This window comes from Aeromonas bestiarum (assembly GCF_028751155.1).
Classification (GTDB): Bacteria; Pseudomonadota; Gammaproteobacteria; order Enterobacterales; family Aeromonadaceae; genus Aeromonas; species Aeromonas bestiarum.
In genome coordinates this window covers 1,313,399-1,774,771 of record NZ_CP064746.1, presented here as the reverse complement: position 1 = coordinate 1,774,771, position 461,373 = coordinate 1,313,399, and the positions used below count along the sequence as shown (strand labels likewise).

At 57.8% G+C, this 461,373-nt stretch carries 375 protein-coding genes, 6 tRNA genes, 11 pseudogenes and 1 riboswitch; of the genes and pseudogenes, 166 read left to right on the top strand and 226 right to left on the bottom strand.

Going from position 1 to position 461,373, the window contains the following annotated elements; all coding sequences use genetic code 11:
• Positions 1-243 precede the first annotated feature (243 nt).
• Together IU367_RS08315 and IU367_RS08310 are read right to left on the bottom strand one after the other, a co-directional pair.
• Positions 244-1,260 (bottom strand): aspartate-semialdehyde dehydrogenase, encoded by a 1,017-nt coding sequence (locus tag IU367_RS08315; protein ID WP_042866095.1) that lies wholly within the window; start codon positions 1,258-1,260, stop codon positions 244-246.
• A 205-nt stretch (positions 1,261-1,465) separates the two neighbouring features.
• Entirely contained in the window at positions 1,466-2,599 is a 1,134-nt protein-coding gene (locus IU367_RS08310; RefSeq protein WP_274453996.1) for a 4-phosphoerythronate dehydrogenase, read from the bottom strand.
• A 510-nt stretch (positions 2,600-3,109) separates the two neighbouring features.
• Here IU367_RS08310 and IU367_RS08305 point away from each other — a divergent pair.
• Positions 3,110-3,832, top strand: a complete 723-nt coding sequence (locus IU367_RS08305; protein WP_043556490.1) for a phosphatase PAP2 family protein — start codon at positions 3,110-3,112, stop codon at positions 3,830-3,832.
• A gap of 84 nt (positions 3,833-3,916) precedes the next feature.
• On the opposite strand, the gene IU367_RS08300 is transcribed toward IU367_RS08305, so the two are convergent.
• On the bottom strand, positions 3,917-4,747 hold the full coding sequence (locus IU367_RS08300) for a MetQ/NlpA family ABC transporter substrate-binding protein (RefSeq protein WP_098983691.1): 831 nt from the start codon (positions 4,745-4,747) through the stop codon (positions 3,917-3,919).
• 511 nt (positions 4,748-5,258) lie between these two features.
• Here IU367_RS08300 and IU367_RS08295 point away from each other — a divergent pair.
• The 6 genes from IU367_RS08295 (at position 5,259) to IU367_RS08270 (ending at position 13,871) form a co-directional block, all read left to right on the top strand.
• Entirely contained in the window at positions 5,259-6,869 is a 1,611-nt protein-coding gene (locus IU367_RS08295; RefSeq protein ID WP_274453995.1) for a DUF6119 family protein, read from the top strand.
• A 446-nt stretch (positions 6,870-7,315) separates the two neighbouring features.
• Positions 7,316-7,684 (top strand): hypothetical protein, encoded by a 369-nt coding sequence (locus tag IU367_RS08290; protein WP_274453994.1) that lies wholly within the window; start codon positions 7,316-7,318, stop codon positions 7,682-7,684.
• A gap of 19 nt (positions 7,685-7,703) precedes the next feature.
• Positions 7,704-8,243 (top strand): hydrolase, encoded by a 540-nt coding sequence (locus tag IU367_RS08285; protein ID WP_274453993.1) that lies wholly within the window; start codon positions 7,704-7,706, stop codon positions 8,241-8,243.
• Between the two features lie 433 nt (positions 8,244-8,676).
• Entirely contained in the window at positions 8,677-10,554 is a 1,878-nt protein-coding gene (gene asp, locus IU367_RS08280; RefSeq protein WP_274453992.1) for a serine protease Asp, read from the top strand.
• Between the two features lie 18 nt (positions 10,555-10,572).
• On the top strand, positions 10,573-11,034 hold the full coding sequence (locus tag IU367_RS08275; RefSeq protein WP_043139342.1) for a serine protease chaperone: 462 nt from the start codon (positions 10,573-10,575) through the stop codon (positions 11,032-11,034).
• Between the two features lie 455 nt (positions 11,035-11,489).
• A complete protein-coding gene (locus tag IU367_RS08270) occupies positions 11,490-13,871 on the top strand; it encodes a beta-glucosidase family protein (protein WP_274453991.1) in 2,382 nt (793 codons plus the stop codon).
• Between the two features lie 104 nt (positions 13,872-13,975).
• On the opposite strand, the gene IU367_RS08265 is transcribed toward IU367_RS08270, so the two are convergent.
• A complete protein-coding gene (locus IU367_RS08265) occupies positions 13,976-14,953 on the bottom strand; it encodes an AraC family transcriptional regulator (protein WP_274453990.1) in 978 nt (325 codons plus the stop codon).
• A gap of 354 nt (positions 14,954-15,307) precedes the next feature.
• Positions 15,308-17,686 (bottom strand): phosphoenolpyruvate synthase, encoded by a 2,379-nt coding sequence (gene ppsA / locus IU367_RS08260; RefSeq protein ID WP_274453989.1) that lies wholly within the window; start codon positions 17,684-17,686, stop codon positions 15,308-15,310.
• Between the two features lie 320 nt (positions 17,687-18,006).
• On the opposite strand from ppsA, the gene ppsR reads away from it, so the two are divergent.
• The gene (gene ppsR, locus IU367_RS08255) at positions 18,007-18,828 is read left to right on the top strand and encodes a posphoenolpyruvate synthetase regulatory kinase/phosphorylase PpsR (RefSeq protein ID WP_274453988.1); all 822 of its coding nucleotides are present in this window, start codon (positions 18,007-18,009) and stop codon (positions 18,826-18,828) included.
• Between the two features lie 101 nt (positions 18,829-18,929).
• Here ppsR and IU367_RS08250 read toward each other — a convergent pair whose 3' ends face one another.
• Positions 18,930-19,223: a hypothetical protein gene (locus IU367_RS08250; RefSeq protein ID WP_274453987.1), complete on the bottom strand. Its 294-nt coding sequence runs from the start codon at positions 19,221-19,223 to the stop codon at positions 18,930-18,932.
• A gap of 361 nt (positions 19,224-19,584) precedes the next feature.
• Between IU367_RS08250 and IU367_RS08245 the strand changes: the two genes are divergently transcribed.
• The gene (locus IU367_RS08245; protein ID WP_274453986.1) at positions 19,585-20,961 is read left to right on the top strand and encodes an amino acid permease; all 1,377 of its coding nucleotides are present in this window, start codon (positions 19,585-19,587) and stop codon (positions 20,959-20,961) included.
• A 270-nt stretch (positions 20,962-21,231) separates the two neighbouring features.
• Here the strand turns inward: IU367_RS08245 and IU367_RS08240 are convergent, their stop codons facing one another.
• The 10 genes and pseudogenes from IU367_RS08240 to mnmL form a co-directional block, all read right to left on the bottom strand.
• Positions 21,232-21,939, bottom strand: coding sequence for an SIMPL domain-containing protein (locus IU367_RS08240; protein ID WP_274453985.1), 708 nt, complete (start codon positions 21,937-21,939; stop codon positions 21,232-21,234).
• 56 nt (positions 21,940-21,995) lie between these two features.
• Positions 21,996-22,553, bottom strand: a complete 558-nt coding sequence (locus IU367_RS08235; RefSeq protein ID WP_274453984.1) for a hypothetical protein — start codon at positions 22,551-22,553, stop codon at positions 21,996-21,998.
• A gap of 86 nt (positions 22,554-22,639) precedes the next feature.
• Positions 22,640-35,788: a DUF5801 repeats-in-toxin domain-containing protein gene (locus IU367_RS08230; protein ID WP_274454362.1), complete on the bottom strand. Its 13,149-nt coding sequence runs from the start codon at positions 35,786-35,788 to the stop codon at positions 22,640-22,642.
• Between the two features lie 261 nt (positions 35,789-36,049).
• Positions 36,050-37,198, bottom strand: a pseudogene (locus tag IU367_RS08225) (retention module-containing protein); the annotation flags it as partial.
• 267 nt (positions 37,199-37,465) lie between these two features.
• On the bottom strand, positions 37,466-39,391 hold the full coding sequence (locus tag IU367_RS08220) for an EAL domain-containing protein (protein WP_043556504.1): 1,926 nt from the start codon (positions 39,389-39,391) through the stop codon (positions 37,466-37,468).
• A 3-nt stretch (positions 39,392-39,394) separates the two neighbouring features.
• A complete protein-coding gene (locus IU367_RS08215; protein ID WP_241280931.1) occupies positions 39,395-40,156 on the bottom strand; it encodes a transglutaminase-like cysteine peptidase in 762 nt (253 codons plus the stop codon).
• 118 nt (positions 40,157-40,274) lie between these two features.
• The gene (locus IU367_RS08210) at positions 40,275-41,603 is read right to left on the bottom strand and encodes a TolC family outer membrane protein (RefSeq protein ID WP_043139314.1); all 1,329 of its coding nucleotides are present in this window, start codon (positions 41,601-41,603) and stop codon (positions 40,275-40,277) included.
• A gap of 35 nt (positions 41,604-41,638) precedes the next feature.
• On the bottom strand, positions 41,639-43,057 hold the full coding sequence (locus IU367_RS08205; protein ID WP_043139311.1) for an HlyD family type I secretion periplasmic adaptor subunit: 1,419 nt from the start codon (positions 43,055-43,057) through the stop codon (positions 41,639-41,641).
• Positions 43,050-45,194, bottom strand: a complete 2,145-nt coding sequence (locus tag IU367_RS08200) for a type I secretion system permease/ATPase (protein WP_043139309.1) — start codon at positions 45,192-45,194, stop codon at positions 43,050-43,052. Before IU367_RS08200 ends, IU367_RS08205 begins: the two co-directional genes overlap by 8 nt.
• 387 nt (positions 45,195-45,581) lie before the next feature.
• The gene (mnmL, locus tag IU367_RS08195) at positions 45,582-46,517 is read right to left on the bottom strand and encodes a tRNA modification radical SAM protein MnmL/YtqA (protein ID WP_274453982.1); all 936 of its coding nucleotides are present in this window, start codon (positions 46,515-46,517) and stop codon (positions 45,582-45,584) included.
• 600 nt (positions 46,518-47,117) lie between these two features.
• Here mnmL and gltB point away from each other — a divergent pair.
• Complete coding sequence (gene gltB / locus IU367_RS08190) at positions 47,118-51,575, top strand: glutamate synthase large subunit (protein WP_274453981.1); 4,458 nt, start codon at positions 47,118-47,120, stop codon at positions 51,573-51,575.
• Positions 51,576-51,587: 12 nt separating this feature from the next.
• Positions 51,588-53,003: an FAD-dependent oxidoreductase gene (locus tag IU367_RS08185; protein WP_274453980.1), complete on the top strand. Its 1,416-nt coding sequence runs from the start codon at positions 51,588-51,590 to the stop codon at positions 53,001-53,003.
• An 84-nt stretch (positions 53,004-53,087) separates the two neighbouring features.
• Here IU367_RS08185 and IU367_RS08180 read toward each other — a convergent pair whose 3' ends face one another.
• The 6 genes from IU367_RS08180 to soxR all read right to left on the bottom strand — a co-directional run bounded on the left by IU367_RS08180 (position 53,088) and on the right by soxR (position 57,170).
• Positions 53,088-53,849, bottom strand: coding sequence for an amino acid ABC transporter ATP-binding protein (locus IU367_RS08180; RefSeq protein ID WP_274453979.1), 762 nt, complete (start codon positions 53,847-53,849; stop codon positions 53,088-53,090).
• Positions 53,846-54,502: an amino acid ABC transporter permease gene (locus IU367_RS08175; protein WP_240485632.1), complete on the bottom strand. Its 657-nt coding sequence runs from the start codon at positions 54,500-54,502 to the stop codon at positions 53,846-53,848. The genes IU367_RS08180 and IU367_RS08175 overlap by 4 nt, the downstream gene beginning before the upstream one ends.
• A gap of 58 nt (positions 54,503-54,560) precedes the next feature.
• A complete protein-coding gene (locus IU367_RS08170; protein WP_274453977.1) occupies positions 54,561-55,334 on the bottom strand; it encodes an amino acid ABC transporter substrate-binding protein in 774 nt (257 codons plus the stop codon).
• Between the two features lie 291 nt (positions 55,335-55,625).
• On the bottom strand, positions 55,626-56,036 hold the full coding sequence (locus IU367_RS08165) for a nuclear transport factor 2 family protein (RefSeq protein ID WP_043139290.1): 411 nt from the start codon (positions 56,034-56,036) through the stop codon (positions 55,626-55,628).
• Positions 56,037-56,047: 11 nt separating this feature from the next.
• On the bottom strand, positions 56,048-56,626 hold the full coding sequence (locus tag IU367_RS08160) for an O-methyltransferase (protein ID WP_274453976.1): 579 nt from the start codon (positions 56,624-56,626) through the stop codon (positions 56,048-56,050).
• Between the two features lie 79 nt (positions 56,627-56,705).
• Positions 56,706-57,170 (bottom strand): redox-sensitive transcriptional activator SoxR, encoded by a 465-nt coding sequence (soxR, locus tag IU367_RS08155; protein WP_274453975.1) that lies wholly within the window; start codon positions 57,168-57,170, stop codon positions 56,706-56,708.
• Between the two features lie 66 nt (positions 57,171-57,236).
• On the opposite strand from soxR, the gene IU367_RS08150 reads away from it, so the two are divergent.
• Positions 57,237-58,241: a questin oxidase family protein gene (locus IU367_RS08150; protein WP_274453974.1), complete on the top strand. Its 1,005-nt coding sequence runs from the start codon at positions 57,237-57,239 to the stop codon at positions 58,239-58,241.
• Here the strand turns inward: IU367_RS08150 and IU367_RS08145 are convergent.
• The 7 genes from IU367_RS08145 to IU367_RS08115 form a co-directional block, all read right to left on the bottom strand.
• Positions 58,219-58,653 (bottom strand): protease, encoded by a 435-nt coding sequence (locus IU367_RS08145; RefSeq protein ID WP_274453973.1) that lies wholly within the window; start codon positions 58,651-58,653, stop codon positions 58,219-58,221. The genes IU367_RS08150 and IU367_RS08145 overlap by 23 nt on opposite strands.
• 50 nt (positions 58,654-58,703) lie before the next feature.
• The gene (locus IU367_RS08140; RefSeq protein WP_274453971.1) at positions 58,704-59,744 is read right to left on the bottom strand and encodes a M35 family metalloendopeptidase; all 1,041 of its coding nucleotides are present in this window, start codon (positions 59,742-59,744) and stop codon (positions 58,704-58,706) included.
• A gap of 305 nt (positions 59,745-60,049) precedes the next feature.
• Positions 60,050-60,694: a DUF2913 family protein gene (locus IU367_RS08135; protein ID WP_274453969.1), complete on the bottom strand. Its 645-nt coding sequence runs from the start codon at positions 60,692-60,694 to the stop codon at positions 60,050-60,052.
• Between the two features lie 137 nt (positions 60,695-60,831).
• The gene (locus IU367_RS08130; protein ID WP_042866233.1) at positions 60,832-62,127 is read right to left on the bottom strand and encodes a DEAD/DEAH box helicase; all 1,296 of its coding nucleotides are present in this window, start codon (positions 62,125-62,127) and stop codon (positions 60,832-60,834) included.
• Positions 62,128-62,401: 274 nt separating this feature from the next.
• Positions 62,402-62,935, bottom strand: coding sequence for a spermidine N1-acetyltransferase (gene speG / locus IU367_RS08125; RefSeq protein ID WP_043139271.1), 534 nt, complete (start codon positions 62,933-62,935; stop codon positions 62,402-62,404).
• A 114-nt stretch (positions 62,936-63,049) separates the two neighbouring features.
• Positions 63,050-63,700 (bottom strand): DedA family protein, encoded by a 651-nt coding sequence (locus IU367_RS08120; RefSeq protein WP_274453966.1) that lies wholly within the window; start codon positions 63,698-63,700, stop codon positions 63,050-63,052.
• A 244-nt stretch (positions 63,701-63,944) separates the two neighbouring features.
• Complete coding sequence (locus IU367_RS08115; protein ID WP_274454361.1) at positions 63,945-65,528, bottom strand: CHASE4 domain-containing protein; 1,584 nt, start codon at positions 65,526-65,528, stop codon at positions 63,945-63,947.
• A 338-nt stretch (positions 65,529-65,866) separates the two neighbouring features.
• Between IU367_RS08115 and IU367_RS08110 the strand changes: the two genes are divergently transcribed.
• The 3 genes from IU367_RS08110 (at position 65,867) to IU367_RS08100 (ending at position 68,630) form a co-directional block, all read left to right on the top strand.
• On the top strand, positions 65,867-66,820 hold the full coding sequence (locus IU367_RS08110; protein WP_420796498.1) for a hypothetical protein: 954 nt from the start codon (positions 65,867-65,869) through the stop codon (positions 66,818-66,820).
• Between the two features lie 242 nt (positions 66,821-67,062).
• On the top strand, positions 67,063-67,956 hold the full coding sequence (locus IU367_RS08105; protein ID WP_274453965.1) for an NERD domain-containing protein: 894 nt from the start codon (positions 67,063-67,065) through the stop codon (positions 67,954-67,956).
• 110 nt (positions 67,957-68,066) lie between these two features.
• Entirely contained in the window at positions 68,067-68,630 is a 564-nt protein-coding gene (locus tag IU367_RS08100) for a hypothetical protein (RefSeq protein WP_274453964.1), read from the top strand.
• Positions 68,631-68,685: 55 nt separating this feature from the next.
• Here the strand turns inward: IU367_RS08100 and IU367_RS08095 are convergent, their stop codons facing one another.
• From IU367_RS08095 to dapB, 5 genes are all read right to left on the bottom strand, one after another.
• The gene (locus IU367_RS08095) at positions 68,686-69,870 is read right to left on the bottom strand and encodes a DUF1615 domain-containing protein (RefSeq protein ID WP_274453962.1); all 1,185 of its coding nucleotides are present in this window, start codon (positions 69,868-69,870) and stop codon (positions 68,686-68,688) included.
• 231 nt (positions 69,871-70,101) lie between these two features.
• Positions 70,102-71,760 carry a 2-isopropylmalate synthase gene (gene leuA / locus IU367_RS08090; protein ID WP_274453960.1) on the bottom strand — a complete coding sequence of 553 codons (1,659 nt, stop codon included), beginning with the start codon at positions 71,758-71,760 and terminating at the stop codon, positions 70,102-70,104.
• A gap of 555 nt (positions 71,761-72,315) precedes the next feature.
• Positions 72,316-75,540, bottom strand: coding sequence for a carbamoyl-phosphate synthase large subunit (gene carB, locus IU367_RS08085; RefSeq protein ID WP_042866219.1), 3,225 nt, complete (start codon positions 75,538-75,540; stop codon positions 72,316-72,318).
• 16 nt (positions 75,541-75,556) lie between these two features.
• Complete coding sequence (carA, locus tag IU367_RS08080; RefSeq protein WP_274453957.1) at positions 75,557-76,693, bottom strand: glutamine-hydrolyzing carbamoyl-phosphate synthase small subunit; 1,137 nt, start codon at positions 76,691-76,693, stop codon at positions 75,557-75,559.
• A 673-nt stretch (positions 76,694-77,366) separates the two neighbouring features.
• Entirely contained in the window at positions 77,367-78,179 is an 813-nt protein-coding gene (gene dapB / locus IU367_RS08075) for a 4-hydroxy-tetrahydrodipicolinate reductase (protein ID WP_043139237.1), read from the bottom strand.
• A 246-nt stretch (positions 78,180-78,425) separates the two neighbouring features.
• Here dapB and IU367_RS08070 point away from each other — a divergent pair, with 246 nt between their 5' ends.
• The 5 genes from IU367_RS08070 (at position 78,426) to serA (ending at position 84,517) form a co-directional block, all read left to right on the top strand.
• Positions 78,426-79,394 (top strand): alpha/beta hydrolase, encoded by a 969-nt coding sequence (locus tag IU367_RS08070; protein ID WP_274453955.1) that lies wholly within the window; start codon positions 78,426-78,428, stop codon positions 79,392-79,394.
• A 417-nt stretch (positions 79,395-79,811) separates the two neighbouring features.
• Positions 79,812-81,146, top strand: a complete 1,335-nt coding sequence (locus tag IU367_RS08065; RefSeq protein ID WP_274453953.1) for a Na+/H+ antiporter NhaC family protein — start codon at positions 79,812-79,814, stop codon at positions 81,144-81,146.
• Positions 81,147-81,302: 156 nt separating this feature from the next.
• Positions 81,303-81,902 carry a 5-formyltetrahydrofolate cyclo-ligase gene (locus tag IU367_RS08060; RefSeq protein WP_098983661.1) on the top strand — a complete coding sequence of 200 codons (600 nt, stop codon included), beginning with the start codon at positions 81,303-81,305 and terminating at the stop codon, positions 81,900-81,902.
• Between the two features lie 240 nt (positions 81,903-82,142).
• Positions 82,143-82,796: a ribose-5-phosphate isomerase RpiA gene (gene rpiA / locus IU367_RS08055; protein WP_043139230.1), complete on the top strand. Its 654-nt coding sequence runs from the start codon at positions 82,143-82,145 to the stop codon at positions 82,794-82,796.
• Between the two features lie 488 nt (positions 82,797-83,284).
• Positions 83,285-84,517, top strand: coding sequence for a phosphoglycerate dehydrogenase (gene serA, locus IU367_RS08050; RefSeq protein ID WP_043139225.1), 1,233 nt, complete (start codon positions 83,285-83,287; stop codon positions 84,515-84,517).
• A gap of 196 nt (positions 84,518-84,713) precedes the next feature.
• On the opposite strand, the gene IU367_RS08045 is transcribed toward serA, so the two are convergent.
• Positions 84,714-85,094, bottom strand: coding sequence for a diacylglycerol kinase (locus IU367_RS08045; RefSeq protein WP_043139224.1), 381 nt, complete (start codon positions 85,092-85,094; stop codon positions 84,714-84,716).
• Between the two features lie 153 nt (positions 85,095-85,247).
• Between IU367_RS08045 and IU367_RS08040 the strand changes: the two genes are divergently transcribed.
• Together IU367_RS08040 and aac(6') are read left to right on the top strand one after the other, a co-directional pair.
• Positions 85,248-86,312: a 3-deoxy-7-phosphoheptulonate synthase gene (locus IU367_RS08040; RefSeq protein WP_241326704.1), complete on the top strand. Its 1,065-nt coding sequence runs from the start codon at positions 85,248-85,250 to the stop codon at positions 86,310-86,312.
• Between the two features lie 10 nt (positions 86,313-86,322).
• On the top strand, positions 86,323-86,784 hold the full coding sequence (gene aac(6'), locus IU367_RS08035) for an aminoglycoside 6'-N-acetyltransferase (RefSeq protein ID WP_274453950.1): 462 nt from the start codon (positions 86,323-86,325) through the stop codon (positions 86,782-86,784).
• A 22-nt stretch (positions 86,785-86,806) separates the two neighbouring features.
• On the opposite strand, the gene IU367_RS08030 is transcribed toward aac(6'), so the two are convergent.
• The 3 genes from IU367_RS08030 to IU367_RS08020 all read right to left on the bottom strand — a co-directional run bounded on the left by IU367_RS08030 (position 86,807) and on the right by IU367_RS08020 (position 89,518).
• Entirely contained in the window at positions 86,807-87,616 is an 810-nt protein-coding gene (locus tag IU367_RS08030) for an ATP-binding cassette domain-containing protein (protein WP_172955312.1), read from the bottom strand.
• A 59-nt stretch (positions 87,617-87,675) separates the two neighbouring features.
• Complete coding sequence (gene btuC, locus IU367_RS08025) at positions 87,676-88,683, bottom strand: vitamin B12 ABC transporter permease BtuC (RefSeq protein ID WP_098983659.1); 1,008 nt, start codon at positions 88,681-88,683, stop codon at positions 87,676-87,678.
• A gap of 103 nt (positions 88,684-88,786) precedes the next feature.
• Positions 88,787-89,518 (bottom strand): substrate-binding periplasmic protein, encoded by a 732-nt coding sequence (locus IU367_RS08020; RefSeq protein WP_274453948.1) that lies wholly within the window; start codon positions 89,516-89,518, stop codon positions 88,787-88,789.
• Positions 89,519-89,631: 113 nt separating this feature from the next.
• Between IU367_RS08020 and IU367_RS08015 the strand changes: the two genes are divergently transcribed.
• The 4 genes from IU367_RS08015 to IU367_RS08000 all read left to right on the top strand — a co-directional run bounded on the left by IU367_RS08015 (position 89,632) and on the right by IU367_RS08000 (position 93,352).
• Positions 89,632-89,988, top strand: coding sequence for a DMT family protein (locus tag IU367_RS08015; protein ID WP_042866201.1), 357 nt, complete (start codon positions 89,632-89,634; stop codon positions 89,986-89,988).
• A 59-nt stretch (positions 89,989-90,047) separates the two neighbouring features.
• Positions 90,048-91,187, top strand: a complete 1,140-nt coding sequence (tapW, locus tag IU367_RS08010) for a type IVa pilus ATPase TapW (RefSeq protein WP_043139208.1) — start codon at positions 90,048-90,050, stop codon at positions 91,185-91,187.
• Between the two features lie 274 nt (positions 91,188-91,461).
• Positions 91,462-92,733, top strand: coding sequence for a glucose-1-phosphate adenylyltransferase (gene glgC, locus IU367_RS08005; protein WP_274453947.1), 1,272 nt, complete (start codon positions 91,462-91,464; stop codon positions 92,731-92,733).
• A gap of 139 nt (positions 92,734-92,872) precedes the next feature.
• The gene (locus IU367_RS08000; protein WP_274453946.1) at positions 92,873-93,352 is read left to right on the top strand and encodes a WbuC family cupin fold metalloprotein; all 480 of its coding nucleotides are present in this window, start codon (positions 92,873-92,875) and stop codon (positions 93,350-93,352) included.
• Between the two features lie 103 nt (positions 93,353-93,455).
• Here IU367_RS08000 and IU367_RS07995 read toward each other — a convergent pair whose 3' ends face one another.
• The 3 genes from IU367_RS07995 to IU367_RS07985 are packed head-to-tail and all read right to left on the bottom strand — an operon-like array spanning position 93,456 to position 96,189.
• A complete protein-coding gene (locus IU367_RS07995) occupies positions 93,456-93,698 on the bottom strand; it encodes a FeoC-like transcriptional regulator (RefSeq protein WP_043140913.1) in 243 nt (80 codons plus the stop codon).
• Positions 93,695-95,965, bottom strand: coding sequence for a Fe(2+) transporter permease subunit FeoB (gene feoB / locus IU367_RS07990; protein ID WP_274453944.1), 2,271 nt, complete (start codon positions 95,963-95,965; stop codon positions 93,695-93,697). The genes IU367_RS07995 and feoB overlap by 4 nt, the downstream gene beginning before the upstream one ends.
• Positions 95,962-96,189, bottom strand: a complete 228-nt coding sequence (locus IU367_RS07985; protein ID WP_043140907.1) for a FeoA family protein — start codon at positions 96,187-96,189, stop codon at positions 95,962-95,964. The genes feoB and IU367_RS07985 overlap by 4 nt, the downstream gene beginning before the upstream one ends.
• Positions 96,190-96,308: 119 nt before the next feature.
• Here IU367_RS07985 and IU367_RS07980 point away from each other — a divergent pair, with 119 nt between their 5' ends.
• The 7 genes from IU367_RS07980 to IU367_RS07950 all read left to right on the top strand — a co-directional run bounded on the left by IU367_RS07980 (position 96,309) and on the right by IU367_RS07950 (position 101,842).
• A complete protein-coding gene (locus IU367_RS07980) occupies positions 96,309-96,638 on the top strand; it encodes a translation initiation factor (protein ID WP_043556561.1) in 330 nt (109 codons plus the stop codon).
• Between the two features lie 244 nt (positions 96,639-96,882).
• Complete coding sequence (locus IU367_RS07975; protein WP_042866068.1) at positions 96,883-97,440, top strand: TMEM165/GDT1 family protein; 558 nt, start codon at positions 96,883-96,885, stop codon at positions 97,438-97,440.
• 240 nt (positions 97,441-97,680) lie between these two features.
• The gene (locus IU367_RS07970; protein ID WP_274453930.1) at positions 97,681-98,619 is read left to right on the top strand and encodes a DUF2157 domain-containing protein; all 939 of its coding nucleotides are present in this window, start codon (positions 97,681-97,683) and stop codon (positions 98,617-98,619) included.
• Positions 98,620-98,655: 36 nt separating this feature from the next.
• A complete protein-coding gene (locus tag IU367_RS07965) occupies positions 98,656-99,663 on the top strand; it encodes a DUF4401 domain-containing protein (protein WP_274453928.1) in 1,008 nt (335 codons plus the stop codon).
• Positions 99,660-100,163 carry a GDYXXLXY domain-containing protein gene (locus IU367_RS07960; RefSeq protein WP_274453927.1) on the top strand — a complete coding sequence of 168 codons (504 nt, stop codon included), beginning with the start codon at positions 99,660-99,662 and terminating at the stop codon, positions 100,161-100,163. The genes IU367_RS07965 and IU367_RS07960 overlap by 4 nt, the downstream gene beginning before the upstream one ends.
• 72 nt (positions 100,164-100,235) lie before the next feature.
• Positions 100,236-100,982: a substrate-binding periplasmic protein gene (locus tag IU367_RS07955; protein ID WP_274453926.1), complete on the top strand. Its 747-nt coding sequence runs from the start codon at positions 100,236-100,238 to the stop codon at positions 100,980-100,982.
• Between the two features lie 113 nt (positions 100,983-101,095).
• The gene (locus IU367_RS07950; protein WP_274453924.1) at positions 101,096-101,842 is read left to right on the top strand and encodes a substrate-binding periplasmic protein; all 747 of its coding nucleotides are present in this window, start codon (positions 101,096-101,098) and stop codon (positions 101,840-101,842) included.
• A 58-nt stretch (positions 101,843-101,900) separates the two neighbouring features.
• Here IU367_RS07950 and IU367_RS07945 read toward each other — a convergent pair whose 3' ends face one another.
• On the bottom strand, positions 101,901-102,914 hold the full coding sequence (locus IU367_RS07945) for a GGDEF domain-containing protein (protein ID WP_098983649.1): 1,014 nt from the start codon (positions 102,912-102,914) through the stop codon (positions 101,901-101,903).
• A gap of 902 nt (positions 102,915-103,816) precedes the next feature.
• On the bottom strand, positions 103,817-104,125 hold the full coding sequence (locus IU367_RS07940; RefSeq protein WP_274453923.1) for a hypothetical protein: 309 nt from the start codon (positions 104,123-104,125) through the stop codon (positions 103,817-103,819).
• Between the two features lie 1,246 nt (positions 104,126-105,371).
• On the opposite strand from IU367_RS07940, the gene IU367_RS07935 reads away from it, so the two are divergent.
• Entirely contained in the window at positions 105,372-106,274 is a 903-nt protein-coding gene (locus IU367_RS07935; RefSeq protein WP_274453922.1) for a hypothetical protein, read from the top strand.
• Complete coding sequence (locus IU367_RS07930; RefSeq protein WP_274453921.1) at positions 106,274-107,203, top strand: HEPN domain-containing protein; 930 nt, start codon at positions 106,274-106,276, stop codon at positions 107,201-107,203. The genes IU367_RS07935 and IU367_RS07930 overlap by 1 nt, the downstream gene beginning before the upstream one ends.
• 411 nt (positions 107,204-107,614) lie before the next feature.
• Here the strand turns inward: IU367_RS07930 and cysS are convergent, their stop codons facing one another.
• Positions 107,615-108,991, bottom strand: coding sequence for a cysteine--tRNA ligase (gene cysS / locus IU367_RS07925; protein WP_274453919.1), 1,377 nt, complete (start codon positions 108,989-108,991; stop codon positions 107,615-107,617).
• Between the two features lie 226 nt (positions 108,992-109,217).
• Here cysS and IU367_RS07920 point away from each other — a divergent pair, with 226 nt between their 5' ends.
• Genes IU367_RS07920 through lpxH form a run of 3 tightly spaced genes read left to right on the top strand, consistent with a single transcriptional unit; the run spans position 109,218 to position 111,119 of the window.
• On the top strand, positions 109,218-109,715 hold the full coding sequence (locus IU367_RS07920) for a peptidylprolyl isomerase (protein WP_043140873.1): 498 nt from the start codon (positions 109,218-109,220) through the stop codon (positions 109,713-109,715).
• On the top strand, positions 109,705-110,385 hold the full coding sequence (locus tag IU367_RS07915) for a DUF4269 domain-containing protein (protein ID WP_274453917.1): 681 nt from the start codon (positions 109,705-109,707) through the stop codon (positions 110,383-110,385). Before IU367_RS07920 ends, IU367_RS07915 begins: the two co-directional genes overlap by 11 nt.
• On the top strand, positions 110,382-111,119 hold the full coding sequence (gene lpxH / locus IU367_RS07910; protein WP_274453916.1) for a UDP-2,3-diacylglucosamine diphosphatase: 738 nt from the start codon (positions 110,382-110,384) through the stop codon (positions 111,117-111,119). The genes IU367_RS07915 and lpxH overlap by 4 nt, the downstream gene beginning before the upstream one ends.
• Before the next feature lie 109 nt (positions 111,120-111,228).
• Here the strand turns inward: lpxH and nrfD are convergent, their stop codons facing one another.
• The 4 genes from nrfD to pdsA all read right to left on the bottom strand — a co-directional run bounded on the left by nrfD (position 111,229) and on the right by pdsA (position 114,305).
• Positions 111,229-112,182, bottom strand: a complete 954-nt coding sequence (gene nrfD / locus IU367_RS07905; RefSeq protein ID WP_274453915.1) for a cytochrome c nitrite reductase subunit NrfD — start codon at positions 112,180-112,182, stop codon at positions 111,229-111,231.
• A gap of 48 nt (positions 112,183-112,230) precedes the next feature.
• Positions 112,231-112,899, bottom strand: coding sequence for an Nrf-like electron transfer protein NetC (netC, locus tag IU367_RS07900; protein ID WP_274453914.1), 669 nt, complete (start codon positions 112,897-112,899; stop codon positions 112,231-112,233).
• The gene (gene netB / locus IU367_RS07895) at positions 112,896-113,531 is read right to left on the bottom strand and encodes an Nrf-like electron transfer protein NetB (protein WP_274453913.1); all 636 of its coding nucleotides are present in this window, start codon (positions 113,529-113,531) and stop codon (positions 112,896-112,898) included. The genes netC and netB overlap by 4 nt, the downstream gene beginning before the upstream one ends.
• Before the next feature lie 162 nt (positions 113,532-113,693).
• Entirely contained in the window at positions 113,694-114,305 is a 612-nt protein-coding gene (gene pdsA, locus IU367_RS07890) for a periplasmic diheme shuttle PdsA (RefSeq protein ID WP_337999338.1), read from the bottom strand.
• A gap of 247 nt (positions 114,306-114,552) precedes the next feature.
• Between pdsA and IU367_RS07885 the strand changes: the two genes are divergently transcribed.
• The 4 genes from IU367_RS07885 to IU367_RS07870 all read left to right on the top strand — a co-directional run bounded on the left by IU367_RS07885 (position 114,553) and on the right by IU367_RS07870 (position 120,315).
• Positions 114,553-116,667, top strand: a complete 2,115-nt coding sequence (locus tag IU367_RS07885) for an OmcA/MtrC family decaheme c-type cytochrome (protein WP_274453911.1) — start codon at positions 114,553-114,555, stop codon at positions 116,665-116,667.
• A gap of 53 nt (positions 116,668-116,720) precedes the next feature.
• On the top strand, positions 116,721-117,695 hold the full coding sequence (locus IU367_RS07880) for a DmsE family decaheme c-type cytochrome (RefSeq protein ID WP_241279879.1): 975 nt from the start codon (positions 116,721-116,723) through the stop codon (positions 117,693-117,695).
• An 11-nt stretch (positions 117,696-117,706) separates the two neighbouring features.
• Positions 117,707-119,698, top strand: a complete 1,992-nt coding sequence (locus IU367_RS07875) for an MtrB/PioB family decaheme-associated outer membrane protein (RefSeq protein ID WP_274453908.1) — start codon at positions 117,707-117,709, stop codon at positions 119,696-119,698.
• A gap of 440 nt (positions 119,699-120,138) precedes the next feature.
• A complete protein-coding gene (locus IU367_RS07870; protein WP_080741165.1) occupies positions 120,139-120,315 on the top strand; it encodes a DUF3606 domain-containing protein in 177 nt (58 codons plus the stop codon).
• Between the two features lie 309 nt (positions 120,316-120,624).
• Here IU367_RS07870 and IU367_RS07865 read toward each other — a convergent pair whose 3' ends face one another.
• A complete protein-coding gene (locus IU367_RS07865) occupies positions 120,625-121,068 on the bottom strand; it encodes a winged helix-turn-helix transcriptional regulator (RefSeq protein ID WP_098983637.1) in 444 nt (147 codons plus the stop codon).
• Positions 121,069-121,172: 104 nt separating this feature from the next.
• Between IU367_RS07865 and IU367_RS07860 the strand changes: the two genes are divergently transcribed.
• The 6 genes and pseudogenes from IU367_RS07860 to IU367_RS22055 all read left to right on the top strand — a co-directional run bounded on the left by IU367_RS07860 (position 121,173) and on the right by IU367_RS22055 (position 124,958).
• Positions 121,173-122,105 (top strand): alpha/beta fold hydrolase, encoded by a 933-nt coding sequence (locus tag IU367_RS07860; RefSeq protein WP_274453907.1) that lies wholly within the window; start codon positions 121,173-121,175, stop codon positions 122,103-122,105.
• A gap of 14 nt (positions 122,106-122,119) precedes the next feature.
• The gene (locus IU367_RS07855) at positions 122,120-123,136 is read left to right on the top strand and encodes an NADP-dependent oxidoreductase (protein WP_274453906.1); all 1,017 of its coding nucleotides are present in this window, start codon (positions 122,120-122,122) and stop codon (positions 123,134-123,136) included.
• Positions 123,137-123,187: 51 nt separating this feature from the next.
• Complete coding sequence (locus IU367_RS07850) at positions 123,188-123,982, top strand: SDR family NAD(P)-dependent oxidoreductase (RefSeq protein WP_274453905.1); 795 nt, start codon at positions 123,188-123,190, stop codon at positions 123,980-123,982.
• Between the two features lies 1 nt (position 123,983).
• Positions 123,984-124,154, top strand: a pseudogene (locus IU367_RS22080) (replication endonuclease); the annotation flags it as partial.
• Between the two features lie 104 nt (positions 124,155-124,258).
• The gene (locus IU367_RS07845; protein ID WP_337999337.1) at positions 124,259-124,495 is read left to right on the top strand and encodes a hypothetical protein; all 237 of its coding nucleotides are present in this window, start codon (positions 124,259-124,261) and stop codon (positions 124,493-124,495) included.
• 82 nt (positions 124,496-124,577) lie between these two features.
• Positions 124,578-124,958, top strand: a complete 381-nt coding sequence (locus IU367_RS22055; RefSeq protein WP_337999346.1) for a BsuBI/PstI family type II restriction endonuclease — start codon at positions 124,578-124,580, stop codon at positions 124,956-124,958.
• Positions 124,959-125,175: 217 nt separating this feature from the next.
• Here IU367_RS22055 and IU367_RS07840 read toward each other — a convergent pair whose 3' ends face one another.
• The 19 genes and pseudogenes from IU367_RS07840 to IU367_RS07750 all read right to left on the bottom strand — a co-directional run.
• Positions 125,176-127,557, bottom strand: a complete 2,382-nt coding sequence (locus IU367_RS07840; protein WP_274453904.1) for an AAA family ATPase — start codon at positions 127,555-127,557, stop codon at positions 125,176-125,178.
• A complete protein-coding gene (locus tag IU367_RS07835; RefSeq protein ID WP_274453903.1) occupies positions 127,554-128,267 on the bottom strand; it encodes an ABC-three component system middle component 1 in 714 nt (237 codons plus the stop codon). Before IU367_RS07835 ends, IU367_RS07840 begins: the two co-directional genes overlap by 4 nt.
• Positions 128,267-129,700, bottom strand: a complete 1,434-nt coding sequence (locus IU367_RS07830; RefSeq protein ID WP_274453902.1) for an ABC-three component system protein — start codon at positions 129,698-129,700, stop codon at positions 128,267-128,269. The genes IU367_RS07835 and IU367_RS07830 overlap by 1 nt, the downstream gene beginning before the upstream one ends.
• A gap of 255 nt (positions 129,701-129,955) precedes the next feature.
• Positions 129,956-130,564, bottom strand: coding sequence for a hypothetical protein (locus tag IU367_RS07825; protein ID WP_274453901.1), 609 nt, complete (start codon positions 130,562-130,564; stop codon positions 129,956-129,958).
• A gap of 596 nt (positions 130,565-131,160) precedes the next feature.
• Complete coding sequence (locus IU367_RS07820) at positions 131,161-131,976, bottom strand: hypothetical protein (protein ID WP_274453900.1); 816 nt, start codon at positions 131,974-131,976, stop codon at positions 131,161-131,163.
• A gap of 483 nt (positions 131,977-132,459) precedes the next feature.
• Positions 132,460-132,690 carry a helix-turn-helix transcriptional regulator gene (locus IU367_RS07815; protein ID WP_274453899.1) on the bottom strand — a complete coding sequence of 77 codons (231 nt, stop codon included), beginning with the start codon at positions 132,688-132,690 and terminating at the stop codon, positions 132,460-132,462.
• Between the two features lie 127 nt (positions 132,691-132,817).
• Positions 132,818-133,690, bottom strand: coding sequence for a hypothetical protein (locus tag IU367_RS07810; RefSeq protein WP_274453898.1), 873 nt, complete (start codon positions 133,688-133,690; stop codon positions 132,818-132,820).
• An 11-nt stretch (positions 133,691-133,701) separates the two neighbouring features.
• Complete coding sequence (locus IU367_RS07805; RefSeq protein WP_274453897.1) at positions 133,702-134,919, bottom strand: tyrosine-type recombinase/integrase; 1,218 nt, start codon at positions 134,917-134,919, stop codon at positions 133,702-133,704.
• Positions 134,920-135,182: 263 nt separating this feature from the next.
• Positions 135,183-135,269 (bottom strand) — tRNA-Leu (locus IU367_RS07800).
• Positions 135,270-135,310: 41 nt separating this feature from the next.
• Positions 135,311-135,384: transfer RNA gene (locus tag IU367_RS07795), tRNA-Cys, on the bottom strand.
• Positions 135,385-135,419: 35 nt separating this feature from the next.
• A tRNA-Gly gene (locus IU367_RS07790) sits at positions 135,420-135,495 on the bottom strand.
• Positions 135,496-135,678: 183 nt separating this feature from the next.
• Positions 135,679-136,233 (bottom strand): CDP-diacylglycerol--glycerol-3-phosphate 3-phosphatidyltransferase, encoded by a 555-nt coding sequence (gene pgsA, locus IU367_RS07785; protein WP_042036538.1) that lies wholly within the window; start codon positions 136,231-136,233, stop codon positions 135,679-135,681.
• A 475-nt stretch (positions 136,234-136,708) separates the two neighbouring features.
• Positions 136,709-138,562: an excinuclease ABC subunit UvrC gene (uvrC, locus tag IU367_RS07780; RefSeq protein ID WP_043556606.1), complete on the bottom strand. Its 1,854-nt coding sequence runs from the start codon at positions 138,560-138,562 to the stop codon at positions 136,709-136,711.
• 129 nt (positions 138,563-138,691) lie between these two features.
• Positions 138,692-139,336, bottom strand: a complete 645-nt coding sequence (gene uvrY / locus IU367_RS07775) for a UvrY/SirA/GacA family response regulator transcription factor (RefSeq protein ID WP_011706579.1) — start codon at positions 139,334-139,336, stop codon at positions 138,692-138,694.
• A 212-nt stretch (positions 139,337-139,548) separates the two neighbouring features.
• Positions 139,549-140,310: a 3-deoxy-manno-octulosonate cytidylyltransferase gene (gene kdsB / locus IU367_RS07770; RefSeq protein ID WP_098983579.1), complete on the bottom strand. Its 762-nt coding sequence runs from the start codon at positions 140,308-140,310 to the stop codon at positions 139,549-139,551.
• On the bottom strand, positions 140,307-140,495 hold the full coding sequence (locus tag IU367_RS07765; protein ID WP_042036532.1) for a Trm112 family protein: 189 nt from the start codon (positions 140,493-140,495) through the stop codon (positions 140,307-140,309). The genes kdsB and IU367_RS07765 overlap by 4 nt, the downstream gene beginning before the upstream one ends.
• Positions 140,496-140,662: 167 nt before the next feature.
• Positions 140,663-141,658, bottom strand: a complete 996-nt coding sequence (lpxK, locus tag IU367_RS07760) for a tetraacyldisaccharide 4'-kinase (protein ID WP_274453896.1) — start codon at positions 141,656-141,658, stop codon at positions 140,663-140,665.
• Positions 141,658-143,427: a lipid A ABC transporter ATP-binding protein/permease MsbA gene (gene msbA / locus IU367_RS07755; protein WP_274453894.1), complete on the bottom strand. Its 1,770-nt coding sequence runs from the start codon at positions 143,425-143,427 to the stop codon at positions 141,658-141,660. The genes lpxK and msbA overlap by 1 nt, the downstream gene beginning before the upstream one ends.
• A 344-nt stretch (positions 143,428-143,771) precedes the next feature.
• A pseudogene (locus tag IU367_RS07750) lies at positions 143,772-144,371 on the bottom strand (ComEC/Rec2 family competence protein); the annotation flags it as partial.
• On the opposite strand from IU367_RS07750, the pseudogene IU367_RS22075 reads away from it, so the two are divergent.
• The 9 genes and pseudogenes from IU367_RS22075 to IU367_RS07710 form a co-directional block, all read left to right on the top strand.
• Positions 144,359-144,406, top strand: a pseudogene (locus IU367_RS22075) (hypothetical protein); the annotation flags it as partial. The pseudogenes IU367_RS07750 and IU367_RS22075 overlap by 13 nt on opposite strands.
• 458 nt (positions 144,407-144,864) lie before the next feature.
• Complete coding sequence (locus IU367_RS07745; RefSeq protein WP_274453893.1) at positions 144,865-146,328, top strand: tyrosine-type recombinase/integrase; 1,464 nt, start codon at positions 144,865-144,867, stop codon at positions 146,326-146,328.
• Entirely contained in the window at positions 146,328-148,133 is a 1,806-nt protein-coding gene (locus IU367_RS07740; protein ID WP_274453892.1) for a hypothetical protein, read from the top strand. Before IU367_RS07745 ends, IU367_RS07740 begins: the two co-directional genes overlap by 1 nt.
• Positions 148,130-150,058: a hypothetical protein gene (locus IU367_RS07735; protein ID WP_274453891.1), complete on the top strand. Its 1,929-nt coding sequence runs from the start codon at positions 148,130-148,132 to the stop codon at positions 150,056-150,058. The genes IU367_RS07740 and IU367_RS07735 overlap by 4 nt, the downstream gene beginning before the upstream one ends.
• Positions 150,055-150,507 carry a hypothetical protein gene (locus tag IU367_RS07730; RefSeq protein WP_274453890.1) on the top strand — a complete coding sequence of 151 codons (453 nt, stop codon included), beginning with the start codon at positions 150,055-150,057 and terminating at the stop codon, positions 150,505-150,507. Before IU367_RS07735 ends, IU367_RS07730 begins: the two co-directional genes overlap by 4 nt.
• A 495-nt stretch (positions 150,508-151,002) precedes the next feature.
• Positions 151,003-151,242 (top strand): hypothetical protein, encoded by a 240-nt coding sequence (locus IU367_RS07725; protein ID WP_274453889.1) that lies wholly within the window; start codon positions 151,003-151,005, stop codon positions 151,240-151,242.
• A 236-nt stretch (positions 151,243-151,478) separates the two neighbouring features.
• Positions 151,479-152,183, top strand: a complete 705-nt coding sequence (locus IU367_RS07720) for a hypothetical protein (RefSeq protein WP_274453888.1) — start codon at positions 151,479-151,481, stop codon at positions 152,181-152,183.
• Positions 152,184-152,327: 144 nt separating this feature from the next.
• A complete protein-coding gene (locus IU367_RS07715) occupies positions 152,328-153,362 on the top strand; it encodes a hypothetical protein (protein WP_274453887.1) in 1,035 nt (344 codons plus the stop codon).
• A gap of 380 nt (positions 153,363-153,742) precedes the next feature.
• On the top strand, positions 153,743-154,060 hold the full coding sequence (locus tag IU367_RS07710) for an addiction module antidote protein (RefSeq protein WP_274453886.1): 318 nt from the start codon (positions 153,743-153,745) through the stop codon (positions 154,058-154,060).
• A 71-nt stretch (positions 154,061-154,131) separates the two neighbouring features.
• Here the strand turns inward: IU367_RS07710 and IU367_RS07705 are convergent, their stop codons facing one another.
• Complete coding sequence (locus IU367_RS07705; RefSeq protein ID WP_274454358.1) at positions 154,132-154,584, bottom strand: antitoxin Xre/MbcA/ParS toxin-binding domain-containing protein; 453 nt, start codon at positions 154,582-154,584, stop codon at positions 154,132-154,134.
• A gap of 895 nt (positions 154,585-155,479) precedes the next feature.
• Between IU367_RS07705 and IU367_RS07700 the strand changes: the two are divergent.
• Positions 155,480-155,916: pseudogene (locus tag IU367_RS07700) on the top strand (IS481-like element ISAs19 family transposase); the annotation flags it as partial.
• 107 nt (positions 155,917-156,023) lie between these two features.
• Here IU367_RS07700 and IU367_RS07695 read toward each other — a convergent pair.
• The 4 genes and pseudogenes from IU367_RS07695 to IU367_RS07680 form a co-directional block, all read right to left on the bottom strand.
• Positions 156,024-156,677 carry a hypothetical protein gene (locus tag IU367_RS07695; protein ID WP_274453885.1) on the bottom strand — a complete coding sequence of 218 codons (654 nt, stop codon included), beginning with the start codon at positions 156,675-156,677 and terminating at the stop codon, positions 156,024-156,026.
• The gene (locus tag IU367_RS07690; RefSeq protein WP_274453884.1) at positions 156,670-157,845 is read right to left on the bottom strand and encodes a hypothetical protein; all 1,176 of its coding nucleotides are present in this window, start codon (positions 157,843-157,845) and stop codon (positions 156,670-156,672) included. The genes IU367_RS07695 and IU367_RS07690 overlap by 8 nt, the downstream gene beginning before the upstream one ends.
• Positions 157,845-158,873, bottom strand: coding sequence for a PD-(D/E)XK nuclease domain-containing protein (locus IU367_RS07685; protein WP_274453883.1), 1,029 nt, complete (start codon positions 158,871-158,873; stop codon positions 157,845-157,847). Before IU367_RS07685 ends, IU367_RS07690 begins: the two co-directional genes overlap by 1 nt.
• 316 nt (positions 158,874-159,189) lie before the next feature.
• Positions 159,190-160,881, bottom strand: a pseudogene (locus tag IU367_RS07680) (DNA internalization-related competence protein ComEC/Rec2); the annotation flags it as partial.
• Between IU367_RS07680 and IU367_RS07675 the strand changes: the two are divergent.
• The 3 genes from IU367_RS07675 (at position 160,819) to IU367_RS07665 (ending at position 163,465) form a co-directional block, all read left to right on the top strand.
• Positions 160,819-161,337 carry a DUF2062 domain-containing protein gene (locus tag IU367_RS07675; protein WP_043137408.1) on the top strand — a complete coding sequence of 173 codons (519 nt, stop codon included), beginning with the start codon at positions 160,819-160,821 and terminating at the stop codon, positions 161,335-161,337. The pseudogene IU367_RS07680 and the gene IU367_RS07675 overlap by 63 nt on opposite strands.
• Positions 161,331-161,825, top strand: coding sequence for a DUF2062 domain-containing protein (locus IU367_RS07670; RefSeq protein WP_098983574.1), 495 nt, complete (start codon positions 161,331-161,333; stop codon positions 161,823-161,825). The genes IU367_RS07675 and IU367_RS07670 overlap by 7 nt, the downstream gene beginning before the upstream one ends.
• A 137-nt stretch (positions 161,826-161,962) precedes the next feature.
• Positions 161,963-163,465: a helicase HerA-like domain-containing protein gene (locus IU367_RS07665; protein ID WP_241279864.1), complete on the top strand. Its 1,503-nt coding sequence runs from the start codon at positions 161,963-161,965 to the stop codon at positions 163,463-163,465.
• Between the two features lie 188 nt (positions 163,466-163,653).
• Here IU367_RS07665 and IU367_RS07660 read toward each other — a convergent pair whose 3' ends face one another.
• The 3 genes from IU367_RS07660 to IU367_RS07650 form a co-directional block, all read right to left on the bottom strand.
• Positions 163,654-164,844: an amino acid aminotransferase gene (locus IU367_RS07660; protein WP_241279863.1), complete on the bottom strand. Its 1,191-nt coding sequence runs from the start codon at positions 164,842-164,844 to the stop codon at positions 163,654-163,656.
• Between the two features lie 159 nt (positions 164,845-165,003).
• Entirely contained in the window at positions 165,004-165,945 is a 942-nt protein-coding gene (locus IU367_RS07655; protein WP_241279862.1) for a hypothetical protein, read from the bottom strand.
• A 232-nt stretch (positions 165,946-166,177) separates the two neighbouring features.
• Complete coding sequence (locus IU367_RS07650) at positions 166,178-167,254, bottom strand: porin (protein ID WP_241279861.1); 1,077 nt, start codon at positions 167,252-167,254, stop codon at positions 166,178-166,180.
• 382 nt (positions 167,255-167,636) lie between these two features.
• On the opposite strand from IU367_RS07650, the gene dinG reads away from it, so the two are divergent.
• The 3 genes from dinG to IU367_RS07635 all read left to right on the top strand — a co-directional run bounded on the left by dinG (position 167,637) and on the right by IU367_RS07635 (position 171,528).
• Positions 167,637-169,709 carry an ATP-dependent DNA helicase DinG gene (gene dinG, locus IU367_RS07645; RefSeq protein ID WP_043137422.1) on the top strand — a complete coding sequence of 691 codons (2,073 nt, stop codon included), beginning with the start codon at positions 167,637-167,639 and terminating at the stop codon, positions 169,707-169,709.
• Between the two features lie 174 nt (positions 169,710-169,883).
• Positions 169,884-170,543, top strand: a complete 660-nt coding sequence (locus tag IU367_RS07640) for a YccT family protein (RefSeq protein ID WP_241279860.1) — start codon at positions 169,884-169,886, stop codon at positions 170,541-170,543.
• A 76-nt stretch (positions 170,544-170,619) separates the two neighbouring features.
• The gene (locus tag IU367_RS07635) at positions 170,620-171,528 is read left to right on the top strand and encodes a histone deacetylase family protein (RefSeq protein ID WP_274453882.1); all 909 of its coding nucleotides are present in this window, start codon (positions 170,620-170,622) and stop codon (positions 171,526-171,528) included.
• Positions 171,529-171,705: 177 nt separating this feature from the next.
• Here IU367_RS07635 and IU367_RS07630 read toward each other — a convergent pair whose 3' ends face one another.
• From IU367_RS07630 to ylqF, 3 genes are all read right to left on the bottom strand, one after another.
• The gene (locus IU367_RS07630; RefSeq protein ID WP_274453881.1) at positions 171,706-172,854 is read right to left on the bottom strand and encodes an MFS transporter; all 1,149 of its coding nucleotides are present in this window, start codon (positions 172,852-172,854) and stop codon (positions 171,706-171,708) included.
• Positions 172,855-172,890: 36 nt separating this feature from the next.
• Positions 172,891-173,064 (bottom strand): hypothetical protein, encoded by a 174-nt coding sequence (locus IU367_RS07625; RefSeq protein ID WP_274453880.1) that lies wholly within the window; start codon positions 173,062-173,064, stop codon positions 172,891-172,893.
• A 228-nt stretch (positions 173,065-173,292) separates the two neighbouring features.
• Positions 173,293-174,243: a ribosome biogenesis GTPase YlqF gene (gene ylqF / locus IU367_RS07620; protein ID WP_043137435.1), complete on the bottom strand. Its 951-nt coding sequence runs from the start codon at positions 174,241-174,243 to the stop codon at positions 173,293-173,295.
• Between the two features lie 331 nt (positions 174,244-174,574).
• Here ylqF and IU367_RS07615 point away from each other — a divergent pair, with 331 nt between their 5' ends.
• The 8 genes from IU367_RS07615 (at position 174,575) to uhpC (ending at position 183,256) form a co-directional block, all read left to right on the top strand.
• The gene (locus IU367_RS07615; protein ID WP_274453879.1) at positions 174,575-175,966 is read left to right on the top strand and encodes an alkaline phosphatase; all 1,392 of its coding nucleotides are present in this window, start codon (positions 174,575-174,577) and stop codon (positions 175,964-175,966) included.
• Between the two features lie 23 nt (positions 175,967-175,989).
• Positions 175,990-177,381, top strand: a complete 1,392-nt coding sequence (locus IU367_RS07610; protein ID WP_274453878.1) for an alkaline phosphatase — start codon at positions 175,990-175,992, stop codon at positions 177,379-177,381.
• Positions 177,382-177,436: 55 nt separating this feature from the next.
• Positions 177,437-178,120, top strand: a complete 684-nt coding sequence (locus IU367_RS07605; protein WP_241279849.1) for a hypothetical protein — start codon at positions 177,437-177,439, stop codon at positions 178,118-178,120.
• An 80-nt stretch (positions 178,121-178,200) separates the two neighbouring features.
• Complete coding sequence (locus IU367_RS07600; protein ID WP_274453877.1) at positions 178,201-178,935, top strand: substrate-binding periplasmic protein; 735 nt, start codon at positions 178,201-178,203, stop codon at positions 178,933-178,935.
• 229 nt (positions 178,936-179,164) lie between these two features.
• A complete protein-coding gene (gene rnk, locus IU367_RS07595) occupies positions 179,165-179,560 on the top strand; it encodes a nucleoside diphosphate kinase regulator (protein ID WP_043137446.1) in 396 nt (131 codons plus the stop codon).
• Positions 179,561-179,780: 220 nt separating this feature from the next.
• Positions 179,781-180,371 carry a response regulator transcription factor UhpA gene (gene uhpA, locus IU367_RS07590; RefSeq protein WP_042036506.1) on the top strand — a complete coding sequence of 197 codons (591 nt, stop codon included), beginning with the start codon at positions 179,781-179,783 and terminating at the stop codon, positions 180,369-180,371.
• On the top strand, positions 180,368-181,888 hold the full coding sequence (gene uhpB, locus IU367_RS07585) for a signal transduction histidine-protein kinase/phosphatase UhpB (RefSeq protein ID WP_274453876.1): 1,521 nt from the start codon (positions 180,368-180,370) through the stop codon (positions 181,886-181,888). Before uhpA ends, uhpB begins: the two co-directional genes overlap by 4 nt.
• Positions 181,889-181,912: 24 nt before the next feature.
• Entirely contained in the window at positions 181,913-183,256 is a 1,344-nt protein-coding gene (gene uhpC, locus IU367_RS07580) for an MFS transporter (protein WP_043137453.1), read from the top strand.
• 4 nt (positions 183,257-183,260) lie between these two features.
• Here uhpC and IU367_RS07575 read toward each other — a convergent pair whose 3' ends face one another.
• Complete coding sequence (locus IU367_RS07575) at positions 183,261-184,394, bottom strand: GGDEF domain-containing protein (protein ID WP_274453875.1); 1,134 nt, start codon at positions 184,392-184,394, stop codon at positions 183,261-183,263.
• Between the two features lie 499 nt (positions 184,395-184,893).
• On the opposite strand from IU367_RS07575, the gene IU367_RS07570 reads away from it, so the two are divergent.
• The 4 genes from IU367_RS07570 to IU367_RS07555 all read left to right on the top strand — a co-directional run bounded on the left by IU367_RS07570 (position 184,894) and on the right by IU367_RS07555 (position 187,569).
• On the top strand, positions 184,894-185,682 hold the full coding sequence (locus IU367_RS07570) for a transporter substrate-binding domain-containing protein (protein WP_042870751.1): 789 nt from the start codon (positions 184,894-184,896) through the stop codon (positions 185,680-185,682).
• Between the two features lie 94 nt (positions 185,683-185,776).
• Complete coding sequence (locus IU367_RS07565) at positions 185,777-186,736, top strand: amino acid ABC transporter permease (protein ID WP_172955305.1); 960 nt, start codon at positions 185,777-185,779, stop codon at positions 186,734-186,736.
• Entirely contained in the window at positions 186,720-186,842 is a 123-nt protein-coding gene (locus IU367_RS07560; protein WP_274453874.1) for a hypothetical protein, read from the top strand. Before IU367_RS07565 ends, IU367_RS07560 begins: the two co-directional genes overlap by 17 nt.
• Positions 186,826-187,569: an amino acid ABC transporter ATP-binding protein gene (locus tag IU367_RS07555; protein ID WP_274453873.1), complete on the top strand. Its 744-nt coding sequence runs from the start codon at positions 186,826-186,828 to the stop codon at positions 187,567-187,569. The genes IU367_RS07560 and IU367_RS07555 overlap by 17 nt, the downstream gene beginning before the upstream one ends.
• Before the next feature lie 88 nt (positions 187,570-187,657).
• On the opposite strand, the gene IU367_RS07550 is transcribed toward IU367_RS07555, so the two are convergent.
• Complete coding sequence (locus tag IU367_RS07550; protein WP_043556639.1) at positions 187,658-188,020, bottom strand: YfiM family lipoprotein; 363 nt, start codon at positions 188,018-188,020, stop codon at positions 187,658-187,660.
• 273 nt (positions 188,021-188,293) lie between these two features.
• On the opposite strand from IU367_RS07550, the gene IU367_RS07545 reads away from it, so the two are divergent.
• On the top strand, positions 188,294-189,133 hold the full coding sequence (locus IU367_RS07545) for a sterol desaturase family protein (protein ID WP_274453872.1): 840 nt from the start codon (positions 188,294-188,296) through the stop codon (positions 189,131-189,133).
• A 76-nt stretch (positions 189,134-189,209) separates the two neighbouring features.
• Here IU367_RS07545 and IU367_RS07540 read toward each other — a convergent pair whose 3' ends face one another.
• The 12 genes and pseudogenes from IU367_RS07540 to IU367_RS07485 form a co-directional block, all read right to left on the bottom strand.
• Positions 189,210-190,610 carry a basic amino acid/polyamine antiporter gene (locus IU367_RS07540; protein ID WP_274453871.1) on the bottom strand — a complete coding sequence of 467 codons (1,401 nt, stop codon included), beginning with the start codon at positions 190,608-190,610 and terminating at the stop codon, positions 189,210-189,212.
• 9 nt (positions 190,611-190,619) lie between these two features.
• Positions 190,620-191,522, bottom strand: a complete 903-nt coding sequence (locus IU367_RS07535) for a homocysteine S-methyltransferase family protein (protein ID WP_274453870.1) — start codon at positions 191,520-191,522, stop codon at positions 190,620-190,622.
• Positions 191,523-191,814: 292 nt separating this feature from the next.
• A complete protein-coding gene (locus IU367_RS07530) occupies positions 191,815-192,354 on the bottom strand; it encodes a hypothetical protein (protein ID WP_172955303.1) in 540 nt (179 codons plus the stop codon).
• Positions 192,355-192,372: 18 nt separating this feature from the next.
• Positions 192,373-193,692, bottom strand: a complete 1,320-nt coding sequence (gene paeA, locus IU367_RS07525) for a polyamine export protein PaeA (RefSeq protein ID WP_241326262.1) — start codon at positions 193,690-193,692, stop codon at positions 192,373-192,375.
• Between the two features lie 192 nt (positions 193,693-193,884).
• Positions 193,885-194,595: a phosphate signaling complex protein PhoU gene (gene phoU, locus IU367_RS07520; protein WP_042036494.1), complete on the bottom strand. Its 711-nt coding sequence runs from the start codon at positions 194,593-194,595 to the stop codon at positions 193,885-193,887.
• Between the two features lie 183 nt (positions 194,596-194,778).
• Complete coding sequence (gene pstB / locus IU367_RS07515; protein WP_043137469.1) at positions 194,779-195,597, bottom strand: phosphate ABC transporter ATP-binding protein PstB; 819 nt, start codon at positions 195,595-195,597, stop codon at positions 194,779-194,781.
• 190 nt (positions 195,598-195,787) lie between these two features.
• Entirely contained in the window at positions 195,788-197,437 is a 1,650-nt protein-coding gene (pstA, locus tag IU367_RS07510) for a phosphate ABC transporter permease PstA (RefSeq protein ID WP_274453869.1), read from the bottom strand.
• Between the two features lie 50 nt (positions 197,438-197,487).
• A complete protein-coding gene (locus tag IU367_RS07505; protein WP_043556646.1) occupies positions 197,488-199,725 on the bottom strand; it encodes an ABC transporter permease subunit in 2,238 nt (745 codons plus the stop codon).
• Positions 199,726-199,929: 204 nt separating this feature from the next.
• Entirely contained in the window at positions 199,930-200,469 is a 540-nt protein-coding gene (gene tadA / locus IU367_RS07500) for a tRNA adenosine(34) deaminase TadA (protein ID WP_274453868.1), read from the bottom strand.
• Complete coding sequence (locus IU367_RS07495) at positions 200,466-200,636, bottom strand: hypothetical protein (RefSeq protein ID WP_420796497.1); 171 nt, start codon at positions 200,634-200,636, stop codon at positions 200,466-200,468. The genes tadA and IU367_RS07495 overlap by 4 nt, the downstream gene beginning before the upstream one ends.
• Before the next feature lie 47 nt (positions 200,637-200,683).
• A pseudogene (locus tag IU367_RS07490) lies at positions 200,684-200,803 on the bottom strand (tRNA adenosine(34) deaminase TadA); the annotation flags it as partial.
• Positions 200,804-200,863: 60 nt separating this feature from the next.
• Entirely contained in the window at positions 200,864-201,043 is a 180-nt protein-coding gene (locus tag IU367_RS07485; RefSeq protein ID WP_420796496.1) for a hypothetical protein, read from the bottom strand.
• Between the two features lie 274 nt (positions 201,044-201,317).
• Between IU367_RS07485 and IU367_RS07480 the strand changes: the two genes are divergently transcribed.
• The 4 genes from IU367_RS07480 to aceA all read left to right on the top strand — a co-directional run bounded on the left by IU367_RS07480 (position 201,318) and on the right by aceA (position 205,512).
• A tRNA-Pro gene (locus IU367_RS07480) sits at positions 201,318-201,394 on the top strand.
• A gap of 259 nt (positions 201,395-201,653) precedes the next feature.
• Positions 201,654-201,800 carry a hypothetical protein gene (locus tag IU367_RS07475; RefSeq protein WP_241279829.1) on the top strand — a complete coding sequence of 49 codons (147 nt, stop codon included), beginning with the start codon at positions 201,654-201,656 and terminating at the stop codon, positions 201,798-201,800.
• A gap of 715 nt (positions 201,801-202,515) precedes the next feature.
• On the top strand, positions 202,516-204,123 hold the full coding sequence (aceB, locus tag IU367_RS07470) for a malate synthase A (protein ID WP_274453867.1): 1,608 nt from the start codon (positions 202,516-202,518) through the stop codon (positions 204,121-204,123).
• A gap of 75 nt (positions 204,124-204,198) precedes the next feature.
• A complete protein-coding gene (aceA, locus tag IU367_RS07465; protein ID WP_043137483.1) occupies positions 204,199-205,512 on the top strand; it encodes an isocitrate lyase in 1,314 nt (437 codons plus the stop codon).
• 107 nt (positions 205,513-205,619) lie between these two features.
• On the opposite strand, the gene hda is transcribed toward aceA, so the two are convergent.
• The 3 genes from hda to upp form a co-directional block, all read right to left on the bottom strand.
• Positions 205,620-206,321, bottom strand: a complete 702-nt coding sequence (gene hda, locus IU367_RS07460; RefSeq protein ID WP_016351307.1) for a DnaA inactivator Hda — start codon at positions 206,319-206,321, stop codon at positions 205,620-205,622.
• A gap of 103 nt (positions 206,322-206,424) precedes the next feature.
• Positions 206,425-207,444: a DUF2066 domain-containing protein gene (locus IU367_RS07455; RefSeq protein ID WP_274453866.1), complete on the bottom strand. Its 1,020-nt coding sequence runs from the start codon at positions 207,442-207,444 to the stop codon at positions 206,425-206,427.
• Between the two features lie 144 nt (positions 207,445-207,588).
• Positions 207,589-208,215 carry a uracil phosphoribosyltransferase gene (gene upp, locus IU367_RS07450; RefSeq protein ID WP_043137488.1) on the bottom strand — a complete coding sequence of 209 codons (627 nt, stop codon included), beginning with the start codon at positions 208,213-208,215 and terminating at the stop codon, positions 207,589-207,591.
• 175 nt (positions 208,216-208,390) lie between these two features.
• Here upp and purM point away from each other — a divergent pair, with 175 nt between their 5' ends.
• Together purM and purN are read left to right on the top strand one after the other, a co-directional pair.
• Positions 208,391-209,428: a phosphoribosylformylglycinamidine cyclo-ligase gene (purM, locus tag IU367_RS07445; RefSeq protein ID WP_274453865.1), complete on the top strand. Its 1,038-nt coding sequence runs from the start codon at positions 208,391-208,393 to the stop codon at positions 209,426-209,428.
• A 5-nt stretch (positions 209,429-209,433) separates the two neighbouring features.
• Positions 209,434-210,072: a phosphoribosylglycinamide formyltransferase gene (purN, locus tag IU367_RS07440; protein ID WP_241279914.1), complete on the top strand. Its 639-nt coding sequence runs from the start codon at positions 209,434-209,436 to the stop codon at positions 210,070-210,072.
• Between the two features lie 89 nt (positions 210,073-210,161).
• Here purN and IU367_RS07435 read toward each other — a convergent pair whose 3' ends face one another.
• The 5 genes from IU367_RS07435 to IU367_RS07415 form a co-directional block, all read right to left on the bottom strand.
• Positions 210,162-210,923, bottom strand: a complete 762-nt coding sequence (locus IU367_RS07435; RefSeq protein ID WP_277606856.1) for a Nif3-like dinuclear metal center hexameric protein — start codon at positions 210,921-210,923, stop codon at positions 210,162-210,164.
• 178 nt (positions 210,924-211,101) lie between these two features.
• On the bottom strand, positions 211,102-212,445 hold the full coding sequence (locus IU367_RS07430) for a sigma-54-dependent transcriptional regulator (protein ID WP_274453863.1): 1,344 nt from the start codon (positions 212,443-212,445) through the stop codon (positions 211,102-211,104).
• Positions 212,442-213,476 (bottom strand): sensor histidine kinase, encoded by a 1,035-nt coding sequence (locus tag IU367_RS07425; RefSeq protein WP_043137499.1) that lies wholly within the window; start codon positions 213,474-213,476, stop codon positions 212,442-212,444. Before IU367_RS07425 ends, IU367_RS07430 begins: the two co-directional genes overlap by 4 nt.
• A gap of 106 nt (positions 213,477-213,582) precedes the next feature.
• Positions 213,583-215,004, bottom strand: a complete 1,422-nt coding sequence (locus IU367_RS07420) for a sigma-54 dependent transcriptional regulator (protein WP_043137501.1) — start codon at positions 215,002-215,004, stop codon at positions 213,583-213,585.
• A gap of 268 nt (positions 215,005-215,272) precedes the next feature.
• The gene (locus IU367_RS07415; RefSeq protein WP_043556654.1) at positions 215,273-216,148 is read right to left on the bottom strand and encodes a DUF2726 domain-containing protein; all 876 of its coding nucleotides are present in this window, start codon (positions 216,146-216,148) and stop codon (positions 215,273-215,275) included.
• 192 nt (positions 216,149-216,340) lie between these two features.
• Here IU367_RS07415 and IU367_RS07410 point away from each other — a divergent pair, with 192 nt between their 5' ends.
• The 3 genes from IU367_RS07410 (at position 216,341) to ppx (ending at position 220,478) form a co-directional block, all read left to right on the top strand.
• On the top strand, positions 216,341-216,853 hold the full coding sequence (locus IU367_RS07410; RefSeq protein WP_043137512.1) for a glycine cleavage system transcriptional repressor: 513 nt from the start codon (positions 216,341-216,343) through the stop codon (positions 216,851-216,853).
• Positions 216,854-216,928: 75 nt separating this feature from the next.
• Positions 216,929-218,998 carry a polyphosphate kinase 1 gene (ppk1, locus tag IU367_RS07405; RefSeq protein ID WP_043137514.1) on the top strand — a complete coding sequence of 690 codons (2,070 nt, stop codon included), beginning with the start codon at positions 216,929-216,931 and terminating at the stop codon, positions 218,996-218,998.
• Complete coding sequence (gene ppx, locus IU367_RS07400; protein ID WP_098983502.1) at positions 218,988-220,478, top strand: exopolyphosphatase; 1,491 nt, start codon at positions 218,988-218,990, stop codon at positions 220,476-220,478. The genes ppk1 and ppx overlap by 11 nt, the downstream gene beginning before the upstream one ends.
• Before the next feature lie 83 nt (positions 220,479-220,561).
• On the opposite strand, the gene mgtE (IU367_RS07395) is transcribed toward ppx, so the two are convergent.
• From mgtE (IU367_RS07395) to IU367_RS07330, 14 genes are all read right to left on the bottom strand, one after another.
• A complete protein-coding gene (gene mgtE, locus IU367_RS07395; RefSeq protein ID WP_043556657.1) occupies positions 220,562-221,905 on the bottom strand; it encodes a magnesium transporter in 1,344 nt (447 codons plus the stop codon).
• 122 nt (positions 221,906-222,027) lie between these two features.
• A riboswitch (M-box (ykoK) riboswitch) is annotated at positions 222,028-222,197 on the bottom strand.
• A 222-nt stretch (positions 222,198-222,419) separates the two neighbouring features.
• A complete protein-coding gene (flgL, locus tag IU367_RS07390) occupies positions 222,420-223,628 on the bottom strand; it encodes a flagellar hook-associated protein FlgL (protein WP_241326271.1) in 1,209 nt (402 codons plus the stop codon).
• A 4-nt stretch (positions 223,629-223,632) separates the two neighbouring features.
• Positions 223,633-225,636 (bottom strand): FlgK family flagellar hook-associated protein, encoded by a 2,004-nt coding sequence (locus tag IU367_RS07385; RefSeq protein WP_043137524.1) that lies wholly within the window; start codon positions 225,634-225,636, stop codon positions 223,633-223,635.
• A 3-nt stretch (positions 225,637-225,639) separates the two neighbouring features.
• Positions 225,640-226,716, bottom strand: a complete 1,077-nt coding sequence (flgJ, locus tag IU367_RS07380; protein WP_241326273.1) for a flagellar assembly peptidoglycan hydrolase FlgJ — start codon at positions 226,714-226,716, stop codon at positions 225,640-225,642.
• 43 nt (positions 226,717-226,759) lie between these two features.
• Entirely contained in the window at positions 226,760-227,857 is a 1,098-nt protein-coding gene (locus IU367_RS07375; RefSeq protein ID WP_043137528.1) for a flagellar basal body P-ring protein FlgI, read from the bottom strand.
• An 8-nt stretch (positions 227,858-227,865) separates the two neighbouring features.
• The gene (gene flgH, locus IU367_RS07370; protein ID WP_103471198.1) at positions 227,866-228,537 is read right to left on the bottom strand and encodes a flagellar basal body L-ring protein FlgH; all 672 of its coding nucleotides are present in this window, start codon (positions 228,535-228,537) and stop codon (positions 227,866-227,868) included.
• Positions 228,538-228,597: 60 nt separating this feature from the next.
• Entirely contained in the window at positions 228,598-229,386 is a 789-nt protein-coding gene (flgG, locus tag IU367_RS07365) for a flagellar basal-body rod protein FlgG (RefSeq protein ID WP_043137532.1), read from the bottom strand.
• Between the two features lie 14 nt (positions 229,387-229,400).
• A complete protein-coding gene (gene flgF, locus IU367_RS07360) occupies positions 229,401-230,147 on the bottom strand; it encodes a flagellar basal-body rod protein FlgF (protein ID WP_042870552.1) in 747 nt (248 codons plus the stop codon).
• A gap of 145 nt (positions 230,148-230,292) precedes the next feature.
• Complete coding sequence (flgE, locus tag IU367_RS07355) at positions 230,293-231,654, bottom strand: flagellar hook protein FlgE (RefSeq protein ID WP_274453862.1); 1,362 nt, start codon at positions 231,652-231,654, stop codon at positions 230,293-230,295.
• A gap of 10 nt (positions 231,655-231,664) precedes the next feature.
• A complete protein-coding gene (locus IU367_RS07350) occupies positions 231,665-232,396 on the bottom strand; it encodes a flagellar hook assembly protein FlgD (protein ID WP_274453861.1) in 732 nt (243 codons plus the stop codon).
• 15 nt (positions 232,397-232,411) lie between these two features.
• Positions 232,412-232,831, bottom strand: coding sequence for a flagellar basal body rod protein FlgC (flgC, locus tag IU367_RS07345; protein WP_042870559.1), 420 nt, complete (start codon positions 232,829-232,831; stop codon positions 232,412-232,414).
• Positions 232,831-233,229 carry a flagellar basal body rod protein FlgB gene (flgB, locus tag IU367_RS07340; protein WP_042870562.1) on the bottom strand — a complete coding sequence of 133 codons (399 nt, stop codon included), beginning with the start codon at positions 233,227-233,229 and terminating at the stop codon, positions 232,831-232,833. The genes flgC and flgB overlap by 1 nt, the downstream gene beginning before the upstream one ends.
• Before the next feature lie 62 nt (positions 233,230-233,291).
• Positions 233,292-234,116, bottom strand: coding sequence for a CheR family methyltransferase (locus IU367_RS07335; RefSeq protein ID WP_043137538.1), 825 nt, complete (start codon positions 234,114-234,116; stop codon positions 233,292-233,294).
• 18 nt (positions 234,117-234,134) lie between these two features.
• Positions 234,135-235,046: a chemotaxis protein CheV gene (locus IU367_RS07330; protein WP_043137541.1), complete on the bottom strand. Its 912-nt coding sequence runs from the start codon at positions 235,044-235,046 to the stop codon at positions 234,135-234,137.
• A 222-nt stretch (positions 235,047-235,268) separates the two neighbouring features.
• Here IU367_RS07330 and flgA point away from each other — a divergent pair, with 222 nt between their 5' ends.
• The 3 genes from flgA (at position 235,269) to IU367_RS07315 (ending at position 236,695) form a co-directional block, all read left to right on the top strand.
• A complete protein-coding gene (flgA, locus tag IU367_RS07325; protein WP_043556829.1) occupies positions 235,269-235,874 on the top strand; it encodes a flagellar basal body P-ring formation chaperone FlgA in 606 nt (201 codons plus the stop codon).
• Between the two features lie 87 nt (positions 235,875-235,961).
• Positions 235,962-236,282: a flagellar biosynthesis anti-sigma factor FlgM gene (gene flgM, locus IU367_RS07320; protein WP_274453860.1), complete on the top strand. Its 321-nt coding sequence runs from the start codon at positions 235,962-235,964 to the stop codon at positions 236,280-236,282.
• Positions 236,279-236,695: a flagella synthesis protein FlgN gene (locus tag IU367_RS07315; protein ID WP_043137544.1), complete on the top strand. Its 417-nt coding sequence runs from the start codon at positions 236,279-236,281 to the stop codon at positions 236,693-236,695. The genes flgM and IU367_RS07315 overlap by 4 nt, the downstream gene beginning before the upstream one ends.
• 72 nt (positions 236,696-236,767) lie before the next feature.
• Here IU367_RS07315 and yfcE read toward each other — a convergent pair whose 3' ends face one another.
• Complete coding sequence (yfcE, locus tag IU367_RS07310) at positions 236,768-237,310, bottom strand: phosphodiesterase (protein ID WP_241279809.1); 543 nt, start codon at positions 237,308-237,310, stop codon at positions 236,768-236,770.
• A gap of 10 nt (positions 237,311-237,320) precedes the next feature.
• Positions 237,321-238,958: a peptide ABC transporter substrate-binding protein gene (locus IU367_RS07305; RefSeq protein WP_274453857.1), complete on the bottom strand. Its 1,638-nt coding sequence runs from the start codon at positions 238,956-238,958 to the stop codon at positions 237,321-237,323.
• A gap of 240 nt (positions 238,959-239,198) precedes the next feature.
• On the opposite strand from IU367_RS07305, the gene IU367_RS07300 reads away from it, so the two are divergent.
• On the top strand, positions 239,199-240,098 hold the full coding sequence (locus IU367_RS07300) for a DMT family transporter (protein WP_043137548.1): 900 nt from the start codon (positions 239,199-239,201) through the stop codon (positions 240,096-240,098).
• A 138-nt stretch (positions 240,099-240,236) separates the two neighbouring features.
• Here the strand turns inward: IU367_RS07300 and rsuA are convergent, their stop codons facing one another.
• Positions 240,237-240,929 carry a 16S rRNA pseudouridine(516) synthase RsuA gene (gene rsuA, locus IU367_RS07295; RefSeq protein WP_043137550.1) on the bottom strand — a complete coding sequence of 231 codons (693 nt, stop codon included), beginning with the start codon at positions 240,927-240,929 and terminating at the stop codon, positions 240,237-240,239.
• Between the two features lie 173 nt (positions 240,930-241,102).
• Between rsuA and IU367_RS07290 the strand changes: the two genes are divergently transcribed.
• Positions 241,103-242,299: an HD-GYP domain-containing protein gene (locus tag IU367_RS07290; RefSeq protein ID WP_098983477.1), complete on the top strand. Its 1,197-nt coding sequence runs from the start codon at positions 241,103-241,105 to the stop codon at positions 242,297-242,299.
• Here the strand turns inward: IU367_RS07290 and IU367_RS07285 are convergent.
• Positions 242,296-242,484, bottom strand: coding sequence for a hypothetical protein (locus IU367_RS07285; RefSeq protein WP_043137557.1), 189 nt, complete (start codon positions 242,482-242,484; stop codon positions 242,296-242,298). The two genes, IU367_RS07290 and IU367_RS07285, sit on opposite strands and share 4 nt — an antisense overlap.
• 109 nt (positions 242,485-242,593) lie before the next feature.
• Positions 242,594-243,244, bottom strand: coding sequence for a fructose-6-phosphate aldolase (gene fsa, locus IU367_RS07280; protein WP_043137560.1), 651 nt, complete (start codon positions 243,242-243,244; stop codon positions 242,594-242,596).
• A 128-nt stretch (positions 243,245-243,372) separates the two neighbouring features.
• On the opposite strand from fsa, the gene IU367_RS07275 reads away from it, so the two are divergent.
• From IU367_RS07275 to IU367_RS07255, 5 genes are all read left to right on the top strand, one after another.
• Complete coding sequence (locus tag IU367_RS07275) at positions 243,373-244,269, top strand: glycyl-radical enzyme activating protein (RefSeq protein WP_274453856.1); 897 nt, start codon at positions 243,373-243,375, stop codon at positions 244,267-244,269.
• A gap of 4 nt (positions 244,270-244,273) precedes the next feature.
• Entirely contained in the window at positions 244,274-246,706 is a 2,433-nt protein-coding gene (locus tag IU367_RS07270; RefSeq protein WP_274453855.1) for a formate C-acetyltransferase/glycerol dehydratase family glycyl radical enzyme, read from the top strand.
• A gap of 95 nt (positions 246,707-246,801) precedes the next feature.
• A complete protein-coding gene (locus IU367_RS07265) occupies positions 246,802-247,548 on the top strand; it encodes a DeoR/GlpR family DNA-binding transcription regulator (protein WP_274453854.1) in 747 nt (248 codons plus the stop codon).
• Positions 247,549-247,689: 141 nt separating this feature from the next.
• Positions 247,690-248,583, top strand: a complete 894-nt coding sequence (locus IU367_RS07260; protein WP_274453853.1) for an EamA family transporter — start codon at positions 247,690-247,692, stop codon at positions 248,581-248,583.
• A 132-nt stretch (positions 248,584-248,715) separates the two neighbouring features.
• A complete protein-coding gene (locus tag IU367_RS07255) occupies positions 248,716-250,566 on the top strand; it encodes an extracellular solute-binding protein (RefSeq protein WP_274454356.1) in 1,851 nt (616 codons plus the stop codon).
• 127 nt (positions 250,567-250,693) lie between these two features.
• Here IU367_RS07255 and IU367_RS07250 read toward each other — a convergent pair whose 3' ends face one another.
• Positions 250,694-251,086 carry a DUF2750 domain-containing protein gene (locus IU367_RS07250; RefSeq protein ID WP_042036410.1) on the bottom strand — a complete coding sequence of 131 codons (393 nt, stop codon included), beginning with the start codon at positions 251,084-251,086 and terminating at the stop codon, positions 250,694-250,696.
• A 94-nt stretch (positions 251,087-251,180) separates the two neighbouring features.
• Positions 251,181-251,738, bottom strand: a complete 558-nt coding sequence (locus IU367_RS07245) for a hypothetical protein (RefSeq protein WP_274453852.1) — start codon at positions 251,736-251,738, stop codon at positions 251,181-251,183.
• A gap of 251 nt (positions 251,739-251,989) precedes the next feature.
• On the opposite strand from IU367_RS07245, the gene IU367_RS07240 reads away from it, so the two are divergent.
• Positions 251,990-252,238, top strand: coding sequence for a TIGR02647 family protein (locus tag IU367_RS07240; protein WP_005320240.1), 249 nt, complete (start codon positions 251,990-251,992; stop codon positions 252,236-252,238).
• Here the strand turns inward: IU367_RS07240 and IU367_RS07235 are convergent.
• From IU367_RS07235 to IU367_RS07205, 7 genes are all read right to left on the bottom strand, one after another.
• Entirely contained in the window at positions 252,225-252,530 is a 306-nt protein-coding gene (locus tag IU367_RS07235; RefSeq protein ID WP_274453851.1) for a hypothetical protein, read from the bottom strand. The genes IU367_RS07240 and IU367_RS07235 overlap by 14 nt on opposite strands.
• 106 nt (positions 252,531-252,636) lie before the next feature.
• The gene (locus tag IU367_RS07230; protein WP_005331438.1) at positions 252,637-252,846 is read right to left on the bottom strand and encodes a cold-shock protein; all 210 of its coding nucleotides are present in this window, start codon (positions 252,844-252,846) and stop codon (positions 252,637-252,639) included.
• Between the two features lie 205 nt (positions 252,847-253,051).
• A complete protein-coding gene (locus IU367_RS07225; RefSeq protein ID WP_274453850.1) occupies positions 253,052-254,152 on the bottom strand; it encodes a dihydrolipoamide acetyltransferase family protein in 1,101 nt (366 codons plus the stop codon).
• Positions 254,149-255,132 (bottom strand): alpha-ketoacid dehydrogenase subunit beta, encoded by a 984-nt coding sequence (locus tag IU367_RS07220; RefSeq protein WP_042870599.1) that lies wholly within the window; start codon positions 255,130-255,132, stop codon positions 254,149-254,151. The genes IU367_RS07225 and IU367_RS07220 overlap by 4 nt, the downstream gene beginning before the upstream one ends.
• Before the next feature lie 102 nt (positions 255,133-255,234).
• On the bottom strand, positions 255,235-256,329 hold the full coding sequence (pdhA, locus tag IU367_RS07215; RefSeq protein WP_042870601.1) for a pyruvate dehydrogenase (acetyl-transferring) E1 component subunit alpha: 1,095 nt from the start codon (positions 256,327-256,329) through the stop codon (positions 255,235-255,237).
• 273 nt (positions 256,330-256,602) lie between these two features.
• Complete coding sequence (gene astE, locus IU367_RS07210) at positions 256,603-257,628, bottom strand: succinylglutamate desuccinylase (protein ID WP_274453849.1); 1,026 nt, start codon at positions 257,626-257,628, stop codon at positions 256,603-256,605.
• A 277-nt stretch (positions 257,629-257,905) separates the two neighbouring features.
• The gene (locus IU367_RS07205) at positions 257,906-258,115 is read right to left on the bottom strand and encodes a DUF1127 domain-containing protein (RefSeq protein WP_043137637.1); all 210 of its coding nucleotides are present in this window, start codon (positions 258,113-258,115) and stop codon (positions 257,906-257,908) included.
• Positions 258,116-258,636: 521 nt separating this feature from the next.
• Here IU367_RS07205 and IU367_RS07200 point away from each other — a divergent pair.
• Positions 258,637-259,530, top strand: coding sequence for a DNA replication terminus site-binding protein (locus IU367_RS07200; protein WP_274453848.1), 894 nt, complete (start codon positions 258,637-258,639; stop codon positions 259,528-259,530).
• A gap of 174 nt (positions 259,531-259,704) precedes the next feature.
• On the opposite strand, the gene IU367_RS07195 is transcribed toward IU367_RS07200, so the two are convergent.
• The 19 genes from IU367_RS07195 to IU367_RS07105 form a co-directional block, all read right to left on the bottom strand.
• Complete coding sequence (locus tag IU367_RS07195; RefSeq protein ID WP_274453847.1) at positions 259,705-263,547, bottom strand: DEAD/DEAH box helicase; 3,843 nt, start codon at positions 263,545-263,547, stop codon at positions 259,705-259,707.
• Positions 263,548-263,760: 213 nt separating this feature from the next.
• A complete protein-coding gene (locus IU367_RS07190) occupies positions 263,761-264,414 on the bottom strand; it encodes a YceH family protein (RefSeq protein ID WP_256684504.1) in 654 nt (217 codons plus the stop codon).
• A 145-nt stretch (positions 264,415-264,559) separates the two neighbouring features.
• On the bottom strand, positions 264,560-266,290 hold the full coding sequence (locus IU367_RS07185; protein WP_274453845.1) for a PglL family O-oligosaccharyltransferase: 1,731 nt from the start codon (positions 266,288-266,290) through the stop codon (positions 264,560-264,562).
• Positions 266,291-266,382: 92 nt separating this feature from the next.
• Complete coding sequence (locus tag IU367_RS07180; protein WP_274453844.1) at positions 266,383-268,446, bottom strand: YjbH domain-containing protein; 2,064 nt, start codon at positions 268,444-268,446, stop codon at positions 266,383-266,385.
• 17 nt (positions 268,447-268,463) lie between these two features.
• Positions 268,464-269,222, bottom strand: coding sequence for a capsule biosynthesis GfcC family protein (locus IU367_RS07175; RefSeq protein WP_274453843.1), 759 nt, complete (start codon positions 269,220-269,222; stop codon positions 268,464-268,466).
• Positions 269,219-269,839, bottom strand: a complete 621-nt coding sequence (locus IU367_RS07170) for a YjbF family lipoprotein (protein WP_274453842.1) — start codon at positions 269,837-269,839, stop codon at positions 269,219-269,221. Before IU367_RS07170 ends, IU367_RS07175 begins: the two co-directional genes overlap by 4 nt.
• A gap of 119 nt (positions 269,840-269,958) precedes the next feature.
• Complete coding sequence (locus tag IU367_RS07165) at positions 269,959-270,207, bottom strand: hypothetical protein (RefSeq protein WP_274453841.1); 249 nt, start codon at positions 270,205-270,207, stop codon at positions 269,959-269,961.
• A 148-nt stretch (positions 270,208-270,355) separates the two neighbouring features.
• Positions 270,356-272,530, bottom strand: a complete 2,175-nt coding sequence (locus IU367_RS07160) for a polysaccharide biosynthesis tyrosine autokinase (protein ID WP_274453840.1) — start codon at positions 272,528-272,530, stop codon at positions 270,356-270,358.
• Positions 272,531-272,592: 62 nt separating this feature from the next.
• Positions 272,593-273,021, bottom strand: coding sequence for an arsenate reductase/protein-tyrosine-phosphatase family protein (locus tag IU367_RS07155; RefSeq protein WP_274453839.1), 429 nt, complete (start codon positions 273,019-273,021; stop codon positions 272,593-272,595).
• Positions 273,022-273,271: 250 nt separating this feature from the next.
• Entirely contained in the window at positions 273,272-274,387 is a 1,116-nt protein-coding gene (locus IU367_RS07150; protein ID WP_274453838.1) for a polysaccharide export protein, read from the bottom strand.
• A 102-nt stretch (positions 274,388-274,489) separates the two neighbouring features.
• The gene (locus IU367_RS07145; protein ID WP_274453837.1) at positions 274,490-275,308 is read right to left on the bottom strand and encodes a glycosyltransferase; all 819 of its coding nucleotides are present in this window, start codon (positions 275,306-275,308) and stop codon (positions 274,490-274,492) included.
• A 34-nt stretch (positions 275,309-275,342) separates the two neighbouring features.
• Positions 275,343-276,344, bottom strand: coding sequence for a hypothetical protein (locus IU367_RS07140; protein ID WP_274453836.1), 1,002 nt, complete (start codon positions 276,342-276,344; stop codon positions 275,343-275,345).
• A gap of 401 nt (positions 276,345-276,745) precedes the next feature.
• Positions 276,746-277,828, bottom strand: coding sequence for a glycosyltransferase family 4 protein (locus IU367_RS07135; RefSeq protein ID WP_274453835.1), 1,083 nt, complete (start codon positions 277,826-277,828; stop codon positions 276,746-276,748).
• Positions 277,825-278,763: a glycosyltransferase family 2 protein gene (locus tag IU367_RS07130; RefSeq protein WP_274453834.1), complete on the bottom strand. Its 939-nt coding sequence runs from the start codon at positions 278,761-278,763 to the stop codon at positions 277,825-277,827. Before IU367_RS07130 ends, IU367_RS07135 begins: the two co-directional genes overlap by 4 nt.
• Before the next feature lie 52 nt (positions 278,764-278,815).
• Entirely contained in the window at positions 278,816-279,832 is a 1,017-nt protein-coding gene (locus IU367_RS07125) for a glycosyltransferase family 2 protein (protein ID WP_274453833.1), read from the bottom strand.
• Positions 279,833-279,842: 10 nt separating this feature from the next.
• Positions 279,843-280,952, bottom strand: a complete 1,110-nt coding sequence (locus IU367_RS07120) for a polysaccharide pyruvyl transferase family protein (RefSeq protein WP_274453832.1) — start codon at positions 280,950-280,952, stop codon at positions 279,843-279,845.
• A gap of 23 nt (positions 280,953-280,975) precedes the next feature.
• Entirely contained in the window at positions 280,976-282,001 is a 1,026-nt protein-coding gene (locus IU367_RS07115; protein ID WP_274453831.1) for a nitroreductase family protein, read from the bottom strand.
• Positions 282,002-282,032: 31 nt separating this feature from the next.
• The gene (locus IU367_RS07110; RefSeq protein ID WP_274453830.1) at positions 282,033-283,037 is read right to left on the bottom strand and encodes a glycosyltransferase family 2 protein; all 1,005 of its coding nucleotides are present in this window, start codon (positions 283,035-283,037) and stop codon (positions 282,033-282,035) included.
• 2 nt (positions 283,038-283,039) lie between these two features.
• Positions 283,040-284,512 (bottom strand): MATE family efflux transporter, encoded by a 1,473-nt coding sequence (locus tag IU367_RS07105; protein ID WP_274453828.1) that lies wholly within the window; start codon positions 284,510-284,512, stop codon positions 283,040-283,042.
• A 91-nt stretch (positions 284,513-284,603) separates the two neighbouring features.
• Here IU367_RS07105 and IU367_RS07100 point away from each other — a divergent pair, with 91 nt between their 5' ends.
• Positions 284,604-284,753 carry an ATP-binding protein gene (locus IU367_RS07100; RefSeq protein ID WP_420796502.1) on the top strand — a complete coding sequence of 50 codons (150 nt, stop codon included), beginning with the start codon at positions 284,604-284,606 and terminating at the stop codon, positions 284,751-284,753.
• 27 nt (positions 284,754-284,780) lie between these two features.
• Here the strand turns inward: IU367_RS07100 and IU367_RS07095 are convergent.
• From IU367_RS07095 to IU367_RS06995, 21 genes and pseudogenes are all read right to left on the bottom strand, one after another.
• Positions 284,781-284,914, bottom strand: a pseudogene (locus IU367_RS07095) (transposase); the annotation flags it as partial.
• Positions 284,915-285,553: 639 nt separating this feature from the next.
• The gene (locus tag IU367_RS07090; protein WP_274453827.1) at positions 285,554-286,570 is read right to left on the bottom strand and encodes an exopolysaccharide biosynthesis polyprenyl glycosylphosphotransferase; all 1,017 of its coding nucleotides are present in this window, start codon (positions 286,568-286,570) and stop codon (positions 285,554-285,556) included.
• Between the two features lie 778 nt (positions 286,571-287,348).
• Positions 287,349-289,334, bottom strand: a complete 1,986-nt coding sequence (locus tag IU367_RS07085; protein ID WP_274453826.1) for a polysaccharide biosynthesis protein — start codon at positions 289,332-289,334, stop codon at positions 287,349-287,351.
• Positions 289,331-290,356 (bottom strand): MraY family glycosyltransferase, encoded by a 1,026-nt coding sequence (locus IU367_RS07080; RefSeq protein ID WP_274453825.1) that lies wholly within the window; start codon positions 290,354-290,356, stop codon positions 289,331-289,333. The genes IU367_RS07085 and IU367_RS07080 overlap by 4 nt, the downstream gene beginning before the upstream one ends.
• Positions 290,356-291,312, bottom strand: a complete 957-nt coding sequence (locus tag IU367_RS07075) for a UDP-glucose 4-epimerase family protein (protein ID WP_274453824.1) — start codon at positions 291,310-291,312, stop codon at positions 290,356-290,358. Before IU367_RS07075 ends, IU367_RS07080 begins: the two co-directional genes overlap by 1 nt.
• Positions 291,312-292,118 carry a glycosyltransferase family protein gene (locus tag IU367_RS07070; RefSeq protein ID WP_274453823.1) on the bottom strand — a complete coding sequence of 269 codons (807 nt, stop codon included), beginning with the start codon at positions 292,116-292,118 and terminating at the stop codon, positions 291,312-291,314. Before IU367_RS07070 ends, IU367_RS07075 begins: the two co-directional genes overlap by 1 nt.
• Before the next feature lie 152 nt (positions 292,119-292,270).
• Positions 292,271-293,410, bottom strand: coding sequence for a non-hydrolyzing UDP-N-acetylglucosamine 2-epimerase (wecB, locus tag IU367_RS07065; RefSeq protein WP_337999334.1), 1,140 nt, complete (start codon positions 293,408-293,410; stop codon positions 292,271-292,273).
• Positions 293,411-293,434: 24 nt separating this feature from the next.
• Entirely contained in the window at positions 293,435-294,535 is a 1,101-nt protein-coding gene (locus IU367_RS07060) for an acyltransferase family protein (protein WP_274453822.1), read from the bottom strand.
• Positions 294,522-295,919 carry a hypothetical protein gene (locus IU367_RS07055; RefSeq protein WP_274453821.1) on the bottom strand — a complete coding sequence of 466 codons (1,398 nt, stop codon included), beginning with the start codon at positions 295,917-295,919 and terminating at the stop codon, positions 294,522-294,524. Before IU367_RS07055 ends, IU367_RS07060 begins: the two co-directional genes overlap by 14 nt.
• 330 nt (positions 295,920-296,249) lie before the next feature.
• A complete protein-coding gene (locus IU367_RS07050; RefSeq protein ID WP_274453820.1) occupies positions 296,250-297,344 on the bottom strand; it encodes a glycosyltransferase family protein in 1,095 nt (364 codons plus the stop codon).
• 1 nt (position 297,345) lies between these two features.
• On the bottom strand, positions 297,346-299,019 hold the full coding sequence (locus IU367_RS07045; protein ID WP_274453819.1) for a glycosyltransferase: 1,674 nt from the start codon (positions 299,017-299,019) through the stop codon (positions 297,346-297,348).
• 484 nt (positions 299,020-299,503) lie between these two features.
• Positions 299,504-301,564, bottom strand: a complete 2,061-nt coding sequence (locus IU367_RS07040) for a methyltransferase domain-containing protein (RefSeq protein WP_274453818.1) — start codon at positions 301,562-301,564, stop codon at positions 299,504-299,506.
• The gene (locus tag IU367_RS07035; RefSeq protein WP_274453817.1) at positions 301,561-302,901 is read right to left on the bottom strand and encodes an ABC transporter ATP-binding protein; all 1,341 of its coding nucleotides are present in this window, start codon (positions 302,899-302,901) and stop codon (positions 301,561-301,563) included. Before IU367_RS07035 ends, IU367_RS07040 begins: the two co-directional genes overlap by 4 nt.
• Positions 302,891-303,709, bottom strand: coding sequence for an ABC transporter permease (locus IU367_RS07030; RefSeq protein WP_274453816.1), 819 nt, complete (start codon positions 303,707-303,709; stop codon positions 302,891-302,893). The genes IU367_RS07035 and IU367_RS07030 overlap by 11 nt, the downstream gene beginning before the upstream one ends.
• Entirely contained in the window at positions 303,709-304,257 is a 549-nt protein-coding gene (gene rfbC / locus IU367_RS07025; protein ID WP_274453815.1) for a dTDP-4-dehydrorhamnose 3,5-epimerase, read from the bottom strand. Before rfbC ends, IU367_RS07030 begins: the two co-directional genes overlap by 1 nt.
• A 62-nt stretch (positions 304,258-304,319) precedes the next feature.
• Entirely contained in the window at positions 304,320-305,198 is an 879-nt protein-coding gene (gene rfbA / locus IU367_RS07020; protein WP_274453813.1) for a glucose-1-phosphate thymidylyltransferase RfbA, read from the bottom strand.
• A 121-nt stretch (positions 305,199-305,319) separates the two neighbouring features.
• The gene (gene rfbD, locus IU367_RS07015) at positions 305,320-306,207 is read right to left on the bottom strand and encodes a dTDP-4-dehydrorhamnose reductase (protein WP_274453812.1); all 888 of its coding nucleotides are present in this window, start codon (positions 306,205-306,207) and stop codon (positions 305,320-305,322) included.
• On the bottom strand, positions 306,207-307,292 hold the full coding sequence (gene rfbB / locus IU367_RS07010) for a dTDP-glucose 4,6-dehydratase (protein ID WP_274453811.1): 1,086 nt from the start codon (positions 307,290-307,292) through the stop codon (positions 306,207-306,209). Before rfbB ends, rfbD begins: the two co-directional genes overlap by 1 nt.
• 770 nt (positions 307,293-308,062) lie before the next feature.
• On the bottom strand, positions 308,063-309,481 hold the full coding sequence (locus IU367_RS07005; RefSeq protein ID WP_274453810.1) for an efflux transporter outer membrane subunit: 1,419 nt from the start codon (positions 309,479-309,481) through the stop codon (positions 308,063-308,065).
• A complete protein-coding gene (locus tag IU367_RS07000; RefSeq protein WP_042870633.1) occupies positions 309,474-312,623 on the bottom strand; it encodes an efflux RND transporter permease subunit in 3,150 nt (1,049 codons plus the stop codon). Before IU367_RS07000 ends, IU367_RS07005 begins: the two co-directional genes overlap by 8 nt.
• Positions 312,624-312,640: 17 nt before the next feature.
• Positions 312,641-313,822, bottom strand: a complete 1,182-nt coding sequence (locus IU367_RS06995; RefSeq protein ID WP_098983406.1) for an efflux RND transporter periplasmic adaptor subunit — start codon at positions 313,820-313,822, stop codon at positions 312,641-312,643.
• 143 nt (positions 313,823-313,965) lie between these two features.
• Here IU367_RS06995 and IU367_RS06990 point away from each other — a divergent pair, with 143 nt between their 5' ends.
• From IU367_RS06990 to IU367_RS06980, 3 genes are all read left to right on the top strand, one after another.
• A complete protein-coding gene (locus IU367_RS06990; protein WP_103471248.1) occupies positions 313,966-314,607 on the top strand; it encodes a TetR family transcriptional regulator in 642 nt (213 codons plus the stop codon).
• A 350-nt stretch (positions 314,608-314,957) separates the two neighbouring features.
• The gene (locus tag IU367_RS06985; protein ID WP_420796501.1) at positions 314,958-315,611 is read left to right on the top strand and encodes a class I SAM-dependent methyltransferase; all 654 of its coding nucleotides are present in this window, start codon (positions 314,958-314,960) and stop codon (positions 315,609-315,611) included.
• Positions 315,612-315,728: 117 nt separating this feature from the next.
• Positions 315,729-316,907 (top strand): dicarboxylate/amino acid:cation symporter, encoded by a 1,179-nt coding sequence (locus tag IU367_RS06980; protein WP_241279699.1) that lies wholly within the window; start codon positions 315,729-315,731, stop codon positions 316,905-316,907.
• Between the two features lie 66 nt (positions 316,908-316,973).
• On the opposite strand, the gene tesB is transcribed toward IU367_RS06980, so the two are convergent.
• The 6 genes from tesB to rnm all read right to left on the bottom strand — a co-directional run bounded on the left by tesB (position 316,974) and on the right by rnm (position 322,415).
• Entirely contained in the window at positions 316,974-317,837 is an 864-nt protein-coding gene (gene tesB / locus IU367_RS06975; RefSeq protein WP_043134214.1) for an acyl-CoA thioesterase II, read from the bottom strand.
• Positions 317,838-318,041: 204 nt separating this feature from the next.
• A complete protein-coding gene (gene rluB, locus IU367_RS06970) occupies positions 318,042-318,965 on the bottom strand; it encodes a 23S rRNA pseudouridine(2605) synthase RluB (RefSeq protein ID WP_043134216.1) in 924 nt (307 codons plus the stop codon).
• A 269-nt stretch (positions 318,966-319,234) separates the two neighbouring features.
• Positions 319,235-319,798: an SMC-Scp complex subunit ScpB gene (scpB, locus tag IU367_RS06965; RefSeq protein ID WP_098983395.1), complete on the bottom strand. Its 564-nt coding sequence runs from the start codon at positions 319,796-319,798 to the stop codon at positions 319,235-319,237.
• Positions 319,799-319,896: 98 nt separating this feature from the next.
• On the bottom strand, positions 319,897-320,763 hold the full coding sequence (locus IU367_RS06960; RefSeq protein ID WP_274454354.1) for a segregation and condensation protein A: 867 nt from the start codon (positions 320,761-320,763) through the stop codon (positions 319,897-319,899).
• A 16-nt stretch (positions 320,764-320,779) separates the two neighbouring features.
• Positions 320,780-321,400, bottom strand: coding sequence for an L-threonylcarbamoyladenylate synthase (locus tag IU367_RS06955; RefSeq protein WP_043134223.1), 621 nt, complete (start codon positions 321,398-321,400; stop codon positions 320,780-320,782).
• Between the two features lie 133 nt (positions 321,401-321,533).
• A complete protein-coding gene (rnm, locus tag IU367_RS06950) occupies positions 321,534-322,415 on the bottom strand; it encodes an RNase RNM (RefSeq protein ID WP_241326313.1) in 882 nt (293 codons plus the stop codon).
• A gap of 424 nt (positions 322,416-322,839) precedes the next feature.
• Here rnm and IU367_RS06945 point away from each other — a divergent pair, with 424 nt between their 5' ends.
• The 9 genes from IU367_RS06945 to IU367_RS06905 all read left to right on the top strand — a co-directional run bounded on the left by IU367_RS06945 (position 322,840) and on the right by IU367_RS06905 (position 332,998).
• Positions 322,840-324,477 carry an anthranilate synthase component 1 gene (locus IU367_RS06945; protein ID WP_274453808.1) on the top strand — a complete coding sequence of 546 codons (1,638 nt, stop codon included), beginning with the start codon at positions 322,840-322,842 and terminating at the stop codon, positions 324,475-324,477.
• Positions 324,470-325,069: an aminodeoxychorismate/anthranilate synthase component II gene (locus IU367_RS06940; RefSeq protein ID WP_274453807.1), complete on the top strand. Its 600-nt coding sequence runs from the start codon at positions 324,470-324,472 to the stop codon at positions 325,067-325,069. Before IU367_RS06945 ends, IU367_RS06940 begins: the two co-directional genes overlap by 8 nt.
• A 10-nt stretch (positions 325,070-325,079) precedes the next feature.
• Entirely contained in the window at positions 325,080-326,093 is a 1,014-nt protein-coding gene (gene trpD / locus IU367_RS06935) for an anthranilate phosphoribosyltransferase (protein ID WP_274453806.1), read from the top strand.
• A complete protein-coding gene (gene trpCF / locus IU367_RS06930) occupies positions 326,093-327,613 on the top strand; it encodes a bifunctional indole-3-glycerol-phosphate synthase TrpC/phosphoribosylanthranilate isomerase TrpF (protein ID WP_274453805.1) in 1,521 nt (506 codons plus the stop codon). The genes trpD and trpCF overlap by 1 nt, the downstream gene beginning before the upstream one ends.
• 67 nt (positions 327,614-327,680) lie before the next feature.
• Positions 327,681-328,874 carry a tryptophan synthase subunit beta gene (gene trpB, locus IU367_RS06925; protein WP_098983376.1) on the top strand — a complete coding sequence of 398 codons (1,194 nt, stop codon included), beginning with the start codon at positions 327,681-327,683 and terminating at the stop codon, positions 328,872-328,874.
• Positions 328,871-329,677: a tryptophan synthase subunit alpha gene (trpA, locus tag IU367_RS06920; RefSeq protein WP_274453803.1), complete on the top strand. Its 807-nt coding sequence runs from the start codon at positions 328,871-328,873 to the stop codon at positions 329,675-329,677. The genes trpB and trpA overlap by 4 nt, the downstream gene beginning before the upstream one ends.
• A 1,136-nt stretch (positions 329,678-330,813) precedes the next feature.
• A complete protein-coding gene (locus IU367_RS06915) occupies positions 330,814-331,425 on the top strand; it encodes a uracil-DNA glycosylase family protein (protein WP_274453802.1) in 612 nt (203 codons plus the stop codon).
• A 276-nt stretch (positions 331,426-331,701) separates the two neighbouring features.
• A complete protein-coding gene (locus IU367_RS06910) occupies positions 331,702-332,040 on the top strand; it encodes a hypothetical protein (protein WP_274453801.1) in 339 nt (112 codons plus the stop codon).
• A gap of 154 nt (positions 332,041-332,194) precedes the next feature.
• Positions 332,195-332,998 carry a hypothetical protein gene (locus tag IU367_RS06905; RefSeq protein WP_274453800.1) on the top strand — a complete coding sequence of 268 codons (804 nt, stop codon included), beginning with the start codon at positions 332,195-332,197 and terminating at the stop codon, positions 332,996-332,998.
• A 139-nt stretch (positions 332,999-333,137) separates the two neighbouring features.
• Here IU367_RS06905 and IU367_RS06900 read toward each other — a convergent pair.
• Positions 333,138-333,669: pseudogene (locus IU367_RS06900) on the bottom strand (metal-dependent hydrolase).
• A gap of 279 nt (positions 333,670-333,948) precedes the next feature.
• Here IU367_RS06900 and IU367_RS06895 point away from each other — a divergent pair.
• Together IU367_RS06895 and IU367_RS06890 are read left to right on the top strand one after the other, a co-directional pair.
• Positions 333,949-334,242, top strand: coding sequence for a helix-turn-helix domain-containing protein (locus tag IU367_RS06895; protein WP_274453799.1), 294 nt, complete (start codon positions 333,949-333,951; stop codon positions 334,240-334,242).
• Complete coding sequence (locus IU367_RS06890; protein ID WP_274453798.1) at positions 334,226-335,542, top strand: HipA domain-containing protein; 1,317 nt, start codon at positions 334,226-334,228, stop codon at positions 335,540-335,542. The genes IU367_RS06895 and IU367_RS06890 overlap by 17 nt, the downstream gene beginning before the upstream one ends.
• A gap of 91 nt (positions 335,543-335,633) precedes the next feature.
• Here the strand turns inward: IU367_RS06890 and IU367_RS06885 are convergent, their stop codons facing one another.
• Complete coding sequence (locus IU367_RS06885; RefSeq protein ID WP_111809397.1) at positions 335,634-336,845, bottom strand: NupC/NupG family nucleoside CNT transporter; 1,212 nt, start codon at positions 336,843-336,845, stop codon at positions 335,634-335,636.
• Between the two features lie 552 nt (positions 336,846-337,397).
• Here IU367_RS06885 and IU367_RS06880 point away from each other — a divergent pair.
• The 6 genes from IU367_RS06880 (at position 337,398) to IU367_RS06855 (ending at position 344,190) form a co-directional block, all read left to right on the top strand.
• Positions 337,398-338,501: an ElyC/SanA/YdcF family protein gene (locus IU367_RS06880; RefSeq protein WP_274454353.1), complete on the top strand. Its 1,104-nt coding sequence runs from the start codon at positions 337,398-337,400 to the stop codon at positions 338,499-338,501.
• 317 nt (positions 338,502-338,818) lie between these two features.
• The gene (gene tauA / locus IU367_RS06875; protein ID WP_274453797.1) at positions 338,819-339,793 is read left to right on the top strand and encodes a taurine ABC transporter substrate-binding protein; all 975 of its coding nucleotides are present in this window, start codon (positions 338,819-338,821) and stop codon (positions 339,791-339,793) included.
• 27 nt (positions 339,794-339,820) lie between these two features.
• The gene (gene tauB, locus IU367_RS06870; protein WP_274453796.1) at positions 339,821-340,588 is read left to right on the top strand and encodes a taurine ABC transporter ATP-binding subunit; all 768 of its coding nucleotides are present in this window, start codon (positions 339,821-339,823) and stop codon (positions 340,586-340,588) included.
• Complete coding sequence (gene tauC / locus IU367_RS06865; RefSeq protein WP_274453795.1) at positions 340,585-341,412, top strand: taurine ABC transporter permease TauC; 828 nt, start codon at positions 340,585-340,587, stop codon at positions 341,410-341,412. The genes tauB and tauC overlap by 4 nt, the downstream gene beginning before the upstream one ends.
• Positions 341,409-342,260, top strand: coding sequence for a taurine dioxygenase (gene tauD, locus IU367_RS06860; protein WP_274453794.1), 852 nt, complete (start codon positions 341,409-341,411; stop codon positions 342,258-342,260). The genes tauC and tauD overlap by 4 nt, the downstream gene beginning before the upstream one ends.
• Positions 342,261-342,498: 238 nt before the next feature.
• Positions 342,499-344,190: an alpha/beta hydrolase gene (locus IU367_RS06855; RefSeq protein ID WP_274453793.1), complete on the top strand. Its 1,692-nt coding sequence runs from the start codon at positions 342,499-342,501 to the stop codon at positions 344,188-344,190.
• A gap of 58 nt (positions 344,191-344,248) precedes the next feature.
• Here the strand turns inward: IU367_RS06855 and IU367_RS06850 are convergent, their stop codons facing one another.
• From IU367_RS06850 to cyoA, 6 genes are all read right to left on the bottom strand, one after another.
• On the bottom strand, positions 344,249-345,610 hold the full coding sequence (locus IU367_RS06850) for an MFS transporter (protein WP_274453792.1): 1,362 nt from the start codon (positions 345,608-345,610) through the stop codon (positions 344,249-344,251).
• Between the two features lie 396 nt (positions 345,611-346,006).
• Complete coding sequence (cyoE, locus tag IU367_RS06835; RefSeq protein ID WP_042871245.1) at positions 346,007-346,900, bottom strand: heme o synthase; 894 nt, start codon at positions 346,898-346,900, stop codon at positions 346,007-346,009.
• 10 nt (positions 346,901-346,910) lie between these two features.
• Entirely contained in the window at positions 346,911-347,240 is a 330-nt protein-coding gene (locus tag IU367_RS06830; protein ID WP_025327639.1) for a cytochrome o ubiquinol oxidase subunit IV, read from the bottom strand.
• Positions 347,240-347,854: a cytochrome o ubiquinol oxidase subunit III gene (locus IU367_RS06825; RefSeq protein ID WP_042871241.1), complete on the bottom strand. Its 615-nt coding sequence runs from the start codon at positions 347,852-347,854 to the stop codon at positions 347,240-347,242. Before IU367_RS06825 ends, IU367_RS06830 begins: the two co-directional genes overlap by 1 nt.
• Positions 347,855-347,858: 4 nt before the next feature.
• Positions 347,859-349,835: a cytochrome o ubiquinol oxidase subunit I gene (cyoB, locus tag IU367_RS06820; RefSeq protein WP_043134253.1), complete on the bottom strand. Its 1,977-nt coding sequence runs from the start codon at positions 349,833-349,835 to the stop codon at positions 347,859-347,861.
• Between the two features lie 3 nt (positions 349,836-349,838).
• The gene (gene cyoA / locus IU367_RS06815) at positions 349,839-350,864 is read right to left on the bottom strand and encodes a cytochrome o ubiquinol oxidase subunit II (protein WP_084214134.1); all 1,026 of its coding nucleotides are present in this window, start codon (positions 350,862-350,864) and stop codon (positions 349,839-349,841) included.
• Between the two features lie 611 nt (positions 350,865-351,475).
• Between cyoA and IU367_RS06810 the strand changes: the two genes are divergently transcribed.
• Positions 351,476-353,401: an NAD(P)-binding protein gene (locus tag IU367_RS06810; protein ID WP_274453791.1), complete on the top strand. Its 1,926-nt coding sequence runs from the start codon at positions 351,476-351,478 to the stop codon at positions 353,399-353,401.
• The gene (locus IU367_RS06805; protein WP_098983344.1) at positions 353,398-354,597 is read left to right on the top strand and encodes a c-type cytochrome; all 1,200 of its coding nucleotides are present in this window, start codon (positions 353,398-353,400) and stop codon (positions 354,595-354,597) included. Before IU367_RS06810 ends, IU367_RS06805 begins: the two co-directional genes overlap by 4 nt.
• Before the next feature lie 76 nt (positions 354,598-354,673).
• On the opposite strand, the gene IU367_RS06800 is transcribed toward IU367_RS06805, so the two are convergent.
• Together IU367_RS06800 and IU367_RS06795 are read right to left on the bottom strand one after the other, a co-directional pair.
• Positions 354,674-355,009 (bottom strand): DUF3634 family protein, encoded by a 336-nt coding sequence (locus IU367_RS06800; RefSeq protein ID WP_172955300.1) that lies wholly within the window; start codon positions 355,007-355,009, stop codon positions 354,674-354,676.
• 144 nt (positions 355,010-355,153) lie between these two features.
• On the bottom strand, positions 355,154-356,122 hold the full coding sequence (locus IU367_RS06795; RefSeq protein WP_274453789.1) for a nucleoside hydrolase: 969 nt from the start codon (positions 356,120-356,122) through the stop codon (positions 355,154-355,156).
• Between the two features lie 263 nt (positions 356,123-356,385).
• Between IU367_RS06795 and IU367_RS06790 the strand changes: the two genes are divergently transcribed.
• Positions 356,386-356,946: a HutD family protein gene (locus tag IU367_RS06790; RefSeq protein ID WP_274453788.1), complete on the top strand. Its 561-nt coding sequence runs from the start codon at positions 356,386-356,388 to the stop codon at positions 356,944-356,946.
• A gap of 105 nt (positions 356,947-357,051) precedes the next feature.
• Positions 357,052-357,507 carry a PD-(D/E)XK nuclease superfamily protein gene (locus IU367_RS06785; protein ID WP_241278370.1) on the top strand — a complete coding sequence of 152 codons (456 nt, stop codon included), beginning with the start codon at positions 357,052-357,054 and terminating at the stop codon, positions 357,505-357,507.
• 9 nt (positions 357,508-357,516) lie between these two features.
• Here IU367_RS06785 and IU367_RS06780 read toward each other — a convergent pair whose 3' ends face one another.
• Together IU367_RS06780 and azu are read right to left on the bottom strand one after the other, a co-directional pair.
• Positions 357,517-357,720 carry a hypothetical protein gene (locus IU367_RS06780; protein ID WP_043556742.1) on the bottom strand — a complete coding sequence of 68 codons (204 nt, stop codon included), beginning with the start codon at positions 357,718-357,720 and terminating at the stop codon, positions 357,517-357,519.
• A gap of 211 nt (positions 357,721-357,931) precedes the next feature.
• On the bottom strand, positions 357,932-358,372 hold the full coding sequence (gene azu, locus IU367_RS06775; RefSeq protein WP_042871224.1) for an azurin: 441 nt from the start codon (positions 358,370-358,372) through the stop codon (positions 357,932-357,934).
• 330 nt (positions 358,373-358,702) lie between these two features.
• Here azu and IU367_RS06770 point away from each other — a divergent pair, with 330 nt between their 5' ends.
• Positions 358,703-359,743 carry an FAD:protein FMN transferase gene (locus tag IU367_RS06770; protein WP_274453786.1) on the top strand — a complete coding sequence of 347 codons (1,041 nt, stop codon included), beginning with the start codon at positions 358,703-358,705 and terminating at the stop codon, positions 359,741-359,743.
• A 164-nt stretch (positions 359,744-359,907) separates the two neighbouring features.
• Here IU367_RS06770 and IU367_RS06765 read toward each other — a convergent pair whose 3' ends face one another.
• A complete protein-coding gene (locus IU367_RS06765) occupies positions 359,908-361,113 on the bottom strand; it encodes an MDR family MFS transporter (RefSeq protein WP_274453785.1) in 1,206 nt (401 codons plus the stop codon).
• Between the two features lie 333 nt (positions 361,114-361,446).
• Here IU367_RS06765 and IU367_RS06760 point away from each other — a divergent pair, with 333 nt between their 5' ends.
• The 10 genes from IU367_RS06760 to IU367_RS06715 all read left to right on the top strand — a co-directional run bounded on the left by IU367_RS06760 (position 361,447) and on the right by IU367_RS06715 (position 377,816).
• The gene (locus IU367_RS06760) at positions 361,447-363,093 is read left to right on the top strand and encodes a tetratricopeptide repeat-containing response regulator (protein WP_274453784.1); all 1,647 of its coding nucleotides are present in this window, start codon (positions 361,447-361,449) and stop codon (positions 363,091-363,093) included.
• A gap of 60 nt (positions 363,094-363,153) precedes the next feature.
• Positions 363,154-364,116, top strand: coding sequence for an ion channel (locus tag IU367_RS06755; protein WP_043134271.1), 963 nt, complete (start codon positions 363,154-363,156; stop codon positions 364,114-364,116).
• A gap of 255 nt (positions 364,117-364,371) precedes the next feature.
• Positions 364,372-365,178 (top strand): exodeoxyribonuclease III, encoded by an 807-nt coding sequence (gene xthA / locus IU367_RS06750; RefSeq protein ID WP_274453782.1) that lies wholly within the window; start codon positions 364,372-364,374, stop codon positions 365,176-365,178.
• Between the two features lie 340 nt (positions 365,179-365,518).
• On the top strand, positions 365,519-366,718 hold the full coding sequence (locus tag IU367_RS06745) for an efflux RND transporter periplasmic adaptor subunit (protein ID WP_103471133.1): 1,200 nt from the start codon (positions 365,519-365,521) through the stop codon (positions 366,716-366,718).
• A gap of 9 nt (positions 366,719-366,727) precedes the next feature.
• Complete coding sequence (locus tag IU367_RS06740) at positions 366,728-369,856, top strand: efflux RND transporter permease subunit (RefSeq protein ID WP_274453781.1); 3,129 nt, start codon at positions 366,728-366,730, stop codon at positions 369,854-369,856.
• A gap of 217 nt (positions 369,857-370,073) precedes the next feature.
• Entirely contained in the window at positions 370,074-370,526 is a 453-nt protein-coding gene (locus IU367_RS06735; RefSeq protein WP_043134279.1) for a hypothetical protein, read from the top strand.
• A 322-nt stretch (positions 370,527-370,848) separates the two neighbouring features.
• Positions 370,849-372,342, top strand: coding sequence for an efflux RND transporter periplasmic adaptor subunit (locus IU367_RS06730; protein WP_274453779.1), 1,494 nt, complete (start codon positions 370,849-370,851; stop codon positions 372,340-372,342).
• On the top strand, positions 372,339-375,467 hold the full coding sequence (locus tag IU367_RS06725; protein ID WP_274453778.1) for an efflux RND transporter permease subunit: 3,129 nt from the start codon (positions 372,339-372,341) through the stop codon (positions 375,465-375,467). The genes IU367_RS06730 and IU367_RS06725 overlap by 4 nt, the downstream gene beginning before the upstream one ends.
• 46 nt (positions 375,468-375,513) lie before the next feature.
• Positions 375,514-375,870 carry a copper-binding protein gene (locus IU367_RS06720; RefSeq protein WP_274453777.1) on the top strand — a complete coding sequence of 119 codons (357 nt, stop codon included), beginning with the start codon at positions 375,514-375,516 and terminating at the stop codon, positions 375,868-375,870.
• Positions 375,871-376,280: 410 nt separating this feature from the next.
• On the top strand, positions 376,281-377,816 hold the full coding sequence (locus IU367_RS06715; protein WP_274453776.1) for a glycosyl hydrolase family 18 protein: 1,536 nt from the start codon (positions 376,281-376,283) through the stop codon (positions 377,814-377,816).
• 211 nt (positions 377,817-378,027) lie between these two features.
• Here the strand turns inward: IU367_RS06715 and IU367_RS06710 are convergent, their stop codons facing one another.
• The 3 genes from IU367_RS06710 to IU367_RS06700 form a co-directional block, all read right to left on the bottom strand.
• Positions 378,028-378,819: a hypothetical protein gene (locus IU367_RS06710; protein ID WP_274453775.1), complete on the bottom strand. Its 792-nt coding sequence runs from the start codon at positions 378,817-378,819 to the stop codon at positions 378,028-378,030.
• Between the two features lie 229 nt (positions 378,820-379,048).
• The gene (locus IU367_RS06705; protein ID WP_274453774.1) at positions 379,049-380,743 is read right to left on the bottom strand and encodes a pyridoxal phosphate-dependent decarboxylase family protein; all 1,695 of its coding nucleotides are present in this window, start codon (positions 380,741-380,743) and stop codon (positions 379,049-379,051) included.
• A 176-nt stretch (positions 380,744-380,919) separates the two neighbouring features.
• Positions 380,920-381,936 carry a lipoate--protein ligase gene (locus tag IU367_RS06700; RefSeq protein WP_274453773.1) on the bottom strand — a complete coding sequence of 339 codons (1,017 nt, stop codon included), beginning with the start codon at positions 381,934-381,936 and terminating at the stop codon, positions 380,920-380,922.
• A 443-nt stretch (positions 381,937-382,379) separates the two neighbouring features.
• Here IU367_RS06700 and IU367_RS06695 point away from each other — a divergent pair, with 443 nt between their 5' ends.
• Positions 382,380-384,812 (top strand): diguanylate cyclase domain-containing protein, encoded by a 2,433-nt coding sequence (locus tag IU367_RS06695; protein ID WP_274453772.1) that lies wholly within the window; start codon positions 382,380-382,382, stop codon positions 384,810-384,812.
• A 121-nt stretch (positions 384,813-384,933) separates the two neighbouring features.
• Here the strand turns inward: IU367_RS06695 and IU367_RS06690 are convergent, their stop codons facing one another.
• From IU367_RS06690 to IU367_RS06680, 3 genes are read right to left on the bottom strand one after another with little or no spacing between them, the layout of a single operon-like run.
• Positions 384,934-385,368, bottom strand: a complete 435-nt coding sequence (locus tag IU367_RS06690) for a YeeE/YedE family protein (RefSeq protein WP_274453771.1) — start codon at positions 385,366-385,368, stop codon at positions 384,934-384,936.
• A gap of 12 nt (positions 385,369-385,380) precedes the next feature.
• Entirely contained in the window at positions 385,381-385,794 is a 414-nt protein-coding gene (locus IU367_RS06685; RefSeq protein WP_043556773.1) for a YeeE/YedE family protein, read from the bottom strand.
• Positions 385,794-386,111, bottom strand: coding sequence for an ArsR/SmtB family transcription factor (locus tag IU367_RS06680; RefSeq protein WP_098983306.1), 318 nt, complete (start codon positions 386,109-386,111; stop codon positions 385,794-385,796). Before IU367_RS06680 ends, IU367_RS06685 begins: the two co-directional genes overlap by 1 nt.
• 516 nt (positions 386,112-386,627) lie before the next feature.
• On the opposite strand from IU367_RS06680, the gene IU367_RS06675 reads away from it, so the two are divergent.
• Positions 386,628-387,002 (top strand): hypothetical protein, encoded by a 375-nt coding sequence (locus IU367_RS06675; RefSeq protein WP_043556778.1) that lies wholly within the window; start codon positions 386,628-386,630, stop codon positions 387,000-387,002.
• A 217-nt stretch (positions 387,003-387,219) separates the two neighbouring features.
• Positions 387,220-387,948 (top strand): MgtC/SapB family protein, encoded by a 729-nt coding sequence (locus IU367_RS06670; protein WP_043134302.1) that lies wholly within the window; start codon positions 387,220-387,222, stop codon positions 387,946-387,948.
• A 91-nt stretch (positions 387,949-388,039) separates the two neighbouring features.
• On the opposite strand, the gene IU367_RS06665 is transcribed toward IU367_RS06670, so the two are convergent.
• The 5 genes from IU367_RS06665 to IU367_RS06645 all read right to left on the bottom strand — a co-directional run bounded on the left by IU367_RS06665 (position 388,040) and on the right by IU367_RS06645 (position 394,503).
• Positions 388,040-389,050, bottom strand: a complete 1,011-nt coding sequence (locus tag IU367_RS06665; RefSeq protein ID WP_274453770.1) for a substrate-binding domain-containing protein — start codon at positions 389,048-389,050, stop codon at positions 388,040-388,042.
• Between the two features lie 27 nt (positions 389,051-389,077).
• Complete coding sequence (locus IU367_RS06660) at positions 389,078-390,493, bottom strand: glycoside hydrolase family 32 protein (protein WP_274453769.1); 1,416 nt, start codon at positions 390,491-390,493, stop codon at positions 389,078-389,080.
• A complete protein-coding gene (locus tag IU367_RS06655; protein ID WP_274453768.1) occupies positions 390,493-391,857 on the bottom strand; it encodes a sucrose-specific PTS transporter subunit IIBC in 1,365 nt (454 codons plus the stop codon). Before IU367_RS06655 ends, IU367_RS06660 begins: the two co-directional genes overlap by 1 nt.
• 83 nt (positions 391,858-391,940) lie before the next feature.
• A complete protein-coding gene (locus tag IU367_RS06650) occupies positions 391,941-392,855 on the bottom strand; it encodes an aminoimidazole riboside kinase (protein WP_274454352.1) in 915 nt (304 codons plus the stop codon).
• Positions 392,856-393,012: 157 nt separating this feature from the next.
• Positions 393,013-394,503, bottom strand: a complete 1,491-nt coding sequence (locus IU367_RS06645; RefSeq protein WP_274453767.1) for a carbohydrate porin — start codon at positions 394,501-394,503, stop codon at positions 393,013-393,015.
• 1,211 nt (positions 394,504-395,714) lie between these two features.
• Here IU367_RS06645 and mgtE (IU367_RS06640) point away from each other — a divergent pair.
• Positions 395,715-397,094, top strand: coding sequence for a magnesium transporter (mgtE, locus tag IU367_RS06640; RefSeq protein ID WP_043134317.1), 1,380 nt, complete (start codon positions 395,715-395,717; stop codon positions 397,092-397,094).
• A gap of 117 nt (positions 397,095-397,211) precedes the next feature.
• Here mgtE (IU367_RS06640) and dnaJ read toward each other — a convergent pair whose 3' ends face one another.
• From dnaJ to grpE, 3 genes are all read right to left on the bottom strand, one after another.
• Complete coding sequence (gene dnaJ, locus IU367_RS06635; RefSeq protein ID WP_042871174.1) at positions 397,212-398,354, bottom strand: molecular chaperone DnaJ; 1,143 nt, start codon at positions 398,352-398,354, stop codon at positions 397,212-397,214.
• Positions 398,355-398,467: 113 nt separating this feature from the next.
• Entirely contained in the window at positions 398,468-400,393 is a 1,926-nt protein-coding gene (gene dnaK / locus IU367_RS06630; RefSeq protein ID WP_043556785.1) for a molecular chaperone DnaK, read from the bottom strand.
• 299 nt (positions 400,394-400,692) lie between these two features.
• The gene (grpE, locus tag IU367_RS06625) at positions 400,693-401,268 is read right to left on the bottom strand and encodes a nucleotide exchange factor GrpE (RefSeq protein WP_043556786.1); all 576 of its coding nucleotides are present in this window, start codon (positions 401,266-401,268) and stop codon (positions 400,693-400,695) included.
• Between the two features lie 267 nt (positions 401,269-401,535).
• On the opposite strand from grpE, the gene nadK reads away from it, so the two are divergent.
• The 9 genes from nadK to IU367_RS06580 all read left to right on the top strand — a co-directional run bounded on the left by nadK (position 401,536) and on the right by IU367_RS06580 (position 413,446).
• Complete coding sequence (nadK, locus tag IU367_RS06620) at positions 401,536-402,420, top strand: NAD(+) kinase (RefSeq protein WP_042871168.1); 885 nt, start codon at positions 401,536-401,538, stop codon at positions 402,418-402,420.
• Between the two features lie 112 nt (positions 402,421-402,532).
• Positions 402,533-404,197, top strand: a complete 1,665-nt coding sequence (gene recN / locus IU367_RS06615; RefSeq protein WP_274453766.1) for a DNA repair protein RecN — start codon at positions 402,533-402,535, stop codon at positions 404,195-404,197.
• A gap of 439 nt (positions 404,198-404,636) precedes the next feature.
• On the top strand, positions 404,637-405,530 hold the full coding sequence (locus IU367_RS06610) for a DHHA2 domain-containing protein (protein WP_274453765.1): 894 nt from the start codon (positions 404,637-404,639) through the stop codon (positions 405,528-405,530).
• A gap of 410 nt (positions 405,531-405,940) precedes the next feature.
• Positions 405,941-406,381, top strand: coding sequence for a universal stress protein (locus IU367_RS06605; protein ID WP_043134323.1), 441 nt, complete (start codon positions 405,941-405,943; stop codon positions 406,379-406,381).
• Between the two features lie 259 nt (positions 406,382-406,640).
• Positions 406,641-407,804 (top strand): efflux RND transporter periplasmic adaptor subunit, encoded by a 1,164-nt coding sequence (locus IU367_RS06600; protein ID WP_241325055.1) that lies wholly within the window; start codon positions 406,641-406,643, stop codon positions 407,802-407,804.
• Positions 407,801-409,741 (top strand): MacB family efflux pump subunit, encoded by a 1,941-nt coding sequence (locus IU367_RS06595; protein WP_274453764.1) that lies wholly within the window; start codon positions 407,801-407,803, stop codon positions 409,739-409,741. The genes IU367_RS06600 and IU367_RS06595 overlap by 4 nt, the downstream gene beginning before the upstream one ends.
• Positions 409,738-411,111 carry an efflux transporter outer membrane subunit gene (locus tag IU367_RS06590; RefSeq protein WP_274453763.1) on the top strand — a complete coding sequence of 458 codons (1,374 nt, stop codon included), beginning with the start codon at positions 409,738-409,740 and terminating at the stop codon, positions 411,109-411,111. The genes IU367_RS06595 and IU367_RS06590 overlap by 4 nt, the downstream gene beginning before the upstream one ends.
• Before the next feature lie 153 nt (positions 411,112-411,264).
• A complete protein-coding gene (locus tag IU367_RS06585; protein ID WP_274453762.1) occupies positions 411,265-412,071 on the top strand; it encodes a siderophore-interacting protein in 807 nt (268 codons plus the stop codon).
• Positions 412,072-412,339: 268 nt separating this feature from the next.
• Positions 412,340-413,446 (top strand): 3-deoxy-7-phosphoheptulonate synthase, encoded by a 1,107-nt coding sequence (locus tag IU367_RS06580; RefSeq protein WP_274453761.1) that lies wholly within the window; start codon positions 412,340-412,342, stop codon positions 413,444-413,446.
• 591 nt (positions 413,447-414,037) lie between these two features.
• On the opposite strand, the gene IU367_RS06575 is transcribed toward IU367_RS06580, so the two are convergent.
• Positions 414,038-414,448 carry an H-NS family histone-like protein gene (locus IU367_RS06575; RefSeq protein ID WP_043134332.1) on the bottom strand — a complete coding sequence of 137 codons (411 nt, stop codon included), beginning with the start codon at positions 414,446-414,448 and terminating at the stop codon, positions 414,038-414,040.
• 402 nt (positions 414,449-414,850) lie between these two features.
• Positions 414,851-415,273 (bottom strand): GNAT family N-acetyltransferase, encoded by a 423-nt coding sequence (locus IU367_RS06570; protein WP_043556796.1) that lies wholly within the window; start codon positions 415,271-415,273, stop codon positions 414,851-414,853.
• 186 nt (positions 415,274-415,459) lie between these two features.
• Between IU367_RS06570 and IU367_RS06565 the strand changes: the two genes are divergently transcribed.
• Positions 415,460-415,960 carry an SRPBCC family protein gene (locus IU367_RS06565; RefSeq protein WP_011706794.1) on the top strand — a complete coding sequence of 167 codons (501 nt, stop codon included), beginning with the start codon at positions 415,460-415,462 and terminating at the stop codon, positions 415,958-415,960.
• Positions 415,961-416,005: 45 nt separating this feature from the next.
• Here IU367_RS06565 and IU367_RS06560 read toward each other — a convergent pair whose 3' ends face one another.
• Together IU367_RS06560 and IU367_RS06555 are read right to left on the bottom strand one after the other, a co-directional pair.
• Complete coding sequence (locus IU367_RS06560) at positions 416,006-416,488, bottom strand: hypothetical protein (RefSeq protein WP_274453760.1); 483 nt, start codon at positions 416,486-416,488, stop codon at positions 416,006-416,008.
• Positions 416,485-416,826: a DUF805 domain-containing protein gene (locus IU367_RS06555; RefSeq protein WP_274453759.1), complete on the bottom strand. Its 342-nt coding sequence runs from the start codon at positions 416,824-416,826 to the stop codon at positions 416,485-416,487. Before IU367_RS06555 ends, IU367_RS06560 begins: the two co-directional genes overlap by 4 nt.
• Before the next feature lie 187 nt (positions 416,827-417,013).
• Between IU367_RS06555 and IU367_RS06550 the strand changes: the two genes are divergently transcribed.
• Both IU367_RS06550 and IU367_RS06545 read left to right on the top strand, forming a co-directional pair.
• Positions 417,014-418,048 carry a helix-turn-helix domain-containing protein gene (locus IU367_RS06550; protein ID WP_274453758.1) on the top strand — a complete coding sequence of 345 codons (1,035 nt, stop codon included), beginning with the start codon at positions 417,014-417,016 and terminating at the stop codon, positions 418,046-418,048.
• A 220-nt stretch (positions 418,049-418,268) separates the two neighbouring features.
• Positions 418,269-418,517, top strand: a complete 249-nt coding sequence (locus IU367_RS06545; protein WP_042034019.1) for a DUF3297 family protein — start codon at positions 418,269-418,271, stop codon at positions 418,515-418,517.
• A 111-nt stretch (positions 418,518-418,628) separates the two neighbouring features.
• Here the strand turns inward: IU367_RS06545 and IU367_RS06540 are convergent, their stop codons facing one another.
• Positions 418,629-419,906, bottom strand: coding sequence for an NAD(P)/FAD-dependent oxidoreductase (locus IU367_RS06540; RefSeq protein WP_043556801.1), 1,278 nt, complete (start codon positions 419,904-419,906; stop codon positions 418,629-418,631).
• A gap of 50 nt (positions 419,907-419,956) precedes the next feature.
• Positions 419,957-420,556 carry an HTH-type transcriptional regulator PuuR gene (gene puuR / locus IU367_RS06535; RefSeq protein ID WP_043134343.1) on the bottom strand — a complete coding sequence of 200 codons (600 nt, stop codon included), beginning with the start codon at positions 420,554-420,556 and terminating at the stop codon, positions 419,957-419,959.
• A 322-nt stretch (positions 420,557-420,878) separates the two neighbouring features.
• On the opposite strand from puuR, the gene IU367_RS06530 reads away from it, so the two are divergent.
• From IU367_RS06530 to IU367_RS06515, 4 genes are all read left to right on the top strand, one after another.
• Positions 420,879-422,342, top strand: coding sequence for an NAD-dependent succinate-semialdehyde dehydrogenase (locus tag IU367_RS06530; protein WP_241278398.1), 1,464 nt, complete (start codon positions 420,879-420,881; stop codon positions 422,340-422,342).
• Positions 422,343-422,527: 185 nt separating this feature from the next.
• Positions 422,528-423,820, top strand: coding sequence for a 4-aminobutyrate--2-oxoglutarate transaminase (gene gabT, locus IU367_RS06525; protein ID WP_274453757.1), 1,293 nt, complete (start codon positions 422,528-422,530; stop codon positions 423,818-423,820).
• Positions 423,821-424,030: 210 nt separating this feature from the next.
• Complete coding sequence (locus IU367_RS06520) at positions 424,031-425,356, top strand: APC family permease (protein ID WP_274453756.1); 1,326 nt, start codon at positions 424,031-424,033, stop codon at positions 425,354-425,356.
• 448 nt (positions 425,357-425,804) lie between these two features.
• The gene (locus tag IU367_RS06515) at positions 425,805-427,157 is read left to right on the top strand and encodes an APC family permease (RefSeq protein WP_098983261.1); all 1,353 of its coding nucleotides are present in this window, start codon (positions 425,805-425,807) and stop codon (positions 427,155-427,157) included.
• A 104-nt stretch (positions 427,158-427,261) separates the two neighbouring features.
• Here IU367_RS06515 and IU367_RS06510 read toward each other — a convergent pair whose 3' ends face one another.
• The gene (locus IU367_RS06510; RefSeq protein WP_274453754.1) at positions 427,262-427,642 is read right to left on the bottom strand and encodes a hypothetical protein; all 381 of its coding nucleotides are present in this window, start codon (positions 427,640-427,642) and stop codon (positions 427,262-427,264) included.
• 284 nt (positions 427,643-427,926) lie between these two features.
• On the opposite strand from IU367_RS06510, the gene IU367_RS06505 reads away from it, so the two are divergent.
• From IU367_RS06505 to IU367_RS06480, 6 genes are all read left to right on the top strand, one after another.
• Positions 427,927-429,081 (top strand): Na/Pi cotransporter family protein, encoded by a 1,155-nt coding sequence (locus IU367_RS06505; protein ID WP_274453753.1) that lies wholly within the window; start codon positions 427,927-427,929, stop codon positions 429,079-429,081.
• Positions 429,082-429,220: 139 nt separating this feature from the next.
• Positions 429,221-429,691, top strand: a complete 471-nt coding sequence (locus IU367_RS06500) for a BamJ family beta-barrel-assembly machinery protein (RefSeq protein ID WP_274453752.1) — start codon at positions 429,221-429,223, stop codon at positions 429,689-429,691.
• Between the two features lie 416 nt (positions 429,692-430,107).
• Entirely contained in the window at positions 430,108-430,875 is a 768-nt protein-coding gene (locus IU367_RS06495; protein ID WP_241278401.1) for a DODA-type extradiol aromatic ring-opening family dioxygenase, read from the top strand.
• A gap of 236 nt (positions 430,876-431,111) precedes the next feature.
• Complete coding sequence (locus tag IU367_RS06490) at positions 431,112-436,016, top strand: PAS domain S-box protein (protein ID WP_420796495.1); 4,905 nt, start codon at positions 431,112-431,114, stop codon at positions 436,014-436,016.
• Entirely contained in the window at positions 436,013-436,945 is a 933-nt protein-coding gene (locus tag IU367_RS06485) for a diguanylate cyclase (protein ID WP_334312738.1), read from the top strand. Before IU367_RS06490 ends, IU367_RS06485 begins: the two co-directional genes overlap by 4 nt.
• 103 nt (positions 436,946-437,048) lie before the next feature.
• Positions 437,049-437,726, top strand: a complete 678-nt coding sequence (locus IU367_RS06480) for a Crp/Fnr family transcriptional regulator (protein ID WP_274453749.1) — start codon at positions 437,049-437,051, stop codon at positions 437,724-437,726.
• Between the two features lie 68 nt (positions 437,727-437,794).
• On the opposite strand, the gene tsgA is transcribed toward IU367_RS06480, so the two are convergent.
• The 3 genes from tsgA to IU367_RS06465 form a co-directional block, all read right to left on the bottom strand.
• Positions 437,795-438,958 carry an MFS transporter TsgA gene (gene tsgA, locus IU367_RS06475; RefSeq protein ID WP_274453748.1) on the bottom strand — a complete coding sequence of 388 codons (1,164 nt, stop codon included), beginning with the start codon at positions 438,956-438,958 and terminating at the stop codon, positions 437,795-437,797.
• 54 nt (positions 438,959-439,012) lie between these two features.
• On the bottom strand, positions 439,013-439,714 hold the full coding sequence (gene deoD, locus IU367_RS06470; protein WP_274453747.1) for a purine-nucleoside phosphorylase: 702 nt from the start codon (positions 439,712-439,714) through the stop codon (positions 439,013-439,015).
• A 288-nt stretch (positions 439,715-440,002) separates the two neighbouring features.
• Positions 440,003-440,383 (bottom strand): hypothetical protein, encoded by a 381-nt coding sequence (locus IU367_RS06465; protein ID WP_274453746.1) that lies wholly within the window; start codon positions 440,381-440,383, stop codon positions 440,003-440,005.
• Between the two features lie 601 nt (positions 440,384-440,984).
• Between IU367_RS06465 and IU367_RS06460 the strand changes: the two genes are divergently transcribed.
• Positions 440,985-441,977: a hypothetical protein gene (locus IU367_RS06460; protein WP_274453745.1), complete on the top strand. Its 993-nt coding sequence runs from the start codon at positions 440,985-440,987 to the stop codon at positions 441,975-441,977.
• Positions 441,978-442,177: 200 nt separating this feature from the next.
• Here the strand turns inward: IU367_RS06460 and IU367_RS06455 are convergent, their stop codons facing one another.
• The 5 genes and pseudogenes from IU367_RS06455 to IU367_RS06430 form a co-directional block, all read right to left on the bottom strand.
• Complete coding sequence (locus IU367_RS06455; RefSeq protein ID WP_098983236.1) at positions 442,178-443,128, bottom strand: transposase; 951 nt, start codon at positions 443,126-443,128, stop codon at positions 442,178-442,180.
• 336 nt (positions 443,129-443,464) lie between these two features.
• Positions 443,465-444,331 carry a hypothetical protein gene (locus IU367_RS06450; protein WP_274453744.1) on the bottom strand — a complete coding sequence of 289 codons (867 nt, stop codon included), beginning with the start codon at positions 444,329-444,331 and terminating at the stop codon, positions 443,465-443,467.
• Positions 444,332-444,718: 387 nt separating this feature from the next.
• Positions 444,719-445,063, bottom strand: a pseudogene (locus IU367_RS06440) (YybH family protein); the annotation flags it as partial.
• Positions 445,064-445,155: 92 nt separating this feature from the next.
• Positions 445,156-445,848 (bottom strand): annotated as a pseudogene (gene thrC / locus IU367_RS06435) (threonine synthase); the annotation flags it as partial.
• A gap of 207 nt (positions 445,849-446,055) precedes the next feature.
• Positions 446,056-447,006 carry a transposase gene (locus IU367_RS06430; protein ID WP_274453743.1) on the bottom strand — a complete coding sequence of 317 codons (951 nt, stop codon included), beginning with the start codon at positions 447,004-447,006 and terminating at the stop codon, positions 446,056-446,058.
• Between the two features lie 354 nt (positions 447,007-447,360).
• On the opposite strand from IU367_RS06430, the gene IU367_RS06425 reads away from it, so the two are divergent.
• Both IU367_RS06425 and IU367_RS06420 read left to right on the top strand, forming a co-directional pair.
• On the top strand, positions 447,361-448,095 hold the full coding sequence (locus tag IU367_RS06425; RefSeq protein ID WP_274453742.1) for an NYN domain-containing protein: 735 nt from the start codon (positions 447,361-447,363) through the stop codon (positions 448,093-448,095).
• A gap of 61 nt (positions 448,096-448,156) precedes the next feature.
• Positions 448,157-449,653, top strand: a complete 1,497-nt coding sequence (locus IU367_RS06420) for an RNA-directed DNA polymerase (protein ID WP_274453741.1) — start codon at positions 448,157-448,159, stop codon at positions 449,651-449,653.
• A 217-nt stretch (positions 449,654-449,870) separates the two neighbouring features.
• On the opposite strand, the gene thrC (IU367_RS06415) is transcribed toward IU367_RS06420, so the two are convergent.
• From thrC (IU367_RS06415) to IU367_RS06400, 4 genes are all read right to left on the bottom strand, one after another.
• Positions 449,871-451,145, bottom strand: coding sequence for a threonine synthase (thrC, locus tag IU367_RS06415; protein WP_274453740.1), 1,275 nt, complete (start codon positions 451,143-451,145; stop codon positions 449,871-449,873).
• Positions 451,142-452,110: a homoserine kinase gene (gene thrB / locus IU367_RS06410; RefSeq protein WP_274454351.1), complete on the bottom strand. Its 969-nt coding sequence runs from the start codon at positions 452,108-452,110 to the stop codon at positions 451,142-451,144. Before thrB ends, thrC (IU367_RS06415) begins: the two co-directional genes overlap by 4 nt.
• Positions 452,111-452,150: 40 nt before the next feature.
• Positions 452,151-454,610 carry a bifunctional aspartate kinase/homoserine dehydrogenase I gene (thrA, locus tag IU367_RS06405; protein ID WP_274453739.1) on the bottom strand — a complete coding sequence of 820 codons (2,460 nt, stop codon included), beginning with the start codon at positions 454,608-454,610 and terminating at the stop codon, positions 452,151-452,153.
• 258 nt (positions 454,611-454,868) lie between these two features.
• Positions 454,869-455,561, bottom strand: a complete 693-nt coding sequence (locus IU367_RS06400; RefSeq protein ID WP_274453738.1) for a tRNA/rRNA methyltransferase — start codon at positions 455,559-455,561, stop codon at positions 454,869-454,871.
• A gap of 265 nt (positions 455,562-455,826) precedes the next feature.
• On the opposite strand from IU367_RS06400, the gene aceK reads away from it, so the two are divergent.
• Positions 455,827-457,554: a bifunctional isocitrate dehydrogenase kinase/phosphatase gene (gene aceK / locus IU367_RS06395; protein WP_098983220.1), complete on the top strand. Its 1,728-nt coding sequence runs from the start codon at positions 455,827-455,829 to the stop codon at positions 457,552-457,554.
• A 149-nt stretch (positions 457,555-457,703) separates the two neighbouring features.
• On the opposite strand, the gene IU367_RS06390 is transcribed toward aceK, so the two are convergent.
• Positions 457,704-458,102: an META domain-containing protein gene (locus IU367_RS06390; protein WP_042871037.1), complete on the bottom strand. Its 399-nt coding sequence runs from the start codon at positions 458,100-458,102 to the stop codon at positions 457,704-457,706.
• A gap of 172 nt (positions 458,103-458,274) precedes the next feature.
• Between IU367_RS06390 and IU367_RS06385 the strand changes: the two genes are divergently transcribed.
• Positions 458,275-458,751 carry a hypothetical protein gene (locus tag IU367_RS06385; RefSeq protein ID WP_042871036.1) on the top strand — a complete coding sequence of 159 codons (477 nt, stop codon included), beginning with the start codon at positions 458,275-458,277 and terminating at the stop codon, positions 458,749-458,751.
• A gap of 4 nt (positions 458,752-458,755) precedes the next feature.
• Here IU367_RS06385 and IU367_RS06380 read toward each other — a convergent pair whose 3' ends face one another.
• Positions 458,756-459,235, bottom strand: a complete 480-nt coding sequence (locus tag IU367_RS06380; protein WP_098985066.1) for a putative 4-hydroxy-4-methyl-2-oxoglutarate aldolase — start codon at positions 459,233-459,235, stop codon at positions 458,756-458,758.
• Between the two features lie 42 nt (positions 459,236-459,277).
• Complete coding sequence (locus tag IU367_RS06375) at positions 459,278-459,694, bottom strand: DUF3293 domain-containing protein (RefSeq protein WP_098983218.1); 417 nt, start codon at positions 459,692-459,694, stop codon at positions 459,278-459,280.
• A 376-nt stretch (positions 459,695-460,070) separates the two neighbouring features.
• Between IU367_RS06375 and arcA the strand changes: the two genes are divergently transcribed.
• Positions 460,071-460,790 carry a two-component system response regulator ArcA gene (arcA, locus tag IU367_RS06370; protein ID WP_010633329.1) on the top strand — a complete coding sequence of 240 codons (720 nt, stop codon included), beginning with the start codon at positions 460,071-460,073 and terminating at the stop codon, positions 460,788-460,790.
• 147 nt (positions 460,791-460,937) lie between these two features.
• On the opposite strand, the gene IU367_RS06365 is transcribed toward arcA, so the two are convergent.
• Together IU367_RS06365 and IU367_RS06360 are read right to left on the bottom strand one after the other, a co-directional pair.
• Positions 460,938-461,012: transfer RNA gene (locus tag IU367_RS06365), tRNA-Gly, on the bottom strand.
• Between the two features lie 95 nt (positions 461,013-461,107).
• Positions 461,108-461,181 (bottom strand) — tRNA-Gly (locus IU367_RS06360).
• Positions 461,182-461,373: the final 192 nt, after the last annotated feature.

The window sequence follows — 461,373 nt, the reverse complement described above, 5'->3', positions numbered from 1 at the left end:
AAAATCTGGATAGTTACCCCAAAACAGTCGGTTCAATATAAATCAGGCTCAGGTTGCAAGCCAGCAGTCCGACACATTTAGCACCCAACTTGTTTCTGAGTGTAGGAAAAAACTTAATCAGTTGATATCGCGAAAAATTCTCGGGGCCATAGAGTGCGGCCCCGGTCACATCCACACCGCATGCGGGTGGCAGGTTGCACGCCCGATGGGGCTCCTTCCCCATCGGGCCAGCCGATCCGCGGATCAGAGGTAATCGCGCACCAGCAGCTCGGCAATCTGTACGCTGTTGGTCGCGGCACCCTTACGAACGTTATCGGCCACGATCCACATATTGATACCACTCGGGTGAGAAATATCCTGACGGACCCGGCCGACCAGCACCTCATCCTTGCCGGTGGCGTCGCGCACCGGGGTCGGATAGTCAGCTTCGTCATCGAACAGGGTGACGCCCGGGGCATTGCGCAGCAGCTCCTTGACCTGATCCGCATCCAGCGGCTGGTGCAGCTCGACGTGGACCGCCTCGGCGTGACCGTAGAACACGGGCACCCGCACACAGGTGGGGTTCACGGCTATGCTGGCATCCCCCAGGATCTTCTGGGTTTCCCACACCATCTTCATCTCTTCACGGGTGTAGCCGTTGTCGGTGAAGCTGTCGATCTGCGGAATGAGGTTGAAGGCAATCTGCTGCGGGTAGAGGGTCGGCTCCACCGGACGGCCGTTGAGCAGCTGCGCGGTCTGGCCGGCCAGCTCGCTCACCCCCTCCTTGCCGGAACCGGAGACGGACTGGTAGGTCGCCACGTTGATGCGGGCTATGCCCACCTCGTCGTGCAGCGGCTTGAGCGCCACCAGCATCTGGATGGTGGAGCAGTTCGGGTTGGCGATGATGTTGCGGTTGCGAAAATCGGCCAGCGCGTCCGGGTTCACTTCCGGGATCACCAGCGGGATGTCGGCGTCGTAACGGAAGCAGGAGGTGTTGTCGATGACGATGCAGCCGTGCTCGGCGGCGATGGGTGCCCACTTGGCAGAGACCTCGGCCCCGGCGGAGAAGAGCGCTATCTGCACCTGGCTCCAGTCAAACTCTTCCACGTCCTTGATCTCGAGGTTCTTGCCACCAAAGCGCACCGTATCACCGGCGCTGCGGCTGGAGGCCAGCGGATAGAGGGTGCCGACCGGGAAGGCGCGCTCCTCCAGAATTTCGATCATGGCCTGACCCACGGCGCCGCTGGCGCCCAATACCGCTACGTTGAATTGCTGACTCACTGATGTTCTCTCCTGTGGAATTACCCATGGATGGCGCCGGTTAACCGCCGCTATCCATGGTGTCGCTGACGCACGCTGGCATCACAGTTGGCAGGCTGACCTGCCCGATAGGGGATTTGGCATCATGCCAAACCGGACAAGGGCGGGATCGGGTGTGACACAGGATCCGCCCATTTTCTGGTGTTGAATTCGGGATTGAGTCGGCTCACCCGGCCTGAATGCCAAAGCCGAGCCGGGCCAGGGTATCGCCGGCGAAAGGGCCGCAGACATGCAAGGAGGATAGCTCGCGCCGCTCCGGGTAGTGTTTGCGCTGTTCATCGAAACTGCCGGGCAGCTCAATCCGGTTGCGAAAACGGGCATCGTCGCGACGCACGTCATAAATAAGGTGCACCAGCTGCTTGATCAACGCCTGATCCGCCGGTTGACCCGGTGTCAGTGCGCACACCTCGGGGGTTGGCAGCAAGGATTGCAGATCCTGGCGCGCCGCGCGGCCCAGCTGCTGGCACAGCGCCTGATAGAGCATCCAGGTGCCACGCGCCTTGCCCTCCAGGCTGTAGCCTGCGATGTGAGGGGTCGCTATCTCGGTATGGGGCACCAGAGCACGCAGTGGCTCGGGCTCCCCTTCCCACACATCCATCACCAGCCGCAGGGGCTCAGGCCTTTGCTGGCGAGCGAGCAGGGCCTGGTTGTCCCACACCTCGCCACGGGAGGCGTTGACGAGGATCTGCCCGGCTGGTCGCGCGGCGATCACCCGCTCATCCAGCAGGTGGAAAGTGGCATCCGGCCCCTCGCGGGTGATGGGCACGTGAAAGCTGACGATGTCGGCGCCAAGGGCGCTCTGGTAGTCGACAAACGCCCCCGCTTCACCCGCCTGCGCGGCGGCCCGGGCGCGCGGCGGATCGCAGCGCAGCACCCGCATGCCGAGGGCCTCGGCCTTGCCCGCCACGCATTCCCCGGTGTTGCCGGCGCCTATGACGGCGAGGCTCATCTCGCTCAAATTGAGCTCATGACGCTCGGCCAGCACCAGCAAGGCACTCAGCACATAGTCACCGACCGAATACTTGTTGCAGCCGGGCGCACTGAAAAAGGGAATGCCCCGCTCGGCCAGCAGCGCCTTGTCTACGTGATCCGTGCCTATAGTGGCGGTGCCGACGAACCCGAGCCGCGGGCTGGTGGTGAGGAGTTCGGCATCGACCCGGGTCACGGAGCGCACCAGCAGCACATCGGCATCTTGCAGATCCGCCGCCTGCATCTGTCGTCCTGGCAGGGGGATCACCTCGCCAAATTCGGCAAACAACTCGAGGGCGTGGGGCATATTTTCATCAACGACGATCTTCATCGGGCTCTCTCACTTCGCAACCGGCCACAGGCGCGCCATTCTAGCCCAAACCAACCGAATTTTCAGATGCTTATTCGCCCATCTCCTTTCACCACACTCGCTCCGCCCGGCTTGCCCAAAGCGGCCAGATGCCCAGATACTTGTTCACCCCTGCCCTTTCACCACAATCGATCCGCCCGGCCTGCCCAAAGCGGCCAGATGCCCAGACGCTGGTGCGCCCATGCCCCTTCACCACAGTCGCTCCGCCAAACCTGCCCAAAGCGGCCAGATGCCCGGATGCTGGTTCGCCCATGCCCCTTCACCAGAGTCGATTCACCAGACCGGCCCAAACCGCCAAGATGTTCAGATGCTGACGCCCCATGCCCATATCGTCATCTCGGCCCGGGCCACACTCATTTGTAACCCCATGTTACAGTCCGGCCGGTGCGACTTGACCGACAAGCCGAGGCTGGCACAATGGCGCCTCTTTTTTATCTGCCCCTGTTACACGCACCCGTTACGAGCCCTGTTATGCCGACTCATGCCTCTTCGTTGCCGCGCCGCCAGGTGCTTGGTTTCAGCGCCGCCCTGATCCTGCCGCTGCTGCTGCTGACCTGCCTTCCCTGGCAGCCCTTTATGAGCAACGCTCTGCAATCGGGCTGGCTGTGGTGGCCCTACGCCCTCACCCGCATGGTGGATCTGCCCGGCCTCGCCGTCAGCATCGCCGCCCTCTTGCTGCTGACCCGACACAAGCTGACGCTGAGCCTGCCCGCCACGCTGGCCCTCGGTGGCGCCCTGTTTGCCGTGCTGGCGGGAGACTGGGCCATCAAGAGCCTGGTCAAACACCTGACCCAGGAGCCACGCCCCTATCTGATCTGGCTGGAGAGCCAGAACCTGATCCCCGCCATCCAGCAGTTCTACGCCAGCAAGGTGGAAGTACGCAGCGAGCAGGTGCATGCGGCCAGCCTCTTGCTGGCCCTGCCCGAGTGGCTCGGCAACCACTGGCAGGCGGAGGTGAACTACGCCTTCCCCTCTGGCCACAGCATCGCCGCCATGAGCCTGGCCCAGTTCTTCGGCCTGATCTGGCTGGCCCGCGCCCCCGCCGGGGTCTGGCTGCTGCCGCTGTGGGCGCTGGGCATAGGCCTGTCACGCATGCTGATCGGCATGCACTGGCCGCTGGACGTGCTGGCGAGCGCCCTGCTCGGCAGCCTGACCGCACTCGTTGCCGCCCGCTGGTGGCTGCGCCGCTACTGACGCCTGTGACGACGCCAACAAAAACGGGCACCTTCTGGTGCCCGTTTTTGTTGATGCGATAGCGTCACATACCCATGGCCATGCTCAGTTGCTGGCGCTCTGCCCCTGCCATCCCTCGGGATACTTGTAACCCACGAAGCGCTTGGCGGCATAGGCCTTGAATTCGGGGGAGTTGTAGGCCGCAGCCACGTCCTTGGCAAACGGCTGCCCGGCATCGGCGCTTTTCACCACCACCCAGTTGATGAAGTTGTAGCTGCGCTCGAGGAACAGACCCTCGCTGAACGCAATGCCGCTGGAGGCGGCGAAGTTGCCGTTGATGACGGAGAAGTCCACATCTTCCCGCGAACGCGGCAGTTGCGCAGCTTCCAGCTGGATCAGCTTGATATTGTGCGGATTTTTCGCCACATCAAACTCGCTCGCCTTGAGCGGATTGATCCCCTCCTTGAGGGTGAGCCAGCCCAGATCCTGCAGCATCAGCAGGGCCCGCGCCTGATTGGTCGGATCGTTGGGGATGGCGACCGTGCTCCCTTCTTTCAACGCCTTCAGCTCGCCCAGCTTGCCGGCGTAGAGCCCCATGGGACCGGTCGGTACCTGGGTGATGGGAGCCAGCGACAGGCCCCTGTCTTTTGAGAAACTCTCCAGATAGGGTTTGTGCTGGAAGCAGTTCACGTCGAGCGAGCCATCGGCCAGCGCGATATTGGGGGTCACGTAGTCGGTGAACTCCACCAGTTTGACCTTGTAGCCCTTGGCCTCCAGCTGCGGCTTGATGGAGTCGGTCACCATGTCGGCAAAGTCCCCGACTGTCGTGCCAATCACTATCTCTTTCTTGGCCGGATCGGCGGCAAGAACGGAAAACGGCAGGCTGCTGGCCAGCAGTGCCAGCGCGGAGAGGGTGAAGAAGGAACGACGCTGCATAAGAAACTCCCTGTCAACATGATCAAAACGGTGGCCTATGATGGCGCTTGCCACCATGGATATATTCGCCACAACCATCCAGCCATCTAAACGGCTAATTAATGCCACCATAACAGAGCCTCTTCCCGTCGCCAAGCAACAAAACAGGGCAAGCTTAACCAAGCGGCAGCTAAGCCCGGCTTTCAACCCGGTTGGGCTATCGTGCAGAAAATCTTTGATAAACCACACAGTTATTGCTTTTGCCCCCTCCCCGAACCGGCCGCAACTGGCTTATTGTGGCCATTCGGTACCGTTTGTCAGGGTGCCAGGTGCGCTTTGTCAGGCTCACCCTGCGGAAGAAGGTGCACACTGGAGGCGTCATTCAGGGGCGGTAGCGTATATTTTTAAACTAAAACCTAGTTTCTTTTACCCCCTAATATTCAATAGCAACGTCTATTAAATATTATTTAAAAAAACCAACCGCCATATATTACCAATGAGCAACTTTCGATAGTCTTCACGGAGTTTGACAATGAGTATCACATACAATATCTACAGAATTAGTACATCAAACCTATCTAGATTACTTGAAGGGCTCAGTAAAACTGAACTAGTGAAACAAAAAACTAAAATAACAAATAATTTCACGTCAACATTCTATTTTTCAGAGAACCCTATAGGAAATGATGTATGGTGGGCTGATGCTTATAAAGAGTATTTAAGTGATAATAGCTCCAAACCAAGGAACATTTTTTATTATGCTCTTCTAATATCAGAGCCAAAGTCACCAAAAGCAAAACATGCTTATTTGGTTAGCTTAGGAAAATCACACTTCTACCTTAACCGATTTATAGATAGAGACTTTGGAATTAATCTTGCGGTGAGAATAGCGGATGAAGAAACTATTTTGTTAAAAAAGAGTACATATTTTTCAAGTGTAAAAACAGGAGAGTTATCTTCCTATATAAAATTCATAAAAAACAATTATGACCCAGGCGAATCAGTAGATCACCTGAAACTTAAAGCATCCAAAGTTGATATATGGGGTAATAAGAATATTATTTTCTCAGATTCGATTCAAATTAGTTCAGATATCATTCCGACAGATATAGAGGAACTACTAAATAGAATAGAGCAACATATGTCAGACCATGAAGTGATACATCTCCCAAAACTAGAGACTGTACGAGACTCACTTTTCAGAGATGAATTAGATGGCCATTTATTAAATGCAATTAGGAAAGGTCAATTTGAATTCTCGTTATCAGAATTTGAAGTGACTGGTTGTAATATTCGACTAGAGTCAAATAATTTTGACTATGACATATATATCAAGGATGGAAGAGGACCAGAAAATACCAGAGAAAAACTAGGTGACAGCCTCAATAAAGAGGTTATTGCAGAATACATAAAGAAACTCGATAACAATATTTCTTTATGCGATATAAAAATAAAATCTACTTGCGACCTAATAGGGCGACGTACTAGACCGCTAAGAGAGGTCATTGAGTTTTCGTTTCAATTACACGAAAGCCAGTACATCTTGAAAAGAGGGATCTGGTACATATTCAACAACACCTTTATGCAACTTCTTAAAAAATCGCTTGAGAATATCGCATCGTCATATAGAGATAATCTCTATGAAAGTGAGTATCAAGAATGGAAAAATGATAAAGAACTTAAAATAAACGACAATAATTTAAACACTCTCAACAAAATTTTATATAGAGAGTTTTTCTTTAATGAAAAAATGTGTGAAAATTATAACTATGAACTTCTTGATAGAAAGACCGAAAATGTCGAGTCCATGACTATTGCAGCTCGTGACTATAAAGTTGAAGTTGCCGATCTATATGATAGAGATAAAAAAGAAGCTATATCAGTTAAAATATCAGATGACTCTAGCTCCCTTATCTACAATATAGCACAATCATTAACATCCATAGAGTTGCATGTAAATAACTCGCTATCTAAAAACCGAAAAATAGAGACTGCATCACTATGGTTTATATTCACAAAGAAAATAAATAAAATCACAGAGTTCAACTCTATTCAATTTCTACTTTCTTTAGAGTCATGGAAAAAAAGAATGAATGCTATTGGAGTAAAACCAAATATATATATATCACAGCATATAAAATAGACTTATTTAACTATAGTTCAGCTGTATTACTTGACATCGTACTAACGCCAATACATTGACAAACCACATTTAATATAAGCAGAAGGATGTAGGAGGTTAGCCTATATAGTCAAATATATAGTTCGATGCAAAAACAATAACCACCTATAAAGTAAATATGGGTATGAAATATTTTGTTACTTTGGCCAGCCAACAGAAAAGCGTCGACAACATTGCCTCTTTCAAGCTACTCATGTATTTTTCATAGTGATATTACCATCACTATATTTACAATTTGAATTACTTTATTTTTGACCGGCGCTGGCATTGCGGGTAGGTTTATGGGCCTTATCGACAGGGTGCCGTGACTCATATTTTATACGTCACCATGTCAATGGCGAACGGCATGGAAGGCACGCCAGATCACGAGCAGGGAGCAAGACCACACCCTACTTCAAGGAGTATTCATGAGCCCCAAACAACAGCTGATCGCCAAAGGCATCTTTATCGCTTCGACGCTTTTTTCTTTGGCCATGATAGCGTTTGTTGCATGGTCCGTCGTCACGGTCAGCCCGCTGCACCCGGCCGGATCAGCCCCGTCACAGGGGGTCAGCATCGGCCTCGCACTGGCCATTGGGCTGTTTGTCATGGCATTCAACTATGTGGCCTATCGCGGGCTCACCGAGCCGGTGAAGGGCTTCAAGCTTGTCTTCTGGTGCTTTATCGCGCTGCATCTGTTTGCCTTGCCGATCGGTACCGCCATTGCGCTGACCCTTATCTATCTGTGGAACCAGTCGCGTACATCTGTCATCCGTCCACTGGGTGCCACCCACTGATCTGACCCAGGGAGCCATCATGCTGACCGTCTCTACCACAGGCCTGCTGGTCGTCGATATTCAGGGCAAGCTGGCACGGCTCGTCGAGGGGAGCCCGGCCCTGATTGCCAATAGCGCACGGCTGGTACAAGGGGCCCAGGCGCTGGGCTTGCCGGTTGTCTGGCTGGAACAAAATCCGGACAAGCTGGGGCCGACTGTGCCCGAGCTGCAGCCACTGCAAAGCGGCGCCCCCGTGCTGGCCAAGTTCAGCTTCGGCGCGCTGGGGGAGCCGGCAGTGGCCGCCGCGCTGGCCCGGACGGGCAGGCGTCACTGGCTGGTGTGCGGCATAGAGGCCCATATCTGCGTTTACCAGACTGTGCTGGGACTGCTCGACAGCGGCGCCCATGTCTCCCTGGTGGTGGATGCCGTGTCGTCCCGCAGCGCCGCCAACCGTGACTTGGCCATCGCTCAGCTGGCCGCCCGTGGCGCACGGCTCACCTCGGTGGAGATGTGCCTCTATGAGCTGCTGGGGGATTGCCGCCATCCGGCGTTTCGCCCGATCCTGGCCCTGATCAAATAACGGCCGGCCACTCTCGGCCAACTCCTCACATAAACACGGCGCCACTGGCGCCGTTTTCATTGCCGCCTGGGTGCAAAACCCACCTCCCGGCATGGCAGGCTTGCCGGCCACATAACACCCGCTTGGGTATGTGTCATATCTGGTCAGGGCCAGCCCAACGCGCCAGCCTCGGCACTGCCGCAGCCAGGGTGAACGGCGAGTTAATAACAGCTTGATCTATAAAGGCAAAGATCAACAACTGCCAACTGAGAAAAGTTCTCAATACAACATATAAAGGGATTCGCCGGAACCCCCATATGGTTGAAAACCGGTTTGTGATGGGATTTTTTTGAGCCTTATCTCAGATCAGAAATGAGTGCTTTTTGGCTCTGTTTTTCCCGTGTATAGATGCCAGTCGCACCCAGGACGGTGCGATATAAGATGGAGTTTATTAATGAGAAAAACATCGTTGGCGTTGGCAATCTCGGCCCTGCTCTCGGCCCTGCCTATCGCTTCAGTTCAGGCTAATGAGAGTTGCACCCCACTCACCGGCAAAGAGGCCGGACTCGATACCGGTCGCAGCAGCGCAGTCCGTTGTCTGCCCGGCATCAACCCCCTGCAGGACCAGCAGTGGCACCTGCTCAACAGCGGCCAGAATGCCTTCAGCCCCCGCGGTGGCGTGGCGGGCAATGACCTCAACCTCTGGTGGGCACACCGCACCGAGGTATTGGGTCAGGGCATCAACGTGGCCGTGGTGGACGATGGCATGGCCATCGCCCACCCGGATCTGGCCGACAACGTGCGCCCCGGCTCCAAAAACGTGGTGACCGGCAGCAGCGATCCCACCCCGACCGATCCGGACAGTGCCCACGGCACCTCGGTATCCGGCATCATAGCCGCGGTGGACAACACCATAGGCACCCTGGGGGTGGCTCCCCGCGCCCAGTTGCAGGGCTTCAACCTGCTCGATGACAACAGCCAGCAGTTGCAGAAGGATTGGCTCTACGCCCTGGGTGGCAATGCCGTCACCGCGGATAACCGGGTCTTCAACCAGAGCTACGGCATGAGCCTGGTCGATCCTGAAGGGGCCAACGGGCTGGATCAGGTGCAGCTCGATCGCCTGTTCGAGCAACAGACCCAGCAGGCGCAGGGGGCGGCCTATATCAAGGCGGCGGGCAACGGCTTCAACCGGATTGCCTCCGGCAACTATGTGCTCAACCGCACCGGCAACCTGCCCAAGCTGCCGTTCGAGAACAGCAACATAGATCCCTCCAACAGCAACTTCTGGAACCTGGTGGTGAGCGCCATCAACGCGGACGGGGTACGTTCTTCCTACTCCAGCGTCGGCAGCAACGTCTTCCTGAGCGCCCCCGGCGGGGAATACGGCACGGATGCGCCGGCCATGGTGACCACGGATCTGCCCGGCTGCGACATGGGTTACAACCGGGTGGACGATCCCAGCACCAACCGGCTGCACAACAACCCGCAACTGGATGCCAGCTGCGACTATAACGGCGTGATGAACGGCACCTCCTCGGCCACCCCGAACACCACAGGCGCCATGGCGCTGCTGATGTCCGCCTATCCGGACTTGTCGGTGCGGGATCTGCGCGACCTGCTGGCCCGCAACGCCACCCGGCTCGACGCCAATCAGGGGCCCGTGCAGATCAGTTACACGGCCGCCAATGGTCAGCGCCGCCAGGTGACGGGTCTGGAGGGGTGGGAGCGCAACGCGGCCGGCCTCTGGTACAGCCCGACCTATGGTTTTGGCCTGGTGGATGTGAACAAGACCCTGGCCCACGCCGCCAGCCATGATCCGCTGCCGCCACTGGTGCAGTTGCCCTGGCAGAAAGTGACGGTCCGGGATCGCGCCGTCGGTGCCATCCCGGACGTGGGCAGCAGCCCGACCCGCTCCAGCACGCAGGTCGATCAGCCATTGACGGTCGAGGCCGTGCAGGTGATGGTGAGCCTGGATCACCAGCGGCTGCCCGATCTGCTGATCGAACTGGTCTCGCCATCCGGCACCCGCAGCGTGCTGCTCAACCCCAACAACAGCCTGGTGGGACAATCCCTCGACCGGCAGCAGCTGGGCTATGTGCGCACCAAGGGGCTGCGTGACATGCGCATGCTCTCCCACAAGTTCTACGGCGAACCGGCCCAGGGCGAGTGGCGCCTGGAGGTGACCGACGTGGCCAATGGCAGCCGCCAGGTCTCGCTGCTCGATCGCAGAACCAACACCCGCAGCACCCTGACCGAGCGCAACAACAGCCAGCCGGGTCAACTGCTCGACTGGTCCCTGCGGGTTCTCGGTCACGACGCAGCCCGTTCCTGATCACAGAGGAGTCATAACATGAAACACAGCTTACTCAGCCTTGCCCTGGCAAGCCTGCTGGCCTCGGTCTGCGTGCACGCAACGGCCGACGAATCGGTGGTGATCGATGGCAAGCAGTACAACACCGTAGAGGTGAATGGCAAGACCTACCTGACGCCGGATAACGGCAGCAAGAAACGGGTCGCCCGCAGCCTGGATGGCAAGGTGCCACAACAGACCCTGCGCAGCGGCGACGTCCTGCTGCAAGGGGTCGCCAGCCCCGAGCTGACCGTCAGCGGCACCCTGCTGGTGGAGGCCGATGACAATCAGGCCAAGGCGCTGGCGGGCCGCCACGGCCTGCAGTTCAAGCAGAGCAGCGGCGGCATCGCCCTGCTGCAGGCCAAGCCAGGCACGGATCTGAACGCCATCGCTACCCAGCTCAAGCAGCAAGGGGTCAGGGTGCAGATAGAACTGGCCGGTGCACTGAAACAGCCAAAGTGAGCAAGCCCTTGCGCTGACAAGCGCGAGGTATCTTGCACACGCCGAGGGGGCCGCTGGCCCCCTCTCTTCTGCCCGATCGTCTGCGCCCCGCACCTCAGGGCGAATCGCACCCCAAGCCTGACCGCCCTGTTGCCGCCATCCGCAATGGTGGGTCATCCAGTCTCCCCTTTCCCCTCCCTGCCGCGCAGCCTGTGATGCGACCCCTGTCACAACTTGGCACCCTTGCTCCCAACTGCACATTTCTCGCCCCGCCAAGGCAAGGCGCAGCCAGCCCGACTTGCTAACCTGCCTGCGGCTCCGGCCATGGTTGCCCCCTTGCACATGCACCCTGGCCCATCCTGAGCCGTCATCGATATCCATGGGAACCCGCCATCAGAGCGGCCGCCCGGCCCGATCACTTGTCGGTGTCGATATCGCACTTGCCTTTTTATTCAGACAGTTACGAGGAAGTCTTCATGCCTATCACGACAAAAATGAAAGCGGTTTCACTCTGTGTCAGCCTGGCCCTGGCCGGGCTGCTGGTTGGCTGCAACCAGAACGACTCGGATCCCCTGGTAAAAGACGACGCCTATTACCGCGACCAGGCCGAAGCCATGGTGGCCAAGCTCACCCTGGACGAGAAGCTGAGCCTTCTCTCCGGCCCAGGTTATGGCAGCGCCAACGGCGCCATCAACGTCAAGCAGGATGTCGCCGGGGTAGCGGGCTACATCAACGGGGTGGCACGCAGTGCCGACGGCATCGACATTCCGGCCCTGAAACTGGCCGATGGCCCGGCGGGCCTGCGGATCAGCGCCAACCGCGACGGCGACAGCGCCACCTATTACGCCACCGCCTGGCCCATCGGCTCCCTGCTCGCCTCCAGCTGGGACGTCAACCTGGTCAAGTCCGTCGGGGAAGCCATGGGGGACGAAGTGCGCCAGTACGGGGTCGACATCCTGCTGGCCCCCGGCATGAACATCCAGCGCAACCCGCTCAATGGCCGCAACTTCGAGTACTACTCGGAAGACCCGCTGCTCACCGGCAAGATAGGCGCCGCCATGGTCAACGGGGTGGAGAGCAACGGGGTGGGCACCACCATCAAGCACTACTTTGGCAACAACTCAGAGACCAACCGCAACCAGATCAACGACATAGGTGAGCCGAGAACCTTCCGTGAAATTTACCTGCGCGGCTTCCAGATCGCAGTGGACGAGGCCCAGCCCTGGGCCGTGATGACCTCCTACAACAAGGTCAACGGCACCTATGTCAACGAGCGCAAGGACGCCGTGACCGATGTGCTGCGCGGTGAGTGGCAATTCGACGGCCTGGTGATGTCCGACTGGTTTGCCGGCGATGTGGCCAACAACGCCTACAAGCAGGTGCTGGCGGGGCAGGATTTGATCGAACCTGGCAACGTCAAGGAGCAGTTGCAGCAATCCATCGAGCAGGGCGATCTCGACGAGGCCAAGGTGACCGAGGCCGCCATTCATATCCTGACCCAGGCGATGAAGAGCCCCTCCTACAACCAGCTGGCCGTCAGCAACAGCCCGGATCTGGCCGCCCACGCCAAACTGGCTCGCCAGGCCGGGGCCGAGAGCATGGTGCTGCTGCGCAACGATGCCAGCGCCCTGCCCATAGCCGCGACCAGCAAGGTGGCCAGCTTTGGCATCAACCAGATCAACACCTACAAGGGGGGGACCGGCAGCGGGGACGTGAACGCCGCCAGCACCACCACCATAGCCCAGGGGCTGGCCAGCCGTTTCCCGGTCAACGGGGCGCTGCAGGCTTACTACGGCGATTTTTATGAGGCCAACAAGGTCTATCACGAGGGGCAATTCGGCGCCAAGGGCTACTACACCTGCGACGAGGCCGCCGTCAGCCCGGCGCTCGCCAGCCTGATCACCACGGCCGCCAGCGAGCAGGAGGTTGCCGTCATCAGCCTGGGTCGTCAGGCCGGTGAGGGGGCGGATCGCACCGACAGCAAGGGCGACTACCTGCTCGGCGACGATGAAATCGCCCTCATAGATGCGGTAAGCAGCGCCTTCCACGCCCAGGGCAAGAAGGTGGTGATGGTGCTCAACGTCAACGGCGTCATCGACACAGCCCAGTGGAGCCACAAGGTGGATGCCATACTGCTGGCCTACATGGCGGGGCAGGAAACCGGCCATGCGGTCGCGGACGTGCTGTCGGGGGCGGTCAACCCCAGTGGCAAGCTGGCCCAGAGCTTCCCGCTCAGCTACGCCAGCGTGCCCTCCGCCGGCACCTTCCCGGGTGAGGATACCGACGGTGACGGCGAGCCGGACGATCTCTACTACAACGAGGGGATCTACGTGGGCTACCGCTACTACAGCACCTTCGACAAGGCGGTTTCCTACCCGTTTGGCTTTGGCCTCTCCTACACCAGCTTCGGCTACACAAGCCCCGCCATCGCCAACAATACCCTGGCCGAGGGTGCGGCCGGCAGCCTGGTGCTGACGGCAACCATCACCAACACGGGCGCCGTGGCGGGCAAGGAGGCGGCCCAGGTCTATGTCACCGCTCCCGAGGTCAAACTGCAAAAACCGACCATAGAGCTCAAGGCCTTTGCCAAGACCAAACAGCTGGCACCGGGCGCCAGCGAGCTGCTGAGCTTCACCATTCCGGCCAGCATACTCGCCAGCTTCGATGAGGCCAGCAACCAGTGGATAGTGGAGCCGGGCAGCTACAGCGCCTACATCAGCCCCTCTTCCGATGTCTCCGCCACCACGCCGGTCACCTTCACCGTGAGCAAGGAGATAGTGGTGAGCAGCACGACCCCGGGCGCCCTGGCCCTGCCCAGCGGCGTGGATGCAGCCACAGTCACCACTGTGACAAAATAAGCGAGCCCAGGTAAGAAATGAAGGTGATGGGGGGCGCACCAGGGTGCGCCCCCCCTTTGTTGCCTTCCCCCTTGACGGGATCAGGCGCAGGCCGGGTCCCGTTATTATTGGCGGGTATTGCGATAGGCCAGCGGGGTCATATTGGTATTGGCCTTGAAGAAACGATTGAAGGCACTCTGGGAGGAAAAACCCACCAGATCGCTGATATTTTGCAGCGGTTGCTCTCCCTCTCCCAATAAACGGCAGGCCTCCATCATCTTGACCCGTTTCAAGATGGCGGAGAAGCTGCTGCCCTCCCCCTGCAATTTTCGGTTCAGGGTCCAGCGGCTGATATTCATGGCCGAACAGACATCCTTGAGTAAATGGTCATCGCTCTCCATGACACCACCGCGGATTTTATGGCGGATCATGTCCGCCACCAGATTGGCAAAAGGCACCCGCTCATCGATATCGCTGCAAATATGCGCGAGCTGGCTTGTCTGCAGGCGGCAAAGCGGCCCGTTGTAGCTATCGGCGCAGCTATCCAGCAGGGTATTGTCTATGGTCAGGGTGTTGCCCGGCTGATCCCAGCGGCAGTGGGTACCAAAGAAGTGATCCAGCTGGCGGTGATGGGCCGGCGGCTTGCCGACGAACCCCACTGAGACGCCAAGGCCGGGTGCATAGACCCGCAGGATCCGGTAGAGAATGACGAAATTGGGGATGGCCTGACTCGCGCCCAGGGCGGCAGGCCCTTGATTGATATACTCATATTGGCTAAACAGCGCCCCTCTTCGCACCACAAAATCGTCACAGTTGCCGATGACGGTGCGATAGGCCAGCAGGGCTTCGATGGCGGCGCGAGGGGATGGCTGGTTCAGGCAGAGGCTGATGAGCGCCGGATAGTGCTGGTAGAGCTCGGCGATATCGTAAGACAGTATGCCCTCGTGAAAGCCGCTCAGATGCCGCTGCATCAGGCTCAGCATGCGGTAATGGCTATGGGCCAGGATCCGGCCATGCTCACGGTGAATATCGAATGGCGTCAGACCGGCAGCCATCAGGATGGCATCCGTATCTCCCCCTTGCTGCTGACAGGCCGTCAGCATTCTTCTGATCACTTGATTTGATACGCTCTGTGACATCTGCCTACCCTGGCCATATTAATAATAAACAACATATTTATTGATAAATAGAACGCGAGCGGAACCTGTTTATCCCGCCTTGCTCGACATGACGTGAATATAGTGATCCGCCCACTTCGTCATGACATGGCAGGCTTATTATGGGGTGGTGATGAAGTGAACAGATGTAACGGAGTGTAAAACCAAGATCTGGCGCGCCTATTTTGAGCAGGAATAAAAATATCCCGGACAAATAACGCCATCGGGTTTATTGCGCGATAAAAATGGCGCCCTCAGGGGGCGCCATTTTTATTATTCGCAGGCAGAAGCCGACGAGGATCAGCCAGCCTTGTGCTGCTCGGCCAGATAGAGCCAGGTATCGACCACGGTATCCGGGTTGAGGGACACAGAGTCTATGCCCTGCTCGACCAGCCAGGCGGCGAAGTCCGGGTGATCGGATGGCCCCTGGCCACAGATGCCGACATACTTGCCCGCCTTGCGCGCGGCCTGGATAGCCATCGACAGCAGCGCCTTGACCGCCTCGTTGCGCTCGTCGAACAGGTGGGCTATGAGGCCCGAGTCCCGGTCCAGTCCGAGTGCGAGCTGGGTCATGTCATTGGAGCCGATGGAGAAGCCATCCACGTGCTGCAGGAATTGATCCGCCAGCAGGGCGTTGGAGGGGATCTCGCACATCATGATCACCTTGAGCCCCCGCTCGCCACGGCGCAGCCCGTTCTCGGCCAGGATGTCGATCACCTGCTCCACTTCGCCCACGGTGCGCACGAAGGGGATCATCACCTCGACGTTGGTCAACCCCATGACGTCACGCACCCGCTTGATGGCCTCGCATTCGAGGGCAAAGCAGGGACGGAAGCTGTCGGCTATGTAGCGGGATGCGCCACGGAACCCGATCATGGGGTTCTCTTCGTGAGGCTCGTAGCCACGGCCACCCACCAGGTTGGCGTACTCGTTGGACTTGAAGTCCGACATCCGCACTATGACCCGCTCCGGCCAGAAGGCGGCGCCCAGGGTGGCGATCCCTTCGGTCAGCTTGGCCACATAGAACTCACGGGGGCTGTCGTAACCCGCGATCATCTTGCGGATGGTGGCCTGCAGTTCAGGGCTCTGCTGGTCGAACTCCAGCAGGGCCTTGGGGTGCACGCCAATCATGCGGTTGATGATGAATTCGAGCCGCGCCAGACCGACACCGGCATTGGGCAACTGGGCGAAGTCGAACGCCCGGTCCGGATTGCCGACGTTCATCATGATCTTGATGGGCAGGCGCGGCATGTTGCCCACCTCGGTGACCGCCACGTCGAAATCGAGTTCGCCGTCATAGATGAAGCCGGTATCCCCTTCCGCGCAGGAGACGGTAATGAGCTGACCCGGGGCAATATGATCGGTGGCGTTGCCGCAACCCACCACGGCCGGAATACCCAGCTCGCGGGCTATGATGGCGGCGTGACAGGTGCGCCCGCCACGGTTGGTGACGATGGCGGAGGCCCGCTTCATGATGGGCTCCCAGTCCGGATCCGTCATGTCGGTGACCAGCACATCGCCGGGCTGTACTTCGTCCATCTGGCTGATGGAGGAGATGACCCGCGCCGGGCCCGCGCCAATCTTGTGGCCGATGGCACGCCCCTCGATCAGCACCTTGCCCGCCTGTTTGAGGGCAAAACGTTCGAGCGTGTTGGCCTCCTGGCGGCTGCGCACCGTCTCGGGACGGGCCTGCACTATGTAGAGCTGACCATCCTGTCCATCCTTGGCCCACTCGATATCCATGGGGCGACCGTAGTGCTGCTCTATGATGAGCGCCTGTTTCGCCAGCGCCATCACCTCCTCATCCGTGATGCAGAAGCGGCTGCGCTCGGTCTCGGTCGTGTCGACTATCTTCACTTGGCGGCCGTGACCGGCATCGTCCGAGTAGGTCATCTTGATCAGTTTCGAGCCGAGCGTCTTGCGCACCACGGCAGGACGCCCGCCCCTGAGGGTGGGCTTGTGCACATAAAACTCGTCCGGGTTGACGGCCCCCTGCACCACCATCTCGCCCAGGCCCTGGGCACCCGTGATGAAGACAACGTCGTTGAAACCCGACTCGGTATCCAGGGTGAACATGACACCGGAGGCGGCCAGATCCGAGCGCACCATGCGCTGCACCCCGGCCGAGAGCGCCACGCCCTTGTGGTCATACCCCTGATGCACCCGGTAGGAGATGGCGCGATCGTTGAACAGTGAAGCAAACACATGCTTGACGGCAATCATGACGGCGTCTATGCCGCGTACGTTGAGGAAGGTCTCCTGCTGACCGGCAAAGGAAGCGTCCGGCATATCCTCGGCGGTGGCGGAGGAGCGCACCGCGAAAGAGGCATCCAGACCCGCACTCAGCTTGTCGTAGGCGGCGCAGATCGCCTGCTCCAGTGCAGGCTGAAACGGGGCGTCGATCACCCAGTCACGGATCTGCTGACCGGCCCGGTTGAGGGCGGCTATGTCGTCCACATCCAGGGTATCGAGCAGATCATGGATCTTGCCGTTGAGGCCGCTTAACTCCAGAAACTCATTAAACGCAAAGGCCGTGGTCGCAAAGCCGCCCGGCACGGATACACCGGCACCAGAGAGGTTGCTGATCATCTCGCCAAGGGATGCGTTCTTGCCGCCAACTCGTTCTACATCTTGCATTCCGAGTTGTTCGTACCAGAGTACGTACTGTTGCACTTGCATGTCTCCAGGTTGGTGGGCTCGGGTGCCGTGGCACCTTCTGCGCCAAATTAGGTGCGTGAGTTATATGCGTTATTGTCCGTTTCTACTGTTGCCAACGACCATGAAAACGTTTTCTACTTGTTGTCAAAAAAATCCCCGAGCAAGATTTGGGGATGGCCGAATGACACAGACATTCTACAATGCCAACACAAAAAGGTAACGACTCAGGTTTGCAAGCCACTTCACAACTTGGGCACAGCAGATCGGTTGACAAAATCGGTATGGTTTCGAGAGATACTGACTGCTCGCAACCTCGCCAACCCGTACCACAGGAGCGCATCGTGCACACCGTATTCTATGTATCCGACGGCACCGCCATCACGGCCGAGGTGTTCGGCCACGCCGTCTTGAGCCAGTTTCCGCTGGTGTTTGAGCAAGTCACCATCCCCTTCGTGGAGACCCAGGAAAAAGCCAGGCAGGTGCGGGCGCGCATCGACGAGCAATTCCGTCAGACCGGGATACGCCCCATACTGTTTCACACCATAGTCGACCCCCTGGTACGGGAAGAGGTGCTCAAGGCCCAGGCCAGCAGCCACGACTTTCTCAACACCTTCGTCAGCCCGCTGGAACAGGAACTGGGGGTCAAGGCCGAACCCAGACTGCATCGCACTCACGGCATGGAGAATCGCAAGCTCTATGACGATCGCATCGAGGCGGTGAACTTCGCGCTGGCCAACGACGACGGCATCACCACCAAGGAGTATGAGGAGGCGGACATCATCCTCATCGGGGTCTCCCGCTGCGGCAAGACTCCGACCAGCCTCTATCTGGCGCTGCAATTTGGCATCCGGGCCGCCAACTACCCCTTCATCGAGCAGGACATGGGCACGCTGGACTTGCCGAGCGCCCTCAAGGCCAACCGCCACAAGCTGTTCGGCCTCACCATAGCGCCGCAGCGATTGCACGAGATCCGCAACCAGCGCCGCGCCAACAGCCGCTATTCATCGCTGGAGCAGTGCGAGCAGGAGCTGGCGAGCGTGGAGCGGCTGTTTCGCCAGGAGGCGATCCGCTTCCTCGATACCAGCTCTCATTCGGTGGAGGAGATAAGCGCAAAAATTCTGGAGGCAACCGGCATGCGCCGTCAGCTCTATGAACCGGGCTGAGGTCCGGAGCTGAGCCCGGCATGGTCCCTGGGTAACAGGCAGCAAGAGTGACAGGCAGACATGAAAACCGAGCCAGATGCGGCCGCATCTGGCTCGGTTTTTTATGATTGGCGGGAACGGGGGGTTGTGCTGTTCAACTCCTTGTTGTTCATCAGCATGGCATAGAAGTTGAGCACGCCGTGACGCCGGCGTACCCGTTCGGTCAACCAGAGCGATGGCAGCAGACCGACGGCGCCGGCGATCAGCAGCACGGTTCGAAAGTGCATCACCAGATAGTCATCACCCTGCACTGCCCAGACCAGCATGCATCCCGCCGCCATGGTCAGCAACAAGGGAGAGATCCAGACAGTCAACCAGAGCACGACGGCCAGCAGGCTGCCAATAATACGTTGCATGAATCACATCCTTTTTACGGAGGAGGCTTCATAAAACAGGAATTCACCAAAGAGTCAACCCGACAGCGTTCGATTGCGCACATTGCGAGCAATCACTCCCCGCCAGCGCGTTCGAATCATAAAAAACCTGTCTTGTGCCGAAAAAACCGGCGAATGATGAGGAAAACAGGTGCGTGGACGACCGATTATCACTATTCTGCTTCCGTTGGTAGCCGCCACAAAAAACAACAAGCGGCCTGCCGTAACGAAATAAATACGGATTTCGTCACGTTTCAAGCACGCTTTGCCGTGCAAGGTCACATGGAGTGACTCGACGGGCGAAATGACAGACGAGTGACATCAGAGACGTAAGGAAGGAAGAATGGATCTTCAACAAGACGGCGAGGAGCTGAAGCGCGGCCTGAAAAACCGCCATATCCAGCTCATCGCATTGGGCGGTGCCATAGGTACCGGCCTGTTTCTCGGTATTGCCCAGACCATCAAGATGGCGGGCCCCTCAGTGCTGCTCGGCTATGCCATCGGCGGCTTTATCGCCTTCCTCATCATGCGCCAGCTGGGCGAGATGGTGGTGGAAGAGCCGGTAGCGGGCTCCTTCAGCCACTTTGCCTACAAATACTGGGGTGACTTCGCCGGTTTCGCCTCCGGCTGGAACTACTGGGTACTCTACGTGCTGGTGAGCATGGCCGAGCTGACGGCGGTCGGCATCTATGTCCAGTACTGGTGGCCCGAGATCCCGACCTGGATGTCGGCTGCCGTCTTCTTCGTGCTGATCAACGCCATCAACCTCTCCAACGTCAAGGCGTTCGGCGAGATGGAGTTCTGGTTTGCCATCATCAAGGTGGTCGCCATCGTCGGCATGATTGGTTTTGGCGGCTACCTGCTCGCCAGCGGCAACGGCGGACCGGATGCCAGCATCACCAACCTGTGGGACCAGGGCGGCTTCTTCCCCAACGGCATCAGCGGTCTGGTGATGGCGATGGCGGTGATCATGTTCTCGTTCGGCGGTCTTGAGCTGGTGGGGATCACGGCCGCAGAGGCGGATGACCCCGAGAAGAGCATTCCCAAGGCCACCAATCAAGTGATCTACCGCATCCTCATTTTCTACATTGGCGCCCTGGCCGTGCTGATGTCCCTCTACCCTTGGGGCAAGGTGGTGGAAGGCGGCAGTCCCTTCGTGATGATATTCCACGCGCTGGACAGCAACCTGGTGGCCACCGTGCTCAACATGGTGGTGCTGACCGCCGCCTTGTCGGTCTACAACAGCTGCGTCTACTGCAACAGCCGCATGCTGTTCGGTCTGGCCAAGCAGGGCAACGGCCCGCGCAGCCTGCTCAAGACCAACAAGAGCGGTGTGCCCGTGGTGGCCATCTCAGTCTCCGCCGCGGCAACCCTCTTGTGCGTGCTGATCAACTACCTGATGCCGGGCAAGGCGTTCGAGCTGCTGATGGCGCTGGTGGTCTCGGCCCTGGTCATCAACTGGGCCATGATAAGCCTCGCGCACCTGAAGTTTCGCAAGAGCAAACAGGCCGAAGGGGTTGAGCCCAAGTTCAAGGCATTCTGGTACCCGTTCGGTAACTACCTCTGCCTCGCCTTCATGGCCGGTATCCTGGTCATCATGTACCTGACTCCGGGCATCCAGATCTCGGTGCTGCTCATCCCGGTCTGGATCGTCGTGCTGGCCATCGGCTATCAGCTCAAACAGAAGTGTCGTGCACGGGTTGCCGCCAACCTGGGTTGATCCGCGCCACCTCGTTACGCCATCAGATGCCGGTCACCGACCGGCATCTTTCTATCCGTCATCTACAACTCGCGGGCACCAAAGCGTCGGGCTAGGCATCCGTGCCCCCCATCCTGGCATCATATAGATCCGGATCCGGCCAGCCACATCATCATCCGGTTGCCGCGCTCTCGCCTGCGCACTCAGTTCCGCTTGCCAGATAGAAACAACAAGCCCGAGGGGATGAGCCTCGGGCCTGGGATAGATCGACAAGGCCGGATGGCCAACGCCTTATTCCAGCAGGAAGACTGCTTCCACGTTGTCCGTGATGCTGATCTGCTGCTGTTGATAGCTGTTTTCCATCATGTCGGCGGCAGGCGCAGCCATGGCAGCCACCTTGAGTGCACGACTATAGATGGGCATGGGGGTGTTGTTGCGGTACTCGACGCTGTAAACCTTGCCAAGCTTCATGCCAAACGCCTTGGCCAGGGATTCCGCCTTGGTCTTGGCATCTTCTACCGCACCGACACGCGCCTGCTCCTTGATAGTCTGCGGCGACTTGAGGCCGTACTCTATCTGGGACACAGACTCCAGACCCGCCTTGAGGGCGGTATCCATCAGCTCGCTCAGCTTGTCGAGCTGGTAGAGTTTGACCGCGAGTTGACGCTGGGCACGGTAACCCACCAGTTCCGGCTTCTTGTTCTGCGGATACTGATACTCGGGGGAGATCACCAGGTTGCCCGCCTCCACGTCACTGCGCTTTATGCCCAACCCTTCCAGTTGACCAAAGAAGGCCGCGACCTTGCCATCCACCTGCTGCTTGGCCTTGATGCCCTGCTTTTCCAGCGCGGTCACAGACACATTGAGGGTCAACATATCGGGTTCGGCCTTCTGCTCGGCATAACCACTCACCACCAGATGCGGGGCTTGTGGTACTTCAAGCGCGAATAACGGGGCACTGACGACCAGAGCGGAAAGGGTAAGAAGGGGACGCCACATAGAAAAAAACCTCAGTCAATTAGAGTGAGGTCATTATGCCCGTGGCCGAATGGGATTCATATATCGTGCAATGGCGGTATCTGATCCAGCACCTGATTGGTCATGTCGATGTTGATGCTGATCTCGTTGCCCATCAGCTCTTGATGGCTGGGCGCCATCGGCGTGACGCTGCGGGAACCGAGCACGACGTCATCATCGAAATGGAAGGAATCCCACGACAGAACGTGTCCTTGCGGCGGGATCACCGGGTCTGCCGGTGTGGACGTTATGAGTGGAACACAGTCGATGCTGTCGGAGTGCATGAGCAGATCCTGCAGGCAGGTATCACTCAGACTCTGCAGCGAATACTCCTGCTCCCCTTGATCATGCCCGACCAGCACCACCATATGAGGTGGCTCTGCATCTACTGCCGGCGTGAAAGCAATGGTGGCGGCTGCGAAGTCCACATTGAGGGAACCCGCCACTTCGCCATCTTGGCTTTCAAGATCCAGTGCATCGATCCGATCACCTGCCATCGTGGCCTGATAGCCAAACTGGCCGGTGCAGGTAATGCTGCCCTGCCCATCCCAGCTATAGCGAATGCCATCGATATCGACCCAATTGAATGACTGCATGGTGACCCTCTCCTGTACTGCCGCTATCTTAGCCGCCCCCTCAGTCAAAAAACAGGGGCCAGGCATAGCCCGGCCCCATTACTCGATTACGGATCCACCTTGAGGTTGCCATCATCCAGCAGCTGCTTGATGATGTCGTGGTTCGTCGTCAAACCGCCATTGTGATCCAGATCGAGACTACCCTGGAACTGCACCGTCAGCTGGGAACCCCCACTCGGAAGTCCATTGGTATCTATGGTCAGCTTGTTGGCCGTAGTATCAAACTGCAGGTAATTGTCCAGCACTGTGGCCAAATCCTCGTTGCTGCCACCACTGGGAACGCCAACCAGTAGATCAGACAGATCCAGCACGTCGCCACCGCTGGCAGGGCTGCCCAGTGTAAAGTCGGTAATGTTGTCGATATTATTATCGGCATCACCCACCATCCATTTAAAGGTATCACCGCCCGCGCCACCCATCATGGTGTCGCTACCCAGACCACCGATCAGCTGATCGTTGCCATCACCACCGATCAGGATGTCGTCTCCCTTGCCCCCCAACAAGATGTCATTACTGCTGCCGCCATCAAGGGTATCGTTACCATCTCCCCCCTCAATACGATCATTGCCACCACCACCATTGAGGATGTCATCACCACCCAGACCTAAGATAAAGTCATCCTGATTGCTACCGGTGAGAATGTCATTCCCCGCAGTAGCACCTGCCAGTACACTGGGATCCGGTGCTGCACTGCTGCCAATCCCGATGACCAGATTAGCTTCATCACTATCTCCATCTGCCTGTACCAGACGATAGCTAAAGCTCTCCTCTTGCCCTACGTTGCCTATTATCTTGTCAGGAGTGTAGGTGTATGACCCGTTCTGATTGAGCACGAGATCACCATACAAGCCAGCAATTGTAGTGCCATCAACGACTGTGATATAGGCACTGCCATTCCACACCTGCAGTGCTGCTCCCTCATCCCCCTTGTCATCCACAGAGCCCCAGGCATCGCTACTGGTCAAGTCAGTATTGGCATCGGTCAACAGGTTACCACTTGCCGCGACGGCTTCGGTCACCAGTACGCTCGATAGGGTGAGCAACTGGATATTGTCCAGACGTACCTCAGAAGTGTTGTTGGTGGTGCTGTCTGTCAACGTATAGCGGATACGGTAGGTCCCTGGGTTCAAGGTCGGCACTGATACTGTTGCATCACTGTTTTGGGTGCCGGACTGCACCACTTGCCCAGACGAGTTAATTACTTGCCAGGTAAAGCTATCCCCTGTGTTAAAACCACTACGCACATCCACACCAAATGACAGAGTGGCAGTTGTACCCGCCGCGATGCTGAACTCTGGGGTCAACACCACAGTCGAGCCACCTCCGTTTACGTCTGTCAGTTGCAGATACCCACCGGTTACCGAAGCGTTACCTGTCAGCTCCCATTGTGAAGCATTGGCAATACCCGCACTCACCACGTTGTCACCATCATCCGAGTTGTCAAACACCCAAGTGGCGCTGGACGGTGAACTGGCGCTGTTACTGGCAAAGTTGGCCAACACCGTCGGCGTACTGATACTTTGACTGACCTGATACACCAAGGCTTGATCTGCGTTGTCATAGGCAAACACCTCGCTGCGATCCCCCAGCCCCAGCTTGAGGGTAGCGGTAGCAATGTCCCCATCGCCATCCGCTACCGTGTAGGTCAAGTCGGCCAGTACAGGAGCATTGACGTTGGCAAACACGGGGGTGAACTGGTACGAGCCGTTGTTGTGTATCGTCACCGCACCAACCCCAGCGCCCAGGTTGATGGTGTGAGATGTCACTCCCGGAGTGAAGGTATAATCAACCCCGTTGTAGTGCACCGAAACCAGTGCAGGTGCATGCCAGCCATCACTACCCGACACATCATTATTAAGGACATTGCCAGAGATAGTCGGCACTATCACCGTGGTCTGCAGTACGTTGGAAAGATCACTTTCGTTAGTGACCACCAGACCTCCCATCTCTGTGCCGTCTTTGCCATTCCAGGCAACCGGATTGAGGTTGGCCCCGGTGACGCCACTACCAACACCGATGGCATATGAGACCATGTCGTTATTATTGAGGAAGGCCTTCCAGCTGGACTCCTCGCCACTGCTTATCCCCGCACCGCCGCTACCTATGTTGGGTTCTCCATCGGAGAGGAAGTAAGCCACATTCTGCGCCCCCGCCAACTTGCCAGTGGTCCCGAAGGCACTCTGTGCCATGGCAAGAGCCGCATCATAGTTAGTAAGATCCCCCATCCCCTGGAGATCGCCATACGTCAACCCAGTCACCGCTGTGATGGCTTGAGCTATGGTCATCCATCCCGATCCTACTGCCGTTGCATCACCCGTATCAGTGCCATCATTATCACCACTGAACTGCACAAGACGCACCCGAGCATCTGAGCTTGCGCTGTCGTAGCTATGCAGCAGATCTATGAGGGCGAGTTTGGTTGCATCGAGTCTGCTCATGGTGCTTCCGTTGTAGGAAACAGAATCCGCCATGCTGCCAGAGACATCCACAACGAGTAGTAGGTTAGTCTCACCACTTTGCCCTTCAGCTACATAAGCACTGTCTGCAATGGCTGTCGGGGCGCTATTGACACTGACTGTAAAATTAGCTGAAACGGTATCGTTATCACCATCTGTAGCTGTCGCGGTGTACGAAAGATCCAGATCCGGCGGCAACACCTTGTCGATGATGCTGACATTCTGGATACGAACCGCATCGTTTGAGTCTTGGTGATCGAAACGCACCTCAATACTGCTGAACTCAGTATCAGACAGGATGGTGATGGTCTGTTCCGGATTCACGCTCTTAAGGCCGGTCAACACTATGTTGCCTGAATCGACCACATTGCCGTTCTCGTCCTTGGTCTCCCAATATACGGTAGTGGTATCAATATTCCCGGCAGTACTGACCACGGTAAATTGCATGCCATCGACCGGGGAGACGACCGTAGCAGAGAAACCCTCATTATCCTCCAAGTTACCATTCTTGATCCCGAATCCGATACTGTTCGGGTTGATGTCATCATCGCTGCTAAGAGGCAGGTTGATAGCAGCTTGCGTCACAGGGTCAAACAACAGTCCGTCGAATGTTACCGAGTTCCCCAAGGGAGTGAGCGTGACCGTTTCTTGAGGGCCACCGGCCGAAACCTGACCAAAGTCCAACGGGATGTATTGCACCTCCCCTGGTGTCACCAAATTGAAGGTATAGGTACCGTCTCCATTGAGTTTGAGGGTATAGAAAACGGTATCATTGCTGTCGTATTGACCATTGGCCCCATTAAAAGTGGCGGTCAAAGTTTGAGTATCGGGATTCCAGATATGGGTAACCCCATCAATATCCGGCCAACTGGTGATGGCGAAGCTTTTCGGACCATCGGCTCCGAAGTTGAGCCCAGCAATGTTACCGTTGGTTTCACCCGCCTGATTGCTGATGACGATGCTCTCTATGCTGGTCAGTGAGGGCCCATCATCATGGAACACAATCTTGTTGGATATATCGACGGTATTGCTGGTGGCCTTATCACCATCACCATCAGTAATAGTGACAGTCGCCCCCAGCGAATTACCAAGCAGAGAAACCGTCTCATTGTAGTCATTAGGAGATGTTGGATTCTGCAATGACAGATACTGCTCAACAGAAACGACGCCTGTACTACCAATGGTGATGGCAAATGCCACCTGACCATTAAATGCACCACCAGAGACAACACCAATGACAGTGCCATTCCCCAATGATTGGAGGCTGATGGTCGATCCATCCGTCACCTTCAATCCTGAGTTGGTATTAGTCACCACCAAGTTATATACCTTGGCTCCAGAGAGAGCAGCTCCATCGACTCCATAGAGTTCACTGCCAATGTTGACGATAGCAGAGCCGCTGGTACTCGTGCTTATCGTACCTAAACCCGACACATCTGGATCATCGCCCTTAATAAAGCCAGTCGTGATGATCAGCGGAGTGGTGCTATTGCTCGCTGTTTCATCTAGCTGCATGCTGGCGCCACCGTTTTCAGTGATCACCACGCTCGGGCCGTCGTCCTCGAACGCCACCAGGCCGGCCAGGTCGACCGAGGCCTTGGCGGTGTCACCATCCCCGTCGGTGAGGGTCGCAGTGACAAACACCACCCCGTTATCCAACAGCTCCGGCGAGCTGCTCTCATCGTGGTCGCTGCTGTCGTTGTGCTCGACCGCACGGTATTGCGCCATTTCCAGTGTGCCGCCACTCACGCGGATCACGAAGGACACCGCGCCTTCCGGGTCAGCCGCGCCGTCGCTGCCCACGCGCCCTTCCACCTCGCCCTGGCCATTCACGTACAGGTAGATCGGTTGGTTATTCACCGCATCGAACAGCCCGGAGGCTGTGCCGTTGGCCAGCGCCGCGCCGTTGGCTGCAGTCAGGCTGTAGGCTGTCGCGCCACCGTCGCTGCCGGTGTCGCTGGTGACAAACAGCGCCGCGGCCGTGGCCGTGTCATAGCCCAGCACCGTGCCCTTGTCGGTGGCCCAGGCCGAGGCGGTCTCCTCATCGCCTGCGCCGCGCACGGTTTCGTCCACCCGCAGGGTCTCCCCATGCTGGCTGACCACGTCAATCACCGGGCCGTCGTCCTCGAACGCCACCAGGCCGGCCAGGTCGACCGAGGCCTTGGCGGTGTCACCATCCCCGTCGGTGAGGGTCGCAGTGACAAACACCACCCCGTTATCCAACAGCTCCGGCGAGCTGCTCTCATCGTGGTCGCTGCTGTCGTTGTGCTCGACCGCACGGTATTGCGCCATTTCCAGTGTGCCGCCACTCACGCGGATCACGAAGGACACCGCGCCTTCCGGGTCAGCCGCGCCGTCGCTGCCCACGCGCCCTTCCACCTCGCCCTGGCCATTCACGTACAGGTAGATCGGTTGGTTGTTCACCGCATCGAACAGCCCGGAGGCTGTGCCGTTGGCCAGCGCCGCGCCGTTGGCTGCAGTCAGGCTGTAGGCTGTCGCGCCACCGTCGCTGCCGGTGTCGCTGGTGACAAACAGCGCCGCGGCCGTGGCCGTGTCATAGCCCAGCACCGTGCCCTTGTCGGTGGCCCAGGCCGAGGCAGTCTCCTCATCGCCTGCGCCGCGCACGGTTTCGTCCACCCGCAGGGTCTCCCCATGCTGGCTGACCACGTCGATCACCGGGCCGTCGTCCTCGAACGCCACCAGGCCGGCCAGGTCGACCGAGGCCTTGGCGGTGTCACCATCCCCGTCGGTGAGGGTCGCAGTGACAAACACCACCCCGTTATCCAACAGCTCCGGCGAGCTGCTCTCATCGTGGTCGCTGCTGTCGTTGTGCTCGACCGCACGGTATTGCGCCATTTCCAGTGTGCCGCCACTCACGCGGATCACGAAGGACACCGCGCCTTCCGGGTCAGCCGCGCCGTCGCTGCCCACGCGCCCTTCCACCTCGCCCTGGCCATTCACGTACAGGTAGATCGGTTGGTTGTTCACCGCATCGAACAGCCCGGAGGCTGTGCCGTTGGCCAGCGCCGCGCCGTTGGCTGCAGTCAGGCTGTAGGCTGTCGCGCCACCGTCGCTGCCGGTGTCGCTGGTGACAAACAGCGCCGCGGCCGTGGCCGTGTCATAGCCCAGCACCGTGCCCTTGTCGGTGGCCCAGGCCGAGGCAGTCTCCTCATCGCCTGCGCCGCGCACGGTTTCGTCCACCCGCAGGGTCTCCCCATGCTGGCTGACCACGTCGATCACCGGGCCGTCGTCCTCGAACGCCACCAGGCCGGCCAGGTCGACCGAGGCCTTGGCGGTGTCACCATCCCCGTCGGTGAGGGTCGCAGTGACAAACACCACCCCGTTATCCAACAGCTCCGGCGAGCTGCTCTCATCGTGGTCGCTGCTGTCGTTGTGCTCGACCGCACGGTATTGCGCCATTTCCAGTGTGCCGCCACTCACGCGGATCACGAAGGACACCGCGCCTTCCGGGTCAGCCGCGCCGTCGCTGCCCACGCGCCCTTCCACCTCGCCCTGGCCATTCACGTACAGGTAGATCGGTTGGTTGTTCACCGCATCGAACAGCCCGGAGGCTGTGCCGTTGGCCAGCGCCGCGCCGTTGGCTGCAGTCAGGCTGTAGGCTGTCGCGCCACCGTCGCTGCCGGTGTCGCTGGTGACAAACAGCGCCGCGGCCGTGGCCGTGTCATAGCCCAGCACCGTGCCCTTGTCGGTGGCCCAGGCCGAGGCGGTCTCCTCATCGCCTGCGCCGCGCACGGTTTCGTCCACCCGCAGGGTCTCCCCATGCTGGCTGACCACGTCAATCACCGGGCCGTCGTCCTCGAACGCCACCAGGCCGGCCAGGTCGACCGAGGCCTTGGCGGTGTCACCATCCCCGTCGGTGAGGGTCGCAGTGACAAACACCACCCCGTTATCCAACAGCTCCGGCGAGCTGCTCTCATCGTGGTCGCTGCTGTCGTTGTGCTCGACCGCACGGTATTGCGCCATTTCCAGTGTGCCGCCACTCACGCGGATCACGAAGGACACCGCGCCTTCCGGGTCAGCCGCGCCGTCGCTGCCCACGCGCCCTTCCACCTCGCCCTGGCCATTCACGTACAGGTAGATCGGTTGGTTGTTCACCGCATCGAACAGCCCGGAGGCTGTGCCGTTGGCCAGCGCCGCGCCGTTGGCTGCAGTCAGGCTGTAGGCTGTCGCGCCACCGTCGCTGCCGGTGTCGCTGGTGACAAACAGCGCCGCGGCCGTGGCCGTGTCATAGCCCAGCACCGTGCCCTTGTCGGTGGCCCAGGCCGAGGCAGTCTCCTCATCGCCTGCGCCGCGCACGGTTTCGTCCACCCGCAGGGTCTCCCCATGCTGGCTGACCACGTCGATCACCGGGCCGTCGTCCTCGAACGCCACCAGGCCGGCCAGGTCGACCGAGGCCTTGGCGGTGTCACCATCCCCGTCGGTGAGGGTCGCAGTGACAAACACCACCCCGTTATCCAACAGCTCCGGCGAGCTGCTCTCATCGTGGTCGCTGCTGTCGTTGTGCTCGACCGCACGGTATTGCGCCATTTCCAGTGTGCCGCCACTCACGCGGATCACGAAGGACACCGCGCCTTCCGGGTCAGCCGCGCCGTCGCTGCCCACGCGCCCTTCCACCTCGCCCTGGCCATTCACGTACAGGTAGATCGGTTGGTTGTTCACCGCATCGAACAGCCCGGAGGCTGTGCCGTTGGCCAGCGCCGCGCCGTTGGCTGCAGTCAGGCTGTAGGCTGTCGCGCCACCGTCGCTGCCGGTGTCGCTGGTGACAAACAGCGCCGCGGCCGTGGCCGTGTCATAGCCCAGCACCGTGCCCTTGTCGGTGGCCCAGGCCGAGGCAGTCTCCTCATCGCCTGCGCCGCGCACGGTTTCGTCCACCCGCAGGGTCTCCCCATGCTGGCTGACCACGTCGATCACCGGGCCGTCGTCCTCGAACGCCACCAGGCCGGCCAGGTCGACCGAGGCCTTGGCGGTGTCACCATCCCCGTCGGTGAGGGTCGCAGTGACAAACACCACCCCGTTATCCAACAGCTCCGGCGAGCTGCTCTCATCGTGGTCGCTGCTGTCGTTGTGCTCGACCGCACGGTATTGCGCCATTTCCAGTGTGCCGCCACTCACGCGGATCACGAAGGACACCGCGCCTTCCGGGTCAGCCGCGCCGTCGCTGCCCACGCGCCCTTCCACCTCGCCCTGGCCATTCACGTACAGGTAGATCGGTTGGTTGTTCACCGCATCGAACAGCCCGGAGGCTGTGCCGTTGGCCAGCGCCGCGCCGTTGGCTGCAGTCAGGCTGTAGGCTGTCGCGCCACCGTCGCTGCCGGTGTCGCTGGTGACAAACAGCGCCGCGGCCGTGGCCGTGTCATAGCCCAGCACCGTGCCCTTGTCGGTGGCCCAGGCCGAGGCAGTCTCCTCATCGCCTGCGCCGCGCACGGTTTCGTCCACCCGCAGGGTCTCCCCATGCTGGCTGACCACGTCGATCACCGGGCCGTCGTCCTCGAACGCCACCAGGCCGGCCAGGTCGACCGAGGCCTTGGCGGTGTCACCATCCCCGTCGGTGAGGGTCGCAGTGACAAACACCACCCCGTTATCCAACAGCTCCGGCGAGCTGCTCTCATCGTGGTCGCTGCTGTCGTTGTGCTCGACCGCACGGTATTGCGCCATTTCCAGTGTGCCGCCACTCACGCGGATCACGAAGGACACCGCGCCTTCCGGGTCAGCCGCGCCGTCGCTGCCCACGCGCCCTTCCACCTCGCCCTGGCCATTCACGTACAGGTAGATCGGTTGGTTGTTCACCGCATCGAACAGCCCGGAGGCTGTGCCGTTGGCCAGCGCCGCGCCGTTGGCTGCAGTCAGGCTATAGGCTGTCGCGCCACCGTCGCTGCCGGTGTCGCTGGTGACAAACAGCGCCGCGGCCGTGGCCGTGTCATAGCCCAGCACCGTGCCCTTGTCGGTGGCCCAGGCCGAGGCAGTCTCCTCATCGCCTGCGCCGCGCACGGTTTCGTCCACCCGCAGGGTCTCCCCATGCTGGCTGACCACGTCGATCACCGGGCCGTCGTCCTCGAACGCCACCAGGCCGGCCAGGTCGACCGAGGCCTTGGCGGTGTCACCATCCCCGTCGGTGAGGGTCGCAGTGACAAACACCACCCCGTTATCCAACAGCTCCGGCGAGCTGCTCTCATCGTGGTCGCTGCTGTCGTTGTGCTCGACCGCACGGTATTGCGCCATTTCCAGTGTGCCGCCACTCACGCGGATCACGAAGGACACCGCGCCTTCCGGGTCAGCCGCGCCGTCGCTGCCCACGCGCCCTTCCACCTCGCCCTGGCCATTCACGTACAGGTAGATCGGTTGGTTGTTCACCGCATCGAACAGCCCGGAGGCTGTGCCGTTGGCCAGCGCCGCGCCGTTGGCTGCAGTCAGGCTGTAGGCTGTCGCGCCACCGTCGCTGCCGGTGTCGCTGGTGACAAACAGCGCCGCGGCCGTGGCCGTGTCATAGCCCAGCACCGTGCCCTTGTCGGTGGCCCAGGCCGAGGCGGTCTCCTCATCGCCTGCGCCGCGCACGGTTTCGTCCACCCGCAGGGTCTCCCCATGCTGGCTGACCACGTCAATCACCGGGCCGTCGTCCTCGAACGCCACCAGGCCGGCCAGGTCGACCGAGGCCTTGGCGGTGTCACCATCCCCGTCGGTGAGGGTCGCAGTGACAAACACCACCCCGTTATCCAACAGCTCCGGCGAGCTGCTCTCATCGTGGTCGCTGCTGTCGTTGTGCTCGACCGCACGGTATTGCGCCATTTCCAGTGTGCCGCCACTCACGCGGATCACGAAGGACACCGCGCCTTCCGGGTCAGCCGCGCCGTCGCTGCCCACGCGCCCTTCCACCTCGCCCTGGCCATTCACGTACAGGTAGATCGGTTGGTTGTTCACCGCATCGAACAGCCCGGAGGCTGTGCCGTTGGCCAGCGCCGCGCCGTTGGCTGCAGTCAGGCTATAGGCTGTCGCGCCACCGTCGCTGCCGGTGTCGCTGGTGACAAACAGCGCCGCGGCCGTGGCCGTGTCATAGCCCAGCACCGTGCCCTTGTCGGTGGCCCAGGCCGAGGCAGTCTCCTCATCGCCTGCGCCGCGCACGGTTTCGTCCACCCGCAGGGTCTCCCCATGCTGGCTGACCACGTCGATCACCGGGCCGTCGTCCTCGAACGCCACCAGGCCGGCCAGGTCGACCGAGGCCTTGGCGGTGTCACCATCCCCGTCGGTGAGGGTCGCAGTGACAAACACCACCCCGTTATCCAACAGCTCCGGCGAGCTGCTCTCATCGTGGTCGCTGCTGTCGTTGTGCTCGACCGCACGGTATTGCGCCATTTCCAGTGTGCCGCCACTCACGCGGATCACGAAGGACACCGCGCCTTCCGGGTCAGCCGCGCCGTCGCTGCCCACGCGCCCTTCCACCTCGCCCTGGCCATTCACGTACAGGTAGATCGGTTGGTTGTTCACCGCATCGAACAGCCCGGAGGCTGTGCCGTTGGCCAGCGCCGCGCCGTTGGCTGCAGTCAGGCTATAGGCTGTCGCGCCACCGTCGCTGCCGGTGTCGCTGGTGACAAACAGCGCCGCGGCCGTGGCCGTGTCATAGCCCAGCACCGTGCCCTTGTCGGTGGCCCAGGCCGAGGCAGTCTCCTCATCGCCTGCGCCGCGCACGGTTTCGTCCACCCGCAGGGTCTCCCCATGCTGGCTGACCACGTCGATCACCGGGCCGTCGTCCTCGAACGCCACCAGGCCGGCCAGGTCGACCGAGGCCTTGGCGGTGTCACCATCCCCGTCGGTGAGGGTCGCAGTGACAAACACCACCCCGTTATCCAACAGCTCCGGCGAGCTGCTCTCATCGTGGTCGCTGCTGTCGTTGTGCTCGACCGCACGGTATTGCGCCATTTCCAGTGTGCCGCCACTCACGCGGATCACGAAGGACACCGCGCCTTCCGGGTCAGCCGCGCCGTCGCTGCCCACGCGCCCTTCCACCTCGCCCTGGCCATTCACGTACAGGTAGATCGGTTGGTTGTTCACCGCATCGAACAGCCCGGAGGCTGTGCCGTTGGCCAGCGCCGCGCCGTTGGCTGCAGTCAGGCTGTAGGCTGTCGCGCCACCGTCGCTGCCGGTGTCGCTGGTGACAAACAGCGCCGCGGCCGTGGCCGTGTCATAGCCCAGCACCGTGCCCTTGTCGGTGGCCCAGGCCGAGGCGGTCTCCTCATCGCCTGCGCCGCGCACGGTTTCGTCCACCCGCAGGGTCTCCCCATGCTGGCTGACCACGTCAATCACCGGGCCGTCGTCCTCGAACGCCACCAGGCCGGCCAGGTCGACCGAGGCCTTGGCGGTGTCACCATCCCCGTCGGTGAGGGTCGCAGTGACAAACACCACCCCGTTATCCAACAGCTCCGGCGAGCTGCTCTCATCGTGGTCGCTGCTGTCGTTGTGCTCGACCGCACGGTATTGCGCCATTTCCAGTGTGCCGCCACTCACGCGGATCACGAAGGACACCGCGCCTTCCGGGTCAGCCGCGCCGTCGCTGCCCACGCGCCCTTCCACCTCGCCCTGGCCATTCACGTACAGGTAGATCGGTTGGTTGTTCACCGCATCGAACAGCCCGGAGGCTGTGCCGTTGGCCAGCGCCGCGCCGTTGGCTGCAGTCAGGCTATAGGCTGTCGCGCCACCGTCGCTGCCGGTGTCGCTGGTGACAAACAGCGCCGCGGCCGTGGCCGTGTCATAGCCCAGCACCGTGCCCTTGTCGGTGGCCCAGGCCGAGGCGGTCTCCTCATCGCCTGCGCCGCGCACGGTTTCGTCCACCCGCAGGGTCTCCCCATGCTGGCTGACCACGTCAATCACCGGGCCGTCGTCCTCGAACGCCACCAGGCCGGCCAGGTCGACCGAGGCCTTGGCGGTGTCACCATCCCCGTCGGTGAGGGTCGCAGTGACAAACACCACCCCGTTATCCAACAGCTCCGGCGAGCTGCTCTCATCGTGGTCGCTGCTGTCGTTGTGCTCGACCGCACGGTATTGCGCCATTTCCAGTGTGCCGCCACTCACGCGGATCACGAAGGACACCGCGCCTTCCGGGTCAGCCGCGCCGTCGCTGCCCACGCGCCCTTCCACCTCGCCCTGGCCATTCACGTACAGGTAGATCGGTTGGTTGTTCACCGCATCGAACAGCCCGGAGGCTGTGCCGTTGGCCAGCGCCGCGCCGTTGGCTGCAGTCAGGCTATAGGCTGTCGCGCCACCGTCGCTGCCGGTGTCGCTGGTGACAAACAGCGCCGCGGCCGTGGCCGTGTCATAGCCCAGCACCGTGCCCTTGTCGGTGGCCCAGGCCGAGGCAGTCTCCTCATCGCCTGCGCCGCGCACGGTTTCGTCCACCCGCAGGGTCTCCCCATGCTGGCTGACCACGTCGATCACCGGGCCGTCGTCCTCGAACGCCACCAGGCCGGCCAGGTCGACCGAGGCCTTGGCGGTGTCACCATCCCCGTCGGTGAGGGTCGCAGTGACAAACACCACCCCGTTATCCAACAGCTCCGGCGAGCTGCTCTCATCGTGGTCGCTGCTGTCGTTGTGCTCGACCGCACGGTATTGCGCCATTTCCAGTGTGCCGCCACTCACGCGGATCACGAAGGACACCGCGCCTTCCGGGTCAGCCGCGCCGTCGCTGCCCACGCGCCCTTCCACCTCGCCCTGGCCATTCACGTACAGGTAGATCGGTTGGTTGTTCACCGCATCGAACAGCCCGGAGGCTGTGCCGTTGGCCAGCGCCGCGCCGTTGGCTGCAGTCAGGCTATAGGCTGTCGCGCCACCGTCGCTGCCGGTGTCGCTGGTGACAAACAGCGCCGCGGCCGTGGCCGTGTCATAGCCCAGCACCGTGCCCTTGTCGGTGGCCCAGGCCGAGGCAGTCTCCTCATCGCCTGCGCCGCGCACGGTTTCGTCCACCCGCAGGGTCTCCCCATGCTGGCTGACCACGTCGATCACCGGGCCGTCATCTTCAAACCGGAATACCCCGCCAGTACCCACGTCAATGGCGGCACTGGCGCTGTCGCCATCGGCGTCCGTCACGGTTTGCACCAGGGTCAATACCCCGCTGCCCAGGTTCAGCGCCACGCTGTCATCCGCATTGCCGCTGTCGCCGTGCCAGACGTTGTCCAGCAGGGCCAGGGTCACTTCCCCGGTGCTCGGGTTGATGGTCAGGGTGAAGTAATCCACCCCACCGGCACTGCCAGTGATAACGTTGCCCACCTGGTTCAGCACGATGGCTTCGCCCTGTCCATCGGGAGCCTGCGGATCTACCGCAAACAGGCCGCTGACCACGTTGCTGCCCGTGAGCGCCAGGCTGTAACCAATCGTGCCCGCCCCATCGGCCCCGAAGGCCGGGTTGAACTGGGCCTGCACGCTGGCAGCACTCAGGCTGGCACTGGCGATGCCGTCACTGCCTGCACCGTCCAATGCCACCAAGCTTTCGTCTACGAACACACTGCCCACACCTTCAGATCCAGAGGTGAGCGTGACGCTCGGTACATCATCCAGGATCACCACATCCAGACTGCCACTGGTACTATCGCCATCGGTGTCCACCAGTACCACACCGAAACTCTCACCCAGAGCCGCATCATTGGCAGGCTTGGTATGATTTTCATTGTCACTCAGGGTGTAGCTGTAATTAACGCTGCCTAACCCGGTGACCGGGTTGTAATTAATGCCGGTCACGACCAGCTGATTACCCAATGGGCTGGTAATCACCTGAGGGAACACCGTAATAGCTTGCCCATTACTGATCAAAGTGACACCGCCCAGAGTCAAACTCTGTACACCATCTGCCGCATTGAAGGTAAACACGCCACTTTGTGTAAGAGCGGTTGCATTCGGGTTGCTGCCATCTGCCAATGCAGCTTCATTTAGCGTCAGCTCACCGCCTTCCAGCTGCAAACCAGCCAACCCAACCGGCTCATCAACCGAAGTGATGGCAATAGAGAGCGTGGACTGAACCGTGTCTGTGCCGTCTGTGACGGTATAATTCACTGTCGGAACCGGCCCATCGTAATTAGGTGCTGGCGTGAACAGATAGCTGCCATCGGCATTGACCACCAAGGTTCCCACCCCAGTCAGGGTTACGGGTGTGCCCAATGCAGGATTGATGATGGAGCCCCAGCTAAACCCGGTAACAGACGGAGCCTGCGGTCCATCATTGTCGATGGTATTGGCCAACAAGTTGCCAGAGATGAGGGTGTCTTCTGTCGCAACAACACTTTCGTTCTGATCGGAAAGATCATTGGCAGGAATAATTGTCAGTTCCAGTGTTGACTGAACCGTGTCAGTGCCATCGGTGACGGTATAAGTGGCAGGAGGTACAGCGCCATCATAGTTGGGGGCAGGTGTGAAAGTGAAACTGCCATCAGCGTTAATGACGAGGCTGCCGACACCATCAATTGTGACGCTGGTACCTACAACAACGTTGACGTTATCCCCCCAGCTGAAGAACAGCACAGACGCCGCATCAGGACCATCAGCGTTGACTGTGTTGGTGAGAACATTGCCATTCAGTACCCCATCTTCGGGAACGGTCAACTGCTCACCTTGATCCGCCAATTCGTTGGTCAGCAGTGGTTCTGCCAGCTGCTGAGTATCGACCACTGGCTCGGTCTGGTAAGTGGTGTCAAACCCGGCTGCGGCAATCGTTGCATCACCGGTTCTATCTATGGTGACAAAGCCGCCGTTACCACTGGCGCCGGCGACTCCACCAATTCCACCGCCACCGCCACCTGCAGCAGGTGCCCCACCAGCGGCAGATGCCTCAAAGTTCTGCGTCGGGTCAACCCCTTGCAAGATCGATTGTTGCAATGCGGCAATATCGGGAGAGGTCGCACTCCCTGCATCCGGAGCCTGTGGCTGTCCCGGCACCGGAGCATCCGGGGCCGCGGCATCTGGCGTGGCGGAAGCAGGAGAATCGTCATAGGGGGCCAGTATCAGCTTGGCGTCATCTGCAATATTGAGCTTGGCGCCCGGCTGAAGGATTTCACCTTTCTGCAGAGGGCGACTGCTACCATCGGCCAGCAATATTTGAACGTTGCCTTCAACAGAAGAAACCACCACGGTTTTGTCGATTACTTGGGTACGCATATCCATTGCTCCAACATGACAGATCTTGATGTCTACACCATAGATGCCTGTCCGCCTCGCTTCCGTTGCAAAAATGTACAAGATGGGTTCAAACTGGGAGCAATGCTGCGCATTAAATCGAAGGGTCTTTTTTTATATTGTTGAATCAGCCACTTGATAGGGATTCGAGTAAGCCCTTACGCGATTACTCAGCTAAAAGTCTTAATACTTATGTTTAATTCGCATAAAAAAAGGGCCCTCATGGGGCCCATTCTTGGCGCTAATGGCTCAGGACAAAGGAAAAGCGGGGTGTACGAAGCCCTGATAACCATCGATATGCAACTTGGAGAGCAACTCGACCTGATGCTGATCCTCAACACGGGTTGCGATGGTAGTCACACCCGCATTGTGAGCGGCGCGGCAAACTGCGGCCAGGAAGGAGGTATCGGCCCCTGGCTCCATGACCTGACTGGTATAACCATGGTCAACCTTGACATAGGCTGGCGCCAGCTCCTCCAGATACCCCAGAGACTGGAAGTGACGACCATAATGATCGACCCCCCACTCGAACCCATGCTCCTGCAAGGTGTTCACCAAGGCGGTCACATGTTCCTTGTGCTTCATGATGGCGGCCTCAGGTATCTCAAACAGCAACCTGTCCTTCAATTCGGCGTGAGTCGACAGATACCCCGTCAGCCAGGTCAGAAACTCATCAGAACAGAGAGAGCCTGCCGTGATATTGATGGCCAGCACCAGATCTGATTGCCGTTCAAACAGGGGCACGCAGGCATCCAGTACTGCCTGATCAAACTCGCTGCCCAGCTTGAACTGCTCGATGGCTGGCAAGAATTGGCCGGCAAAATAGTCGGTACCGTCGCGTGAAATAGAGGCAAACAACTCGGCATGCAGTCGAACCCCATTGTCGAAACGGCAAGCCGGCTGGGCCTTGAAGCGCCACAAGTGCCGGACAATGGCATCTTGCACCAGATCCCGCCAGGCCAGACGCCCCATCAAGCCCTGATCGGTACCACCTTCCATCACCACGGCACCACGGCGCTCATTGCGCGCCTTGCCCAAGGCGTTGTCGGCCTTGGTCAGCAAGGCCGAAAGATCGTCATTACCGTCACGTCCCGCAATACCGATGACGGAGAGGGCATCCCCTTCTCCCATGGGATTTACGACCAGGTCGGCAATACGAGCGTTGATGGCTTCGGCCAGCTCCTTCAGCTGAGCCAGATCATCGGTAGGACACAGCAGCGCATATTCCGTGGCGGAGATCCGTGCCAAAGCCGAGCCATCCCAACCCTTCAACTGCTCTTTCAAGGTCTGTGCTATCGACTTGACCATGTTGTCCCGCGCGGCAAAGCCCTCTTCACGGTACAGGTCATCCAGCATATCAACCGCCACCAGCATGACTCCACCTTGCCCCGCTTCGGCAATCCATGCGTTGACCTGGCCGACAAAATAGGCCCGGTTACCCAAGCCGGAAACGGCGTCCACATAGACACGCTCCCGCAATTTTTCGGCCTCTTCCGCTTGCTCTTTAAACTGCAGCGCCAGCTTGCTGGATAGGGTGTTGATGGCCTGCACCACCTGTTTCAACTCGTGGGTCTTCGGTTCTGGAATGGCGTGGCCAAAGTGGTGCAGTTCAATCTCCACCGCCTGCTCACAGATCTGTTTGAGCGGCTTGAGCAGATAGTTCAGTGCTCTCATCAACAAAATGGTGGTGATCAAAAAACCGATCAGGAACCAGCTTGCCAGTTCACTCATCCCTCGCCACAGCTCGTAATAGGCCTGCCCCGGGTGACCCACTACTTTCAATTTGCCCAGTTGCAGCCAGCCTGACGTCAGAATTGACTCGTTGGATACCTCGGGAAACAGACCCAGACCAATGAACCATTGCGGCACACCCTGAATGTTATTGGTGTTCTCCTGCTCGATGACATCCTTGGAAGCCAGCAGATCCAGCCGGATCAACCGGTAATAACCACCATCAAAGATGGCCTGGATCACTGATTCAGCCCCCACCTTGTCACCGTTTTCCAAATACGGGGTAAGCGCCAGCCCCAGCGAAGTAGCGGTATTGATGACGGTGGTTTCCTGTTGCTGCGCCAGATAGGTTCGAGTCGAATTGAACTGCACCCAATAAGTGGCCGCAAACAACAATCCGAACAGGATCAACATGGTTGCCAATAATTGTCTGTAGAGCGTCATAGGTTAATCATCCAAATTCACCACAGGCTGAGCCAATCGCCCTGAAGTCATGCGATTGCGTAAATCACTCCATAATCCCAAGCGTGACGACTGTCCGGCCAGTTCCCCTTGGCCACGCGCCTTCATCAACCACAAGTGACTACCGTTAAAGCTGTATATCGGCACCAGATCCCTGCGCTGACTGGCAGGGCGGATCGAACCGATCAAATTATCCAAAATCACAGGCACAGAGGAAGGCGTGTCATAGTAGGCAACAACCATATGAAACTGGTTATAATCCAATGCCTTGACATATACCATCCGCATTTTTTCATCCGGAATGCCAAGCTCCAGCAGGGTGAAATACTTGGAAATGCTGAAGTCTTCGCAATCACCGCCTGCCGCCCCCAAAAACTCCAGCGGGGTGGCCCAGTAATCTTTTTTGCGCCACAACTTGATGTCATCGATGAAGCGCATCTGGTTGAAAAACTGGTTTACCTTCTCCAGCTTCTGGCGCTCGTTCAGCCCTGCAGCACGATTTTGCATGACCAGCGTACGCCAGGTCGTCACACGCTTGCCCGCCCTGACCCCATAGGTTTCCTGAGCGCGCTGGACCAATTTGAGATCTTCGGGTGTCAGAGGCTGACTGGCACAGAGCAGCAGCGGAAGTGAAACCAGCAGCAACCACAGCGAGTAACGCAACCAGCGAGCGCGTAAACGCCGGCCCAACCCTGAGGCTGACACCCTGCTGCAACCGCTTGCCTTCCACCACACAGTCACGCTCATCCTCTGGCATCCAATGACAGTCACTGCCCCGGTCTAGGGTGACAGTGAGAGACAAGGGATGGCGGCAGCACGGCTGCAACCATCCCTTTCAATCGCATCAAGCCTGATGCGATCTCCATTACTGTTTAGCTTGCCAGTCGGCCGGCTGCTGGACGTTAAACGCGTTGAGCAAACTGCCTGTGGCGTTGAGGATGCGATAGTCAGCCAGCAGAGCGTCATACTCGGCGGTGATGTAGCTGCGGCGCGCCTCAAACAGTTCGTTCTCGGTGTTCAACACGTCAAGCAAGGTACGCTGGCCCAGACCAAACTGCTTCTTGTACGCCTGTACAGTGTCATAGCTGGCGTCAACGTGCTCTTTCAGGAAGGTCTTCTGTTTGGTCAGCGACTCCTTGGCGTTCCAGGCCAGGCGTGTTCCCTCTTCAACCTGACGGAAAGCATTCATGTGAATGTCTTTCGCCTGGGAGTAAAGGGCCGAGGTTGCCTTGCTTTCGGCCAGATCAGATCCTCCACGGAACAGGTTGTAACGCATCCGCACCATGGCGGTCAGATCGTCGTTATGCCCCTTGACCGCATCTATATCCTCGTTCCAGTTCTGATCCACTTCGAACGACACATTCGGATAGAAACCGGATTTGGAGCCCTCATGCTGGTACTTGGCCGCTTCGATATCCTGCAGGGAGGAGAGCAGAGTCGGGTGCACTTCGGTAGCCGTTTTCAATGCGGCATCCAGACTGGCGGGAACAAGTTCTCCATTGGGAACGGGTTGTACCAGGTCCTTTGGCATCTCGTTGACGACACGAATGAACTCACTCTCGGCATCGCGGTAGTTGTTCTCGGCGGCAGCCTGGTTGGCATAGGCACGGGCAACACGACCATCGATCTGGGTCTGGTCTGCGGTAGAGCCCAGGCCCGAGTCGGTCCGCTTGCTGATGTCGCTGCGGATCTGCTCATGGGTTTCCAGGTTCTGCTTGGACAGCTCCAGGATCTCCTGCTGGCGCAGCATGTTGAGGTAAACCTCAGCCACACGCAGCGCCGTGTTCTCCGCCTCGGAGATCATGGCCAGACGCTGAGCGTTGGCTTCGGCATCGGTCCGGGCCACGTTGCTGCTGACATTGAAACCGTCAAACAGCATCTGACGCAGGCTGATCCCGGCCTCTTTACGGGTCATAGAGTCATCTATGGTGGTCGAATTGGCACCTGCTGCACGGGTGGACGGGCTGTCGGTCTTTTCATAACCGACACCACCGCGCAGATCTATGGTGGGGTAATAACCGCCTTTGGCGCCATCATGCTGATACAGTCGAGCCTGATAGAGGTCAAAAGCTTCCTTGATTTTCGGATGGGTAGCCAGTGACTGTGCCACTGACTGTTCCAGCGTTTGAGCCTGGGTAAGGCCCGGGAACAGCACGGCGCCACTTACTAACATGGCAACAATCGTCTTCTTCATGGTATCTCCAGTCATGTTGTTTTTAGATTGTTGGCTTATCGTTCTCTCAGTGCCGACTGCCTAGCCCGTAATATCGGCTTAAGCAAATAGTCTAGGACACTTTTTTTACCAGTAATAATATCTGCACTGGCTAACATACCGGGGATGATGGGAAGTGCGTTAAGCTCATCGCCCAAGTAACTTTTCTCGGTGCGAACTCGTACCAGGTAGAAGGAGTTCCCCTCCTCATCCTGGATGGAGTCGGCACTTATCTGTTCAACCTTTCCATGTAATCCTCCATAGATAGTGAAGTCATAGGCAGTGATCTTGACCACGGCTTCGAGCCCTGGCCGCAAGAATGCAATGTCTTTCGGGGAGACCTTGGCCTCGACCAGCAGGGTGTCTTCCAGCGGCACTATCTCCATCAGATCCATCCCTGGTTGCACCACACCCCCAAGGGTATTGATCTTGAGCTTCTTGATGGTGCCTTTGAGCGGCGCAATCACGCTGGTACGGTCGACCCTGTCCCGCAGCCCTACCTGCCCCTCGGAGAGCTGGCTCAGTTTCCCCTGCCGCTCGTTGAGCTCGGTCTGTGAGTCGGCCCGAAACTTCAACGCTATGTCGTTGCGCTTGGAGATGGTCTCCCGCAGCACTGAGTTGAGTTTGGGGATCAGCAGCCGGTTGCTCTCCAGCTCCCCCTGCATCTCGTTGACCTGACGCTCCAGCTTGATGAGCTCGACCTGAGGTACTATCCCCTCCTTGGCCAGCGGGCGGCTGATATCCAGCTCCTGACGAGCCAGATCCACGCTGCGCCCGACGGTTCTGATCTTGGCGTTGAGCTCTATGGTCTCCTGCTCTTTTTGCTCGATCTGCTGGCCGAGTATATAGAGCTGGTTGTTCAGGTTGTTGAGTCGCTCATCCTGTACCGACTTTTCACGCGCAACGTACTCGGCAAACACGTTCTCGAATCCATCAGGAAAATCGATCGGCTGCTTGTCAATGGCCACTTGCTCACGCCAACCCAGATTGGGCGCGGTCTTGACCACCACACTCTGGATCTCGGCCCTTAGCCGGGCGATATCGCCCTTGAGGATCACCAGCTCCTGCTCACGCTCCCGAAAATCGGAACGGAAACGGGTGTCATCGATGCGCAGCAGCGGCTGCCCTTTCTCGACGATATCCCCCTCCTTGACGAAGATCTCCTTGACGATCCCACCCTCCAGGTTTTGGATCACCTGCAACTGACGGGACGGGATCACCTTGCCCTGCCCGACCGTCACCTCGTCCAGCTCAGCCCAGGCTGCCCAGATGATGGCGCTCATGAAGAACAGGAAGCAGGCCCATAGCAAGGCTCTTGCCCGGGTCGGGGTAGTCAGCAGGACGGCGGCGGCGCCATCGTCGACAAACTCCAGATGCTCGGGGGCAGGCAGCACAGTATCGGACGGCGACTTCTTGAACAGGCCAAATCTAGCCATTGGACGCCTCCTGCACTCGCACCTTGCCTTCCTTCAACTGTTGCAACACCACCTCTTTGGGTCCATCTGCCACTATCTGCCCCTGCTCCACGACGATGACCCGAGATGCGACATCGAGCATGGAGGTCTTGTGAGTGATGAGGATCAGGGTCGTCTCCGGTCCCAGTCGTGCCAGCTCATGCTTGACCTGCATCTCTGACTGGTTATCCATGTTGGAAGTGGGTTCGTCCATCACCAGAATGGGGGGATCGTTGAGCAGGGCCCGGGCCAGCAGGATTGCCTGACGCTGACCACCGGAGAGCTGTCGCCCCCCTTCGCCTATCTGGCGGTCCAGACCGTTCGGGTCCCGGTTGGTGAAGTTGGTCACCCCGGCCCGTTTGGCCGCACGCATGACCCGCACATCGTCCACCAGCGGGTTGCCAAGCATTATGTTGTCGCGCACCGAGCCAAAAAACAGGGTCACGTCTTGTGGCACACAGCCTATGTTGCGCCGGATCACGGATGCCGGCAGCTGATCCAGCTCGAACCCGTCGATGCGCACCGAGCCATCGGTCGGCCGATACAGGCCCATCAGGATCTTCTCGAGGGTCGTCTTGCCCGCCCCGATCCGGCCTATGATGGCCACCTTCTCGCCCGGCTCGATCCGCAGATTGATGTTGTGCAGTGTGCTGCTTTCCATCCCTGGGTACTTGAACGACACATTATCAAATTCGATCCGGCCGGCTATGACAGGGTGATGAATGTACTGCTTGCCCTCCTCCTGCTCGCCCGGCGTCATCATGATCTTCTCCAGGATCTCCAGCGCGGATTTGGCCTGGTTGTAGCGGGTGGAGAGCACAGAGAGTTGCACCATGGGGGCGATGGCGCGGCTCGACAGCATGACGGCGGCGATCATGCCGCCCATGGTAACCAGCCCTTCCGATATCTGATAGACACCGACGATCACCAGGCCCACTGTCACCACCTGCTGGATGTAGCTGGCCAGGGACGACATGGAGTTGGTGATGCGGCGAGTCTGCACGCCCCAGGTCGATATATGGGATACCGCCTGTTCCCAGCGATGCTGGAACATGCTCTCGGCACCGAAGATCTTGACGGTCTCCAGCCCGGAAATACTCTCGATCAGGTTGGCATTTTTTTGGGAAGCGAGCCGCGAGCCCTCTTCGATGGACTGTTTGAGTGGCGCCTGGATATAGAAGCTGTAGGCCACCAGGATCAACATGGCAACGATGGGCACCACCACCATGACGCCGGCAAACATCCAGATGATAAAGAGGAAGAAGACCGCAAAGGGCAGATCGATAAGGGTAGAAACCGTCGCGGAAGTGAAGAACTCCCGCACTGATTCGAACTCCTGCAGGTGTTTGGCAAAGGCGCCGGTAGAGGCCGGTCTTGACTCCATCCGCATGCCCATCACCTTGGCGAAGATCTTGGCCGACAGCAGCACGTCCGATTTCTTGCCCGCGATATCGATAAAATAGCTGCGCAACTGGCGCATCACGAAATCGAAGGTAAACACCACCATGGCGCCCACCGCCAGCACCCAGAGCGACTCGAACGCCAGGTTGGGCACGATTTTGTCATAGACGTTCATGGTGAACAGCGGGCTGGCCACCGCAAACAGGTTGATCAAAATGGAGGCGATCAGCACATCACGATAGATGCCACGGGATTCAAACAAGGTGCTCCAGAACCAGTGTCCATCACGGGTCTCCAGCACCTTGGGGGAACGGTCATCAAACTTGAACTGTTTTTTGACGAAGAAGAGCCGGCCCAGATACTCATCACCCAGCTGGGCTATGCCAAGCCACTCGGCCGCATCCCCTGCCTGAGGAAAAATCACCTTGCCCTGGGTTCTGTCTTCGTTCCACTCCAGCAGTATGCAGGCACCGCCGTTGCGCATCTGCAGCACGCAAGGCAACAACAGGGAGGAGATATCGGCAAGAGGCTGGATCACTTCCCGTGCAGACAGCCCCCCCCGCTCGGCGGCGCGACTGAACAGGTTCGGGGTCAGCAGGCCGGACACCAGCGGCAACCCAGTGGTCAGGGCATCCCTGCTGTTGGGTACGCCATAAAAGCGGGTCAGGAAGACCAGGCACTCCAACAACTCATCAATACGGTTAGTTTCTGCTTGCATAGCATCCTGTCACTGCATGATTAGGCCGACTGTGGTGGTCACATATCGCTATCCGGCGAACGCGATCTCGTGGAATAAATAACCCGGACTCCACAGCAGAGATCAACAGCCTGATTAACGTTAAAGCACAGGTAAATGACACTGGATGTCATCGTCAGACCTGAGAGGCATTATGCCCAAAGGCGGTACGGCATGATCGGCACTCGATAGCGACACAAGATGGCGCCATGTCCGATATATCCCGCCTAAATTGGAAATAACACAAGCTTATTGATAATGATATCTTTTTCAAGCCCACTACTATATCAAGACAATTTTACCGAAACTATACTGCAAAGACTGAATTTCATCTAATAACCCTCTGTTTTTTTGACGAAATTTGATTGCTCACTCAATACATCCTGCGAGGGAAAAAGGTCGCCCCAGGCTATGTCCCTGAGCGCCGGAGCGAGCCAGTTCACTAGCAATATCGGCCATGGCTGTCCAGCGATTCTCGCACCAGACCGGCGCCAACAGGGTCGGACGGCGAGCCGAGGCCGAGATGCGGTGATAGACCACCTCGGGGGGCGTGTGCTGGATCATGGCCACCGCCGCCTCCACGTATTGTTCCAGAGTCAGCACCTCCAACCGTCCTGCCTGCCAGGCCTTGCCGAGTGTGCTCCCCTCCACCACGTGCAGCGGGTGCAGCTTTATCCCCTCCACGCCCGCCTCCACTATGCGGTGCAACGTATTCAGGCTGTCCATGGGCACTTCACCGGGCAGGCCGACGATCAGGTGGGCGCAGACCTTGATGCCACGCCGATGGGCCCGCTCGACCGCATCGGCATAGGCCACGTAGCCGTGCCCGCGGTTGATGCGCTGCAAAGTCTTGTCATTGGCGCTCTGCAGCCCCAGCTCCAGCCATACCTCATAGCCACGGGCCTGATAGCCGGCCAGCAAGTCCAGCACTGCATCCGGCACGCAATCGGGGCGAGTGCCGACACACAAGCCCACCATGTCGCTGACCGACAGCGCCTCTTCATACATGCGCTGCAGATATTCCACCTCGGCATAGGTGCTGGTATAAGCCTGAAAGTAGGCGAGGTAGCGCTTGGCACGGGTCACTTCATCCCGGCGCGCCAGCAGTTGTTGCACCACAGAGAGCTGCTGGGCCGACTCGTCGGCAAAAGAGGAGACATTGCAGAAGGTGCAGCCACCGCGGCCCAGGGTGCCGTCCCGATTGGGGCAGGTAAAAGCGCCGTGAATGGAGAGCTTGTGGATCTTCTGGCCGTGGCGTTGCTTGAGATCCTGACCGAATGTATTGACGAGTTCGTGTAACTGCATGACACCTCCGCTAAAGGAGCGCCATTGTACGAGCTTGCACAAACAGGGCGCTGAGCTGGATCAAGGGAGGCGAGGGTCAGAAAACATATAAATATTCACCAATATTTGGATAAATATCTGCAAGTAGGTAGTTATTGACGCTTTCGAAACCCGTCAGCTAAAAACAGCGCCCAGGCCACAACCGCATAACGACCAGCTAACCACCTGTTGAGCAATGAAATTTTCCTCATAGCCTCATTGGCGACAAATGCAAGACACAGGGTGCGTAATTGTGATCGCCACCTCTCACTGGCCGGATTGATTGGTAAAATTACTACAAATCACTGCCCCCACTGAGTCAACCAACAAAACCCAAGATATCAGTATTAAATCCTGCAAAAATAAAAACAGCCAGAGCAATAGCCACTTCAAGCCCCATATACACCCGCACCCCGACATTTTGTTATGACTTTGTAATAATGAAAACAGCCGGGATGTCCAATTGACCTTGCCGAAAAATCCCATTAGTTTGGAGATTCGCCACGTCAGGCGGACGGAACCACAAGAGCCAATCGCAATTTATGCAGTTTGCGATGCAAGGCCGAGCAAGGGAGAAATGCAATGTCACTATATGATCCAAAGCTGGAGAGGGATAACTGTGGCTTCGGCCTGTTGGCCCACATGGAAGGTGAAGCCAGCCACAAGCTTGTCCGTCTCGCGATGTCAGCATTGGCTCGCATGCAGCACCGCGGCGGCATCTCTGCCGACGGCAAGACCGGCGATGGCTGCGGTCTGCTGCTGCAAAAACCGGACAGCTTCTATCGCGCGATCGCCGAAGAGAAAGGATGGCATCTGGGCCGCAACTATGCGGTCGGCATGCTGTTCCTGAATCCGGACCCCCTGTTGGCCCAGCAGACCCGCGACATCATAGACGAGGAGCTGGAAAGAGAGACCTTGAGTCTGGTCGGTTGGCGCAAGGTGCCCATCGATACCAATGTGCTCGGTCCCATCGCCAAAGCCTCCCTGCCCAGCATCGAACAGGTCTTTGTCAACGCGCCCCCCGGCTGGGTCGACAAGGATCTCGAGCGCCGCCTCTATATAGTGCGTCGCCGCATCGAGAAGCGTATCAGCGACGACTACTTCTATGTGGTCAGCCTCTCCAATCTGGTCACAGTCTACAAAGGACTGTGCATGCCGGTGGACTTGCCGCGCTTCTATCTGGATCTCGCCGACATTCGCATGCAGGCGGCCATCTGCGTGTTCCACCAGCGCTTCTCCACCAACACCAGCCCGCGCTGGCCGTTGGCGCAGCCGTTCCGCTACCTGGCCCACAACGGCGAAATCAACACCATAGCCGGCAACCGCCAGTGGGCCAAGGCGCGCAGCTACAAGTTCGCCACTCCGCTCATCCCGGATCTGCAAGAGGCCGCCCCCTTTGTCAACACCACTGGGTCGGATTCCTCCAGCCTCGACAACATGCTGGACCTCTTCCTGGCCGGCGGCATGGACCTGTTCCGCGCCATGCGCCTGCTGATCCCGCCGGCATGGCAAAAACACCCGAACATGGATGACGACCTGCGCGCCTTCTATGACTTCAACTCCATGCACATGGAGCCCTGGGATGGCCCGGCCGGCATCGTCATGACAGATGGCCGCTACGCCACCTGCGCGCTGGACCGCAACGGCCTGCGCCCGGCACGTTATGTCATCACCAAGGACAAGTTCATCACCCTCGCGTCTGAGGTCGGCACCTGGGACTACACCCCGGACGAGGTGCTGGAGAAGGGCCGGGTCGGCCCGGGCGAGCTGTTCGTAGTGGATACCCGCAACGGCAAGGTGTGGACCAGCTTCGAGATCGATGACGATCTCAAGAGCCGTCACACCTACAAGCAGTGGATGGACAAGCATTGCAAACGGCTGGTGCCGTTCGAGCAGATGGATGACGCCAGCACAGGCGCCCGCGAGTTCTCGGACGACCAGCTCAAGACCTATCAGAAGCTGTTTGGCTACTCCTACGAGGAGCTGGATCAAATCATCCGCGTGCTCGGCGAGAACGGCCAGGAGGCGGTCGGCTCCATGGGGGATGACACCCCGATGGCGGTGCTCTCCTCCAGCCAGCGTACCCTGTATGACTACTTCCGCCAGATGTTCGCCCAGGTGACCAACCCGCCCATAGATCCGCTGCGGGAAAACCACGTGATGTCGCTGGCCACCTGTATCGGGCGCGAGCAGAACGTCTTCAACGAGACCTTCGGCCACGCCCACCGGGTGCTGTTCCAGTCGCCTATCCTGCTCTACTCCGACTTCCATCAGCTGCTGGCGCTGGAAGGGGAACACTATCGTCATGCGGTGCTGAGCCTGAACTACCAGCCGGAAGAGGGGCTACAAGCGGCCCTTGAACGGCTGTGCAAGGACGCCGCCGACAAGGCGCGCGGCGGTACCGTGCTGCTGATCCTGTCGGATCGGGACGTCAGCGCCAATACCCTGCCCATTCCGGCTGCCATGGCGGTGGGCGCGGTGCAACGCACCCTGGTGGACAACAACCTGCGCTGCGACGCCAACATTTTGGTGGAGACCGCGAGCGTGCGCGATCCGCACCACTTCTCCGTGCTGCTGGGCTTTGGCGCCACCGCCATCTACCCCTATCTGGCCTATGAAACCCTAGCCAAACAGGTCGAGGAAGGCGTGCTCAAGATGAGCCTGCGCCAGGCCATGCTCAACTACCGCAACGGCATCAACAAGGGGCTCTACAAGGTGATGTCCAAGATGGGCATCAGCACGGTCGCCAGCTACCGCTGCTCCCAGCTGTTCGAGGCGGTGGGGCTCTCCAGCGCCGTGGTCGCCATGTGCTTCCGCGGCGTCTCCAGCCGCATCCAGGGCGCCGATTTTGCCGACATCCAGCAGGATCAGCTCAATCTGGCCCGTCAGGCCTGGTTGGCGCGCAAGTCCCTCACCCAGGGCGGCCTGCTCAAATTTGTCCACGGTGGCGAGTACCACACCTACAACCCGGACGTGGTGCAGACCCTGCAAACCGCGGTGCGCTCCGGCGACTACGCCGATTACAAGGAGTACGCCCGTCTGGTGAACGAGCGCCCTGTCTCCACCCTGCGTGATCTGCTCGCCCTGAAGAAGGTCGACAACCCGGTGGCGCTGGAGCAAGTCGAGCCTGCGGCCAAGCTGTTCCCCCGCTTCGACTCCGCCGCCATGTCCATAGGCGCGCTGGGCCCTGAGGCCCACGAGGCACTGGCGGTGGCCATGAACCGGCTCGGCGGCAAGAGCAACTCGGGCGAGGGTGGCGAAGATCCCAAGCGTTTCGGCACCGAGAAAAATTCGCGCATCAAGCAGGTGGCCTCGGGGCGCTTCGGCGTCACCCCCCACTACCTGATGAACGCCGACGTGGTGCAGATCAAGGTGGCCCAGGGCGCCAAGCCCGGCGAGGGCGGTCAGCTGCCCGGTGACAAGGTCACGGCCCAGATAGCCAAACTGCGCTATTCCGTGCCCGGTGTGACCCTGATCTCGCCGCCGCCGCACCACGACATCTACTCCATCGAGGACTTGGCCCAGCTCATCTTCGACATCAAGCAGATCAATCCGGACTGTCTGGTGTCGGTCAAGCTGGTCTCCGAGCCCGGCGTCGGCACCATCGCCTGCGGCGTGGCCAAGGCCTATGCCGACTTCATCACAGTCTCGGGTTATGACGGCGGCACAGGCGCCAGCCCGCTGAGCTCGGTCAAATACGCCGGCTCCCCCTGGGAGCTGGGCCTGGCTGAAACCCAGCAGGCGCTGGTGGCCAACGGCCTGCGCCACAAGGTGCGGCTGCAGGTGGATGGCGGCCTCAAGACGGGTCTGGACATCATCAAGGCGGCCATCCTCGGCGCCGAGAGCTTCGGCTTCGGCACAGGCCCCATGGTGGCGCTCGGTTGCAAATACCTGCGTATCTGTCACCTGAACAACTGCGCCACCGGCGTCGCCACCCAGGATGAGAAGCTGCGCCGCGAGCACTTCACCGGCCTGCCGGAGATGGTGATGAACTACTTCCAGTTCATCGCCGAGGAGACGCGCGAGCTGATGGCCCAGCTGGGGGTGACCCAGCTGACGGATCTGATCGGTCGCACCGATTTGCTTGAGGCCCTGCCAGGCCTCACCGCTCGTCAGGCCAAGCTGGATCTCTCCGGCCTGCTGGCGAGTCCGGTGGCACCGGCAGGCTCCAGCCTGTTCAGCCAGCAGCACAACCCGACCTTCGACAAGGGTCCGCTCAACCTCAAGATGGTGGAAGACCTGCTGGAGGCGGTCGAGCACAAGTCTGGCGGCGAATTCCGCTATGACATCCGCAACACGGATCGCTCCGTGGGTGCCCGTCTCTCCGGCGAGATAGTCAAACGCCACGGCAACCAGGGCATGGCGGCCGATCCGGTGAAGGTTCACTTCAACGGCACCGCAGGCCAGAGCTTCGGCGTCTGGAACGCGGGTGGCCTCGAGATGATACTCACGGGTGACGCCAACGACTATGTGGGCAAGGGCATGACAGGCGGCAAGCTGGTGGTCAAACCCCACGTGGGCGTGGCGTTCAAGTCCCACGAGGCGGCCATCATAGGCAACACCTGCCTCTATGGCGCCACCGGCGGCAAGCTGTTTGCGGCAGGCACGGCGGGCGAGCGCTTCGCGGTGCGCAACTCCGGCGCCCTGGCGGTGGTCGAGGGAATTGGCGACAACGGCTGTGAATACATGACAGGCGGTATCGTCACCATACTCGGCACCACGGGCGTCAACTTCGCGGCGGGCATGACGGGCGGCTTCGCCTACGTGCTGGACGAGTGCGGCAACTTTGCCAAGCGCACCAACCCCGAGCTGGTGGAACTGCTGGACGTGGCGGATCTCGCCATCCACCAGGAGCACCTGCGCGGCATCATAACGGCGCACCTCAATGAGACCGGCAGCTCGCGCGCCGAGGAGATCCTGGCCCATTTCGACGCCTATGTGCCCAAGTTCAGGCTGATCAAACCCAAGTCCAGCGACGTCAAGTCCCTGCTTGGCCACACCAGCCGTTCCAGTGCAGAACTCAGAATCCAGGCGCAATAAGGAGGGAACCCTATGAGCCAGAACGTATTCCAGTTTATCGATGTCCAGCGGGTCGACCCGCCCAAGAAGCCGCTCAAGATCCGCAAGATCCAGTTTGTGGAGATCTACGAGCCCTTCAACCAGGCCCAGGTCGGCATGCAGGCGGATCGCTGCCTCGACTGCGGCAACCCCTATTGCGAGTGGAAGTGCCCGGTGCACAACTACATCCCCAACTGGCTGAAACTGGCCAACGAGGGGCGCATCCTGGAGGCGGTGGAGCTCTCCCACCAGACCAACAGCCTGCCGGAAGTGTGCGGCCGGGTCTGCCCGCAAGACCGCCTCTGCGAGGGTGCCTGCACCCTGAACGATCGCTTCGGCGCCGTCACCATAGGCAACATCGAGAAATACATCACCGACAAGGCGTTCGAGATGGGCTGGCGCCCGGATCTCTCCAAGGTGATCAAGACAGACAAACGGGTCGCCGTCATAGGCGCAGGCCCGGCCGGGCTCGCCTGCGCCGACGTGCTGGCGCGCAGCGGTGTCAGCGCAGTGGTGTTCGACAAGTACCCCGAGATAGGTGGCCTGCTCACCTTCGGCATTCCCTCCTTCAAGCTGGAAAAAGAGGTGATGCAGCGTCGGCGCGAGATCTTCGAGGGCATGGGGATCGAGTTCCGCCTCGAAACCGAGGTGGGCAAGGATGTCACCTTCGCCGACCTGCTCGGCGAGTTCGATGCCGTCTTCCTCGGGGTCGGCACCTACAAGTACATGAAGGGTGGCTTCGAGAACGAGACGGCCCCTGGCGTGTACGACGCCCTGCCCTACCTCATCTCCAACGCCAACCGGCTGCTGGGCTTTGAGAAGGCACAGGCCGATTACATCGACTTCGCCGGCAAGCAGGTGGTGGTGCTCGGCGGCGGCGATACCGCCATGGACTGCGTCCGTACCGCCATCCGCCAGGGCGCCGACAAGGTGATCTGCGCCTACCGTCGCGATGCCGAGAACATGCCGGGCTCCAAGCGGGAGGTGAAGAACGCCCAGGAGGAAGGGGTGGAATTCATGTTCAACCTGCAGCCGGTCGGCGTCGAACTCGATGCCCATGGCCGTACCTGCGGCATCAAGGTGGTGAGCACCGAGCTCAGTGCGCCGGATGCCAACGGCCGCCGCAATCCGGTGGTGATCGCGGGTTCCGAGCAGGTGCTGGCCGCCGATGCCGTGGTGATGGCATTCGGCTTCCAGCCCAACCCCCAGCCCTGGATGGCGGAGTACGGCATCGAGCTCGACAGCCGGGACAGGATCAAGGCCCCCGAGCAGGCCGAACATGCCTTCCAGACCAGCAACCCCAAGGTGTTCGCCGGTGGCGACGCTGTGCGTGGCTCGGATCTGGTGGTCACCGCCATCTACGAGGGCCGCAAGGCCGCCGAGGGGATCATGGACTACCTGGCCGTGTAAGCTGCCGTCCAAGGCTTCCCCAAGCAAACAGCCCCGCAGATGCGGGGCTGTTTTTTTATATGGCTGTCGCCCGGGCAAGCGCCGCTAGATGCTCCAGCTCTCCGGCAACCGCTCGGTCAGGGTGGAGATGTACTCGAAGGTGCGGGCCCGCCTGGGAGTGGTGAACATCTGGCGCGCACTGCCCGCCTCCACCACCTCGCCGGATTCCAGAAAGATCACCTGTTGCGCTATCTGGGACGCCAGACGCAAGTCATGGGTGGCGATCAGCATGGTGGTGCCTTCACGTGCCAGCTGGCGCAGCACGGCCACCACCTCGAGCGCGAGCTCGGGATCCAGCGCCGAGGTGGGCTCGTCACAGAGCAGCACCTTGGGCGCCGGTGCCAGCGCCCGGGCTATGGCGACTCTCTGCTGCTGGCCACCGGAGAGGGTGGCGGGCACCGCCTCGGCCTTGTGGCTGAGCCCCACCTTGTCGAGCAGTTGCAAGCCGCGCGCCAGCGCTTTCTCCTTGGGCCACTTCAACACTGTCACCAGCCCCTCCATCACGTTTTCCAGCACCGTCATGTGCGGGAACAGCTGGAAGTTCTGAAACACCATGCCGGTCTGCTGACGCAGGCTCAGCACGCTCTGGCGGGACAGGTGATGGGCAAAGTCGAGCTCGCTCCCCCCCAGCACCAGCAGCCCCGCGTCCGGTCGCTCCAGCAGGTTCACGCAGCGCAGCAAGGTGCTCTTGCCGCTGCCGGAGGGGCCTATCAGGGCGGTGACGCTACCCGCCGCCATGGCCAGATCCACTCCCTTCAGCACCTTCTGAGCGCCAAACTGCTTCTCGATGCCGCTCAATCGGATCATAGGGCAAGCTCCCGGGTCTCTTTGTGGGTCAGTCTGCGCTCCAGCCTGTCTTGCAGGGTGGAGAGCACAGAGCTGAACAGCAGGTAGATGATGGCCGTCTCGACATAGAGGATGAGCGGCTCATAGGTGACGGAGGCGAGTCGCTGGGCCGCCTGAAACAGCTCGGGCACAGTCACAGCCGCCGCCAGCGAGGTGTCCTTGACCAGCGAGATGAAGGTGTTGGAGAGAGGTGGCACAGCGATGCGCGCCGCCTGCGGCAGGATCACCCGCCACATCACCTGGGGCCAGTTCATGCCGATGGAGTAGGCCGCCTCCCACTGCCCCTTGGGGATGGCGGCCAGGGTGGCGCGGATGATCTCCGAGCTGTAGGCACCTATGTTGAGGGTGAAACCGATGACGGCGGCGGTAAAGGCATCCAGCACTATGCCGGCACTCGGCAAACCATAAAAAATCAGAAAGAGCTGCACCAGCAGCGGCGTGCCCCGAATAAGCCAGACATAGAAGCGGACCAAGGCGACCAGCGGAGCGGGACCATATAATCTTGCCAGTGCCACCAGGAAACCGAGCAATATTCCCAATACGAAGGTGATCAGGGTCAAGGGCACGGTAAAAATAAGCCCCGCACTGAGCAGGGGCCAAAAAGAGTCGATCATTAACTGCAACCAGGCTGGCACGTTAATTCCCCTTTATTGTTATTATTCGGCCAAGTTATTAATTCGAGACGTCAGTGCCAAAATATTTCAGCGATATCTTCTGATAGGCACCGTCTTGCTTGGCGGTGCGCAGCGTCTGATTGATGGCGGCCAGCAATTCCGGTTGTCCCTTGGCGAGCAGGGCGGCCGATTGATCCCCCTTCGGCTCGGTCGCCGCCACCTTCAACTTGGCATCCGGCTTCTGCTTCTTGAAGTCCAGGTAGGAGAGGCTGTCGTTGATGGTGGCATCCACCCGCCCGGTCAGCACCAGCTCAAGGGACTGGTTGAAGCCCTCGGTGGCCACCACCTCGGCCCCCGATTTTTTGGCCAGCTGGGCAAAGTTGCTGGTCAGGGACTGAGAGGACTTCTTGCCCTTCAGATCCGCGAAGCTCTTGATGGTGCCGTTGTCGCCGTGTACCACCACCACCGCCTTGGAGGTGATGTAGGGGTCTGAAAAGTCGTACTTCTTCAGCCGCTCAGGGGTGATGGCCACTTCGTTGAGCACCAGATCGTAGCGCTTGGCATCCACCCCGGCGATGAGCCCATCCCACTTGCCTTCGATGAACTCGGGTTTCACCCCGAGACCGCGAGCGATCAGCTCGCCAATCTCAACGTCAAAACCCACCAGCTTGCCGCTCTTATCGTGGTAGGTAAACGGGGGATAGGCCCCTTCAGTGCCTATCTTGATCACCCCGGCACTCTGAATGGCGGCGAGGCTGGATTGGGCCTCGGCCGATGTCATCAGAGCCAGCGGAAGCGCCGCCAGCAAAAACAGGGAACGTATTTTTTTCATGAATCACCTCGTTATATTTATAAATACCCAGAACGCTTGCCAAATAAAATGTATTGGCGCCATGCAATTATTATTTTCCGAACCTGAATTCGTAGCGGGCCGATTGATATCATTCGCTGCAACATCACAGATTAATCCGGCTGACTATCGGCATGGACAAAACATAACGCGGGCCATTCCATTGCCATACAATGAAATGTGGGGATATTTAGCGAAATAATGGATAACGAGGATAAGGTAAACAACATAAGCATTCCCCCAGGGTGACATGGCTCACCCTGGGGGCCGGGATCAGGCGAGTTGCGACTCCCGGGGGATAGGGGTCACCCAGGGTCGACGCCAGTGGGGGGCCTCGTAGAGATCGGGCCAGAACTCGGTCTGGTGCAGGATGGCGTCCCCGCGCACAGTGTGAAAGGTGATGGCGCGGGCCTGCACCAGACCATCGGTGATCAACACCTCTGTCACCACCTCGCGCCCCTGCTCCAGCAGCCGGACCACCTCAAAATTCCAGGGGCCCGCCGCCGGATAGCGGCGGTTGATCTCGATGAAGTTGCAGCGCCCCGCGATCCGCTCGCCCGACTGCGGCCAGTCACAGACATAATCCTCGCACAGCCACCTGGCCGCCTTGGCAAAATCGTTGCTCTGCATGGCCTGCCAATAGGCCTCTACCACAGCTCTTGGTTCCATGGTCTTGAATTCCATGCTCACTCTCCCTACAGACGCACCACCAGCCACTCCCCCTTGCCCACCGGCACCAGCGTGCTCTGGAAGGCCGGATCGCGCTGCACCTCACTCATCCACTCGACCATCTCATCCCGATGGGAGATGGCGTTGTCCACCACCAGCAGGCCGCGAGGGGCCAGCAGGCGCCGGATCTGCGGCCACCAGGCCCGATAGTGCTGACGATCTGAATCCAGGAAGATCAGCTGATAACCTTCCATCGGCAGCTCGGCCAGCAGGGCCCCCGCCTCGCCCGCCAGCTGGTTGATCCAGGGACCCAGGCCGGCGCGCTGGAAGTTGGCAGCGGCCATAACCCGTTTGCCCTCATCCAGCTCTATGGTGGTGACCCGGCCATCTAGCCTGCGTACCGCCTCGGCCAGCCAGAGGGTGGAGTAACCGTTGGAGGTGCCTATCTCCAGCACGGCGTCTGCCCCCCTGGTCTGCACCAGCACCGCCAGCAGCTCGCCGGTATCGCGGGTGATGTTGAGCATCTTGCTGCCACGGGTCTGCTGCTGGCTGTCGTTGTATTCGCCAAACTGCTCCAATTCCCGTTTAAGCTGTTCCAGTGCCATGTCTCCTCCTTGACGGTTAAACGAGTCGGCCCTGTGCATGGCATGGCTGGGTCGACACTCATGTTCATCATGTTGCTGATCACTCGTCGGACGGCGGCGCATCCCCCAGCAGATAGCGGGGGCCGGCGCCCTGTCTTGCGGCCTGATCATCCGGGTTGTAAAGGGCGCAGTGCTCGAGCGACAGGCAACCGCAGCCGATGCAGGAGGTGAGCTTGCCCTTGAGCTGCAGCAGAGCCTCGATGCGCTGCTCGAGCAGCCCCTGCCACTGGCTGGCAATCTGCTCCCAGTCGCGACGATCCGGTGTGCGGCCATCGGGCAAACCGGCGAGGGCATCGGCAATGTCGCCAAGGCTCAACCCCATCCCCTGCGCCACCCGGATGAAGGCGATCCGGCGCAGCGCATCCTGCGGATAGAGGCGCTGACCTCCATGGCTGCGCACGCTGCGAAGCAGCCCCTTCTGCTCGTAAAAACGCAAGGCACTGGCGTTGACGCCGGAGCGCCTGGCTATCTGGCCTATGGCTAACCACTTGCGATCCGTATCCATCCTTGACCTCAAGTTAGCTTTAACTTGCACAATCCTGTCTCCCTTAATGAAAGGAGTCAAACGATTATGCATCATCTTCATCGCCTGCTCGATGCCAACCGTGCTTTTGCCCTCAATGGCCGGGGCACCACCAACCACTGCCCGATGGCGCTGCATGCCCTGCACGAGATGGGAGCCAGCCCCCGCCAGCTGCAGCATTTCTTCGATCACTGGCAGGCAGCCCATGCGCTGCCGAGCGGGGAACCAAGTCAGGGGGAGGATGAAATCAGCTTCGTTCGGCTGCGTCAGCAGCTGGCAAACCGGCTCGCTACCCAAGGCTGGCAGCCCACCTTTGAGACACTGCTGGCACGCCGACTCTCACCGGCGGGAGGGGCCTTTCACCCCCTGATCCGCTTCGCCTGCGCCCTGGAAAATGGCCATCTGGGGGAGCAGGCCGCCGCGCTGGCCGCCTGGCAGTGCCGTCCCCTGATACTGCCTGCCGGAGAGGCCGCCCCCAGCCGGGATGTCGCCAGCCTGCTGGCTGGGCTTTCCGGACAGTGGGAGGGGGCGAGCTGGCAGGGCGAGTGGATCACGGGTCGATTGCAGCAGGTGGCAGAGGCGCCGCGCTGGCCGGGCACACTGCCATGCTCACTCGCCGAGTCATCGGCAGTATTCGCCCAGCTGGCCGAGATCGCCCTGCAGCTCTATTGGCAGACCGGCAATTTCACCGTGTTGCACATGGTGACCGGCAGCCGAGCCGCCGCCCTGGTCGCGCAGCAGTTGCCCGGCGAGTGGCAAGCGCCGTGGCAAACCCTGATGTGGCAGGCGGTGGCGGCGGCTTATATCACGGTCGGGGCGCCCGCGTTGCGTTCCCAGCACTGGCCGGACGCCACGGGGCTGGATTGGCAGAGGGTGTTGCCACTGGCACTGACCAGCCTGGACGATCATGTGATCAAGCTGGTGCACTGCTGCTGGCGGGAGCGGGACACATCGCCTCGTTATCTGGCGGTGGCGGCGCGCGCTGTGGGGCTGCTGGATGCGAACAGCGGCAAGGCGTGTATCAGCCCGCCTAGGGCGCAGCCAGGCGACTGAAGCTGATGGCGGGGCAACGCGGGGCAACCCCCTTGGTCAGAGTCAAGGGCTGGGCGCGATAACTGAGGTGATAGAGGCCTGGGCGCGACAGATCGTAGACCTGGGTCAGATCCGCATCCGCCTGGCTCTGCTGGCCCGGCCCCAGTATGAAGAAATCCTCGGCCGCGGGAGCACCACGCTTGGCGAGCGGCCCCTTGTAGGCCAGCGGCTGGTTATCCAGGGTGAGTTCGATGGCATCGGCAAACCAGCCCTCGAACGGGGTGAACCAGCTCAGCACCTCGAGCGGCCCCTCCCCCTTGTTGGTCAAGGTCATCACCAGGGGCAAGGGCTCGTCCACCCGGCTGTGTGCCTTGACCGACAGCTCGCACTGCAGGGGGGCGAGTGCGAGAGTCGTGAGCAAGAGTGTCATCATGGCGCCTCCTTCAACATCAAAAAAGGGGCCTCGCGGCCCCTGTCAGCGGATCAATTTTCGCTCGGGGTATTCTCGGCGAAGTATTCGTGGTTGTCGGCGTTGTTGAGCGCCTTGACCGGATCCGTCTTCGCCAGATTGCGGGCATTGGCCTGACCGTAACCCAGATCGTCGGTGCCTGCCACCACGGTGAAGTGGCTCAGCTCATGAACTATGGTGCCGGCACGGGAGTCGGTCCCGGTGACGGGCGCGGTCCAGAAGCTCTTGCACAGATAAACCTTGTAGGGCTGATCCGGGTAGACGTAGGCAAAGTAGCTCTGCTTGCAGCCGCAGTCGAAGGTGAGCGGCTTGTTGTCGATGGCATCCTTGATCTTGCTGAAGTGCCCCTCGGCCTGGTCCCAGCGGGAGGCGTCATAGGCGCCAAACCAGCTGCGATAACGCTGGCCATCGGGCTTGTCCACCGCCAGATAGCTGCTGGAGTTGTTGCTGATGCCGCTGGCGGCATCGAGCGCGGCCAGAATATCGCTCTTCTGGGTGTTGCTGCAGCGACCGCTGAAGCTGACCGAGGCTGTGACGGCCTGAGGTTCGGCGGCGGCCACCTTGGCCTGAACTCGCTCATCGTTCACCCCCTCCACCCACAGGGTAATGGCGTTGGACTCGCTCGCCTGGGCCTGTTTGGCCTTGGCGGCCTTCGCCTCCTGCGGCAGGGTCGGCAGCTGATAACGGATGCTGTACTGACCCTGGGCGCTCATGTCATAGAGACCCGACACCTCCGCCTGCACCGTCAGGCTCTGGCCGGCCTTGAGCAGCTGGAAGTCCTTGTCGGTCGGCGCCGCCCGCTTGATCAGGGCCCCCTCGTAGCTGACCGGCTGACCATCCCGTTCCACCAGGAACAGGGGGGCATCTTCGCTACCCGGCAGTTGCCACTTGAGCAGGCGGATCGGCTTGTCACCCGTGTTGGTCAGCGTCAGGTTGACGCGCACATCGTCTGTGCTGCCATCCACCAGGGTGAGTTGGGCATCGAGCCCTGCGGCACAGAGCGGAGAGGCCAGCACACCGGCCAGCAGCAGGGCAATGGGAGTCGCTTTCATCATGTTTCCTCATTCATTGAGTATCGCCATCAGGCGGTTTGCTTCCTTAAGGCCCTCTTTGGGGCCAACCCACCCTAGAGCAGAAATTTTCCGCCACCATCCCACCATATGGGGGACGCCCCCCATCAGAGGGGGAAAGAGGAGGAAATAGCCCGATGCGACAAACCATCCGCGACAAAAACGGGGCTCGCCATCCCACTTGCCCCTGGCTCTCCTCGCCTCCCCGGCGTTCCCATCGCCGCTCGCCGCGCATAAAAAACCCCGGCGCCAGGCCGGGGTTTGGGAAGGACAGAGGAAGGGGCTCGCCGTCAGGCTTTCGCCTCGGCCAGCAGCGCCAGCGCGGGCTGCAGGTTGGCAGGCACCAGAGAATACGCCTTGTGGTGTTTGACCAGCGTGGTCTTCTTGTTGCCCTGGCTCAGCAGCAGACCATGGCGAAAGGCCGCCTCGGCCAGCTGGGTTTCGTCACAGCGCGCATAGAGGGTCAGCGGCTTGACAAGCTCCCCCTGGATCAGGTGCTCGCCGTATTCGCGGCTGGAGATCACCAGGCTGGATTGGCCCTGCCCCTGCAGGCGCAGCTTGGCGCTCACCTCGCTGTCGGTAAACACCAACCAACCCGCGCTTTCCAGCTCGGCCAGCATGGCGGCCAGCCTGGTGCCGAGCTGCTGGGAGTCGGCCTGCACGCGGGCGTACTGGAAGGCAATGCGCTCCAGCAAGCCCTTGAGATCGGCGCCGGCTCCCAGGGTGCGGCCCTGCTGGATCCAGCCTTTCAGATCCTCCATCACCAGCCGGGAGAAGCGCTTCTCCTTGAGGGAGTCCGCCATCCAGGTGCAGAGAAAATGGCTCTCCTGGGCCGGGGTGCGCTTGCCCGCCTTCTGCTCGGCGGTACCCGCCAGCTCGGCCAGGCTCTGGGTGGCCATGTCGAGCAGGGCCTGATTGTAGTTGGGAGGTGTCATCACGAGTCCTCAGAGAGACGGGCGGGCCAGAGGCCGGGTCATCAACAACATAAAGGCGCCAGTGGCGCCTTTATGTACTAAATCGCCCCTCCCGGCCTGCCCTGACAAGGGGAAGGCCGGGGCGGGGTTGGGCGCGCTTACTTCGGCTGACGCGGCTTCTTCATTGCCGCCAGACGCTTGAGACGCTGGCCTTGCAGCTTGGCCTCGGCCATGGCCTGGGCGGCGGCGTTGTCATCGCGCTGGGGGCGCTTGCCGAAGCGACGACGCTCCTGCAACTGCTTGATCAGCTCGTCACGGTTGCCCACCTGGTAGCCCGGCACCATGACACGACGGATCTTCTGGCCGATCAGTGCCTCGATCTCGAGCAGGGTGCGCTCTTCCTCGCGGCTGACGAAGGAGATGGCCATGCCGCTCTTGCCAGCGCGGCCGGTACGACCGATGCGGTGCACGTAGTCTTCGGCCAGGAACGGCAGATCATAGTTGACCACGTACTGCAGATCCGGGATGTCCAGACCACGGGCGGCCACTTCGGTGGCCACCAGCACCCGCACCTTACCTTCCGTGAATTCGCGCAGGGCGCGGCGACGGCTGCCCTGTGCCTTGTCGCCATGCACCACGGCGGACTTGATGCCATCCAGGTTCAGCTCGGCCACCAGCTCGTCACAGCTTTCACGGGTACTGGCAAACACCAGCACCTGCGGCCAGTTCTGCTTGCCGATGAGCTCGGAGAGCAGCTCGCGCTTGCGCTTCTGCTCCACCGGATAGACGGTGTGGGTGACTGTATCGGCGGTGGAGTTCTGCTTGTTGACGCTGATGATCTGCGGCTTGTCCAGCATGACGTTAGCCAGCTTCTTCACCCCGTCGGAGAAAGTGGCGGAGAACAGCAGGTTCTGGCGCTCCTTGTTGACCGCTTGCAGGATCTGCTGTACATCGGCGCTAAAGCCCATGTCGAGGATGCGATCCGCTTCGTCCAGCACCAGACACTCAACGCCGGAGAGGCTGAGGTTGCAGGCTGTCAGGTGCTCCAGCAGACGACCCGGGGTCGCCACTATGATGTGAGCACCCGCTTTCAGCTTCTTGGCCTGCACATCCTGCTTGCCGCCGCCAACGAGCGTCAGCACGGTAACATCCAGGTACTTGGCGAAGTCATTGATGTTGCTCGCCACCTGGGCCGCCAGCTCGCGGGTCGGGGTCAGGATCAGCACACGGGCGTTGGACGGTTGCAGCTCGGCCGGCTTGTCCACCAGGCGCTGCAATATCGGCAGGGCGAAGGCGGCAGTCTTGCCGGTCCCCGTCTGGGCGCTGGCCAGCACATCGAGACCGCGACGTATGGTCGGGATCGCCTGGCGTTGCACAGGGGTCATCTCCTGATAACCGCAATCTGAGACGGCACGCAAAATCTCGGGGGCAAAATCGAACGATTCAAATCTCATAAATTGGGTTCCTGTGTTCCAGCTGGGCTGTGTTTGGCTTGCGGCTCGGCGTAGGCGAGGCGGAGGTTGATACCACCGGTGGCTGCGTCCGACATCAAGTCAGAAAGTGAGCCGGAAAATGGCGGGCGCGAAGTGTAACAGATAGGCATCACAAATTCTGCCTCAAATGACCTGAGTTTTTATCCTGCGGCCAAAAGGTGCCGACCGGGGGAGAGGCCAGGCTGACACAGGCCGGCGCCGCCCTCCCCCCTGGACACTCAGGCGTCAGGCAACCTTAGTTCCGGTTTGCATCATCTGCCTTGAAATCACGCTGAAACAGGCACATGCGAATGGCGGTGCGATATTTGCCATCGATGAAGAACTCCTCTTTCAGCTCCCCCTCCGGCTCGAACCCCAACCCCTGATAGACGTGGATCGCCTTGGCGTTGTCCCGATCGACGATGAGGTACAACTTGTGCAGGTTCAACACGTTGAAGGCGTACTTCATCCCCTTCAGGGTCGCCGTCCTGGCATACCCCAACCCCTGATAGGCGGGGGCTATGATGATCTGGAATTCGGCGCGGCGATGAATGCTGCGAATGTCCACCAGCTCCACCAGCCCGACCTGAGTGCCGGCCACCTCCAGGATGAAGCGGCGCTCGTGCTGATCGTGGATGTGCTTGTCATAGAGCTGGGCCAGCTCCATGTAAGCCTCGTAAGGCTCTTCGAACCAGTAGCGCATTATGCTGGCGTTGTTGTTGAGCTGATGCACGAATTTCAGATCCTCTCGCTCGAGGGGACGAAGGCTCAGGGTGTCATGACATGACATAAGGTACCTGCTTGAAGGTTGAGGGGCGACCCTGGCGGCCCGATTTGGGTCGCGCCTGGGTCAGGTGAATATTCACAAGAAATACGCGGGGCGGCCTTGGCCGCCTGCAGCCGATCAGCGGATGCGGTTGGTCGGGCGCTTGAGCAGCCGGATGGCGATGGCCGCCATGGCGATGACGAACAGGCCGAGGGAGGTCACCAGCAGACACTTGGTCATCAGCTCGTGATACTGGGCAAACACGGGGGCCGCCATCACGAACTTGCCCACCAGACTCAGCAGCAGGGCCCAGAGGAAGGCGCTGGCAAAGCTTGCCATCATCACCCGCGGCAGATGCAGGTGCGAGACCCCCATCAGCATGGGCGTCAACACCCTGACAAAGGGCACGAAGCGAGAGGAGAACATGGCCCAGAAGCCGTAGCTGTGCAGCAGACGCGAGGCCCGTGGCAGGCTGCCGTCCGGGATCATCCGCTCCACATGGCCCATGAAGGAGGTGCCGTGCAGCGCATGGCCCTGCAGATAGGCGATCAGGCTGCCAAGCCCGGCGGCAAGCGGCATGTAAATCAGTGTGACTTCGGGGCCGAGCACCCCCATTCCCACCAGGCCACCGGCCAGCAGCACCAGACTGTCACCGGGCAGGGGCAAAAAGACGAAGCTCGATTCGAGAAAAAGGATCACCACCAGACAGGTGACGAGCAGGCCCACCGCCTGCATCTGGATCAATTGGTTAAAGTCCTGTTGCCATATGGCAAGCAGCATCTCCTGCATCTGGTGACTCCCATCAACATAGTGAGCATCCATAGTGGGTGACCCGAGGGCCACCGGTGCGGCAGACCCTCCCTGTCGCCATGCCCCTTCTCTCCATGAGGGAGGCCCGTTATACACCCTGCCAAGTGAACAAGAAATTAATGCAGGTCACGGATAGTGGAGATAATCGCTCTGGCGCGACGAAAGTTGCGCCTTGAGCCGTGTGTGCCTTGAACGCAAGGGAGGGTACCTGGAGAGGCGGCCCTCAGTTGCGCTTGAGTTGCTGCAATTTGGTGAGGGTGAGCAGGGTCTGGGCGGAGAGATCGCACACCGAGAGCACGAAGGCCGTCTCGTCCGGGTGCCACTCCTCCTTCAGACTGGCTCGTTCGGCGATGATGAAACCAAGCAGCTCATCCCCCTGCTTGAGGGGTGCCATCAGTATGGCGCCCGAGAGGGCATCGAGCCCGAGCTGGGCCAGCATGGCGCCAAACCGTGACAGATCATAGCGCTCGCGGATGATGAGGCAGGGGGCATGCTCGGGCTTGGAGACCTCGTAGCGGCCCTGGATCAAGGCATATGGCAGGTGAAAACCCTGCTGATGATGGCGCTTGGGCAGGAAGAAGAGATCCTGGCAGAACATGGATTGCTTGTCCTCGGCGCAGAACCAGACGCTGGCACGGGCAGCCCCGGTGCCGGCGCACACAGCCTCGTTGATATGACGGGCGGCCTGCCCCGGATCCTCGCCGGTCAGCAGATCGCTCTTGGCCAGGTGGATCAGGGCCCCGTGCTGCAACTGCTGCCGGGTCCCGCTGTCGGCCTGCTGCTGACGCAGGCTGTCCAGATGATCGAGCATGCGATTGCAGTCGATGGCGACCTGGGAGATCTCGTCCTTGCCCTCCACCAGCAGCCGACGCACGGCGCCATCGTCAGCGATGAGGCGCAGGTTGGCACTCAGCCGCTGCAGGCGGGCGGCTATGTAGCCGTTGAGGATCAGCAACACCAGGGCGGCAAACAGCAGGGTACCCAGGCTCAGCAACCAGAAGATGCGCTGCTCGATGGCCTTGCCCTCCAGCATCAGATCCCGTGGCAGGGTGAAGCGAAAGATGAGGGGCGACGTCTCCTGCAAGGTATCGATCTGGGCCAGGGTGAGCAGGCGATCCTCTTGCGGCAGGATCAGGCTGTCGCTGGCCATGAGCCGGGCCAGGGTCGGCGCCCCCAGGCTGGCGGCGAGCTGATCCGGGCTCAGGAAGGTGAGCGACAGGGCGGTGCGTTTTTGCAGCTGGCGGATGAATTTCGGGGTAAAAGCCTTGAACAGCAACAGGGTGCCACGACTCGGCCCCTCCCCCTCGCTGCTCAGGATCTGGGTGGCGGCCATCAGGTAATAGCGCTCGCCGTCGAACCAGATGCCGGCGTTGGGCTTGAGGGTGCCGTAGCGCATCAGATAATCGGTCAAGGCCCCCAGCTGGGCCGGCGTTTGCGAGACCAGCTTGCCGGCCTGGTAGGCAAAGGCCACCTGCGGCTGCTTCTCCCTGTTGTAGAGCGCAAGCAGATCGATCCCCAGGGTCTCGAAGGTACGCACGTTGAAGTTGGCATCCAGATAGGCCTGATCTCGGCGGGCCATGAAGGCATAGGTCTCGTCCCATTCGGACCAATCCTGCCCCAGCATGGTCAGCTGGCCCAGCTCGGCCTGCACCACGGCCCTGACCCGCTCGCGGTTGCGCTCCACGCTCATGCGCTCCAGCTCGCCGAACTTGTCGCTCACCACATAATGCAGGCCAACATAGCCAACCCCCTGCAACAGCAGCAGCGTCAGCACTATGGTCAGCGTAATCTTGCGGCTGATCTTCATCTCCACTCACACTCCCGAACAAGTGACCCATTGAGTTTAATGGATTTTTATTATCCGCCCGGACGCAGTGCGAAAAACCTGACCCGGCCGTCCGTGGCCCGCATCGGCAAACGGTGGCGTCCACTCGCGCCCCACGAGCACACAAGCGGCACAACCAGGGGAGGCGCAGAGAACGCCGCCCGCCCCCGCCCGTTGCATCGCCAGCAAGCCGGCCCCAGATCTGGGGATCGCGTACGCCAGAAGAGTGCCATCCGGCTCATTATCCGGGCTGCCAAGCCGATAAAAAATCGCTACAGTGTAATCGTGCCTCAGCCAACGAGGCTTCACGGGAACCCGGCATGCCCTCATACACCTCTCACACCAGCCTGCCCCTGCTGATCAGCCTGCTGCTCGGCGCCAATGCCATGGCCGACGAGGACTCGCTGGTGCAGCAGCGCGCCAATGCTGTGGTGTCGCTGATGACCTTCACAGTCGTGCCCGACATCACCGCCAGCAACATCAATATCGGCAGCGGCACCAACCAGGCGGCGGCGCTCAACATGACCCAGGTCGGCGGCGGCGCCACCATGAGCGAGAGCGTGCCCATCTATCTGGAGGGGACCCTGGGCTTTAGCCGCTACGATCCCCAGTTCGTGGTGAGCAACGGCAGCGAGACCCGCACCATTCCCACCAAATGGAACAGTCTGACGGCCACCGGCGGGATTGGCTGGGACATAGGGCTGCACCGGGACAGACACGGCGGCAACTGGGTGCTGCGTCCCCTCGGCAACGTCACCCTGGGCACAGTGGCCAGCGATCTGCGCATCGGCAACTGGCTGCTGGGCCAGTACACCGGCAAGAACCTCGACTTTCTCGATGGCGGCAGGCTCGATGTCTACGGTCTGGGCGGCGCCCTGATGCTCGACTATGAACTCTTCTCCCCGACTCAGGACATAGACGCCGAGCTGCGCTACTCCTACCAGCATCTGCAAAGCTTTGGCGGCACCTCGGCCAGCGTGACCGGCCAGGCCAATGCAGAAAACCTCGGCCTCTATCTGCGCCGCCGTGCCCCCATCGGTGATCTGACGCTGCTGGATAGGCCGCTGCGCTACGTGATGGAAGGGGCTCGCACCGAATATCTCGGCGAGCAACGGGGCCTGCTCGGTTTCAACGCCCTCAACTCGCTGGGGCTCGGGATCGAGCTCGACAGCAGCAAGTACGACATCATAGTGACCCGCACCCGGCTGGTTGCCCGCTATATGTTCAGCCACAACACCAGCGGCTACGGCGTCGGGCTGGCGATGAGTTTCTAACCCAGCCCCTCCCGTTTCTCCCTTCGCCTATCACCCCGCCTGTGGCGCTGACGCAGAAAATAGTGATGAGCCACTCAGTTGGTGGAAGCGGTCACACATTCACCTCAGTCAACTCGCTACAGTAGTTCACTTCGACACCCCATTTTCCTTATGACGCCAGCCAGGTAGCACCAAGCCAGGCTCATACCAATAAAAGTGCCTCTGCAACCAGGGACAGGTATCGGGGGACCAGGAGAGATGACATGGATGTTACCGCCCTGATGGCTGTTTTTCTGAACCAACTCTGGTATCTGCTCCCGCTGCTGTTGCTGGCAACCATCGCCAGGAGCCCCTGGTTCAAGGGCATGATCGGAGAGTGGCTGATCAACCTCAGCATCCGGCTCTTTCTCGACCAGCGGGAATATCGGCTGCTGAGCAATGTCACGCTGCCGCTCGAGCAGGGCACAACCCAGATCGATCACGTGCTCGTCTCACGCTTCGGGGTATTCGTGATCGAAACCAAAAACATGAAGGGATGGATCTTCGGGGATCCCAGACACAAGCGCTGGACCCAGCAGTTGTTTCGACGCCGGCACGGCTTTCAAAACCCGCTGCATCAAAACTATCTGCATGTGATGACGCTCAAATCCCTGCTGGGACTGGCAGATCATCAACTGCACTCCATCGTCTATTTTATTGGCGACTGCGCCTTCAAGACCCCCATGCCGGACAACGTCATGCGCCGCGGCCTGGTCAGCTATATCAAGCAAAAGACCAAGCCCGTGCTGACTCCTGCCGACGTCGCCCACATTGTCGAAACCATCCAGCAAGGGCGACTGGCAGCCAATTGGCAGACCCATAAACAGCATGTCACCCAGCTCAAGGCGCGCCATGGCGCGCCACATACCAAACCAACGACAGCCAAAACCGTCCCGGTGAACTTGGTTGCATATGACCAGCTGGAGGTACACCAGATACTCGGTGATCACATTCCCGCATGTCCAAAATGCGGCAGCCACATGGTATTGCGCACCGCCAGTCGCGGCGAAAATAAAGGCAACCAGTTTTGGGGATGTAGCGGATATCCAAAATGCAGGGGCGTTACTTTGCTACACAGTCAGTCCCCTAAATCGGAGATCACTATACAGAATCATTAAACGGACCAGAGCAATTGAAACTGTGCAGGAAATTTATTATATATCTACACCCTATCGCAGTTTTAAAACCCCTTGGTCCAGGTACATCAGTACATTTATGGAGCAATAGAATGCAAGTATTTCTAGATAAACTAATGGTCCGTTTGCATAGCCGATATACAACTATTTTTTCTCACTATTACCCAGCACATGGCTCTACCGGCTTCACCGAACGAAATCTCACCAACAACTTTGTTTCTGCGCTGGAAAGCCTTTATCCCGGCTCATGCTTCTCATGGTTTGAGGCTCCAATCAGCCTCACGGAAAAGAAACATATGGACGCAGTGGTTTTCACTGAAACTGAGCTATTTCTTATTGAGGCTAAGCGCTTTACGGCACCTCAATCAAAAACTCACAGTGTCAGGAATGATATTGAGCGAATGCAATCCAATGAAGCACTGCTGTTGCTTGAAAAGGGGTTGATTAACCCAATACAGCGCAAGCGTTATGCAGTGGTACTGGCCGATGTCTGGACAGAAACTAAAGGCAAACAAGATATCTTTGATACTTGGCCAACCTGCCTAAACAGTGGTCCATTTCTATACAGTAAAACACTAGAGTTTTCTGGTCTCCCTGTCGAAGGAGAGTGGAAACACAATTACAAGATACTGGTTGCAGTGAAAGAGTTAATTTGACGCCATGATATCTACATAAAATAAAGGCGGCCATTGGCCGCCTTTATTATTGCGATTACAAGGATCCCAACCGTTTCAGGCAGGTCTGCTGGCGCCACTGCACCCGTTTGGCAAACCAGGCGGTGGTGAGGTTGCGGGTTATCTTGGGGCTCTTCAGGGAGATGCCCGGCAGCACGGCGCGGGGTTGCCGCTTGCCGGCCTGCTTGTCGGCCAGGGTAAAGACTCTGTGGTAGAGATCGCTCTGGGCAAATTCGGCGGTATCCCCCAGTTTCAGGCTCTGGTGAATGGCCTGCTTGCTCATGCTGAGGCGGCCGGCGACGGTATGAACCGCGAGCTCTGTCTTGCCCGGCAGCTCGGAGTCGTAGCGAATGAGATCCCCATCCAGCGCCAGCGGCTTGCCGCTCACGCGGCTGACCGCCGCCTGGAATGCGGCGTTGCGACTGGCATACCAGCCGGCGTTGAAGTCGGCGTAGCGGTAGAGGTGATCCGGATACTGGACCGGGTAGTTGAGCAGATGATAGGTACCGAACCAGATGCCGCCACGACGACTGAACACCTCGTGGCGAATGGACTCCTTGATCGGATAGGGATAGCCGTCGGTGTTGGCCTCGGCGAAGGCGATGCTCACCTGCATGGGGCCGCCGGTGCGCACCGGGTTCATGTTGCCGAACAGGGTCTTGCCCATGGGCACCTCCCCTATCATGTCCTCGAAGATCTCGCTCATCTCCCGCTCGGTGCGCAACTTGTCGATACGCTCGGCGTAAGTTTTGCCGGTGGGCGAGTTGATGGAGAGCGCAGTGCGCACCACGAACTCGGGGATCAACAGCTTGCCGGCACGGGCGTTGATCTCCTGCCAGGCGATCTTGCCAAGGCCCGGCACCACGGGGTCTGCCTGGAAGGTGGACTCCTGCTCCGCCACCGCCAGCACGGAGCAGACGTTCTCGTCGGTCACCGCCAGCTCCTGTTTGGCGAGGGCCGTGACTATGTCCTGGGCCCAGCCATTGCGATCCACGGTACGGGCCGGCAACAGCCGCACTATGCGCGACTGCATGCTGGCCGGGGCTCTGGGGATCTGGGCCTTGGGCAGGGGGGCGGGTTTGGTGATGGCCGGCCCCGTGATGGCCGCACTGCCAGGTTTGCGGGTATCGCCCTGGCTGGCCGGTTCGCTGGCACAGGCAGCCAGCAGCAAAGCGGCCAGCAGAGGCGCGACATGATGACGATAACGAGTGAGATGATGCATGAAAGCTTCCCGATGGATGAGGCGCCGCTGGCGTGGCCAGACAAGTCCGGCCCCCGGCAGCCAGGGCATTGTAGAGGATTGATCGGGGGATCTGAAGGCATGAGCATGGCCAGCCCGCGAGCATCCGCCGTTGACACGACAAGGCCCCCGCCGGTTGGACGGGGGCCTTGCAGATGTATCGGGTCATGGCCAGGGGCAATGACAGTGCCCGGCCGATGAGCTGGGGGCGGATCAGGCCGTTTGGCGCAGGGCCTGGATCTGGGCGGCGCCATTGATCACCGCCTGCAAGGAGGCGTTGACCACGTCGCGGCCAATGGCGACCCCGCACATGCGCTGGCCATCGACGCTCAACAGCACATAGGCGGCGGCGCGGGACTCGGTGCCGGCGCTTAAGGCATGCTCCGAGTAGTCGAGCACGTCTATGTGCATGCCGGTCTGGTGCTCCCAGCCGTTGACCAGCGCCGTGATGGCTCCCTCCCCCTCGCCCCGCAATTGCAGCGAGCCATCTGGGGTCTGCAGCTCGAGGTGCAGGCTCTCCTGGCCGTCGTGACCGAGTTGGAAGCGACCGATGCGATAGCCGTGTACCGGCTCGAGGTAGTGCTGCTCGAACAGGGCGCGGATCTGCGCCGGGTTTATCTCGCTGCTGCTCGCCTCGGCCTGGGCCTGGACCCGACGGCTGAAGTCGATCTGCAGCCAGCGCGGCAGTTGCAGGCCAAGATCGCGCTCCAGCAGATAGGTGACGCCCCCCTTGCCGGACTGGCTGTTGATGCGGATCACCGCCTCGTAGCTGCGACCGAGATCGGCCGGATCTATGGGCAGGTAGGCCACATCCCAATAGGCGTCGGGCTTCTCTGCCGCCAGGGACTTGCGGATGGCGTCCTGATGGCTGCCGGAAAACGCCGTGTAGACCAGCTCCCCCGCATAGGGGTGGCGCGGGTGCAGGGCTATCTGGGTGCAGGCGCCCACGGTCGCGACTATGGCATCCATGTCAGAGAGATCCAGCTCGGGATCTATGCCCTGGCTGTAGAGGTTCATGGCCATGGTGACTATGTCCATGTTGCCGGTGCGCTCGCCGTTGCCAAGCAAAGTGCCCTCGATACGATCGGCCCCCGCCAGCACAGCCAGCTCGGCGGCAGCCACACCACAGCCTCTGTCGTTGTGGGTGTGGATGGAGATGCTCACCTCGGGGCGCGCCTTGAGGTGGCGGCAGAACCACTCCACCTGATCCGCAAACACGTTGGGGGTGCTCACCTCGACCGTGGCTGGCAGGTTGAGGATCATGGGGCGGGCGGCGGGGCGCCACTCGTCGATCACGGCGTCACACACCTCCACCGCGAACTCCACCTCTGTGCTGCTGAAGCTCTCGGGGGAATATTGGAAACTCCACTCTGTGCCCGGGTTCCTTGCCGCATGCTCGCGTACCCAGCGGGCCCCCTGTACGGCGATAGCCTTGACCCCCTCCTTCCCTGAGTTGAACACATAGTTGCGCTGGGTCGGGTTGACCGAGTTGTAGACGTGAACGATGGCGCGCTTGGCCCCCTTGAGGGATTCAAAGGTGCGGATGATGAGATCTTCGCGGGCCTGCACCAGCACCTGAATGGTGACGTCATCGGGAATGAGATTGCGCTCGATCAGCTCACGCACGAAGTCAAAATCGGGCTGGGAGGCGGCCGGGAAGCCCACCTCGATATGCTTGAAGCCGACATGGAGCATCAGCGCCCACATCTGCAGCTTCTGGGCCACCGTCATGGGTTCGACCAGCGCCTGGTTGCCGTCGCGCAAGTCCACGGCGCACCAGAGCGGCGCGCGCGTCATCACCCGGTTGGGCCATTGGCGATCCGTCAATGCGATGACGGGGGCGGGGCGGTATTTGCGATGATCGAAGCTCATATTCAGATTCCCTTGGCTGATGTCCTTGAGGTGCGGCGCCGTTGCGGGCTATGAGGGTGAGCAACGACGCGACTGGGCAGGCAAGCAGACGGGGTAAGGAGGGGGAAGCAGGCTGGCGCGGTAACGCTGGCCCTGACGGTTGCGCGGGTGGTAGCCCCACAACCGGTTTCCTGTGGCCCCTCTGGGTAAAAGGGGACGGCCTTCGCTGCCGGGTAAGCAACTGGCCCTGATCCTCGCACCCCGCTGTTGCGGGCGCAGACGACCTTATGTGATGAGAAACCAGTATATAGAGGCGGCTCGGGTGAGTGATTGCAAAGATTGCGAACAAAAGCCACCAAGGCGCAATCATTGTCGCCTTTGCGCCACTGAAAGGGATTATATCGCCCTATCCTGACCCTATTCCCTCTCCCCTGCGCACCTAACTCCCATGACAGAGGCTGGCCGGATCCGCAAAAAAACAGAAACCCCGCCATCGCTGGCGGGGTTTTTCAGGGTTCGCAAGTGTTGTGCAAAAAAGAAGGAGAGAAAGACTCCCCAGCCCTTGTTACGCAATGCTTAGCGGTTTTTCACCTTCTGATGCAGCTCCTGCACCGAGTTGACGTTGGCGGTGGCATCCATGCTGATGGCCATGCAGGTGGCAAACGCCTCATTCATGGTGGTGGTATAAGCCACTTTGTGCTGCAAGGCGGCGCGGCGCAACTGCTTGGAGTCCTGGATCGCCACTCGCCCTTCAGCGGTGTTGACGATGTAGGTGTACTCGCCGTTCTTGATGCGGTCGAGAATGTGCGGGCGACCCTCGTGCACCTTGTTGACCAGGCGTGGGTTGATGCTCGCTTCACCCAGCGCCACTGCGGTGCCGTGAGTAGCATCCAGCTCGTAGCCCAGCTCCAGCAGCTTGGCGGCCAAATCCACCACCAGCGCCTTGTCGCTGTGACGCACCGACAAGAGCGCTCGACCCTCTTTCGGCACCGCATGGCTGGCACCCAGCTGGGCCTTGGCATAGGCCTCGGCAAAGCTGCTGCCCACCCCCATTACTTCACCGGTAGAGCGCATCTCAGGCCCCAGCAGCGGGTCAACCCCAGGGAACTTGGCGAAGGGCAGTACCACCTCTTTCACCGAGTAGTAAGGCGGGATGATCTCGGTGGTAAAGCCCTGATCTTTCAGGCTCTGGCCGGCCATGACGCGGGCGGCAATCTTGGCCAGCGGCGCACCGGTCGCCTTGGAGACGAAGGGCACGGTACGGGCGGCACGCGGGTTCACTTCGATGAGGTAGATGTCATCGCCCTTGACCGCAAACTGCACGTTCATCAGGCCCACCACACCGAGTTCCAGCGCCAATTTCCGCACCTGCTCGCGGATCTCGTCCTGAATTTTCTTGGACAAGGTATAAGGTGGCAGGGAGCAGCCGGAGTCACCGGAGTGGATACCGGCCTGCTCTATATGCTCCATGATGCCGCCGATGACCACATCGGTGCCGTCGCAGATGGCATCCACGTCCAGTTCGGTGGCATCGTCCAGGAAGCGGTCCAGCAGCACCGGCGATTCGTTGGAGACGCTCACCGCCTCGGCGAAGTAGCGACGCAGGTCGGTCTCGTCATAGACGATCTCCATGGCGCGGCCACCCAGCACGTAGGAGGGGCGCACCACCAGCGGGTAAGTGATCCGCTCGGCGGTCAGCACTGCCTGCTCCAACGCGGTGACTGTGCCGTTTTCCGGCTGCTTGAGGCCGAGGCGCTCAACGGCGGACTGGAAGCGCTCGCGGTCTTCGGCGCGGTCGATAGCATCCGGGCTGGTACCGATGATAGGCACGCCGTTCGCTTCCAGCGCACGGGCAAGTTTGAGCGGAGTCTGGCCGCCGTACTGCACTATGACGCCCTTGGGTTTCTCGATGCGCACGATTTCCAGCACGTCTTCCAGGGTGACCGGCTCGAAGTAGAGGCGATCCGAGGTGTCGTAATCGGTGGAGACGGTTTCCGGGTTGCAGTTGACCATGATGGTCTCGTAACCGTCTTCGCGCAGGGCCAGTGCCGCGTGCACGCAGCAGTAGTCAAACTCGATGCCCTGACCGATACGGTTCGGGCCGCCGCCGATGATCATGATCTTGTCACGATTGGTCGGGTTGGCCTCGCACTCTTCGTCATAGCTCGAATACATGTAGGCGGTGTTGGTGGCGAACTCGGCCGCGCAGGTATCGACCCGCTTGTAGATCGGGAAGATGTTGTGGCGGGCACGCAGTTTGCGCACCTCGCCCTCGGCCACGCCGAGGATCTTGGCCAGACGGGCGTCGGCGAAGCCTTTGCGCTTCAGGGCGCGCAGGAAGTCGGCATCGAGCCCGGCCATGCCGCGCTCTTTCACCTGCTCTTCCAGCTTGATGAGATCTTCTATCTGCACCAGGAACCAGGGGTCAATCTTGGTCAGCTTGAAGATGCCGTCCATGGAGAGACCGGCGCGGAACGCATCGGCTATGTACCAGATCCGGTCGCAGCCAGCATCCTGCAGCTCGTGGCGGATGCGGGTCAATGAGTCAGGGGCATTGAGGTCGACCATGGGGTCGAAGCCGGTCTTGCCGGTCTCGAGGCTGCGCAGCGCCTTGTGCAGGGACTCCTGGAAGTTGCGGCCAATCGCCATCACTTCACCGACCGACTTCATCTGGGTGGTGAGACGGTCATTGGCGCCGGCAAATTTTTCGAAGTTGAAGCGCGGCACCTTGGTGACCACGTAGTCGATGGCCGGCTCGAAGGAGGCCGGAGTACGGCCGCCTGTGATGTCGTTCATCAGCTCGTCCAGGGTGTAACCGATGGCGAGCTTGGCGGCGATCTTGGCGATGGGGAAACCGGTCGCCTTGGAGGCCAGCGCGGAGGAGCGGGACACCCGCGGGTTCATCTCTATGATGACCATGCGGCCATCTTTCGGGTTGATGCCGAACTGGACGTTGGAGCCGCCGGTCTCGACCCCGATCTCGCGCAGTATCGCCATGGAGGCGTTGCGCATGATCTGGAACTCCTTGTCGGTCAGCGTCTGGGCTGGCGCGACCGTGATGGAGTCACCCGTGTGGATACCCATGGGGTCGAAGTTTTCGATGGTGCAGACGATGATGCAGTTGTCGTTGCGATCCCGCACCACTTCCATCTCGTACTCTTTCCAGCCGATCAGCGACTCATCGATGAGCAGCTCCTTGGTCGGCGACAGGTCCAGACCGCGCTCGCAGATCTCGACGAACTCTTCGGTGTTGTAGGCGATGCCACCGCCCGAGCCGCCCATGGTAAAGGAGGGACGTATGATGCAGGGGAAACCGACCATCTGCTGCACGCCCCACGCCTCTTCCATGTTGTGGGCGATGCCGGCGCGCGGGCACTCCAGGCCGATGCTCTTCATGGCGATGTCGAAGCGGCGGCGATCTTCGGCCTTGTCGATGGCGTCGGCGGTGGCGCCTATCATCTCGACCCCGAACTCGGCCAGCACGCCGTGTTTTTCCAGATCCAGCGCGCAGTTCAGCGCAGTCTGGCCACCCATGGTGGGCAGCACCGCATCCGGGCGCTCCTTCTTGATGATCTCGCGCACCACTTCCCAGGTGATGGGCTCTATGTAGGTGGCATCCGCCATCTCGGGGTCCGTCATTATGGTGGCCGGGTTGGAGTTCACCAGGATGACGCGGTAGCCCTCCTCGCGCAGGGCCTTGCAGGCCTGGGCGCCGGAGTAGTCAAATTCGCAGGCCTGACCGATGACGATGGGGCCGGCGCCGAGGATCAGGATGCTCTGTAGGTCGTTACGTTTTGGCATGGCTTCTCTTTTCCTCTTAAGCGCGATACTGCTTGATCAATTCAATAAAGTGGTCGAACAGACCGGCACAGTCGTGCGGGCCCGGGCTCGCCTCGGGGTGACCCTGGAAGCTGAAGGCCGGACGGTCGGTGCGGTGGATGCCTTGCAGGGAGCCGTCAAACAGGGAGACGTGGGTGGCGCGCAGGCAAGCCGGCAGGTTGTGCTCATCGACCGCGAAACCGTGGTTCTGGGCGGTGATCATGACGGTATTGTCATCGAGACTCTTCACCGGGTGGTTGGCACCGTGGTGGCCGAACTTCATCTTCATCGTCTTGGCACCCGAGGCCAGACCCAGCAGCTGGTGACCCAGGCAGATACCGAACACTGGGGTGTTGGTATTGAGGAAGGCCTTGATGGCCTCGATGGCGTAGTCGCAGGGCTCGGGGTCACCCGGGCCGTTGGAGAGGAAGATGCCATCGGGGTTCATCGCCAGCACCTCGGCGGCCGGGGTCTTGGCCGGCACCACTGTCAGGCGGCAGCCACGGTCCACCAGCATGCGCAGAATGTTGCGCTTGACGCCAAAGTCGTAGGCCACCACGTGGTATTTGAGTTCATCTGCCGCCGGGGTGACATGCCCCTTGCCGAGCTGCCAGCTGCCTTCGGTCCAGGCGTAGGGCTGCTCAACCGTCACTTCCTTGGCCAAGTCCATCCCCTTGAGACCGGGGAAGGCGCGCGCCTGTTCGAGGGCATATGCCTCATCGACCTGCTTGCCCGTCAGGATGCAGCCGGCCTGGGCGCCTTTCTCGCGCAGGATGCGAGTCAGTTTGCGGGTGTCGATGTCGGCGATGCCAACTATGTTGTGAGACTTGAGGTAATCGGAGAGGGATTGCTGATTGCGGAAATTGGAGGCAAGTATCGGAAGGTCCCGGATGATCAATCCCTGAGCGTGGATTTGACTGGACTCTTCATCTTCGCTGTTGGTGCCGGTGTTGCCTATATGGGGGTAAGTGAGGGTGACTATCTGACGGGAATAAGAGGGATCGGTGAGGATTTCCTGATAGCCCGTCATCGACGTATTGAAAACCACTTCACCAACGGAACATCCCTCGGCGCCTATCGACACGCCTTTGAACACAGTTCCATCTTCCAGCACTAGCAATGCAGTGTGATTCAAGACAACCTCCAGTTATTTAGCTTTAAATTCAGCAATTTACCTGGGTGTTGCGGGTCCGGACGCTGTTTGAAACAGGGCTCAAACCCGGCAGATTTCTGGCAAATTGGGCGCATTCTACTTAAAAATGATCGCATTTCAACGTCTTTTCTCGTTTTAAATGCATCTAAATTCAATAAACAAGCAACATTACCCATTATCTATGCACTCAATCGCTTTGCAACCCCCGCCGTCAAAAGAAAAGCCAAAACCCGATACAAAAGCGACACCCCATGCCGTGCAACTCACAAAAATCGACATTTAAACCTTAAAAAACAACAAATTAAAATTTACAAATAAAATTCATAAAGGCTTAAAGGAGCCTTTTATTGACAGATGAGTGCTGATTAAAAATAGAAAACGTTTTTCTCATTTTGAATTTTTAGTCTTTTTCATGTCATGTAAAAAAATGCGGGGGCAGGGGGCATTGAGGCTCAATCCCGTTACCCTTTGATGACATTTGAGCAATGGGTGGATGGGATGAATTGAACAAAGAAGAGGTTTAGGCCATTTCACACAAAAAACAGGGTGTAAGTGCCATTTATACAAAAACATATGAAAAACCCCGGCGAACCGGGGTTTGGCAACACTGTCGGGAGTGGGCTCATTGCGGCCCGCCTGCCGCCAACTTGGCCGCTCACTTGAGGTCGAGCACATCCTGCATGTCGTAGAGACCGGCACTCTGGCGGCCAAGCCACTTGCCCGCCCGCACGGCACCATTGGCGAAGGTGAGGCGGCTGGATGCCTTGTGGCTGATCTCCACCCGCTCGCCGATGTCGGCAAACATGACGGTGTGCTCCCCCACCAGATCGCCGGCGCGAATGGTGGCAAAGCCGATGGTGTTGCGATCCCGCTCACCTGTGATCCCCTCACGGCCGTAGACGGCGCACTCTTTCAGGTCACGTCCGAGCGTCCTGGCCACCACTTCCCCCATGGAGAGCGCAGTGCCGGACGGTGCATCCACCTTGTGGCGATGATGCCCTTCGATGATCTCGATGTCGGTGTAATCCCCCATCACCTTGGCGGCCTGCTCCAGCAGCTTGAACACCAGGTTGACGCCGACCGAGTAGTTGGAGGCGAAGACGATGCCGATCTGCTTGCCAGCCTCTTTCAGGGCGGCCTTGCCTGCATCGTCAAAGCCGGTGGTACCGATCACCATCTGCTTCTGATGAGCCAGCGCAAACGCCAGGTTGGCCAGGGTCACCTCGGGACGGGTGAAGTCGATGATGAGATCAAACTCATCGCGCACCTTGTCCAGGCTGTCGCTGATGCTCACCCCAAGCTTGCCCAACCCGTTAAGCTCACCGGCATCCAGGCCTATCACGGCAGAGCCGGGCCGCTCCAGCGCCGCCCCGACCACCACGCCCTCGGCGTTGGTGATGGCTTCCAGCAGCACCTTGCCCATACGACCATTACAGCCCATCACGGCCACACGGATCGGATTGTCCATCTCCACCCTCTCATCTGTTTATTATGGAAAGAGACCGTTTTACCAGCCCGCGCCCCCTTTGAAAAGCCGTGAGACACCCTCTTCGGTTCGGGCTCGACAGTGAACCGCTCAAAATGGCTGATGCACAGGCTTGCCACTTCTCCTCGCAGACTGACGGTTTGGAGTTTGCTAGATACAGCGCCATATGATAGATTTCCGCCAACCAAAAAGACCCAGTTGACACTTTTTTCATCGGAAGATAAACATATGGATGCGGGATTGCTGTGTGTACTGGGCCTGATGTTGCTCGGCCTTATCGCGCTTGTGGCTGCGCTGCGGTTTGGCGGGCCGAGCCCTGCACCAGCGATGGCCAGCATCAATAATCCTTTCAAAGGGCATGACTGGAGCGGCATGCCGCCCCTCTCAAGGTACCCGGCGCGTGACGGCAAGCAGTTGGCCTACCGGCAATATGGTGCAACGGGCGATAAGGTCAGGGGCAGCGTGGTGCTGGTTCACGGCTCTTCTGCCAGCAGCCAGAGCATGCACAAGATGGCAAATGCCTTCTCACAAGCGGGATTCGATGCCTACGCCCTCGATATTCGCGGCCATGGCGAATCTGGCAGCAAAGGCACCATTGCCTACATCGGTCAGCTCGAAGACGACCTGGAAGATTTCATTAAGGCGGTGGCCCCCAGCAAACCAGCCACTCTCATCGGCTTCTCGTCAGGGGGTGGCTTCGTGCTGCGCGTTGCCGGCAGTTCGCGACAAACCCTGTTCGATAATTATCTACTCCTCTCCCCCTATCTTGGCCCCACGGCCGCCAACTACCGGCCCAACAGCGGGGGTTGGGTGCGCGTCGGCCTTCCTCGCCTGATCGCATTGAGCATCCTCAACGGGCTGCATGTCTCTGCACTGAACCATCTGACTGTGCTTAACTTTGCGCTCAATGAAGATGCGAAAACTCTTCTGACCCCCTCCTACTCATTCAACCTCGCCTCGAACTTCCAGCCAGAGCGCGACTACCAGCAGAATTTGCGCAATGTAAAACGCCCCTGCGCCGTGATTGCGGGCACCGATGACGAGGCATTTAAAACCGACCAACTGGAACCCGAGTTAAGAGCGCTGGGCATTCAATGGCCCCTCACCCTGGTGCCAGATATAGGCCACATTCCCCTGACCCTCGATAAACACGCCCTGGCTGCAGCCGTTAAGGCTGTAGAGAAAATGACGCAGTAACAGCGCCACCCTGACCGAATATCAACACCGCCTTGTGACCTGCGGATGCCAGTACGGCTTTCGTCATGCTCGGTATGGCGGCGTTAATGCCCTAATCCCACACGCAAAGCGCCCGGATATCCAGTACCACCAAATTCTCCGTCAGCCACACTCCATGTCTGTGAAAAACACCCAGAAAACCCAGGGCACAAAACTGAACAATTAACAGAGTTTATTAATTTTTCCGAATATACTTTTGATATTTTTACAGATACAGAATTGAAAGATAAAAACACCCATCCATCTGGACGTCTATCTTGACCGAATGGCCCCGACTCACTACTGTAGGCGCCCCATAGCGGCAGGATGCCCGCCAGGTTCACCCCCATATCAGGGCTGGCTGCGACAGGGAGGTCATGTTCAACCACAGAGGAACACATGATCCAGACCCAACCCAGTGCCAGAGCCCTGCTGCCTCTTCTGGTCTTTCTCGCTCTCTTCATCGGTACCGGCACCTGGCTCACCCTGCAGGGGGTCGAGTTCGCCTTCTACCAGCTGCCCGCCCCCGTGGCCGCCCTGCCCGCCGTCATGCTGGCGCTGATGCTGGGGAAAGATGGGTTCAACAAGAACCTGGAGACCTTCTTCAAGGGGGTCGGTGACAGCAACATAATGGCGATGTGCCTCATCTACCTGCTGGCGGGCGCCTTTGCCACCGTGGCCAAGGCCACCGGCGGGGTGGATGCCACCGTCGCCATGGGTCTGTCGCTGATCCCGGGCTGGTTCCTGTTGCCGGGGCTGTTCCTCATCTCTGCCTTTATTGCCACCGCCATGGGCACCTCCATGGGCACGATCGGTGCCGTGGCCCCCGTGGCCCTTGGCGTGGCCCAGGCCGCCGGCATCGATCCGGTACTGATGGCCGGCACCATTCTCTCCGGCGCCATGTTCGGCGACAACCTCTCCATCATCTCCGACACCACCATCGCCGCGACCCGCAGCCAAGGCTGCGAGATGAAGGACAAGTTTCGCGAGAACTTCAAGATTGCCGCCCCCGCCGCCATCGGGGTGATCCTGCTCTATCTGACCCTGGGATCCGTAGGGGAGGCCCCCGCCACGACAGCCCATGCGGATCTGTTCAAGGTGATGCCCTACCTGCTGATCCTGGTGCTGGCTCTGTCCGGCATGAACGTCTTCATGGTGCTGGGCATTGGCATACTGGCCGCCGGCGCCGTGGGCATGGTCAGCGATTATCCGCTGGGCCAGTTCAGCAAGGACATCTATCAGGGCTTTACCGGCATGCAGGAGATCTTCCTGCTCTCCATGCTGATCGGCGGTCTCGGCGCCCTGATGGAACGCCAGGGCGGACTGGCCTGGATCAGCGAGCGGATCAGTGCCCTGATCGCCCGTTTCACCCGCCAGCACGATGGCGAACAGAACGAGAAGGCGGCCGAGCTCGGCATCGCCGGCGTGGTGGGGCTGACCAACCTCTGCACCGCCAACAATACGGTGGCCATTATCGTCGCCAGCAAGGTAGCACGGGAGCTGGCGGAGCATCACGGCGTCACCCCGCGCCGCGCCGCCTCCATGCTGGATATCTTCTCCTGCGTGGTGCAGGGCCTCATCCCCTGGGGCGCCCAGGCGCTGCTGCTGGGCTCCATCTTCGCCCTCTCCCCGCTGGCGGTGGTGAGCATGAGCTTCTATCCCATGGCCCTGGCGCTGGCGGCGCTGGTGGCCGTGTTCGTCAAGCATCAGATGGGCAAGACAGCTGACAAGTAACCCAGTCCGCTGCCGGACGGGGCATTGAACCCTGCCCGGCGGCCCATTCAAGCAGGGCTGGTGGCGCTGTTCATCCCCTGCCAGCCTTGTTAAGGTAACCCCAGCCCGTTGCGGCAACCCATCTGCACCACACGGGTGCACACCAGAGGAGCCCCCATGCCGGATGATACCCAGCCTGAAAGACAATCCCTGCGCCAGCTCATCCGCCAGCGCAGAAAGAGCCTGAGCCAGACCGAGCAGCAGGAAGCCGCCCAGCAGCTGGTTGCCCAGTTCAAGCAACATCCGGAGATACTGGCGGCCAGACGCATCGCCCTCTATCTGGCCAACGACGGCGAACTCAATCCCCTGCCCGCCATCCACTGGCTCTGGGCCCAGCAAAAGGAGGTCTACCTGCCGGTGCTGCACCCCTTCACCCCGGGTCATCTGCTCTTCTTGCGCTATACCGCCACCAGCCCCATGACCCGCAATCGCTACGGCATCGCCGAGCCTGAGCTGGACATGTCCCAGGTGGTGCCTCACAGCACGCTCGACCTTATTTGCACCCCGCTGGTGGCGTTCGATGCCGAGGGCAACCGGCTCGGCATGGGCGGCGGCTATTACGATCGTACCCTAGCCTGCTGGCATGAACACAGGCTGGGCCCCAAACCGCTGGGGCTCGCCCACGACTGCCAGCAGGTGGAGGCGGTGCCGCAGGAGGAGTGGGACGTGCCGCTGCCGCAGATCATCACCCCCAGCCGCTGCTGGCAATTTCCATGACCATCAGGCAGTCGGCCCGCACTGACTGCCTGCTCCTCTCTGTATTGGGCTTGGCCTGCTCCGTTTTGCGTGCGATACCGCCACTTTTGCACACACCTCTGCCCCGTCCGGGCGACAGGGCTCAATAAACAGGCAAACGATTTACATCTTGGGGATTTTTGGGCCGGAACGTGAGCGCTGTGGTCGCCCTGAGGGGGATGCTTGGATATAATGCGCCCGCTTTTTCCCAAAGGATCCATCATGACTCAAGATGAAATGAAGAAGGCGGCCGGTTGGGCTGCGCTCAAGTACGTGGTTCCCGGCACCATAGTCGGGGTAGGCACAGGCTCTACCGTCAACCACTTCATCGACGCGCTGGCGACCATGAAGGACGAGATCAAGGGGGCCGTATCCAGCTCAGTGGCCTCCACCGAGCGCCTAAAGGGCCTTGGCATCCAGGTGTTTGACCTCAACGACATCGATGCCCTCTCCGTCTATGTGGATGGTGCCGACGAGATCAACGCCAGCCGCGACATGATCAAGGGCGGTGGCGCCGCCCTGACCCGCGAGAAGATAGTCGCCGCCGTGGCCGACAAGTTCATCTGCATCATAGACAACACCAAAACCGTGGACGTGCTGGGCCAGTTCCCGCTGCCGGTGGAAGTGATCCCCATGGCCCGCGAATACGTGGCCCGCGAGATCAAGAAGCTGGGCGGCAATCCGGTCTGGCGTGAAGGTGTGGTCACCGACAACGGCAACATCATACTGGACGTCAAGGGCATGGCCATCGAGGATGCTAAAGGGCTGGAAGTGCAGCTCAACGCCATCGTCGGCGTGGTCACCAACGGCTTGTTCGCCCACCGCGGTGCTGACGTTGTGCTGATCGGCACGCCGGATGGTGTCATCACCCAATAAGGTTGTCTGCCAAGAAGCAGCTCAACGGCATCATGGTCGGCGTGGTCACCAACAGCTTGTTCGCCCACCGCGGTGCTGACGTAGTCGTTATTGGCACCCCGAGCGGCGTGATCGTCAACTAACCCCCGATGGGCTGGATGTGGTCACCCACGGTCCCAATCCCGCCCACCGCGGTGCCGATGTTGTGCTGATCGGCACACCGGACGGCGTGGTTACCCAGTAACACCGCTGGATGGGGGCAGCTCAGTTCGGCAGCCACCACAGGCTTATGCCCCAAGATTGCCCCCTGAATGAAAGACGGCGCCTGATGGCGCCGTTTTCATTTATCCCTCAATGAGTTGCAAACTGTGGTTTACAACTATCGTTGAAAACTTCAAAGAATTTGACTTTCGTCACAAATATTCCCTCTCCCAACCGTTTTTGTTACTTTACGGTTTTCTTCACACACCATATCTGCACTCATTCTTTGCATACATAGAGGGATCGTCATGACTGCCAAGTTTTCGCTGGACAAGGATAAGATCAAGGTGCTGCTGCTGGAGGGAGTCCATCCCAACACGGTGGAAACCTTTCGTGCCGCAGGTTACACCAGCGTGGAGTACCTCAAGACCTCCCTGTCGGAAGAGGATCTGATCGAACGCATTCGTGACGTGCATTTCGTGGGCCTGCGCTCCCGTACCCAGCTCACCGAGAAGGTGCTGGATGCCGCCGGCAAGCTGGTCGCCATCGGCTGCTTCTGCATCGGCACCAACCAGGTCGACCTCGATGCCGCCCACCTGCGTGGCATCCCTGTGTTCAACGCCCCCTTCTCCAACACCCGTTCGGTGGCCGAGCTGGTGCTGGGCGAGATACTGCTGCTGCTGCGCGGCATCCCGGAGAAGAACGCCAAGTGCCATCGCGGCGTGTGGGAAAAACTGGCCAACCGCTCAGTCGAAGCCCGTGGCAAGAAGCTTGGCATCATAGGCTACGGTCATATCGGCACCCAGCTCGGCATCATAGCCGAGAGCATAGGCCTCAAGGTCTACTACTACGACATCGAGAACAAGCTGTCGCTTGGCAACGCCATCCAGGTCCCGAGCATGGTCGAGCTGCTCAACATGTCTGACATCATCAGCCTGCACGTCCCCGAAACCGCCTCCACCAAGGATCTGATCGGTGCCGAGCAGCTGCGCATGATGAAGCCGGGCGCCATCTTCATCAACGCCTCCCGCGGTACCGTAGTGGACATAGATGCGCTGGCCGACGTCATCAAGAGCGGCCACCTCTCGGGCGCCGCCATCGATGTCTTCCCGAGCGAGCCCAAGTCCAACGACGAGGAGTTCCTGACCCCGCTGCGCGGCCTGGACAACGTGCTCCTGACCCCGCACATAGGTGGCTCCACCCAGGAGGCCCAGGAGAACATAGGGTTGGAGGTGGCCAACAAGCTGGTCAAGTATTCCGACAACGGCTCCACCCTCTCCGCCGTCAACTTCCCGGAAGTCTCACTGCCGGGCCACAAGGGTTCCAGCCGCCTGCTGCACATTCACCGCAACCAGCCGGGCGTGATGAACCAGATCAACCAGATCTTCGCCGAAGAGGGGATCAACATCGCCGGTCAATATCTGCAGACCAGCAGCCATATCGGTTACGTGGTGATCGACGTGGAGACGGAGCACAGCGAGAAGGCCCTCGCCAAGCTCAAGGAGATCAACGGCACCATACGTGCCCGGATCCTGCACTGATGCCCTGAGCCCGGCGCTCGGCCAACAAAAAGCCCGTCATCTGACGGGCTTTTTTATGCCAATAAAGAAGCTTGCTCTCGCAAGCTACCACCAGCCCAGCTGGGTTATTCCCCACCGGGCTATTCTTGGTACCGAAAGCACTACCACCAGCCCAGCTGGGTTATGCCCCACCGGGCGTTTCTTGGTACCGAAAGCACTACCACCAGCCCAGCAGATTGCGTCCCACCAGAGCGCCCCACACCAGGGCGTTGAGGGCCAGCGCGATGAAGACGGCGGCGGAGCCGAGATCCTTGGCGCGGCCCGACAGCTCGTGATGCTCCGAGCCCACTCTGTCCACCACGGCCTCGATGGCGGAGTTGAGCACCTCGACGATCACCACCAGCCAGCTGATAACGATGAGCAGCAGGATCTGATTGAGGGAATCCCCGAGCCAGAAGGCCAGCGGCATCAGCAACAGGATCAGCACCAGCTCCTGCCTAAAGGCCGCCTCGTTGATCCAGGCTGACTTGAGCCCCTTCATGCTGTAACCGGTTGCGTTGATGATGCGGGTGACCCCGGTTGCCCCTGGCTTTGCCACGCTATCTACCTCATTTGGAATCGTTTTGGGGCTCACATCCTATCAGAGCCCCTCAAGGTTTCAATCAGGGGGTTTTTGCTTTATTTTATCCCCTTGCATTTTCGGCACGCCGTCGAGCAACAGCCCACGCCACCCACTCGAGAATTGAGTCGTATGTCCATTCACACCGATGAATTGCGCACCCGTCGCCTGGAGTCCCTGATCACTCCGAGCGAGCTCGCGCACGCCTTCCCTATCAACGACACCATTGCCCAGAATCTGCTGGATGCCCGCCGCGAAGTGGAAGCCATTCTGGCCGGTGAGGATCAGCGCCTGCTGGTCATCGTCGGTCCCTGCTCCATCCATGATCCGGCCGCCGCTCACGAGTACGCCCGCCGCCTCAACGTCCTGCGCGAGCAGTACAAAGAGAGTCTGTGCATCGTCATGCGCACCTACTTCGAGAAGCCGCGCACCATAGTCGGCTGGAAGGGGCTCATCAATGATCCGCGCCTCGATGGCAGCTTCGACGTCAACGAAGGGCTGAAACTGGCCCGCAAGCTGCTGGTCGACATCAACGAGATCGGCATGCCCACCGCTACCGAGTTCCTCGACATGGTGACCGGCCAGTACATCAGCGACCTCATCACCTGGGGTGCCATAGGGGCGCGCACCACCGAATCCCAGGTGCACCGCGAGATGGCCTCCGCCCTCTCCTGCCCGGTCGGCTTCAAGAACGGCACCGACGGCAACACCCGCATCGCCATCGATGCGGTGCGCGCCGCCCGTCACAGCCACATCTTCTACTCCCCGGACAAGGACGGCAAGATGACCATCTACCGCACCGCCGGCAACCCCTATGGTCACGTGATCCTGCGTGGCGGCCACAGGCCCAACTACGACACCGCCAGTGTCGACGAGGCGTGCGAGGCCCTGGCTGACGTGGGTCTGCCCGAGCGGCTGGTGGTGGATTTCAGCCACGGCAACAGCATGAAGGATCACCGTCGCCAGCTGCTGGTGGCGCAGGACATCTGCGATCAGCTGCGCCGCGGCCGCACCGGCATCGCCGGCATCATGGCCGAGAGCTTCCTGGTGGAAGGGCGTCAGGACGTGGAGAACGGCTGCGCCGCCACCTTCGGCCAGAGCATCACGGATGCCTGCCTGTCCTGGAACGACACCGAGACCCTGCTGGCCATGCTGGCAGAAGCCGCTCAGGCGCGTCTGCAACGCTGCGCGGTCTGAATCGGTGACAATGGCTCACACCACCGTGTTGCAGATAGTGCCGCTGAGCCAGGCACGACTGGCGCAATGGGCAGCCCTGCGCCAGCTGTTGTGGCCCCATCATGACGCCTCGGCTCACCTGCAGGATGGTATCGATATGCTGGCCAATGCACGCCAGAGTGCCTTCCTTGCCCTCGATGAGCATGGACAAGCGGTGGGCTTTGCCGACGCAGCCTTGCGCCTGGATTACGTGAACGGCTGCGAGAGCAGCCCTGTGGTCTATCTCGAGGGGATTTATGTGCAGCCACAGCAGCGCCGCCTGGGCGTGGCCCGGGCCCTGATCTCCCATGTGGAGCGCTGGGGTATCGAGCATGGCTGTCATGAGCTCGCCTCCGATACCGCCATCGAAAACCTCGCCTCACAACAGATGCACCAGCAGCTGGGTTTCAGCGAAACCGAACGGGTGGTTTTCTTCAAAAAGGCCCTTGGCTAACGCCAGGGGCCTTTCCTGTTTATCACAAGCTGGGCATAAACCAGACCCGGCCAGCCGCCTCGACGCGATCCGTCTTTATCTGGAACACCCGCTCCAGCAAGGCTTCGTCGATAAGCGCTGTTCCCCCCTCGCTCACCACCCGCCCCTGTTGCAGACAGAGGATCCGATCCGCCCAGTCGATGGCCAGGTTGATGTCGTGGATGGCGAGCACCACCAGCAGTCCCTGCCGGGCCAGCGTCTTCAGCAGCCGCAACAGCGCCAGCTGATGGTGCAGATCCAGCCCCGCCAGCGGCTCGTCCAGCAGCAGTACCCGGCCTGCCGGATTGAGACTGGGCCACAGCTGCAGCAGGGTGCGGGCGATCAGCACCCGCTGCTGCTCCCCGCCGGAGAGCCTGCTGAAATCGCGCGCCAGCAGCGAGCTCAGCTCCAGTGCATCACACAGGGCGTCGATGGCCTCGCTCTGGGCCTGCTTCACATCGCGCTGCGTGCCGGCCTCCACCCCGTCGTCCAGCCCTATGGCCAGCACCTGAAACACCGGAATATGAAACAGCTGGGGCTGGCGCTGGGGCAGCATGGCGCGGCGCCGGGCCAGCTCGGGCCAGCTCAGCTCGCTGACCGCCTCCCCGCAGAGCCGCACCCTGCCCGTTGCGGGCAGAATGCCGGCCAGGGCGCCGAGCAGGGTGGATTTGCCGCTGCCGTTGGGACCGAGCAGGGCCACCAGCTGGCCCCCCTGCCAGCACAGATCGAGCGGGGCCAATCGCTCGGGGATGGCGAGGGCCTGCGCCTCGATCAGGGGAGCCGGTTCAAGCGCAGAGGGATCAGCGGGCAGCATAAGCACCTTGCCTCAGCAGCGGGTAGACAGCTTGTGCACGTCGGCATTCGGGCCGGTATTTATGCGGTAGCATGGGCATCTTGTCTCAGCAGCAGGTAAATGAAGAGCGGCGCCCCCACGGAGGCGGTGATGACACCGATGGGCAGCTCGCCTGCACTCAAGGCCGAGCGAGCCACCAGATCGGCACCGAGCAGCAGGGCGCCTCCTCCCAGTGCCGAGGCGGGCAGCAGAAAGCGCTGATCGCTGCCGCCGCACAGGCGCAGCAGATGGGGCACCACCAGCCCGACGAAGCCGATGACACCGCACAGGGATACCGCCAGGCCGGTGAGCAGACAGACCGCCAGCACCAGCCGCACCCGCATCCTGTCCACGTCCAGCCCCATCAGGCGGGCCTGGGTCTCCCCCAGCAGCAGTTGCTGCAAGGCCTTGCCCTGCCAGCAGAGCCAGCCCAGGGTGAGCGGCAGCGCCAGCCACCACCAGCCGAGCTGCTGACTGCCGTAGGCGAGGCTGCCCATCATCCAGAACATGTATTCGCGCAGGGAGCCATCGTCGGCAAAGTACATCAGCCAGGTCATGGCGGCGTTGGTGAGGATGCCGATGGCCACCCCGAACAGCAGCAGGCGGGCATGGCCGAGCCGGGCCCGGCGTGCCAGCCGTATGAGCAGCATGGTCACCAGCAGGGCGCCACCGAAGGCCGCCAGCGACAGCCCCCAGCCCGGCAGATAGACGCCGAGGGATTTGGCCACCGCCATCGCCACCATGGCAGCCAATCCAGCCCCGCTCGAGACGCCGAGCAGGCCAGGTTCGGCCACCGGATTGTGCAGCATTACCTGCAGCACGGCGCCGCCACAGGCGAGCGCGGCCCCCGCCAACAGGGCCAGCAGGGCGCGCGGCAGTCGCAGCTCCAGCAGGATGCGCTGCTCTAGCTCCCCCATGGGTTGCCAGGGCAGCAGCACGAATTCGCCCCAGGCGAGGGAGAAGAGAAACAGCGTGAGGGTCAGCAGCGCCAGGCCGAGCAACCAGCCCCGCTGCCAGCGGCGCTGGCGGGCGAGCAGAGAGAGATACACAGAGGATCCCCGAACGTGAACAAGGCCCGGCGCCGATGCGGGATTGAGCAGCCCGGCGCACAAGGATGAAAAACGCATGATAACAGCGTGTTACCACCCGAGGTCAAGGCTGGTAAGGCTTGGCCAGGGCCTGGATTTCGCCGCTGGCCACCAGCTCCTGCAGCGCCAGCGCCAACGGCTGTCTGAGCGCCTGATGGGGTGAGTGCTTGCTCATGCCCAGATAGAGCACCACTGGCTGGGGCGGCTGGTAGGCCGCCTTGATGAGGCCGGCCTCGTTGTGCAGGCTCAGGGCATAATCCACCTGGCAGTCTGTGCCTATCATCAGCGGCAGGTGGCCCCGCTGCACCATGCGCAGCAGCTGATCCTCGGTGGGCACGCCGTGCTTGTCGAGCCGGTTGTCGGTATCAAACGGTTCAAAATAGACGGAATTGAGCACATAGCCCACCTTCTGCCCCCGCAGGTCGGCGTAGGTGCGCAGGGTCGATACCGCCGCAGCCTTGCCATAAAACGCAGGCCGGCACTGGTAATAGGCCGGTTGCAGATAATCGATGAACTGTGCCCGCTCCGCCGTCATGGCCAGGCCTATCATGAGGTCGACCTGGCCGGTCTGCATCTGCTTGAGCGTCCGTCCCCAGGGCACGCGTTTCACCTCGAACGGTATGCCGCTGCGGCGCTGCAGCCGTTGCAGAATGTCCATGTCCAGCCCCCGGAACTGACCGTCCGGTTGCGAGATCCGAAAGGGTGGCCAGACATCGGTGGCCACCGTCAGGGTCGGCGCCCCGTGCGCCAGGCAGGCAAACAGCAGACCAAGCACACCCCAGCTTGTCTTGCCCATCCCGTTGAACCTCGTGTTACCCCATCCTTGATGGGTTAAAAATACCCTGCTGCCCCACTTATGGAAACCCGTGGTTCAGAGATAAAATGCGATTGATTTTAAAGGAGAACCTAATGAACCCTATCATTGCCAGTATCGGTCTGTTGGTGTGCAGCAACGTCTTCATGACCTTCGCCTGGTATGCCCATCTCAAGAGCATGAACCACAAACCCTGGATCATCGCCGCCCTGGTGAGCTGGGGCATAGCCCTGTTCGAATATCTGTTGCAGGTGCCCGCCAACCGCATCGGCCATACGGTACTCTCGGTCGGTCAGCTCAAGATATTGCAGGAGGTGATCACCCTGACCGTGTTCGTCCCCTTCTCGGTCTTCTATCTGAAAGAGGATCTGAAGTGGGATTACCTCTGGGCTGGCCTGTGCATCATGGGCGCTGTGTTTTTTGTGTTTCGCGAGAAACTCACCGGCGCCTGAGGCTGTACACTCTATGACATTCAATGTAATGGCATCTGCTTGATAGACGAGGCAAAACCATGGAATTGCGAGACATGCTACAGATCCTGGCCCAGCAGGACGGCTCCGACCTCTATCTGTCGACCGGCGCCCCCCCCTGCGCCAAGTTCAATGGCGGATTGCGTCCCCTGCTGGAGACGCCGCTCGAGCCGGGCGAGGTGGCGAAGATTGCCGCCGACATCATGGACGGCGAGCAGAAGCTGCAGTTCGAACGGGAGCTGGAGATGAACCTCGCCATCTCCTTGCCCCAGATAGGGCGCTTTCGGATCAACATCTTCAAGCAGCGCAACGAAGTCTCCCTGGTGGCCCGCAACATCAAGACCGAGATCCCCCGCTTCGAGGATCTGAAACTGCCTCCCGTGCTGCTCGACACCATCATGGAGAAACGCGGCCTGGTGCTGTTCGTCGGGGGTACCGGCTCGGGCAAGTCCACCTCGCTGGCGGCCCTCATCGACCATCGCAACCGCAACAGCGGCGGCCACATCATCACCATAGAGGATCCGGTGGAGTTTGTTCACCGCCACCGCAAGAGCATCATCAACCAGCGGGAGGTGGGGGTGGATACCCGCAGCTTCCACGCCGCGCTCAAAAATACCCTGCGCCAGGCGCCGGACGTGATCCTCATCGGCGAAATTCGCGACCGCGAAACCATGGAGCATGCGCTGGCCTTCTCCGAAACCGGCCACCTCGCCATCTCCACCCTACACGCCAACAACGCCAACCAGGCGCTGGATCGCATCATCAACTTCTTCCCGGAGGAGCGTCGCCCGCAACTGCTCAACGATCTGGGCAACAACCTCAAGGCCTTTGTCTCCCAGCGGCTGGTCAAAACCACGGACGGCGGCCGCCGAGCAGCGGTGGAGATCATGCTGGGCACCCACACCATCCGCGACATGATCAAGCGCGGCGAGTTTGGCGGCCTCAAGGAGGTGATGGAGAAATCCAAGGCCCTCGGCATGGTCACCTTCGACAGCGCCCTGTTCGATCTGGTGGTGGAAGGGGTGATCGAGGAGGAAGAGGCGGTGAAAAACGCCGACTCGGCCAACAACCTGCGCCTCAAGATCAAGCTGTGGAAGGAGAAGGGCCAGATAGCCAGCAGCAGCGATGCCACGGGTTGGAGTCTGGAGCCCACCAAGGATGAGAAAGACGAACTCTTCTAGTGCGGGTCACCCCCTCCCCCGTTAAACAGACACCCGCTTCGGCGGGTGTCTGTTTAAAAAAAGTGCTGTTTATTCAATATCATCTTCGCCCTCTCAGCCCGCTGACAACCTGACATCTGGTGAACTATCGCGCTGCCTGCGACAGTTTCTGTCACCACAAATGACAAAATCATCATTTCGCCCAAAAACCCTGTGCGAAGTGTGACTGAAAGCACTTTCAAACAAGCTTCAAAGGAGGCACTATCAAGGGGATGTATCAATAAAGGGGTATTCAATGTTGTTACAACCTGCCAATACAGCAAAATCCAGACAGTTGCTGAACGAGACCATGGCCTTGGTTCTCGCAGGAGGGCGGGGCAGTCGCCTCAAGCAGTTGACGGACAACAGGGCGAAACCGGCAGTACATTTCGGCGGCAAGTTCCGCATCATCGACTTCGTGCTCTCCAATTGCATCAACTCGGGGATCCGCCGGGTCGGCGTGGTCACCCAGTACAAGTCCCACAGCCTGCTGCGCCACCTGCAATCAGGCTGGTCATTCCTGCGCTACCAGATGAACGAGTTCATCGACTTGCTGCCAGCCCAGCAACGGGTGGACGAGGTCAACTGGTATCGCGGCACCGCCGATGCCGTCTATCAGAATCTCGACATCATTCGCGATCACGGCCCCAAGTACGTGGTGGTGCTGGCGGGGGATCACATCTACAAGATGGATTACGCCGCCATGCTGCTCGACCACGTCAACATGGGCGCCAAAGTCACTGTGGCCTGCATAGAGGTGCCGCGTACCGAGGCAAGCGCCTTTGGCGTGATGGCGGTGGATGAGGATCGCAAGATCAACGCCTTCGTCGAGAAGCCCGCCAATCCGCCGGCCATGCCGGGCAAGGCCGATACGGCGCTGGCCTCCATGGGGGTCTACATCTTCGAGGCCGAGTATCTCTACCAGTTGCTGGAAGAGGATCTGGCCAACCAGGACTCCCACCACGACTTCGGCATGGACGTGATCCCGCGGGTGGTCAAGGAGGGCACAGCCTACGCCCATCCGTTCAGCCTATCCTGTGTCGGCTGCTGCCCGCAAAAGCGCCCCTACTGGCGCGATGTGGGGACTGTGGATTCGTTCTGGGAAGCCAACATGGATCTCGCCTCTGTGACGCCCGAGCTCGACATCTATGATCAGGAGTGGCCCATCTGGACCAGCCAGAACATGACACCCCCCGCCAAGTTCGTGCAGGACAGAAACGGCCAGCACGGCATGACCATCAACTCCATGTTCGCCGGCGGCACCATAGTCAGCGGCTCCTTCATAGTGAGCTCTGTGCTGTTCACCAATGTGCGGGTCGACTCCTTCTGTACCCTGGATCAGGCGGTGATCTTCCCCGGGGTCGAGATAGGGGCCGGCTGCCGGTTGCGCCGGGTCGTGGTCGACAAGGGCTGCAAACTGCCGGAAGGCCTGGTGGTGGGGGAAAACGCCTGCGAAGACGCCCGCCGCTTCCACCGCTCCGAACAGGGCATAGTGCTGGTCACCAAGGAGATGCTGGCCAGGCTGTGAGCGCCAGCCTCTGATGCCAACAGGGAGCCCGAGCGGCTCCCTTTTTACATTTGCTTACCGCTCACCCCTTGCCTGGCAGGCCCGCTGGCATGCTACTCTGCCGACCCAAGCCTGCCTTCGTCTCATCATGGAACTGCATATGAAAAAACTGGATGTTGCCCACCTTGCCAGCCTCGCCGACGAGGCCGCCCACTCCCCGCGCCAGCGCATGAACCACAATCTGCACGACGAGCTGGCCGACCCCATCCAGCGCCTCGCCATCGCCATGGAGCCGGGCACCTATATCCGCCCCCATCGCCACCTGCAGACCTGGGAGCTGCTCACCGCCCTGTGCGGGCGCTTCGTGGTGCTCAACTTCGACGACGAGGGCACCGTCATTGCCCGCGCCCTGCTGGGGGAAGAGACCTCGGTGCTGGAGACCCCGGTCGCCACCTGGCATGCAGTGCTATCTCTGGATCCCGGCGCCGTCATCTTCGAGGTGAAACACGGCCCCTACGCCCCCTTTCGGGAAGAGGACTTCGCCCCCTGGTCACCGGCCGTGGATGACATCGAGGGCCAGCAGGCCCTGATGGCCTGGTATCGCCACGCCGAGGTGGGCCAGCGCTGGCCGGGGCGCTGATCCCCTCCTCCGCCAGGCAGCCCCATCGCTGCCAGCCATAAAAAAAGACCCGCCAATGGCGGGTCTTTTTTTATCGACGAATGAAGCGGACGAACCCGCAGGTTCAGCCCTTTTGCACCAGGCCTATCTGGCCCGGCTCGCACCACTCGAACATCACCTCCTGGCTCTTGCCGCAGCAGCTGCCGCCGCACACCTGGGTCTCCCGCTTGGCGACCCGGCCCTTGCGCATCCAGACGCCGAGCATGGCCTCCACCGCATCTTCCGAGGTGCGGAAGTGGCGCGCCAGATCCCGCCGGCTCACCTTCTGTTGTGCGGCGAGATAGGCGCCGAGCTCCCGCAGGATCACAGGGCCACCACCTTGCGGGCGACTATGTCGCCGTGACGACGGCCCAGCCACCAGAGCAGCAGCAGGGAGAGGCCATAGCTGCCGATCCAGAGCAAGCTCTGCTCGGGGTGGGCGGCAAAGGTGGCCGCCTGATAGAAGACGGTGGCACACAGGAAGGCCGTGTAGTTGCACCAGGCGGCGGTCAGCAGCGCCCACTGGCGACCGGTTTCCCGCACCAGGGCACCCATGGCGGCGGCGCACGGCATGTAAAGCAGCACGAACAGCAGGTAGGCAAAGGCACCGGCGGCACCGTCGAAGTGGGTCTGCATGTTGCCGTAGGTGGAGACATCCACCTCCTGCGCCTCGGCGGCGGCCTGCTGGTCATCCAGATTGCCGACCTGGATCCCCATGGGATCGGACGGGTCTATGTCGGCCAGATTGGTGGCGACGGCGGCGATGGCCTCGTTGAAGCTGGCAAGCAGGGAGAATTCCTTCTCCTCCTCATCCCCGTTGCTGCCGGCGTAGAGGCTGTTGAGGGTACCCACTACCGCCTCCTTGGCGAAGATGCCGGTGACGATACCGACAGTGGCCTGCCAGTTGTCATCGCGCACACCTATGGGGTGCAGCACAGGGGTCACGGCCTGGCTTATCTTGCTCAGCACAGAGCTTTCTTGATCCTGGTGACCGAAGCTGCCATCCGTGCCCAGCGAGTTGAGCACGCTCAGCACGGCGACCACCAGCACTATGGTTTTACCGGCGCCGAACACGAAGGATTTGAGCTTCTGCCAGGTCTTGATCCCCACGTTGATGGGACGCGGCCACTCGTAATCCGGCATCTCCATCAGCATGGAGTCGCTCTTGCCCGGCAGCAGGGTGCTGCGCAGCAGCAGGCCGGTGAGCACGGCCACCAGAATGCCGATGAGGTAGAGACCGAACACCAGGTTCTGACCCGATTCGGGGAAGAAAGCCACCGCAAACAGGGCGTAGACCGGCAGGCGGGCACCGCACGACATGAAGGGGGCCATGGCCGAGGTCATCAGCCGCTCCCGCTCCGAGTTGAGGGTGCGGGTCGCCATCACAGACGGCACTGTACAGCCAAAGCCCATCAGCATGGGCACGAATGCCTTGCCCGGCAACCCGAGGCGACGCATCAGGGCATCCACCACGAAGGCGGCGCGGGCCAGGTAGCCTGAGCTCTCCAGCACCGCCAGGAACAGGTAGAGACAGCCGATCACCGGGATAAAGGTGGCCACCGTCTGCAAGCCGACCCCGAAGCCGTCCGCCAGTATGGCTCCCAGCCAGTCCGGGGCATGGATCAGCCCCAGCAGGTGGTGCACGCCATCCACGAACAGGGCGCCGCCCATGATGTCGAAGAAGTCGATGAAGGCGCTGCCCACCTTGATGGCGAACATGAACATCAGGTACATCACCAACAGGAAGAAGGGGATGCCGACCCAGCGGTTGAGCAGCACCCGATCCAGCCATTCGCTCTGGGCTATGGTGAGCTTGCCCTTCTGCTGACACGCCTGGCTGGCCCACTGGTGAATGTGGCCATAGCGGATATCCGCCAGTTGCAGATCTATGTCCTGGGCATGATGGGCACGAGCCACCACGTTGGCGGCGGCGGCCTGCTGGCCGGGCAGCAGGGTCTCCTGCATCACGGCATCCTCTTCCAGCAGGCGCAGGGCGCGGCCACGGGCGGTGAGGTGGTGCGGGGCGAGCAGGGTCTCCAGCTCCGCCAGATCTTTTTCAAGGTCAGTGCCGTAATCGAGCAGCAGCGCTGGCTGGGGCTGGCCGATGAACTGCTGGATCTGGAGCTTGAAGGCGGCGACCTGCTGACGGTTGTGGGCCGACAGAGCCACTACCGGGCAGCCGAGCGCCTTGGCCAGCAGGGTCTCATCTATGACCAGCCGCCGCTTTTGCAATATGTCCATCTTGTTGAGCACCACCACCATGGGCAGCCCCAGCTCGCGCAGTTGCAGCGTGAGATAGAGGGAGCGTTCCAGGTTGGCGGCATCGATGACGTTGAGCAGCAGATCCGGCTGCTGGCCCTGAACGAAGCGGCTGGCGATCTGCTCGTCCAGGCTCCCTTCCTGATTGGCCAGGCTATAGATGCCGGGCAGGTCCATCAGCTTGTAGTCGTGCCCCTGGGCGGAGAACTCGCCCATCTTCTTGTCGACCGTGACGCCGCTCCAGTTGCCTACCTGCTGGCGGGCCCCGGTCAGGGCGTTGAACAGGGAAGTCTTGCCGCTATTGGGGTTGCCGACGGTTACCAGGGAATAATTCATACCGGTTCGACCTCGATTTGCAGGGCAAGGCTTTTTTGCATGGAGAGACAGATCCCCTGACACTGGATCTGGAGCGGATCACCCAGCGGTGCCGCGCGCAGGTAGATGACTTCGGTCTGAGGCAGCAAGCCCATCACCATCAGCTTGCGCCGCAGGGGACGGGTCAACTGATTCATGTTCTTGATGCGAGCACTCTGTCCCGGTGACAACTGCGCGAGTACCATGACTGACTCCTGAAGTTAAACAATAATAATTCGCTTTCACTCGGGGCATTATAATCCGTGTTTCCCACGCTAATTTGAGTAAAATCAAACTCCGCTTAGCTAACTCACAAATAACTGCCATGAGTCACGACAACAACAGCCGCCTGGTCTACAGCACGGACGGCGGCATCATCAAGGAACAGACCCAGTCCCCATCCGCTTCCCCCTTCCCCGCCGACGGCGTGGTGCGCATCCGGCGCGAGACCAAGGGGCGCAAGGGTGCCGGCGTCATCAGCATCCACGGCGTACCGGCCGAACAACAGAAGGCCATCGCCACCCTGCTCAAGAAGAAGTGCGGTACCGGCGGCGGCCTGAAAGAGGGGATCATCGAGATCCAGGGGGATAAACGGGACCTGATCAAAGCCGAGCTGGAGAAGGCCGGTTTCAGCGTCAAGCTGGTGGGTGGCTGACCCACTTGTCTGGCGGATGATTTTTCCCTAGAATGCCCGCTCCCATCGAGGGGGAGTAGTCTCGCAGCCCGATCCCAAACCGGTTTGCGACCCTGATCAACATGCTTGGTGCCAACTCACCATGGTCAGGGTGATCCATCTAATCCGTGGATTTGACAAGACCTTTGACGGGCCAGTGCCAATACCGGGGACGGATGGCGCAGGCTTGTCTCAGGTATAACAATTCCGTCCCCCGGTCATTTTTATGGAAGCCCTGTTAACCTCAACCCTGAGCGTGGCTATCGCCGAGATCGGCGACAAGACCCAGCTGCTGGCGTTGCTGCTCATCTGTCGTTTTCGCAAGCCCTGGCCCATCATAGCCGGCATGCTGGCGGCGACCCTGCTCAACCACGCCGGCGCCGCCTGGCTTGGCGAGTTCATCAGCCGCTGGCTGGATCCCAAGGTGATGACCTATCTGGTCGCCGGCTCCTTCATTGCCATGGCGGCCTGGATCCTGGTGCCGGACAAGATGGACGACGAGGAGAGCCCACTCGACAAGTACGGCCCCTTCATGGCCACCTTCGTGCTCTTCTTCATCGCCGAGATAGGCGACAAGACCCAGATCGCCACCGTCTTGCTGGCGGCCAAATATGACTCGCTGGTGCAGGTCATCACAGGCACCACCCTCGGCATGATGCTGGCAAACGTGCCCGTGGTGCTGCTCGGCAAGCTGGGCGCCGACAAGCTGCCGCTCAAGGGGATCCGCATCGCCTGCGCCATCCTGTTTGTGGGCCTCGGGGTCAGCACCCTGATCTTCGCCTGACACAGGCCAGCCCGGAAGGCGGCGAGGCAAGCGTGAGCACTTGCCTACCCCGCCCAGTGCTGGCATCCATGTCGCGTCATCCCAAGCCAGCCCCGCCTCTATTCAAACAGGCGGGGCTTTTTGTTGCCCGCCAGCGGCCGATGCCTGCGTCCCCCTGCCGGCTGTCGCACGCCCGCACACGGGGAGTGTCCCGCAGTGCCATGACGGTGGCATAATGCGGCAAACCTCATGGAGCATCCCATGCACTTCACCTCAAGACAGACGCTGCTCGACTGGGTCAGACGCGGACGCCTCGCCCAGGCGCACCTGCCCGCCGCCCTCGCCCTGTGCGAGCTGCCACCCGGCCCCGCCCGCTGGCAATGGTTGTTCGATCGCCTGCTGCTCTGGCTCGGCAGCCTGTGCCTGGGCGCCGGTCTGGTGTTCTTCGTCGCCTTCAACTGGCAGGAGCTGGGTCGGATCGAACGCCTCGCCCTGCTGGAGCTGCCCCTGCTCGCCATGCTGGTTCTGCTGTGGCGCAAGCCCCTGGCCGACACGCCCCGCCAGGCGCTGCTGCTGGCGGTGGCCCTCAACATAGGCGCCCTGCTGGCCCTGGTGGGCCAGACCTACCAGACCGGCGCCGATCCCTGGCAACTGTTCGCCACCTGGGCCCTGATGCTGCTGCCGCTGGCGGCGCTCGGCATGAGCCCCTTGCTGTGGACCCTGAGCTGGCTGCTCGGCCAGCTGGCGCTGGTGCTCTACTGGCGACTCGGGTTGTTCAACTTCTTCTTTGCCTTCGATGAAGAGGGGCTGGGCTGGTGTCTGACCCTGCTCAACGCCGCTCTCTGGGGCCTGCTGTTGCTGGCACCGGCCCGCTGGCGCTTGATGCCAAGCTGGCTGCCGGGTCTGGCCGCCGGCCTCGGTGTCACCCTGCTGGCGTTGCTGGCGCTGTTTGATGCCGCCTCCCCCTGGGTCTGGCCCGCCTGGATCGCATGGCTTGGCGCCGCCTATCTGCGCTGGCACCACAGATTCATCGCCGGGCTCGCCATGGGCTGCCTGAGCCTGATCGCCGTGCTCCTGGCGGCCCTTGGCAAGTGGATGGAGCCCGACGTGGACGGCTTCCTGCTGCTGAGCCTGATTGCCATCGGCCTCTCGGTCGCGGCCAGTCGCTGGTTGCAACAGCAACGGAGGTCCCATGCATAAACAAGGCATCTGGCAAGCCCGCCAGGAGGAGGCAACATGGCTGATCTGACCCCCTGGCAGCGGCTGCAACAGGCCGAACTGGTGGAAGGGGACGTCCCCAATGATACCCAGCCCCACTGGTCGAGCCGCTTCCTGCTCGGCATGGTGGGCTGGATCGCCGCCCTCTTCCTGCTGTTTTTCCTGTTCATGTCGTTCTCGCAGCTCACCCGGGATGCCAACAGCGCCCTGGTGATGGGCAGCGTGTTGATGGCCATCGCCTATGGCCTCAACCGCTTCGCCCAGCGCAGCGATCTGTGGGACCAGTTCGTGCTGGCGCTGGCGCTGGCCGCCGATGCCTGGCTGCTCTATGGCCTCATCGATCAGATTGACCCGCACTCGGCGCCGCTCTGGCTGGGGCTGGCCCTGCTGTCGCTCGCCATCGCCGCCCTGTTCGAACACTGGCTGATCCGACTGTTTCACAGCTTCGCCGCCGCCATACTGCTCACCCTTGGGCTGGCTTGTCTCGGCCTGCAACTGCTGGCCCTGCCGCTGGTGATGGCGGCCGTCATCCTTTGCTGGCTGCAGGCGGAGCGTCAGCCCGTTCACCATCAACTCTACGAATCTCTCACCCTGGGGCTGGCGCTCTCCCTGCTGGTGCTGGGGCGCCTGCACCACCCGCTGTGGGACGGGGGCGCCAGCATGCTCGACGAGCTGGGCCACTCCCGCCTGCCGCTCTGGCTCAATCCCCTGCTCTGCGCCGCCCTGCTGCTCGGGGTCATGGTCCGGCTCAAGCTGCCGCTGCTGTATGGGTTGCCGCTGGTGCTGATCAGCGCCCTCATCCCCGGCATGGGGGCTGGCGCCCTGGTGCTGGTGCTCGGCTTTTATGCCGGTAGCCTGGGGCTGATGACGCTGGCAGGCCTGCTGCTGCTCGGCTTTGGCTCCCTCTATTACTACGATCTGGGGCTGACCCTGATGACCAAATCCTGGCTGCTGCTGGGCTCGGGTGCCCTGCTGCTCGGCACCCGCCAGCTACTGAAGCGCCTCAATGGGAGGACGCCATCATGAGACGGCTTGGACTCCTGCTGACCGGCCTCGCCATACTGGCGGGCATCAACTTCAGCGTCTGGCGCTACGAGCACGCCATCAGCAGCGGCGAGGTGGTGCTGCTCAGGCTGGCGCCGGTCGACCCCCGCTCCCTGATGCAGGGGGATTACATGCGGCTGAACTACGACATTGCCCGCCAGCTCGGTGCCCGTCGCGACAGCGAGCGCGCCAATGGCGGCGATACCCTGGTGATCCGCCTCGACGGGCAGCAGGTGGCCAGCTGGGTCGAAGGCGGCAAGCCGGCGCAACTGGCACCGAATGAGCGGCTGTTGCAGGTGCGCCTAAGCGACAACCAGTGGCTGATCGGGCCCGATGCCTTCTTCTTCGAAGAGGGCACCGGCGAGCAGTACGAGACGGCGCGCTACGGCGAGTTTCGGCTGCAAGCGGATGGAAAGGCGCTGCTGGTCGGGCTGCGTGATGAAGAGTTCAAGCTGATGGGAACCAGCAGGGATCGTTGGTAAGTACTGGCAATCTCAGGCTTTTTTACCCACACTTGCGCAGAGGATCGCCGGTTTCACGCCAAGGATGGGCTCATGAGGATAAGGTTGTGCTGTTATCTGCTGCTGATGTCGTGCCTGGGTTCGGCGCAGGCAGATCTCGCCAGGCTGGAGTACCTGACCGAGGAGTATCCCCCCTACAACTTCAGCGATGAGGCCGGCCAGCCCAGCGGGCTGGCGGTCGAGTTGCTGCAGATGGTCTGGCAACGCAGCGGCACGCCTGCCCAGCCCATCCGCATCCTGCCCTGGGCGCGGGGCTACTACCTGCTGACCCAGAAACCCAATGTGGTGCTCTTCTCCACCGCCCGCACCGACACCCGCGACCCCCTGTTCAAATGGGCCTGCCCCATCGGCTACTCCGAATACATATTGCTGGCCCACAAGCAGCGCCACATCAGCCTGAGCGCAGTCGAGCAGATGAACGCCTACCGGATCAGCGCGGTACGGGCCGATGCCTCCGAGCAGTTGCTGCTCAACCGGGGCATGGATGAGACCCGCATCATACCGGCCAACCGGCTGAGCCAGGCCCTGCGCATGCTGGTGTCGGGCCGCGCAGATCTGCTGGCCACCAGCAAGCTGGCGGGCTATGACGCCATCAAGGCGCTGCAGCTCAAGGCCGACGACTTCAATGTGGCCCTGGTGCTGGATGCCGAGGAGCTCTGCTACGCCTTCAGCCGTCAGGTGGACGACGGCGTGATCAAGCAGTTCCAGCACGCCCTGACCCAGGCGCTGGCCTCGCCGGAGTTTCAGCGCCTGCGGCTCCAATACCTGCCCGCCCCCTGAACCCAACGCGGCCTGGGTTCGCATCTCCTTGATTTAACCCCCGATCTGATTGGCGAATTATCACGATTTGGTAACACTTGAGGATGAAGCAACACCCCATCAGGATGGCCAAGATGAAAAAATGGATTGGAATAGCCGCGTTCATGTTTACCGCCATCACCCAGGCCAGCCCTGAACTTGGCAAGCTGCACTACCTCACCGAAGAGTACAAACCCTACAACTTCTCCAACGAAGCCGGCGCCCCCACCGGCCTCGCCGTCGAGCTGCTGCATCAGGTGTGGCAGAAGACCAACACCCCGGCCCAGACCATCACCATCATGCCCTGGGCGCGGGGCTACTACCTGCTGACCCAGAAACCCAATGTGGTGCTCTTCTCCACCGCCCGCACCGAGGCGCGGGATCCGCTGTTCAAGTGGGCCTGCCCCATCGGCTATGCCGAGATAGTGCTGATGGGGCTGGCCAAGAGCCCGCTCACCCTCACCAAGCTGGAAGATGCCCAGCAGTACAACATAGGGGCGGTGCGGGCCGACGTGGGGGAGCAGCTGCTGCTCAACAACGGCTTTGACGAGCAGAAGATCATGACCGCCAACCGCCTGCCCCAGGCGCTCAAGATGCTCACCTCCGGCCGGGTCGACCTCATCTCCACCAACAAGACCACCATGATGGATCTCATCGCCACCCAGCAGCTGGATCCCGCCCAGTTCAAGGTGGCCTGGATGCTGAGCTCGGAGCAATTCTGCTTCGCCTTCAGCCACCCGGTCAGCGACGAGCTGGTCAAGGAGTTCCAGAATGGCCTGACCCAGGTGCTGGCCAGCAGCGAATTTCAGCAGATCCAGGGCAAGTACTTCCCCGCCCGCTAACCGGGTTGAGCAAGACAAGGGGCCCAGCGGGGCCCCTTGTTTTTGCCGGTTGGCGCCGTCAGATCTGTGTGCGACGCAGACGCTTGACCGCATACATGCTGGCATCGGCCAGCCGCAGGGCCTCGTCGATCGAGGTATTGGCCGGCTCTATGGCCACGACCCCCACGCTGGCACCGGGATAGTGCAGCACGCGGGAAGGCAATGGCAGCTGCACCTGGCTGCACTCGCACAAGCGGCGCTGAAAGCCCTGTACCGCCGCCTCCAGCGTCTCTTCACCGCACAGCGGCCCCACACCCACGGCAACAAATTCATCGCCCCCCACCCGCGCCAGCAGATCGCCGTCGCGCAGCACGCTCGAGAGCGCCCTCGCCACTGTCTGCAACAGCAGATCGCCGGCAGCATGGCCGTGGGTGTCGTTGATGGCCTTGAAGCCGTCGAGATCGATAAAGGCGAGCAGCAGCGGATGTTCGACCCGCTCCGCGAGGGAAAACAGGCGGTTGAGTTCGTGCATCAGTGCCCGCCGGTTGGGCAGGCCGGTCAGGGGATCACTCAGCGCCTGGCTCGACAGCTCCTTGTTGGCCCGCTGCAACTGCAAGAGCAGTTGCTCCCGCTCCACCAGCTCGGCGATCAGCCGGGCAAAGAAGGCAAGCAGATGATCCGAGCCTGCGACCAGCGGCTTGTGCTCGGCGCTGGCGGCGCACAGGGTGCCATAGAGGGAGCCGGAGGGGGTCAGCACGGGACAACTCAGATAGGTGCGAATGCCGAGCGCCCGCGCCGCCTGGGAATCCCCCCAGCAGCTCGCCACATCGTCGGTGTAGAAGCGCCCCTCATCGAGGGCCCGTCGGCAGAGGGCATCGCCCCAGGCCACCGAGCCCCCCTCGGGGATCTGCAACTCGGCCGTGTTGTGGGCATAGCGGATATGTTGGATGTCGTGACCCAGGTCTATCTCGGTCAGATAGGTGGACTCGAGCCCGGTGACCGTCTCTAGCATCTCCAGCAGCGGGCGGGTCAGACTCTCCAGATCCCGCGCCTCGGTCACCTGCAACGACAACGTCTGCAATATTCTGTCCATGCACACCTCCCTGCTTGCATGTCGATTACTGAAACGATAGCCAACCCCTGGGCCCCTTCACAAGCAAGGCCGGGGCCTGATGCCGACTAAATGTGCCACCCTGCTCGCAGTCGTCGCCAGACGGCGCCAGCGGGCAGCCAGACCGGCCGCATAAGAGCCCTCTGCCTTGCCATGGGGTGAGCAACCGACCGCCGAGGGGCCAATGCACCAGATGCCCTCTCCTGCTCCCTTGCCCAGCCCGCTGCTTGGCTTGGCTTGGCTTGGCTTGGCTTGGCTTGGCTTGGCTTGGCTTGGCTTGGCTTGGCTTGGCACGGATGGTGGTACAGGTCTGGCGCACCCCGGCAGCGCACGGCCACCAGCCAAACACCACACTTGGCGACGCGCCGACACTCACGTCACTCGCCGCCCTGTGGCCAAGGCGGCACAGCAACCTTGAGGCGGCTCAAAAAAACTATTTAATTCTGACACTTGCATCACTAATTCAATTGAATTCCATGGATCGGGCCGAGATGGCTCCGTAAGATAACCAAGGTGCCTGTTGGCCCCCTGGTTGCCTCTGATGGTCAACAGCGCATTGTGGTAGCGACAGCCAGGGGCGGTAGCAACTGTCGCAAATAGAGAGGGCCTGTGTGCCTGCGAGGCGAGACGTCTGGCAGCAGGGGGCAACGGCGGCACAAGCTCGCCGGGTGATAGCGCAGGGCACCGCTAAGCGGAGGAAATAGCCCTGCCTGTCGCAGTAAACGCAGGGCCCTGCAAGCAAACGGCATTGCACCGGTGAACTATCCCTCTCAGCGCAACAGAAGGGGGATGACGACCGGCATTGCGCCCCACCGCGGGTCGCAAACAACCGCCCGGTCACTGCCGTTTGACTCAACACCCGTCGCCACTGGGCACGCTCAGGGTTATTTGACCCGCATCAGGCGATGGCGGATGTCACCCAGCTCGAACTGGATCACCTGAGATCGCTGCATGGCATCGACCCGCCGCAGCATGTCGGCGTCGTACTGCTTGCGCCGCATCCACTGCATGGGCTCCTCGAAGCTGCCTTCATTGACGATAAAGGTATCCGTGTAGGTGTCGTTCACTATGCTGACCACCCAGATGCGCTGCTGAAACTCCGAGAGTTCGGCAAAGAGCGCGGCCCCGCGGGTCGCGAGCCAGCGCCCTGCCCGAGTGATCCTGTTTTTACTGTCGACGAGCCGGTTTGCCATAACTGATAAGGGTTGGATAAGAAGACGGTTGGGCATCCTAGCATCCAGGGGGGTGGGCACCAAGCAACGGGAGGGTCCCCCCTCCCCCTTCGGGCGAGACGTTTGGGCAATATGCACGTAGGGTGCAATAAACGGAGCGCATTGCACCGGGAAACGCTCCCCTCTCCCCTTACGGGAGACAGGTAGGGTGCCAATACGCGAAGCGCATTGCACCGGGGAACGATCCCCTCTCCCCCTGCGGGAGCAAGGTAGGGTGCCAATAAGCGAAGCGCATTGCACCGGGGAACGATCCCCTCTCCCCCTGCGGGAGACAGGTAGGGTGCCAATAAGCGAAGCGCATTGCACCGGGGAACGATCCCCTCTCCCCCTGCGGGAGACAGGTAGGGTGCCAATAAGCGAAGCGCATTGCACCGGGGAACGATCCCCTCTCCCCTTGTGGGAGACAGGTAGGGTGCCAATAAGCGAAGCGCATTGCACCGGGGAACGATCCCCTCTCCCCTTGCGGGAGACAGGTAGGGTGCCAATAAGCGAAGCGCATTGCACCGGGGTACGATCCCCTCTCCCCTTGCGGGAGAGGGTTAGGGTGAGGGGTCACTAGCCTGATTGGCGCGGCTTGGCGAGTGACTTTTCTTTGCGTGGCCAAAGAAAAGTCACCAAAAGAAAGGCCACCCCCACTTGTTCGTCCTCCTGCGTCGGGTTCCCTCGGTTCACCCGTTTGTCCGACGGCACGCGCCGATGGGCCATCCCTGGCCCAGCGGCGCTCGCTCGGCGTCCTGCCTCGCGGCCTGGACAAACGGGCTCACCTCGGCGAACAACAGGGGCAACACCCAACCCACAGCCCCGAGGCCGGTTAACAGGCGTAGGGTGCAATAAGCGGAGCGCATTGCACCGCAACAACTCAGCGGGAGAGCGGTAGGGTGTAATCGTATAGGGTCGATTAGCGAAACGTAATCATCCTCGGTAACCATCCCCCTTATGGGTGAAGCACATGACGCAATCCGCCAAGCCTATTTCCGCAATCAAACCCGCGTCGAATAGAGGTGCAATTCACTTCGTTCATTGCACCCTACAGTACTTACCGCATAGACATGGCTGCACCACTCGAACGTGCCCCTTTTGCGTGTGCCCATCTGGATGTGAGCACCCTTATCTCATGGCTGTGACTATCCAGATAACGGCTTATTCCAAAAGGTGGGTGTCCAAGATTTTCATACTTCTGACTTCTATAATCGCAGAGATATTTAACATGAGTACCATCGAGATAAATGGACTGCCACAACGCATAGACTTCCTTGAAGGGTGTTCAAGCCATGATCAGAATGAGATCATGACCATATGGTTTATGAATAACTTTGATCGTGTCAGCTTTGATGAACGATTGATATTCGACAGTGTGAAGGATGATGAAGTTGAAGCAATTGATGTACTAACAGAAATGTTTGGGGCGTATGTTCCCGAGGATGTTATTGCTGAGACTGCGGCTGAACTAGATCCCATTGGTGACGAGATATGGGTACCAGCAATCGATTATTCTGTATATTGGCCGGACAGCGATAGAGAACCGGACGCATACGAGGCATTCCAAACCAGCATTGAACGTATATATAAAATGAAGGAGAACGCCGATAAGTTGGGTGGAGCTGAACTTCAACAACATCTATTTCAGATTCTCTATGCCAATGTGTTCACAACCTTCGAGGCGTATATGGTTCGGGCATTCATAAATAAGCTGTTTGAATCGAATGAAATCCTCCATATGTACCTTGAGAAGCAAAAAGAGTTTAAATTTGAAAACCCGAGATTGATCGACCTGTTGAAAGGGCATGATCACCTCGAACAATTTATGGAAAACAGAAGAAGGGATATCAAGGTTGAACTCGCCAAGGCATCATGGCATGACCTTGAAAAAGTACCGGCAAGGTTTAATTGCTTGGGTATTGACTTGAAACTTTCAGCAAGTGGTCTTTATCCCATCATTCATAAACGGAATGATATCGTTCATCGAAATGGCCGAACTATTCATGATGAGGCGGTTGTTATCAATGATGATGAACTTAACAAGGCTATCGAGATCACATGTTCAATAGCACATACGATTAGGGCTCATGAATTGGGTTTTGAAGATCTAAACAAGACTGGGGGATTTTAATGGCTGCGGAAATTAAAAAGCTCGAAGAGGGTATGATCATCGATGGTACCTATTTTAGATATGATGAAATTGGACGGTTGGCTAGTACCAAGAAAATGAGTCTCATGAGTACATGGTTTTCTGAAAACCATAGTGTGGTTGGTATGGCATCCAATTCATATAGATATAGCAAGTCACGTGAGGTTAATCCCTTGATAGTTATTCGTGATACGTTTGCTGATATCATTGATGAAGAGTGTATTTCACAAGCGGCCAATTCGGTCACAACGAATGGATATATATGGTGTTCCGCCTCTAGTTCATTCATGTTGAGTTTCGATGTTAAGGGTGAACCTGACCCATACCAAAATTTTAAAACTAGCATTGAACACATTCAGGAAATTTTAGAGCATTCATACACATTGGAACGTGGTGCCGTTCAACATCAACTATTTCACATTCTCTATGCGAATATATTCACAACATTTGAATCATATATCAGCATGGCATTCATCCATAAATTATTCGGTTCGTCAGATACTATTCATCGCTTTCTAACCAAACAAACGGAATTTGGAATAGTTCAACCAAAAATGACGGATCTGCTATGTGACGAGGAACATATAGGTGATCTTATCGAGGATATGAAATCGAAGTTAAAAATAGACCTCACCAAGGCGTCATGGCATGACACCGATAAGGTTGCCAGAAGATTTTCCCAAATAGGGATTAAGGTTCCTTTCGCGAGAACTGGCATCAATAAAATTGTCGATACAAGGAATGATATCGTTCATCGAAATGGTCGAACGGTCAACGGTGATCAGGTGGTGGTGATGAGGGGAGAGATTGAGAGCGCGATCAACACGGTGAGTATGATAGCAGATCACATTCACGGGGCTCCGGCGTTCCAGTATGAGGACCCACGGGAATATTATCTCTCGCATGAGTGATAGCTCTATTGACTGCACAGGGATGTGCCGTCTGCGGCGCTCCGTCCGACCCGTTGGACGAGACGAGGGAACCCGCGAAGCGGGCGGTTTGTCGGGGGAGAAGACTTTTGGTGTTATTTGCCAATAAAGAGCGGGTCTTTCCAAAGTCACTCGCCAAGCCGCGCAGCGGCGGCGAAACCCCGTAGAGGGCAGAGCCCTCGCATCCTGCATGGCGAAGCCATGCCATCCAAGCGTTGGATGGCATTCAGCCGAGGAATGACGTTAGTCCCCTCGCCCTAACCCTCTCCCCCTAGGGGCGAGGGATCAGACCGAAGGATGCCGAGGTTTCGGCAGGCCACAAACAAAAACCGCAGCCCCAGGGCTGCGGTTTTTTATTTGCTTAACCGGTTGGCACCAACAGGGCAACTGCCCTTAGGCACGGCGCCAGCTGGTCTTGCCGGCGCTGTCTTCCAGCACGATTCCCATCTCGGTGAGACGGTTGCGGGCGGCGTCGGCGGCGGCCCAGTTCTTGTCGGCGCGTGCCTGGTTGCGCTGGACGATCAGTTGCTCGATCTCGGCCACTTCGTCATCGGCCTCATTGCCCTTGAGGAAGGCATCCGGATCTTGTTGCAGTATGCCGAGCACGGCGCCCAGCTCACGCAAACGGGCACCCAGGCCGGCGGCCACGCTCATGTCTTCGGCCTTCTGGCGGTTGATCTCGCGCACCAGATCGAACAGGGCCGAGTAGGCTTCCGGGGTGTTGAAGTCATCATCCATGGCTTCCTTGAAGCGGGCTACCTGCTCGTCACCACCGGCGGCGGCAGCCACCGGCAGGTCGCGCAGGGCTGTGTACATGCGCTCCAGCGCGGCGCGGGCCTGCTTCAGGTTGTCTTCCGAGTAGTTGAGCTGGCTGCGGTAGTGACCTGACATCAGGAAGTAACGCACGCTCTCGGCATCGTAGTGAGCCAGCACATCGCGGATGGTGAAGAAGTTGCCAAGGGATTTGGACATCTTCTCTTTGTCCACCATCACCATGCCGCTGTGCATCCAGGTATTGACGTAGTCGCCACCGTGGGCGCAGCAAGACTGGGCGATCTCGTTCTCGTGGTGCGGGAACTGCAGATCCGAGCCGCCGCCGTGGATGTCGAAGTGGTTGCCAAGGTGCTTGGAGTTCATGGCGGAGCACTCTATGTGCCAGCCAGGACGGCCCGGGCCCCAGGGGCTTTCCCAGGTCGGCTCGCCGGGCTTGGACATCTTCCACAGCACGAAGTCGAGCGGGTTGCGCTTGGCATCCACCACGCCGACCCGGGCACCGGCTTGCAGCTGCTCCAGATCCTGCCCGGAGAGCTTGCCGTAGTCGGCGTAGGAGTCGACGATGAACATGACGTCGCCGTTGTCGGCCACGTAGGCGTGATCCTGCGCGATCAGGCTCTCAACCAGCTCGATGATTTCACTGATGTGCTGGGTGGCGCGGGGTTCGACGTCCGGGCGCACCATGCCGAGGGCATCAAAATCCTGGTGCATGTCGCCGATCAGGCGCTCGGTCAGATCGTCACAGGTGACGCCTGTCTCGGCGGCGCGCTTGATGATCTTGTCATCCACGTCGGTGACGTTGCGCACGTAGTTGAGCTGATAACCGCAGTAACGCAGGTAACGGGCCACCACGTCGAAGGCGACGAAGGTGCGACCGTGGCCGATATGACAGTGATCGTAGATAGTGACGCCACACACATACATGCCCACCTTGCCCGGGTGGATAGGTTTGAATTCTTCTTTTTGACGAGTGAGTGTGTTGTATATCTTCAGCATCTTATGACCACTGCCTGTGAGTAAAATGGCCTGCCATTCTACCCGCATCCGGTGGAGAAAACGAGGCAGAAAACAGGGCGGATCCGGCCTCACAGCCATGTCAGCCCTATGCCAGACGACCACTATGGGCTAGAATTGCCACCACTTTATGCCATAGCCCATGCAACAAGCTGCGAGCCGCTTATCTGCCCGCGCAACTTTTGCCCAAAGAATGAAAGGACATATCATGGTTACTCTGCACACCAATCACGGCGACATCACTCTGACCCTGAACGCGGAAAAAGCCCCGGAAACCGTGGCCAACTTCCTGCAATACTGCCGTGACGGTCACTACGACAACACCATCTTCCACCGCGTCATCGACGGCTTCATGATCCAGGGCGGCGGCTATGCCCCTGGCTTCGAAGAGAAAGACACCCGCGCCTCCATCAAGAACGAAGCGGCCAACGGTCTGTCCAACAAGATTGGTACCGTCGCCATGGCCCGCACCATGGAGCCGCACTCTGCCAGCGCCCAGTTCTTCATCAACGTGAACAACAACGACTTCCTCGATTTCAAATCCGCCACTACCCAGGGCTTCGGTTACTGCGTATTCGGTGAAGTGACCGCCGGCATGGACGTGGTCAACAAGATCAAGGGCGTCAAGACCGGCAACGCCGGCCGCATGCACCAGGATGTACCGGTAGAGGACGTGGTGATCACCAAGGTGACCCTTGCTGACTGATCTCTGCCTTCTGCGAGATGAACTGACTGCGGCCCCGGCCGCAGTTTTTCCATCTGCACTTGCCACGAGTCCGAACTGGCGCCGCCTCGACTATCTGGCCCACGGCAACGAGCGCCAGCGCGCGGCCCACGCCCTGCTCACCGGCACGCCCCTGTGGCGCGAGCTGCAAAGCCAGTGTCTGGACGTAGCGCTGGTGAGCACCCTGGCCATAGGGCTCGACAGGCCCGGCAGCGATCTCGACATCCTCTGCCAGCATGCAACACCTTCGGTGCTGGCCGCCCGATTTGCCGAACTGGGCTGGCAGCGCCGCGCCCTGGGCAGCGACATCTGGCTGCTGGAGCAGACCCTGACCGATGCAGATGGCCGCAGCTGGCCCATCGAGCTCTATGTCACCCCGGCGGGGATCGAAACCCTCAACGGCTGGCGCCATCTCAGCCTGATGGCCGCCCTGATCGAGCACTTTGGCCACGACTTTTACCGCACCCTGCTCGCCCTGCGCCTGCAGCAAGGGCTGAAGGGAGAAGCGGCCATCTGCCGCCTGCTGAAATTGTCCGGCGATCCCTATCAGGCGCTGTTGACCCTGGAAGGCCGCAACCTTGACCAGCTTGACTGGCAACCTCACCCTATGACCCATACAGCCAGAATCGGGGCCCCTCGCACGCCATCATGAGCACCCTCTTTATCAGTGACATTCACCTGTGTGCCGACCGGCCCGACATGACGGTCGCGCTGGTGCGCTTTCTGGCGCACGACGCCCCCGGTGCCGACGCCCTCTATGTGCTGGGAGATCTGTTTGAGTTCTGGATTGGCGACGACGATCCCAACCCGCTCCACCAGCAGATCGCCGAGGCCTTTGCGGCCCTGAGCCAGCAGGGAGTGCCCATCTATTTCATCCACGGCAACCGCGACTTCATGCTGGGCCGCCAGTTTGCCAAACGGGCCGGCATGACCCTGCTCGGCGACCCTTGCGTCATCGAGCTCTATGGGGAGCGGGTGCTGCTGAGCCACGGCGATCTGCTCTGCACCCTGGATCTGGGCTATCAGAAGTTTCGCCGCATCACCCAGCTCAGGTGGCTGCGCTGGCTCTTCCTGCGCCTGCCGCTGGCCCGCCGCCTCGCCATCGCCTGCAAGATGCGCGGTCAAAGCCAGATGGAGAACGTGCAAAAGAACCAGACCATCATGGATGTGACGCCGGCAGCGGTGGACGAGATGCTGCGCCAGCACGGCTGCAACACCATGATCCACGGCCACACCCACAGGCCCGCCATTCACGACTTCAGCCTCGACGGTCAACCGGCGCGGCGCATCGTGCTGGGGGACTGGTTCGAGCAGGGATCCGTGCTGGTGTGCCGCCCCGGCGAGCAGCGCCTCGAAGTGCGGGCCCTGCAAGGGGCCAGTGCCTGAGCGGCCGCTGGCGAACAACAGCGGTAAACGGCCATGAAAAAGGCGGGATCATCCCGCCTTTTTGCTTTTGCTCTGCGCCCAGCCAAGCGCCTTTCGAGCGCAGTGCGCCTTACATCACAGTCATCTGCCCCGCATAGAGGATGAAGTAACGCAGCAGCAGTATCCCCACCAGACTCAGGCTGCAGATCAGCGCCAAGCGGGCAGGCTGGTGCGCCCGCGCCTTGCCGCCAAGCAGCCCCAGCGACTGGGGCAGCACTATGCCAAGACCTATCACCCCAAACCAGAACACCTGGGACCAGAAACCGCCGCCGATCGCCGCCCACATGGCGACCTCTCGCTGACCACCACCGAAGTAGAGGCCGGTGAAGAAGCAGAGCAGCAGGAAGATCTCGATGGCCACTATGGGGCGCTCGAAGCGGTGCACGAAGCTCACCCCCTGGCTGTGGCCGTCCTCCCGAAACAGGGTCACCGCCAGCAAGATGGTGGAGGCCACCCCCGAGCTGATGCCGGACACCAGAAACAGCGCTGGCAGGATCGGGTTGTTGAGCATGGGGTAGGTCTTGAGGGCGGAGAGCAGAAAGCCGGTGTAGGCCCCGAGCAACACCGCCAGCAGCAACAGCAGTGGTGCCAGCAGGCGCTCGATGCGGGCGAGCGAGCCGATGAGGCCATCCACAAAGGCGAACTTGTCCGCCAGCAGCTGCCGACGCAGCGCCGCGATCTCGGCTCTGAACACCACCGCCAGCCAGGCGAACAGCACCGCCATGTAGATCTGGAACAGCATGACCCCCATCGACATGACGGAGTCGAACTGGTAGTGGAACATCAGCTTCCAGAAGGTCCAGGGCCGGGCCAGGTGAAAGATAAGGATCAGCAGACCGAGTATGACGCTCACCGGCGCCAGTATGGCGGTGGCCTTGATGATGCCGCTCTCGCAGCCACCCCCCTGGCGCCGCAGCAGTACCGAGAGGGTTGCCGAGCCTGCCGAGATGCCGAGCAGGAACAGGTAGACGGCGATGGGGCCATCCCACACCAGGGAGTCGAAATGGAATGCGTCATGCCACATGGTGCTTCCCTCCCGTCAGCCGGTCTGCGTCATACGGATGAAATGGGATCATGACTTCACCTCCCCTTTCGGCACCCGGTACATCTTGGGCGAGGTGCCGAGGAACTGTTTGTAGCGATAGGTGGTCTCCTGCACCAGCCGCCTGGCGATGGGGCTTTGGGGATCGTCCAGATTGCCGAACACCAGCGCCTTGGTGGGGCATGACTCCACGCAGGCGGGTTGCTTGCCGTTGGCCAGGTTGGTCTTGCGGCAAAAATCGCACTTGTCGGCAACCCGGGTGACCGGGTTGATGAAGCGCACCTGATAGGGACAGGCCGCGAGGCAATAGCGACAGCCGACACAGAGGTCGGGGTTGATGTCGACTATGCCATCCTCTGCCCGGATGTGGGAGGCGCCGGTCGGACAGACGTGCACGCAGGGGGCGTTGTCGCAGTGCTGGCAGGATTTGCGAAAGAAGCGGTACGCCTGATCCGGATACGCCCCCACCGGGCCGCTGCGCAGGATCTGCAGCCGGGCGACCCCTGCTGGCACCTGATTGACCTCGCGGCAGGCATCCATGCAGGCGGTGCAGCCGATGCAGGCCGTCTCGTCGTGGATCATGCCGTAGCGTACCCCCTCTATGGTCATGCTGCTGGCGAGGGCACGGTGCGAACCTGTCATCAGGATCAGGGCGCCGGCACTCATGCCCACCATGAATTCGCGACGGGTCGTGCTCATGCGCCCTCCTTGACGGCAGCCTGCTGCCTGGCCTCGTGCTGCTTGCTGTGGCAGTCGACGCACAGCTTGATGCGGGACTTCTCGGGGATACCGACCATGGGCTCCCTGGCCGGGTGCAGCTGGTGGCAACTGGTGCAGCTCACCCGGGTGGCGTGCACGTCGTGGGCCCACAGCGCCTTGCGCAGATCGTCCGGCTCATGGCAACTCATGCAGACGCCGTTCTGCTGGCTGAGAGGAAACGCCTCGTCGCCAAAGCGCATCACATCGACCATGCCGCCGCGCTGTTTGCGGTGATCGGCCGACGCATTGCCGTGACAGTTGGTGCAGGTGACCTGTTCACCCGTGTTGGGGTTGGTGACGCTGCCGTGCTTGCCGTGCATCCCCTCCTCCCCGTCGTGACACTTGTCGCACTTGGCAAAACGGGCCGCCGCTTTCCTGGCGGCGGCCTTTTTCTTCTCCGCCTTGGCCTGACGTTCGGCCAGAGTCGGCTGATCGGCCGGCGCGGCCTGAGTATTGGTAGCCTGTGTGTTGGTGGTCTGGGTGTCGGTAGCCGGGGCCACCTCGGCCCTGGCAAACTGGGTGGTGCCCAGGCAGAGGCAGCCGAGCAGCAGCCACTTGATGACATCTTTCATAGGAAACTCCGGATCAGGGACACCCGGCGGGTGTCATCTCCCCCCAGTGCGCAAAAAAGGAGCTGACAACAGCTCCTTTGACGGCCATGACCGGGTAGCAGGAGCACACCCCGCCGGCGGGCGGCAGGGTGGCTGCGTCAATGGGAGTGGGTGCAGCGACGGTTACTGCTGGCTCGCGTAGTACTCGGCCAGGGCCTTGAGGTCCGCATCGCTCATGGCGATGATGGCCTTGTTCATCTTCTCGTCGTTGCTGCGCTTGCCGGCCTTGAACTCCTGCAGCGAGGTCAGCAGGTAGCCCTTGGGCTGACCGGAGAGGATGGAGGCCTCATCTTCCACCACCGAGCCCCCTTCCGAGTGGCACTTCTTGCAGCCGGAGTCGTCATGCAGCTTCTGCCCCGCCTTGGCCAGCGCCGCATCGAAGGGCTGCTTCATCGGCTTGTAAGGCAGCTCGGCATAGTGGGCCGCCAGCTCGTCGATCTGCTCGTCGCTAAGGCCCTTAACTATGTCGGTCATGTTCCCCTGCTTGCTGGTGTCACCGGTGACATGATTAACGGTCTTGGCAGGGCGCCCATCCAGGTAGGTGCGCAGCTGCTCGCTGAGGTTGGCCTCTGCCAGCCCGGCGATGGTCGGGATGTCGTTGTGGGTGCTGACCCCCTGACTTCCATGACATGAATTACATGTCTCGACCAAGGAATCCATGCTGGCATGTGCGGTGCCAATAGAGCCCAACAATAACGACAATCCCAGCATTTCCAGTTTCATACTGCGTTTCATTTCTCATCCCTCGTGCAGAAAAGACCTAAAAATCTCAATCGAAACAGACATTTTTTTCTCTCAGTTTACTTTGAGATCCGTTTTTGAGACTTCGGTCAACGCCGGTTAATATATAAACCTTACAATTAAGATGGAAATTATTTATACCGTATTAAGTCCTCGTTTGACCCTTAAGTAGTATGTTTTTGGGAATTTTTTGACTTGGCTCATACATGGAACAATAAGTCCGATAAAAAAGGATAAAACAATGAAATACTGGAAAGTATTGGTGGCTGCAGCAATGGTGTTCGCCCTGTCGTCCTGTGGTGGCGGTGGCGACGGAAACGACAAGACAGATCCACCGCCCCCCCCGCCCGGTACCCCGGACTCGCTGATCATCTCGGCATCCACCCCCCAGTTAAACGAAAGCGGCCAACTCTCGGTGCAGTTCAGCGTCACCGACAAGCAAGGCAAGGGTTATGAGCTGGGAACCACACTCCCCTCCTTCACCCTGACCAAGGTGATCCCCGGCCGTGACGCCGCGCGGCAAGACCCTGTCGTCTGGAAGAGCTTCATCTACAGCACCAAGAACAACCGGCCGACCGGTGAAAACAGCGGCAAGCTGGAACCCCTTGGCAGTGGCCAGTACCGCTACACCTTCTCCTTCAATGCCACCACGGTGCGCGACCCTTATCCGAGCGATTCGCTGGACAACAACGGCTTGATCCGCTGGGATGAGGCAGCGACTCACCGCCTCGGCATCTACTTCGGTGGCAGCAACGACATTCCGGTCACCGACTATGTGCTGGACTGGGTGCCCGCCGGCACGGCGCCACTGCTGACCCGCGACATCCTGGAGCAGCAAAGCTGCGACAGCTGCCACATGAAGCAGCCAATCCACCACAGCAACCGAGCCGATCCCAAGCTCTGCGTCACCTGTCACAACGAGAGCGTGCCCGGCAGCGGACGCGGCGATCTGACCACCCTGGTGCACAAGCTGCACGGCAATCTGGACCCGACCGCCACCAAGCTGGTGAGCCACTTCCCGCAGGATCCACGCAACTGCGACACCTGCCACAAGGAGGTCACTCCGACCACGCCGAACGCCAACAACTGGCAACACGCCCAGGAGAAACCCTGCGGCGCCTGCCATGCGGACTCCACCACGGCGACCGGTTACGTCAGCCACATCAACGGCAAGATCAACAGTGGCACCCTCTGTACCCAGTGCCATGCGGAAGAGCCGGGCAACACCAAGTCCCCCAGCAGCGTGCACATGGGCTATCTCGCCAATGAAGCCGCCGGTCGTGACAAGCTGGTGTTCAAATTCGATGACGTGCGCTATGCCGCACCCAACATAGAGGTCGAGCTGACCGTGACTGCCGATGGCAGCCCGGTCGAGACCATGGATGGCGTGCTCAAGTACATCAAGTACGGCGATCTGGCCAAGGCTCCCTACATCCTGGTCAACTGGGATCAGGGCAGCGGCTTCGAGCTGGCCTACACCAACCCGCAAACCTTCGTCACCGGCAACAAGATTGACTTCACCAAGTGCGAGAGCCAGGGCGGCGGCAGCTTCCTGTGCCGCAAAGAGGTGGGCAACGAGGTCACCGGCACCCTGGCGGCCACGGTCGCCGAGTTGCAGGTGTGCGTGGCCCGCAAGGCGGATCGCAACGGTGCCTTCGCCGCCGGGGATCTGCTCCCCTGCAGCAGCACCGCCAGCGCCCTCTCCTACGTGGCCATCAACCCGGCCAAGGCCTACTTCCGGGTCGAAGGCGGGGTCGACGGCAGCTATGTGCTCAAGGCGGGCGCGGATCTGACCTCCTGCAACGGTTGTCACAAGGATCTGGCCATCCACACCAAGGGGAACGCGGGCTCGGCCCACGCCTCCAAGGACTTTGCCCAGTGCACCAGCTGTCACAACGCCACCCGCAGTTCCTTCTACGCGGGCGTGCCGGGTGATCTCAAGTACCACGTCCACTCCTTCCACGCCTACGGTTCCCACCGCAGCGGGGATGCCACCTTCCCGGGCAAGCTGAACAACTGCGAGTCCTGCCACACCAAGGCGCAATACAACCTGCCCAACCAGCAAAACGAGCGCCCCTCCCTGGTGAGCACCACGGCAGACAACAAGCAACCCAAGTTCTTCAGCCCGACCCTGGTGGTCTGTGCCAGCTGCCACCTCAAGTCGCCGCTGGGTCTGGTCAAGCCGGACAACCCGGCCGCCGGGGACGAATGGGCCACCCACATGAAGAACAACGGCGCCATCTTTGGTGCAGACACGATAGAAGCCGCCACCGGGGTTGAACAGTGCGCGTCTTGCCATGCCGTCGGGCAGGAGCAGGGCGTCGACAAGGTTCACAAGGTGTATGACTTCCGTTGAGACCACCAGGCCAGGGGACTTGCCCCTGGCCCTTTGCCGTTGAAGGACACGATATGAAAATAACCACCCCGCAGTGGCTCCTGGCGGGTTTGCTGGCACTCAGTTGCCTGCCTGTCTGGGCCAAGAGTGATGCCCAGCCGGCGGCGGCCGATGCCGATCCCCGCCTGCAGGTCGAGGCCACCCTAGACCAGAAGTTCGATCAGGGAAAATACTCCCCCAAGGGCGCCGATACCTGCCTCAAGTGTCACGATGCCGACTCGCGCAAACCCGCCACCGGCATCTTCCACAATGTGCACGGCAACCTCGGCAACCAGAATGGCCCCATGGCGGACAAGCAGTGCGAAGCCTGCCACGGCCCCGCCGGCAACCACCCGCGCAATCCCCGCAAGGGCCAGCAGCGGGAACCCATGATCACCTTCGGCCCCGACTCGCCGGTCCCGGTGGAGAAGCAGAACAGCGTCTGCCTCTCCTGCCATACCGACGCCAAGCGGATGGGCTGGCATGCCAGCGCCCACGCGGTGGAGGATCTCTCCTGCACCAGCTGCCACAGCCTGCACCAGGCCAAGGATCCTGTGATGGACAGCAAGAAGCAGGTCGAGACCTGTACCAGCTGCCACGCCCAGCAGAAGGCCGATCTGCACAAGCGCACCAGCCACCCCATCCTCAATGGAGAACTGCCCTGCTCCAGCTGCCACAACCCGCACCAGTCGCAGAACGAGGCCAGCCTGAAGCAGCCCAGCCTCAACGAGAGCTGCTACGAGTGCCATGCCGAGAAACGGGGCCCCTTCCTGTGGGAACACGAGCCGGTGACCGAGGATTGCTCCCTCTGCCACAGCCCGCACGGCTCCATCAACCAAGCGCTGCTCAACAAGCGGGTACCGCAACTGTGTCAGGAGTGCCACAGCGTGCCCCATGCCAACGTCTCCATCCCCGAGGGGGATCTCAAGGTGCGTGGCGGCAGTTGCCTGAATTGTCATAACCAGATCCACGGGACCAACCACCCCAATGGTCAATCCCTGCGACGCTGAGGAGAGAAGTCATGAAATATTCAACACTTTGGCTCTCCCTGCTGGCGGTCTGTTCGGCCCAGGCGGCCGAGCAGCCGCTGGCAGTCGGGGACTACTCCCTGCAGCAGGCCAAGCCGGCCAAGACCGAGCGCTGGAGTTGCAAGTCATGCGAGCGCGACGAAGGCTGGTTTGGCGAGGTGGGGCTGGGGGCCGGCTATGCCAACGATGACGGCGCCACCCGCTTTCGCAACTGGGTACCCAGCCAGCAGGACAGCGGCATGCTCGGCATCTTCAACGCCGATCTGCAATATCGGGGAGAAGGCTCCCGCTACGGCTCCCTCGAGGCGAAAAACCTCGGCATGGAGCGCTTCAGCCTGGCGCTGGAGCAGGGCCACTATGATGGCGTTCGCGCCAGGCTGGGCTACTCGGAATCCCCCTTCTACTGGAATTCCCATGGCCGCAGCGTCTATCAACCGGGAGAGAGCCCGCTGACCCAGGGCCAGCTGGCCGAGTTTGACAAGGAGGTGGTGCGCAAGAAGCTGACCGCCGGGCTCGCCTATACGCCCAAGAGCCCGTGGCGCCCCTATGCCGATTTTTCTCATGAGAAAAAAGAGGCCACCCTCGCCTACTACCAACCGACCGTGCCCGGGGTCGGCGGCGTGCCCGGCCTCCTGCCCAAGCCCGTCGACGGCACCTCGACCACCCTGGTCAAGAGCGGCGTCAGTTATCTGGGCAAGGGCTGGCTGATCGATCTCGCCTACAACGGCTCCCTCTACCGCACCGATGACACGGCCCTCTATTACGGCAGCGTCACCGACCCTTACGCCAACGAGCGCGCCTATGAGCCGGACAACAACTTCCACCAGCTGAGCCTCTCCGGCCAGTACAACTGGGACAGGCAGAGCCTGACCGGCCGTGTGCTCAGCAGCCAGGCCAGCTCCAACGGCAGCCTGACCGCCTTTCGCAATGCCCCCGTCGCCCAGGATGACTTCCACGGCGAGGTAAGCACCCTGCAGGCCGACGCCAAGTGGGTGGGCCGCTTTGGCCGGGATCTCACCCTGCGCGCCGGTGGCGAGTATCGGGATCGCAAGGACAAGTCGGACGAATACGCCGTGGTCGGCAAGCAGCGCAGCAAGAGCGATCGCACCCGCAGCAAGGCGGATCTGGAGGCCGACTACAGACTCAGTCGCGCGGTCAAGCTCACCACCGGCTACCAGTACAAGGCCGACCAGCGGGAGCAGGCCGACCGGCGCGACACCGACGAACACACTCTGTTTCTCAAGGGGCGCTATCGCCCGGCCGGGGCGCTGCAACTGGGCGGCAAGCTCGCCTGGAGCACCCGCAACGGCTCTGACTGGCGCCATGACAGCGACGGTGGCAACGGCAGTCCGACCCTGCGCCAGTTCTATCTGGCGGACAGGGACAGGGTGGAGCTCAGAACCGACCTCGGCTACCAGTTCAGCGAGGGGCTGGATGCCAGCCTGGAAGGCTGGTGGGCCAAGGATGATTACAAGGAGCCGGACATAGGGCGCAGCGAGGGCAAGGACTATGGCCTCGACCTCACCCTCAACCAGCAGTTTGACGACAACCTGAGCGGCCATCTGTTCAGCAACCTGCAGTGGATAAGCTCAGCCCAGAACCATGCCTACACAGGCGCGCCGGACTGGGATCCCTACAGCACGGCGGTGCGCGACGAGATCACCACCCTGGGGCTGGGGCTGACCCAGAAGAAGGCGTTTGACCGGGATCTCGAGCTGGGGTTCGACTACAGCTTCGCCTATGGCCGCGGCAAGACGGACGCCAGCAAGGGGTATGACTACCCGGACCTGACCAGCAAGCAGCACCGGCTGGAAGGCTATGCCCTCTATCAGCTCACCAAGCAGCACTCGCTGCGCTGGGATGTGCGCTACGAATACTTCCAGGATGTGGATTACCTCTACACAGGCGAAGAGCGCAACCTCGGCAACCTGAATCAGGACTACAACGGCTACTTCACCGCCGTCTCCTGGCTCTACAAGTTCTGACCGCTGTGCAACAAACCAAAGGGGAGCCAGGCTCCCCTTTTTCTTGCCTGATGAAGGGCCCCATACTCGCCGCCCCGGCCTGAGGCTCGCTGATCTGGCCATGGCGCTTGCGGGCTCAAGCCTACCGTGACCATCAAGATACTTTGGGATATTCGGGATGCTCGGGATGCTCGGGATGCTCGGGATGCTCGGGATGCTCGGGATGCTCGGGATGCTCGGGATGGATGACCCCGCTAGCCATCTGATATGGCAACCTCTTTGCGCGCAATGCACATCATCCTGGCACCACGCCCGATGACGGGGGTCATGAGGGGCGCGTTGTTTCACCCGCTACCCGCGTAGTGTGAGCCCCATCACCACGCCCACGACTTATATAGAGGAACATGAGCACCGAGTCGGGACAGCTGTCTCGCCAACCATTTCAACAAGTTGAGGTTCCTATGCCTGACAACAATACCATCGCCCATCCCCTCGATGCCAAGAGCATCAACGTCAACGACCCCTATGAGATGAAGCTGTGGATCAAGACGTTCGAGTGCACCGAAGTCCAGCTGAAAAGAGCGGTGAAAGCCGTCGGCACCTCGGGCAAGGCCATCAGAAAGCACCTCAAAAAATAGAGGCCCGGATAAACATCACCTGACAACAAGCCCCACCCGCGGGGCTTTTGCATTCAAAGAGATGGCTGAAGCGCTTGGCAGCGCCCAGACCGACATCGCTAATCTCTTCGGGCTAGTGCTGCAGCGATGAATCTAGTGGAGCAACAACATCCATTTCCCACCGACATGCCACATGAAGGGGCACAAGCAGGCCAATGAAGATTGCCCCCCGTCAGCCACTCACAATGGCGCTGCCGGTGTCAGTGCGAGCAGATCCAGGAAGTCGCCACCAAATACCCTCTCCATCTATCCGTTTGCTCACATACCCCGTCAGACTTCATCCGGCATGACCATACGCATAGGGCGAGTCCCTATCTTGGCCCCTGTGACCTCATCCACCGCGATGGCTTTGATTTCTGTGCCCGTTTCAGCATCGAGGAAACGAACCAGCTTGCCACCGCCCCTGTGCTGGCGTCCCCACGCGCCAATCATGAAGAGCACCGGCATAAAGTCGTGACCGGCAGCGGTCAGCAGATATTCCTCGCGTGGCGGATGCTCCGAGTAGCGCCGCTTCTCTAGCAGCCCCTCCTCCGTCAGGGTCGCCAGCCGGCGGGTCAGCATAGTCGGGGCAATACCCAGACTTTTTCTGAATTGGTCAAAGCGGGTAAGGCCCGCATGGGCATCCCGCAGGATCAATATGCTCCATGAATCACCCGCGACAGCCAAGCTGCGCGCGATCGGGCAGGAGAGATTGCAATTATTTTCCATGTTCATACTGTTTTGATAGTGACTTGTTGGTGAATCGATCGTATCGTGAGTACTAATTTGATACTAACACTTTGACTATGTGCGATCCACCCGGCACTGAGGTTTCATTGATGAGCACGAACGACAGAAGCATCGCCCCGGCAACCGGAGCATCTTCAGGTACCGGCGCAGCGACTGCGGTACCACAGATAGGCAATGTGGCATGGAAAGATGTACCGACCCGCACGATTGACGTTGGCGGGGTACCTTTCGCCTACCGGGCCCTCGGTCCCGACTCCGGCGTCCCTGTGATCTTTCTGCACCACCTGATGGCCGTGCTCGACGACTGGGATCCCCGTGTCATCGACGGCATCGCCGCGCAGCGTCGGGTTATCGCCTTTGACAATCGCGGTGTGGGTGCCTCGGGGGGAGTGGTGCCGCAGACTATCGAGGAGATGGGGCGCGATGCCATCGCCTTCATCCGTGCCTTGGGACTTCGCAGCGTCGATCTGCTCGGATTCTCATTGGGCGGTGGCGTAGCCCAGATGGTGGCCTTGCAGGCTCCTGACCTGGTGCGTCGGATTGTCCTGGCTGGCACTGGACCACGGGGGGGCGGCGGTATCGATGGGATCACCAGCATTGCCGTCATCGCTTACCTCAAAGCGGCGCTCACGCTGAGCGATCCGAGGAATTTCTTGTTTTTCCCCCGCACGCCGGATGGCAAGCGCGCTGCGAAAGCGTATTTCTCCAGGCTGAAGGAGCGCACTCATAACCGTGACAAACCCATTTCCCTGCAGGCCAGACAGGCACAACTCAAGGCCATCAGAACTGCAGGATTGAGTGGGCCAGATGACCTATCTGTGATCACACAACCGGTGTTCATCGCCAACGGTGACCGTGATCTGATGGTCGACAGCCGCCATTCGGCCGACATGGCTCGCCGTCTGCCGAATGCCAAGCTGACTATCTACCCGAATGCCGGGCATGGGGGCATCTTCCAGCACTACCAAGCCTTTGTGCCAGCTGTGCTGGATTTTCTGACTGACTCCAGTGATCCGACATGAATGAAAGGCCAAAGATGAAAAGCCAAACAATGAAAGCACTCACCTTCAAACGCTATGGCAAGTCGCCCGACATCGGGCTCACCGACCTGCCCCGTCCCACGCTTAGGCCCGACGAGCTACTCGTTGAGGTCCACGCTGCGGCCGTGAACCCGATCGACAACATGATCCTGACCGGGATATTCAAACCAATACTGGATTTCCAATTTCCGGCCACTTTGGGGAGCGATCTGGCCGGAGTGGTGACTGAGGTCGGCAGCCGCGTGACGCGCTTCAAGCCAGGCGATGCCATCTTCGCAAACATCTTCGACCTGGGTACGGGGTCGATCGCTGAGTTCGCGGTGGTGCCGGAAAGCGCAGCCGCATTGAAACCGGCCAATCTGGACTTCGTGCAGGCAGCATCTATCCCCATGGTCGGGCTCACCTCGTGGCAAGCGCTGAAGGAGCGAGCACATCTTCGGGCTGGCCAGAAGGTGTTCATTCCCGCGGGAGCTGGCGGCATCGGCACGTTCGCTATCCAGCTGGCAAAACACCTTGGCGCCAAGGTGGGCACCACCACCAGCACGGGCAACGTTGCACTGGTGCGCAGCCTGGGCGCCGACGAAGTGGTCGACTACAAGAAACAGGAATTCGAGAACGTGCTGCGCGGTTACGACGCCGTGCTCGGCACCATCAGGGGGGATGCGCTAGAGAAGTCCATTGGCATCCTCACGCCGGGGAGCAAGATCGTCTCGCTCGTTGGGCCGCTGGACGCCGCGTTCGCGCGTGATCGGCGGCTGAACATAGTGCTGACCTGCCTGTTCCGGTTGATGAGCCGCAAGATCATGCGCCTTGCGAAGAAGCGGGACGTTACCTACTCCTTTCTCTTTGCGCGCCCAGATGGTGCTCAACTTGCCGAAATCGGCAAACTCCTCGAGCAGGGACACATCCGGCCCGTGATCGACAGGGTGTTCCCGTTCGAGCAGGCAAAAGAGGCGCTGGCCTATCTGGCCCAAGGCCATGCCAAGGGTAAAGTCGTCATCAAAATGACGTAAAAAACCAACTGAATACCAAGAATTTAATCACCTGATTGATAGAGGAATACCATGAACTCATCTCGAAAAGTCGCGGTTGTCACCGGTGCGTCATCCGGTATTGGCGCCATCTACGCGGATCGTTTTGCCCAACGTGGCTATGACCTATTGCTCGTCGCACGGCGCGGTGACCGCTTGCAGCGTCTCGCTGCTCGGCTTGAGCAGACATACAGCATCAAGGCTGACACCCTGGTGGTCGACCTTGAGAAAGAAACCGACCTCGCGGCCCTGGAAAGCATCCTCGCGGGTCATTCCGCCATCAGTGTACTGGTGAACAACGCCGGTATTGCCAAGCTGGGCCAAGTTGCCGACGCACAGCTGAAAGACTCACTGGCACAGATCACATTGAACATCACAGCACTGACGCGCCTGACGCAGGCCGTGCTGCCGGCGTTCAAGGCACGCAACGAGGGGGTCATTATCAACATTGCCTCGGCATTGGCACTTCATGCGTTGCCGGTCAGCGCCGTCTACAGTGGCACCAAGGGCTTTGTTCTCAACTTCAGCCGGGGTCTGCAGCAAGAACTGGTCAATACCAATATCAGGGTGCAAGTGGTGCTACCCGCGGCCACAGCCACCGATCTTTGGGATATATCCGGGGTACCACTGGCAGCATTGCCGCAAGAAACTGTGATGTCTGCCGAGCATCTTGTCGACGCCGCACTGGCCGGTTTCGACCAAGGCGAGTCGGTCACATTGCCGTCGCTGGCAGACACAGCCCTGTGGGAGCGATTCGACACTGCACGCGCTGAACTGTTTGACGCGATGCAGACCAGTCAGCCTGCACCCAGGCTCCTTGCCCTCTGACCATGGCCGGGCCATTGAGAACAAACGGTACGCAGGCGCAACCCCGCGCGAAACTGGTGCCTATATAGCCAAGCTGTGGAGCTTGCTCCGGGCCTATCTGAGATGGGGAGAGGATCCTGTCTATGGCTTTCAGGTCTGCGAACCGCACCATGACGGGACCCAGCACTGGCACTCCCGACGGGGGCCGTCGTCAACAAGAAGGAGCACGAGCTGCTGGTCGGCGACAGCGAGAACGTCAAAGAGCTGCGCCACGTTTACGCCAACCAGACCAACGCCATGCGGGCCGCCCGTGCGGAGTGGGAACGGATCCAGCGCGGGGTGGCCGAGTTCGACATCACCCTGGCCAAGGGGCGCCCAGAGCTCTACCCTGAACAACCCACCACCGTCAGGGGCTTCAAACCTGATATCAATGCAGCTCCCTGGCTGCTCACCCAGGTGGTGCACGACCTCACCAATCAGGGTTACACCAACCGCGTACAACTCGAAGTGAAGCTGGAAGAACTACCGGAATAAATCTGTGTGGATCAAATGTGGACACTGGGAGGAAAACAAAAAGGCCACTATTGCTAGTGGCCTTCGTAAGTCTTTGATTTTAATGGTGCCGAGGCCTCTATCGAACCAGCCAAATAAGTCATTGATTTTAATAACTTTAAAAATAAAGTGCTTTAAATGTACCCCCAGAAATACCCCCAACTTAGTCGCAATAGCACGATACGTTAAGACACAAAAAACTACGATCTCACCTATAACCATTCTCCATACTCGCGTTTTTCCCGCCCAAAACTTTGGATCGCAGATTGGCAACGAGCTTGCCAGGCTATTTGCCAGATCGACGGCTGGACTTATCTATGTAACAGCTTTTCCAAACTGCCCCGCCATCATGGGCCGATACCTTGGCGAAATCGCATGGGAAACCGAGGTATGGGTGGCAGACGCACCTTCTCATCTGCTCCATTTTAACGGGTACGTTTCTTAGGGCCGTATGTAGTGGAGAACGAATACAGTGCAAACCTGATTTTGTAAAGCTCTGTGCTCTGTGCAAAGAAAGAGATATACGCATACAGCACTTCCTATCTATTTGAATAGTAAGCAAAGCCTGCTTACTGAGGCGATTCATTTGCACTTATTACAACACCTAGCTTTACACCAGCTTCCTAGCTACGAGGTAGTAAGGAAGCTGGCGGCACTTCAGATCAGGAGCTGGAGTTATCCGCTCTGTAGAGATATTTATTGCTTGGAACGTACTCTTTCCTGTGCATCAGGTTGATGATTTTGACGTTCTCGTTGTGCTTCAAATACTTGTAGGTGAAATACCTAGCTACTTTGTCCTCGTGTGTGGACAGAATTACCTGTTTCTCATTGAAGTCGTTACGCAACACCTCAACCAACGAGGACATGTTGATGTCATCCATAGTCTGGACAGGGTCGTCAATAAGAATGCTAGAGAACCTGGTGGAGTAAACCCGATGTAGCGCCAGGGTCAGAGCGATGACGACAGCTGATATCTGTCCGGAGCTCATGGTATTGAGAATGTCGTGGTCACTTTGCCAATTGGAAACTAGGCGCACGTTCTTCAGTTCATCCTCACCCGTTGGATCTTTAATGAAGATGCCATGACCAAGCCCCGCCTGGTGGGTCTGGAGAATCTTGCCCGAGTAGATATAGAAGGGTATCTCAATGTCGGTGATCAGCCTTTTCCGATACTGGCGGATCTGAATCCGAACTATTTTGATGAGTTCACCTACGTCACCCAAAGCACGATCTAAATTTTGAAGCTGCGTCGTCAGGTTGGCGAGCTCTTCGGAGATCACCTTCAGCGAGCTGAAGTAAAGGTTCTTGATGTAGCTCTCTTTCCTGTCTAGCAAGGCAATACTCACCAGAGCTAGCTTGTCCTGTTCGCCGTTGAAGTAATCCCTATAAATTCTTTCAAAGACGCTAGCACCGTTGTCTTCGTAATAACTCTCTGGTGCCGCACCGACTGCCGCGCGAATCCGCTTACATAGCTCATCGGTTGCCTCAACAATGTAGTTATCTCCGCCTTGCACAGGGAACGTCGTCGCGAGCAAATCATCGTGCTCAATACGTTCCGACAGCAGCCATCTGCGAAGCTTCTCGAAGCGTTCTTTTGCAGCTAGTGCTTTAGACAGTGCGAGTAAATCCTCTTGGGAGGAAGACGAAGTCTGCTCCAGGTAAGTGGCGCAGGCCTTGAGCAAGGGAAATAGATGATTCGTATTGAATGCATCTCTGGCCGCTACTAGCAGCCGATCTTGGCCTGAGAGCTGTGATCGAATTAGATGGCCATGCTTTGCAATGGCGTGAGTCAGCGCGTCATGGGCCTTATAATCGTGCCCGCAAAGCGAACACAGGGTCTCGTTTGGGGTGACACTAAGCCCTGAAGACATAGCATCGTGGTGCTTGAGGAGTTCAGAGTAAATGGAACTCAAACCACTCACTTTGTTCTCCTCTACAATGAGTGCTTGAAGAGCAGCTTCAAATGCAGTGCTGTTTCCTAGAGCCAAGGCTTTAAAAATGGTTTCAAAGTTCTTTATGGTGAAAATCAGCTTCAGATTGCCACTTTGAAGTGTCGTATGAGTTTGTCGGATTAATTGATACGCGCCATTTCTTGTGACGTGCAATTCATAGTCATCTGTCGAGTTGTGGTAGCCGACATAGAGTTCAAGCACTTCACGTTGACGAACAGCATTTTCAAATCGACGGTTTCTAACGAAGAAATGCTGATGCGCAAGAAGATTCTTGACATGATTAATTTCAGTCAAAGATCTATTAAGTAACGCCTGATCTAGCTCCGCAATTATAATTTCATCCCAGAATGGGGTCTTATTGTCAGCGGCTAGCCATGGAAAAGTGTAAACGTGTGGTTCGGCCATCCCAGTTGCGATGCTAGTATTATCATCAATGCTGTACAGTTTCTTGATGTTCGCGATCCGTAACGTCACTGTTCTTTGGGATGCAGCCATCTTGCGCGAAATGTCTGTCAGTTTGCGAAGTTTTTCATCAGCTTCCCGCGTATTTCCAAATAGCTGTGCAAGTTCTTCAGCTCGCCTAGCTTCACTATTAGTTTTCAAAAACCTGGATGTATCTTCCTGCTGCACATAATGAAATAGGCGAAAGTCTCGCGAAAAATCGTGACTGCAAAAATAGTGATCCAGTGCATTTTGATTCGCAGGAATGGGTTCCCCATCAATTATTTCATTGATTTCCCAAAGCTCTTTGAACCTGGAGATTTTCTTGGCGACATTAGGAATGTGACTTTTTAGTTTTCGTTGGAAAACTCTAAGATTAGAATCTTTGTCTTTGAACTCAAGAATGACCTCAACATTTTCGGCTCCTTTGTGCGCAACAACCACATCAGCTGGATTCTGACGCGCCTCCAGAGAGATAAGACGCTCAATATTTCCTGTCAGGCCTAGTTCAATAGCGTCGAAAACAGATGTCTTTCCATATCCGTTTGGCCCATCAAGCAGAACGAGATTGTTGTCCTCTAAATTGATGGTATAAGGCTCACCACCAAATATCTTAAAGTTCCTGAGGGTGATTTTGTTGAGGTTAATCATCGTAAGCCCTCCCAGATAATAGATACTTGCTGATGGATATTTTCATCAGTCCATTCTATCTCGGACTCTAACAATCGACTGTAAATCGAAGATTGGTATGAATTGAGAGCGTTCTCTATCTCACTATTTAAGTTAGTGAGTTGCTGCTCCTGCGGGCTGTAGGTAATAAATGGTAGTTTGAGTGCGGTCTTTAGTATGAGAGAATAGTAACCTTTGCTGCTTGCATGGTTTTCTTTGAACGCCAGAAAATTTCGTCCATCTTCTGAGGTGATTATCATATTGATTACATCATTAGTTATTTTCTCTATCTTATTTTCGGAGATATAGGCTTTTAGCGTTGCGAGTTCATCTTGAGTATAAGTGATAACATTCTTCTTAAAGTTATACTGATCTTCTTCTAGAGAAAGTATTGTTTGTCTAGTGATTTTTTCCTCTTCGTGACAGATGAACATTGTGCAGTTTTTCTCGAATGACCGGTCTACTTTCCCCGAATTACAGATTGCTTCGAATAGCTCTTGGACGGTTTCCTCAAGAATAGCCTGTGCCGCTGCATCAGATTGCGTTTGCAGTTGGATAGTGACAAAGTATTCTTCTCGTTTGCTTTCCTCGCATGGGCAGAAAAGATAGAAGGCTTGGCTATTGAGGGGGAACTCGATATTAACCTGCTTATAGCCATTGCTGGAGAGGATGTTGTTGATGATATTGATCATTATACTAATGCATCCATCGCAGTCGTTATAGGAACTAGTGTTATAAGTTTCAAGACTTCGTCTCTTTTAGAACGAGGATCGGCGTCTACTGCCGCTGGGGCCTCTGTGTGTGCCATCAACATAGGCGAGAATGGATGAGGTTCCAATCCGGCGTATATAATATTTTCAACCTCGAACAGTATCTCGCTCATGCTCGGGTTGGCTGTTATTTTTCTTTCAATCTGGCTAGCCCGTGCAGTGTTTGCAATAGTAGTTGGTAGATAATGTTGATGTGGCAGAGTCGCTGTACGATAGGTGAGCATATACTTTGCCGCGTTGTGAGAGGCACGCTCGAAGTTAATGGTGTGTAGAGTCTTTATCAATACATAGCGAATGCCTACCAAGTCTGTGGCAAAGGCATTCTCAGTGTTATTGTCATGCTGGAGATAAACTTGTGGGGAGAAGCTTCGGTAGTACGCCCAGAGCTCCGTGGCGCTCAAGCCTAGTAGAAATTTTCTTGCCTCTTTCAGGTTGCAATATTCGTCTTGGCCGGGGTCACTGTAGTCCTCTTGGTCGCCCATATATTCATCTATTAAATGGGCGAAATTTTCTTTAAATTTACAGGCAAGGTATTCTCTTCCGATATCTTCATGGTCAACATCAAGGGCGTGAACTATTTCTTCGAAAGTTATCGGAGCTTTTGCTTCTTGTTGTTTAGCCTTGTGTCGCTTAATAATGTATCGGTCTATCGTTCCTAGAAAGCAATGAAATGCTTTTTCCAGCGTCTCATGTGTGACGATAGTCGCTCGGGCTGTCAATGCGCGCGAGATTTCTGATTTTATTTTTGTGTTGATATCGTCTAGGTCGCAGGATCTCGTGCCATCGTCATATTGATAAGATTCAAGTCTAGTGAGAGCATCATCACGGCCGTTATGTATACAGACTAAGATCTCGTGCAGTTGCTCTGCGGTCTTCCCCTTCAAGGCAGCCCGCAGTATAGCTGCTGGCTTAGAGATGCCTGACTCATTGGATACGGCTTTTTCGAGCGTCGTACTTCCATCTTTAGGGTTTTTACTTTGATACTGACTGATAATGATACTCAGATCATCTTGTATCGATGTTGTCAGATCTTGGAAACCGGGTTTTGAGTTTATCGGTTTCCAAGTATGGATTCGCCCTATAACGCCTGGCCGTTTGTGCAGCTCCAGAGTGATCCCTAGCAGTGCATCAGAATAGCTACTATAAGTGCTGGAGTTATAGGCTTTGACTTGATGAAACGAGACTGGAGATTCATCGCGTAAGATCTCGAAGTCCTCAGTGGACTCAAACATCAAACTGTAGTTCGAAAGGTCGGCCTCTACAGGCTCTGCATTTATCAACCTTAGGGCATAATAGAGGGCGACCTTGCCTTGGTAATTGAAACCACTCCAGGAAGGGGATGCATCGAAAGCCATTAGATAACTCCAGTACTGCAACTGTGACGAAATATGTCAAGCAAAGAACGACGGCAGGGCTTAGGGTTTCCTTGCTAACTCCGGAGACGATGTAAAATCTCATGACAGAGTGCCATCATTCTTGAGGTACCACTAGTTTTCTGAACATCCACTGTGAGATTTATCACACTATATCGGTTGTGATGGAGGCCCAGTATGCTGCAGCAAATTGGTACTGGTTAACGGCTAGATGATAAGAAGACCTGTACAGAAAAGTTAAGGCATTCTCTCACGAACAATTCTTTTCATTTTTGGACGCTTGCCCATTGCTTTATAGAGTTCATCTACGGCATTAACTTCAAGATATATTTTTAAGTTCTTGGGTTCCCATTTTGAATCATAACCTTTCTTAATTCCTAAAGCTGATGTGTATCTTTTAAATTTATTGGCATTCAAAAAATCACAAATTTGTTCTGCATTCTCAAACTGGACTTCTTTTCTGAACTTTACAACAGTCAAAATCTTGTGCAAATAAATTTTATAACCCAAAGAGTCGTTAGCAGCGACGTTATCGCAAAAGGAGGTTATCAAATACGATATCATCGTAGACAGTTCAGCGGCCTTGAAACACTTATCACCACCTCTTGCAGTATATTTTAAGCCTGCACCACCATAAAGATCATGTAACAACTCTATAACTGCAGAATCTAAATTCAAAGTCATTGGCTTAAATCCAGACGCCACCACTCTATTTTTTGACGCCCTCTTTCTCTCCGTTGCCTGGCGTGTAATGTCAGAGTCAACAAGCTCAGCCGCTTGCTTAGTCCTCAGCTCTCGCACTATCGAGCGTTTATTTAACGACTCTTTTTTTTTGAATTTTTTCACACATTTACTCATTATAAATTTGCCTCACAACAAAAATTAAACTCGACATCAGATCTGAAAACCAGACATCAAACCAAGTAATGCCACTCATTGCATCACGCTCACAAAGGAATTTTAAATTGCAGCGCACCTAGCAACACGCCATAAACTTGTGTCACTTACATATGCAAGACAGCGAATTGTGACCATCACAAACGTTAATTTTCGTACATTATTGCTACCAACTATATCAGCGATACAATCGTGACGCTCACAACCCCCCTGTACAGAAATAACCATTAAACTTGTGACTGTCACAACTAGTCTCATCATAGCGACGCTAGAGCAAACGGCCGACTGCATTGGTAAGGCAATGCAGTCATTGCTAGAAAGTACCGATGTCGACAGTCACAGCAATATCCATCGTAACTTCCGTGATCAGAGACAATCTGCGCCTTGTTAAAAAACTAGAGCTCGATACTTGGAGGCAAGATAACTACCTCATCAGGCTACAAGCTTACAATGCAACCCGATGAGTAGTGTTAGCCACCTAATATAGCCAATAGACAGTTCCATTGTGGAGTATGGGTAATCTAATAGCATAGAATAGCTAAGCATCATTTTTTACCACGGACAGGCTCTTTCAATGTTGTACCATGCTGCCGCACCCTATACATGAACTCTAAGTCAGATGATTTCAATGAGTCCAGCTTCAGTAATGCATCAACAAAGTTGCGGTTTGACAACCTGACTTTCTTTGTTCTCCTACGGTCCTTGGCGTCATAATACGACTCCACTTGTTGCCACATAACTTTGCAAATATAAGCCGTTTGCCTTAATGGTTCTTTGAACTTCTGAAACAAAACAGGCCTACATTTTCGAATGTGAACGTTGCTTGGCGTTTGCTGATTTTCAAATGTATTCCTCAATCTTTTCCATTCTCTAGAATGAGAATTTTTGCATCTAACTAAAAGATGAAAATGAGGCATCCAGCGTTGATATTCTGAATGGAAATCCACCTCAAAAAAACCTATTACAACATCCGTTACGCCCGCGCGTTCTAGTTGTTTACGAAGCTTGTTTTTCAAGCGAACGATATCTAGGTGATCTAACTCGCGAACCATTTCGTCATAATAGATGAACGTTGCAACTTTCCACGCTGTATAGTCTTCACTAAAAAGTACTAGTTGACTTATCTTTCTTATCCGAAATTTCCTTATACATTCAGGACATGCAAAACTAAAACAAGGTTCTTCATCTAGACAATCTGATAGTTTTGATGCAAGTAGCTTTCCATTATAGCCACTCGTTCTAGAAAGCTTTCCTATTCGTAACTCCTTTTCTTTCCTACATGCTTTCAATGTTTCAAATTTTGGTAACATAGTCTCAACTGCAATAAGTTCATTTGTCTTAGCACTGAGAAATCTTTTCATTGTTAACACCTAAAGTTTATTATGTCCATACTCTAAGCTGCTCGCTAAACGACAATTTAGGCCCATCATGACTACGTGTAACTTATACCATCAGAAATTGACATACAGTGAGTTATTAGTACCTTCCTTATAAGGGTAATAATGTTTATATTTCTGATGCTGTGGCTAAGGCCTGCAATATTTACGGAAGAAAAAAATAAATATCAAATGGTCAACACTGTCAGCTATTTTTGAATAGACAACATTAGTACATTACACAGAGAACTGCATCAAGAGCGGCGTGACTTCTTATTAACCTTGAGGTGTCCTTCCGCATTTTCAGCAATATTCTAAACGCTTCTGGTTATTTTTTCTTCAGTTGTTCACATAGTCTCGATGGTTTCCAATGTATAAAATCGTTCAAACCTGGCGTACAGAACAAGAAAATTTATACAGCAGAAAACAATGCTCACAGCTCTGATGCTGTAGCTTGTATGCTTCCCCTTATATCACTTGATTGTTGTTGCGGTCGTTCATCCAGTTACGCACTTCTTCGGCACGCCAAGCGGTCACACGCTCACCTAACTTCACAGGTTTCGGGATCTTGCCAATGGCAGACCAGCGCCACAAGGTAACAACGGCGATCCCTAGTAGAGGAGCTAATGCTTTGGCTCGGATATAACCTTCCATGGGTAACTTGTGCAGGTTGGTTTCTTGAACTTCATATACTGACATGGCCTAGGTACTCCCTTTATGTTTTAACGTGTCGGAAGTCATTAGAGCATGAAGAAGGTGGAAAGCAGTGATAGGTAAGGCCTACCTTACATCAGGTAAGCCAACGAATGCCTACCTGACATTGATTTTATTTGCTCTTGTGTGGAGTGCCGTTGTTCATTGCAGCTCCAAGAATCCGCTCTATCACCTGATCAGATAAGGGCGCGGGATCGTTGGCGGGTCTATCAGGAAACAGCTGCAAGGCATGATCTAATATCGTGTCTGCCCACTCTTTCGCTGTATTTCCACATTCATCAGGCCATCTCAGTTTTGCATGGATGGCAGCAGCTAAAATCAGCTCACGATTTGCCGCATAGCGTTCTGCTTGGTGACTAGGTTTGCGCTGGATTAGCTCATTGGCTTGTTGAATTTGTTCGACTTGCTCAACAGACAATCCGACTTGCCTCTCTAGTGGTGAGCCTGTGGTAAAGCTAGTATGTAGTCGTATCAAGTCCGCTTGTTTGAGATAAAAATCCTTAACCGTGGGCGGGCGCTCCCACTCTTTCAAGTCCGCGAATGCAATATCCCCCTCACTGGTCTTAGCCATGACTCGTACATAAATGTCTTCCAGCCCCATGGACATATCGTCCTCAAAGAAACTTATTATATTCGGTGGTAACTGCCAGAGCCCGTATAGCATGGCCCTTTGTGATCGACTTGAATATTCCAATTCATCAGAACCCACAGGTCGAATGGCAGTATTTAAACCCAATATGAATTTTTTGTTTTTGCGCTGGTTGAAACGATTAAGAAAATCATCTGTAAGCTCTGGAAAATGAACCTCGACTACCGGTTCATTAGTCAGCAATAAGTATAACTCTACCCGCTCAGTTGCCCCAAAATGGATCAGGTCTGATACCTCACAACCTAGTATTTCTGCAGCCCGGCCCAGTCGGCAATATTCAAGTTGCGTCAGAAGGTTTAGCCTGCTCTGGGTGGTTTGGTTGGGTTTCTGGGTCATCTCATCGCCTTTCAACGTTGCAAAATTACTCGTTTGAAGTTCACACAGTGCTCTGTGTCGCCTTTCTGGGAGTCATAGAAATCAGCCAGCCACTGTAACAGATTACGGCGGTCGTCCAAGTATTCGGCCCGGTGGTAGGCCGCCCTCACCTTATTGCGTTCGGCGTGGGCCAGCTGACGCTCGATCACATCCGGATCAAAGCCCTCCTCGTTCAGAGTGGTGGAAGCCAGCGCCCGGAATCCATGCGGCGTGGCGATCCCCTTGTAGCCCATTCGCCCCATGGCATAACTCAGGGTGTTTTCGCTGATGGGGTTGGTCAACTTGCGCTCGCTCGGGAACAGCAACTCACAATGGCCGGTCAGTGGGCGCAGCTCATCGAGCACGGCCAACGCCTGGCGGGAAAGGGGAACAAGGTGCTCGGTTCGCATCTTCATCCGCGCAGCAGGGATCCGCCATTCGGCCCGTTCCATGTCGAACTCATTCCAACGGGCAAAACGCACCTCACCAGGGCGTGTCATGGTCAACATCAGCAGATGGAAGGCAAGGCGAGTCGCCGGATTCAGCGGCTCGGCCTCAAGGCGGCGGAAGAACTCTGGCAGCTCAGAACGGGGTAAGGCGGGCCTGTGCTCCTGCTTGGTGGCCTTGAGCGCCCCTCTTAGGTCTTGGGCTGGGTTGTAGCTGGCTCGTCCGGTCTGGATGGCGTAGCGCATGATAGAGCCGATCCGCTGCAGGATCCGGCCCGCGGTTTCAGTAACTCCCCGCTTCTCGACCTTGCGCAGAGCATCTAGCATCATGGGCGCGGTCAGCTCGGCAACTGGCACAACCCCAATATCGGGGAAGACATCCACTTCAAGCGATTTTAGCACCCTGGCTGCATGGACAGGCGTCCAGCGGGCAAGCTGGCTCTGGTGCCACTCTCGTGCCAGTGCCTCGAAGTTGCTCTCGCTTGCCAGCTTGTTGGCGATCTTGCTCTGCTTTTTGACGAGGCCCGGATCCACCCCTTCAGCTAGCTGCCGGCGAGCATCATCCCGTTTGGCCCTTGCCTCTTTCAGTGACACTTCGGGATAGACGCCCAAGGCGAGCGTCTTCTCTTTGCCACCGTGGCGATACTTGAGGCGCCAATACTTACCGGACTGGTTGACCAACAAGAACAACCCTTTCTCATCGGATAGCTTCTGCAGCTTGCCATTGAACTTGGCTTGTCGGGCAGTGATATCAGATAACGGCATATGGGGGTATCTCCCGTGTGTTTGCTTGGGGGTACTTGCACACACAGGGGTATCTGTCACCACGGCACAGCCCAGACAGAGCAAGGGCTAGGCACGTTTGGGGGTACTTTTAACCCCTATCAGAACCAATACCCCCAGATGTACCCCCAGAGCTGGGGGTATGTTGTGACTGGATATGATACGACAAGACATAACAAAAAACCCGCAAAGCCTTAAGCTATGCGGGTTTCAGATATGTTTTGATACAGCATGATATTCTAATATGGTGCCCGAGGCCGGAATCGAACCGGCACGACGCGAACGTCGAGGGATTTTAAATCCCTTGTGTCTACCGATTTCACCACTCGGGCACCGCAATCGGTATCAAGTCCGCGCGGCGGGCTTGTCAATATGGAGGCACGTTCCGGAGTCGAACCGGACTAAACGGATTTGCAATCCGCTGCATAACCGCTTTGCTAACGCGCCATGCAAAAGAGAGTTGGCTCTCTATTGTCTGAATTTGGAGCGGGAAACGAGACTCGAACTCGCGACCCCGACCTTGGCAAGGTCGTGCTCTACCAACTGAGCTATTCCCGCATTGGTCTGGCTGACTGCCTGACTACGAGGACGCATTCTAGCGATGTTCCTCGCCCAGTCAACCAAAAATGTTTAATACCCTGATCGTTCGGGTGTTTTTTACCCTTTTCCTGCACTTTTACCACTCATGATCGTTTCCCTGCCCCAATGGCGGGGAAACGATGCTTTATGCCAAAGCAGGAACTAGAAGCGGGAGTGGTAGGTCAGATCGCCCCAGGCCGCCTTCATGTATTGGAACATGGACCAGAAGGTGAGCACGGTCGCCACATAGAGCAGCACGTAGGCGAGCCATACCATCCAGATGTCGTACTGCCAGATGAGGCCGGTGAGCGACACCATCTGGATCATGGTCTTCCACTTGCCAATCCAGCTGACCGCCACCGAGGAGCGTTTGCCGAGCTCGGCCATCCATTCACGCAGGGCGGAGATGATGATCTCGCGGCCAATCATGGTCATGGCGGGGATGGTGACCCAGATGGTGTTGTAGTGTTCGACTATGACCACCAGCGCCGCCGCCACCATGATCTTGTCGGCGACCGGATCGAGGAAGGCGCCGAAGGCGGTGGACTGGTTCAGCTTGCGGGCGAGGTAGCCATCAAACCAGTCGGTCGCGGCCGCCAGAATGAAGACAAGGGCCGCCGCCAGATAGGACCACTGATAGGGTACATAGAACAGGATGACGAAGACGGGGATGAGCAAGATCCGAAAAAACGTCAGCAGGTTAGGAATATTTGTCATTATTTTCAGCCACTTCTTGTATGCCGCTACATGGTAGCCCCAAGCCGATCACGGATGCAACCGGACAGGCGCCCGCCTTGGTCTATTAATCCATCAACAACCTCAGGATGCAGGCCATTATGGCATTTACGGGCCCCCTGCGTCACGGCTCTTGTGCACCCAGAGGCGGGATGGTGGCCACGATTCAGAGCGAATGCAAGGCATCCAGGATGGACTGGGTTGAATGCCGAGCGCGACGAGCCCTGACCCCTGGCTCAGAGCGAGCGCAGGACATAGTGAATGGTGTGGGTCAGACCAGCGCCTGGCTGATGCCGAGCACCCTGCCGCCTCAGAGCGAGTGCAGGGCATAGTGAATGGCGTGGATCAAACCAGCGCCGGGCTGATGCCCAGTACCCTGCCAGCTCAGAGCGAGCGCAGGGCATCGTGAATGGAATGAACTGGGCCACGCCGGGCTGATGCCCAGTACCCTGCCGCCTCAGAGCGAGTGCAGCGCATCATGAATAGACTGAGCCAGCTCCTGGCTGATGCCGGGCACCTTGGCGAGCTCGTCCACCCCTGCCTTCTTCACCTCCTGCAACCCGCCCAGGTACTTGAGCAGGGCCTGACGCCGCTTGGGCCCCACCCCCGGAATGTCCTCCAGGGTACTGGTGGTGCGGGCCTTGGCGCGCCGCGCCCGGTGGCCCGTGATGGCAAAACGGTGAGATTCGTCGCGAATATGCTGAATAAGGTGCAAAGCGGGCATATCTGCCGGCAAGTGCAACTCTTCGTGACTCTCCCCCAGGATAAGGGTCTCCAGCCCCGCCTTGCGGGTCACCCCCTTGGCGATGCCCACCAGCAGCGGGTATTTGCCGCCGAGGAACTCCAGCTGACGGGCCAGGATCTCCTCGGCGCGGCGCAGCTGACCCAGGCCGCCGTCGATAAACAGCACGTCCGGCACCTTGTCCGGCTCCTGCAGCTTGCCAAAGCGCCGCTCCAGTACCTGCTCCATGGCGGCGTAGTCATCCCCCCCCGTGATGCCGTCGATATTGAAACGGCGGTATTCCGAGGAGAGCGGCCCCTCCCGGTTGAACACCACGCAGGAAGCCACGGTACGCTCCCCCATGGTGTGGGAGATGTCGTAACACTCCATCCGGGCGATGGGCTGCTCCAGCTCCAGCAACTCTTCCAGCTGGCTGAAGCGGGCCTGGGTGGTGCTCTTGTGGGCGAGGCGCGAGCGCAGCGCCGTTTGCGCATTGATGGAGGCGAGCTTGATAAAGCGCGCTCGTTCACTACGAGTACGGCTCACCACCCGCACCTTGTAACCTGCGGTCTGGCTCAGGGTCTCGGCAATCACGCTCTCATCCTCGAGGGCCACGTCCAGCAGCACCTCGCTCGGGATCTGCCTGCCCCCCTGCCCCGACAGATAGAACTGCAGCAGGAAGGATTGCACCACCTCCTCCAGCGGCGTATCGCTAGGCACCTTGGGGAAGTAGCTGCGGGAACCCAGCACCTTGCCCTGACGAATGAAGAGCACATGGATGCAGGCGGCGCCTTGCTCGAACGCCACCCCCACCACATCCAGTTCATCGAGCACGTTGCCGCTCACCGACTGCTGCTCGGTCACCCGGCGCAGGGCCTGGATCTGATCCCGGTAGCGGGCCGCATCCTCGAAGCGCAGATCGCCGCTGGCAGACTCCATCTTGCCCACCAGCTCCCCTATCACCTGCTGGTTCTTGCCCGCCAGAAACAGCTTGGCCAGCTCCACCTGCTGGGCATATTCTGCCTCACTCACCAACCCCGCCACGCAAGGGCCGGCGCAGCGCTTGAGCTGATAGAGCAGGCAGGGACGGGTACGGTTGGCATAGACGGCATCCTCGCACTGGCGCACCGGGAAGATCTTCTGCATCAGGTGCAGGCTCTCGCGCACGGCGCCGCCCGAAGGGTAAGGGCCGAAGTACTCCCCCTTCACCTTGCGCGCGCCGCGATGGACGCCGATGCGGGGATGCCGGTGCCCTGTGATGATGATCCAGGGGTAGGATTTGTCGTCGCGCAGCAGCACGTTGTAGCGCGGCTGATATTGCTTGATGAGGTTGTGCTCGAGGATCAGCGCCTCTGTCTCTGTGTGGGTCACCATCACCTGGATATCGGCAATCTGACGCACCAGGGTATGGGTCTTGATGCTGTCGACCTTGGTGCGAAAGTAGGAGGAGAGCCGTTTTTTAAGATCCTTGGCCTTGCCCACATAGATGACGGTGCCACCGCTGTCGTACATGCGGTAGACGCCGCTCTGGTGAGTCACGGCGCTCAGAAAGGCCTTGCTGTCAAAAAGGGGCTCGGGAGAAAGGGTCATCGGCTACTCGGCTCAACACAAAGGGGCGAAAACGATAGAAGTCGGCATCAACGGGGAGAGCATACTGCGCCAGGCCGGCGAAATGCAAAAAGGCGGCACCCGCCGCCTTTTTGACTCCCCGCCACCCGCTTACAGGGTGTCGGCGTCCAGCATGCCATAGCGAATGGCCAGATGGGTCAGCTCCACATCGCCGTTGATGTTGAGCTTGCTGAACAGGCGGTAACGGTAGCTGTTGACCGTCTTCGGGCTCAGGTTCAGCTGCTCGGAGATGTCGGTCACCTTCTGCCCCTTGGTGATCATCATCATGATCTGCAACTCGCGCTCGGAGAGGGACTTGAAGGGATTTTCATCCGCCGACGCAAACTGGCTGAGCGCCATCTGCTGGGCGATCTCGGGGGAGATGTAACGCTGGCCCGAGTGCACCAGGCGAATGGCGTGGATCATCTCGTCCGGAGCGGCGCCCTTGGTGAGATAACCGGCAGCGCCCGCCTGCATCACCTTGGTGGGGAACGGATTTTCTGAATGAATGGTCAGCACTATGATGCGCACATCGGGCCGGATCCGCAGTATCTTGCGGGTCGCCTCCAGGCCGCCGATGCCCGGCATGTTCATGTCCATCAGGATCACGTCTGGATGGTGCTGACGACAGAAAGTGACTGCGGTTTCCCCGCTCTGCGCCTCACCCACCACCTTGATCCCGCGGACATCTTCCAAAATGCGTCTTATCCCTGTACGCACCAACTCATGATCATCGACCAGGAATACATTTATCACCCAAACACCCCGTATTTTTATCTCGTTATATGCCAGTTAGGGTTAACACGGCGTCTTGCATCATAACCAAACTCGCTGGTTTGGCAAACCATGGGCGGGAAAAGTTTGAAAGTGCTCATAAATGACGTTTGTAATCAAATAATTATGCAAGGATTCAACACAAAAAACGGCGCCCGCAGGCACCGTTCAGAGTCATGTCGGTGGGGCTGGCATCAGTTCGCCAGCAGCGCACGCACCTTGTCCAGATCGGCCTGGGTATCCACCCCGACCGGCGGCGCTTGCAGCGCCTGGGCCACGTGGATCTTCTCTCCGTACCAGAGCACCCGCAGTTGCTCCAGGGCCTCGACCTGCTCCAGCACGCTTGGCGCCCAGTCCACGTAACGCTGGATGAAACCGGCGCGATAGGCGTAGATGCCGATGTGACGCTGGTAGTGATCACCAATCTGTTCGTGGCCCTTGGCAAAGCGATCCCTGTCCCAGGGAATGCTGGCCCGGCTGAAGTAGAGGGCGTAGCCATCCTTGTCGGTCACCACCTTGACCGCGTTCGGGTTGAACGCCTCCTCCGCATCCACAATGGGCACTGAGAGGGTGGCCATGGGCGCCGTCGCCGCGGCCAGATTGTCGGCCACCTGACGTATGATGGCGGGCGGAATGAGCGGCTCATCCCCCTGCACATTGACGATGATGGTATCGCTGGCAAAGCCGTAGTGACGACACACTTCCGCCAGGCGCTCGGTGCCGGACTGGTGATCCTGCGAGGTCATGCACACCTCAAAGCCCGCGAGCGCGGCACAGGAGGCCAGCGCGCTGCGTACCCGCTCGTCATCGGTGGCGACGATCACCCGATCCGCGCCGGATTGCAGGGCCTTTTCCACCACGTGCTGCACCATGGGCTTGCCATGGATGTCCGCCAGCGGCTTGCCCGGCAAGCGGGTGGAGGCGTAGCGGGCAGGAATGATCACCACGAAACTCATGACGGCATCTCGTCGCTATTGAGGTGACGGGCGCGGTTCTCCAGCAGCACAGGGATCCCCTCCTCCAGCGGATAGGCCAGCTTGTCGAAACGGCAGACCAGCTCGTGTACGGCCTTGTTGTAGTGCAGCTTCCCCTTGCAAACCGGGCAGGCGATGATGTCGAGCAATTTGATATCCAGTGCCAAAACGAAACTCCTTCAACGATGTCGAGCAAACGACTATCTCGAGCGGGCCAAAATGCCGGGCACGCTATGATGTCGAGCCATTGATATTCTACAATCCGGAGCCAAATCGCGGCTCCTTCCACCCTATCGAGCGGGCCAGGATGCCGGACCAGCCGGCATGCCATTCTTCAGTGTTCAGTGTCGGAAGCAGGCGCCTTTGCCGGATGCAATTTCTGCAACAGGCTGTCGAGCAAGGAAGCAGGCAACTCGGCACTGACCGGCAGATACCACCAGTTATCCGGCGCAAACCCCCGACACTTGACCGCGTCTTTTTCGGTCATCAGCAACGGCCGCTCGCCGAAGCGGGCGAGCAGTCCATCCCGCTCAAACGCCTGATGATCCGCATAACCGACGCTCTGCTGCAGCTCATAACCAAGGCTGTTCAGGGTGGCGAAGAAACGGGGGGGATGGCCTATGCCGGCCAGGGCATCCACGCTGCGGGGCAAGGGCTCGCTGGCGGGCATGTCATCGCGCACCCGGCGCGGCGCATCGGCCACCAGCGCCATGGGGTACTCCCCTCGGGCCGGCGTGCCGCCGTTGCAGATGATGGCATCCACCCGCTTGAGCCGGGTCACAGGCTCGCGCAGCGGCCCCATGGGCAGCAGGCAGGCGTTGCCAAAACGACGCACTCCGTCCACCACCACCAGTTCGATGTCGCGGGCCAGCCCATAGTGCTGCAGACCGTCGTCTGTGATGATGATGTCCACCTCGCCACCTTGCTCCAGCAGACGCACCGCATCGGCCCGTTTCGGGGCGACCACCACGGGGCAGCCGCAGCGACGGGCGATGAGCACGGGCTCGTCACCCGCCTGCGCCGTGCCGCTATTGGCATCGAGCCGGTAGGGATAATGGGGCGCCTTGCCGCCATAGCCGCGACTCACCACTCCGGGCCTGAACCCGCGGGCTTGCAGCTGTTCCACCAGCCAGACCACGACCGGGGTCTTGCCGTTGCCGCCCACCGAGATATTGCCCACCACTATCACCGGCAGGCTGGCCCGATAGGCCCTGAACCAGCCGCGTCGATAGGCGACGCGACGAGCGCCGCTGATGATGGCAAACAGCAGGGCAAAGGGGGCCAGCAACCAGCGCCAGCGGCTCTGCCCATACCAGAGTTGCTGCAGCATTAGCCCTTGTTACCCGCAGCTACGTTGCCGAACTGGATGGCGCGCAACTGGGCATAGGTGCCCTGATTGGCCATCAAGGCTTCGTGGTTGCCGCGCTCGACGATATGACCCTCGTCGATCACCAGGATCTCGTCCGCCTTCTCTATGGTGGAGAGGCGGTGGGCGATCACCAGCGAGGTACGCGCCTTGCACAGTTCGTCGATGGCAGCCTGGATGTGACGCTCGGACTCGGTATCGAGCGCAGAGGTCGCCTCATCCAGCAGCAACACGGGGGCATCGCGCAGCAGGGCGCGGGCGATGGCGATACGCTGGCGCTGACCACCGGACAGTGAAGCCCCGTTCTCGCCGACCACGGTATCGTACCCCTGGGTCATCTTGCTGACGAACTCGTCGGCATGGGCGATGCGGGCCGCCTGCTGGATCTCTTCCCGGCTGTATTTCTCTTCCGCCGCATAGGCGATGTTGCTGGCGACAGTGTCGTTGAACAGGTGCACATGCTGGGAGACCAGGGCGTACTGCTTGCGCAGCTCGCTCAGGCGGTACTCGCGAATATTGACGCCATCGAGCAGGATCTCGCCCTGCTCCACGTCGTAGAAACGGGTCAGCAGGCTGGCGATGGTGCTCTTGCCTGAGCCTGAGCGCCCCACCAGGGCCACGGATTTACCCGCTTCAACCTTGAAGCTGACGTTGTGCAGCGCAGGGGTGTCCTTGGTCGGGTAGGTGAAGGTGACGTTGCGAAACTCGATCTCGCCACGGGCGCGATCCAGGGTACGGGTACCGCTGTCCTCTTCCGGGGTGGAATCGAGCAGACCGAACAGGCTCTGACAGGCGGTGATGCCGCGCTGGAACTGGTTGTTCACGTCGGTCAGGCTCTTGAGCGGCTTGAGCAGCATCATCATGGAGGTGACCATGACGGTGAAGGTACCGGCGGTCAGGGTCGCCTTGACGCTGTCTATGGTCGCCACGTAGAGGAACACGGCCAGGGCGACCGAGGCCACCATCTGCACTATGGGGCTGCCGATGGCATCGGCGGCGACCATCTTCATGGTCTGCTGGCGCATATGGTTGCTGACGCGGAAGAAGCGTTTCTCTTCGACCTGCTGGCCACCGAACATCAGCACCTCTTTATGACCCTTGAGCATCTGCTCGGTCGAGGTGGTAATGTCGCCCACCGCCTGCTGGATGTGGCGGCTGATCTTGCGAAAACGACGGCTGATGAGGCCAATCAGTATGCCCACCACAGGGCCCACCACCAGGAAGATCACCGACAACTGCCAGGAGTGCCAGAACATCAGGCCGAGCAGACCGATCACGGTCGCCCCTTCCCGCACCAGCGAGACCAGAGTGGAGCTGGCGGCAGAGGAAACCTGACCGGCGTCATAGGTCACCTTGGCCAGCAGGTTGCCGGTATTCTGGCGATCGAAGAAGCTCATGGGCATGGCCATCAGGTGGCTGAACACCTGCTGTTGCAGCCGCATCACCACATGGTTGCCGACCCAGGCCATGCAATAGTTGGAGAGGAAGGTGGCGCAGCCACGCAGGGCAACGATGCCGAGTACGAAGAAAGGCATCCATTTCAGCACGCCGCTGTCATTGCCATTGAGGCCCTGATCGATCAGTGGCTTGATGGAGTAGACGAAGGTGGTATCCACGGCGGCATAGCCCAGCATCCCTATGATGCCGCCGACCAGACCCAGCTTGCGATCCCGGACATAACCGAGCAGACGCTTGAAGACGGGCCAGCTGTCTTGTGAGGTTTCTTGTTGCATGAATAGCCGTTAATAAGGGAAATGACGGGGTATTCTAGCCAAAGCTTGCGCATCCACCAAGCGCCGCCATCTTGATAGCCAGAGTCCGAACCGGAAATGACGGATTAATGCCCAAGCCAACGCCTGCGCATCCACCAGGCGCCGCCATCTTGATAGCCAGAGTCCACACCGGAAATGACGGATTAATGCCCAAGCCAACGCCTGCGCATCCACCAGGCGCCGCCATCTTGATAGCCAAAACCCGGCATTCGACAGAAGGAGATGATGGATTATTTCCTGGCCGGCTCCGGGCCGGCGGCCCCTCGCCACAGCGGATCCTGGCGGGACATGGCAGAAGGCAAGCTGGGCCAGCCCGCGGGACGCCACCAGGCGCCCCCCCGGCGATACCAGGGGCCATGGTCGCGCTCGGCACGGATGCCGAACCCGTCAGCCCGGGGTTCAATCAGGATAGCGCCATCCAGCCCGGTGACCCACTGGCTGGCCTGCCGATAGCGGGCCACCACCTCGGGACGGGGAAAGCCCCACTGATTAATAAATCCCGCACTGTGCACCACATACCGTACATTCACGGCCGCGACGAAAGCCGGGGTGGACGAGGTGCGACTGCCATGATGAGGGCTCACCAGCAGGGTGCTGGCCAGCTCGCCCCGATCCAGTGCCAGCAGGCGGCGTTCCGTCTCCTGCTCTATGTCCGCGCTGAGCAGGATGCGCCGGTTGCCGTCGCTTATCTGCAGCACGCAGCCGTCGTTGTTATGGCCGCGTCCAGGCTGCTCGGGCCAGAGCACGGCAAAGTCGAGCCCCTGCCAGCGCCAGCGCTGGCCACGCCGGCACAGGGTGGTGAGCTTGCCAAACGCGAACGAGGAGAGCTCATGCCGCACCGGCAGCGCCCGCAATATGGCCCGGCGATTGCCAGCGTGATCCCTGTCCTTGTGGCTCACTGTTACGTTATAAACATGACAGTCTACTGTTACGCATCTAAATGTGAGCAAATCACACTGCCATAACGTCCTGTAGAATGCGGCACGCTCAGGGACTGCTACTTAATAAATCCTGCTTTGGATCTCCTCTTGATACTCATCCCCTCCTCTATTTATTATTTTCACTTTTCTTTCTTGCCACAGTAAAAACTCTACTTTTAATCTCGAGAATGCATTAATTAAGAATAAAAACACATTAAGCCACCATTAAAATCTTAAAAAATTTACCTCCACTCACTCTGGTGCTATGGTCATCCCAATGCAAAGCAACAGTGTTTTTTGCATTAAATGACACAGTGAACATTGAACTCTTTATATGGCACAACTTCACTGCTATCAACAAAAACACCAACATAAAAGTGACCAAATGAAATTCTCGTAATCTGGCAAACCCAACATTATTTAAATACTTTACAACCAACATCAAGCTGCATTGCATTTACCAATGAAGAGGTCCTCTATGTCCGTAGAATCTATTATCACCTCCAACACTACAAAGATAATTAGCTACGAATTAAAAAACTGGAAATACTGCGAGTCGGAAGCCGATGTAGATGAACATGGCGAACTTACAATACGTAGTAGTGGCGAGTTTCAACAAATAGGCCCCATCACTTTGCTTTACTATGTTGAGTTTGATGACAATAGCAAAGTTTTATTCTCAGAGCCAATAGAGGCAGCTAATGTTTACCTTATGTACCAAAAAATACGAAATGATGCGAAGTGCATTTCGGTAGCATCTCGTGCCCTCAAACATTTTTTTAGCTTTTTGGTTAATGAGAACGTCTCAAGACGTCAAACCAATCAACCTGAATTACATTGGGATACAATGCCAATACGAGAAAGCCAACGACCGACTTATCGTTACCGCCAGTGCCTCAAGAGCTGCTACCACTCCGACGATCCGAGCATTCGTTTAGCTAGGAGTACCTGCATTGCCTACTTGAATAGGATCGTGGATTTTTATAAGCATTATCTTAAAAATCACTTCCATTTTGAAAATGCTCCATTCCAATATGAGCTAATAAATATCAACGTTCAGAATAGTCATACATATATGCAGGCGCAGCGGCGCATTCAAATACACACTACCGACTTACGCTTGAGGCTAGGTAAAGACCGACGCAAACGCCCTAGTCCACTAACTGCTCTTGCACCATATCAATGGGCTGCACTAGCAAACATTCTATTAAATACATGTAGAGTACTGACTAGACGTAATGGGAATTTAGTACTAACTAAATTCCCTGAAGAGTTCAGCTGGATATTTTTGCTAATGCGCTGGGCGGGTCTACGTCGCGAAGAGGTGTTGACTTTGCGAACCAACCTACTATTTAAACCAAATACCATTCAAATGAATCATGGATACGTAGAGATTGATATTGGCCCATCAACAGGGGTTGATACAAAATTTGATAAAGAAAGAACAATTGAAATCCCTAGCCAGCTAATGGCTATGCTCTATGATTATCTACAATCGACTCGTTATATTCGACGTCGAGATAAATTTATAGTTCAAAACGCCATACAACAGAATCAGATCAATGATAGTTATCTTTTCATAAACGAGAAAGGGAAGCCATATTCGCTGAGCACACTTAATGCTCGCTGGTCAGATCTTCGTCGCACTCTAGAACACCCAACTATAGGATTAAATGAACCGTTCCAACATAAGGCCCACAACTTACGTTCAACTTACGCTGTCGAACGTTTTATTAATTTACTGAACCATGGTGTAGATGAAGGTAAAGCATTTAGCCATGTGCAGGGACATCTTGGCCATGAACGAGAAGGTACGACCTGGAATTACATGCACCAAGCTCAAGATATGCGTAAAGGGAAACGAAGCCCGCAGGAAATATGGGAAAATGTTTTGGACTTTCATTTTGAACAGGGAGCCTTTGCTCCTACAGGAGACAAATAATGACATTTAAGAAAAGCAGCTCGCGAAAGTTGCCACAAAGTAACATAACTAAGCCAAATCTCCCGATCCCCATATCAATTGAAGCCATGGTTATCGAAACACCAATGGGAAAGTGTTATTTCAAAAGATTAAAATATAAAGGTTGCCCAATAACGAGCAAAGGGAGTAATTGCAAGAATCCAGGAGATCTGTCACCAGAACCTTGGCATATTGATATGCATCGTGACAATGAAATAATAACATTATACAACATATTTATTGACAGGCCCATCAACTCTTCAACTAAAAATTACTTTGAGAATATGTGTGAATATATTCGCGCCCTTGATAAAGCAGAGCGCACCTTTAATTTCTCCAAGGAAAATGTGATATGGTATGGTCAAGAAATTGTACGATTAATGAAGCTTGGAAAAATGCAAGGAGGTATTACTGGAGGCGTGGCTGCTAATCGAAAATCTGCTTTATCGATGGTGTTAAAGGCGCAAGGTCTACACAATCTAGCTAGAATGCTACCGTCAATTTTGGTTCGCGACACAATTCCTCATCCAACTCTGGATGACGACAACTTCACAGAAATAGGTAAGTTTTTACATAGAGGGTATCGAGGTTATATGGCAATACTCCAAGCCGGCTCTTACCCAACATTATGCCAGTTATTTGACCAAGAACGCTTAATAAAATTAGACAAATCCGAGTCTGAAATAATCCACCAACGGGGAATAGCGAAGCGACGTGCAAAGCCATCAAATGGAGACTGGCGTAATTCTTTGGTAAGAATAGCCATGTTATTAACATATATGTTTACTGGTATTAATCCTACACCATTATATTCATTACGACGCTGTGATATTAAATTCAAAAAAGGTGTAGGTAATAATTATGAGCTGGATAGTATTAAACACCGTGCTTTTGGCCAGAAACAAACCAATGAACTAGGATTTACTCGCTATAGCAAAGGTTTCTTTGAATCGTGGTTGTCGGCAATTGAGTGTTGGTCTAATGACCCAAACACACCAGTGTTTCCTCGATTTAAAGCTGACGGAAAAATCACAACCTGGAATGCTTTATCACCACAAGGAATTATTAATAATATCCTTATAACCTATAAACTACCTAAAGTGACCGCTAGCATATTTCGTAAGACTCGCTCTCAAATGTTGATGCGGGTGCTTAATGATCCTCATGCCGTCGCAGACGCTAACAACAATAGCATTGAAACAACCAGCAAAGATTATCTCCATGGCGTAGAAGCTCATCACAACTTAGCAAATGCAGGAGCTTCAAAGGCTTTGTTCAAATTAGCTAAGGGAGAAAACAAGGCAGAAGTAATCGCGGAATTTGAAAAAAACTGTAAAGACCCATTGACCTCACTAGAGTTCCTTAAAGAAAAAAAACAACTTCCACAAATCACACTAACAGGACTTTGTTGCTGGCAACCATCAACTGACAAGATTGCTAAAGAACAAATAAAATATCGTAACACCAACAAAGAACTAGACATGTGCATTGATTTCATTGGCTGTTTTGATTGCCCATCACACGCCTTAGTTGCTGATACAGATAATATTTGGATGATGCTTTCATTCTATGACACAGTACGTCAAATGCTTTCTAGACCATCATATAACAGCACCCCATCAGAAAATTTTTACCACTTAGAAATGAAAACAAAAATCATCCTAGACAAGCTTCGTTCTAAAGCTCCAAAAGCCTATCGAGAAGCTGAAGAAATGAACCGCATTGAATCACATCCACTATATAGTGACTCAAATTCAATCGATGACTTACTGAGAATTTACAAATGAATTTACTCTATGTTTTTCCTTTCCGAACTTATGTTACACAGGCTAGAATTGTTGCCACAACGAATACAGATGGAACACCATGCAGCTATGTTGATGATCTAACCTGGGATTACCATGGAATGCTTTCAAATACGTTTGGTAAATCCTTGAAAATAAATTTTGGTCATATCGACATGAGATATCGCAATGAAATTCAACATACTTTACATGCGATATCTAGGGGAAAGAATTGGGGTTTTTCGACGTTACTTAACCGACGTTCAGCATTAGTACATATCGCTGAGCTGATCGGATCAGCAGATTGGAATACTATTAACTCAGAAGCTAGATACATTCTCTTTAAAAGAGAACTAAAATCTAAACGTCTCAGTAATAGCGTTGTAGTACTCATCCACATTACATTGAATGATATGTTTGATATTGGTATCACACAGCGATTTATAGATCCTAGTGAAAACTTCACCAAAAAACTATCATCAGACAGAAAAACTCAACAGCATATTGCCTTACCGGAACCGATGATGAATAAATTATTATCTAAGGCGATAGATATAATAGAGGAATATCATCCATATCGTTATTCAATCAGTATGGCTTATGAGGCTTACTTTACTGAATTAAATCGCCGAAAAGAGCAAGGAATCAGAATTCATGATTTATCTGCCTGGGCACAAAAAAATATTACGCATGGAATCCCTTTCTCTAATTTTTGCTTAGACGGGCATGCATCTAATGCTATTGAAATCCAAACAGCTTGCTGGCTGGTGCTGATTGGATTCAGTGGCATTAGAACATGTGAAGGATTATCCATGAATGCTAGTAGTTACGATGATAGCCGTAGTTATAATGGTAATGCCATCCCATTAATACATGGTGAAATTAGTAAAACCCAGCCAACAGGTAAACCAAAAGCTGAAACTTGGATAACGCATCCTGTTGTAAAGCTAGCGCTGGAGTTAGCTTATGAAATGAGCATGTTTGCTCGTATCTATTATCGAAAAAAGCTGAACACCTTACCCCAAAAGAGCTCGTATAAAAACCTATTACATGCAACATCATCAGCATTCTTGATCCTCAGCATAAATAAGCAGTCCGGACAAGTCATCAACAAAAACATAACCCAGCAATTGCACAGATTCGCAGAAAAATATGACGTTAGAGCAAGTGCCGATGATATTCTTGAGTTTAATACACTCAATCCTACTCGCAAAGGACAATTGTCTGCTGGAGATCTACTTCCAAAACTATCAAACCACGACTTTAGACGTAGTTATGCGGTTTTCTTTATGAGGAATAGGTTCGGAAACCTGATGTCTCTACGAGCACAGTTCAAACATCAAAACATAAATATGACTTATTGGTATCAGAATGGTGCATCATTAGCTGCATATTTCGACTTACATATGGACATTGAATTACAAAAAATGATTCAAACAGCTAATCAAGATATTCATGAGCAAGTTCTATATTATATCTATAATGATGCAGAGACGCTAAGTGGCGTTGAAGGGCATAAGATAATTTCCGCTCGCAAGACGTATCAAGTTGATTACCCTGGCCAAATTTACATGACCAAAGAAGAAATAAAAAATAGTCTTCGTAAGAAGAACATATCAGTGGTTGAACACCCGACGGGATATTGTTTCAATCCGAAATGTGATCGAGTTTGTTCGAGCGATAAAGAATCAGAAATTTGCGCACATGAAGTAGTGACACCAGAGAAAGCACGAGAAGCTCTTCCTCGTCATCAACGCTTGGTGAACAAATTCAGAGCATTGAATAATGGTCGCTATTACATGAGAGCAGTCTTAGCAGATATTCAGACACATATTAAAAGTATCGAGAAAACCTTGAATGAGCACAATATACCTTTCGAACCATTCACAGACTTAATCAACTCCTCCAGCATAGGAGATATTGCATGAACGCTAAAACCCAGATTACCAAGCAACGTCTTCGCAATGCTTTACAGCGCCTGCTGGACGGAAAACCAGAGCGTACCAAGGCTGACAGTAAGATCAGTCTGTCACGCATAAACAACGAAGCAGGGTGTAGCCACGGGTTGATATACAAGTACCCTGAGGTAATCTCTGAGGCCAAGGTGGCAATTGAACAGCACAAGATCAATCAGCAACGTAACAACATACTGGAGAGCCTATCAACTCGTACTAATAAGGAAACACGACTCAAGGCTGAGTGCGACAAACAAGAAAAACTTAAACGTGACTACCGCGATCAACGAGACAATCTTCAAGTACTAGCTGACAATGCTGTTAGGCGGGAGAACGCACTGCTATTTCGTTGCCATGAACTACAACTGGAGCTTAATTTGATTAAGAATACCAAAGTTGTTCCGCTACATGATAAGGGGTGAGTACCCAACCATCCTTAGTAGCGAGCAAAAATCTCGCTACTAAGGAGTGTCCAACCAGCGTGTAGTCAGGATTTATGACACCACATGATCATCAGGAGGTCCGCCCTTAACTCTATCGATAGACTGCCTGATTCTAGTACTACCATCCCCCAGAGCAACCACCTCTGACCCATCACCGTCCTAAGTCTTGCTAGCTACTCGATGTGATACGGGCCGCCTCGATCACTGCCCTGACCTATTGACGAAGCCAAGACTTAGTGGGGCTTTGCATTGCTGTTCACTGGCTGTTTTTTGTACAAAAATAGGGCCAAAAGCAGAAGTCGAGCGAATACGCCTAGACACCGGAGATAGGCTGGCAATATCATGATTTGAAGGTTATTTTTCCATATCGGTGATAGTAGTGGAGCCAAGTTAAACGAAAGGTTCTGTTATCGAATTCATACTACCGCTTATCAATCACTGTTATGCCTCTTGACTAAGGAGCCCTCGATGAGAATGTCGTCAACACCCGAGCAGACCGCCAGCGCAATCTGGTCCATCTTCGTTGGGCATTTCAAGTCGTATCCGGGTCACGGCCTTCGAATCAGTAATTTTCTTGCCGTTTGGCATAGTCGTGGACTCCAATTCGAAGACTTCAAACTGGGTATGGTTTTCGCCACAGAGAAGGAATGGGTTGAAGTCATTGATGGTGGCATTTCATTTAGACTTAGTGACGCCGGTTTCACCGAAGCTTAACAGCCGGTCATCAGGGGAAAGTTCATGTCACACTTTGCAATTGGTATTTTGTCTTTTTCTGCGGCCATTCTGCTGCCTGTCCTGTATCTCGTAGCTCGACAGCTACGTCGCTTTGGCGCTTGGGTTCAGCGCAACGAAGGCCCCAGAGAAAGAACTGGCGCTATGGTAGTAATTCTTGCAGCACTCGGTTTTGCCGGCGGAAGCTTTGCACAACCTCTACTTGAGAAGGGCCAAGAATGCCAAGCGCAAGGCCAGCCTGTCGTTCAATGCATGTTCTTCCCGTCGCGATAACGAGGCATAACCCTGCGTTCGAGGCGACTTGGGCGAAAAACCGCGCAGGCGCCTCAACTCCACGCTATGCGAATAATTTAACAGTTGAGGCTTTAATGGTTTACTTTGTTCTAGGTCTGTTATGCGGTGTTACTGCAACTATATGGTATTTAGTATTTGATTTTTCATTCGATTTTGACCATGCATTTACAGTTAATCTTAGCATTGCAGTAGCAACAATCATCGCAACTGCAATTCATTTCGACTCAGTACACAAACAACGAAAAGACAGACTATGGGAGATTAACAAAGATAGCTTACTCAAGTTATCAAAGGCTATTTCAGATGCTGTTGATATGTCAGGAAGACTAGCTGACAGTCATTTTAACCAAGAGCAAGGGATTCCAGAACGAGTAAATACTGATGGTTCCAATATAGTTCACGCTAAATTAAAGGAAGTTCTTTCAGACTCGCTGTACGTATACAAGCCACTTTTAAGTCCAGATCTTATCTTGTCTATTGAAGCGTATCAAGATGCGCAAAAAAAGATTGCAGAAGATTATAATAATGATGAGTTATCGATATTTGAAGCGTACGACAAGCAGTGGGATGCTCAGAAAAAGCTTCAGGGTGTAATTTCGACATTCATTAAAAATGTATCAGGCGTGTAACTTACATAACAAAAACATTTAATAGTGGTTCACATTGTGTCGATTTTTTCACTATGTATTGAGTTTGCGTTTAGCATGATTACAACCAGTTTTTATTATGTCGCTCACTATTTAATAGGGTGTCATACGTCATAAGGATATTGCGTGAAAACTCCGAACAATATTTATACTGGGAAGCCGACAGCATATTTAGACCATAATATAATTGATGTTTTTGTGAAAAAAAGAGATTTGCCATTTGCGTCAGAACTAAAAGAAAAATATCAGATTATTTATTCAAACGAGACACTCAAGGAAGTCAAAAGAACAGGAACTAGAGGCTCGGAATTTCTTGAGGTTCTTGAAAGTTTGGAGGCGATGCATCTTCAAATCCAAATCACTGATAGCTTTCAGATAACTGACAAAGCAATATTAAGAAAATCAAATCCGTTTGATGAATTTGAAAGTTACTGCAAAAACATTGAACCGGTTTATGAGATGATGGAAAAAGCTACAGCACAATCATTGCTTAAATTCTATGGGGGCCGAGCAGGAAGCGACTTTGATAATATCAACAGAGAGCAAGTAGATTCATTTAGTCACCTAATGAGCTATATTTCAGACCAGGTTGATGAGATAAAGGGTTTAGTTCCTGGGATAGAATCTGCTGTTTCTAGCTATACAAAAGAAATGCAAAACAGCTTCAACGAGGCCCTTGCCCAATCAACAGCTGAGTTGCGTAAACACATAAAAGATGAATTAAACTATTCCGGCATTCAGACATACCGCAACCATATGAATGTCGGGCCAGTACAGCTGAACAACATTCAACCACCAAATGTAATAGAGAAAATCTGGAGCATCTATAAATCTCTTGATGGCTACAAGGAGAGTGTTTTTTCAATAGAGCAATTTTTGGGTATATCAATAAACCCAATTTACAACAGGGAAATGTTTTTACATGAAAAGGTGACCGCTATATACAACATATTAAATGTTATCGGCTACCACCCTGATTCTAAGATGAAACATGACAGAAGATTCACTGCGGCAATGAGTGATGCGGAGCACGCCGCTATAGCTTCATTTTCAGATTATATATTCTCTCGTGATGCCGCCTTCATACATAAAACTAGAGCCGCGTATGAATATCTCAAAGTAAAAACCCAAGTCATTGAAGTGATCGTTAATGATGTATAACAACTGGTTAAAACTGCTCGCTTCACTCACCGGGACGGCCTAAAGCCCACCCCTTAACCAAACGCTATATCGCAATCGCAGCGCGATGAGGTGTCAATTGAAATCAACAAATCAAATGGTGGGTGGGCTGGCCTGCCAAAATTTGGAGAAACACAGGCCGTAGGATAAAATCCTTTTTCCATCTGGAGATGGTAGATAGATCTGTGTCTCACGATAACAGGATGATGCTTTACCCACGTAACGTGGGCTAAATAACGACATCCAAATCCAAGCACGGCAAGCTTCACCGAGCTAGACTTATAGTGTAGGATGAAAATCGGGTAGGATGTATGCAAATAATTGAGCATAATCGGCTTGGCTAAGGTGCAGAGGGGTAAGTGATGGCAGGAAAACATGTAACATTTAGCCACTATGACACAGCAGTCTATCTGCGAAATGAGCAAGATATAAAGGCCTATCTTGAAGCTGTATTGGAGGATGGTGATCCGTCGATGATTGGTGTTGCTCTCGGCAATATCGCCCGTTCTCGGAGCATTAGTCAACTTGCGAGGGATGCCAAAATAAGCAGCGATAACATCTATGATGTCTTGTCAGGTCAAGGGAACCCCAGTTTTTCCACAATAACAAAACTGGCAAATGTATTGGGATTCCGAATAGAGTTGATAAAAAAACCAGTTAGTGGGCCTGCAGAACGATAATTTTTATCTATTCCCACACTTTCGTGCCATACCCTCCAAAAGATAGTGTTCAACAGCCATTTAGTCAGGATTTATGACACAATACCATGTTCGATCCGGCCAATGAGATCGACCACAGCCTGGACTCCCATTGCCGTAGTCAAAACGCTCGCAGGCTTCTCACCCCCAAGCCCTTTTGCCGAGCAATTTAACCATGACATTGCCATCGCAAGATCACCATCGTGTAGCGAGATTGTCGCGTCAAGTACTCGTATAACTCCGTATATTTTGGTTCCTTGCGTTAAAGATAGAGGAATTCCATGCCTGAGCTTGCGGTTTACAGTACTTCGACTAATCCCAGATAGATGACAAATCGTCTGAATGTCAGACCTGACTAATTCAACGAGCCGAATGAGGATCTCAGGTGCAATACCTGCAACAATCCATAAATGAACGCCCAATGGGTCGCTCGGAATGTCTAGGTATAAAGCAAGGTTGTGAGCAGATGATCGCGGGTGGTTAGGACGATATACTGGGTAAGTCATAATGGTTGCGCTCCGACTTCCAAAGATTGTCTTAAAGATAGCCATAACAATATCTCACGAAAAACATATAAAAGGAGCACGTTAGTGGTTGGGCGTTGTGTGGTGAGCTAATTGATACATGCAGAACTTTAGGTGTTTCCCATACTCCCCTGTTAAGTTTTGATGCATTTCCTTTAAAAACAAAGTCTTATGATTTATATATTTCCAATATTACCTCTCCCATAGTCCCTTCTGATGCAACCAACTTCTGCCATTTCCCATACTTAACTCTCCCATAGTTGGTTTTATGGCCGGAGATCAGGGATCATTTCCAGTGTTGCCCAACAGAGAGGGTTCGCTCAAGTCCGATTACTTTAGGTGTTTCCCATACGACCTTTCTCATAGTCCCTTCTGATGCAACCAACTTTAGCCATTTCCCATACTTAGTTCTCCCACCGTTGGTTTTCTGGCCGGAGATCAGGGATCATTTCCACTACAGCCCAACAGAGAGGACTCGTTCAAGTCCGCTAACTTTAGGTGTTTCCCATACGACCTTTCCCATAGTCCCTCCTGATGCAACCAACTTTAGCCATTTCCCATACTTAGTTCTCCCACAGTTGGCCTTCTGGCCGGAAATCAAGGGCATTTCCACCACCGTCCAACCAAGGAGTTCGTTCGAGCTCGTGAATTTTAGATGTTTCCCATATAGCAACCGTTAATTAGTTGCCATACGAATCAGCTTTGTGGCTATTTTCCACACCTTCTGAGCTGTTTAGCTGTGCTTGGCAAGTTGAGTATGGGAAATGGCTAAAGTTTCCTTCCCGCTGATTGCTCAGGTCTATGAACTTACAGAGTGAGGCTGAAAATCCCCTTGAGCATCAGCATCAGGAAGGTGCAGATGGTCTGCTCTGTGTAGAGCAAGCTGCCCATCACCTCGGTCCATGTGCTCAACGAAACGGTGCTGCCATTCTTTGAAACCCACGAGGCACGGGTCTATACCATCCTGTCGGACAACGGGCGCGAGTTCTGCGGGCGCCCTGACCATCATCCCTACGAGCTGTTCCTGCAACTGGAGGGGATTGAGCACCGGACAACCAAGGTGCGCAGGCCGCAGAGCAACGGCTTTATCGAGCGGCTACATCGAACCTTGCTGATGAACACTTCCGTATCAAGGGGAGAACGACTTGGTATGAGTCGGAGGAGCAGATGCAGACAGACCTGGATAGCTATCTGGAACACTACAACACCCAGCGGCCACATCAGGGCAGGATGATGGAGGGTCAGACCCCCTACAGCATGTTCAAGAAGGGTCTGAAATTGATACCGAAGGAAGTGCGCACTAAAGTAGCGTAAACAAGACACCGGTTTGAGGCCGGTGTCAGGTGATAACTAGATCTGTACAAATAGGACACCTCCTGAACACTGACACCCTATTAATAATAGCAAATATTTACTGTACTTCACTGTATTGAATCATCAAGCATTAGCATAAATTTTTGTACATAAGCATCTGGCATTCGAAATCGCCCCGTCCTAGACAGCTCAAGATTAACTCCATCCAATAACAGATTCACAGCATCTATAACAGCAGATGTTTTACTATATTCCTTCAAATAAAAATCATGCAAATCTTTAGTACTAGCCACTGTTGTTTTAGCGACAGTGTTAAGATCACACTGAATATTAGATAGTGACATGGACTTAATCAAAATCTCAAATTTAACATCAAATTCCTTCAATATTTGTTTTAAGTCCAACTCTAATGGTTTTAATTTACTTGTTGAACCGAACAACAAACGGATCATCTCAAATAGATACTTCATACTACGAGGTGGATTTATTATGTATAAAGCATTTTTTGTATCAAACCTAACTCCAAATTTTATTCTTACATATGATACCGATTCAATTTCAGAAACATCGCCATCGACTGACTCCACTTCAATTTTGTTAATGACGCGCTCAACAAACTGAACAATAAAGTTATGTTCATTATCATCTATCAACTCGAAGCCAAATCCAACTTCATCAGAATACAAGTTATTTCTAAGGTTTTCGTATATAGCCTGTTTCGAAGTCTTGTTTTCAATTTGATAAATCTTAATTTTAAGCATTGCTAACATCCTTTTGGGCTAGTTCTACACTTCCATGCTCTGTTAGAATGTCATCTAAGGCACTAAATATAATGCCCTCTAAGTCACGCATTATCAAATCGAAGTCTGCCCCATCTACGGCCTCCTTACCACCTTTTCCATCTATCGGCTCTTTACCAAGAATCCTAAATTTTAGGTCTTTGGCTTGATATTTATCATCAAAAGCCAATTCAAATGTAATGATTGGCTTGCCTGTTATATTTAATGCTTTTGACTTCCATTTTATGCGACTACGATAAAAGTCGTCGTTACAAAGTTTATTCACTTCGTCAGCATCATTTAATGATGAACCATCAAACTGAACATTATCTATGCTGTACTCGCGATCATCCGTATTATCTAACAAGTCATCTGTACTATCTTCATAATCAAGAAGCTCATTATCCAAGTCCGCCGTTGATTTTGATTCATCTAGTGAAGCGTCTAAAATTGAATGAACCTTACTGATACGAACTTTCTCTAATTCAAGAAATAGGAAAGGAGCAGTCATATCATAAATATTGACCATGAATCGGTTGCGTAAACCTGCATCAACAACCGTTGATAGATCTATATTGTGAACTGATATATCACTACTTACAGTATCACGATACATTTGAATAACACCATCTAGAATCTCTTGTATACGCTTTGTATAAGTAAATTGTATTGAAATATACCCATTTTTTTCTAAAAATTGTATGTAGCCTCCATGTCGTTTTTTCTGTTGATACTTACCACGAGTAAAATCAAATTCTGTATAATCCACTTCGATATAATATGATTGAATAGATTTACTGTGCGTAATATTTTCAGCTCCCATGAACCGCGGACGACCTTCTACTACTTTTTCAACCACATCATTTATTTTTGACAACTCAAATTTACCAGTAATTCTTTTTACAGAATACTGATCTCGATTAATTTTCGGTGTCAACTTGTTAGTCAGTTCTTGTAGTTGCGAATATGAAAATGGCAAATCTGAAATCCGACTTATAAGATCTTCACGTTCCAATGTCGATGGATATATAATTCCACGTCTAAAAGCTAACTTACGAAGTGAGCTTGGTGATAATTTAGCCCGATTTGATTGTAGAGCAACATATATATCATTTTCATCTGAAAATATAGTTGATTTATATTTTAGCATTATGCATCCCCTTTAATCAAATGACGGCTAATTCCTTTGCTAAGAATTGGATATGGAAATAATGATGTCTTAATTGTATCCATACTAATTAATTCTACTTTACCCAGCTTATCTCGTTGTGTTTCAGTGATCGCGTACTGGGAATTATATATTTTCTGTGCTTTTGTAAAATACATCAGAGATGTTGGTGAAAAGGGAGTTATAACATATATTCTTTCAAACAAATTTAACATCTGATAATTAAAAATAAATTCAAATAGATAGATGAAGTAGCTTTCTGAGTCGATAAGCTCATCCCAAAAAATATTCAATATTTTTTTCTTATGAATCGGGTGCTCATATGAATATAACAGAATTCCTGATGTAATCATTTCAATGGTTGCAGAATGATGTTGAGAGTCAGAAACACATTTATTATGTTTATCTGGATAATAGAAGCTGCATTGTTCTCGCTTAGGTATCTTTTTCCAGACACTTGCGTCAGATTCATCAGTTTCAATATTTCGACGTTCTTTTATATTTTCAACCACCGTCATTAAAAAGCGAATCAATTTTGGAGTGAAAATATTTAGTGTTGAATCTTTAGGCATTATGTAGTCATGCGTAGATTTGCTTTCAATAGTTTCGAGCAAATCACGATCATATGCATCATCATTATTATAGATGAATAGCATGCCATGTAGTCCATACTTGCTTTCACCTTCACGATAAAAGCCAGCCCATTCAGCACTTTCGCGTGCACATTTTACCTGCATTGCCAAACTTTTTATTGCATTGCCAATTTTCAGTGGGCTGATAGATGACTTTTGATAAGACTTCAAATCTGTTTGTATGTACTGCGTCAATTCTGTATATGGGTCTACATACGAGAATACTAGGTCAGTTGGATGTGTATCTTTATCGTGAATTTCATCACAGCACTTCCAATTAATATCCATATAGTTTATGTTCAATTTCCACTTCATTTCAGTGAAAATTTTGTCAGAAATTATTGCTGCCATCTCATCTATATTCTTAGTTTCAGCCATCTACTTGTTCCCATGATAGATTTATCATTTTTATGATATCTAAGCTTGAGTAACACAACAATGATGTAAGTCTCATATGTGGACATGCGCATTATTTTTTTAAAAACTTATACACAATCAGCATGACCGACTAGCAGACCATTGAGCAAAATGGTGAGTTTTACACTGAAAGGAAAAGTGTGAAAAATCTGTAGAGAAAAGACCTTTTTCAACAGGAATTGAGAAAATCTATTGAAAAGTGAGAAAAACACTTATCTTATTGTTATTAATGTAAATTCTCTCAACACCTCTCAGATCAATCGTAACAGTACGTAGGGATGACGAGATAATCCAGCACCTGCACATCGAGCCGGTTGAGCAGCGGCAGGATGGCGGCATCCGCCATGTTGTAGCCGCCGGGATAACGATCGCCGGTGTCGTAGAGGATGCCACGCTCCCCTCGGGTGATCAGCACGGACAAGCCCTGTCCCACATCCAGCACCCTCACTTGCCAGCCCGTTGGCATGGGCCAGGCGGCAAGCAAGCAGGCCGCGGCAACGGGAATAACCAGCGGGCGAGCCCCCGGCACGTGCCAAGCGCACCAGAGCAGAGTCAGCAGGGCGCTGACCGGCACCACCCAGCCCGGCACGGGCCACCAGAGCTGCCACTGGCTGGCCAGTTGCGTCAGCCCCCACAACACCCACTGCAACCCCAGATCCGCCAGCCAGAACAAGCCGTGGGCCAGCCAGCCCCAGAGCGGTGCCAGCAGGACGCCGATCAGCGCCAGCGGAATGATCCCGATGCAAAACAGCGGCAACGCCAGCAGATTGAGCAGCAGCGCCAGCGGCGCTATGCCCTCGAACAAGGCCAGTTGCAGCGGCAGCAAGCCGAGCAGCAGCAAGCCCTGCAGCCGCACCAGACCGGGTTTGTCCTCCAGATAACCCGCCGCCAGCAGCAGGGCCACCGCCAGAAACGAGAGCCAGAAGCCGGCCGAGTAGAGGGCGAAGGGATCCCACAACACCAGCGCTACAAAGGCCCACAGCCAGATGCGATAAGCGGGCCACTCGCGCCGGTGCCAGCGCAGCAGGCTCCACACCAGCACCATGATGAGGGCCCGCTCGGTGGCCACCGCAAATCCCGCCAGCCAGCTGTAAACGGCGGCAAACAGCAGGGCGACCAGTATGGCCCCCCGCAGCCCGAACAACCGCCCGAGCCACCAGCCCAGCACGGCCACCAGCGCTATGTGCTGCCCCGAGATGGCGATGATATGGGTCAGCCCGCTGCCGCGAAACAGCGTCCACTGCTCATCCGTGATGCCGCTCTGCTCGCCAAAGGTGAGTGCCGACAACAGGGGAGCATGGGTCAGCCCCTGCCAGCTGGCGGCGGCCTCAGCCAGCCAGCGATCCCGCCAGCCCGGCGCGGCGGCCTGCGTCTTTATGATGCGGCGCAGGTTGCCGGTGGCTGTGATGCCCTTGCCCAGCAACAGGCGCCGTCCATCCATGCCCGCCTCGTTGGCCAGCCCATGGGCCGGTTTGAGAGAGACCACCAGCGTCACCTGGCTGCCCGCCGGCAGAGCGGGCAGGGTCTGGTAGGCATTGATCCGCACCAGCGGCGCCGGGGTCAGCGCCTGACCATCGAGAGACGCCACCCGCAGCAGCAGCCGGACAAATTTATCGCCCTCGGGCTCTGCACTTTGCAAGCGTGCGGTTATGATGTGGCTCGCCTGCGCCTCCAGCTGATCCAGCCAGGCGAGCCGGTACTGCAGACTGGCCTGCATCCAGAGGATGCCGAGCAGCAGAAACAGCAGACGCCAACAGCGACAACAGGCGAGGGGGAGCGCGATCAGCAGCATCAGGCCCCCCCATTCCCATGAAGGTAACCATGGCCAGAGTAGCGAGGAGCTTGCCCCCAAGGCAAACGACAACAAGCGCAGATCCATGGTGCAAGTATTTAGCAAGGTTTCAATATGCCCAAACGACTCATAAAACGCTGGATGCCTGATCAAGAGAGACTCAAGGAACACAAGCACTTGCGGCTGTTCGGCAAGCTGCTGCTCGATGCCAATCTGTGGCATCTCAACCGGCGCTCCGCCGCCGGCGCGTTCGCGGTCGGCCTCTTCATGGCCTGGATCCCCCTCCCCTGCCAGATGCTGCTGGCGGCCGGTGGCGCCATCGCCTGTCGGGTCAATCTGCCCCTCTCGGTCGCCCTGGTCTGGCTCTCCAACCCCTTTACCATGCCGCCCCTGTTTTACGGCGCCTACCTGACCGGCTGCCAGCTGCTGGGACAACCTTCCCAGCACATCGACATCGAGTTCACCTGGGCCTGGCTGGTGTCGGTATTCGAGACACTGGCCCCGCCCCTGCTGCTGGGCTCCCTGGTGCTCGCCCTGCTGAGCTCGCTGATCGGCTATGCCCTGATCCGCACCTTCTGGCGCATCAGCACGGTACGCCAGTGGCAAAAGCGCAAGGAGGCGCGGGCATGCTGAGCCGCTGGTTTGCCCGTTTCAAGATAGATCCGGACACCTTGCGCCAACAGAAGTGGTTCGCCCTGTTTGGTGAACGCCTGCTGGCACCCGCCCTCTGGCAGGGGGGTGCACGGGCCCTGAGCGGCGCCGTGGCAGCCGGCCTCTTCGCCTGCTGGATCCCGGTCCCCATGCATTCGCTGATCGCCGTCGCTCTGGCACTGGCCTTCAGCCTCAACCTGCCGCTGGCCCTGCTGGCGGTCTGGTTCAACAACCCGGTGACGCTCCCCTTCATGTATCTCTATGCCTACCGCACCGGCTGTCTGGTGCTGCACAAGACGCCGGAGCCGTTTCATCTCACCTGGTCCCTGCACTGGCTGGAACAGGAGGCGGCGACCCTGGTGCCTCCCTTCCTGCTCGGCAGCCTCTTGCTGGCGGTGCTGACCGCCGCCTGCGGCGGCCTCCTCACCCTGCTGCTGCTGCAACTGGCCAAGCTGGCGCGCGCACGCTGACCGGCTTCTTGTCAGGACAGCCCTTGTCCTGACAAGAGGGTGCCCCTGATATCCCCTCTCTTGCCATCATTTGGCTCTTCCGCCACACTCCTTGTAGCTAACTGCTGCGCGCCACCTGCCAGGACAAGGAGCCCACCATGACAGAACCGCTGACGCTGGCCTATGCCAATGGCCAACCCCTCTCCCTGCTGCCCGCCATGGCCAATCGCCACGGCCTCATCACGGGCGCCACAGGCACGGGCAAAACCGTCACCCTACAGGTGCTGGCAGAGGGCTTCTCCCGCCTCGGGGTACCGGTTTTTCTGGCGGATGTGAAGGGGGACTTGAGTGGACTGGGCGCCGCCGGCACCCCATCCAGCAAGCTGGATGCCCGTCTGGCCCAGCTCGCCATGCCGGCTCCCGTCTTTGCCGCCAGTCCCGCCCTGTTCTGGGATCTGTTTGCCGAGCAGGGGCACCCGGTGCGGGCCACCGTCTCCGACATGGGCCCCCTGCTGCTGGCCCGGCTGCTCGGCCTTAACGATACCCAGAGCGGGGTGCTGGAGCTGGTGTTCAAGGTGGCGGACGACGAGGGCCTGCTGCTGCTCGACCTCAAAGATCTGCGCGCCATGGTGCAGTTTGCCGGGGAGAACGCCAAATCCCTGACCACCCGCTATGGCAATGTGTCGACCGCCTCCATCGGCGCCATACTGCGCAACCTGCTCACTCTGGAGAGCGCGGGGGGCGATCACTTCTTCGGCGAGCCCATGCTGGACATTCAGGATCTGTTGCAGACCGACGAAGCCGGTCACGGCCACATCAATGTGCTGGCGGCGAGCAAGCTGACCCAGTCCAGCCGGCTCTATGCCTGCTTCCTGCTCTGGCTGTTGTCGGAGCTGTTCGAACAACTGCCCGAGGTGGGCGACCCGGACAAGCCGGTGCTGGTATTCTTCTTCGACGAGGCTCATCTGTTGTTCAACGATGCCCCCAAGGCGCTGCTGGAGAAGATAGAGCTGGTAGTGCGCCTCATCCGCTCGAAAGGGGTCGGCGTCTACTTCGTGACCCAGAGCCCGGCCGATATTCCCGACAGCGTGCTGGGGCAGCTCGGCAACCGGGTGCAGCACGCGCTGCGCGCCTTCACCCCGAGCGATCAAAAAGCGGTACGGATCGCCGCCAACACACTGCGGGCCAACCCGGCCTTCGATGCGGCCGGCGCCATTACCGAACTGGGGGTGGGCGAGGCCCTGGTCTCATTGCTCGATGAGAAGGGACGGCCCAGCGTGGTGGAGCGCGCCTTCATAGCACCGCCCGCCAGCCGCATTGGGCCCTTGAGCGAGGCCGATCGGCTGGCCCTGATCCGGGGCTCCCTGCTCTACGGCCGATATGAAAAGACCGAGGACCGGGATTCAGCCTTCGAGCGGCTCAATGGCGGCAAGGCTGCCGCCACACCGGATGGCGAAACCAAGACCGACGCCGAAGGCGGTCTGCTCGATACCCTCAATGGCATCCTGTTTGGCCGCACAGGCCCGCGCGGTGGCCAGCACGACGGCGTGGTGCAGACCGCCGCTAGGAGCGTGGCTCGCACCATAGGCAGCGAGGTGGGGCGCCAGCTGGTACGCGGGGTACTCGGCTCCCTGCTGGGGGGCAACAAGCGACGCCGCTGAGGTGAAAACAGCAGGAACGAAAAAGCCCGCCGGGTCTCCCCGGCTGGCTTTTTACTGCTCTGGCAACATCACCTACGCAAACACTCAGCCATCACGGCTGGAGCATCACAGCACCTTGGCGATGGCGTCACACAGCGGATCTATGCTATCTGACGCGGGTGATGTCAAGTGCAGCCTGCTCGCCTCTGTTACAGCACCTTGGCGATGGCGTCGCACAGCGGATCTATGTTGGCGCGGGTGATCCCGGCCACGCTGATCCGGCCTGAACCGACGATGTAGATGGCAAACTCGCTCTTGAGGCGCTCAACCTGATCCTTGGAGAGACCGGAGAAGGAGAACATGCCGTTCTGTTCGCGGATGAAGCTGAAGTCCTGGCTCACACCGAGGGTAGCCAGCTTCTCCACCAGCAGCTCGCGCATCTCGCGAATGCGCACCCGCATGGCCGCCACCTCTTCCACCCACTCGGCATAAAGGGCCGGGTCACTGACGATGGTGGTCACCACGGCAGCGCCGTGTGACGGCGGGTTGGAGTAGTTGGCTCGGATGACGGTCTTGACCTGGGTGAAGGCCACGTCGGCAATCGCCTTGGTCGCGCTGACCAGGGTGAAGGCGCCGACCCGTTCGTTGTAGAGGCCGAAGTTCTTGGAAAAAGAGCTCGCCACCAGCAGCTCGTCGTGACACTCGGCGAAGATGCGCAGACCCTCGGCATCCTCTTCGATACCACGGGCGAAACCCTGATAGGCAAAGTCAAACAGCGGCAGCCAGCCGGCGGCGGCACTCTGCTTGGCCAGGGCGCGCCACTGCTCGGTCGTCGGATCGATACCGGTCGGGTTGTGGCAGCAGCCGTGCAGCAACACCAGCTCACCGGCCTGTACGTCACTGAGCGACGCCTGCATGGCGGCAAAGTCGAGCCCCTTGGTGGCGGCGTCGTAGTACTTGTACCACTTGACGGTCAAACCGGCAGCCTGGAACACGCTGACGTGGTTGGCCCAGGTGGGATCGGAAATCCAGATGGTCTTGGCCAGCCCGTTGCGCACCACGAACTCGGCGGCGATGCGCAGGGCACCGGTACCGCCCGGCGCCTGGGCTGTCTTGGCACGGCCGCTGGCGATCAAGGCGGACGCCTGTCCGAACAGCAGTTGCTGCACTATGCGGCCGTATTCGATATTGCCTTCGATACCGAGGTAATTCTTGGTCTTCTCGTCGGTGAGCAGCTTCTGCTCGGCTTTCTTGACACAGTGAAGGATAGGGGTGGCACCGGTCTCATCCTTGTAGATCCCGACCCCCAGATTGATCTTGTGGCTGCGAGAGTCAGCGCGGAAGGCTTCGGTCAGGCCCAGGATCGGATCCGCTGGGGCGGCAACAACCTTTTCAAACATGGTATTCCCTGTATTCCGTTGAGTTCGTTGGGTGGCAAAGCGTGTCGGCAAACCGTCTGTGACACACGAAAGCGCCCGTTTGGCGAGCGCTTCGTCAACTCTTTATATCATCGCGCTCAATGGGGGAAAACCGCTTTCTCAACGACATCTGCGGCAATATCAACCGACCGCATGCCACTCTGGCGCCAGCGCGCACACCTCGGCGGACAAGCCACCATTGGACTCAACCAAACCGCTACAAACTGCTAACAATGGCTTGGGGATCCGACTCGGCTCCCAGGGGCGGCCATCACCCAACGGCAGGGCATAGGCCGACACTATGGGGGAGAAGGCAGTTGGCAGCCACCAGCTGGCCGGACGGCCCAGCCGCTGGGCCAGCGTCAATGTCCGATCCACACCGGCGGGATCGAGTGAAGTGAGGTGGCTCCACTGTACATTGGGCGGCAGAGCGGCCACGACCTGTTGCAGGGCGACTTGCGCCGTCGTGGGCGCCCATACCAGCAGGGAGCCGTCACAGAGCGCCAGCTCGGCAAAGGCACCAACGCTGTCGGTGGTGATCACCCGCTCGATATTCCCCTCTCCCCACAGGATCTTGCCAAGCCCGACCAGGGTACGCTCAGGCAAGGCAAGCTCCCCCAATGCCTGCAACCAGGGGGCCGCATCGAGCAGGGTTCCGCCGCTGAAAAACAGGCTGAAGGGCTGCGGCGCACGCAAGCGCAGCAGCTGATCGGCGCAGAGCCGAATGCCCTTGTCCTCGAAATCGATCTGCTCGTTGGGGCTGAAGGTTGCCTCCGGTTTGCGATAGAGCGCCGCCAGTACTCGCTCATTGACTCGCTCACCAAGCTGCCAGCCATGGGCCTGCAGCCACTCCTCGGGGGTCGGCGGCGCAGTGACAATTTCGGCTAGCGTCAGTTCGCGGGTCAGATAGCGCCGCCCGGCCGGGGTCAGTTCATAGCTGTGATTGCCAAGGGCGAGCAGCAACTGGTTGTCCTTGAGCAGGCCTACCAGCGGCAGATACTGGCGAGCCCGGATCACCTGGGGGGAGTGATCCAGTAGCTGGCGGGCCAGTTCCCGCCATTGCGGGTGACTGAAGTCAATCAAGCGTCGTCCTTCCCTGTTTGTCGAGCGTCCTTCAACGAGTTGAATAATCTAGCGATTCAGCGGCCGGGAGCCAAGGACAAAAAAGAGACAACGTGAGCTGGCGCAGGCCAAAGAGATCAAGGGGAAGTGATTAACGCGGGCGAAAGCGGGCAATGACATAACAGGCAGCAGATAAAACAAAACGGCCAAGCAAGCTTGGCCGTTTACCAACTAAATCAGCGCAGAGGCTGGATTAGAAGTTGTATTGCAGGGCGACAGTCCATTCGTCGTCCAGCTTGTCGATACCTTGGATTTTGTACTCTGTGTAGGCTTTCAGCTTGGAAGTGAAAGAGTACTGTACGCCCAGCAGGGTTTCGTCAATGACGTCTTTGTATTCGGCACCAGATACGTTGGAGTTTGCTTTACCTTCAGCAAAGTTGTAGCCAGCCAGGAAGGTCCAAGCATCAACGTTGTAGGAGGCAGCCAGCTCGTAGCCACGGCCCTTGTCCTTGTCACCACCGGTGGTGGTGTCATAGCTCAGGTCACCCTGAGTATAAACACCAGCGAAGTAGAAGCCGTTGATGGCGTAGTGTGCACCCAGTGCCCACTCTTTCTTGTCGCCAGTAGTGTTGGTCTTGCTATTTTCCAGATCAGAGTAAGCATAACCTGCGTTCAGGCCCAGACCGAAGTCGAAGTCATAACCGGCAGCAGCGGCATAACCGTAGTTACGCTTTACATCTTCACCATAAACTGCGGTTTCTTTGATGCTTTGACCGATGTCGGCTACCTTGACGGCAACATCATCGTTAGTTTGATAGGACAGCTTGCCCTTGAAACCACCATAGGTGTTGGAGTAGATAACTTGGCCTTCTTGACGACCGTCATAGAAGTTACCTACATCACCCCATTCGTTGAAGATATCGGTCGGTTCCAGCACGTCGTAGAACGCGGTATCGGTCTGACCGAAGATGATTTTGCCGTACTGGGAACCATCAAAACCGGCGTAGATATGACGCGGGTCGATATCACTGGTCTTGTTGCCAGAGTTTTCAGCAGCAACTTGCCACTCGGTCTTGGCGATACCGGACCAAGTGTTGTTCAGTGCAACTTTACCGGACCAACCCAGACGGGTAGAACCCTGCAGTTCACTATCAACATCTTTGAAGCCAGAAGCAGCTTTAGAGTCTGCTGTGTTGTGCTCACCGTAGTAGTTAGCCTGAACACGGCCGTATACGTCAAAAGTGGTACCGTCTTTGTCATAGATCACTGCAGCGTTAGCGGCGGATGCAAACAGAGCCGGGATAGCAATAGCCAGAATTGTCTTTTTCATAGTTTCCAATGCCTACTGTAATTAAACACTAAGTTGTTGTTATTCCCTGTGTTAGCGATGTTCTTTGCATCACTATGGGGCCCGAGACTAGCACCGGGTTTTCCAATCCGCAATGAAAAAACTTGGAACTTTTTACGAAAAGCATAGTCATAGCGGAAAATTTGTGACCTGAATCCCACATTGTTTGCACCTCTTGGGAAAACGTTTACAGCGATAATGGCTGGCTTTAGCGGCCCATGCTGGTGATTTATCGCACAGTAACGAGGGCCCGCCTTATAAATAGAAGAAGAGGTCTGATCTGTGCGTTGCACCATGCCTCGACCCGGGTTGGCAGTTACGGGTATCCTGTCCTTCTTCACCCCCCGCAACGGTCTTTTCTTTCATGCTGTCTACCCGCCTCAAAGCCGCCATTCGCAATACCTATCGCCAAATCGCCGATGGTTTACCCGGTTTTGTGCCACGCAAGGAGCAGAATTTTCTGGTGGCGGAGATAGCCAAGACCCTGACGGGGGAGTATGACAAGCAGCGTCGCATCCTGGTGGCCGAAGCCGGCACCGGCATCGGCAAATCCCTCTCCTATGCCCAGGGTGCCATCCCGGTGGCACGCCTGACCCAGAAGAAGCTGGTGATCTCCACCGCTACCGTCGCGTTGCAGGAGCAGCTGATCCACAAGGACCTGCCCTTTTATCACCGTCACAGCGAGCTGCCGTTTCGTTTCATGCTGGTCAAGGGGCGCCAGCGCTACTGCTGCGAACACCTGCTTGAACAAGCGGCAAGCGGCACCGAGATGGCCAACTTCGAGCTCGATTTCGGTAGCTTAAGCAAGCACAAGCCGTCAGATTCTGACAAGGAGCGCTATCAGGCGCTGTGGCAGGCTTATACGGACGGAAAATGGGATGGCGACCGGGACAACTGGCCCAAGCCCATCCCGGACCTGTGCTGGGATCGCATCGCCGCCGACCGCCACACCTGCAACAAGGCGCTCAGCCATCATCAGCACTGTCCCTTCCACCGCGCCCGCAACGACATGGATGCCGCCGATGTGCTGGTGGTGAACCATGCCCTGCTGCTCTCCGATCTCACCATGGGCGGAGGCATCATATTGCCGCCCCCCGACGAGTGTCTCTATGTGCTGGACGAGGCCCATCACCTGCCGACCATAGCCCGGGATCACGGCGCCGCCTCGGCCAGCGTCAAGGGCTCCCGTCGCTGGCTGGAGAAGCTGGTACAGAGTGCCGGCAAGCTGGCCAGGACGCTGAACAAGGACAGCTTGCTCGACCCCCAGTTGAAGCTGCAGGATGCGCTGGCCTCCCTGCAACCGGATCTCAAGGCACTGGAGCAGTGGCTCGGCGCCAACGACCGGCTGTTCAATGGCGAGGCACACTATCGATTCACCGAAGGTGTGCTGCCAGATCCCCTGCCCATGCTGGCGGAAAACCTGAAGGAGGCGAGCAAGAAGGCGCTGCGGGCACTGGACCGGATGCAGGGCGCCATCGGCGAGGCGTTGAAGGATGGCGAGATCCGGCGCAAGGAGGCCGAGCCCCTGCTGGCGGAAACCGGTTTTCACCTGCAGCGGCTGGAGAGTTTCTGCGCCCTGTGGGAGATGCTGGGGCGCCATGTGCCCGAGGGCAAGACACCGCTCGCCCGCTGGATGGCCAAGAGCGATGACGGCGACATCTGGTTGCACGCCTCCCCCATCGAAGTGGGCTATCTGCTGGAGGAGTGGCTCTGGTCCCGCTGTCTGGGCGCCGTCCTGGTGTCGGCCACCCTCACGGCTCTCTCTTCATTCAGCTATTTTCGCCATCAGGTAGGGCTGAAAGAGCACGACGGCACCCGTTATCTGCGTCTGAGATCCCCGTTTGATTACCAGAAAGCCGAGCTCTATCTGCCCAGGATGGAGCATGAACCCAGCTCCCCCGCCTTCACCCAGGAGCTCATCAGCGCCCTGCCCCGCCTGCTGGCCGGCAAGGAGGCGAGCCTGGTGCTCTTCTCCTCCTATCGGCAGATGAACGAGGTGGCGGTGGGGCTGAGAGCCAAGGGGCTCTCCTTGCTGGTACAGGGAGAAGCCTCCCGCAATGCCCTGCTCACCCTGCACAAGCAAAAGTGCGACGGCGGCCAGGCCAGCATACTGTTTGGCACCGGCAGCTTCTCGGAGGGGCTGGACCTGCCCGGCCACTACCTCACCAACCTGGTGATCACCAAGCTGCCCTTTGCGGTGCCCAACTCGCCGGTGGAAGAAGCCACCGCCGAGTGGGTCGAGAAACGGGGCGGCAACCCCTTCCTGCAGCTGACGGTGCCGGAGGCCTCCCGCAAGCTGATTCAGGCCTGCGGCCGCCTCATTCGCAAGGAGGCGGACAGGGGCCGGGTCACCATACTCGACCGGCGCCTGCTGACCAAGCGCTACGGCAAGGGGCTGCTCGATGCGCTGCCACCGTTCAGCCGCCGGATTGAATAGGGTCCTGACACCCGGCGGGAGCAGGGCCGACTGGCACATACCCCTTTTGATAGAAAGATGGGCAGCCGGGCCAATCCATGGCGTCATAAACGCCTATTGCTGCCCTTGGGCAAACCTGTAAAAATGAGCCCCTGTTTTTCAGTGGGCACTCGCCTGACTGTTCAAGGAGATGAAATGAAACTGACTGTTCTGGTGCCGGCCCTGGCTGGTCTGTTGTGGGCAGGTAGTGCCCTGGCCGATGCCCAATTGGAAGTCACCAACCCCTATGTCGTCCAGCTGATCGATGGTCAGTCCATCAATCCCAAGCTGCTCGACAAGACCAGCACCTACCCCATCAAGGCGGGTGATCATCAGTTGGTCGTCGCCTTCGAAGGCAACTACTCCAGCCGCAGCGACACCAAGCTGGTGACCGCCGAGCCGCTGGTGATCAACTTCACCGCCGCCGACAACCAGAAACTGGTGCTGGATTACAAGAAGCCGCGCAACGAAACCGAAGCCAAGCAGTTCGTCAAGGATCAAAAAGTGGTCCTGAAAGACAAGAGCAGCGGTCAAGTCGTCGCCAGCGAACAGTTCGTGCTGCCGAAAGTCGAAGGCTTCCAGCTGACCCGTGACTATCAGCAAGAGCTGCTGGGCATGGGCAAGGCCTTCAACCAGCCAGCCACGGTCGCCGTCTCCAGCGCCGCCGTCATGGCCGCCGCCAGCGCGCCGGTCCAGGTTGCCCCGAGCAAGGTTCAGAGCAACCCGGAAGCCCTGACCCAGCTGCAGAGCTGGTACAACAAGGCCGATGCAGAAACCCGCAAAGCCTTCCAGATCTGGGTTATTCAGCAGCAGTAATGGCGTATTGAATGCCATCTGGTGCAAGAAGGGGAGCCTGGCTCCCCTTCTTCATATCCGCCAAGGCCCTGCTTTCATGTCACTGCGCATCTTTTATCACCCTCTCTACTCCGCCCTGACCCTGCCCGAGCGCCACCGCTTCCCGCTGGCCAAGTATCAGGCGCTGTTTGAGCGCCTCGGCAACCTCGGCTATCCGCTGACAGAAGCCGCGGCAGCCACCCCTGAGCAGATAAAAAGAGTGCACCATGCCGCCTATGTGGATGCTGCCCTCGCCGGCACCCTCGATACGGGCGCCATCCGCCAGCTCGGCTTCCCCTGGTCCCCCATGCTCATTGAACGCACCTTGCGCTCGGTGGGCGCCACCCTTGCCGCCAGCCGCCATGCCCTCGAACAGGGTTGCGGCCTGCAGATCTCCGGCGGCTATCACCATGCCCACCGGGACTTTGGCAGCGGCTTCTGCCTGTTCAACGATCTGGTGATCGCCGCCCAGGGTTGTCTGGACGAAGGGCGCTGCGAGCAGGTACTGATCGTCGATCTCGATGTACATCAAGGGGATGGCAGTGCAGCACTGTGCCAGGGCCGGCGCGATATCATCACCCTCTCCCTGCACGGGGAGCACAACTTCCCCCGCCACAAGCCCGCCTCCCACATGGACTTTGCCCTGCCAAGCGGCATGGCGGACGATGCCTACCTCACCACGCTGGCAGAGGCGCTCAACCTGGCACTGCGGCTCTACTCCCCCGACCTCATCCTCTATCAGGCCGGGGTCGATGTGCACCAGGGCGACGAGCTCGGCTATCTCGCCTTGAGCGACGAGGGGGTACGCCAGCGCGATGCCATGGTATTTGACTGCGCCTACCGGCACGGACTGCCCATTGCGGCCGTACCGGGTGGCGGTTATCGGCGCGACTGGCAGCAGCTGATCCCACTGCACCTCTCCCTGTTCGAAGAGGCGCGCCGTCGCTTCGGTCAGGACGCGCCATAAAGGGTCCGATTGCTGACCAAATCTGGGTTCCTGTAAAAGTGGGTTCCCGTAAAAGAAGAGGCGGCCCCGGGGCCGCCTCTTCTTTAATATGCGGCACGACTGCGCCGTGCCGAGATCACCATGAGCAAGGCCGACCCGTGAACGCGTCATGCGCTGCACATCGACGCGCGAGCAGCGTCAGGCGTGGGCCACCGGCGTCGGATGTTCACCCAGCTTGCGCAGCAACATCAGCAGATAAATGCACGACACACCAGCGATCACGATGAACAGCAGATTATCCGAGTAGTGTTGCATCAAGAGTGCGGTACAGGCCGGGCCGAGCAGACTGCCTATGGTGTAGCTCAGCAGCAGCGCCTGGTTCATCGCCACCAGCTGATGGTGCTCGACCTTCTCGCAGGCCCACGCCATGGCGACCGGATAGAGCGTAAAGCCCGCAGTCCCCAGGATGAACAGCGCCGGGCCCATCGCCACTGTGCCGAGCATGGCCACAGAGCCCAGGATCACCACCGACACCTGAACCCGCAGCACCTGCAGGCGCCCGAACCGATCCGCCAGGCGGCCGATCGGCCACTGCCCCAGGATGCCGGCACTGACCATCACCGCCATCCAGTAGCCAATGCCGGCATCACTCACCCCCCGGTGGTTCAGATAGAGCGGCATCAGGCCATACAGCGACCCCAATACCATGCCGGAGACGATGCAGCCGTTGACGCCGAGCCGTGCCTGACGCAGGCGCAGCATAGGCCAGACCCGGGTTGCCCCCTGCTGTTCGCTGCGCTCACTGACGATGCGGGTGAACAGCAGCGGCAGGATAGCCGCCAATACCAGCCCGGTCACCCAGGGCAGCACATCCATCAGCGCGGTCGACAGCTTGCTGACCAGCAGTTGCCCAAGCACGGTTCCCAGGTAATAAACCATCATGTAGGCGGCCAGCAGCCGTCCGCGATTGCGCGCATTGCCACTGCACATCAGCGCGCTCTCCACCACCACCCAGATCATGGCGCAGCCAATGCCGGCGATGAATCGCCAGGTAAGCCAGCTCCAGAAGCCAAGGGTGAGCCCCAAGCCGACACAGCCTGCGGCAAAGAGAACGGACGCCAGGTAGTAGCTGCGGTTGAACCCGCAGTGCTTGATCAGCGCCCCCGCCAGCAGGGTTCCCAACAGGTTGCCGCTAAAATAGGAGGAGCCGACCATGCCCACCTGCCAGGTCGGCAGATTGTCATGGGCAAGCCAGAGCGGTACTAGCGTGTTCAACACCGCGATGGCCAGGGTCAGCAGCAGCAGGCCGCAGAGCAACAACAGCACTGGCCGGGTGTATGTGGTCATGGATAAAACCGTGAGGAGAGTCAAAATGCGAGCGCATCATGCCACCGCCAACGGCATTGTCAATCGGCCTGAAATCACGCAGGCGATGTTTTTCTCCGTGCAGGCGTTGCCGCGTTGATCGGCACCGCACGACACCCTTTCGATATCTGGCTTATCCCCTTGATTAACCGGATCTTTGGCCGCCTTGGCGGGCCATGGTCGGTCGATCATCGTCATCAACCTTTAGCGACACCGTGAGTGTGACGACGGGCTGCAGGCGCTCAAGAGCCGGCGGGAAAAACAAACAGTGGCCGGTAATGGCTACCGGTTCGAGGGACACACCATCATGTCGACCATGGGTGCACCACTGGCTTGCCTGGCCCCTGTTCTGACCCTGAACGCCCTAAAAGAAGAGGCGACCCCGGGGTCGCCTCTTCTTTATATAAAGCACAATAGCGGCTATTTCTGACGCTTCCTGGCGTACTTGCGACGGGCGCGCGCCTGACGCTCGTCTTCCCGTTCGGCCTTCTCCTTGGCCTTCTGCGCCGCGTCCTCTTCGGCCGCCACTATCTCGGCGCTCACCATCTCGGGGGTTTCCAGCGAGATGCGACCCAAGAAGCCTGCGCGGAACTCGTTCACCAGGATCTCGGACGCCTTGTGCAGATCGGCCAGGCCCCCCTTGCGCATGAAGGCGCGCTGGCGTGCGATCAGCTCCAGCAGCTCGATCTCGGTTTCCGGCAGATCGGCTATCTGGTAGCGCGCCTTGACACGCTCCGGATAGGCCTTGATGAAGTAATCGGCGGCAAACATGGCGATGTCGGCGTAGTCGAATACCGTGTCCTTGATGGCGGCGGTGATCGCCAGCCGATAGCCGCAGGAGGGCGGGTTGAGCTTGGGCCACAAGAAGCCCGGGGTATCGGTCAGGATGACGTTGTTGTCGAGCTTGATCCGCTGCTGGGACTTGGTCACCCCCGCCTCGTTGCCAGTCTTGGCGATGATGCGCCCCGCCAGGGTATTGATCAGGGTGGATTTGCCCACGTTGGGAATGCCCATGATCATGGCGCGCACCCCGCGCAGGTCGAAGTTGCGCTCCGGCAGCATCTCGTGGCACAGGGTCAGCAGTTGCTTGATCTTCTCCGGCTCCTGCTGGGTCAGCGGCAGCGCCTTGATCCCCTTCTCTTTTTCCATGTGGGCCACCCACAGCGCCGTGATCTCGGGGTCAGCGAGATCGGCCTTGTTCAGCACCTTGATAACAGGGGTATCACCGCGCAACTCGGGCACCAGCGGGTTTTCGCTGGAGAAGGGGATGCGGGCATCGAGCATCTCTATGATGACATCGACCTGGGGCATGACCTCGGCAATCTCTTTGCGGGCCTTGTGCATGTGGCCGGGGAACCAGTTGATGGACATATCCGTTACTCTCTGTAGGGGCTGCGGGCGCTGGCTTGCTATGGAACGAGCGGCGGGCAATGGCGGACGTCAGGCGTCGCAAGGGGGCGTATTTTACCTGTGGATGCCCGGATTTGACAGGCCATTCTAGCCTCATGAGCGCAAACCACCAAGGATCGCGCCCCCTTGCCGCCAGCGAAGACCTTGGCGTCACTCGACCGAGATTTGCAGATAACTGATTGATACAACATCACATTCAAACCCTGCCTTCACCGGATTGTCATCGATAGCCACTAAAAGTGTCATCTGATCCCTCTAGGCTTCGCTCAGGTTTTACAAGGAGCGAACCCCAATGAGAAAAATGGCAGGACTTGCATTGATGATCGGCGCCGCCCTGGCCGCCGGCTGCAACTCCAACAACGACAGCGACACCCAGGCACCCGGCGCCAAGAACGTCATCTTCTTCCTCGGTGACGGCATGGGCCTCAACACCCTGACTGCGGCCCGCATCTATGGCGTCGGGGAAGAGGGCAGTCTGACCATAGATTCCCTGCCGGAGACGGCCTTCATCAAGACCTTCTCCCACGACTCCCAGGTCACAGACTCGGCCCCTTCCATGGCAGCCTACATGACAGGGGTCAAGAGCAACAACGGTGTCATCAGCATGGACGGCGATGCCACCTATGAGAGCGAGTGCAGCAAGAGTGCCGGCAAGCCGGTGACCACACTGCTGGAACTGGCCAAGGCCGATGGCCGCGGCACCGGTGTGGTCACCAGCACCCGGGTCACCCACGCCACCCCGGCCGCCACCTATGCCCACATCTGCAACCGGGATCTGGAAAATGACATCGCCGTCCAGCTGGTGCCGGGCGGCACCGGTTACAACGGCGCCCTGAAAGAGGGACTGGACGTGGTGCTCGGCGGTGGCAGCGGCTTCTTCCTGCCAAAAGCCGACAAGGGCAAGCGGGAGGATGGCCGCAACCTCATCAGCGAGATGCAGGCCAAGGGCTACCAGTTCGCCAGCAACCTGGACGAGCTGAACAAGGCCGAGGCGGGCAAGCCGCTGTTGGGGCTGTTTGGGGCGAGTCACATGAAATATGACCTGGACAGGCCCGCCAGCGAGCCCTCCCTTACCCAGATGACCCTGGCTGCCATCAAGCAGCTCAAGGATAAAGAGAAGGGCTACTTCCTGATGGTGGAAGGGGGACGCATCGATCACGCCCTGCACGACACCAACGCCAAACGCGCCCTGCAAGATACCCTCGCCTTCGACAACGCCATCAAGGCCGCCATCGACGAGGTGAAGAAAACCGACCCCGAGCTGAAAAACACCCTGATAGTGGTCACCGCCGACCACGACCATACCCTGGTGCTCAACGGCTATGCCAAGCGCACCGGCAAGACCACGGCCGACAACCCGGGCGTGCTCGGGCTGGTGAGGAACTACGAGACAGGCGAACCGAGCAAGGATGCCGATGGCATGCCCTACACCATCATCGGTTTTGGCAACGGCTACAGCCGGGTGGATGGCCCGCGCAGCAACGTCGCCGCGCTGGATGACGCCACCGTCTCCGCCAACGACTATCACCAGGAGGTAGTGGTCAAGGTGGGCGAGATCGGCAACGAGACCCATGGCGGCACCGATGTCTTCCTCGGCGCCATCGGCCAGGGAGCGGACAGCTTCCACGGCTCACTCGACAACACCGCCGTGTTTGGCAAGGTCAAGGCTGCAGCCGGGCTGTAAGGAGCATTCCCATGAAAGGATCCATGAAAAGAACCATGAAAAACAACCTGCACAGAACCCTCGTCTGCACCGCCCTGCTCACCGCCCTCGGCGGCGCAGCCCAGGCCCAGGCCAGCGACGCCAAAAACGTCATCCTGTTCATCGGTGACGGCATGGGCCCCACTGTGCTCACCGCCACCCGCCTGTTCAAGGTGGGTGAAGAGGGCAACCTGGAGATGATGAAGCTGCCACGCAGCGCCCGCATCAAGACCTTCTCCAACGATGCCCAGACCACGGATTCGGCCCCTTCCATGGCGGCCTACACCACGGGCGTCAAGATGAACAACGAGGTGATCGCCATGAGCAGCGACACCAGGGCAGTCGCCCCGGCCAAGGATGCCAACGGCAACAAGGGCATCAACAACTGCACCAGCGACAACGGCACGCCTGTGCCCAGCATACTGGAGCTGGCCAAGGCGGCGGGCAAGTCGGTCGGCGCCGTCACCACCACTGAGCTGACCCATGCCACCCCGGCCGCAACTTATGCCCACATCTGCCACCGGGATGCCGCCTATGCCATCGCCGAGCAGGCGGTACCGGGCGGGGCCGGCTTCAACGCCGCCCTCGGGGACGGGGTGGACGTGCTGATGGGGGGCGGTGCCAATCACTGGACCCCCTACAGCGCCAGCAACAAGGGCGGCCGCGCCGATGGCCGGGATCTCACCGCCGAGCTGACCGCCCAGGGGTACAGCTATGTCACCACCCAGAGCGATCTGGCCAAGGTCAGCAGTGGCAAGCTGCTCGGCCTGTTCAGTCCCAAGTCCCACCTCGACTACGAGCTGGACCGCGTCGCCAAGGGGGCGGCCAATACCCAGCCGTCCCTGTCGGAGATGACGGCCAAGGCGATCGATCTCTTGAGCCAGAACAGCCAGGGCTACTTCCTGATGGTGGAAGGGGGGCGCATCGACCACGCATTGCACGGCACCAATGCCAAGCGGTCGCTGACCGATGCGGTGGCGCTGGATGAAGCGGTCAAGACGGCGCTCGGCAAGGTGGACCTGAAAGATACCCTGATCGTGGTCACCGCCGACCACGACCACACCATGACCATCAACGGCTACTCCGCCAAGGGCAACAAGGTGCTGGATCTGGTCAAGAACGCCGACGGCTCGACCCAGAACGACGTGGATGGCAAACCCTTCACCACGCTAGTGTTCGGCAACGGCCCCAACCGCCCGGCGGTGCGCCCCACCCTCACCAGTGATGAGGTGATGGCGGACGACTACCTGCAGGAGACGGGCGTCAAGCTGGGCTCAGAGACCCACGGCGGCGGCGACGTCATGCTGTTCGCGGACGGCGCCGGCAGCAGCCGCTTCAAGGGCACGCTGGACAACACCAAGGTGTTCGGCAAACTGCGGGAGGCGCTCGGCCTGTAAGCGGCAGGGGGCCGGGTTACTGAACCCGGCCCCCTGCTCTTTCGAGCGATCAAGCATGATGCGACTGTTACTTCCGTTATGGCTGCTTGGCAGCACCCTCTCCTTTCAGGCTCATGCCGAGGAGACTCCCGATCTGGCCGCCCGGATCAGCTATCACGACAGGGTCACCAGCAGCGATGGCATCGCCAAGGAAAACAGCTGGCAGGAGAAGTGGATGCGGGTCGGCAACCAGGTGTGGAGCCAGCGGCTGATCCCGCTGCCGCTGGCTCGCGCCTATCACGCCACCCACGATGCCAACCCGGGCCACAAGCACTTCACCCATCAGATGGCGGCGCGCTGGGTGACCCGCGACGCACAGGGGGAGCTGCAACTGCGCTACGCCGACAGCTGGCACAACCAGCTGGTAGAGGTGCCGGAGGAAGAGTATGGCCAAGTAGCCTTCAAGCCGGATTGGGAGCGGATCCGCTACCTCGTCAACCCGGCCCTGCTGCAAGGGATGACCCCCCTCGATGAGGCCGCCCCCGAGCAGGCGCGCTGGTATGAAGGGCGCGAGGGCAGGCAGCGCACCCGCATCCTCTGGTCGAGCCGTTGGCAGTTGCCGCTGGTGGTGGAGTCGGCAAGCCTGGACGGCTATCGCAGCTACCGGATGGAGGTGACCCTCAAGCCCTTGCCAAAGCAGCTGCCCTGGCAGCAGCTGGAGGGCTACCAGACCCTGGATCTGAGGGATTTCTTCGACTGACGCGCCACCCTGAATGGGGTGAGCTGACTTGCGGTAACGGGATGTTACACTCTGTGTACTCATCCCTGATCCGGTCTCCTATGCGCATTCCCGTTCTCATGCTGCTGTGCTGCAGCCTGCTCTTTCCGGCCATTCAGGTCCATGCCGTTGTGGTCATCGCGGCCGAGATCCCCCCTTATGTCATCCGCTCCTATCAGGGCGCCCCGAGCGGCATGGCCATAGAGGTGCTGGAGGAAGCCGCCCGTCGCCTCAAGGAGCCACTGACCATAGAGCTGATGCCGCTGGCCCGCGCCCTCAGCCAGACCCGCCATCGCCAGAACGTCTTGCTGGTGCCACCGGTCAAAAGCCCCCAGCGCGAGCCGCTGTTTCTCTGGATTGCCCCCCTGCTGGACGAAGCCTTCGTGCTGGTCAGCCATCGCCAGCACCACCCCGAGCCACTCTCGGTCAAGGCACTGCCCGGCCTGACCATAGGGGTGATGCGCGGATCCTATGGCCAGAGCCTGATCCAGCCGCTTGGCCAGGTGAAACAGGACGTGGTGGCCGAGGAGGTCAGCAATGCCAGCAAGCTGGCGCTGGATCGCATCCAGGGCTGGGCCGTGGCCTGGAACAGCGCCCGCTACAATCAGCAGCAGGCCGGCTTGCCGCTGGCGGATCTGGTGCGCGGCGACACCCTGCAACAGACGGCGCTCTACCTTGCCGCCAGCCCCCGCTTTCCCCCTGCCGAGGCGCTGCGCTGGCGCAAGACCATTCTGGCCATGCGCGACGATGGCAGCCTGGCGCGCATCATCAAGCAGTACGATTATCAGGCCCCCTGACAAGCCTATCAGGATAATTGCCAAAGCAGTCCAGAATGGTTATGGTATCCCCATGAAAGCGTTCATGATTTTTCCAAGCCAGCTCACACCCCGTTGAGCCCCCGCCCTCGCCCCTGACAGCGAGTCGTTCGGGGGCATGCGTTCCCGATCTGTTTTTTCGTATCGACCCCCTTTTGCGACCAGCTTGCCCGCCATCCTGGTCATATGACCCATTGATAAGGAATATCCTATGCAAAGACCTCATCTCGTGATTTCCAGCCTGGATCTCGATCGCATCGAGCAACTGCTCGGCAACCACCCGCAGCACCTGGCATTGCAGGAGGAGCTGGACCGCGCCGAGATGCGCGAGCCGGCCGACATGCCGCCGGACGTGGTGACCATGAACAGCACTGTGCGCTTCAAGATGCAGAGCAGCGGCAACGACTTCTGCCTGACCCTGGTCTATCCGAAGGATGTGCAGGGGGATGAGTCCAAAATCTCAGTGCTGGCCCCGGTCGGCAGCGCCCTGCTGGGGCTGAAGGTGGGTGACAGCATCGCCTGGCCGGGCCCCGCCGGTCGCACCATCCAGGTCGAGATCCTGGAAGTGGTCTATCAGCCGGAACGGGCGGGCGAGCTGCACCGCTAGCCGCCACGGGCACGCGCCGACCCGAGCACCACGGGGACGGCGCGTGTTCTCCCCGGCCTGTGCCGGGAGCAAAGCCCCCCCTCCCTGATCCCGATCAAGCTTTGGGGCGGAAGCGCCCACCATACCGACCACAATGCGCCCTTCCTCTTGAGCCCGAGCGAGGCGGCAGGTATCTTGTTGGCCGCGCCAGCACCCTGGCCGCAGATTTCAGGCTGACATCATGATAAAGATTGCCCTCATCGACGATCACCAGATCGTCCGCTCCGGTTTTGCCCAGTTGCTCAATCTCGAGCCCGATCTCAAGGTCGTGGCCGAATTCGGCTCGGCCGCCGACGCCCTCGCCGGGTTGCCGGGCAGCGGCGTGCAGCTGTGCGTGTGCGACATCTCAATGCCGGATCAATCCGGGCTGGACCTGCTCAAGCGCCTCCCCTCCGGCCTCGCCGTGGTGATGCTGTCGGTGCACGACAGTCCGGCACTGATCGAACAGGCCTTGCAGGCCGGTGCCAAGGGCTTTCTCTCCAAGCGCTGCAGCCCGGATGAGCTGATCGCCGCGGTGCGCACCGCCGCCCACGGTGGCTGCTACCTGACCCCGGACATAGCCCACAAGCTGGCCTGCAACAGCCAGGATCCCCTCACCAACCGGGAGCGGGAAGTGGCACAGCTGCTGGCGCGGGGGCTGGAGGTCAAAGCCATTGCCGAACAGCTCGGCCTCTCCCCCAAGACGGTGCACGTGCACCGCGCCAACCTGATGGACAAACTGAAAGTCAGCAACAACGTGGAGCTGGCCCACCGCATGCTGGACAGCTGGTGATCTCCCGTCTCGCCAGCTATGTCGCCATCTCGCTGGCAGCCAGCTTCATCTTTGCCGCCGGCTGGTTTTGCCTGTGGAGCATCAGCCTGCATCTGGCGGGATCCCCCATACTGGCGGCGCTGCTGTTCCCGTTCGGCCTGCGCCTCGGCCTGCTGTTGCAAAGCCCGATCGCCTACTGGCCGCCGCTGCTGCTGTGTGAATCCCTGCTGCTCTACTGGCTCAATCAGGAGGTAGGGCTGCCGCTGTGGCCGCTGATCCAGGCGGGCAGCCTGCTCACCCTGCTGCCGCTGCTCATCGCCCGCCGCCAGCAGGTGCGCAACGACTGGCAACAGCTGCTGGTGCTGCTCGCCACCGTCACTGTGGCGGCGCTGCTGCAATCCCTGCTCTGGCATCTGGCCGGGGAAGATGGCCTCACCGCCCTGCTGCTCACCCTGACCGGCGGCCTGACCCTCACCTCCACCTGCATGCTGATCTGGCACTACCTCACCCGCGCCACCTGGGTGCCGCTCGGGCCGGCGCTGGTGGATCAACCGGTGGACTGGCGCTTTCGTCATCTGGTCTGGTATCTGCTGCTGTTCGTGCTGAGCCTCTGGCTGCAGCTCGGCCTGCCGGACTCGCTGGTGCGCTTCACCCCGTTTTGCCTCGCCATTCCCATCATGGCCATGGCCTGGCGCTACGGCTGGCAGGGCGCTCTGCTCGCCACCCTGATGAACACGGTCGCCCTGATGGCGGGCCAGGCCTGGCACGAACACCCGCTGGATCTGCTGCTCTCCCTGCTGGCCCAGAGCCTGACCGGTCTGCTGCTGGGGGCCGGCATCCAGCGTCAGCGCGAGCTCAATCAGGCGCTGACCCGCCAGCTCGCCCACAACCGCCAGCTCACAGAGCGGCTGCTGGAGACAGAAGAGAGCATTCGCAAGGAGGTGGCTCGCGAGCTGCACGACGACATTGGCCAGACCATCACCGCCATCCGCACCCAGGCCGGCATAGTGCGGCGTCTCGCGCCGGACAACGCCGGGGTCGGCCAGAGCAGCGCCCTCATCGAAACCCTGTCGCTCGGTATCTACGATGCGGTACGCGGCCTGCTCGGTCGCCTGCGTCCCCGCCAGCTCGACGACATGAGTCTGGAGCAGGCGGTGCGCGGCCTGCTGCGGGAGCTGGAGCTGGAGCGCCGCGGTATTGTCACCCGGCTCGAGTGGCAGCTGGCGGACGAGGGGCTCTCCGACGCCCAGCGGGTCACCCTGTTTAGGGTCTGTCAGGAGGGGCTCAACAACGTGGTCAAACACGCCAACGCCAGCTCGGTCACCATTCGCGCCCATCGCCAGGCCGAGCGCCTGCTACTTTTGCTGGAGGATGACGGCTGCGGCCTGCCGGAGCACCGCACGCCCCAGGGGTATGGCCTGCTCGGTATTCGCGAGCGGGTGCAGGCCCTCGGCGGCAGCCTGCAACTCTCCTGCATCCACGGCACCCAACTGACCGTGGCCCTGCCCAATCGCAAACGGGAGGAGCCTCATGGCTGACCCCCTTATCCAGCGAGGCCCTGCATGCTGAGCTTCATGAGAAGCGCGCCGCCCCAGCCGCTCATCCGCGATCAGGCCGAGATCGATGCCAGCTACCGTCACTGGCGGCTGCATATTCTGCTGACCATGTACCTGGGCTATGCGGTCTTCTACTTCACCCGCAAGAGCTTCAACTTCGCCATGCCGGACATGCTGGCGGACGGCATGCTGGACAAGTCCGACATCGGCATGCTGTGGACCCTGTTCTACATCACCTACGGCTGCTCCAAGTTCTTCTCAGGCATCATCAGCGACCGCGCCAACCCCCGCTACTTCATGGGGCTGGGGCTGATGGCCACCGGCGTCATCAACATCTTGTTCGGCCTCTCCTCGTCGCTGTGGCTGTTTGCGGCACTCTGGGTCGCCAACGCCTTCTTCCAGGGCTGGGGCTGGCCCCCCTGCTCCAAGCTGCTCACCAGCTGGTATTCGCGCACCGAGCGCGGCTTCTGGTGGTCGGCCTGGAACACGGCCCACAACGTGGGCGGGGCCCTGATCCCGCTCATCGTCAGCACCATTGCCCTGCAACACGGCTGGCGCTACGGCATGATAGTGCCCGGCATCATCGCCATTCTGACCGGCTTGTTCCTCTGCTGGCGGCTGCGGGACACCCCGAGTGCCATGGGGCTGCCCACGGTCGGCGAATGGCGCCAGGATGCGCTGGAGATCGCCCAGCAGACCCAGGATGCGGGCCTCTCTCCTCGCCAGATCCTGCGCAAATACGTGCTCGGCAACCCCTACATCTGGCTGCTGGCCTGCTGCTACGTGCTGGTCTACGTGGTGCGCACCGCCATCAACGACTGGGGCAATCTCTACATGACGGAGCAGCGCGGCTTCAACCTGATGAGCGCCAACTCGGCCATTTCGATGTTCGAGGTGGGGGGCTTTATCGGCGCCCTGGTGGCGGGCTGGGGATCGGACAAGCTGTTCAACGGCAACCGGGGGCCCATGAACCTCATCTTCGCGGTGGGGATACTGCTGGCGGTGGGGTCGCTGTGGCTGATGCCCTTCTTCAGCTATGTGATGCAGGCGGCCTGCTTCTTCACCATCGGCTTCTTCGTGTTCGGCCCCCAGATGCTGATCGGCATGGCGGCGGCCGAGTGCTCCCACAAAAACTCGGCGGGGGCCGCCACCGGCTTCGTCGGCCTGTTCGCCTACATGGGGGCGGCGCTGTCGGGTTATCCGCTGGCCAAGGTGATGGAGATCTGGCACTGGAACGGCTTCTTCGTGGTAATTTCGGTGGCGGCCGGGGTCTCGGCCCTGTTGCTGCTTCCCTTCCTCAAGGCTCAGGCGCCGCGCACCCAGGCCCCGGAAGCTGAGTTGGCGCCTTGAGGCGTCAGGCCAGGCGGCAGATCCGGTTCTTGCCCTCCCGCTTGGCCTGATAGAGGGCGCCGTCGGCCTGGCTGAACAGGGTGTCGAAATGCCAGCCGTGCTGGCAGCGCGCCAGCCCCATGCTGACCGTGATGCCGATGCCATCCAGCTCCAGAGCCGCCAGATCCTGCAATATCTGCTCGCAGCGCGCCTGCTGGGCTTGCTCACCCTCCTGCGGCAGCAGCAACACGAACTCCTCGCCGCCAAAGCGGCTGGCCACCAGCTCGGGCCGTCCGCCCAGGTAGGCGCCGACGGCCGCCAGCACCCTGTCCCCCGCCTCATGGCCGTGGCGATCGTTGATCTGCTTGAAGTCATCCAGATCCAGCACCGCCAGGGCGCCAAACTCGCTCACCCGCCGCGCCGCCATCCGCTCCATGAAACCGCGCCGGTTCAGCAGACCTGTCAGGGAGTCGTGGCTGGCCTGCTGGCGCAGCGCCAGCGCCCGATACTGGGTACAGAGCAGCAGCACCCCGAAGGTAGAGAGGTAACTGCCCATCAGCATGGAGAGAAAGGGCAGCACATTGACGCCGCTCTGATCCATCAGCACACGGGCATCCCCCTGCAGCAGAAACCCCATCCGCATCAGGTTGAAGCCGTATAGCAGGATATTGACCACGGTGAACACCAGCACGGCGGGCAGGTAGGCAGGATAGCCATGCCGCCAGATGAGCAGCACTATCACGGCCCCCAGCACCATGTAGCTCAGGCAGGCCAACAATACCCGGGGCGCCATCTGTTCGTTGAACAAGATGCTCCAGCTCAGGATCAGCACATAGATCAGCATGAACAGGGCGGTGGCACGCCAGCTGAGGGGCTTGCCGAAGAAGCGCTGCAGCGCCAGCGGCATCAGGGCGAGGCAGACGGTGATCAGCAGGTTGGCCAGCCAGATCCCCGCCAGATTGGGCATGAAGGCCTGCAGGGTGAACAGACTCTGGGCCGCCAGGGCGCACAGGCTCGACCACCACCAGAGTCCGAGTCCGGGGATCTCCCTGTGGGTCGACCATATGATGGAGAGGGTGATAAAACCGAGGCTGTAGCCACCCAGGGCCATGATCATCAGGGTGAATACATCCAGCTTGAGCAGTATTGAGGCGTCCATACCCGTGCCACTAAACGAAGGTAACTGAGTATATTTGAAGCGCAAAACAAGACCCAGTGGCGTCTGAGTAAATCCTCAATAAAAGTTCACCTGTTGCATAAAATTCCGCTAAAAATGCCCCATAAGAATCCCTACCCTGCGACCCACCGCAAGGTGAGTAACGTTTGGCACCGCTGATGAGAGGGCTCGGTGTAACAAAGTGTCCCGCGGGCATTTTGGACTTGAACCCGCTCCATTAGATAGATATGTTGTTTTCGTGTGATTTTATGAGTGCAGTCACGGGGAAAAAGCGTCACTAACCTATTGAGTCATCTGGCACAATCGGAATTTGGTACATTTTTCACTCAGCACACAGGAAATGGAATCTCATATGGGGCTTTTGCCTCAACCAAGACAATAATCCTGTCTTGCCTGTTGCCGGATGCAGCAGTCTCTTGTGCCACGGAGTCGCACGGGAGCAGGTTCAAGGCTGAACACAACATCGACAGAGACATCACTTATGATCAAAAAACTCATTCTATCTACCTTGCTGTTTTGCGGGCTGGCCAGTGCCGCGCCTAGTTCCACTCTGGACGCCGTGCTGGAGCGCGGTGTGCTGCGGGTCGGCTTCGACGCCGGCTATCAACCCTTCGAAATGACCAACAAACAGGGCCAGTACATAGGTTTCGATGTGGATCTTGCCAAGATGGTCGCCAAGGAGATGGGCGTGAAGGTCGAGTTTGTCAACACAGCCTGGGATGGCATCATTCCGGCGCTGCTGACCGACAAGTTCGACGTCATCATGGGCGGCATGACAGTCACCCCTCAGCGCAACCTGCGCGTCAACTTTGCCGATCCCTACATAGTCGTGGGCCAGACCATAGTGCTGCGCAAGGAGAAGGTTGGCGAGATCAAGTCCTTCAGCGATCTCAACGATCCCAAGTACAAGATCGCGGTCAAGCTCGGCACCACGGGCGAGCAGGCGGTCAAGCGTCTGATCCCCAAAGCCACCCTGCTGCAGTTTGAAACCCAGGATGACGCCAAGCTGGAAGTGATCAATGGCAAGGTCGATGCCTTCGTCTATGACCTGCCCTACAACGCCATCTTCGCCTCCCAGAACACAGGCGCCGTGGTGCACCTGGACAAGCCGTTCACCTTCGAACCCCTGGCCTGGGCCATCCGCAAGGGCGACCAGGACACCCTCAACTGGTTCAACAACTACCTGCGCCAGATCAAGGGTGATGGCAGCTACGACCGCCTCTACAAGAAGTGGTTCGAATCCAACGCCTGGCTGAATCAGCTCAAGTAACCTCGCAAGGGGCGGCCTGCCGCCCCTTCACGCAGATCCCCACACAATAAATAACTACAACGAGGTTGCGACAGTGCACAACCCAACAAGACAGATGGAAAAACAACCCAATAAGCTGCTCTGGCACGGCGTCTTCCTGCTGATGCTGCTGGCTGCCGTATTCGGCATCTATAAAGCGGTTCAGTCCGTGGATTACACCTGGCGCTGGGAGCGGATCCCCCAATACATCGCCTATCAGGCGGAACAGAACAACCTGGCCGAATTTGACGGCACAGTGGTCGCCGGTACCACCAGCGCCGAACAGGGCAAGCTGTTCCTGCAAAACGATCTCGACCCCAATCAACGCCAGGCCATCGCCAGCACAGGGGTGAAGGTCGCCGAAGGGGACACCATCTTCCGGGGCGATACCCTGGATACCGAACTCACCTGGACCGCTGGCCCCATCGCCTGGGGCGTCTGGGTCACGGTCAAGCTCTCTCTGGTGGCGGGTGTGTTCGCCATCCTGCTCGGCACCCTGGCAGGCCTGGCCCGCCTCTCCCCCAACCCGGCCCTGCGCAATCTGGCGGTCACCTATGTGGAGCTCATTCGCGGCACGCCGCTGCTGGTGCAGATCTTCATCGTCTACTTCTTCATCGGCACAGTGCTGAACCTGGACAGGTTCACCGCCGGGGTCGCGGCGCTGGCCGTCTTTACCGGCGCCTATGTGGCCGAAATCGTGCGCGCCGGCATCAGCTCCATTCACAAGGGGCAGATGGAGGCCGGTCGCAGCCTGGGGCTCACCTCGGCCCAGACCATGCGTTACGTCATACTGCCGCAAGCCTTCAAGCGGGTGTTGCCGCCGCTGGCAGGCCAGTTCATCAACCTCATCAAGGACTCCTCCCTGGTGTCTGTCATCTCCATCACGGATCTCACCAAGGCGGGGCGCGAGGTGGTCAGCTCCACCTTCAGCCCGTTCGAGGTGTGGTTCACCGTGGCCCTGCTCTATCTGGTGTTGACCGGCACCCTCTCCTTTATGGTACGTCGTCTGGAGGTGAAATATGCGCGCAGCAACTGATCCCATTACCAAGGCTCAACAGGAGTCGAGAAGTGCTGTCATCACAGGCACGCCCCGCGCCTTCCCGGTACGTCGTCTGGAGGTGAAGCATGCGCGTAGCAACTGATCCCATCATCAAGGCGACAGGTGTCGAAAAATTCTATGGCACCGAGGTGCACGCCCTGAAAAACGTCAGCACCCAGGTGGCCGAAGGGGAAGTGGTGGTGATAGTGGGCCCCAGCGGCTCGGGCAAATCCACCTTCCTGCGCACCCTCAACCAGCTGGAGACCATCAACGACGGCAACATAGTGGTCGATGGCATCTCTCTGACCGAACCGGGTGACGTCAACAAACTGCGGGAAGAGGTGGGCATGGTGTTCCAGTCCTTCAACCTCTTCCCCCACCTGAACGTGCTGGACAACATCTGCCTGGCACCGCAGAAGGTACGCGGGCTGTCGCGCAACGATGCGCGGGACAGGGCCAAGGCCCTGCTGCTGAAAGTGGGATTGTCGAACAAGGCCGAGAGCTATCCGTCCCAGCTCTCCGGCGGCCAGCAACAGCGGGTGGCCATAGCCCGGGCACTCGCCATGCAACCGCGCATCATGCTGTTCGACGAGCCCACCAGCGCGCTGGACCCCGAGATGGTGGGCGAGGTGCTGGACGTCATGAAGGGGCTGGCACGCGAGGGCATGACCATGGTGGTGGTGACCCACGAGATGGGTTTCGCCCGCGAGGTGGCGGATCGGGTGCTCTTCATGGAAAACGGTGAGCTGCTGGTGGATGAGAAGCCGACCGACTTCTTTGACAATCCCCCTTCCCCGCGCCTGCGCCAGTTCCTGAGTCAGGTGCTCTGACGCTGACAGTCGTAGAAAGCAGAAGAGGGAGCCCATGGCTCCCTCTGTTATTGATGCCCATCAGTGGAGCGGCCAGCGCGGCTGGTTCTTAGAAGCGATAACGGGTCATCAGCCCTGCGTAGTGCTGCTCGGGCAGCACTACGGGGGCCAGGATCCAGCGCTCGGTGGCAAAGGCGCCAATCACCGCCCCCAGCGCATTGGCACCCGCGTCGAGGGCTGAGAACTCGCCATTTCTCGACGCCAGCTCTCCCACCACCCCGATCCCGGTGGAAACCCCGAACCCGATCCAGCCTCTCTGTTCCCGATAGCCGTAATGATCGGCGATCGCCGTAAAGCCCGCCCCCATGGCCGCGCCACCGATGAAATGGCTCAGCTCGCTGTTGAAGCTGTCATTGGCCTGCGCACTCGCACTCAGCAGGCCGAACATGACATATAAATGGATCGTTCTCATCCCCCCCTCCATTGCCGGCACCTTGCCACCCATCGAGCCCCCAACCGGGACGTTCATTGTTCCAGTGTAAGCGAGGACCCGCCAGACGACAGGGCACCGGCTTCGGGATGGTGCATCCAAGGGAATGTCATCAATGGCCACTATTTGTCAGTAAAAACAAACCGTTGAATCTGTGCCCCGGCAGGGCCTGCACGGCTTGGGACATGAAATGTTAATGAAATTTTAAATCCATTCGGTATGCTGGAACCCAACTGGTCAAACCGGATGCCCAACATGGATGTGCAACTGCTGCTGCTCTACCTCTCCCCGATCTTCCTGGCCTTTATCGGCTGGGAGATGCTCTACCTGCGCAAGCACGGGGCGGCCTTTCCCACCGCCACCTACCAGTGGCGAGACTTGTTCGCCAACGCCGCCCTGGCCCTGATGCATCAGGGGGGCGATGCACTGACGGCCATCGCCATCGCCTACCTGTATGACGCCCTCTGGGGCTGGCGCCTGTTCGACATAGAGCTCAATCTCTGGAGCATCTTGCTGCTCTTTTTGCTTCAGGATCTCTGTTACTGGCTGTTCCACTTTGCCAGCCACCATGTACGCTGGCTGTGGGCCTCCCACGTGGTGCATCACAGCTCGGAGCGACTCAACCTCTCCACCGCCTTTCGCCAGAGTCTGATGTACCCAATCTCCGGCATGTGGCTGTTCTGGATCCCAATGATCCTCATCGGCTTCCCGCCCCAGGCCGTGGTGGCGACCGTGCTGCTCAGCCTGGGTTTTCAGTTCTTCGTTCACACCCAGGTGGTGGGCAAGCTGGGCTGGCTTGAGTGGGTCTTCAACACCCCCTCCCACCACAGGGTGCACCACGCCAGCAATGCCAAATACATAGACCGCAACTTCGCCGGCGTGCTCATTATCTGGGACAGGCTGTTCGGCACCTTCGTGGAAGAGGACCCCGCCGAGCCCTGTCGCTTCGGCATAACCAAGCCGGTCCGCAGCTTCAATCCGCTCACCCTCACCTTCCACGAGTGGCGCGACATGCTGCGCGAGGCCCGTGGCCTCCCCTGGCTGCAGAAACTCGGCGTGCTGTTTGGCAAGCCGGCCGGCCCCGGCAGCGTCTGAATCAGAACCTTGCCGCAGAGTAAAAAAAGAGAGCGCCACCAGGGCGCTCTCTTTCATTGCCAGTCACAGACCAGGATCAGACATGGGCAAATGACCAGAGTGCGGGAATCAGGCTCACCAGGGTTATCCCGGCCAGCAGTCGCTCGCGGCCACTGAGTCGTTCGGCGCCAGCCAGCTGACGGCGGCTGTAGAGAAACAGCAGCAGGCCCGGCCCGTACAGCAGCAAGGAGAGCAGCAGGTATTCCACCCCGGCGGCATAGAGCAGCCAGAGGCCGTAGCCGCTCGACACCAGCGCTACAGTCCGCATCAGGCCGTTGCCCTCACCACTCAAGGACAGTTTGAGCAGGAAGAGGCCGATCAGCAGGTAGGGCACCAGGATCATGGAGGTGGAGATGAGCAGAAGGCTGGTATACCCCTTGCCAAGCAACCACACCAGCAGTAGGCAGCCCTGCACCGTCAGGCTGGTGAGCCACAGCGACGCTATGGGAGTGCCGTTGCGATTCTGGCGCCGGAAGATGGCCGGAAAGGCGCCGTGGCGCGCCGCACTGAAGGGCACCTCGGCCGAGAACAGGGTCCAGCTCACGTAAGAGGCGAGCACCGACACGATGAGGCCGACGCTGATCAGCAGCTTGCCCCAGGAGCCTGTCATCTGGGCCATCAGTCCCGCCATGGAGGGGTTGGGCAGGGCCGCGAGCTCAGGGCGGCTCAATATCCCCAGCGCCAGCACAGAGATGAGCACATAGAGCAGCAGCGCCAGCACCACCCCCAGCACTGTGGCCGTGCCCACATCCCGCTTGTTTCTGGCACGGGCCGACAGCACGGCCGCCCCTTCGATGCCGGTGAAGACCCAGAGGGTGATCAGCATGGTGTTGCGCACCTGCTCGGAGACCGGCACAGCCAGCGTGCTGCCCCCCTGATCCGCCGCGAAGGTCACAGGGTCGAACCAGTAGCAGGCGAACAGGATGAACAGCAGCAGCGGCAGGCTCTTGGCCAGGGTCGCCACCAGATTGAACAGAGCGGCCTGCTGCACGCCACGGGCCACCAGCAGGTGCACGGCCCAGAGGATGCAGGATTCGCCGATGAAGGCGGACAGGGTGTTGCCCTCGCCGAACCAGATTTCGGTTGGCGTATCGACGAAGCTGCCCAGCGCGGCGAAGGCGATCACCAGATAGCCCACCACGCCTATGGTGGCGCACAGCCAGTAACCCCAGGCGGAGAAAAAACCCACCAGATCGCCAAAGCCGGCGCGGGCATAGCTGTAGATGCCGCCATCGAGATCCGGTCTGAGCCGCGACAGATAGAGGAAGCTCATGGCCAGCGCCACTATGCCCACCCCGGTCACGCCCCAGCCGATCAGCACGGCGCGGGCACCGGCCACCTCGGCCATGTTCTGGGGCAGGCTGAAGATGCCCGCCCCCACCATGGAGCTGAACACCAGGGCGGTGAGGGACCAGAGGCCTATTTTGCTCTCTTTCATGTGATCTCCTTAGCGCAGCCGGCTGGCCAGGGCCTGAATATGCTCTGGGCCTATGCCGCAGCACCCCCCGATGAGAGAGGCCCCGACGGTGCGCCAGCGCTCGGCCCAGCCGAGGTAATCCAGCGGCCCCAGATCGGCGCGGATCTCGTCCAGCCCGTCGTTGGCGGTCGCCTCTTTTGGCTGGGGCGGGAAGGCATTGGCGTAAGCGCCGAGGCGAATATCCCCTCGACCCAGCGCCAGCAACCTGTCGCCGGCCACCGTCAGCGCGGCCTCAATCACCTCGGGCTGGCAACAGTTGAACAGGATGGCATCCACCCCGACCGCGACCAGCGCCGTGACGGCATCGACCACCCGCTCGCCGGAGCGCAGAGTCGGCTCGCTGCCCGGCGCCTCGTCCTCCAGGGTAAAGGAGACCCAGAACGGCTTGCCATCCGCCGGCAACAGCGCCTTGAGCGCCAGCGGCTCGGCAATCAGGCTCATGGTCTCGGCCAGCCAGATGTCCACATGAGGCGTCAGCGCCCGGATAAGCGGCGTCGCCAGCTCGCTCACTCTGTCCGCCTCGAACAGATCGGCGCGGTAGGAGCCAAACAGCGGCGGCAAAGATCCCGCCACCTGCACGGCACCGCCCTGTTCATCGGCCACCTCGCGGGCCAGCTGGCCAGCCAGCGCCGCCAGCGCTTCCCCTTCGGCGGCAAAACGCTCGGCACCGATATGAAACGGCACCAGCGCATAGCTGTTGGTGGTGATAACGCGGGCACCGCTGGCCACATAGGCCTGATGCACTTCGCGCACCGTCTGCGGCGCATCTATCAGCGCCAGCGCCGACCACTCGGGCTGGCGAAATGGCGCGCCCCGCCGTGCCAGCTCACGCCCCATGCCACCGTCCAGTACCCACAATGCCTGTGTTTCCATCTGTCCTGTCTCTTTGTTGTTGTGTTTGTCTGCATGTTTCATCTGTGGCTGTTCTCCTGGCTGGCGTGGCTGTGCATCGCCTTGCCCATTCAGGGTGAACCGCCAAATCAGCCATAAAAACATATGGATGTTTAGACGTCCAAAATAAGATAGAACAAAGCCGAGCCGACGGCAATCGGTATCACAGGACATCAGCAGACAACAGAGACGGGAAAACAGCGAAGGCGGCAGAAAGCAGAAAAGCGTGAGGCCACCCAAGGGTGGCCTCATTGCAACAGGATGAACAGGTGGCTTAACGCCCTGCCAGCACCCGTTTTATCTGCTTGGTCCAGTCGGAAACCCGACCCTGCTGGGGCAGACCACGCCAGATCTGCTCCCACTGAGCCGGGCTCAGCGGGCGACCCAGTCGACGCTGCACCCCGGCATAGAGATAATCGTGGGCCGTGGTGGCAGCATGGGCAGAGGTAAGGAACTTGGAGACAGGATCGGTCAGCCGCACATCCCGCATGCCGAGCAGCGGATAGTCGTTGTGCACCGCCGCCAGCATGGTCTCGCGCATGGCCGACTCTATGTAGCCACGGGCAAACAGGGCGGTCACCGACTCGAGGGACCCCTGATCCGGGCCGTGATACTCTTCATCGAACACAGGGCTCGGCTCTGCCACGCCACTTTGCACCACGGCATCGGGATCCGGCTGCGGCACCACCACCGCCTTGGGAGCGACAGGTTTGGCAACGGCTGTGGCCTTGCGGGGTGCGCTCTGGCTGCAAGCGCCCAGCGCGAGGGCGAGCGCCACACAGGCCAGCGCACGGGAATGAGACTGCATCTTCATGACTCCTTGATAGCTCCTTTACGATTCCTGAGCAGGCTTCTCGGCCACCACGGGTTCGACCCGGGTGACCAGCAGCTGGTCGATCTTGTAGCTGTCGATGTCGACCACTTCGAACTTGTAGCCCGCGTATTTCACAGAGTCGGTACGCTTGGGGATCTTGCGCAGCATGAACATGATGAAACCGGCTATGGTCTCGTAGTTCTGGCTATCCGGAAACTCTTCGATGTCGAAGGCCCGCATCACGTCCGAGATGGGGGTCACTCCATCCACCAGCCAGGAGTTTTCGTCCCGCTGCACTATCTGCTCTTCCACCACGTGGGTGGCCCACTCGCCCATGACGGTACTCATCAGGTCGTTCATGGTGACTATCCCCACCACAAGCGCGTATTCGTTCATCACCACGGCGAAGTCGCCCCTGTGGTTCTTGAAGTACTCCATCGCCTCGTAGAGGTTGAGGGTGTCAGGAATGATGATGACGTTCTGCACCAGGGAGCCGCTGTTGAGGTCTATGCTCTGGCCGCTGATGACGCGGATCAGCAGCTCTTTCGCATCGACGAAGCCCTTGATGCTGTCGAGGTTGTGGTCACAGACCAGAAACTTGTTGTGCGGGTGTTCGGCGATCTTGGCCTTGATGCTCTCCTCGCCCTCTTGCAGGGTGAAGTAGATGAGGCTCTCGCGGGCCGTCATGGCGGAGGTCACGCCGAGGGACTGCAACTCGAACACGTTCTCGATGAGCTGATGCTCTTCACGCTGGATGACGCCGGCCTCGGCGCCTGCATCCATCACCGCATAGATGTCGTCAGAGGTGATCTCGTCGTTGCGTATCATGGAGACCCGCAGCAGACGGAACAACGCATTCGCCATGCCATTGAAGAACCACACCAGCGGCATCAGCAGGGTCACGCACAGCAGCATGGGGCGTACCACCACCACGGCGATCCGCTCCGGCATGGTCATGGCCAGGCGCTTGGGCATCAGGTCGGCGATCAGGATGAACATGCCGGTGACGAACACGAAGGAGGCGGCGGAGCTTATCTGGCTGAGCCAGGGGCCTTGATAGAAGCCGGAGATGAACACCTTGATGGCAGGATTCAGGGCAGACTCACCCAGGATACCGCCCAAGATGGCGACGGTATTGAGGCCAATTTGCACCACGGTAAAGAAATTACCCGGCTGGGCCTGCAGCGCCAGCACCTTGGCGGCATGGCGGTTTCCCTCATCGGCCATCACCTGCAACTTGATCTTGCGGGAGGCGGCAAGGGATATCTCGGAAAGAGAGAAGAACACGCTGCCGGCAACCAGCAACATCAGAAAAAATAAACTATCGGCAAAACTCATGATTAACCTATTGCTACACCCGTCTTAGCACAAGACGGCAAACTGGGCCTGGGAGACCAGACCGTGAGTCCATCCGGGACTCACACAGGGGGCATATTCTAGCAGAAAAGCGCCTGTTGGGTGGCGATATCTTACTCTGGCACCCAGTGCAACAAAAAAGGCGCCCAAAGCGCCTTTTTATTCATTTTGCGGTCAGTGCTTGCCGAGCAGCTCATTGAGCTCGTCCGCCTTGGTGTGGCGCACGTCCTTGCCTTTGACGTAATAGACTATGTACTCGCAGATGTGCTGGCAGCGATCGCCGACCCGCTCTATGGCCCGCGCCGCCCACAGCACGTTCAGCACCTGGGGTATGGTGCGCGGATCTTCCATCATGTAGGTCATCAGCTCGCGAATGATGGACTCGTACTCCCGGTCCACCTTGTCATCTTCCTTGTAGACGGCGATGGCCGCCTCCAGATCCATGCGGGCAAAGGCGTCGAGCACATCGTGCAGCATCTTGATGGTGCGCCGGCCCATGTTCTCGAGCGATACCAGCGGCGGTTGCGGCTTGTTGGCGTTGTCGGTCAGCATGCGGGCAATCTTGTCCGCCACGTCGCCGATGCGCTCCAGATCCGTGATGGTCTTGATGATGGCCATCACCAGCCGCAGGTCGGACGCGGTGGGCTGACGCTTGGCGATGATGCGGGTGCACTCCTCGTCGATCGCTACTTCCATGGCGTTGACCTTGTGATCGTTGGCCACTATCTTGCGCGCCGCATCCAGATCCTGATCGTGGATGGCCGCGATGGCGTCGGTCAGTTGCTGCTCCACCAGGCCGCCCATCACCAGCACCTGATTGCGCACGCTCTCAAGTTCGGCATTGAACTGACCGGAGATGTGTTTATTGAGGTTCATATTGTCCATACAAATAATCCTTATGCTCCGAGTATGCCCTAGCCGTTGAACTGACCGGTAATCTGTTTCTTGATGCTCATCTTGCTCATACCAATAACCCTTATTGCACCAAGCATGCCTTAGCCGTTGAACTGACCGGTAATCTGTTTCTTGCTGTTCATATCTATCACCCCTGCTCTGCCACTCACACTATTAGCCGTAACGACCGGTGATGTAGTCCTCGGTCTTCTTCTTGGCCGGGGTGGTGAAGATGGTGTTGGTGTTCGAGTACTCGATGAGCTCGCCCATGTACATGAAGGCGGTCTGATCCGAGACCCGCGCCGCCTGTTGCATGTTGTGGGTGACGATCACCACGGTGAACTGGCTCTTGAGCTCATTGATCAACTCCTCGATGGTGAGGGTCGAAATAGGATCCAGTGCCGATGTGGGTTCATCCAGCAGCAGCACTTCCGGCTCGATGGCGATGGCACGGGCAATCACCAGTCGCTGCTGCTGACCGCCGGAGAGGCCGAAGGCGTTGTCGTGCAGCCGATCCTTCACCTCGTCCCACAGGGCCGCGCCGCGCAGGGAGCGCTCGGCCGCCTCGTCCAGGGTGCGGCGATCGTTGATGCCCTGCAGGCGCAGGCCATAGACCACGTTCTCGTAGATGGACTTGGGGAAGGGGTTGGGGCGCTGGAACACCATGCCCACCTGGCGACGCAGGGCGGAGACATCCACCCCCTTGTCGTAGATGTTGTGGCCGTGCAGCTGGATCTCCCCCTCGATGCGGCAGATCTCCACCAGATCGTTCATCCGGTTGATGCAGCGCAGCAGGGTCGATTTACCGCAACCAGACGGGCCGATAAAGGCCGTCACCTGCCCCTTGGGGATCTTCATGTTGACGTTGAACAGCGCCTGCTTGTTGCCGTAGTACAGGTTGAGATCCTTGACCTCCAGCGCGGTCTGCTCCGGGCTCAGGTTGAGCAGATCCAGCGCAGTGTGCTGGGTGGAAGCTGTCGTTACGTTGATCATCTGTTACCTCAAATCAGTCGATGGCGGCGGGCATCTTGATGTGCCAGCGGCCGGAACACTTGACTGGCAAGGGGGGCGGCCGCCCGTCCCTTGCCTCACATCAGTCTGGGGTGGCTGGATTAATGTTCCAGCGACCGGAATTTTTCACGCAAGTGGTTACGAATGCCTGTGATGTCCGTCAGGTTCATCATCAATGCTCCAAAGAACGGAACTTCTCGCGTAAATGGTTACGAATGCCGATGGCCGTCAGGTTGAGGCCGACGATCACCGTCACCAGCAGGAAGGAGGTGGCATACACCAGTGGCCGCGCCGCCTCGACGTTGGGGCTCTGGAAGCCCACATCGTAAATGTGGAAGCCCAGATGCATGAACTTGCGCTCCACGTGCAGATACGGGAAGTTGCCATCCATCGGCAGGGTCGGCGCCAGCTTCACCACCCCCACCAGCATCAGCGGCGCCACTTCACCGGCGGCGCGGGCGATCGCCAGGATAAGGCCTGTCATGATGGCCGGGCTCGCCATGGGCAGCACGATGCGCCACAGGGTCTCTGCCTGGGTGGCGCCCAGTGCCAGCGACCCCTGGCGAATGGTGCTCGGGATCCGGGCCAGCCCCTCTTCGGTGGAGACGATCACCACCGGCAGGGTCAGGATGGCCAGGGTCAGCGCCGACCAGATGACGCCGGGGGAGCCGAAGGTCGGGCTCGGCAGCGCTTCCGGATAGAACAGCTGATCCAGCGAGCCGCCGAGCGTGTAGACGAAGAAGCCCAGACCGAACACGCCGTAGACGATGGAGGGCACACCCGCCAGGTTGATCACGGCGATGCGGATGATCTTGGTCAGGCTGTTCTTGCCCGCGTACTCGTGCAGGTAGACAGCCGCCACCACGCCGAGCGGCGTGACTATGATAGCCATCAGGAACACCATGAAGACGGTGCCGAAGATGGCCGGGAATACGCCGCCCTCGGTGTTGGCCTCGCGGGGATCGTCGGAGACGAACTTGCCGATCTGGTGGAACCAGTAGCCCACCTTGGCCAGCAGGCTCATGTCGTTGGGCCACACCACGTCCAGCACCTTGGACATGGGCATGGTCACCAGCTCGCCGCGCATGTCCTTGACCGTGATGCTGTCTCTGTCCGCCTGGGCACGCAGGGAGAAGAGCTGCTTCTCCAGCACCTGATAGTTGTCATTGAGGGCCTGACGCTGCTCGGCCAGCTGGGTTTTAAGCTGATCGGTCAGCTTGTCGTCCAGCTCTGCCTTGCGCTCTTTCAGGCGCAGCCGTTCCAGCTGATAGTTGATGCTGCCTATGTCCCCTTTTTGCAGATCGTCAGCCTGTTCGGAGAGATCGTTGGCACGGGCCAGCACCCGTTGCAGCGCGGGATGCAGATCCTGGCTCAGCTCGCGGCCGTCCTCCTTGACCCCGACTATGTAGCCGTAGAAGTTGCCGTTGGTGGCACGCTCCACCATGGCCAGCTCGGTCGGCAGGCTCTGGGACTTGATGTCGGTCTCCAGCACCCAGCGAAAATCGAGGTCGACGAACTCGCGGTTGCCGGTCTTGACCAGATAGCGGGTCAGCAGCTCGCGCTCCTCCCCCTCCAGCGGCAAGCCCGCGGCACGCAGCCGCTCCACCGGCACCAGTTCACGGTCGTTGATCTCGCCGATCAGTACGCTCTTGTTGCCGCCAGCGTCTTCGAGCTGCCACTCATAGATGGGGTGAGGCCAGAAGTAGACCAGACCGCGCCAGCCAATCAGCAGCAGCAGACCCAGTACCGCGACCAGACTCAGGCTGACGGCACCGCCGGTCATCCAGATCCAGGGGGCCCCTGATTTAAACCACTTACCCATTATCGATTCCTTGTTCATATACAGAACGCCGCTTTTGATGGAACGGCTCATTACAGAGAGCTGTATTTTTCACGCAACCGCTGACGAATGAACTCGGCCAGGGTGTTGAACATAAAGGTGAATACAAACAGGACGAAGGCCGCGAGGAACAACACCCGATAGTGAGAGCTGCCCACTTCCGACTCCGGCATCTCCACCGCGATATTGGCGGCCAGGGTGCGCAGTCCCTGGAACATGGAGAAGTCCATGATGGGGGTGTTGCCAGTGGCCATCAGCACTATCATGGTCTCGCCAACGGCACGGCCAAGGCCCATCATCACCGCCGAGAAGATGCCCGGGCTGGCGGTGAGGATCACCACCCGGCTCAGGGTCTGCCAGGGGGTCGCCCCCAGCGCCAGCGAGCCCTGGGTGAGATGCTTGGGCACGGAGAAGACAGCGTCCTCGGCGATGGAGAAGATGGTGGGGATGACGGCAAAGCCCATGGCGATACCGACCACCAGGGAGTTGCGCTGGTCAAACTTGATACCCATCTCGTGGGTCAGCCAGATGCGCGAGTCGCCGTGCATGAAAGCGTTCTCGATGAGCGGGCTCACCGCGAAGGCGCCCCAGCCGATCAGCAGCAGCACGGGAATCAGCAGGATGGCGTGCCACCCTTCCGGCAACCACGACCGGCCACGCTCCGGCAGGTAGTTCCACACCAGCGCGGTCAGCAGCATCCCCATCGGCAGCAGGATCAGCAGCAGGATCACCCCGGGCAGCGCCCCCTCTATGATGGGAGCTAGCCAGAGACCCGCCAGGAAGCCCAGGATAACGGTCGGCAGCGCCGCCATGATCTCGACCGTCGGCTTGACGTATTTGCGCAGCCCGGCCGACATGAAGTAGGCGGTGTAGATGGCGCCGGCAACGCCGAGCGGCACCGCAAACATCATGGCGTAGAAGGAGGCTTTCAGGGTGCCGAACACCAGCGGCACCAGGCTCAGCTTGGCTTCGAAGTCATTGCTGGCGGAAGTGGATTGCCACACATACTGAGGCTCAGGGTAGCCTTCGTACCACACCTCCTGCCACAGGGCAGACCAGGTCACCTCGGGGTGCTCATTCTCCACCGCGAACAGTTTGAAGCCATCCCCCTGCTGCATCAGCAGCACGTTGTGGCGTGGCGAGATGGCCAGGGCCGACAGGGCGCCGCCCTCGACCTTCTCGCTCAGCAGCTTGGTCTCGCCGGTGGCGTGGAAGAAGCTGACGGTGCCATCCTTGCCTGCGCTGATGAAGCCCTTGCGAAAGTGCTCCGGGGTCAGCAAGTCGACCGGGCCATCGCCCTTGAAGTCACGAATGGGGGTGAACTGGCGCTTGCCGTCCTTGGCCACTTCGAACCACTGGGAGATGACGCCGTTGTCATTGCCCACCAGCAGGGATGAGGCACCGGAGAGCAGCTCGACCCGGGTCACGTTGGCGTTGGGGGCATTGATCTCCATGACGTTGCGCAGGGAGATGTCATTGAGGTTGTGAATGTCGTAGACGGAGAGACGGTTGCCCTCACGCACGAACAGGATACGCAGATTGGGGGTCAGCAACAGCTGATCCACATGACGCGGCAGGGAGGGAATGCTGTAGTTCTGGGCGCTCCACTCCACCTCGCCGGAGAGGAAGTTCTCCTCGCCGCTCATGACCGTCATCACGCCGCGGCCATCCTCGGTCACGGCGGCGGTGGCCATCTTCTCCTTGGTCGCCTCGAACACCATCAGCTGCAACGCTTTCCCTTGCGGATCTATCACCACGGGTGCTTCGCCGAAGGGATATTGCAGGCTGGGCTCGATGACGCGCACGTCGTTGGGATAGGAGACCTTGAAGTAGGGCTGCATCACCAGCGCCTTGCCATCGGCAAAGCCGTAGGCGATGAGCTTCTGACCCGGTGCCGGCGGTGCGACCGTGGTGATGTCACCCGCGACCTGGGCCTGACCCAGCGCCTGCCCCACCTTGACCTTGCCATCCCCCTGGACGGCGAAGAAGTTGACCAGCCCCTTGTCGCTGAAGCGGTAGCCAATCTCGTTCTGCTCCTCCATCCCGAGCCAGGCGGTCTTGCCCGCAACGGGTAGCGTGAACGACGCGGTCGGCTCCATCGTGGCGCCATTGAAGATGGGTTTCACCACATAGAGCAGGTAGAAGAAAATGAGCAACAGGGCCACCAGCACCAGGGCACCACCCGTGGTGACCCCGTACTTGGCCAACTTATCCTTGATACGGCGCTTTCTACTGCCCGCCATACCCAAGTTTATCGATTCCGATGACATGCAAGACCTCAATGTGAGCTAGGCTTGGCGGCATTATATGGCGGTTGCATGACAGTTTTGTTACATCGAGGCCCTCTGTGAAGAGGTTATTTTGGGGGGCATTCAGGCAGGGCATTGTCGGCAAGCAGCAGTGACAACCCGCTGTTTTATATGAGGATATATAAAATCATCAAGCGCGGGGGCGAGATGACGCCCCCCTTGGTGTCAGACGGCGGGGCCGCCGCTTTGTTGCAGCGCCTGTCTGGCCGCCTTTTTCTCGGCGCGGCGACGCTTGAAGAAGGCCGACAGCTGGGCCGAGCAGGCTTCCGCCAGCACACCGCCGGTCAACTCGACCCTGTGGTTATGGCGCGGGTCCTGCAATATCTCGAACACGGACCCGGCCGCCCCTGTCTTGAGATCCCGCGCCCCGTACACCACCCGTTTGACCCGGCTGTGGATCAGGGCGCCGGCGCACATGCAGCAGGGCTCCAGCGTCACATAGAGGGTGGTGTCGAGCAGCCGGTAGTTTTCCAGCCGGACACCGGCGGCGCGGATCGCCATGATTTCCGCATGGGCGCAGGCGTCATGGGCGCTGATGGAGCGATTCCACCCCTCACCGACCACCTCGTCCCCCAGCACCAGCACGGCACCGACCGGGATCTCGCCTGTCCCCTCGGCCCTGGCGGCCAGTGCCATGGCGTGGCGCATCCAGCGCTCGTCTTGCTGCGCTTGCTCAAAGGAGTCAGCATTCTCTGATAGCGTCACGCCCTTACCTCTTTATATTGCCTTCGAGCCTTGAACCTTGGCGCCGTGCCGACCGGGATCTCACCCGTTTCCCCCTCGGCCCTGGCGGCCAGCGCCATGGCGTGGCGCATCCAGCGCTCGTCTTGCTGCGCTTGCTCAAAGGAGTCAGCATTCTCTGATGGCGTCACGCACTTACCTCTTTATATTGCCTTTGTGCCTTGAACATTGGCGCCGTGCCGACCGGGATCTCACCCGTTTCTCCCTCGGCCCTGGCGGCCAGTGCCATGGCGTGGTGCATCCAGCGCTCGTCTTGCTGCACTTGCTCAAAGGAGTCAGCATTCTCTGATGGCGTCACGCACTTACCTCTTTATATTGCCTTTGTGCCTTGAACATTGGCGCCGTGCCGACCGGGATCTCACCCGTTTCCCCCCCCCTCGGCCCTGGCAGCCAGCGCCATGGCGTGGCGCATCCAGCGCTCGTCTTGCTCGCCATGCCCCAAGCACGGTGCGATTTCTGGTGGTTCCACGCCCTTGTCCTCTCTCGACAGCTTGTTCATGACGGTTTGTCCTGCCTCCTGGCCTGATTGATCGCTCATCCGTCTCTTCTTTTATCCGGATGCGCTTATCCCGAACCGGCCCCTGCCCGGCGGCTGATGACGACGTGCGTGATCACCCGGCAAGGCTGCTCGCCTGGCAGTGGATGCACGCACCGCAACACGGGGCGGCGATTATGCCAAATCTCACCTGCAGGCCCAAGCTACATCTTGGTTGCGCAATAAAGAAGCAGTCGGCATCTCCCTGATAAAAAAGGAGTTGCACCAACCGATCCATATCATTAGACTCCTTTCCGTCAGCTCAGACTGACCTCGTCGGTGTGTAGCGCAGCCAGGTAGCGCATCTGCATGGGGTGTAGAGGGTCGGAGGTTCGAATCCTCTCACACCGACCATTTTCCCCGAAAATAGCCCAGTCTCGCGACTGGGCTATTTTTTTGCCTCGTTGCCCGCTTCCCATCTTTATTGTCCTGCCAAACACCTTGCCCACAGAGCCATCGCTTATCGACGGCATGTTTTTTATACAGAACCACTTGAAACCGCTGGCGAGTATCGCTAGGATACGCCACTTTTCCGCCGGCAATGGATACAGGGAGGTGGAAATCCGGGTGATGGAGTCACCAACCGGCTTGCAATCCAACGAGGCAAGCACCCATGACGCAAGCAGTTGACGCACAACCCGATCTGGCCCCCCTGCCACTACCGAACGTCGAGCTCGGTGATAACGAATATGGCACTGAATACGGCACCATAGTGCGTCTTGACGTGGTCGATCTGGCGGCGCCGGACGACGATTACTGATCCCGCCCCTCAAGGGATCCCCCGCACGCAACAGGAGAGTGTGGCCGCTGAGCCGTGAATTTCGCCACCCTTTCATCCTCCCGAGGGGCCAGGAAGGCCCGCTGATACAAATAACAATAAAATGCTGAAAAACTGAACATAACCAGTTGCATTCACTACCCATCACCCTCCCCTCCCTCTGCGAGTTGTCAGGCCAAGGTGATACAAACCTACGTTATTGCTCGTCACTTTCCCCTCGCTGGTGGGGTAAATCCCATTCGGCCCCCATTCACCATCCAAGTTTTAAACAAATGTTCACTAGCCAATGTTGGCAGGAGCTGGATATTCACTGGGATCGCCGATCTAATTTCATACAGCTGTTTTTTTAAAGCTTGGAGTTAGGTCGGGATTTGTTTTTGCATTTGTAATTTTATTACGTAATAAGTTACATCCCGAGCCGTATTCCCTCCACTGGATCACACCACCATCAGGGGGCGGAAAACAAGCGCATAACCATCTGCATAGAGCTTTTGCGCTAATCACATAAGTCCATTAAAAACATCATCTTAACCACCAGTCAAAAACGGGCGTTTTAAAAAAGTGGTTGACGAACAGGGCAATATTTCGCACCTTATGAATCGTATTACCCCGTTGTTACGGGAAGTTTGAAAGAACAGGGATCGACTTTAGTCGTAGTTAGTAAGTTCAAAATGTAATTCTCAAAGGAGTGAACCTTATGTCGGCACCGGCTCAGACCCACTGCAGCGCCCGCCTTCGCATCCAGGGCGAGATGCTGCCCGAATTCGCGCAAATTCTGACGCCGGACGCGGTGGCTCTGGTCTCCGAACTGGTGGAACGCTTCGCGCCCCAAAGAGGGGAATTGCTGAAACAACGTGTGGCACGCCAGGCCCGTATCGATGGCGGCGAGCTGCCGGACTTCCTGCCGGAAACCGCCCACATCCGTGCCGGTGACTGGACCATTCGCGGTATTCCCGCCGATCTGCAGGACCGCCGTGTGGAGATCACCGGTCCGGTCGAGCGCAAGATGGTGATCAACGCCCTCAATGCCAACGTCAAGGTATTCATGGCGGACTTCGAGGATTCGCTGGCCCCCGCCTGGAACAAGGTGATCGAGGGTCAGATCAACCTGCGCGATGCGGTCAACGGCACCGTCTCCTACACCAGTCCGGAAGGAAAGGCCTATACCCTGAACCCGGATCCGGCCGTGCTCATCTGCCGGGTGCGTGGCCTGCATCTGCCTGAAAAACATGTGACCTTCGATGGCGCCCCCATCCCAGGCGGCCTGTTCGACTTCGCCCTCTATTTCCTGCACAACCATCAGGCGCTGCTGGCCAAGGGCTCGGGCCCCTACTTCTATGTGCCCAAGCTGCAGAGCCATCTGGAAGGGCGCTGGTGGAGCGAAGTGTTCGCCTGGACCGAGGACAAGTTCAGCCTGCCTCGCGGCACCATCAAGGCCACAGTGCTCATCGAAACCCTGCCTGCGGTGTTCGAGATGGATGAGCTGCTCTATCAGATGCAGGATCACATAGTCGCGCTCAACTGCGGCCGCTGGGACTACATCTTCAGCTACATCAAAACCTTGAAGAACCACCCTGATCGGGTCCTGCCGGACCGTCAGGTAGTCACCATGGACAAGCCTTTCCTCTCCGCCTATTCGCGCCTGCTGATCAAGACCTGCCACAAGCGCGGCGCGCTGGCCATGGGTGGCATGGCCGCCTTCATTCCGGCCAAGGATGCGGCCGTCAACGAGCAGGTGTTTGCCAAGGTCAAGGCGGACAAGGAGCGCGAAGCCCACAACGGCCACGACGGCACCTGGGTGGCTCACCCCGGCCTCGCCGACACCGCCATGGCGGTGTTCAACGCCACCATTCCCGTTGGCGCCAAGAACCAGATCGGCGTGCTGCGCGAGCAGGATGCCCCCATCACGGCCGCCGACCTGCTGGCCCCCTGCGAGGGTGAGCGCACCGAGGCTGGCATGCGCACCAACATCCGGGTCGCCCTGCAATACCTGGAAGCCTGGATCAACGGCAACGGCTGCGTGCCCATCTATGGCCTGATGGAAGATGCGGCCACCGCCGAGATCTCCCGCACCTCCATCTGGCAGTGGATCCGCCACGGCAAGAGCCTGTCGAACGGCCAGGTGGTGACCAAGGCGCTGTTCCGCCAGATGCTGGCCGAGGAGCAGCAGGTGGTCAAACACGAACTGGGCGATGCCCGTTGGCAAGCGGGGCGCTTTGCCGAGGCGAGCGAGCTGATGGAGCAGATCACCTGCGCCGACACCCTGATCGATTTTCTGACGCTGCCCGGTTACGAGCGGCTCTGAACTCCGGGCCTCCCCAGCGGAGCCCGCCAATAACAAGTCAATGGAAACGTGAAATCAATGAAAGAGGGAACTGATATGGCACTGACCCGTGAGCAACAGATCCAGGCTATCGAGAAAGACTGGGCAGAAAACCCCCGCTGGAAAGGGATCAAGCGCGGCTACAGCGCCGAAGACGTGGTGAACCTGCGCGGCAGCTTGCAGCCGGCGCACACCCTGGCTCAGCGCGGCGCCGACAAACTGTGGGAACTGATCCACGGCAGCGCCAAGAAAGGCTACGTCAACTGTCTCGGCGCCCTGACCGGCGGCCAGGCGGTGCAGCAGGCCAAGGCGGGCATAGAGGCCATCTACCTCTCCGGCTGGCAAGTGGCAGCGGACAACAACTTGTCCTCCACCATGTACCCGGATCAGTCCCTCTACCCGGCCAACTCTGTCCCGTCCGTGGTGGAGCGCATCAACAACTCGTTTGCCCGTGCCGACCAGATCCAGTGGGCCAACAAGGTGGGTCCGCAGGATGCCGGTTTCATCGACTACTTCCTGCCGATCGTGGCGGATGCCGAAGCCGGTTTCGGCGGCGTGCTGAACGCCTTCGAACTGATGAAGGGGATGATTGAAGCGGGCGCCGCCGGCGTGCACTTCGAAGATCAGCTGGCCTCGGTGAAGAAATGCGGCCACATGGGCGGCAAGGTACTGGTCCCCACCCAGGAAGCGGTACAAAAGCTGGTCGCCGCCCGTCTGGCAGCCGACGTCTGCGGCACCACCACCCTGGTGATTGCCCGTACCGACGCCAATGCGGCCGACCTGCTGACCACAGATGCAGACCCTTACGATGCTGGTTTCCTGACCGGTGAGCGCACCGCAGAAGGCTTCTACAAGGTGCAGGCGGGGATCGAGCAGGCCATCTCCCGTGGTCTGGCCTATGCCCCCTACGCCGACATGGTGTGGTGTGAAACCGCCAAGCCGGATCTGGACGAGGCGCGCAAGTTTGCCGAAGCCATCAAGGCGCAGTACCCGGACACCATACTGGCCTACAACTGCTCCCCCAGCTTCAACTGGAAGAAGAACCTGGACGATGCCACCATCGCCCGCTTCCAGCAGGAGCTGTCCGACATGGGTTACAAGTACCAGTTCATCACCCTCGCGGGCATCCACAACATGTGGTTCCACATGTACGAGCTGGCCTACCAGTACGCCCGTGGCGAGGGGATGAAACACTACGTCGAGATGGTGCAGGAGCCGGAATTTGCCGCCGCCAGCCGTGGTTACACCTTCGTGGCACACCAGCAGGAAGTGGGCACGGGTTACTTCGACAAGGTGACCACCGTCATCCAGGGTGGCCAATCGTCAGTGACAGCGCTGACAGGTTCCACCGAAGAAGATCAGTTCCACTGATAACCGCATGCGAGCCACCGAGCTCGAACAAAAACCCCGGCCAGGTGCCGGGGTTTCTTTTTGCTCGCCGCTCAAGGATGCAGCGCAGACAGGCGGTCACCGTCGGCTCAGAGTTCGAGGATCTCTTTGACGAAGGGGATGGTGAGCTTGCGCTTGGCGCGAAATGAGGCGTTATCGAGCTGATTGAGGGTGGTAAGCAGGGTGCGCATATCGCGGGAGAGTCGGTTGAGCAGGAAGCGGCCCACGTCGATGGGCAATTTGAAGCCCCGCAGCTCGGCACGCAGCTGCAGGGCACTGAGCTTGCCTTCATCATCCAGCTCGTCGAGATGGAAACTCACCCCCCAGTCGAGGCGGGAGGCGAGATCCGGCAACTGCAGCCCCAGCTTGCGCGGGGCGCTGCAACCCGTGACCACCAGGGTACCCTCGCCCTTCTCCTGCCAGCGATTGTAAAAATCGAACAGGGCCCGCTCCCACAGCGCATTGCCGGCGATGGCTTCCAGACTGTCCAGACAGACCAGCGGCAGGCTTTCGAGGGCGTCGAGCATGCTGGGATCCAGTTGTTCGAACTGATCGAGGGAGAGATAGGCCGCCGCCGCATCGCGGGCATTGACCTCGGCGCAGGTGGCGTGCAGCAGGTGGGAGCGTCCCGATCCCTTGGCGCCCCAGAAATAGAGGAAAGGTGATCCCTGACCGATGGCCGCATTCTTGAGGGCGGTGATCAGATGAGCATTGTTGCCGGGATAAAAACTGACGAAGGTTTCATCATCCGGTAATTGTACGGCTAAAGACAGTTGGGCCGGTTGCTTCACTCGTTGGGCTTTGACTGTGACATTTGTGGCTGAGTGTATCATCGCAAAGGCAGATAGAGAACCGCCCGGACTTGGCCGGGCTGTTGGTACAAGGCAGAAATGATCAGGGCTGCGACCATTGGTAGCGCAAACCGCTGTCATTATCATCAATCTGGCGCAACCGGCTCTCCAGTTGCAAGCCACGGATGAGCTCGGCCTTGTCCCCCTGCAACGCCAGGTTGAAGGTGACCTTGTCCCCCTCCAGCTTGCCTATCTCCACCTTGGTGACGCTGGCCATGCCCTGCAGCATTTTCTGCACCGTGATCATGCCGTCTATGCCGGACAAGCCTTCCACCACCAGGGTCTGGCTGGAGGCGACACCCGAGATGCGCGCGCCATAGTTTTGCACCAGCCAGGCCGCCAGCCCATCGGCAAACCCCTGCGCCACCTCGGCCTGGGTGCCGCTGCCACTGCCGCGGGTCAGCTCGGCCAGCTCGCCACCGGCCTTGGGTCCATAGAGGCCCCAGTCTATGCTCCACTTCTCCCCTTCCGGGGTCAGCTTGCCCAGCACCACCATCTCGGCGCCGTAGCGCTGGCTCGCCTTGAGGATGGGATCGGCGAAGCGGCCCCAGACATCGGTGGCATTGACCGCCATGTTGTCATCGAGATCCATCAAGGGAATACTGACCGGCAGGCCCATGGCCTGGCTCTGGGTTCGCAGCGCGGCGGCCCAGCCATCGCTGGACTGATCCGGCAGGACGCGGCGCTCTCCCTCATTGATCACCAGCCAGATGGCCACCTGAGGCCGGGCCGGCCCAAGCAGGGCAAATTTGCTTTGGGAGATCAAGGCGTTGACTTTGGCGACGTCAAAGTCGGCCTTGAGAAACTTGACCGGTCCCACGTCCTGATAGCCGTAATGCTGCACATAGTCACCAGGGGCGGCCAGCGCCTTGACCACGGCCGGTTGGGTGAGGATATCCCGCTTGCCGGTCACCTTGACCAGCACATCCCCCAACGCCTGGGACTGGGCCGCCACCATGTCGCCGCTGGTGGGCGCCTTGCCCTGATAGAGATCGGTCACCTGAGCGGCCGAGACCATGAATGACAAGCTGCAGCAGAGGGCGGTCACAACACGTTTGAACATGAGAAGAGTCTCGAAATGGGAGATGGTGCTTATGGTAGCGGCAAGGCGCGTATTGCGGCAAGCTGGAGGGGGATAAACAGCAGAGCCGGCGAGGCGCCGGCTCCGATCACCCCTTCCACGTGGGAAGCGGGTCAATGCATCAACTTACTTGGTACCGAAGATCTTGTCGCCGGCATCGCCCAGACCCGGGACTATGTAGCCCTTTTCGTTCAGACCTTTGTCGACGGAGGCGCAGTAGAGCTCTACATCGGGGTGAGCGGCTTCCAGCGCCTTGATCCCTTCCGGCGCAGCAACCAGCACCAGCACCTTGATGGACTGGCAGCCTTTCTTTTTCAGCAGGTCTATGGTGGCGATCATGGAGCCGCCGGTGGCCAGCATGGGGTCGATGACCAGTGCCAGACGCTCTTCGATGTTGCTGACGATTTTCTCGAAGTAGGGAACCGGTTGCAGGGTCTCTTCATCGCGGTAGATACCGACCACGCTGACGCGGGCGCTCGGCATGTGTTCCAGCACGCCATCCATCATGCCCAGACCGGCACGCAGGATAGGCACGACCGTGACCTTCTTGCCCTTGATCTGGTCAACTTCCACTGGCCCGTTCCAGCCATCGATGGTAACCTTCTCGGTTTCGAAGTCAGAGGTCGCTTCGTAGGTCAACAAACTGCCCACTTCTTTGGCCAGTTCACGGAAACGCTTGGTGCTGATATCGCCTTCACGCATCAGCCCGATCTTGTGTTTGACCAGGGGGTGTTTGACTTCAACGACTTTCATTATTATCTCCTCTAACTGCCGCAAAAAAATCGCGGAATCATACAACAAAAGCCGACGCTTGTAGAGCTTTTCCACGCAAAAACGCGCAAACGATTTCCTTTCTGCTTTTACCCGGCCACTGTTAGAATACGCCCCGAATTTTACCCTCCACTTCTTTATATGACGGGGAATACGCGTGACTGACAAAACCTCACTGAGCTACAAGGATGCTGGCGTAGATATCGATGCCGGCAATGCACTGGTTGAACGTATCAAGGGCGTGTCAAAGCGCACTCGTCGTCCTGAAGTCCTTGGTGGTCTTGGCGGCTTTGGGGCCCTGTGTCAAATCCCTGCGGGCTACAAGGAGCCGGTACTGGTCTCCGGCACCGACGGTGTGGGCACCAAGCTGCGTCTCGCCATCGATCTGAAAAAGCACGATACCGTCGGCATCGACCTGGTGGCCATGTGCGTCAATGACCTGATAGTGCAAGGCGCCGAGCCGTTGTTCTTCCTCGACTACTATGCCACCGGCAAGCTGGACGTAGACACGGCCGCCGCCGTGGTCACCGGTATTGGTGCGGGCTGCGAGCAGTCCGGCTGTGCCCTGGTGGGCGGCGAAACCGCCGAGATGCCGGGCATGTATGAAGGGGAAGACTACGACATCGCCGGTTTCTGCGTCGGCGTGGTGGAGAAGAGCGAGATCATCGACGGCAGCAAGGTCGGTGACGGCGATGCCCTGATCGCCCTGGCCGCCAGCGGCCCCCACTCCAACGGCTTCTCCCTGGTGCGCAAGATCCTGGAAGTCTCCAAGGCAGACGTGCATCAGCCACTCGGTGACACCACTTTGGCCAACGCCCTGCTGGAGCCGACCCGCATCTATGTGAAACCCGTGCTCAAGCTCATCAAGGAGTGCGAGATCCACGCCCTGTCCCACATCACCGGCGGCGGCTTCTGGGAGAACATCCCACGCGTGCTGCCCGCCAACACCCAGGCGGTGATCGACGAGCAGAGCTGGCAGTGGCCGGCGGTGTTCAGCTGGTTGCAGCAGGCCGGCAACGTCACCCGCCACGAGATGTACCGTACCTTCAACTGCGGCGTCGGCATGATCATAGCCCTGCCGGCGGATCAGCTGGAGAAGGCCCTGACCCTGCTCAAGGCGGAAGGCGAGAACGCCTGGCACATCGGCCATATCGCCAAGGCTGCCGATGGCGAGGAGCAGGTCATCATCCGATGAGCCCGATGACACGCATTCTGGTGCTGATCTCCGGCAGCGGCAGCAACCTGCAGGCCATTCTCGACAGTTGCGCCAGCGGCAAGATTGCCGGCGAGGTGGTCGGCGTCATCAGCAACAAGGCCGATGCCTATGGTCTGATTCGCGCCAAAGAGGCCGGTGTGGCGACCTCCATTCTGGCCCAGCAGCAGTTTGCCAGCCGGGATGACTACGACCTCGCCCTGCAGGCGTTGATGGCGGACTATAAGCCGGACCTGGTGGTATTGGCCGGCTTTATGCGGATCCTGAGCGCCCCCTTGGTGCGCCACTTCGCGGGGAGGATGATCAACATCCACCCCTCGTTGCTGCCGAAATACCAGGGCTTGCACACTCACCAGCGCGCCATCGACGCCGGTGACAGCGAGCACGGTGCCAGCGTCCACTTCGTCACCGAAGAGCTGGATGGCGGCCCGGTGATCCTGCAGGCCCGCGTCCCCATCTTCGAAGGGGATGACGCGGACGAGGTGGCTGCCCGGGTGCAAGTGCAGGAACACAGCATCTACCCGCTGGTGGTGCAGTGGTTCTGCGAGGGAAGGCTGAGAATGCAAGGTGATGCCGTCCTGCTGGACGGTGCCGCACTTGGCCCGGCGGGTTATGCCAGCGAGTGAGTAGCGGAAACACCGAAATGTGAAAAGGGAGGCCTGTGGCCTCCCTTTTTTGTCTTTTGCAGTACAGCAGCCATCGGCCGGCGCATGACTTAAACCGGATTATCGATGTCTATAAAGGTGACCTCCAGCCCGTGCACGGTCGCCAGCCACTCCCCCAGCGCCTTGATGCCGTAACGCTCGGTGGCGTGGTGGCCGGCGGCGTAGAAGTGCATGCCCATCTCGCGGGCTGTGTGGATGGTCTGCTCGGAGGCTTCGCCCGAGATGAAGGCATCGATCCCCTGCTCCGCCGCCAGATTGATATAACTCTGGCCACCGCCGGTGCACCAGGCCACGGAGCGGATAAGCTCGGGGCCGCTGTCACCGCAATGCAGCGGCTCACGACCGAGCCGCTCGGCGATGAGCTTCGCAAAGTCGCTGCCGCTCATGGGTTCTTCCAGCTTGCCCACCATGGCGACACTCTTGCTGTTCCAGGGCTCCAGGCCGCGGCGTACCTTGATGTCCAGCAGCCTGGCGAGCTGGGCGTTGTTGCCCACCTCGGGATGCACATCCAGTGGCAGATGATAGGCAAACAGGTTGATGTCGTGGGTCAGCAGGGTCTTGAGACGGCGCTGCTTCATGCCGGTGATCTGGGCCGGTTCGCCGCTCCAGAAGTAGCCGTGGTGCACCAGGATTGCATCCGCATCGGCGGCCACGGCCGCATCGATCAGAGCCTGGCTGGCGGTGACCCCGGTCACCACCTTGCGAATGCGCTCGCGCCCCTCCACCTGCAGGCCATTGGGGCAATAGTCTTTGATGGCGTGGGGTTCGAGCAGATGGTTGAGTAGGGTTTCGAGTTTCCGATGAGAGATCATAAGGGTCCCTTGTTGAGGCCAGATTCCCTGCTCCACCAATAAAAACAGGGTCCAGGCACAAAGCGCCGAGGCCCCCATGATAATCGAGCCAGGCCGCCAAGACCACGACAGTTCCCTGGCAGGGCACGCCAGCCGCGCGGATAAAGCCGCCAGGCCCCAGACGATGTCCGCCCCGCACTCAGGCGGGCAGATCTATCCCCGCCTCCCGCATCTGGGCCAGCTTGTAGCGCAGGGTGCGCGGGCTGATGCCGAGCCGGTCGGCCACCGCCTTGCGGCTGCCGTTGCAGTCTTGCAGGGTATCGAGGATGATCTGGTGCTCCTGCTGCTTGAGCTCGCTGCCCAGATGCTCGCTGCCACTGCTGCGCTCGCTGCCGGTGAAGCGGATCTCCTCCTCGTCCACCTCTTCCAGGATGAGGTGCTCGCAGCCGATGAGCCCATCCGGGCTCAGGATCAGGGCACGCTGCACCACGTTGTCCAGCTCCCGCACGTTGCCCGGCCAAGGGTGGGCCAGCAGACGTTCGCGCGCTGCGTCTGTCAGCTGCGGCGTCGGCAACCCCTGCTGGCTGGCATGCAGCGCCAGCAGGTGTTCAGCCAGCGGCAATATGTCGCCGGGCCGCTCCCAGAGCGAGGTCCAGCGCAGCGGGAAGACATTGAGACGGTAGTAGAGATCCTCGCGGAACAGGCCGTCCTGCACCGCCTTCTTGAGATCCCGGTTGCTGGTGGCGATGACCCGCACATCCAGCGGGATCAGCTTGCGGCTGCCGAGCCGCTCCACCTCTTTCTCCTGCAAGACCCGCAGCAGCTTGGCCTGCAGCCCCAGATCCATCTCGGTGATCTCGTCGAGCAGCAAGGTGCCGCCCTGAGCCTGTTCGAACTTGCCTGGGCACCCCTGCACGGCGCCGGTGAAGGCCCCCTTCTCGTAGCCAAACAGGGTCGCCTCCAGCATGTTTTCCGGGATGGCGGCGCAGTTGATGGCGACGAAGGTCTGCTCGGCGCGGCTGGAGTTGTCGTGAATGTAGCGGGCCAGCACCTCTTTCCCCGTCCCGCTCGGGCCTGTCACCATGACGGTGGCCTCGCTTCGGGCCACCCGGGTCGCCAGCTGGAACAGCTCGGCGGTCTTGGGATCCCCGTATACCACGGCGCGCTTCTCCACCTTCTGGGCCGGCACATAACGGCTGACCTGGTTGAGCAGCACCTCGGGCGAAAACGGCTTGGCGAGGTAGTCGATGGCCCCTTCGCGCATGGCGCGCACGGCCCCGTCTATGTTGGCGTAGGCGGTCATCAAGAGCACAGGCACCTGGGGATATTGCTGGCGAATGTTGGCCAGCAGAGTCAGGCCATCCATGCCCCCCATCTGTATATCCGAGATCACCATGTCAAAGCTCTGGCGCGACAACGCCAGCAGGGCGCGCTCGCCGCTGTCCGCTTCTCGGCACTCGTAGCCGCCGAGCAACAGGGTATCTACCAGCGCCTCGCGCAGGCCATTGTCATCTTCCACGACCAGAATACGGGCCTGAGTCATGCGACACCTCCAAGCTGCACCGCTTGCTGATGCAAGGGGAACGACAGGGTAAAGCAGGTGCCTTCAGCGGGCACTGAGGCCACGCTGACCTCCCCCTGATGGGCACGTACTACGGATTGCACCACAGCCAGACCCAGTCCTGTGCCCTGGGAGCGGGTGGTGAAGAAGGGTTCGAAAATCTGGTTGAGCAGGTGGGCGGGCATCCCCTTGCCATTGTCGAGGATCCGCATCTCCACCCGGGCGCCGCTGCGCACCGCACTCACCAGCAGCGAGGTGGCCCCCGCCTGCTGGGCGTTGGCAATCAGGTTGTTGATGGCCCCCGCCAGCGCATTGCTGTTGGCGAGCAGGCAGAGATCCGGCTCGGGAGCCTCCATGTGCAGCTCACAGCCCTGCTGGTTGCAAAATGCCTCGGCACCGGCCTGCACCTCCGCCAGCAATCCCTGGACCGAAATGGGCGTCACCACCTGGTTGTCACCGTTGCGGGCGAACAGCAGTATGTCGTTGATCTGTTTCTCCAGATCCTTGAGCCGATCCATCAACTTTTGCTGGAACTGGCTGCGGGATTCCGGCTTGAGGGTGCGATTGGCCAGGTTGGCCGCATAGAGCATGGCGGCGGAGAGCGGTGTGCGGATCTGGTGTGCCAGCGAGGCGGCCATGTTGCCCAGGGCAGACAGCCGCTTCATGTGGTTGACTCTGTCCTGCAGTTTGCGGGTTTCGGTGAGATCCGTGATGAACACCAGCTGGCCGGGTTGATCCGGCAGCGGCTGGGTCGACAGCTGCACCCGACGGCCGTCACGCAGGGAGATCTCGTGACCATCATCCTCACGGGGCTGGAAACAGCGAGCGATGATCTGGCGCCAGGCCTGGCCTTCCAGCGGCTCCCCCAGCAGCGCCAGGGCGGCGGGGTTGGCACGGGTGATGCGACCCTCGCCATCGAGCAGCAATACACCGGTCGGCAGCGCCTGGAAGATGGCGTAGAGCTGGCTCACCTCGTGAGACTGGAGTGGATTGTCTTGCTGCTGGGCTGTCATAAAGCTGACCTCAAACTGGCTATTGGGTCAGGTTATTCAATTTCCATGCCACTAAAATTATCACTAAAAATCAAAGCCTTGAACAAAGGCGTCAAGGCTTTGACCCTTATACTTCCTTGCTCATCCCGTATTTTTTCATCTTCTCCACCAGGGTGGTACGACGCATGCCGAGCAAGTCGGCGGCGCGGGCCACCACCCCGTCCTGGGACTCCAGGGCCTGGCGGATCAGCTCCACCTCGAGGTCGGCCAGCATCTCCTTGAGATTGACCCCCTCCTCCGGCAGCTGCATGGCACGGGAGTGGCTGGCACTGTGCTCCAGCTCGGGAGGATCCTGGAACACGGCGGCCAGCGCGTCGCGCTCGTCCATCTCGGTCAGCCGTTCATCCCTCGGCTCGCACGGCAGCAGGCGATAGCGGCTCGGCAGGTCGGCCACGTCGACTATCTGTTGCGGGTAGAGGATGAGCAGTCGCTCCAGCAGGTTGGAGAGCTCGCGCACATTGCCGGGCCAGGGGTACTGCATCAGGGACTCGAGGGCCCGCTGGGTCAGGCGAATGATGCCCTGATGCTGCTCGGCATGGCGGTTGAGCAGCTCCTGCAGCAGCAGGGGAATGTCGTCGATGCGATCCCGCAGCGGCGGCGTCTCAATCGGGAAAACGTTGAGGCGGTAGTAGAGATCTTCACGAAAGCCCTGGGTGCGGATCATGGCCTCCAGATCTCTGTGAGTAGCCGCTATGATGCGCACGTCCGCCTGGATCGGCTTGCCCCCCCCCACCCGATCGAACAGCCGCTCCTGCAACACCCGCAACAACTTGACCTGCATCGGCAAGGGCATGTCACCGATCTCGTCGAGGAACAGGGTGCCACCCTGGGCCAGCTCGAAGCGGCCCCGGCGGGCGGCGATGGCGCCGGTGAAGGCGCCCTTCTCGTGGCCAAACAGCTCGCTCTCCAGCAATTCGGCCGGGATGGCGCCGCAGTTGATGGGCACGAAGGGACCCCCGCTGCGGGGAGAGAGCTCGTGAATGGCGCGGGCCACCACCTCCTTGCCGGTCCCGGATTCCCCCAGGATCAGCACGTTGGCCTCTGTCTCCGCCACCTGGCTGATGAGACGGCGCACCTCCTGGATACCCCGCCCCTTGCCCACCAGCAGACGCAGCAAAGCCTGGCCCTTGTCGTGAGTCTGTTGACGGGGATGCAGGGAGACAAACGCCTGACAGAAGTGCAGATGGCGAGTGAGGGATTCGTAGGTGAAGGGAGCTTCGGCGACGCCGATGAAGTTGCTGTTGGGGAAATCCGCCTCTACCAGAGACAGGAAGGGTACCCGGGGAAAGCTGGTCAGCAGCTCATCCAGCGAGCGGCCGGTCAAGGTTCCCGCCAGCACCCCTTGCAGCGGACCGGACGACTCGATGGCCACATCCAGCTCGTTCTCGACTATCTCCTGCCACGGGATCCCCATGAACGAGAGCACAGTGCCCAACTGTTGGCGCCGCTGCGCATCGGCATCAACAATCAATACTCCCATCGCCATCATATACATCCCTCTTATAATCGACGTAACTTATTGTTTTATTGTGCTTATGTGGTCTAGCCACGCACTTTATGCAGGAGGCACAAAGTGCCAAAATTCCGACGCATTGTCAAAAATTGTCGCATTTAACCTAAGTTTATCGACGCAACTGCGGAATAAGATAAATTTTGTCGCCTCTTTTTTTGATGAGAGGCGCAGACAAGCGCAAGAGACGGGACGAGCGGCCACTCATTCCCGGCCCCATGACGAGGCCGGGAACGGCGACAGGGGGTCAGTGACGGGCGTTCGTGTGAGGCGCGGCGTAGCGGCACTCGGGGAAGCGGCTGCAGGCCATGAACAGGCGGCCGGCATGAGGCCCTTTTTTGGCCTCCCGCTCGACCAGCGGGGCATCGCAGCGAGGGCAATGAGGCGCCTGGTGAGGGTGATCGTCCTCTTCGTCGTCCACCTCGGCAAACAGGTTGTCCACCAGTTCGCTGTCTGTGGCAGAGACCAGGGCACTCCTGACCGGGGTCGTGACGGTCGACATGGTCGAGGAACTGGAAGGCGAGCGGCCGCCATGGCGGGTTTCTTCCGTGTCGACGCCATCGAGCAACAGGGGGCTGAAGGTCGGCTCGCGACGCTCGCCCGGCATCAGATCGTCGGCCAGCGGCGCGGTCGTCTTGATCAGCAGCGGCAGGATCAGATCCCGCAGCTCTTCCACCTGATAGTGGCTGCTGGCCGGGATCTGCAGCAGCGGCAAGCCGGCGCTGTCGAAGGCAGCCTTGAGGAAGCTGTCCCTGGCTCTGCGCTTCTGCTGGCGGTGGGAACTGTCATCGAGTTCGATAGCGCAGATAAAGGAGAGATCGGCCGGGTGGCAGAGCAGGTAATCCAGGTGCTTGGCGCTGATCTTGTTGAACGCCTGCTGCCACTTGCTCTTGCCCATGCCTGCCTCAGGGGTGAGCACATCGGCCACCCGCACCTTGGCAAACACCCGGGCCTTGTCACCGACCGCGAGATCCAGCACGCCGAGGAAGGAGCGCTCGGCCGGACTGAACAGGGTCTCCTGCACATCATAGGGCAACGGCTTGCCTTTCTTGCCTCGGGTCCAGAAGACCGCCAGCAAGAGCAGCACCAACAACACCAATCCCGATACGACAAGGGTATTCATGAGCGCACTATCCAGTTCACAAAACAAAAGAGGGGCATCACTCTACCACAGGGGCCCAGTGGCAGGCAGCGCTGAAACATGGCCCTCCCCCTCCCTTCTGCGCTTTTTCACCCTATTTACGCCGGGCGGGGCTTCATATGGCCTGTCACAGCAGGCACAATGCTACAGAAACCCAATTCCAAGGAGAGCAGGATGCAAAAGCAATTGGTCGTGACAGTGATAGGCACAGACAAACCCGGCATAGTCGAGAGTCTGGCGGATGTCATCACTCAGCAGCAGGGCAACTGGCTGGGCAGTTCCATGAGCGAGCTGGCGGGACAATTTGCCGGCATCCTGCACGTGACAGTACCCGACGAGCACTACCGCAGCCTGTGCGAGGCGCTGGTGATGCTGCCCGGCCTCACCGTCAGCTTTGCCGAAGGCCAGCCCGGCCAGGAGCCGGAGCGTCAGGTGATGCTCAGCGTCACCGGCAACGACAGGGCCGGCATAGTCCACGAAGTGGCCAGCATATTGCGCCAGCTCAACATCAACGTGTCCGACCTCACCACGGGTTGCGAGCCGGCCCCCCACTCCGGCGCCCCGCTCTTCTACGCCCATGCCCTGGTGGCCCTGCCGCCCCAGCTCGAACTCGACGATCTGATCACAGCGCTGGAGTCTCTCTCCGACGATCTGGTGGTCGACATAGACCAGGCGTTCGCCGACTGAGCGGATGGTCATCACACTGTCATATTTTCACGCCATTACTGCCGCGCAGACGCGACCCGACCACAGAGGCATCACATGAGCACCGACAAGCAGTATGAAGAGAAAGAGCTGAGCTGGCTCTCATTCAATGAACGGGTGTTGCAAGAGGCAATGGACAAGACGGTGCCCCTCATAGAGCGAGTCCGTTTCCTGGGGATCTTCTCCTCCAACCAGGATGAGTTCTTCAAGGTGCGGGTGTCGGACGTTAAGCGCCGCATCCTGATCAACGAGGTGCACGGCGGTGACGACGAGGCCAAGGTGCTGCTGCGCGCCATCCAGCAGAAGGTGATGGCGCTCGGCGAAGCGTTCGACAACACCTACAAGGAGCTGTTGATAGCGCTAGCCCGCCACAACATCTTCCTGGTCAACGAGAGCCAGATCTCCGAGTCGATCCAGCAGTGGCTGCGGGTCTTTTTCAGGGAGAAGGTGCTGCGTCACATCATCCCTATCCTGCTCAACAAGGAGGTCAACCCGGTCAAGTTCCTCAAGGACGAGTACACCTATCTGGCCATAGAGATGAAGAAGAATGGCCAGGTGATCCAGTACGCCCTGGTGGAAGTGCCGACCGACGATCTGCCCCGCTTCTTCCAGCTGCCGCCGGAAGGCACTCGCCGCAAGAAGCAGATCATCATTCTGGACAACGTCATCCGCTTCTGTCTCGACGAGATCTTCAAGGGCTTCTTCGACTATGACGAGATAGCCGCCTACGCGGTCAAGCTGACCCGGGATGCCGAATATGATCTCTCCGACCAGCTGGATCTCAGCCTGGTGGACAAGATGAGTGACGGCTTGAAGCAGCGCCTCACCGCCATGCCGGTGCGCTTCGTCTACGAGCGGGAGATGCCCGCCGCCATGATAAGCTTCCTGAAGCTCAAGCTGCAGATCAGCTCCTACGACGCCATCATGCCGGGTGGGCGCTATCACAACTTCAAGGATTTCATCGGCTTCCCCAACGTGGGCCGGGATTATCTGGAAAACCCCAAGCTGCCGGCCCTCGATTGCCGCGACTTTGACGGCTTCGTCAACGCCTTCGATGCCATCGCCAAGCAGGACATACTGCTCTACTACCCGTACCACAAGTTCCACCACTTCACCGAGCTGGTGCGCCAGGCGGCGTTCGATCCGGCGGTCAGCGCCATTCGCATCAACATCTACCGGGTCGCCAAGAAGTCGCGCATCATCCACTCCCTCATCGATGCCGCCAACAACGGCAAGAAGGTGACTGTAGTGGTGGAGTTGCGCGCCCGTTTCGACGAGGCGGCCAACATCGACTGGGCCAACATTCTCACCGACGCCGGGGTCAAGGTGGTGTTCGGGGTGCCGAGCCTCAAGATCCACTCCAAGCTCTGCCTCATCACTCGCCACGAACATGGCGAGGCGGTGCGCTACGCCCATATCGGCACCGGCAACTTCAACGAGAAGACGGCGAAGATCTACACCGACTTCTCCCTGCTGACCCGACACCCGGACATCACAGCCGAGGTGGAGGGGGTATTCGAATACATCGAGTACCCCTATAAACGTTACAAGTTCAACCACCTGCTGGTCTCCCCCATCAACAGCCGCCGTCAGCTCTATCGACTCATCGACAACGAGCTCTCCAACGCCAAGGCGGGCCAGCCCAGCGGCATCACCCTCAAGATCAACAACCTGGTGGACAGGGACCTCATCAACCGGCTCTATGCCGCCGGCCAGGCCGGGGTGCCGATCCAGATGATCATCCGCGGCATGTGTGCCCTGCGCCCCGGAGTGCCGGGTCTGAGCGACAACATCCAGGTGATCAGCATCATAGACCGCTTCCTCGAGCACCCGCGGGTCATGGTGTTCCACAACAAGGGCAACCCCCAGCTCTATATCTCCAGCGCCGACTGGATGAGCCGCAACATAGATGGCCGGATCGAGGTGGGGACCCCCATCTACGACGAGCGCCTCAAGCAGCGCATCCTGGATATCTTGCAGCTGCAGCTCAGCGACACCTGCAAGGCAAGGGTCATAGATGCAGACCAGCAAAACGCGTATGTGAAACGGGGCAACCGCCGCAAGATCCGTTCTCAGGTCGCGATTTACGACTACCTCAAACGCATAGAGTCAAACAATGGACAATAGCCTGTACGCCGCCGTGGATCTTGGCTCGAACAGTTTTCACATGGTGATCGCCCGCCTCAACGAGGGACGTCTGCAGATCGTCGATCGGATAAAAGAACGAGTCCGGCTGGCAGAGGGAATGGATGCACAGCGCCGCATGTCGGTGGAAGCCATGGGCCGGGGGCTCGAGTGCCTCGCCCTGTTTGCCGAACGACTGACCAACATCAAGCCGGATCAGATCCGCATTGCCGGCACCTATACCCTGCGCCGCGCCAGCAACGCCCGCGAATTCGTGAGCGAGGCGACCAAGGTGCTGAACCATCCCATCGAGATCATCAGTGGTCAGGAAGAGGCGCGCCTCATCTATCAGGGGGTTGCCCATACCCAGCATATCGAAGGCCAGGTGCTGGTGGTGGACATAGGCGGTGGCAGCACAGAGCTCATCATAGGTGAGGGGTTCGATCACAAGGCACTCACCAGCCGCAAGATGGGCTGTGTCAGTTTCACCCAGAGCTTCTTTGCCAACGGCAAGCTGAGCGAGAAGGCCTTCAACAATGCCGTACTGGAGGCCCAGCATCAGCTCGCCCCCATCATCAACCAGTATCGCAAGCTGGGTTGGCAGAGTTGCCTCGGCAGCTCCGGCTCGATCCGCACCGTGCGCGACGTGCTGCAAGGGGAAGGCTGGACCGATGGCGCCATCACGCTGGCGGGGCTGGAGCGGCTCAAGCGGGAGATGCTCGACCACAAGCGGGTCGATCAGTTGAAGCTTGCCGGCCTGACCGAGGAACGCCAAGAGGTGTTTGCCGCCGCAGTGGCCATACTGCTCGGGCTCTTTACCTCCCTGCCGATCGATCGGATGGAGTATTCGGACGGCGCCCTGCGCGAAGGGCTGCTGTACGAATTCGAGGAGCGCTTGCAGCACCATGACATTCGCGAGCGTACCGCACTGGCGCTCTCCACCCACTATCGCATCGACAAGCGTCAGGCCAACCGGGTCGAGCAGAGCGTGTTGACCCTGTTCGATGCGCTGAGCGGTCCCTGGGAGATGCCGGAGGAGCCCTACCGCGCCATCCTCGGCTGGGCGGCGCGACTGCACGAGATTGGTCTGGCCATCAACTACAGCGGTATCCATCGCCACTCCGCTTACATCTTGCAGAACACGGATCTGCCCGGCTTCAACCAGGACGATCAGGCCCTGCTGGCGGCCCTGGTGCGGTTTCAGCGCAAGGGGCTCAAGCTCTCCGAACTCCCTCCCCTGCCCAACCACGACGAGCAGACTGTGCTGCGTTGCATTCGCATCCTGCGCCTCGCCGTGGCGGCGCACCACAGGCGCCAGGACAACCTGTTGCCGGAGTGGAAGGTACAGGCCGCCGAAGATCAGCTGGTGGTCACCCTACCGATCGATTGGTGCGACGAGAACCGCCTGCTGATCCAGAACCTGGAGAAAGAGCACCGTTATTGTCAGGAGCAGGGCTGGCCACTGCTGTTTCAGCTCAGCTGATCCCGCCTGTTCGGCAGGCAGACAAGCAAAAAGGCAGCCCAGGCTGCCTTTTTGCTGTTTGACTCATCCGCGTCAGGTGCGGGTTACTGCAACTCGGGCAGCAACAACTTGGCCATCTCGAAGTAGATGATGAGGCCGGTACCGTCCACCAGGGTGGCGATGAAGGGGGCAGACACCACGGCCGGGTCAATCCGGAAGCGACGCAGCACCATGGGAATAATGGATGCCACAGTGGCGCTCCACAGCACGATGGCGATGATGGTAAAGGTCACAACCATGCCGATCTCGGGACCGACGCCCAGGCTCCAGGCCCGGATCCAGGCTGCCACTGCAATCGCCGCCGAGATGAGCAGACCGGTGGAGAGCTCCTTCTTCAAGACAGTCCCCAGGTTGCGCATGCTCACTTCACCAACCGCCATGGCGCGCACTATGGTGGTGGTGATCTGGGTACCACTGTTACCGCCGGTACCTATGAGCAACGGGATGAAGAAGGCCAGCGCGATGGCGGCTTCCAACTGCTCCTCGAACGCCCGCAGCACAGTTCCCGTATAGGCTTCGGCCACGAACAGGATCAACAGCCAGCCGATCCGCTTGCGCCACAACTGCCAGGGGGTCGCCTGCAGATAGGGAGTATCGAGCGGCGAGGAACCGCCCTGCATCTCGGCATCCTCGGTGGATTCGAGCTCCAGGATGTCGGCGGCATCATCCACATGGAAGATACCCACCAGCTTGCCCTGCTCCTCCACCGGCAAGGTCGAGATGTCGCGGTCGATCAGCAGGCGTGCCGCCAGCTCCTGATCCGCCCGGGCATTGATGCGCACCGTATCCCTGTCCATCAGCTCGCTGACCGGCAGCAGAGGATCCGCTATCAGCAAGGATTTGAGCGCTATGCTGCCGAGCAGGCGATTCTCGGTGTTGACCACATAGAGGTGCTGGAACAACTGGGCGTTGTCCCAGGCATCGTGGATCAGCTGCTTGGCACTGCCCACCGTCTCCTGATCGCCGATGGCCAAAAATTCATGGCGCATGTTGGCACCGACCGATTCGGTCGGCCAGTCGAGCAGGGAGTAGAAGGTGGACTGCACCGGCTCCGGGAAGCGGGAGAGCAGCATGGTGCGATCGCTGCTACCGAGCCGGCGCAGTATGGCCAGCATGTCGCGACGGGGCATGGCCCCTTGCAACAGGCCGACTATGCTGGCGTGCAGCCGCATCAGCAGACGTCCGGCACAATCGGCCGACAACGAGCTGAGCAGCGCCGCACCTTCGGCAATGGGCAGGGTATCGAAGATGCAGTTGAGCTCTTCCGGACGCAGGGTCAGCAGTTGATCGGCACGCTGAACCGGATCCAGATTATTCTCCAGCCAGCCCTGCAGGGCGGCCAGATCGAGCAGTTGATGACGATTGAGTAGAGTCTGTGTTTTCTTCATCACAAATGACCTCATGTGATTTCAGGCTAAGCCTGAGCGCGATCGGATATCCGGTCGCTGTCTGAAAGAAAACAGCAATTTGATTGACGAGTAATAGGCAGGAAATGACGCCGTCCGGCGTGTCATCATCCCCACGTACCAGCTTTAGCACTGTATAACGTATCCGGCATGCCGGAAGCCACTTGGGTTTACACCTTAATCCGATGAAAACTGTCCTGAGCTTGGGCGTCTCTCGACGTCGTGAGATCAGTGGCCTTTGTTTATACAGGAGCCTCGCCTAACGAGATGCTGCAACAAAAAATCAGCACAACCCTCTGTTGTGCGGGCTGAATGATTATCGAATGCGCTGTGTGAGTCAACCCGACAGGGAGGGCTAAATGGCCCACTGCAACAGCTTGTTACAATTGGAGAAAAAGAGGATTTAAACGAGGATATATCAGGGCGGGGCAAACCAGATACGGATGGCCCCCCTGTTCATCGCGTCCCGAAATGCGCTGAACAGGGGTGGAAAATATCAGCGAATATAGTCAAACAGGGTCAGTTTGCTTATTTTGCTGAAGGAGAGCTGGGAGGCGCTCAAGGCCGCATCCTCTTTGGACAAGGCGGCAATGACTTCATACAAGTCCGCCTCGGAAACCTTGGCCCTGGCCTGCTGATTGAGGGTACTCAGCCCCTCGTTCGAGCCCAGTACCTGCTCCAGGCTGTTCATTCTGCCGCCAATCTCACCCAGCCCCTGATCGACATTCAGCCGGGCATTTTTCATGTGGGAGGTGGCATCCGCCACCTTCACCTGAAAGGTGTCCGGGGTGATGTTGGGATCCCGCAGCGCCGTAATGAAGTCGGACATGCCATCCAGAATGTTGTTGTTCTGGGGTGGATCCAGCACAAAGTTTTGCGCGGCGCCCCCTGCGGGCAGATCCAGGGTCAGCTCCAGACCATTGAAGGGGATCTTGTTGCCTGCCACATAGTCACCGCTTTGCAGCAGGGTGCCGCCGCCATCCCGTACCTCATAGGTATCCGGTGCGCCCGCTGCCGTGGTCACCGTATATTGGTTGCTGGCCAGGGCAGGGTCATAGTTGTTGCGATAAAAGCTGTCGAAGTTGCCCTGATCGGCCACTCCGACCTGAATATTGGCGCTGCCCGCACTGCTGGTCCTGCGGGTCGGCACGATTTCAAACAGATTGAAGCCGGAGTCATTGGCCGCGATTTGCACCGTCGGAGAGACCTGGATATTGCGCTGGCCTGTATCCCCCTGGAAGAGGTAATTGCCGCTGGCATCCTTGACGAAGGGCTGGGTCTTGCTCTGGTTGCCACCAAAAATGAATTCGCCCTGGGAGTTCTTGCTGTTCATCAGATCGAACATCTGCTTTTGCAAGCCTTCCAGCTCGCTGGCGATCGCCTTGCGATCATCGAACCCCACCGCCGAGTCGTTCGCCTTCTGGATCAGGGTCTGGGCGCTGGTCATCGCGGTATTGAGGGCGGTCAGCACTGTCTCTTCATGGCCCAAGCTGTTCTCAAGCAGGCTGCCATTGACGCCATACTGCTTGAACAGGTCTATCTCCTTGGTCAGCGCCATCTTCTGGCTCATGCCGGAGGGGTCTTCTCCCGACGTCTTGAATTTATCGCCACTCTGCAGCTGTTCATAAGCCGTGCTCAGTCTTTCATTGGCGTTGTTCAGGGAAGATATATTCCGGTTATAGACCATGTTGGTGGTGATACGCATGAACTTACCTCACGGATGACAACAGGGTGTCGAAGATGGTCTTGGCCGTGCTGACCACCTGGGCCGATGCCGCATAAGACTGCTGGTAGCGGATCAGGTTGGCCGCCTCTTCCTCGAGACTCACCCCGGAGACGCTCTCGAAAATACTGGTGCTCTGGGTCAACTTGGCCTCGTTGGCCTTGAGCAGCGTCTTGGCCTGGCTGGTGTTGTTGCCCACCCCTGTCACCAGGCCGGAATAGGCCTCGTTGAAGGTCATCTTGTCGTTGCTGGTGCCCGTATTGGTGCTCTTGCGCACCAGATCCTTGTTCTGCAGCTCGGCCAGTGCCAAGCCATTGGCGTTATCGGCGAAACCATCCTGATTGTAGCTCAGGGTGAAGCTGTCTTTGGGCTCCACGGTCCCGGTGATACTGAACTCGTAGCCGGGTGTCTGCTGCGGATTGGCGTAGACATTGGCCCCGGCCGGGAAGGGATTCACGATGGCCGACATCAGGTTCTGGCCCTTGCTCGAGGCCGGTGCCACTCCTATCAGAGTGGTGCCATCCGCCGCATAGACTTCGTAGTTGCCGCTGTTGTCGACCTTCACCACCTGGGGAGCCGTCGGATCCAGGGTATTGGTACCAAACCCCGAGCCCGTGCTGGTGTTGAAGATGCCGTTGAGCTTGATCTCGGCAGAGCCGAAGTTGTTCTTGCTCTTGTCCGCTTTGAGGGGCGATGCCAGCGCCAGATCCTCGGGGCGGGTGGCAAGCTGACCCAAGCCGGCGGCCGCCCGCTTGGTCGGCTGCAGCAGGATGCGATCCCCTGCCGCCGGCGTGCCGGACAGGTCAATCTCGATACCATGGCCCGGGAGCTGGAACTTGGCCGGGGGCGTGGTGCCCGTCGCCAGCGAGGTACGATTGCCATCCTTGTCCAGCGAAAACACCTCGTAACCCGTGGCGCTGCTGAACTGTACCTCGTAATCGAAGGTGGTCACTTCACTGCCCTTGCCGGGCACGAAATTGACCTTGGCGGCACCCGTACCTGTGTTCTGGTCATAAGGCAGGCCATCGCTGACGCCGAGGGAAAAGAGATCCCCCCCCAGCTCGTTATCCAGATCCATGCCCAGCCGGTTCTGCTGGTTCATGGCATCGGCCATGGCCGCGGCCAACTGCCCCAGTTCGCGCTTGGCCGGCTCCAGATCGCGGCGGGCGGAGAACAAGCCCCCCACACCGCCACCCATGGTGCTTTCGTTAATACTGGTCTTGTTGGTCCCTGCAATCAGCTGCAGCTCGGACTCGCGGGAATCAGGATTACCCGGCACGACGCTGAACTGGGCCACCCCGCCATTGAGTACCAGGGAGTGACCCGTGCTCATGTTGACCAGCATGCTGCCATTGGCCTGGGGCACAGTGCGGATCTCCATCTTCTCGGAGAGCTGGCGGATGGCTTCATCCCGCTGATCGAACAGCATCAGGTTCTCTTCCGGCGAGCCCTGGGTTCGGATGATGGCCTGATTCAGATCATTGATGCTGTTGATGAGGCCGTTCACCCGCTTGGTCTCGTCACCTATGGTGGTGTTGATGGTGTCGGTCTGCTTGTCCAGCTGGGCCGACAGGGTATGAAAGCGGTTGACCATGCCGCTGAGCTCGCTCAGGGTGGTCTTGCGGCCGGCAATGTCGGCCGGCGCTTCGTTGGCGGTGTGAAACGCCTTGAAATAGGAGGTAATGGCGGCACCGACGCTGTTGCTGGTATCCCCCAGCAGGGTATCGGTATTGGAGAGCTGCTCGTAGTGGGTGGCCGAGGCAAAATAGGCGGAGGTGTCGCGCCGCACTTCGCCCTGGGCATAGGCATTGATGACCCGCTCGGTCAGCATGTCGCCCGTGCCCAGACCGACGGAATTGGTATAGATCAGGGTACGTTCACGCACATAGCCCTGGCTATTGACGTTCACTATGTTGTTACTGGTGGTCTGCAGCAGTCGCTGCTGGGCCATCACACCCGAGGTACCAATTCCAAGCAGATCGCTTGCCATGACTTACAGCTCCATTTCGGTGTACTGGGCAATGGCATCACTGCGCAATACTTGTTTCAGTTTCCTGGCGTACTGGGGATCCGTGGCATATCCGGCCTGTTGCAGGGCTTCGAAGTAACGATCCGGGTTGTCCACCTTGGCCAGGGCACCCTTGTAACGGGAGCCCGAGGTCAGGAAATCGACATAGTCGTTGAAGCTCTCCTCGAACGACTCGTAAGAGCGAAACGATGCCTTCTGGCGCGAGGCCACCCCTTGCTCATATTCCAGGGTGCTGACCACCGCCTTGGGACCTTCCCAACGCGGATCGGCCTTGATGCCGAACAGGTTGTGAGTCACCTGCCCTTCCCCGTCCTTGATCACCCGCTTGCCCCAGCCGCTTTCCAGCGCCGCCTGGGCCACCAGCACCGCCGGGCTCAACCCCAGCTTGTCCGCCGCCTTCTTGGCAAGCGGCATCAGACGATTGACGAACTCTTCCGGGGTTTCAAACACTTGCGCCGTCTTGTCCAGCGCCTTGGTTCCCTGTGCAGCCTGCACACCCTGCGCGGACCCCATGGGGGGAACCGTGCGACGGGGGCGATGCGGCACGGCCAGTGGCTGGGCATCGGCACTCATCTCTTTGTCAGCAAAATCTTTGCCAACTTTTGAGGCGGAGATGAGATCGTTAGGGGCAGAGGTGGGTGGGTGGTAGGGTTTGTAGACCCGTTCGGTGCGTTGCGGCATCTTGAGCACACGCCCATCGTGACGAGTGAAGGTCTCGGGTGAGAGCTGCTTGGCCACCATCTCGGCCAGCCCCATGCCTCCCTTGCTGGTCATGTCGGCGACCCGCTGTTCATCCAGCATGCCCTCGTAGAACTGGGTGTAGCTGCTGTTCATGGGGTTGTCCTGGGTCAGTGCCTGGTTGGCCTGACGCATGCCCTGAAACAGGGTCTGGGTGAAGATGGACTCGAACTGGCGAGAGGCGGCCATGAGCGCATCGGCCTTGCCCTCTTTGCTCTGGCTCAGCTGGCGCAGGCGATCCAGATTCTGGATATCCTGCACCATGCCCATATTCACGCCGCTGTTGGTGTCGAACTCTGCCATTTTGCTTACCTCATTGCCGCCCGTGGCAACCCCTTGCCGCTTGTTACAATATGACCAGCTGACCTTCGATGGCGCCCGCCTGTTGCAACGCCTCCAGGATCGCCATCAGATCGCCGGGTGCCACCCCGACCTGATTCACCGCCCGCACCAGATCATCCAGGGTCGCGCCGGTATCAAGTTTGAACATGCGCCCCTGCTCCTGCTGCACGTTGATGGTGGAGTTGTTGGTGACCGCCGTCTGACCGCCCGAGAGCGGGTTGGGCTGGGACACCTGCTGATTCTCGGCTATGGTCACCGTCAGCCCGCCGTGGCTGATGGCCGCCGGTTTGAGCCGCACCTGACTGCCGATGACTATGGTGCCGGTACGGGAGTTGACTATGATCTTGGCGGCCTCGCTGGCCGGGTCGACTTCCAGATTTTCGATGGTGGCGAGGTAGGAGACCCGCTGCCCCGGATCCCGTGGCGCATAGACCTTGACCGAGGTCGCATCGAGCGCCTGCGCCGTGTTGGGGCCCACCAGATCGTTGACCACGTCCGCCAGCCGGCGGGCCGTGGTGAAATCGGGTCGATTGAGGTTGAAGGTGATGGTATCGCCCTGGCTGAAGGAGTTCGGCACCTCCCGCTCCACGGTCGCGCCGTTGGCGATGCGGCCCACGGTCGGCGTATTGACCACCACCTTGGAGCCATCGGCCCCCTCTGCGCCCAGACCGCCTACCACCAGGCTGCCCTGCGCCACCGCATAGACACGCCCGTCCAGCCCTTTCAGGAAACTTTGCAGCAGAGTACCGCCGCGCAAGCTCTTGGACTCGCCGATGGCCGATACCGTCACGTCTATGGTCTGGCCCGGCTTGGAGAAGGGGGGAAGATCGGCATGGATGGCCACAGGCGCCACGTCCTTGATCTTGGGCTTGATGTTGTCCGGCACCTTGATGCCGAAGTTGTTGAGCATGGTACGAAAGGTCTGCTCGGTGAAGGCGTTGTTCTTCTCGCCGGTACCGGGCAAACCGACGACCAGACCGTAGCCGATCAGCTGGTTGTTACGTACCCCTTCCACCGAGCTGATGTCCTTGATACGGGAGGCGTGGGCCACTCCCAAGGGCATCAGGCAGCAGAGCAGGGTCACAAGACGGAGTGACTTCATAACATCTCCTAGAGCGGCCACCAGGGGCCATTGAAAAAGCTGGTAAGCCACCCCTGCTCCTGACTGTTGGCCAGATCGCCGGTACCGCCGTAATGGATGCGGGCATTGGCGACCCGCTGTGACGACACGCTGTTCTCGGACGTCACATCTTCGGGGCGGATCATGCCGGTGATCCGGATATATTCGTTGCCATTGTTGAGCATGATCCACTTCTCGCCACGCACTATCAGGTTGCCGTTGGGCAGCACCTTGGCCACGCTGACCGAGATATTGCCCTGCAGGCTGTTGCTCTGATCCGCCTTGGCCTGCCCCTTGAAGGCGCTGTTCTGGCCCAGCGACGCCGACAGATCATAAGGACCTGCCGTGACCGGCACACCGCCCAGGGAGACCTGATCCAGGCTCAGCTTGTTGTCCTTGCCGCTCTGGGTATTGGCTTTCTTGGAGGCAGAAGTCGACTCAGCCAGCTCTATGGTGATGATGTCGCCCACCTTGTGCGCCTTGATGTCCGAATAGATGCCGTTGACCTGATCCGGTTGAAAAATGGCCCCGGTCGGTCTGACGGAGACAGGCTCAGATTCCCCGTACACAGGGGAGAATTCGGGGTCATCTGGCTTGGCCGTGTTGGGGGTGCTGCTACAGCCCCCCAGCACCAACAGCCCCAGCATCCATATGGTTTTCATCATGCGCCTCCTACCGATGTGCGCGAGATCAAAAATGAGGTCATGGTGTCCATCACCCACTTAGGTACGCTGGATCAGGAAGGACATCATGCCGTCCACCGCCGAGAGAACCTTGGAGTTCATCTCGTAGACCCGCTGGGCCTGGATCAGGTTGACCAGCTCTTCGGTCACGTTGACGTTGGACGTTTCCAGCATGCCCTGCTTGATGACGCCGAGCCCGTCCGCACCGGCAGTTCCCTGAATGGGGGCTCCACTGGACTGGGTCTCGACAAACATGTTTTCACCCATGGGTTGCAGGCCGGAGGCATTGACGAAGTCAGAGGTGTTGATCTGGCCCACCACCTGGGATGCCCCGTCCCCCTTGAGCTGTACGGATACCTGACCATCCTCTCCCACCGTCACACTCTGGGCGTTTTCGGGGATCTGGATTTCCGGTTGCAGTGGATAGCCGTTGCCCGGGGTGACTATGGTCCCTTCATCATTGAGGGTGAACTGACCGTTGCGGGTATAGGCGGCGCTGCCATCGGGCAACTGGATTTCGAAGTAGCCGCGGCCGCTGATCATCAGATCCAGCGAGTTGTCCGTGGTCTGCACGTTGCCCTGGCTGTGGTTCTTCTGGGTGGCAACGACCTTGGCACCGGCACCCAGCATCAAGCCGGACGGGAGCTCGGTATCCGCCGACGAGCGGCCACCGGGCTGGTTGATATTTTGGTAAAGCAGATCCTCGAAGATGGCCCGTGATTTTTTGAAACCCACGGTGCTGGCGTTCGCCAGGTTGTTCGAGGTGACCGCGATGTTGGTCTGCTGTGCATCCAAGCCGGTCTTGCTGATCCAGAGTGCAGGGTTCATTTAAAACTCCTTGATTAGCTGATACGCAGCAGCTGGGTTTGGGCTTCGTCGTTCTCTTCCGCGGTCTTCATTATTTTGACCTGAGTTTCGAACTGACGTTGCAACCGGATAAGGTTGGTCATCTCATCGACCACGTTGACGTTGCTGCCCTCGAGCGAGCCGGCGATGAGGCCGACATTGGCCGAGGCGGCCTCGGTCTGGCCATCCTTGCGACGAAACAAACCGTCCTGCCCCTTCTCCACCGCATCGGCGGCAGGCTTTACCAGTTTGATACGCTGAAAATCCTCGGGCAGGTTGGCCGCGGCGCCTTCGGGACGACCACTGATGGTGCCATCCCGATTGATCTCGATCTTTTCCATCGGCAACGGCAGCACTATGGGTTGGCCGCCGTCGTCCACGACATTGAGGCCGGTAGAGGTCTGCAGGTTGCCGGTCGCGCTCAGCTGCAGGTTGCCCATGCGGGTATAGGCTTCGCCCCCCTTGGGATCCTGCACCGCGATCCAGCCCTGACCGTCAACGGCCACGTCAAGATCCCGACCCGTGGTCATCAGCATGCCATGCTGCAGGTTCTGACCCGGCCGCTCCGTCATGGCGAACACCCGGGATGGCAGCCCTTCGCCGAACGCCTGCATGCTGCGCGCCTGCTCGAAGTCAGACTTGAAGCCTATGGTGTTGGCGTTGGCCAGGTTGTTGCCACGCACAGCCAGGCTGTTCATGTTCTCCTTGGCCCCGGACATGGCGATGTAAAGCAGGTGATCCATGGGATCCTCCGTCAAACTGATGACTCTGGAGAGAGAACTGCAATTTGAGTGCCAATACCGGCTCAGGAATACAAGGGGGGAGATAAAATAGGTGGGAAATGCCGAGAAAAAGGGCGCCGAGGCGCCCTTGTCATCATGTTATGACTTAACGGATCTGCAGTATGGTCTGCTGCAGCGAGCTGTTCACTTCCAGCGAACGGGAGTTGGCCTGGAAGTTACGCTGCGCCGTGATCAGGTTCACCAGCTGGGAGGTCAGGTCCACGTTGGATTGCTCCAGCGAGGAGGACTTGATGGTACCGAAAGTACCCGAGTTGGGAGTACCCGGCAGGGCATCACCGGAGAGCAAGGACTGGCGCCAGGAGGTATCCCCCACTTGGGTCAACCCTTGCGAGTTGGCGAACTTGGCCATGGCGACCATGGCCACTTTCAGGGTTGTGGCGTTGCTGTAGGTGGCGGAGACGATGCCATCTGGAGTTATCTCAACCTTGGTCAGACGGCCAACTGTGGAACCATCCTGGGTCAGCTTGTACACCTCAAACGGGGAGGAGAACTGGGTCACATTGGTGAGCTTGAGCTCCACCTGCTGGGTACCGTCGGCGCCATTGGTGATGAGGCCGGCCCCCGGTGTCCCCAGTGCTATGGTCTTGATGGTGGCAGGTGTAGTCGGCGTGATCATCTTGCCATCGGCATCGAAGGTGACGCGTGCAGCCAGTGGAGGGACTGCAGTAACACTCCCTGACATCGTAGTAGCGACACCACCGGCCACATCAATTGGTTTGTTACCCTCGTACATGTACATGCGCCAGGCGGTCGGGCTCGCAGGCTGGGTCACGTTCGCCGGGTCAGCCTCCTTGACGAAATATTGAGTAATGACATGGGGTGAGCCCAACGAGTCATAGATGGTGACCGAGGTCGACGCAGAATAACTCTTGTCATTTTTCGGATCGAAGATAGAGGCATCAGCAGCCGCATTCCCGGCCGCAAGGGGCTTGGCATCTGACGGAAAGTTGAAGCTTGCTTCAATTGTGCTGGTCTTGGTCGGCACACCGGCCTTGTCGGGGATCTGGATAGGCTTGGTGGCGTTGATGCTCACCGCCTTCGGCGTGCCATCCACGTTGACTTCATACCCCTGCAGGTAATGGCCCTGGTTGTTGACCATGTAACTGTTTTCATTGAGCTTGAAGGCCCCGGCCCGGGTATAGGTGCGATCCAGATTGGTCAGGCCGTCCGAGGTCACGAAGAAACCGTTGCCCTGAATGGCAAGGTCCAGCGAGTTGTTGGTGAACTGCAGCGCCCCCTGATGGAATTGCTGCGCAACAGCCCCCGTGGCCACACCATTACCGACTTGCGTCTTGGCATTGACGAAGATCGAGTTCGCATACACATCGGCAAATTCGGCTCGCGACTCCTTGAAGCCGATCGAGTTGACGTTGGCAATGTTGTTGGCAGTAACATTCAGATCTTTTTGTGCCGCGTTGACACCGCTCAAGGCATTGTTAAATGACATATCCAGCTCCTTAGATCGATGCTGTAGGCTTGGTCGTTGGTGGTGTGGTCTGGTTGGAATTGGTACCGGCAATCTCCAGGATATCCCCCAGAGAAATGGCCCCGAGTCCTTTCAATTTAACCAGGGTGGGAGAGGTGCCATTACCCAGGGTGACGCTTTCTACTCGCCCATAGGTCAAGGCTGAAATACTCTCTGATTTGCCGGCTACTGTGCCGGTCGCTTTAATCTGGTACTTGCCCTCTTTGACGGGCTTGCCGTCCTTGTCGGTCCCATCCCAGCTGAAGGCCACGTTACCCTGATGTTCTCCCTCAAGGGAGAAGGTCTTGACAACCTGCCCTTTTTCATCTTCCACCGTGATTTTCACGTTCGACATTGTCTTGTCGCCGACGGCAGCCACCCCGGAGATCTTGCCATCTTTTTCCAGATAGCCGGTATTGGAGGGGATCAGTACGTTCTGCCCCACCAGAGCGGAAGCCTGCAATGCCTGGCTGGAGGTCATCAAGGTATTCAGATTGCCCATCTGGGTCGACAGACTCGTGATCCCTTCCGAGGTCGACATCGATGTCATCTGGGACAACATCTGGGCGTTGTCTACCGGCTTGAACGGATCCTGATAAGAGAGCTGCATAGTCAGCAGCTTCAGAAACGACGCCTGATCCAGCTCTTTCTTGGGCGTCGTCGTCGTGCCAGTGGTCTGGGATGTGGTACGGCTGATGCCGTTCACACTACTTGTATCTGCCATCTGTGCTTACCCCTATCAGGACTTGCCAAGCTGAAGCGTCTGCTGCAGCATCTTCTTGGCAGAATCGGCAACCTGCACATTGGTCTGATAACTGCGTGAGGCATTGATCATGTCTGCCATCTCTTCCACCATGTTGACGTTGGGCTTGAAAATAAAGCCATCCTTGTCAGCCATGGGGTGGCCCGGGTTGTACTCCTTGAGCAAGGGGGCCTCGCTCTCGACAATCCCCTTCACCTCGACCCCGACGGATGCCTGCTTGTCTGACATGGCCTGATCCAGCTGAGCGGCAAAGATTGGCCGCCTGGCATGGTAAGTATTTTCCACACTGGAACTGACGCTGTCGGCGTTGGCCATGTTGCTGGCCACCGTGTTGAGTCGAACAGACTGTGCACTCATGGCCGAGCCTGCAATGTCAAAGACCTTGAACAAACTCATTACTGTTCTCCTTTCAGCGCCTTCAGCAGGCCACTGATCTTGCTATTCATAAATTCGAGGGAGGTCTGGTACTCAAGGCTGTTGCGCAAGAACTCGCTGCGCTCCTGCTGCACGTCTACCGTGTTGCCATCACCGGTGTCGGGCTGCAGAGGATTGCGGTACTGCGTCAGGCCAGGGGCATCCGACTGCAAGGCAAAGTGCTTCTCACTGGTCGTCGCCAGACCGAACCCCTGCTGATGCTGGGCCTCTTCCAGTGCCTGTGAGAAGTTGATATCCCTGGCTTTGAAACCCGGGGTATCCGCGTTGGCAATGTTGCTGGACAACACCTCTGCACGCTTGGAGCGAACGCTCAGCGCGTATTGATGAATACCAAATGCCTTGTCGAATGAAATTGCCATAGCACACCTCCTGCTTGATAAATTATTAGCAAGAGGTGTGCCAAAGGGGATTTAGGCGGGGATTATTTGACTTTGTAGACGATACCGGGATTGCAGCGGACCATTTCGAACCTGTCGGTCAGACCGGCCAGTGACTCGGAAGCCCCCAGCATCAGATAACCGCCGGGATTGAGACTGGCTGCGAACTGGTTGAGGATCTTGGACTTCACTTCCGGCGCAAAATAGATGAGTACGTTGCGGCAGAAGATGATGTCGAACTTGCCGAGCAGGCTGTAGCTCTCCAGCAGGTTCAGTGGCCGGAAAGTGGTCAATTTTCTGACACGCTCCACCACCCGCATCTTGTTGTCGCCATACGCTTCGAAGAACAGCTTCTTGCGCTCCGGCGACAGGCCGCGGGCCAGCGCCAGACTGTCGTACACCCCTTCCTTGCACTGGTTGAGCATGGTGCTGGAAATGTCCGTGCCCACGATCTGCACGCCACCGGGCAAGGTGCCTGGCTTCTTGACCTGCTGCTCCAGCGCCGTCATGGCGATGGAATAGGGTTCCTGGCCGGACGAGGAGGCTGCCGACCATATCTTGATCGGACGACCGCTCTTGCCAAGTTCAGGAAAGATCTTGTCCGTCAGCAACTGGAATGGATAGGTATCCCGAAACCACAGGGTTTCGTTGGTGGTCATGGCATCAACCACTGCCATTTTCAGGTCGCGCTCACGCACACTCATCGCTCGCGTAACCAGATCAGACAGACTCTCAATACCAAACTGAGTCATCAAGGGCGAAAGCCGACTCTTGACCAGATACTGTTTGTTGTCACCCAGCACGATCCCGCTCTGTACTGCCAGAAAGTTGCTGAATTGTTTGTATAAGTCGTCCGAAAGTGTCTTCATGCAGTTTGTTCTTCTTGATTAGAGTGCGCCTTGTACGGCCTTGGCCAATTCATCCGGCTGGAATTTGGCAATGAAATTGTTCGCACCGACTTTCTGCACCATGGCCTGATTAAACACCCCACTGAGGGATGTGTGCAGAATAACATGTAAGTCCTTGAGATTGGGATTGTTGCGGATCTCGGCGGTAAAAGTATAACCGTCCATTTCCGGCATCTCGATGTCCGAGATCACCAGGGCAATCTGATCCTTGATGGGGCCATTCTTGGCCATCTCCAGCAACATGTTGAGCGCCTCACGCCCATCCTTGGCCAGCACGCACTGCACGCCGATAGCCTCGAGGGCCCGTTGTACCTGCTTGCGAGCCACCGAAGAGTCATCCGCCACCAGCACGGGACGTCCCAGGGTCGGGTGATCCACGCTGGCTTCCACCAGCTCTTTGCTAACCTCGGTCGATACCGGCGAAATCTCGTTGAGGATGCGTTCAACGTCCAGGATCTCCACCAGCTCGCCATCCACCTCGGTGACCGCCGTCATGTAGTTGATGCGACCAGCCCCTTTGGGAGGGGGCAGAATGGATTCCCAGTTCATGTTGATGATGCGCTCGACCGAATGCACCAAGAAGCCCTGGATGGAACGGTTGTACTCGGAGATGATGATGAAGCACTTGGTCAGGTCCTCGATAGGACGCTTGCCCATCGCCATGCTGAGATCGATCACCGAGATGGTCTGGCCGCGGATATGGGCAACCCCGCGAATGCAGGAGTTCAGCTTGGGCATGACGGTCAAGGGGGGACATTGCAACACTTCACGCACTTTGAATACGTTGATGCCAAATCTTTGACGTCCATTGAGACGAAACAACAATAACTCCAACCGGTTTTGTCCCACCAGCTGGGTACGTTGGTTGACCGAGTCCAGAATACTGGCCATAAACACTCCCTAAAAACGCTTGGCACTAATCATGCATGCGTGTTGGCTTGCGTCAGACTATCGATGTCACTACAAACGAATTCTGAAGCAAGCATAGTTAAATATGGTGATATGCGTGAACAACTTATCGGCCTGCGAGCGAAAATGATTAGTAGACTTTTCCTCACCTTACTGCTGTTTTGCGGCATTTCTCACGCCACGGCATCCGAGGTGACCAGCTATCTGCAAGAAATGGCACAGGAGTTTGTGCTCGGCCAGCTCGATATTCCGCTCGATGCCCAGGCACAGGTACAAGCCGCCTCCATCGAGGAACGCCTGCCCCTGACCCGCTGCGAAGAGCATCTCACCATCAGTTTCCCCGCCAGGATGGAGGTGCGTCGCAACACTACCGTCTACCTCAAATGCGAGGAGGATAAACCCTGGGATCTCTATCTGCCGGTTCGGGTCAGCATACAGAAGCCCTATGTGACCGTTTCGGCGCCGGTGGCCAAGGGCGACATTCTCAGCGAAGGCATGCTGACGCTGGCCTATCAGGATCAGACGCTGATCCGTGGTGACTATCTCAGCGACCCGGCTCCCCTCATAGGCGTGCGCAGCAAGCGGGAGCTCAAACCGGGTCAGCCCATACGGCTCACCCAGGTCTGCGTGGTGTGCAAAGGCGATCAGGTCACACTCAGTGCAGAAAATAGCAGCATGCAAATCAAAACCATGGCCCGAGCCTTGCAAGATGGCAGCTTCGGAGACATGATCAGACTCGTCAATATTCGTTCAGGAAAAACGGTGCAGGGAAAAGTCAGCGCAGTCGGCGCCGTGGTGGTCACCTTCTGAATGTTTTAGGTTACTTTTTTCTAAAGTTCTGACGACCGTCACCGATAAACAGGTAAGCGAACAGCAAAGCAGACGAAGGTAAACACTATGGGTATCAACAATATCAACAACCTAGCGAACAATCGGTTGCAAAACACCGGTAGCAGCCAGGGTGCCAATACCAAACCAGCGACCTCGTCCCCCGACAACCGTGCGGCGACCGTCAAGACCGACTCCGTCTCCTTGACCAATGAGGCGCAGCAATTGCAACAGATGCAGAAAAACCTCAACTCAGCCTCTACCGGTAATGAAAGCCGGGTCGAGAGCTTGAAGAAAGCCGTGGCCAATGGTGAATATCAGGTCAACAGCGAGGCTGTGGCCAAGAAGATGTTCAGCTTTGAATCCAATCTGGACAAGCTGCTGGGATGATGGATTTACCTTCGCTGCTGCATACCCAAGACGAATACCTCTCCCAGATGCAAGGTTTGCTGGAGGAGGAATTCAACCTGCTCAGGCAGCACCAGGCACTGGCGCTGCCTGAGCTGGCAGAGCGCAAGCAGAAACTGCTTGCCGATATTGAAGTGCTGGATCAGACCCTGGCCCAGTTGCCCGAGCTGCAACAACAGCTGAATGCCTTTCCCGAGCAGATGCATCTTCTGCGTGAAAAGCTCGATGCCTGCCAGGAACAAAATGATCTCAATGGTCGCCTGCTCGAGCTCAGCATCGTCTCCAACCGCCGCCTGGCAAGCTTCCTCAGCAAGCTGCGCGATCGCAACTCCTTGACCTATGACGCCAAGGGCAATACCCGCTCCGGTACCCGCTCATTCGGCATCAAGGCCTGAGCTCTCTATTCTTTCTCTTTCCGCTTCCAGTTTTTCCTCACTGTCATCCCTGATCCGCGCCTTCGTCACACCTTACAAGGTCAGACGCAGCAAGGCCTCGCTATCTGCACAGGCATGGATGCTCAATACCCTGTCTTCATAGCGGCCATAGGTTGCCGCCAGCTCTCCCCGTGGAAAACAGATGGATCCCGGATTCATCAGCACCAGCTCCCCTTCCCGCTGCAACACGGGCATATGGGTATGGCCGCTGATGAACAGACTGCCTGCCGGCAGTGGCACCGCTTCCGGGCGATAGAGATGACCATGGCTGACAAACCAGCGCCGGCCATCCACCAGCAACTGGTTGTAGGGGGCCATCATGGGAAAATCCAGCAGCATCTGATCCACTTCCGAGTCGCAATTGCCACGCACCGCCATGATGTGCGGCGCCAGCTGATTGAGCCGCTCGGCCACGGCGGCAGGGGCATAACCCGGCGGGACCGGGTTGCGCGGGCCGTGGTTGAGCACGTCGCCAAGCAACAGGTAGTGATCCGGCTGCCAGGCGGCAAGCTGGTCAAGTACCTGCTCCAGGGCACTCAGGCTGCCGTGCAGGTCCGAAATAATAGCAATCTTCATCACACGCTCCTCACGGCTGGCTGAAATAGAGATCCTTGGTGGCGATCGCCCCCTTGAGATTCTGAACGGGCAGGCCACGCAGGGTGGGATCCACCAACCGCATCTGGTTGTAGTGATAGACGGGAATGGCGGGCATCTCGTCCATCAGCAACTGCTCGGCCTGACGGTAGAGCCCGGTCCTGACGTTACCATCCAGGGTCTCCGAGGCCTGTTGCAACAGACCGTCAAAGGCCGGATTGCAGTAGCCGCTCTCGTTCTGGGGATCCTGGCAACGGAAGCTGTTGAGCATGGACGAGGGCTCCACGTAATCCCCGAACAGGAAGGAGCGGGCCAGCATGAAATCCCCGCTGTCTTTGGCCACCTGATAGGCGTTCCACTCCATGTTGTTGAGCGCTACCTCCACTCCCAGCGGCTTCCACATGGCCGCCACCGCCAGTGCCAGCTTCTTGTGATTCTCCGAGGTGTTGTAGGTCAGTGTCAGCTTGAGGGGATGCGCGCTGTTGTAACCTGCCTGTGCCAGCAGGGCGCTCGCTCTGGCCAGCCGGGTCGGCTGATCCTGCAAGGCCAGCGGCGAACTCAGCGCCTCATAGCCAGGCATGGTGGGCAGCAGTGACCAGGCGGCTTGTTCGCCCTGGCCGCTGACCTTCTCGGTCAGCAAATGTCGGTCTATGGTCATGGCCAGCGCCTGGCGCACCCGCACATCCTGCAGCTCGGGGCGACGCAGGTTGAAGGTATAGAGATAGGTGCCGAGCAGCGGCAGGCCCCAGATCCGCTCGGGGGTCGCCTCCTTGGTCTTCTGGTAATACTCCAGCGCCACCTTGTTGGTGAGCTGGATCTCCCCCGCCTCGTAACGCAGCCGCTCGGCGTGCTGGGAGGCAAGCGGCAGATAGGTGACCCGCTGGATCCGGGTATGGGCATCGTCCCAATACTGGACGTTGCGCTCCGCCTCGATGCGCTCGTTGGGTACCCAGTTCACCAGCTTGTAGGCGCCATTGCTGACCAGCTTGCCCGGCTGGGTCCACTGCTTGCCAAACTGGTTGATGGCCTTCTCGTTGACCGGCACGAAGGGACGCTGGCTTATCAGCTGCAGGAAATAAGGCACAGGCCGCTCCAGGGTCACTTTCAGGATCTGCTCGCTCTCGGCCTCCACCCCCAGGGTATTGAGATCCAGCGCCCCTGCGTAGATGGACTGGGCATTGTTGATGCCGGTCGCCAGCAGCAGCCCGGCGGAAGGTGAGCCCTGCGCCGGATCCAGCAGTCGCCGCCAGGCATAGACAAAGTCCTGCGCGCCGAGCGGCTCGCCGTTGGACCACTTGAGCTGCGGGCGCAGGAAGAAGCGCCACACCAGCCCATCTTCACTGGTCTCCCAGCGCTGGGCCTGGGCCGGCACTATCTTGCCCTGGCCATCTTCGCTCACCAGCCCCTCGAACAAGTCCACCAGCACGACCTCGCCCGGAAAACCGGAGCGGATCTGGGCCGGGTCGAGGGATTCCGGCTCGGCGCCGTTGCCCTTGACCAGGGTCTGGCGGTCCGACAACGCGGGTTCCTGGGACACAGTGGTGGCCTGCAATGAAGGGGCCATCAACAGACCCAGCAGCAAGGGAGAGAGCCAGCGACGGGCTGGCCGGGAAGCGGGGCACAAAACCATGACATAAACCTCGTTCAATTCACTTTATTTCAAGAAGGGGGAAGGCCGGCAGCGCGCCTGAATACGAATGCATGATGCTGCGCTTGTTATCCCCGAAGACGCCCCGTATTGTATCGGGCTTGCTCAAGAGATGGAGTCTTTCGGGCTATTTTTTTCTGTAGTTTTTTATGAAGTGCGAATGGCTGTCGCCGGTAACGGCCTGATGCGTCTTTCGATTTAGCTACATTTTCAGGAGTTGTTATGGGGTATGAGTGGCTGGCGCTGGCGGCGGCCAGTTTGTGGGCAGTGGCGGCCCTGATCTCCGTCAAACCGGCCCGTCACCTGGGGGCGTTTGCCTACAGTCGCTGGCGCATGTTTCTGGTCAGCCTGATGCTGGGCTCCGTCAGCCTCGCCACCGGCGGCTGGCAATCTCTCACCGAGAGCGCCCTGCCCCTGCTGGCATTGTCGGGCCTTATCGGCATCTTCGTCGGCGATACCGCCCTGTTTGCCTGCATGAACCGGCTGGGCCCCAGGCGCAGCGGCCTGCTGTTCTCCTGCCATGCCCTCTTCTCCGCCCTGCTCGGCCTCTGGTTGTTTGGCGAGCAGCTCGGTGGCTGGCGACTGGTGGGGGCCTTGCTGGTGTTTGCCGGCGTCATGCTCGCCATTTTGTTCGGCCGGCGTGGCGGCAATCAGCACAACGAGTGGGAACAGGTGCGCGGGCATCTCGCCATCGGCATAGGTCTGGGTCTGACGGCCGCCTTCTGCCAGAGCCTGGGCGCCATCATCGCCAAGCCCGTAATGATGAGCGGCAGCGTGGATGCGGTGAGCGCCTCCGGCATCCGCATGGGCAGCGCCCTGTTGGCCCACTGCACCTTGCGGGCGCTGCGGGTGCCGCTGTCACTGCCGCACAACCCCATCAACCGTCAGGTGTTGGGGATGATTGGCATCAACGGCTTCCTGGCGATGGCCATGGGGATGACGCTGATCCTGGTTGCCTTGCGTCAGGGAGACGTCGGCATGGTGGCGATCCTCTCCTCCACCACCCCTGTCATTCTGCTGCCCCTGCTGTGGTGGCACTCGGGTCAGCGCCCTTCGCTGGCGGCCTGGGCCGGCGCCCTGCTGGCCACCCTGGGGACGACCATGGTGCTGGGAGCCGGGTAAGACGGCCCGACGTCAACGCTGGGGTTGGACACGCTCGTCCGAATAGGCTTAGCCAATCGAGCCTGCGACCAAGTTCTGCCCGTGGGTTCGATTAACCCCATGGCGCCGTAATCGACTCTTGATGGCCGGGTCGGATGACTAGAACTGGGCGATTTCCTCGGCCGTCAGCTCGCGGTATTCGCCCGGTGCCAGCGCGTCATCCAGCACCAGTGTACCGATCTGCTCCCGATGCAGTCCCACCACCTTGTTGCCGATGGAGGCAAACATCCGCTTCACCTGATGATACTTGCCTTCATGGATGGTGAGGCGGGCCTCACACTCACCCAGAATTTCCAGCTGGGCGGGGCGGGTCTTCTCGGATTCGTTGCGCAGGAAGACACCATCGGCAAACAAGGAGATGGCATCCTGGTGCACGGGGTCGGCCAGCCAGACGTGATAGGTCTTGGCACACTCATGGCGCGGCGAGGTGATGCGGTGGGACCATTTGCCATCGTCGGTGACCAGCACCAGACCCGTGGTGTCGAGATCCAGTCGGCCAACCACGTGCAGCTTGCCCATGGCGGGCTCGTCCATCAGGAAGAAGACGGTCGGGTGATCCGGGTCTTCGTTGGAGCAGACGTACCCTTCCGGTTTGTGCAGCATGAAGTAGCGATTGCGCTGATCCAGCGTCAGCGTGACGCCGTCAAATTCGACCTGGCTCTGCTCGTTGATGTGAAAAGCGGGTTGTTTGACCACTATGCCGTCCACCGTGACCTCTCCCTGCCGGATCAGCTTGCCCGCCAGGGACCGGGTCAAATCGGAACAATCGCAAAGAAATTTATCGAGCCGCATGCACAACCTCAGAGTCCATCAATAAAGGGGCGCCATTATATAGGCCGAGGCCAACAACTCCAGCACTAAGCGGTGGCGATGCAGACCATGTCGTCATGACGAAGCCCGGCGCGGGTGTTAGACTGCCTGCAGAGGGCCTAACGTTACGCATAATAATAAAGTCAGGAAGCCGTATGAAGTCGCACACTCCTCATCCCGTCATTCCCGTCAACCAGCTGCAAGCCGGCATGTATGTGATCGCCATCATCAGCCAGACAGGCGGCATGGAGATTGCCCAGATGGGGCTGGTGACCACCCGTCAGCAGATCGATGATCTGGTCCGGCGCGGTGTGCTCACGGTGCGCGTGGATCTCGCCCGCAGCAAGCTGGCCGGCATAGAGCAGATCATCTCCCCCGACCCGGCCGCCTTGTCCGCGTCTTCCCAACGCCCGGCAGGCAGTGCCAACGGCGAGGGCCGTGAACTCAAGATCCGCCGCCTCTATCAGGAAGCCCGCGAGCTGCAAGGCAAGTTCATCCGTCAGCTCAAGGCGGGTGAGCCCATCGACATCACGCCGTTGGCGGCGGTGGCCGAAGAGATGGTGGACACCATGTTCACCCACGGCGATGCCATGCTCTGCCTGGCCCGGATCCGCGCCAAGGATGCCTACCTGATGGAGCACTCCATGAACGTGGCCATACTGCTGGCCAACTTCGGCCGCTATCTGGACCTGGATCGCAGCGTGCTCAAGGAGCTGACGCTGGGGGGCCTGCTGCACGATGTGGGCAAGATCATGACCCCGGACGAGGTGCTCAACAAACCGGGCAAGCTGACCGATGCAGAGTTCACCGTGATGCGCCAGCACGTGGTGCACAGTTACGACATCCTCAGCCATACCCCCGGCATCACGGCCACCATGCTGGAAGTCGCCGCCAATCACCACGAGCGGCTCGATGGCACGGGTTACCCCCGCCACCTCAAGGGAGATCAGCTCTCCCTCCATACCCGCATGAGCGGCATTGTCGATGTCTACGACGCCGTGACGGCGGATCGGGTCTACAAACAGGGAATGCAGCCGACCCAGGCATTCCGGATCCTGCTCAAGGGGGCCGACCACCATTTCGATCGGGGGCTGGTGACCAAGTTCATCAAGTGCATGGGGGTCTATCCGGTGGGTACTCTGGTTCAACTCTCCAACCAGCGGCTGGCCATCGTCATGCAGCGCAATCCTCATGAACCGCTCAAGCCGGTGGTGAAGGTGATCTATCACGCCACCCAGCGCCACTACCTCGAGGTGCAGTGGCTGGATCTGGCGAAGTCGGGAGTGCAGGAGAGCATAGAAAGCACGGTCGATCCCAAGGAGTTCGGCATCAGCCTCGCCAACTTCGTCTAGTTGGTTCCCCCCTCCCGGGACCGCTCGACACAATGCTGGATGAGAAACTCCTCATCCAGCGGTGACAGGTCAAAGCGGATACAGGCCTCTTCGATGGCCCGGATGTCGTGTTGATGGTGCTCGCTGAGCCAGCGCACGGCGCGGCGCAGATCTTCACCATGGGGCAGCAGGGTATGGTCGCTCATGAGGCACCTCCGGTAAGCCATCGACATCAGCCCGTCACACCGGGTTGTCTCTTATAGCTTAGTCCGCCCGCCGCCCCTCCTCTAGGCTCCCTCAATCCGGCCGCTGACCTCAGGCAAAGGCCCGCTGCCAATCCTGATCAAACTTCGCCAATGCCGCATCCACCGCGGGTACCTTCAGCAACTGCTCGGCCACGTCGAGCGGCAGTGTGATGGACTGGCAACCGGCCAGCAGGCAGTCAAGCGCCTGACGCGGGGTACGGAAGGAGGCCGCCAACACCTTGCTGTTCGGTGCATGCAGCGCCAACAGCTGTTGCAGCTCCTGCACAGTGGCTATGCCATCGCCACCCTGGGCATCCAGCCGGTTGACATAAGGGGCGACATATTCAGCGCCAGCCACAGCCGCCAGCCAACCCTGCAGCGGGGTGTAGACAGCCGTGCCCAGGGTCGGCACGCCATTGGCGGTCAGGCTCTTGATCGCCGCCAGCCCCTCTTCACATACCGGGATCTTGATCACCAGATCCGGGTCCAGCTCACGCAGGGCGAACGCCTCGCGCACCATCTCGGTTTCGGTTTTGGCCATCACCTGGGCAAACAGCCGCGCCTTGGGGCCCAGCACGTCACGCAGGGCGGGCAGCAGCGCCTTGAGCGGCAACCCACCGGCGGCAGTAATGGAAGGATTGGTGGTTACACCGGCCAACGGCAGGATCCGTGACCAGCGACGCACTGCCGCCACATCGGCGGTATCGAGATACAGCTCCATCTCTAACTCCTTAACGGGATGTTCAATATGTCGCCATTCTAGCGACAAAACATCTGCGAATTGCTTGATCGAAATCAAATCAACTTTCGAATGAAAGCAAATAGAATGAAAAAACAAAAGGAGGCGGTATGATTTTCGACCTGCAACGATATTCAACTCACGATGGCCCCGGCATTCGCACCCTGGTGTTTCTCAAGGGGTGCTCGCTGGCCTGTCTGTGGTGTCAAAACCCGGAAAGCCGCTCTCCCAAGCCGGACATACTACTCGACCGGCGCCAGTGCATCGAGGGATGCCGGCTCTGCAGCCAGACCTGTCCGGCAATCTTGCGTGACAGCGAGGGCATCCAGCTCACCCGTTCAGCCCTCAATGCCGAGGACATGGAACGGCTGCGCGGCCTCTGCCCCAGCGAAGCGCTGCAGGTGTGCGGCCGGGATGAAACGCTGGACACCCTGATGGACACCATACTGCGGGATCGTCCCTTCTTCGAGCGCAGCGGCGGTGGCGTCACCCTCTCCGGCGGCGAGCCTTTTATGCAGCCCGACTTTGCCGCCGCCCTGCTGGCCCGTTGCAAGGCACAAGGGCTGCACACTGCGGTCGAGAGCTGCCTGCATGTACCCTGGCACCAAATTGAGCCAAGCCTCCCCTCACTGGATCTGGTGCTGGCGGATCTCAAACACGTGGATAAAGAACGTTTCTTTAACTGGACTCGCGGCAAGGTGGAGCTGCCCATCGCGAACCTCAAACGCCTCGCCGAATACGGCGTGCCCATGCAGATCCGGGTGCCGCTCATTCCCGGCTTCAATGCCGACCGCGAATCCATCGAAGCCATCACAGACACGGCCGCCAGCCTCGGCACTGTGCAGGAGATCCACTTCCTCCCCTACCACACTCTGGGGATGGGCAAGTACGCCCTGCTGGATCTGCCCTATCTGGCGCCGGAGACACCACTCGACGACCCCGATTTACTCAGCTTTGCCCACGCATACGCCCAACGTCAGGGACTGACCCCTGTGACCCGAGGATAAGATCATGACCCAGCTCGACCTCAATAGCCTCAGCCCGCGGATCCGCGCCCACAAAGAGAGCCTGATCCACATCGTTCAGCCGCCGGTCTGCACCGAGCGTGCCCGCCACTACACGCAAGCCTATCAAGCTCATCTCGCCCGGCCGCTGCCGGTGCGCCGCGCCCTGGCGCTGGCTCATCACCTCAAGGAACGCACCATCTGGATCAAGCACGAGGAGCTTATCGTCGGCAATCAGGCCAGTCAGGTGCGGGCGGCGCCGCTCTTCCCCGAATACACTGTGAGCTGGATTGAGAAGGAGATCGACGAGCTGGCAGACAGACCCGGCGCCGGTTTTGCGGTGAGCGAAACCGACAAGGAGATCATCCACGCCCTCACCCCCTTCTGGCGCGGCCAGACGGTGCAGGATCGCTGCTTCGGCCTCTTTACCGACGAGCAGAAAGCACTGCTGGAGAGCGGCATCATCAAGGCCGAGGGCAACATGACCTCGGGGGATGCCCACCTGGCAGTCAACTACGACGAGTTGCTCACGCTGGGTCTCGATGGCTTCAAGGCCAAGGTGGCCGAGCGGCGCAGTCGGCTGGATCTGGCCGATTGGGCCGATCTGCAGCGCGAGCAGTTCCTGCATGCCGTCGCCATCACCCTGGATGCGGTCAGCGATCACATCGGGCGCTACGCCACTCTTGCCCGTGACATGGCCACGATAGAGCCGGGCCCCGAGCGCCGAAGCGAGCTTGAGACCATGGCGCTGAACTGCGCCCACATAGCCCACCAGCCCCCCGAAACTTTCTGGCAGGCGCTGCAGCTCTGCTACTTCATCCAGCTCATCCTGCAGATCGAATCCAACGGCCACTCGGTGTCGTTTGGCCGGATGGATCAATACCTCTACCCCTGGTATCGCCGCGAGGTGGAACTGTCAGGATCCCTGTCACGCCCGCGCGCCATCGAACTGCTGCAAGGGTGCTGGCTCAAGTTGCTGGAGGTGAACAAGATCCGCTCAGGCACCCACTCCAAGGCCTCCGCCGGCAGCCCCCTCTACCAGAACGTCACCATAGGCGGCCAGAACTGGCAGGATGGCGCAGCCCATGATGCGGTCAACGGCCTCTCCTACGCGATTCTGGAGTCCTGCGGCCAGCTGCGCTCGACCCAGCCCAACCTCTCGGTGCGCTACCACGCACGAATGAGCGAGGATTTCCTCGACGCCTGCATTCAGGTGATCCGCTGCGGCTTTGGCATGCCCGCCTTCAACAACGACGAGGTGGTGATCCCGGAGTTCATCAAGCTCGGGGTGAGCGTGGAGGATGCCCACCACTACGCCGCCATCGGCTGCATCGAGACCGCAGTGCCCGGTAAGTGGGGCTACCGCTGCACCGGCATGAGTTTCATCAACTTCGCCCGCATCCTGCTGGCGGCCCTCGATGGCGGCCGCGATGCCACCACAGGCAAGGTATTCCTGCCCCAATCCCAGTCGCTGCGGGAAGGAACCTTTGGCCACTTTGACGAGGTGATGGCCCGCTGGGACGAGCAGGTGCGCTACTTCACCCGCAAGTCCATCGAGATCGACTGCGTGGTCGACAGCGTGCTGGAGGCGCAGGCCCACGACATCCTCTGCAGCACGCTGGTGGATGACTGCATCGAGCGCGGCAAGACCATCAAGGAGGGGGGCGCCGTCTATGACTGGGTCTCCGGCCTGCAGGTGGGGATAGCCAACCTGGGCAACAGCCTGGCAGCCCTTAAAAAATTGGTGTTCGAGCAGGGCGTGGTGGATCAGCGCGAGCTGGCTGCCGCGCTGGAGCAGGACTTTGCAGGACTGGCAGGAGAGCAGCTGCGCCAGCGCCTCACCCATGCGGCCCCCAAATATGGCAACGATCTGGACGAGGTGGACATGCTGCTGGTGCAGGCCTACCAGAGCTACATCGACGAGCTGAAGGGATTGCACAACACCCGCTTCGGCCGTGGCCCCATCGGCGGCACCTACTATGCAGGCACCTCCTCCATCTCGGCCAACGTGCCGTTTGGTGCGGCCACCCTGGCCACCCCGGATGGCCGCCACGCCCGCACCCCGCTGGCGGAAGGGGCCAGTCCCTCCTCGGGCTCGGATCGCCTCGGGCCCACGGCGGTATTCAACTCCATCGGCAAGCTGCCCACGGCGGCCATTCTCGGTGGCGTGCTGCTCAACCAGAAGCTGAGTCCGGCCAGCCTTGAAAACGAGCGGGACAAAACCAAGCTGATGAGCCTGCTGCGCACCTTCTTCGAGGTGCACAAGGGGTGGCACGTGCAGTACAACATAGTCTCGCGGGAGACACTGCTGGCGGCCAAGGCCCATCCGGATCAGTACCGGGACCTGGTGGTGCGGGTGGCGGGCTATTCGGCCTTCTTCACCGCCTTATCCCCGGATGCGCAAGATGATATCATCGCCCGCACCGAGCATAGTCTCTGACGGGGCCCTCCCCATGGCGCCTGTGACGTCATATGATTGGCAAGCCACCCCACGGGTGGCTTGCCGCTATCCACCACCTTGCATGCGAGCGCACCATGAATCCACGCCACCAACTGATCCTCACTCTGGTCCATCAGGCTCGCAAGATGAGCGTGGCCGAGCTGTCCCGCCACACGGGGGTGTCAGAGGTGACTGTGCGCAACGACCTCACGGCGCTGGAGAAACAGGGGCTGCTCAGACGGGTGCACGGCTCGGCCATGGCGCTGGAGACCGATGATCCGGATGCCCGGATGAACATCAACTACCTGCTCAAGGAGCGCCTCGCCGAGCGGGCCGCCCAGCTGGTGGAAGACGGCGAGACTGTCTTCATCGAAGGGGGCAGCGCCAACGCCATGCTGGCCCGCCACCTCGCCCTGCACAAACGGGTCACCATCATCACCATCAGCAGCTATATCGCCCATCTGCTCAAGGACACGCCGGCCCAGGTGGTGCTGCTCGGCGGCCTGTTCCAGCATCAGAGCGAGAGCGTGGTGGGGCCGCTGACGCGCCTGTGCATCGAGCAGGTGCACTTCTCCAAGGCCTTCATCGGGGTCGATGGTTTTCACCCCGAGGTGGGCTTTACCAGCCGCGACATGATGCGGGCCGACGTGGTCAACAGCGTGCTGGCCAAGGGGATGACCAATGTGGTCATCACCGACAGCAGCAAGTTTGGCGCCATCCACCCAAGCCAGCTTGGCGCGCCGGGCCAGATCGGCGTGCTGGTCACCGACGATGCCCTGCCCGCCCCCATGCGGGCCGCCATCGCGGCCCGCGGCATAACCCTGCATTGCGTCACCGCCTGAACCTGTCATTGCGGCTCGCAGCCTAAAGCCATGCCCCGCCTGGCGGCTTGACGCCAGCCACCCACTCAAGGGTATGCTCGTCCCCTTGCCGATCCGCCCGTGCAACGCGGATCGCCATTCCTCTGATGACAAGGAAGCTGAATGCAAACCAAGGATAAATGTCTCGCCACCCTGGTCATCCTCTGCTGGGGACTCAACTTCGTGGCGATCAAGTGGGGGCTGGAGGGGATACCCCCGCTGCTGCTGGGGGCACTGCGCTTCGTAGGCGTGGTCTTTCCCGCCATCTTGCTGGTGCCCAGGCCCGCCATGCCCTGGCGCTGGCTGCTGGCCTATGGCGGTGCCATCAGCCTGGGTCAGTTTGCCTTCCTGTTTTGCGCCATGAAGTTCGGCATGCCGGCGGGCATGGCCTCGCTGGTACTGCAATCCCAGGTGGTGTTCACCCTGCTGTTCGCCATGCTCTGGCTGGGGGAGCGCTGGCAGCCCCACCACTGGGTGGCGCTGCCGCTGGCGGGGGCCGGCCTCTATCTCATCGCCACCCATGGCGAGGGTAACCTGACCCTGATCGGCTTCGTGCTGACGCTGTGCGCGGCCGCCTGCTGGGGCCTTGGCAACGTCATCAACCGCCAGATTGGGCTGCGTTATCAAACACCATTACCAAGCCTTATCGCCTGGGGCGGTCTGGTGCCCATACTGCCTTTCTTCGCGCTCTCCTGGTTGTTCGAAGGGCCGGAGCGCATTGCCAGCAGCCTGCTCAACTTCAGCTGGCAGGGGTTCTTGTGTGTGCTCTATCTCTCCTTTGTCGCCACCTGGCTGGGTTACGGCCTGTGGGGGCGGCTGCTGATGCGCTATCCGGTGGCGCAGGTGGCGCCGCTCTCCCTGCTGGTGCCCTGTGTCGGCATGGTGGCGGCCGCCCTGCTGCTCGACGAACACCCGACCCCCTTGCAGTGGCTGGGTTCCGGCCTGGTGCTGCTCGGCTTCGTGGTCCATCTGCTGGGTGGCAGGCTGCGCTGGTTCAAGCAAGAGACGGCACCTTGATGGTCACCCGGTTATTTTTCGTCCGCCATTGACCCGGCTGGGGAAAATTTCCATCATGAGCCAGTCCCCATCGGGACTGGCGTCACCAGAGCGTGACCTGCAGGAAGCAGACCATCAGGAGAGAGCATGGATATGCCATCGACAGCCTCAGCCGGGGTGAGCCCGGTCCCACCCCTTATTCGTACTGCCGCCATCACCCTGATCCTGTGCTGGAGCCCGCTTGGCTGGAGCGCCAGCCTGCCTGCGGATCTCAAGTGGGAGAGCAGCAACGCGGATCCTGTCTACGCCGATCCGGCCGCCAAACGGGGCGGCACCTTCCACACCTTTATGACCAGCTTTCCCCTGACCCTGCGCAAATTCGGCCCCGACTCCAACGGCGGATTTGCCGGTTATGTCAGGGAGACCAACCTGCCGCTGCTGAGCACCCATCCAGTCACCGGCAACCCCATGCCCATGCTGGCAAACGAGTGGGCCTTCGGTGCCGACAACAAGACGCTCTACTTTCGCATCAACCCCAAGGCGCGCTGGTCGGATGGCCAGCCCGTCACCGCCGATGACTGGGTGTTTACCCTCAAGATGATGCGCAGCAAGGAGATAAGCGACCCCTGGTACAACAACTACTACAGCACCCAGATAACCGACGTGACCCGCTTCGATGACCGCACCCTGGCCATCACCAGCGGCAGCGAGAAGAGCCGCCAGGATCTGCTGGAGTCCTTGCCGTTCAGCCCTGAGCCGAGCCACGCCATCAAGCTCACCGCCAACTGGGTCAAGGAATACAACTGGAAGATATTGCCGGTCACGGGCCCCTATCAGCTCGGCGAGGTGAAGAAGGGCAAGTCGGTCAGCTTAGTGCGGATCCAGGATTGGTGGGGCAACGATGAACGCTACCTCCAGCACCGCTTCAATCCGGACAAGATAGAAATCAAGGTACTGCGGGATCAGAACATCGCCTGGCAGCATTTCTTGCGCGGCGAGCTGGATACCTTCCCGCTGGTCATGCCCAACTGGTGGCACGACAAGACCAAAACCGCCGAGTTCGAGAAGGGTTATATCGAGCGGCGCTGGTTCTACAACCAGACCCCCCAATCCCCCATGGGACTCTATCTCAACACAGCCGACCCGCTGCTGAAGGATATCAATGTGCGGCTCGGCATCCAGCATGCCCTCAACCTCGACAAGATGCTCGCCACCCTGTTGCGAGGGGATTACCAGCGCCTCAACAGCTATGGATCTGGCCAGGGCGCCTTCACCAACACTGAGCTCAAGGCTCGCCCGTTCGATCCCCAGCTTGCGCGCAACTACTTCGCCAAGGCCGGTTTCACCAACGCTGGACCGGACGGCACCCTGCAAAACGAGCGGGGGCAGCCGCTGACCCTGAGCATCACCTACACCACGGCGGAGCATGCCCAACGCCTCACCCTGCTGCGAGAAGAGGCCAAGAAGGCGGGGCTCAATCTCGAGCTCAACCTGATGGATACCTCGGCCGGCTTCAAATCCATGCTGGAGAAGAAGCACCAGAGTGCCTGGATGGGCTGGAGCTCCGGCCGCTATCCCGCCTATTGGGAGCATTTTCACAAGGTCAATGCCAACAAGCCCCAGACCAACAACATCATGAACATAGATGACGAGGCCATCACGGCACTGGTGGAGCATTACGACAAGGAGTTCGATTTTGCCAAAAAGGCGGCCCTGTCGCGGCAGATCCAGCAGCGGCTCCATGAGCTGGCCAGCTTCGTGCCCGCCTATCAGGTGCCCTATACCCGGGAAGGGGCCTGGCGCTGGATAAAACTGCCCAAGGTGCCGGCAACCCCCAAGAGCGAGCTGCTCTACTGGCCGCTCGATGGCGGAAATAGCGGCTACAGCTATGGCGGCCTGTTCTGGATTGACGAGCAGGCGAAGGCGGAAACCAGGGCGGCCATCGAGAGCGGCAAGACCTTCCCCGCCGTCACCCTGACAGACACAAGCTACCAGCAGCGCTGAGGCGGCTCGCCCTGTCATGGCCTAGTCCCCAAAAGGACACAGCCCATCGGGGCCGAAAACAAAAGACCCCGCACGTTGGCGGGGTCTTTTTATTGCAACCAGGGTCGCAAAGGAAGCTCAGGAGCGATCAGGCGCGCTTGGCCTGCTTCTCGGCAATGGCGTCGGCCACGTCGGCCGGTTCCAGCACTATGCCTTCCTGATCCGGCGTCGGGAACACGGCAACACACAGCTCGTCCTGCTCCATGCCGTCGACCCAGCGCTCCAGCCACACCTTGAGGGTGATGGACTGCGGCTTGCACTCGGCCCACTCACCCTCGGCCCACGCCTGGGCGTACTCGGGGTGCGGCCATACCGGAATGCAATCTTCATCGTCTGTGGTCAGCATCATGACGCCGTGCTCGTCGGTCAGGACGAACAGCTCTTCGTGCTCGACCAGCTTGCTGATGAAGTGCTCGTAGCGGTAGTCGGCGTTCAGTTGCAGCGCAGCATTGCGCTCGGTTTCGCTCAATTCATAGCTCATTGGCCAAGTCTCTCTTTCAATAAAGGGCGCCATGTTCACATCTTGCTGGCGGCTTGTCCAGTATGAGAGATCGGTCACCTATTTTTCGCCGATATCAACCCAGTTCAGGCGTCACCAGGGTGATCTCCACCGTCTCGCAGCAACGCTGGCGCAACCAGTAGGCAGATTCCACCTCGACGAAGCAGAGTTGATCCCGTCCCGCCTGCACGCCCTGCATGATCTGCTCGAACCGCAACTGCTGTTGCTGCTCCCAAGCGCTGGCCAGTTTGCTGCCATGGGCCTCGTCCACCACCTCGCGGCGCAGCTCGAACAGGTTATCGGTGATCGGGCTGTTTATCTTGGCCGGGCCATGCCAGTACATCAGCAGGTTGTCCATCATCTCGGTGTCATAGTTGGCAAGGGCATCCAGCTCGGGGGTCGCCCCGACATCGCTGGCGGCAAAGTCACACCAGCCCGCCGTCAACGGCGCCAGGGTTTGCGCAGCCGCCCCCTTGCCATGCTGACGCAAGGCAGCCACATCAGCGCCCTTGATCGCGGGCAGCCAGACATCGCCATGATGCTGGTCGAGCAGCGGCAGCAACAGGGAGGTGGGATAAACAGGGAAACGGGGGCCAAGAGAGTGGAGCAGTGATACTAGCGTGATCTTTACCATGAGGGGCGCCTTGAACTGGAAGGCCGATATGCTGTGCTCGGCCAGAAAGACAAAGGAGGGCCCTATCCTATCATGTTTGAAGGCTAGCGAGCGGACTCACATTTTCACGGCTCAAATCGGAAGGCAATGCCCAAAAAAACAGCGTTCAGGCAGGGTGGCGCCAGAGAAAGCCCAATAGTTTGAACCAGCGCCCACTAAAGTGGATCCGGGAATGCTAGTTTGCATACATCTTTAGCGTAAGGAGTGCATTCATGATTGGGATCGACCAGATTTCTAACGACTTTGTAAACGACTTGAAAATACTGGCATGCTTTGATCCGGCCAACATGAGCCTGGGGATCAAGTTGCGCAGTGACATGTCCGACGAGCTGTGCCAGGCAGCAGTACGCCTGCATCAGCAAGGTCTCATCAGCGCAGAAGATGGCGGCTACCTGACTCCTTTTGGCATGACCATGGTTGAGCATCTGCAGCATCTGATAGTCGCACTCAAACCGCTTTGATCGCCTGCGGGGCCCAGAGTGAAAAGTTGAGCAACTCCCAGCGCGAGCCCTGCCGCAGCAAACAGGCAAACAGCAAAGGACCTTCGGGTCCTTTTACTTTGCCATCGACCATCCATTCGCCTTCCCGTTTCGGCAAAGGCTGCGCCTTGAGCTCATCGGGCACAATTGTGCTTCCCAAGCGAACGTATACAAACTGCTGACACACGGTTTTCGCTTCGGTGGCAAAAGCATTCTGTGCCTGGGTGTCGACGGAAGTGAGCAGGCTGGCGGCCAGCAGAAGTGATGGAATCATGGTGAGATACAGCGGCGAAAGTGAAGTCGATACAAGTCTAAAAAACACCCATAAACAAAAAGCCGTGGAACCAGAGGTACCACGGCTTTCTTAAATTCTGTAAGAATTACAGAGCTGTTACGTTCTCAGCCTGCGGGCCTTTCTGACCTTGGGTCACGGAGAACTGTACGCGCTGACCTTCAGCCAGGGTACGGAAACCGTTACCGCTGATAGCGCTGAAGTGAACGAAAACGTCCGGGCCGTTTTCTTGCTGGATGAAGCCAAAACCTTTGGTTTCGTTGAAAAACTTAACGGTACCGGTGATCATGTTAGACATATCTATAACCTGTATTCAAAATAATTACTTATGCTTTTCAGCGGATAAAGCTCAAAAACGGGATTAACTTATGAACAACAGGAAAAGATGTAAAACATCATATTCATTGACATAACTTTCGCCCTTTCAAGCTGGTTTAGATTATACGTGGCTTTGGGGATTACGCAAACAAATTTGTGCCCTGCCGACGGCAGGGCACAAGGGTTTATAGCGCGGGTGCTTCCAGTGCCTGAACCAGTACCTTGAGGAAGCGTGCAGCCTCGCCACCGGTGCAGGCTCTGTGGTCAAACGTCATCGACAATGGCAGTGCCCTGACCGGACGAGCCTCTCCGTGGATGAACACCACCTTCTCGAACAACTTGCCGGCGCCTATGATGGCCACCTGAGGTGGCGTCACTATGGGACTGGCATAGCGGCCGGCGATGGCACCGAAGTTGGTGAGGGTGATGGTCGCCCCCTGCAGCATTTCCCGCGGCACGGCGCGCGCCTTCACATCGGCGATCATGCGATCCAGCCCCTGCCGGATGTCCGCCCCCTCCCGCTCAGCCACGTTCTCCATCACGGGCACATAGAGCCCATGCCGGGAATCCACCGCAATGGCGACGTTGACCTCGCTGAACAGCCGCCTTGAGAGCGTATCGCCGTCAAACCAGGCGTTCATGGAGGGCTCGGCACGACAGGCGACGCCGATGGCCTTGATGAGGCGTACCGTCACATCCTCATCCGGCCGCCAGTGACGCAGATCCACCTCGTCGGTGATGCTGACCGGCACCACAGTCTGATGGGAGAGCTCCATCGCCTTGGCCATGGCCCGGCGCGAACCCTTGAGGAATTCGTTGCCGCTGCTTTGCTGAGCCTCGAATGCCGCCTGCACATCCTGCTCTGTCACCATGCCGGCGCTGCCACTGCCCTTGATCCGGTCTATGTCCAGCCCCAATTTTTGCGCCAGCAGACGCACGGCAGGCATGGCCTGTACCAGGCTGCCCCCCGGGGCTATGGCACCCACCACGAAGTGATCCTCGATATGCTGTTGATGGGCACTGACCTTGCCCACTACTGTGCCGTCATCCTCGCCCCCTTCGAACTCCACCAGCGGCGCGCCTATATGGAGTATGTCGCCCTCCTGCCCGCACAACCTGGCGATCACCCCCGCCACCGGCGAGGGCACATCCACCAGAGCCTTGGCGGTTTCTACCGACAACAACACCTGATCGACACTCACCGTATCGCCGGCGTTCACCTTCCATTCGACTATCTCGGCCTCGGCCAAGCCTTCGCCCAGATCCGGTAACTTGAAAAATTTCATAGCCACTTCTCCATCAGCTGATGCGCTGCGTCCGCGATATCCTGCTCGGTGATGAGGTAATACTCTTCGTTGCGGTAGTAGGGCACGGCGGCATCCACCCCGGTGAGGCGCTTTGGCGGCGCCTTGAGGGAGGTCAACGCCTCCTCGGTGACCCGCGCCACTATCTCGGCGCCCACCCCGAAGCTGCCGCACGCCTCGTGTACCACCAGCAGACGGCCCGTCTTGCGCACCGAGGCCAGAATGCTCTCCATGTCCAGCGGCTTGATGGTGGCAAGATCCAGCACTTCACACTGGATATCCTGCTCCGCCAGCAGACTCGCCGCTCGCATCACCTCCTGGATGCAGGCCCCCCAGGCGACCATGGTGATGTCCCGTCCCGGCCGCAGGGTGAAGCAGACGTCCAGCGGCAGGCCGACACCGTCATCCACCACGTCCGACTTCATCGAGCGATAGATGCGATCAGGCTCGAAGAACATCACGGGATCCGGGTCGCGAATGGCCGAGAGCAGCAAGCCATAGGCCCGTCTCGGACTGGAGGGGATCACCACCCGCAGGCCCGGAATATGGGCAAACAGGGCCTCGACGCTCTCGCTGTGGTGCTCCGGCGAGTGGATGCCGGCGCCATAGGGAGAGCGGTAAACGATGGGACAGGAGAGACGGCCACGGGTGCGGTTACGCATCCGCGCCGCCTGGCAGATGATCTGCTCCATGCCGGGGAAGATGAAGCCCTGAAACTGGAACTCGGCCACCGGCTTGAGCCCCTGGGTCGCCATGCCGACCGCCACCCCTGCTATCAGTCCCTCGGCCAGCGGTGTGTCGATCACCCGCTTGAAACCAAACTTGTCGCGCAGGCCGACGGTGGCGCGAAACACCCCGCCGTTGACCCCCACGTCCTCACCGAGCACCACCACATCGGGGTCGTGCTCCATCTCGTGATGCAGCGCCAGATTGATCGCTTCGAGCAGTGTCATTTCACTCATGCAGCCTCCCCGACGCGGCGTCATCAATCACCCCATTCCCCTTGCGGGTCATGTCATCCCGCCACGCTGGCTTGACGGCATCCTGCAGTCTCATCTCATCGATCATGAGTGCTCCTCCCCGGCGTGGCGCTGCATGCCCTTGGCGATGATGCGCTGGCGCTGCCCGCGATAATCCTTGGGCAACTCGGCAAACTGATAGTCGAGCAGGGTTTCCGGCGCCTGCGGGGCCGTGCCTTCATAGGCAGCCACGGCGCGATCGACCTCCCGGCTCGCCTCGGCCAGCAGCGCCTGCTCCTGATGCTCGTCCCACCAGCCCTGCCCGGCCATGAACTGGCGCAGCCGCTTGACCGGCTCCCTGGCCCAGGCGGCTTCCACTTCGGCGGCATCGCGATAACGGGTCGCATCGTCGGCCGTAGTGTGATCCCCCAGTCGATAGCTGATCGCCTCTATGAGGGTCGGGCCCTTGCCGGTGCGCGCCCGCTCCACAGCGATGCGGGTGGCATCATAGACGGCCACCACATCGTTGCCGTCGACCTGAATGCTGCGTACCCCGGCCCCTATCCCTTTCTGGGCCAGAGTGGGCGCACTCGACTGCAACTTGCGCGGCACAGAGATGGCCCACTGGTTGTTGTTGATGATCATCACCATGGGCAGATGCCAGACTCCGGCACAGTTGAGCCCCTCCAGAAAGTCGCCCTTGGAGGTACCGCCGTCGCCTATGGTGACCACGGCGACGCGAGGCTGGTTGCGCAACTTGAAGGCCGCCGCTATGCCGGCGGCATGGGTGATCTGGGTGGCGATGGGCACGCAGATGGGCAGGTCCTCCGACAGCTCGCCATCGGCCTTGTAAAAGACACAACCCCGTTCATCCCCGCCCCAATATTGCAGGTTTTTCTCCATGGGCACGCCCCGCACGTAGAGGGTGGGCATGTCCCGGTAGTAGGGCACATAGACATCCTGCTCCTGCATGGCGAGACCGACGCCTATCCCGACCGCCTCTGCTCCCAGATGGGAGGGAAAGGTGCCGAGTTTGCCGGTTCGCTGCAGCGCGATTGCTTTCTTGTCATAGCTGCGCACCATCACCATGTTGCGGTAGAAAGTGTGCAGTATCGCCTTGTCCAGCCAGGTCGGCAGTGTCGCGACCGGGCGCCCTTCCTCATCGAGGTAACGAAGGAAAGGGATGTCGACATGGGTCATAACTGGCTCCTTGCCGTTGTCAACGTCACCACCATGAGGTGACCCTTAGAATGTAAATAAGATGTTAACTAAAGAGCAATGTGATTTAACCAGGTAAGACCAGTAGAAACTTCTTTAATTTCAGAAAGACATTGAACTTTTCGGCTGAGCAGAGACGAAAAAGGGAGCCGCTTCGGGCTCCCTGTTCGGGCTGCTGCGGGATCAATCCCACGAGGATGAAGGGGCGCCACCAGCCGCATGGCGCGCTGGCGGAGGGCCCAAAAAGGGTTCAGCTCACTCCCACAAGCGGGTCGGCACCACCAGCAGCACGGTGCGCTGACCTATGGCCACATTGGCGTTCGGGAAGACCACAGCCTCCCGCGTCTTTTCTACCGTGTAGCGCAGCTCCCCATCCTCGGCCAGCACGAATCCCTGGGGAAACTCGGTGAAATTGTCCACGTCGCTGGCAAACAGGAAGCGAAACTGCTCCGAACGCTTGTTGATCACCCGGTCGATGGCAAAAATGGTGAAGTCATCCGCCTGCCAGGGCTCTAGCACCACCTCATCCTGGGTCACCAGCTCCTGCAACGCCTGACGGGTCTCGATGAAGCGGGTCATGTCGTTTTCACCAAACGGACGCACCTTGCCCAGCTCCACCGTGAAGGCATGGGCACCGTGGCTGTGCGAGCTGTAATAGCTGAAGGTGGTGGTGGGGCCGCTGGAGAGCAAAATGGTGCGCACCCCGCAGGCACCGAGGAACTGCACCTGCTCCTTGCAGTGCGGCCGCTCATGGGGGAAGGGGTAGACAGCAAACTTCTCATGGCGCGAACCACGAATGGCGGTGTGCAAGTCGTAGTGATAACGGGGCCGGGCCGGATCGGCAAAGAAGCGGCTCACATACTGCTCCAGGCGCATGGCGCGAATGCGCTCCTGGTTGCACAGCCCCTCCCCCTTGCTGTGGGCACCGGAGAAGAGCCGGTTCATGTTCTCCTCCACCTCCCGCAACCCCAGGTTCATGGCGGCCGGGTTGCCAAACAGGAACAGCACCCGATGACGGGCGCTGAGCTCACCGCTGAGCAGCCGGGTCAGCAGCTGGTTGCAGATCTCGATGGGGGCGGTTTCGTTGCCGTGAATGCCGCAGGAGAGCACTATGTCCTTGCGCCCCCCCGGCCTATCATCGGCCCCTTTCGCGGGTTCCAGGCAGAGCACGCCCGTATCCCACACACTCACCCGGGTGCCACCGGGCAGGTCAAATGTGAAGGGCTCAAGCTGCCACTCATGGCGACGAGTCAGGGCCAAAAAGTCATGCTGGGGAATCATCCATCTCACCCTTTTGTCAGGAACGCTATGGGCGGATTATACGCAACGCGAGAGGGCTTAAAATCAGTTTTTAAACAAATTCAAACAGTAAGGATACAAATGCGGCGACAGTTAATGACAAGTCGGCAGGCATGGGGTGAACGAGGGAGCGGCGAGAAGGGGAAATGAAGCGACAGGGACGAGAAAGTATCGGGCAATCATTCAAGCGCCGGCGTCAGGCCGGTTGACACAGCAAGATCGGGATCAGCAGAAAAACGAGGCATCCATGCCCGGCTGATCAACCACGCCAGAACGGCTTGGTGGTCTCTTGATAGCGATCAGATTCGTTCAGGCCGATGTCCTTGAGCAGGTACTCGGGCAGCTCGGAGAGCTGGCGACGGCTGCGGCTGCGTTCCAGCCAGGTCAGCACTGTCATTTTGACGCGAGCAACCAGATTCGATTGGCTGGAATGCTGGTAACCGGTCTCGGTATAAGTCATGTTGGCCATGATGTGGCTCCTCTTGATGATGTCTGCGCGGGGTGCGAATTTGTTGCGCAAAGCTTAGTCAGGAGGGACAACCGACTCAATTGACGAATTTTGATACAAGACATTAGTAAAACTAATGGTGAATATCGTCAATCTGTAAAACCTAACAGATTGATTTTAAACTATTAAATAATCATTTTATTCCGTCTGAAAGACCGGCAGCATATTCTCCTGCATGGCGCACCTCTAACTATGCAGTTTCTTGTCTTGGCTATGCAGTCACGGGATCTCAAGGCGAGGCTGGCAACCTGGGGTTTACATCCAGTTGTTAATCAAGAGATCTTTTATTGATCCTTATTTAACAGATAGATACAAAATAAACACACTCAAATGGCTATCGCTTTTGACCCTCGCCAGGCGCACTACGAAGGAGATGCTTGGCGCGCTTTCGGCATACTGGTATGGTTATTTATACAGTAGTTTAGCCACGTCTCTGCCAACCCCTGTGGAGGGGGTGACAGGGGCGACCACAGGACACGCCGATGGACACATTTACCCCGACTGCCGCCCTGCGTCAACAGATGGACGCGCTCGAAGAGGCGTTGGCCCGCCTGGCCCGACAACTGGCGCAGCTCCCCTTGCTGGAGGCCCACGTCTATCCCCTCCCCGCCGTGCCCCAGGGGCAGGAGCACGAGCCCATAGAACAGATAGAGGTGGGCTATCTGGGCGGTGAGGAGGCGCTGGCGGCCACCCTGGCGGCCTACCGGGATCACAGTGCTCGCCCCGGCTGCTCCACCAAGGCCACCCACCGCCTGCCGGGCTGGCTGCGCTTTTCTGCCGCCAGTGCCAGCCAGCTGCGCCCGCTGATCGAAGAGATCAACACCCGCAAGCTCGCCTTCAAGGAACTGGTGCAACAGGCCGGTGGGCGGGATGAGAAGTTCGAGCTGGTGCACAGGGCCCTGCCCGGGGTGATCACCCTGCAGGTCTACCGCAAGCTGACCCTGCTGGAAGGAGAGCTGCATTCCCTCGGCTTTACCTGGGCCGACAAGCAGAGCATCAACCGCCTCAGCCGGGAGCAGGTGCTGGAGATGCTGGAGCGCAGCCGTCGCTACATACCGGCGCTCTCCAACAATGAGGAGTGGAGCAAGATGGTGGATCAGGAGGTCTATGACCTTCGCCGCCTGCCTGCCGATGCCGAGCTCAGGATCCGGCGACCGGTCAAGACCCACCCCATGATCAACCTGCTCTGGCAGGACAGGGAACCCCGCAAGCAGCAGCTCAAGGCGAGCCTGCCCCTGCTGCTCTGCTCGGACATCCAGCCCGCCGTCACCCACCTTGGCCACTACCCGCCGAAACTGCGGCAGGCGCGGCGAGACCGCAAGATTGGCGGTGAGCCCATCATAGAGCGGCTGCACCTCTACCTCTATCAGGGGTAGCTGCAAGCCGGCAGACTCTCCTTGCCCAGCCTCTGCAGATGGCGCGGCAAGATGCCACCGCTGGCCTGGCTGAGCAGTCCACCTCTTCGACAGGAGCTCCTGCACAGCCACAAACATAAACAAAGGGGGGATCGCCTGCCGGCGATCCCCCCCTTGTGCACAACCTCCGCCTGATCAGCCCATCAGCAGGGCGCGCAGGCTCTCCACATCCAGCCCGCGCACTTCGGACTGGCCGCTCAGCAGGCCATCGGCCAGCGCCCGCTTCTCGTCGTGCAGGGCGACTATCTTCTCCTCCACCGTCTGCTCGCACACCAGCCGATAAACCGTCACCGGCTGGGTCTGCCCCATGCGGTGGGCCCGATCGCTCGCCTGATCCTCCACCGCCGGGTTCCACCAGGGATCCAGGTGCAGCACTGTATCGGCCTGGGTCAGGTTGAGGCCCGTGCCCCCCGCCTTGAGGCTGATGAGGAACAGCGGCACCGGCTCGTGCCGGAAGCGCAGTATGGAATCCTGGCGGGACTTGGCGGAGCAGCCGCCATCCAGATAGCAGTAATCCCACTTCTTCTGTTCAATGCGCGCACGCAGCAGGCTCAGCAGATCGACGAACTGGCTGAACACCAGCACCCGATGACCGTTGCCGATCGCCTCGTCCAGCAGGGCCATCGCCTCGTCCAGCTTGCTGCTGGTCTGGGACCACTCGGGCATCACCAGCTCGGGGGAGCAGCAGAGCCGGCGCAGCCGGGTCAGGCCGCTCAGCACGTGCATCAGGGCGCGGCCATCGGCACTTTGCACCTGCTGCACCACCTCGCGCCGGGTGGCCTCATACAGCTGGCGCTCCTCGGGGGAGAGGCTGATGTGATGAATGATCTCTGTCTTGTCCGGCAGCTCGGTCAACACCTGCTGCTTGAGACGGCGCAGGATGAAGGGGCTGATCACAGCCCGCAGCAGCGCCATGTGCTGGGGATCCTTCACCGCCTTGCCGAAGCGGCGCTTGAACTCGCCCAGGCTGCCGAGCAGCCCCGGGTTGATAAAGGTAAACAGGCTCCACAGCTCCCCCAGGTGGTTCTCGATGGGGGTGCCGGAGAGGGCGAGGCGAAAATCGCCCTCAAGCTGGAACAGCAGCTTGGCACGCTGGGTGCCGGCATTCTTGATCTGTTGCGCCTCGTCCAGCACCATGCTGGACCAGCGGCGAGACTTGAGCGCCTCCGCCAGGCTGCCGAGCATGCCGTAGTTGATCAGGATCACCTGGCCGGCCCTGGCATCGCGGATCACCCCTTCCCGCTCGGAGGGGTTCTCGAACACCACCACCTCGAGTTCGGGGGCGAAGCGCGCCACCTCTTCCTGCCAGTTGGTGACCACTGACTTTGGCACCACCACCAGCGCCGGGCCCAGATGCTGGCGCATGCGCAGCACTATGAGCGCCTGCAGGGTCTTGCCCAGACCCATGTCATCAGCCAGACAGGCGCCGAAGCCATGATGGGCCAGGGTCGCCAGCCAGCGCACCCCGTCCTTCTGATAATCCCGCAGCGGGGTCAGCAGCTCGGTCGGACACTCCACCTCCTGCTGCCACTCCTGTTGCAGGGAGTGCCAGGCGTCATCCCCCTCAGTGGTGATGACGGAGAGCAGGCGGGTGAGCGGATAGGCCAGCTTGTTGTTGATGCGTTGCTCTTCATCCAGCATGGCGCCCAGCATGGTGAGCCGCTCCACCAGCTTGTCGCTCAGCATCAGGCTGGTCTTCTCGTCGAGCTGGACGGTGCGCTGGCCCGGCGTCATCTGGCGCAGGATCAAGCGCAGGTCGAGGATCTGGTGCTCATCGAGGGCCAGTGCCCCCTCCACCTGGAACCAGTCTTGGCGCCGCTCGATACGCAGGCTCAGGGCTGCTTCATCCAGACTCTTGAGGCGAGCGCTGTCCTGGTGCCAGTGAATGACTACGCCGGCATCCACCAGTTCGGGCAGGGCGTTGACCAGTGCCAGCGCCTGCTCCCCCTGAAGTAGCCACTCACTGCCGGGCAGGCCGATGGGCAGCGAATTGCGCAGCTGCTGGGCCTGTACCTTCTCGGCGGCCAGGTCCCGCTGCCAGTAGTGATAATCCTTGATCCCCTGCCGCACTATGGCCTCCCCCTTGCCAAGGGGCAGTGGCGGCAACTCGCCCTGACGGGTCACCAGCCTGACCGCCAGCTGGCCATCCTGCCAATCCAGCTGGACCGAGGGGACGCCAGGCCAGGGAGCCAGCTCGGCATTGCCTGTCAGGCCGGCCACCTGGCTGTGCCAGGGCAGGCCCGGGATGGCATCCAGGGTACGCTGCAATTCGCTTAAGCCCTCGGCCGACAAGGGGGGAATGGATTCCAGCGCGGGCAGGCGATCGAGCAGCGCCTGGGGGGTGAGGATGAGCTGCCACAAGTCCTGCGCCAGCGGCAGTATGTGGGCCCCGCGCGCGGCGGCGGCCGGGCTCAGTACCGCGCCCATGCCCTGCTCCAGGGTGACGATCTGCAACAGGGGCGCACTGATGGCCAGTTGCAGCTTTTGTCCCTTGGCATTGAACAGACGCGGATGGTTGGCCAGCGGTGCCCAGGCCTCTCGCGGCAAATGGCCCATGACCCGGGGCAGGGTGCGCACCAGCGCCCAGTCCTCTTCGTCGAGCAGGGCGGCATACTGGGTGGAGAGCAGCGCGGGATCGACCCGGCGACCGGCGGTCCACTCCCCCTTGGTGCTCTGCTTCTGGATCTTGCACTCCAGCTCGGGCCCTTCGGCATGCAGCAGCCACACCAGCCGCTCCTGCGCCTTGCGCACGCCGCTGGAGCGGCCCAGCCCTTGCAGCCAGTTGAGCCAGCTGGCCGAGGCGGGCGTCTTGTCCTCCCCGTCCTGTTCGTCCGTCTCTTCCTCCCCGTTGGCGGCGCGCAGCTGTTGCAGCGGTGCACGCTGCGCCCCCTGCCCCAGCAGGAGCCGCAGCAGATCCTGACAGAAGGCCATCAGCCTGTGATGGGGGTCGGCCTCCAGCACGTGGGAGAGATCCCACTTGTGCAGTATGGCAACCTGGGGGCTCTGCTCACCATGCCGGGCAAGGGCGCAGAGATCGAGCCAGAGATAACCCCAGTGCAACTCCTCCAGCGGCAGTTGCAGGGTATCGAACAGACCGACCGCCTGGCCGTGACGATCGCCGGCCCACTGCCCCAGCAGATCCGCCAGCAGCGGAAACTGGTTGCCCAGGCTGCGCTGCCACTTCTTGCGCTGCTCGCTGGCGATCACGGGGTCGGCTTGTTGCAGCCAGCCGAGCCAGAGCAGACCGCCGAACATCAGCGGCCACTGACCCTGACCACCCTGCGCCTGCCACTGCCCGAGGGCACCGAGCAACCGCTCGGCAAGAGGTTGTTCCGCCCCCTGCTCCGCCAACTGCTGCAAGGCGGGCCAGTGAGTGGTTACCTCGCCTGCCAGGTCGCCACAGAGCCATTGCCACTCGGATGCGAACCCCTCGCTCAGGCGGGTCAGCTCGGGGACACAGGCGCTGGCGACCGATGCCAGCGGCCACTGCTCACCCGGTTCGGCATCGAGCAGGGTTTGCAGGGCGAAGTGCATCAGCATCAGTTGCTGCCATTGCGGACTGGATCCCGGCAGCAGGCGATGGGCCTCGGGCACGTCGAGCAGGCTCAGCAGATCGGCCGCGAGGTAGTAGGTCGGCACCTGACCCGCCTCCCCAAGGCAGAGCTCGCGCACCAGGGCCTGGGCCATCTCCTGGCCGGTCACCGAGGGCACCCGTGCCCAGTTCGGCATGGGGCAGGCTCCCGAGCGCACCGCCAGGATCAGCGCCAGGGTTCCCTCTGCCGTCAGACTCCACTGCTGCTCCCCGCGCAGCCGCACCAGCCCCTGCAACTGCAACTGGCTCAGCTTGTCGATCAAAGCCCGCCCGAGCGGCTGCTGTGCTTGCAGTTGTTCTTGCAAATAGCGGGTACTGGCGGTGCGCTGCAACTGCAGCTCACTGAGCAGGGCATAACAATCGGAAGAGAGGGTGAACGCAGACATCAAGACTCACGGGCAGGTGCAAAAGCGGAATTTTAACGGGAAAGCGGCGGCGGCTCGACCCTTAACCGTGAAATAACTCAAAAAAAGCCGACTGGCTCATAGAACGCAGCGAGCAGGGCTGAGCGCCGAGGGATGGCAAGAGGCGGCAACCTCGGCGAAATGACAATAAAAAAGGCGCCGCAGCGCCTCTTTGGGGGTAAACGTGCCGACGTGTCAGCCTTCCAGCTGCGCCAGTCGGGCTTCCAGAGCCTGCAACTGTGACTTGAGGGTTTCGACCTCTTCCTCCAGCGCGCTCAACCTGTCCGCCGCCGGGGACGCATAGCTGCTGGCTGGGGATGCCTCGGCCAGCGCCTGCAGATCCACCTCGCCGCTGAACAGATGGGCATAGCGGGATTCACGCTTGCCCGGTTCACGGGGCAACTTGACCACATAGGGCCCCTGCTCAATCAGGGCGGCCAGCGCCGCATCCACCTGAGTGACATCATCGAAGCTGCACAGGCGGTTGGTACGGGAGCGCAGTTCGCCCGGTGTCTGCGGGCCGCGCAACAGCAGCTCGCAGACGATGCCGAGCTCCTGCTCGCTGAACTTGAGGGTGCCGAACTCGGTATTGCAGAAGCGATGCTGGTAACGGGGCACCCGGGCGTTGAAACCGGCGGTGTTGACCACCAGACGCTTGCGGATCAGTTCATCCACTACGGCGCGGATATCCAGCTCACAGAGATCCAGTACCGGCTCGCGGTTGCTCTTCTGGTTGCAGGCATTGACCAGGGCATTGAGGGAGAGGGGGTATTGATCCGGCGTGCAGATCTCTTTCTCGATCAGAGCACCGATCACTCGGGCCTCCAATGGGCCTAGCACTAACTCCATTTCATACTCCCTTTCTAAAACAAGACGTTGAGGCCACTATCTTAGCCATGGCGCCTCTGCCGTCCAGCAGAGGCAACCATTTTTGCGAAGCCGTGAGGCGGTTGATGAAACATCGCACAACCTGGCCGCCCCGCGACAGCCAACATCAGGAGGAGGGCTTGCGCTCAAGCGCCGTGGCCACTGAGGTGGCAGCCGAGCCGGTCAGCAAGGGATCACCCGGATAGAGCATCAGGGCCTGCGCTCGCAGCGCCCTTGCCTCCTCCTGCCGCCCCAGTGCACCGAGTGCGAGCACCATGTTCGCGTAGATATTGGATCTGGGCGTGTGACGCACAAAGGCCTGACCCCAGTCGAGATAGGCTTCTAGCTCCGCCTTGTTGTCGGCCTGCAAGCCCACCATGAGTCGCACCGAGTTCACATCAAACTCCACCCGGGTCAACCAGGCCATGGGATTGACGATGTCGAGCAACAGGGTCGGCTCCTTGTAGCCGCCACGCTCATACTTGGTCACCACCCAGGCGGTATGAATGGCGGTGAGCATGAAGGGCACGACCAGCAGAGGAATCGTGATGGCCACGAAGCGCAGCAACAGCCAGGGGCGATAGACATATTCGCGCCAGCTGGCACGGCCCGAGGCCTGCTGCCCCTCCTCCACCTCCGCATCCAGCACATGGATCAGCAGCAGCAGGGCCCACCAGAGGGCGATGGCATGATAGAGCGGATACTCGGTCTGGGTGTGCAGCAGTATGGGGGTCACCAGCGCCAGCAGCGCCGGCCCCTTGACCCAACCGGCCTTGGCCACTCGCCACAACAAAGCGCCGCCCATCAGCGCCATGCCGATCATGGGGGCCAATCCCCCTTCCACCGCCCAGTAGAGGAACTCGTTGTGGGGGTGATCGAGGTTGTATTCAATCTGTACCATGGCCGGGTTCAGCGCCTTGTCGGCCATATAGTGGTGCAGAAAGGTGGTTTCAAAGCTACCGTAGCCCCAGCCAACCCAGGGAGACTGGGCAATCAGCTTGGCGGCGTAGGGCCAGTAGATGGAACGCATGCCGCCGGACTGATAGGCCTCGAGCCCGCGTTTGACGCCGCTGATCCCGTATTGGGAGGCGATCCCCAGCCCGACACCGAGAGCAACCAGACCCAGTACCTGCGCCAGCCGTTGCTGACGATGCAATGCGGGCACGAGCAGGAGCAGGGCCAGCAGGCCACCCAGCTGCCCCACCCGGGATTGCAGCGCCACCAACAACAGACTGGCCGCCAGGATCACCCCATAACGCAGCCCTCGTAGCCAGGCATTGGCATTGCCGCGCAGCTCCAGCCAGGTGGCCAGCGCAAGCCCGGTCGCCACGAAGGTCGCCATCACATTGGGCTGCTGGAAGATACCGTAGGGGCGGTTGACCCGGGTGTCATAACCGAGCCAGTTGCCGGGGGTCAGCAGGTAGTACTGCACCAAGCCAAGCAGCGCCTCTATGGCCACAGCCCCCAACAGCAAATAGAGCAGCTTGTCACGGGCCTGACGAGCCAGTTGCCATTGGTACAGACAAAACAGAAACAGCAGACCGGCAAACAACCCCAGCAGCCGGGGAATGGCATAGTCTTTGAATTCGAAACCTGAATAGGCCATGGGCAGCAACAGCAAGCATCCACCGAGCCATAGCCAGGCCTGCAATGGCGAGAACACCAGCCGCTGTTGCAGCGTCACCTGCCACAACCCCAGACCTATGACGAGGCTGGCGAAGATCCAGCCCCAGGCATTGAACGGCAAATAGAGCCCGGCCCCGCCGGGGTTGTGCATGAAAAAGTGCATGCCCAGCAACCAGTACAAGACGAATAACCCAAAACATGTTCTCTGAATCAGATCAGGAAAACGCACCATGAAACCTCTTCCATGCACCAAAGCAAAAAAAGCCGCGATAGCAGAACACTATCACGGCTTGTTATCTTTACGAATTGGGGCAATAGCCTTTGTTACAGCGGCAAACGCTCAGTCAGCTCATAGAGTGATTGACTACGATTGAGCATCTGGCCGCCATCCCTTGTCAGCGGCACCCAACCAATGGTGCCCTTGGATGTAGTCGGACGAATCAGCATTAGATCGAAAGGTATGGTCACATAAATACCTTTAGTAAAGCTACCTTCACCATATTCATCTGCAGACACATCTGTCAGCGTCGCATAAGCCCCCATGACAATGCCTGAGTCGAATCGCTTCGAAAAGTCGAATGTCGCGCCGACATCCCCAGCTAGGTAGCGGCCAACCGCAACCTTCGCGGTGACACCTTCCAAGAAGGGTAATTGCCAATAGCCAGTCACATGACCAGTGACCACATCGTAGTCAGCCATCTTGAGGGTATTGTTCCAGTCCCGCTGTTTCACCCAGTTGCTGTCTACCCCTAATGCCCATGACTTCCCGAAAGGCCGGTACAATAACTCACCGCCAACACCGGCATACATCATCTCAAGGTATCCGCCATAAACTTGGCTATACCAATCCTGACTGAATTGATCCAGATGAGTCAGCTGGAGGTTATTCAACAAGATATTGGATGAATCGACATACTCTCGGATCCACGTTCTGACACGGGGCAACTTGTCCGCATCTGCTGGTGGAGTCTTGTAGTTAAACTCATCAAAGTTATTGGCCACATTGAAAAACAGTGTGCCTTGCAGCCAGTTCTTATCGGAAAGACGTAGCTCACTGTTGGCATTGACTCCGACTTGATACATGTAAAATGACTCAGGTCCACCAAAAGACTGGGTCAGACTTGGGTCAAATGAATAAGAAAAACGCTCGGCATCAGACTGATAACGTACATCCCCCACCAGTGGTTCCGATGCTTGCTTGTTGCTTTTGACAGACTTCTCATCACCCAAAATTGGAGGCATATTGGCCTCTCGCACAGAGTCAAGGTCAATCACTGTCTCTTGCAGTGCAAGATTGCGCTGGCGTTCAATTACTTTCAATTCCTTCACTGAAGCAGGTAATTGATTAGCAGCAATCACTGCCGTACGTTCAAGAGTCTCTTGAGGATCTCTGTATTTATATTGCTGACCTGACAGAGACACAGTGTTTTGATGTTGAGTAATAGTGGACTCTTTCCAGCCCGCATTTCGGTCAAATTGATCCGCCATTACGGTCCAGTCGACGGCAGTATCCTCAGCTGGCACCCGGTTTTCCATATAGACAGGACGAGGCTCATCCAAATGGTTCTGCCGCAAATCATTGAAGTTGGTCCGCAGTGTCACCCCCCACATCAGAGTATTTCCTCTCTGATAGCTAAGATGAGTGTCCATATAATCGAATACACGATAAACCACACCCACATTGATTGGAGATGACTGCGTTACCTTTCCAGCGAACTCATTACTATAATCGTTACCATCATATTCAAGTTTCAGTCTCAGTGGCTGCCATGGCGTTTGGTATTCCACCCCACCAAACAGGGCTGAGTTTCCATGAAACATATTCCCTGTTTCAAATTTACCGCCACCACTGGAGTAAGAGCCATCACGTCCACACCAGTCGTCTTTCCAACGGCAGAATGGATTGGTGATATTACCACTTTCGGCCATATTACCCCACCCCATTCCTAGAGTGAAGTCGAAAGGGCCGTAACGTTTGCTGGCAACAACATACTCACTGTCAAATAGCCCTGTCCCCATCAAGTCTCGAAATCCGAGTGATACTGTGGGTAGCAAAGTAGATTCTTGCATTAAGCGGAACTTGAAATCGATCCCTTTGTCTTTGTAAGTTTGATCACCACTAAAACCAGGTGAAGAACTATATAGTTGGGTTCTTACATCAGTATAACGCAGGGTTGCTTCAAACCATTCAAGAGGTTGTACAGAAACAGACCAACGACGATATTGTTCATTGTCAAAATAGTTGGCGCTGAACTCACCCTCCTTTGCCATTCTGGCAGTAGGCACTTGCAGCAGACCAACACCCCCAAAATCACTTTGTGAGGGGCCCAGTGGCTCAAAGGTATCCGCATTGGCGTTGGCTGCATGACATACCAACAGGGCAATCAAGGAAACTCTTGGGTACATCATTTTGGCATCCGGTTAGCGAACAATGTCAGAATTCGTTCATTCAAGTTTTGATACTGCTTGGGAAGTACGTCAGGCGAGAACCCCACGAAGAGTATTGCCCCCGGCATGGCTTCAACATGTCGTTCATTCCAAATAGCAACAGGAAACCAATCATATTTTCCACTGGGAGATACAAGATATACTCCGGCAGGATCTCCCCCTTCCAATATATCTTTTCTTTTCCAATACTCACGCAATCCAGCTCCAGGCAGGAGAGGAGCACCACCGATTTGTTTTACCAAACCGGCGATCTGTACCTCAGGATGACGAGGGGCGAGATACAGCTGATAATGACCTTTCAATATAGGATCATCAACACCGGCAAGCGCTTGATTTACATCAGGATCTACAGGCACATCAAAGCGACCGGTTAACTCAAGCTGCTGCAATTGCTGCAACAATTGCAGAGTAGAAGATGCCAGCGATGGCTCCCCCATGTCAGACCACATTTTGGATAATACGGTTAAATCGGCCAATAATACCTGACGCTGATGCTCGATTTCTTGCTGACGTGCCGGTGTTGATATTTGTCCGACCGGCCAATAAGGATCATATGACAAGACGGCAGGATCGCTCAGCACATTGCTTAACGTTACCTGCTTGGCATAATGAAGGTCTTTTATTGGCTGGCCTTTCCACCATATGGATATGGTCGCATCAGCCCAAGCAGGATTAGCTCCTAAAATAGAGATGAGAAATATATTTATAATTTTCATGATGAGTAGGGCTTGAGAAAAGTCATTTCAATGACAGGAAGGGAAGGACCTAATTGTTGCTTAAGTTTGCGAACTTGGCCGGAGCCCTCATCAATCCAAAAATAATTGCTCCATTGCACCTCACTGGGAGACGCAGTAACAGATTCTTCAATAATGGTTGTTGTATAAGGTTTATCCATCACCTCTAACACCTCATTACCAACGCGGCGGTAATTCATGCTCAAAGGGTAACCACTGGTATATTTTTTTGACCACTCGGCAACACTGTACCACACCATGGATGGCAGTTTATCCAGACGTGCAATCCTTAAGGGATCTTGATCCAGATATCCGAGATAACGTAAATCATTGGGTAAGCCTATTGTCTTGACCAAGCGGCCATATTCGGTGACGAACATAACCCCATCAGCACTCATCCATGACAAGCGATCACCACTGGAATAGGCCAATACAACCAAAGCTTGTGGCAGATCGCCAACCTTAATATAGGCGCTTGCATAAGGAAGCTGTCTGAGTTGCGTAGACGTCAGCACAATCTCATTTTCTTTATGAAAGACATATCCCAGGGTTTCTATTGTCTGATTCGTTGAGGTACTACAACCAGTCAGAAGCAACATACCCGCCCAGGCTAGTACTCGTGGCGGCAGAAAAGAACGGTACGATATCACGCGCGAAGAACCATCCATGAAGAGAGAATAAAAGATAAGGCTGCTCGGTTCGAGCAGCCTTATTGGACTTATTTGGTCGAAGTGGTTGTGCTGGTGTTGTTGTTGCGGCTATTGGATTCAGATACGGCCACAGCGGTCACCAGAGCGGCAGCCGCACCGACAGCCACAACAGTGGTGGTTACACCAGCAGCAGCTGCAGCTGCACCAGTACCCGCAGCGCCACCCGCAGTGCCCTCTACAGCCACAGCTTCCTCTGCAGCCATTACGTTAGCAGAAACGGCCAACAAAGCAGCCAGAGCAAACGCAGTCTTCTTCATATTATCTTCCTTTTTGTTGATACATTTAAATCTTATCACTGAGACCTTAATTTCTCCCAGCCACAGTAGTATTACCCAAACGAGACATCAATTAAACCACGATTACCGTCTGGTGTCTCTTAAGAAGCCTGATGTGCTCTCGGGAAAATCAGGCCTTCGTTTTATCACCATAACTGTACTGATAGTACCCGTAGTTACCGTAATAACTGCTGGCCTTCTTCTCGATGGCATTGAGCAGGATCCCCTTGATGGCCACCCCATTTTGCTCGAAGCGGCGAATTGCCACTTCCACCTCTTTGACGGCAGTCTTGGCAAAACGAGCAACCAGCAAAGATGCACCCACATGCTGACCAACGATGGCTGCATCCGTGACCGCCAGGATAGGAGGGGAGTCAACGATGACAAAATCGTAGTGCTCACTGGCCCAATCCAGCAGCGCTTTGAAACGAGGGTGCATCAACAACTCGGAAGGGTTGGGTGGCACGGCGCCACGACAGACAAAATCAAGGCCATCAAACCCGGTCTGGCTCACAACGCGTGCCAGCTCTGTCTGACCCGCCAGATAGGCACTCAGACCGGCGCCCATCTCCTGCCCCATGACCTTCTGCATATAGCCTTTGCGCAAGTCGGCATCGATAACCAGCACCTTCTTGCCGCCCAGTGCCAAAGTAGCAGCAAAGTTGGTCGACACGAACGTTTTGCCAAGACCCGGGCCCGGGCCGGAGATCATCACTATATTGTTTTTAGCTTCCATCATGGCGAAGTGGAGGCTGGTTCGCAGACTACGCAGTGACTCCATCGCCAGATCGGCCGGATTGCGTGCAGCCAGCAAGGCTTCGTTGAGGGGCATTGCCTGCCGCCGCTTCTTCTGCTGCTGCTCGATGGTGGCCTGCTCAGCGGAATAGGGGATCGTGGCATAGACAGAAAGCCCAATCTCTTCCAACTGTTCCGGGCTTTCCACACCACGGTGGAAGGCTGCACGCACCAAGATCAACCCCACCGACAACATGCCACCCAGCAGTGTCGCCAGTACCACGATCAGCGGCTTCTTCGGCTTGACGGCACGGGTTTCAACGGCGGCATCATCGATGATCCGCACATTGCCGATGGTGCCCGCCTTCATGATATTGAGCTCCTGCTGCTTGTTGAGCAGCTGGACGAAGATCTCCTGACCCACCTGCACATCACGGGTCAGACGCAAAATCTCCTGCTGGGTTTTTGGCAGACGCTTGATCGACTTGTTGATCACATTTTTGGTATTCATCAAGGTCTGGCGCTTTTCCATCAGGGCGATATAAGCGGGGTGCTGGCGGGTATAGAGTTGCTGCAACTCCGCTTCCCGGAAGGTCAACTCATTGAGCTGCTTCTCGAGGCCCACCATGGTATCCAGTGCAGCTTTAGCTTCCAGCGACAGATCGACTGACTCATTCTCCTGACGATAAACATTCAACAGCTCTTCAGAACGGTTCAGCTCCTCTTTCACCTGGGGCAAATGAACTTGCAGGAAGTCCAGGCTCTTCTGTGCCTCTTCGGTCTTGCGCACCACATTCTGCTGCAGATAGTTCTGGCTGATGTTGTCGAGCACAGCGCGAATGCGGCCCTTGTCTGCCCCTTCCAGCGCCAGCGAGATGATCCCGGTATTTTTGCCCTTCTCACTGACCTGAAGACCACTCTGCAACTCAGTGATCACATCCAGTACCGGCTGTTTGACCAGCGTGAAGACCTGCCCCTCATCGGCGGCCACATCTGACAACAGCAAGGTGACATCATCTTTCTCAAGCAGCTCGCCAACCCGCCCTTCCAGCACCCGCCCCTCAACCTCCAGGGTAAAGTGCTTGTCTGCGTCGACAGTCAGCGTTAGCGGCGTTCCCACCAATTCAGGCACCACCTCAAAGCGGCTCACCGCCAGCTTGGGATAGGGATGTCCCATCAGTCGTGACATGCCACGGCCGACCAGCGGGAAGAAATTGGGCGTCACCACGGTATCGAGATGAAGTTCTTGTACCGTACGGCCTAGCACCATACGAGAAGTCAGCAACTCAATCTCAGCGGCAGCATCAGGTTGTTCGCCGCCCAATACATCGGCCATGTCCCCAAGCAGTGCAGCACCGCTGGCTTTTTTCTCTACCTGCAGCAAGGCGTTTGCCTTGAAAACGGGGGTAGCCAGCAGTGCATACGCAACGCCAAGCACCATAAATAGCGCGGTGATCGTTACAATCCACCAACGTCCATCGATCAGATAGCCCAACAGGCGCCCCAAATCGATCTCGTCATTCTCCACCGCAGCACTGCTCTGCCGGGACGAAACAGAAGAAGTCGTCATTCAACACAATCCATTTTTATTGTCAGATACCACATGCACATAATCAGTGATGGTGGGTGTCGTTACAGTTTTTTTACCCAACCATCGGCGCTACGCACCAACAGCTGGTAAACATGTTCGTAAGCTTCCCGGCTCAGACGATAGGGATCGGGCACTTCGCTCTCCCCCTGCCAGTGGCCAAACAACATGGTTTTGCCACGAGCCCCAGGGTCAATGGCCGTCACGGCAGAGATATGCCCTTTCTCCATCACCAGGATCAGATCAGCATCCTGGCAGAGCGCACGCGTCAGTTGACGCGCCGAGTGCCCCTCAAGGGAGAGCCCATGCAACTGTGCCACCTCGCTCGCGACCTTGTCGGCCGGCTTGTCAACCAGAGCATTGACCCCGGCAGAACTCACCTGACGGCCGGGCAAACGCTCGCGAAGCAATCGTTCACCGGTTGGGGAGCGGCAAATATTGCCCACACACACCACAAGAATTTTTTCAAACATATCGCTGTCGCTCTTCTATATGTAATCTGCAACCACCGGCTCCCAATACGCACGTCTTCCCAACGGGAGGCGGATCGGGGGAAAGTGAAAACTCCCCTTATTGTCTCATCTTCTCCCCCTCCCGTTCATTACCGAATCAAGGCAACAAACAAGCGGGGTAAGAGAGACACAAACCTCCTCTAAATATCCTCTTCATGTTGGAAAGCGACTGAACGTAAATTAACCGGTAGAGGTTAAGCAGGCTCACACCTTACCAGTTGCGTACCCGCAGCATCCCTTCGGTCAACTCGTTAAAGCCTGTGATTGAAGGCACCAGTTGACTCAACACACGATTCCAGCGCGTTACCGGCGCCGTGGTGACATAGACCACGTCATAAGGTTGCAGTGCAAATTCGGTGCCCATCACCAGCGCGGTGGCATCACTCAGGTCAAGTTGATAAATAGCGGCTTTCTCTTGCGCTTTCGCGGCGGGGCGCAATACGAAGATACCTGTCGCATTGGCGGCATTCTGATTAAGACCTTCTGCGGTACTCAGTGCTTCGGTCAGGCTCATCCCCTCACGGCCAATGGTCAGGGTCGATGCCTTGTTGACCTCCCCCATCACAAAGACTTTCTGGGCGTCGTTGCGCGGCACATAGAGCATATCGCCGTCACGCATCAACTGATTGTGAGAGAGATCCCCATACTGCAGCAGATCCTGCATGGAGAGCGGGAACTCTTTGCCCTGACGGGTCAATACCACATGATGCCAATCTGCTGTCGGCGTCAGCCCCCCAGCCAGATTGAAGGCATCGAGCAGGGTCATCGGTACATTGGTGATGGCCTGGGCGCCCGGTTTGGTCACCTCACCGGAGATATAAACCTTCTGAGAACGGAAGGCTGCAATGCTTACATCTACCTGTGGGCTCTCGATATACTGGGCCAAACGCTTGGCAATATCGGTACGAATATCCGCGACGGTTTTGCCCACCACGGCCACCTTGCCAATATAGGGGTAGAAGATGGAGCCATCGGCATGCACCCAGTTGCCCGCTTCGCTGGCACTGCGATAAGAACCGGCCGGGATGGTCAACTCCGGGTGATCCCACACAGTGACATTAAGGATATCGCCCACACCAATCCGGTACTCATAGCTGCTGATCTGGTTATTGAGCTCTAGGTTAGCCTTGCCCACAACCGGCGCCTTGCGCAATTGGCTGACCAGCGCGGGGGTGACCGGATAGATGTCTGCCAGCTGATCAACATCAACGGAGCCTGTAGCTACCTCGATTTTGCCACTGGTGGAAAGATTGGTACCGGGCACCACAGTGCATGCACTGAGCAGGGCCACGGCCGACAACAGAGGAATGAGCTGAATCCTTTTCACTACCACACCTTATTAAGCTTGCCATCAAGAACTGAACGGAAAAATCGCCATATGATAGCGGAAATTGCGGAAAATTCTGAGAGAAATTTTCCAGGAAATCACTTATTTTCTCAAAAAATTACGGTATATAAACTTGCGGACATCTCCAGGTAATAGTCTTACCGGGACACGTAAAAGCAGGTTTCTACAAAGTTGTAATTCACTTATAAACCCAGATCTATAAAAGCTCATCTGCGCTGAGACTTCTGAACACGCGTATTTGAAACCACCACGCCTAATTTCCATACCATTGCCAGTTCTAGCATAAACAAGCACCTCAGGTATATTGGCGGTGACAGCTCCCTTGTTTATCATTCGCACCCATAACGCATAATCCTCGTACAAATAATTATCTTGATAACTACCTGCATCAAAAACCTTATCCTTTTTATACATGACGGTCATATGATTAAACGGATTACGTTTTTTAGCAAAATTAGAAATATGTAAATGATCTACTGGTAAGCGTCTATAGGCATGAGTTTTGTGATGTTCATTTTCAAATTCAGCAATCCAAGTGCCGACAATATCCACACACGGATGCAACTTTATATAGTCTACTTGTTTTTCAAATCGCAAAGGATGACAGATATCATCACTATCAAATCTAGCAACCCACTCATATGCACACTCTCTAAGACCATGTGATAAAGCCTTACCTAAGCCGATATTTTTTGGTAAAGTAACAATACGTAATACCAATCCCAATTTGTTACACCAACTTTCAATTTCAGAATCCAATTCTTGTGTTAAAGGACCATCTTTGACTAATACAATCTGGTCTGGCTTTACAGTCTGCTCATCCCACACACTAAATAAAGCTTGATGTAAGTGACAGGGAGAGTCATTACGATATACAGATAACAATAAGCTAAATTTCACAAAGCCCTCAACTTAAGTATCAATAAAACATAATTCAAAGATCAAGCTCGTTACTTCCCCTAGTATTTAGGTATGCAGGAAGTAATGCAGCTAAAAAGACAAATGGATATATTGCGCCCAAAGAAAAACCGCATAAATTAATTGCAATCCAATATGGCATCGTTTTATATTTGCTTTTATAAATATTAAAAACCACAAAAGCGCAATACCATAAAAACGCAATAAAACCAAACTCAACATTCAGAAGAACAAAAATGTTATGTGCACCTATATGTAAAAAATCTATAGCGCGGCCAATGCCTGCACCAAATAAAAGCATAATCACATCTGCCTGTTCAAAATAAATCAAAAAACTATCGATAATATCTAGCTTACTTAAATAGCTTCCATCTGAAAGTATTAGTGGTAGAACAAAGGATGCAACGATAGACATCAAAATAAAAAGATATATCTTTTGACTACGTGTAGCATGTTTTATAAAGAGATATGCAACAAGTGAAATATATGCAGCCCGAGAAAACGTGAGTGTAATTAGAATAACAATAGCAATAACAAAAAGTTTTTTAACTTTTTCTTTATGAAAAAATGAGTCTACTATAAACAGTAGTGAGATTAATGAAAAGGCAACAAAGTTTGAATCCACAAACATTATGCTATTGTATTTATATTGGTAAAACATCAGTGACTCATCTTGTTTTTCAAGCATGGATGTCTTAACAATAGGATTTAAAATACGATAAGTGGCTTCTACGACATAAAGAGATATTATACCCCACAACACCCAGACGTTAACACTATATCGAATAGCTGTCATGCTACTCAATAGTGATGGCAACACCAATATAATAATCCCTGACAATATGAAATTTAAATAGGTGCCGTAGTCACCAACCATAGGGAAAATAAATACTGCATAAGCAAGCGAAAAGGCACCAAAAATGAAATTACCATCCATTTTGATCGCCCCTCTATTTAAAACAAATATGGCCAAAATGAATACACACAAAGGTAAAACAAAATAAATTGGGCTCAGCATTATTGATGCTGTATATAAAAAAACACTCAACACGAATAAGTTTAATATATGGCTAGCTCTCAATTTTAACGCCTTTCATTATGTTACGGACACTTATCAACTCAGATAAATTTAAAATGCAGTATCAAAACCCCAAAATGCATTGTAATACTCACCAAATAAATAATGCACATCTTCACCGAACAACAATCAAGACATGTTTATATGGATTAAGATTAACAAAAAAAACTTTTCCAGAATAAAGCATACCGGCCTAAAACCCCAGTTTATTATCGCATTTCTCTCTAACAACTGACTACAAGTTAATATATATCCGCGAACATAATAGAGTATTTATGCCTAAATAAAAACTAAGCCATCATTTATATTCAGCCTAAATAGTATGTTGCAAGCAAAAGTAATCACTCACCCTCACGATAGTATTCTTCATACTCACCAAGCATACGAGTAGCTGATGATAAATAAATAGCTCTTGAATCTTTAATTATCTGAGATTGTTCCTCATTCATTATTTTATCATATAAATCATTACTATCTTTTAATCTATAGCATTGGATAACTGGACCTAAATATTCCTTTAACTCTAAATGAGGTTTTATATCACTTAGCAGTGCTTTTTTACCAACCTGGATAGCTTCTAATACGCTTAATGGGAAACCTTCTGCTATAGAAGTTGAAATCAACACGTCAGACTCAAATAAAATATCACTTGGATTATCTACATGTCCCAAAAATGAAACGTTTGGATAATCTTTAAACTTAGAAGAATAATACGCAAGTTCAGGGCCATCACCACAAACCGTCAATTGAAATTTTTTATGAAATTCATCATTAGCATTAATGAAAACTTTTGCTATATCAGCAAAGTTTTTTCTTTTAATAAGCCTACCAAGGAAAAGCAAATTTATTCGCCTATCTGTATAATGATAATCATTTAACTTAACATTATTCAGTGGGCATTGTAAATTTTGTATTGTATTGACATATACACCATTTCTAACTACCTTTGAATCGATAGAAAATCTATGTAAGTTTTCACTAACAGAGCTAGAACAACCAATAACTAGATCCAATCTCTTTAAAATAAAAAAATGTATTCTAGATAAGACAGCACCACTCAACTTGCCATACTCCATAGAATAATCCAAATCAGGATAGTTATGGACTGTTGAAATGAATTTAAAACAATCAAGCTTAATCACCTTACATATAAATCCATATAAATCAGGAAAAAAACCATGTGAGTGACAGACATTAAAATGATTTAATTTAAAAAACGTTAAAACCCAGAAAATTTTAAAAACCGGGCTAATGTTATCAGGAATAAAAACCGTTTTACAGTTCGGAAAGGCAAAATCAGATTTCTTCCTTAAACATAAGACCGTAAAGTTAACATCACCGCCATCACAGGCTTTGGTCAAATACTTTACAACATTTACAGGGCCAGCATTATCATTTGACGGCACCATTAATAGAACATTCATCTGCTAGCCCTCCAAATAATAATTTTAGCTCTTACTCTGCAATAAATATATTGCGCCTGATACGGTGATACAATTGCAGACATCAAAAAAAGGATGTATTTCATAGAGCTATTGCTTAACACGGCTCTCTTACATAAAGCATTTGACAAAGAATGTAATTTGACAATTCTTGAGCTATTAATGTATCTTGAGAAATCCCCACTATCTGTACATTCAATACCAAACCTCAACCTTTCATTATATAGCTGGCGAACAAAGTTAAATGCGCGCCGCTGTGATACACCAAAAAGAGTTGATGTGGAGCCATCCCTAATACGTATTTTCATACCTACATAACCAGGAATGTTTGCAAATTTATATCCGCTAGTAATCATCCTTAGCAAAAAATCATAGTCCTCGACAGAAGGAAAGCGATAACCATTAAGACTTTTATAAACAGAAGCTCGACACAACCATATATGGGATACTGGTGGGCAAAAATAAGCCATTCTATTCAATATATCAAAATGTTCAGGGAAACGATTAAATGCGCCAGTTACAACACCGCGTTCATTTATCGTCTCTATATCGCATCCGACCAAGTCCACCTTGGGATGTTGGAGAAGGTAGTTGATTTGTTTTTCTATACGGTCAGGATAAGCAATATCATCCCCATCAATCCTGGCAATAAACTCACCACTTGCATAACCAAGCGCTTTATTTAATGAGTACACGATTTTTTTGTTTTCTGAATTCTTAAGTATTTTTATCTTTTCGTTTTTGGAAAAATTGTCAATCAACACCTTATAAGTGTCATCCGTCGATGAATCATCAACTATAATTAACTCCAAATCTTTGTATGTTTGATTCAGAATTGAGTTGACCGCATCTAGTATATACAAACCAACATTATAGACTGGCATTATAACGCTAACTGTTGGTGATTTTTCGCTCATCAATAATCAACCATTTTCAACATGAATTATAACTAACCCAAAAAAGCATATATTATTTATATCGCCGAAAAAAAATTCGCACCCACCGCCATAATTCGTATGCTTTTTTGTATAAAAATAATAAATGGCATAGCTTCATTGCATATACCAACTTTAATGTTCTGAATTTTGAACCAAAAATCAAATTATTGGTATCTGGATACAAATCAAATGCAAGTTTTATCCTTTCTATCTCATTATGAAAATGTAATGCGAATTGTAATTTCACACCAAGCTTAAAAACATCTAACTCATTCGCATATAAATCTATAGCATTAATCTTACTCAGATAACGCTCAGTCAATCCAACTATACCAACCAGATCATCCAATGCTTTTTTAGAATAACTTTTAGTTAAAGAATTTTCATTTAACCTATTGTAATGATAAAGAGGTTTATTTATATGAACAATCTTGTTAGCATTAATAAAAACTAAGAAGGTGACAAAAAAATCCTCTCCCATATCATATTTACTATGGAAGGTTATCTCATGTTTACGAAATACATCTGCTTTCACTAATTTATTACAGCTTGAGTTTGATATATCTCCTACTAACAATTTTTTGACGCAATCTTGACCGCTAGAACCTACATGTTCATTAGCTACAAGTGTTTTACTTAAGCATTCGACGAAAAAATCACATATTATAACATCAGCATCAGAAGCAACCGCTTTATTGTACAACGTTTCCAACCAATCATTCTCAGCCCAATCATCACTATCCAAGTGAATTATATAATCACCGGTAGCAAGCTTCATCCCCTGAGAACGAGTGGCAGCAACACCTCTATTCTCACGGCTGATCAAAATAACGTGTTCTTGACGAACCGGATAACGAGAGATTACATCATTTATTATTGATAGCGAACGATCTTTTGAACCGTCGTCAATAATTATAAATTGTACATCATCTAGAGTCTGCTCCATCAAGCTAACCATTGCTCGCTCAACATATAGCTCCGTATTATAAACCGGTACAATGACAGAAACTTTGGGCGTAGACCGGAGCACAACATTTTGATTATGCATATTGTTACTTCTAATTTAGTGCTTGAGTTATAAATGAATGAGCAAGCATCTGTTGTTTAGATTTAATTTCATTGATTTTAGCAAAGTCAATGACATCATTAATAACATTAATACTCACATCACCTTTACTAAAAACAAGTCTAGATTCAAGTTCAAATAGTTTTAGGATAGAAGTAAAACGCGCCAAGCCGCGGTCTCGGTTGCCTATTGCGATAAAAGGCTTATTAAAAATAATCGAAAAAGCAACACCATGAAACGAATCGGTAACGACGTATTCAGCATCCATAAATCCACGCAGCCATTGAGTAACTGGTGGATAAACACCGTTACTTTCCGGCATGACGGTAAAAGGCTTCAGGCCACGCACCTTAGCCACTTGCTGAATTATCTGCTGCTTTTCTGGTGCCTGGTCGAGTACATACACCATCATGTTACCATTACTCGCAGGAATTTTCTCTTGCTCAACTAACTGGCGATAGACGTCTTTATCCAACAATAAGGTGGGATCTATCACATGTTGTGCCGATGTACCAAAATACTGTTGGCAAAGCTCGACTGCGCTATCTTCTCGCACACCGACTGCATTGAATCGCTGTAATAATGGCGCATACTCTGCCAATTGACCAGCACTAAACTCATCGCAGTTATCAACCCCAAATGAGGCAGCATAAGCAATACGCTTCGCGCTATCATTTTTATCTAAAAAAGATAAAAAGAACGCAGACATCCCTGGTGAGTATGCAGGTCGCCATACCTGATCACTTCCTACTATATAAGCATCAAAACTGTATTGCTTTATGTATTTAAATTCACTGACTAAGCTTATTTTTTGTGTGGTTTTAATATGCTCAGAAGTAAAACGATTAGTGTGCTGGCCGATTATTTTTTTCTGCTCGTCTGCCAATGGAAATACATTGCTTACAGAGCGCTGCAAAATGTATTTCCGAATGACATTTCCAACAATACTCTTAATTTCGGAAAATGGAGATCTTTTCTGAATAGAAAAATCTACAGTCAGCACATCGTGACCTTGATTCTTCATAAAATGTTGCAAAGCAAATGCCTGCAGTAAACCACCGTAGTTATTATAAAGCGGCTGGGTTAAAATTGCGATTTTCATTTAGTTAACTCATTCAAATAAATTTAAATTCGGATCAATACTTCAGATAACTCTCTTCTCTGTGATAGTGTGACTCTAAATTCATCTTTCGCAATTCCGATTGGTATAACACAAATAATTTTTTCAGACTCAGGCAAATCAACGACGCCAGTGAGCTGCTCTTCTTCTTTAATTAATTTACCCCAGTTGGCAGGGCAATTTGCAATTTTATAATAATGTAAGGCATACAACATGTTCATTAAAAACATACCACCATCGATATAAAACTGATTGCGTTCACCTACTGTATAGAAGTAATTACGATCAACAGTTAACAACAAAACTTGATTAATATTTTTCGTATAACCTGTTAGGCCACCTTGAATTATTAGCAGCTTGTCTATCCTCTCTTTGTCTTCAAGCAAATAAACTTTGCAAGCTTGCCGATTGCACACAGAAGGAGTGTTCAATGCTAAGGTTATGGCTTGTTCAATGAGTGACGCAGGCACTAGTTCGCCGGTATACTCACGGACACTTTTTCTTGAGTTTGAAAACTTACTAAAATCGGCTGATACTGGAGCGTAAAACTCATCACGTGCATAATCTATGGCTCCCTTAAAGTGAGTAGAGTAGGCATCACCTAATATCTCTTTATAACCTTGATACTGAGACAATGTGTAATAATCACTGATATCAATATCCATTTTCTTGTGAAGCTCATAATACTCGCACATCACCTGATAGGCCACACGAATTTGTGAGCGCTTTACATTCTCTTTAATCACGCCTAATGCAAGACTTGGATGCAAGTTTTGAATACGTGGTTGTGCAAATCTTGGCTTTGTATTTCTAAATAGCAGACCTTTTTCAACTGAATGGTAATCAAGAATTAACTGGCACTCTATTTTATGCAAGCCCTGCTGATTGAACACGGTCGAATGCTTTAAATACAAATTAAAATCTTTAACAAAATTTGCTATTAGAAGTTGAAAATAACGCACGTACATAATTTTATCTACGCCGCCAGCGCCAATTACTTTCTTTACTAAAACTTTGATTTTACTTTTCAAAAAAACACCCCATAAAAATTATAAGTCAAAATTACCTTCTAATTAAAGAGAATATCATCTTAAGTAATTTATTCAACGCAGGGACGTATAATAAATAATACTTAATTTTCAAAGTAAAGTCTAAGGAATCGCATTCCTGACTTAAGTATTTAAAAATATTTTTCGCATCAGCTAGCTTTTCATGGCTAATCATGACTTGAAATTTAACTTTTTTGTATTTCTTTTCAATTTTATTTAGGTATTCATTTCGCTTTGTTTGACATATGTTAATTGCCAAGAGTGTGTTTATAACCGTTCTTTCATAAGTTTCATATTTTGCAATAACTTGCTCATAGGTAGCATATTGACCACGAGAGTGTGAGTCGGCTCGAACCAAAACAGAGTACAGATATTTTTTAATTGTTAAACATTTTCGATTATAAAATAGCGGCAACATCAATTGCCAATTTTGTCCAGCATTTTTTTCAGTATAAATAGTTAAACTAGGCAACACCTCACGCAAGTGGGCACTCTTCGCCATATAATTACCTGCCCCAAACCAAAAACCATTTATTGCAAACAAGCAATCTTCGAACAAATCTGTTTTACCATTATTTTGTGTGATGACAGCAAACTCACCAACTCTCTTTAATGTATTTTCATCCAATAAATGACAATGACAACGCACTATACTAGTTTCATCATCACTTGTTTCAAGAGCCTGTACTAGCTCAGAAATAGCTGTATCCGCAGAGTAAAAATCATCACTATCAGGCCACACAAGATAATCACCCGTCATCCATTGCAATCCTTTATTGATCGCAACTGATTGACCTGAATTATCTTGATAAAGATAAGTTAATTGATAACCTTTGGCCGAAAAACGTGGAATATAAGACTTAATAACTTCAGCTGAGTTATCGGTCGAACCGTCATCGATCACACACATTTCAATGCATGGGTAATCTTGCATCAATACTGAGTCTAATAACCGATGGATAAATTTATCGCCATTATAACAAGGCGTAATTATACTGACTTTTTTATTTGAATTCATTGTTAGCGCTTTATCTTATTTAAAATAAAATTACTTATTGTTACTCGCACTGCCCTATCTATTGCTAAATAATAACTGGTAATAATAGTTGTTAATGCAGTTGCCAAGGAAACCAAACACAAGCGATAAAAACTTGGCTCAAATTGCTGCATACAAAGCCAAGCCACTATCGTAACTAAGATAGTACAAACACCACAGGGCAATATGACTTTATTGATGAATTGAAAAAACGAAAATCTTGGGAGTAATATACTCAGAGTCCATGCATTTGATAGCATACCAATTATAACCATGATAATATTAACTTGATATGCTATTTCTGCCGAGAAATTATACCGATATGCAAAAAAGGCTATTGGAACTACAAGAAAATAAAGTGTTCCATTAATTAAACTTGGGCGTTTAATATTCCCTGTTGCATGTATGGCACTAACGATAACTGAAGAAAAGTTAGCGATAAAATTGAAAACTAATATGTACTGACAAAATAAAACCGCAAAATCAGGTACATTGCCCAGCCATAGTGCTAATACATAATCCATCTCTAATATCAATGGCAATGATACCATTAAAAGAATGAAATAGGTAAACTTTGCGGCATTCAATACTAAAAAAGTAGTGCGTTGATAATCACCACTCGCATAACTTTTAACTATTTGCGGCCTGACAGCAGATAATGCACTTGAAGCAAATGACATAACAGCCCCCTGTACCTGCATAGCAATCCCGCTGGCAGCATTAAGTAACGGACCAAAAAAAATATTGAGCAATATATTAACACCTTGTGAGCGAGCTAATACGCTGGCATTACCGTAGAGATCCCAACCTGAAAAACTTAACATTTTCCTTATCAGCAATTGATTTATATTTAGCTTGAAATGGCTAACGCAAAATTTATTCATTGAGTAACAAGAGTTACAAATAAACATTGCGCATGACACACCAAAAACTAAAGCGCTATAGGTTATTAATCGGTCTGTACCGAAGGTGCTTAAACAAAATACAATGCAAAGTTTCAATAAAACAGCCAATATATCTAAATAAGCAAAAGCCCTGAAATGCTCATATGAAATAATCAAAGCTGAATATGGCACCTGTAGAATTGCAATACATGCGGTTAATAATGAAAGAGCATATACCCACTTAGCTGCCACCTGGCGGGTGACATCAATATTTAAGTATTCAAATATCACGCTATAGCCTAAACCAACTCCTGCGACAAAAACTAATACTGCAATGAATAAATGAATAATCAAAGCCGATGTAAAAACTCCCTGCACATCGCCATTTAGACCTATCTCAAAATTAAAAAATCGTGATGTGGCAGTACCCATCGATGCGTTTAAAATTGAAAACATGGCAACAACACCACCTACCACACTGTAGATGCCAAAATTTTCAACACCCAACTCTTGCAACACAACACGTGAAGTATAGAGAGAAACGAAAAGACTGAAAAACATTCTTAAATACATAAAAAGTGTATTCCTAAGAATTATTTTATTATTTTCTACACTCAATTGATGGCCTTTTATTTTTTGAGGTATATTAATTTTTTAAGTAAATATCCCCCGGCAAAGCTGGGGGATTACTTTTTTATTTACGGATGAGAAAATGACGACGGCAATGTTGGATAGGATCACCCATCACTGCGAGATCATCGAGACAGGAAATAACTCCTACCGCTTCAAACAGAGGATGAAATCAGCAAGCTAACCCTGATCATTTTTCGATGCTGATTGACATCAGTGCGGTCTCAATAGCGCTGTCGCTGTAGTGAAAGCCCCATCCCCGGCGACCGTGGTGAGTGTCTGACAATGCCAGTGCTTGGTGGCTTGCTCATCCATCCAGAGGGTGAGGGAGCCACGTTTTACCAAGGCTTGGTTGTACTGTTTCCAGTTGCAGACCTTCTGTTTGGACTTGCCCCTTAATCAGCCCCTCATATGAATCAAGTGTGGTACGGCCTCCAGCGATATCCTCTTCATTTTGACCTGAAAATATACAGAGGGCAGAAATTTGAGAAACCCAGCAGTAATGCGGGTTGTAGCTTAGTCTGTTGTTCTTCAGCGTGAGCCAATGTTCACATTTTCATTAAACATGCAGCTATCTTCGAGGAAAATGAGGGGATCACTAAGGACTTGCCCATCTGACGTTCCAGGTTGGTTGACTCAGATGATCAGATCCCCGGATACGCTGAAAGTTCCGGATTTAGTCACAACGCCGTAGTCAACACCTAAATGAGTACTGCTTACGGAAGGATGAACTTCTTTTGATTCGGGCAGAATCGGAGGCTGGCGCTTTTACCCCTTTCACCCACCGTCCCAACTTCCATGCATACGTCAGACAGAACGAATAGACGGCAAACAGCAGCAAGTAGAGCCCCATATAATCATCCACTCCGACAACCTGGCCTGTTCGGCCAGAATACCGAAGAAGAAAATCTCTAAATTGGTAACTACGATTAACAGCAGAGATTCACGAGCGGTGTGCGGTCACCACTAGTCGAAATGCGGACGTTACCGCCCCATGCCAAACAGCACAGTCTTGACAGTCAGTAGCAGGACCTTGATATCCAACAGCAGACTTTGATGCTTGATATAAAAGATATCGTATTTATGCTTCCATACACCATCTTCAATAGATGCCCCATAGGGGTATTTGACCTGGGCCAGGCCGGTAATACCGGGCTTGACCGCATGACGGAAGCGATAATACGGAATAACAGCCTCCAGCTCTTTGATAAACACTTCCCGCTCGGGTCTTGGACCAACCAGTGACATTTCGCCTTTAAAGACATTGATCAATTGCGGCAGTTCATCAATACGGGTCTTGCGAATAAAACGGCCAACACGAGTGACACGGGCGTCGTTCTTGCTCGCCCATTGAGCACCATTTTTTTCGGCATCGTTTCGCATAGAGCGGAATTTGATTACGTCGAATTCCTGGTTGAACAGGCCAACCCGGGCTTGACGATAAAAGATGGGACCAGGTGATTCCAGTTTGATGGCCAGCGCAGCAAGCAGCCCAATGGGAATGGCAACCAGACTTAGCGCAATGGCAGAGAGCAGATCCAGCGCTCGCTTGACAATGCGATTGGATGGACGGGAGAGGATGGAGAAAGATTTCATGTGCAGGAAGTAGCCGCTGTGCAGCAACTCCACTTCAGTGCGGCCGAAACGACGGTCCAGATAACTGACCAGCGGTTCAACATAGGCGCCATATTTTGTTGCCAGTACCAGCATGGCGGCCAGTTCATCGGTAAGGTCACCACTCTTGTAATGCACAAGGGTTTTGCCTTTCAGAGCCGATAGCTCGGTCACATTAAAGTTCAACGTGAACGGATAATCCGCAAGCACACGCTCAATAAGCGCCCTGTCATTATCACTGCAGTAAACATAAAGCTCATCACTTTTCATGTGAACCCGCTTAAGCTCATACACCAGATTACCCATATCCAGTGAATGGCTCTTGGCCGTCAACTGTTCATTCGCTGCAATCCCGAAGGCTGCACTGCTATCAATTTTATTATGCATTTCCCTTAAGCTCTCTTCATGTCAATGCCCTGAAAAACAACCATTGAGGTGTCTCTCATCGGCATTCGACTGCCACGTAACGTAGATTTTTGTGTTTCCCTCAAATGCCTGTTACAACAGACTTCAGGAAACGAACAAAGAAAAGAGATTGATTTTTATTTGAAAGCGAGAAGCTGATCAGGAGTAGCGCGGCATACACGTCGTATTTGACGAGCCTGGCAGTAAAAATATTTCAATTTCAATCGTTTGCCAACCAGTGAACACCATCTGGCTGATCATACCCCAGCGTTGCCACACTCTCTATCCCGTACCATATATCTGGGGACTACTACCGGTCCCTCTTTTATCGATATTATCGCTATCTCTAGCGCCGAACTGATTACAAAGGAATCAATTGCGGGCTAAAAAACAAACCAATCTATAAAAAAATCAATGGCTACCGCCCCTGAGTTACAGCTCCCAGTGTGCATGCAGTCTTTTTATATTGTCTAAGGCATCAGTAAATTGATATGTAATTTGCGATACCTTACTGCTGACGATCATGACAACAAAGCAAGTCGCCACTCCAGCCATTCGCCATAACTCAGCTTACCCTGAGCCATTATTTTGCGCAAAAATGTAGGATTATTTCGAAATCGGTGGAGGGGGAATTCTACCTGCAGTTCGTCGAAATGAGTAGCCAATCTAGTCCACGACAGGCTCGATCGATTAAAAAACAAACAAAAAAGCAAGCGAGCAAAAAAAAAAAGCGCCCAATAATGGGCGCTTATATACAAGCTCAGTGATTGGCAAGCAAAAAATCTATGTTATGTGAGGGCAATTTAACGACATTATCACTTGGTGGTAGCTGCTGCTTGGCCAGCCACACCAGATCACAAATCCCATCCGTCGGTTCGAAGGCTGCCGGGGCATGCATCAGGATGTCGCGCACTTGCTGTTGATCAAAACGGTGACAAGCATTATCCAGCGAGGCCAGCAAAGGGCGTAGTCGCGACCAAGGCAGCCAGCTCTCTTGTGACACCATGATCCTGGGATGTTCGGTTCCTCTGGCATCATCACCAATCAGTAACTCTTCGTAGAGCTTTTCACCCGGCCGCAAACCCGTCACCTCGATGGCAATATCACCATCGGGCAGTTGCTCATCACGCAGTGTCAGGCCGCTCAGGCGTATCATGCGTTTGGCCAGCTCCATGATCCGAACCGGTTGCCCCATATCGAGCACAAAGACGTCGCCCCCCTCCCCCATTGCACCCGCCTGGATCACCAACTGGGCGGCCTCAGGTATCGTCATGAAGTAACGGATGATATCGGGGTGAGTCAGGGTGATGGGTCCCCCTTTATCTATCTGCTGTCTGAATAACGGCACTACTGAGCCGGAAGAGCCGAGGACATTGCCAAAACGCACCATACAAAAACGGGTGTTGTGCTTCTCGCGGGTCAAGGCTTGCAAGATCAACTCGGCCAGGCGCTTGCTGGCCCCCATGGTATTGGTTGGCCGCACGGCCTTATCGGTAGAGATGAGCACGAATGTTTCCACCCCTGCCTCAATGGCCGCTTGCGCGGCATAAAGAGTGCCGAATACGTTGTTACGCACCCCTTCAATGATGTTGAACTCAACCAGCGGAACATGTTTGTAAGCAGCGGTATGGTAGACGGTCTGGATCCTGAAGCTCTGCATCACCGTCTTGAGACGATGCTGGCGCTGCACTGACCCCAGTAACGGCACAAGATCCGTTTCGATTCCCTCGCGTTGACACTGTTCACGCAGATTTTTATGCAAGATATAGAGGGCATATTCAGATAGCTCAAACAGTACCAAGGTTGATGGTCGGCACCGCAAGATCTGACGGCATAGCTCAGAGCCTATAGATCCCCCGGCACCGGTCACCATGACAGCCTTACCTGTGATATTGGCCTCCATCAATGTGGTCACCGGCTCTACCGGGTCTCTGCCCAACAGATCGTCAATGGAGACCTCATTGAGCTGATCAATGCGGGCTGAGCCATTGACCAGATCGGCCATTCCCGGGATAGAAAGCACTTCGCAAGAGAGGGGCTCAAGTGCATTGATCACCTCCTGACGACGAGCCCTGGTACTGCTCGGCATGGCCAACAAGATCTTCTGCACCCCATGGTGGTCAATCAGAGTTGGCAGTTGGGCGCTGTTATAGACGGTACATCCCTGGATCACGCACCCCTGTTTGGCAGGATCATCATCCACAAAGGCGACGGGATAAAACTCATTGCCTTGCAACAAGGCCATTTGCAACTGACGACCGGAAGAGCCAGCGCCATAGATCAAGACCTGAATGCGCGCCAAACGGGTTGTATTGAGCAGCGCCCGGAAAAACAGCCGCACACCACCGACCAACAGCACCAGAAAGGAGAGATAGATAACCGATACCGTTCTGGGCAGGAAGATATCAAAGTAAAACGCTGAGATAACAAAGAAGCTGGTTGAAAGAAATGCTCCCAGCGAGATTGTCCATAACACCCGAAAGCTGACATATCGCAACACAGCGCGATACAGCCCCAGCCGCACAAACACACTGATGCTTACGATGATAATTGCGCCAAGCAGAGCCCAGTGATGGGGGCTATCAATTGGCCAACTATGTTCAAGCCGGATCCAGTACGCTCCCCAATAGGTCATGGTGATCAGGACCATATCAACGGCGACAGATACGGCACGCTTGCTGGCACGTGACAGGGAACCCAGGCAGGTCAGTAGCCAGCTACCACCGGGGAAAAGCCCATCTCTCATTCTGGTACTCCAGCCTTCAGATGATTCGCAAGAAAAGCTAACGGCAAGTAGGCAATGACCAGACCCATCACACCATCGAGCTGGCCCAGTACAATCATGACAGCAATCGGCGCAAGCCAGAGGCTATTTATAAGAAGCACAGCCAATGTCACGTTTCTATGACTCTGCCAACGCCTCGCCAGATATTGATAGCCATGAGTACGATGAGCCTCACTCAAACGACACTTCAGGCGATAGCGATTCAGCAACGTCCAGGTAGCATCAACCACAAACACACCTAGCATGACGAGCCATGCCCACAGGAACTGGGGAACGGAAGCGGCATCCAGCAGCATCAGGGCAGCCAGCATCAGGCCAAGAAAACCACTGCCACCATCCCCCATAAAGATCCTGGCAGGCGGAAAATTCCAGCACAAGAAGCCCGCCGCCGAAATTCCCAGTAGCAGGGTCAAGCTGGCAAACGACCACTCCCCCCCAACCAGATAATGCAATAACGCCATGAACAGGCAGACGACAACGGCCTCGCCGGCCGCCAAGCCATCGATGCCATCCATAAAGTTGTACAGATTGATAAACCAGATCACCCCCAGCCAGGCCAGTAGATAACCGAACCAGGCGAGATCCAGCTGCCAACCAAACAAAGTCAGCTCAGGCAAACCATCAACAGCAGACACCACCAAAGCGGCTGCCACACTCTGCACAATCAGGCGGGTTCGGGGCTTGAGAGAGATGTGGTCATCGATAAAACCAACCAGTGCAATCCCAAGAGCCGCAGCCCATATCAATGCGAAACTGCTCTGGGATATGCCATAGGACAGTGGGATCAGGGCGACAAACAACGGGGCTGCCAGCAGAAAGGTAGCTACGATAGCCATGCCACCGCCTCTCGGGGTGGGGACCTGATGTGAACTGCGATGATTGGGGTGGTCAAGCAAGCGGGTCTGGGCGTAGCGCCTGAGCAGGCCAGTCATGGTGATTGAAAGAAACAGACAAAATATCGACAACAAAACAAATGCCAGCATCAAGACGACTCACTATGGGAAGATGCCATCAGAGATAGGGTCTGAGAGAGCGAATAGGGTGCCGACCATTGTAATCGGCTCTGAGCCTTACCGGTATCCATTTCCAGAGAGCCATAAATCCGTTGCAGCTTGGCATCAATCCCCACGCAGCGGCCCAGCCCTCTTATCACTCCTGGTGGGAGATAAAACAGTCGACAGGCGACCCCTTCCGTATCAGCAATCGCCGCCAACAACTGCGACGTCGACACCGCGACCGGATCTGCAACCAGAAAAACCTGGTTCACTGCGGCAGGGTGAGCCATCGCATGGGCAATGAAGTCACACAGATTAGGCAACGCCAACAGGCTGCGCGCATTGTTCAAACGGGCAAAAGGGAGCGGGATCCCTTTGCGCACCCACGTCATCATGCTGGCAAAGTTAGCCTTCACCCCTTCCCCATAAATAAGAGGAGGACGAATGATAGTAACAGCCATACCACACTCTTTCGCGAGCGCCATCAGACCCTGTTCCGCCTCATACTTCGAGCGTCCATAAGGATCTTCTGGCGGACTCTGCACATTCTCATCAAATGGCTTGCCTGGCTCGGTCTGCTCGCCGTTCACTTTGATCGAGCTGATAAAGATGAAGCGCTTGACCCCAGCCTCAGCCGCCTGCCGGGCAAGAGCGAGGGTGCCCTCTGTATTCACCGCTCGAAATGCCGCCAGGGGATCAGTCGCGGTATCAGACATCACATGCACCCTGGCTGCACAGTGAACAACCACATCCACTTGTTGCAACTGGGCCGTCCAGTTGGCATCCGCAGTCAAAGAGGGAGCCTGAACTTGGTACGAAGCGAGAGGGCTACTGCGCACCGCACCTTTCACATTCGCCCCACACCTAAGCAGGTGTTCACAGACCGCCTTGCCTACAAATCCGTTGGCACCAGTGACTAGCACTGTACTTTCGATATCTGCCATTACCACCAACGCCAACCGTGAATATTGAAGAAAGTCACCATGGAACGCCCAAACATCCAGATATGGCGCCAACCTTTGCGCGATGCATGACCACCGTGATGGACAACCTTCACCTGAGGAACATAAGCAATCCGGCTGATCTTTCCTGCCCGCAAACTGATGTCAAAATCTTCAAAATAGAGGAAAAAGCGAGGGTCAAACCCTCCGAGCTGTTGCAAAACATCTGTGCGAAACAGCATAAAACAACCACTGACAATGGGTGGGTCCCACAGCACATCATGATTGTTGAGCTGATCTGCCATCTCATATTTTGCCAGGCGTGTCTGGAATAACGTCTTCACACTCGCAGGAGCAAAACCACGCAGCAATAAATCAAATACGGTTGGATAGCGTTTGCAAAGCCGTTGTACCTCACCATCTTCCCATGTAGCGAAAGGCGTCAATAATCCGCAATCCGGATGCTGCTCCATAAACTCAAGTGCATTTTTCAGTGCATCTGGGGCAACTTCAAGATCAGGGTTGAGGATAAGGTGATATTTTGCATCCGTCTGCAGTGCTTGATTATGACCCACACCAAAACCAGGGTTGGTTGCATCAACTATCGACTTATAAGGAGCAGACCAACATGGTAATATATCCTCCACCTTTAACATTTCTGCTAACGAAGGTGAATGTTCTATCACATACATAAAGGAACTTAATTTACTAACATGAAGAGCTATATTTAACGTTGATAGCGTTTCTTTTAGCATACTCAAATTAGGTCGATAATTAACAATAGAAACCGAGAGAGTATTTTCTTTCACCCAAGCGAACCTAATTAAAGAAGAGTACGAATTAAAATAATAGATGCAGAAGCAGCCGCTATCCCCCCCATTACACTGGAACTAACGTTCAGTGTAATGGGATAGGGCCAACTAAAACACTAGTTACTTATTTTTACATTAAAATATGCATGTTAAATTCGATTGCACGCTTCAAATATCGAATTTAAAATACGAATAGAGGCTTTTCCATCACCGTAAGGGTTATGCGCCATACTCATGGAGCAATATGCATGATGATCGGTAAGCAATGTAGTGACTTCACCAACTATTTTGTCAACATCGGTACCAACTAACTTAACCGTTCCAGCCTCAACAGCCTCAGGACGCTCAGTGGTATCACGCATAACAAGAACTGGTTTACCCAACGAAGGCGCTTCCTCTTGAATACCTCCGGAATCGGTTAAAATCACATGAGCGCGCCCCATAAGATATACAAATGGGAGATAGTCCTGTGGTTCAATCAAAAAAATGTTTGAACGTTCAGATAAGAAACGGTTAACCGGCTCTCTAACATTTGGATTAAGGTGAACAGGATAGACAAAGTCAACATTACTAAACTTATCAGCTAACTCGGATACGGCTTGACATATACGCTCAAAGCCTCCACCGAAACTTTCTCTACGATGACCAGTAATCAAGACAACTTTACGCTCTGAATTTAAAAAATTAAACCGTAAATCTAAATTAGATCTTAGGGCCTGATCATGACTTAGCCTATCGCGAACCATAAATAACGCATCGATAACTGTGTTTCCTGTAACAACAACAGTATCTTCTGATATATTTTCCACCAAGAGATTATTTTTAGAAGTATAAGTTGGTGCGAAATGCAAATTCGCCAAACAACCGGTGACTTTGCGATTTCCCTCTTCTGGCCATGGTGAGTAAATATTATTTGTCCTCAATCCAGCTTCAACGTGACCCACTTTAATTTGCTGGAAGTATGCAGCTAAGGTAGTAGACAACGTTGTCGCCGTATCTCCATGCACCAGCACATAGTCTGGTTTAAACTCCTTAAATACGCTACGCAGCCCAAGTAGAATCGAAGACGTCACATCAGTAAGATCCTGGCCTGCCTTCATAATATTTAAATCAAAGTCTGGCTTTATATTAAAAAGTTCAAGGACTTGGTCAAGCATCTGACGATGTTGGCCGGTTACGCATACTTTGCTTTCAAAACGGTTGTCTTTTTTAAGTTGTTCCACAACCGGAGCCATCTTAATTGCTTCTGGGCGCGTGCCAAAAACTGACAATACCTTAATTTTTACCATTACATCACCTTAAATTAAATGCTTTTATTTAGAAGTAACACTCGGAATAAAATTGTTTATTTTAGGGAATATTTTTTCTCTTGCCAACTTATTGATAGTTTGTTCAATGAAATGCCAAGACACAAAAGAAAATGTCATTGTAAGCATGACTATAAACATTAGATAGTAATAAAATCCATGCCCAGAGAGAAATATATATGATAGTTGCGAAACTGGATATGCATATAGATAGCATCCATATGAATAGTCATTTCTTAAACTTACATTTAAGAAATCTCTTACTACATAACCAGATGACACCACAAGATAAGAGACCAGTATTGACAAAACTATTGGGGGCAACGCAAATCGATACTTCGCTATTACTAGTGAAGTAATAACAATAAGAATCGGAGATACTGGAATAACCTCCCGATTAACATATAAACAGCTTCCTAAAAGAAAGTAAAACAATAAAGTTGTAGAATTTGGTATGGGAAAAATTACACTATAAAAGTCAGGGAATTTGAAGTGAATAAAAACAGCTATAAAAAACAAAGAATTGAATACTGATTTCCTATTTGCCATACCAGACATTACAATAAGCACGGCAATAAAATAAGCTCTAACCTCAACAGGCAGTGTCCATAGAGAACCATTGATAGTTTTATCTGGATTATTATAAAATACACCAGCAATAGTGAATCTAAGAGTATCAAGGATAGAGTTTGTTTTTAAATATTCCTTTGCCTCAATAGATAAAATAAAAGAATACCAGTCTAAATTCATGGAAATGGGAATGATAATAGCAATGGTAACCACATTGCATACAATTAAAGCAGGATATATCCTAAGTATCCTTGCAAGTACATATTGTGGTATATTCCTCTCCATCGCACTTTTTATTATGAAAAAACCACTAATAGTAAAAAAAACATAAACAGCAAATGTTCCTGTATATATACCTGTGTGTGAAGTTAATGGATCCGCTCCCAATCCATATATATGGTAAGAGTGCGCATATAGGACTAAAAATGCAGCGATCAATCTAAATAAGGAAAACAAGTCTTTTTTGCTATTCACAGCATCTGATAATGTTGTTGTCTTCCAAATTTTTTTAAAAAAATAAAAATTATTGGACGTCATTACTATCCTCCACCAAGAAAACACGCCCCTTGGTATCTAAAGACAAATTACGTTTGATACCGACACTTGATTCAGATGCCTGCTCTCCATTAAAATACACTCTATTTCTTATTTTTACATCATCAATACTTTCTCTAAAAGCAATTGCTCTAATTGCAATCCAAGAAGCACTACCAAATTCTGGGTTGATAATGTATAAGAAGTTTTTGTCGTTACTTTTAATCACTGAATACAGCGTATTCACAAAATTATTTTGATATTCGCCAGTAAAAACATAACTCTTTTGAACATTAATTCCATGTACGGCAAGCATGACACAAAAAACAACACTTATTATTTTTTTCTTATAACAACGACTTAAAAATAGCGCTGACAAGCCAAATGCGATAACAAACCCTGATGCATAAATATAATGGGGTAAACTCATGTCCAAGATGAGCATCGGAACAGTAGATACAAAATAACAGCTAAAATATAGTAAGTATTTAGAGAAATCCTTTCCACATAGAATTCCTATAAACACTAGATGGATAAGCAATGCACAGGACAATTCAAACAATGAATGTTGTGTGAATAGCCCATGTATTTCTATATTATTAATTAAAAATGGATAAATCATATATTCGAGAAGTCTAACCGGAATGTTATGAATAGACGTCCCATAACCACCACCATTGCTCGGGAATAAAAAGTCATATCTAACCATCAGATAAGATACAAAAAGCAATGAACTCAATAAAAACAATGAAACATCCGCTTTATTTTTATATACTCTAAAATCTCCATATTCATGGTATCTAGAATACGTAATATAAATGAATAGAATTCCCGGAAAAACAACCGCAGTTTCTTTGAACATCAAAGACATTAAAAAAAATAAAAGTGATAAAACCAACAAGTAAGGACTTAAAGTTTCTTGTTTTCTATTTACTTGATGTATTATTAAGGAGATACAACAAAACATAAACCAAAATACATCAGCCATAGTCCCTATCCAACCATTGACAAATACAATTGTAGGCATGATTGATGATGTTAATGCAGTGAAAAATGCAATTTGACACCCAGCCTCTTTCTTTAAGAAAAAATATATCAAGCTTGCATTTACCAAACCAAAAAAGACAAGTAATAAATGATATAATTGAGGATGCTCAAATAAATAGTAGGATGTCAAAAGCCATAGGTTAAAATTCAGAGGCCTATAATGAAATTCATTATAATGAAAAATACTGTAATACTTAATGTCTGACAATGTCCCCACAGATGTTGCTTTTATTCCCCATCCAATTTCATCATGGCTAAAATAACCAGGGTTTATAAATAGCCCGAGACTCATAACTAACCCAACAAGAAATATAAACCCAATTTTTTTCACATTAATCATTATTTTTCCGTATTTTAAATGTAGCGAAAGAGGTTTTATCTGGCCATGCTTTTTACTTACTAGATAAATACTATCAACCCTTCACCAACGCACTAAGATATACAGTTCTGAATGACTGTTCCTAATAGCACTACATATTTTATATATCTATAGCCATTCTATTTGATTAACTTAAGGTCTGTAGACCAGGTAGAACTAGGGCCATTTTATTTTATAAATGATGTAGTTCTCGAGGAGTTATATGATGGACTAGAAACAATATGCACCCTCTTTTGCCAAGTGTGATCTATATAATACTACCAACATTTATAATTAAAATTACAGTGTATACTAATTTTTTCCCACATGGAGTAGAGCCTCAAAAATACGGTGAAACCTTTCATCCCATGTAATACAATCATCTAAAGCTGAAGTTATTCCTTCTTTAAACTGGGAAAAGCTTACAGCCCTCCCATTATCAACTCTTGATTTCATTTCCCCAAACTCTGTGGTGATAACACTCAGCCCAGCCGCAACATACTCATAATATTTCACTGGATCAACTGAATCCGTTAGCTCATTTAACTTGAATGGAATCAGGCCAAAATCAAAAGAAGAAAGTAGCTTAGGAATTTCGCAATGTTTTACTGCCCTCCGTAACTCGATATTTACAGGGAGATCTGGAATTCTTTTGGAGTAATTAGGTCCCACAATGACAATTTTATCCATCGGGTTGTCTTTTGCCAGTTGAATCACACTGTTCCAATCAAACCACTCTGCGATACTCCCTACATACCCAAATGTTCTATTGCCAATGGTTCTCAAATTTCTTTCATGTGACAGAGACTGACACTCACCCAGAAACGCCTCATCGCATGCATTTAGAACAAGCTCAGACCGTTTGGCTAGGTATCCATATTTTTCTTGAAGACAGTGCGAAGAGAACAAGCACATATCTACATTCTGAATAACTCGGCGAAGAGTTATCTCCATGCTTCTAGCTGATATACCGTGGAAGAACCGTGGAAAATCATCCATCACATCGAAAATTATTTTATGGAACTTTACACAGAACATAACTTCTAGAGAAAATCGGCTCGGCTTGCCAATTACGAGAACTGTACTTTCGCCATTCAAACTGTACTGCTGAATGCTTTTCAAAGCCCCAGCTATCGTCTGACGGTTAACAAAGTCATATACTGCCCCAAAAGGCTCAACCGGAATGCACCTTAATTTTAAGATCTCGATGGCTTCCGGCTTACTAAAACTATCAGTCTCAACCGAGAACAGCTTGGTCCAGAAATCTTTCACCTGTGGAAGCCTAGATGGTATTGGTTCAACCCACAATATAGAGCTAAAGCCGCTCCGAAGAGCAGCTTTAGCAAAGAAATGAGGGCGTTGTGCAACACTATTCCAAGATACCGGAGATAAATAGACCAAACGCATATTAATAGACACCTTTCCGATAACAATGTGGCTTCCATTCCCCCCACTTAGCTTCAAAGATCGCTTTATTTTTTTTCATCAATTCTTCTTTCTGATTATTCTTCAACTTGTTAAAACTTGCTGAAAGATGATGATGCACAAAGGAGTCTTCGACAACAGCCATTTTGAAACCAGCTTTCGCTACAGCTTTGCAATAGTCATCATCTTCGAAAAATCCCAGCCCATAATCTTCAGATATCGACCCAACTAATTCGTAGACACCTCGCGGGATTGCAACACAGAAAAATGCAAGACATTCAACTGGGTATAGCTTGTTTCTATTTTCGATAATGTAGCTGAGCGCAGAATTATTTAGCTGAAGCCAGTTATCATAAGAGATATTAATTTTCGCCTCATTCCCTATGTTATTCGTTACCGGGCCGACAACACCAAGCTCTGGGTTATTTTCCAAAGCACCGACCAAGCCTTCTAACCAATAAGGGCCTACATATGTGTCATTGTTTAATACAACGAGAATTTCGCCCGTCGCTGTATCCAATCCAACATTATTTCCTTTTGCAAATCCCAGATTTCTTTCGTTAGGTATGAACAGGTAGTTCTCCCTCAGAGAACAATACTTTTCAAGGTAATCAATGGATCCATCCGTCGATGCGTTATCAACAAGTATAACCTCGAAGTTACTATATGTGGTATTACGTTCTATGCTTTCCAAGCAGTCCTTTGTGAGTTTCAAGTTGTTGAAAGTTAGGACGACTATACTAACCTTTGGTACTTTATTTCCATTAGTTAACAATTCAAATTCACTTTCCAGATGCTTTGCCCTTTCCATCCAATCATGACTTTCGGCCCATTTTTTTCTGTCAGCAACTAATTCTGCGTCGTCTCTCGTCTTCATCGCTTCCTCGATACACAATGAAAAATTTTCCGCATCTGAAGCAATAAACACCTTATCCTCTATCAAAACCACTTCCGGCATAGCCGTAGCTACAACAGGCTTCCCTGCAGCCAAGTATTCATAGACTTTGACCGGATTCGTGCACAAGGTAAGATCATTAATGATAAAAGGGATTGTACAAACATCAAATGACACCAAGTACTTGGTTAAGTCTTTATACGGAACTTCACCCAACAGCTCTATATTTGGCTGATTCTTCAAACAAGAGACATCTGTGGTAACATTTCCTATTAAAACAAAATCGTACTGTGGCAATAACTGGGCAGTTTTAAGTAATAAGTCAACGTCAAACCATTCGGCAATAGCTCCGTAATAACCTACTATTGGTCGATTTTTCTCCAACAATTCCTCAGTTGGCTTTTCTTTAAAAAATTCAATTTCTGCGCCATTTCGTATTATTACATTTTCGCGAATTACAGATATATTCTGAGATAACAACTCTGCAGTAGTTATTACAAGGTCAGCTCCTTTCAGTAAAGCGTTTTCTTGTTCCAACATTTCAGAACTGTTAGTGGAGAAGCCAGCATGATGATCCATACAATCATACACTATTTTATTTTTAGGCAATTTTTTAACGGCGCTATGCCAAAAGGGGAGATTTAATATTGAGTAAACCTCAGCTTTCCCGAATGCCCTGCTCACAGCAAGAAGACTTTTTGCCAAAAAAGTTGATTGCTCATCACTCAGGCTATCTCTATAGATATTTACATTAGCATTCATATTCAATCTACAGCAAATTACATTGCTCGCTGGAGAATCGAGAATTGTAAACCCTGGGTGATTTGTTATATTAAACGTTGTCGAAAAGTAAATTACCCCATTGCCTAGCTCTGCAAGCTGCTTACATAGGTGTTGAGGTCGCTGTATTCTGAAATTCCAATCAATAACCGGAAGTAAGAATATGAGCTTATGAACTTCATTAAATTCATGCAAATAGGATAATTCACCAGTAACTGATGACACTGATGACACTGATGACACTGATGACACTGATGACACTGATGACACTGATGACACTGATGACACTGATGGCTCATTAACCATAGTACTTACATATATATTTTTTTGCTTTGGTTTCAAAAAATCACTGGTTCGTTGATAGGTGGATAGAGCAAGTGTTCTATATTTAGGACTCAATGAATAGTAAACTTTTCTTAATGGTTTTTTAATAAGATGTTTCATTTAATTATTGTCCAAAACACTATTATTGGCTGGAGATAAGAGACTTTATTTTTCTAAGTGGCATAGTAATTTTCCAAGAAAGAGAACCTGTAATTCTTTCGATGCTTGTCAAATAAAGTTCACATTCTTGATTAATTGCATAGTTCGATGACTTAAGGCTCTCTATCTGAGATTTTAAATCATCATTTTCTAATCTATATTTATCGATAATTGCATCGTTCGATAGCTTAATGCTCTCTGCCTGATTTTTTAAATTATCAGTTTCCAATCTAGATTTATCGAGAATTGCATCGTTCGATAGCTTAAGGCTCTCTACCTGAGTTTTTAAATTATCAGTTTCCAATCTAGATTTATCGAGAATTTCAAAAAGATTATGATGCTCATACACACTATTTTCAAAAACGATATCATTAGCGTTTTTGAATACTAGCTGCATTTCATCTGATAAAGTAAATTTATTACATCCAGTAACGGACTGACGTAGTTTCTCTTCTCTCGACACATATGAATTATATTTGTCTTCATCGATAGGCAAACTAATAGACTCAAAAGAATAGAATACAAAGTCACGAAGGGTACGTATGCTTCTTCCTTCAGGGTGACCTATTTTAGTTACAATATTAACAATGGAAATAAGTGAACGAAAAATAAGATAGCCAAGTTCTAACTCAGATCTATAAACCCATTCTCTATCAATGATAGAGTATTCATTATTTCCAATGATCATGATATTTTGTGGGATTGCATCTAACAAGTAACCTGGCAACAATGTGTCGATACTCATATCGCCATAAGGAATACCACTCTCCAAGCTAATGATGTTGATATATTTTTCAAAAAATGACGCTAGCATTTCTTTACAAAAATTACTGTCCGTAATTATCCTTATAAACTCAAGAATCAGCAAGTCTCCATTCTTGTATTCTGGATCTTCAACAGTTATTAGATCAACTACCGTACTTTCACTATTATATTTTTCACCATAGAATGGGAATTTTACTGTAGTGAATATTTCTTCACTTTCATTACAGAAAAACTGTCTTTCTTTGCAAAATTCCCTTTCTCTATTTGTTGAATAACTATACGCAATAGGAGCGTCATAGTCATCAGTAATTGACTCTAAGCGTCCTATACAAAGAAAAGAGTTAGAGAGATCTAGTGTTAATCCATTCGCATCTATATATTCCCAAACTCTCTCTATATTGAAATTAGTGATTCTTGGCAGAAGAGGATCTCTTCGAGAGCTTAATATCGGGAAAATTTTGCTATCAAATCTGCTTAACTTAAGGGCCCTTTCAGTTAAAATAAAGCTCGGAAACTTGTAATCAGGAAAAGGTGCAAGGAACTCAATGCTTTCAAATCCAGAAGCAGAAAGATGATTTTTTAATTCAATCTTACCAAAGGTAATTGCTTCAGTAGACCTATATCTACCCTCAATGCCATACATGGGTGTTCCAATATGATCTTCCCCTGCACCAGCAAAATATTTAAGCCCAAGCCTATTTTCAATCGCAATTATTAGTTTTCCATCCGGTTTCAAAAAGGTCTTAGCTTTATCCAACATATATTTAATTGGATTCTCATCAGAGCTGAAAACGTTAGCGTACTCTAATACACCAATCAATGTGACGAAATCGAATTTCTTCTCTACTTCAAACCCCTCAAAAGAATCGGCCACGATTGTTACATTCTCAAGATCTCTTGTGCGCTCTCTTGCAATTGTGGCTCGTCTTATGGAACCTTCAAGTGTAAGTAAGTTCGCACCGCATTCACCAATGTACCTTGATATAGCGCCACAACCACCACCAATTTCTAATACATCCTTACCAGAAAATTGCTCACCAAAGGGTCTTAAGATATTAGATCTCTCTGGTGAAAAGTGATAGGTTTGAGGCCAGTTTGTACAGTGCTCTTTAAGTTCTCTAGAGTAGATATCTACATTATTACAATTTTTCAGAATCGCTATGATTCTATTTTCAACATCATCTCCATCATTATATGCGATACTCGTATAACTAGATTTACACCAAATTCCGTTTTTTGTATCGAATGAATATCCGACTAGAAAATTTTTAATGCTCATATATTAACACCCTCAACGTTCAATTCTAAACCCAAATCAACTAATCCAAAGAAGGTGCAATCTGCTTTTACCTGTAGATGTATGGAATCATAGCGACGATCATGCGGCACTACTTCCTCTCCATTTTTTGTCGCTATGCCAACGGATACAAAATAATCACCTGGAGACAATTTGCATTCGAATTTAGCATTTACAACTGCTACCTCACCAGGTCTTCCATACTGTCTAAATTCATTAAAATTAAGACTTTCACTATTAACTCCATAAACGGTAACTCCTTCTTTGGTTTTTATCGTTATCCCAATTATAGGACAAACTACTGTTTTTATGAATTTAACCGCTAGAGTTAAAGAAACTTTCTGGCCGGTACTAATAGCAGAAGGGTAAATGACATCATCAGCTGAAAGATAAAAGTCTAAAATTTTTGCAGCACCATCACCCCATCGATACTCATATGGATTGTAACCTGAGCGTGTTGCATATACGTCTGCAGTGCAGTTTACTTGCACATGTTTTTTCAGCTGCTCAACCTTATTATCTTCCAATTGAGGAATGTCATTATTAACTATTACCTCTTTTCCAAATAGCAAATCCATATATCTATTTATTACAGTATTTGGGTGGCCTTGTTCTATCACGTTCCCTTTATCAATCAACACTGCATGAGAACAGTGCGTGACAATCTGTTCGCTTGAATGAGTAACCAGCAGAATGCTGGTTCCATTCTCTTTTAGCTGTTTTAACCTATCGAAACATTTCGCTTGGAACTTTGCATCTCCAACAGCAAGCGCCTCGTCGACGATAAGAATGTCAGGGCTAGATTGAGCCTGGACAGCAAATGCCAATCTCACCATCATTCCACTCGAGTAGGTTTTTACTGGCTGATCTACAAACTCCCCTATATCGGCAAACTCTAATATATCTTGAAAGCGCTCATCGATTTCCTCACGGCTTAAACCAAGGATGGCGGCATTCAAATAGACGTTTTCTCTACCAGTAAACTCAGGATTAAATCCAGACCCTAATTCAAGTAGAGCCGCAATTCTTCCGTGTGTTTGTATTTCACCAGTAGTTTGATTTAAAGTACCGCAAATCATCTGTAATAATGTTGACTTTCCACTACCATTGCGCCCAATAATACCAACTGTTTCCCCTTTTTTTACTTCAAAAGTAATATTTTTAACAGCCCAATACTCTCTGAAATATTTTTTTTGTACGAGGCCAAATATTTTTTGAATGTGTGGAAATATAAATTGTTTTAACCTGTCTCGAGGCTTTTCATATATGTGATAGCACTTCGACACATTCTCAATTTTTATAGCAACATCAGATGACATCAGAAAAACCTTTGCGTGTATTCTGGAACCAAGCAAATCCTACCCATGCAATAAGTAGTGATATGATGAAAATAATCCCATTCATCAGTAAATCAGGTGACTTACCAAAGTACAATACATCCCTTGCTTGCTCTATAAATGGCACAAGAGGATTTAAATATAGAATAGATCTATAATGTTCTGGCAATGATGAAATCGGATAAAAAACGCCACTCATGAACATCAATACAGTAGTTAGCACCCCAATGATCTGTGATACATCTCGTAGATAAACGCCTAATGATGAAATAACCCAGCTCAACCCTAAAATGAATAACATATAAGGAATTATTATAAATGGAATATATAAAGATGATGCGTGTGGAATTCCAATCAAGACACTATATGCCAGTATCCATACGATCAAACTAATGCCAGTATGAAATAGACTCGATAGTAAATTAACAACTGGTAATATTTCCAAAGGAAAAACGACTTTTTTTACATAATTTGTATTGGACAATATTATATTTGGCGCCTGATTAATTGTCTCTGAAAAAAGATTGAACATTAACATGCCAGCGAATAGTATTAATGCAAACTCAGCTTTGGAGCCAGTTCCCGCACCCCATCGAGCATTAAAAACCTCACTGAACACAAAGGTATACACAGCCAACATAAAAAGTGGATTAAAAAAAGACCACAACATGCCGAGTATAGAACCTCTATACCGCCCTAAAATGTCGCGTTTTACAAATGCTTTTATTAGAGCCTTGTTGCACCATAATACTGTAAGCATTGCTTTTGGTGAGGAAGAAAAATTCTGCATTAATCAAATATCTCCGCATTTTTAAATGCTATTCCGCTTTGATCTTTAAGAGAGAGTTGCGGTAATTTCTCTGAGGTCCAATCAATATCAATTGTGATATCATTCCATACGATGCAACGGTCATGAGAAGGTGCATAATAATTCGTTGTTTTATATAAAAATTCAGCACTATCGCTCAACGTGAGAAAGCCATGCGCAAACCCTTCCGGGATCCACAACTGCCGCTTGTTTTCTCCAGAAAGGTGAACCCCAACCCATTGCCCGAAGGTCGGTGAGCTTTTGCGAATATCTACCGCCACATCGAATACTTCCCCCGCAACACAACGTACCAGCTTGCCCTGGGCATGAGGAGGCAACTGATAGTGCAAGCCACGCAATACACCTATCGATGACTTTGAGTGATTATCTTGTACAAAGGTAACCGGATATCCTACCGCCTCTTCAAACAACTTTTGGTTGAAACTCTCAAAGAAAAAGCCGCGTTCATCACCAAAGACTTTTGGCTCAAAAATAAGCACGTCAGGAATCACTGTCTTGATTACATTCATCTGTCTATCCACATTTGATTCAATCTTTATGTGGGGAGCATATTACCTCCCCCCAAATCACATCAGACTTTGGCAACCATTCTTAACAAATATTGTCCGTACGCATTCTTTGCCAAGGGTGCTGCAAGTTCACGGACCTGGTCGGCAGTAATAAACTTCTGGCGATAGGCAATCTCTTCCGGACAGGCCACTTTCAACCCCTGACGTGTCTCGATGGTCTGAATAAAGTTGCTCGCTTCAATCATGCTTTCATGAGTGCCGGTATCAAGCCAAGCATAGCCACGGCCCATCATCGCCACCGACAGATTACCTTGTTCAAGATAGATGCGGTTAACGTCTGTGATTTCCAGTTCACCACGCGGCGATGGCTTCAGGCTCTTGGCGATCTCCACCACGCTGTTGTCGTAGAAATAGAGGCCGGTGACCGCATAGTTGCTCTTGGGCTCCAGTGGCTTCTCTTCCAGTGAAATCGCCGTACCTTGCTTATCAAACTCAACGACGCCATACCGTTCAGGGTCGTGCACGTGGTAGGCAAAAACGGTAGCACCACTGTCTTTACTTGCTGCAGCTTCCAGCTGTTTCTGCAGATCATGACCGTAGAAGATGTTGTCGCCCAGCACCAACGCACAGTCGTCGTTACCGATAAACTCTTCACCCAGGATAAAGGCTTGGGCCAATCCATCCGGGCTTGGTTGCACCTTGTATTGCAGATTCAAGCCCCATTGACTGCCATCACCCAGCAGTTGTTCAAAACGGGGGGTATCTTGCGGTGTACTGATGATCAAGATATCGCGGATCCCTGCCAGCATCAGGGTGCTGAGCGGGTAATAGATCATCGGCTTGTCATAGATGGGCAGCAGCTGCTTGCTGACAGCCATGGTGACGGGGTAGAGACGAGTGCCTGACCCACCGGCCAGAATAATACCTTTACGTTTAGTCATAGTGCTTGATTTCTTATATTTGAATTATGTAATTCATCAAAATGAGTGCGCCAAAACATCACTCATTCTGTGTTTTATCCCTGTTGGTGTGAGGCTTCATTCCCACACCCTTTGTATCTTCTTATTTGCCGAGGATCTCGGTCAGCATTCGCTCAACGCCCACTGTCCAGTCCGGCAGTACCAGCTCAAAGGTACGCTGGAATTTGCTGGTATTGAGGCGCGAGTTATGGGGTCGTCTGGCTGGGGTCGGGAAGGCACTGGTCGGCACCGCATTGAGTTGCGTGACCGCCAGTTCAACCCCTGCCTCTCTGGCCTTGGCAAACACCAGCTGGGCGTAGTCAAACCAAGTAGTAGTGCCAGAGGCGATCAGATGGTAGAGACCAGCGACTTCCGGCTTGTGTTGCGCTATCCGAATGGCATGGGCTGTACAATCAGCCAGTAACTCGGCGCCGGTCGGCGCACCAAACTGGTCATTGATGACCGACATCTCGCTGCGCTCCGTACCAAAGCGCAGCATGGTCTTGGCGAAGTTGGCGCCGCGGGCTGCGTACACCCAGCTGGTCCGGAAGATAAGATGGCGACTACAAAGCGCTGCCGCCTGTTCCCCTGCCAGCTTGGTCTCACCATAGACGTTGAGCGGTGCAGTCTGATCACTCTCGACCCAGGGACGCTCGCCACTGCCATCGAATACGTAGTCGGTAGAGTAGTGCACCAGCCAGGCACCCAAGGCCTCGGCTTCTTTGGCGATGGCGGCCACACTGGTAGCGTTGAGCAGTTCGGCAAACTCCCGCTCGCTCTCCGCCTTGTCGACTGCCGTATGGGCAGCCGCATTGACAATCACATCCGGCTTGACCAGCCGTACCGTTTCAGCCACGCCCGCCGGATTGCTGAAATCGCCACAATAGTCCGCAGAATCAAAATCGACAGCGGTAATATGCCCCAGCGGAGCCAGTGCACGCTGCAGCTCCCAACCTACCTGGCCATTTTTACCAAACAGCAGGATATGCATCAGGCACGTTCCCCGTAGTTCTGTTCGATCCAGGATTGGTAAGCACCACTCTTGACGTTGTTCACCCACTGCTGGTTATCCAGATACCACTGTACCGTCTTGCGAATGCCCGACTCGAAAGTCTCTTGCGGCTGCCAATCAAGCTCGGCACTCATCTTGCTGGCATCGATGGCATAGCGGCGATCGTGACCGGGACGATCCGCCACATAGGTGATTTGATCGCGATAAGACCCGGCCTTGGGCACCATATCATCGAGCAGATCACACACGGTATGCACCACGTCCAGGTTCTGCTTCTCGTTGTGACCGCCAATGTTATAGGTTTCCCCCACCACACCGGTGGCCACCACCTTGTAGAGTGCGCGCGCGTGATCTTCCACATAGAGCCAGTCACGGATCTGGTCGCCCTTGCCATAGACAGGCAGCGGCTTGCCATCCAGGGCGTTGAGGATCACCAGCGGGATCAACTTCTCGGGGAAGTGATAAGGGCCGTAGTTGTTGGAGCAGTTGGTGACTATGGTCGGCAGACCGTAAGTACGGCGCCAGGCGCGCACCAGGTGGTCGCTGGATGCCTTGGAGGCAGAATAGGGGCTGCTGGGGGCATAGGGGGTGGTTTCGGTAAAGAGCGGCAGCGCCTCACCGGCACTCACCTCATCCGGGTGGGGCAGATCGCCATACACCTCATCGGTGGAGATATGATGGAAGCGGAAAGCCGCTTTGCGCGTCTCGTCCAGATCGTTCCAATAGGCACGGGTGGCTTCCAGCAACACATAGGTGCCGACGATATTGGTCTCGATGAAATCAGCGGGCCCTGTGATGGAGCGATCGACATGGCTCTCGGCCGCCAGGTGCATCACGGCATCAGGTTGATGCAGGGCAAACACCCGATCCAGTTCGCCACGGTTGCAGATATCCACCTGTTCAAAGGCATAGCGAGCACTCGCTGCCACATCAGCCAGCGATTCCAGGTTACCTGCATAAGTGAGTTTATCGAGGTTGATGACTGAATCCTGGGTATGCCCAATGATATGACGAACAACCGCCGAGCCGATAAAGCCAGCGCCACCAGTGACAAGGATTTTCATAGGTATGCTCTTGAAAATTAATAGAAAAAAATTGTTTTTTCAGCTAGCGAAAAAAAGGATGGAGGCAAAACTGAGTCTGTCCGACAGGCAGATATCTCACGTTAATCAGGAAAATCACATTGGCTACCGCCCCTGAGTTACAGCCCCCAGTTTGCTGCTTTTAACCAGATTGTGTCTGCTGTTGGCCATGATGCCCTCCAGCGTGGGATAAGTCTGCCACCGTCCCTGATGACAAGATCTCGATTTGTTTTACAAATTCAGTCTGGCGGTCTTACCAGAAGCAGCCGTGCAACATCACAGTACCACAAGGGCAAAGTCTGGATTTTAGCGCCTTTCCCGGCAGCTTGAACAGTCAAAACAACACTCCTAAAAGTGTCGGAACTGCCATCTGTTCATTAATCAACCAGGGTAAAACCTGGCAGGAAATGTCCTGCTTCAGCCTATAGATCGGATTCATAAGTTACCCACCTTAGCCTTGGTCCCATCAATACTGAAGTAAAACTAATGGCAAACGGAACGTTAGCACTAATTCAGGTCATGATGTCGATCCGCACCTCGGGGTTTATAGCAAGTGTGCCATCGTTTTTACAGTAACGACTACAGGTCCATTTACCTTGCTTGCCGACGTTCCTGCCCACTCGGCACTTGGCAGAGGCAACACCCGCACGACGTATTATGTCATCAAGGTTTCATATGTGTATGAAAACAAACAGGGCGAACCGGATGGTTCGCCCTGTGGCTATACGATAACGCAAGCTGGGAGGTGATAGCTACTGCTGCTGAACACTCGCCGTCGCGCTCGCCCCGGGGGCTTGCCAGCCGCCACCCACGGCCTTGTAAAGCGCCACCTGGTTGGTCAGCTGGGCCAGACGGGTGCTGATCAGCCCCTGCTTGGCACTGAACAACGAACGCTGGGCATCGAGCCGGGTCAGATAGCTGTCCACTCCTTGCTCATAGCGGAACTCCGCCAGCTTGAAGTAGGTCTGGTTAGCCTCGACCAGTGCCTGCTGCGCCTGCAACTGCTGCTGGTAGTCAGCCTGGGTGCCGAGCGTATCCGCAACTTCCTTGAAGGCGGTCTGGATGCTCTTCTCATAGCTGGCCACCGCCTGCCTGGTGCTCACCTCGGCCACGTCGAGATCGGCAATGCGCTTGCCGCCATCGAAGATGGGCAGGTTGATCTGGGGGATAAACGACCAGGTCCCGGTTCCGCCATCAAACAGGCCGCTTAGCTGATTGCTGGCAGTGCCCGCCGTCGCGGTGAGCGAGATGGAGGGGAAGAAGGCCGCGCGCGCCGCACCTATATTGGCATTGGCCGCCTTCAGACTGTGCTCGGCGGCCAGAATGTCCGGGCGCTGCTGCAGCAGGCTGGAAGGTGCGCCGACCGGGATGGCCGCCAGTTGCACCTCGGCCAGGGTCGCCGGCTGACCGTCCAGTACCGGTACCTGGCCGCCAAGCAGCAGGGCCAGACCGTTGCGATCCTGCTTCACCTGGCGCTGGTACTGGGCCAGGCTGACCCGGGCACTCTCCAGCGCGGTACGCCCCTGCGCCAGCTCCATCTCGGAGGCCGCGCCCAGGCGATACTTGTGCTCGGTCAGGCCATAGCTCTCCTGCTCGGTCGACAGGGTTGCCTCGCTCAGCGCCAGCAACTCCTGATCCGCCAGCAGGGTGAGATAGGCGTTGGCCACCGAGGCGACCAGCGCAATCTGGGTGCTGCGCTGGGTCTCGATCTGACCAAGATAGGTCTCCAGCGCCTGATCCTTCAGGCTCTGGATCCGGCCGAACAGGTCCAGCTCATAGGCTGTGATGCCGATGTTGGCATCGTACTGGCTGCTGATGGCACCCTGCCCCGTGCTGCTGAGATCATCGGACCCCTGCTGGCGGGTGCCTGAGCCGTTCGCCGCCAGGGTCGGCAGCTGGGCCGCCCGCTGGATGCGGTATCTGGCCTCATAGGCCTCGACGTTGAGGGCCGCGATACGCAGATCCCGATTGTTCTCCAGCGCAGTGGCGATCAGTTTCTGCAGGGCAGGATCGAGGAACTGCTGCTGCCAGGGGGAGGCAACCGCCTCCCCTTCCGCCTGATTGCTCTGCCAGGAGGCGCCTTGCGGCAGCGCGGGTCTTTGATAGTCGGGGGCCATGGAACAGGCCCCCAGCAAGAGTGTCACGCTCAAGGCGACGATCGTCTTAGTCATGATGAGTCTCCTTGGCAAGGGCAGCGCGCTCTTCCCGTGTACTGTGTTTGGTGAAGTAGCGCGTCACCAGCACGAAGAACAGCGGCACGAAGAAGATGGCCAGCACGGTCGCGCTGATCATGCCCCCCATCACGCCTGTACCTATGGCGTTGCGGCTGCTGGCCCCCGCGCCCGAGCTGATGGCCAGCGGCAGCACGCCGAGGATGAAGGCGAGCGAGGTCATCAGGATCGGACGCAACCGCAACCGGGCTGCCTCCACCACGGCTTCGCTGACGCCCATCCCCTTGTCATACAGCTCCTTGGCAAATTCGACGATCAGGATCGCGTTCTTGGCCGACAGCCCTATGGTGGTGAGCAAGCCCACCTGGAAGTAGACGTCGTTCTCGAGCCCGCGCATGGTCGCCGCCAGAATGGCGCCCAACACCCCGAGCGGCACCACCAGCATCACCGAGAAGGGGATGCTCCAGCTCTCGTACAGGGCCGCCAGACAGAGGAAGACCACCAGCAGGGAGATGGCGTACAAGGCCGGCGCCTGGGAGCCCGCCTGGCGCTCCTGCAGGGAGAGACCTGTCCACTCGATGCCGATACCTTCCGGCAACTGCTTCACCATCTGTTCTATGGCCGCCATTGCATCACCGGTACTCTTGCCGGGCGCCGCTTCACCCACTATCTCCATGGCGGAGACACCGTTGTAGCGTTCCAGACGGGGCGAGCCAAAGCTCCACTCCGTGCTGGCAAAGGCGGAGAAGGGCACCATCTGGCCCGCGCTGTTGCGCACATACCAGAGCTTGAGATCTTCCGGGTTCATCCGGAACGGTGCATCCGCCTGCAGGTAGACCTTCTTGACCCGGCCACGATCGACGAAGTCGTTCACGTAGGAAGAGCCCCAGGCCGCCGCCAGCGTGTTGTTGATGTCGCTGATGGAGAGCCCCTGCGCCAGCGCCTTCTCGTAGTCGATCTTGACGTCGAGCTGCGGTGTGTCTTCCATCCCGTTCGGGCGCACCCGCACCAGGTTGGGATCCTGCGCCGCCATGCCGAGCAGCTGGTTGCGCGCCGCCATCAGCTTCTCGTGCCCCAGCCCGCCGCGATCCTGCAGGTAGAAGTCAAAGCCGGTGGCCGTCCCGAGCTCCGGAATGGGAGGCAGGTTGAAGGCAAACACCTGGGCTTCCTTGATGCTGAACAGGTAGCCCATGGCGCGGCCTATGATGGCGTTGGCACTGCGCTCCGGCGTGTCGCGCTCTTTCCAGTCTTTCAGCTTGATAAACGCCATGCCGCTGTTCTGACCGCTGCCGGCGAAGCTGAAGCCAGCCACCGTCAGCACGGCCTCGACGTTATCCTTCTCGTTCTTCAGGAAGTAGTCGCGCATGTCCGCCAGCACCACCTCGGTACGCTGCTTGGTAGCACCGACCGGCAGTTGCACCATGGACATGATGACCCCCTGATCCTCTTCCGGCAGGAAGGAGGTGGGCATGCGCATGAACAGGATGGCCAGCACCGCCAGCATGGCGGCATAGATGATGCCGTAACGCACCCCCTGCTTGACCACCTTGCGCACGCCGTTCTGGTAACGGTTGGCGCCGGCATCGAAGGCCCGGTTGAACCAGCCGAAGAAGCCGCGCTGGGCACCGAACTCGCCGTGCTTGATCGGCTTGAGCAGGGTGGCACAGAGCGCCGGGGTCAGGATCAGGGCCACCAGCACCGACAGCACCATGGCCGAGACTATGGTGAGCGAGAACTGGCGATAGATGGCACCGGTCGAGCCGCCGAAGAAGGCCATGGGCACGAACACAGCGGACAGCACCAGCGCGATACCCACCAGGGCACCCGTGATCTGGGTCATGGACTTGCGGGTCGCTTCCAGCGGGGAGAGATCCTCCTCGCTCATCAGCCGCTCCACGTTCTCCACCACCACGATGGCGTCATCCACCAGCAGGCCTATGGCCAGCACCAGACCGAACATGGTCAGGGTGTTGATGGAGAAGCCAAACGCCGACATGACGCCGAAGGTCCCCAGCAGCACCACGGGCACGGCTATGGTCGGGATCAGGGTGGCGCGGAAGTTCTGCAGGAACAGATACATGACGCAGAACACCAGGAAGATCGCCTCGATCAGGGTCTGCGCCACCTCCTCGATGGAGATCTTCACGAACGGCGTGGTGTCGTACGGATAGACGATTTCCATGTTGGCCGGGAAGTAGGCGGAGAGCTCATCCAGCTTGCCGCGGATCTTCTCGGCAGTATCGAGCGCGTTGGCACCGGTCGCCAGCTTGATGGCGACAGCCGCGGTGGACTGGCCGTTATAGAGCGCATCGGCGTCGTAGTTTTCGCCCGCCAGCTCAACCCGGGCCACATCCTGCAGCCGTACCTTGGAGCCGTCCTGATTCACCCGCAGCAAGATATTGTTGAACTCGGCCACGCTGGAGAGACGAGTCTGCCCCATGATGGTGGCGGTGAACTGCTGATCGGTCACGGAAGGCGTGCCGCCCAGCTTGCCGAACGCCACCTGGGCATTCTGCGCCTTGATGGCGGTCTGCACATCAATCGGGGTCATCTGTACCCGGTTGAGCTTGTTCGGATCGAGCCAGACCCGCATGGAGTACTGGCTGCCGAACAAGGTGATGTCCCCGACCCCGTCCAGACGGCTGAGCGGCTCCTTGATGTTGGCCACCACGTAGTCGGCCAGGTCATCGTTGTTCATGCTGCCATCGCTGGAGATGAAGGCCGCCACCATCAGGAAGCTGCTGGAGGTCTTCTGAACCCGGATCCCCTGCTGTTGTACTTCCTGCGGCAAGAGCGACATCGCCTGTTGCAGCTTGTTCTGCACCTGCACCTGGGCGATATCGGGATCGGTACCGGCCTGGAAGGTGAGGGTCACCGACACATTGCCCGACGAATCGGACTGGGAAGACATATAGAGCAGGTGATCCAGCCCCGTCATGTTCTGCTCGATGATCTGGGTCACCGAGTCTTCCACCGTCTTGGCGGAGGCGCCCGGATAGCTGGCGGAGATGCCGACGGCGGGTGGCGCTATGCTGGGATACTGAGCGATCGGCAGGCCTATGATGGCCAGGCTCCCCGCCAGCATGATCACCAGGGCGATCACCCAGGCGAAAATGGGTCTGTCTATGAAAAATCGTGCCATGAGGCGACTACTCCATCCTACTTGTTGGCCGGGGTCTGGGCAGACAGCTCGGTGGCAGTCTGTTCAGTGGGCGCCACGACAACCCCGGGTTTTACCTTTTGCAGACCGGCGACGATCACCCGCTCGCCCGTCTTGAGACCGGATTCCACCACCCAGTCACTGCCGACGATGCGGCTCAGCTGCACTTCCCGCAGCTCGACCTTGTTGTCCGCGGTCACCACCATGACGGTGGCACCGCCTTTCGGGGTGCGGGTCACGGCGGTTTGCGGCACCAGCAGTCCCTCGGCCCGCTCACCCTCTTGCAGGGTGGCGCGCATGAACATGCCGGGCAGCAACAGCTGGTGAGGGTTGGGGACTATCACCCGCAGGGTCACCATGCCGGTGGTCTCATCCACGGTCACGTCGGAGAACTGCAACGAGCCCTCTTCGCTGTAGCTGCTGCCATCTTCCAGCTGGAAGCGCACCTTGGCGCCATCCTGCTGGCCCTGGGTCAGCTTGCCGGCGGCGACCTGACGCTTGAGGCGCAGCAGATCGGCGGTGGACTGACGCACATCCACATACATGGGGTCGAGCTGCTGGATGGAGGTGAGGCTGTCGGCCTGCTGGGCCGTCACCAGGGCACCCTCGGTCACCGCAGACTTGCCGATGCGACCGCTGATGGGGGCCGTGATGCGGGTATAGGCCAGATTGATGTTGGCACTCTGCACTGCGGCCTTGGCGGCCCCTATCTCGGCCAGCTGCTGCTTCCAGGCGGCGTCGGCGTCGTCATACTCCTGGCTGCTGATGGCCTTCACCTTCACCAGCTCGGCATAACGCTTGGCCTTGAGGCGGGCGCTCTGCTCGTTGGCCTGCGCCTTGGCCAGATTGGCCTTGGCACTGGCCACATTGGCCTGATAGACGGCGGGGTCTATCTGGTACAGCAGTTGACCGGCCTTGACGTCGCTGCCTTCGGTAAAGAGGCGCTTGAGAATGATGCCGCTCACCTGGGGACGCACCTCGGCGACCCGCAGCGGGGCGCTGCGGCCGGTCAGCTCCGAGGTGAGCTGCAACGGCATTGTATGCAGGGTGACGACATCCACGGCAGCGGGTGGCATCTCACCCGGCCCTTGCTGGGCACTGCCCTGTTCGCCACAAGCTGTCAGCAGACCGCTTGCCAGCAGGGCAAGGCCGACCGAACGTGCGAGAATATGTTTATGCATGAAGAACCTGAGCCTCTGTCAATCAATGAATAACCACAGGTTTTATATGACCCTGTTGGTAAAATCGGAAAGATGAGGCAATATACATACATTCATAAATGTATGTAAGTGACTTTTTTTACTTTTACAAGGCGCAGATGTCGATGGCCAGAAGAACCAAAGAAGAGGCGCAGCAGACCCGCTGCCACATCATGAGTACGGCCCTGAATCTGTTCTGTTCGCAAGGATTGGCCAAGACCAGCCTGACCGATATTGCCAGGGCCGCCGATCTGACCCGTGGCGCCATCTATTGGCACTTCAAGAACAAGGAGGAGCTGTTCGTCTCCCTGTGGGAGGAGCTGTGCCAACCGCTCTCCCATCAGCTCGACGCCTGTGTCGCCGAACAGGAGCCGGACCCCCTCGGCAAGCTGCGCAGCTTCCTCAAGGAGGTGCTGGTGAAGATCAGCACCAATCCTGCCCACCAGCAGATGTTCACCATCATGTTCAATCTCGAGTCGCTGGAAGGGGAAGCCATCTCGCTGCGCGAGCACATGCGCAGCCAGTCCGCCAACTTCTTCCGGGATCTGGAGACCACCCTGGCCAATGCGGTGCGCCTCGGCCAACTGCCCCGGGGACTGGATCTGCAGCGGGCCGCCACCCTGCTGCACTGCACCCTGGATGGCTACATCATCAACTGGCTGCACTTCCCGGAGCGCATCGACCTGACCCGGGAGGCCGACTTCCTGCTCGACAGCCTGTTTGCCCTGATAGCCCTGCCAACCGGCCCTGCCACCCGCCGCACCTGATAGCCCAGGGCCAGCCCGACGCTGGCCCCGCTCCTTGCTACCGCACGTCATCACAGACCAACTCCCCAGCCTGGCAGTACCGATTCACGGCACGACGCTTTGGTAGCCCGTCGCCAAATTTGCTAGAGTAGCGCCCCCGAAAGAAGGTGCCTGCCATGTCCATATCACCATTGCCCGACCATGATGCCTCCCCCAGTGAGCCATCTGCATCGCCACAGCCCAATCATGATGCCTTCATCAGTCAATCATCTGCATCGCCGCTGCCCGGTCACAATGCCTCCCCCAGTCAATCGTCTGCATCGCCGCAGCCCGGTCACAATGCCTCCCTAAGTCAGCCATCTGCATCGCCACTGCTCAGTCACAATGCCTCCCTCAGTCTGCCATCTGCGGCGGATGCCGACACCCTGTCAGCCCGTCAGCGCTTTCTGATATTGCTGGCAAGCGGAGCCCATCTGCTGGAAGCGGGCTGTGGAGCGGGCGAGGATCTGCTCTTTTTCCGGCAGCAAGGCCTCATGGTCACCGCCTTTGAGGCGAGCCTGGCCCATGCCCGGCTCGCCTCGCGCCGCAGCGGCCAACCGGTGCGGGTCTGCCGCCTCGAGCAGATGCACAGCGCCTTGCCCTTTGACGGCATCTGGGCCAGCGGCTCGCTGCCCTGCCTGGCCGAGGGAGAGCTTGCCCCCGCCCTGATGCATCTCGCCGGCCTGCTCAAACCCCGGGCACCGCTCTACTGCTCCTTCCCTTATGGCGAGGGCGAGCACAGCTGCGCCGTGGCCTCCTCACAAGACGAATATCCGCTGCAGACCCACCTCGATGAGGCCCGCCTGCAACAACTGATCGCCCCCCTGCCGTTTGCCCTGCATCAGAGCTGGTGCAGCGAGGATGCCGTGCACGGCCGCTGGCTGCATGCCCTGCTGATCCGACTCCCCGAGCTCGCTCCCACCCTGCATCAATATCGCCGCCGTCGCTTCAAGGGACCCATTCCCCGTGATCCATCATCCAGATAACAATATTTAACTCGGAGTTAACCAGGTGATGGCAGACAAGATGCGGCGTTTGTGTTAAAAAGCGGCATTAAAATCAAAATTAAATAACAAATCAGACACTAACACCTGGATTTACTTATGAAACTTGTCCTCAAACTGGTTGCCGGCATCCTGGCCGGTCTCTTGCTCGGTCTCTACGCCCCCGAATGGGTCGCACGCGTGCTGTTTACGGCCAAGACAGTCATAGGTCAGCTGATCACCTTCACCATTCCGCTCATCATCCTGTTCTTCATCATGAGCGGCATCGCCAGCCTGCCGAAGAACTCCGGCAAGCTGCTGGGCAAGACGGTCGCCCTCTCCTACTGCTCCACCATACTGGCGGGCCTGTTCGCCTTTGCCGTGGCCAGCAACCTGATCCCGCGCCTGACCACAGCCGCCGAGCCCACGGCCGCCGCCGCCATCAAGCTCACTTCCTACGTCAATCTGGAGATACCGCCGCTGTTCGGGGTCATGTCGGCCCTGGCCGCCGCCTTCGTGTTCGGCATCGGCATCAGCGCCACCCAGGCCACAGATCTGCGCCGGGTCGCCGATCAGGGCCGCGACATCATAGACCGCCTGCTGGCCAAGGTGATCATCCCGCTGCTGCCCTTCTACATCGCCGGCGTCTTCGTCGAGATGACGGTCGAGGGCACCGTCTTCGCCACCCTGAAGACCTTCGGCGTGGTGCTGGTGATGGCCATCGTCATGCACTGGCTCTGGCTCTCCGTGCTGTTCGTCGGCACCGGGCTGGCGCTGGGTCGCTCACCCGTCATGCTCATCAAGAACATGCTGCCCGCCTACTTCACCGCCCTCGGCACCATGTCCAGCGCCGCCACCATCCCGGTCGCCCTGCAGGCCAGCAAGAACAACGGCGTGAGCGACGGCATCGCCAACTTCACCGTGCCGCTGTGTGCCACCATTCACCTGTGTGGCTCCACCATCACCCTGGTGACCTGTGCCACCGCGGTGATGTTCCTCTCCGAGCACCTGGCCATTCCGGGACTGGACACCATGCTGCCCTTCATCATGATGCTGGGCGTCATCATGATAGCCGCGCCGGGTGCCCCGGGTGGCGGCGTCATGTCCGCCCTGGGCCTGCTCACCTCCATGCTCGGCTTCGGTGAGGCCTCCATCGCCCTGATGATCGCCCTCTACCTGGCGCAGGACAGCTTCGGCACCGCCTGCAACGTCACAGGTGACGGCGTCATCGCCCTGTGGGCCGACCGCTTCGCCCAGCGCGGCGAGACTGCGCTCGGCGCCGAGCAGGACGCAGCCTGATACGGCAAGCAAGCACATAAAAAAAGGGAGCCAGTGGCTCCCTTTTTTTATGGCTGGCATCCGAGGTCAACCGCGCCGGCGGATCACCCCCTCCTGCGCCGTGCTCGCCACCAGCACACCCTCGCGGGTGAAGAACTGGCCGCGCACCAGACCACGACCTGCGCTGGCGCTCGGGCTGTCCACCACGTAGAGCAGCCAGTCATCCAACCGGAAGTCCCGGTGGAACCACATGGAGTGATCTATGGTGGCCACCTGCATGTCCGGCTCCCAGTACGAGACGCCATGGGGCTGCAGGGCGGTAAACAGGAAGTGGAAATCGGAGGCATAGGCCAGCAGGTACTTGTGGACCCGCTGATCGTCCGGCATCTGGCCGTTGGCCCTGAACCAGACATGGCGCAGCGGCTCGTGCACATCTGGCCGGATCGGGTCGACCAGGGTCACGGGGCGAATTTCGATGGGCTTCTCGCACATGATCTTGTCGCGCAGGGCGGACGGGATCTGCTGCTCGTAGGGGCGTACCAGCTCCAGCTCGCTCTTGAGCTGCTCGGGCGGGGTGATCCCCGCGGGCATGGCGATCTGATGCTCGAATCCCTCGGCCTCGACCTGGAAGGAGGCGTTGAGATAGAAGATGGGCTTGCCGCCCTGAATGGCCTTGACCCGGCGGGTGGAGACGGTCTGGCCGTCACGGATATTCTCCACGTCATAGATGATGGGACGATTGGCATCACCGGGGCGCAGGAAGTAGGAGTGGAAACTGTGCACCTGACGATCGGCGGCCACCGTCTGTTTGGCGGCTGACAAGGCCTGCCCCATTACCTGTCCGCCAAACACGGCCCGCAGACCGAGATCCTGGCTCTGGCCCCGAAACAGGCCCTCCTCGATTTTCTCGAGCGCCAGCAGTGCCAGCAGCTCATCAAGTACCTTGCTCATTATTATCTCCTGTATCAGTGCCACAAAGGCTAACAAGCCCGCTCTGGCAGAGCAACCTTGCCCCTCCCCCGCAGTGGATCCGCCGGGTGGTTTAATTCAGCAAGGAAGGAATTGGAATAATAAACGGCAGACAGCAGCAACAAAAAGGCCCGCCTGAAAGGCGGGCCTTTTTGTTGCACGAACCCATCAGGCTCAGCGCAACGCTTACTTGCTGCCGGTACCCGAGTTGCGGGTAGAGGAGGTCGGCTTGCGGCGGGCCGTGGTGCTGCGGGCGCGCGGCTCCATGCCCTGCATGTCCTTGTGACGCTTGACGGCGCGACGGATCTGGGCGGCCTGCTTGTGACGGGTGCTCTTGCCATCCTGCTGCAGATCGACCTTGGATTCGGTCTCCGGCGGCATGTTGACCAGACCGCGCAGGTAGTTCACTTCCGGCAGTTTCAGCTCCTGCCAGCCACCACGGGGGATGCCGCGATCCAGGGTGACGTCGCCGTAGCGCACGCGCATCAGGCGGCTCACCTGCACTTCCTGGGATTCCCACAGGCGGCGCACTTCACGGTTGCGGCCCTCGGTCAGGGTGACGTTGAACCACTGGTTCAGGCCTTCACCGCCGGCCGGTTTGATCTTGTTGAACTTGGCCATGCCATCTTCCAGCTGCACACCCTTGCGCAGGCGTTGCAGCATGGCTTCGGTGATCTCGCCAAACACACGCACCGCGTATTCACGCTCCACTTCGTGGCTCGGGTGCATCAGGCGGTTGGCCAGCTCACCGTCTGTGGTGAACAGCAGCAAGCCGGAGGTGTTGACGTCGAGACGGCCTACCGCGATCCAGCGGGCGCTCTCCAGCTTGGGCAGACGATCGAACACGGTGGGACGACCTTCCGGATCGTGACGGGTACACATCTCCCCTTCGGGCTTGTGATACGCCAGCACGCGGCAGATCATCTCTTCCTCGGCACGGGTCTTGACCGTATGGCCATCGACACGGATCACGGCGTTCACTTCGACGCGATCTCCCAGTGTGGCGACCTTGCCATCCACACTGACCCGACCTGCGGTGATCAGGGCCTCCATCTCACGACGGGAGCCGTGACCCGCGCGGGCCAACACTTTTTGCAGTTTTTCACTCATCGGGGTTACCTGATTGTTGATCGCTGCCCACCAGCATAACGGGCAACGGTTATTACTGTGTCGAACCCAGTACGGGCAATCCGACACGCTTCAAGGCTCAAAAGATCGGGTCAGCCGGCACATGCCAGCACAGTGGACCCGGTCTCGCGGCCCTCGCCCGGCATGCCGGGCAAGGGGATGGCAGTGCAGGATCCCGCATGGGTCATCCGACACGCCCTGATGTTCAAGAGGCCCAGTCCGCTGGCACAGGCCAGCGACCTGAACCGGGCCTAGCTACCCTCGACCGGCAGACCGGGCAAGGGATGTTGCAGTTCAGGATCCAGCTCGGGGAGCTGATCCAGACTCTGCAGATTAAAATAATCCAGAAATTCCCGGGTGGTGGCGAGCAGCTCGGGGCGACCCACCACCTCCTTGTGACCGACGCTGCGCACCCAGCCACGCTCTTTCAGGGTATTCACTATCTGGCTCGACACCGCCACCCCGCGGATGGCTTCGATCTCGGCCCGGGTGATGGGCTGCCGATATGCAATCAGCGTCAGCGTCTCCATCACGGCGCGGGAATAGCGGGGCGCCCGCTCGCTCCAGAGCCTGGAGAGCTCCTCGGCATACTCCTGACGCGCCTGAAAGCGCCAGCCGGAGGCAACCTCTTTGAGCTCCACCCCCCGCTCGCTGTAATCCTGCCGCAGTTCTGCCAGCAAGAGTTGAATATAGCGGCCGGTGACGGGGTAATCCGCCAGCACGCCGCTTTTCAGCTCACTCACGGTTAATGGCCGTCCGGCCACGAAGATCGCGGCCTCGACCAGCGTCTTGAGCCGTTCAGCGGGCAGCGCCACGGTTGCCCTCCCCGCTCATGGCGTCAGGCTGGCTGGCCAACGGGAGAGGCACACAGACCCCGGCAGGCGGGCAGCAAGTTCGGGACAAAGAAAACAACTCAGTGTGCATGTTCACGCTCCCCGCTCTCATCTTGGCTCGCCAGAGCAAAGTGGATCGGCCCCAGCGGCTCGGCCTGCAGGATCCAGATCAGGGACTCCTTGCACAGCTCCAGCAGGGCCAGAAACGTCACCAGCACCCCCATGCGCCCCTCTTCGGCTCTGAGCACCTGTTCCAGCCGCAAGGTCCGGCCCAGCGAGAGCATGGCGAGGATCTCCGCCATGCGCACCCGGGTCGGGATCTGCTCGCGGCGGATCTGATGATGTTCGAAATGAGTCGCGCGTTTTACCACACTTTGCATGTAAAGGGCGAGCTCAACCAGCGAAACATCGGGAGTCAATGGCTTGAGAGAGCCAAAATCCGGCGGCAGGGCGGCGGCGATAAAGATCTCCCGCTCCACCCGTGGCAAGGCATTGAGACGCTCGCCCCCCACCTTGAAGCGCTCATATTCCTGCAGTCGACGAATAAGGGTGACGCGGGGATCTTCTCCCTCCTCTTCGTCCTCCAGCTCGGGGGCTTTGGGCAGCAGCAGGCGAGATTTGATCTCCGCCAGCCAGGCCGCCATCAGCAGATATTCCGCAGCCAGCTCCAGATTGAGCCCCTGCATCAGCTCCACGTACTCCATGTACTGGGCGGTGATCTGCAGGATCGGCAGGTTCAGGATATCCAGCTGCTGGCGCCGGATGAGATAGAGCAGCAGATCGAGCGGCCCCTCGAAGGTATCGAGGAAGACTTCCAGCGCATCGGGCGGAATGAACAAGTCCTGGGGCAGCTCATGGTAGGGCTGCCCCAGCACCCGCGCTATGGGGGATGGGATGGCCTGGGGGGGGACACCCTCCCCGGTTGCGCCCAACGCAGGCGGGGCCATCACGGGCACAGAGTCATCACTCAAACGGGGTCGGGTCTCCGGCGCCACGACGACGCAGCACGGGCTCGTCATCGGAGAAATCCACCACAGTAGTGGGCTGCTCACCCAGATAGCCACCGTTGACCACCAGATCCAGCTGCTTGCCCAGCTTGTCGAAGATCTCTTCCGGGTCAAACTCCGCCATCTCCGAACCCGGCAGGATCAGGGTGGTGGAGAGCAGCGGCTCGCCGAGGGCTTCCAACAGGGCCAGCGCTATGTTGTTGGCGGGCACCCGGATGCCGATGGTCTTCTTCTTTTCGTTCATCAGGCGGCGCGGCACTTCCTTGGTCGCCTTGAAGATGAAGGTGTAGGGCCCCGGCGTGTTGCCCTTGACCAGGCGAAACGCCGTGTTGTCCACCTTGGCATAGGTGGAGATCTCGGAGAGATCCCGGCACACCAGGGTGAAGTCGTGGGTGGGATCGATGCGACGGATGCGGCAGATGCGCTCCAGCGCGCCCTTGTCACCCATCTGACAACCGAGCGCATAGCCGGAATCGGTCGGGTAGGCAATGACGCCACCGTTCTGGATGATCTGCACCGCCTGACCGATCAGACGGGCCTGGGGATTTTCCGGATGTACGTAAAAATGCTGACTCATATGCTCTTCTCGCGATAGGGGCACGCGCGGTGCCCGCTTCATGGTCACGGGTTCCAGACCCATGACGCTACCTTAACCTGTTTGACGCCGGTTTGCCCTCCCATGCAGCAGAGGGCCGGCGGCCGACTCCGTGCTAGCGACTGGCCAGCAGGGCGGCATGCTGCTCGGTGGTGAGCCCGAAGTGGCCGGGATAGGCCAACCAGACCGGCATGCCTTCCTTGGGTAGCCAGAGGTGGCGGCCCAGCTCGGTCCAGTTGGACGGAAAGTGAAAATCCGATCCCACCGAGATGTAGAGGTCGTGATCCTTCGCCCACTGGCCCAGGTTGGCCCGCTCCTGCGGGCTCTGCTGGGGCAGTGACACCTCCATGGCATCGCCACCGGCCGCCTTGAAGGCCACCAGCAACCGCTTGATCCACTTGGCGGTGAGATCGTAACGGCTGGGATGGGCCAGTACCGCCAACCCGCCTGCGGCGTGAATGGCAGTGATGGCCTCGCTCATCTCGGGCCACTCGGCCGGGGCATAACCCTTGTTGCCTCGGCTCAGGTACTTTTTGAATACCTTCTGCATGTTGTCCGCCACCCCGCGCGCCACCAGCACACGGGCAAAGTGGGCCCGGGTCACGGCGGCATCACCGGCCAGCGCCTTGGCCTCTTCATAGGTGCCGGGGATCAGGCACTTCTCCAGACGGCGCCCTATTTCCAGTGCGCGCGCCTCGCGGCGAGCCCGTTGCCCCGCCAAAAACGCCACCAGCTGCGGATTTTTTTCATCCACCCCCAGCGCCACTATGTGGATCTCGTGATGCTCCCAGCCGGTGGAGATCTCGACCCCGCTCACCAGCCGCAGCGGCAGTTGCTCGGATGCTATGGTGCGGCGCACCTCATCAAGCCCGTCAAGGGTATCGTGGTCAGTGACTGCTAACACCTCGACCTGTTTTTCGGCGGCGCGGCGCACCAGTTCGGCCGGGCTCAACACACCGTCGGAGGCAGTGGTATGACAGTGAAGATCGAATCTCATCAGGTTATTCCGCTCTCATGATCAGGTCACCATCGGTGAAAGAAGGCTAAAAAGCGACTTGACTTGGCCGCGGCTTTATCGTTTTCTGTAGGCACTTCATTGCAAACAAAATTTTACAGGACTCTATCATGCAAACGACTTCCATCCTGACCATCTGGTGGTGGCACACTCCCTGACATGCGGGCGTGTGGTCGTTGCTGTATCTGTAATCTGACAGCAAATTAAGAACCCAAAGAAAAAGCCCGCTGACCCCAGCGGGCTTTTTTATTATCCGGCAAATGGACCTGTGATGAAACCGAGAATTCAGACAAGAACACTGACCTGGCGATGGCGACCCTACTGAAACCGCCTAAACCAATTTAATTTCCAAGGAATTCAATGTCATGAACATCGGTAAAAAGCATCACACGCAAGGGAACGCACTATGACCGTCAATACGACTCGCTTGCCCCTGGGTGAATTCGATACCCTCAAGCTCAACGCCCCCTATGTGGCCGACCCGCTGGCGCTCTACACCCGACTCTGCCAGGGTCGCCCCAACAACCTGCTGCTGGAATCGGTGGAGATCGACTCCAAGGCGGGCAAGCAGAGCCTGCTGCTGGTCGATGCCTGTCTGCGCATCGAATGCCGGGGCCGCACAGTGCGAGTGCGTACCCTCAACGACAACGGCGCCCAGTTGCAGAGCCTGCTGGCCGAGCGTCTGCCCGCCGCCGTCGCGCAGAGCATGGTGGATGGCGAGCTGCAGCTCGACTTCCCGGCCTCCGATCGGGAACAGGATGAAGACTCTCGTCTCAAGGGGAGCAGCGTGCTGGACGTGCTGCGCACCCTGCAACAGGAGTTGCAGTGCCAGCTGGGTAAAGAAGCATTGTTTATGGCGGGCAGCTTCGCCTACGACCTGATCGCCTCCTTTGAAGATTTACCGCAGGTGCCGGAGGGGAGCAACAGCTGCCCCGACTACTGCTTCTATGTGGCCGAGACCCTGATCACCATCGATCATATCGAGCGCACCACTCAACTGCTGGCCTGCATCTTTGGCGGCGACAGCGATGAGAGCCAGGTGGAAGACAGATATAGCCGCCTGAGCGATCGGCTCACCGACTTCAAACAGATTTGCCAACAAACCCTGAGCGCCGAGCTGGCCACCCAGCCCCTCACCGGCGGCATGAGCGTGGACAAGGGCGACAAGCAGTTCTGCGCCGAGGTGGAGAAGCTCAAGGGCTTCATCCGCCGTGGCGACATCTTCCAGGTGGTGCCGTCCCGCTGCTTCTCCCTGCCCTGCCCGAACCCGCTGGCCGCCTATCGCCGCCTCAAGCAGACCAACCCCAGCCCCTACATGTTCTACGTGCAGGATGAGGGCTTCACCCTGTTTGGCGCCTCGCCGGAGAGCGCGGTCAAGTTCTGCGCCGCCAGCCGCGACGTCGAGATGTACCCCATCGCCGGCACCCGTCGCCGTGGCTTGAACCCGGATGGCAGCATCAACCGGGATCTGGATGGCCGCATCGAGCTGGAGCTGCGCCAGGATGAAAAAGAGGTGGCCGAGCACCTGATGCTGGTGGATCTGGGCCGCAACGACATAGCCCGCATCTCCGAGCCCGGCACCCGCTACGTCAAGGAGCTGCTCAAGGTGGATCGCTACAGCCACGTGATGCACCTGGTCTCCAAGGTGGTGGGCACCTTGCGTTCAGACCTTGACGCCCTGCACGCCTATCAGGCCTGCATGAACATGGGCACCCTCACAGGTGCCCCCAAGATCCGCGCCAGCGAGCTCATTCGCATGGTGGAGGGCAAGCGCCGTGGCAGCTACGGCGGCGCCGTCGGCTACATCAACGGCGCAGGCGAGATGGATACCTGCATCGTCATTCGCTCGGCGTTTGTCAAAGATGGGATGGCCCATGTGCAGGCAGGCGCCGGTGTGGTCTATGACTCCAAACCCCAGGCCGAAGCGGACGAGACCCGCGCCAAGGCGGCCGCCGTGCTGGCCGCCATCGCCGCCAGCCATGGCACCTCACTGCAAGCCCTGAACGCCCAGCAGGAGCAACATAAGGACGTGAGCCATGACTAACATCTTCCTGCTCGATAACTTCGACTCTTTCACCTACAACCTGGTGGATCAGTTCCGCTCCCTCGGTTATCCGGTGCGGATCTACCGCAACAGCCTGCCGGCGAACCGCATCATGAGCGAGATCGCCGCCTGCGAAGGGGATGCGGTGCTGGTCCTCTCGCCGGGGCCGGGTGCGCCTCACGAGGCGGGCTGCCTGATCGATCTGATCAAGCTGGCCCGCGGTCAGGTGCCCATCCTCGGCATCTGCCTCGGCCATCAGGCCCTGTGCGAAGCCTACGGCGGCACAGTCGGTGCGGCGGGTGAAATCGTCCACGGCAAGCGTTCGCTCATCGAGCACAACGGCCACGGCGCCTTCGCCGGTCTGCCGAGCCCGCTGCCGGTGGCGCGCTACCACTCGCTGGTGGCCACCTATGTACCGGAAGAGCTGACTGTGATTGCCCACTATCAGGGCATGCCCATGGCCATAGAGCAGCAGGACGACAGGGTGCTGGGCTTCCAGTTCCATCCCGAATCCATCATGACCTCGGAAGGAGCCCGCCTGCTGACCCAGGCGCTCGCCCATATCACCCGTCCAGTTAGCAGTGTGCGGTAAGGAAGACCCTATGCATCATCATCTCAACACCCTCTATCAGGGTCAGTCTCTGAGCCGTGAAAGTACCCGCGACGCCTTCGGCCAGGTGGTACGTGGCGAAGTGGATCCCATAGTGCTGGCGAGCCTTCTGACCGCCCTCAAGATAAAGGGGGAGACACCGGAGGAGATCGCTGGCGCCGCCGAAGCCCTGCTGGCGGAGGCGCGCGACTTCCCGCGTCCGGACTACGAGTTTTGCGACATAGTCGGTACCGGTGGCGATGGCCTCAACACCATCAATGTCTCCACCACCTCGGCGCTGGTGGCCGCCGCCTGCGGCCTGAAAGTGGCCAAGCACGGCAACCGCTCGGTCTCGAGCAAGTCGGGTTCGAGCGACCTGCTCGACAAAATGGGCATCAAGCTCGACATGAGCCCGGCGCAGGCGCGCCACTGTCTGGACGAACTCGGCATCTGCTTCCTGTTCGCCCCCCAGTACCACGCCGGAGTCCGCCACGCCATGCCGGTGCGCCAGGCCCTCAAGACCCGCACCCTGTTCAACGTGCTGGGGCCGCTCATCAATCCGGCCCGCCCCACTTATCAGCTGATGGGGGTCTATGCCCCCGAGCTGGTGCGCCCCATCGCCGAAACCCTGCTGGCACTGGGTCTGAAAACCGGTATGGTGGTTCACGGTGCCGGGCTCGACGAGATTGCCATCCACGGCCCGACCCAGGTGGCCCAGATCCGTGACGGCGAGATCCGCGAATTCATGATCACCCCGGCTGACTTTGGCCTGGAGACCTATCCGGTCAGCGCCATTCAAGGGGGCGAGCCTGAAGAGAACCGCGCCATCACGGCCGCCATTCTGGCAGGGAAAGGCACCCCGGCCCACAACGCCGCCATCGCCGCCAACGTGGCCCCCCTGCTGCTGATGGCGGGCAAGGCGAAAGATCTCAAGAGCGCGGCGGCCCAGGTGCTGGCGGTGCTGGCGAGCGGCAAGGCAGCCGAGCTCGCCGCCCGGCTCGCCACCCTAAGCCATCAGGAGGCATGATGTCAGCCACTAACCAGCACGGTACTCACTCAGGCACTAGCTCAGATCGCCCGCAGGGCAGTACCCAGTTTCGCAAGGATAACGAGATGTCAGACCTTATTGCCCCCCATGCCTTCCTGAACATGGCCTCCATCAACCAGACCATTCTCGGCAAGATAGTGGCGGCCAAGCAGGAATGGGTCGCCGCCCGCAAGCTGGCCCAGCCGCTGGAGAGCTTCCAGAGTGAACTGGTAGCAAGCGATCGGGATTTTGTCGGTGCGCTCAAGGCCGGTTCCACCCGCTTTATTCTGGAGTGCAAGAAGGCCTCCCCCTCCAAGGGCCTGATCCGCGACGATTTCAGCCCGGAGGCCATCGCCGACATCTATGGTAAATACGCCACCGCCATCTCGGTACTGACCGACGAGAAGTTCTTTCAGGGGGATTTCGCCTTCCTGCCGCGAGTGCGCGCCAGGGTCCAGCAGCCGGTGCTCTGCAAGGATTTCATGATTGACCCCTATCAGCTCTATCTGGCCCGCCACTATCAGGCCGACGCCATTCTCTTGATGCTCTCCGTGCTCACCGACGAGGGCTATCAGGTCCTGTTCGCGGTGGCCAGGGAGCTGGGTCTGGGCGTGCTGACCGAGGTGAGCAATGAAGAGGAGCTGACCCGCGCCATAGCGCTTGGCGCCCCCGTGATCGGCATCAACAACCGGGATCTACGCGACTTGAGCGTGGATCTGAACCGCACCAAGCAGCTGGCCGTCCGCATCCCGGCGGATCGGGTAGTGATTAGCGAATCCGGCATCAAGGATCGCACCCAGGTGGCCGAGCTGCGCCACCATGCCAAGGGCTTCCTGGTGGGCTCCTCCCTGATGGAGGAAGCCGATCTGGAGGCCGCGGTACGCAAACTGGTGCTAGGCCAGAACAAGGTGTGCGGCCTGACCCGTGCCGAAGATGCCGCCGCCGCCCATCAGGCGGGCGCCGTGTTCGGTGGCCTCATCTTTGTGGCGAAAAGCCCGCGCTACGTGGACATTCCCGCCGCCCGTACCGTGATGGCTGGCGCGCCGCTCTCTTACGTCGGGGTATTTCGCAACGCCCAGCAAGAGACCATTGCCAAGACGGTGGAGGCCCTGGGACTGGCCGCGGTGCAACTGCATGGCGATGAAGATGCCGCCTATATCGACAACCTGCGCCCCCTGCTGCCGGCAACTTGCCAGATCTGGAAAGCCGTAGGCGTCTCTCTCGGCAAAGAAAGCGGCGACCCCCTGCCCGCCCTCGACTATCCGGTGGATCGCCTGCTGCTGGATACAAAAGTGGGCAGCCAGAGCGGCGGCACAGGTCAAGCGTTCGACTGGGCCATGCTGGCCGATCTCGATAAAGCCAGGCTGATGCTGGCAGGCGGGCTCAATCCCGACAACGCCCTGCAGGCGGCTCAGGTCGGCTGCCTCGGCCTTGATTTCAACTCCGGGGTAGAGAGTGCCCCAGGCCAGAAGGATGGCCACAAACTCACCGCTGCCTTCGCCGCCCTGCGCGCGCTCTAAGGCTGCCACTGGATCTCTGTGTCGTTTTTGATGTTCCGTTTTTGACTCAAGGTATAAGGAAGAAACCATGACCCTGCTTAACCCGTTTTTTGGTGAATTTGGCGGCATGTATGTGCCCCAAATCCTCATCCCCGCGCTGCTCCAGCTGGAGAAGGCCTTTGTCGATGCCAAAGAGGATCCGGCCTTTATCGCCGAATTTCAGGAGCTGCTGACCGAGTATGCCGGTCGCCCGACCCCGCTCACCCTGACCCGCAACCTGACCAAGGGCACCAAGACCCGCCTCTATCTGAAGCGTGAAGACCTGCTGCACGGCGGCGCCCACAAGACCAACCAGGTGCTGGGTCAGGCACTGCTGGCCAAGCGGATGGGTAAAACCGAGATCATCGCCGAGACCGGCGCCGGTCAGCACGGCGTCGCTACCGCACTGGCCTGCGCCCTGCTCGGCCTCAAGTGCCGGGTCTACATGGGCGCCAAGGATTGCGAGCGCCAGAAGCCCAACGTGTTTCGCATGAAGTTGATGGGCGCCACCGTGATACCGGTGCATTCCGGCTCCAGCACCCTGAAAGATGCCTGCAACGAGGCGCTGCGCGACTGGGCTGCCAACTACGACAACGCCCACTATCTGCTGGGCACGGCCGCCGGTCCGCACCCCTTCCCCACCATAGTGCGGGAATTCCAGAAGATGATCGGCGAAGAGGCCAAGGCCCAGTGCTTCAAGAAAGAGGAGCGGCTGCCCGATGCGGTGATCGCCTGCGTCGGCGGCGGTTCCAACGCCATCGGCATGTTTGCCGACTTCATCGACAACCCTGAGGTGCGCCTCATCGGGGTCGAGCCCGGTGGTCACGGCATAGAGAGCGGTGAGCACGGCGCGCCGCTGGGTCACGGCAGCAAGGGGGTCTTCTTTGGCATGCACTCCTACCTGATGCAGGACAAGCAGGGGCAAATTCAGGAGTCCTACTCCGTCTCGGCGGGGCTCGACTTCCCCTCCGTCGGCCCGCAGCACGCCCATCTGGCCTCCATCGGCCGCGCCGAGTATGTCTCCATCACCGACAAGGAGGCGCTGGACGCCTTCCAGGAGCTGGCCAAATCCGAAGGGATCATACCGGCGCTGGAGTCCTCCCACGCCCTGGCTCACGCCCTCAAGATGGCCCGCAGTGAACCGGAGAAAGAGCAGGTGCTGATCGTCAACCTCTCCGGCCGTGGCGACAAGGATATCTTCACCGTCGCCGACATTTTCGAGAAAGAAGGAACCTTGTCATGAATCGCTACGCACAACTATTCTCCCATCTGGACGCCGTCAATCAGGGCGCCTTTGTGCCGTTCGTGATGCTGGGTGACCCCACTCCTGAACTCTCGCTGGCCATCGTCGATGCGCTGGTCGAAGGGGGCGCCGATGCCCTGGAGCTCGGTATTCCCTTCTCCGATCCTGTGGCGGACGGCCCCACCATTCAGGGTGCCGCCCTGCGCGCCTTTGCAAGCCACACCACCCCGGACGACTGCTTCGATCTGCTCGCTCGCATCCGCGCCAAGTACCCGCAGTTGCCCATTGGCCTCTTGGTCTATGCGAATCTGGTTTATGTGCGCCAGATCGACGGTTTTTACGATAAGTGCCAGCAGGCGGGCGTGGATTCGGTGCTGGTCGCCGACGTACCGGTGCAGATGTGCGCCCCCTACAAGGCGGCCGCCGACAAGTTCGGCATCGACAGCATCTTTATCGCCCCGCCCAATGGCGACGCCGAGACCCTGAAACAGGTGGCGGAGCTTGGCAGTGGTTACACCTATCTGGTGAGCCGTGCCGGCGTGACCGGCGCCGAGACCAAGGCTGGCATGCCGGTGGATGGGCTGATCAACACACTGCGCGAGTTCAAGGCGCCCCCCGCCCTGCTCGGCTTTGGCATCAGCGAACCGGCTCAGGTGCGTGAAGCCATCAAGGCCGGCGCTGCCGGTGCCATCTCAGGCTCCGCCGTGGTGAAGATCATCGAGACCCACCACCAAAACCCGGAGCATATGCTGACCCGTCTGAAAGAGTTTGTGGAAGGGATGAAGGCTGCGACCAATCGATAAGGGATGGCATTGGCCAAATGCCATTGCCCGTGTCTGAGGAAAGGGAGCCTGATAGGCTCCCTTTCTATTTCCTGCTTGTTGCCGCTCCCTGCGTCTTTGTCCCCTCTCCCCTTGGGAGAGGGTCAGGGTGAGGGAACCTATAATCCCCCGGCGTTATCGAATCGCAGGTTCGAATAGCGAAACGTAATCAGACGTTCGCGATCTGGGCGGAGTTAATCCGAATTCCAACGGAGTTGATGTGGTGGCGTGGCTTCGCCACGCAAGACGCGAGTGCTTCGGCCTCGAAGGGGTTTCGCCCGCCCTTCGGGCCTGGGCGAGTGACTTTTCTTTGCGTGGCCAAAGAAAAGTCACCAAAAGAAAGGCCACCCCCGCTTATTCGCCCGACTGACGTCGGGTACCTTCGGCTCACCCTCTTGTCCAACGGCACGCGCCGATGGGCCTTTGGCCTCCGCCGTCCGTGGCTTCGGCCAAAGCCCGCTTCGAACATCCATGTTCTCGCGCTAAATCGGGTCGAGCTGTGCTCGCCCTTTCCGATTTTGCCCATGGCCCAGCGCCGCTCGCTCGGCATCCTGCCTCGCGGCCTGGACAAGAGGGCTCGCCTCAGCGAATAAGAGGGGGGTCAACACTGTGCCAGCCTGAGGCTACCGTGCAACAGTGAACAAGCCCGCTCTCCCCTTGGGAGAGGGCTGGGGTGAGGGGAATCCCCCTCCCCCCCCATTAACCCAACAGCTCACTTAATCAACAACTTCCACTAATTGGTTGAACCAGCTCAGATTTCTATAAACTCCCTCTTTCCATGTCTCAATCCGGCCCCTTAAAATAACCAAACGACAATCAACCTCTCGGGCACACCATGGCAGCGATTGTTGCTATCTCGCAGGTTAAAAGCAGCAAACTGGGGGCTGTCACTCAGGGGCGGTAGCGTGGTTTTTTGTTGGTTGGCGCAGAGCGTATCGAAGCCCAACAGGTGAGCATCTTTGCGCCAACTAGCTCGGGATAAACAAGGATGTGGCAAAACCGTAAAACAGATTTTCAGATATATTCCCGGTAAACGTTGGGCTTCACTTCATTCAGCACCAACCTACGATTTTTAGCCCAACATACGAGATAACCACTGCTATATTAAGGTGACACTTTTGAGTTTAAAGCGATTTATTGTTCCTGATCTAACAATCAATATCATGCAACTTGAAGTTGTTTTAATACTGGAGTCTCCACATACAAAAGAGATATTGCACGGACATCCATTAGCTGGTCAGGCTGGTCAAAGGATGACTCATATTTTCAAACGCCATCGTCTATTAAATACATTTAACCATACGAGCCCTTTAGGATGTCAAGTAAAAAAACTTAAATACCCAGAGTTAAGCATAATTAATGCTTGTATTATACCGATGCATAAGAATGCATATACAGCGTATTGTATGTCATCAGTTGATGCAAGGCTATCAAAAAAACTAAATAAAGTTAAAGAGAAATTACAAAGAAGAATAATACATAATTATAAACCAGTAGGAGTAGTTGAAAAATTTATTGTTTCCAACTTTCACAATAGAATAAATAACATAATAAATGCCCACAATGGGAAAGTTATATGTTTTATTCCTTGTGGAAATTTTGCTACCAATATATTTAATACTTGCAATATATCTGGGCATACAGTGATTAACGGCTGCCCTCACCCATCAAGTCGTAACTGGCAAAATTTTTTAACAAAAAACAGTATTGCAAATTGCATTCTTCCATAATTTCATATAACTAGAAGTCTAGTTTTAGTGTTGAAAATCACGATGCCAACTTTTCTGCACAAGACAAACTATAGACAGTACACAGGAAAGTGGATGTCCTTTATAGTATTTAGTTGAAATACCTCGAAATAATATATCCCTACGAGCAGAAACTGCTCAGTGGATAAATCAGTCGATTGCCTAACAAGCTATCGCAAGGCGCCTTTGGCGATTCTTAATTTCCATGTTAAACAAGCTTAAAGAATATCTTAATTTTTCAACAAAAGCAGGTGAATTATGCATATAGATCAATTAATAGAAAACATAAGAAATTATATACCCTTCCGATCAGAATCTGATGCGGCACATTTTTTAGAAACTTATGCGCAATCAGATCGAATCGCATTCGCCTCTGCATTGTATTTTGGCCGTAGTCACGTCCACTATAATGAGGTTAGCGAAGATTATGCCAAATTTCTTTTTTCTGGCGAAATGAATCGTTTTTGGGAGGAAAGTAATGTTCCTCAAGCTGATATCGCTCGTATATTGTATGAAAAAGGAAGTAATTTGAATTGGTATTATGATGCATTCTTGCGATGTACAACCAATTCAAACTATAACAGGGATAATTACTAAAGCATAAACTATAGAAATAATGACACTCATCATTCTGAGTAAGGCGTAACATAGCCAGCACTCAAAAAGATGAGTGTCCCAGTGTTACATCTCTCGTCCTTAAAATATGATCGACTCATCTTTTTATAATAACCACCTTAATTTAGGCATTATCATGAATAATAACAACTCTGCTTTTTTTGAAGAAATGTTAGGTGTGAAATTTGTCGGAATACGACAGATGAATGAAGGAAGATCCGTTGTTCTTTTTAAGTTTAGCACTGACAACACAAGGGAAAATAAAAGACTCAAGGAAATCATCAATTCCCTATCAGGAACTATGGGTGGAGATAACATTTACTTTGGTAACGCCTATGGAAATAACACCTATGATTTCTTCTTTAATGTTGAAAAAAAGAAAAACAACCTAGCAGATGAGTTAAAATATATTAGAACAATATTAAATAGGGCTATCCAACTTGCAGAAAATAATTCTTCATTTGTTTCTTTTACAATAGAAGTGGATGAATGTGTAAAGTTTGCAACATTTAACTACTTAAGCTACTTACCTCAATACTTAAAAAATTTGGATATTCCTGTTAGCTTTCAATCAAGTATAGTTGATGAACTAATCCAGATTTCCATACTACAACTAAGCAGTTGCACCAACAGTGAACTCGAAAGCTCATTAGGTGCATTTTTATTACTACCAACAATAGAAGACTTACAGTTAAAGGATTGCTCACAAGAAGTAACTGAGTTAATAGAGAAAATTTCGACTTATAAAAACAAACTAAATCAGCTAGTTCTCAACGCACCTATTATTGACAAAAAAGAAACTAGGACTGTAGAAGAAAAGCCCATAGAGTTATTCGGTGGCTATGTTAAGATACCAGCATTAGATATCTATGGCATTGAAATTAACGTGCCAAAAATAATTAACAAACTGAATTTCCGTAAAACTAAAAAAAACCAATAATATATTTCACAAAGATTCGAAAAACCAGCTCTCCCATCTTTCTCTGCAAGCCGTTACATAGCCAGAACATAAGGGATGGGTGTCCAAGTTTTTATTTGTTGCTCAGCCACGATATATCCAGCAGATATTCTCAATCCTACTACGACCTCCCCCTGCTCAATACCCGCCACCCCATCAACACCAGCATCAATACAACCCCCGGCAGCCATACCCAGTAGAGCTCGGAGAGGATCACCGCTTCACCTCGGGCGGTGAGATAGGCCTCCAGCTTGAAGGGGGCGACCCGAATAACCTGCCAAGGGGGCGAAGAAGCGCTCATCACGCCACGGCCAGAGCCAACCAACCCCCTTGCCGCCTGTGGTGAGGGAATCGAGCAGGCTGTGGGAGAGCAGAGAGACCAGCAGAAACGACCAGACAGTGGCGGCGTTAGCCTTAAGCTGGCGGTGAAACAGCATGGCCAGCGTGGGTAGGACAAAGGCGAACAACAAGGAGTGGGTAAAGCCGCGGTGGCCAAAGACATGGGCGTAAGCAACCCCCAATTTGAAAGCAAGCACATCGGCATCGGGCAGCATGGTGATGACAACCCCTGCCAGCAGCAGGCGTGGCGGAATAATCCGGCTGCCGAGCCCAAGGCAGAGGGGGACGGCGGCATGGGTGACTATGGTGGGCATAGAATGAAGCTCCAAATGAAAATGTGAGCCTACCTTATCCCCGCTCAGTGAAGTAAACGTGAAGTGCACTACGGCTCTGCAAGCGAGCCCCTCCCGGCCCCTCAGTCATCCCCCAGACCATCCCTAACCACCTCTTCTGTTCTAAAAAGTGAACCTCTCTACACTTTTCTCTCGCAAACAGCACCTAGACCGTAAAAGTGCACCATCGTACACTTTTTGTTGCTGTTTGCTCTTACCATGGGTTAAGGTGTAATAACCTACACTTTTTTCGTGATCATGATGACAGACGCATCGTTGCAAACCACCCCGAAAGCACTGGATCCCGCCTCGCTGGGGCTGGCGATCCGCGAGAGGCGCAAGGCCGCCAGGATGACCCAGGAGGTGACGGCCTCACTGTGCGGCATCTCCAAGAAGACCCTGATCAAGATTGAAAAAGGGGGGGATGTCTACCTCTCGACCCTGTTGCAGGTGATGAAGGCGCTGGGGCTGAGGTTGCAACTGGTGCAAGAAACGGGCTCACAGGTAGCGAGCGGCAACAGCCAACCAGAGGTCGGTGATGATGAGTGGTTCTGAGCACCATCGGCTGGAACTTCGGCTGGGTAACCAGCTGATCGGCCATCTCGAATATGACTCCAGCCGGGATGCGTTTCAGCTCGGCTATACACCTGAGTGGCAGGCGCGCGGATTCCCGCTCTCACCCCCACTGACGCTGGATGGCTCGGCAAGCAGCGCCCAGATCCGGGCGTATCTCGGCAACTTGCTGCCAGAAAATCGCGGGCTGGAGCACCTGATTGAGGCGCTCTGCGTTTCGCGCAGCAATCTCTTTGCCCTGATCCACGGCATCGGTCGCGATGTCTCAGGGGCTGTCACCTTTACCCTGCCCGCAGAGCCCGACGTCCCCACCCGGTTTCGTCCCATCACCCCGGAAGAGCTGATGCTGCGACTCGATCAGCCCGAGATCTGGCCGCTGGAAGTCTGGGATGGTCGCCCCCGCCTCTCGGTTGCGGGTGTGCAGGCCAAGCTCAACCTGCTGCGACTCGAGGGGGCGCTGGGATTTGGCGAGGGCGAGCTCTGTTCCACCCACCTCCTCAAGTTCGAGCACCATCCTCATCTGGTGATCAATGAATTTGTGACCATGCGGCTGGCCGCACTGCTGGGCATGCCGGTGGCACAGGTCGAACTGCACAGGGTCGGCCAAGGCGATAAGTCCCACCGAGGCTTGCTGGTGGAACGCTTCGATCGGCGCCTCGATGAAGATGGCTTGAGGGTGCGCCGTCGCCATATGATCGATGCCTGTCAGGGGCTGGGGTTTCCCGTCGCCCGAAAATATGAACGCAACTTCGGTGACGGGCGGGATGTGGCCCATATTCGGGAAGGGGTGAGCCTGCCACGGCTGTTCAGTCTCAGCGCCCTTTGCGTCAATCCGGCGCAGGCCAGACTGGACATGCTGCAATGGCTGCTCTTCAACCTCTGCGTCAACAATCACGATGCCCACGGCAAGAACTACAGCTTCTTCGTCTCGCGGGCAGGGCTGACGCCCACCCCCTGGTACGATCTGGTCAATGTGGGACTTTACCCCGAGTTCAACCAGCATCTGGCCATGGCCATTGGCGACGAGTTTGCCCCCGAGGCGATCAACGCATCGCAGTTGCTGGAGATGGCCGAGGCATGTGACCTGCCCAAACGCCTGTTGCAGCAGCCCTTGCACAAGATGGCCAACGACATCCTCCTTCATCTGGATACCGCCATCGCCATGGCTGAGACAGACAATCCCGTCGAGCTGGCTTATCTGGCACGCTACCGAGACGACGTTGAGCGTCGCTGCCGCCATTTTCAGGAACAGGCTGCGCTGTTACCCGACCTCCATCTGTAATCAATCCAACGAAAAAGACCCCCTCTCGCCCAGCGGCAAGAGGGGGTCTTTTATTTTGTGACGCTGACTAATCGGCTATTACATCGAGCTATCAGGCCAGCGAGACAAAGATCCCGGCCAGGGTGGCGCTCATCAGGTTGGCCAGGGTCGCCGCCAGCACCGCCTTGAAGCCCATATTGGCCACATCGTGACGGCGCTCCGGCGCCATGGTGCCGATGGAGCCAAGCTGCACCGCAATGGAGCCCAGATTGGCGAAACCGCAGAGGGCGAAGGTGATGATGATCTGGGTGTGGGCGCTCAGATCGGCCTTGATATTGGCAAAGTCCAGATAGGCGACGAACTCGTTCATGATCACCTTCTGACCAATCAGGGATCCTGCCGCCATCATCTCGCTGGCGGGCACGCCAATCAGCCAGGCCACCGGGGCAAACAGATAGCCAAGCAGTTGCTGCAAGGAGAGATCGGCCCAGCCGAACCACTCGCCGACGGTGGTGAGACCGGCGTTGATCATGGTGATGACGCTGACAAAGGCAAGCAGGATAGTGCCGATGGCCACGGCGATCTTCATGCCGCTCATGGCGCCGCCCGCCAGCGCATCGATAGCGTTGCTGTAGTCGCTCTTGTCGAGGGTGATCTCGGCCTGATCGCTCACCTGCTGCTGCTCCGGCACCAAGAGTTTCGCCATCAAGAGACCACCCGGCGCCGCCATAAAGGAGGCGGCAATCAGGTATTTAAGATCCACACCCAGACCGGCGTAACCGCCCAGCACAGATCCCGCCACCGAGGCCATGCCGCAGGTCATCACCGCAAAGAGCTCGGAGCGAGTCATGCCAGCGAGGAAGGGGCGAATAAGCAGCGGCGACTCCCCTTGCGACAGGAAGATATTGCCGGTAGCCACCAGGGATTCGGCGCGGCTGGTGCCGAGCAGGCGGTGCACCGCGCCGCCCAGTACCCGGATCACCCACTGCATGATGCCGAAGTGGTAGAGCACGGCGATCAGCGCGCTGATAAAGATCACCAGCGGCAGCACCCGCACGGCAAAGATAAAGCCGTTGCTGGCGAGATCGCCAAACACGAAACGGATGCCGCTGTCGGCAAAACCGAGCAGGGCGGAGACGCCATTGCTCATGGCACCGAGCATGATTTGTCCGGGGGGGAAATAGAGCACCAGCGCAGCAAAACCGGTTTGCAGGGCGAGCGCACCCAGCACGGTTCGCCAGCGGATGGCGCGGCGGTTTTCACTGGCCAGCCAGGCGATAAACATCAGGGCCAGCATACCGACCAGACTCAATAACAGTGTCATCTTGCACCTATGAAGAGAGGAGTTTCATATGGCAAGTCTGCAGACAGGCGTCGCGGGCGATCCGGCGGGAGAGGTGCCGACCCACGCGACACGCAGACCACAAACCTACAGGTTAGTGGCGGGTCCCATCCTGGGGTCATTCACGTTCCGGGTGACAGCATGTATCGGGTGACGCCAGCGCCGTCGCAGGGGGAGATGCGGCCGGGTGGCAGGTCGGGCGGCGATGCTACAGTGATCGCTGTCACAGAAAAAGCGGTAAAACGATTGGCTTAGGCAACTTTTTCACCCCGGACAGGGGCTCGCCCGAAAACGCGGCAGGATTGACCCGCAAGTGAGCACAAGCCCAATGAGCGCCAGCCAGCAGGGCCCAGCAGCTCGGCAGACGGCACAGGAGCGAGGCACAGACCCCATCCCCGGATAACCGAATCGGTTCACGTTTTTTTCATCTGAAAAGGAGTAGAGTAGGCAATCACCAAGTTTATGTTTTTATTGGAAAAGCCCCTACGGGTCATGCAATGGCATAACGCCCTTAACCCCAAGTGGAACGCCATGATGAAGAAAACCGCGATTGCCCTGACCCTGGCCAGCCTGTTGGCGCTGCCAGTGTTTGTCTCCACCAATGCCTGGGCTGCTCCGGTGCGCTCCCTGCAAAAGGAGCAAAACTACGACCAGTACATCAGCAAGCGCCAGGTGGTGGATCAGCTGCTGGCAGATGCCTGGCAGATCTTCAAGTCGCCGGCCCGCATCTCCACCGCCGGCTTCACCGCCAAGATGCCGAGCAACATGGAGCAGGTCACAGAGCTGCTGCTGCAGGCCTATCAGCTCGAACCCTATCGCACCGACCTGCTGATCTCGGCGGCCAACGCCCAGATTTACAACGGCAACGTGGACAAGGCCATAGGCCTGTTCGAGCAGGCGCTCAGCACGGCGCCGGACGACATAGATCTGCTCACCTACCTGGCCACCTGGCAGACCTTCAAGCAAAACCCCGGCGCCGCCCAGGCATACCAGAGCAAGCTGGCGACCCTCAATCCCGGCCGCGCCGCCGATCTGCAGCGCATCCTGGATACGGTGGCCCGCGTCAACGCCACCCCGCTGAAAGAACAGGGGGAGCGTTCACCCAAGCCGGGCAACCGGGCCATCGTCACCCTGGGCTATGCCCTCAACCCCGATGGCAGCATGCACGACATACTGCTGGGCCGGCTGGAAACCACCCGCTCCCTGGCCCAGGCCAACCCGGCGGCGCTCATCATACTGACCGGCGGCGTGCCCCAGAACCGCCAGACCGAGGGCAAGCTGATGGCGGACTGGCTGGTGAAGAAGGGCATAGATCGCTCGCGCATCATAGAGGAGAACTACGCCACCAGTACGGTGGAGAACGCCCTCTACAGCGGCTACGCCCTCGCCCGCCACCAGATCCAGTACGCCACCCTGGTGAGCTCCGCCAGCCATGTGCGCCGGGGCCAGACATTGCTGGAGATCGCCTGCTGGCAGAGCGGCCCGGCCGGGATCCAGATAGACAGCGTCAGCTACCCGGACAAGTCGCTCTCGACCCTGGCCAAGGTGAGCGACAGCGAGTTGCTCGGTATCTACCGCGATGCGCTGCGCACCTATGGGCTGTGGAGCTACCGCTCGGCCCCGCTGATCGAGCGCTGATTAGCGCACCAGAGCCTTCACCGAACATCAGACCCGCCAATATGGCGGGTCTTTATTATTGCCAGCAATATGACTCCTTCAATATTCATAAACCGGGCAAGCATAGCCATAAACCTGTATTGGATGCTGACAATACCAGCCTGCTATTGCCAAGCGGCGGATATCAATCCCTCATATTGAGATATATAAATAACCGCATTGCGTTACCGGTCTTTTTCTAAGAACCATAACTCATCACCCATATATTTTTATTCTTTCATTGTCGCCCGAATAAATGGAAATACTGCGGCTCCATTACCCCGATACGGAGCAGTACCATGACAGGAAAAGGATATTCCCTCTGGCTGGCGGCCCTCGCCATCATCAGTTTGCAGGCCAACGCCGTCGAGGTGACTGTGGCCTATCAGACCTCCGCCGAGCCGGCCAAGGTGGCCCAGGCCGACAACACCTTTGCCCGCGACAGCGGCGCCGAGGTGAAGTGGCTCAAGTTTGACAGTGGCGCCAGCGTGGTGCGGGCGCTCGCCTCCGGCGACGTGCAGATAGGCAACATAGGCTCCAGCCCGCTGGCGGTGGCCGCCAGCCAGCAGGTGCCCATAGAGGTGTTCCTGCTCGCCTCCAGGCTCGGCAACTCGGAGGCGCTGGTGGTGAAACCGGATCTCTCCTCCCCCCAGGCACTGGCCGGCAAACGCATCGCCGTGCCCTTTACCTCCACCACCCACTACAGCCTGCTGGCCGCCCTCAGACACTGGGGCGTGGATCCGGCCAGCCTGCAGATAGTGAATCTGCAGCCACCGGCCATCATAGCCGCCTGGCAACGGGGTGACATAGATGGCGCCTACGTCTGGGCACCGGCCCTCAATGAACTGACCAGGGAGGGCAAGGTACTGACCGACTCGGCCCAGGTGGGTGAATGGGGCGCCCCCACGCTCGATGTATGGGTAGTCCGCAAGGAGTTCGCCAAGGCTCACCCCGAGGTGGTGCAGGCCTTCGTCAACAGCACCCTGGCGGCCCAGCGCGGCTATCTGGAAGACCCGGCAGGCTGGCTGGCCCAGCCGGACAACCTCGCCAAGCTGGCAAAGCTGAGCGGCGTCCCCGCAGCAGAGGTGCCCGGGCTGGTCAAAGGCAACACCTATCTGACTGCCCGCCAGCAGAGCGACGAGCTAACCGCGCTGGTGAACCGGACCATAGTGGACACGGCCCGCTTCCTCAAGGAGCAAGGCAAGGTGCAGACCGCCGGCAGCGATTACAGCCAGTACGTGACCGACCGTTTCGTCAAGACCCAGGCCCGCTGAACGACCCCAAATGACCAGGAGGCCGCCATGCTGCAACTCACTCACCTTTGCGCCGACTACGACGGCAGACGGGTGCTCGACAACATCAACCTGACGCTGGACGCGGGGGAGCTGATGGTGGTGCTCGGCCCTTCCGGCTGTGGCAAGACCACCCTGCTCAACCTGATCGCGGGCTTTCTCACCCATCATCAGGGCCAGATCAGCCTGCAGGGCAGGCCGGTGACCGGCCCCGGCGCCGAGCGGGGTGTGGTGTTCCAGCACGAGGGGCTGCTGCCCTGGCGCAACGTGCTGGACAACGTGGCCTTCGGGCTGCAGCTGGCCGGCCTGCCCCGCCCCGAGCGCGAGGCCAGGGCGCGGGCCATGCTGCGCAAGGTAGGGCTGGAGGAGGCCCACGCCAAGCCCATCTGGCAGCTCTCCGGCGGCCAGCGCCAGCGGGTCGGCATAGCCCGCGCCCTTGCCACCCAGCCGCAACTGCTGCTGCTCGACGAACCCTTCGGCGCCCTCGATGCCTTCACTCGCGAGCAGATGCAGACACTGCTGCTGCGCCTGTGGCACGAGCAGCGTCGCCAGGTGCTGCTCATCACCCACGACATAGAGGAAGCGGTATTCATGGCCACCGAGCTGGTACTGCTCTCCCCCGCCCCGGGCCGGATCACAGAGCGGCTGACCCTGGATTTTGGCCGCCGCTTCGCCGCCGGTGAGTCGTGCCGCAGCATCAAGTCGGATCCGGCCTTCATCGAGCGGCGCGAATACGTGCTCGACCGGGTCTTCGCCGAGCGGGAGGTGTTTGCATGACGGCCGCCCTCTCCTCCTCGGCAGTCCCCGCCAACGTGCGCCTGCGCTGGCCCCTGCCACGCAGGCTTGGCTTGAGCCTGCTTAGCCTGACCGCCCTGCTGGCCCTCTGGTGGCTGGTGGCCCGTCTTGGCTGGATAAGCCCGCTGTTTTTGCCGCCCCCCGAGCAGGTGCTGCACCAGTTCATCACCATAGCCGGACCGCAGGGCTTCATGGATGCCACCCTGTGGCAACACCTCGCGGCCAGCTTGCAACGCATCCTGATCGCGCTGACGGCGGCGGCCCTGTGCGGGGTGACTGTGGGGATTGCCATGGGGCTGAGCCCCACGGTGCGCGGCATGCTGGATCCGCTGATCGAACTCTACCGGCCGGTGCCGCCCCTTGCCTATCTGCCTCTCATGGTGATCTGGTTTGGCATAGGCGAGACCTCCAAGGTACTGCTCATCTATCTCGCCATCTTCGCGCCGGTCGCCATGGCAACCCTGGCGGGGGTACAGAGCGCCCAGCAGGTGCGGCTGCGGGCCGCCCGGGCACTGGGCGCCACCCGCTGGCAGGTGTTGTGGCACGTCATCCTGCCCGGCGCCCTGCCGGAAATCTTGACCGGGCTGCGCATCGGGCTCGGAGTCGGCTGGTCCACCCTGGTGGCGGCCGAGCTCATCGCCGCCACCCGCGGCGTGGGCTTCATGGTGCAATCCGCCGGCGAGTTTCTCGCCACCGACGTGGTGCTGGCGGGCATTCTGGTGATCGCCCTGATCGCCTTCATTCTGGAACTTGGTTTACGTGCGCTGCAGCGTCGCCTGACGCCGTGGCATGGAGAAGGACTATGAGCAATTCCCTGCATATCACCCCCCTTGGCCCCCATATCGGCGCCGAAGTCAGCGGCATCCGTCTGGCCGGATCCTTGAACGAGATCCACTTCGAGCAGCTCCATCAGGCCCTGCTGACCCATCAGGTGCTGTTCTTTCGGGATCAGCCCATCAACCCCCGCCAGCAGCGGGCGCTGGCCAACCGCTTCGGCGATCTGCACATTCACCCCGTCTATCCCCATGCGCCGGAGGCCGAGGAGATCATAGTGCTCGACACCCACCACGAGAATCCGCCGGACAATGACAACTGGCATACCGATGTGACCTTCATAGAGACGCCACCGGCGCTGGCCATCCTGGCCGCCAAGCAGTTGCCGCCGGTCGGCGGGGACACCCTGTGGGCCAGCGGCATCGCCGCCTTCGAGGGGCTCTCCCCCAGGCTGCAACAGCTGCTGGCGGGACTGGAAGCCGAGCACGACTTCAGCAAGTCGTTCCCGGCCCATCGCCACAACGGCAGCCCGGCGGAATATGGACGCTGGCAGGAGGCGGCGGCCCGCCACCCACCCCTGCGCCACCCTGTGATCCGTACCCATCCCCTGAGCGGCCGGCAGGCGCTGTTCGTCAACGAAGGCTTCACCACCCGCCTGCCCGATCTGCCTGCGCGGGAGAGCGAGGCGCTGCTTGCCTTCCTGTTCGCCCACATAACCAAACCCGAGTATCAGGTGCGCTGGCGCTGGCAGGAGAACGACATCGCCATCTGGGACAACCGGGTCACCCAGCACTATGCCAACGCCGACTATCTGCCGGCCCGGCGGGTGATGCACAGGGCCACCATACTGGGAGACAAACCCTTCTGGCGGGCCTGGTGAGCACGCGGGTATAACCGACACTCCCTTCATGCCACATGGCCTGTTTAGCGACACTTACTGATCCCGATAAAAATAACGGGGCGCTATGCGGGCCATTATTTTCAAACAACCCAGTTAATGACGCCAAATTATTTTCACCGACATACATTGAAATATTTCCATACAATTGCCCGCTGCTATTTTTTTGAGTCCATCACGTAACATGCCCGGGTTCAGGCAATATGATGGAAACAAAAAAATGAAATACACGCTGATGATATCTTTGCTGGCGCCGGCTCTTCTGGCGGGCTGCGATCTGGAAAAGAAAGAGGAGGCTCCCTTCAAGGCGCGGCATATCACCGCCGCTTATGACATGGGCAACATCTGCCGCCAATTGCGGCAGGGGTGGCAGGAGGATGGCGTCGCCGTGCCCGCCAGCCAGGTCAGTTGCCACTACCTGACGGTGCCGCTCGATTACGACAAGGAGTGGGTCCAGATCAAGGAGACCAAATGGGAGAAACGCCCTGCCCCCGCCCCGGCTGCCACTTTCCTCTCTGGCAACACAAGCCGCTTCTCGACTCCGTCCTGGTCAGGCAACCCCATCCGGGGCGAGATCAAGCAGGAAACCCGCACGGTCAAGGGGGACACCATAGACCTCTTCTATGTGCACTATCGCGCCACCGGCGACTATCGCGGCACCCTCTTCTACAACCCGGGCGGCCCCACCTCGGCCACCCCGGATCTGGGTATCCTGCTCGACATGCTGCGCAGTGCCAACCCCGCCATCCTGGCGCACTACGACATAGTCACCCTGGATCCCCGCGGGGCCGGTTACAGCGCGCTCGGGCATGAACTGCGCAGCTGCCTGCTGACGGACAAGAGCGGCATCCGGCCGGACATGACCCCGGCGCAGCTCGCCCAGATCTTTGCCAGCCGGGACAAGGGCGCCCTGCCGGCACTCGAGAGCGGTGACGATCAGGGCAAGGCCTTCGGCACTGCGCTGCGGGAGCGCTGCGACGAGCCGTTGAAGCTGCATGCGCCGCACCTGGGCTCGCGGGCCGTGGTCGAGGACATGGAGCGACTGCGCCAGCATCTGGGGCGCGACCGCATCACCCCCATCACCTTCTCCTACGGCACCCGCCTCGCCGCCCTCTATGCCGCCCGCTACCCGAGCCACGTGGCCAACCTGGTGGTCGACTCGCCGATGTCCCCTGCCGAGAGCCGCTACCCGGCCATCTTCCGCGGCGATGCCGAGAATGCCAATCGCATCCTTGCCTGGCGCTTCGGGGCCGAGGCGCTGCAGCGCAGCATGGCGGTGACCCGCCAGGTGCGCGACAGCGGCCGCTATGTGGACAACATGGGCAATGTGCTCGACCGCCCCCACTGGGAAGCTGTGATGAGCGATGCCATCAGCGGCAGCCTGCACTATGATCAGCTCGCCTTCTGGCAGCAGGATGATGCCGGCCCCCTGCTGACCCGCCTTGTCAAGGAGCAGGCCGACGAGACCCCCTACCAGGATCTGCTGGAAATGCCCTTCTTCAGCGCCATCCACTGCACCGACAACAGCGAGCCCTATGGCTGGCAGGCGCTGGACCCGGAAGATGCCGCCTTCCAGGGGGCCGGCGCCCTGCTGCTGGCCAAAAGCTTCAACACCTGCGCCGACTGGCCTTACCCGCGCCAGCCCATCACCACCTACGGCGCCGGCGAGATAAAGCTCCCGGATGATGCCAGGGCCCTGGTGCTCGGCGCCGAGTACGATCCCAATACCCCCTTTGCCGGTGCCCGCCAGATGCAGGCCGCCTTTGGCAGCGCCGCCCGCCTGGTGCGGGTGGAGCAGAGCAACCGGCATGGCCAGCTGCACTCCTCACAGTGCGCCAGAGACGCCCTCAGCACCCTGCTGCTGGGCGATGCCGCGAGCCTGCCCGCCGAGCAGCCCTGCCTGGCCGACTGAACCAAACCCAACAAAAAGCCCGCCGAATTGGCGGGCTTTTGCATGCTGGCAGACGCCGTCAGACGGCGACCAGCCGCTCCAGATCGCTGCGCGTGAGGCGCTTGCTGTCCACCTTCACATAGAGCGAATGCTCGGCTGGCGCCAGCAGCACATCGCTCACCCCGTCACAGGCACGGATCTTCTGCTCCAGCGCCGGGCTCGCCTCGACCCCTGCCGGCAGCACTATGCGCAGGCTGCTCACATAGGGCGGCTCCTGCATGGTGAGGCTGACCCCCAGCCAGGCCAGGGCCAGCAGGGCGCAACTGCCAAACACCAGCACGCCGCCGCCCAGGCTGTAGAGCAAACCACCCAGGCTGCCGCCTATGGCCACCCCGATGAACTGGCTGGTGGAGTAGACCCCCATGGCGGTGCCCTTGTAACCCGGTGGCGACTCCTTGCTGATGAGCGACGGCAACAGCGCCTCCATCACGTTGAAACCGATGAAGAAGAGCTGCAGCCCGGCAAGCAGGCCCCACAGCTGCAGGCCGGCCTGCCACAGCACCACTTCGGCGATGAGCATCACCAGCACGCAAGCCTGGAATACCCGCTTCATCTGGCGGCGTTTTTCGGCATAGATGATGAAGGGCACCACGCTGACAAAGGCGACCAGCATGGTGACCAGATAGGCCTGCCACTGGCTGTCACGGGGCAGACCGGCCTGCTCCAGCAGCGGCGGCAGCGCCACGAAGCTCGACATCAGCAGGGTGTGCACGCAGAGGATGCCGAGGTTGAGTTTGAGCAGGCGCGGGTTGGTGAGCACGGTACGCATCCCACCCCTGACCATGCTGGACTCGCGATTGAGCAGGTGACCGGTCGGGGTCGGCACCAGCCAGAGGGTGATGGCTATGCCCCCCAGCGCCAGCAGGGCGATGAGCCAGAACAGACCGGACAGCCCCAGCGCGTGGGTGATGAGGGGGCCCGTCACCATGGCGATGGCGAAGGTGATGCCAAAGCTCACCCCGATGAAGGCCATCGCCTTGGTGCGGTTCTGCTCGCGGGTGAGATCCGAGAGCAGCGCCATGACGGCGGCCGAGATGGCGCCGCTGCCCTGCAGGGCGCGGCCGAGGATGACGCCCCAGATGGAGTGGGTCAGCGCCGCGATCACGCTGCCCAGCGCAAACATCAGCAGGCCGCCGACGATCAAGGGCTTTCTGCCGATGCGATCGGAGAGCAGGCCGAACGGGATCTGGAACAGCGCCTGGGTCATGCCATAGATGCCGATGGCAAGACCGATCAGGGCTTCGGAGGCGCCCGCCAGCGACATGCCATAGGTGGTCAGCACCGGCAGCACCATAAACATGCCGAGCATGCGCAGGGAGAAGACGGAGCCGAGCGCCCAGGTCGCGCGGCGCTCGCCCCTCGTCATGGTGAAATCATTCATGATGGCCTCGATAGGTCAAAGAGAAGGGAGACGCAAGGGGTGGATGACACAAGGCGCGCCACACCCGAACAACGGGAAAAGTGCCCCGCAGGGCGGCCCCATAATAACAGAGCCGGGAAGGTTCCCGGCTCTGGATTTCATGCATTTAGGGGTGCAGTTCACACTATCAGGGCAGCATGCTCACCAGCACAGGTGCTGCATCCGGCTGGAAGTCCACCGACATCATCACGCGCAGGCAGGTGAAGATGATGACGACGATGGAGAACATGTCCGCGTCAGGATCACGGCAACATGCTCACCAATACCGGCGCCGCATCCGGCTGGAAGTCCACCGACATCATCACGCTCAGGCAAGTGAAGATGATGACGACGAGGGAGAACATGTCCGCGTCAGGATCACGGCAGCATGCTCACCAATACAGGCGCCGCGTCCGGCTGGAAGTCCACCGACATCATCACGCTCAGACAGGTAATGGTGACGATGGAGAACATGAACAGCTTGCGGGCCCAGAGGGAGTCATCGACCGCCTGCTTGTAACCCGACAGCGCCATGCCCAGCCACCAGACGCTGACCGCAGTGGCCACGATCAGATACTTGTAGCCGGCGTAACCGCCGAGGAACAGCATCAGGGTCGGCACCATGAAGGCCAGGATGTAGAGGGTGATGTGGTGTTTGGCCACGACAATCCCCTTCACCACCGGCAGCACGGGTATGTTGGCGGCCTGGTAATCCTTGAAGCGGAAGATGGCGATCGCATAGGAGTGCGGCATCTGCCACAGGCTGAAGATCGCCAGCAGGATCAAGGCGCCCGAGTCGAACTGACCGCTCACGGCGCAGTAGCCGATGACGGGTGGCGCGGCGCCGGAGAGGCTGCCGACCAGGGTGCCATAGACGGAGTGACGCTTCATGTAGAGGCTGTAGACCCCCACATAGACCAGGAAGCCCAGCACTGCCAGCAAGGCGGCCAACGGATTGGCCGCAAAGTAGAGCAGTGCAATGCCCGCAACGCCCAGCGCGCTCGCATACCAGAGCGACACACCGGGGGCGATCAGCCCCTTCACCAGGGCGCGGTTCTTGGTGCGCTCCATGATGCAGTCGATGTCCCGGTCGATGTAGTTGTTGAACACACAACCGGAGGCCACCACCAGGGAGACACCCACCATGGTCAGGATGAACAGGGGCACGTCCAGGCTCCCCTTGGAGGCCAGCAGGAATCCCCCGATAACCGAGATGAGGTTACCGAAGATGATGCCCGGCTTGGTCACTTGCAGGTATTGCTTCATCATCACATCAAGCCGCTCAGTGAACCATCATGTTGATGTTGAGGTTGTACATGATCCACAGGGAACCCACGACCACGATGGCGATGATGAGCACGGTAAACACCAGTGCCACCAGGTTCCAGCGCTCCTCTGACGAGGTGTTCATGTGCAGGAAGTAGATCAGATGCACGAAGATCTGTACCACCGCCATGGCCACCACTGTGCCCAGCACCATGGCGTGGGAGGCAGAGCCATCCATCACCATCCAGAAGGGGATCGCGGTCAGGATGAGTGACAGCACGAAGCCGGTCATATAGGACTTGACGCTGCCGTGGCTCGCGCCGTGATTGTCAACGGAATGACTCATTACATGACCCCCATCAGATAGACCACGGTGAAGACGCAGATCCACACCACGTCCAGGAAGTGCCAGAACAGGCTCAGGCACATCAGGCGAGTACGGTTGCGCTCGGTCAGCCCCTTCTTGCTGATCAGTACCATCATCACGATGATCCAGACCAAGCCACTGGTCACGTGGATCCCGTGGGTACCGACCAGGGTGAAGAAGGCGGAGAGGAAACCGCTGCGCTGCGGGCCGAAGCCCTCGGCGATCAGGTGGTGGAACTCGTAGATCTCCATGGCGATGAAGCCAGCGCCAAGCAGGAAGGTGACCAGCAGCCAGGTATTGACCGCGGAAACCTTGTTCTTGTTCATGGCCAGCATGCCGAAGCCGAAGGTGATGGAGCTCAGCAGCAGCAGCATGGTTTCGGCGAACACGAACGGCAGTTCGAAGATGTCCTTGCCGCTCGGGCCGCCGGCGGTGCCGTTGACCAGGACTGCATAGGTTGCGAACAGGGTCGCAAACAGGATGCAGTCACTCATCAGGTAGATCCAGAAACCGAACACCTTGGTGGCACCGGCATCATGGTGCCCATGATCGTCATGGGCGCCGTGAGTGTGATGTAGAACGTCAGTCGCCATGGAATTAAGCCACCTTGTTGATATTGTCGAAATGCTGACCTTCGATGCGCTCGATTTCGTCAACCTGCACGTAGTAATCCACGTCCTCATTGAAGCTGTGGACGATCCAGGTGGCTATCATGCCGACGAAGCCGGCGATGGCCATCCACCAGATGTGCCAGATCATGGCAAAGCCGAACACCACGCTGAAGGCGGCGATGATGACACCGGCACCCGAGTTTTTCGGCATGTGGATGGGAGCGTACTGGGCCGGGCGCAGGAAGGCAGAACCGTCTTGCTTGGCTTCCCAGAAGGCATCCAGACCTGTGATCTTCGGCTCGATGGCGAAGTTGTAGAAGGGCGGCGGTGAAGAGGTCGACCACTCCAGGGTACGGCCACCCCAAGGATCGCCAGTCAGATCGCGGTTCTTCTCGCGGTCACGAATACTGACCACCACCTGGATAACCTGGCACAGGACGCCGATGGCGATCAGGCCGGCACCGCAGGCAGCGACTACCAGCCAGCCGTGGAACTCGGGATCTATGTTCTGGCTGACCCGACGGGTCATGCCCATGAAGCCCAGCACGTAGAGCGGCATGAAGGCCACGAAGAAACCGGTGATCCAGAACCAGAAGGCACGCTTGCCCCAGACCTCATCCAGCTTGAAGCCGAACGCTTTGGGGAACCAGTAGGTGATACCGGCGAAGCAACCGAACACCACGCCGCCGATGATGACGTTGTGGAAGTGGGCGATCAGGAACAGGCTGTTGTGCAGCACGAAGTTGGCGGCCGGCACGGAGAGCAGTACCCCCGTCATGCCACCCACGGTGAAGGTGATGATGAAGCCGACGGTCCACAGCATGGGCGAGGTGAACTCGATGCGACCGCGGTACATGGTGAACAGCCAGTTGAAGATCTTCACCCCGGTCGGGATCGAGATGATCATGGTGGTGATGCCGAAGAAGGCATTCACGTTGGCACCCGATCCCATGGTGAAGAAGTGGTGCAGCCAGACCACGAAGGAGAGCACGGTAATGGCGATGGTCGCCCACACCAGGGAGGTGTAGCCGAACAGCTTCTTCTTGCAGAAGGTCGCCACCACTTCGGAGAAGATCCCGAACACCGGCAGCACCAGGATATAGACCTCGGGGTGACCCCAGGCCCAGATCAGGTTGATGTACATCATCATGTTGCCACCCATGTCATTGGTAAAGAAATGGGTACCCAGGTAACGGTCTGCGGTGAGCAGGGCTATGGTGACGGTCAGGATCGGGAAGGAGGCGATGATCAGTATGTTGGCGCACAGCGCGGTCCAGGTGAACACCGGCAGCCGCATCATGGTCATGCCGGGGGCACGCATCCGGATGATGGTGGCAAAGAAGTTGACGCCGGTCAGCAGGGTGCCCAATCCTGAAATCTGCAGGCTCCAGATCCAGTAATCGACCCCGACCCCGGGACTGAACTCCTTGCCCGACAAGGGCGGATAGGCCAGCCAGCCGGTCTGGGCAAATTCACCGACCCCGAGGGAGACGTTGATCAGCACCACAGCGGCGGCGGTAAACCAGAAGCTCAGGTTGTTGAGGAAGGGGAAAGCCACGTCACGGGCACCGATCTGCAGCGGCACCACTATGTTCATCAGGCCGATCACCAGTGGCATGGCCACGAAGAAGATCATGATGACGCCGTGGGCGGTGAAGATCTGGTCGTAGTGGTGGGGCGGCAATATGCCTTCGCCACCGGCCGAGGCCATCACCTGCTGGGTACGCATCATGACCGCATCGGCAAAGCCGCGCAGCAGCATGACCATCCCCAGGATGAGATACATGATACCGAGACGCTTGTGATCCACAGAGGTGAACCACTCTTGCCACAGATACTGCCACTTGCCGAAATAGGTGATCAGCCCGGCGATGGCCAGCCCGCCCAATAAGATTGCGGCTATCGTGACCATGATAATGGGTTCATGGTACGGGACAGCGTCGAGCGTTAATTTTCCAAACATCAATTATTCCTCGGATCCTGCTTTCACACTCTTGTCATCCATCGGCATGGCCATATGCCCGGCATGATCCATCTGTGCATCATGGGTCATCTCGTCATGGTCCATTGCTTGATGATCCAGGGTGTCGCCATGCTGCATGGCACCTTCGTGGGCCATGCCCTGGTGCTCACCCGGTTTCATGTCACCCATGAACTTGTTGATCACGTTGACGAACAGAGCCGGGTCGGCACTGGCGAAATACTCCACCGGATTGTTCTGGCTCTGCTTGGCCAGGGCCTCGAACTCGGCCATGGTGGCGAGCATCTTGGGTGACTGTTTCACCTTGGCGACCCAGGCATCGAAGTCGGCCTGATCCCGCGTGGCGATGGCCTGGAACTTCATGCCGGAGAAACCGGCGCCGCTGTAACTGCCGGAGATCCCCTTGTACTGGCCCGCCTCGTTGGCGATGAGATGCAACTTGGTCTGCATGCCCGCCATGGCGTAGATCTGACCGCCCAGTTGGGGAATGAAGAAGGAGTTCATCACGGTGTCGGAGGTCACCCGGAAATTGACCGGGGTATTGACCGGGAAGGCCAGTTCATTGACCGAGGCGATACCCAATTCCGGATAGACAAACAACCACTTCCAGTCGAGGGAAATAACATCGACCTGGATCGGTTTGACGTCCGATTCCAGCGGTTTATAAGGATCCAGCGAGTGGGATGTTTTCCAGGTAATGACCGCCAGGATGGCAACAATAATGACGGGTACGGTCCAGACGACCGCTTCAATCTTGTTGGAGTGAGACCAATCCGGGGTGTATTTGGCATTGGTATTGGATGCTCTGTATTTACGAGAGAATACCACTGCCATAATAATCACAGGGATCACTACAATTAACATCAGCCCGATGGCCGTTAATATCAGTGATTTCTGTTCCAGACCAATCTGCCCTTTGGGGCTCATTAGAGCCATGTCGCAACCACTGAGCAAGCCGGTTGTCGCGAGCAACAGCAAGGCGCCCAAGCCCCTTTTTACATCAGGTCTCATGCCGTTTCCTCATCTTCGCAAGGCGTAAAGTTGTAATAAAAACGCATCATTCTATTGCATCGGGGGGGGATGTGAACAACATGAAAAATTAATCCCGAACTTGTGTGCGGTTTGGGATTTCCCTGTGAAGCATGTTAATGCCTTGACGGCAAGGCATTTATCAAACCCCACAAATCACAAATTCATCATTAACAGACTTTATTTCATCCGATTGTTGTTGATTGAATAGACAGATAGCTGCTTCACCCTATGTTTGGCAGGGTTAAATCGCCCCGTTCGTCGCTATTTGTATAAAATATCGACGCTATTTTCGGCGCCGCCGCCGAACAGACAGATCATTGAGTGGAACTCAATCCGGACCATAATTAATCAAATTAAACTCTAATTAATTCCATGAATTTGATGGGGCCATAGTCCGCAAAGATGCATATTGCATGCATTTCCAAGAGCCGAACCCATCACAGGACTCATCATTTTGTTTAATAAGTTATTATCAAAGCCATGGACTCCATCCGGATATGGCGTTAGGTTGCGCCCCTTCGTTACCAAGCCAGTCACGAATTCAACCTTATCCCATTTCCCATTTGACTCTTCATACAACAGGGATTGCCATGAGTATCACACGCAGAGACTTTCTCAACGGCGTAGCCATAGCGATTGCGGCCGGTGTCGCCCCCATCAATCTGCTGCAAGCGGCGCAAGGCGGCAACGCGCTGGCCGACAAGACGCTGGCCTATCCGCCCGCCCTCACCGGCCTGCGCGGCAACCATCCGGGCTCCTTCGAGCCGGCCCACAGCATAGCCCGCGACGGCAAGCAGTATGACTTCGCCAATGTCCCCCTCGAGGGGGAGTACGATCTGGTGATCGTCGGCGCCGGCATCAGCGGCCTGGCCGCCGCCTGCTTCTATCAGCAGTTGCTCGGCGCGGACAAAAAGATCCTGCTGCTCGACAACCACGACGATTTTGGCGGCCACGCCAAACGCAACGAGTTCACCACCCCCGATGGCCTGCGGCTGGGCTACGGCGGCAGCGAATCCCTGCAATCGCCGCGCTCCGTCTACAGCCCCATTGCGCTCGGGCTGCTCAAGGCGCTCGAAGTCAACATCGACGAGCTGGCCAAGGGCTTCCAGCAGACCTTCTACCCGGATCTGGGGCTCAGCCGCGGCGTCTATTTCGACGAGCAGCACTTTGGCGTCAACAAGGTAGTGAGCGGCGATCCGGGCCACAACGTGGCCGACGACATCCCCCGCGATCGCTTGAACGGCCGCCCGCTGGCACAGTTCATCGGTGACTTCCCGCTCGATGAGAGCGACCGTGCAGCCCTGCTGGCCCTGCACGAAGAGAAGATCGACTACCTGAGCGGCATGAGCCGGGAGGAGAAAGACCTCTGGATGACCCGCAACAGCTACACCAGCTTTCTGCGCGACAAGGTGGGGCTCAGCGAGCGGGCGATCACTTACTTCCAGCAGCGCACCAACGACTTCCAGGCGGTCGGCATAGACGCCACCGCCTGCGCCGATGCGCGCCTCTGTGCCCTGCCGGGCTTCGACGGGCTGGATCTCACTCCCCTCGATGCCGAGGAGCAGGCGGAGCTGGACGATCCTTACATCTTCCACTTCCCGGACGGCAACGCCGGGCTGACCCGCTTGATGGTGCGCAAGCTCATTCCGCAGGTGGCCCCCGGCCACACCATGCAGGACGTAGTGCTGGCCAAGTTTGACTACGGCAAGCTCGACCTGCCGGAGCACAAGGTGCAACTGCGCCTTGGCAGCACGGCGCTGCAGGCCAAAAACGTCCGCCTTGCCGATGGCAAATCGGCGGTGGATGTCACCTACATCAAGGAGGGGAAACTGCATAGGGTGCGGGCCAAACAGTCCGTCATGGCCGGTTACAACATGATGATCCCCTACATGGTGCCCGAGCTGCCGGAGCCCCAGAAGGAGGCGCTGCGCCAGAATGCCAAGGCGCCGCTGGTCTACACCAAGGTGGTGATCAAGAACTGGCACGCCTTCGTCAAGCTGGGTGTGCACGAGGTCTATTCACCGGCGGCCCCCTACAGCCGGGTCAAGCTGGACTATCCGGTCAACCTCGGCGGCTACGAGCATCCCAAGAGCCCGGATCAGCCCATGTGCCTGCACATGGTCTATGTGCCGACCCTGCCGGGCAGCGGCCTCTCGTCCCGCGAGCAGTCCCGCAAGGGGCGCGCCATGATCCTCGGCATGCCGTTCGAGCAGCACGAGCAGATGATCCGCGAGCAGCTGCAGGGGATGCTGGGCAGCGCCGGTTTCAACCATGAGCAGGATATCCTCGCCATCACGGTCAACCGCTGGTCCCACGGCTACTCCTACATCACCAACACCCTGTTCGATGACGAGGCGCAGTGCGAAAAATGGATTGAGCTGGGTCGTCAGCCCATAGGCAACATCACCATAGCCAACTCCGACTCGGACTGGAGCCCCTACGCCCACTCCGCCATCGATCAGGCCTGGCGCGCGGTCAACGAGCTGGTCGCCATACAGAAGGGAGGTGCCCAATGAACCGCGCCCTGTCACTGACCGCCAGCGCCCTGCTGCTGGCCCTGCCCGCCCTGGCTGCACAGGCAACGCCTGCCATGTCGGCGGGGGAATACGTGGCCAAGCTGGGGGATTGCGCCGCCTGTCACACCAGCGAAACCAGCCAGCCGCTGGCCGGCGGCAAGGGCTTCCCGACCCCGATCGGCACAGTGTTTTCCACCAACATCACCCCCGACAAGAGCCACGGCATCGGCAACTACAGCCTGCCGGAGTTCATCAAGGTGATGCGCGAAGGGGTGGCCCGGGATGGTCATCGGCTCTATCCGGCCATGCCCTACACCGCCTACGCCAAGATGAGCGACACAGATCTCGGGGATCTCTACCAGCATCTGATGAAGGAGGTGCAGCCGCTGGCGGTGGTCAACAAGGAGAGCGACATCCCCTGGCCGCTCAACATGCGCTGGCCGCTCATGGGCTGGAACTGGGTCTATCACGATGACAGCCGCTTCACCCCGGTAGCGGGCAAGAGCGAGCAGTGGAATCGCGGTGCCTATCTGGTGCAGGGTGCCGGTCACTGCGGCAGTTGCCATACCCCGCGCGGACTCGGCATGCAGGAAAAAGCCCTGACCGAGGCAGACCCCCTCTATCTGAGCGGCGCCACCCTGGATGGCTGGTATGCCCCCGACATCCGCGGCACCCGCTACGACAAGCAGGCGCTGATCGATCTGCTGAAAACCGGTCGCAGCCAGCATCAGGCCGTCTCCGGCCCCATGGCGGAAGTGATCACTCACAGCAGCCAGTACTTCAGCGACGCGGATCTGGCCGGCATAGCCACCTATCTTATCGAGATCGGAGACCATACGCCGCCAGCCCAGGGCAACCGGGCCTACGCCAACGCGGGCGGCAAGGCGGACTATGCCATGTACTGCTCCACCTGCCACGGCGTCAACGGTCAGGGCAATGATGGAGTGATTCCATCGCTGGTGGGCAACCAGACAGTGCTGGCCGAGGATCCGAGCAGCCTGCTCAATGTGCTGCTGTACGGCGCCGAGACCCCCATTACCCAGGGTCATATCGGCTACCGCATGCCGGGTTATGGCTGGACCCTCAACGACGAACAGGTGGCCGGGCTGGTCAACACATTGCGCGCCTCCTGGGGCAATGAAGGGGTGGCCATCAAGCCGGCCACCGTCAAGGCCCAGCGCGCGCTGCACGAATAAGCCTTCGCCGCACCATCTCTGCCATAAAAAAAACGGGCCTCCAGTGGAGGCCCGTTTGCCGTGTGCGAGCGCGGCGTCAACCCTTGCGCGGTTTTGAGCCCGGCAGGGGCGCCGCCGGCTGGCGGTAATCGGCATAGGGGAAGACATTGCGAAAACGCTGGGCCACCGGCTCGGGGATGGAGCGGGAGAAGACCAGCTTGACGCCGTCTTCGTCACGCTGACCCAGAATGCGGCCCCGCACCGTCTCGTGGCGCAGTATCTGCTTGGCATGCTCAATGAACGCGGGAGACACCTTGCCCCGCTTGACCACCAGCTTGCCCGGCGCAAGCCGGATCTCGAACAGGGCGCCCCGTCCCAGCTTCATCAACCACCAGATCAGGGCAATCGCCACCAACAAGGATAACCAGGCCATCTATTTCCCTCCTAACGACTCGATATCCGCGCGCAGATCAGGCCATCTCGTGCCCTCCCGGTCGCGCCATGGCTGCCAGTATAAGCCGCCATTGCCCCCGATTGTTTGGCGGGGATCACAGCCGCAGCGTCATTTGAGCGCCACTCAGCAATCCTTGCCCCAGGCCACCAGCGTCTCGCGATAGAGCGCCAGCAGCGCCTGATCCCGCACCGCCACCCCGACCTGCTGGGCACGATAGTCGGCCCAGCCATCGTGGGGATGGGACTTGCCATCGAATTTTTGCAGGGTATGGCCGATGGCCGGGCCCTCGTTGATGACCCGCACCGGTCCTTCCCGCAGGGTGAACAGGGTCGGATCTATCACGTAGGCAATGGCGGAGGGATCGTGCACGTGGCAGCCATCCAGACCGATGCGCTCCGAGTAGAAGCGCAGGTAGAAGCGGCTCACATCCCACAGGAAGCGACCCGGCTCACCCGCATCATCGCGCAGCGCATCCAGATAGGCGCTGCTGAAGAAACTCTGCTGGGTCACGTCCAGCCCTATGATCACCACGGGCCAGTCGGCGGTAAACACCCGGTCGGCGGCATCGGGATCGTCGTGAATGTTGGCCTCGGCATAGGGGGTCACGTTGCCGCGATGGCCGTTGACGCCAAAGGCGCCCCCCATCACCACCACCTGCTTCACCAGGGTGGTGATCTCCGGCGCCTCCTGCAGTGCCAGCGCCAGGTTGGTGAGCGGTCCTATGGTGACCAGGGTGATCTCGCCAGGCGCGGCCTTTACCGACTCGACGATATATTGCCAGGCGGGTCTGGGATCCGCCGTGATGGTCACTTCCCCCGCCTCCACGTCCCCCAGTCCACTCGGGCCGTGCACGACCGTGGTCGGCCCCACCGGCTCGCGGCGCAGCGGGGCCACGGCTCCCTTGGCCACATCCGCCTTCATGCCATATTTCTGCTTGAGCCAGAGCGCGTTGCGGGTACCGTTGTCTATGGTGGCATTGCCAAACACTGTGGTGATGGCGAGCAGCTCGATGGCGGGGTGCGCCTCGGCAAACAGTATTGCCATGGCGTCGTCGATACCGGGATCCGTATCCAGAATGATTTTGTGGGCCATGGGGCCTCCAGACAGCAAGAGAGTTGCCAGTGTAGCGACCTCCCGCCCGTTTAACAGCGCAGGGATCACAGCCTGAGGGTTTCGCCCGACCCGGCCCCGTCGAGTGGCGGCATTTTGAGCAGGCTAAGTGGCAGACGGGCCAATGCGCCTAAATAGTGGCCAACCGGACGAACGCGAAGCGTCGCCGCCTTGTGAGCCGGCCTGGGGGATGGTATCACTTGGCCTCATTGCCCCTTCTCTCACTCCACTGCCGAGGCGCCATAGTGATCACCCTGATTAAAGAGTCTGACCAGCTGAAGATGCCCTGGAAGAACAAGCAGGGCACCACAGCCCAGATCCTCATCGCCCCCAAGGGCGCCACCCTGGACAAGCTCGACTTTGACTACCGGCTGAGCTCGGCCCCCATCAAGGCCGCCGGCCCCTTCTCCAAATTTCCCGGCTATCAACGCATCCTGCTGCCCATCAGCGGCGCCGGTTTCGTGCTCAACGGCCACCCCTATGCCACCTTAGAGGCGGCCCACTTCAGCGGAGATGATGAGACCCACTGCGAGCTGCTGAAAAAAGAGGTGACGGATCTGGGGCTCATCTACGATCCCGCGCGCATCGGCGCCAACGTGCGGGTGCTCAATCTGCCCTTCCCGCTTAGCCTCAGTCTGGATACAGACAAGACCTACCTCTGCCACCTGCTGAGCGGCCAGCTCGACGTTGAGGGCCAAGCCGTCGCGGTCAACGAGACGCTGGTGGTCACGGGGGAAGAGAGCATAAGACTGGAGTGCCAGAAGAAAACGGCCATCGCCTTCTTTACCTTACAATCAATTATTTAATAAATTTAACCTTTGGGGCCATGGTCAAAAAACACTCCACCATATTGAATCTTATTAATGGTGGAGTAATATGGATCTCTCTATGTTTTTGTGATGAGAGATCCTATGCAATACACATTTGATGGGTTTGAAACACCACCTGAACTCACCACTGAAGAAGAAAAAAGCAATCAACAACTTCAGAAAAGAATGAGAGATATTCTAGAAGAATTTCAATATGTTGAAGATAATCATCTATCGACACACAAAACATTCAAGTCTAGAGTGCCTTATGAAGATCTCTATGGACTTAAAGCCATAAGTGCTTTTGTAATTAACCACCCAGTTGATGGATTAACTCGAATAGAGCCTCATCAACAACAAGTCTCCGGCTCTGTTGACCGCAAATTTCCTTTCTTTTTACAAAGTGCGTATAAAGCCCCCGAACCAAATGTCATTATTTTAATCGAAGGCCAAGGCCATAAAAAGGCCGCCTTCGAATGGTTAAAATCTGAATCAGCCAAATACACCACCAAAAATATCAAATGCTATGACTTGGCAGAATTTGCACTTTGGCTCTGACCTCTTAGATCAGCGCTTGGGGGCGCGGCCCCCGCTGTCGAGACAGGCCTGCATGCTGTCGTAGGGAACATAATGCTTGGTGCGGCTGTAGTAGGTGCCGCCCTGGGGGTGGCAGATGCCGCTCCTGCTCTTCTTGACCGGGGGCTCTGCCGCCAGCGCCAGGGCGCACACCAGCAGCAGGCAACAGCTGACCACCCATTTGACTGCTCTCATCACCCACATCCATTCTGAGTCTGGGGCGACAGGCCCCGCTTGCGGCCTATTCTATCCCGTCCAGGACGCGACCACTCCTCGCCAGATCACGAAATGAACCATTCATTCAATCGCTTGGCTCCTCTGTACCGCGCGATCGACACCAGGTATCCGCACCATAAAAAAAGCCGGGGCAGCCCGGCTTTTTCTTCATGACCATCCGACAAGCGGCTTAACCGATCTTGAAGGTGCCCTTCATCATGGCGAAGTGGCCGGGGAAGGAGCAGAAGAAGGTGAGATCTTTGCCGGCCAGGCCGTCGGTCTTGAAGGTGACGCTGGTGCTCTCGCCACCGCCCACCAGCTTGGTGTGGGCCAGCACGCGCGGATCATCCTTGGGCAGGTAGTTGTTGTCGGCACCGGCACTCATGCCTGCGGTGGCCACAGCCTGATAGTCGGCGGTATTCGCCAGCGCCCAGTTGTGGCCCATGGCGGTCACCGGCATCTTGCCGGTGTGATTGAGGGTCACGGTCACCTCTTTGCAGGTGGCAGGTACGCTCATCTCCTTGAGGTTGTACTGCATGGCATCATTGCCTTCGATGACCAACGCGCACTCATCGGCCAGAGCCGGGGCAGCCAGGGTACTCAGAAACAGCAGGGTAATCGCCTTTTTCATCATCCTCTCCTTTGATTGGCAATAAATGGCAACACGATTGCCTGCAGGCGAGCACCCGGACTGGCAAAGATGCTGTCAAAATCGACCTTATTCTACTCAAATGTTGTCAATCGGCTATGGCTTTAGCGCAAAGCTGCGGGTCAGGTCACCAGATTGACCTTATTCACAACAGACGCTGAACCTGAATGGATACGCATCAACCCCTCTCCCGGCCCACCCCTGTTTAATTTTCTCCCGCCATTTTCCACACGGCCACTCGCCAGCCGCCAGCCGCTTGGCTAAGCTGGCGGCCCATGGCACCAGGCCCTGTTCAAGATAGAGATATTGCTTATGTCGTTTCCCCCGGTATGGGCCCTGCGCGGCCTCTTGCTGACCCTGATACTGGCGCTGACCGCCTGCCAGCCTGCACCGACCCAGACCCGCATTCAGGGCAAGACCATGGGTACCTATTATGTGGTGACTGTGAGCGATCCCTTCCCGGGGGGCGAGCCTGCGCTGCAACAGGAGGTCGACTCCCTGCTGGCGCGCATGAACCACGAGATCTCCACCTACGATCCGAATTCCCTCATCTCCCGCTTCAATCAGAGCACGGGCAAGCAGCCCACTGTCATTCCGGCGGCCATGGCCAGGATAGTGCAGCAGGGCATGGATGCCGGGCACCTCACCCAGGGCAAGCTGGACGTCACAGTGGGGCCGCTGGTCAACCTGTGGGGATTCGGCCCGGACAAGCGCCCGCTCAAGCGGCCAGATGCCGGGCAAATTGCCGCAGCCCGCCTCAAGGTAGGCATAGACAAGCTGAGCCTGACGCCGGAGGGGGATCACTTCCTGCTCGGCAAGGCAATCCCGGCGCTCTACCTCGATCTCTCCACCCTGGGCGAGGGGGCCGCCTCGGACGAGATAGCTGGCCTGCTCGAGAGCAAGGGGGTGCACAACTACCTGATCGAAGTGGCCGGTGCCGTGCGCAGCAAGGGCAACAATGGCAAGGGCAACCCCTGGCGGGTGGCCATAGTCGAGCCTTCCGATCAACCGGGGGCCTTCTCCGATGTGGTGAGCCCGAACGGCATGGCCCTCAGCACAGCCGGCAGCTATCGCAACTATTACGAGCTCGATGGCCAGCGCTACTCCCACATCATAGATCCCGCCACGGGCGCACCTGTGACCCACAAGCTGGTCTCCGCCAGCGTGATCACCCCGACCGCACTGGAAGCCGATGCCCTCGACACGGCGCTCATGGTGATGGGGCCCGAGCAGGCGATGGCCTTCGCCAGGGAGCACCGGCTCGCGGTCTACCTTATCGTCAAGACAGAGCAGGGATTCGAAGCCAGATTCACCCCCCAATTCGCCCCCTATCTGATCCCCAAACAGCCATAAAAACGAGGCCCCGCCGTGCGGGGCCTCGCTGTTTTCAAGTTGGCACTGCACGATGGGAATGTGGTGAGGCGCCGGGGTCACCGTCTGTTTGGGCAGCTTGGCCCGGTACTGGCATGTATTCTCGGCGACATCAAGCCAGTGACCGCCGACAAGGTGCTTCCATGCTAATCCCCGCAGCCGGCCGGCTCGGCCGACTGACGCGCCACCCGGCTGCCCGCCCCGTAGAGGACAAACACCAGCACGCAAATCGCGGTCATCACGGCGAACAGGGCCGGGCCGCCCCACACCTGCAAGAGCCAACCCCCCACCAGAGGCGAGAGCGCCCAACCGAGCCCGGCCAGGGCACTTGCGCCAAAGTAGCTCCCCTTGAGGTGAGCCGGCGCCATCTCGTCGATGAGCACGTTGAAGAGCGGGAACAGCACCGCCTCCCCCACGCTCAGCACGAACACCGCCACCAGCCAGGGCCACAGCAGGGCCGGACTAGACATGGCGAACAGCACCTGAGCGGCCGCCATCAGCAGGATGGAGAACTGCAACCGCAGGCTCACTCGCCAGCGCCGCGTCAGGTGCAGCAACGGAAATTGCAGGGTGATGATGGTCACTGCATTGGTGGCCACCAGCAGGGCCACCAGGGTCTCTACCTCAGGGGCACCGGTGCGGACCAGGTACTGGATCAGCGGAGACTCCACTTGGGCGTAGACCAGCATCATCAGCAGATTGGCGAGGATAAACAGCATGAAGGCCCGATCCCGTCCCACCACCTTGAGCATGGCCCCCAGCGTGAGGCCCGCATCCGGCCGGCCGACGCACTCGCGGCGAAAGCCAAGCAGGAAGGCGATGCCGAGCAGACCATAGCTGACGGCCGTCACCACGAAGGTCTCCTGGCGCGCGCCTAGCCCTACCATCACGCCGATGAGGGGCCCCACTCCCGCCCCCACATTGAGCAGGAAGTAACGCAAGTGCTGAGCCAGCTCCCGCTGCGCCTTCTCAGGCAGCAGATCCCCCATCAGCGCCTTACCCGGGGTGTCGATGAAGGCATAAGAGAGGCCGGAACCGAATACCCCGAGGGCAATGAACCAGAGGGAGTGACCAAACCCAAGCAGCAGGTAGGCGCCGCACGACAGGACGCAGCCGAGCAACAGTATGGTGCGCCTGCCGAGCCTGTCGGAGAGCCAGCCAACGTAGAAACCGATAAGGCAGGAGAGCACAGCCGCACCGCCCAGCAGCATCCCGATGCCGGACGCCGACAGGCCATATTCCCGGTAGAGCAGAATGGAGAGGAAAGGCCAAACCATGAAGAAGCTGGTGCGCACCATGAAGGTGCCCAGGATCACGATCCAGACTAGCGGAGGAAAGGGAGGTAGGCGCATGGGAACTCCTTGTCACGCAATGGCAGCATATTCGCAGGGGAAAGCATTCAGTGGTATCAAAAGGCACCTGTCGACACAATCCCTACCATGAAAAAAACCGCCCAAAGGGATGCTCTCTGAGAGGACCGGCAGGCGACCTCATCGTCAAGACCGAACAGGGATCCGCCGCCCGTCATCCCCCCCGGTTCCCCCCCCCCCCTTTCTGGTCCAGAAGAAATAATGAACGGCGGAGCTTCGCGGAAAAACCGCGGCGCCACCCCATGTTCAATTGCCTGTCTGCGCGCTTTGGTGGCACACTTCTGTTATCCGCCCGTAGCGCCCTGACCCAGACAGATGCAGACACCGGAACCCGAGCCAGAAAAAAAAGCCACGCCCAAGCCCAAGCGCATTCTGCTGGTCAACGAACAGCGATCCTTTCAGGTGATGATGAAGGCGATGCTGATCAACATCGGCATCAGTCGCATCACCTATGTCAATTCGGCCGAGGAGGCCAGGCGTCGCTGTCAGAAAGAGACCTTTGACATCTACCTGCTCGATTACGAACTGGGGGTCGGCGAGAACGGCCGCCAGTTGCTGGAGAGCCTGCGGGATCAGAAGCTCATTCCCCCCCAGAGCGTGGTGATCATGGTGAGCGGCGACAGCTCCCGCGCCATGGTGTTGAGCGCGCTGGAGGCCGAGCCCGACGAATACCTGATGAAGCCCTTCTCCCAGGAGCAGTTCTCGTTTCGTCTCAAACGCGCCCTCGCCCGTCGCCTGGCGCTGGAGAGCGTCTTCATCGCCCTCGCCCAGGACGATCTGCCCACCCTGCTGGCCGCCTGCGCCGAACGGGCCGATGCGGTGCCGCGCTTTGCCAACTTCTGCCGCTGCCTGCAGGCCGATACCCAGCTCAAACTGGGACAGGCCAAGGAGGCGCGCAGCCTGATGCGCCAGCTGCTGGCCGGCCAGGAGAACAGCTGGGCCCGGCTGACCCTGGGCAAGGCGTGCCATACGCTCGGACTTAATGAGGAGGCGGTGAGCCACCTGCAGGCGACCCTCAAGAACACCCCGCTGATGGTGGAGGCCCACCTCTGGCTGGCGGAATCCCAGCTGGCGCTCGGCAATGACGAGCAGGCCCAGCAGGAGCTCAGACGGGCGGTGGACATCTCCCCCCAGTCGGTGCAGCTCTCCCGCCGGCTGGCGGAGGTGTGCCTGCTGCGCCACGACTACGCCCAGGCCAAGGACGTGCTGCTGTCGCTCATCGACTTGTCGCGCAACTCCATCCATCGCACCCCCCACTATCTGGGGGCCTATATCCAGGCGCTGACCCTGTACGCCCTCAACAGCAACGACATCTACCACATAGCCAACCTGCAAAAGCAGGTGAATTCGGCCCTCTCGCGCATTCGCGATTCGCTGATGATGTCGGAGTTCAACTACCCGGTGTTCGAGCAGATCTGCCAGGCCAGGGTGCAGATCGCCCTGGGCGAGCTGCTCAAGGGCAAGAAGATGCTCTATCGCGCCAACCAGAACTGGCTCGATCAACCTGGCACCATGCCCCCCAGCCTGTTGGGCGAGACCATACTCGCCCTCTACCAGCTCGGCGAATTCGAATATGCCGAGACGCTGCAGGCGCTGCTGGCGGAGGATGAAGACAGACTGCTCACCACCTGCATCCAGGCCACCCGCGACGACAAGACGGTGCTCGAACGCCGCCAGCGTTACCAGCAGCTCAACGAACTGGGCATCAAGGCCTACCAGAGCGGCGAGCTGGAGCAGGCCCTGGGCCACTTTCGCGAGGCGCTGCGCCGGGCCCCCGCCAATACAGGTGCCGCCCTCAACAAGATCCAGGTGCTGCTGCAACTGATGCAGAAAAACCGCAAGAGCCCGGAGTTTGGCGCCGAGTGCAAGGAGACGCTGGAGGTGCTGGACGGTATTCCCCTGAACCCGGCACAGCAGGATCGTTTTCGCAAACTGCGTCAGGAGTTTACCCAGCTCAGTTGACCCCGGCCATGGCCCGCTCGCCTATGCTGATACAGACTCGGCGAGGGGAGGAAACAGACGATGGCCATGTGTCGATATCTGGTGGCGGACGGGCGCCACTGCAGCGAGGAGGCGGAGGAGCACGAACTGTGCCGCTGGCACGATCCCCACGCCGATCATCAGAGCCCCCATACCGCTCGCGAGCTGGAGCACTACATCCAGCAAGGGGGTCTGTGCCACGGCCTGCAACTGGCCCGCGCCAACCTGGCCGGCCTCAACCTGGTGAAGAAGGGGGCCCCGCAGGGCTTCTTGCTGGAACAGTGCAACTTCTATCGCGCCAACCTGCAGGGAGCTCACCTCTACGGCATCCGCATCAAGGGCGGCAGCCTGATGAAGGCGGATCTCAGCGAAGCCAACCTGCACTGCGCCGAGCTCGATGACGTCAACCTGCTCGGCATTCGCTGGCACAACACCCGGCTCGACAACCTCAACACCGGCAAACGGCTGATGCAGGAGCGGCGCGGCCGCAAGGAGCGCGATCCCGTGCAGGCCCGCATCTGGCTGAAAGAGGCCGAGGAGACCTACCGGGATCTGCGCAAGGCCTCGGAGGCCCAGGGCATCTTCACCATGTCCGGCCGCTACATACAGCAGGAGCTCACCATGCGCCGGCTGCAGTTGCCGCTCTGGTCGACACAGCGCTTCACCTCCTGGATCGTCGATCTCTTCTGCGGCTACGGCGAGGCGCCCATGCGGGTGGTGCTCTTCTCCCTGCTGCTCATCTTCATCTGCAGCATCTTCTACTTCTTCTTTGGCCTGAGCTTCAACGGCAACCACCTCATCTACCGGCCAGACGCCCCCCTGGAGCAGAACGCCATCTTCCTGCTCGAATGCCTCTATTACAGCGTGGTGACCTTCACCACCCTGGGTTACGGGGACTTCACCCCCATAGGCCTGTCACGGCTCTTCGCCGCCTTCGAGGCCTTCACCGGCAGCTTCACGCTGGCGCTGTTTGTGGTGGTGTTCGTCAAGAAGATGACTCGCTAAAAACCTGCCCACGATCTTGCTGCGAGGCCGTGATCAAGGCTCATATGCTGCTCGGAATCCTCATGTATCCATATACATTCCGGTTCCTGCGCTGCGCTTCACCTTGCTGACAGCCTCTCGCGACAGCTCGTGAACAGGTTACCGAAAGCCCTATAACCGGCAGAGGAGCTGTGCCGAGCACATCCCGGGAACTTGCATCCACCGCCGATTCCTAGTCCAATAGCGACTTATAAAAATGACATGAGCATCCCGGACATGAAGATCATCTCTTTCAATATCAATGGCCTGCGCGCCCGTCTTCATCAGCTGCAAGCCATCATCGACAAACACCAGCCGGATGTGATCGGCCTGCAGGAGATCAAGGTGCACGACGAGGCCTTCCCGCTGGCGGATGTGGAGGCCATGGGCTATCACGTGGAGTTCCACGGCCAGAAGGCCCACTACGGGGTGGCCATCATGAGCAAGCAGAAACCGGTCGAGGTGCAAAAAGGCTTCCCCACGGATCCGGACGATGCCCAGCGCCGCATGATCATGGCCACCTTCAAGCGCGAAGATGGCTCCCTCATCAAGGTGATGAACGGCTACTTCCCCCAGGGCGAGAGCCAGGACCACGAGACCAAGTTCCCGGCCAAGCAGAAGTTCTACGAGGATCTGCAGCACTATCTGGAGACCCACCACACCCCGGACGATCAACTGGTGCTGATCGGCGACGTGAATATCTCCCCCACCGATCTCGACATCGGCATCGGCGAGGCGAACCGCAAGCGCTGGCTGCGGGATGGCAAATGCTCCTTCCTGCCCATAGAGCGGGAATGGATGGAGCGCCTCAAAGGGTTCGGCCTGACCGACACCTTCCGCGCCGCCAACCCCACCGAGTGCGAGCGTTTCTCCTGGTTTGATTACCGTTCAAAGGGCTTTGACGAGAATCGCGGCCTGCGCATCGACCTCATCATGGCCTCCAACGCCCTCAAGGACGCTGTGACCGAGACCGGCATCGACTACGAGCTGCGCGGCATCGAGAAACCCTCGGACCACGCCCCCATCTGGGCCTGCTTCGCCTGATGACGACAAACAGTGGGGACGTTTGACGCCCCCACTGTGACCCGGCCCCCACTTCCCCGCCCTCTTCCTTCTTATAATGCCCACCAGACCACCCGTGCCGCGCGCAACGCTTATAGTGAGTGCGTCCGTCACCGGGACACAAGTTGTCGCTGGCTCGCCTCTCTGCCGCCATTGGCACTGATAACTTCCATCCCCGAGCAGCTTGGGTTCAATATTCGTGCTCTATCATGAAAAATTGTCAGTAATCCAATGAGTTGAATTTGTAACCATGCTGTTGATGATGTCAGTTCAGAAGAAAGGTGTGCACGGCGATCGCGATCCATCCAACAGGAGTGTGATGATGAAGGTGCAAAACGTCAGGGAAGATAGGTTCAAGCGTTGTGGTATTGCCCTGGCACTGGCCAGCCTGTTGACCGCCTGTGGCGACGAGCCGACCGCCGGTGCCCAGGCGCTGCCTCCCGTGCCCGTGGTGGTGGCCGAGGTCAAGCTGACCGATGTGCCCCTGACCGCCGAGATGGTGGGTGAAACCGCCGGTTTTCGCGAGATCGATGTCCGCTCCCGGGTGAGCGGCATACTGCTCAAACGTACCTATGTGGAAGGCCAGCCGGTCAGCGCCGGCCAGGAGCTGTTCCTGATCGACCCCGAGCCCTACAAGGTGGCGCTGGAGCAGTCCAGAGGCACACTTGCCCAGGAGCAGGCTCGTCTCAACAAGGCCCGCGCCGATCGGGATCGCATCATCCCCCTGTTCAAACGCCAGGTGGTGAGTCGCAAGGACTATGACGACACCATAGCCAACTACGAGGCCGCCATCGCCAGCCATCAGGCGGCCCAGGCCAAGGTGAAGGAGGCGGATCTCAACCTCAGCTACACCCAGGTCACGGCCCCCATCAACGGCATGGCGAGCAAGAGCTCCCAGTCCGAAGGCAGCCTCATCTCCACCAGCGGCGAAAATGGCCTGCTCACCACCATCACCCAGTTCGACCCGCTCTACGTCAACTTCTCCTACTCGGAGCAGGATCGTCTCAACTTCGAGAACTCGGTGAAAAAGGGATTGATTGAGGCCAGGGATGCCACCAACTGGCGCACCCACATCCGGCTGGCGGACGGCTCCGTCTATCCAGAGGCGGGCAAGCTCAACTTCTCCGACAGCCGGGTCGATCCCCAGACCGGCACCATACGTGCCCGCGCCATCTTCGACAACAAGAAGGGCGCCCTGCTGCCCGGCCAGTTCGTGCGCATGACCATCGACCTGGGGCTGCGCAAGAACGCCATCCTGGTACCGCCGCGGGCCATAGTCCAGTCCCAGGCCGACCGCATGGTGATGGTGGTGGATGCCGACAACAAGGTGGTGCCAAGGCCGGTCAAGCTGGGCTCCGTGGTCGACAGCGGCGTGCTGATCGACAGCGGGCTCGCGCCCGGCGAACGCTACATAGTCGAGGGGTTGATGAAGGCCCGTCCCGGTTCCGTGGTCAAGCCGGTTTCGGCCGCCGAGATGAAGGCCATCAGCGCCAATATGGTCAGCCAGGCCGCGGCCAAGTAAGGAGTTCGTATGTTTTCCAAGTTCTTCATCGAACGCCCCATCTTCGCCAGCGTGATCTCCATCATCATAGTGCTGGCTGGATTGGCGGCGATGCGATCCCTGCCCATAGAGCAGTACCCGCAGATCACCCCGCCAGTGGTGTCGGTGACTGCCTTCTACCCGGGCGCCACCCCCGAGGTGATCTCCCAGACGGTGGCCGCGCCACTGGAGCAGCAGATCAACGGCGTGGAGCGGATGCTCTACATGCAGTCCGGTTCGGCCTCCAACGGCCAGATGAACCTCAACATCTATTTCGAGATCGGCACCGATCCGGATCAGGCCACCATCAACGTCAACAACCGGGTCTCGGCCGCCATGGCCCAGCTGCCGGAAGAGGTCAAAAAGCAGGGGGTGACGGTCAAGAAGAAATCGACCTCGATCCTGCAGGTAGTGACCCTGCAATCCCCGGGCGGCACCTTTGACACCACCTATCTGTCGAACTACGCCCTGCTCAACATCATAGATGAGCTCAAGCGGATTCCCGGAGTCGGCGACACCACATTGTTCGGCGGCACCGACTACGCCATGCGCATCTGGCTGCGACCGGACCGGCTGGCCCAGCTCGAACTCACCCCGAGCGACGTGATCGGCGCCATCCGCGAGCAGAACACCCAGTTCGCGGCGGGCAAGATAGGCGCCCAGCCCACCACGGCCCCCATCGACTTCACCTACACGGTGCAGACCAAGGGGCGCCTCGAGGATGTGAAAGAGTTCCAGAACATCATCATCCGCTCCATGCCGGACGGCTCGAAAATCCGGGTCAAGGACGTGGCCAGGGTCGAGCTCGGCGGCAAGGATTACGACCTGCTGGCCAAGGCCAACGGCAAGCCGGCCATCGGCATCGCCACCTATCTGCAGCCGGGCGCCAACGCCGTGGCGGTGGCCGATCAGGTGCATGCCACCATGCTGCGCCTCAAGGAGCGCTTCCCCCAGGACATCGAGTACCAGATCCCCTACGACACCACAGAGTTCGTGAAGATCTCCATCGAGGAGGTGGTACACACCCTGTTCGAGGCGATCCTGCTGGTGTTCGTGGTGGTCTACCTGTTCCTGCAGAACTTCCGTGCCACCCTGATCCCCTGCATCGCGGTACCGGTGTCGCTGATCGGCACCTTTGCCGGCATGCTGGTGCTGGGCTTCTCCATCAACCTGCTGACCCTGTTTGGCATGGTACTCGCCATCGGTATCGTGGTGGATGACGCCATCGTAGTGCTGGAGAACGTCGAGCGGATCATGCAGGAGAAGAAGTGCTCGCCCAAGGAGGCCGCCATCCTCGCCATGCAGGAGGTATCGGGCCCCGTCATCGCCATCGTGCTGGTGCTGTGCGCCGTGTTCCTGCCGGTCGCCTTCATGGGCGGCATGACGGGGGTCATGTACAAGCAGTTCGCCATCACGGTCGCGGTGTCGGTAGCCATCTCCGGCCTGGTGGCACTGACCCTGTCACCGGCCCTGTGCGCCGTGCTGCTGAAAGAGGGCCACCACAAGCCGGCCCGCTTCTTCGTCTGGTTCAACAACGCCTTCGACGGCCTCACCCGCCGTTACGTGCGCGGTGTCGCCTTCCTCAACCGTCGGGTCGGGGTGGCGTTCACCATCATCGCCTTCATCCTGGTCTCCATCTACGGCTTGCTGCTGAAGGTGCCCGGTGAGCTGGTACCGAACGAAGATCAGGGCTACCTGCTCTCCGCCGTCATGCTGCCGGATGCGGCCTCCCTTACCCGCACCCTGGCGGTGGCGAATGACTTCGACCGGATGGCGATGGCCAACCCCAACGTCAAGGACGTCATCACCTTCTCGGGCTTTGACATCCTCTCCAACGCCATCATCAGCAACAGCGGCATCAGCTTCATCACCCTCAAGGACTGGAGCGAGCGCCAGGGCGCGGGGCAGGACTCCTTCTCCCTGGCCAAGACCTTCCAGGGCATGAGCCTGATGGGGCTGGCGGATGGCTTCGTCGCCTCCTTCAACCCGCCCCCCATCACCGGCATGTCTACCACAGGCGGGCTGGAGGCCTATCTGCAAAACCGCAGCACCGGCAACGCCCAGGCCTTCTCGGCCGAGGTGCAGCGCTTCCTGGAAGCGGCCAAAGAGCGTCCCGAGTTCGCCAGCGTCACCTCCACCTATCGTGCCAACGTGCCCCAGGTCTATCTCGATCTGGATCGCGAGAAAGCCAAGGCGCTGGGGCTGCCCATCAATGCGGTGTTTGACACCATGCAGGCCACCTTCGGTCAGGTCTATGTCAACGACTTCAACCAGTTCGGTCGTACCTACCGGGTGCAATTGCAGTCCGAGGCGGACTACCGCGCCAAGAAGAGCGACATCCGCAACGTCTATGTCCGCTCCGACAAGGGGGAGATGATACCGCTCAGCAGTCTGGTGACGGTGCGCGATGCCACAGGCCCCGAACTGGTGGAGCGTTTCAACATCTTCCAGGCGGCCAAGATCATGGCGCAGCCGGCGCCGGGCTACAGCTCCGGCCAGGCCATCGCCGCGCTGGAAGCCGTGGCCGACGAGTCCCTCGGCAACGACGCCAAGCTGGAGTGGACCGGCTCCGCCTATCAGGAGAAGGCAGCCGCCGGCAGTGCGGGCACCGCGTTCGGCTTCGGCATAGTGATGATCTTCCTCATCCTGGCCGCCCAGTACGAACGCTGGAGCCTGCCATTTGCGGTGATAACCGCCGTGCCGTTCGCCCTGTTCGGCGCCCTGCTGGCCACCTGGCTGGTGGGTCTCACCAACAACGTCTACTTCCAGATAGGGCTGGTGACGCTCGTCGGGCTGGCGGCCAAGAACGCCATCCTGATCGTGGAGTTTGCGGTGATGAAGCACGAGGAGGGAATGAGCCTGATCGAGTCGGCGCTGGAGGCGGCGCGGCTGCGTTTTCGCCCCATCGTCATGACCTCGCTCGCCTTCATCCTCGGCTGTGTGCCGCTGGTGACTTCGAGCGGTGCCGGCGCGGCGAGCCGTCACGCCCTCGGCTGGCCGGTCATCGGCGGCATGCTGGCGGCGACCTTCATCGCCATCTTCTTCATCCCGCTCTTCTTCCGCCTCATCATGAAGCGATCGGAGCGACCCCGCGCCCCCGCGCCCCAGCAGAAACAGTGACACAAGCCCCCGCCGATGCGGGGGCTTTTCTATACCTACGCGGCTCATCTGTCGCCCCCTCCTTGCGCTTCCATCTGCGCCTCCCATCCAGGCAACCCCTTACCTCTTCAGGCAAAGCGCAGGCGGGATCACAACCACGCCGATTGGCTTGTACTCACCTTGACCTTACTCTCAAGGTAAGGTTTACAGTGACCCCAATCATCATCAGGACATGTCCATGCTGTCATCGAGATTGCCCACTGAGCGCATTGCCCGGCTGTTGCTGGCGCTCATGCTCGTCTGCAATCTCACCCTCTGCATCAGCTGGCACGGGGCCGAGATCATCTCCCCCGCCATGGCGACCGGCAGCGACGACGCAACCATGAGCGCGACCGCCATGCAGGGGCTCGCCTGCCACACAATGGCACCCGATGATGGCGCGCAGGGCGATGCCATGAACCAGGGGGAGTGCCAGATGCACGGCGGCCTCACCTCGCCAACCGGCGCCGGCCTGCCACTGCTGGCCGCGCTGCTGACCCTGCTCGTTCTCCCTTTGTTGCTGCTGCCCCATCTGGGGGTCGCCAGCCATCTGTTCGATCACTGGCTGCGGGATCCCTTCCTGCGATCTCGCGGTACTCACCCCCCCTCCTGGCCCCGCCGACATCTGATGCTGTCGGTGTTGCGCCATTAGAAAGCGCTTCTCTCGCGTGCTCGCGGCAAGGCTCATCTTGTCGCCTGCGCACGCCCTTGCCTGACCCTGTCACGGCTGGCCATGCCAGTCACCACAGGGAGCCGTGCGCGCTGACACAGCTGCGCCCCGTTTGCCGCCCTGCCCGTGTGTGCTGTCGTGATAACGACAGCCAGGTGCCACTCTGGCGCACTTGTCACCACGGCAGCCCGGCGGCCTGACAGAAGAGAAGACATATGATGTCATCTGCCCGCATTCCCGAACACAGTACCAAACGCTGCGTCGAACCAAGTGCCACCCGCCTCCCGCAGACAGGAGGTGTGCGATGAGCCAGAAACTGCTGGTCGCTGCCCTGCTGCTCGCCCTCGGGGCCGGTGGCGGCTACTGGGTAGCCAAACAGACGACCGACGGCGCCAGCGCCAAGGAGAAGACGCCGCTCTACTGGGTCAACCCCATGGATCCCCGCGACAAGCGCGATGCCCCCGCCAAGGACAACATGGGGATGGACTTCATCCCCGTCTATGAGGAGAAACAGGGTGGCTCGCCCGGCACCATCACCATCAGCCCCGAGATCCAGCAGAACCTGGGAGTGCGGCTGGCCAAGGTAGAGAGGCTGCCCATCCACCAGCAGATCGAGACCGTGGGTTACGTCGGCTATGACGAAGACAGGCTGGAGGCGGTCAACGCCCGCATGGCGGGCTGGATCCGCACCCTCGCCATCAAGAGCGAGGGGCAGAGGGTCAGCAAGGGGAGCCTGATTTACGAGCTCTACGCCCCGGATCTGGTCAACGCCCAGCACGAATACCTGCTGGCGCTCAACACCGCCAACCCGCTGCTGCTGCGCGCCGCCGAGGGCAAGCTCAAGTCCCTGCAGGTACCAGCGGACCAGATAGCGGCCCTCAAGCGCAGCCGCCAGGTGCGTGAGACCATCAGCATCTATGCCCCCAGCAGCGGCTATGTGTCGGAGCTGAAGGTGCGCGAGGGCCAGTATGTGGAGCCCGCCGCCGCCCTGTTCAACATCAGTACCCTGCAGCAGGTGTGGGTGAGCGCCGAGGTGTTCGAACGCCAGGCGGCCCAGCTGAAGGTGGGAGATCCTGTCACTATGACCCTGGATTACGCCCCCGGTCGCAGCTGGCAGGGTCGGGTGGATTACCTCTATCCGACCCTGGATGCCGCCACCCGCACCCTCAAGGTTCGGCTGCGCTTTGACAACCCGGACGAGTTCCTGAAACCCAACATGTTCGCCAAGGTGAGCATCCGCACCGGCAAGGGTGAGCCCCAAATGGTGGTACCGAGCGAAGCCGTGATCCGCACCGGCAACCAGAACCGGCTGGTACTGGCGCTGGGGGATGGCAACTTCAAGTCGGTGGCCGTCACCCTGGGCGCCCAGTTTGGTGACAAGGTCGCCATCGAGGAGGGGGTGGAAACGGGTGACAGCATAGTCAGCTCGGCCCAGTTCCTGCTCGACTCCGAATCGGCCATCGACTCGGACTTCCAGCGCATGACGGCGGTGCGTCCCACCCAGGTGTGGACCCAGGGCGAGATACAGGGGATCACTCTTGCCAACCGCACCCTGACAGTCTCCCACCAGCCTATCCCCGAGTGGCAGTGGCCCGCCATGGAGATGGATTTCACCGTGGCGGACGGCGTCGACATGACCAAACTCGCATCGGGTCAGACCCTGCATCTGCAGGTGGAACAGCAGGGGGACGAGTACCGCATCACCAACATCCATATCGAGGATGCCCCTGCCAAAGATGACATGACGGACATGGAAGGCATGGACCATAGCCAGCATGATATGGGAGCCAAGCAATGATCCCTTCCATCATTCGCTGGTCCGTGGGCAACCGCTTTCTGGTGTTGCTGCTGACCCTGATGCTCACCGCCTGGGGGCTCTGGTCAGTCAAACAGACCCCGGTGGATGCCCTGCCGGATCTCTCCGACGTGCAGGTGATCATCAAGACCTCCTACCCGGGCCAGGCGCCCCAGGTGGTGGAGGATCAGGTCACCTACCCGCTCACCACCGCCATGCTGGCGGTGCCGGGCTCCACCACGGTACGCGGCTACTCCTTCTTCGGCGACTCCTTCGTCTACGTGCTGTTTGACGACAACACGGATCTCTACTGGGCCCGCGCCCGGGTGCTGGAGTATCTGAGCCAGGTCTCCCCCAATCTGCCTGCCGAGGCGAAACCCCAGCTGGGTCCGGATGCCACCGGGGTGGGCTGGGTCTATCAGTACACCCTAGTAGACAGAAGCGGCAAGCACGATCTCAGCGAGCTCACCTCGTTGCAGAACTGGTTCCTGAAATACGAGCTGCAGACCGTCAACGGCGTCTCCGAAGTCGCCACAGTGGGCGGCATGGTGCGCCAGTATCAGGTGCGGGTCGATCCGGACAAGCTGCGCGCCTACGGCATCCCCCTCTCCCTCATCCAGACCGCCATAGAGCAGGGCAACCAGGAGACAGGCGCCTCCGTCATCGAGATGGCGGAAGCGGAATACATGGTCCGCTCCAACGGCTATCTGAAGAGCGTCGAAGACCTCAAGCAGATCCCGCTCGGCACCCAGGTCAGGGGCGCGCCCCTGCTGCTCGGCGATGTGGCGGATGTGGTCACGGGCCCCCAGAGCCGGCGCGGTATCGCCGAGCTCAACGGCGAAGGGGAAGTGGTGGGCGGCATCATAGTCATGCGCTACGGCGAGAATGCCCAGCACACCATAGACGGAGTCAAGGCGCGGCTGGCGGAGCTGAAAAGCAGCCTGCCACAGGGGGTGGAGATCGTCACCGTCTACGACAGATCCGATCTTATCCAGCGCGCCATCGACAACCTCTCCGGCAAGCTGCTGGAGGAGTTCGCCGTAGTGGTACTGGTCTGTCTGGCCTTCCTGTTCCACCTGCGCTCGTCTCTGGTGGTGGTCATCACCTTGCCCATCGCCATCCTGACCGCCTTCATCGTCATGCACCTGCAGGGGATCAACGCCAACATCATGTCCCTTGGCGGCATCGCCATCGCCATCGGCGCCATGGTGGACGGCGCCATAGTGATGATCGAAAACGTACACAAGCATATGGAGCGGGAGGCATTAACGGACAAGAACCGCTGGCGCATCATCACGGAAGCGAGCATAGAGGTGGGGCCCGCCATCTTCTTCTCCCTGCTCATCATCACCATGAGCTTCCTGCCGGTGTTTGCACTGGAGGCGCAGGAGGGACGCATGTTCCATCCGCTGGCCTACACCAAGACCTACGCCATGGCGGCGGCGGCCGGGCTTTCCATCACGCTGGTGCCAGTGATCATGGGGTATTTCATCCGTGGCAGTGTGCTGGCCGAACAAGCCAACCCCCTCAACCGTGGCTTGAGCCAGGCCTATATCCCGCTGCTCAAGGCCGTGCTGGCGCGCCCCAAGACCACGCTGGCCGCCGCACTGCTGGTGACGGTGGCGGGCTTCTGGCCACTCCAGTATCTGGGCTCAGAGTTCATACCGCCGCTCGATGAGGGGGACATAATGTACATGCCCACCACGGCGGCCAACATCTCGGTGGGCAAGGCGCGGGAAATATTGCAGCAGACCGACAAGCTCATTCGTACCGTGCCCGAGGTGCAGAACGTGTTCGGCAAGGCGGGCCGCGCCGACTCGGCCACAGACCCCGCCGATCTGGTGATGATGGAGACCAGCATACAGCTCAAGCCTCGCGACCAGTGGCGCCCCGGCATGACGCCGGAGAAGCTGAAAGAGGAGCTCGACTCCCTCATCCGCTTCCCCGGCCTCACCAACGCCTGGGTGCCTCCCATCAAGACCCGCATCGACATGCTGGCCACCGGCATCAAGACCCCGGTCGGCATCAAGATAGCGGGGCCCGACCTCAAGGTGATCCAGCAAGTCGGCCAGCAGCTCGAGCAGATCGTCGGCAAGGTGGCGGGGGCAGCGTCTGTCTACGCCGAACGGGTGGCCGGTGGCCGCTATGTGAAGGTGGATATAGACCGGCTCAATGCCGCCCGTTATGGCCTCAACATCGCCGACGTGCAGGCAGTGCTCGCCACCGCAGTGGGCGGCATGGACGTGGGCCAGACCATAGAGGGGCGCGAGCGCTACCCCATCAACCTGCGCTATCCCCAGAGCTATCGCGATTCCGTGGCAAGCCTCGAACTGCTGCCTCTGATCACCCCCAAGGGGGAGCGGATCGCGCTGGCGGACGTGGCCCGCGTCTACATCAGTGACGAGGCCCCCATGCTGCGCAGTGAAAACGCGCGCCTGAACGGCTGGGTCTACGTGGATATTCGCGGTCGCGACATCGGCACCTTCGTCGCAGAGGCCAAGGCCGAGGTAGGCAAGCAGCTGGTGCTGCCGGCGGGCTACGCCCTCACCTGGTCGGGTCAGTACGAATACATGGAGCGGGCCAAGGCGCGCCTCGCCTACGTGGTGCCGTTAACCATCGCCATTATCGTGCTGCTGCTCTATCTGGCGTTTCGCCGCATGCAGGAGGTGCTGCTCATTCTCACCACACTGCCGCTCGCCGTGGTGGGCGGGATCTGGACCATCTGGCTGCTGGATTTCAACCTCTCGGTGGCGGTGGGAGTGGGCTTTATCGCCCTGGCCGGGGTGGCGGTGGAGACGGGCGTGCTGATGCTGGTCTACCTCAACCACGCCTGGGATGACCTGGTGGCCCAGGGCAAACCGGACAAGGCGGGCCTGCACCAGGCCGTGATCCACGGCGCCGCCCTGCGCCTGCGCCCCAAGATGATGACTGTGGTGACCATCATCGCGGGTCTCTTGCCCATCATGTGGAGCCAGGGCACGGGCTCCGAGGTGATGCAGCGCATCGCCGCCCCCATGATAGGCGGCATGGTGAGCGCTCTGGTGCTGACCCTGCTGGTGCTGCCCGCCGCCTACTACCTGTGGCGCAGCCGAGGCCTTGGCAAGAGCGCGCACCAGGCAGCCGAATAACCCGAATTTACAACCGATTTTGAATAAACGACTGAAGGAAAACATCATGAATTACAAGACACTGACCCTGACATTGCTGCTTGGCCTCGCCTCTCTCCAGGCCCAGGCCGAGATGACCATGAGCCACGAGGGGCACGATATGGCCCAGATGGAGGGGATGGATATGCAGGCGATGGGAGAGAGCGTGATGACCAAGGGGGTCATCAGCCGTATCGACGAGGCCAACGGCAAGGTGGGGATCAAACACGAGGCCATCGACAACCTCAAGATGCCTCCCATGACAATGGTGTTCCTGCTGGCCGATCCCACCCTGACCAAGGGGCTCAAGGTGGGGGATGCGGTGCGCTTTCACGCCGAAAACCCGGCCGGCAAGTTGATGGTCACCCAGTTGCAGAAGCGGTAAAACGACCGACGTGAAACTGGAATATGGAAGGCGGACACCCTCCGCCTTTCATATTCCCTTTCTTTATTCTTGATGCACCCCAGCCGGATTATGGTCAAACATCCAAATATAATTCAACAAAGACCTTGGCAAGCAGGCTGGATATATAACCACGAGCAGTTATTTGCATTTAAAACAATGATAAAACACTGACAACAAAGTTAATAAAACAAGCTTGACCGCCATTCAGTTTATATTCAGCAAAAAAACAGTCATCTCACCTTATTATCAGGGCTCCTTATTCATAACCGGAGTCACATCAGACCAATAAAATATACCACCGATAATATCATCCAAGATAACCCTGTATGAGAGCAAGGATGTTGCTTTCGGCTCTACTGCGCTCTTGTAGAGATCAATAAGGATATTATATGAAACATCACACCCTGTTCGGCGCGCTCCCGCTGCTGTTTGCCGGCGCTGCCATGGCACAAACACCAGAAATAACCGCCTACTATCTGAGTGGCTCGGATGCCCCAGCCAATACACCTGGCTACTATGCATCACTGGACAATCTGGAAGCCTTGAGCAATCAGGTGGCCAGTCAAAAGAGCAATTTCAACAAGCTGGTACTGTCATTTGTCCAACCCAGCCTGGTCAATTACACGCAAAATGACCTGGCCTGCACCGGATTGTTTGGATATGTCTGCGATACCACAACCCAAAACAATCTGGCTGATAATAATAAATCCATCGCCGACTTTTCCCAGCTCAGGGATATTATCAACACCTTCAAACTCCATGGCGTCGAGACCTATATTGCCGTCGGGGGCTGGAACTTCAGCTGCATCCCGGAATACTACGATGTCACGGCGGGCAAGGTGGATGCCTGTGGCCCGGCCGGAGAGCAATACGACTCCTTCCCCAACCCGGGCCCCCGCAACCGCTTCGACAATCCGATATCCGGCCAGGCCGCGGATCAGGCGTATCGCAACGTGGTGCAGCTGGCCAATGACCTCGGCGTGGCAGGCATTGATCTGGACTACGAGGAGTTCTGGCACGCGGATCTCAACGCCTACAGCTGGCGGCTGACGCCGGATTCGGTGCAGCCGCCGGCCAGCAATGTGGAATACCTGGACACGGCCACCCTGATGAGCAGAGGCAAGGGAGTGCGGGTCTACAACGACAGCATGCAACTCAATCCCGCCGAGCAGCCCTATCCCAGGATCATGCCGGACACGGTCGACAAGTTTGCGGCCATCATGCGTTCCCTCTACCAGGCCATCGATGCCATCAACCCCGAGCTGGCACTGAGCACGGCGGCCCCCGCAACCGGCGGTATCCCAAACATGTCGGCCAACTGGGGCAGCAATGCCTATACCAGCAATACCTATGGTGGTGCCTGGTGGGGCGGTAATTTATATGGCCTGATTTACAATACCGCGCTGCAATATCCGGATCTGGTCGATCGACTCAGTACCATTGGCATAATGTCATATGACCTGAGCGAAACAGACTGTGGGGGCGACACCAATATTCCGTGCGATCTGGCAGGGCAGGTTGATTATTATTACGGGGCCTTCTTCAGCTGGCTGAAATCCGGTGACACCATACGACCTGGACACGCAGTGGTAAAAGGATCGCCGAGTTATGCCAGCGCCGCCATTCAACCGCAAAAATTGCTGATAAGTCCAGCCATCACGGTCGGATTTGAAGTTGGCAGACCGGCGACAGGCAATTTACTGCTGAGCAAGGATCTCCTCACGGATATCGCCACGCGCACGGCCAGATATTCCCCCTCCGGCATGATCATGTGGGATCTGTATAAAGACAAACGCCATGATGAACCTATGGGTGGCTGGGATCCTGCATGGGCTCGTCCCAATGATGTGTTGACAGCGACCTGTCATATCATGGGATTAAGTGGCGAACAATATGATTGCGCCAGTACGGTGCCGACTCCCTGACCCCATCACCTTCAATATACCTTGATCACATCATGCCGGTGCACCTTGCACCGGCATGTCTCTATTACGCCGCACGAGTGACGCCACATTCGGGCACAAGCCGATATGATTGCCCGCAGAGGCAATCCATCCGATGCCTTGGCGCTTCGCCCGCCATGATGACAAACAGGCCGGGCCCCTGACCCGGCTTGCATTGCGCCATCAGCGCGGCTCAGCCGTCCGGATAAGCCTGGGCTATGTTGGCCTTCGCCACCCCCATCAGCTGGGCCGAGATGTCCTGCAGCACATAGAGGTCGCGGCGGCGGGTCCAGGGTTGAGCGGATTGCTCGTCATACCAGACGGGCAATGCGATCCCCTCCGGGGCATGGCTCGCCACCTTGCGGGCACGGCAGGTCATGATGCAGCGTTTGACGTGGTCGCGGTGACCGATGATGGCCGCCATGCCGAGGGTGGCCGGGTCTTGATCCTGGGTGTGCTCCTCAATAATCTTTTTAACCACATCATCTGTGCTCAGATAGATAAGCTTGCCAGCGTCATCCCAGTAAGGCTTGATGGGAATGATATCCGTGGTTGGAATATCCCCATAAGCTTTAGAGTCCAGGAAGCAGGCTATCTCCCACTGCACATACATGGGTACCGGCTTTTGCCGATAGAGAGCGGCGCAACAGGCGGCCAGGGCCTCATTCATGGGGCCGGGTTCGGCCAGCTCATCCGGGTTGCCCGAGGCGTTGGGGCGGTTGCCAAAGGCAAAGGCTATTACGCAGTTGACGCTGTCGATGACGACCCGGGACGGCGTCATGTTGAAGCAGGCCTCCTCGATGAAGGGGGCCAGCCGGCGGGCTGTCTGCTCGTCGTACAATTCGGCGCTCAGCCGGTCTGTCAGGGTGGTGCTAAAGTCGACCGGGCTCCCTTCGCTGTCGTTGCTGCTGTTGCACCCGGCCAGGGTGGCGACCAGGGGGGCACTCAACAATCCCAGGGTGACTCTGCGTCTGTGCTTGTCCATAACGGCTCCTTTTGTTGATATCCAAGGCTGAAAGCCAGCCCGTTGGAGTCCATACCGTACGGAAAAAACAGGGCGATAAAAGTCAGAAAGGGATGCAGAAGGGCGTAACGTGCAGAACTTCACATTTCCCGGGGGATTCGCAAGCAATCCCTTTTGATTCAATTGATTGACGTATCAAAAAAGCAGGGCGCAGGGGGAGACCCGCCTGCGCCCCGTCATTCATCCGCCATCAGCCGCGAATGTGCGCGATGAAGGCATCGATCTGCTCACGACTGCAGGCGGGGTTCATGAAGACCGCTTTTTCCCCTGCGATGTAGGAGTATTTGCCGCGGGCATCGTAGTCGGAGTGGGCTATGGCCTCCACCCAGTTGGTGTAGAGCCCCACCTTGCCGCGCCCGGTAAAGAGGCCGCGGTGATAGTCGGTGTTGCGCTGCAAGCGCGCCTTGTAGGCCGCATCCGGGCTGCGTGCCAGCTCGAAGGCGAACTCGGCGTCCGGATCCTGCACCCACTCGGGGTTGTAGATCTTGAAGCCCACGCTCGGCCCCTGATTCTCCTGGGCCACCAGCTTGACGTTGCCGAGCTGGCTTAACCGGAAGCGGAAGTAGTTGGCATTTTGCAGGCAGTGGGCCAGCACGGTGCGATAGCCCTCCACCCCCAGGTAGTTGAGCGCCGCATAGGCACCGAACAGACCGCTCGCCCCGCGGGAACACTCGATGGTGGACTGCAGGTGGGTCTGGCCCTGAATGTCCCGCTCAAAATAGGAGAAGTTCTCCGGGTCGTTCTCCATCGCCTTGAGATCGTCCTGCTCCTTGATCATCACCAGGCTGGAGGTGTAGGGCACATAGCCCCACTTCTGGAAGTCGACGGTGAAGGAGTCGGCGTATTTCAGCTCGGCGAAGCGGGCCACGTTGCGCTCGATCCCCGCCAGGGTGGCGCCGTTGATGGCGAGCGGGTTGGCGCCAAAATCGTAATCCAGGAAGAAGATCATCGACCAGCCGATGGCGGCATCCACGTGGATGTGGGGCTTGACCGCCACCTCGAACCGCTCGCAGAGGCGATCCCGCAGCTCGACCACGGGTTTGACTTGGTCCACCCCGAAGGTGTCCGTGGTCCCCATGGTGAGCATGATGGTGGGCACCACATGTTTGAGGGCAAAACAGGCGGTCAGGGTGCGCTCCAGGTGATCGAGATCGATGTCGTTGTTCTCGCCCACCTGAATACGGATGGTCTTGTTCTCTATGTCGACCCCGAGCAGGGAGAGGTTGGTGATGTTGGAGTAGTGGCCGCCCTGGGAGTTGATGATGCGGTAGTCCTGATAGTGGCCGAGCCCCTTGTGCTTGGCCTCCGGCAGGCTCTTGCGAATGCCGAGCAGGTAGCCGTAGAGGTTACAGAAGGTCCCCCCCTGGGTGAAGATGCCGGTGGCGCGGGCCGGATCGTAACCCGCCAGCAGGGCTATCTGGCGCACCACCTTCTTCTCCAGCTCCTCGGCCACCCCGGCATACTCGGAGTAGACCAGGTTGGGGTTGGCCAATATGCCCATCTGGGCGCCGTAGATGGCGGGATCCGCCGACATTGTGATGACGTTCTCGACGCTGGAGGGGTTCTCCCAGTCTTTCGACAGGGCGCCGGCAAACAGCAGCTCGGTCATGGGCTCGCCCGGAGTGCGCATCTGTGCGGGCACCGGCATGGTCTCGCAGAGATCGGCGAGGCGGGCGCGGCCATCTGGCCAGGCGTTCAGGCGGGCATCCGGCGCCAGGCCACGGGCGCGAAACTCGTTGAGGGTGGCGAAACCGGGCTCGCGAAATACCGGCCAGAGATCGGGATTGCGCGAGAAAAAGTTGGCTTTGACTGTGGCGAAACGGGCGGAGAACTCGGGGTGGACGGCGTTGACGCCTTCATCTTTCAGATAAACTAAGTCACTCATTTTTATACCATTAGTACAGCAAGTGTGCTGCCCTTATACCCCTGAGCCGCTGTTTGAAACAGCGACAATATCTAATGGCCTCCCCTACTTTTTGTCATGATGAGCCGTGGCGTGGGCTGGCAAAAAGGCGCCTTTTGGGCGCCTCTTTTGATTTCGTGATCGGACAGGAAAAAACCTCAGCGCAGGGCGGCCAGCAACCAGCGGGAGAGCTCGTCCAGCTCGGCTTGCTGGGCCGGGAAATCGGCCCGCAGTTGCGACAGCAGCGCCGCTATGGCCTCGCGGCGATAGGCGAGGCCAACCAGTCGTTCGGCCAGCGCATCCAGCGGCGCCGGATCCAGGCTGTCGCTGAAGATCTGCGCCCGGCCTATGACCCCCTTCTCCACATCGAAGTGCAGCTCGACCCCACCCCAGCCGAAGCGCTCGTCCAGCTGATGGCTGAACGCAGGCGCATGGCCGAAGTTCCACTCCCAGCTGCGCTGGCGGGCGAAGGTGTCGGCAAAGCCGGGCAGGTCGGGCAGTTGGCTCGGAGAGATGTGCTCGGGCAGAACCCGCTCGCCGTAATGGGCAAAGAAGGCCTCGCAGAGGGCGTGGCTCAGCTGGTTGTGGTCAATGCCCGGCAGCAGCTCGCACAGGTTGGCCACCCGGCTGCGCACCGAGCTGATGCCCTTGGCCGCCAGCTTCTTGGGATCCGGATTGAGGTAGTTGGCGAGCCGGCCCAGATCGGCGTCCAGCAGCAGGGTGCCGTGATGAAAGCCGCGATCCAGGGTCTCCCGATAGGCCGAGCCCGACACCTTGCGATCCCCGTCCGGGGTCGCCACCAGCAGATCGTTGCGCCCGGAGGCGAAGGCGCTCACCCCGAGCCGCTTGAGCGCATCCAGCACTATGGCGGTGGATATGCTCTTGTCATAGCCGGGCTTGCCCGCCATGAAGGTGAAGCAGCTGTTGCCAAGGTCGTGAAACACGGCGCCGCCCCCGCTGCTGCGCCGGGCCAGGGTTATTCCATCCTCTTCCATGCGACGGGTGTTGCACTCCTTCCAGGGGTTCTGGGCGCGGCCAATCACTACCGTATTGGCGTTGCGCCACAGGAAGAGCACCCGCTGGTTCGGGTCCATCTGGCGAAAGATGCACTCCTCCACCGCCAGGTTGAACAGGGGATCGTGAGAGTCGGACAACAACAGACGCAATCGGGACATGAGAGAGCCTCAACGAGAAGGAAGAGCCGCTATCATACCACCGCTGGCGACCGGATTTGGGCCCTTGCCGGCTGGGCTCCATCGTTACCGATTAACAACCTAATAGAATCAATCCGGATACATTCCCACAGCATCAGAAAAGTATCTTTTGATACGGCGACACAGGTTGACGCATTGCACCGTGAAAAAAGCAATCACTCACTATTACTGAGGTAAACAACAGGTAAATACGACTAAAATGCGACCGTTTTTATAGGCCATATGGCTCCTTAATTATTCGCATAATTGACAAAAATACCGAGCATGAAAGCCAAATGTGATAAACGACACAGAAATCACTTTTTTTGTCACCCATCCCCCATTCCAGCGGCCTTTCGCCCCCTTGCGGGCAACAAGGAATTGTTTGACTCTAGGATCGAACCCGTCTCCCGAGAGGAATGTATATGACAGGCGTAAATTCCTCCCTTCATCGCTTGCTCTGGTATCTGCCAATGCTGGGTATGGCGATCTGCTACAGCGTCACCTCTCTGCCCCTGAGGGCGGCAGATCAGATAGTGGTGCAACTGCCATGGCAACATCAGTTCCAGTTCGCCGGTTATTACGCCGCCCAGTTCAAGGGCTTTTATCGTGATGCCGGTCTGAATGTCGCGCTGCGCGCCGCCACGCCGCAGACCAATGTGGTCAACGAGGTGGTGTCGGGCAATGCCCAGTTCGGGATCAGCGGCAGCGACTTGCTGCTCGCCCGTGCCGCAGGCCGTCCGGTCGTGGTACTGGCGGCCATGCTGCAGCACTCGCCGCTGGTCCTGCTCTCGCTGGAACGGCCCGACATACTGCAACCCTCTGATCTGGCGGGCAAACGCCTGATGCTGGAACCAGGCTCCAGAGAGTTGCAGGTCTATCTCGGCCGCCATGCCCAGCCACAGAGCTGGACCAGACTGCCCTATGAACAGGGGCTGCAGGCCTTGCTGACCGGACAGGTGGATGCCATCAGCGCCTACAGCACCACCGAGCCCTTCTATCTGGCCCAGCTGGGGATCCCCTACCGGGTATTCTCCCCCCGCGACATCGACTTCGACTTCTACGGTGACAATCTGTTTACCTCTGAGCGTGAGCTGGCGGGCAGGCCGGAGCGGGTCTATGCGTTCCAGCAGGCCAGCCTCAAGGGATGGCGCTATGCCATGGAAAACCCGGAGGAGATGATCAGCTGGATCATGGAGCACTATCCCAGCGGTTATGGCCGTGAGCAGCTGGAGTTCGAAGCCCGTGAAACCAGGGAGCTGATGCAGCCGGATCTCATCGAGCCCGGCTACATGCAACCCGAGCGATGGCAGCAGATCGCCAGGACCTACCTGGAGGCAGGCTTGCTCAGCTCCCTGCCCGATCTGGAGCGCTTCCTCTACAACCCGGACCGGGAGCGGATGCGCCAGCAGCGGCAGCTGTTCGACAAGAGCGTGGCTGTCGCCATGCTGATCACCTTCACCCTGCTGACCCTGCTCGGCATCTTCTGCCATCTCTACCTGCGCCTGCGTCAGGAGGCCCGGGATCGGCTGCGGCTCACCCGTGAACTGGCCCAGAGCGAACAGCACTACCGGTTCGTGGCGGAGAACAGCGCCGACGTCATCTGGACCATGGATACCGCCACCCTGCGCTTTCGCTACGTCAGCCCGGCCATTCTGCCGCTCAGCGGTTACGAGGCGATCGACATCCTCAGCCTGCCCCTCAAGCAGCTGATCCCGGAGACCTCCAGAAAACAGCTGCGCGATGAGCTCAGTGACTCCCTCGCGGCCTGGCAACGGGGCGACCACGAGCAGACCCGCTGCGTGATCCGCACCCAGTTGCGGCACAGGGAGGGGCATCTGGTCGCGACCGAGACCATCACCACCTTGCACGGCAACGAGAAAGGCCAGCCAGACGCCATCCTGGGGGTCACCCGCGACATCACGGAACGTGCCGCCAGCGAGGAGATGATGCACCGCCTCGCCTTCTATGATCCGCTCACCAACCTGCCCAACCGTCGCCTGCTGCAACTGCGGCTGAAGGAGGCCATGGCCGACGAGGGGAGAGAGCTGGCGCTGATGTTCATCGATCTGGATCACTTCAAGCCGATCAACGACACCTTCGGCCATGAAACCGGCGATGTGTTGCTCAACATGGTGGCCGAGCGCATGCGCCACTGCGTGCGGGAACAGGATCTGGTGGCCCGCCTCGGGGGCGATGAGTTCGTGATCCTGCTGCCCGATATCAGTGACGAGGCGCTGACAGTGGCGGATCATCTGCACCAGAGCCTGCGTCATCCGTTCCGGGTGGATGAAGAGCAGGAGTTGCGGATCTCCAGCAGCATAGGGGTGGCGCTCTACCCGGAACATGGCACGGATCCCAAGACCCTGATGCACCATGCCGATCAGGCCATGTATCAGGCCAAGGGACGGGGCCGCGGCCGGGTCTGCCTGTTTACCGCCGGGCTGGATCCCGAGCTGGGCTCACTGCTGTGGCAAAACAGCCACGAGTGCGGCCACCCCCGCATCGATGCCGAGCATCGCCAGCTCTTCGTGCTGACCAACCGGCTGCTGGAGCGCATGAAAGACAACAGCGAACACCCTGCCCTCTATCTGGAGAGTCTGGAAGGCTTGTTCGAGATGGCCCGCCACCACTTCGCCTTCGAGGAGCAGATGCTGGCCGAGCTGGACTATGCCGAGCTGGCCAGCCACCAGCAGGACCACCAGCGGCTGCTGCACAGGGCAAGCCAGCTGATGACCGCCGCCAGGGCCGGCGAGCTTGGCAACGACGAATTGCTCAACTTCATTATTCAGGAGCTGGTTGTCGGCCACATGAGCCAGGCCGACCGACGCTACTTCCCGCTGATGAAAGGACGCTGACTCAGCGCGCCAGCCACCTGAACGTGTGAAAAGAGGAGGGCCACCCAGGTGGCCCTCTCGCTATTGCGCCTGCCTGACTCCGGCACGGATACCGGGACTGCGGGATCATGGCGCCTGGGGATCAGGCGCTGCGGGCTGGCCACAGCATCGGCCATACCCTGTCCACCAGCAAGATCCCGCTCACCATGGCCGCCACGAACAGCAGTATCATGGGCTGACCGCTGGAGATGAGGCTCAAGGCAGGCCCGGGACAGATGCCCACCAGGCCCCAGCCGATGCCGAACAGGGCAGAGCCACCGAGGAGGCGACCGTCCACCTGCCGGGCCTGGCTGAACGAATATGGCTCACCGAGCAGGCTCTGGCGGCTCGGTTTGACCAGCAGAAAGTAGCCCGGCATGAACACCAGCAGCGCCCCGCCCATCACGAAGGCCAGGCTGGGATCCCAGGCCCCCGCCACGTCGAGAAAGCCGATGACCCGGGCCGGATCCACCATGCCGGAGATGGCAAGGCCGATCCCGAACAAGAGACCGGCCAACAGACTGATAAAGTGTTTCATCTCATCGCCTCGTTACAACAGATGCAGGGTGACAAACACGGTGAGGGCACCGGTTGCCATGAAGGTGAGGGTGGCAAGGATGGAGCGCACAGAAAGCCGACCCATGCCGCAGATGCCGTGACCACTGGTGCAGCCATTGCCAAGACGGGTACCGATCCCGACCAGCAGCCCAGCCAGCAACACCAGCGGCCAGGCCGGCAGGGTGTCGAAGCGTGGCAGCCGGGCCCAGTCCAGGGAAAATGCCAGCCAGGCACCCGCCCCCAGTCCCAGCAGAAACAGCCAGCGCCAGGCGTGCCTGTGTTGCATGGCGCCCGCCAGAATGCCGCTGATCCCGGCCACCTTGCCGTTGAACAGCATCAGCATCAGGGCGGAGAGCCCCACCAGCATGCCCCCGGCCAGGGCAAGCAACCATTGGGTTTCAAACATCAGGACACCTCGTCGTCTTGGGAGTGGCAAAAATGGGTACGCAACACGGCCAATACATCCGCCGCCGCCTCGTTCGCCAGCGAGCAGTAGATCTGCTGGGCAACCTTGCGCGACCGGATCAGGCCGCTGCGCCTGAGTACCGCCAGTTGCTGGGAGAACGCCGACTGCCCCAGCGCACTGTGCGCCAGCAGTTCGCCAACACCCTTCTCGCCATCAAGCAGCTGGCAGAGCACCAGCAACCGCTCGGGATGGGCTAGCGCCTTGAGCAGGGCGGCCGCCTCGCTGGCATGTCGGGTCATCTCATCGAAAGGGGCCATAGGAATAAATTAGCAGTTGCTTATATTAAGCTTCATTCTATAAATAAAACCTAAATTAGCAATATCTAATTTTTATGTGGGAGTGAACCATCGGCATGGCCGTGGATCACGGCGCAGGCTGCCGCGGCCACTGGCCCGGCGCCTGGGATGGCGCTGGCCTTGGCCGGGCTGGTATGAATGTAGCCAAGTGGCTCAGGTTATTGACAAACTTGTATCTAAATGTTGCTGAGCGCGGATAAGGCTTTACCTCATCGCTCTGGATGAGTACCATCTGGCCGTTCATCAACAGCGGAGACCATCAGTGGGCAATTCATCAAGTGACAGTTGTAGGCCGACCCAGTCAGTCGGCACCCAGGTCGCGAGATAGCCGCAGGTCTTCCTCTGCCGCGTTCTCGCAACCCTGCGAGAAGCGGAAATCCACTCCCCTCTTCTCTTTTTACACTTGACGTCAGGTGACCCAAGCCCAGGCCTGGACACCTTGCCTGCATAGTTTCTGCTTCCCACAAGGAGGCTGCTATGCGTTTTATTTCAACCAAGTCCGGATCCACCCAGGCTCACCCCCTGCTGAGCAAGCTGGGCCGTGGTTTGTTGCCACTCTGGCTGCGCGCCAAGCCGAGTCAGCACCACTACAGGTTGCAGATCCGTTGCCAGGATCGCGCCGACATGGAGCAGGTGCTCGACATGGTGACTCATACCCTGCAACCGGCAGGGCTGCGTCCCATGCAGTCCCTGAGGCCAGGGCGCAGCGGAGGTCGGGAGCTGGTGCTCAATCTGCACTGCACCCCGCCACAGCGCCGTTATCTGGTGCAGTTCGTGCATCAGGTCGGGGTCGCCCACCCGGTTCGCTGGGAGCTGCGTCCCCGTCGCGACGCCGAGCCACTGCTCAACTAACGGGATCGAGTAGATCGGGGGCCAGCCATGCTGGCCCCTTTCCATCTGGCCCGGCTATCTGCTCGCCATTCTGAGTGCGCGGACCCGTTTGACCGTGCGCCCGCTTTCATTTCCCATGATGGCCTTCACCGCGCGCACCTCTGCGATTCATCAGGAATGCTCACTGGGCCTTCTATCCTGTATCCCGAAGGCCATCTCAAACCAGAAGGAGTACGCCATGAGAATGTGGCAGCAATTTGACATGATTTCCCTGCTCGACACCCTGGCCAGCCTGTTGCTGGCCTTCGTGCTGGGCAGCCTGGTCGGGCTGGAGCGCCAGTACCGCCAGCGTACCGCCGGTCTTCGCACCAACGTGCTGGTCGCCGTGGGGGCCGCCCTGTTCGTCAGCCTGGCCCAGCGCATCTATGACCTGCACGGCGGCAACTACAACGTGGTCCATGTGGTGGCCTATATCGTCTCCGGCATCGGCTTTCTCGGCGCCGGTGTCATCATGCGCGAGTCTGGCAATATCCGCGGCATCAACACGGCAGCCACCCTGTGGGGCGTGGCGGCTGTGGGCGCGGCCAGCGGGGCCGGGCTCGCCATGGAGGCAGTGCTCGGCGCCCTGTTCGTGCTGGCCGCCAACACCCTGCTGCGACCGCTGGTCAACCAGATCAACCGCCGCCCGGTGGACAATACAGATACCGAGGTGACCTACAGGGTCACGGCCCTCGCCCAGCGCGAGTATCAAAAAGAGGTGCTGCACTGGCTCGAAGAGATGATGGAGCAGGCCAACTACCCTCTGAGCGAACTGGACATAGAGCCGTTCGGTGAACAGGATCTGGAGATCTCCGCCGTGCTGCTGGCCACCTCCATCGATGGCGACGAGCTGGATGCCCTGATGGTGAAGCTGGCCATTCATCCCCATATCAAGCAGGTGTTCTGGCGCGCCAGTACCACGGATTGAACCGGCTGGGCATGTCTGTGCGCCCTCCCCCGATAAACAAAAAGCCCCACCAATTCTGGCGGGGCTTTTCTATGGGAGCGAACCTGCGCGACTAGCGGCGGGTACGCCAGCGTACCCTGGGGCTGATCACCTGGGCGGTCTGCGCGGGGGGATTGCCCGCGATCAGTTGCTGCATCAGCTCGAAGGCGGCGCGGGCCAGCGCCGGACAATCCTGCGCCACCGAGTCGATGCGCATCGGTATGCAGTCGAGCAGATCGTGATCATCGAAGGTGCACAGCCGCATGCCCGTCTCCATCAGCCCAGCTTCGTTGAGATAGCGCAGCACCCCTTCCAGCAGGGTAAAAGAGGCGGTGAAGAGCCCGCGGGGCGGCGCCCCCAGCTCGACCACCAGCTCGGCCATCAGCTGATAACCCGAGCTCGGCTGATAGTCACGATGGCGCACCCGGATGGCGTCCGCCTCAAGCCCGGCCCGATGCAGCCCCAGCTCATACCCGGCAAGCCGATGGCGGCTGGGGGAGAGATCCAGCAGACCGCCGAAGTAGTAGATCTCCTCGCCGCACTCGCCAGCCATGTCCCGCACCAGCTCGGCGGTGGCCTTGCAGGCGTCCGAGATCACCATGGGCAGGCGCGACTCGCCTATGTGGCGATCCAGCTGCACCACCGGCAGCCGGTCGTGAATACGGGCATAGATATCATCGCTGTGGCCGCTGGAGGCGACGATGAGGCCATCCACCTGACGACTGATGAGGTTGTCCACCACCGTCTGCTCCAGGGTGGGATCATCCTCGGAGCAGGCGATCAGCAGCTGGATGCCCGCCTCCCGGCAGTGAGCCTCGAGGGCACGGGCGATGCGGGCAAAACCGAAGTTGGTGAGATCGGGGATCACCAGACCCCAGGTGTAACTGCGGGTCTCGCGCAGAGCGCGGGCATGAAAGCTCGGCTGGTAGTGGCACTCATCCGCCACCGCCTGGATCCGCTTTTGGGTCTGATCGGCAATCCGGTACTCAGCACTCTTGCCGTTGAGCACCAGACTGGCGGTCGCCTTGGACACCCCCGCCAACTCGGCTATCTGGGCAATAGTGATCCGTTTCTTCTTCTCCACCTGGCCTCCCGGCTGACTAGCACCGGGCTATTGTACTAGGCAAGCCGACAGCGGCCAGTGATTGAGGCAAATTTTGCAACCCCCGCCCACGTTCCCTGCCGATAGCTGCGGCTTTTCACCGGGGAAGTAGCGGGCCGACAGGCTGTGGCGACCGCCATCGATGAAACACTCCAGACTGGAGCGATCGCACAGCACAGTGATCCGCCCACCCAGCCAGGGGGCGGATCGCGTCTCCCATTCCCCGCTCTGCCAGTTCTGGCGGCGCAGGGTGATGCGCCCCAACTGCCACACCAGCTCGGCCACGGCGCCGAACCAGAGGCTTCCCTCACCGCACAGATCCAGATCGAGCCAGGCCGAGTCGATGGCCAGCCCCGCAAATTCGCCTGGCGTCCCCTCGAAACGGGTCAACTCCCCCTTCAATGCCGCCAGCTCCGCCACCGGCCGCTGGCAGAGCCACTCCCCCTGCCAGAACAGTTCCCGCGGGCAGCTCATCTGATGGATCCAGCCATAGGGGATGGTGGGCTGGCTCATCTCGTTCTCCTCCGGCAGCCCCAGCCAGCCAAACAGCAGGCGGCGTCCCTGACTGTCCAGCGTGGTTTGCGGTGCATAGAACTCGAAGCCCCTGTCCAGCTCGTGGAAAGTCCCGTGCGCGAAGTGCATGCCGTCAAAATGGCCCGCCAGCCAGCCGCACTGGTAGAGGTTGCGGTAATCCTCCCCCACCGGGGCAATCCCCTGCGGGCAGCTGATGAGCAGATGGCGCCCCCCTAGCGGGAAGAGGTCCGGGCACTCCCACATATAGCCAAAGTCCCCCAGGCCACCGCGCCCGCTGCCGGCGATGGGGCCCACCAGTTGCCAGTGGTGCAGGGTGTCGCCGCGATAGAGCAGCACCTCGCCCCTGTCATCCAGAGTGCGGGCCCCCAGCACCATGAGCCACTGCTGGCCGTCGTACCACACCTTGGGATCCCGCACATGGCCGCTGTAGCCTGCGGGCAGTTCCAGCACAGGCCCCAGCTTGACAAAGCCACCCTCACCGTCGGCGCGAGCCAGACACTGGTAGGCGGTACGGCTGCCATCCGGGTATTTGACGTTGCCTGTGTAGATGAGGGTCAAGCGCCCCTGCTCGTCGCTGACCGCCGAGCCCGAGTAGCAGCCGTGGCTCTCATAGGTCTCGGTGGGCAAGAGCGCCACCGGCTCGTGCTGCCAGTGCAGCAGATCGGTCGAGGTGACGTGACCCCAGCCCTTGTTGCTGTGCTCGCAGCCGAGCGGATTCCACTGGTAGAAGAGGTGGTAGCGCCCGTCGTGCTCGATGAAGCCGTTGGGGTCGTTGAGCAGCCCCACCGGGGCTGCCAGATGCCAGCGGGGTCGATGGGGATCGGCCGCCGCCTTGAGCTGTCCGGCCAGCAAGGACCGGACAACCTGGTTGAGGAGATCGACGTCCTTCATCACTCCACCTTGTACTTGAGCAGCCAGGAGGCGGCAAAGGCGGCGCCAAAGGCGATCACCAGCCCGATGACGTAGTGTATGAGGCTCATGGGCTGGACTATGGCCATGCCGGGAATGCCGGTCAGCCCCACCGCCGTCATGCCCACCTTGGCCGCCACCACGTAGGCACCGCCCAGGGCACCGCCGAGCAGACCGGCCAGGAAAGGCTTGATGTAACGCAGGTTGACGCCGAAGATCGCCGCCTCCGTGATGCCGAGCAGGCAGGACATGGCCGCCGGCACTGTGATCGCCTTGATTTTCGGATCCCGGGTCTTGAAGTAGACAGCCAGACAGGCCCCGCCCTGCGCCACGTTGGCCATGGCCCAGATGGGCAACAGGAAGTTGACGCCTATGGCCGGATTGGTGAGCAGCCCCGCCTCTATGGCGTGGAAGCTGTGGTGGATGCCGGTGATGACGATGAGGGAATAGGTGCCGCCAAACACCAGCCCCGCCAGCCAGCCCGCCTGCTCATAAAGCGCACTCAGACCGAAGGAGATGCCGTCCCCCAGCACCCGACCCGCCGGGCCGATAAACAGCAACGCCACGAAACCTGTGATGATGACGGTGAGAAACGGCGTGAGGATCAGATCCAGCGCGTCCGGAATGCTCTTGCGCAACTGCTTCTCCAGATGGGACATGAACCAGACCGCCAGCAGCACAGGGAAGACGGTGCCCTGATAGCCGATCATGGCGACATCGAGACCGAAGAAATCCATGGTCTTGAAACCACCGGCCACGCCCCAGGCGTTGGTCAGCGCCGGGTGGGTGAGGATGCCCCCCATGGTGGCCCCCAGATAGGGGTTGCCGCCAAACTCACGCGCCGCAGTGAATCCGATCAGGATCGGCAAAATGATGAAGGCCGCCGAGCTGAACATGTCGAGCATGACGAAGAGGGCACTGTCGGCGTTGACCCAGCCGTAGGTACGCACCATGCCGAGCAGCCCCATCAGCAGTCCGGACGCGACGATTGCCGGAATGATGGGCACGAAGATGTTGGAGAGCGTCCGCGCCAGGCGCTGGGCCACATTAAGCTTGGCCGTCGCCATGTCGGTCAGCTCTGACTTGCTGGCGGTGCCGGTACCGGTCAGGGCCACAAACTCCGCATAGACCTTGTTGACCAGACCTGTGCCGAAGATCACCTGAATTTGACCCGCATTGCTGAAGCAGCCTTTTACCCCGTCCAGCTTGTCGATGGCGGCCTTGTTCACCTTGCTGTCGTCCGCCAGCACCAGCCGCAGCCGGGTGGCACAGTGAGCGGTGCTGACGATGTTCTCCTTGCCCCCGAGCAGGGGCACCAGATCCTTGGCTATCGCACTGATATTCATATTCTTCCTCTTATGACCCGCCGCGCTGGCGGGCCCTTGTCACATGAGAGTAGGGGCTGTCGAGCCGGGCTTCTAGCCGCAGATCAACAGCCGCTTGCGCCTGATCGCAAAAAGGCATCCAGTTCTGTGCGGGTCGGCAGCGCCGTCATGGCCCCCTTGGCGGTGGTGGCGAGCGCCCCGCAACCGTGAGCCTGAGCCAGGATGGCGGGCAGTTCGCTCAGAGTGGGCAACAACGCCCGCCGTGCCAGCGCGGCCAGGAGACCGGCGACGAAAGCATCCCCCGCCCCCGTGGTGTCGAGCGGGGTCACTTTTTGCCCCACCCACTCCAGCAACTCGCCATCGAGGCGGGCCACCACTCCGGCCGCCCCCCGGGTCACCAGCACCAGCGCCGGGCCCGAGAGGGTGGCGAGCCCCGCGGCCAGCTCATCCTCACCGCTCAGCAGCTGCAGCTCCTCGATGGAGAGCTTGACCACGTCCGCCAGGGCGATGGCCGCGCTTACCTGCGGCAGCATCTCGGCGGGCTTGCCCCACACCTCGGGCCTCAGGTTGGGATCGAAGCAGACCCGTCCGCCTGCTGCCTTGATGGCGGCCATGGCGTGCAGGCAACTGGTGCGCACCGGCTCGTTGGCCAGGGCGATGGAGCAGGTGAGCAGCCACTGCCCTGCCTCGAAGCGGGGCAAGTCAGCCGGTTCGAGGAACTGATCGGCACTGGGGCGCACCATGAAGGTGAAGCTGCGCTCCCCTGCCTCATCGAGCGCCACCAGCACCGTGGAGGTACGATGGGCCGGATCCTGGGTCAGGTGACCGATATCGACCCCCTCGGTCGCCAGGGTCTCGGCCATGAAGCAACCGAAGGGATCGGCGCCGACCCGGCCGATAAAGGCCGCATCACCGCCAAGCCGTGCCACCCCGACCGCCACATTGGCGGGTGCGCCACCCGGACACTTGAGGTAGTGCAGTTCCCCTTCCGGGATCAAGTCCACCACGGCATCCCCCATTACCCACACACGATTCGTCACCTTGCTACTCCACTGCTGCACAGGATTCATTGACGGGGCCGGGGCCTCATCTCTTGGCTTTCATTATCAGCTAAACCGATTTAGCCAACCAACAGATCTCGGCACCGGCTGCCATTTTTGTGATCGGGATAACGAACTAGAACCAGGTTTCCATCTGTACGCCAAAGTTCCACTCGCCACCGGCGGTGAAGTTGCTCTGGCCCATGGCGTCGTCACTGGCGTAGTTGTCGAGCTCGGATGACCAGTCCATCCAGCTGGCGAACACCCGCAGTTCGGGGCGCTCGAAGAAACCGGCGGTCTGCGCCTTGAAGGTGGGAGCGAAAGTGAGCTTGGTGAAGTTGCCGCTCACCGCCTGGCGTCCCTTGTAGCCCTTGGGATCCAGATCCATGTACTGCCAGCTCGCCTCATAGACCAGCTCGACGTTCTGGCTCAGCACCTGGGCCACCCGGGTATTGAGGGTCAGCCACTGGTATTCATCCCCCTTCACGTAACGGTCCTGGCTCTGCTCTGCCAGCAGGGCCGGGGCGAAACGCCAGCGCGGGTTGAGATCCGTGGCGCCAAAGACCGCCACTCGCACCGCATCGGCATCCGGCAGCAGCTCGCTGTCGGAACCCAGTCCCTTGAGCTCGGCCCCCAGGCCATGACCGTAGAGGATCGCCGCCTTGGAGAAGCCGGGGTTGATGCCAAAGAAGCTGTCGGCGTGATAGGCCAGCAGGGTGTGCGCCCCCTTGTTCGCCGCCTCGCTTCCCTTGCCGCCGTCGTTGATGCGCGCCTCGTTGTCTTTGGCCGAGAGGCCGTTCAGCATCCACTGCCAATTGCCGACGCGATTGTTCATGGTGAGGATATGGCTCTCTATGTCCGACAGGCCGCTGGCGCTGATGTCACCATAGTCGCGACCATAGAGGGAGAAGTTCGCCTTCCAGCTGTCGGCCAGCTGCACGTCGTAGACGCCGCCACCGGTCCCGGCCAGGAACACCACGTCCGAGTCGAGCCAGTGGATGTCGAAGTTGTCCCGATCGAAGCGCTTGCCCGCCCACAACACCGCATGCTTGAAGGGGCCGTCGAAGCTCGCCAGATTGCCGATTTCGGCAAACACCTGGCGGGTATTGAGGCTCGAATCGCTGGCGGTCCAGTCGTTGCTGGTCTCCACGCCATCGGCCAGCATCAGCTTGTAGCGGGCCCAGCTGCCATCGGCGAAGGTCTGGGTCTTCTGCAGGTTGGCCTCCATGTAGGTGTCATCCTCGTTGCCAAGCCGGCCAACAGCCCCGCCCACCGATCCTGCCGGGGTGATGTAGGGCCCGCCGCGCCCGCCGTTGCCATTGCCGTTGACCAGCAGGCCCGAGCGGGCATAGCCGTGAAACTCGAAGCCCTGCGCCCCCGCCGTCTTTTCATCCACCTTCTGGCTGCGGCTGTTGGCGACCTGGGCCTGCTCACTGGCCGCACTCGCCTTCACCTCGGCCTGACTGGCACGACTTTCCGCCGCCTCGGCTCGCGCTTCGGCCGCCTGTACCCGCGCCTCCAGCGCTGCCAGCCTGGCTTCGATACCGCCCTCGGCCGCCCACAGCGGGCCGCTCATCCCCAATCCCAGCGCTACCGCCAACGCCAATCTGCTCTTGAACATCATCATCTTCCTCACCTGTCGTGTGTTGCCCGATCGGGCTCTGTTTTTATCGGCGAAGAGAGCATAGCTAAACCGCTTTAGCTAACTCAATACAGAAGCTAAACCGTTTCAGCCACTCTGTGAGCGGGATAACATTTGTACAGAATGAATTGGCTGAACTTGTGAGGTGGATCCCTCATCGGGATCAACTCAATAGGGCGGATCCACATCCGCAGAGCTGCGATCCCGGCTGGCGGTGTGGATGAGGGGCCGCATCGCCGGCAATATGGGTCAGGGGGTCATGGTGCTGACGATTGGGTCTGCCGGGCATTGGCATCCCCTGCGGCATGCACCATCCTGTGAGTGGGCGTTGACACACGCAGTGCGCCATCTGGGTCGGCGGCGAAGCGGCAGCTAATGATGCCGAGCCCAACGCGTAATATGGCCGCGTACCCGATGATCCTGTCATTCAATCACGAAACATATCAATAAAGATGTTTCTAAATGTTTCTGGCTGCGGATTAATTATTTACCAATAAGTGTCATTCCAGTAGCATCGCCGCATTGATTAATAACGGAGACCATCAGTGGGCAATTCATCAGATGACAGTAGGTTGTTGAGCTCGTCAGCCAATACCTGAGTCGCGAGATCCCGCAGATTCTTCTGCCGCTATCTCGCGCTATGCGGAGAGCGGTTTATTTGCACCTGTGTGCACCCCTTCCCTGTATTCACTCGATGTCTATTACTTGCGCCATCCAGGGTCACCCGCTGGATGACGTCAATCATGCCTGCATGGATCTTCTCCTGATATCAGGACCCGCATGTCATTACCGCTGTCTACCCATCAACCCATGTTGCTCCGCCCATGGCGCGAGTTGCCAATGGCGAGCCCGGTTTGCCGAGGGTCAGTGGCCATGCGGCTTGCTGGCGAAACCGCAGGGGACATGGCAGCCGCCGATCACCGGGTTGCGTCCGTCTCGCCATCCGGTCTCCCTTGCTGCACGCTTGCCGAGCGTTGCACCTGTTCAGTTCCCCTTTCGTTGCCCATGACGGGCAAGAATATGGCCGTTTTCTACATCAATCAGGAGGTGCCTTATGGACCCTGACCCTGGAGCCTGTACTGGCGACTAGCCCGAGTTAATTTTCGGGTGTTATTTCTTTATCTATTTTTGCTGATGTGCTGTCAGTCGGGACTCTATTTGCCATTTTTCCGGCTGATGTAATAAAGGATATATAAATGCAATACCAAGATATTCACCAACAGCTGTACGTACTGCTGCAAAACAAGGATCGCATGGGGATCCAGAGCCTGAGCCTGAATATCCATGAAGTCGATTTGGCTCAAGCGATAAAGCGCCTGACAGACAAGCATATTCACACCTTCCTCAGCCTGGTGCCTGCATTGCGGGCCGCTCGCATCTTCCGCCATCTGCCAAGCGACATTCAGGCCAGTCTGGTGCGCTCCATGGCCAAGACCCAGCTGGAGGAGCTGTGCACCCGCCTCTCCCCCGATGACAGGGCCGACCTCTACAATCGTCTGCCCGCCGCCTTGCGCCAGATACTGCTTGATGCGATGACGGAGGAAGAGCGGGAGGATACCCAACGACTGGCCTCTTACTCCGACAGCCTGGTCGGCTCCATCATGAGCTCGGATTGTGCCAGCCTGCCGGCCGACATAACAGTGGGCGAGGGGCTGCAGCGCCTGCGCAGCACAGCCGCTGACAGAGAAAGCATCTACACCCTGTATGTCGTGGATGAAATGCGCCGCCTCATCGGGGTTGTCTCGCTGCGAGAGCTCTTTCTGGCCGACAGCAAGGCCCCCATATCAAGCATCATGCAGCGGGAGCTGGTGAGTATTCAGGCAGATGCCCACAAGGGAGCCGCTGCTGACATGATAGCCCGCTATAACCTGCTGGCCCTGCCGGTGTTGAATAATGACCGGCAGCTGCTCGGCATGGTCACTGTGGATGATGCGATGGATGTGGCCGAGGAAGAGGATGCCAACCGCATTGCCCGTTTCGGTGGCACGGCGGCTCTGGGTGGCCCCGAACTAGATCTTCGCGCATCCAGCACACTGAGCATGTTCAATGCCCGTTTCTTCTGGCTGGCGGTACTGACCATTTTTGGCATTCTCACCAGCAATCTGGTCGCGGCCCAGGAGGATCTGCTCAGCGAGGTCCTGATCCTCGCAGCCTTCATTGCCCCCATCATCGACATGGGCGGCAACGCGGGCAGCCAGTCTGCCACCCTGGTGATCCGCTCTATGGGCATGGGGCAGCTCAAGCTGAGCTTGCGTGACTTCTTCTTCGTACTGCGTCGCGATCTGCCCGTGGCCGTGGCGCTGGGGGTGGGTGTCGCCGTGCTGGAAGGCGTGATGGCATTCTGGAGCAAGAGCATAGGTTGGGACATAGTGCTGATCGTCAGCCTGTCGGCCATGACGGTGACCGTCGTTGGCAGCCTGCTCGGTTTGGCTCTGCCATTCGTGGCGCGCAAGATAGGCACTGACCCGGCCACCCTCAGCTCCCCCATGCTCACCTCGATCATGGATCTGCTGGGTGTGTTGATCTATTTTGGCTTCGCCTATGCCTTCCTCGGCAGCACGCTGGTCGGCGCCTGATATGGACAGCTCTGCACATCGGGATGACGGGTCGCGATAGCGCTTGGATCAAGACGACAAAAAAAGAGGGAGGCATCATGCCTCCCTCTTTCTATCTTGTTGCCGGACCGGCTGCCATCAGCGGGTCAGGTCGTCGAAGAAGCGTTTCACCCCTTCGAAGAAACCTTCCGATCTCGGCTTGTGGGTCTTGGCGGCGGCACCGCTGAACGACTCGTCCAGCTGGCGCAGCAGCTCTTTCTGGGACTCGGTCAGCTTGACCGGGGTCTCGACCACCACCTTGCACATCAGATCCCCCACCTGGCCGGAGCGCACGGACTTGACGCCCTTGCCCCGCATGCGGAACATCTTGCCGGTCTGGGTCTCGGGAGTGACCTTGAGCTTGACGCGGCCATCCAGGGTCGGCACTTCGATCTCGCCACCGAGTGCGGCGGCGGTGAAGCTGATGGGCACTTCGCAGTAGAGGTTGTTGCCGTCACGCACGAAGATCTCGTGCTCCTTGACGTGCACCTGTACGTAGAGATCCCCGGCCGGAGCCCCGGCTTCCCCCGCTTCCCCTTCGCCGGAGAGACGGATGCGATCGCCGGTATCGACGCCCGCCGGAATTTTCACCGACAGTGTCTTGGTCTTCTGGTAGCGACCCTCGCCATGGCACTTGCGGCACGGATCCTTGATGATCTTGCCGCGACCGTGGCAGTGCGGACAGGCTTGCTGCACCGCGAAGAAGCCCTGACGCATCTGCACCTGACCGGCACCGTGGCAGGTCGGGCAGGTCTGGGCACTGCTGCCGGTGTGGGCGCCGGAGCCGTTGCAGACCTCGCAGTGGACCAGGGTCGGCACCTTGATCTCCTTGGAGACGCCGCGCACCGCTTCTTCCAGGGTCAGCTCCATGGTGTAGCGCAGGTCGGAACCCCGGGCCGGACCACGACGACCGCCGCCGTTGCGACCGCCAAAGATGTCGCCAAAGATGTCGCCGAACGCATCACCGAAATCGGCTCCGCCGCCAAAGCCACCGTGGCCACCGCCACCCTGGCTCTGATCCACGCCGGCATGACCGTACTGGTCATAACGGGCGCGCAAGTTGGCATCGGTCAGGACCTCATAGGCTTCCTTGACCTCTTTGAACTTCTCTTCGGAGGCGGCATCACCCTGGTTGCGATCCGGGTGAAACTTCATCGCCAGACGCTTGTACGCCTTCTTGATCTCGCGCTCGTCGGCATCTTTCGATACCCCGAGCACTTCATAGAAATCGCGCTTTGACATACTGATCCTGTTGCTACGTAAACAGTTATGCAGACGGGCGTTGGTCACCCAACGCCCGTAAATTCATCGTTCAAGCCGATGGGCAGAGCGGACTCTGCCCATCTGGGTGTGGCTTATTTCTTGTCGTCTTTCACTTCTTCGAACTCGGCATCAACCACGTCGTCGTCAGCCTTGGCGGAAGAAGAGGACTGGCCGGCATCGGCGCCAGCACCCTGAGCCTGGGCTTGCTGCTGGGCAATCTCCATCAGCTTCTGGGAGGCTTCCATCAGCGCCTGTTGCTTGGCTTCGATGACCGCCTTGTCGTCACCCTTGATGACGGCTTCCAGCTCGCTCAATGCGGTTTCGATCTTGGTCTTGTCGTCGGCAGGCAGGGCTTCACCGGCTTCGGCTACCTGCTTGCGGACCGAGTGGACCAGACCGTCAGCCTGGTTGCGGGTCTGCACCAGCTCTTCAAACTTCTTGTCTTCGGCCGCGTTGGCTTCCGCCTCGCGTACCATGCGTTCGATCTCTTCATCAGACAGACCGGAGGAAGCCTGGATGGTGATCTTCTGCTCCTTGTTGGTCTCCTTGTCTTTGGCAGAGACGTGCAGGATACCGTTGGCATCGATGTCGAAGGTCACTTCGATCTGCGGCAGGCCACGCTGAGCCGGACGGATACCTTCCAGGTTGAACTGGCCCAGGGACTTGTTGTCGCTGGCGCGCTTGCGCTCACCCTGCAGCACGTGAATGGTCACGGCAGACTGGTTGTCTTCGGCGGTGGAGAACACCTGGGACTTCTTGGTCGGGATGGTGGTGTTCTTCTCGATCAGCGCCGTCATCACGCTGCCCATGGTTTCAATACCCAGGGAGAGCGGGGTGACGTCCAGCAGCAGTACGTCGGTCTTGTCACCAGACAGTACGGCACCCTGGATGGCAGCACCCATGGCCACGGCTTCGTCCGGGTTGACGTCTTTGCGCGGCTCTTTGCCAAAGAACTCGGCAACAGTCTTCTGCACCATAGGCATGCGGGTCTGACCGCCTACCAGGATGACGTCGTCGATCTCGCCAACGGCCAGACCTGAGTCTTTCAGGGCGGTACGGACCGGCTCGAGCGAGTCTTTCACCATGTCTTCCACCAGGGATTCCAGCTTGGCGCGGGTCACCTTGATGTTCATGTGCTTGGGACCTGTGGCATCTGCAGTGATGTACGGCAGGTTCACGTCGGTCTGCTGGGCGGAAGAGAGCTCGATCTTGGCTTTCTCGGCGGCATCTTTCAGACGCTGCAGGGCCAGCTGGTCGTTGCGCAGGTCGATGCCCTGCTCACGCTTGAACTCGTCTACCAGATAGTTGATGACGCGGTTGTCGAAGTCTTCACCACCCAGGTGGGTGTTACCGTTGGTCGCCAGTACTTCGAAGGTGGTTTCCCCTTCGACTTCGTCGATCTCGATGATGGAGATATCGAAAGTACCGCCACCCAAGTCATACACGGCAACCTTGCGCTCGCCCTTGACCTTGTTCACGCCGTAAGCGAAAGCAGCTGCTGTCGGTTCGTTGATGATGCGTTTTACATCCAGACCCGCGATGCGACCGGCATCCTTGGTAGCCTGACGCTGGGCATCGTTGAAGTAGGCAGGTACTGTGATGACGGCTTCGGTCACCGGCTCGCCCAGGTAATCCTCGGCGGTCTTCTTCATTTTTTTGAGCACTTCGGCAGAGATCTGCGGCGGTGCCATTTTCTTGCCCTTCACTTCAACCCAGGCATCACCGTTGTCAGCCTTGGCGATGGCGTACGGCATGATCTTCAGGTCACGCTGCACTTCTTCATCTTCGAAACGGCGACCGATCAGACGCTTGATGGCGAACAGGGTGTTCTTCGGGTTGGTGATGGCCTGACGCTTGGCCGGCTGACCAACCAGGATCTCGCCATCATCGGCATAGGCAATGATGGACGGAGTAGTACGATCGCCTTCTGCGTTCTCGATCACGCGAGCGGTGTCGCCATCCAGAATAGCGACGCAGGAGTTGGTAGTACCCAGGTCAATACCGATGATTTTACCCATTTGACGAATCTCCAAATACTTTGAATAAACTGGCGAGGAACTCGCCTTAATGCGTTAACGGCTAGGTGGGGGCAGCCAGAGTGGCTTTCAAGCTCCCGGCATCAAATTTTTTGTGCCGCCGCGGCCTTGCAACCTATATGGGGTCTCAAGTTGTCGCTTCAAGCCCCGCCCTCAAAAAACCGCGCATTCTTGCCCTGTTTACGGCTGAATGCTTGCCAAATGGCGCCACTTAATACGCAGAATGGCGCCGCTATCAATAAAAAGCCCGCCGAGCGGCGGGCTCAGCACAGCGATGACTCTCAGGCCGGCGCCTTGGAGACCATCACCATGGCCGGACGGATCACCCGACCGTTGAGCTCGTAGCCCTTCTGCATCACGGCGATGACGGTGTTCGGTGCCAGCTCGCCATTTTCGATCATGCTCATCGCCTGATGGGCGTTGGGATCAAACGGCTGATTGAGCGGATCCAGCGGATTCAGGCCAAACTTGCCCACCGAGCTCTGCATGGATTTGAGGGTCAGCTCGACCCCTTCGATCATGGGCTTGAGGGCATCGTTCTCTTTGTCGGCCAGCTCGATGGCGCGCTCCAGGTTGTCCAGTACCGGCAGCAGTTCGGCGGCGAATTTCTCCAGCGCAAACTTGTGAGCCTTCTCCACGTCCTGGGCGGCGCGGCGACGCAGGTTTTCCATCTCGGCGACGGCACGAATGGCACGCTCGCGCTCTTCATTGGACGCCAGCCGGGCGGCATCCAGTTGGGCCTCCAGCTCGGCAATGCGGGCCTGCTCGGCTGTCACTTCACTGTCTACATCGGTCGGCTCGACTGGCTGGACTTCCACTTGCTCCATCGCTTCAACCTTTTGTTCTTCGTGGTTCATGACATCTCCAATTTCAGGGTTGCTTATGAGGGTCTGTTGACGTTCGGGTGCGCGACAAGTCGGTAACAGACCCTGTAATGGCGCTATTATGGGGACGCAGCCCCGGCTTTCAAGGGGAAAAGGGCGCTATCGTCGCCAATGAGCCGAGCCAACGGCCAAATTGCCACTTTTCATGGCGCTATGCCCACCAGTAGACGCCGGCAGCAGACAAATCCCCCACAAAGCGCGGTATACTCCCCCCAATACTCATCCCAGACCCGACAGCATATGGATTCTCCGTTCAAAACCATTGCCCTGATTGGCAAACCCCACCACGAAGGGGCCAACCAGACCCTGACCGGTCTGCATCAATATCTCACTACCCGAGGTTTTCGGGTGCTGGTGGAGAGCCGGGTGGCCCACACCCTCGGCATCATGGATGAGAACGTGATGGATCTGGTCCAGCTCGGTGAGCAGGCAGATCTGGCCATAGTGGTCGGCGGCGACGGCAACATGCTGGGGGCGGCCCGGGTGCTGTCACGGTTCGATGTGGCGGTGATCGGCGTCAACCGGGGCAATCTCGGCTTTTTGACCGATCTCTCGCCGCAGGATTACCTGCTGCCGCTGGAACAGGTGCTCTCAGGCCACTACAAGAGTGAACACCGCTTCCTGCTGGAAGCAGCCGTCTATCGTCACGGGGAACGCAAATCGAGCAACCTGGCGGTGAACGAAGCCGTGCTGCACCCGGGCAAGATAGCCCACATGATCGAGTTCGAGGTCTATATCGATGGCAGCTTCATGTACAGCCAGCGCTCGGACGGCATCATAGTCGCCACCCCGACCGGCTCCACCGCCTATTCGCTGTCGGCGGGCGGCGCCATCCTCACTCCCAAGCTCAACGCCATCACGCTGGTGCCCATGTTCCCGCACACCCTCAGCAGCCGCCCCATAGTGCTGGATGCGGACAGCGAGGTGCGGCTGCTGGTCTCGCCGGACAACCAGGATGACGCCATGCAGGTGAGCTGCGACGGTCAGGTCACCCTGGCGGTGCACCCGGGTGACGAGATCCTCATCAAGAAGAGCAGCCACAAGCTGCACCTGGTGCATCCGCTCGATTACAGCTACTTCCATGTGCTGCGCAACAAGCTCGGCTGGGGCAGCAAGCTGTTTTAAGGCGCTTTTCAACGCTCTTGTCCATCCTGTTGCGGGCCGACTCTTTACTGTATGTAAAACCAGTATATACTGGATGCATACACAGTAATGTTGGCCCATACAGGATGAGACCATGCTGACCCAGCTGACCGTCAACAACTTCGCCATCGTCAAGTTTCTCGAACTCGATCTGCAACCCGGCATGACCTGCATCACGGGTGAGACGGGTGCCGGTAAATCCATCGCCATAGACGCGCTCGGCCTCTGCCTCGGCGAGCGGGCCGAGGCCAGCATGGTGCGCCCCGATAGCGACAAGACAGAGGTCAGCGCCCGTTTCCTGCTGGACGGCAACCCGGCCGCCCGCGCCTGGCTCGCCGCCAACGAGCTGGACAACGAAGGCGAATGCATAGTGCGGCGGGTACTCTCCGCCGAGGGGCGCTCCCGCAGCTACATCAACGGGGTGCCCGTCCCCCTGACCCAGCTCAAGAACCTGGGTCAACTGCTGGTCAACGTCCACGGCCAGCACGCCCACCAGCTCCTGCTCAAACCCGACTACCAGCTCAGCTTGCTGGATGGCTATGCTGGCCATCACCTGCTGCTGGACGAAGTGCGCCAGCATTATCAGCTGTGGCGTCAGCTGCAAAACGAACTCAACCGCCTCAAGGCCGAGCAGCAACAGCGGGAGGCCCGCCGTCAACTCATCGAATATCAGGTGCAGGAGCTGGACGAGTTTGCGCTGCAACCGGGGGAGTTCGAGGCGATCGAAGAAGAGCATCAGCGGCTCGCCAACGGCACCGAGCTGATGCAGGAGTGCGGCGCCTGTCTCGATCTGCTCTATGACAACGAAGAGACCACCATCGCTGGCCTGTTGCAGGTCGCCGTCGACAAGGCCGAGGGTCTGGTGGGCATGGACAGCCGGCTCACCCCTGTGCTGGAGATGCTGAACGAGGCGATGATAGGCGTGCAGGAGAGCCACAGCGAGCTGCGCAGCTATCTGGATCGGCTTGAACTGGATCCCGAGCGCTTCAACGAGCTGGAAGCCCGCCTCTCCAAAGCCATCAATCTGGCCCGCAAGCACCATGTCAAACCGGCCGAGCTGGCCCTGCATCATCAGGATCTGGCCAGTGATCTCGCCCGCCTCAACTCCGACGAGGAGCGCCTCGAGGGCATGGAAGATGAACTGGCCGAGGCCCGCCTCGCCTTCGTGCAGGCCGCCGAGGCCCTGAGCCAGAGCCGTCAGCGTTACGCCCAGGAGCTAGGCGCCAAGGTGACCGCCAGCATGCACGAGCTGGCGATGCCGGACGGCCGCTTCGCCATCGAGGTGCGACCGGATGCCCAGAGCAGCCTGTCGCCACTCGGCATCGATCGGGTGGAATTTATGGTCACCACCAACCCGGGGCAACCGATCCAGCCACTCGGCAAGGTGGCCTCGGGGGGTGAACTGTCTCGGATCAGCCTCGCCATAGTGGTGATCAGCGCCCGCAAGGTCTCGACCCCAACCCTTATTTTCGATGAGGTGGACGTGGGGATCAGCGGCCCCACCGCCGCCGTGGTGGGTCGTCTGCTGCGCCAGCTCGGTGAATCCACTCAGGTCATGGTGGTGACTCACCTGCCACAGGTGGCAGGCAAGGGCCACCAGCACATGGTGGTGAGCAAGCACACGGACGGCAAGACAACTGAGACCCAGATGCAGGCGCTGGATCAGGGAGACCGCCTCAAGGAGCTGGCTCGTCTGCTGGGCGGCGACCATATCACCGACAATACCCTGGCCAACGCCCGCGAGCTGCTGGCCTCCTGAACAAGCATCTCCAGGCAGGCAGTAAAAGGGAGAGCCAGACCCGCGGGGTTGGGCTCTCCTTTTTTGTTACTCTCCCCTCATTGCCTTATGCTCTTTTCCTCTCCCACAATCCCCTCCTCTGGCTGGCCAACCAATATCAGAGCAGCCGCTCTGATCCGGCACTGGCACCAGCGGTAGACAGGACAACACCTGAGCCGCAGCCAAGTTCCTGGGTCTGGGTCTGCAACAAGGTGCTCGCCATGGCCTGCTCCACCCACACGGCAGGGGGCAGCAAGGGACTATAGGATCAGCCTGGTTGCCAGAAGTAGCACAGCTGCATAGAGTGAAACCAGACTGGGGGCAAGCCTCCACTCTGTTTAGCCATCTTATTCGCGCCCCCTGCCCGATCTGCGTCATCGCGATCTCGGCCAGGCGAGCCTCCAACGTCAGGAATGTCTTTATGCTCCATGTGTTTGGCCACAAGAACCCCGATAGCGACAGCATCTGTACCGCCCTGGTCACCGCCGACTGGCTCAATCGACAGGGCCGGCAGGCCCAGGCCTATGCCCTGGGTGAACCCATAGCCGAAACCCGCTTCATTCTGGAAACTGCCGGGGTCGATGCCCCGCCCCTGCTGCAGGGCAGCGTGGCCAACAAATCTGTGTTTCTGGTGGATTTCAGCGAGCTGGAGCAGGGGCCGGAGGGGCTGGCCGAGGCCGACGTGCAGGGGCTGATCGATCACCACAGGATAGGCACACTCATCACCCGGGGCCCGCTCGATGCCTGGATCCGGGCCGTGGGTTGCAGCGCCACCGTCCTGCTGGAACTGATGGGCTATGACACCCTCTCTCGCACCCAGGCTCGCCTGCTGCTGGGTGCCATCATCAGCGACACCTTCAGCCTCACCTCGCCGACCACCACGGCCCGTGACCGCGCCGCCGTCAATGCGCTGCTGCCCCTGGCCGATCTGGCGCTGGAGCCCTTTGCACAGACCCTGCTGGAGCGGCGTACCCAGCTCGGTGACGCCCCTATGACAGAGCTGCTCGTCGCCGACGAGAAGGCGTACCAGATCGCCGGTTACAAGCTCTATGTCAGCCAGATCTGCGTGATGGATCCGGCGCAGATCCACACCCGCCAGGCCGAGCTGGCGCAGGCCATGCAAAACCGGCTGGAGCAAGATGAGCTGGATGCCTATGTGCTGATGCTGACCGATCTGGCCAAGGGCGGCAGCCTGCTCTACTTCGCCAGCAAGGGCATACTGCCCGAGCAGCCGACTCATCTGGCCGGCGCCGTCAGCCGCAAGAAAGAGGGGCTGCCCTGGCTGACCCAGTACCTCTCCTCAGACCCGGTTTGAGTTCAGTGGAGAGGGAGCCGGCCAGGGCTGGCTCCCTCTCCACTCTCCATTGCCCTCTCTTACCACCGCCTCCCCCACGCCCCAAACAGCTCCCGCCCGCACTCTCATCGATATCAAACCACAGGATCCTGGTTTTTGACGCCCATCCACAGCGCAAACATGCTGCCCTGTCAGGTTTTTCACTGCCAACAGACCAATGAACCGTCAAAAAGCAGGGTTCCCTTCATTTTCCATTCAACTCAGTCTGTTATGATGATGTGAACGAACATGGCTTTGCGATGCATCACCGACAAAGAGTGACGCCAGACGCGCGAAACCGGTTCGTTCTATGCGACACATAGCGGGAACACAGTGGTAGGGGACAGACAATTTGTCCCCGGTGCCCCGCGCCATGCCAAGGAGAACTGCTTATGACCTCAACCCATATTGTGCTGTTGCTGGAAGGCAAGGATTACGAGCAGGAGACACTGGCCAAAGCAAGCCGGTTGGTACAGGGAATGGGCGGTGAATTGACCCTGCTGCACCTGACCCACAGCAGCAAGATGCGCCGCAAGAGCCTGTCACTGTCCGAGGAGGAACGCAGTGCCCAGGGCACCCTGGATGCCAAGGCCATCATCAGCGAGCTCATCACCACCCTGCAGCACCCGGTGGATTACCAGTGTCTGGTGGTCGATGACGTGGTGCCGGATCTGAAGCGCTGGCTGGACGCGCACCCGGCGGATCTGTTGCTGGTGGGCAGCCGCCACCACTGGATGGAAGGGTCACTGGCCCGCCTGCTCATCTACAAGCTGCCGATCGATATCCAGATCTGCCACGAACCCTACGCCGAACAGCTCAAGGCCGTCGGCTGATCTGCCTGGCGCCCACCCCACGGGTGGGCGCCGCTTGCCAACACGGCATCGCCTCGCGTTACTCCCTCTCGCGCACGCCCTCGCACCTCGCCACCCTGTCCATCCAGGCCGCCGCCCAGCCACAGTCCTGACGGCAGGCAAGGCCGGTAATGACAAGGCTATCTACATGTTTCCTTACATATTCATCGCTGTTTTTTAAGCCTCGTTTGCTGCAGGATATTGCCCTTGCACGCCTTCGCACGTTTCTTTCAGGTGATAAATGAACATAACCCCCAAGCAGCGAAAATTCGCCCTGCTCATCCTGCTCCCGCTGGCTGCCATCTCCTGGCTGGCCTGGCCGAACAAGGCCCCCGAGCCCGTGCTGAGCGCGCCAGTGACTCGTCAGGATGTGGAGCAGACTGTGCTGGCCAGCGGCGTACTGCAGGCCATAGAGCAGGTGGATGTGGGTGCCCAGGTCTCGGGTCAGGTGACCTATCTGGCGGTCGAGGCAGGGCAGAGCGTCAAGCAGGGGGAGCTGCTGGCCGAGATAGACCCACTGCTCGCCCAGAACAACCTCAAGACCGCCGAGGCGGATCTCGCCAGTCGCCGCGCCCAGCTCAAGATCAAGCAGGCACAGCTCAAGCAAAACGAGCTGGCCTGGCGTCGTCAGCAGCAGATGTTCAGGCAGGAAGCCAGCTCCCGCGCCGATCTGGAGAGCGCCGAAGCCCAGCTGGCGGTCACCCGGGCCGAGCTGCAGAGCGCCCAGGCCGAGATCGAGAATGCGCTGATCAAGGTGGATCGCACCAAGACGGAGCTGGGCTATAACCGCATCCTGGCCCCCATGGATGGCACAGTCGTCAGCATAGTGACCCGCCAGGGCCAGACACTGGCCGCCAGCCAGACGGTACCAACCCTGCTCAAGCTCGCCAACCTGGAGACAATGACGGTGAAGGCGCAGATCTCGGAGGCGGATGTCACCCGGGTCAAGGCCGGCATGCCGGTCTATTTCACCCTGATGGGAGATGCAGACACCCGCTATCACGGCACCCTGCGCACGGTCGAGCTGGCCCCCACCAACATCAACGAACAGGCCACCAGCACCACGGCCACCAGCAATGCCGCCGTCTACTACTACGCCCTGTTCGACGTGCCCAACCCGGATCACACCCTGCGGGTCGCCATGACCACGCAAGTCACCATAGTGCTCGGCGAGCGCAAGCAGGTGCTGACCATTCCACAGACGGCTCTTGGCAAGAAGCTGGGGGAGAACGAGTACGAAGTCACCCTGCTCAAGGATGACGATCAGAAAGAGACGCGCCGCATCAAGACCGGCATGAAGGATGACATCAAGGTGGAGGTGGTCAGCGGCCTGAGCGAGCAGGAGAAAGTCACCCTGGGCCAGGGCAAGCCGGTCAGCGACGGTGACATGGAGATAATGCTGTGAGCGAGCCGCTGATCCAGCTCAAGGGCATAGAGCGACGCTATCAGAGCGGGGAGCAGGAGGTTACCGTCCTGCATCCGCTGGATCTGACCATAGAGGCGGGGGAGATGATCGCCATCGTCGGCGCCTCCGGCTCCGGCAAATCCACCCTGATGAACCTGCTCGGCTGCCTCGATCGTCCAAGCGCGGGCCAGTACCTGTTCCGGGGGCAGGACACAGCCACCCTGGACGCCCTCTCCCTGGCCCGGTTGCGCTGCCACCACTTTGGTTTCATCTTTCAGCGCTACCACCTGCTGCCGCACCTCAATGCCGTCGCCAACGTGGAGATCCCGGCCGTCTATGCCGGCGCCTCCCGTCCCGAACGGCAGGCGCGCTCCCAAGCCCTGCTGGCACGGCTGGGCTTGAGCGATCGCAGCCATCACACCCCGGGCCAGCTCTCCGGCGGCCAGCAGCAGAGGGTCAGTATCGCCCGGGCGCTGGCCAACGGCGGCGAGGTGATCCTGGCGGATGAACCCACCGGCGCCCTCGACAGCCAAAGCGGCAAGGAGGTGATGGCCATCCTCAAGGAGCTGCATGCCCAGGGCCACACCATCATACTGGTGACCCACGACATGGCGGTGGCCAGCCACGCGGATCGCATCATCACGCTGCGCGATGGCCGGGTGTTGGAAGACAGCGGCAAACCGGCCACGGCCACAGCCCCCCTTCAGCCCGCCCCACCCACCGCCAGGGCCGGTGGCAACGACTGGGATCGCTATCGCGAGGCGGGGCGCATGGCGCTGCACGCCATGCTGGCCCACCGCATGCGCACCTTCCTCACCATGCTCGGCATCATCATCGGCATAGCCGCCGTGGTGAGCGTGGTTGCGCTCGGTCAGGGCGCCCGTGCCAAGGTGATCGATCAGATCAACGCCATGGGCACCAACACCATAGACATCTTCCCCGGCAAGGATTGGGGAGACGAGAAGGCTGCCAGCATCCAGACCCTCAACAAGCGGGATCTCGATGCCCTGCTCGGCCAGCCTTATCTGGAAGGGGCCAGCCCCCAGATCGCCTCGTCGGGTCAGCTGCGTTATCGCAACAAGACCAGCAGCGGCAGCATAGTGGGGGTCGGCAGCGACTTCTTCCGGGTCAAGGGGATGAAGCTCACCAGTGGCCGCCTGTTTGACGAGCGCGACATCCAGAACCGGGCCGCGGTGGCCGTGGTGGATGGCAAAACTATAAAGAGTCTGCTCGGCGAGGAAGATCCCGTCGGCCAGGTGGTACTGGTTGGCACCCTGCCGGTGCGCATCATAGGCGTGGTGGAAGAGGAGACGGGGTTTGGCCGCAGCAGTCAATCGGTCAATGTTTGGCTGCCCTACAGCGCCGTGATGAGCCGCCTTATCTCCCAGAACCACTTCAGCCAGCTCACCATTCGGGTCAAGGACGGGGTGCAACCCGCCCTTGCCGAACAGGCCGCCATCGAGCTGCTGACCCAGCGTCACGGGGTGAAGGACTTCTTCACCTTCAGCAGCGACAGCATCATCAAGTCTGTGGAGAAGACCACGGCCACCATGACGCTGCTGGTCTCCGCCATCGCGGTGATCTCCCTCATCGTCGGCGGGGTCGGGGTGATGAACATCATGCTGGTCTCGGTGGTGGAGCGCACCCGTGAAATCGGGATCCGCATCGCGGTCGGTGCCCGCCAGTCGGACATTTTGCAGCAGTTTCTGATCGAGGCGGTGATGGTGAGCCTGCTCGGCGGCATGCTCGGGGTCGGCGTCTCCCTGCTCATCGGCCTGCTCTTCTCCCTGTTCGTGGAGAGCATACAGATGCAGTTCTCGCTCTTTTCCATCCTGATGGCGTTTGGCTGCTCCTCGCTCATCGGGATCCTGTTTGGTTACCTGCCCGCCCGCAATGCCGCCCGGCTCGATCCGGTCGAGGCGCTGGCGAGGGAATGACAATGCACAACTTATCCAGACTGGGGCTCTGCCTCGCCCTTGCCGCAGGCGTGAGCGCCTGCAGCCAGCAGAGCAGCTATCACAGACAAGATCTGGCGCTGGCCCCGAGCTGGCAGCAGCCGGACGAGGGTCTCACCCGGCAGCAAGTCGGCCTCTGGTGGCAAGGGTTTCATGATCCGGCGCTGGATCAGCTGGTGGCAGCCGTGCTGGCCGCCAACCCCGACATGCAGGTCGCCGGACTGAGGCTCAGAAGCGCACTGCTGGGTGCGGATCTCGCCGATACCAACCTGACCCCCTCGGTCAACGCCAGCCTGGGTGCCAACGGCACCAAGGATCTGAAGAGTGGCAAGGCCAGCGGCAGCATGGGCCCCACCCTGACCCTCGGCTACGAGGTGGATCTGTGGGGCCGGCTCGCCTCGGTGCGGGATCAGGCGAGCTGGGAAGCCCAGGCCTCCGCCCAGGATCTGGCGGCCACCCGTCTGATGCTGATCGGCAAGGCGCTGGAGCAGTACTGGCAACTGGCCTATCTCGGCTCGGCCGTCAGCCTGGGTGAACGGCAACTGGCCAACTATGCCCGCGCCGAGCAGCTGACCCAGGCCAAATACCAGGCCGGCGCCGTCACCCGGCTCGATCTGGTGCAGGCCAGCCAGCAGAAGGCGGGCAAGCAGGCGGAACTCAGCTCGCTCCTGATGCAGCAGGAACAGGCCCGCAACGCCCTGCGGCTGTTGCTCGGTCGCAGCAGCGGTCCACTGCCATTTGCCCCGACCGCACTGACGACGACGCCCGCGCCGTCGCTGGCAGTCGGCATACCGGCAGATGTGCTGGCGCGGCGCCCCGACGTGCGCGCCGCCGAGCTGCGGCTGCGCAAGACACTGGCGAAAGGGGACGAGATCCGCACCGGTTTCTACCCCAGCTTGAGCCTCACCGGCGGCGCCAGCACCAGCTCGGATACCCTGACCCAGGTGCTGCAAAACCCGGTAGGCACCCTGGGCGCCACCCTGGCGCTGCCCTTCCTTGAATACAACAAGACCCGGCTCTCCATCGCGGGCTCAGAGCTTGACTACCAGATCGCCGAAACCGAGTTTCGCAAGCAGCTCTACACCGCCCTGGTGGAGGTGGAAGATGGCCTGGCCGCCCGCCATCATGGCGAGCAGCGCCTGAGCTATCTGGCCGAGCAGCTGGCGTTTGCCAAAGAGGCGGAGCGGCTGGCCAAGGCCCGTTTCCAGGCCGGTGCCACCGGAGTGCAGGCCTGGCTGGATGAGCAGAACCGGCTGTGGGATGCCGAGCTCGCCCTGCTCGGTCAGCAGAAGGAGCAGCTCAACACCATGGCCAGGATCTACAAGGCGTTGGGGGGCAGCGATCGCAGCTAACCCAAGGCCTGGCGACGTCGCCACTCATGCCATGAGAGGCGGCGTTTTTTTCCCCTTTTCATGTCCCCTTCCTGACGGACTGCCACACAAAGCAATTGATAATAGTTTTCATTTAATGAAAAATGGGCGCCATTATCAGTCAGGAGTATCCATATGTCTCAGCCCGCCCCGGTCAATCGTCCTCGTCTGCTCACGGTCAAACACATCCGGGATGTGAGCCCGCACCTGCGCCGAGTCTGCCTGACCAGCCCGGAACTCGCTGACTACCCCTTCACCTGCGGCGGCGCCCATATCAAGATCATGCTGCCCCAGCCAGGCCAGGCCCATGCCGTGCTGCCCACGCCCACCCCGCAAGGGCCACGCTGGGAAGACCCGAGCCAGCGCCCCATCATGCGCACCTTCACCATACGGGCGTTTCGCCGCGAGGCGCTGGAGCTGGACATCGACTTCGCCCTGCACGGCGATGCCGGCCCCGCCAGCCGCTTTGCCCTTGAGGCCCAACCCGGCGATCTGCTGGCCATCTCGGGCCCGGGCGGCCCGGATCCCATGCTGCAACCCGCCCGGCATTACTACATGGCGGGGGATCTCACTTCCCTGCCCGCCATCAGCGCCATGGCGGAGGTGATGCCCGCCGACGCCCAGGGCCATATCGCCCTACTGGTGCCCTATCAGGAAGATGTGCAGGATCTGTCGCTGCCGGCCGGCGTCAGCCTGCGCTGGTTTATCGGCTCGCCCGAACAGACAGAACCGCTGGTGGCGTATTTCACCGCCCTGCCGATGCAGGAGCAGGCGAGCTACTTCTGGTTCGGCGGCGAAGAGGGGCTGGTAGTGCCCTTGCGCCGCCACGTCAGGCGCACCCTGGAGGTGGATCGCACACGCGTCTACGCCGTGCCCTACTGGCGTCAAGGCAAGGATGAAGAGGCCTATCACCACGCCCGTCACGATGTGATGGACAGCTGATCCCCCACATTTTTCCTCCCATTATCAAGCTCATGGCCTGCCGGTCATGGGCTTGATGGCTATCTGCCCGCCCCCGTTTTTACCCCTCTCCCCCCATTCTGGTGATCCGCTCGGTTGTGCTTGCATTTGAGACAGACAACAAGATAATGATAATCACTCTCAACAATAAACAGTGATGATGCCCCATTGCAGCACCCTCGCCATGACCTCAGGGGTCGGGCGTGGCGCGCACGTCATTCACTCCCGTTTGCACAGCAAGGTAATCCAGATGGCAGTTTTGAACTCGGTAATGCGCGCCTTCGCGGTGGAGGCTCTCCCCACTCCTGCCAACCTGTTGGCACTTCATCCCTGTCCCGCCCCGACCACGGCGCTGATCGCACACCATCGCCAGCAGGTTCGCCAGATCCTGACGGGAGAGGACGATCGTCTGCTGGTGGTGATAGGCCCCTGCTCCATCCATGATCCGCTCGCCGCCCTCGATTACGCCCAGCGGCTGGCGCGACTTGCCGACGCCTATCAAGACAGGTTGCAGATAGTGATGCGCACCTACTTCGAGAAGCCCCGCACCACGGTCGGCTGGAAGGGACTGGTGTTCGACCCCCATCTGGACGGCAGCAACGACATAGGCCATGGCCTACGGCTGGCGCGCCAGCTGCTGCTCGACATCAACCGGCTGGGGCTGGCCACCGCCACCGAGTTCCTCGATACCACCAGCTTCCTCTATCTGGCCGATCTCATCAGCTGGGGGGCGATAGGCGCCCGTACCACCGAGTCCCAGGTGCACCGGCAGCTGGCCTCGGCCCTGCCCTGCCCCGTCGGCTTCAAGAACGGCACGGACGGCAATATCCGGGTGGCCATCGATGCCATCCAGGCCAGTGAAGCCTCCCACCTGTTCACTGCGCCGGGCAGTCAGGGCGGCATTGTGGTGATCAAGAGCGAAGGCAACCCGGCCGGCCACATCATATTGCGCGGTGGTACGCGCCCCAATTACCACCAGAGCGACGTGGAGGATGCCGCCGAACGACTGACGCGGCAGGGGCTCAGCCACCGCCTGATGGTGGACTGCAGCCACGGCAACAGCCAGAAGCTGCACAAGAACCAGATCCGGGTGGCAGGGGAGCTCTGTCGTCAACTGGGAGAAGGCAGCGACGCCATCGCCGCCGTCATGGTCGAAAGCTTCCTGCAAGGGGGCAGCCAGAAGCCTGCGCCCTTGAACCAGCTCGCCTACGGCCAGTCGGTCACCGACGCCTGCCTGTGCTGGGACGATACCCAGACCCTGCTCGCCATGCTGGCCGATGCCGTGGAGGCCCGCCGCCAGCACAGCGTCAAGGTCCAGCCTGACAAGGCGATCTGGGATGCCCAGCTGGCCAGTTGAACCCGGGAAGGCTCCCCCCGCGGGAGCCTGATTTCCCCTGTCTCTCCCCCTTGCAATGCAGCCCCCTCGCCACGCCCGCACGACCCGGGTGATCCGTTCAGGTTGAACATTCTGGATATACGAGTCCGCAGCGGATAAAGAAAATATCCCCCACCATGATAAACAACGGTATAGCGGCGCCCCATTATGCTGCGCCAGATAAAACTGAAAAACAGCTGGCTTAATGGCACAGACAACCCCAATGAGTAAAAAAGAAGCGCGGCTTGCTTGCGGGCAGCTTAATGCCCCCTAATTTTCTGGGGAATGACAGAGAAGAATATGCACCGGGCTATATGAGTCCAACAGATTGTCTCTCACGAGTGGTCGACAAGCGCGCTGCAATAAAATAGAGCGCAACATCACCACTCAGATGCAGACGGATCACAATTAATCGGCCAATAAAGGAGGCAAACACATGGACTGAACCGATGCGTCATACGACGACAAACGGGGCGGTACAAAATGAGTGGGGAATTGACAGGAGAGAGTTTCGGTGAGCACAAATAATAATGCCGCCTCGCGGGCGGCATCATTCATGACAGATCCAATGGATCAGATCAGGAAATCATTCAGATCCTTGCCCAGCGCAACTTGCTCGGCAATGGCTTTCGGCATACGGCCCTGACCGGTCCAGGTCTTCTCCTGGCCGTCTTCCTGGTACTTGTACTTGGCAGGACGCGGAGCACGCTTGCTCTTGGTCGCACCAGCAGCGGCGGCCGGAGCAGCGGCGCTGTTGATCAGCTCGCGCGGGTCGATACCGGCTTGCTGCAGCATTTCAGTGAACTCGCTCAGCTTGCGCTGACGCTCTTCCTGTTCGGCACGCTCTTGTTCAACGGACTCGGCACGCTCGTTATATACCAGCTCAAACTTTTCTTTTGCTTCTTGCAGCTGTTCAAACGGCAATTCACGGATGGCAGCGCGCAGGCTGCGAATGTTCAGCAGAACTTTCAGAAACTCGTTCATTACTTCCTCACAGAATTATTTTTGTTTGTCACAGGGATAACACAGCTTGAGAATAGCATGCCTGTCTGATAACAACATAATGATTTTATAGCTGCTGTCACTTTCTTAACAAAAAACTATTGGCTGAATATGTCAGCAACTTTATTCACCATTGGTCATTGCGCAAGGCCAGCTGATCACGCTCGGCACAATTCCCCCATACCGGCCTGGCAAATAGGCATGAACCGCCCAGGTATATTTCTCATCACACTTGCGTCAGCTATTTTTACAATTGGCCACGGCTGTTAAACCCCATGCCACCCACACGAGACTCAAGGTAGACGATTGGCGCTATATATTGTCGTCAGGGGCCCATGGCCCCTGACATTTGTCATCCTCATTTTTACCTGCCGCTGACGAGCACTATTCGAGGCTGAGTCGACGCCAGGGGCCGGTGATCTCGCAGTGACCAGTCTCCTCCGTGTTCTGCCAGCCCAGGCGATGATAGAAGGCCAGGGCAGCCGTGTTATGGGTCGCCACCTTGAGCGAGGCCGGTTTCTGGAACGCCGCCAATCCCTGGGCAAGCAGGGCTCGCCCCAGCCCCTGACCATGCCAGTCGGCCGACACATAGAGATGATGCACGAAGCTCTCATCCCCCCAGATGGAGACAAACCCGCAGGGGGCACCGCCCTGTTCGGCCACCCAGATCTGCTCACCCCGGGTCTGTTCGTCGAAATCCTCCAGCCGAAAGTGGGAAGGATCGACCCAGTGAAAGGTCTGACGCCGCCCTTTCAGAAACAACTGCGCCAAGTAGGGAGTGTCTGTCTCTCGCATGACTCTGATCATCAAGCCTTCCTCGTCACTATGATCACCTGGCACCACTGTCGATGGATCGCCACATCATGTCAAATTGCCAGGCCAGTATGACTGGCCGATGGATGGCACGGATGTGACACACCTCTGTCCATTTTATCGCCCGTGGGGCTATACTGCCTGAGTCCCATGTATGGATGGTTTGAGGCTCGCTGATTTATGGATAACAAGCAGATAGAAGGTAACATCTTTGTTCCGGCCCATATCGACGATGTCTGGCGCGCCTGGACAACCGAGAGCGGCCTGCGCAGCTTCCTGGCGCCGGAATGTCTGATGGTGCCCGAACCGAATGGTCCGTTCGAAATCTATTTCAGACCCGATGCCCCACTGGGTGAACGTGGCAGCGAAGGCTGCCGGGTGATGGCCGTCATGCCCCACGACCTGCTCAGCTTCAGCTGGAATTTTCCGCCCTCCCTGCCCCATATTCGCCTGCAAAAGACCCAGGTCAGCCTGCGATTCGTGCCGGAAGGTCAGGGCACCCGGCTCTACTTCCTGCAAACCGGCTGGGCGAACGATCCTGACTGGGATCAGGGCTATGCCTATTTTCGGGAAGAGTGGCTGGAGACCAGCCTGCCGCGCCTGCAGTACCGCTTCACCCACGGTCCCATCGACTGGAATAACCCGCCGGACAAGCAGCAACTGAAATCCCTGGCCCAATAAGGCCCATAGTAAAACACCGCCCACAGGCGGTGTTTTACTATGGGGTTACTGGCAATGCTGCATGGGCGCCTCATCCAATAGCCAGGAAATCCAGCGCCGTTTTGAATTGAGCACGAATCCTTCATCTGCCGCTATGCCTTTTACTATGTAGCCATCTGCGGCGCGACGTTCCGCCAGCGCAACAAACTGCCATTCGTTGCTATTAATGCGATCCCCCTTGATTAAGGCTTCGCTTAACTGCTTATTCATCACAATGATTGACAGTCCCTCCACAGCGTCTATCCCCAACCCGGTATTCGCAACACGACCCACTGCAACCGGCACCTTGATGGTACAGTGACGCCCTTCGCCATCAACACGGGTATAGCTTCCCTCACCAACCCGGCCCTGCAGCCACAACAGTTTCCCCTGGGTCAGACGCTCTACCGACAATATACCCTGCGCCCCCTTGGGGAATGGGTGAATATTGACGGCGTCAGCGAGTGCGACCGGACTTATCAGCATGAGCAACAAGAGGCAGTGTTTCATGATGCCTCCCCCACGGATAGGCCGTCTGAACAAACTTGCCGAGCAAGCAAATAGATCAACGCAAAGGGACCCACGCCAGGGACAAAAAAGATCCATCCCCACCATCCCGAGCGATCAATATCGTGCAGCCGGCGGACTATGACAGCGACCATGGGGATGGTGCTCACCACGCTATAACCAACCTCCAAGCCGCTCAGACCATTGATGCCCACATCCAATGCGATGCACATCAGGGTAACCAGCACATGAACCAGCATGAACATCCAGAACTCCTTTCTGGAGGAGCGACCGGAAAAATCAGCATAGCGGCGCCACGCGAGTAAATAAAAAGAACACATTCAGGCTATCTCCAGCGTTATTTGGTCACCCATCCTGGGGGCTAACGCAGCGGTATACGTCCTGAAACCGGTTTTAGGACGTGCTAAAACCCGTCTTGGTCCGCGACATTCTTCTTTACCTGGATGCAAATCGTTATGCTGGCATGACGTTATCTTTTCACCACCATGACTAGGATCCGGATCGGTTATGCTCGCAATTCCCGTACCCTTTGTTGTCTCTTTGCTGCTGGTCTTGCTGGCGGTGATCCTGTATGTGCGATTGGCCGACCAAGCAAAAGCGGCTTGCCTGTTTTTGGCGCTCTGTGCGGCCACCACCGGGCTGGTTGGGCTGCGCTGGACATTCGATGTTGCGCTCTTCAGCATGGCCCAGCCACTACTTGCCTCACTGATCCCTGTGGCCGCCTGGCTCATTTTTACCCATGCAGCCACCGACACCCACAGGGTCGCTTATCACCATGTTGCGGGACCTATATTGGTTGCCGTCAGTCTCTTCACTCACCCCTTTCTCGCCTTGCCACTGGATGGGATCATTACAGCCATTTATCTGTTTTATGGCATCGCGCTGGTACGCTACTCCGCCAAAGAGCCGCTGCTTATCCATGTCTCGTTCAGCCATTGGGAAGCCGTGAAAAGGGCAGAGCAGGTGGCGGGCTGGATGCTGTTGTGCTCTGCCATGATAGATGCGGCTATCTCACTCGACCTTGCGGTTAATCAGGGCGGATATTCCCTTTATATTTTGACGCTCGCTCACCTGGTGCTGCTGCCCGTGCTGGCAATTGCCGTCATCATGGTGAGCGTCAATACCCCCGCAGTCGATGATATTGCCCAGCCGGAAATTCCCATGGCACCAAGTTCGGAGTCATTATTGACACAAGAGCGGGCCGACGAGATCGTGGCAAGAGTGGATAGATTGATGCGAGAAAAAGCCAGCTATCTTGACCCGGATCTGACCCTGGCAGCGCTGTCACGCAAACTGGGTATTCCCGCCAAGCAAATCTCGATGGCGGTCAACCAGGTACACCAGAAGAGCATCTCCAGAGTGGTCAATGAATATCGCATCGAGCATGCAAAACAGGCGTTGCTCACCACGGATGAGACCATTACCCACATATTGATGAATGCAGGCTTTCAGACCAAATCCAACTTTAATCGCGAGTTTTCCCGCATCGCCGGCCTGACGCCCAGCGCCTTCAGAAAACAGAGCGAGGCACGGCTCAGGTGATACGCAGCTGAGCATGATCGCAGGCATGAAACAGCCGCCAAAAGCCGGCCTGCCTGCGACTTGGCGGTAACAGAAGAGAGCGACCTCATCGTCCATGAATATATGGGATCAGCTTCATCCAGCATGGAAGAGGGGATAGTTGCACACGTTTTGGCCACCTTGAATGCCATGGCGGCATTCTCTACAATGACGCACTTTTTATCCATTTCAGGTCATATTGATGAGCGATACCAACACCAAGCCGGCACTGCCGGATCGCCTTGCAGGCAACCCGCGCAGCCCGCACCATGTCGCCGCCTGTTTCGAACACCAGATTGGTATTCGACTCAATGGCAAAGAGCGCACCAACGTCGAAGAGTATTGCATCAGCGAAGGCTGGGTAAAAATCCCCTCCCCCAAGGCGCTGGATCGTCGCGGTCAGCCCATTCTGATCACCCTGAAAGGTACCGTTGAGGCCTTTTATCTCTAAGTGAGTCAGGCGCCTGTCGCCAACAGGGTAAAAAAACAAGGCCACCATTCGGTGGCCTTGTCGTTTCTGGATTCTGCCCACACCAATAAGTTGCGGCAGAATCGGCGGCGCTTACACCCCCAAGCGGTCGCGCAGGGTATACCAAGCGGCGCCGGCGGCGGTGAAGGGGATACGGAACAGGCGGCCGCCGGGGAAGGGGTAGTGCGGCAGCTTGGCGAAGGCATCGAAGCGCTCCGCCTGACCGCTCAATACCTCGGAGAGCAGCTTGCCCGCCAGATGGGTACAAGTGACGCCGTGGCCGCTGTAACCCTGCATGTAATAGATGTTGGGGCCGATGCGGCCAAACTGCGGCAGGCGCGACAGGGTCAGCAGGAAGTTGCCGGTCCAGGTGTACTCCACCTTGACGTCCGCCAGTTGCGGGAAGGTTTTGAGCATCTTGGGGATGATCAGCCGCTCGATATCCGCCGGATCCCGCGCGCCATAGACAACGCCGCCGCCGTAGATCAGCCGGTGATCGCCCGAGGTACGGTAGTAGTCGAGCAGGTAGTTGCAATCTTCCAGGCAGTAGTTTTGCGGCAACAGGGAACGGGCCCGCTCCTCCCCCAGCACCTCGGTGGCGACCACCTGAGTGCCGCAGGGCATGCTCTTGCCGGCGAGCTCGGGCACCAGGTTGCCGAGATAGGCGTTGCCGGCCACCACCACGAAGCGCGCCTTCACCGCCCCCTTGGCGGTCTTGACCAGGGCGGGCTGGCCCGGGGTGATGCTGGTGACGGCGGATTGCTCGAAGATCCTGCCGCCCTGCATGCGGATGGCTTCCGCCTCCCCCAGCGCCAGATTGAGGGGGTGGATATGACCACCGCTCTTGTCGAGCAGGCCGCCGACGTAGCGATCACTCGCTACCACCTCGCGGATCCCGTCCCCGTCCAGCAGCTCCAGCTTGTCGTTGCCCCACTTCTGCCAACGGGCCTGCTGGGCCTTGAGCTCATGCAGCTGGCGATCCGTCTCGGCGGCAAAGACCCCGCCCTCCTGCAGGTCGCACTGGATGTTGTAGCGCTGGATGCGATCGCGGATGATCTGGCCCCCCTCAAACAACATGGAGCCGAGCAGCCTGGCCTGATCCGGCGGGCAGTTCGCTTCTATGGTGTCGATGTCGCGGCTGTAGGAGTTGACTATCTGGCCGCCGTTGCGACCGCTGGCGCCAAAGCCCACCCGGGCCGCCTCCAGCACCACCACCGAATAGCCCTTTTCCACCAGATGCAGCGCGCTGGAGAGGCCGGTGTAACCCGCGCCTATGACGCAGACATCGCACTCAAGCTGCTCGGTCAGGGTCGGATAGGGTGCGTGTTTGTTGGCACTGGCTGCGTAGTAACTGTTTACATGCTCGGTCATGATCCTGTTTCCTTACCGGTTCTTTTCCCAAACGAGACATAGTCTCAACACTAGAAGTTGGCCGGGGTATGGGCGCTGACGATGCGACAGACCTGCCCCGACGGATTGCTGAAGCTGTGGGGCTCGCCCGTGTCGATCACGTAGCTGTCCCCGGCACTGAGTTGATAGGCCTGGCCGGCTACCGTCAGGGTCACGGCCCCTTCCAGCACGGTTCCGACCTCCTCCCCCAGATGCTTGACCTGACCGCCGGTGTCGGTGCCGGGGGCATAGGTCTCCAGCATGAAGCCGAGCTGACGACGGTTGTTGCCGTTGTGCACCAGCTTCATGGAGACCCCCTGACTGCCCAGCTCGATCAGCTGATCGGCCTTGATCACCACGCTCGGCGTGCGTCCCTCCTCCTCGGCGAAGAAGCGCGACAACGGCAGCTCATAGACGTTGAGCAATTTTTGCAGGGAGGCCACCGACGGGCTCACCTTGTCCTGCTCTATCATGCAGATGGCGCCATGGGTCAACCCGCTCAGCTCGGCGACTCGCCGTTGGGAGAGCCCGAGACGACGGCGGGTGGCGGCGAGGCGCTCCCCCATGCTCTTGCCCATCAACGGGTTATCCGTCATGGTCTGCCACCTTGCCTCTCCTTGTGGTTGCTGCATCGCCCACCTCCTTGTGTGCCTGCGAACATGTGTGGCGGCCGATCTGTTCGATGGCATCCGGTTAAAATAACGGGTCAATCTGTCGGGTGTGTTCGTTATCCTGCACGGTGAATGCCGTTCATTATTTTGCACACCCAACACCGCAAAAACCGGTAAAATCGCCCTGACAGCTCCATTTCTAGCATGCACAGCCCAGTTTACTCAAATATATTTAACACTTGAAAAACATTTCAGCTCAATTTATGGTCTTCCTGTGCTTATTATTCTATACGGTGGCAGCACGGGATGACGTGACCACCCTGACCCACAATCGAGGCTTCTCATGTCAGCATCACAACCTGCTCTCTCCTTGATCAAATCCCTTGCCTATATAGGTGGCCGCTGGTGCGAGGCCCATGGCGGGCACCGCTTCGAGGTGCACAACCCGGCCACCGGTCAGGTCATCACCCAAGTGCCCGACATGGACGAGGCAGACACCCGCCGCGCCATCGAGGCAGCCCACGCGGCCCAACCGGCCTGGGCGGCGCTCACCGCCAAGGAGCGCAGCAACAAACTCTACGCCTGGTTCGAGCTCATCCTGGCCAACCAGGATGAGCTGGCCCGCATCATGACCTGCGAGCAGGGCAAGCCGCTGGCCGAAGCCAAGGGGGAAGTGGCCTATGGCGCCAGCTTCATCCAGTGGTTCGCGGAAGAGGGCAAGCGCGCCTATGGCCGCACCATTCCGGGTTTCTCCAGCGACCGGCGTCTGGCCACCATCAAGCAGCCGGTGGGCGTGGTCGCCGCCATCACCCCCTGGAACTTCCCCATCGCCATGATCACCCGCAAGGCGGGCCCGGCGCTGGCCGCCGGTTGCACCATAGTCATCAAGCCTGCCGCCGAGACACCGCTCTGTGCGCTGGCGCTGGCGGCACTGGCGGAGCAGGCGGGCATTCCTGCCGGGGTCATCAACATAGTGACCAGCCATCAGGCGGCCGCGGTGGGCAACGAGCTGTGCAACAACAAGACAGTGCGCAAGCTCTCCTTCACCGGCTCCACCCGCATCGGCAAGCTGTTGATGCGCCAGTGCGCCGACACCATGAAGAAGTTGTCGCTGGAGCTGGGTGGCAACGCCCCCTTCATCGTGTTTGACGACGCCGATCTCGATGCCGCCATCGCCGGGGCGCTCGCCTCCAAATACCGCAACGCCGGCCAGACCTGCGTCTGCGCCAACCGCATCCTGGTGCAGGCCGGTGTCTACGACGCCTTCGCCGAGAAGCTCACCGCCGCGGTCAAGGCTTTCAAGGTGGGGGACGGCATGAGCGAGGGCACCCAGATTGGCCCGCTGATCAACCCGGCCGCCGCCAGCAAGGTGGCCGAGCTGGTCAGGCAGGCGACCGCCGCCGGGGCCGAGCTGCTGCTGGGGGGCGAAGCCCATCCCGCCGGCCCGCTCTTCTACCAGCCCACCATTTTGGGCAAGGTCGACAAGCGCAACCCCATTTTGCAGGAGGAGATCTTCGGCCCGGTCGCCCCGCTGGTGCGTTTCGAGACCGAAGCCGAGGCCATCGCCATCGCCAACGACACCCCCTATGGTCTCGCCGCCTACTTCTATGGCCGCGACATAGCCAGGGTATGGCGGGTGGCCGAGCAGCTGGAATACGGCATGGTGGGCATCAACGAGGGGATCATCTCCACCGAACTGGCCCCCTTTGGCGGCATCAAGGAGTCGGGTCTCGGTCGTGAAGGGGCGGCCGAGGGGCTGGAGGAGTACCTCGAAACCAAATACCTCTGCTTTGGCGGCATTCGCTAGGGGCGGTTTTATACCGGCCCTCCCGGTCTCCCCCTTCTTGAGGGGGAGAGCAAACCGGGCCAGTCCTGCAGGGCGGGATAGTGCCAGCGCAGACAGACAGCAAGACAAGGACGAAGTGAGTGCTCCCCGCCGGGGAGGCTCGCCATCATTGAGACAGGGGCCCCTGGCCCCTCATGGAGGAAAACATGAGTCATGCAAACAACAACCAGGCCTGGCAAGCCCGCCGTGAAGCCGCCGTGGTCAACGGCGTCGGCACCCTGCTGCCGGTGTTTATCGAGCGGGCGAAGAACGCCGAGCTGTGGGATGTGGAGGGCAACCGCTACATCGACTTTGCCTCCGGCATCGCCGTGCTCAACACAGGCCACAACCACCCGAAAGTGGTGGCGGCGGTGCGTGAACAGCTCGAAAAGTTCAGCCACACCTGCTTCCAGGTCACCCCCTACCCCGGCTATATCGAGCTGGCGGAAAAATTGAATGCCCTGGTACCCGGCCCCACCCCCAAGCGCACCCTGTTTCTCTCCACCGGTGCCGAGGCGGTGGAAAACGCCATCAAGATAGCCCGCGCCCACACGGGTCGCAGCGGCACCATCGCCTTCAAGGGGGGCTTTCACGGTCGTACCATGATGGGCATGGCGCTGACCGGCAAGGTAGTGCCCTACAAGACCGGTTTCGGCCCCTTCCCGGGGGAGGTCTATCACCTGCCCTTCCCGAGCGACTACCTGGGGGTAAGCGAGGCCGACGCCCTGGCGGCGCTGGATCTCTGCTTCAGCTCGGACATAGAGCCGGCCCGGGTCGCAGCCATCATTCTCGAACCCGTGCAGGGTGAGGGTGGCTTCTATGCCGCCTCCCCAAGCTTCATGCAAAGCCTGCGCAAGCTGTGCGATCAGCACGGCATAGTGCTCATCTGCGACGAGATCCAGAGCGGTTTCTGTCGCACCGGCAAGACCTTTGCCACCGAGTACAGCGGCATAGAGCCGGACATCATTACACTCGCCAAGAGCCTGGCCGGCGGCTTCCCGCTGTCTGCCGTGGTGGGCAAGGCGGCCATCATGAACGCCGCCAAGCCGGGCGGTCTGGGGGGCACCTATGCGGGATCGCCCATCGCCTGCGCCGCCGCCCTGGCGGTGCTGGAGGTGATCGAGGAGGAGCGGCTCAACCAGCAAGCCCTGACCCAGGGTGAGCAGATCAAGGCACGCCTGCACCAGCTGGCGGAACGCTTCGACTGCATCGGCGACATCCGAGGCCCCGGCGCCATGGTGGCCATGGAGCTGGTCAAGGGACGCGATGCCGGCCAACCCGATCCGGATCTCACCAAACGGCTGGTGGCCGAGGCGGGCAAGCGCGGGCTGGTGCTGCTCTCCTGCGGCGTGCGGGCCAATGTCATCCGCTTCCTGGCGCCCCTCACTGCCTCCCCGGCCTTGATCGAGGAAGGGCTGGGTCTGCTGGAACAGGCACTCACGGCCGCCAGTCAAGGCTAGATCCGCGCCGTTTTGCCAGTCGGTGCGAAAAATACCGTCAGATAACCGCAGGCCGCCCATCGCGGACGGCCTGCTCATACGGTATCATCGCCGCCCCAAAAAATGATGACAGGAGCGCTTGGCTCCCTCCGAGGCCGAGGCCCCCCTGTCACGGATCCTGCGCCTGCCCGCTGCGCGGGAAACCTGCACCGAATTCAAGGAGATAGGCCAATGGCTCCACGCCCGGCTCGATTGAAGCAAACCCTCACCCTGTGGCAAGTGGTGGTGATGGGATTGGCCTACATGACCCCCATGGTGGTGTTCGATACCTTCGGCATCGTCACCGACATCACCCACGGTCATGTCACCACCGCCTACCTGCTGGCCCTGGTAGGCGTGCTCTTTACCGCCACCAGCTACAGCCAGATGGTGCGTCACTACCCCTCGGCGGGCTCGGCCTACACCTATGCCCAGAAGGAGTTCTCCCCCGTGGTGGGCTTCATGGTGGGCTGGTCGTCCCTGCTGGACTATGTCTTCCTGCCGATGATCAACATGCTGCTGGCCAAGATCTACCTTACAGCCTTGTTTCCCGGTATCGAGCCCTGGATCTTCATCTGCGCCATGACGGCCCTGATGACCCTCATCAACCTGCGCGGCATCGATCTGGTGGCCAACCTCAACGGCATCATAATCCTGATCCAGATCGTCATCATAGTGGTGTTCCTGGCCCTGATTGGCTATGGCATAGCCCAGGGTGAAGGGGTCGGCGCCGTCAGCCTGCAACCCGTCTACAGCGCCAACGCCGAGGTGCTGCCGCTGCTGACCGGCGCCACCATCCTCTGTTTCTCCTTCCTGGGTTTTGACAGTCTGAGCGCCCTGTGCGAAGAGACGCCGGAGGCGGGCAAGGTGATCCCCAAGGCCATCTTCCTGACCGCGCTGCTGGGGGGCCTCATCTTCGTGGTGGTGGCCTATGCCCTGCAGCTCTACTTCCCGGATGCCTCCCGCTTCAAGGAGCCGGATGCCGTGCTGCCCGAGATAGCCCTCTACGTGGGCGGCAAGCTGTTCCAGAGCGTGGTGCTGGTGTGCGCCTGCGTGGCCGTGCTGGCCTCCGGGCTCTCCTCCCACGCCGGGGTATCCCGCATCCTCTACGTGATGGGGCGGGACAAGGTGCTGCCCCAGCGCACCTTCGGCTACATACACCCCAAGTGGCAGACCCCGGTGTTCAACATATTGCTGGTGGGCCTGCTGGCGCTGTCGGCCATCAGCTTCGATCTGGAAATCGCCCTGGCCCTGATCAACTTCGGCGCCCTGGTGGCCTTTACCGTGGTCAATCTGTCGGTGATCGCCTGCTATTACGTGCGTCAGGGGCGCAACAAGACCCTCAGGGATCACCTGCAATATCTGGTGCTGCCCCTGTGCGGGGCAGGGACTGTGGCGGTTCTCTGGTTCAATCTGGAACAAACCTCCCTTATCCTCGGCCTTATCTGGGCTGCCATAGGGGGAATTTATCTGTTTTTGCGCACCACCTTCTGGCGTGTATCCTTGCCGACCTATTGAGCCGCAACCCCTGCCACATCTGGGCTGGCGTCCATCTCCCGCACCCGGGACCGGACGCCATTTATTGATATAAACCAGGTCATTGATAATTCTCTTGCCTGGAATGGCCTTAGTGGCTTGTCTTCCCCCCCCATCTGGGGCAAAATCCCGCCGCTTTCATAACCGATGTGATCCCACATCGGTTATTTTCATTTTGAAAAAAAATCAATACCACTCGAGGCCGGAACCATTCCGGAAATGATATCAAGGTTCAGATGAACCTAATGCCGCAATGAGGAAAAACATGGGGCTCTTGTTTGCTTTGTCTCCGGTCGCCACCGGAACCTGCTTTGGTCGCCACGCGACCAACGTCTGTGGTTTGCATACCGATGTTGTGAGTACGCGAGAACCCGGTCCCATGGCCTCAAGCCATTCCACTTCCTGCCGTCCGTGCAAGGAGGAAGCCTGAATGAGCCAGCAGCAACCCGTTCGTCTGAAGAAAACCCTCAGCATGTGGCAGGTGGTGGTGATGGGCCTCGCCTATCTGACCCCCATGGCCGTGTTCGATACCTTCGCCATCGTCGGTGACATCACCGAGGGCCGGGTCGCCACCGCCTATCTGCTGGCGCTGGGCGGCATACTGCTGACCGCGTTCAGCTATGGCCATCTGGTGCGCAAGTTCCCCTCTGCGGGCTCTGCCTATACCTATGCCCAGAAGGTGTTCAACCCCTACGTCGGTTTCATGGTGGGCTGGTCTTCCCTGCTCGACTACATGTTCATGCCGATGATCAACATCCTCTTGGCCAAGATCTACCTCACCGCCATGTTCCCGGGTGTCGATCCCTGGATCTTCATCTTCGGTCTGGTGACTGTGATGACCTTCCTCAACCTGCGCGGCATCAACCTGGTGGCCAACTTCAATGGCCTGATAGTGGTGATCCAGCTGGCCATCATCACCCTCTTCATCGGTCTGATGGGCTGGGGCATCTATCACGGCGAAGGCGCGGCAACCCTGATGAGCAGCCGGCCGTTCCACTTCGAATCCGCCAGCATGGTGCCACTGTTTACCGGCGCCACCATCCTCTGCTTCTCGTTCCTCGGCTTCGACGGTCTGAGCTCGCTCAGTGAAGAGACCCCGAACGCCGGCAAGGTGATACCGCGCGCCATAGTGCTGACCGCGCTCATCGGCGGCGTCATCTTCGTGGTGGTCTCCTACTGCCTGCAGCTCTACTTCCCGGATCTGGCCCGTTTCAAGGAGCCCGATGCCGTGTTGCCCGAGATCGCCCTCTACGTCGGCGGCGCCTTCTTCCAGAGCGTGGTGCTGGTGTGCACCACGGTCGCGGTACTGGCCTCCGGCATGGCGGCGCACGCAGGCGTGTCCCGCATCCTCTACGTGATGGGGCGCGATCGCATGATCCCGGAGCGGGTGTTTGGCTATATCCACCCGAAATACCGCACCCCGGCCATCAACGTGCTGATGGTGGGCGGCCTGGCCCTCTCCGCCGTGTCGTTCGATCTGGATACCGCGCTGGCGCTGGTGAACTTCGGTGCCCTGGTGGCCTTCACCTTCGTCAACCTGTCGGTCATAGGCCAGTTCTGGGTACGCGAAAAGCGCAACAAGAGCATCAAGGATCACCTGCTCTACCTGCTGCTGCCGCTGCTCGGCGCCGCCACTATCGGTGCGCTCTGGATCAACCTGGAGCAGAGCTCGCTGGAGCTGGGCCTGATCTGGGCGGGTCTCGGGGTCACCTACCTGTTCCTGCGCCTCGCCGTGTTCCGCATTCCCTTCCGTCAGTACGAAGAGACTGCCGACTCCCAATAAGGGACCGAGCCACACAGCAGGAAAGCAGAAGGGGAGCCATGGCTCCCCTTCTTGTTTTGCACCCAGCCAGCGCCGGCCTGCCATGCCCGCAGCGGGCCGGCAGCTCAGCCCTGGTTGATCACGGCGGTGGCGGCCGCCTTGAGCGGATCCTTGGCCACCGCCTTCACATCCTGCTGGGTCTGCTTGAGCTGCTGTCCGGCCTGGTTGACCTTGTGCTGGGTCGCCTTCACATCGCTCTTGCCCTCTTTGAGGCCGGCGGTCTTCTTGTCCAGCACGTCAGTGGTGTTCTTCTTCACTTCCGCCTTGGCTTTCTCTTTCTGCTGGCGCACCAGCTTGTCGGTGTCGCAGTTGCCCTTGACCCCCAGGGTCGCATTGAGCGCCTCGTTCTTGACGGCCTTGTCGAGGTTGCACTCGGACTTGAACCCGCTGGCCTGCGCACCGGCAGACAGCAGACCCAGGGAAAGACACAGTACCCATGCTCGCATAACAACATCACTCTCGTTGAGGGAAGGAAAGGAGGCCAGCATATAACCCTGACTCCCAGGTGCAAGCACCTGGACCCGCGCGCCGCCAAACGGGCCAAAATCGGCTCCGGCTCCGACACCGGTTGTCCGCCATGGACGGCGGCGCGCCCCTCGTTACCCCACGCACGGCCCCCTGCCGCCATGTCATCAAACCATCATAAAAGTGTCACTTTGTCATATTTCTGTCATGGAGCCTTGGTCTAATGCGCCCGTCCATTTTCACGCAGACTGTCCCAAGAGGCTTCATGCACAGCACCCCATCTTTCGCACAACAGCAGACCCGTCGTACCGGCCCACTGTTCAACTGGCTCGCTGTCATCACCCTGATCTACCTGATCCTGGTGGCCGTTGGCGCCGTCTCCCACGGCTTCAAGGGCTTCTCCGGCGGCGCCGAGGGCGCGGCCCAGATCTTCGCCTTCGCGAGCAACCCCTTCGTCGCCCTGCTGCTCGGCATTCTGGCCACGGCGCTGGTGCAATCGTCCAGCACTGTCACCTCGGTGATCGTCGGTCTGGTGGCGGGCGGCCTGCCCATCGGCATGGCCATCCCCATGGTGATGGGGGCCAACCTCGGCACCACCATCACCAACACCATAGTCTCCATGGGCCATATCCGGGACAGGGCCGAGTTTCGCCGCGCCTTCGCCGCCGCCACAGTCCACGACTTCTTCAACCTGCTGGCAGTGTTCATCTTCCTGCCGCTGGAGCTGATGTTCGGCCTGCTGCAAAAGAGCGCCGAAGCCCTGGCCGACCTGCTGGCGGGCTCCGCCGACATCTCGATGCAGGGGATGGACTTCATGAAGCCCCTCATCTCCCCCGCCCTCACCTTCATCGACGGCCTGGTCGCCTTCCTGCCGGGCAAGGGCGGCGCCATCGCCACCATAGCCATCGGCATACTGCTGATCCTCGGTTGCGTCACCTGGCTCGGCAAGGTACTGCAGCGGGTGCTGGTGGGGCGGGCCCGGGATCTCCTGCACAAGGCGCTGGGCCGTGGTCCGCTGACCGGCATCGCCTCCGGCACCCTGGTCACCGTCATGGTACAGTCCTCCTCCACCACCACCAGCCTGATGATACCGCTGGCGGGGAGCGGCCTGTTCAGCACCCGTCAGCTCTACCCCTTCACCCTGGGCGCCAATATCGGCACCACCATCACGGCCCTGCTGGCGGCCACCGCCATCAGCGGCGCCGGGGCCAAGCTGGCACTGACCATAGCCCTGGTGCACGTGCTGTTCAACCTGTTCGCCGTGGCGCTCATCTATGGCGTGCCCTTCTTGCGCGAGTTGCCCATCAAGGCTGCCGAGGGGCTGGCCCGGGTGGGCAGCGAGAACAAGCTGCTGGCGCTGGGTTACGTGGCGGGCCTCTTCTTCGCCCTGCCCGCCCTGATGATGGTGGCGGCCAAGTAATCCGCCATCATCAGGCGAGGGGGCCGGTTCCTGGCCCCCTCGTCGTCTGTCTGCTGCGTCACATCCTCCCGCGTCCCGACTCGCCCTCCCTCCCCGACTGGGATAAGATGCCGCCTTCATTGCATTTAAGGAAAAACTGATGAAATTCATTCTGATCGCGCTGCTGGTTGCCGGCGTCGCCTACTACTTCTACTCGAGCAGCAACAACAAAAAGCTGGCGCAAGACAATGTGCGCAAGGGCGCCGAGTTCCTCGCTGGCAACAAGGACAAACCCCTGGTGACCACCACGGCCTCCGGCCTGCAGTACGAGGTGCTGACCCCGGGCACCGGCACGGTTCACCCCACCGCCACCAGCAAGGTAAAGGTGCACTACGAGGGCAAGCTGCTGGACGGCACAGTGTTCGACAGCTCGGTCGCCCGTGGCGAGCCCATCGAGTTTGGCCTCAATCAGGTGATCGCCGGCTGGACCGAAGGGGTGCAGCTGATGGTGGAAGGGGAGAAGACCCGCTTCTACATCCCCGCCAATCTGGCCTATGGCGACCGTGCCGCCGGCAAGATACCACCGGGATCCGTGCTGATCTTCGACGTGGAATTGCTGGGCATTCAATAAACCGACTGTGCCATCGGCAAGATCCCACTGAGCGCCCGTGCTGATCTTTGACGTTGAGCTGCTGGGTATCCAATAAGCAGGCTTATGCCAATCGCACAGCTGGCAAGATCCCACTGAGCGCCCGCGCTGATCTTCGACGTTGAGCTGCTGGGCATCCAGTAAGTCCGTCCCTCGACAGCGCCTTATGACAAGGCCAGCGCACTGCGCTGGCCTTGTTGTTTCTGCTTATCTGCGGCCCGGCCTTGTCACGCCAACCATAGTCACTATCAATCAATGGTGAACAGTGCTTATACATAGCGCTGGATTGTTAACCTTGCATCCCAGGCAGATAATGACCCCATCGTCAGTGGCCCGACGCCCTGACCCCGGTTTCGGGTACGCAATGCGTACCGACACAGCTTATATGGAGTCTTGTCATGTCTATCGCCCCCGTCTGGTTTATCTCTCACGGCGCTCCGGATCTGGTTCTGCGCGACCAACCGGCCACCCACTTCCTGAAAACATTGCGCCTTGGCGATATCAAGGGACTGGTGGTGATCTCGGCACACTGGTTCAGCCGCACCGACCTGCAGATCAACGTCGAGCCCAATCCGGCGCTCATGTATGACTTCTACGGTTTTCCGGAGCCGCTCTACCATATTCGCTGGCCGGCAACGAGTCCGCTGTGGTTGCAAGAGGCGGTGGGCGATCAGCTGATGCTGGCGGGCTTGCCGGCTACACAGGTGCGCCGCGAGCTGGATCACGGCGTCTGGTCGCCGCTCTCCCTGATGGATCCGGCAAGCGAGATCCCCCTGGTGCAGATCTCCATCCCGGCCAGTTTCAGCCCGGCCCAGCTCTGGCAACTGGGGGAAGCGCTGCAAAGCCTGCGCGAACAGGGGATAGGCATACTGGCCTCCGGCGCCATTACCCACAACCTGCGGGCCCTCGGGCCGGACAACTCACCGGTGCCGGGCTGGGCCAGCGATTTTGTGAACTGGCTGGAGCAGACCATGAGCGAGGGTGACAGGCCCGCGCTGGAAGAGTACAGAACGCGCGCCCCGGGAGCTGTGGAAGCACACCCCCATGACGATCACCTGCGCCCGCTGTTTGTGGCCCTGGGGGCCGCCGGCCAGGACAAGCCCCACAAGCTGCACGACAGCTGGGATGGCGGCAGCCTCTATATGGGCTCTTACCGGTTTGCATGACCGGATGCAGGCCGCTTCTCAGCAACCTCTGCTCTGAGCGGAAGGTGGCGATTGGTATTAAGCTATGTTGAAACCCATTTGATACCATCTTCTAACCAGACACGGGCACCACTCTCCGCGCCCTTGTCTCTAAATGCTGGATATTAAGTTTTACTTCCAATGAGTTAACGTTACTCTGGCTGACAAGGCCGAGCGCACATGTCTGGTGCGTTCCAGTGAAGCAGGGAGGCTTCCACGTGAGCAATCACCACCCCTTTTTTATCTTGAACAGGAGTGCGATCCTGATCTTATGCCTCGGCCTTCTGCTCTCCCTGCTTGGCGCAATTCTCCTCCAATACAACAATGACAAGCAGGCTCAGGTGGCCATCGCCGCCACCACGGAAGACATCGCTGACACCATAAAGACCCGGATAGAGCTTTATCAATATGGGCTGAGGGGGGTACGTGGTGCGATTTTAACCGCTGGCGAACATGACTTCAGTCATCAGGACTTCGTTCGCTATAGCCTGACCCGAGACGTGGACAAAGAATTTCCCGGCGCTCGCGGCTTCGGGTTTATCAGACGGGTCAGCAATGCCGACCTCGATAACTTCATCAACTACGTCCAGAAGGATGGGCGGCCAGGTTTCACCATTCAACAGCTGTCGGCCTATCACGGTGAGCATTTCATCATCCAATACATAGAGCCGGAATCCCGTAATCAGGCGGCAATCGGACTGGACATTGCCTCCGAAACGTCACGTCGCGAGGCCGCACTCTCTGCCATTCGCAGTGGTGAAGTCAGACTGACCGCCCCTATTACCTTGATTCAAGCCACGGGCAAGCCATTGCAGTCCTTTCTGATCATGATGCCTATCTATCGCACCGTGACCACACCCGCCACCAGCAATGAGCGGGAAAAAGCAGGGTTTGGCTGGAGTTACGCCCCTCTACTGACAGAGGAGGTGCTAGGCGCCTTGCATCTGGAAAGCGACACCTTTCACATCAGCCTCAGTGATATCACTGCAACGCAACAGGCAAAGCCCTTCTACACCAGCGCCCTCACCCAAGAATCAAACAATCCTCATCATATCGTCATGACACACACCACCGAGCGGAACATTTATGGCCGCCTCTGGCTGATTTCCCTCAATGCTCACCCCCTCTATCTGACCCGACTCCAGCAGACCTCACCGTTAATCATATTGTTCACCGGCGGCATCATCACCCTGCTGACCATGCTGGTCTTCCGCATGCGGGCTATTGGTCAGCAACAGCGCCTCAGGGTCATTGAAAACCAGGCCAAGTTGGCAGCCATTGTTGCCAGCGCCAGCGATGGCATCATCGCCAAGACACTGAATGGCATCCTCGTGAGCTGGAACAAGGGGGCAGAAGATCTGTTTGGTTACTCGGCCGAGGAGGCCCTAGAGCACAGCAGTGCTGAACTGTTCGGTACCAGTGATGATGACGCCAACGAGAAAGCCCTTCTGGCAAGCGTTGGGCAGGGGCAAAAGATCCCCAGCTTCCACACCCGCCGTCAGCACAAAGACGGACACATGCTGGATCTGTCCATCTCCATCTCCCCTATTTATGACAACCGGGGCAAGATAGTCGGTATCTCGGAAACCATCAGGGACATCACGGCGCAGAAGAAGGCAGAGGAGCAAATACTGGTGCTCAATGCCAATCTGGAGAATCAGGTCGCGGAGCGTACGGCTGAACTGAGCAAGATCAATGTGTTATTGAGCAATGTGCTGCGTTCAGCCTCTGCCATCTCCATCATAGCGACCGACCTTGAGGGCACCATCACACTATTCAATGAAGGGGCAGAAAGACTCCTTGGCTACCGTGCCGACGAGGTCGTCGGTACGCAGACACCGGGCATTTTTCACGTTCGTGATGAGGTGATGGCACGCGGTACCGAACTGAGCAGTGAGTATGGCCAGCAAATCGGCGGCTTCCAGGTGTTCATCTATAAACCTGAGCGGGATGGGGCCGAGAGCCGGGAATGGACCTATGTGCGCAAGAATGGCACACGTTTCCCCGTAACCCTGGTGATCACGGCCATCCGCGATGCACAGGGCGAAAGCCGTGGCTATCTGGGCATAGGGCTGGATATAACCCAGAGCAAGGCGGCCGAGAAAAAGCTGGCAGAGAGCCTTGAAATCACTAGAGCCATCCTGGATACGGCGGTCAACCCCATCATGACCATAGATCAAGAGGGCATCATTCAGTCCCTCAACCCAGCCGGACAGAGCACCTTCGGCTATCAGTCACAAGAAGCCCAGGGCAAGCGGATTGAAGACTTGTTGAAAGCAACGGATAACGCCGAGACAGATGTCCCATTTTTTCATTCATTCACTCAGATCAATCTGGCCAGCATCATGAGCAAGGAGTTTATTGGTCTGCGGCATGATGGTTCCGAGTTCCCCCTGCAAATGTCAATTGGGATGATGCAAGCCGCGGGTTCCACCATGTTCGTCTGCATCATCACCGACATGACCCAGCAGTTGGCACAACGCAAGGAGATCCTGTCGACCCGTGATCAGTTGCAAATGGCTGCAGAAGTGGCCGAACTGGGGATCTGGTCCTGGAATCTTGAGACCAACGCCCTGATCTGGAGCGACCGCATGTTCGAGATCTATGACCTGCCGTTGGCACTCAGAAATGAGGGGCTCGATTATCAGCACTGGGCGAGCCGGGTACATCCGGACGATGTGGCGGCCACTACCGACAGCCTGCAACGGGCCGTGGCCGGGACCGGGGTTTATGACCCCGTGTTCAGGGTAACATTATCCAGTGGTGAACAGCGTGTGATACAAGCTGGCGCAAAGGTGGAGAGAGACAGCACGGGCAAGGCCCTTCGCGTCATAGGTTTCAACCGAGATATTACGGCCCAGACCGAGTTGGAGTCACGCCTGCTCTATGCCAAGGAGCAGGCCGATGCGGCCAGTCAGACCAAGTCTTCTTTCCTGGCCAACATGAGTCATGAGATACGCACTCCGCTCAATGCCGTGCTGGGTATGTTGCAACTGATCCAATACACAGACCTGACCTCTCGCCAACTTGATTATGTGGTCAAGGCACACTCGGCAGCCAAATCCCTGCTGGGCCTACTTAACGACATTCTCGACTACTCGAAGATCGAGGCCAGCAAGTTGCAGCTCGATTTGCATGCCTTTGACATCGAAAGCCTGATGCGTGATCTGGCCATAGTGTTGGATGGCAACCAAAGTCAGAAGCAGATCGACGTCATGTTTGATATCGACCCCCGCCTGCCCAATCACCTCATTGGTGACAGCATGCGGTTGCAACAGGTCCTGACCAACTTGGCGGGCAATGCCCTCAAGTTCACCCTCAAGGGGCATGTGATCATCAAAGTAGCGCTGCTGGCCCATCATGAGCAGGCTGTGACCCTGCGCATGGCAGTGACCGACAGTGGCATCGGGATCAGCCCCCACCAGCTGGAACGCATCTTTGAAAGCTTCACCCAGGCCGAGACATCTACCAGCCGCCGTTTTGGCGGATCCGGACTGGGGCTGGTTATCTGCAAGCGCCTCATCACCCTGATGGGGGGGGAGCTGCGGGTCGAAAGCGAGCCGGGGCGTGGCAGTCACTTCTGGTTTGACATCACACTGGCACAGGCCGAATCCCAGTCAATCAAAGAGGCCTGCCACGGTCTGGACCCCTCGTTGAAGATCCTGGTTGCCGATGACAGTGAGATGGCAACAGAGCTGCTGCAACGCACTCTGTCGTTATTGGGGTGGCAGGCAGAGTGTGTTCACTCCGGTGAAGATGCGATACGGCGGGTCAGCGAGGCTCACGATCAGGGACATCCCTTTGACATTGTCCTGATGGATTGGCGCATGCCGGACATGGATGGACTGAGCGCCGCCGCACGGATCCAACTGCAGGCAGCGTTACATCCTGCGCCCAAGATCATCATGATCACCGCCTATGGCCACGAGATACTTACCGAGTCTCACCAGTCAGGTACTACCCCCTTCACCAGCCTGCTGACCAAACCGGTGACGCCAAAACAGCTGGCAGACACCATTTATCAGGCGATCCATGGGCGCGACACCACCCCAAGCGGGCCAATGCAGCATACCCGGCGGCTGAGCGGCCTTCACTTGCTGGTGGTGGAAGACAATATTCTCAATCGCCAGGTTGCCTTCGAGCTGCTTGGCTGCGAGGGTGCCCGGGTACAACTTGCCGAGTGCGGGCGGGATGGCGTGACCATGGTATTGCAGCAAAACCCTGCTTTTGACGCCGTGCTGATCGATATGCAAATGCCGGATATCGACGGACTGGAAGCGACACGTCAGATCCGTGCCCATCCACAGTTTGCCAATCTGCCCATCATCGCCATGACCGCCAATGTATCGGAAACGGATCGCCAACTCTGCCTGGCCGCCGGCATGAATGAACACGTGGGTAAACCCATCGCCCTGGAACCGCTGGTCTCGACCTTGCTGGTACAAACCGGCAGGGTAGCGACCGCCACACAGGCCCCGACCTTGGTAGAGACACCCGATACGGGTGAGGCCCTGTTAGAGGCCGAGTCCATCATACGCCAGCGCTTCGATGACGATATCGAACTGCTGCACCGGATCCTGAGCCTGTTCGGTCCGGACCTGGCGGAACAGCTGGTCGCCTTGAACCAGGCCATTACGACCGGACAAGTCAAAGAGGTTTGCGCCACACTGCATGCCATCAAGGGCAGCGCCAGTACCATGGGGGCCAGCAGACTGGCTGCCCAGGCCAAAGAACGGGAGCAAACCCTGCTGCACGCAGACGAGCAGCAGGCCAGGCAGATCTTGAACGACGAAAGTTGGTTCATTCAGTTGCAAGAGACCGCCTGGCTCAGCACCGAACGGCTGAATCGGACCTTCACCTCCCCGCTGATGCGCCCCCTCCAGACACAGGCTGATGCCCTGCCACTCGCCGAGTGGCAGGCTGCCATGCAGGAGATCATGGGCTTGCTGGAGAGTGGCAATCTGGAGGCTGTCGAGTTGGCTGACGCGCTCGGGCGCAAGACGCCACCGCATCTGGGCACCACATTCAGTCATTTCGCCACCCTGATCGACAATCTGGACTTCACCGCTGCCCTCACCCTAGGGCACACACTGTTGAATCTTCAGCCACGGAGCCCGCACTGATGCCCTGGAACCTGCCCATCACCCGCCGCCCCAAGTTGCTGATTGTTGATGATCAGGCGATCAACATACGGTTACTGCACCAACTCTTTCGCGAAGAGTGCGACGTCTTCATGGCAACCAGCGGGGAACAGGCCATCGCGCTTTGTCACAACCTGATGCCAGACCTCATACTGCTGGATGTCATCATGGCAGGTCTGAACGGTCACGAAGTCTGCCTGCGACTCAAGGAGGATCCCGATACCCAGAGCATTCCCATTATTTTCATCACGGCCCAGCAGGAAGAGACCGATGAGGAGTATGGTCTGGCACTCGGTGCAGTTGATTTCATCAGCAAGCCCATCAGCCCCAACATCGTCAGGGCCAGAGTCAAGGCCCACCTGACCCTGAAAATGCAGGGGGACTTGCTACGCAATCTCGCCATGCTGGACGGCCTCACCGGTATACCAAACCGGCGCCGGTTCGATGATGGTCTAGCGCTGCTGTGGCGCCAGGGTTGTCGTGACCGCACGCCACTCTCCCTCATCATGCTCGATGTCGATTATTTCAAACGCTACAACGACCACTATGGCCATCAGGCCGGAGATCAATGTCTGCAAGCTATCGCATCAGTACTGGCCGAACGGGTGGGCAGACCACACGATCTGGTGGCTCGCTACGGCGGCGAGGAGTTTGCCTGCATACTGCCCAACACCCCCTTGACCAGTGCAGTCCATATCGCCGAAAGCATGTGCGCCGCCGTGCGCGAGCTGGCCATCGAGCACCTCGCCTCGGACGTAGCCAAGGTGGTCACCATCTCCCTTGGCGTTGTCACCCGCATACCCACTCTGGCAAGTTCGCCACAGCAGTTGCTTGAGGCCGCAGATCGCCAGCTCTACCAGGCCAAGGAGGCGGGACGCGCCAGAGTCGTCGTCGACAACAGCAGTGAATAGGCTTATCTCGTTGAGCAGGGGCCGGGTCTGTTTGGCAGCGCTGGAATCGGGCCTGGCTAACGTGCTGTAATAGCCGCTTGTTTTCAGCAGGCGCGCGCACTTCATGCAACTCAAACCCCTTCTCAAGGGCCGCTTTCAGCCCCACTGGCAGGCCAGCCACGATCTGATCAAACAGGTGGTCGAATCCTGCATCACGGAGCGGCGCCTTATTTCCGAGGGGGAGCCCCTGATGCGCCAGGGGGAGCCGTTGCGGGATCTGGTGCTGGTGAAGAGCGGCTGCATCGCCATGGGCCACACCGCCATGAATGGTCGCCGCTTTCAGCTCGGCACTTTGGAGTGCGACAACCAGCTGTTTGGCGAGATGGAGTTCTTCACCGGCTATCGCTGCCAACTCGACATCATGGCCGAGGAGCCGCTCGAAGTGGCCCGCATCGACGGCGAACAGCTGGAGCAGGCGCTGGTTGCCCACCCCAAAGTGGCGCTTTTCTTCGCCACGGCCATTGCCATCGACTATCAGGACACTGTGGATATTTTCACCTGCCGCATGCTCTACCCCATCAGCTACAACATTGCCCTCGATCTCTACCACAGCCACTGCCACGACAATCCGGTGAGCGGCTTTCGCAAGGGGTATCAGGAGGCGGAGCGCTTCGGCACCACTGACCGCGTCTACCGGCGGGCAGTGAAGGAGCTGATGGACAAGGGATTGGTGGCGCGCGGCGAAGAGGGATTGCAGATATGCGATCTGGCGGGGCTCAAGGGATTTCTGGAACAGCCATAACCACCCAGCCCAACACAAAATAAAAAAGGGGCGGTCGATACCGCCCCTCTTGTTATTCACTCCCCAACTCAGGCCAGACAGGGCTGGGGCCGGGCCATCCGCAGCGAGGCCACCAGCATGGCGAGGATCAGGCCGTAGATCAGCGGGATGGCGTACATCACCGCCTGCAAGCCGATCTCCTGTTCCAACAGGGCGCTGATGGCCGGGCTGAACATGGCCCCCGCGCTGCCGCTGATGAGGATATAGGAGACGTTCTTGCTCGATGCCTGCCGTACAAACGACACCCCGTAGGCGATAAAGGCGTTGTAGAGCGCCGCGCAGACAAAGCCGTAACCATAGGTGAGGTAAGGCAGCTGGCTCAGGTTGTCGGTGGTAACGATCAAGGTCGTCATCCCCATCGCCAGGGTGATGATCACCAAGAGGAAGGTGCGGATCGGAATGCGGGTCACGATGGCGGTCGACACCAGGGCGCCGAGCAGGGCCGCCGTCCAGTACTGGGTAATGATGTTGCCAGCCTCCTCGAAGGGGATGCCGAACTTGTTCTTCACGAACATGGGCGCCCATGTGAGGAAGGTGTAGAGCGCCAACATGCCGAGAAAGAGCCCCAGCCCGCCGCTGATGATGCCGAGGTTCCACTCCGATTGTTCGTTGCCGGCACTCTCGCCGCCCGCCTCGCAGGCCCTGAAGTTCGTCAGCACCGCCACCAGCATGGTCGCCAGCGCCACCACGCCCACCGCCAGATAGCTCCAGCTCCACGCCATGGCGTGGGTCAGGGTGTAGGTGGTGATGAGTGGAAAGACCACCCCGGCCACGTTGAAGGTGGCATCCTGCACCACCAGCATGGTGCTTTGCATCCGCGCCTTCCAGACGCTCACCACCAGGGTCCCCGCAATGCAGAGCCCCACCCCGCCACACAGACCAATCACCGTCATGGCCGCCATCACCACAAAGAGCGAGCCGGTCAGATGGAGCGATGCCGCCGCCAGCGCGATCAGCCCGTAGCAGAGCAGCGTCATCCGCTTGAGACCCACCTTCTCGATGAGGAAGAAGGCCGCTATGGTGCCCGCCAGCGCCCCGCCGTTGAGCAGGGAGAAGATGGAGGCCACCTGATTGACGTCGGCGCCGAACTTGGCGGCGATGGGTTCAATCAGCATGCCGAACTGGGTCGCAAAACCGGCCATCACGAAGTTGGCCAGGAAGCTGATGGCAGTGAGGGAGAGCTTATTGTTCATATTGGATCTCTCATAAGGTACAGGGTGCGTGCAAGGTACAGCGGGGTGGCAGCGCTACAGCGCTGTGTGCAGCGCCAGCTCGATCATCTGGTTGAAGGAGAGTTGCCGCTCCTCGGCCGTGGTCTCTTCACCGGTCAGGCAGTGGTCGGAGACCGTCAGGATGGCGAGCGCCTCGATCCCCTGCTGATGGGCCAGCCCGTAGAGACCAGCCACCTCCATGTCGATGCCGAGCACGCCGAACTTTTCCAGCGCCGGGATCAGGTTTTCGTCCGGATCGTAATAGAGATCGCCGGTGAAGATATTGCCCACCTTGACCGGAATGGCCTTCTCCTGCGCCAGGGAGAACGCCTTGTGCAGCAGGGCGAAGTCGGCCGAGGTGGCCATCTGGTAGCCGGCGCTGCGCTTGGCGTTGGTCGGGGAGTCGGTGCCCGCCGCCTGCGCCAGGATCACGTCACGCATCTGCACGTGGCGCTGGGTCGCCCCCAGACTGCCGATACGGATGATCCGCTTGACCCCGAAGTCGTTCACCAGCTCGTGGGCGTAGAGCACCATGGAGGGGATCCCCATGCCGTGGCCCATCACAGAGATACGCTGACCGTTGTAGTAGCCGGTGTAGCCCAGCATATTGCGCACATTGGTCACCTCGCGCGCATCGGTCAGAAAGGTCTCGGCGATATAGCGGGCCCGCAGCGGGTCCCCCGGCATGATGACGGTCTCGGCGAAATCGCCCGGGGTGGCATTGATATGAGCTGTCATTGTTGTTGTGCTCCAGTTTGACTCCTGTAGATGAGCGCATCCTAGCCCCCGCCTGGCCTCCCCTTGCAGGACAAAAGTCCTGTTGCGCCGATCGAGATCCCAGTTCCGGCAACTTCTCCAAGGCCGCCCCCGCTTGTCCCCCCTTCGCCGCCGCTCAACAGCCCTTAATCAGCTCTGCCCTTGCGGCCAGCGCCCCATCACCCGCTCAGCGATAACTCCCCTGCGCCCGCCCCAAAAAGCGCGGGGGGCCATCAGGCCCCCCGCAAACACACCGGACAAGAAAACCCCTTACTTGACGGCACTATCCTTCACGCACTTCTGGACAAAGCTGTTCTTGGCCGCGCCGGCCAGCTTCTTGTCCGCCGCCGCCTTCTCGCACTTGGCCGCCGGATCCATCGCCGCGCCCGTCTTCACGCACTTCTGGATAAAGCTGTTCTTGGCCGCACCGGCCAGCTTCTTGTCGGCTGCGGCTTTCTCGCACTCGCCGCTCGCAGCGCCGGCGGCATCTTTCACGCACTTGCCAACAAAGCTGGTCTTGGCGGCGCCCGCCAGTTTTTTGGCCGCGGCCTGAGCCTCGCACTGCAACTGGGCAGCGTCGTTGGCAAAGACCGGATTGGCCAGCAGCACGCTGCCGCAAAGCAGGCCGAACAGGATGGCAATACGCTTCATATGACGTCCTTATTGTGATGTGTTGGCATGGTGATGGTTTGCAAATAGCTGTTATTGCAACAGCTGATTGTTGCCGCAGATCCCCCGCCTTGCCAGCCAGGGACACGGAGCACAGGGCACCATAGCCGCACTATAGCGCCGATTGGCTAAGCGGGATTCTCCCCGGCCAGCTCCGCCTCAACAGCAAGCCAGACCCCCCTTCTCCGCGATGCTCGCCAACCCCAATAAAATCAAGGGCCATGGGAATCCTGTATCGTGCCGCTGCTATTTTTTGAGCTGGCGCATAAAACGTGAATTTTCCGATAGTTACGTCATCTTCTGACTGGCACATCCAGATCGACGAGGCTTATGATAGCCATCCGATGCCTATTGCTGTGATGGACAGCAGCCCACGCAGGTTAATGGAGCATATTGGAAGCTGTAATCCATGGGCGGTAGCGTGGAATTTGGTGGCGTTATGTCCCCAGAAAGGTTGGTGTCCCAGATTTCTGGGGGCTTTATTTCGTTCGACATCAACCGACAAAACCGGCAGCCCAACTTACGAGATATTTTCATTGTCAACAATCTATTGATAACATTCAAAAAGCACTTGGAGATTAGCTTGAAGAAATTAAGCATTCGATGTGGAAATGTCACTCCAAACAGTGCGGAAGTAAATCATGATGATGTGATATATGGCTGGAATGAGTTGGATACCATTCTGACTAACTATGAAATAAAAATAGCGCCAGAGAAGAAAGTCCACATTTCAATAGACTCAAGCGAAGTACGAGAAAAGCTATATTGGACTAAACCTGAAAATTGTGATGAATTTTTTAGAAAAATATCGACTGAAAAAATAGATTGGATTCACGAACACCCTTTTAGCGCATTATTGCATGTTTCGATAAACAAAAACTTCGATGATGAAGGTTGGTGCGAATATAGGTTTGTTAGAAACGTACTAGAACAGGTTTTTTTAGTATTGAATGTATCTGTGCGTGGAGGCTGTAGTTTTGGCAGCATTCAAGTTGGTAACAATTTATCAGCTCTTCATTGTGATAGCATGGAAAGTGGTTGGAGATACTCTTCACTTCATAACTGGCCATTAATTCAGCCTATTTCTATAGAAAAAGCATGGCATTGGTTTGAAAAATTCAGCCCTCTACACTTTATTCTTGCAGATAACGCTATTACTAAATCTAGCGCGGTGTTACTGCACCAATCTTACAAGGGAGATATTGAGTCCACAGATGTATTACAGCTATCTCAAGTGATTGAACATTTTTACTTAAGTAAGGGAGAGCCTAAAGTTCGTGGACTAAACAGAAAAATGCCTTTAGTGTTAGGTGAGTTGCCCAAGAACAACAAAAAATTAATACATGATTTTTACGATTTCCGTAGTGATATCACACATGGTGACTTTCCTTTGTTCCGTCCAAGGTATCATGAAACCGATGCGGGTTTTGAAGCAGTCGAAAGTTATTACTGGGAAATTTCCAAAGAGATTGATAAAGGAGTTGCAATGATCATTAGCACATTACAATTCCTCATAAAAAATGAAGCGCAATCACTGTCATTCATTGAGAAAATATCCGTGGAAATAAATAATTAAGAACCAATATCTAGGACACCCACCTTTCTGAGCCAGCCACTGCTCGGCTGGCTATCTCTGCAATCATGAATACTGACTCCAAGAAAACAGTAAAAATCGGGCAAACGAGCAGTTTTTGCCTGACAGATCACTTGTACAAACGTGGCAATGCCTGACACCGGAACATAGGCCAGAACGAGGAGAAGACAGGGTCTAGCGGATTAGTACGGTGGCTGGTGACATCGTTGTTGACCACAGTGGTGGGCGAACTGCCGACAATGCGCCTTGTCTCCCACAACTCTGAGCCCTTGTCGCCGAAACAGGGTCACCTGTTTCAGCCATCGGGTACCATCCAGGTTCAACCGCACCAAGATTGGGGCCAGGCGGACCGGAATATAACCCCGCTTGTCGGTCCGAATTGCACGGCCGGTCCAGTCAACCAGCATCAGATAGTCAGAAAAGGCATAGGGCAGGCCGTCAGGTTCGCACTTACTGGCAAACGGCAGCAATAGTGGTGGCAAAACATCGGTGCCGGGATCTTTCTCGAGACGCTGTTTGATACTGGTGTAATCGCTCTGCTCGGGCCGGTCAGCCAATCCAGCCCGTATCGGGTTGAGGTCCACATACGCCATGCAGGCGAGCAGGGCCGACTCGGTCAGCAAAGCCTGGCTTTTGAAGCGCCCTTCCCAGAAATGGCCCTTGCAGCCATCTTCCCGATTGGCCTGCCGTGCCAGGGTTTCATTGAGCAGCCGCACAAACCAGCTAATGGAGTGAAGCCGCTCGCGCCACTCCCCTATCAGCTGCTGCACCACAACCAGCTCGGGCTCAATCAGGGATTCCCCCTGGTACCAGCGCCGTACCTGCAGCGGCCATTGAAACAGGGCAGCCCAGCGCTCGGCCACCTCCCGCTCGCTCCAGCTGGCAGCTGTATCGGGTTCCACCTTGAGCACCAGATGGTAGTGGTTGCTCATCACCGCATAGGCGCAGACGCTGATGGCGAACAGACGCGACAGCTGGCCCAGCTTGTCAACCACCCACTGGCGCCTGTGCTCGTAACTCTGGCCAGAATGAACATCTTCCCCACACAGGAAAGCACGCCGCACACAGCGGCTGACCACATGGTAGTAAGGCGTATCCTGCAAGCTGATCTGACGTAAACGGGCAATGGTCATGGCTCACCCCTCGACAGTGACCTCTCATCTCAAGCCAAGTACAGGGTTACGCCGCTGCCAAAAAGGTGGGTGACCCAATTTATCCCAGAAACTATTACTATCCAGCCCCCACTAAACAACATACGAACGCCTCTACTCGAAGCCCAAGAATAAAGCCAGTAATGATTGAAAAGTAAAATATATACACTTGCAACTGTCTTGTCATCATCATTTTAAAAAGATGAACACACACAAATTTCAGTATACAGCTCACGACAAGGTAAATAGCAAAAATAAATAGCGCAACCAGCAATTCTCACTCCACCATAAAATATAGAAAGACCATAGGAGAATATACTACTCTGGCCATTCATTACTTTTTAGATGGCAAGATGCACATCCACCGACAACAGAGGCACCAATAGCAGCGGCAAGCTTAGGGTTATTTGTGAACTTTTCAACTACACCGGCAGCAGCTCCTCCTGTAGCTAAAACGGATAGTTTATACATGTCCAAATCTTCTCCAAAGGCATACGACTCTGCAATTGCCCCAAATGCTGCTAGCGAAGCTCCTTGTGCAGCAGCAACAAATACCATGCCAGCGCCTCTAATAATATAACCATATGCATTACTATACCCAGAAGGATGCATGCCACTCGGTTCTATATACATCAACTCTTTTCTCCTAACAGCATCATGGAAGTATGATAGTGTTAAGTTTTTATTATCCTCATATGCTACTCTATCACCATCTTTAAATGATGTTTCTCCAATCAAAATTAACTTTTCCTTGAGCTTAGGAAAAATATTGTAAACTGCATGGTCACGCTCTGAATCTAAAATAAAACGGCCATATGATACTGTCATATCATTGGGTTCTAAATATGCAGCGCCAGCAATAGATGCGAATTTTATAGTCTCCGATGTCATATTTACCAGTGTATATACTTCAGGCTGAACATGATCATTTTGTGGCCTGTTAAAAATTTTACAGCGTTTACTACCAGCTTTCAAAATAAAGTATGGTTTCCCCACCCAACCACATCGCAAAGGATCTATTGCTATTTTGATAGGGCTTATCCTTATCTCATGATGTAGTTTTGCACGCTGTTCCTCCGTCAATGGAAAAGCATGAACACTGATTGAAAATAAAAAAATAAGGATGAATCTAAGTATATTCATAATCATACGACCCAGCAAATGATAATCATTTTCATTTTGCATGGATAGTATTCACCCATGCTTTATATGTCAACCAATAGCTATTTTTTCGTAACCATATGGGGGGATAATCCAGAATATTAGGGAAAAATTTCGGGCACTTAATTTTCTAAACTATCGATTCCCCAGTTTCCCTACCCAGGGTATATTCCCGCCCAATCCCCACTCCCGTAACAAACTCGGGATCGTGGGAGAGCAGCAGCAATGTGTCCGGGTAATCAGCCAGCACCTGTGTGAGCAACTGGCGAGAGGCGTTATCCTGGTGGCTGTCCAGCTCATCTAGCAACCGCAACTCGGGCTGTTGGACCATCGCCATCAGCAGGATGCTGTAACTTATAGGATTACATCCAACAACGAGGTCCCGTAGGCGCTATCTATGGTGCAGCGTCACTGCCCATCGGCCTCTTTGCGAAACACATAGGTGGCGCGGCGGGTTTCATCAGTCAGGCCCCCCTGACCATCCGGGTAATCGAGCCGGGTCTCCATGATCACCAGCGCATTGTCGGCCCCCTCGATCACCTCCATGGCGCCCTGCTCCACCTTGAGCTGCCCCTGAAAGTAATCCGAGATGGCAGTGAAGGCGCGGCGGATGGCGGGAATGCCGCGCACCACCATGCCGGGCTTGACCACCAGGGCGGCGTCCTCGGCGTAGAAGGCCATCAGGGCGTCGAAATCGCGCCGGGAGATGGCTGCGTCGCAGGTTTCGATAAGAGCACGTAGGGGATGCTGACTCATCTTCACTCCTTATGGGGCGGCTTACCCGCCCTGTCACGGATAGAAAACAACGGATAGAAAAATCCCCCGAGCTCGGGGGATTGGCAATCAACTTAACCGAGCAGGAAGGCCCTTAGGCGAGCAAACTCCGCCGGCAGGTTGTGGGACAACAGCGGCAGCACGGCGTGCTTGGCGAGCGGGCCCGGCAGCGGCACATCGAGGCCCAGGATCTCGTCCACCGACTCCTTGAACTTGGCGGGATGGGCGGTGCAGAGGAACACCCCTACTTCGTCCTCGCCTAGCTGCTCGTTCAGCAGATCCCAGGCGATGGCGCCGTGGGGCTCGCACAGGTAATCCAGCTGGTGCAGACGTTTGAGCGCATCGCGGGTCTGGGCGTCGTCACGCATACCTGACCCTAAGGTTTCCAACGCCCAGCCGTTGCGGCGGCACAGCTCTTCGACCCGTGGCCAGTTGTTGGGGCGGCTCACGTCCATGGCGTTGGAGAGGGTTGCGACCGTCTGGTGCGGCTCCCACTGGCCGGATTTGAGGTAGCGCGGCACCGTATCGTTGGCGTTGGTGGCGGCGATAAAGCGCTTCACCGGCAGCCCCAGCGCCTTGGCAATCAGGCCCGCGGTCAGGTTGCCAAAGTTGCCGGACGGCACGCTGATGACCGCCTTGGCGCGATCCACTTTCGGCAACTGGGCCAAGGCCTCGAAGTAGTAGCAGACCTGAGCCAGCAAGCGGCTGATGTTGATGGAGTTGGCGGAGTTCAGGCCAATCGCCTGTTTCAACTCCTCGTCATCGAAAATATCTAGGACACCCACCTTTCTGCCCAGCTTTCTGAGCCAGTCACCGCTCGGCTGGCTATCTCTGCAATCATGAATACTGACTCCAAGAAAACAGTAAAAATTGGACACGCGAGTGGTTTTTACCTGACAGATCACTTGTACAAACATGGCAATGCCTGACACCGGCACATATGCCAGAACGGGGAGAAGACAGGGGCTAACGGATTAGTAAGGTGGCTGATGACATCGTTGTTGACCACAGTGGCGGGCGAACTGCCGACAATGTGCCTTGTCTCCCACAACTCTGAGCCCTTGTCGCCTAAACAGCATCACCTGCTTCAGCCATCGAGCACCATCTAGGCCCAACCGCACCAAAATTGGGGCCAGGCGGGCCGGAATATAACCCCGCTTGTCGGTCCGAATTGCACGGCCGGTCCAGTCAACCAGCATCAGATAGTCAGAAAAGGCATAGGGCAGGCCGTCAGGTTCGCACTTACTGGCAAACGGCAGCAATAGTGGTGGCAAAACATCGGTGCCGGGATCTTTCTCGAGACGCTGTTTGATACTGGTGTAATCGCTCTGCTCGGGTCGGTCGGTCAATCCAGCCCGTATCGGGTTGAGGTCCACATACGCCATGCAGGCGAGCAGGGCCGACTCGGTCAGCAAAGCCTGGCTTTTGAAGCGCCCTTCCCAAAAATGGCCCTTGCAGCCATCTTCCCGATTGGCCTGCCGTGCCAGGGTTTCATTGAGCAGCCGCACAAACCAGCTGATGGAGTGAAGCCGCTCGCGCCACTCCCCTATCAGCTGCTGCACTACAACCAGCTCGGGCTCAATCAGGGATTCCCCCTGGTACCAGCGCCGTACCTGCAGCGGCCATTGAAACAGGGCAGCCCAGCGCTCGGCCACCTCCCGCTCGCTCCAGCTGGCAGCTGTATCGGGTTCCACTTTGAGCACCAGATGATAATGGTTACTCATCACCGCATAGGCGCAGACGCTGATGGCAAACAGACGCGACAGCTGGCCCAGCTTGTCGACTACCCACTGGCGCCGATGCTCGTAACTCTGGCCAGAATGAACATCTTCCCCACACAGAAAAGCCCGCCGCACACAGCGGCTGACCACATGGTAATAAGGCGTATCCTGCAAGCTGATCTGACGTGAACGGGCAATGGTCATGGCTCACCCCTCGACAGTGACCTCTCATCTCAAGCCAAGTACAGCACTGCGCCGCTGTCAAAAAGGTGGGTGTCCCAATTTGAACTTCATTGTCAAAAAGGTGGGTGTCCCAATTTGAACTTCATTTATTGAGCCAGCGCATAAAACGCAGATATTCCTGATAGTTACGTCACTTTTTGACTAGTTTGCGTATGAGGCTTGAGGATATGCTGGTCATTCGGCGCCTACAGCACCATCCGGTTCACGGTTCACGGTTCACGGTTCACGGTTCACGGTTCACGGTTCACGGTTCACGGTTCAATAGGACATATTGAGCCCAGTAAATACAAAATTAATAAACATAGGATTAAAACTTTGGGTATATCAGAAAATAAAAAACTAGCCGTTTTAATAGATGCAGACAATGCAACTTCATCGTTAATAAAAGAATTACTTGCGGAAATAGCGAAATATGGTGTTGCGAGTGTAAAGCGTGCATATGGTGATTGGACCACTACAAATTTAAAAGGATGGAAGGAACATTTACATAAGCATGCAATACAGCCTATCCAACAGTTTAGTTATACGAGCGGGAAAAACTCCACTGATTCCTCACTAATTATAGAAGCAATGGATCTGCTTCATACAAAAAACTTTGATGGCTTTTGCATAATATCTTCTGATAGTGACTTCACCCGTTTAGCTACACGCATTAGAGAATCAGGCTTAACTGTTTATGGCTTTGGTGAAAAAAAGACGCCAAGTGCATTTGTATCTGCCTGTGATAAGTTCATATACACAGAAATATTAAGCTCTCAAAGACCTTTAGATAAAACACCTGACAATATTGTTAATGTTGGAGATGGAATAAAGGTGCCCGACATATTGATTCAAGCTATTAAAGCAAAAATTAGAGACGATGGATGGGCAAGGCTAGCTAGTGTTGGTGTATATATATCTCAAAACCATCCATCATTCGACGCAAGAAATTTTGGCTTTGATAAGCTTGGAGAGCTAGTTAAGTCACAAAAATATATTGAGGTAAAAGAAGTGAATGACTCTAGCGGGGAACATTCCCACATACATGTAAAACTTAAATCTAACATATAGTATTCATTAAATGAATATGCTCTCTTAAAATATTTGGCATAATTGAAAAGGTCTCAAGGGAATGAAACGCATAATCGATCTGTCTAATAAAGAAGCAAGAAGCCATTTCTTGAAAGGAAGTAGTTATTTTAATGGAGACATGCCGAACTACATTAGTTTTGAGCCAATATTAACTGCAGTTTCAGATGTACTCTGCGGTAATAATTTCTCTCAATACAAGGCTAGTAATCCGGCTGAATATCCGGATGTGAATTACAACTTCATTGCAAATAAAGATGGTAGATTTGCTTGGCGGCCCTATGAGCTCATGCATCCAGTAATCTACGTCTCGCTAGTAAACGTTATTTGTGAGGAAAATAACTGGAAATTAATACAGTCCCGTGTTGCTGAATTTGAGGATGGTATTGTCGATTGTTGCAGCGCACCAGTAATGTCAGTTGACCAACAGACCGACGTTGCGACTCAGATAAAGAGCTGGTGGCAAGCCGTTGAGCAACGATCTTTAATTTACTCTTTGGAATTTAGCCATCTTCTTCATACTGATGTCACCGATTGCTATGGCTCGTTGTACACACATAGCATTGCTTGGGCCATTCATGGTCTTGAAGAAGCAAAAAAGAACAAGAATAATAAAAAATTACTCGGGAATAAAATAGATTTTCATATTCAATCTAGCCGTTATGGGCAGACAAATGGAATTGCTCAGGGTTCTGTTTTAATGGATTTTATTGCTGAGATCGTACTGGGGTATGTCGACAAATTAATAGATGAAGAACTGGGTGATTGTTCCGATATACGAATTCTCCGCTATAGAGATGACTATCGCATTTTTGCAAATAATGATGAAAGAGCAGAGGCTGTTCTTAAGGTTGTAAGCGATAAATTAAGAAGTGTAGGAATGAAGTTAGGAGTATCAAAGACTATTTCCTCCAGAAATATAGTTGAAGGCTCTGTCAAACCTGATAAGCTCGCTGGCATTGAGTTCCAAGATCTTGGAACAACAAATGCAAAAACCATTCAAAAACAGTTAATGAGGCTCCATGCTTTCGGTCAACGATATCCAAATAGTGGAGCACTCAGGCGCCTTATGGGTGATTTTCATAACAGTATCGCTAAGCAAACGGTAAGTCCCGATGATCTCGAAGTTCAAGTAGCTATTGCAACTGACATCGCCAATCTTTCACCAGCAACATTTCCAGCAGTTGCTGGCATTTTAAGTCATCTAATTTCCTTATCATCTATCGAAAATAAGACTCTGTTATGGAAGAAGGTTCGAGATAAAATGAAGCGTGTTCCATATAATGGTTATCTTGAAATATGGCTGCAACGAGTAATCCAACCGAAGGCTGTAGGAATTCATTTCGATAGTGATGAGCCTATATGTCAAATAGTAAATGGTAATTCCCCTAACTTGTGGGCATGTGGATGGATTGCAAGCGATAAACTAAAAAATGCCATGGATGTTAAAAACATTTTAGTGGCTTCTGTGGCTGAAGCCACGGAAGTTATTGAGCCGCAGGAAATAGAATTATTCAAGCAGAATGCTTGGGCTTACTAGCAGAGATAAAATCGAGGTCACCGACCTTTTTAGCCAGTCGTGACTTGACTGGCTAACGATTTAACTCACTATAATTCCAACCAATACTCCCTTTCAATCCCCACTCCGGAACGTTGGAAACCAACAGCCGTTCTAACTTAAATTCACGTCAATACAAAAAATCCCCCGTTACCGGGGGATTTTTATTTCTATCGGTTATATCACTCAGCTCAGCGACTTAACCCACCAAAAACGCCCTTAACCGGGCAAACTCGGCTGGCAGGTTATGGGACAGCAGCGGCAGCACGGCGTGCTTGGCCAGGGGCCCCGGCAGCGGCACATCCAACCCCAGGATCGCGTCCACCGACTCTTTGAATTTGGCGGGATGAGCGGTGCAGAGGAAGACCCCCACTTCGTCCTCAGCCAGCTGTTCGCCCAGCAGATCCCAGGCGATGGCGCCGTGGGGCTCGCACAGGTAATCCAGCTGGTGCAGGCGCTGCAACGCATCGCGGGTCTGGGCGTCGTCACGCATGCCCGAGCCCAGGGTTTCCAGCGCCCAGCCTTCGCGGCGGCACAGCTCCTCTACCCTAGGCCAGTTGTTGGGGCGGCTCACGTCCATGGCGTTGGAGAGGGTCGCGACCGTCTGGTGCGGCTCCCACTGGCCGGATTTGAGGTAGCGCGGCACCGTATCGTTGGCGTTGGTGGCGGCGATAAAGCGCTTCACCGGCAGCCCCAGCGCCTTGGCAATCAGGCCCGCTGTCAGGTTGCCGAAGTTGCCGGACGGCACGCTGATGACCGCCTTGGCGCGATCCACTTTCGGCAACTGGGCCAAGGCCTCGAAGTAGTAGCAGACCTGAGCCAGCAAGCGGCTGATATTGATGGAGTTGGCGGAGTTCAGGCCGATAGCCTTTTTCAACTCCTCGTCGTCGAACGCATCTTTCACCAGCGCCTGACAGGCGTCGAAGTCGCCGTCGATGGCGATGGTGTGGATGTTGCCGCCCAGGGTGCAGAACAGCGCCTCCTGCAGGGGGCTGATCTTGCCCTTGGGGTAGAGGATCACCACCTCGATCCCCTCCAGCCCGTAGAAGGCGTGGGCCACGGCGGCGCCTGTGTCACCGGAGGTAGCGGTGAGTATGGTGATCTTGTCGTTGGTTCTGAACGCAGCCAGACACTGTGCCATAAAGCGGCCGCCGAAGTCCTTGAACGCCAGGGTCGGACCGTGGAACAGCTCAAGGGCATAAGTCCCGTCTTTCAATTTCACCAGGGGCGCCGGGAAGGTGAAGGCGGCGTCGATCAGCTCGCTCACCTTGGCCGCAGGCACCTCGTCCCCCAGCAGGTGGCTGATGATGCGCGCGGAGCGCTCGGCCAGCGGCAAGTCCAGCAGGGCATCCACATCGGCCAGCGGTGCAATCACCTCGGGGAAGAAGAGCCCCTGATCGCGGCCCAGCCCCTGACGCACCGCCTGCGCGAAGCTCACCTGTTCACTCTTGTCCTTGATATTGTAAAGATTCATAGCTCGCTTCCTGTTACCCGTGCCCCGGCCATGTCCAGTTTGCAGACCCGGGCAAATCCATCTTCGTTCTGCACAAAATGTGCATCCATCCAATCCTTCATGCGCTCGGCCTGGGCCAGATCCTTCATCACCACGAAGACGCTGGGGCCCGAGCCCGAGATGCCGGTGGCCAGCGCCCCGTTCTGGGCCGCCTGGGCCCGCACCTCGTTGAAACCTTCGATCAGCGCCGCGCGGTAGGGTTCGGCAATCACGTCTTTCAATACGCTGGCGGCCAGCCCCTCCTGCCCTGTGTAGCTGGCGTGCACAAACGCCGCCAGCCGGCGGCCATAGGTGAGGCAGTCTTGGCGGCGATACTGAGCCGGCAGTATGGCGCGGGCAGCGGCGGTGGAGACGACTGTGCCCGGATAGCAGACCACCCAGTACCACTGCTCGAACACCGGAATGCCCTGGCTGATGACGCCGTGCTCTTCCAGCACCAGCTGCATGCCGCCGAGATAGCAGGGGGCCACGTTGTCGTAGTGGACCGAGCCGGAGATCTTGCCTTCCATCTCCCCCATCAGCAGCAGCAGGTCGTGCTCATTGAGCGGCGCGCCGTGGAAGGCGTTGAGGCCTTCGAGTGCCGCCACCACGCTGCAGGCGCTGGAGCCCAGGCCCGAGCCCACCGGCAGGTTCTTCTCCAGCACCATTTCGAGGGGCTTGAGACCAAGGCCACGCTTCTCCAGCGCCTCGCCATAGGCGAGCCAGCAGTCATGGAGGATGTTCTTTTTCGGATCGTCCGGCAGCTTGTGGGCGTAGCGGCCCACGGAAGAGAGGGCAAAGGGCACGTCAGCCGCCTTCACCTGGACGCGATCCCCCAACAGGGAGCCATCCACGGGGGCGAGCGCCGCCCCCAACACATCGAATCCCACGCTCAGGTTGGCGCTGGAGGCCGGGGCATAGGCGACCACGCTGCCGCCCTGCGCCATGGCATCTTGTTCAAAATCGGGGTTCATCGCTGAACTCATGTTACAACTCCTGCTTCCAGTTCTGGGTGCGCAGCACGTCGGCGAAGACGCCAGCGGCAGTCACTTCGGTACCGGCGCCATAGCCGCGCAGCACCAGCGGGATCGGCTGGTAGTAGGTGGAGAAGAAGGCGAGCGCGTTCTCCCCGTCTTTTACCTTGAACAGCGGCTCGTCGGCGCCGACCGCCTTGATGGCGACCTTGCACTTGCCACCCTCGATGGAGCCCACGTAGCGCAGCACCTTGCCCTCGCTCTGGGCTGCCGCGAACTGGTCGCGGAACCAGCCGTCAGCTTCCGGCAGGCGGGCCATGAAGGCTTCCACATCGTCGCTCACATCAAAGCCCGGCGGCAGTGCCTGCTCTACCTCGACATCGGAGAGCTCCAGCGCCATACCGGCCTCGCGGGCCAAGATCAGCAGCTTGCGCGCCACATCCATGCCGTTGAGATCGTCGCGGGGATCCGGCTCGGTGAAGCCGTTGCCGCGGGCAATCTTGGTCGCCTCGGAGAAAGCCATACCCTCGTCCAGCTTGCCGAAGATAAAGGAGAGCGAACCGGACAGCACGCCGTCGAAGGCGCGCAGCTTGTCGCCGGCCTTGATGAGGTTTTGCAGGTTCTCGATGACCGGCAGGCCGGCGCCGACGTTGGTCTCGTACAGGAACTTGCGGCGAGTCTGGCGAGCGGTGCGACGTAGCGCCTTGTAGTAATCGAGCGACCCGGTATTGGCCTTCTTGTTCGGGGTGACCACGTGGAAACCGGCGGCCAGGAAGTCAGCGTACTGGACGGCGACGGCCTCAGAGGAGGTGCAATCCACGATCACCGGGTTGATGAGGTGGCTCTCTTCCACCAGCTTTTGCACCGCTTCCAGACTGAAGCTGTCACGGGCCTCCACCAGCTGTTCACGCCAGTTGGCGAGGTTCAGCCCATCCTTGTTGACCGCCATCTGACGGCTGTTGGCGATGCCGACCACCCGCAGGCCAGTGCCCTGCTCGGCCAGCACGGGTTGCTGGCGGGCTATCTGATCCACCAGGGCCGCGCCGACGCCGCCGACACCGACCACGAAGAGGTCGATGAACTGCTGACTGCCGAAGAAGTTCTGGTGGCAGGCCTTGATGGCTTCCGCCACCTTGCGATCCCGCACCACGGCGGAGATGGAGCGCTCGCTCGACCCTTGTGCGATGGCGACGATGTTGATGGAGGCCTGCGCCAGCGAGGTGAAGAAGCGCGCCGCCATCCCCTTGCTGGTGCGCATGCCGTCACCGATCAGGGAGATGATGGCGAGATCGCTCATGATCTCCAGCGGATCCAGCAGCTGGTTCTTGAACTCCAGCTCGAACTCGCGCTCCAGCACCTTGCGGGTCTTGTCGCTGTCATAGCTGTGGATACAGAAGCTGACGCTGTACTCGGAGGATGACTGGGTGATGAGGACGATACTGACCCCGGCGCGGGAGACGGCGGAGAAGATGCGGCCGGCCATGCCGACCATGCCCTTCATGCCGGGGCCGGAGACGTTGAACATGCACATGCCGGAGAGATCCGAGATGGCTTTCACCTTCAGGTCGTCATCCCCCTGCTCGACGCCAATCAAGGTGCCCGGCCCCTGCGGGTTGAAGCTGTTCTTGATGAGGCAGGGAATGTGGAACTGGGCCACGGGGGCTATGGTTTTCGGGTGCAGCACCTTGGCGCCAAAATACGAGAGCTCCATCGCCTCTTTATAGGAGAGGGTTTTCAGCAGGTAGGCATCCGGCACCAGGCGCGGGTCGCAATTGTAGCAACCTTCCACGTCGGTCCAGATCTCGCAGCACTCGGCATCGACGCAGGCGGCCAGCACGGCGGCGGAGTAATCCGACCCATTGCGGCCCAGCAACACGGTTTCGCCCTTGTCGCTGCCACCGGTGAAGCCCGGCATCAGGTAGAGGCAATCGGAACGCAGGCCCTTGGCGGCGAAGCGCAGGCGGGAGGCCTCGATGTCGACGTGGGCTTCCAGGTAGCCGCCGTCGGTGGCCAACAGTTGCTCCGGTACTATGATATCCAGCTCGAGGCCGCGCACTCGCAGCAACTCGTGCATGAAGGCGATGGAGAGGTTCTCGCCGCGGCTCAGGATGCGGGCCTGCACGTTGTCCGGGCAGAGCCCGAGCAGGCGGATGCCCTGCATCAGCCGCTCCACCTGATCCAGTTCGCTGGTCAGGCGCGCCTGCAGCGCCTTGTCATCCAGCGCCGGATAGGCCGCCTTCAAGCCGGCCAGCAGGCGGGAGAAGATGCCGTTGATTTCAAACAGGGTGGAACTGGCATCCATGCCGCGACTGGTCTGCTCCACCAGGGCGACCAGGTGATTGGTCACCTTGGCCGGTGCTGACAGCACCAGGGCAACCTGGGATTGGCCGTGGGTATTGACCGCGATATCGGCTACCCGTAAAAAACGCTCTGCGTCGGCCAGTGACGACCCGCCAAACTTCAACACTCTCATCGCTTATCTCCCTGTGAACCCTGCAAATTGATCTGAAAACGGTCTAAAAACAACTCAACAAAAAGGCCCGTACTGGGTGGGTACGGGCCTTTTCTGATTTCTGTGCTTGTTCGTCAGCGCATCAACCGGCCCCAGTGCCACCTGTGGTGGTACCGGTAATAATGGTGGTGGTGATGACGTTGGTGAATAACTGCATGACGAACACTCTTGAACGAAGCTGGCTTTTAGCAATACCGCGCCGACAGCAAGGCTGTCAACCTAAACCTCTTTGCCGAGTTTGCGGGCGAGGTCTTTGCAGAGCAGATGGAGCATATTCAAATCCCGCTGCGGCAGCATGGGCACTCGGTCCATCACCCATTGATGCAGTTTTTCATCCTGCGAAACACCGAGCTCACCGAGAATTTCTGCTGTTTTGTGTTTCAGTACACGAACCTGCCCGGCGTTATCAACATTTTCTGCTAGCACCTCGGGTTCATCGAGCAACTGACTCAGCTCGTAGGCGTACAGCATGATCGCCTGCCCGAGGTTCAGGGATGGGTAGCTCACCTTGAGCGGCAGGTAGCTCAGCAGGTCGGCGTGGGCCAGCTGCTCATTGGAGAGGCCGGACTCCTCGCAGCCAAAGACGATGGCGACCTTGCCGAGCGAGGGCTTGGCGCGGATCTGCTCGCGGATCTCCCCCGGGGTGAGGTAGTGCTGATAGCGGCCGCGCTGACGGGCCGTGGTGGCGATCACCAGATCCATGTCGGCAAGCGCCTCCGGCAGGGTGTCGAATGCCTCTGCGTTGGTCAAAATGTCCTGCGCCCCGTGGGCTACCCAGCTCGCCTCCTCCTCTTCGTGTACCCGGCTCGCCACCAGTCGCATGGCATCGAAGCCCATGGTTTTCATGGCGCGGGCAGCGGCCCCGACATTGGGTGCCCGGGCAGGCGCCACCAGCACAAAATAGAGTTTCATTGGGTTTCCTCTTGGGCAGGCCGACCGCTCGAACAGGCGGTAAATGGTCGGCAAAACAGGGGCGCAATCTACCGTTTATCCCCCGAAATTGCCACTTGAACAGACGTTTGAATGTTGCCATAGTGGCCAGACGTGTGAACAAACAGCCAGCCATTCTCGGCATGAATGCCGCGAGGGATTGAGCGCTTGCAGGGCAAGGACAGGACGACAGACCAGCCCCGGACTCAGCCGCCATACCGGCCGACACATCACAAGGAAGAGAGAGATGCAGCAGCCATTGGAACAGGCCGTCGCCGAGACTATCTTGCAGCGCTTCGAGTCGTTTTACAGCCGATTTCTCGAGATAACCCAGGGCAGCAAGAGCCGCTTCGAGAACAGCGACTGGCTGGGAGTGCAGCTCGCCGGGCGCGAGCGCATTCGCCTCTACGACCACCACGTGGGCGCCACCACGGCCCTGATCAAGCAGATGATGGGGGAGCATCACGCCACTCAGGAGCTGCTCAAGCGGGTAAAGGGCGCCTTCAGCGATCTGCTGCCCCGCTGTGACAACTTCGAGGTAGCGGAGTCCTTCTTCAACTCCGTCTATCGCCGCATCTTCCGCCATCGCAACATTCGCGACGAGAACCTCTACATCCACCCGTTTCGCAGCCGGGGAGAGCATCCCGACTTGAGCGCCCTGCTGCGGGTCTATCGCACCGATCTGGCCCACCTGCCGCAGACCCTGAGCCAGATGCTGGGGGATTACAGCTTCACCCTCCCCTACGAGGACAAGCAGCGCGACATTGTCGACATCCACCGCCATCTTGCCGAGAACGGCCCGCAGATCCTGCATGAAGAGCCGTTCGCCATCGAGCTGCTCAAGGAGGTGTTCTACCGCAACAAGGGGGCTTATCTGGTGGGGCTTATTCGGGTGAAGGGACAGGTATTCCCCTTCATTCTGCCGCTGCTCAGCACAGGCCAGAGCATCTATGTGGATACCGTCATCTTCGAGCCTGAGCTGGCTTCCATCGTATTCGGTTTCGCCCGCGCCTACTTCATGGTCTACGCCCCCGTGCCGGCGCTGTTTGTGGTGTTTCTGCGCCAGATCATGCCCCACAAGCCCGATTACGAGATCTACAACGCCATCGGCTGCCAGAAGCACGGCAAGACAGAACTCTATCGTCACTATCAGCAGCACCTGGCCCAGAGCCGGGAGCAGTTCGTCATAGCCCCCGGCATCAAGGGGATGGTGATGAGCGTGTTCACCCTCCCCTCCTATGACGTTGTGTTCAAGGTGATAAAAGACGAGTTCACCCCGCCCAAGGACGTGAGCCACGAGCAGGTGAAGGCCAAGTACCGGCTGGTAAAGCAGCACGATAGGGTCGGTCGCATGGCCGACACCCAGGAGTTCACCAACTTCGAGTTTCCCCTGGATCGCATCTCCCCCGAGCTGCTCACCGAGCTGAAAACGGTGGCCCCCTCGGCGCTCACCATCACCAGCGACAAGCTGGTGATCAAGCACCTCTACACAGAGCGCAAGATGATCCCGCTCAACCTCTATCTGGACAAGGCGGACGAGCAGCAGACCCGGCTCGCATTGGAGGAGTACGGCAACGCCATCAAACAGCTGGCGGCGGCCAACATCTTCCCCGGCGACATGCTGTTCAAGAACTTCGGCGTCACCCGCCACGGCCGGGTGGTCTTCTACGACTACGACGAGATCTGCTACATGACGGAGTGCAACTTCCGCCAGATCCCGCCACCGCGCTACCCGGAAGATGAATGGAGCGCCGAGCCCTGGTATTCGGTGGCCCCCAACGACATCTTCCCCGAGGAGTTCGCCACCTTCCTGCTGCAAAAGCCCCAGGTGCGGGAGATCATGATGCAGCTGCACAAGGAGATGTTCGACGCCAACTACTGGAAGATGCTGCAGAGCAACATCAAGGTGGGGGTGTTCGAGGATGTCTATCCCTATCGACGCAAGAAGCGCTTCAAGTTCCAGCGGGGGGGATGAGGATTAGCTCGTGGCGCCTTGCCGGTGACTCAAGATGCGATGCTTGCTGGCACAAGCCGCAAAACGGCATTGAAAAAGGGACGCCGCGGCGTCCCTTGCTGATCGCGGCTGCCTGCTCGCGCTACGACAGCCTCTGACAGGAATATCAGTTACTTGGCGGCCGGCATGGCATCGAAGGTGAGCAGCGCCACCTTGTTGGCATCACTCAGCACCAGCTGTTGGCCGCTGACCTTGAAGGTTGCCACCTTCTCCAGTTTCTGCAGATAGAGCATCTCCTTGCCGGCCAGATCGCCCATGCACATCATGCGGGTCGAGCCCATGGCCCCCAGCGTCAATACACCGTCACCCTGCTGGGTGATGCCGCCAAAATAGCGGTTGCAGCCGCCCTTGCCCGCCACCTTGTCACCCGCAACCTGCAGGGTGAAGGTATCGCCGCTCGCCCCCTGCAGCTGCCAGGTGGAGGCTTGCAGTTGAGCCAGATTGGAACCAGTTGCCATGGCGCAGCCTCCCAGTGCCAGTGCGGCCAGCAGGGTCAGTTTCTTGTTCATGGGTTCACCTCTTGATGTGAGAGAAATAGGGGAAGGAAAGTGATGATGGTGGCCTGTTTATCATGAGTCGGCGGCAGATTAAAACTGTTTTATTGTGATCTGGGTTGCCTTTACTAGCAGCTGGCATGTGCCATGCTTGTATTCCTGTTCCGGACCCAGGGAGGGGAAAAGAATGGTCAAACCACTCATCATCGCACTCGCTTCATGCCTCAGCCTCGGTGCCCAGGCCGCCGACTGGGATTTCCTCAAGAGCGAGGCAAACAGCCAGCTCTACGTAAAAAGCTATTCCGGCGTGCTGCTCGGCAGCCAGTCCCATCACAGCGACAATTTCGATCTCTGGCTCATCAACACCGGCTACCAGTATCCGGTACAGGATGATGTCAGCCTCTACATGGAAGCCGGGCCGGCTGTGGGTACCCACAGCGAGCAGACTGGCTTCAATATCAGCTCGGGGGTGCGTTATCAGCTCTCCCCCTCGCTGAACATCGGCAGCCAGCTCAAGCAGCTGGAAGTGAACAAGGCCAGCACACTGCTGGAGCTCAACACCAGCCTGCTGCTCACCCCGCAGCTGGCCATCACGGCCAACTATGGCGTCAGCGCCTTCAGCACGGAACAGTCCCTCAGCATAGGCGTCGGCCTCAACTTCTGACCGCTCAGATGAGCCGGGTGGCGCTCACCAGTACGCCGTTGAGGTCGGCGTAGACGTAGTCACCCGGATGTATGGTCATCCCGGCAAACGACACCACGGCATCCAGCTCACCCTGACCCCGCTTCTCGGTCTTGACCGGGCAGGCCGCCAGCGCCTTGACCCCCAGCGCCAGCGTCGCCAAGGTGCCCACGTCGCGTACGGCGCCGTGGATCAGGATCCCCTCCCATCCCTGCTCCGCCGCCTTGATGGCCAGCTGATCACCGAGCAGGGCGCGGCGCAACGAACCACCGCCATCGATCACCATCACCCGCCCCTGGCCGGGCCGAGTGACCAGCTCCCGCACCAGGCTGTTGTCTTCATAGCAGGAGAGGGTAACCGCCTGGCCATAAAACAGCGGCTTGCCACCAAAATTGTGGAACAGCGGATCGGCCACTTGCAGGGCATCGCCGTGTTGATCGCAGAGGTCGGGCAGTAGATCCAGCATCATAAGCTTCCTTCCATGGACATGAATTCGCTCATTCTTTCATCAAGCCGGGTCTCTGACAATCCAGTGGGATTCAATTCTGCCCAGATGGAGAGGTATGCCTTTCATCAATACCGGCAACAACCAGAGCTCCCCCCGCTCCACCCAATAGAGGGCGTTCTGGCCGAAACGGGCTGCCAGATCGATGGCCTCAGCGCGGGAGGAAGCCAGCAACAGCGACGATTCACGCCAACTTTCATCGGGCGAGCTCCCCCAGCAGGGCCCCATGGCCATCATGCGGGGAGATGCCGCGATCACCCGCCAGAGAGCCCGCTGGCGCCGGGTATTACGACGCATTCCCACCTCGCGACTGGCCGGATTCCAGGCCGTCACTATGGCGTAGGCGGGCCATTGCGGCGCCGCAAAGGGTGCAATAAAACAAATTTTTCTGTAGTTTTCCCACAAATTCATGTCAACCACATGTTACATTCCATTACATTTTATAAGGGCGAAAATGGGGGCAACCCCAAGTATCATGCTGTGAACTCAGGGTTTGACCTATATCAAACCAGAGTTAAAAAGTTGCTATCTGACGGCAAAGAGTGTTGTTATGCGCCTGTTAACTGATAAAATGCAGCCACTTTTGTAATGGACTACCTTTCCAGGCTTCTCTCGATCAGACTTGTTGAGAGCCTATGTGTGGCACAGGGATGTTTGCCAACGCTGATGCCAAATTCGCGATAATCCGACCTGACATTCATACCCAGGATGACGTAATAAATTTTCAGGACCGGTCGGGTAACGCCAAAGAGTGTTAAAATTTAGATAACTAACTGATAAGAATCTGGGAATACTCATGCAAACACCACACATTCTGATCGTCGAAGACGAACTGGTCACCCGCAATACCCTGAAAAGCATCTTCGAGGCCGAAGGCTACATAGTGCTCGAAGCCAACAATGGCGACGAGATGCATCAAGCCCTGACCGCCCACACCATCAATCTGGTGATCATGGACATCAACCTGCCGGGCAAGAATGGCCTGCTGCTGGCACGCGAGCTGCGTGAAGATGACAACATAGCCCTGATGTTCCTGACCGGCCGTGACAATGAAGTGGACAAGATCCTGGGTCTGGAAATCGGCGCCGATGATTACATCACCAAGCCGTTCAACCCCCGTGAACTGACTATCCGTGCCCGCAACCTGCTGAGCCGCACCATGAATGTGGCCGCCGGTGGCGAAGAGAAGAAGCTGGTTGAACGTTACCTGTTCAACGGCTGGGCACTGGACATCAACAGCCGCGCACTGGTCAGCCCGGCTGGCGACATGTTCAAGCTGCCGCGCTCCGAATTCCGTGCCATGCTGCACTTCTGCGAAAACCCGGGCCAGATCCAGACCCGTGCCGAGCTGCTCAAGAAGATGACAGGCCGCGAGCTCAAGCCTCACGACCGTACCGTGGATGTCACCATACGCCGTATTCGCAAGCACTTCGAAAGCGTCAATGACACCCCGGAGATCATCGCCACCATACATGGCGAAGGCTACCGCTTCTGTGGTGAGCTGGAACAGGAATAATCCCTGCTCGTCGGATCCCAGTGTGGTAAGAGAGGCGCCGTTGGCGCCTCTTTCGTTTACGGCGATCGAGGCAAGCACAGCGGGCAACACCCGATGAGCCAGAAAACAAAAAGCCCACTCGCAGGAGTGGGCTTTTTGCATGAAAGCTGGAGCGGGCAGCGGGAATCGAACCCGCATCATCAGCTTGGAAGGCTGAGGTAATAGCCATTATACGATGCCCGCTAGGCATCAAAATCGCAGCAGATACCAGGCATCAAACGAACGTCGAGAAGCAGTGCGCTAATAACAAGACGGCTTGGTTACCGGGGATCAGAATGTGGAGCGGGTGATGGGAATCGAACCCACGTATGCAGCTTGGGAAGCTACCGTTCTACCATTGAACTACACCCGCGTCAGGGCCTCTACTATATGCATTTTGCCGCCGAGCGCAATCACCGCAGTGCTGTTTTTTACCATAAATCAAGCTGTTCGACCAACTAATGAGCAGCAAGCTGTTTTTTCCATCAAACATTTTCAACACCGGGAATTTACAAGGTTGCCAATGCCGGGGGCCGAGGATAGTCTTGCGCCACTCGACGCGAGG

What these genes read in the sequence shown, in the direction of transcription:
- IU367_RS07840 (WP_274453904.1), bottom strand. Translation starts at nt 127,557, where the DNA reads ATGATTAACCTCAACAAAATCACCCTCAGGAACTTTAAGATATTTGGT.
- IU367_RS06720 (WP_274453777.1), top strand. Translation starts at nt 375,514, where the DNA reads ATGAATTACAAGACACTGACCCTGACATTGCTGCTTGGCCTCGCCTCT.
- rfbA (WP_274453813.1), bottom strand. Translation starts at nt 305,198, where the DNA reads ATGACTAAACGTAAAGGTATTATTCTGGCCGGTGGGTCAGGCACTCGT.
- rsuA (WP_043137550.1), bottom strand. Translation starts at nt 240,929, where the DNA reads ATGCGGCTCGATAAATTTCTTTGCGATTGTTCCGATTTGACCCGGTCC.
- IU367_RS07290 (WP_098983477.1), top strand. Translation starts at nt 241,103, where the DNA reads ATGAAGTCGCACACTCCTCATCCCGTCATTCCCGTCAACCAGCTGCAA.
- IU367_RS06740 (WP_274453781.1), top strand. Translation starts at nt 366,728, where the DNA reads ATGTTTTCCAAGTTCTTCATCGAACGCCCCATCTTCGCCAGCGTGATC.
- IU367_RS07860 (WP_274453907.1), top strand. Translation starts at nt 121,173, where the DNA reads ATGAGCACGAACGACAGAAGCATCGCCCCGGCAACCGGAGCATCTTCA.
- IU367_RS07805 (WP_274453897.1), bottom strand. Translation starts at nt 134,919, where the DNA reads ATGCCGTTATCTGATATCACTGCCCGACAAGCCAAGTTCAATGGCAAG.
- IU367_RS08030 (WP_172955312.1), bottom strand. Translation starts at nt 87,616, where the DNA reads ATGCTGCCCGCTGATCCCTCTGCGCTTGAACCGGCTCCCCTGATCGAG.
- rfbC (WP_274453815.1), bottom strand. Translation starts at nt 304,257, where the DNA reads ATGAATGTAATCAAGACAGTGATTCCTGACGTGCTTATTTTTGAGCCA.
- IU367_RS07940 (WP_274453923.1), bottom strand. Translation starts at nt 104,125, where the DNA reads ATGGCAAACCGGCTCGTCGACAGTAAAAACAGGATCACTCGGGCAGGG.
- IU367_RS06735 (WP_043134279.1), top strand. Translation starts at nt 370,074, where the DNA reads ATGCTGTCATCGAGATTGCCCACTGAGCGCATTGCCCGGCTGTTGCTG.
- IU367_RS07930 (WP_274453921.1), top strand. Translation starts at nt 106,274, where the DNA reads ATGGCTGCGGAAATTAAAAAGCTCGAAGAGGGTATGATCATCGATGGT.
- IU367_RS07305 (WP_274453857.1), bottom strand. Translation starts at nt 238,958, where the DNA reads ATGGTTTTGTGCCCCGCTTCCCGGCCAGCCCGTCGCTGGCTCTCTCCC.
- IU367_RS06810 (WP_274453791.1), top strand. Translation starts at nt 351,476, where the DNA reads ATGAGTATCACACGCAGAGACTTTCTCAACGGCGTAGCCATAGCGATT.
- IU367_RS07045 (WP_274453819.1), bottom strand. Translation starts at nt 299,019, where the DNA reads ATGAATGCTAATGTAAATATCTATAGAGATAGCCTGAGTGATGAGCAA.
- IU367_RS07830 (WP_274453902.1), bottom strand. Translation starts at nt 129,700, where the DNA reads ATGGCTTTCGATGCATCCCCTTCCTGGAGTGGTTTCAATTACCAAGGC.
- IU367_RS06610 (WP_274453765.1), top strand. Translation starts at nt 404,637, where the DNA reads ATGCTCCATGTGTTTGGCCACAAGAACCCCGATAGCGACAGCATCTGT.
- IU367_RS08110 (WP_420796498.1), top strand. Translation starts at nt 65,867, where the DNA reads ATGCCCTCATACACCTCTCACACCAGCCTGCCCCTGCTGATCAGCCTG.
- flgG (WP_043137532.1), bottom strand. Translation starts at nt 229,386, where the DNA reads ATGAACCCTGCACTCTGGATCAGCAAGACCGGCTTGGATGCACAGCAG.
- IU367_RS07230 (WP_005331438.1), bottom strand. Translation starts at nt 252,846, where the DNA reads ATGTCTAACATGATCACCGGTACCGTTAAGTTTTTCAACGAAACCAAA.
- IU367_RS06880 (WP_274454353.1), top strand. Translation starts at nt 337,398, where the DNA reads ATGAAGAAAACCGCGATTGCCCTGACCCTGGCCAGCCTGTTGGCGCTG.
- IU367_RS07745 (WP_274453893.1), top strand. Translation starts at nt 144,865, where the DNA reads ATGTCCGTAGAATCTATTATCACCTCCAACACTACAAAGATAATTAGC.
- IU367_RS08295 (WP_274453995.1), top strand. Translation starts at nt 5,259, where the DNA reads ATGAGTATCACATACAATATCTACAGAATTAGTACATCAAACCTATCT.
- IU367_RS08215 (WP_241280931.1), bottom strand. Translation starts at nt 40,156, where the DNA reads ATGAGCGTGACTGTGTGGTGGAAGGCAAGCGGTTGCAGCAGGGTGTCA.
- IU367_RS07870 (WP_080741165.1), top strand. Translation starts at nt 120,139, where the DNA reads ATGCCTGACAACAATACCATCGCCCATCCCCTCGATGCCAAGAGCATC.
- dapB (WP_043139237.1), bottom strand. Translation starts at nt 78,179, where the DNA reads ATGGACAATCCGATCCGTGTGGCCGTGATGGGCTGTAATGGTCGTATG.
- IU367_RS08180 (WP_274453979.1), bottom strand. Translation starts at nt 53,849, where the DNA reads ATGATCCGATTGAGCGGCATCGAGAAGCAGTTTGGCGCTCAGAAGGTG.
- IU367_RS07675 (WP_043137408.1), top strand. Translation starts at nt 160,819, where the DNA reads ATGCCCAAACGACTCATAAAACGCTGGATGCCTGATCAAGAGAGACTC.
- IU367_RS07855 (WP_274453906.1), top strand. Translation starts at nt 122,120, where the DNA reads ATGAAAAGCCAAACAATGAAAGCACTCACCTTCAAACGCTATGGCAAG.
- IU367_RS07435 (WP_277606856.1), bottom strand. Translation starts at nt 210,923, where the DNA reads ATGATCTCTCATCGGAAACTCGAAACCCTACTCAACCATCTGCTCGAA.
- IU367_RS07200 (WP_274453848.1), top strand. Translation starts at nt 258,637, where the DNA reads ATGGACACATTTACCCCGACTGCCGCCCTGCGTCAACAGATGGACGCG.
- IU367_RS08240 (WP_274453985.1), bottom strand. Translation starts at nt 21,939, where the DNA reads ATGTGGCGTCCCCTTCTTACCCTTTCCGCTCTGGTCGTCAGTGCCCCG.
- IU367_RS07410 (WP_043137512.1), top strand. Translation starts at nt 216,341, where the DNA reads ATGCAAAAGCAATTGGTCGTGACAGTGATAGGCACAGACAAACCCGGC.
- flgC (WP_042870559.1), bottom strand. Translation starts at nt 232,831, where the DNA reads ATGAGTTTGTTCAAGGTCTTTGACATTGCAGGCTCGGCCATGAGTGCA.
- IU367_RS08095 (WP_274453962.1), bottom strand. Translation starts at nt 69,870, where the DNA reads ATGCATCATCTCACTCGTTATCGTCATCATGTCGCGCCTCTGCTGGCC.
- IU367_RS08015 (WP_042866201.1), top strand. Translation starts at nt 89,632, where the DNA reads ATGAACCCTATCATTGCCAGTATCGGTCTGTTGGTGTGCAGCAACGTC.
- uhpA (WP_042036506.1), top strand. Translation starts at nt 179,781, where the DNA reads ATGATAAAGATTGCCCTCATCGACGATCACCAGATCGTCCGCTCCGGT.
- IU367_RS07540 (WP_274453871.1), bottom strand. Translation starts at nt 190,610, where the DNA reads ATGAAAGAGAGCAAAATAGGCCTCTGGTCCCTCACCGCCCTGGTGTTC.
- IU367_RS07845 (WP_337999337.1), top strand. Translation starts at nt 124,259, where the DNA reads ATGCGGGCCGCCCGTGCGGAGTGGGAACGGATCCAGCGCGGGGTGGCC.
- aceA (WP_043137483.1), top strand. Translation starts at nt 204,199, where the DNA reads ATGGCACTGACCCGTGAGCAACAGATCCAGGCTATCGAGAAAGACTGG.
- IU367_RS07885 (WP_274453911.1), top strand. Translation starts at nt 114,553, where the DNA reads ATGAAATACTGGAAAGTATTGGTGGCTGCAGCAATGGTGTTCGCCCTG.
- IU367_RS07455 (WP_274453866.1), bottom strand. Translation starts at nt 207,444, where the DNA reads ATGTTCAAACGTGTTGTGACCGCCCTCTGCTGCAGCTTGTCATTCATG.
- IU367_RS06455 (WP_098983236.1), bottom strand. Translation starts at nt 443,128, where the DNA reads ATGACCATTGCCCGTTTACGTCAGATCAGCTTGCAGGATACGCCTTAC.
- IU367_RS08175 (WP_240485632.1), bottom strand. Translation starts at nt 54,502, where the DNA reads ATGATCGACTCTTTTTGGCCCCTGCTCAGTGCGGGGCTTATTTTTACC.
- IU367_RS06825 (WP_042871241.1), bottom strand. Translation starts at nt 347,854, where the DNA reads ATGGCGACTGACGTTCTACATCACACTCACGGCGCCCATGACGATCAT.
- mnmL (WP_274453982.1), bottom strand. Translation starts at nt 46,517, where the DNA reads ATGCAGTTACACGAACTCGTCAATACATTCGGTCAGGATCTCAAGCAA.
- purN (WP_241279914.1), top strand. Translation starts at nt 209,434, where the DNA reads ATGACACGCATTCTGGTGCTGATCTCCGGCAGCGGCAGCAACCTGCAG.
- IU367_RS07630 (WP_274453881.1), bottom strand. Translation starts at nt 172,854, where the DNA reads ATGACCACATACACCCGGCCAGTGCTGTTGTTGCTCTGCGGCCTGCTG.
- IU367_RS07820 (WP_274453900.1), bottom strand. Translation starts at nt 131,976, where the DNA reads ATGAAAAGATTTCTCAGTGCTAAGACAAATGAACTTATTGCAGTTGAG.
- tapW (WP_043139208.1), top strand. Translation starts at nt 90,048, where the DNA reads ATGGAATTGCGAGACATGCTACAGATCCTGGCCCAGCAGGACGGCTCC.
- IU367_RS07605 (WP_241279849.1), top strand. Translation starts at nt 177,437, where the DNA reads ATGATGCGACTGTTACTTCCGTTATGGCTGCTTGGCAGCACCCTCTCC.
- IU367_RS06910 (WP_274453801.1), top strand. Translation starts at nt 331,702, where the DNA reads ATGCATATAGATCAATTAATAGAAAACATAAGAAATTATATACCCTTC.
- asp (WP_274453992.1), top strand. Translation starts at nt 8,677, where the DNA reads ATGAGAAAAACATCGTTGGCGTTGGCAATCTCGGCCCTGCTCTCGGCC.
- IU367_RS07875 (WP_274453908.1), top strand. Translation starts at nt 117,707, where the DNA reads ATGAAATATTCAACACTTTGGCTCTCCCTGCTGGCGGTCTGTTCGGCC.
- IU367_RS06700 (WP_274453773.1), bottom strand. Translation starts at nt 381,936, where the DNA reads ATGTCCCGATTGCGTCTGTTGTTGTCCGACTCTCACGATCCCCTGTTC.
- IU367_RS07635 (WP_274453882.1), top strand. Translation starts at nt 170,620, where the DNA reads ATGTCACTGCGCATCTTTTATCACCCTCTCTACTCCGCCCTGACCCTG.
- IU367_RS06760 (WP_274453784.1), top strand. Translation starts at nt 361,447, where the DNA reads ATGCAGACACCGGAACCCGAGCCAGAAAAAAAAGCCACGCCCAAGCCC.
- IU367_RS08205 (WP_043139311.1), bottom strand. Translation starts at nt 43,057, where the DNA reads ATGGCTAGATTTGGCCTGTTCAAGAAGTCGCCGTCCGATACTGTGCTG.
- IU367_RS06515 (WP_098983261.1), top strand. Translation starts at nt 425,805, where the DNA reads ATGAGCCAGCAGCAACCCGTTCGTCTGAAGAAAACCCTCAGCATGTGG.
- phoU (WP_042036494.1), bottom strand. Translation starts at nt 194,595, where the DNA reads ATGGACAATATGAACCTCAATAAACACATCTCCGGTCAGTTCAATGCC.
- cyoB (WP_043134253.1), bottom strand. Translation starts at nt 349,835, where the DNA reads ATGTTTGGAAAATTAACGCTCGACGCTGTCCCGTACCATGAACCCATT.
- trpA (WP_274453803.1), top strand. Translation starts at nt 328,871, where the DNA reads ATGAATCGCTACGCACAACTATTCTCCCATCTGGACGCCGTCAATCAG.
- IU367_RS07260 (WP_274453853.1), top strand. Translation starts at nt 247,690, where the DNA reads ATGCAAACCAAGGATAAATGTCTCGCCACCCTGGTCATCCTCTGCTGG.
- IU367_RS22055 (WP_337999346.1), top strand. Translation starts at nt 124,578, where the DNA reads ATGGTGCCGAGGCCTCTATCGAACCAGCCAAATAAGTCATTGATTTTA.
- aceB (WP_274453867.1), top strand. Translation starts at nt 202,516, where the DNA reads ATGTCGGCACCGGCTCAGACCCACTGCAGCGCCCGCCTTCGCATCCAG.
- IU367_RS06655 (WP_274453768.1), bottom strand. Translation starts at nt 391,857, where the DNA reads ATGAATATCAGTGCGATAGCCAAGGATCTGGTGCCCCTGCTCGGGGGC.
- IU367_RS07225 (WP_274453850.1), bottom strand. Translation starts at nt 254,152, where the DNA reads ATGAAATTTTTCAAGTTACCGGATCTGGGCGAAGGCTTGGCCGAGGCC.
- rpiA (WP_043139230.1), top strand. Translation starts at nt 82,143, where the DNA reads ATGACTCAAGATGAAATGAAGAAGGCGGCCGGTTGGGCTGCGCTCAAG.
- IU367_RS07920 (WP_043140873.1), top strand. Translation starts at nt 109,218, where the DNA reads ATGGTTACTCTGCACACCAATCACGGCGACATCACTCTGACCCTGAAC.
- IU367_RS08040 (WP_241326704.1), top strand. Translation starts at nt 85,248, where the DNA reads ATGTCCATTCACACCGATGAATTGCGCACCCGTCGCCTGGAGTCCCTG.
- IU367_RS08115 (WP_274454361.1), bottom strand. Translation starts at nt 65,528, where the DNA reads ATGAAGATCAGCCGCAAGATTACGCTGACCATAGTGCTGACGCTGCTG.
- IU367_RS07665 (WP_241279864.1), top strand. Translation starts at nt 161,963, where the DNA reads ATGACAGAACCGCTGACGCTGGCCTATGCCAATGGCCAACCCCTCTCC.
- IU367_RS06855 (WP_274453793.1), top strand. Translation starts at nt 342,499, where the DNA reads ATGAAATACACGCTGATGATATCTTTGCTGGCGCCGGCTCTTCTGGCG.
- IU367_RS07720 (WP_274453888.1), top strand. Translation starts at nt 151,479, where the DNA reads ATGCCAAGCGCAAGGCCAGCCTGTCGTTCAATGCATGTTCTTCCCGTC.
- IU367_RS08105 (WP_274453965.1), top strand. Translation starts at nt 67,063, where the DNA reads ATGGATGTTACCGCCCTGATGGCTGTTTTTCTGAACCAACTCTGGTAT.
- tauA (WP_274453797.1), top strand. Translation starts at nt 338,819, where the DNA reads ATGACAGGAAAAGGATATTCCCTCTGGCTGGCGGCCCTCGCCATCATC.
- soxR (WP_274453975.1), bottom strand. Translation starts at nt 57,170, where the DNA reads ATGGATACGGATCGCAAGTGGTTAGCCATAGGCCAGATAGCCAGGCGC.
- paeA (WP_241326262.1), bottom strand. Translation starts at nt 193,692, where the DNA reads ATGAGTTTTGCCGATAGTTTATTTTTTCTGATGTTGCTGGTTGCCGGC.
- IU367_RS07170 (WP_274453842.1), bottom strand. Translation starts at nt 269,839, where the DNA reads ATGTTGCTTCTGACTGGTTGTAGTACCTCAACGAATCAGACAATAGAA.
- IU367_RS07565 (WP_172955305.1), top strand. Translation starts at nt 185,777, where the DNA reads ATGGAAAAACAACCCAATAAGCTGCTCTGGCACGGCGTCTTCCTGCTG.
- puuR (WP_043134343.1), bottom strand. Translation starts at nt 420,556, where the DNA reads ATGCAGCAACCACAAGGAGAGGCAAGGTGGCAGACCATGACGGATAAC.
- IU367_RS07255 (WP_274454356.1), top strand. Translation starts at nt 248,716, where the DNA reads ATGCCATCGACAGCCTCAGCCGGGGTGAGCCCGGTCCCACCCCTTATT.
- IU367_RS06540 (WP_043556801.1), bottom strand. Translation starts at nt 419,906, where the DNA reads ATGACCGAGCATGTAAACAGTTACTACGCAGCCAGTGCCAACAAACAC.
- IU367_RS08270 (WP_274453991.1), top strand. Translation starts at nt 11,490, where the DNA reads ATGCCTATCACGACAAAAATGAAAGCGGTTTCACTCTGTGTCAGCCTG.
- IU367_RS07190 (WP_256684504.1), bottom strand. Translation starts at nt 264,414, where the DNA reads ATGGAGTTAGTGCTAGGCCCATTGGAGGCCCGAGTGATCGGTGCTCTG.
- recN (WP_274453766.1), top strand. Translation starts at nt 402,533, where the DNA reads ATGCTGACCCAGCTGACCGTCAACAACTTCGCCATCGTCAAGTTTCTC.
- IU367_RS07600 (WP_274453877.1), top strand. Translation starts at nt 178,201, where the DNA reads ATGCGCATTCCCGTTCTCATGCTGCTGTGCTGCAGCCTGCTCTTTCCG.
- IU367_RS07935 (WP_274453922.1), top strand. Translation starts at nt 105,372, where the DNA reads ATGAGTACCATCGAGATAAATGGACTGCCACAACGCATAGACTTCCTT.
- IU367_RS08300 (WP_098983691.1), bottom strand. Translation starts at nt 4,747, where the DNA reads ATGCAGCGTCGTTCCTTCTTCACCCTCTCCGCGCTGGCACTGCTGGCC.
- thrA (WP_274453739.1), bottom strand. Translation starts at nt 454,610, where the DNA reads ATGAGAGTGTTGAAGTTTGGCGGGTCGTCACTGGCCGACGCAGAGCGT.
- IU367_RS06850 (WP_274453792.1), bottom strand. Translation starts at nt 345,610, where the DNA reads ATGAATGATTTCACCATGACGAGGGGCGAGCGCCGCGCGACCTGGGCG.
- IU367_RS07135 (WP_274453835.1), bottom strand. Translation starts at nt 277,828, where the DNA reads ATGAATGTTCTATTAATGGTGCCGTCAAATGATAATGCTGGCCCTGTA.
- IU367_RS07575 (WP_274453875.1), bottom strand. Translation starts at nt 184,394, where the DNA reads ATGGACGCCTCAATACTGCTCAAGCTGGATGTATTCACCCTGATGATC.
- IU367_RS07985 (WP_043140907.1), bottom strand. Translation starts at nt 96,189, where the DNA reads ATGGTACTCGCGCAGTTGTCACCGGGACAGAGTGCTCGCATCAAGAAC.
- IU367_RS07185 (WP_274453845.1), bottom strand. Translation starts at nt 266,290, where the DNA reads ATGGTGCGTTTTCCTGATCTGATTCAGAGAACATGTTTTGGGTTATTC.
- IU367_RS07475 (WP_241279829.1), top strand. Translation starts at nt 201,654, where the DNA reads ATGACGCAAGCAGTTGACGCACAACCCGATCTGGCCCCCCTGCCACTA.
- IU367_RS07560 (WP_274453874.1), top strand. Translation starts at nt 186,720, where the DNA reads ATGCGCGCAGCAACTGATCCCATTACCAAGGCTCAACAGGAGTCGAGA.
- IU367_RS07385 (WP_043137524.1), bottom strand. Translation starts at nt 225,636, where the DNA reads ATGGCAAGCGATCTGCTTGGAATTGGTACCTCGGGTGTGATGGCCCAG.
- IU367_RS06400 (WP_274453738.1), bottom strand. Translation starts at nt 455,561, where the DNA reads ATGAAACTCTATTTTGTGCTGGTGGCGCCTGCCCGGGCACCCAATGTC.
- IU367_RS06895 (WP_274453799.1), top strand. Translation starts at nt 333,949, where the DNA reads ATGACAGACGCATCGTTGCAAACCACCCCGAAAGCACTGGATCCCGCC.
- IU367_RS08100 (WP_274453964.1), top strand. Translation starts at nt 68,067, where the DNA reads ATGCAAGTATTTCTAGATAAACTAATGGTCCGTTTGCATAGCCGATAT.
- IU367_RS07970 (WP_274453930.1), top strand. Translation starts at nt 97,681, where the DNA reads ATGCACTTCACCTCAAGACAGACGCTGCTCGACTGGGTCAGACGCGGA.
- IU367_RS07610 (WP_274453878.1), top strand. Translation starts at nt 175,990, where the DNA reads ATGAAAAGAACCATGAAAAACAACCTGCACAGAACCCTCGTCTGCACC.
- IU367_RS08000 (WP_274453946.1), top strand. Translation starts at nt 92,873, where the DNA reads ATGAAAAAACTGGATGTTGCCCACCTTGCCAGCCTCGCCGACGAGGCC.
- IU367_RS07740 (WP_274453892.1), top strand. Translation starts at nt 146,328, where the DNA reads ATGACATTTAAGAAAAGCAGCTCGCGAAAGTTGCCACAAAGTAACATA.
- ylqF (WP_043137435.1), bottom strand. Translation starts at nt 174,243, where the DNA reads ATGTCCATCAACTGGTTCCCCGGCCACATGCACAAGGCCCGCAAAGAG.
- IU367_RS06650 (WP_274454352.1), bottom strand. Translation starts at nt 392,855, where the DNA reads ATGGGGGATGCCGTGGTGGACTTGATCCCGGAAGGGGAACTGCACTAC.
- fsa (WP_043137560.1), bottom strand. Translation starts at nt 243,244, where the DNA reads ATGGAGCTGTATCTCGATACCGCCGATGTGGCGGCAGTGCGTCGCTGG.
- IU367_RS07415 (WP_043556654.1), bottom strand. Translation starts at nt 216,148, where the DNA reads ATGAATACCCTTGTCGTATCGGGATTGGTGTTGTTGGTGCTGCTCTTG.
- IU367_RS07650 (WP_241279861.1), bottom strand. Translation starts at nt 167,254, where the DNA reads ATGAAAAAGACAATTCTGGCTATTGCTATCCCGGCTCTGTTTGCATCC.
- IU367_RS07545 (WP_274453872.1), top strand. Translation starts at nt 188,294, where the DNA reads ATGGATGTGCAACTGCTGCTGCTCTACCTCTCCCCGATCTTCCTGGCC.
- deoD (WP_274453747.1), bottom strand. Translation starts at nt 439,714, where the DNA reads ATGACAGCTCATATCAATGCCACCCCGGGCGATTTCGCCGAGACCGTC.
- flgB (WP_042870562.1), bottom strand. Translation starts at nt 233,229, where the DNA reads ATGGCAATTTCATTCGACAAGGCATTTGGTATTCATCAATACGCGCTG.
- IU367_RS07235 (WP_274453851.1), bottom strand. Translation starts at nt 252,530, where the DNA reads ATGATTCCATCACTTCTGCTGGCCGCCAGCCTGCTCACTTCCGTCGAC.
- IU367_RS07005 (WP_274453810.1), bottom strand. Translation starts at nt 309,481, where the DNA reads ATGACTAAGACGATCGTCGCCTTGAGCGTGACACTCTTGCTGGGGGCC.
- nrfD (WP_274453915.1), bottom strand. Translation starts at nt 112,182, where the DNA reads ATGTGGCATGACGCATTCCATTTCGACTCCCTGGTGTGGGATGGCCCC.
- dinG (WP_043137422.1), top strand. Translation starts at nt 167,637, where the DNA reads ATGCTGTCTACCCGCCTCAAAGCCGCCATTCGCAATACCTATCGCCAA.
- IU367_RS06560 (WP_274453760.1), bottom strand. Translation starts at nt 416,488, where the DNA reads ATGAAACACTGCCTCTTGTTGCTCATGCTGATAAGTCCGGTCGCACTC.
- IU367_RS06420 (WP_274453741.1), top strand. Translation starts at nt 448,157, where the DNA reads ATGAAACGCATAATCGATCTGTCTAATAAAGAAGCAAGAAGCCATTTC.
- dnaJ (WP_042871174.1), bottom strand. Translation starts at nt 398,354, where the DNA reads ATGTCAAAGCGCGATTTCTATGAAGTGCTCGGGGTATCGAAAGATGCC.
- IU367_RS07570 (WP_042870751.1), top strand. Translation starts at nt 184,894, where the DNA reads ATGATCAAAAAACTCATTCTATCTACCTTGCTGTTTTGCGGGCTGGCC.
- IU367_RS06890 (WP_274453798.1), top strand. Translation starts at nt 334,226, where the DNA reads ATGATGAGTGGTTCTGAGCACCATCGGCTGGAACTTCGGCTGGGTAAC.
- IU367_RS08130 (WP_042866233.1), bottom strand. Translation starts at nt 62,127, where the DNA reads ATGAGATTTGAATCGTTCGATTTTGCCCCCGAGATTTTGCGTGCCGTC.
- IU367_RS07880 (WP_241279879.1), top strand. Translation starts at nt 116,721, where the DNA reads ATGAAAATAACCACCCCGCAGTGGCTCCTGGCGGGTTTGCTGGCACTC.
- IU367_RS07080 (WP_274453825.1), bottom strand. Translation starts at nt 290,356, where the DNA reads ATGCTGGCATTTGTTTTGTTGTCGATATTTTGTCTGTTTCTTTCAATC.
- pgsA (WP_042036538.1), bottom strand. Translation starts at nt 136,233, where the DNA reads ATGACAAATATTCCTAACCTGCTGACGTTTTTTCGGATCTTGCTCATC.
- IU367_RS06695 (WP_274453772.1), top strand. Translation starts at nt 382,380, where the DNA reads ATGACAGGCGTAAATTCCTCCCTTCATCGCTTGCTCTGGTATCTGCCA.
- pdhA (WP_042870601.1), bottom strand. Translation starts at nt 256,329, where the DNA reads ATGACCCATGTCGACATCCCTTTCCTTCGTTACCTCGATGAGGAAGGG.
- IU367_RS08065 (WP_274453953.1), top strand. Translation starts at nt 79,812, where the DNA reads ATGATCCAGACCCAACCCAGTGCCAGAGCCCTGCTGCCTCTTCTGGTC.
- rluB (WP_043134216.1), bottom strand. Translation starts at nt 318,965, where the DNA reads ATGAGTGAAAAACTGCAAAAAGTGTTGGCCCGCGCGGGTCACGGCTCC.
- upp (WP_043137488.1), bottom strand. Translation starts at nt 208,215, where the DNA reads ATGAAAGTCGTTGAAGTCAAACACCCCCTGGTCAAACACAAGATCGGG.
- IU367_RS06990 (WP_103471248.1), top strand. Translation starts at nt 313,966, where the DNA reads ATGGCCAGAAGAACCAAAGAAGAGGCGCAGCAGACCCGCTGCCACATC.
- IU367_RS06725 (WP_274453778.1), top strand. Translation starts at nt 372,339, where the DNA reads ATGATCCCTTCCATCATTCGCTGGTCCGTGGGCAACCGCTTTCTGGTG.
- IU367_RS07865 (WP_098983637.1), bottom strand. Translation starts at nt 121,068, where the DNA reads ATGAACATGGAAAATAATTGCAATCTCTCCTGCCCGATCGCGCGCAGC.
- IU367_RS06940 (WP_274453807.1), top strand. Translation starts at nt 324,470, where the DNA reads ATGACTAACATCTTCCTGCTCGATAACTTCGACTCTTTCACCTACAAC.
- IU367_RS07430 (WP_274453863.1), bottom strand. Translation starts at nt 212,445, where the DNA reads ATGACTCAGGCCCGTATTCTGGTCGTGGAAGATGACAATGGCCTGCGC.
- gltB (WP_274453981.1), top strand. Translation starts at nt 47,118, where the DNA reads ATGTCACTATATGATCCAAAGCTGGAGAGGGATAACTGTGGCTTCGGC.
- pdsA (WP_337999338.1), bottom strand. Translation starts at nt 114,305, where the DNA reads ATGAAACGCAGTATGAAACTGGAAATGCTGGGATTGTCGTTATTGTTG.
- IU367_RS08020 (WP_274453948.1), bottom strand. Translation starts at nt 89,518, where the DNA reads ATGGGCAAGACAAGCTGGGGTGTGCTTGGTCTGCTGTTTGCCTGCCTG.
- IU367_RS07980 (WP_043556561.1), top strand. Translation starts at nt 96,309, where the DNA reads ATGAGTCACGACAACAACAGCCGCCTGGTCTACAGCACGGACGGCGGC.
- IU367_RS08060 (WP_098983661.1), top strand. Translation starts at nt 81,303, where the DNA reads ATGCCGGATGATACCCAGCCTGAAAGACAATCCCTGCGCCAGCTCATC.
- IU367_RS06680 (WP_098983306.1), bottom strand. Translation starts at nt 386,111, where the DNA reads ATGGCCCCTTTCGATGAGATGACCCGACATGCCAGCGAGGCGGCCGCC.
- glgC (WP_274453947.1), top strand. Translation starts at nt 91,462, where the DNA reads ATGTTGTTACAACCTGCCAATACAGCAAAATCCAGACAGTTGCTGAAC.
- IU367_RS07175 (WP_274453843.1), bottom strand. Translation starts at nt 269,222, where the DNA reads ATGAAAATTATAAATATATTTCTCATCTCTATTTTAGGAGCTAATCCT.
- IU367_RS07660 (WP_241279863.1), bottom strand. Translation starts at nt 164,844, where the DNA reads ATGTTTGAAAAGGTTGTTGCCGCCCCAGCGGATCCGATCCTGGGCCTG.
- kdsB (WP_098983579.1), bottom strand. Translation starts at nt 140,310, where the DNA reads ATGAGTTTCGTGGTGATCATTCCTGCCCGCTACGCCTCCACCCGCTTG.
- flgF (WP_042870552.1), bottom strand. Translation starts at nt 230,147, where the DNA reads ATGGATCACCTGCTTTACATCGCCATGTCCGGGGCCAAGGAGAACATG.
- IU367_RS07705 (WP_274454358.1), bottom strand. Translation starts at nt 154,584, where the DNA reads ATGACTTACCCAGTATATCGTCCTAACCACCCGCGATCATCTGCTCAC.
- pstB (WP_043137469.1), bottom strand. Translation starts at nt 195,597, where the DNA reads ATGATCAACGTAACGACAGCTTCCACCCAGCACACTGCGCTGGATCTG.
- IU367_RS06980 (WP_241279699.1), top strand. Translation starts at nt 315,729, where the DNA reads ATGAAACTTGTCCTCAAACTGGTTGCCGGCATCCTGGCCGGTCTCTTG.
- IU367_RS06590 (WP_274453763.1), top strand. Translation starts at nt 409,738, where the DNA reads ATGACAATGCACAACTTATCCAGACTGGGGCTCTGCCTCGCCCTTGCC.
- IU367_RS06450 (WP_274453744.1), bottom strand. Translation starts at nt 444,331, where the DNA reads ATGCAAAATGAAAATGATTATCATTTGCTGGGTCGTATGATTATGAAT.
- rfbB (WP_274453811.1), bottom strand. Translation starts at nt 307,292, where the DNA reads ATGAAAATCCTTGTCACTGGTGGCGCTGGCTTTATCGGCTCGGCGGTT.
- IU367_RS07110 (WP_274453830.1), bottom strand. Translation starts at nt 283,037, where the DNA reads ATGAATTCAAATAAAAAAGTCAGTATAATTACGCCTTGTTATAATGGC.
- IU367_RS07710 (WP_274453886.1), top strand. Translation starts at nt 153,743, where the DNA reads ATGGCAGGAAAACATGTAACATTTAGCCACTATGACACAGCAGTCTAT.
- IU367_RS07420 (WP_043137501.1), bottom strand. Translation starts at nt 215,004, where the DNA reads ATGATGGCGATGGGAGTATTGATTGTTGATGCCGATGCGCAGCGGCGC.
- IU367_RS07155 (WP_274453839.1), bottom strand. Translation starts at nt 273,021, where the DNA reads ATGTTTGAAAAAATTCTTGTGGTGTGTGTGGGCAATATTTGCCGCTCC.
- IU367_RS06570 (WP_043556796.1), bottom strand. Translation starts at nt 415,273, where the DNA reads ATGATCAGAGTCATGCGAGAGACAGACACTCCCTACTTGGCGCAGTTG.
- IU367_RS08120 (WP_274453966.1), bottom strand. Translation starts at nt 63,700, where the DNA reads ATGCAGGAGATGCTGCTTGCCATATGGCAACAGGACTTTAACCAATTG.
- IU367_RS06550 (WP_274453758.1), top strand. Translation starts at nt 417,014, where the DNA reads ATGCTCGCAATTCCCGTACCCTTTGTTGTCTCTTTGCTGCTGGTCTTG.
- IU367_RS06710 (WP_274453775.1), bottom strand. Translation starts at nt 378,819, where the DNA reads ATGGACAAGCACAGACGCAGAGTCACCCTGGGATTGTTGAGTGCCCCC.
- IU367_RS06995 (WP_098983406.1), bottom strand. Translation starts at nt 313,822, where the DNA reads ATGCATAAACATATTCTCGCACGTTCGGTCGGCCTTGCCCTGCTGGCA.
- IU367_RS06555 (WP_274453759.1), bottom strand. Translation starts at nt 416,826, where the DNA reads ATGTGTTCTTTTTATTTACTCGCGTGGCGCCGCTATGCTGATTTTTCC.
- IU367_RS06430 (WP_274453743.1), bottom strand. Translation starts at nt 447,006, where the DNA reads ATGACCATTGCCCGTTCACGTCAGATCAGCTTGCAGGATACGCCTTAT.
- IU367_RS07120 (WP_274453832.1), bottom strand. Translation starts at nt 280,952, where the DNA reads ATGAAAATCGCAATTTTAACCCAGCCGCTTTATAATAACTACGGTGGT.
- lpxK (WP_274453896.1), bottom strand. Translation starts at nt 141,658, where the DNA reads ATGCTGCAGCAACTCTGGTATGGGCAGAGCCGCTGGCGCTGGTTGCTG.
- IU367_RS06380 (WP_098985066.1), bottom strand. Translation starts at nt 459,235, where the DNA reads ATGCTGGATCTACTGCCCGACCTCTGCGATCAACACGGCGATGCCCTG.
- IU367_RS06830 (WP_025327639.1), bottom strand. Translation starts at nt 347,240, where the DNA reads ATGAGTCATTCCGTTGACAATCACGGCGCGAGCCACGGCAGCGTCAAG.
- IU367_RS06675 (WP_043556778.1), top strand. Translation starts at nt 386,628, where the DNA reads ATGCGTTTTATTTCAACCAAGTCCGGATCCACCCAGGCTCACCCCCTG.
- IU367_RS08305 (WP_043556490.1), top strand. Translation starts at nt 3,110, where the DNA reads ATGCCGACTCATGCCTCTTCGTTGCCGCGCCGCCAGGTGCTTGGTTTC.
- IU367_RS07960 (WP_274453927.1), top strand. Translation starts at nt 99,660, where the DNA reads ATGAGACGGCTTGGACTCCTGCTGACCGGCCTCGCCATACTGGCGGGC.
- carB (WP_042866219.1), bottom strand. Translation starts at nt 75,540, where the DNA reads ATGCCAAAACGTAACGACCTACAGAGCATCCTGATCCTCGGCGCCGGC.
- IU367_RS08140 (WP_274453971.1), bottom strand. Translation starts at nt 59,744, where the DNA reads ATGATGAAAGCGACTCCCATTGCCCTGCTGCTGGCCGGTGTGCTGGCC.
- ppk1 (WP_043137514.1), top strand. Translation starts at nt 216,929, where the DNA reads ATGAGCACCGACAAGCAGTATGAAGAGAAAGAGCTGAGCTGGCTCTCA.
- netC (WP_274453914.1), bottom strand. Translation starts at nt 112,899, where the DNA reads ATGAGCACGACCCGTCGCGAATTCATGGTGGGCATGAGTGCCGGCGCC.
- feoB (WP_274453944.1), bottom strand. Translation starts at nt 95,965, where the DNA reads ATGAATTATTCCCTGGTAACCGTCGGCAACCCCAATAGCGGCAAGACT.
- mgtE (WP_043134317.1), top strand. Translation starts at nt 395,715, where the DNA reads ATGCAATACCAAGATATTCACCAACAGCTGTACGTACTGCTGCAAAAC.
- dnaK (WP_043556785.1), bottom strand. Translation starts at nt 400,393, where the DNA reads ATGGGTAAAATCATCGGTATTGACCTGGGTACTACCAACTCCTGCGTC.
- IU367_RS06960 (WP_274454354.1), bottom strand. Translation starts at nt 320,763, where the DNA reads ATGGCCCCGCCTGCGTTGGGCGCAACCGGGGAGGGTGTCCCCCCCCAG.
- IU367_RS07530 (WP_172955303.1), bottom strand. Translation starts at nt 192,354, where the DNA reads ATGAAGATGCAGTCTCATTCCCGTGCGCTGGCCTGTGTGGCGCTCGCC.
- wecB (WP_337999334.1), bottom strand. Translation starts at nt 293,410, where the DNA reads ATGGTAAAAATTAAGGTATTGTCAGTTTTTGGCACGCGCCCAGAAGCA.
- xthA (WP_274453782.1), top strand. Translation starts at nt 364,372, where the DNA reads ATGAAGATCATCTCTTTCAATATCAATGGCCTGCGCGCCCGTCTTCAT.
- tauD (WP_274453794.1), top strand. Translation starts at nt 341,409, where the DNA reads ATGAGCAATTCCCTGCATATCACCCCCCTTGGCCCCCATATCGGCGCC.
- IU367_RS08200 (WP_043139309.1), bottom strand. Translation starts at nt 45,194, where the DNA reads ATGCAAGCAGAAACTAACCGTATTGATGAGTTGTTGGAGTGCCTGGTC.
- IU367_RS07315 (WP_043137544.1), top strand. Translation starts at nt 236,279, where the DNA reads ATGATGGATTTACCTTCGCTGCTGCATACCCAAGACGAATACCTCTCC.
- IU367_RS06795 (WP_274453789.1), bottom strand. Translation starts at nt 356,122, where the DNA reads ATGGCCCACAAAATCATTCTGGATACGGATCCCGGTATCGACGACGCC.
- gabT (WP_274453757.1), top strand. Translation starts at nt 422,528, where the DNA reads ATGAGTCATGCAAACAACAACCAGGCCTGGCAAGCCCGCCGTGAAGCC.
- IU367_RS08145 (WP_274453973.1), bottom strand. Translation starts at nt 58,653, where the DNA reads ATGATGACACTCTTGCTCACGACTCTCGCACTCGCCCCCCTGCAGTGC.
- tauB (WP_274453796.1), top strand. Translation starts at nt 339,821, where the DNA reads ATGCTGCAACTCACTCACCTTTGCGCCGACTACGACGGCAGACGGGTG.
- IU367_RS07105 (WP_274453828.1), bottom strand. Translation starts at nt 284,512, where the DNA reads ATGTATTTAAGAATGTTTTTCAGTCTTTTCGTTTCTCTCTATACTTCA.
- IU367_RS06770 (WP_274453786.1), top strand. Translation starts at nt 358,703, where the DNA reads ATGTCGTTTCCCCCGGTATGGGCCCTGCGCGGCCTCTTGCTGACCCTG.
- IU367_RS07850 (WP_274453905.1), top strand. Translation starts at nt 123,188, where the DNA reads ATGAACTCATCTCGAAAAGTCGCGGTTGTCACCGGTGCGTCATCCGGT.
- IU367_RS07350 (WP_274453861.1), bottom strand. Translation starts at nt 232,396, where the DNA reads ATGGCAGATACAAGTAGTGTGAACGGCATCAGCCGTACCACATCCCAG.
- IU367_RS08135 (WP_274453969.1), bottom strand. Translation starts at nt 60,694, where the DNA reads ATGACACCTCCCAACTACAATCAGGCCCTGCTCGACATGGCCACCCAG.
- IU367_RS07375 (WP_043137528.1), bottom strand. Translation starts at nt 227,857, where the DNA reads ATGAAGTCACTCCGTCTTGTGACCCTGCTCTGCTGCCTGATGCCCTTG.
- IU367_RS08170 (WP_274453977.1), bottom strand. Translation starts at nt 55,334, where the DNA reads ATGAAAAAAATACGTTCCCTGTTTTTGCTGGCGGCGCTTCCGCTGGCT.
- IU367_RS06785 (WP_241278370.1), top strand. Translation starts at nt 357,052, where the DNA reads ATGCAATACACATTTGATGGGTTTGAAACACCACCTGAACTCACCACT.
- IU367_RS07965 (WP_274453928.1), top strand. Translation starts at nt 98,656, where the DNA reads ATGGCTGATCTGACCCCCTGGCAGCGGCTGCAACAGGCCGAACTGGTG.
- thrC (WP_274453740.1), bottom strand. Translation starts at nt 451,145, where the DNA reads ATGAATCTTTACAATATCAAGGACAAGAGTGAACAGGTGAGCTTCGCG.
- IU367_RS06495 (WP_241278401.1), top strand. Translation starts at nt 430,108, where the DNA reads ATGTCTATCGCCCCCGTCTGGTTTATCTCTCACGGCGCTCCGGATCTG.
- tesB (WP_043134214.1), bottom strand. Translation starts at nt 317,837, where the DNA reads ATGAGCAAGGTACTTGATGAGCTGCTGGCACTGCTGGCGCTCGAGAAA.
- IU367_RS06545 (WP_042034019.1), top strand. Translation starts at nt 418,269, where the DNA reads ATGAGCGATACCAACACCAAGCCGGCACTGCCGGATCGCCTTGCAGGC.
- IU367_RS07685 (WP_274453883.1), bottom strand. Translation starts at nt 158,873, where the DNA reads ATGGCTGAAACTAAGAATATAGATGAGATGGCAGCAATAATTTCTGAC.
- IU367_RS08310 (WP_274453996.1), bottom strand. Translation starts at nt 2,599, where the DNA reads ATGAAGATCGTCGTTGATGAAAATATGCCCCACGCCCTCGAGTTGTTT.
- speG (WP_043139271.1), bottom strand. Translation starts at nt 62,935, where the DNA reads ATGTCATGTCATGACACCCTGAGCCTTCGTCCCCTCGAGCGAGAGGAT.
- tsgA (WP_274453748.1), bottom strand. Translation starts at nt 438,958, where the DNA reads ATGAACAATAAGCTCTCCCTCACTGCCATCAGCTTCCTGGCCAACTTC.
- IU367_RS06780 (WP_043556742.1), bottom strand. Translation starts at nt 357,720, where the DNA reads ATGAGAGCAGTCAAATGGGTGGTCAGCTGTTGCCTGCTGCTGGTGTGC.
- IU367_RS07945 (WP_098983649.1), bottom strand. Translation starts at nt 102,914, where the DNA reads ATGGACAGAATATTGCAGACGTTGTCGTTGCAGGTGACCGAGGCGCGG.
- IU367_RS07615 (WP_274453879.1), top strand. Translation starts at nt 174,575, where the DNA reads ATGAGAAAAATGGCAGGACTTGCATTGATGATCGGCGCCGCCCTGGCC.
- IU367_RS06530 (WP_241278398.1), top strand. Translation starts at nt 420,879, where the DNA reads ATGTCAGCATCACAACCTGCTCTCTCCTTGATCAAATCCCTTGCCTAT.
- IU367_RS08070 (WP_274453955.1), top strand. Translation starts at nt 78,426, where the DNA reads ATGGATGCGGGATTGCTGTGTGTACTGGGCCTGATGTTGCTCGGCCTT.
- IU367_RS07165 (WP_274453841.1), bottom strand. Translation starts at nt 270,207, where the DNA reads ATGAAGAAGACTGCGTTTGCTCTGGCTGCTTTGTTGGCCGTTTCTGCT.
- IU367_RS08245 (WP_274453986.1), top strand. Translation starts at nt 19,585, where the DNA reads ATGGATCTTCAACAAGACGGCGAGGAGCTGAAGCGCGGCCTGAAAAAC.
- IU367_RS07265 (WP_274453854.1), top strand. Translation starts at nt 246,802, where the DNA reads ATGAATCCACGCCACCAACTGATCCTCACTCTGGTCCATCAGGCTCGC.
- IU367_RS06505 (WP_274453753.1), top strand. Translation starts at nt 427,927, where the DNA reads ATGCACAGCACCCCATCTTTCGCACAACAGCAGACCCGTCGTACCGGC.
- IU367_RS07625 (WP_274453880.1), bottom strand. Translation starts at nt 173,064, where the DNA reads ATGATCGACCGACCATGGCCCGCCAAGGCGGCCAAAGATCCGGTTAAT.
- rnk (WP_043137446.1), top strand. Translation starts at nt 179,165, where the DNA reads ATGCAAAGACCTCATCTCGTGATTTCCAGCCTGGATCTCGATCGCATC.
- IU367_RS06730 (WP_274453779.1), top strand. Translation starts at nt 370,849, where the DNA reads ATGAGCCAGAAACTGCTGGTCGCTGCCCTGCTGCTCGCCCTCGGGGCC.
- nadK (WP_042871168.1), top strand. Translation starts at nt 401,536, where the DNA reads ATGGATTCTCCGTTCAAAACCATTGCCCTGATTGGCAAACCCCACCAC.
- azu (WP_042871224.1), bottom strand. Translation starts at nt 358,372, where the DNA reads ATGAAAAAGGCGATTACCCTGCTGTTTCTGAGTACCCTGGCTGCCCCG.
- mgtE (WP_043556657.1), bottom strand. Translation starts at nt 221,905, where the DNA reads ATGAAGAAAACACAGACTCTACTCAATCGTCATCAACTGCTCGATCTG.
- IU367_RS06745 (WP_103471133.1), top strand. Translation starts at nt 365,519, where the DNA reads ATGAAGGTGCAAAACGTCAGGGAAGATAGGTTCAAGCGTTGTGGTATT.
- IU367_RS07955 (WP_274453926.1), top strand. Translation starts at nt 100,236, where the DNA reads ATGAGGATAAGGTTGTGCTGTTATCTGCTGCTGATGTCGTGCCTGGGT.
- IU367_RS07055 (WP_274453821.1), bottom strand. Translation starts at nt 295,919, where the DNA reads ATGATTAATGTGAAAAAAATTGGGTTTATATTTCTTGTTGGGTTAGTT.
- IU367_RS08185 (WP_274453980.1), top strand. Translation starts at nt 51,588, where the DNA reads ATGAGCCAGAACGTATTCCAGTTTATCGATGTCCAGCGGGTCGACCCG.
- IU367_RS06685 (WP_043556773.1), bottom strand. Translation starts at nt 385,794, where the DNA reads ATGTTTGAAACCCAATGGTTGCTTGCCCTGGCCGGGGGCATGCTGGTG.
- netB (WP_274453913.1), bottom strand. Translation starts at nt 113,531, where the DNA reads ATGAAAGATGTCATCAAGTGGCTGCTGCTCGGCTGCCTCTGCCTGGGC.
- IU367_RS08160 (WP_274453976.1), bottom strand. Translation starts at nt 56,626, where the DNA reads ATGGCACTGGAACAGCTTAAACGGGAATTGGAGCAGTTTGGCGAATAC.
- IU367_RS07285 (WP_043137557.1), bottom strand. Translation starts at nt 242,484, where the DNA reads ATGAGCGACCATACCCTGCTGCCCCATGGTGAAGATCTGCGCCGCGCC.
- IU367_RS08285 (WP_274453993.1), top strand. Translation starts at nt 7,704, where the DNA reads ATGCTGACCGTCTCTACCACAGGCCTGCTGGTCGTCGATATTCAGGGC.
- IU367_RS06670 (WP_043134302.1), top strand. Translation starts at nt 387,220, where the DNA reads ATGAGAATGTGGCAGCAATTTGACATGATTTCCCTGCTCGACACCCTG.
- IU367_RS07835 (WP_274453903.1), bottom strand. Translation starts at nt 128,267, where the DNA reads ATGATCAATATCATCAACAACATCCTCTCCAGCAATGGCTATAAGCAG.
- pstA (WP_274453869.1), bottom strand. Translation starts at nt 197,437, where the DNA reads ATGGGTAAGTGGTTTAAATCAGGGGCCCCCTGGATCTGGATGACCGGC.
- msbA (WP_274453894.1), bottom strand. Translation starts at nt 143,427, where the DNA reads ATGCAACAAGAAACCTCACAAGACAGCTGGCCCGTCTTCAAGCGTCTG.
- IU367_RS08150 (WP_274453974.1), top strand. Translation starts at nt 57,237, where the DNA reads ATGCATCATCTTCATCGCCTGCTCGATGCCAACCGTGCTTTTGCCCTC.
- IU367_RS07505 (WP_043556646.1), bottom strand. Translation starts at nt 199,725, where the DNA reads ATGTCATCGGAATCGATAAACTTGGGTATGGCGGGCAGTAGAAAGCGC.
- IU367_RS07695 (WP_274453885.1), bottom strand. Translation starts at nt 156,677, where the DNA reads ATGCTTAAAATTAAGATTTATCAAATTGAAAACAAGACTTCGAAACAG.
- IU367_RS07815 (WP_274453899.1), bottom strand. Translation starts at nt 132,690, where the DNA reads ATGTCAGTATATGAAGTTCAAGAAACCAACCTGCACAAGTTACCCATG.
- IU367_RS06660 (WP_274453769.1), bottom strand. Translation starts at nt 390,493, where the DNA reads ATGAAGGACGTCGATCTCCTCAACCAGGTTGTCCGGTCCTTGCTGGCC.
- IU367_RS06520 (WP_274453756.1), top strand. Translation starts at nt 424,031, where the DNA reads ATGGCTCCACGCCCGGCTCGATTGAAGCAAACCCTCACCCTGTGGCAA.
- IU367_RS07550 (WP_043556639.1), bottom strand. Translation starts at nt 188,020, where the DNA reads ATGAGAACGATCCATTTATATGTCATGTTCGGCCTGCTGAGTGCGAGT.
- uhpC (WP_043137453.1), top strand. Translation starts at nt 181,913, where the DNA reads ATGCTGAGCTTCATGAGAAGCGCGCCGCCCCAGCCGCTCATCCGCGAT.
- IU367_RS06945 (WP_274453808.1), top strand. Translation starts at nt 322,840, where the DNA reads ATGACCGTCAATACGACTCGCTTGCCCCTGGGTGAATTCGATACCCTC.
- IU367_RS07725 (WP_274453889.1), top strand. Translation starts at nt 151,003, where the DNA reads ATGTCGTCAACACCCGAGCAGACCGCCAGCGCAATCTGGTCCATCTTC.
- IU367_RS06600 (WP_241325055.1), top strand. Translation starts at nt 406,641, where the DNA reads ATGAACATAACCCCCAAGCAGCGAAAATTCGCCCTGCTCATCCTGCTC.
- leuA (WP_274453960.1), bottom strand. Translation starts at nt 71,760, where the DNA reads ATGAGCTTCGATCATCGCAAATACCGCCCCGCCCCCGTCATCGCATTG.
- IU367_RS07245 (WP_274453852.1), bottom strand. Translation starts at nt 251,738, where the DNA reads ATGGTAAAGATCACGCTAGTATCACTGCTCCACTCTCTTGGCCCCCGT.
- IU367_RS06575 (WP_043134332.1), bottom strand. Translation starts at nt 414,448, where the DNA reads ATGAACGAGTTTCTGAAAGTTCTGCTGAACATTCGCAGCCTGCGCGCT.
- IU367_RS07335 (WP_043137538.1), bottom strand. Translation starts at nt 234,116, where the DNA reads ATGAAGACACTTTCGGACGACTTATACAAACAATTCAGCAACTTTCTG.
- aceK (WP_098983220.1), top strand. Translation starts at nt 455,827, where the DNA reads ATGCAGCAGCCATTGGAACAGGCCGTCGCCGAGACTATCTTGCAGCGC.
- IU367_RS06580 (WP_274453761.1), top strand. Translation starts at nt 412,340, where the DNA reads ATGGCAGTTTTGAACTCGGTAATGCGCGCCTTCGCGGTGGAGGCTCTC.
- IU367_RS07220 (WP_042870599.1), bottom strand. Translation starts at nt 255,132, where the DNA reads ATGAGTGAAATGACACTGCTCGAAGCGATCAATCTGGCGCTGCATCAC.
- IU367_RS07130 (WP_274453834.1), bottom strand. Translation starts at nt 278,763, where the DNA reads ATGAGCGAAAAATCACCAACAGTTAGCGTTATAATGCCAGTCTATAAT.
- IU367_RS07075 (WP_274453824.1), bottom strand. Translation starts at nt 291,312, where the DNA reads ATGGCAGATATCGAAAGTACAGTGCTAGTCACTGGTGCCAACGGATTT.
- IU367_RS08235 (WP_274453984.1), bottom strand. Translation starts at nt 22,553, where the DNA reads ATGCAGTCATTCAATTGGGTCGATATCGATGGCATTCGCTATAGCTGG.
- IU367_RS07240 (WP_005320240.1), top strand. Translation starts at nt 251,990, where the DNA reads ATGATTGGGATCGACCAGATTTCTAACGACTTTGTAAACGACTTGAAA.
- serA (WP_043139225.1), top strand. Translation starts at nt 83,285, where the DNA reads ATGACTGCCAAGTTTTCGCTGGACAAGGATAAGATCAAGGTGCTGCTG.
- IU367_RS07730 (WP_274453890.1), top strand. Translation starts at nt 150,055, where the DNA reads ATGAACGCTAAAACCCAGATTACCAAGCAACGTCTTCGCAATGCTTTA.
- IU367_RS08210 (WP_043139314.1), bottom strand. Translation starts at nt 41,603, where the DNA reads ATGAAGAAGACGATTGTTGCCATGTTAGTAAGTGGCGCCGTGCTGTTC.
- ppx (WP_098983502.1), top strand. Translation starts at nt 218,988, where the DNA reads ATGGACAATAGCCTGTACGCCGCCGTGGATCTTGGCTCGAACAGTTTT.
- IU367_RS07555 (WP_274453873.1), top strand. Translation starts at nt 186,826, where the DNA reads ATGCGCGTAGCAACTGATCCCATCATCAAGGCGACAGGTGTCGAAAAA.
- tauC (WP_274453795.1), top strand. Translation starts at nt 340,585, where the DNA reads ATGACGGCCGCCCTCTCCTCCTCGGCAGTCCCCGCCAACGTGCGCCTG.
- IU367_RS07810 (WP_274453898.1), bottom strand. Translation starts at nt 133,690, where the DNA reads ATGACCCAGAAACCCAACCAAACCACCCAGAGCAGGCTAAACCTTCTG.
- IU367_RS07085 (WP_274453826.1), bottom strand. Translation starts at nt 289,334, where the DNA reads ATGAGAGATGGGCTTTTCCCCGGTGGTAGCTGGCTACTGACCTGCCTG.
- flgJ (WP_241326273.1), bottom strand. Translation starts at nt 226,716, where the DNA reads ATGGCAGAGTTCGACACCAACAGCGGCGTGAATATGGGCATGGTGCAG.
- grpE (WP_043556786.1), bottom strand. Translation starts at nt 401,268, where the DNA reads ATGAACCACGAAGAACAAAAGGTTGAAGCGATGGAGCAAGTGGAAGTC.
- IU367_RS08275 (WP_043139342.1), top strand. Translation starts at nt 10,573, where the DNA reads ATGAAACACAGCTTACTCAGCCTTGCCCTGGCAAGCCTGCTGGCCTCG.
- IU367_RS07535 (WP_274453870.1), bottom strand. Translation starts at nt 191,522, where the DNA reads ATGGAAACACAGGCATTGTGGGTACTGGACGGTGGCATGGGGCGTGAG.
- flgH (WP_103471198.1), bottom strand. Translation starts at nt 228,537, where the DNA reads ATGAAAACCATATGGATGCTGGGGCTGTTGGTGCTGGGGGGCTGTAGC.
- IU367_RS06390 (WP_042871037.1), bottom strand. Translation starts at nt 458,102, where the DNA reads ATGAACAAGAAACTGACCCTGCTGGCCGCACTGGCACTGGGAGGCTGC.
- IU367_RS08250 (WP_274453987.1), bottom strand. Translation starts at nt 19,223, where the DNA reads ATGCAACGTATTATTGGCAGCCTGCTGGCCGTCGTGCTCTGGTTGACT.
- IU367_RS07670 (WP_098983574.1), top strand. Translation starts at nt 161,331, where the DNA reads ATGCTGAGCCGCTGGTTTGCCCGTTTCAAGATAGATCCGGACACCTTG.
- IU367_RS06565 (WP_011706794.1), top strand. Translation starts at nt 415,460, where the DNA reads ATGGATAACAAGCAGATAGAAGGTAACATCTTTGTTCCGGCCCATATC.
- IU367_RS06905 (WP_274453800.1), top strand. Translation starts at nt 332,195, where the DNA reads ATGAATAATAACAACTCTGCTTTTTTTGAAGAAATGTTAGGTGTGAAA.
- flgE (WP_274453862.1), bottom strand. Translation starts at nt 231,654, where the DNA reads ATGTCATTTAACAATGCCTTGAGCGGTGTCAACGCGGCACAAAAAGAT.
- IU367_RS07040 (WP_274453818.1), bottom strand. Translation starts at nt 301,564, where the DNA reads ATGAGCATTAAAAATTTTCTAGTCGGATATTCATTCGATACAAAAAAC.
- cysS (WP_274453919.1), bottom strand. Translation starts at nt 108,991, where the DNA reads ATGCTGAAGATATACAACACACTCACTCGTCAAAAAGAAGAATTCAAA.
- IU367_RS06605 (WP_043134323.1), top strand. Translation starts at nt 405,941, where the DNA reads ATGACCTCAACCCATATTGTGCTGTTGCTGGAAGGCAAGGATTACGAG.
- IU367_RS08290 (WP_274453994.1), top strand. Translation starts at nt 7,316, where the DNA reads ATGAGCCCCAAACAACAGCTGATCGCCAAAGGCATCTTTATCGCTTCG.
- IU367_RS07000 (WP_042870633.1), bottom strand. Translation starts at nt 312,623, where the DNA reads ATGGCACGATTTTTCATAGACAGACCCATTTTCGCCTGGGTGATCGCC.
- IU367_RS06645 (WP_274453767.1), bottom strand. Translation starts at nt 394,503, where the DNA reads ATGATGATGTTCAAGAGCAGATTGGCGTTGGCGGTAGCGCTGGGATTG.
- IU367_RS07195 (WP_274453847.1), bottom strand. Translation starts at nt 263,547, where the DNA reads ATGTCTGCGTTCACCCTCTCTTCCGATTGTTATGCCCTGCTCAGTGAG.
- trpD (WP_274453806.1), top strand. Translation starts at nt 325,080, where the DNA reads ATGCATCATCATCTCAACACCCTCTATCAGGGTCAGTCTCTGAGCCGT.
- IU367_RS06805 (WP_098983344.1), top strand. Translation starts at nt 353,398, where the DNA reads ATGAACCGCGCCCTGTCACTGACCGCCAGCGCCCTGCTGCTGGCCCTG.
- trpCF (WP_274453805.1), top strand. Translation starts at nt 326,093, where the DNA reads ATGTCAGCCACTAACCAGCACGGTACTCACTCAGGCACTAGCTCAGAT.
- thrB (WP_274454351.1), bottom strand. Translation starts at nt 452,110, where the DNA reads ATGGCGCAGGGCGGCAGCGTGGTCGCCTATGCCCCGGCCTCCAGCGCC.
- IU367_RS06885 (WP_111809397.1), bottom strand. Translation starts at nt 336,845, where the DNA reads ATGACACTGTTATTGAGTCTGGTCGGTATGCTGGCCCTGATGTTTATC.
- IU367_RS07060 (WP_274453822.1), bottom strand. Translation starts at nt 294,535, where the DNA reads ATGACGTCCAATAATTTTTATTTTTTTAAAAAAATTTGGAAGACAACA.
- IU367_RS07690 (WP_274453884.1), bottom strand. Translation starts at nt 157,845, where the DNA reads ATGCTAAAATATAAATCAACTATATTTTCAGATGAAAATGATATATAT.
- astE (WP_274453849.1), bottom strand. Translation starts at nt 257,628, where the DNA reads ATGATTCCCCAGCATGACTTTTTGGCCCTGACTCGTCGCCATGAGTGG.
- IU367_RS06465 (WP_274453746.1), bottom strand. Translation starts at nt 440,383, where the DNA reads ATGAAGCGTATTGCCATCCTGTTCGGCCTGCTTTGCGGCAGCGTGCTG.
- IU367_RS07035 (WP_274453817.1), bottom strand. Translation starts at nt 302,901, where the DNA reads ATGTCATCTGATGTTGCTATAAAAATTGAGAATGTGTCGAAGTGCTAT.
- IU367_RS07090 (WP_274453827.1), bottom strand. Translation starts at nt 286,570, where the DNA reads ATGCATAATAAAATTGATAGCAGTGCAGCCTTCGGGATTGCAGCGAAT.
- IU367_RS07125 (WP_274453833.1), bottom strand. Translation starts at nt 279,832, where the DNA reads ATGCATAATCAAAATGTTGTGCTCCGGTCTACGCCCAAAGTTTCTGTC.
- IU367_RS07950 (WP_274453924.1), top strand. Translation starts at nt 101,096, where the DNA reads ATGAAAAAATGGATTGGAATAGCCGCGTTCATGTTTACCGCCATCACC.
- IU367_RS06500 (WP_274453752.1), top strand. Translation starts at nt 429,221, where the DNA reads ATGAAATTCATTCTGATCGCGCTGCTGGTTGCCGGCGTCGCCTACTAC.
- IU367_RS06715 (WP_274453776.1), top strand. Translation starts at nt 376,281, where the DNA reads ATGAAACATCACACCCTGTTCGGCGCGCTCCCGCTGCTGTTTGCCGGC.
- IU367_RS08220 (WP_043556504.1), bottom strand. Translation starts at nt 39,391, where the DNA reads ATGACGCTCTACAGACAATTATTGGCAACCATGTTGATCCTGTTCGGA.
- IU367_RS06480 (WP_274453749.1), top strand. Translation starts at nt 437,049, where the DNA reads ATGCAACTCAAACCCCTTCTCAAGGGCCGCTTTCAGCCCCACTGGCAG.
- IU367_RS06800 (WP_172955300.1), bottom strand. Translation starts at nt 355,009, where the DNA reads ATGGCCTGGTTATCCTTGTTGGTGGCGATTGCCCTGATCTGGTGGTTG.
- IU367_RS07330 (WP_043137541.1), bottom strand. Translation starts at nt 235,046, where the DNA reads ATGGCCAGTATTCTGGACTCGGTCAACCAACGTACCCAGCTGGTGGGA.
- IU367_RS07140 (WP_274453836.1), bottom strand. Translation starts at nt 276,344, where the DNA reads ATGCTGAGCCCAATTTATTTTGTTTTACCTTTGTGTGTATTCATTTTG.
- IU367_RS06955 (WP_043134223.1), bottom strand. Translation starts at nt 321,400, where the DNA reads ATGAGTCAGCATTTTTACGTACATCCGGAAAATCCCCAGGCCCGTCTG.
- IU367_RS07485 (WP_420796496.1), bottom strand. Translation starts at nt 201,043, where the DNA reads ATGAGCGATCAATCAGGCCAGGAGGCAGGACAAACCGTCATGAACAAG.
- IU367_RS07640 (WP_241279860.1), top strand. Translation starts at nt 169,884, where the DNA reads ATGAAACTGACTGTTCTGGTGCCGGCCCTGGCTGGTCTGTTGTGGGCA.
- IU367_RS07275 (WP_274453856.1), top strand. Translation starts at nt 243,373, where the DNA reads ATGATTTTCGACCTGCAACGATATTCAACTCACGATGGCCCCGGCATT.
- IU367_RS07735 (WP_274453891.1), top strand. Translation starts at nt 148,130, where the DNA reads ATGAATTTACTCTATGTTTTTCCTTTCCGAACTTATGTTACACAGGCT.
- IU367_RS06705 (WP_274453774.1), bottom strand. Translation starts at nt 380,743, where the DNA reads ATGAGTGACTTAGTTTATCTGAAAGATGAAGGCGTCAACGCCGTCCAC.
- flgM (WP_274453860.1), top strand. Translation starts at nt 235,962, where the DNA reads ATGGGTATCAACAATATCAACAACCTAGCGAACAATCGGTTGCAAAAC.
- ppsA (WP_274453989.1), bottom strand. Translation starts at nt 17,686, where the DNA reads ATGCAAGTGCAACAGTACGTACTCTGGTACGAACAACTCGGAATGCAA.
- flgL (WP_241326271.1), bottom strand. Translation starts at nt 223,628, where the DNA reads ATGCGTATCACCACCAACATGGTCTATAACCGGAATATATCTTCCCTG.
- IU367_RS06585 (WP_274453762.1), top strand. Translation starts at nt 411,265, where the DNA reads ATGTCTCAGCCCGCCCCGGTCAATCGTCCTCGTCTGCTCACGGTCAAA.
- IU367_RS07250 (WP_042036410.1), bottom strand. Translation starts at nt 251,086, where the DNA reads ATGAGCTATGAATTGAGCGAAACCGAGCGCAATGCTGCGCTGCAACTG.
- IU367_RS06765 (WP_274453785.1), bottom strand. Translation starts at nt 361,113, where the DNA reads ATGCGCCTACCTCCCTTTCCTCCGCTAGTCTGGATCGTGATCCTGGGC.
- IU367_RS07030 (WP_274453816.1), bottom strand. Translation starts at nt 303,709, where the DNA reads ATGCAGAATTTTTCTTCCTCACCAAAAGCAATGCTTACAGTATTATGG.
- IU367_RS06385 (WP_042871036.1), top strand. Translation starts at nt 458,275, where the DNA reads ATGGTCAAACCACTCATCATCGCACTCGCTTCATGCCTCAGCCTCGGT.
- yfcE (WP_241279809.1), bottom strand. Translation starts at nt 237,310, where the DNA reads ATGAAGATTGCTATTATTTCGGACCTGCACGGCAGCCTGAGTGCCCTG.
- IU367_RS06690 (WP_274453771.1), bottom strand. Translation starts at nt 385,368, where the DNA reads ATGAAACACTTTATCAGTCTGTTGGCCGGTCTCTTGTTCGGGATCGGC.
- IU367_RS06755 (WP_043134271.1), top strand. Translation starts at nt 363,154, where the DNA reads ATGGCCATGTGTCGATATCTGGTGGCGGACGGGCGCCACTGCAGCGAG.
- cyoA (WP_084214134.1), bottom strand. Translation starts at nt 350,864, where the DNA reads ATGAGACCTGATGTAAAAAGGGGCTTGGGCGCCTTGCTGTTGCTCGCG.
- IU367_RS07050 (WP_274453820.1), bottom strand. Translation starts at nt 297,344, where the DNA reads ATGCGTTTGGTCTATTTATCTCCGGTATCTTGGAATAGTGTTGCACAA.
- IU367_RS08165 (WP_043139290.1), bottom strand. Translation starts at nt 56,036, where the DNA reads ATGGAATTCAAGACCATGGAACCAAGAGCTGTGGTAGAGGCCTATTGG.
- IU367_RS07300 (WP_043137548.1), top strand. Translation starts at nt 239,199, where the DNA reads ATGGGGTATGAGTGGCTGGCGCTGGCGGCGGCCAGTTTGTGGGCAGTG.
- IU367_RS07975 (WP_042866068.1), top strand. Translation starts at nt 96,883, where the DNA reads ATGGAAGCCCTGTTAACCTCAACCCTGAGCGTGGCTATCGCCGAGATC.
- IU367_RS07270 (WP_274453855.1), top strand. Translation starts at nt 244,274, where the DNA reads ATGACCCAGCTCGACCTCAATAGCCTCAGCCCGCGGATCCGCGCCCAC.
- uvrC (WP_043556606.1), bottom strand. Translation starts at nt 138,562, where the DNA reads ATGACCCTTTCTCCCGAGCCCCTTTTTGACAGCAAGGCCTTTCTGAGC.
- IU367_RS06510 (WP_274453754.1), bottom strand. Translation starts at nt 427,642, where the DNA reads ATGCGAGCATGGGTACTGTGTCTTTCCCTGGGTCTGCTGTCTGCCGGT.
- lpxH (WP_274453916.1), top strand. Translation starts at nt 110,382, where the DNA reads ATGAGCACCCTCTTTATCAGTGACATTCACCTGTGTGCCGACCGGCCC.
- rnm (WP_241326313.1), bottom strand. Translation starts at nt 322,415, where the DNA reads ATGAGATTCGATCTTCACTGTCATACCACTGCCTCCGACGGTGTGTTG.
- trpB (WP_098983376.1), top strand. Translation starts at nt 327,681, where the DNA reads ATGACCCTGCTTAACCCGTTTTTTGGTGAATTTGGCGGCATGTATGTG.
- IU367_RS07425 (WP_043137499.1), bottom strand. Translation starts at nt 213,476, where the DNA reads ATGACAGCCCAGCAGCAAGACAATCCACTCCAGTCTCACGAGGTGAGC.
- IU367_RS07160 (WP_274453840.1), bottom strand. Translation starts at nt 272,530, where the DNA reads ATGACGACTTCTTCTGTTTCGTCCCGGCAGAGCAGTGCTGCGGTGGAG.
- rfbD (WP_274453812.1), bottom strand. Translation starts at nt 306,207, where the DNA reads ATGCATATCCTGCTGTTTGGTAAAAATGGCCAGGTAGGTTGGGAGCTG.
- arcA (WP_010633329.1), top strand. Translation starts at nt 460,071, where the DNA reads ATGCAAACACCACACATTCTGATCGTCGAAGACGAACTGGTCACCCGC.
- IU367_RS07205 (WP_043137637.1), bottom strand. Translation starts at nt 258,115, where the DNA reads ATGGCCAACATGACTTATACCGAGACCGGTTACCAGCATTCCAGCCAA.
- IU367_RS08265 (WP_274453990.1), bottom strand. Translation starts at nt 14,953, where the DNA reads ATGCTGACGGCCTGTCAGCAGCAAGGGGGAGATACGGATGCCATCCTG.